Raw genomic sequence first — 456,883 nt, 5'->3', positions numbered from 1 at the left:
AGCGTCCGCTCCATCCTTCCATACAAGCCAGGTCCGACTCCCGCATATGCGCCAGATCGTCCTCGACACCGAAACCACCGGCCTGGAATGGCGCAAGGGCAACCGCGTCGTCGAGATCGGCTGCGTCGAGCTGGTCGAACGGCGCCCCACCGGCCGAACCTGGCAGCGCTACATCCATCCCGGGCGCGAGTTCGAGCCGGGCGCGCAGGAGGTCACCGGCCTCACGCTGGACTTCCTTGCCGACAAGCCGAAGTTCGCCGCGATCGCCGACGAGTTCCTGGAATTCATCGACGGGGCCGAGCTGGTGATCCACAACGCCGCCTTCGACGTCGGCTTCCTCGACTACGAGCTGTCGCTCCTGGATGGCGGTGGCCGTGGCCGCATCGCCGAGCGCGCCGCCGTGCTCGACTCGCTGGAGCTGGCGCGCCAGCGCTTCCCCGGGCAGCGGAATTCGCTCGACGCGCTCTGCCGGCGCTTGGGCGTGGACAACACGCACCGCCAGCTGCACGGTGCGCTGCTCGATGCGCAGCTGCTGGTCGAGGTCTATCTCGCGCTGACCTCGGGGCAGACCGAGCTGGGCCTGGCCGGTCCGTCACTGACCGGAACCGAAGCGATCGCCGTCCAGCTGCCGCGTGCCGCGGCCCTGGCGCCGCGGCCGCCGGTGGTGGTGGACGCGGCCGACATGGAGGCGCACCGCGGTCGCGTCGACGCGATCAGGGCGCGCGCGGGGCAGGCGCTGTGGGACGCGGTGGGCGAGGCTGCCGGAGTCGCCGAGCCGGCCTGATCGCTCTCTGCGGCACCGGCGTCGCTGGCGCAGCGGGCCGTGCCGCGATCAGTGGCGGCGTACCAGCAGCACGGTGACGTTGTCGGAGCCGCCGCCATCCAGCGCGGCGGCGACGAGTCCATCCACGCACTCCTGGGCGCTGCATTCGCTGTGGGCCAGCACGCGTGCGATGTCCCTGTCGTCGACCTCTTCGGTCAGCCCGTCGCTGCACAGCAGCAGCTGCATGCCCGGCGCGAGCTCGCCGGACATGGTCTCGACGTTGAGGGTCTGCGGATCGGTCACGCCCAGCGCCTGGGTCACCACGTTGCGGTGCGGATGGCTGCGCGCCTGGTCGATGCTGATCGCGCCCTGGGTGATCAGCTCCTGCACGTAGCTGTGGTCCTGCGACAGCTGCGCCAGCTTGCCGTCGCGCCACAGATAGACGCGGCTGTCGCCGACCCAGGCGACTTCGAAGCGGTTGCCGTTGATCCGCGCCGCGACCACGGTGGTGCCCATGGGCAGGGCGTCCTGGCGCTTGCGCGAGGCGCCGATGATCTCTTCGTCGGCAATGCGGATGGCCTGTGCCAGCGACGTGCCCTGGCGCGTCTCGCGCACGATCGCTTCCCGCGCCAGCGCGCTGGCGACCTCGCCGTACTCGTGGCCGCCCATGCCGTCGGCAACCAGCCACAGCCCGAGTTCGCTGTCGCCGTAATAGGTGTCTTCGTTCAGCTCGCGCCGCAAGCCGACATGGGTGAGGTGGCCGAATTCGATCATGCGAGGGCCGCGGCGGTTCCCTTGGAGGCTGAATGGGATAACGGCGACGGGCGGTCGGAGAGGTCAGCAGGCATGCAGTCGCGGCGAATGTTGGTGTGACGGAATGATGGCACACGGACTTGTGAGCGGCGCGCGTAAAGGCCCTTCCGGTTCCCGGTCCGCCAGATACGCAAAAACCCCCTTGCGGGGGCTTCTGCGTATCTGGCGGAGAGGGGGGGATTCGAACCCCCGAGGCGCTATTAACGCCTGCCTGATTTCGAGTCAGGTACATTCAACCGCTCTGCCACCTCTCCGGTGCCCGGCCAACGAAGGCCGGGGGCGCAATGATACGGGGCGCCGGCAGGCCCGACAAGACGAGGCGCTACACTGGCCGGCCTCCATGCCCGGTAGAAGCGATGTCCGAGATCACCGTCCCCGTGTCCTTCGGCGAGCTGCTCGACAAGATCGCCATCCTCCAGATCAAGTCCGAGCGCATGACCGACGCCGCGAAGCTGGCCAACGTCCGCAACGAACTCTCTGCGCTGGAAAAGACCTGGATGGCGCACCCCGTGGCCGGGCAGGACATCGTCCGCCTGCGCGCCGGGCTCAAGGCCGTCAACGAGCGGCTGTGGGTGATCGAGGACGACATCCGGCTGAAGGAGAAGGCGCAGGCCTTCGACGAGGAGTTCGTGCGCCTGGCGCGCAGCGTGTACGTGCAGAACGACGAGCGCGCGCGGATCAAGAAAGAGATCAACCTCGCGCTCGGCTCCAGCTACGTCGAAGAGAAGTCCTACCAGGACTACGGCGCCGGCCCGGGGGCCTGAGGCGGGGAACGGCCATGGCCGCGATCGCCGGCCTGGCGGCTGCTATGGATGGTCGGCGCGGTAGCGTTCGAAGGCCGCGACCGCGTCTTCCACGCTGATCAGGTCCATCACCCCCTCGCGCTCGATCTTCGTGCCCCAGCGCAGGCTGGACGCCGGCTTGCCGAGGAAGCGTCGCGCCGCATCGTCATACCTGTCCACGCAATAGCGCCGGTCCGACCAGGGCCCGCTGCGCGCGGGGTCGGTCGCCGCATGCAGGCCCAGCACCCTGGTGCCCATGGCGTTGGCGATGTGGGTCGGGCCGGAGTCGGGGGTCATCACCAGGTCGGCGCGCTCCAGCAGCGCGGGCAGCTGTTTCAGCGTGTCCTTGCCCACCAGGTCCAGCAGGGGGACGCCGGCCTTGGCGATGATGGCGTCGGCCGTGGCGCGCTCCAGCTCGCTGCGGCCACCGCAGAGCACCACGCGCCAGCCCTGGGCCACGGCGTGCGCGGCCACTGCCGCGTTGCGCCCGGCGCTCCAGTTGCGCAGCGCGTGGCTGGAGCAGGGCGAGACCACAAGGGTCGGCCGGCCGTCGTCGGGCCACTGCGCCCGTGCCCATGCGCGGGCGTCGTCGGGTACTGGAAGCGCCCATTCGACGCGCTCCTGGCGCAGCCCGAGCGGACGCGCGAACGCGCCAAGCACGTCCAGCACGTGCGGGCCGGCATCGGCCGGAATGCGTTCGTTCACGAACATCCCGTGCAGCTCCTTCGAGCGTGCGCGGTCGTAGCCGATCCGCCGCCGCGCGCGCACCGCGCGTGACAGCAGGTTGGCGCGCAGCGCGAGCTGCATCAGCAGCAGGGCGTCGAATTCGCGGCCGGCCAGCTCCCGGCGCAGCGCCCTCGCGCCCTCGCGCCCGGTCTTCTTGTCGTAGACCATGAACTCCACCCCCGGCAGGCCCTCGAGCAGGCGATGCTCGCCCTTGCCGATGATCCAGGTCAGCGCAACGCCGGGCCAGGCCCGCTGCAGCGTGTGCACCAGGGGCAGGACATGGGTCACGTCGCCCAGCGCCGACAGGCGCAGCAGGCAGATCGAACGTGGTGAAGCGGTATCAGGCTGCGACAAGCTTGTTAGACTCGGAAGGATGGCAATTTTCGACGCCGCAGAGAGCCTGACGCCGTTCCGCGCCGGACCCGGTGCGAGCGGGTTCGGCTCGATTCTGTTCGACCAGACGCAGCTGCGGCAAGCGGATCCGCGCTGGTTCGATCCCGAGGCCTGGGGACCGCGTGCCATCCCGGTGTCGGGCAGCGGCCGCGGCGGGGCCTGGTTCATCGATGACACCAGCAACGGACCCTGCGTGCTGCGGCACTATCTGCGCGGCGGGCTGGTTGCCGGCTTCAACCGTGATCGCCATCTCTGGCGCGGCGCCGACCGCGTCCGCAGCTTCGCCGAGTTCCGGCTGCTGCGCGAACTGCGCAAGCGCGGACTGCCGGTGCCGGAGCCGATCGCGGCCTCGTACGTGCGCAGCGGCGCCACCTATCGCGCGGCGATCCTGATGCAGCGGCTGATGGACGTGCGTTCGCTGGCGGAGTGGGCAGGCGGCGATCCGGCAACGACGCCGTGGGAGGAGACCGGGCGCCTGCTGGCTCGCTTCCATCGCGAAGGCTTCGATCACGCCGACCTCAACGCCCACAACATCCTTTATGACGCCACCGGCCAGGGGTGGCTGATCGATCTCGACCGCGGCCGCATGCATATTCCGGCCACCGGCTGGCGCATGGGCAACCTGGCGCGGCTGGAGCGTTCGCTGCTGAAGCTGCGCGGCGCGCGCAGCGAGGCCGAAGTCCGCGAAGACTTCGCGCGCCTGCGCCGCAGCTACGACAAGCGCTGGGATCGGGGCACCTGAGCATGGCCTGGACGCTGAGGTTCCAGGGCGTGGGCAGCGCCTCGGCGGTGGCCCTGGGCTCACCGATGGCGACCATCGAACGCGATGGCGCGCCGTGGCTCGCCATCGACTGCGGCGCCGAAGGCCTGACCAGCTACCTTGCGCACTACGGCGCACCACCGCCGGCGCTGTTCGTCACCCACGTGCACCTGGACCATGTCGCCGGCTTCGAGCGGCTGTTCGTGGCGAATTATTTCGATCCCGCGCGGCGCGGGCGTATGCCCCTGTACGTCCCGGTGGACGTGCTTCCGCTGCTGCACCGGCGCGTGGCCGATTACCCGAACGCGCTGGCCGAGGGCGGCGCGAATTTCTGGGACGCGTTCCGCGTGGTCCCGGTGGGCGACGCGTTCTGGCACGACGGCGTGCGCCTGGAAGTGTTCGAATCCCGCCATCACTGGCCGCGAACCGCTTTCGGACTGCGCCTGCGTGGCAGCCTGGTCTGGACCGGCGACACGCGGCCGATCCCCGGGGTGCTGGCCGCGTTCGCCAGCGCCGGCGAACTCATCGCCCACGACTGCGGACTGTCGGGCAACCCTTCGCACAGCGGCATCGATGACCTGGAGCGCGAATACGCGCCGGAGCTTCTGGCCCGCTGCGTGCTTTACCACTACGCAAGCGAGGCCGATGGCGAGGCCATCCGCGCGCGCGGCCACCGCGTGGCGGGCCCCGGCGAGGCGATCGCGCTGGCCGATCCGGTGCCGCATCCGGCATTGGCGCCCTGAATGGAGGCGGCCCCGCCAACTTGCCTCGGCACCCGCGTCGATCAATACCGTTGCTGCCTTCCGGCCCTGGCGGAGTTTTCGATCTAGCGTCGCGAGGGGCCGACGGGGCCACCATGGAAACCTGCGAGCGCGCCCGATGCGCGGCGCGCCTGGAACTGGCGGAGAGAGGGGGATTCGAACCCCCGAAGCGCGGTTTAGACGCTTACACACTTTCCAGGCGTGCTCCTTCAACCACTCGGACACCTCTCCGCACCTGCCCCTGCGTCTTGCCTGCCTTGGCGCGGCCGCACGGGACCCGCAATTCTAGCCTTCCTCGGGTTGTGTCGACAAGGAACATCGGCGTGTCGGCGAAGGTTCGGGATCGGGGGGCGCGGACGTGACAGGGCGTGGCACGGCGCGCGATACGGCGGATCGCCTTGCAGCGCCTTCCCGCAGCCCGCCCTCCGCCCTCAGGCACGTAGACCGCCTCCCCCCGCATGGCAGAATGGCGCCATGTCCTACCTCGTCCTCGCCCGCAAGTGGCGCCCGAAGCGTTTCGCCGAACTCGTGGGCCAGGAACACGTGGTCCGCGCCCTGGTCAACGCGCTCGATTCCGGCCGCGTCCACCACGCCTTCCTGTTCACCGGCACCCGCGGCGTGGGCAAGACCACGATCGCGCGCATCTTCGCCAAGAGCCTCAACTGCGAGCGTGGCGCGTCCAGCGACCCCTGCGGCGAGTGCGAGACCTGCCAGGCGATCGATGCCGGCCGCTACATCGACCTGCTGGAGATCGACGCCGCCTCGAACACCGGCGTCGACAACGTCCGCGACCTGATCGACAACGCGCAGTACATGCCCTCGCGCGGGCGCTACAAGGTGTACCTGATCGACGAGGTGCACATGCTGTCGAAGCAGGCGTTCAACGCGCTGCTGAAGACGCTCGAGGAGCCGCCGGAGCACGTCAAGTTCCTGTTCGCGACCACCGACCCGCAGAAGCTGCTGGTGACGGTGCTGTCGCGCTGCCTGCAGTTCAACCTCAAGCGCCTGGACGAGGAGCAGATCGGCGGCCAGATCACGAAGATCCTTGCCGCCGAAGGCATCGACGCCGAGCCCGGCGCGGTGCGCCAGATGGCGAAGGCCGCCGATGGCAGCCTGCGTGACGGGCTGTCGCTGCTCGACCAGGCGATCGCCTACTGCGGCGCCGGCGAAGGCGTTGCGCTGACCGACCGGGCCGTGGCGACGATGCTCGGTTCGGTCGACCGGACCCAGGTGGCGGGGCTGCTCGCGTCGCTGGCCGACGACGATGGCGCCGCGCTGATGGCGACGATCGACGTCCTGGCGGGCTTCTCGCCCGACTGGGCGGGCGTGCTCGACGCGATGGCCGAGGCCCTGCATCGCATCCAGGTCAGGCAGCTCGTGCCCGGCAGCGAAGGCGAGGCCGATGGTGTCGACGTCGACGCGCTGGCCTCGACGCTGCGCCCCGAGCTGGTCCAGCTCTGGTACCAGATGGCGGTCGGTGGCCGTCGCGATATCGACCTCGCGCCGAGTGCGCGCGTGGGCTTTGAAATGAGCCTGCTGCGCATGCTGGCGTTCCGGCCCGGGGAGGGCGGCGCGGCATCCGGCGCTGGCACCGCTGGCCACACGGGTACGGCCGCGCCGGGCGCGGGGCGGTCGGCCGCGGCCGCGGCGCGCGCGGCGCTGCAGGGGGCTGCGGTGGTGCCGGCCGCCAGTGACGCCAGGGCGACGGCCGCAGACGTGGCGCCCGCAGCCGCATCGGCTCCGACACCGGCATCCAGGCCCGTGCCGAGCGCGTCGACCCGGGCTCCGGCTCCGGCTCCGCGGCAGGCAAAAGCACCGGTGATGCCTGTTGACGCCCCGCCGTGGCCGGAAGCGCCATCGGTGGCGCCATCCCCGGCTACGTCCGTCGTCCCAGCCGCGGCTCCCGCAGCCATTCCGGTGGCCGCACCCCGGACAAGCGTGTCGCCGGCCGCGGTCGACGCTGCGTCATGGCCCGACTTCGTCGCCGGGCTCGGACTGCGCGGCCCGGCGCGTGAACTTGCGGCCAGCTCCGCCTTCGTGGGCATGGGCGACGGCGTGCTGCGCCTGTCGCTGCCCGCGGCCGACGACCATCTCCGCGCCCCGCTCCTGGTGCAGCAGCTCGCCGACGCCCTGGCTCCCACCTGGGGCGCTGCGCCGCAGATCCGCTTCGAGTCCGCCGCCGCCGCCGGCGAAACCCTGCACGCGCGCAACGAACGCGCGCGCGACGAGCGCCAGGGCGCCGCGGAATCGACCTTCCTCAATGATCCGGACGTGCAGCGCCTGATGGAGCGCCAGGGCGCACGCGTGGTCCCGGACTCGATCCGTCCCATACAAGAACAGGAGCACTGACATGCGCAGGAACATCGCCCAGCTGATGCAGCAGGCACAGAAGATGCAGGAGAACCTGCAGAAGGCCCAGGCCGAACTGGCCAATATCGAAGTCACCGGCAGCGCCGGCGGCGGCATGGTCACGGTCACGCTGACCGGCCGCAAGGAGTGCCGGAAGGTGCGCATCGACCCCAGCGTGCTGGCCGATCCGGAGATGGCCGAGGACCTGGTGGCCGCTGCGTTCAACGACGCCAGCAACAAGGTCGACAGCGAATCGCAGGCGAAGATGGGCGCCGCCACCGCCGGCATGCCGCTGCCCCCCGGCATGCAGATGCCGTTCTGAACCGGCGCGCCGCGACATCGTGAGCGTGCCCCTGATCGAGCAGCTGGTCGAGGCCTTCCGGGTGCTGCCCGGCGTGGGCCAGAAGACCGCGCAGCGCATGGCCTACCACGTGCTTGAACGCGGGCGCGACGGCGGCAGGCGGCTGGCCGGGGTGCTGGCCGAAGCGGTGGAGAAGATCGGCCACTGCGAGCGCTGCCGCGACTTCAGCGAGACGCCGCTGTGCGCGACCTGCGCCAGCGCGTCGCGCGACGGCCAGCTGCTGTGCGCGGTGGAGTCGCCCGCCGACCGCCTTGCGATCGAGCAGGCCACCGGCTATCGCGGCCTGTACTTCGTGCTGCAGGGGCGGTTGAGCCCGCTCGATGGAATCGGCCCGCGCGAGCTGGGCCTGCACGTGCTGGGCGAGCGCCTCGCGCAGGGCGAGGTGCAGGAGTTGATCATCGCCACCAATCCCACCGTCGAAGGCGAGGCCACCGCGCATTACCTGGCGCAGCTCGCGCGCCAGCACGGCGTGCGCCCGAGTCGCCCCGCCCACGGCCTGCCGCTGGGCGGTGAACTCGAGTACGTCGATCGTGGCACGCTGTCCCACGCCTTCGGCAGCCGCGGCGAGATGGCCTAGGAGCCCCCATGACCATTTTCCACAAGATCATCAAGCGCGAGATCCCCGTCGACGTCGTCTACGAGGATGAACACCTCATCGCCTTCCGCGACATCGCGCCGCAGGCACCGGTGCACGTGCTGTTCGTGCCCAAGGTCGACGTCGCCACGCTCAACGACCTGCAGGCCGACCAGGCCGCGGTCGTAGGCCGGCTGGCGCTGGCCGCGGCGGCGTATGCCAAGCGGGAGGGGTTCGATGAGGACGGCTATCGCGTCGTCATGAACTGCAACGAAGACGGCGGGCAGACCGTGTTCCAGATCCACCTGCACCTGCTGGCCGGCGCCCCCCTCGGCCGTTTCGGTACGCCCGAATAGGGTTCTTCTCCCGATTGCGTGGCTTTCGGTTGATTGCTTCGGGAGGTGCGGGCTGCCTGCCGTGGCTGATCTTCGTCCCGAAGCAGGAAAACGCCACCGAGCCTCGACAAGAACCCGAACAAGCCCCTACCAGTAACCCCACCACGGCCACGGCGCGGGTCGCGTGACCAGGTTGCGCGGCCGCTCGGGCCAGAGGTAGACCACGTCGGCCTCGACCAGCGGGAAGCGGTAGCTATAGCCGCCGATGCTGCGGCTCTCGTGCCCGGCCAGCCGTCCGGTGAATGTGACTTCGCGGTTGCGTTCGAATACCGCCGGGTCATAGAAGCCGGAGCGGCAGGCGATGAAGCGGCCGCCGGTGTCGTCGTCGGCCCAGTACGGACGGCCGTAGTGGTCCAGGCGGGTCGAGACCATTTCAAAGCAGGTGCTGTCGGCGCGCGGCTCCACCTGGACGATGCGCCCGCCCCAGCGCACCAGGCTGCCGGTGGCGTCGGATTCGGCGGCGACGCGCGGGGTGAGCGGGGTGTACTCCCCCTGCAGCGGCTTGGGCTGTGAGGCACAGGCGGCCATCAGCGCCGTTGAAGCCAGTGCGATAAGGATGTGCTTGCGCATGGATGTCTCCGGAATGTCGGCGTGCGCCGGGCGTCAGGGGCGGTGCGCGCGCAGGTCGCGCAGCAGGGCGCGGTGTTCGCCCTCCTGCCCGGGAGCGTAGCGCCAATTGTCGAAACGCGTGCCGAGGGTGAGGAGCGCGGCCGACTGCGGGCGGGTCGCCACCACGCGCGCCGCCCAGTCGTTCGCGGTCTCATGCCGGTGCCGCCCCAGGCCCATCCGCGCGTAGCGCGCGGCCAGCCGGTGCCAGGCGCGCAGGACCGGGTCGCGTTCGCGTTCGCCGCGCGCCACCAGCCAGAGCATCGCCGCAAGCGCCAGTCCTGCCATCAGCGCGAACAGCAGCGCCAGCTGGCCGGCACCGAGGTCACGTCCGCCAAGCGCATGCAGGATGCGCTGCTGTCGCTCGGCGTCGAAACCGAGCACGAGATCGTTCCAGCCGCGCCGCATCCAGTCGCCCACGTCCAGCATCGGGCCCAGGGCCTGCAGGCCGCCGGGGCTGCGCGAGGCGCGGTCGGCGATAGTGTCGTAGATGCGTTCGGGCGCGACCGCCGCGGTCGGGTCGACGCGCACCCAGCCGCGCCCTGGCAGCCAGGCTTCGGCCCAGGCGTGGGCATCGGAGTTGCGCACGATCCAGTAGTCGCCCACGGGATTGCGGTAGCCGCCGACATAGCCGGTGACCACGCGCGCCGGGATGCCGGACGCGCGCATCAGCACCACGAAGGCCTGGCTGAAGTGCTCGCAGAAGCCCGCCTTCTGTTCGAAGAGGAATTCATCGACGGCGTGGCGGCCGGGCAGGGGCGTGCTCAGGGTGTAGCCGAATTCGGCGCGGATCCAGGACAGCGCGCGGTTGACGATGGCCGCATCGGCGGCAGCGCCTTCGCCGGCTTCGGCGCGCCACTGCTGCGCCAGGGCGTGGGTGCGCGGGTTGAAGCCATCGGGCAGGCGCAGCGCGGCGCTGTGCAACAGCGGCCGGAGTTCGGGCTCGAACGTGGTGGGTGCGGCCGATGTCATCCGCCAGCGCGTCACCGACGTCAGCGGGCGGCGCGTGGCCAGGGTGTGGTCGTATGCCCGCTGCACGCCCTCGGGCGTCGCCACCGGAAGCTCCAGCGCGACCAGCGTCCGGCGCTCCGTGGGCTCGACGTCGACCTGGTAGCTGTAGCGCGTCGCGCCGTGTTCGATGGCGGCCGGCGGCAGCGCGCTGAACCAGCGCGACGCGGTCCATTCGCGGCCGTCGTAGTTCCACAGCACCGGTCCGCGCCAGTACATCTCCGACGTCGGCGGCGTGGCACCGTCGAAGGTGACGCGCAGCGCGGGGCTGTCGTCGACCAGCATGTCGATCCATTCGCCGGGCGACATGCTGTCCGACAGCCCGGTGCGCGCGATCGTGCGTTCCGGCACGCCCCACAGCGGCGTGGCCATGCGCGGGAACAGCCAGAAGGCGGCCAGCGCCAGCGGCAGGCCGATGGCGATCATGCCGCCGACCCGTCGCAGGCGTTCGCGCGGCGGCATGCCGGCGCCATCCCCGCTCTCGAATTCCGCCAGGCGCAGCATGGACGCGAGTGCCAGCAGCGCTGCGCCGAGCCCGAGCAGCAGGCTCAGCGGCCCCTGGTCGAGGAGGAAGGTCGCGAACGGGGCGAACAGGGCGAAGCCGAGCAGGCTGCGCGCATCGCGCAGGGTCACCAGCTCCATCGGTTTGAGCGCGAGCATGGCAGCCAGCAGCGCGCAGCCGGTGTCGCGGCCAAAGTGGAAGCCGGAGTTGGCAAGCACCAGCGCCACCAGCGCCACCGACAGCAGCAGGCGCAGCGCGGCCGGCAGCCGGCGGCGCCACGACAGTGCGCTGACCACGGCGGCGACCGCGGCCAGTCCGGCGGCGAGCGGCCCGGGCAGCTGCAACAGCAGCGGCAGCAGGCACGCGGCCGCGGCGACCAGGGTCCAGGCCCGCGCCTGGGGATCAAGCACCTGGCCGCGGCGGCGCGCCTCAGCCACGGCGGCCACCGGATTCGACGGTGGACGACGGCAGCAGGGCCAGCGCGCGCAGGCAGGCGTGCCGGTGTACCGCGCCGCGGCCCGGGCCGATCGCCTGCTGTGGCAGCTGCAGCTGGTAGCGACGGCCTTCGCGCTCGGCCTCGTCCACCCAGCGCGCCAGGCGCTGGATGCGGTCCTCATAGGCGAGCGGCACCAGCGACCAGTCCAGCACCACGTCCGCGCCCTGCGCCTGCTCGTACTCGCGCACCAGCAGCGATCCGCGCCGCGCCGACGGCTTCCACGCGATCGCCCGCCGCGAATCGCCGCGGCGATAGGCGCGCAGGTGGTGGACGTCGTCGCCGGCCGGATGCAGCCGCGCCTGCGGCGCGTCGCCGGCACCGTGTGGAAGCGGCGGCCCATCGGCTTCCGGGCGCGGATAGACCAGCAGCGGTTCCGCCGGCCAGGCATAGGCCCAGGCGCGGGCGATGCCGAGCGGTCGCGTGGTCGATATCGTGATGCGTTCCGGATGCAGCCAGCCCCGGCGCTCAGTCGGCAGCACCAGGCGCGCCTCGCCGGCGCCGTCGACCAGCGAGCTGGTGGCTTCGGCGCCGCCCGCGCGCAGGCGCAGGCCGCGACGCGGGCGCGCGGCGTCGGCGCGCAGGTGGACGCGCAGCGTGATCGGCGCACCGGCCGGCACGGGTTCGGCATCGACCGCCGCCACCCGCAGCCCGGAAAGCTGCAGGTGCGCCGCAAACAGGCTGGCATTGCCGGCGCCCGCCAGCAGCAGTGCCAGCAGCAGGGCGGGATTGTTGTTGTAGTTCAGGGCGCCGAGCAGCATCACCGCCAGCAGGGCGGCGAAGAATGCACCGAAGGCGGTCGGCAGGACATAGATGCGGCGGCGGTTGAAGATGACCGGCAAGGGCTCCGGCCGCCGCGGCCGCGCCAGCAGCCCGAAGCGTGCGCGCAGGCTGGACAGGCGGCCGCCCGCCACGCTCAGTCGACCGCGACGGCGTGCAGGATCGCCTGCGCCAGCGCGGCAGCGTCGCCGGCGTCGGCGTCGGCCACCAGCCGATGCGCGGCCACCGCCGCGAACAGCGCCTGGATGTCGTCCGGCAGGACGTGTCCGCGCCCGAGCAGCAGGGCGTGCGCGCGTGAGGCGCGCAGCAGCGCGATACCCGCGCGCGGCGACAGCCCCACGCGGACCCCGGCGTGGTGGCGGCTGCGTTCAAGCAGCGCCTGCACGTAGCGCACCAGGGCGTCACTGGCGTGCACCGACAGCACCGCCTCGCGCAGGCGCAGCACATCGTCGCCGCCGAGCATCGGCATGGCCCGGGCGATCAGGTGGCGCCGGTCGCTGCCGGCCAGCAGCGCGCGCTCGGCCTCGGCGTCCGGATAGCCCAGCTGAAGCCGCAGCAGGAAGCGGTCCAGCTGCGAATCCGGCAGCGGATAGGTGCCGGCGAGGTCGACCGGGTTCTGGGTGGCGATCACGAAGAACGGGTCGGGCAGCAGGTGCGTGCTGCCGTCGACGGTGACCTGGTGCTCGGCCATGGCTTCGAGCAGGGCGCTCTGCGTGCGCGGCGGCGCGCGGTTGATCTCGTCGGCCAGCAGCACGTGCGCGAACACCGGCCCGGGGTGGAAAGTGAAGCTCGCGGCCTGCGCGTCGTACACCGACACGCCGACGATGTCCGAGGGCAGCAGGTCGGAGGTGAACTGCACCCGCTGGAAGCCGAGGCCCAGCGTTGCCGCGAGTGCATGCGCCAGCGTGGTCTTGCCGAGGCCGGGCAGGTCCTCGATCAGCAGGTGGCCATCGGAGAGCAGCGCGGTGAGCGCGAAGCGGACCGCCTGCGCCTTGCCCAGTACCAGTGAGTTCACCTGCGCTTCGGCATCATGCAGCGACTTGCGCAGGGCGTCGGGTAGCATGTCCTGTTTTGCGGACTGGGCCGTCATGCCGGGCTCCGTAAAAGTCCATTGAAGTGTAACGAGGTCGTTGCCGCATGCGGGAAAAGATCGACGCACGTGCGACCTTCGTCGCCCTGTGGTGTGCGCTGCTGCTGCTCAAGGCGGCGGTGGCTGCACGCCTGCCGCTGTTCGTGGACGAGGCCTTCTATTGGCAGGAGAGCCGGCACCTTGCATGGGCCTACTCGGACCTGCCGGGGCTGACCGCGTGGCTGATTCGCATCGGCACCGCGGTGTTCGGCGAAGGCACGCTGGCGCTGCGCATGCCATTCCTGCTGCTGGCATCGCTGGTGCCGTGGCTGGTGGTGCGGATCACCGCGCGCGAGTTCGGCGAAAGGCAGGGCTGGGTGGCCGGCATCGCCGCGCTGCTGCTTCCGCTGTCGGGCACCCTGGGCCTGATGGCGCTGCCGGACGCGGCCATGGTGGTCGCCACGCTGCTGTGCCTGGATGCAGGCACGCGACTGCTGCGGGGGGTCGGCTACGGCGCCGCGCTGCAGCTGGCCGTGGGCCTGGCGATCGGAGCGCTGAGCCATTACCGCTTCGCCGCGGTGATCGGCGTCGGCGTGGTGGCGCTGCTTGCACTGCCGCAGGGCCGCCAGGCGCTGCGCGACCCGCGCTTGTGGATCGCGATCGCCTTCGGCGCGGCTGCCTGGACACCGCTCCTGGCCTGGAACTTCGAGAACGCCGAAGCCGGCCTGCGCTTCCAGCTGGTCGATCGCCACCCGTGGGCGTGGCATCCGGAGGGCAGCTGGTTCATCGCCATCCAGACGCTGTTGGCAACGCCGCTGCTGTTCGCGGCGCTGCTGTGGGCGGGTTGGCGCGGCGCGCGCGCGCCCAGCGAGCCGGTGCGCTTCATCGCGCTGTCGGGCGGCCTGGTGGTGCTCGGGTTCTTCGTGCTCGGCTTTTTCGCCGATACCGAGCGGGTGAGCTTCCACTGGCCGCTGCCGGGCCTGGTGGCGCTGCTGCCGCTGCTGCCGGCGCTGCTCGTGCGATGGCCGCGCTGGTTGCGCGTGCTGACATGGGCGAGCGCAGGCGTCGGGTTGGCCGCGGTCCTGGGTTACCACGCACTGGTATCGGTGCCGGAGCTGCGCGCGCGGACGGCTTCGCTGAAATGGTATCCGTCCAACTTCGCCGGCTGGGACGTGCTTTCAGATGCCGTGCGCGAGCTGCGCGAAGACATGCCCGAAGGCACGCGGCTGGTGGCGGACAACTTCAAGATAGGCGCCGAGCTCGGTTTTGCGCTCGGCGACGCTTCGATCGAGGTGCTCGAGCATCCGGCCAATCGCCAGCACGGGCGTGCGCCGCAGCTGCGCCTGTGGGGCCTGGAGGCGACCGGTGCGACCGACCCCGGCGGCCCCGTATTGCTGGTGATCGCGGCCAGCGAGGTGGAATACAAGCATCTGCTGCTGCGCTACCAGGCACTGTGCCGGCGCTTCGGCGCGCTGCCGCCGCCACGCGTGCTCAACGTCGACCACGGGCGCACGCGCTTCCTGCTGTTTGCGATCGAGGAGCGGAGCGTGGACGCGGACTGCACGCTTCCGGCCATGGCCTGGATCGACACGCCCGCCGCCGATGCACGGGTCGGCACCGCGTTCGATATCCGCGGCTGGGCCTTCAAGGATGGCGTCGGCATCGAGCGGGTCGAAGTGCTGCTGGACGGCACGCTGGTGGCCGAGGCCGACTACGGCATCGACAGTCCGGGCGTGGCGACGTATTGGGGCATCTCGACCGATGCCAGCCACCCTGCAGTCGGCTTCTCCGCCCGCGTCGAGCTGCCGGTCGGCAGCTCCGGGGTGCATTGGCTCGGCCTGCGGCTCCATGGCCGGGACGGCAGCGTCGAGGACTGGTCGGAACAACGCATCATCGTGGATGCGGCCGCGGGCGAGGCCGCCGCCGTCGGAGCGGTTCCGGTGGACGCCGGACGCTGAGGCTTCAGGGCAGGACGAGTCCCGACTCGCGCAGCAGGCGCAGGGTGTCCAGCAGCGGCAGCCCGACCAGGGCCGTGGGATCGCGGGTTTCGATGGCCTCGAACAGGGTGATGCCGAGGCCCTCGGACTTGAAGCTGCCGGCGCAGTCGAAGGGCTGCTCGCGGTCGATGTAGCGTTCGATCTCGCCGCGGCCAAGCTGGCGGAAGCGCACCACGGTGGTGTCGAGCGCCGTGGCCAGCGTGCCGCTGCTGGCGACTGCCACGGCGGTGCGGAAGGCGACCGCGCGTCCCGACATCCCCTGCAGCTGGGCGATCGCCGCCTCGCGGCCACCGGGTTTGCCCAGGGCGACGCCGTCGAAGTCCGCGACCTGGTCCGAACCGATTACGCGCGCGCCAGGACGAAGCGTGGCCACGGCCCGGGCCTTGGCCTCGGCAAGGCGCAGCGCCAGTGCGGACGGGGTCTCGCCCGCACGTGGCGCCTCGTCCACTTCGGGCCTGACGGTATCGAACGGCAGCTGCAGCCTGGCGAGCAGTTCGCGGCGGTAGGGCGAGGTCGAGGCCAGGACCAGAGGCGCGTCGCCGCTCACGGCTGCGGCGCCCTGGCGCGCTCGATGTGCAGGAGCTGCTGGTCGATGCGCGCGCGCGCGTCGTTGATCGAGACGCGGACGGCGTCGAGCTGGTCTGGCGAAGCCGCCGAACCATGCTGCTGCAGCCACAGGCGCTGGCGCAGCATTTCCTGCAGCGCCGCGCGCACCGGATCATCGCCTTCGCCCGCCACGGCCTCGATTTCACTGCGCGCGGTGCGCAGTCTGGTCTCCAGGGCATCGGCGGCATCCAGGACTCCGGCCATCGCCACTCGATGCCGGCGCTGGCCCGCGCGATGGCGCAACAGCAGCCCGGCCACCAGGGCCGGCAGCGCCAGGATTGCGATCCACAGCAGTGTTGGCGTCAAGTCCGGGACCTCGCGTGCGGGGCCGCAGTCTGCCGGGGAACCGGAGCCGGTGGCAAACTGTCGCCGCGCGCGGGCCGCGGCACGGAATTCCCGGACGGCCCGGTTTGACACGGGCGGGCCTGAGGCCTAACATTTTGCGGCTTATGTCCGCAGACGTGCCCGAAGTAGTGGACGCTTGGCGCATGGTTGCGGCCCGGCGGGAGTTCGTGGACCGCTTGCCGCTGTCCGCGTTCCCGCGCCTGCGCGAGGTGCTGGCAGACGACGAGGGCGAGGTGGCGTACACCGTCTCCTTCGACCGCGACGCGCTGCAGGTGCCCTACGTCGAGCTGGGCATCGAGGCACGCCTGCCGCTGCTTTGCCAACGCACGCTGCAGCGCTTCGTGTTCCCGGTGTCGCTGGTGCAGCGGCTGGGGCTGCTGCGTTCGGGGGACGATGAAGGCGAGGCTGCCGAAGCCGCGCTGCCGCCGGGGTATGAAGCCCTGGTCGTGGCCGACGACGGCGCCATCCGTCCCGTCGACCTGGTCGAGGACGAGCTGATCCTGGCGGTACCGGTGGTTCCGGTGTCGCCCGGTTCGGAAAGCGTCGAACGCGACTGGCCGGTCGCCGCCGACGAAGAGGCGCAGATCAACCCGTTCGCGGCGTTGTCGGCGCTGAAGAAAAAAGAGTGATCAAGCTGATCCGATCGACCCTGGTCGGATCAGCCCTGGTTTCCGATTGACCCTGGATCCTGATTGACCGGGATCCTGAATGACTATTCCTGCTGCTGGAGCACTCCCATGGCTGTACAGAAATCCCGCGTTTCCCCCTCGCGCCGCGGCATGCGCCGCGCCCACGACGCGCTGAGCGCCAAGCAGCTGGCGACCGACCCGGTGTCGGGCGAGACCCACCTGCGCCACCACATGACCGCCGACGGCTTCTACCGCGGCCGCCAGGTGATCGTGCCCAAGACCCGCGTGGCCGAGGAAGACTGATCCTCAGCGCGCCCGCGTCCATCGCGGGCGATGCCCTGGCCGTGGCGCCTCCGTGCGCCACGCAGCCGCCGGCGCCATTCGTGGCGCCCAGCAACACGCGAGGTCCGTCTTCGTAATGAGTGAGTCCGCCGCACCGCGCACCTACGCGCGCATTGCAGGGACCGGCAGCTACCTGCCGGCCAAGGTCCTGACCAACGACGACCTCGCGAAGTTCGTCGACACGTCCGACGAATGGATCGCGGCGCGCACCGGCATCCGCCAGCGCCACATCGCCGCCGAGGGCGAGACCACCGGGGACCTGGCCTTCCATGCCGCCGTGCGCGCGCTGGAAGCCGCGGGTATCGAAGCCTCCGAGGTCGAGCTGATCATCGTCGGCACGACCACGCCCGATCTCATCTTCCCGTCCACCGCCTGCCTGGTTCAGGCGCGCCTGGGGGTGGCCGGCTGCCCGGCCTTCGACGTCAACGCCGCCTGTTCGGGCTTCATTTTCGCGCTCAGCGTGGCCGAGAAGTTCATCGCGTCGGGCTCGGTCAAGACCGCGCTGGTGATCGGCTCTGAAACGCTGACCCGCATGATCGACTGGAGTGATCGCACCACCAGCGTGCTGTTCGGCGATGGTGCCGGCGCGGTGGTGCTCAAGGCCGATACGGAAGCCGGCATCCTCAGCACCCATCTGCACGCCGACGGCGCCAAGAAGGAGCTGCTGTGGAACCCGGTCGGGGTCTCGGTCGGCTTCAAGGAAAACGAAAAGAACGCCGGCGTGCGCATCCAGATGGCGGGCAGCGATGTCTTCAAGCACGCCGTCAAGGCGCTCGACAGCATCGTCGAGGAGACGCTCGAGGCCAACGGCATCGACCGCAGCGAGATCGACTGGCTGATCCCGCACCAGGCCAACCTGCGCATCATCGAAGCCACGGCCAAACGCCTGGAAATGCCGATGGAACGCGTGATCGTTACCGTCGACAAGCACGGCAACACCTCGTCCGGCTCGGTGCCGCTGGCGCTGGACGAAGCGGTGCGTTCGGGCAAGGTCGAGCGCGGCCAGCTGCTGCTGCTCGAAGCCTTCGGCGGCGGCTTCACCTGGGGCTCGGCGCTGCTGCGCTACTGAGTCACGGCAACCGCATGTCGCATGACGAAAGGGTCGCGGGAAACCGCGGCCCTTTTGCTTTTGCGGGGCTCCTCGAAGAGCTTTTTTGCCACGGATTTACGCGGATATACGCGAATTTACGCGGATAAAGCGAGAGCAACAGGTGGCCGCGGCGCCCTCCAGATTCTGCTCTATCCGTGTAAACCCGCTCTTATCCGCGTAAATCCGTGGCAAAAAGCTTTTGTTCGACTTGCCGGCCAGCGTCAATACGGGCGGGTACAGACGAAGCAGGTGGTTCGGGCTTATCATCGCCCGGCTTTTTTGATCTGGACCATCACTTGACCGCTTCGCAGCTCGCATTCGTGTTTCCGGGCCAGGGCTCGCAGTCGTCGGGCATGCTTGCCGACCTCGCCGCGCGCGGCGACGTGGTGCGCGACACCTTCGTCGAAGCCTCCGAGGGCGCAGGGGTCGACCTCTGGGCGCTGTCGCAGGATGCCGACCACGCGCAGCTCAACCGCACCGAGTTCACCCAGCCGGCGCTGCTGGCCGCGGGCGTGGCCGTGTGGCGCGCCTGGCAGGCCGCGGGCGGGCCGGTGCCGTCGCTGCTGGCGGGGCACAGCCTGGGCGAGTATTCGGCGCTGGTCGCGGCCGGCGCGCTGCCGCTCGCCGATGCCGCGCGCCTGGTGCGCCTGCGCGGCCAGCTGATGCAGGCCGCTGCCCCGGCCGGTACGGGAGCCATGGCCGCTGTCATCGGTGCCGAGGACGCGCTGGTGCGCGAGACCTGCACCGAGGCGTCGGGTGACGAGGTGGTGGTTCCCGCCAACTTCAACTCGCCGGGCCAGGTGGTGATCGGTGGCCACGCGGCGGCGGTCGACCGTGCGCTGGAACTGCTTGCCGCCAGGGGCGTGCGCAAGACGGTGAAGCTCGCCGTCAGCGTGCCCTCGCACACGCCGCTGATGCGCGAAGCTGCCAACCGCCTGTCCGAAGCGATGGCGGGGCTGGCGTGGAGCGAGCCTTCGCTGCCGGTGGTGCAGAACGTTGATGCCGAAGTCCACGACGGTGTGCAGGCCATCCGCGACGCCCTGGTGCGCCAGCTCTACCTCCCGGTGCAATGGACCGACTGCGTGCAGGCCCTCGCCGCCCGCGGCGTCACCCGCATCGGCGAATGCGGCCCCGGCAAGGTCCTCACCGGCCTGGCCCGCCGCATCGACAAGTCCCTCGACGCCCGCGCCCTTGGTACGGTCGCAGACTTCGACGCGGCTTTGGCAGAATGGAACAGCTGATTTTTGCCACGGATTTACGCGGATAAGGGCGGATCTACGCGGATAGGGCAAGTGCAGATGAAAAGGCACAAGCGAGGGCCGCTGCGGCCCATTCCTGTTTTATCCGTGTAAATCCGTGAACAATCCGCGTAAATCCGTGGCAAAAGCTCTTACTGATACAGGCAGAAGCAGAATGACCCAGGAACTGAAAGGCGAGATCGTGCTGGTGACCGGCGCAAGCCGTGGCATCGGGGCGGCGATCGCGGACGAACTGGCCGCGCGTGGCGCGACGGTCGTCGGCACGGCCACCAGCGAGGGCGGCGCCGCGGCGATCGGCGAGCGGCTTGCGGCGCGGAGCGGCCATGGCCGCGTGCTCGACGTGACCACGCCTGGTGCGATCGAGGCCCTGGTCGATTCGATTGCGAAGGACATCGGCCCGATCTCGATCCTGGTCAACAACGCCGGCATCACCCGCGACAACCTGCTGATGCGCATGAAGGATGAGGACTGGCAGGCCATCCTCGACACCAACCTGACCAGCGTCTACCGCGCCTCCAAGGCGGTCATGCGCGGCATGATGAAGGCCCGCCGCGGCCGCATCGTCAGCATCGCTTCGGTGATCGGCGTGATGGGCAACGCCGGCCAGGCCAACTACGCCGCCGCCAAGGCCGGCATCATCGCCTTCTCGAAGTCGCTGGCGAAGGAGATCGGCAGCCGCGGGGTGACCGTGAACGTGGTCGCGCCGGGCTTCATCACTACCGACATGACCCGGGACCTGCCCGAGGACGCCAAGACGGCCATGGCGGCGCAGATCGCACTGGGCCGCCTGGGCGAGCCCGCTGACATCGCCCGCGCCGTCGCCTTCCTGGCCGGCCCGGACGCCGGCTACATCACCGGCGAAACCCTGCACGTCAACGGCGGCATGTACATGCCGTGACGGAAGCGGCCGCCACGCCCCTGAACGGAAGGGGGCGGAACCGGCCGGTACCACCTCCACCCGAATCCCTTACACTACCCACCGCAACAGCCTCCACCGGAGCCGGATACCTATGAGCAGCATCGAAGAGCGCGTCAAGAAGATCGTCGTCGAACAACTGGGCGTCAAGGAAGACGAGGTCAGCGCCAGCGCCTCCTTCGTCGACGACCTGGGTGCGGATTCCCTCGACACCGTCGAGCTGGTGATGGCACTCGAAGAAGAATTCGAGTGCGAGATCCCCGACGAAGAAGCCGAAAAGATCACTTCGGTGCAGCAGGCGATCGACTACGTCAAGACGCACGTCAAGGCCTGACTCGCCAGGCGGCGCACCGCGCCGCAACGAGTACAAAACCCGGGGCCGCTGATGCGGCCTCGGGCGTTTCCGGCACGCCGCTCGGCGGCGTGCACAACCGTCCAGGAGCTCCCATGTCCAAGCGTCGCGTCGTCATCTCCGGCCTCGGCATCCTGTCGCCGCTTGGCAATGACCTGGCCTCGTCATGGCAGGGCATCGTGGACGGTCGTTCGGGCATCGGCCCGATCACCAATTTCGACGCTTCGGCCTTCGCCACCCGCATTTCGGGCGAGGTGAAGGGCTTCGATCCCACGCAGTGGATCGCGCCGAAGGACGTCAAGAAGATGGACCCCTTCGTGCACTACGGCGTCGCCGCCGCGATGATGGCGCTGGCCGACGCCGGGCTGGACGTCGCGGCCGACGATCCCGAGCGCATCGGCGTCGCCATCGGCGCCGGCATCGGCGGCCTGAAGGGCATCGAGGAAACCACCATCAGGTTCCACGAGGGCGGCCCGCGCAAGATTTCGCCGTTCTACGTGCCGAGCACCATCATCAACATGATCGCCGGCCAGGTCTCGATGATGACCGGCGCCAAGGGGCCGAACATCGCAGCGGTTACCGCCTGCACCACGGCCACGCACAACATTGGCCTGGCGATGCGCATGATCCAGTACGGCGACGCCGACGCGATGATCGCCGGCGGCGCCGAGTTCGCCACCACCCCGACTTCGCTGGGCGGCTTCTGCGCGATGAAGGCGCTGTCGACCCGCAACGACGACCCGCAGCGCGCCTCGCGCCCCTGGGACGAGGGCCGCGACGGCTTCGTCATGGGCGACGGCGCCGGCGTGCTGGTGATCGAAGAATATGAGCGCGCGAAGGCGCGTGGCGCGCGCATCTACGCCGAACTCGCCGGCTTCGGCATGAGCGGCGATGCGTACCACATGACCGCGCCCAGCGAGAACGGCGAGGGTGGCGCGCGCTGCATGGTGGCCGCGATCCGTGATGCCGGCATCGACCCGTCCGCGGTCGGCTACATCAACGCCCACGGCACCTCCACGCCGGCCGGCGATCTGGCCGAAACCATGGGCATCAAGAGCGTGCTCGGCGCGCACGCGCGCAAGGTGATGGTCAGCTCGACCAAGTCGATGACCGGCCACCTCCTGGGCGCCGCTGGCGGCGTGGAGGCGGTGTTCTCGGCGATGGCGCTGCATACCGGCGTGATCCCGCCGACCATCAACCTCGACAATCCGTCCGAAGGCTGCGACCTCGACTACGTGCCGCACACCGCGCGCGAGCAGCAGGTCGAGGTGGCGATGTCGAATTCGTTCGGCTTCGGCGGCACCAACGGCAGCCTCGTCTTCCGCCGCATCTGAGCACTGTGCCGCCGCAGGGCGGCGGAACCCGCATATGACCAACGTCCTCGCGCTGGCGCACGGCCTCGACCTGCTCGCGCTGCAGCGCCGTGCGCCCGCACGCTATCCGCTGCTGCTCGAATCAGTGGCTTCGGGCACCGCACTCGGGCGCTGGGACATGCTGCTCGTGGCCGACGGCGCGCGCATCACGCTCGGTCGCGACGGCATCACGCGGCGCAGCAACGGCATGTCTGCTGAGGACGTGCCTGCTGACGTAACGCTCGCAGGCGGCACGCCCGCGGGCGATGACTTCCTGCGTACCCTCGACGCCGACTGGGGCGCATCGCGCCGGCCGCGCGCGCCTTCGCCGTGGCCCTTCCAGGGCGGCTGGGCGCTGCTGCTCGGCTATGAGCTTGGCGCGCAGGTCGAGCCCGTGCTGCGCCTGCCATCCGCGGCGGGCGCGCTGCCCGTGGCCGTGGCCTGCCGCTGCCCGGCGGCGGTGCTTCGCGACCGGGTCAGCGGCGACACCGTGCTGCTGGCGGAAGCCGGCGCGGAGGCGCTGCTGGAGGACGTGCTGGCCGACATCGCGGTGGCCCCGCATCCACTCGCACCGCAGGCCGGCGCCACCTCCACCGCGCTGCACTGGCCCGCGCTGCTCGAGTGCCGCGAAGACCCCGACGCCGACTACCTCGCCGCCGTCGCCCGCGCGCTCGAATACATCCGCGCCGGCGACGTGTTCCAGGTGAACCTCTCGCGGGGCTGGCTGGCGCGTTTCGACGCGCCGCTGGCACCCGCCGCGCTGTACGAGCGCCTGCGCCGCGCCAACCCGGCGCCGTTCGCCGGCCTGTTCGATCTCGGCGACGACGGCGCGGTGGTCAGCGCCTCGCCCGAGCGACTGGTGTCGGTGCGCGGCGACCTGGTCGAGACCCGGCCGATCGCCGGCACCCGGCCGCGGCTTCCGGGTGACGACGAGGTCGAGCGCATCCGCGAGATGGTCGGCCATGCCAAGGAGCGCGCCGAGCACGTGATGCTGGTCGACCTCGAGCGCAACGACCTCGGCCGCGTCAGCCGCGCCGGCAGCGTCGAGGTCGACGAGCTGATGGTGGTGGAGAGTTACGCCCACGTGCACCACATCGTGAGCAACGTACGCGGCCGCCTGCGCGCCGATGCCACGCCCGGGGAGGTGCTGCGCGCGGTGTTTCCCGGTGGCACGATCACCGGCGCGCCGAAAGTGCGCTGCATGGAGATCATCGCCGGGCTGGAGGGCGTCGGCCGCGGCGCCTATACCGGCGCCATGGGCTGGCTCGACCGCAGCGGCGACATGGACCTCAACATCCTGATCCGCAGCGCCGAGGTCAGCGGCCATGCGCTGCGCTTCCGCACCGGCGCCGGGATCGTCGCCGATTCCGATCCGGTGCACGAACTCGAAGAGACCCGCGCCAAGGCGCGCGGCATGCTGCAGGCCATCGGTGCCTGACCGGCGCCGCGGCGGGCACGGTATCCTTCGGCGCATGCATTCCGACCGCCATCGCCACACCGCCGGGCGCGCGCCATGAAGGCGTTCAAGCGCATCGTCCTTGTCCTGTTCCTGCTCTCGGCCATCGTCGCCGGCGCGGTCGGCTACCAGGCCTGGAGCAGCTACCAGCGCTTCGCCACCGGAGCGCTGCCGGGCGTTGCCGCGGGCGACAACCTGATGGTCGAGCGCGGCGACACGCTGCGCAGCGTGGTCACGCGCCTGCGCGCGCAGGGCATCGACGCCGGCCGCGACCTCGAGTGGCGCCTGCTGGCGCGGCAGCTCGGCACCGACGGCCATATCCAGGTGGGCGAGTACGCGCTGGAGCCCGGCATCACCGCCAGGCAGCTGCTCGAGCACATGCGCGACGGCAAGGTGGTGCATCACCGCTTCACCATCGTCGAGGGCTGGAACATCCGCGAGCTGCGCGCCGCGCTCGCCCGCGCCACGCCGCTGGTGCAGACCTTGCACGAGGTCGATGACGCCGCGCTGATGGCGACGCTGGGTCGCGAGGGCGTGCATCCCGAGGGCCGGTTCCTGCCGGAAACCTATGCCTATGACCGCGGCGACAGCGATGTCGACCTGCTGCGCCGCGCCGCCGCCGACCTCGACCGCGCGCTCGATGCCGCCTGGCAGGCGCGCGCCGACGACCTGCCGATCCATACCCCGGAGGAGGCGCTGGTGCTGGCCTCGATCGTGGAGAAGGAAACCGGCATCGCCGAAGAGCGGCCGATGATCGCCGGCGTGTTCACCCGCCGGCTTCGCATCGGCATGCGCATGCAGACCGACCCGACCGTGATCTACGGCATGGGCAGCGGCTACGACGGCAACATCCGTCGCCGCGACCTGCTTGCCGACACGCCCTACAACACCTATACCCGCGACGGCCTGCCGCCGACGCCGATCGCGATGGTCGGCGCCGCCGCGCTGCGTGCGGCCACCCGGCCGGAGGAGACCGACGCGCTGTACTTCGTCGCCATCGGCGACGGCAGCGGCCGCCACGTGTTCTCGCCCACGCTCGAGGCGCACAACGCCGCCGTGCGCCAGTACGTGCGCCGCTACCGCGAACAGCACGGGCCGCGATGAGCGGGCTGTCGATGAGCGGACTGTCGATGCGCGCGCTGCCCATGCATCCGCGCCTGGTGTCGCTGGAAGGCGGCGAGGGCGCCGGCAAGACCACGGTGCTGGCCGCGCTGCGTGACGCGCTCATGGCCGACGGCGGCGAAGTGGTGGTCACGCGCGAACCCGGCGGCACGCCGCTGGCGGAAAAGATCCGCAGCCTGCTGCTGCATCCCGGTGACGAGGCCGTGGCCGCGGAGACCGAGCTGCTGCTGATGTTCGCCGCGCGCGCGCAGCACGTGCGCGCCACCGTGCAGCCGGCGCTTGCGCGCGGTGCCTGGGTGCTGTGCGACCGTTTCACCGATTCCAGCTATGCCTACCAGGGCGGCGGTCGCGGCCTGGATCCGGACTTCATCGCCGACCTCGAACGCCGCGTGGTCGGCGTCCGCCCCGGACTGACGCTGCTGCTCGATATCGACGTGGCCCAGGGTCGCGCGCGCATCCGCAACCGTGACCCGCAGCCCGACCGCATCGAGCGCGAGCGTGACGCGTTCTTCGAGCGCGTGCGCGCGACCTTCCTCGCGCGCGCCGCGGCCGAGCCCCGGCGTTTCCGCGTGGTCGACGCTTCGCGCCCGGTGGACGACGTGGTCGCGGCGGCGCTTGCCGCGCTGCGCGCATCGCGGAGCGGGGCATGAGCTTCGACGCGCCGCTCGCGCCCTGGCAGCAGCGGGTGTACGACCACGCCGCCGCCGCGCTCGATGGCGGACGCATGGGCCACGCGCTGCTGTTCACCGGTCCGGCCATGCTCGGCAAGCGCGCGGTCGCCGAACGCCTCGCCGCGCGCGTGCTGTGCCAGGCGACGGATGGCACGGCGCGGCCCTGCGGCCAGTGCCGCCCCTGCGTGCTGTACCGCTCGCGCTCGCAGAAGGATCCGCTGGAGCACCGTCCCGACGGCTCGCTGTCGCAGCCCTGGGGGCACCCGGGGCACCCTGATGCGATCTTCGTCGGCCACGCCTGGCGCCACACGCCGTCGCCGCCGCGGCAGATGGCGGTGATCCCGGTCGACCAGGTGCGCGAGCTCTCGGTGCGCCTGAACACCACGCCGCAGTACGGCAGTGCGAAGGTCGCCATCATCGATCCCGCCGACGACATGAACGGCGCCGCTGCCAACGCCCTGCTCAAGACCCTGGAAGAGCCGGTACCCGGGCGCTACCTGTGGCTGCTGAGCGCCAACCCGGCGCGCCTGCCGGCGACCATCCGCAGCCGCTGCCAGCGGCTCCAGTTCCGCCTGCCGCCGGTCGACGAGGCCGCGGCCTGGCTGCAGGCGCAGGGCCATGCGCCTGCAGTCGCGACCGAAGCCCTTGGCGCGGCGCGCGGCCATCCCGGCCTGGCCGACGCCTGGCTGCGTGACGGCGGCATGGCGCTGCGTCGCGAGGTCGCCGCGGACCTGGCCAAGGTCGCATCCAACACGGCCTCGCCGCTGGAGGTCGCCAAAGCCTGGACCACGGACGAATCTGCGATGCAGCGGCTGCTGCACGCCGCCGACCTGTCGCGCGACCACGCCGCCGGCTTGACCGATCCCGCGGGAATCCGGAAGCTGGCGGCCTGGTTCGACGCCGCCAATCGCACCCGCGAACTGCTGCGCAGCACGGTCCGCGCCGATCTCGCGGTGGTGGACCTGCTGCTCGCATGGCGCGACGCGGCGGGCGACAAGGCAAGGGGAGTTACGCGATGAGTGCAACCGGCGGCGGCGCGCGGCAGGGCATCCTGTCACTGGCAGTCAAGGACAAGGCCCAGCTGTACGCGGCCTACATGCCCTATCTCAAGCACGGCGGCATCTTCGTGCCGACCACGCGGCGCTATTTCATCGGCGACGAGGTCTTCGTGCTGCTGACCCTGCCGGAATCCAGCGAGCGCCTGCCGGCCGCGGGCAAGGTGGTCTGGGTGACTCCGCCCGGCGCCCAGGGCAACCGCACCGCCGGCATCGGCGTGCAGTTCGCCGACACCGCCGAAGGCGAGAACGTGAAGGGCAAGATCGAAACCCTGCTCGCCGGCAGCCTCACCGCCGAGAAGCCCACGCACACCATGTAGGCGCAGCGACAGCTGCTCCTACAAAAACGGTCGTTGCTGTCAGCGCCTCAGGGCCGGCGAATCCCAGCCCGGCCGCGGCGCGAACCGGTTGCCGTGCGCCGCCTGCAGCGCCTTCAACCGCAGCAGCAGCGCGTCGGCACCGGATTCGCGCACGTACTGGATCGGGCCGCCGCGGAAGGGTGCGAAGCCGGTGCCGAATATCACGCCCGCATCCAGCAGGTCGCCATCGGCCACCACGCCATCGTGCAGGGCCGCCACCGCTTCGTTGACCAGCGGCAGGATCAGGCGATCCTCAAGGTCGGCCGGCACCTTGTAGTCCTTCGGCACGTCCGGCTTCTTCGCCTTGCCGTTTTCCCAGGCATACAGGCCCTGGCCGTCCTTCTTGCCGCGCTTGCCCATCCCGGGCGGCGTCGCCAGCGATGCCGGGATCGGCAGGCCGAGGAAGGGCGCGAGCTCCGCGCCGACGCCGGCGGCCACGTCCAGGCCCACGGTGTCGATCAGTTCGATCGGACCCATCGGCATGCCGAACTTCACCGCCGCCCTGTCGATCACCGCGCCCGGGATGCCTTCCGAATATGCGGTTGCAGCCTCGAGCATGTACGGGAACAGCAGGCGGTTGACCAGGAAGCCCGGCGTGCCGGCCACCGGTACCGGCAGCTTGTCGATCGCCTTGCAGAAGGCGGCCAGGCGGCGCTCGGTGTCGGCGTCCATCGCATCGTGGCGCACGATCTCCACCAGCGGCATCAGCGCCACCGGGTTGAAGTAGTGCAGGCCCGCGAAATGCGCCGGGCGCGCGAGACCGGTGCGCAGTTCGTCCAGCTGGATCGACGAGGTGTTGGTGGTGAGCAGGGCGTCGGCCTTGAGCTTCGGCTCCACGCCCGCGTACAGCGCGCGCTTGGCCTCCGGCTGTTCGATGATCGCCTCGATCACCAGATCCGCGCCGGCCACGCCGTCGCCCGCCAGGTCGGACTTCAGTCGCGCCGCGACCTCCGGCCGCTTCGCATCGACCTTGACCTTCTTCGCGAACAGCTCCTGCGCACGCGCCAGCGCCGTATCGATATAGCCCTGCTCGCGATCCTGCAGCGTGACATCGAAGCCTTTCAGCGCCGCCCACGCGGCGATGTCGCCGCCCATCACGCCGGCGCCGACCACGTGCACGCGCTGGATGCCGCTGTCCTTTCCGCCAAGCGCCTTCAACCGCTCCTGCAGGAAGAACACCCGCGTCAGGTTGCGCGCGGTCGGCGTGCCCGCCAGTTTCACCACCGATTTGCGCTCGGCGGCCAAACGGTTCTGGATGCCGCCGCCCGTGCGCCGCCAGGTCTCGATCAGCGCGTAGGGCGCGGGGTAGTGTTCCTTGCGGGCCTTGCCAGCGACCTGCTTGACCAGCATCGGCGCCATCAGCTGCCGCACCGGTCCGAGGTTGGTCAGCCAGCCGGTGAAGCGCTGCTTGAGCGGGCGCACCACGCCCTTGAGCGCGAGCTCGGCCGCGGCGTCCACCAGCTGCGCCGGCTCCACCACCTGGTCGACCAGGCCGATGTTCTTCGCCGCCGATGCCGACAGCGTGCGTCCGGTCAGCATCATGTCCATCGCAGCCGGCGTGCCCACCAGGCGCGGCAGGCGCACGCTGCCGCCCCAGCCGGGATAGATGCCCAGCTTCACTTCGGGCAGGCCGATGCGCGTGGAAGGGTCGTTGCTGGCCACGCGGTAGCGGCAGGCCAGCGCGATCTCGGTACCGCCGCCCATGCAGAAGCCGTGGATCGCGGCCACGGTGGGGCAGGGCAGTTCGGCCAGGCGCTGGAAGGCCTGCTGGCCGCGACGGATGGAATCGCCGATGGTGCCCTTGGCGTCGAACTCGGCGAACTCGCGGATGTCCGCCCCGGCGATGAAGCCCTTCGCCTTCCCCGAGCGCAGCACCAGTGCTTTCGGCGGGTCGAGCGCCAGCCGCTCGAGCAGGGCGTCGAGTTCGACCAGGACATCCTGGGCGAAGGTGTTCACCGACTCGCCCAAACGGTCGAACGTGAGCAGGACAACGCCGTCTGTGCGCTGCTCCGCCTGCCAGTGGCTGAAGCGCAGACCATCGAGGCCAGGAATCATGCGGAACCATCCGTGCGGGTACGGGGGAATTGCCTATGATCCAGAGTCTGTTTCACCGGCGTCAAATGGCCCGCGTCGGGGCATCCGGCTTGCACGCGGCTGAACGCGACCCCAGATGATCCTGCAGCAGGGAACTTTTGCCCTGCGTGAAGGTCATATCCGGTCCCCAGGGCCGGTCCCGAGGAGAGCACCGGCCGATGGCTGAAATCGACAATCCGCAGCTCGACCAGGACCTTGTCCGCCGCGTCCAGGACGGCGACATGGCGGCGTTCGACCTGCTGGTGCGCAAGTACCAGCATCGCGTGGCCGCCGTGGTGGGGCGTTACGTGCGCGACTGGAGCGAGTGCCAGGACATCGCACAGGAAACCTTCATCCGCGCCTATCGCGCGATCGGCAGCTTTCGCGGCGACTCGCAGTTCTCTACCTGGCTGCACCGGATCGCGGTCAACACCGCCAAGAACCACCTGGTCGCGCACAGTCGCCGTCCGCCGACCGATGACATCGAGGTTGGCGACGCCGAGCACTTCGACTCCGCCACCGCCCTGCGCGACAACGACACGCCGGAGCGCGAGCTGATGCGCCAGCAGATGGAACAAACGGTGCTGCGCGCGGTCCAAGCACTGCCCGAGGAGTTGCGCACGGCGATTACCCTGCGCGAAGTCGAAGGCCTGAGCTATGAAGAGATCGCCACGCGGATGGATTGCCCCATCGGTACCGTCCGCTCCCGCATCTTCCGCGCCCGCGAGGCGATCGACATCGAGCTCGAACCCCTGATGGATACCGGATCCGCGCCCGCACGCGCGGCGCGATGAGCACACTGATGACCCACGACTACGACAACATCGATTTCGAACCGGCGCCGCCGGACAAGCTCTATGCCCACAACCGCCGGCAGCTGTCGGCGATGCTGGACGGCGAGCTGTCACCCGACCAGGCGCGCTTCATGCTGCGCCGCCTCCAGCACGACGGCGAGCTGGCCGCGTGCTGGGAGCGCTGGCAGGTCAGCGGCGACGTACTGCGCGGCCGCGGCCACGCCCTGCTGCCGGCGGATTTCTCCAAGCGGGTGGCGGCTGCCATTGCCGCGCCCGCGGCTGCAGTGGCTGCGCCCGCGGCCGCGAACGCGCGGCCGCGCCCGCCGCGCCTGCTGCGCTGGGGCGGCGGCGCGCTGGCCGCTTCGGTCGCGCTGGTGGCCTTGTTCATGGCCCGGCAGATGCCCGACACCCAGGTACCGGAGCTGGCCACGGCCTCCAGTACGTCGATGTCCGCGCCGTCGCTTGTCGAAAACATCGGCGCAGCGGCTCCGCTCGCGCAGACCGCGGAAGCCGGCGGTGTCGTCGAGGATCCCGCGCAGCCCGCATCCGCGACGGATGGCGCATCGGGCCTGCTGGCTGCCGCCGCGCCGCTGGCGGTCGCCGTGGCCGAGGTTCCCCGTCGTGCCGGCGAGCGCGGGAGCACCCGCAGCCAGGCGCAGCGCGCCGCGATGCGCCGCTCGCAGGCTGCCGCCGGCGCCCCGGTCCGGGCGGTGGCAACGGCACCACGGCTGCCCGTGGCGCCGCTGGCACCCGCGCTGGAGGTCCGACAGGCACCGCAGCCGGCCGTGGATGCCGGGCTGCCTGTGCTGGCCGCAGTGCCTTCGACCACTCCGAGTGGCGACGCCCTGTTTGGCGCCCTGCCTGCCGCGGCCACGCGGCCCTGGCCTCGGGCCACGCTGCCCGGTCTGTCGGCCATGCAGCCGTTCGCGGCCGGCTACGGGCTTCAGCAGGCCGACAATTTCGCGCCGTTCCAGCCGCGGCTGGAGACGCCGCCTGCTTCAGGCGTTCAACTTCCCGATCACCAAGTCGAGGCCGATCCCCGATGAAAACCCCTGTCTATGCCCTGGCCCTGGTCGCCCTGACCGCCGCCGGTACCGCCGCGGTCGTGATCCCGGCCGCCACCGCGCAGTCACAGGGCCAGGCTCCGGCTCCGGCTGCAGTGTCCGCGCCGCCATCGGCGCCGCTGGTCACCGGCCTGCCGGATTTCACCCGCCTGGTCGACCGCGTCGCCCCGGCGGTGGTCAACATCGAAGTCACCATCGATGCCCGCGGCAGCCGCCAGGCGCAGGCGATGCCCGATGACATGCCGGAGTTCTTCCGCCGTTTCTTCGGTCCCGGCACGCCGTTCCCGGGCGCACCGCAGGATCCCGGCGCCGGCCGTGGCGGCGTGTCGATGGGCAGCGGCTTCCTGATCTCCGGCGACGGCTATGTGATCACCAACCACCACGTGGTCGATGGCGCGAGCGATGTCCGGGTGACGCTGCCCGACCGCCGCGGATTCAGCGCCGAGGTGGTCGGCAGCGACGAGCAGTCCGACGTTGCCGTGCTGAAAATCGACGCCAAGGACCTGCCCTTCCTGCGCGCCGGTGACGCCAACAGCGTCAAGCCGGGGCAGTGGGCGGTGGCGATCGGTTCGCCGTTCGGCTTCGACCAGTCGGTCACCGCCGGCATCGTCAGCGCCGTCGGCCGCGCCAACCGCTATTCCAACCAGCGCTACGTGCCTTTCATCCAGACCGACGTCGCGATCAACCGCGGCAATTCCGGCGGCCCGCTGCTCAATACCAGCGGCGAGGTGATCGGCATCAACTCGCAGATCTTCTCCAACTCCGGCGGCTACATGGGCGTCAGCTTCGCGATCCCGATCGACGTGGTGATGAACGTGGCCGAGCAGCTCAAGGACACCGGCCTGGTGCGCCGCGGCCAGATGGGCGTGCAGGTGCAGGAGATCCGGCCCGACGACGCCAAGGGCCTCGACCTGCCCGACATCCGCGGCGCGCTGGTCGCCGACGTGATCCAGGGCGGCGCGGCCGAGAAGGCCGGCATCGAGCGCGGCGACGTGATCCGCGAGGTCGACGGCGTCCCCGTCAACCAGTCGAGCGACGTGCCGCCGATGATCGGCGCCAAGCCACCGGGCAGCAAGGTCCGGGTCAAGATCTGGCGCGAAGGGCGCACCCGCGACATCACCGTGACCCTGGGCGAGCTTGACGAAGGCATCGCGGGGGCGGGTTCCCGTCCGGCGGCGCGGCCGCCGGCGGCGCAGCAGAGCAATCCCCTGGGCCTGGTCGGCAGCGAACTGAACGCCGAGCAGCGCCGCCGGCTGGACCTCAAGCCGGACGAGGGCGTGGCCGTGGCCCGCGTCGAAGGACTCGCTGCGCGCAGCGCCGGCATCCAGCCGGGTGACGTGATCCTGCAGGTCGGCCGCGTGAACGTGGCCACCCCGGCCGCGCTCGACCGCGAGCTGGGCAAGGTCAAGGCCGGAGAAACCGTCATGCTGCTGGTCCGCAACCGCAGCGGCGGGACGCAGTTCATCGCGGTGACGCCCCGCGAGAGCGCGGGCTAAGGGTCGCCACGACTCCCGTGGGAGCGGCCATGGCCGCGATGCTTTGCCGCCATGGTCGCAAACCCATCGCCGGTATAGCGGCTCCCACGGGGGCGGAACCCGGCCACTGTGGAGGGCGCATGGCCGCAATGTCATCGCCCCCCGCGGGAGCGGCCACCGCCACATCGTGGGAGCGGCCATAGCCGCGATTGCAGCTTCCGGGGATCCCCATGGCAGTGCTCGCGGCTATGGCGTGCCCTGCACGGGCCGCGGTGGCTCGCAGCGGCTGTGCGACAATATCCCGTTCGACGATCCGGCCCGACGTGGGCCACCAGACTGCCGCCCATGCCCCCCGATCCGATGCGGAACATCCGCAACTTCTCCATCATCGCCCACGTCGACCACGGCAAGTCGACGCTGGCCGACCGCATCATCCAGCTCTGCGGTGGCCTCACCGCGCGCGAGATGGAAGCGCAGGTGCTCGACAACAACCCGATCGAGCGCGAGCGCGGGATCACCATCAAGGCGCAGTCGGTGTCGGTGCCGTACACGGCCCGCAACGGCGAGACCTACCACCTCAACTTCATCGACACCCCCGGCCACGTCGACTTCAGCTATGAAGTCAGCCGCTCGCTGGCCGCCTGCGAGGGCGCGCTGCTGGTGGTCGATGCCGCCCAGGGCGTCGAGGCGCAGTCGGTCGCCAACTGCTACACCGCGGTCGAGCAGGGCCTGGAAGTGATCCCGGTGCTCAACAAAATCGACCTGCCCACTGCCGACATCGAGCGCGCCAAGGCCGAGATCGAAGCGGTCATCGGCATTGACGCCACCGACGCGGTGGCGGTCAGCGCCAAGACCGGCTTGAACGTGGAGGAGGTGCTGGAAGCGATCGTCCACCGCATCCCGCCGCCCGTGCCGCGCGACACCGAAAAGCTGCAGGCGCTGATCATCGACTCCTGGTTCGACAACTACCTGGGCGTGGTCTCGCTGGTGCGGGTGATGCAGGGCGAGATCAAGGCCGGCGCCAAGATGCTGGTCATGTCCACAGGCCGCACCCACCAGGTCGACAAGGTCGGGGTGTTCACCCCCAAGCGCAAGGAAACCGCGGCGCTTCGCGCGGGCGAGGTGGGCTGGATCAACGCGTCGATCAAGGACGTGCACGGCGCGCCGGTCGGCGACACGCTCACGCTCGCCAACGATCCGGCGCCGCACCCGCTGCCCGGCTTTCAGGAGATGCAGCCGCGGGTGTTCTCCGGCCTGTTCCCGGTCGACGCCGACGACTATCCCGACCTGCGCGAGGCGCTGGAGAAGCTGCGCCTCAACGACGCCGCGCTGCGCTTCGAACCGGAGAGTTCCGAGGCCATGGGCTTCGGCTTCCGCTGCGGCTTCCTCGGCATGCTGCACATGGAGATCGTGCAGGAGCGGCTCGAGCGCGAGTACGACCTCAACCTCATCAGCACCGCGCCGACCGTGGTCTACGAAGTGCTGATGACCGACGGCGAGGTCATGTCGCTCGACAATCCGGCCAAGCTGCCGCCGTCCAACAAGATCGAGGAAGTGCGCGAGCCGATCATCCGCGCCAACATCCTCACGCCGCCGGATTACGTCGGCAACGTGATCACCCTGTGCGAAGAGAAGCGCGGCAGCCAGGTCGGCATCAACTACCTCGGCAGCCAGGTGCAGATCAGCTACGAGCTGCCGATGGCGGAAGTGGTGCTGGATTTCTTCGACCGCCTGAAGTCGGTCAGCCGCGGCTACGCTTCGCTGGATTACCACTTCGTGCGCTTCGACGCCGGCCCCTTCGTGCGCGTGGACACGCTGATCAACGGCGACAAGGTCGACGCGCTGTCGATCATCGTCCACCGCAGCCACGCCGACCGCCGCGGCCGCGACCTGACCGACCGCATGAAGGACCTGATCCCGCGGCAGCAGTTCGACGTCGCGATCCAGGCCGCCATCGGCTCGCAGATCATCGCCCGCAGCTCGGTCAAGGCGCTGCGCAAGAACGTGCTGGCCAAATGCTACGGTGGCGATATCAGCCGCAAGAAGAAGCTCCTGGAAAAGCAGAAGGAAGGCAAGAAGCGCATGAAGCAGGTCGGGCGCGTCGAGATCCCGCAGGAAGCCTTCCTCGCGGTGCTCCAGGTGGACAACAAGTGATGGCGGCCAACGGGCGTGCCACGGGCGAGGTGCGCGCATGATGAAATGGTTCGAACTCGGGCTGGTCATCCTGACCTTCGCCTCCGGCATCATCTGGCTGCTTGACCGGCTGTTGTTCGCCAAGGCGCGCAACGCGCGTGCAGGCCTTCTGGACGAGGGCAAGGAACCGGTGGTCGTCGACTACGCGCGCGCCTTTTTCCCGATCCTGCTGGTGGTGCTGGTGCTGCGCAGCTTCATCGCCGAGCCGTTCCGCATTCCTTCCAGCTCGATGATGCCGACGCTGCTGATCGGCGACTTCATCCTGGTCAACAAGTTCGCCTACGGCCTGCGCCTGCCGGTCAACAACAAAAAGGTGGTCGAGATCGGCCTGCCCGAGCGCGGCGACGTGGTCGTGTTCCGCCCGCCTGCGCACCCGGACCAGGACTGGATCAAGCGCGTGGTCGGCCTGCCCGGTGACCGGATCGCGTATACCGACAACGTCCTGTACGTGAACGGCGAGCCGGCGGCCTACCAGCCGGTTGGCGAGTACGTCGGCAAGGGCCGGGGCGAGGAAATGACCGGCGCGACCCTGCTGGTCGAGGACCTGGGCACCGGTCCGCACGAAGTGCTGGAGATCGAGAGCCCGATGTTCGCCAACCATGGCGTGGGGGAATGGACCGTGCCCGCGGGCGAATATTTCGTGATGGGCGACAATCGTGATAGAAGCGACGACAGCCGCTTCTGGGGCACGTTGCCGGAGGCGCAGCTGCGCGGCAAGGCGTTCCTGGTATGGATGAACTTCGACAGCGCCGCCGGTGGCGTCGACTTCAAGCGCATCGGCACCCGCCTGTGACCACGGCGGCACCGGCCGGCGCGACAATCAAGGCATCGCGGACCAAGGGGAGAGGGGCAATGAGGAATTCACAACGCGGCATCACCCTGCTCGGATTCATCATCGTGCTGGCGGTCGTGGGCCTGTTCGCCTACGTCGGCATGAAGCTGTTCCCGATGTATTCGGAATACTACAGCGTGCGCTCGGCGATGAAGGGCCTGGCCAACGAGCCGGGCATCGCCAATACCGACCCGCGCAAGATCCAGGACCTGTTCTTCCGCCGGCTGTACATCAGCTACTCGGAGAACGTGAAGCCGGAGCACGTCAAGCTCAAGCGCGTGGGCGCCGGCTGGCAGATGGACGTCAAGTACGAGGTCCGCAAGGAGCTGATCGGAAACCTGGACGTGGTCGGCAAGTTCGAGTCCACGCAGATGCTGACCAGGGCCGGTGCGGTCGATTGATGCCCCCGCGCGCATCGCGGGACACGTGTTCCGCGATCCCGCGCTCCTGGCGCAGGCGCTGACCCACCGCAGCGCCGGCGCACCGCATAACGAACGCCTGGAGTTCCTCGGCGACGCCCTGGTCGGGTTGATCGTGGCCGAGGCGCTGTACCTGCGCTGGCCCAGGGCCGACGAAGGCGCGATGACGCGCGCCCGCGCCGAGATGGTGCGCGAGTCGTCGCTGGCGCGGATCGCGCGCACGCTTGAACTCGGCGGCCGCATCACGCTGGGCCCGGGCGAGATGAAGTCTGGCGGGCATCGCCGCGACTCGATCCTCTCCGACGCGCTCGAAGCCGTGGTCGGCGCGATCTACCTCGACGCCGGCTTCGACGCCTGCTGCGCCGCCGTGCTGCCCTGGTTCGAACCCGAGATCGACGGCCTCCCGGCCGGCGGCATCGGCAAGGACCCCAAGACCCGGCTGCAGGAATGGCTGCAGGCGCGGCAACGTCCGTTGCCGAGCTATGAACTGCTGACGGAAGGTGGCGAGGAGCACGCGCGGATCTTCCTGGTCCGCTGCCAGCTCAGCGATCCCCCGACCGGCGCCGAAGGCAGCGGCAGCTCCCGCCGCGCCGCAGAACAGGAGGCCGCGTCCGCGGTGCTCGCCCAATTGGAACCAGCAAAGCCATGAACACCCAAGCCCCCAGCCGCAGCGGCGCGATCGCCATCGTCGGCCGGCCCAATGTCGGCAAGTCGACCCTGGTCAACGCGCTGGTGGGCGCCAAGGTCAGCATCGTCTCCAACCGCCCGCAGACCACGCGCCACCGGCTGCTCGGCATCGCCACGTTCCCCGGCGGCCAGCTGCAGCTGGTCGATACACCCGGCATCCACCGCGGCGAGCGCAGGCAGTCGGCGACAGCCATGCACCGGATGATGAACCGTGCCGCGCGCGGCGCCGTGGAAGGCGTGGACGCGGCCGTGCTGGTGGTCGAGGCCGGCCGCTGGGACGATGAAGACGGCCTGGCCTACGAGGCCCTGCGCGAGGCCAACGTGCCGGTGGTGCTGGTGGTCAACCAGGTCGACCGCATCAAGGACAAGGCCAGCCTGCTGCCCTACCTGCAGAAGGCCACCGAGGGCCGCGAATTCGCCGGCGTGCATCCGGTGTCCGCGCTGAAGCGCACCGGCCTGGATGTGCTGGTGGCCGAGCTGTTGAAGCTGGTGCCCGAAGGCGAGCCCGCCTACGAGGAGGATGCGATCACCGACAAGAGCCAGCGCTTCCTGGCCGGCGAACTGCTGCGTGAGCAGCTGATGCGCCAGCTTGGCGCCGAGCTCCCGTATTCGACCACGGTCGAGATCGAGTCCTTCACCGAGGAGACCTCGAAGTCGGGCCCGCTGGTCCGCATTGGCGCCGTCATCTGGGTGGAGCGCGACGGCCAGAAGGCCATCGTGATCGGCAAGGGCGGCATGCGCCTGCGCGAAATCGGCACCAAGGCGCGGCTGTCGATGGAGCGCCTGTTCGATTCCAAGGTCTTCCTCGAGACCTTCGTCCGCGTACGCGCCGGCTGGTCCGACGACGAAGCCGCCCTGCGCACCCTGGGCTACGGCGACTAGCCACTCCCGCCCCTGTAGGTGCAGCTATGGCTGCTCCCACAAAGGCCGGAACCTACAATGGCGGGATGCGAATCCTTGGTGAGCCCGCCTATGTCCTCCACGCCAGGTCCTGGCGGGAAACCAGCCTGCTGGTCGAGGTCCTGTGCGCGGAGCACGGGCGCATCGGACTGGTCGCGCGCGGCGTGCGTGGGCCGAAGCGTCAGGCGCTGCGCGCGGCGCTGCAGCCGATGCAGCACATCCGCTTCGACGCGCTTCTCCGCGGCGAACTCGCCCAGCTGACCACGGCCGAGGCGCTGGACGCCGCGCCGCGGCTGCAGGGCGACGCGATGCTGTCCGGCTTCTACGCCAACGAACTGATCCTGCGCCTGGCCCCGCGCCAGGACCCCCAGCCCGAGCTCTACGCCACCTACGGCGAGCTGCGCGCACGCCTGGGCGCCGGCGAGCCCTTGGCCTGGACCCTGCGCCGCTTCGAACGCGACCTGCTGGATGCGCTCGGCGTTGGCATGGACTACGCGCACGAGGGCGACGGCAGCCGGGTGGATCCGGCCGCGCGCTATCGGCTGGACGCGGAGCAGGGACCGCTGCGGATGCATGGCGATCGCGGCGGCGGCGATCGCGCGCGTAGCGCCACCGGACGCGCACTGCTGGCGCTGGCCGCCGACAGCGCGCCGCCGGCAGAGGACCTGGGCGGCCTGCGCCGGGTGATGCGCGAAGTGCTGCAGTCGCATCTCGGCGGACGGCCCCTGTCCTCGTGGCAGTTGCTGGGGGAACTCGGCCGGATGACCGCGACGCCCCTGCGTCAGGGCGGCGGTGAGAGTTCCTGAGCCGCGGCGTCGAAGTGCGCGAGCGCCCCGGCCGAGGTCGGCTCGCGCTGGAGTGCGATCACCGCCTGCTCCAGCCGCGCCGCGCCGACGAATCCGCAGCTCGCGCGCAGGCGATGCAGGGCGTCCTGCATCTTCGCCTGGCCGCCGGACTGCCCCGCGGCCATGACCAGGCGATGGACGGTCGGCAGTTCGGCCAGGAACAGCTGGCGCAGGGCATCGACGTGCGCACGTTCGCCGTTGAGTGCGCGCAGCGCCGCGGCGTCGTCCCATGCCGATTCCGCGGGACCATGTGCGGCCGCGTGTTCCGCGACCCCGGGTGCGGGCTCGGCGATGCGCGACGGCGTCCGGCCCGCCAGGGTTCCGGCAATCGCGGCGCGCAGCGCGGCCGCGGCCAGGGGCTTGACCAGCACCGCATCGAATCCCGCCTGGTGCAGGTACTGGTGGACATCGCCTTCGCGCGCGGCGGTGTGTGCGATCGCGGGCGTAGCCAGGCCCAGCGCCCGCAGGTCGGCCAGAAGGCTGGCTCCATCGCCGTCGGGCAGGTGGGCATCTACCAGCCAGAGCGCGTAGGCGATGTTGCTGGCCTGGGCGCGGGCGGCCGCGCGGGTTGCGACGATATCCACGCTGGCGGGCAGCGCTTCCGTGGCGGCCGCCAGGAAGGCGGCGGTGGTGGGGTCGTCCTCGACCAGCAGGATGCGGGGCTTCATCAAGGCGTGCACTCCTGTCGCTAATCTGACAGCCATGTCAGCCTGGATCTTACCCCTGCTTGGATTGTTCGCGCTCCTGCACGCCGGCGGCGCCGAGGCGCGCACGCTGACCGCGCGCGTGGCCGAGGTGTCGACGCCGGTCGCGACCCTGCACGACGTGGAAGTGCGGCTGGACTGGCCGGCGGGGGCGGACAGCGGCGACCTGCGCATCAGCGCCGGGCGCGCTGTGGCCCCCGATCTCGGCTATCGCTTCCACGCGCTGTCCTGGCGCTGCCCGCTGCGCCGCGATGGCGACGAAGGCTGGCGCTGCGAGGGCGAAGTCCGCCAGGGACGGGGCGCGCCGCTGCGACTGGCGCTGGCACTGCCGCGTGGCGATATCCAGGCCGCGCTCTCCGGTGCCGGCGGCGCACGCCTGGCGCTGCTGCGCACGGAGGCGGAACCCGACCTGTTCGCCATCGACCTTGCGCGTGTTCCGGTGGCATGGGCACAGGCACTGGCGGCGCAGGCGTGGAGCGAGGTCCATCTTGGCGAGGGCCGCATCGACGGCAGCCTGCAGCTGCGCGTTCCCGACGCGGGGCCGCTGCGGCTGCAGGGTCGGCTGGCGCTTGCCGACGCCGCCTTCGACAGCACTGGCGGCCGCGTTGCCGGTGCCGGGCTTGCCGCCGGCCTCGACTTCGACTGGCTGGCGCTCGATGATGGCCCGCTGCTGGCGCTCGATGGTGAACTGCGCGGTGGCGAGCTGCTGCTGGGCAGCGGGTATTTCGTGCTCCCCGGCGCACCGTTGCCGCTGCACGCGCGTTTGCAGGGCGCACGCGACGGCTGGGCGCTGACGGAATTTTCTGCCAGTGACCCGGGAGTGCTCGAGGTCGGCGGCAGTGCGTTCCTGGGCGAAGGCGGCCTGCGCGATCTTGCGCTGTCGCTGCGCAGCGCCGACGTCTCGCTGCTGCCGGAGCGCTATCTCTCGGGCTGGCTTGGCGTCGCCGGCCTCGGCGGGCTGGCGATGTCGGGTGCCCTGGATATCGACCTGGCGCTGCGCGACAGCGTGCTGTCGACCTTCGACCTGCGGCCGCGTGCACTCGGCCTTGCCGCGCCCGCTGATCGCTTCCGCTTCGACGGCCTCGATGGTCGCGTCCACCTGGTATCCGAGGGCAGCGCGCAGAGCGAGCTGCAGTGGCGAAGCGGCGCACTCGGTGCGATCGCGCTCGGCGCGGCGCGGTTGCCGTGGCGGAGCAGCGGCGGAGAACTGCATCTGAGCGAGGCTGCCGACATCCCGCTGCTCGACGGGCGGCTCTCGGTGTCGGCGCTGCGCGTGCGCCCGCCCGGGCCGCGCGGACCGTTGTTGATCGAAGGAGCACTCTCGGTCGAAACCCTGGACATGGCGCGGCTGATGCCGGCCCTCGGCCTGCCGGCGTTCCCGGGCACGCTGTCGGGCAGCATTCCGGGCGTGCGCTATGTCGGCGAGCGCCTGGATTTCGATGGCGGCCTGGTCATGCATGCGTTCGACGGTGAAGTGCGGGTGTCTTCGCTGGCGATGGAGCGGCCCTTCGGCGTCGCGCCCACACTGCTGGCCGACATCGGCTTCGACGGCCTGGACCTGCAGGCGCTGACCGGCGTGTTCGAAGTCGGCGGCATCAGCGGGCGGCTGCACGGCCAGGTCGAGGGCCTGCGCCTGGTCGACTGGGAGCCGGTGGCCTTCGATGCCGAGCTGCACACCGAGCCGCGCCGCGGCGTCCGCCAGCGGATCAGCCAGCGCGCGGTGCAGGACATCTCCAGCGTCGGCGATGCCTCGTTCACCGCCAGCCTGCAGGGCCAGCTCCTGGCGCTGTTCGACGACTTCGGCTACCGCCGCATCGGCCTGTCGTGCCGGCTGGTGAACGGCGTCTGCACGATGGCCGGCCTGCAGCCGCGCGGCAGCGGGTTTGTTATCGTCGAAGGGTCCGGGCTGCCGCGGCTGGACATCGTTGGCTTCAACCGGAGCGTCGACTGGGAAACCCTGGTCGAACGCCTGGCCGCAGCAGGTTCCGGCGAGGTCTCGCCGGTGTTCGATTGACCCGTCCCAGGAGGACTGCATGCGTTCGTACACTTTGCCAATCGCCGCTGCGCTGGTGCTCACCGCCTGCGTCACCATCAACGTGTATTTTCCCGCGGCCGAGGCGCGCGAAGCCGCGCGCGAGTTCGTGGAGAAGGTGATCGGGGACGAAGGCGCGACGCCGGCCGTTCCGGAGAGCGAGGGCCCCGCGAACGACGCTTCGGGCAATGACGTTCCCGGAGACGGCGCGGGCGGCATGGCCCTGCTTCCGGCCGACGGGCCGCGCCGGGTGGCCTTCGACCCGTGGATGCTGCTGGGCATCGCGCCGGCGCACGCACAGGCGCCGGACATCAGCATCCGCACCCCGGCGATCCAGGCGATCCAGCAGCGGATGGAATCGCGCTTCACATCGACCCTGCGCCCGCACTTCGACAGCGGCGCGCTCGGCTTCGGCAGCGACGGCCTGCTGGTGGTGCGTGACGCGGCCAGGCTGCCGCTCAAGGACCGCGTGGCGGTGAACGCCGCGGTGGCCGACGACAACCGCGACCGCAACGCTGTCTATCGCGAGATCGCCGTGGCCAACGGCCATCCCGAATGGGAGTCGCAGATCCGCGATGTGTTCGCGAAGCAGTGGGTAGCGAGCGCGCGCTCTGGCTGGTGGTATCAGCAGGGCGGCTCCTGGCGCCAGAAGTAGCCGCTCCCACAACAGCGGTCGCGGCTCCAGCCGCGCCTGCAGGGTCAGAATGGCGGTTCGATAAACTGTTCCGGGTATTTTTCATTGGCACGCATTGACAGGACTCCGTTCGAGGCCGACATCCTCGAACTTGGCGCCGACGGCCGCGGCATTGCCCGCCGGCCCGAAGGACATCCGCACGCCGGCAAGCCCGTGCATATCGCCGGCACGCTGGCCGGCGAGCGGGTGCTGGCGGTGCAGACGCGTCGCGCGCGACGCTTCGACGAGGCCGAAGTCGTGGAGGTGCTGCTGGCCGCGCCCGAACGCGTGGAGCCGCAATGCCCGCACTTCGGCACCTGCGGCGCCTGCAGCCTTCAGCACATGGCCGGGGACCAGCAGATCGCCACCAAGGCGCGGATGCTGGCCGCGGACTTCGAGCACATCGGGCAGGTGCGGCCTGAGACGACGCTGCCGCCGCTCACCGCGAGCCCCTGGGGCTATCGCCGGAAGGGGCGGTTCTCGGTGCGGCGCGTGGAGAAGAAGGACAGGACCCTGGTCGGCTTCCGCGAGCGCGATGCGCGCTTTGTCGCCGAACTGAGCGAATGCCACACCCTGGTTCCGCAGCTCGGCAGCCGCCTCGGTGCGCTCGCCGCCCTGGTCGACGGCATGGACGCGCGCAGCGCGATCCCGCAGATCGAGTTCGCGGCCGGCGACGGGGCCACCGCGCTGGTGTTCCGCCACCTTGAGCCGCTCGGCGAGCGTGACCGTTCGGCGCTGGCGGCGTTTGCGCAGGAACATGATTTCGCCGTGTACCTGCAGCCGGGCGGGCTCGACACCGTGGTGCCGCTGTGGCCGGAAAATCCGAGGCTGTCGTTCCGTCTCGCCCCGTGGGACGTCGAGCTCGACTTCCAGCCGCTGGACTTCGTCCAGGTCAACGCCGCGCTCAACGAGTCGATGATCGCGCATGCGCTCGAACTGCTCGACGTGCAGCCGGGCGAGCGCGTGCTCGACCTGTTCTGCGGGCTGGGCAACTTCAGCCTGCCGCTGGGGCGGGTCGCCGACGAGGTCGTGGGCGTGGAGGGCGACGCCGGGCTGGTCGAGCGCGCGCGCGGCAATGCAGCGCGCAACGGCATGGCGCACGTGCATTTCCACATGGCCGACCTGACCACCGACCTGCGGGAGCAGCCCTGGATGAAGGCCGGCTTCGACAGGCTGCTGCTCGACCCGGCCCGCGCCGGCGCGCTGGAAGTGCTGCAGCAGCTGCCGCTGGAGGGCCTGAAGCGGATCGTATACGTCAGCTGCCATCCCGGATCGCTGGCACGCGACGCCGGTTACCTCGTCAACGAACGCGGCTGGCAGCTGCGCGCCGCCGGCGTCATGGACATGTTCCCGCACACCGCCCACGTCGAATCCATCGCCGTCTTCGACCCGCCAGCTCGCGCCCACCCCCTACAGGAGCAGCTATAGCTGCGAACAGCCTCGCCCCCACCTGCGGGAACGGCCATAGCCGCGATAATTCCTCACCTTCACCTGTGGGAGCGGCTATAGCCGCGATAAGCTGTCTGGCCGCGATCGCAGCGATAGCTGCTCCTGCAAAGGCAGGTCGCGGCAATGGCTGCTCCTACAGAAGGTTGTGAAGGTTCATGGGCATCGAGATCGAACGGAAATTCATGGTGACCGGTGAGGGTTGGCGCGATGCGGCTCACGCGGTGATACCCATGGCCCAGGGTTACCTCAACGACCAGTCGTCGATGGACGAAGGGCGGCAGCGCGCTTCGGTGCGCGTGCGGCTCGAGGGCGATGGAGCATTCCTCAACATCAAGTCGCGGGAGCTCGGCCACTCCCGGCAGGAGTTCGAATACCCGCTGCCCGTGAGCGAAGCCCGCGAGCTGCTCGCGCTGTGCGTCGGTGGCCTGGTGGAGAAGCACCGCCACCTGGTGCGCCACGGCGACCATCTGTGGGAAGTCGACGAGTTTCTCGGTGACAACGCCGGCCTGGTCGTGGCCGAGATCGAACTCGAATCCGCCGGCGAGGCCTTCGAACACCCGCCGTGGCTTGGCGTCGAGGCCACCGACTGCCCCCGCTACTACAATCTGGCACTGGCCGCGCGGCCGTACTCGCTGTGGAGCGATGCGGAACGCGCGGGGCCGGCCGCCTGAGGAGAACCACCATGCTTGTCATCGGCATCGCCGGTACCGGATTGACCGCGCAGGAGCACGACTGGCTGCAGCACGATGCCTGCGCCGGCGTGATCCTGTTCACCCGCAACTTCGCCTCGCGCGCGCAGGTGGCCGAACTCTCCGCCGCAATCCGCGAGGCCGCGCCGCGGCCGCAGCTCATCTGCGTCGACCAGGAAGGCGGCCGGGTGCAGCGCTTCCGCGAGGGCTACAGCGCGCTGCCGCCGCTGGATACCTTCGGCCGCGACTACGCACGCGACCCCGTGGCCGCGCTGCAGCGCGCCCGCGAACACGCCTGGCTGATGGCCAGCGAAATCCGTGCCTCGGGCGTGGACCTCAGCTTCGCCCCGGTGGTCGATCTCGGGCGCGGCAACCTCGCCATCGGCGACCGTGCCTTCTCCGACGATCCGCAGGTGGTTGCCGCCTTTACCCGTGCCTACGTCGAAGGCATGCACGAGGCCGGCATGGCCGCCACGCTCAAGCACTTCCCCGGCCACGGCTCGGTGCGCGAGGACACCCACTTCGACGACGCCGTCGACGACCGCCCGCTGGACGTGATCCGCGCCCACGACCTGGTGCCCTTCGTCGCCGGGATCGACGCCGGTGCCGACGCGGTGATGCTTGCGCACGTGGTCTATCCGCAGGTGGCGCCGGAGCCCGCCGGCTACTCGCCGCTGTGGATCAACGACATCCTGCGCCGCGAAATGGGCTTCCGCGGCGTGGTTTTCTCCGACGACATCGGCATGGCCGCGGCGCACGGCGTCGGCGGCATCAAGTCGCGCGTCGACGCGCACCTGGACGCCGGCTGCGACGTGGTGCTGGTCTGCCATCCGGAACTGGTGGAGGAATCGCTGGCTGCGGTCGAAGGCCGCAGCCTCAACACGATGGCGCTTGCCGGTCTTGTCGGCCGCGGCGCCTTGGGCTGGGACGGCCTGCTGGCGGACTCGCGCCATGGCAGCGCAGCCGCGCGCCAGGGCGGCGGGGTGGCGGCATGAACGCGCCGGGACTGGCCGAGGTCATGCTGGACGCCGAGCTGATCCACGATCGCGACGTGCTCGAGGACGCCATCGAGGACATGGCCGATGCCATCGGGACCGAGTACGCCGATGACGAGCGCCCGCCGCTGTTCGTGACCATCATGAACGGCGGCATGCCGTTCGCGACGCAGCTGGCGTTCGCCCTGGGTGAGCGCGGCCTGGACCTCGAATTCGACTACCTGCACGCCACGCGCTATCGCGGCAGCACCAGCGGCTCGCGCCTGGCCTGGCTGCACCGTCCGGCAACGCCGATGCGTGGCCGCCGCGTGATCCTGGTCGACGACATCCTCGACGAAGGCCACACCCTGAAGTCGGTGACCCGCTGGTGCGAGGACGAAGGCGCCGCCGACATCCGCGTCGCGGTGCTCGCCACCAAGGTCCACGACCGCTGCGTCGACGGCGTCTGCGCCGACTGGTCGGGAGTGGAGGTCCCGGACCGGTATGTCTTCGGCTACGGCATGGATTACAACGAGCAGGGCCGCAACCTGCCCGCCATCTACGCGCTGGCCGACTGAGCGCGCACCAGCAGGAGACGGACATGTCGCCCGAAGCCAACGCGCCGGAATTCGCCGATGAGCCGATCGCCCTGGCCGTGATCGGCGGCACCGGGCTGTACCGGCTCGCCGGCCTCGAAGACGTGGAATCGCACCAGCCGCCCACCCGCTACGGCGCGCTGTCGGGACCGGTGCGGATCGGCCGCATCGCAGGCCACCAGGTCGCGTTCCTGGCCCGCCACGGCGAGGGCCATTCCGTGCCCCCGCACCAGGTCAACTACCGCGCCAACCTCTCCGCGCTGCATGCGCTGGGCGCGCACCGGGTGCTGGCGCTCAACACCGTGGGCGGCATCACCGAGGCCTTCGGCCCGCGCGTGCTCGCCTGTCCCGACCAGCTGATCGACTACACCTGGGGTCGCATCTCGACCTTCTGCGAGGAGCCCGGCACCGAGGTGCTGCACGTGGACATGGGCGATCCCTATACGCCATCGCTGCGGCGCGACGTGCTGGCCGCTGCCGCACGTGCCGGTGTCGCGCTGGTCGATGGCGGGTGCTACGGCGCCACCCAGGGGCCGCGCCTGGAGACCCGCGCCGAGATCACGCGCATGCGTCGCGACGGCTGCGACCTGGTCGGCATGACCGGCATGCCCGAGGCCGGGCTGGCGCGCGAACTGGGCCTGGAGTACGCGAGCCTGGCCATCGTTGCCAACTGGGCGGCGGGTGCGGGACCGCAGATGGACGAGGTGATCACGCTTGATGACGTTCTTGCCAACGTCACCGCGGCGTCCTCGGGACTGCCAGCACTGGTCGAGGCGCTGCTCGCGGGCTGATTTGCACCGCGGCGCCGGGCTTTGCATACTCGGGACGCGCGTGTCCGGTCCCTTGCAGGTGGGCATGCGCAATCGCAACCAGACAAGGTAGGACGAGTCATGCAATACGGCACAGTGAAGTGGTTCAACGACGCCAAGGGTTTCGGCTTCATCGCTCCCGAAGACGGCAGCTCGGACGTGTTCGTGCACTATTCGGCGATCTCTTCCGAAGGCTTCCGCAGCCTGCAGGAAGGCCAGCGCGTCAGCTATGAAGTCACCCAGGGCCCGAAGGGCGCACAGGCGGCAGGGGTGGCGCCTGTCGCATAAGAGGCATCGCGACAGTATTTTCCTGTTCCAGGGCCCCGGAGTGTTTTCCGGGGCCCTTTTTTCATGCCGGGCAAGTCCCGCGACTGCGACCCGAGCAACTCCAGCGCAGCGCCGAGCCGGGCGGGACCTCCCGGAGCGCGCCTGCCGCGCCGCGGTTCACGCGTCCGCGCGCCCGTCGCCCCGCCTACGCCAAGCCGCCAGGCCGCACTTCGATCCCCAGCGCCGGCGCGATAGCCCGCATCGCTTCGTCGTCGCGGCTCAGCGCGATCCACCCCGCGGTGGTTTCGGTCCCCGTCTCCCACACCCACAGCGTGTAGCCGTAGGCACGCAGCGCGTCGTAGGCCACGTGCAGCAGGTCCGGGACGTTGGCGCTGGCCAGGAATTCGGCATCGCTCGCGTCCTCCACGTCCCAGTCCAGCTGCAGGTTCCAGCGCGCCACCAGCTCGTTGATGCTTTCCACGAAGGCGGCGGCATCGTCGTCGTGCACCTGGAAGCCCGACTTCCAGTCGATGATGTCCTTCAGCACCCAGGCCGGCTCGAATTCGTCCTCGCCGGCGTCGGCGGTGGCGTCCTGCCAGGCCCCGAACTGCTGCAGGGCGGTTTCTTCGTCGTCCGGGTTGATGAGCAGCAGCAGCTGCCAGACCAGCACCTCGGTACCGGCGTCCTCATCGACCTCCATGTCGGGTGCGAAGCCGCTGGCGTAGTTGTCGTCGGGGTCGAATTCGCTGTCGGGAATGTGCATGGCGGTGGTCCGGTATGGGGCGCACAGGATAGTCGCAGGCCCGCAGTGGCGCCGTGTGCCGCCCAGCCCGCAAACTATGCGCATGACCACGAACCCCACGGGCGCTTCTGACGCCCGCCCGCAGCTGCCCGCCGATTCCATCGAGGCGCGGCTGAAGCTGGCCACCGACACCCTTGAAACCGTCGCCGCGGACCATGCGCTGCTCGACGCGCTGGACGATGCCACCCGCGAGCGCCTGCACCGCGCGGTCGCCGCGCTCGGCGCGCCGGTGGATGCCGTGGCGCGCCGCCAGCGCCGCAAACAGGCCAAACGCAGCCGGGTGGAAGCCAAGAACGCCCACGACGACGCCCTGCTCGATGCCACCGGCATCCGCGCCCTGCGCCGCCAGCCGGTGTTCACGACGCCCAACTATTTCCCGCCGGCGGACTTCACCCCGCGCGATCTCGATGCCGACGTGCCGCCGCACCACGAGACCCTTGAGCCGCAGCACTGCTACGTCTGCAAGCAGAAGTATTCGCGCATCCACCATTTCTACGACCAGCTGTGCCCGGAGTGCGCCGACTTCAACTTCGCCAAGCGCACCGAGCTCACGGACCTGACCGGCCGGGTGGCGCTGCTGACCGGCGGCCGGGTCAAGATCGGCTACCAGGCAGGGCTGAAGCTGCTGCGCTGCGGCGCGCGGCTGATCGTGACCACGCGCTTTCCGCGCGATTCCGCGGCGCGCTACGCGGAGGAGCCGGACTTCGCCGACTGGCACGACCGCCTCGAGATCTTCGGGCTGGACCTGCGCCACACGCCCAGCGTGGAGGCCTTCTGCAGCGAGCTGCTGGCGACCCACGACCGCCTCGATTTCATCATCAACAACGCCTGCCAGACCGTGCGCCGCCCGCCGGGCTTCTACACCCACATGATGGCCGCCGAGACCGCGGCGCTGCACGAGGCACCCGGGCATCTGCGCAAGCTGCTTGGCCGCTACGAAGGCCTGCGCGCCGACGCGCTGCTGCCCGAGGGGGCTGCCACGGCGCTGGCCGGCCGCGACCTGCGCCACGAGGCCGCCGCCGGCCTGACCCGCGCCGCCGAGCTGTCCCAGGTGCCGCTGCTGGCCGAGGAACTGCTGGGCCAGTCGCACCTGTTCCCCGAAGGCCGCCTGGACCAGGACCTGCAGCAGGTCGACCTGCGCGGGCGCAACTCATGGCGCCTGCAGATGGACGAGGTGCCGTCGGTGGAGCTGCTGGAAGTGCAGCTGGTCAACGCCATCGCGCCGTTCCTGATCAACGCGCGCCTGAAGCCGCTGATGCTGCGCACGCCGGATGGTTCGCCGCCCACGCGCGACCGCCACATCGTCAACGTCTCGGCGGTGGAGGGGCAGTTCTACCGCAACTTCAAGACCACCCGGCACCCGCACACCAACATGGCCAAGGCCGCGCTCAACATGATGACGCGCACCTCGGCCGCCGATTACCACGGCGACGGCATCCACATGAACTCGGTCGACACCGGCTGGGTGACCGACGAGGATCCGGTGGAGATCGCGGCACGCAAGACCATCGAGGAGCGCTTCCACCCGCCGCTGGACATCGTCGATGGTGCCGCCCGCATCGTCGACCCGATCATCGCCGGCCTCAACACCGGTGAACACGTCTGGGGCCAGTTCCTGAAGGATTACCGGCCGACGGACTGGTAGCGCCGCAGCGTCGCAGATCCCACAGGGTGCTACCGTTCGCGATGGACCCGCCGGGAGCCAGGCGATGAAGCCATTCCAGACGCACACGGTCGTCAACCAGCCGCCGGCGTTCGCGTCGCGCGACCTTTGGCAGGATGATGCCGCACTGCGCGAGGCGCTGGCCCGCGAAGGTGGCCAGGCGTTCACCGATGAGGTTGCCACTTACGGCGCGCTCGCCGGCGGCGAGCTGCTGGCGCTGTCGCACGACGCCCATCGCGACCGCCCGCGCCTGCGCATGCACGACGCCACCGGGCACCGCATCGACCGCGTCGAGTTCCACCCCTCGTACCACCGCGTGATGGAGACCGCGATCGCGCACGGCGTCGCCGGTCTGTCCTGGGCGCGGCCGGAACCCGGCGCACACGTCGCGCGCGCGGCGCTGACCTACCTGCACTACCAGGCCGAACCCGGCAGCAGCTGTCCGTTGACGATGACCCACGCCGCGATGCCGGTGCTGCGCCAGGCACCCGCGCTGCGCGAGTGGGCGGACAAGGTCGCCGCCTGCCGCTACGACGCCCGCGACGTGGCGATCGGCGACAAACCCGGTGTCACGCTTGGCATGGGCATGACCGAGAAGCAGGGCGGCAGCGACGTGCGCGCCAACGCAACCACCGCCACCCGCGCCGGCGGCGATGCCTACACCCTGGTCGGCCACAAATGGTTCATGTCGGCGCCGATGTCCGACGGCTTCCTGGTGCTGGCGCAGGCGCCCGGCGGCCTGAGCTGCCTGCTGATGCCGCGCCGGCTGCCCGATGGCGACCGCAACGCCTTCACCCTGATGCGCCTGAAGGACAAGCTCGGCGACTGGTCGAATGCCTCCAGCGAAGTCGAGTTCCAGGGCGCGCTGGCCTGGCGGGTCGGCGACGAGGGCCGCGGCGTGGCGACCATCCTGCAGATGGTGATGCTGACGCGGCTGGACTGCATGCTGGGCTCGGCCGGCTGCATGCGCATGGCGCTGGCGCAGGCACTGCACCACTGCCACCATCGCAGCGCGTTCGGCAAGCGGCTCGCCGACCAGCCGCTGATGCGCAACGTGCTGGCCGACATCGCGATCGAAGCGGAAGCGGCGCTGGCGCTGTCGATGCGCGTGGCGCGCGCGGTCGACGCCGCCGCGCACGATCCCGCCGAAGCTGCGTTCGCCCGCATCGCCACCGCCATCGGCAAGTACTGGATCTGCCGCCGCGCGCCCGCGGTGGTGAACGAGGCGCAGGAGTGCCTGGGCGGCGCGGGCTACGTCGAGGAATCGCTGCTGCCACGGCTGTACCGGCAGGCGCCGCTGAACTCCATCTGGGAAGGCAGCGGCAATATCCAGTGTCTCGATGTTCTGCGCGCGCTGGGCCGGGAGCCGGAGACTGCGGCTGCGCTGCGCGCCGAGATCGCAGCCGCGCGCGGGATGCATCCCGCGCTCGACGCCGTGGCCGCGAATCTGGAAGACCTGCTCTCGGCCGCGGATGAAGCGGGATCAAGGATGCTGGTCGAACGCCTTGCGCTGGCGCTGCAGGCCTCCGTGCTGCTGCGCGCCGGTAGCCCGGTGGCTGAAACATTCTGCCGCAGCCGCTTGGATGGCGTGCATGGTCTGGCCTTGGGAACGCTGCCGGTCGGCATTGACCATGGCGAGGTCATTGCGCGGGCCTTGCCTGGCTGAACAGCTTTTTGGCCACGAATTTTGCCCGGATCAGAACGGATCAGAGCGGAATTACGCCGATAGAGCGGAAAATTCGATGACAAAGCTGAAGCAGCCGGGAAGATTCGGCTGTTGCAGAAGCAGCCATGGCAGCGATGTCCTGGTACGGATCGCGGCTATCGCCGGTCCCACGGGGGAGGCTTGGGCTTCCCTTGAAGCATCCGTCGCTACGGCGCGGAAGCAGGCGCGGCGTCGAGGAACTGCAGCCGCGCGAGTTCGGCATACAGCCCGCCCTGCGCCAGCAGTTCGGCGTGCGTGCCTTCGGCGACGATGCGGCCGTGGTCCATCACCACGATGCGGTTGGCGCGAAGCACGGTTGCCAGGCGGTGGGCGACCACGATCGTGGTGCGACCTTCCATCAGGCGCTCCAGGGCGTGCTGCACCGCGCGCTCGCTCTGCGCGTCGAGCGCCGATGTGGCCTCGTCCAGCAGCAGCACCGGCGCGTCGCGCAGCAGGGCGCGGGCGATGGCCACGCGCTGCTGCTGGCCGCCGGACAGGCGCGCACCGCGCTCGCCCAGCTCGGAGGCATAGCCTCCCGGCAGTGCGGCGATGAACTCGTGCGCCTCGGCGGCACGCGCGGCCGCCTCGACTTCGGCGTCGGTCGCGTCCAGGCGGCCATAGCGGATGTTGTCGGCGGCGCTGGCGGCGAAGATCGTCGGCCGCTGCGGCACCAGGGCCATGGCCCCACGCAGGGCGCCGGGGTCGAGCTCACGCAGGTCGATGCCGTCCAGCGAGACGCAGCCCGACTGCGGGTCGCGGAAACGCAGCAGCAGCGAGAACACGGTGCTCTTGCCCGCGCCCGAGGGGCCGACCAGGGCCACGGTTTCTCCGGGTGCGACGTCGAGCGTGAAGCCCTCCAGCGCGGGCGCGTCGGGGCGGGTGGGGTAGTGGAAGACGACGTCGCGCATCGCCACCGCACCGCGCGCCGGCTGCGACAGGGTTTTCGGCGCGGCGGGCGCGACCACGGTCGCCTGTTCGTCCAGCAGCTCGCCGATCCGGCCCATGCCGCCTGCCGCCTTCTGCAGTTCGTTCCAGACTTCTGCCAGCGCGCCCACCGAGCCCGCGCCAAACATCGCATACAGCACGAACTGCCCCAGCGTACCCGCACTCATGCGGCCGTCGGCGACGTCGTGCGCGCCCAGCCACAGCACCAGGGTGATGGCGCCGAAAATCACCGAGATCGCGACCGCGGTCACCAGCGCCTGCACGCCGATGCGCTTGCGCGCCACCGCAACCGCGGTCGCCACGGCCGTGCCGAAGCGGCCGCGCTCATGGTTTTCACGGGCATGCGACTGCACGGTGTCGACTGCGCCCAGGGTCTCGGTGGCAAGGGCGTTGGCGTCGGCCACGCGATCCTGGCTCTGCCGCGAGATCTTCTGCAGCCGGCGCCCGCCGAGCACCAGCGGCAGCACCGCCAGCGGGATCCCGACCAGGGTCCAGGCTGCCAGCCGGGGGCTGGTCACCATCAGCATCGCCACGCTGCCCAGCACCATCACCACGCTGCGCAATGCGACCGACATGCTGGTCGCGACCACCCCGCGCAGCAGCTCGGTATCGGCGGTCAGGCGCGAGACGAGTTCGCCGGTGCGGCTGCGCTCGTAGAAGGACTGGTCGAGGCCCATCAGGTGGCTGAAGAGTTGCGTGCGCAGGTCGGCGACCACGCGCTCGCCCAGCAGCGAAACGAAGAAGAAGCGCGCCGCGGTGGCGATGGCCAGCGCCAGCGTCACCACGAACAGCAGCACGAACGCGGCATCGATGCCGGCGCCGCTGGCGAAGCCATCGTCGATCATGCGCCGCACCGCCAGCGGCAGGCTCAGGGTCGCGGTGCTGGATGCCAGCAGCGCGAGCAGCCAGGCCGCCAGCAGGGCCTTGTGTCGGGCGAGGAACGGCCAGAGCGGCCGCAGGGTCGACAACGGGACCCTGGTCTTGCCGGAGGAATCGTCTTCGCGCGCGTCTGGCGCAGGGGGCGGTGCGGGAGTGTTCGCGAACTGGGCCATCCGGCCATTGTCGCCGATGCTCCCGCCCTATGGGTCGCTTACGCGTGCGCGATCGCGCGTGGCGTCGCGCAGGTGGCCGACCAGCTCCGCCAGGCGGACCGCGGGCAGGCGCAGGTGGAAATGGACGCCGTCGACGGCGAAGTCCTCGCCCAGCTTCTCCGCATCGAAGGCCGGCAGCGCGGCGTGCACCGAGGCGAGGTCGGCGAAGGGGCAGGTGACCTCGATCTCGGCCATCTCCACCACCTCGCGTCGTTCGGCGGTGCGCAGGCACTCGGCGGCGGTGCCTCCGTAGGCGCGCACCAGGCCGCCTGCGCCGAGCTTGATGCCGCCGTACCAGCGCGTGACCACGACCGCCACGCCGTCCAGGCCCTGGCCGTCGATCGCGGCCAGGATCGGCCGGCCGGCGGTGCCGGCGGGTTCGCCGTCGTCGCTGGAGCGGTAGGCGCCGCCAAGGCGCCACGCCCAGCAGTTGTGGGTCGCGTCGGGCACCGAGACGCGGGCGATGAAGGCCGCGGCGGCGTCGACATCCTCCACCGGCATCGCGTTGGCCAGGAAGCGGCTGTGCTTGACCACGAGTTCGTGCGCGGCGGCCGCGGCCAGCGTGGTGCTCATTCTTCCAGCAGGGTGCGCAGCCCGTCCGGCAGCGGGGCGTCCGGGTGGCGGCGGCGGAACTCGGCGAAGCTCTCGCGTGCCTCGTCATAGCGCTCGGCAGCGACCAGTTCGCGGATCCTGGCCAGCCAGGCTTCGCGTACGGCCGGCGAGTCCACCGAGGCGGGTGGCGTGTCGTCCAGCGGCTGGTCGAACCAGTCTTCAGCGTGATCGTGGTGCCCAGCCGCGTCCGCGGACTGCGTGGCGGCGGCCTCTGGACGGGCTGCGGAACCGGCCGGGCGTGGCAGCGCGCGCATCGACGCGGGGGGGTGCGGCGAAGGCGGCGGTGGCGCCGGTGGCGCAGGCGGCGCAGGCGGCGGAGCGGCTGCCGGCGTGTCCATGGGCGAGGGGGCGTCGAAGACCACGGGTGCTGCTTCGCGGCGCTCGGGCCGTGCCTTGCGCGCTTCGGATGATGCGGCGTCGGCGCGGGAAGATGCCGCTGCGCGGCGCGCTTGTCCTGCGGCAGCGGCATCGCGGGCGTCGACCGCGGCCGATGTCGTTTCGACTCCGTGGGGAACGGCAGGGCGCGGGGCGGCCGCGGGTTCGAGTGGAGGCGCCGCCGGCTCCGGGGCCGGCATCGCCTGGCTGGCCGCATCCTGCGCGGCCGTGCGCGCTCGTGCAGGCTCCGCCGGTGGCGGGGCGGCTTCCGGCAGCGAGCGGACCGACGCTGCGGGTGCTTCGGTCTCAATCGTCATCACGGGCGGCTCCAGCGATGACCTCATCTGCCATGCCACGCCGACCGCGATCACCAGGGTCGCGGCCAGCGCGCCACCGCGCAGCCAGGCAGGACTGCGCCGGCGGCGGTGATGCCCCGCGCCGGACGTCGACGCCGTTGCCGTTGCTGGCGCAGCCGCGACCGGGGTTCCGGACCGCGCGGCTCCTGCGGCGGCATCCGCTGCCTGCGCAGCCGGGCGCTCGCCCGCAGCCTCGCGCGCGGCCGCCAGGATGGTCGCGTCCAGGTCCGGCGCCGGACCTCGCGTCGGCGCGGTCTGCGCCAGCGCATCGGCCAGCTCGCGCTCGGTCGGCTGCAGCGGGTCGCGGCGGGACGGACGCGTCATCGTCCTTCCTCCTGCGCAGTGGCAGCGGCCGGCGGGGCCAGGGCCGCGCGCAGCTTGTCCATGGCGTAACGCAGGCGCGACTTCACCGTTTCACGGCCCACGCCGGTGATTTCACCGATCTCCTCAAGGCTGAGTTCCTGTTCCAGGCGCAGGAGCACCACCTCGCGCTGCTCGTCGGGCAGGGTGTCGAGCGCCTTCTGCAGATCGCGGCGGCGCTCGAAGCCCGCCATCTGCAGCTCCGGGCTGTCGGGGTCTTCGAGCCGCAGCGTGCGCTCCTCGGCGTCGGCGGGCGCCGGTGGCCGGTACTGCCGGGCGCGCCAGTGATCGGCCACCAGGTTGCGCGCGATCCGGTACAGCCAGGACACGAACGCGGTCTCCGGTCGCCAGTCGGGGCCGGCCGCCACCACCCGCTGCCAGGTGTCCTGGAAGACCTCGTCGGCCAGGCCGGGGTCGCGCAGCTGGCGCCGCAGGAAGCGGTACAGGCGCTCGCGGTGGCGCGCATACAGGGCTTCGAACGCGCCGATGTCGCCCCGGGTCCAGGCAAGCATCAGCACATCGTCGCCGGCCGCGTCGCTGTCATCGACGTGGCCATGTCCCCGTGAGGCGTCCATCGGCATGAGGTTAAGCCCTGGGCGACAGCGCGGGAAGTCCGTGCGCGGGCCGGGTGCAGCGGGCATGATGGCAGCCGTGCCCGTGGGGGGTGGGCTCGCGGTCTTGCCGTCGCCCGGCATGTTCGCCGTTTTCCCCATGGTGCTTGACTGGAGAAGAGGGCGTCGCAGGTGCAGGTCATGCTGGACATAGCGCTCACATCGCCGCCGCGCGAGGTCGACCTGGCCGCGCTTGCGGGCATGCTTGCGCAATCGCTTCCCACCGGCTCCTGCGTGGTGGTGTGCTGGGACGACGAGCGGCTGGGGAAGGGTTCCTCCGAGGTCGAGGGCGTGCCCGGGCAGCTCAGGACCCATGCCGCCGCCCTCATGGCCGGCAAGCCCGCCACGGGCGGGTCCCGGGGCGCGATGATCGATGAATGCTGGAACGAAGGCGAGGCGCGCGTCGCCATTGCCGCACGCCTGCCGGAGCCGCTGACGCCGTCCTCGCGCGATGCCTGGCGCGCGCTGGCGCGGCGGCTGGTCTCGGCCACCATCGCCTCGGCCCAGGCCGAGGCCCGGATCGAGTCCCTGCGCAAGTCGGAACGGCTGCAGCAGAGCCTGTACGAGATCGCCGACCTCGCCGGATCGGGCCTCGAGATGGCCGAGGTGCTCAAGCGCATCCACGGCATCGTCGGCGGGCTGATGTCGGCCGCGAATTTCTACATCGTCCTGTATGACGATGTGCGCGACACCATGCGTTTCCTGTATTTCGCCGACAGGCTGGATCCCTGGCGTGCGGATGCCAGCATCGAGACGCCGATCGCGACCATGCCCAACAGCCTGACCGTGGCCCTGCTGCGCCACGGACACCCGCTGCGTGGGGCCACGGAGCTCATCCGCAAGCAGCTGGCCGTCGATCTCGACCTGGCCCACGGCCCGGATGCCGCGGACTGGCTGGGCGTGCCGATGCGCCGCGAGGGCCGGGTCAGCGGGGCGATCGTGGTCCAGAGCTACGACCAGCCGGACTGCTACACGGACGAAGACCGCGCGCTGTTGGAGTTCGTGGCCCAGCACATCCTGACCGCGCTGGACCGCAAGCACGCCCAGGCCGAGCTGGAGCGCCGGGTGCATGCGCGCACGCGTGAACTGCAGCAGGCCAACCAGGTGCTGCAGGCCGAAATCATCGAACGCCAGCGCGCCGAGCGCCTGCAGCGCGCGCTGTTCCGGATCAGCGAACTGTCGTTCACCGCCGAAAGCATGGAAGGCTTCTATGGCGACCTGCACGCGGTGGTCGGCGAGCTGCTCTACGCGCGCAACTTCTACATCGCGATGGTGTCCGGCGATGGTGGCCAGATCGAGTTCCCGTACTCGGTGGACGAGCGCGACATCGTGCGCCGGCCGCGGAGGATGATCCACGGGCTGAGCGAGTACGTGATCAACAGCGGGCGCGCGCTGCTCGCCGACCGCGAGGTGATCACGCGGCTGGAATCCTCCGGCGAACTGCGCCACCACGGCACGCTGGCGCACTGCTGGCTGGGCGTGCCGCTGCTGCGTGACGGCATCGCGGTCGGCGTGATCGCGGTGCAGAGCTACTCGCGGGATATCGACTTCACGGTGCAGGACCAGAAGCTCCTGACCTTCGTCGCCCATCACATCGGCGGCGCGCTGGCGCGCAAGCGTTCGCAGGACCACCTCAAGGCGGCCCACGCCGAACTCGAGCACCGGGTCGATGCGCGCACGCGCGAGCTGGAGGACACCAACCGCGAGCTGCGCGCGCAGGTGTCCGAGCGCATGCGCGCCGAAGAGCGCCTGATCCACCAGGCACGCCACGACCACCTCACCGGGCTGCCCAACCGCATCCACCTGCTCGACCGGCTCGACGCCGCCATCGCTGAAACCCGCAGGCAGGCGCGCGGACCGTTCGCGGTGCTGTTCCTCGACCTTGACCGCTTCAAGCTGGTCAACGACAGCGTCGGCCACGCGGCCGGTGACGAAATGCTGGTCGAAGTGGGGCGCAGGATCGCGCGCGTGCTGCGCGAGGGCGACGTGGTTGCGCGCCTTGGCGGCGACGAATTCGCGGTCATGCTTGGCCACGCCGGTGATGACGTGGCGGCGCAGGCGGTGGCTGCGCGCATCCTTGCGGAACTGGGCCGGCCGATGTGGGTCGCCGGGCGCGAGCTGTTCCCCTCGGCCTCGGTGGGCATCGCCATGTGGCAGCCGCGCTACCAGCACGGCGAGGACCTGCTGCGCGACGCCGACGCCGCGATGTACCGCGCCAAGGCCCGCGGGCGCGACCGCAGCGAACTCTTCGACGAGGAGATGCGCGCCGAGGCCACGCGGCTGCTGGACCTCGAGGCCGACCTCAGGCGCGCGATCCTTGCCGATGCCTTCGAGCCCTGGTTCCAGCCGATCATCGACCTCGCCACCGGCAGGGTGGTCGGCCACGAGGCACTGCTGCGCTGGAACCACGAGGTGCACGGCGCGCTGTCGCCCGGTGACTTCATCGGCGTGGGCGAGGACAGCGGGCTGATCGAACAGGTCGACTGGCTGGTCTACCGGCGCGCATTCGCGTGGATGGCGCGGCACCGCGAGGGCTATGTGTCGATCAACGTGTCGCCGCGGCACTTCCACTCCGACAACTTCGCCGAGCGCCTGCTGCAGATGCTCGAGGACAGCGGCGCGGAGCCGTCGCGGCTGCGCATCGAAATCACCGAAGTAGCGCTGCTGGACGACGCCCCGCGCGCGCTGCGCATGCTCGAGACCCTGCGCGCGCGCGGCATCCTGGCGCTGCTGGACGACTTCGGCACCGGCTTCTCGGCGCTGTCCTACCTGCACCGGTTCCCGATCCACGCGCTGAAGATCGACCAGAGCTTCGTCGCCGGCCTGGACGACGCGCGGCACCCGGAAAGCCTGGCGCTGGTGCGCGCGATCCTGGCCCTGGCCAGCACGCTCGGCATCGATACCATCGGTGAGGGCGTGGAGACCGAGGGCCAGGCGGCGGTCCTGCGCCAGCTGGGCTGCACCATGGGCCAGGGCTTCCTGTTCGGGCACCCGAAGCCCGCGGCCGCCGCCGAGAGCCGCGGCGCGGCCTGAGCGGGGGCGGGGCGCGGGCATCGATCAGCGGCCGGTGTGGCCGCGGCTGTCGCGGCCTTCGTCGCGGCCGCCGTCATCGCGGCCATGTTCGCGATCACTGTCGCCGCGGGTGACGGTGCGCCCGGCCTCGACCAGTTCGGCGAATTCCGCGCGCAGGCCCCAGCGGTCGTCGCCGCGGCTGCCGCGTGCGCTGGCCGAGATCGCGTCCCAGTCCCAGGTGCCGAGGTTGTGGCCGCCGCGCAGCGCATCGGCGAAGGCGGCGACGGTGGCGGCAAAGCGCAGTGAGGGGCCGGCCTGGGCGCGGATGTCCTCGCGGCGCAGCGGCACCTCGATCAGGCGGCTGGTGTCGCTGTCGGGCTGCTTGTAGCGCAGGCGCAGGTGGGCCAGCTCGCCCGTACGGGCCTTGGCCTGCGAGTCGCTTGCGCCGTAGCGCAGCGGCGGCAGGCGTTCGGCGCCGGAGCCGGCAAGCGCGATCTCGTACAGCGCGGTCACCTCGTGCCCGGCGCCGATGTCGCCGGCGTCAACGCGGTCGTTGGCGAAGTCCTCTTCGCGCAGCATGCGGTTTGCGTAGCCGACCAACCGGTATTCGGCGACCACGGCCGGGTTGAACTCTATCTGTACCTTGACGTCGCGGGCGATGGTCAAGAGCGTCGACGACATCTCTTCCACCAGCACCTTGCGCGCTTCCAGCAGCGTGTCGATGTAGGCGTGGTTGCCGTCGCCGGCATCGGCCAGGCGCTCGGCCATGGCGTCGTTGTAGTTGCCGGTGCCGAAGCCGAGCGTGGTCAGGGCGATGCCGGACTTGCGCTGGTCGGCGACCAGGGCTTCAAGCGTGCCGCGCTCGACGGTGCCGACGTTGAAGTCGCCGTCGGTGGCCAGGATCACGCGGTTGGCGCCGCCTTCGACGTAGCCCTGGCGCGCCATCGCATACGCCAGCGTGATGCCGGCGCCGCCGTTGGTGCTGCCGCCGGCCTGCAGGCGCTCTAGCGCGGCCAGGATCTCGCCCTTGCGGTCGCCCGGGGTCGGCGGCAGCACCAGGCCCGCGGAGCCGGCATAGGCCACGATCGAGACCTTGTCCTGCGCGCGCAGCTGGTCGGTGAGCGCGGCAAAGGCCTGGCGCAGCAGCGGCAGCTTGTCGGGCGAATGCATCGAGCCCGAGGTGTCGACCAGGAACACCAGGTTGGCCGGCGGCAGCTCGGCTTTCGGCACGTCGTAGCCCTTGATGCCGACCATCAGCAGGTGCCGCGCCGGATCCCAGGGCGCGGGCGCGATTTCGGTGGTGACGCGGAAGGGGACCTCGCGCGTGGCGGGTGCCGGATGGCCATGGCTGAAGTAGTTGATGAACTCCTCCGCGCGCACCGAATCCGGCGGCGGGCGCACGCCCATGCGCAGCATGCGGCGCACGTTGCTGTAGCTGCCGGTATCGACGTCGACGGAGAAGGTCGACACCGGATGCTCGGAAGCGCGGCGCACGGGGTTGTCCTCGACCTCGGCGTATTCCTCGCTGTTGGCGGGGTCGGCCGGCCAGGGACGCGGCGGGGGAATGACCTGATGGCCTGGGCGGAACGGCGAGGCGGCGTGGAGCTTGCGTCCCTGCGCGCCGGAGGCGCGATCCGCCTGGATGGCCATGGCGGTGGTCTCAAGGGCCATCGTGGTGGAGGGCGCGGGCGGTGCGGGCGGTGGCGCGTGCGGCGTGGACGGATCCGGCGCGCGGGCGTCGGTGGTCCTGTCCGCGCTGGAGTGCGGTGTCTGACAGGCGGCGAGCAGCAGGCTCGCCGCAAGTGCGGCAGTGAAGGCGAGGCGGTTCATGGCGGACTCCGTCGTTGGGCAGGAGCGACAACGCCCGACGGTGCGGATCGGGGTTCTCGCGGCCCCAAGCCCCACCCCAAACCCGTAGGAGCAGCTACAGCGGCGCGGGGTGGTCGCGGATGACGAGCAGGCGCGGTTCGGTCATGTCTTCGATGGCGCTCTTCACGCCTTCGCGGCCGAGGCCGGAGTCGCGCACGCCGCCGTAGGGCATATTGTCGACGCGGAAGCTGGGGATGTCGCCGACCACCACGCCGCCGACGTCCAGCCGGTCCCAGGCGCGCATCGCGTGCGAGAGGCTGGCGGTGAACACGCCGGCCTGCAGGCCGAAGTCGCTGTCGTTGGCGCGCGCCAGGGCGTCGTCGAAATCGTCGAAGGGCTCCATGCAAGCCACCGGCCCGAACGCCTCCTTGCGGTAGAGGGCGGCATCGCGCGGCACGCCTTCCAGCAGCGCCGCGGGATGCATATTGCCCTTGCGCTCGCCACCGGCCAGCAGTTTGGCGCCCGCCTTGCGCGCATCGCGGATCCACTGCTCGACGCGCTCGGCCGCCGCTTCGTCGATCATCGGGCCGATGAAGGTGCGCTCGTCGCGCGGGTCGCCCATGGTCAGCTTCCCGACCGCTGCCTTGAGCTTGCGGCGCAGGGCGGGATAGATGTCGGCGTGGGCGATGATGCGCTGCACGCTGATGCAGCTCTGCCCGGACTGGTAGTAGGCGCCGGACACCAGGCGCTCGACGACGTGGTCGAGGTCGGCGCCGGGATCGGCGTCGATGATGCATGCCGCATTGCCGCCGAGTTCCAGGGTGACTTTCTTCTTGCCGGCACGCGCCTTGAGTTCCCAGCCGATCAGGCCGCCGGTGAAACTCAGCAGCGCCAGGCGCTCGTCCTCGACCAGCTGCGCGGCGTCATCGTTGCTGCAGGGCAGGACCGAGAACGCGCCCTTTGGCAGGTCGGTTTCGGCCAGGACCCCGGCGATGATCAGCGCGCCGACCGGCGTCTTGGCGGCAGGCTTGAGCACGAAGGGACAGCCCGCCGCGATTGCCGGCGCGACCTTGTGCGCCACAAGGTTCAGCGGGAAGTTGAACGGCGTGATGAAGCCGCAGGCGCCGATCGGCACGCGCTTGACCATGCCGCGGTAGCCGCGCGTGCGTTCGGACAGCTGCAGCTCGATCACGTCGCCGCCGATGCGCGTGGCCTCGCCGGCGGCGATGCGGAAGGTGTCGATCAACCGTTCGACTTCGCCGCGGGCATCACTGATCGGCTTGCCGGCCTCGATGCACAGGGCCAGCGCCAGCTCGTCGGCGCGCTCGCCGAAGCGGCGTACGCAGTGTTCGAGCACGTCGCGGCGGGCGTCGGGCGGGAACGCGGCCATCGCCGGCCTGGCCTTGTGCGCGGCCACGATCGCCTTGCGCACGGCGCCGGCGTCGGCGAACGCCACCCGCGTGGCCGGCTTTCCGCTGTATTTGTCCAGCACTTCCAGGTCGGTATTGGCCGCGACCGCGCGGTTGGCCAGGTAGTAGGGATAGCTGGCGGCAAGTCGGTCACGCCTGCCGGATGCGCCGGACTTGCCGGGCGTGGCAGTTCCGCCGGCTTTGCCCGCCTTGTCGGACCTGTTGGTCTTGCCGGGCGTTCCCGACGGGCCGGTTGTACCGGCTGCCGGGCTTCCTGCGTTCGTCTTTTTCTGCCTGGGCATGGTTGCTGTCCTCCTCGAATCCTTGGGCCGGCCGCTCAATCCACCGCTGCGCTGAGCTGCGGGATCTCCTCGTTCAACAGCCAGTCGTCGCCGCTGTAATCGATCGGCACGTCGATCAGGTCGATGCCGGGACTGGCCAGCGCCTTCTGCAGCAGCGGCAGGAATTCATCGGCCGATGCAGGGCGGTGGCCCCGCGCGCCGTAGCTCTCCGCGTACTTCACGAAATCCGGATTGCCGAGGTCCATGCCGAAGTTCGGATAGTCCTCGTGCGCCTGCTTCCACTTGATCATGCCGTAGGCGTCGTCGCGCAGCAGCAGCACCACCAGGTCCAGTCCCAGACGCACCGCGGTCTCCAGCTCCTGCGAGTTCATCATGAAGCCGCCGTCGCCGCACACCGCCACGACCTTGCGCCCGGGATGCACGATGCCGGCTGCGATCGCCGACGGCAGGCCCGCGCCCATGGTGGCCAGCGCGTTGTCGAGCAGCAGCGTGTTCGGCCGCCGGCAGCGGTGGTTGCGCGCGAACCAGAGCTTGTACAGGCCGTTGTCGAGGCAGGTGATGTCGTCGGGGCCCAGCGCCTGCGCCAGGTCGGCGACGATGCGCTGGCTGATCATGGGGAAGCGCGCGTCGTCGCGGCGCTGCTCCAGCTGCGTGCACAGCGCCGTGCGCACGCGATCGAAAAAGGCGAAGTCCCAGTGGGCCTGCGGGTCGACGGCCTCGGACAGGCGCCAGACCGCATCGGCGATGTCGCCGACCACCTCCACCTGCGGGAAGTACACGGCATCGACCGCGGCGCCGTCGTAGTTGACGTGGATCACCGTGCGCTTGCCCTCGCGCATGAAGAACGGCGGCTTCTCGATCACGTCGTGGCCGATGTTGACGATGCAGTCGGCGGCGTCGATCGCGCGGTGCACGTAGTCGTGGTCGGACAGCGCCGCGGTGCCGATCCACAGCGGGTCGGTCTCGTCGAGCACGCCCTTGCCCATCTGGGTGCTGAAAAAGGGAATGCCGAGCTTGTCGACGAAGGTGCGCAGCGCGCGCGCGGTGGTCTTGCGGTTGGCGCCGGCGCCGATCATCAGCAGCGGGTGGCGGGCGGCGCGGATCGCCTCGGCTGCGTGGGCGATCGCCTTGTGTTCGGCCACCGGCCGGCGCGAGTACGACTTCGGGATCGGCACCGCATCGGTCGGGTCGCCGGCAACGTCCTGTGGCAATTCGAGGTGGGTGGCGCCGGGGCGCTCCTCCTCGGCGCGGCGGAAGGCCTCGCGCACGCGCGCCGGGATGCTGTCGGCGGAGATCAACTGCCGCGTGTACTTGGTCAGCGGGCGCAGGGTATCGACCATGTCGATGATCTGGAAATGCCCCTGGCGGCTGCTGCGAATCGGCTTCTGCCCGGTGATCATCAGCATCGGCATCGCCCCCAGCTGGGCATAGGCCGCGGCGGTGACCAGGTTGGTGGCCCCGGGCCCGAGCGTGCTCAGGCAGACGCCGGCGCGGCCGGTGAGGCGGCCGCAGGTCGCGGCCATGAAGCCGGCGGCCTGCTCGTGGCGGGTCAGGACCAGGCGGATGCTCGAGGTGCGCAGCGATTCGAGCAGGTCGAGGTTCTCCTCGCCCGGGATACCGAACACGTATTCCACGCCTTCGGCCTGGAGCGCGGCGACGAACAGATCGGACGCCTTGGCCATGGGAGTGCTGCCTCCTTCGACTGCCATCGGTGCAGGCAGTATGGACGCCGTGACGTTAGCAACAGGCGAGCATGCAGCCGGCCCGCCACCTGCAGGAGCAGCGACAGCTGCGACCATCGCCACCGACTACAGGAGCAGCTATAGCTGCGATCGCTCTACGCCGATGGATACCGCCACGCAGCGATCGCGGCTATAGGCGCTCCCACAAAAGCGGCTGTGGCCGCTGCCACGGCAGGGGTCAGGCGTCGCCGGGCTCCACCCGCAGGTGCAGCTGGCCGTCGCCCACGCGTGCGGACAGGTGGTCGCCGGGCGCGGCGTCGCGCATGCCGCGGACGACGCGGCCATCCTCGTGCTGGAGGATGGCGTAGCCGCGCGCCACGGTGGCCAGCGGGCTGACCGCTTCCAGCGAGCGCGCGATGCCGCGCAATCGCAGCGCGTCGTTCTGCAGGCTGCGCGCGATGGCAGCTTGCGGACGCGGCGCAAGCATGGCCAGGCGCTCGCGCAGCATGGCGAGCCGCCGCTCGGGACGCGTCGCGCGCAGCACCGCCTCTGCGTGGCGCAGCCGCGCGCGCAGTCCCGTCTCGCGCGCCTGCCAGGCCGCGTGCAGCCGGCGCAGCGCCTGTTGCTGGCGTTCGCCCAGCGCCAGCAGCCGCGCCTGTGGCCGCAGTGCCTGCAACCGCAGCGAAGCACGATCGGCGCGCTGCATCCGGTCGCGCATGCGCTGCAGGTGCAATGCCTCCAGGCGCTGGTGCAGGCCGCGCACGCGGGTCCGGACGTCGACGGCGCTGGGCACCAGCAGCTCCGCCGCCACCGAGGGCGTGGGCGCGCGCAGGTCGGCGGCGAAGTCGGCCAGGGTGAAGTCGGTCTCATGCCCGATGGCCGATATCACCGGCACCGGCGACGACGCGATCGCACGCGCCAGCGCCTCGTCGTTGAACGCCCACAGATCCTCCAGCGACCCACCGCCGCGCGCCAGCACCAGTACGTCGTAGCGACCGCTGGCCGCGGCGCGCTCGAGCATGCCGCGGATCTGCGCCGCCGCCGCATCGCCCTGCACCGGCACCGGCAGCACATCGACCTCGACCAGCGGAAAGCGCCGCGCCAGCACGCTCAGCACGTCGCGCACCGCTGCGCCCGACGGCGAAGTGATGAGGCCCAGCCGCCGCGGGTACGCCGGCAACAGACGCTTGCGCGCGTCATCGAACACGCCCTCGGCCTGCAGCTTCGCTTTCAGCTCGTCGAACGCCCGGCGCAGGGCGCCTTCACCGGCCTCCTCCAGTGAATCCAGGATCAGCTGGTAGTCGCCGCGGGCTTCGTACAGCGTCAGACGCCCGCGTGCCAGCACCTTCAGGCCATCGCGCGGCTGGAACTTCAGCCATTGGCTCTTGGGTTTGAACAGGGCACAGCGCACCTGGGCGCGGGCATCCTTCAGGGTGAAATACATGTGCCCGGAGGCGGGACGCGAGAAATTGCCGAGTTCGCCCTCCACCAGCACCACGGGAAAGGCGTCTTCCAGCAGGCTGCGCGCCAGTGCGTTGAGCTGGGTGGGACTGAGCACGTTGTCGTTGGGCAGGGTCGGCATGCCGGTCAGGATACCGGGGCATGGGCGCGGCCGCGGGTTGGCGCAGCGTTCGCGGGGGCCGAGGCGGCGTGGGCAAAGCGCCTCAGCTGCGGTCGCCGTCCAGCCGCCAGCTGATTTCGAGGGTCTCACCGCGCGCCATGCGCTCGAGATGGGAGGCGACGACGCCCTGGAACTGCGCCAGCTTGGCCGCGTCGGGCGCCGTGACGCGGGCCTCCAGGGCGTCCGCGGTGGCGGCGAGATCGGTGGTTGTGTCGGCGTCGAACACCACGCTGGCGCTGGTTTCGTCGAATTCGACCTCGAGCTTGTGCGCCCAGTGGGTGCACAGGCGCTTGATCAGGCGGCTGCCGTCGGCAGTGGCGATACGGGCGGTGGAAGAGGGCACAGTGGATCCTCGCAAGGCGTGGTCATGAACTGGGGACGACCGGAAACCGAACAACCGTCACGCCAGGGACTAAAATGGAACGATGAACGCCATCTCCAGCACCGCACACATCGGCACCTCCCAGAGCCTGCAGGAATGGGCATTCGGCCCGGCGCCGCGCCGGCCCACCCGCCAGGTGATGGTCGGCAGGATCGCCGTGGGCGGCGACGCGCCGGTGGTGGTGCAGTCGATGACCAATACCGATACCGCCGATGTCGACGGGACGGTGAAGCAGGTCGCGGCACTGTGGCGCGCCGGCTCCGAGCTGGTGCGGGTGACGGTTAACAACGCCGAATCCGCCGCGGCCGTACCGCGCATCGTCGACAAGCTGGCGATGATGGGCATCGAGGTGCCCATCGTTGGCGACTTCCACTACAACGGGCACCAGCTGCTGACGGCCGAACCGGCATGTGCGGAGGCGCTGGCGAAGTACCGCATCAATCCGGGCAACGTCGGCTTCGGCAGGAAGCGGGACACGCAGTTCGCGCAGCTCATCGAGTTCGCGATGCGTTACGAAAAGCCGGTGCGCATCGGTGCCAACTGGGGTTCGCTGGATCAGTCGCTGGCGACCGCACTGATGGACGAGAACGCTGCGCTCGCCGAGCCGCGCGATGCCGGCCGCGTGCTGCGCGAGGCGCTGATCCGCTCGGCGATCGATTCCGCGGAGCGCGCGGTGGAGCTTGGCCTGGCGCGCGACCGGATCATCCTCTCGGCCAAGGTCAGCGGCGTGCAGGAACTGATCGCGGTGTACCGCGACCTCGCGAGGCGCAGCGACTTCGCCCTGCATCTCGGCCTCACCGAGGCCGGCATCGGCAGCAAGGGCATCGTCGCGTCCAGCGCGGCGCTGGCGGTGCTGATGCAGGAAGGCATCGGCGACACCGTCCGCATCTCGCTCACGCCCGAGCCCGGCGCGTCGCGCACCCAGGAAGTGATCGTGGCGCAGGAGCTGCTGCAGACCATGGGCCTGCGCGCGTTCACGCCGATGGTCACCGCCTGCCCGGGCTGCGGTCGGACCACCTCGGAGTTCTTCCAGGAGCTGGCCAAGGTCGTGCAGGAGCATGTGCGCGCGAAGATGCCGGAGTGGAAGATCACCCATCCCGGCGCCGAGCACCTGACGCTGGCGGTGATGGGCTGCATCGTCAACGGCCCGGGAGAGTCGCGCCATGCCGACATCGGCATCTCGCTGCCCGGCACTGGCGAGGCGCCGGCAGCGCCGGTGTTCGTCGACGGCGAGAAGTCGGTGACCCTGCGCGGCGACAACATCGCCCATGAATTCGTGGGCCTGATCGACGCCTATGTCGACCGCCGCTACGGCGCGCCCACCCCCGCCTGAGTCAGTCCTGGATCCTCGAAACCGGTGGCCGCGCCGGGTTGAACCGGTCCACGACCCGGGTGCCGCCGCTGCGCCGTCGAGGGGCTGCGCGGCGACCCGGACGGGAGTTTGATCCGGCGCGGTAGATCCCTATTCGGCCGGCTTGGCGGCCTCGGCTGGCGCCTTGGTCGCCGCGCGCCGCGCAAGCTGCACTTCGCGGTGCGCGATGTAGATGTTGGCGGCCAGGATGATGCCGGCGCCGAGCAGCGTCCATCGCGTGGGCTCCTCGCCGAACAGGAGCCACGCTGCCAGCGCCACCAGCGGTAGCTGGACAAAGCTGATCGGCTGCAGTGCCGAGACCTCGCCGATCTTCAGCGCGCGCGTCCACAGCAGCTGGCCGCCGGTGCCGAAGGCGCCCAGCAGCAACAGCCAGAGCCAGGTGATGCCCTGCGGCCACTGCCAGGCGAACAGCGCCGGCACCAGCGACATCGGCACCCAGAACACGTAGGTGTAGAAGACGATCGTGTCCGCGGCGTCCACGCGCGAGAGCTGCTTGATCTGGATTGCGACCAGCGCCGCAAGCAGGGCGCCGGACAGCGCCACCAGGGTGCCGAGGCTGAAGTCGGTGCTGCCCGGGCGCACGATCACCAGCACGCCCGCCAGGCCGATCAGCACCGCCGACCAGCGTCGCATGCGCACGACTTCGCCAAGGATGAACACCGCCGCGACCGTTGCGAACAGCGGCGTGGCATAGGACAGCGCAATCGCCTGGGCCATCGGCAGGTGGCCCAGCGCCCAGAAGCCGCAGAGCATCGATCCGACACCGATCGCGCAGCGCAGGACGTAGCGCCGCAGCTGGGTGGTGCGCGGCAGCTGCCAGCGGCCATGGAACAGGAAGGGCAGCAGGAACAGCAGGCCGAAGAAGTTGCGGAAAAACGCGATCTGGTAGGTGGAAAGATCAGCGGAGGCGAGGCGGATGGTGACCGCCATCGCGGCGAAGAAGCTGGTGCTTCCGAGCATCAGCAGCGCAGCCCGTGCCTGCGGGCTCGCCGCCGCCGCCGCGCTCACCAGTGCGCGCCGATGATGCGCGGTTCCGGCTCCAGCGCGACGCCGAAACGCGCCTGCACCGAAGCGGCGATGCGGCGGGCCAGCGCCAGCAGTTCCGCGCCGCTGGCGTCGCCATGGTTGACCAGCACCAGCGCGTGGCCGGGCGCGACGCCGGCGTCGCCGTCGCGATGGCCCTTCCAGCCGGCGGCCTCGATCAGCCAGGCCGCCGACAGCTTGCGCATGCCGGGGCTGCCGGCGTCGAAGCAGGGCAGGCCGGGATGCCCGGAGAGCAGGGCGTCAGCCTGCGCCGACGACACGATCGGGTTCTTGAAGAAGCTGCCGGCATTGCCGAGCAGAGCCGGATCGGGAAGCTTGCGCCGACGAATCCTGCAGACCGCGTCGGAGACCTGTGCGGGGGTGGGCGCGGTGAGGCCCATGGCCGCGAGTTCGGCGCCGAGGCCCGCGTAGCCGAGCTCCAGCTGCGACGTGCGCGACAGCATGAACTCCACCGCGGTCACCACCCAGCGCCCGGGCTCGCGCTTGAAGCGGCTGTCGCGGTAGGCGAAGCCGCAGTCGGCCGCGGCCAGGCGTACCGCTGCGCCGCGTTCGCGGTCCCAGGCTTCGACGGCATGCACGCGGCGGTCGAGCTCGACGCCGTAGGCGCCGATGTTCTGGATTGGCGCGGCGCCGACCGTGCCCGGGATCAGCGAGAGGTTTTCGAGCCCGGAAAGCCCCATCGCCAGGGTGTGGAGCACGAAGTCGTGCCAGCCGCGGCCGGCCTCGGCACGCACAATGACGGTCTCGCCATCGCCATCGCTGTCACCATGGGCATTGAGCGCGACCGCATCGCCGGTGAGCGCCAGCGCGACGCCGCCGAAGTCGCCCGCGAACAGCAGATTGCTGCCGCCGCCGAACACCAGCAGCCCGTCGTCCATGCGTGGATCGGCAAGGACGCCGGGCAGGGCATCGGCATCGGCCACTTCGACCAGCCAGGCCGCGCGCGCGGGCACGCGGAAGCTGGTGCGCGCGCCGAGGTCGGCGTCGCGCGTCCAGCGCACCGCGGGGTCTGCGTCGATGGCGGCGGCACTCACAGGTTCGGGAGGTTGCCGCGGCTCGGCGCTTCCTTGCGCCGGCGGATGGCTTCGACGCACTCGCCGATCAGCGCCGGGCCGCGGTAGACAAGGCCGGTATAGAGCTGCACCAGCGAGGCGCCGGCGGCGGTCTTCTTGGCCGCGTCGGCGCCGGAAAGGATGCCGCCAACGCCGATCAGGGGGATGCCCTCGGGCAGGCGGGTGCGCAGCATGCGCAGCACCGCGGTGGACTTGTTCATCAAGGGCTCGCCCGACAGCCCGCCGGACTCGTGCGCGTGGGCATGGTCCTGCACTGCGATGCGCGACACCGTGGTGTTGGTGGCGATCACGCCGTCCACGCCCAGGTCGCCGAGCACGCGCGCGGCGGCGTCGATGTCCTCGTCGCTGAGATCGGGTGCGACCTTGACCAGCATCGGCACGCGGCGGCCGTGGCGCGACGCCAGCCGCTCCTGCGCCTCGCGCAGCGTGCCCACCAGGTGGCGCAGCGACTGCTCCTCCTGCAGCTCGCGCAGGCCGGCGGTATTGGGCGAGGAAATGTTGACGGTGACGTAGTCGGCCAGCGGATACACCCGCTCGAGGCAGTGCAGGTAATCGACGTGCGCGGACTCGTTGGGCGTGTCCTTGTTCTTGCCGATGTTGATGCCCAGCAGGCCGTGGTCGCGGCGGCGCGCGCGGCCGACGTTGCGCACCAGGGCGTCGACGCCGGCATTGTTGAAGCCGAGGCGGTTGATGATGGCCTGGTGCTTCGGCAGGCGGAACATGCGCGGCTTCTGGTTGCCCGGCTGCGGCCGCGGCGTGACCGTGCCGACTTCGACGAATCCGAAGCCGAGCCCCAGCAGTGCATCGATGTGCTCGCCGTTCTTGTCCAGCCCGGCGGCCAGGCCGACCGGGTTGGGGAAGCTCAGGCCGAAGGCCCTGGTCGGGAACGCGCGCGGCACGCCCCCCAGCAGGCGCTGCACCCGCATGCGGTGCAGCGCCTCGAGCGAGGACAGCCCAAGGCCGTGCGCGCGCTCCGCGTCGAGTGCGAAGAGAAAGGGGCGCGCCAGGCCGTACATGCTGTCCTCAGAGGTCGAACTTGATGCCCTGTGCCAGCGGCAGCGCGTCGGAGTAGTTGATGGTGTTGGTCTGGCGGCGCATGTACGCGCGCCACGCATCCGAGCCCGACTCGCGACCGCCGCCGGTGTCCTTCTCGCCGCCGAACGCGCCGCCGATCTCGGCGCCGGAGGTGCCGATGTTGACGTTGGCGATGCCGCAGTCCGAACCCGCCGCCGACAGGAAGGCCTCGGCGCGCTTGAGGTTGGTGGTGAAGATCGCCGACGACAGGCCCTGCGGCACGTCGTTCTGCATGGCGATGGCGTCCTCGAGTTCCGAATACTTCATCACGTACAGGATCGGCGCGAAGGTCTCGGTCTGCACCACCTCGGCGTCATGGGCCAGGCCGGTGACGATCGCCGGGCGCACGAAGAAGCCCTTGCGGTCGGTGAACGCGGTGCCGCCGCTCTCGACCGTGCCGCCTGCGGCCTTGGCCTGTTCGATCGCCGCCAGGAAGGCATCGACCGCCGACTGGCTGTTGAGCGGGCCCATCAGGTTTGCGGGGTCGGTCGGGTCGCCGATCTTCGTTTCCACCTGCGCGTAACCGGCCTTCAGCTTGGCCAGCACGTCGTCATAGATCGACTCGTGGATGAAGGCGCGGCGCGTGCTGGTGCAGCGCTGGCCGGCGGTGCCGACGGCGCCGAACACGATCGCCGGGATCGCGAGCTTCAGGTCGGCGGTTTCGTCGACGATCATGGCGTTGTTGCCGCCGAGTTCGAGCAGCGAGCGGCCCAGGCGGCGCGCGACGCGTTCGCCGACCTGGCGGCCGACCCTGGTCGAGCCGGTGAAGCTGATCAGCGACACGCGTCGGTCGTCGACCATGCGCTCGGCAAGCGCGTTGTCGGTGTCGTTGAACAGAAAGAACAGGTCCGGGAAGCCACCTTCGCGCAGGGCCTCGTTGCAGATGCGGATCGAGGCGATCGCCGACAGCGGGGTCTTGCCCGAAGGCTTCCAGATCGAGATGTCGCCGCAGACGGCCGCGATCAGCGCGTTCCAGGCCCAGACCGCTACCGGGAAGTTGAACGCCGAGATGATCCCGACGATGCCCAGCGGCTGCCACTGTTCGTACATGCGGTGGCCGGGGCGCTCGGAGTGCATGGTGAGGCCGTAGAGCTGGCGCGAGAGGCCGACGGCGAAGTCGCCGATGTCGATCATCTCCTGGACCTCGCCGTCGCCTTCGGGCTTCGACTTGCCCATCTCCAGCGCGACCAGCGAGCCCAGCATGTCCTTGTTGGCGCGCAGCGCGTTGGCGCACAGGCGGACCGCTTCGCCGCGCAGCGGCGCCGGCGTGGTGCGCCAGGTCCTGAACGCGCGCTGGGCGCGCTCGACGATGATTTCGTAGTCCTCGGCGGAGGTGGCGTGCACCTGTGCCAGCACGTCGCCATCGGTCGGGTTCACGGGCTCCAGCACGCCGGCATCGCGGGTCTTGGACCACTCGCCGTTGCCGAGGTAAGTGCCGGATTCGGTGGCGGACAGGCCGAGGGCGGTGAGGACGGGATGGGGCATGGGGAAACTCCTTGAGGCGAAAGTGGTGCCCCCGGCGCGATTCGAACGCACGACCTTCCCCTTAGGAGGGGGACGCTCTATCCAGCTGAGCTACGGAGGCAGCAGCCGCCAATTCTCGCACGGTGCCTCCGGGACGGGCAAAGAACGCGGGTATGCGTGCATGGCGAAGTGCCGGCGGCGGGGGGGGCTCGAACCTTTTGCGCGGTGGTGGGCCGGGGCAACGTCGACGCAGATGTCGCAAGCGGGCGGTCGTCACCGGATCAAGCGGCACAGCCAAGCCACGCCACACCACGGCCACGCTTGCGAGCGCCCCCGCTCTTGATCTTCGACCCTAAGCAGGAAAACTCCACGGCCCGTCCCGTGCACAGGGGGTGTGCGTACAGCCGGCCATGGATGGCCGGCGGCCGGCCTTGGGAGCAGGACGCGGACAGGCCGGGGGAGCACACCCCTGTGTGCGGGACGGGCAGCGCGGACTGCAGCGGAGAAATGCGCGGCATGTGCAGCGCACACCAGAACGGAAAAATGCGCGGGACGTGCAGCGCGGACCCCAGTGGAGAAAGCTCCCGGAACCAGCGGTCACGTCAGCATCCCTGAGCCTCGAAACGAGAGAGCCACGCTGCCGGGCCGTCCATACGCCTCCCCAGTCGGGAGAAGCGCCACAAAAAAGGCCGGAGCGGTTTCCCGTCCAGCCTTTCTGCGTGGATATCACTGCGCCGAGTGACAAGTCTGATTGGTGGAGCGGAGGGGGATCGAACCCCTGACCTTCGCGATGCGAACGCGACGCTCTCCCAGCTGAGCTACCGCCCCATCAGGCGGACCATTCTACGCGTGCGCATCCCCGGTCGGCAATTCCCGCGCGTCATCGGCGAGCAGCGGCGCGAGCACCGGTTCCAGCTGGGCACGTCGCCACCCGCCCAGCGTGGCCCAGTCCTGGTCATCCAGGAGAGATTCAAGTCGGCGGCGGGAGGCCAGCACGCCGTCGGGCAGGCCGAGTTCGGCGCTGCGGGAGGCCACGGCCTCCTGCAGGCGGCGCACCGCGCGCTTGTCGCGCTCTTCGGTGCGGATGGGCGGCGCGTCGGCCTCGTCGGCCATGGGCGTCACCAGCGCGGTCCAGACCTCGGCCAGGAGCTTGCGCGGAGCCTTGGGGTGGCGGTCGAACAGCGCCTTCAGCGCCGCCTGGTCGGTCGGCTCGCAGCGCGCGATGGCCGCGGCCAGGTCGTTGTCGAGCACCCAGCTGCGCGGCCGGTCGTGTTCGCGCGCCCAGGCGTCGCGCCAGCGCAGCAGGCGCAGCAGGCGGTGCTGGCCGGCCTGGTTGAAGTACTGGGCGGCGCGGATCGGCAGGTGCGGCCAGCGCTCGAGGCTCTCGTCGCGGGCGTTGGCGACCATGCGCTCGCAGTCCTCGCGCAGCCAGGCCTCGCGGCCAAGGGCTTCAAGCCGGGCCTGCAGGTGGTCGTGGAGTTCGAACAGGTGGCGCACGTCGTCCGCGGCATAGGCAAGCTGGGCGTCCGACAGCGGCCGGCGCGTCCAGTCGGAGCGGGTCTCGCCCTTGCCCAGCGCCACGCCGGTGATGTCGGCCACGAGGCGCTGGTAGCCGGCGCCCGCTGCGATGCCGGCGATCGCCGCGGCCACCTGGGTGTCGAACAGGGTTTCGGGCACTGCCTTGCAGGCGTGCAGGAACGCGATCAGGTCTTCGCTGGCGCTGTGCATCACCTTGGTGATGTCGGCATCCAGCAAGATGCCCCGCAGCGCATCGGCCATGCCGGGGGCCTGCATGTCGAGCAGCAGGATCTCGTCACGCACGGCCATCTGCGCCAGCGCCAGGTGTGGCCACCAGGTGCGTTCGCGGATGAATTCGGTGTCCAGGCCGATGCGGGACGGGCGGGTTTCGAAGCGGGCGAGCAGCGCGGCGGGGTCGCTGACCCAGGTGAAGTCGTGTTCCATCGGCGCCAGCCTACCGGCCGCCGTGCATCGGCGGCAATCGTCGGGCGGCGGGCCACCCGGCTGCGCGACGCGGCCTGCTTGCCGTAATCTGGCGCCCGTGACTACCCATCAGACGCTTTCCATGCACGCCGCCTGGTCGCGCCGGGCCGGTATCGCCGCCGCGCTTGCGATGCTGCTGGCGGCCGGCTGCGCGCGCGATGAGGCCGAGGCTCCCGATGCACCGCAGGCCGCCGCCAGCCGCGGCGATGGCAGCGTCATCATCAGCGGCGATGACCGCCTGGCCGGGAGCCTGACCTGGCGTGCGCCGCGGGTGGACCTGGGCGACGACGAAGCGGCGCTGCCCGACGCCCTGGAGCGCGCGGACCGGGCGCTGGAGGCCGGCAACCTGGCTGCGGGTCCTGATTCCGCGATCCCCCTGTACCAGGCGGTGCTTGCACGCGACTCCGACAGTACCGAAGCCGCCGCTGGCCTTGAGCGCGCGCTGCAGGGCCTGCTGGTGCAGGGCGCCGCCGCCCTGGACGACGCCGGCGATGACGACGACGCGCTGCGCCGTGCACGCGAGGTGGCGGCGGTGGCACGCAGCCTGCGTCCGGCCGATGCAAAGGTGCGCGCGTACCTGGCCGGTGTGGATCGCGCCGAACAGCTGGCCGAAATCAATCGCGCCGCACTGGAGGAGCTCCGCGCCGGACGCCTGGGCGAGTCGGGCGGCGGTGCCCTGGCCCTGGTGCGCAGGGCGCTGGCGCTTGACGACGCCCAGGCGCGCGCGCTGCAGATCCGGGCCGCGGTGGAAAGCGCCCTGATCCGGCGCGCCGAAGACGCGGCGTCCAAGGGCGACTTCGAGGGCGCCGCGACCTGGCTTGGCCACGCCGGCGCAGTGCGCGAAGACGCCGCCACGGTGGCTGATGCCCGCGCCCGCATCGGCATCGAGCGCCGGGCCTGGATCCTGCGCCTGCGCGACGAGGGCATCGCCGCGCTGCCCCGGGGCGACGGCATCGCGCGCGCGCGCGCGATGCTGGCGCGCATGCTGGTGCTGGCCGAGCCCGGCAACGCCGCGGTCGCCGAGCTTCGTGAACGCATCGACCTGGCCGTTCATTACGGCAACTACCGCCCCGGGCAGCGCTTCACCGACGCCGCCGCCGGCGGGCGTGGGCCGCAGATGGTCGTGGTGCCGCATGGCGGCTTCAGCATGGGTGCGGCGGACGACGACGGAGACGCCGACGACAGCGAGCGGCCGCGGCGCTACCTCCGCTTCGATCGTGGCTTCGCGCTCTCGCTCAACGAGGTCAGCGTCGGCGAGTTCCGCCGCTTCGTCGACGCCACCGGCTACCGCACGCGCGCCGAGCGCCGCGGCTTCTCGATGGCCTACGACGAGCGCAGCGGCAACTTCGTGCGCCGCAGCGGCGTCGACTGGCGTTCGGACTTCGCGGGCTCCCCGGCCGCGGCCAACCTGCCGGTCGTGCACGTCGGCGCCCGCGACGCCCAGGCCTATGTTGACTGGCTGGCCGAAGTCAGCGGCCAGCGCTACCGGCTGCCAAGCGAAGCCGAATTCGAATACGCCCTGCGCGCCGGCGGTGAAGGGCGCTATCCCTGGGGTGACGACGCCCCGCCCGCGCGCGCGGGCAACCTGACCGGCAGCAAGGACAGGTCGCCCGGCGGCCGTGGCTGGAGCAATGCCTTCAAGGACTATGGCGACGGCCACTGGGGACCGGCGCCGGTGGGCACGTTCACGCCAAACACATTCGGTGTGCACGATCTTGAGGGCAATGTCAGCGAATGGGTCGCCGACTGCTGGCACGACAGCTACCGTCGCGCACCGGTGTCCGGCACCGCCTGGGTCAACCCGGGCTGCCGCATGCAGGTGGTGCGCGGTGGCGCCTGGGCCAGCTCGCCACCGCAGACGCGCAGCTCCTGGCGCGCGCCATCGCCGGTCGACAACACCAACGCGCGCGTCGGCTTCCGGGTTGCACGCGACATCTGAAAACAAGGCAGGGGCGACACATGCGACAGAATCCTCTCGGGCGTCGGCAACAGCAGCATGCGGCGCGGCCGCGGGGGCGTGGCTTCAACCCCAGGATCCTGATCCTCGTCGCCTTCATCGGCTACGGCGCGTACTACTACTTCTCCAACCAGACCCTCGATCCGGTGACCGGCGAGAAGGTGCTGATCGACCGCTCGCTGTCGGTCGAGGACGAGAAGGCGCTGGGCCTGCAGGCCTTCGAGGAGATCCTGTCGCAGGAGCGGCCGGTCGATCCCGCCACCCCCATCGCCCGCGAGGTGCAGGAGATCGCGCGCCGGCTGATCGCCAAGGTGCCCGAGATCGAGGCCGCGCTCGCGGCGGAGAACGGCCAGCAGCCGACCGGCTTCTCGTCGACCTTCGAATGGGATGTCCAGGTCATCCAGTCCGAGCAGGCCAACGCCTTCTGCCTGCCCGGCGGCAAGATGGCCGTCTACACCGGCCTGGTGCCGGTGGCGCAGAACGAGGACGCGATGGCGGTGGTGATGGGCCACGAGATCGCCCACGCGCTGCTGCGCCACGGTGCCCAGCGCATGGCGCAGCAGAAGCTGTCGCAGGTCGGGCAGATGGCCGGCGCGATGAGCGGCATGGACCCGCAGCAGCAGCAGATGGTGATGGCGGCGATGGGCTATGGCTACCTGCTGCCCTATGCGCGCAAGCACGAGACCGAGGCCGACTACGTGGGCCTGATGCTGGCCGCGGCCGCCTGCTACGACCCGCAGGAATCGGTGCCGCTGTGGGAGCGCATGAGCGCGGCCAGCGGCGGCCAGGCGCCGCCCGAATTCCAGTCGACGCATCCCAACCCGGGCACGCGCATCGAGAACCTGCAGTCGCTGATGCCCAAGGCCATGGAATACCGGCAGCGCTTCTGCGCCGACGCGGCGCCTGCACCCCGCAGCTGATGACCCATGGGGCTTTTGCAGGAGCGGCTATAGCTGCTCCTGCAGGCGCTTTCCCGAAGGTTTCGCCGGGGATTCTCGGGGGGCGGGAGAGTTACTTGCGCTTGGCGCCGCTGGCCGACCCGGTCGGCTTCCCGGCCGGCTTGGCGCCGGCGGCCATGTTGCGCTGGAATTCCTGCCACATGGCCATGTTGCGTTCGGTGATGCCGCTCATCATCGACCACGGGCTCTGGCCTAGCATGCCGCCCATCTGCTGGCGGAATTGCTGCTGCTGCTCGAGGAAGGTCTGCATCGAGCGCTCAAGGTAGGAGCCCATGAAGCCCTGCAGTGAATCGCCATAAAAGCGGATGATCTGGCTCAGGAGTTCAGTCGACAGGATCGGCTGGCCGTCCTGCTCCTGCTCGGAAATGATCTGCAACAGCACCTGGCGGGTGAGGTCGTCGCCGCTCTTGGCGTCGCGAACCTCGAAATCCTCGCCGTCCACGATCAGCTGGCGTACGTCCTCGATGGTGATGTAGCTGGAGATCTCGGTGTCGTACAGGCGGCGATTGGGATACTTCTTGATGACGCGCATGGCCATGCTGCGGTGCTCGATTTCCCTGACTCACCGCAGCATGACGCAGTGCAACAGCGCTTGCAACCGGCCTGCATGAGGCTTCGCGCAGGCTACCAGCCCATGTATTGGCCACCGTTGGCGGCGAGATTGGCGCCGGTGATCCAGGCCGCTTCATCGGGCAGGAAAAAGGCCACCGCATAGGCGATTTCGTCCGGCATGCCCAGGCGGCCGGTCGGGATCTGGGCGACGATCTTCTCGCGCACCGCCTCGGGCACCGCCATCACCATGTCGGTGCCGATGTAGCCGGGTGAGACGGTATTGACGGTGATTCCCAGCTTCGCGTTTTCCTGCGCCAGCGAGATGGTGAAGCCGTGCATGCCGGCCTTGGCGGCGGCGTAGTTGGCCTGCCCGTACTGGCCCTTCTGGCCGTTGATCGAGCTGATCTGCACGATGCGGCCCCACTTGCGCTCGCGCATGCCTTCGATCACCGGGCGGGTGACGTTGTAGCAGGCGTTGAGGTTGGTGGTGATGACGTCGGTCCACTGCTCGGGCGCCATCTTGTGGAAGGTGGAGTCGCGGGTGATGCCGGCGTTGTTGACCAGGATCTCGATGGGGCCGAGTGCCTCTTCGACCCTGCGCACCATGGCTTCGGCCTCATCGGCCGAAGACACGTCGCCCTTGACCAGGGTGAAGTCGAAGCCTTCCGCCTGCATCGCCTTCTCCCAGGCGCGCGCCTTCTCCTCGCTGCGGTAATTGGTCGCGACCCTGTGCCCGGCCTTGGCCAGGCGCTTGCAGATGGCAGTGCCGATGCCGCCGGTTCCCCCGGTAACCAACGCAACCCGTGACGTCATGTCATCGCTCCCGATGCCAGGCGCGACGCGCCCGCTGCGTTCGATTCTATGCGCGCGGCATTGCAGTGGCATTGTGCAGTGCGGGGGCGGGCTGCGGCCCGCGCGGGATGCGCGCCGGATCGAAGGCGCCCACCGCCGCCAGGAGCGTGACCCCGAGTCCGGCCCGCGCCGGCAGCATGCGCGGGTCCTGGCCGAGCACGCGCCACGCGCGGCGCAGCGCGGGCAGCGGGTCGGCGTCGTCCACCGGCAGCGATGCACGCGACTTCGACAGCTTGCGGCCGTCCACGTCGAGCACCAGGGGCAGGTGCAGGTAGCGCGGTCGTGGCAGGCCAAGGGCACGTTGCAGGAGCAGCTGGCGCGGCGTCGAGTCGAGCAGGTCGGCCCCGCGCACCACGTCGGTGATCTCCTGCGCGGCATCGTCCACGACCACGGCGAGCTGGTAGGCCCACCAGCCGTCGGCGCGGCGCAGCACGAAGTCGCCGGCCTCGCGAGCCACGTCCTGTGCCACGTGGCCGTGGACCGCGTCGTCGAAGGCCGCGTGGCTGCCATCCGGCACCCGCAGGCGCATGGCCGGGTCCGGCCGGCGCGCGCCGACGCGACAGGCGCGATGGATGCCGCCGGACCGGGCGACGTCGCTGCGGCTGCAGTGGCACTCGAAGGCCAGGCCCTGGCCGAGCAGACGGTCGAGGGCGGCGGCATACAGCCCGCTGCGTTCGGACTGGCGGACCACCGCGCCGTCATGCTCGAGGCCAAAGGCCGCCAGCGTGCGCAGCTGCGCCCGGGCGGCGCCCGGCAGCTCGCGGCCCTGGTCCACGTCTTCGATCCGGATCCACCACTCGCCGCCGGCGTGGCGCGCGGCCAGCCAGCTGCCGAAGGCGGCCAGCAGCGAGCCGAAGTGCAGGGGGCCGGTGGGCGAGGGCGCGAACCGGCCGCGCATCGGGGACGGAGTGGCGCGCGGCGGCTGCAACGTGTCGGGAGGGGGCGGTCTGTTGGTCATGGCGGGCTCTGCGCCGTCATCTTGAATTCAATCCCGGCCGGTCACACTTCATGGCATTGCACCACGAACCCTGCAGGAACCGTTCCCATGCTCAAGCGCGTCGTCCTTTTCCTCGCCACCAACCTGGCGGTGCTGGCCCTGCTCAGCATCATCATGTCGGTGTTCGGCATCAACCCGCAGTCGATGGGCGGCCTGCTGGTGATGGCCGCGCTGTTCGGCTTCGGCGGCTCGCTGATCTCGCTGCTTTCCTCGAAGTGGGTGGCCAAGCGCGCCGCCGGCCTGCATGTCATCGCCCAGCCGAAGAGCGACGTCGAGCGCTGGCTGGTCGATACCGTTGCCCGCCAGGCCCAGGCCGCCGGCATCGGCATGCCCGAGGTTGCGATCTACGACGCGCCCGAGATCAACGCCTTCGCCACCGGCGCCAACCGCAACAACGCGCTGGTCGCCGTGTCCACGGGCCTGCTGCGCTCGATGGACCAGGACGAGGCCGAGGCGGTGCTCGCGCACGAGGTCAGCCACGTCGCCAACGGCGACATGGTCACCATGGCCCTGCTGCAGGGCGTGCTCAACACCTTCGTGATCGTGCTCGCCCGCCTGGTCGGTCGGGTGATCGACGGCTACCTCAGCGGTGGCCGCGACAATGGCGGTGGCGGGCTGGCGTACTTCGCCATCGTGTTCGTGCTCGACATGGTGTTCGGCCTGTTCGCGAGCATGATCGCGATGTGGTTCTCGCGCCATCGCGAGTTCCGCGCCGACGCCGGCGGCGCCGCGCTGGCCGGCCGCCCGAAGATGATCGCGGCGCTGAAGCGCCTGTCGCTCAACCAGGGCCAGAACACCCTGCCCAAGCAGGTCGCGGCTTTCGGCATCAGCGGTGCGATGGGCCACGGCCTGCGCCGGCTGATGCTCAGCCACCCGCCGCTGGAAGAGCGCATCCGCGCGCTCGAGGCCGGCAGCGTCGACGGCGAGGCCGCCCTGCGCCAGGGCCTCCTGGCCTGAGGGCACCGGTGGCACCGCGCGTGCGGTGCCACCCCGGGCCTTACTCGAAGTCGTAGCCCATGTCCGGACCGGCCGGAGCCAGGAAGTTGCCGGAGACATAGTCCACGCCGGTGCCGAACAGCACCGACATCGTGGCCGCGTCGCCGACGAAGTCGGCCATGGTCTGGATGCCGAGTTCGCGCGCCTTGGCAGCGATCTCGCGCACCCGCGCCTGGTTGTCGGCGTTGGCCGGAAGCTCTTCGATGAAGCCGGGGTCGATCTTGAGCATGTTCGGCTTCAGATGCGCGAGCAGCTGGAACGAATCCAGCCCGGCGCCGAAGTTCTCCAGCGCGATGCGGCAGTCCAGGCGCGCCGCCGCGGCCGCGAATTCCTGTGCGGCCTTGAGGTGGGTGAACACCTTGGCCTCGGCGAGCTCGACCACCAGGTACTCGCCCGGAACGCCGTGCGCAAGGAGCTGCTCGCCGATGTGGCGCGGCAGGCTGTCGTCGGCCAGCGAGGCCTGGCTGACCTTGACCAGCAGGGTGGTGGGCTTGTTGGCACGGATGCGCTCGCCGATCACCGCGATCGCGCGGCCGACCACGTAGCGGTCGATCTCCCAGAGCAGGCCGTGCTCCTCCGCGATCTGCAGGAAGCTCAGCGGCTTGATCAGCTCGCCGTCGGCGCTCTTCAGGCGCAGAAAGGCCTCGTACACGGGGCCGGTGTCGCCCTGCAGGCTGATCACCGGCTGGTAGTGCAGAACGAAGCCCTCGTGGTCGAGCGCGTCGCGCAGGCGCGAGACCCAGGCCTGGATGTGCTCCTCCTCGGCGCGATCCACCGCGCTCGGGTCGAAGAGCTCAAAGCGGTTGCCGCCGGTGGCGCTGGCCGAGGCCATGGCCGCGGTGGCCTTGGCGAGGACCTGGCTGACGCTGGCGATCTTCTCGCCGATCTGGACCGCGCCGATGCTGCCGGTGATCACGCTCGAGCGCGAACCGATCTCGAACAGGTCGGCGGAAAACGCCGCCAGCACGCGGCGCGCCACGGCTTCGGTGCCGTCATGGTCGCTGTTGCGCACCAGCAGGGCCAGGGTGTGTTCGCCGAAGCGGGCGGTCACCGCGTCCAGGCCTTCGGCCGCGCCAACCAGGCGGGACGCGGCTGCAGCCAGCAGGTCGTCGGCCGAGTCGAGGCCGATATCGGCCAGCAGGTGCTGGTAGTGGTCGGGCTCGATCAGCAGCAGGCCGTGCCGCGCACGGCCCTGCGCGGCGGCGTCCACCGCGTTCTCGAGCGCGAGCAGGAAGGTGGCGCGGTTGTACAGGCCGGTAGCCTGGTCGCGCTGGCGCAGCTCTTCGATCTCCTGCGCCAGCTCCGGATCAAGCTCCTGGCGGCGGATCACCACCTGTATGCAGGGCTCGTCCTCGTACTGGGCCTGGGTGAACTCCATGGCCGCCGGAAACGCATTGCCGTCGATGTCCCGCGCCTGGAGTTCATGGCGCGGCGGCGGTGCCTCGCCCTGGGCCAGTCCCTTCAGCAGCTGGCGGAAGGCTTCAACGTCCTGCGGCGCGACCATGTCCAGCAGCGACATGCCTTCGATGTCCTCGAACTCCGGGTAGCCGAACATCTCCAGGTAGGCCTGGTTGGCGCGGATGTGCATGCCTTCGTGGACGTAGGCGATGGGATCGCGGGAGGAATCGATCAGCGCATCGCAGCGGCGCTCGGTCTCGCGCAGGCGGGCCTCCAGGCGGCGCTGGGTGCGGCGCGCCTCGAGGTCGGCCCAGGCGTCGCGGAGCACGGCCAGCAGCAGCGATGGCGGTTCGCGCAGCGCCAGCGCTCGCGCGCCGTCGCTCTTGGCCTGGATATAGCTCTCCCTGTCGACCACATCGGCCAGGGCCACCACCGGGACGTCCTTGCCGGTGGCTGCCACCTGTCGCACGACCTCGGCCAGCGGCAGCATGTTCGAATCCTGCTGCGCGACCACCAGGTCCAGCGGCTGTGCGCCGACCACGCTCGCGAACTCCTCCGCCGAGGACGGGCGCAGCGGGCGGACGGCGATGCCCGCGTTGCGCAGGGTGCTGACGATGGCTTCGGCCGATTCGGGACTGTCGTCGACGATCATCAGCCGCAGCGCGGTGTCCTGGCTTTTCGACATGGGGTTCTCCGTGGAAGGCGCGTTATGCCATGCGCCGGCTCGCGGCGTCCACGGCGGGGGCATGGCAACAGGGTGCAGGTCGCGGTTGGTGGCGACCGGGGTCACAGCGCGCGTTTGGACGCATCGCCGGCGACCTCGCGTACCAGGCGCGGGACCAGGTAGCCCGGCAGGCGGGCCACCAGGGCTGCGTGCAGGGCGAGGGCGCGGGCGTCGTCGACCTCGAAGTGGGCGGTGCCGGCGACGCGGTCCAGCTGGTGCAGGTAATAGGGAAGGACGCCGGCCTCGAAGCCGCGTTCGCAGAGTCCGGCCAGGGCGTCGACCGAGTCGTTGACCCCGGCCAGCAGCACGGCCTGGTTGAGCAGGCTGGCACCGGCATCGCGCAGCGCGGCCATGGCGGCATCGACCGTGGCGTCGAACTCGTTGCCGTGGTTGGCGTGGATCACCACCGCCACCGGCCAGGGCAGGCTGCGCAGCCAGGCCAGCAGCTCGTCGTCGATGCGCTCCGGCAGCACCACCGGCAGGCGGCTGTGGATGCGCAGGCGGCGGACGTGGGGCACCTCGCGCAGCAGCTCGGTGAGTTCGGCCAGCTTGCGGGTCGCCAGCGACAGCGGATCGCCGCCCGACAGGATCACCTCGGTGATGCCGGGATCGGCCGCGATCGCCGCTACTGCCTCGGCCCAGCCGCCGGCGGCCGCGGTTTCTTCGGCGTAGGGGAAGTGGCGGCGGAAGCAGTAGCGGCAGTTGATGGCACAGCTGCCGGTGGCCACCAGCAGGGTGCGGCCGTTGTACTTGTGGATAACGCCGCGGGCGGTCTTCGCGGCGCCGTCGCCGACCGCGTCCAGGCCGAAGCCGGGCACGCTGCGCAGCTCGTCCACCCGCGGCAGCACCTGGCGCAGGAGGGGGTCGTCCGGGTCTCCGTGGCGCATGCGGGCGACGAAGCCGCGCGGCACCCGCAGGGCGAAGGCGGCCATCGCCGCCTCCGGCACGGCCGCGGCCTCGGCATCCAGTCCCAGCAGGCCCAGCAGCTCGCGCGGGTCGCGCACCGAGGCGCGCCATGCGTGCTGCCAGCCGGGTGGCTGCATGGAAAGGGGGGCTGCGGGTATCATTTCCCGCATAGTCTAGCCGCTCGCGCGGCCGACCCCGCCGACCACTTCGCAGGAGCACGCATGGCCAGCCATGGCATGAACGACGTCAAGAACGGAATGAAGATCCTCGTCCACGGGGAGCCCGCGATCATCACCGACACCGAGTACGTCAAGCCGGGCAAGGGCCAGGCCTTCACGCGCGTGAAGTACCGCCTGATCAAGTCGGGCCGGGTGCAGGAAGTGACCATGAAGGCGACCGACTCGATGGACGCGGCCGACGTCGTCGACACCGACATGCGCTATCTCTATTCCGACGGCGAATATTGGCACTTCATGGACCCGGAGAGCTTCGAGCAGGTGCAGGCCGACAAGGCCGGCATGGGCGGCGCCGAGAAGTGGCTCAAGGGCGAGGAAGACTGCATCGTGACCCTGTGGAACGGCACTCCGATCCAGGTCACGCCGCCGAACTTCGTCGAACTCAGGATCAGCGAAACCGATCCCGGCGTGCGCGGCGACACCTCGGGCGGCGGCGGCAAGCCGGCGACGCTCGAGACCGGCGCGGTGGTGCGCGTGCCGCTGTTCGTGAGCCAGGAAGAAATGATCAAGGTCGACACGCGGTCTGGCGAATACGTCAGCCGGGTCAAGTAATGGCGGAGCAGGCGGTGGCGCCGGAAGCCTGCGACCTGCTGGTCGAGGCCGGGCACGTTGTCCCGGTGGAACCGCACGGCGTGGTCCTCGAGGACCATGCCGTGGCCATTCGCGGCGGGGAAATCGTGGCGATCCTTCCGCGGGCCGAGGCGCGCGCGCGCTTCGCGCCGGCGGAGGTGGTGTCGCGTCCCGACGGGGTGCTGGTGCCGGGCTTCGTCAACGCCCACACCCACAACCCGATGACGCTGATGCGCGGCATCGCCGACGACCTGCCGCTGAAAGTCTGGCTGCAGCAGCACATCTGGCCGATCGAAGCCGCGGTGATGGCACCGGACTTCGTCGCCGACGGCATCACCCTGGCGATCGCCGAGATGCTGCGCGGCGGCACCACCTGCTGCAACGAGAACTACTTCTTCCCCGACGTGCAGGCCGCGGTGTACAAGCGCCACGGCTTCCGCGCCCGCGTGGGCCTGCCGGTGATCGACTTCCCGACGGCCTGGGCCTCGGGTGACGACGAGTACTTCGACAAGGCCGGCGTGGTCCACGACCAGTGGCGCAATGATCCGCTGATCGCGATGGCCTTCGCGCCGCACGCGCCGTACACGGTCAACGACGCCAACTTCGAGCGCGTGCGCATGCTTGCCGACCAGCTCGACATCCCCGTGCACCTGCACCTGCACGAAACCGCGCAGGAGGTCGAGCAGTCGATCAAGGACCACGGCCAGCGCCCGCTCGCGCGCCTGGACCGCCTGGGCCTGGTCAACGACCGCCTGATCGCGGTGCACATGACCCAGCTGACCGACGCCGAAATCCAACTCTGCGCCGAGCGCGGCGTGAGCGTGGTGCACTGCCCGGAATCCAACCTCAAGCTGGCTTCCGGCTTCTGCCCGGCCTGCGCGCTGGAGCGCGCCGGGGTCAACCTCGCCATCGGCACCGACGGCTGCGCCAGCAACAACGACCTCGACATGGTGGGAGAGACCCGCACCGCGGCCCAGCTGGCCAAGGCGGTGGCGCAGGATGCGGCGGCGTTCGATGCCTTCACCGCGCTGCGCGCGGCTACCCTGGGCGGTGCGAAGGCGATGGGCTTCGACCATCTGGTCGGTTCGCTGGAGCCGGGCAAGCAGGCCGACATGGCCTGCTTCGACTTCAGCGACCTCGAGACCCAGCCGCTGCACCATGTCGTGTCGCAGCTGGTCTATGCCGCCGGGCGCCACCAGGTCTCCGACGTCTGGATCGGTGGCGCCGCGAAGCTGCGCGAGCGCGAGCTGGTCGACATCGACACCACCGCCGTGGTCGCCAACGCCCGCCAGTGGCGTACGCGCATGGCCGGCATCCGCACCGGCGCCGGCTGAGCCGCGCCGTCGCGCACACCTCCGATCATCCAGAGCACGTCGCCATGACCGCCTCGCCCCAGGGCACGCAGAACTTCCGCCAGTCCGAACTCGACAAGTTCGCCGAGCTCGCCAACCGCTGGTGGGACCCCGAGGGTCCGCAGAAGCCGCTGCACGCGCTCAATCCGGTGCGCCTGGGCTATGTGGCCGCGCGCAGTCCGCTGGCCGGCGCCAGGGTGCTCGATGTCGGCTGCGGGGCGGGCCTGCTGAGCGAGGCCATGGCGCGCGACGGCGCCGACGTCACCGCGCTGGACCTCGCGCCGGACCTGATCAAGGTCGCGCGGCTGCACGCGCTGGAGTCGGCGGTCGCGGTGGACTACCGGGTGCAGGCGGTGGAGGCGCTGGCCGACGAGGCCGCCGGCAGCTTCGATGCAGTGACCTGCATGGAGATGCTTGAACACGTCCCGGACCCGGGCGCGATCATCGATGCCTGCGCACGGCTGCTGAAGCCCGGCGGCCGGCTGTTCGTGTCCACCCTCAACCGCACGCCGGCGGCGTTCGCACTTGCGATCGTCGGCGCCGAGTACGTGGCCCGCCTGCTGCCGCGCGGCACCCACCAGTACCGCGACTTCATCCGGCCGTCCGAGCTCGGTGCCTGGCTGCGCGCGGCGGGGCTGGAGCTCGAGGACGTCCGCGGCATCGCCTACGAACCCTGGGCCAACCGCGCGCGGCTTTCGTCGCGCACCGACGTCAATTACCTGGCCTCTGCGCGCAGGCCGGGCGCGGCGTGAGCGGCATCGCCGCCCGCAGGCGCTTCCCGCGCTGCGTGCTGTTCGACCTTGACGGCACGCTGCTCGACAGCGCGCCGGACATGGCCGCGACGGTGAACCGCATGCGCGCGGCGCGCGGTGCGCCACCGATGCCATTGGCGGACCTGCGGCCGCACGTGTCCAAGGGCGCGCGCGCGATGAGCGCGGCGGCCTTTCCGGAACTCGCCGGCGAAGTGCCGCCTGAAATGATCAAGGAGTTCCTGGCCGTCTACGGCGAAGAACTCGGCCGCCACGGCGCGGCCTTCGACGGCATCGAAGCGATGCTGGCCGCGCTCGAGGCCGACGGCGCGCGCTGGGGCATCGTCACCAACAAGCCCGAGTACCTCGCGCGCGGCCTGATGCCGGCGCTGGGCTGGGACATGCGCAGCGGCGTGCTGATCGGCGGAGACACCCTGGCCGAGCGCAAGCCGCATCCGCTGCCGCTGCTGCACGCCGCCGAAGCGATGGGCTTCACAGTGGCCGACTGCGTCTACGTCGGCGACGACGAGCGCGACATCCTTGCCGCGCGCGCCGCGGGCATGCGTTCGCTGGTCGCGCTCTGGGGCTACCGTCTGCAGCACGACGATCCGCTCGCCTGGCAGGCCGATGCGATGGCGGAAACACCCGCGGACCTCCTTGATCCGGACATCTGGCCGTGAGCATCGACGTCGACATCCGCGACGAAGCGGCCAGCTTCGTCGACAAGTGGCGCGCGCGCTGGCCGGAATGGTCGGTGGCGATGGCCTTCGTGGCGAAGGACCGGCAGCCGCTGGCCGAGGCCTGGTTCACCCTGCTGCAGGAGCTCACCGACGCGGCCTGGGGTGGCGGCGACCCGACGCCGGGACTGGCCAAGCTCGCCTGGTGGCAGGAAGAGCTGGGCGGCTGGGCGAAGGGTGCGCGACGCCATCCGCTGGGCGCGCTGCTGCAGCCACGGCCCGCGCCCTGGCTGCAGCTGGGCCGGGCGCTGCCGGACCTGCGCGCGCTGCGCGGAGGTGATGGCGTCGATGACATCGTGGGTCCCGGCGCCGCGGCCATGGGAACGGACGCAGCGCAGGGCAGCGAAGCCGGGAATGCCGGCCATGCGTTCGCCGCCGCCGTCGCGGATTGCGAAGCGGTGCTGTTCGATGGTCGCGCCTCCGACGTCGAGGCCGCCGCTGTTGTATTCCGCAGCCTGTTGGCCGAACGGAACCTGATGCGCGGCGCGCCAATGGCTCCGATAGCCACGGCCGATCCATCGTCCCCCGCGCCGCGTCCAGGATGCAGGGCGCGTGGCGTGCAGGCAGCCCTGCTGGAGGCGCGGCTTGCGCGTCCCGGCGCGGCGCTGCCGCCGCTGCGCGTGCTGCTCGCGGCCTGGCGCGGTGCGCGCAGGGCGGGCTGAATCACGGCCGGGATCAACGCCTGCGACATGCAGCGTTTCGCCGGTCCGGTACCGGTGCGCGGTTAGAATTGCGGACCGTTCTCATTTGCAGGGTTCCGCGTGACTTCTTCCAACCCGTCCCCGGCGTTGCCCGACGTCGCCTACGATCGTGCCGCCGCGGCCCGTTCGCTCGACTGGGTCGGCATGCGCCGCGTCGCGCTGCCGCTCTGCGTGGCCGACGAGGGCGGGCAACCGCAGCGGGTGCCGGCCTGGGCCGACATCGGCGTGGACCTGGCCAGCGCCGAAACCCGTGGTATCCACATGTCGCGCCTGTACCTGCTGCTGCAGGACCGGCTTCCGGTGGAGCCGCTGACCGCATCCTCGCTGCGCGCGCTGCTGCGCGATTGCATCGATTCGCAGTCGGGCATCGCCACCACCGCGCGCCTGGGACTGCGCTGGGAACAGCTGCTGAAGCGCCGCGCGCTGGCCAGTGGCAATGCCGGCTGGAAGTCCTATCCGGTGGAGGTCGACGCCACCCTGTCGCCTTCGGGCGCGGAAATCGTGCTTGCGTTCGGCGTCGAGTATTCCAGCACCTGCCCGGCCTCGGCCGCGCTGTCGCGACGCGCCAATGCCGACGCCTTCGAAGCCGACTTCGCCGATGACCAGGCACCGTCGAGGGTCGACGTGCACGCATGGCTCGGCTCCGGCCGCGGCATGGCCGCCACGCCGCACGCCCAGCGCAGCCGCGCGGATGTGCGCGTGACCCTGCGCAATGACGTCGATGCGCTGCCGTTGCTGGAGCTGGTCGACGCCATCGAAGCCGCGCTCGGGACCCCGGTGCAGACGGCGGTGAAGCGCGAGGACGAACAGGCATTCGCCCGCGCCAATGCGGAAAACCTCATGTTCTGCGAGGACGCGGCCCGTCGCGTCGCCGCTGTCGTTTCGACCAGTCCGCGCGTCGCCCGCTTCGACGTGACCGTCTCGCATTTCGAGAGCCTGCATGCCCATGACGCCGTTGCGCGGGTGACGGGTGTGGTGGGATAGGCGACGCGGCTGGAGAGCGCTTGCGCTGCCGCGGCCCGGGGTAGGATTGCGCCATGGGGAACATCCGGGGAGTCAAACGCCAGTCCTGGTGGTGCAGCGTCTGGCTGTGCATCGCACTGCTGTGCGCGTGGACGGGAGCCGCGGCAAATCCCGTCATCGTGCTGCAACCGCTGCCCGGCGAGCACGACTCCACCGAGGTTCTGTCCGGCGCCCTCGATGACCGCCTCGGCCCGCCGGTGGCACCCGTTATCAGGGGGTCCAGGGGCGAGGTGAGCTGGTGGCGGCTCACGACCCGCGAGCCCTTGGGCACCGACGGCCAGCCGAAGCTGATGCTGCGCGCGCCCTTCCTCAACCAGGTGCAGGCCTGGGCGCCCGGTGGCGACCAGCCCGCACGCCATGCGCTGTACGGCGAGCACGCGGACCCGAGCCACTCGTCGCGGGCCCTCGTGGTGGACCTGCCGCGGGGCATCCCGTCGGGGCAGGTGGTGTGGCTGCGGGTCTCCACCGCATCCTCGCTGCAGATGCCGGTTTCGATCGAACCGCTCGATGTCGTTCATCGCGATGATCTGTTCCATGCCAGCTGGCGGGCCTCCGTGCTGTCGGTGCTGCTGGTCCTTGCCCTGCTGGCCTTCGCGTTCCGCTTCGGAACCGGTGATCCAAGCTTTGCCTGGTTCGGTGCGATGCTGTGCTTCGCGGTGCTGTACATGGTGTCGCTCAGCGGCGATTTCCGCTTGCTGCCGGGTGCCGATGCGCTGTTCGGAAGTTCGAGTCGTGTCAACCGCGTGGCCGGAGGGCTGGGCATCGTCTGCAGCAACCTCTTCCAGCGCGCATACCTCGACCTTCGCGGCAAGCTGCCACGCCTGGACCGGATGCTGTGGGCAACCACCGCCATGGCGGCGGTGGCGGGTATCGGCAGCCTTTTTGGCGACGCAGAGTGGCTGGGGCGCATCGGCAACCTTGGACTGATCCTGTCGGCAATGGTGCTGCTGGCGGGGAGCACGGTGCTGGCGCTGCGCGGCGATCGTCCCGGGCGCGTGGTGATGGCGTCCTGGCTGCCGCTGATGCTGTTTGTCACACTGATGGCGAGCGAGATGATGGGGCTGTGGGCGGGTCCGACGTGGCTGCCCCAAGGCCTGGCCGGCGCCTTTGCCCTCGCCGGACTGCTGCTGACCATCGGTCTGGCGGACAAGCTGCTCGAGCTCCGCCGTGACCGCGACCAGGCCAGTGCGTTGGCACGCGCGGACGAACTCACCGGCATGCTCAACCGCGCCGGCATCGAGGTCGAGCTGCGCCGGGCCATCGAGCTCGCGATGGAGAAGGACGAGTCGATGAGCATCGCCTTCGTGGACATCGACAACTTCAAACGGATCAACGATAAGCACGGGCACGGCATCGGCGACGAGTGCCTGCGCATCGTCTCCAAGCGCGTGCGCAACCAGCTGCGCCCGGGGGATGTCATCGGCCGCTATGGCGGCGATGAATTCCTGGCGGTATTGCCAGGCGCCCGCCTCGGCGAGGCGCTGGACGTGGCGAGGCGCATGCTTGCGTCAGTCAACGGGCGCTCGCTGCTGATCGACATGCTGCAGCTGGACGGCAGCCTGAGCATCGGCGTGGCGGAATACCTGGCCGGCGAATCCGCCGAGGCGCTGGTTGAGCGCGCCGACAACGCTCTGTACGTCAGCAAGCAGGGCGGCCGCAACCGCGTCTCCCCATCATGACCAGCACGACAACCGGAGGCGGCATGGACACGATCGCGATCGACAACCTGCAGGAAGGCGACATTCTGCTGATGATGGGCGATGGTCCGCTATCGGACCTGATCGCCTGGGCCAGCGACGGCACGTACAGCCACGCGGCGATGGTGGTCGACCAGGGCGAATTGATCGAGGCCTCGCTGGCCGGGGTGCGGCGCTATCCGCTTGCCAAGCGCCTGGGCGAAGTCGACCACTACCATTGGGTCGACGCCTTCCGCGCCCATGGTGACCAGGGTCGTCCTTTCGATTCCGGCGAGCGCCGCCTGGTTCGCGAACACGCGCAGGCCCTGCTGGGTGCCCCGTATCCGGTCGATCAGCTGGCGCTGTTCGGCGCGATCATGGCGCTGCGGGGGAAGTGGCCCGCCCACCCCTGGGCACGCAAGCTGGTGCGCCTGGCGCTGGACCGCGCCGTCCCGTCCGAATCGCCGGCGATGCTCTGCAGCGAAGTCGTCTATCGCAGCTGGGCCGAGTGCGCGGTGGAGCCTCGCGGCCGGCTGGCGCCGCGGATCGTCGAGGGCGAACGCGGCAGGGCGCCGTTCCCCGGGATCGACTGGCAAAGGCTGATCGACGAGATGGGCCCGCTGCTGGGCACCGGGGCCGCCGGAGCCGGAGCCCGCAGGACCGCCCCGGGACTCTTCGGCGCAGAAGCCCTGTTCGAAGCGGGCGACGACATTTCCGACGAGGCCCTGGACCAGGCAAGCCGGCGGGTCCTCTCGCAGCTGCAGCCGGACAGCCACGGCCTGATGCGCAGCGCAGGCACTGACACCAGCCTTGCCCACAACCCGAACCCGCGTCTGGTCTCTCCGCAGGACCTTGCGAACTCGCCGGGCGTCGGGCTTCTGGGCCGCCTGATGCAGCGCTCTGGTTGAGAAGGGCGGGGAATCGGATGATTGCTCCGGGAGGGTGTGCGCTGCCCGCCGTGGACGCAGGGGGGAACCCGGACCTTTTGCGCGGTCGGGGGAGGAAGGCAGCGGCGGCGACGTCGAAACCCGGCGGACCGTCAACCGGCATAGCCACGCCACGGTCACGGCTACGCGCACGAGCACGAGCACGAGCACGGACAAGAGCGCCCGCTCTTGATCTCCGTCCCGAAGCCAAAAAACTCCACGGCCCGTCCCGCGCACAGGGGGCGTGCGTACAGCCGGCCATGGATGGCCGGCGGCCGGCCTTGGGAGCAGGACGCGGACAGGCCGGGGGAGCACGCCCCCTGTGCGCGGGACGGGCAGCGCGGACCAGAACGGAGAAATGCAAGAGACGTGCAGCGCGGACCAGAACGGAGAAATGCAAGAGACGTGCAGCGCGAACCCCAGTGGAGAAGCTCCCGGCCCAACAACGCCCCAACTGTCACCTCAGCACCGCAGAGCCTCGAGAAGAACCAGCCACTCCGCCGGGCCGGCCATGCGCCTCTCCCCCAGTCGGGAGAAGAACCATTTTTGCCATTGATTTACGCGGATTTATACCGATCAGGGCGAAACAGGCGCTTTCAGGGCCTCTCCAGCACCAGCAACGGATCCACCCGCACGTTGAACCAGTTCATCCCCCAGTGCAGGTGCGGTCCCGTGGCGCGGCCGGTAGCGCCGACGGCGGCGAAGGCCTGGCCCTGCTCGACGCGGTCGCCCACGGCGACGTCGATGCGTGAAAGGTGCAGGAAGTTGGAGCTCACGCCGTGGCCGTGGTCGATCACCACGGTGCCGCCGGTCAGGTAGAGGCCCGGGTCGGCGAAGGTGACGATGCCGGCGGCCGGGGCCTTCACCGGGGTGCCGGTGGCGGCGGCGATGTCCATGCCCGAATGGCCGGCGCCCGGCTTGCCGTTGTAGATCCGGCCGCTGCCGAAGCGGCCGCTGATGCGGCCCTCGACCGGACGGATGAAGCGCTGGGCGAAGTCGGGGCGGTCGTCGTCGCGGGTGCGCGCGGCGGTCACGTTCGCCTGCTCGCGGCGGATGCGCTCGGCGATCGCCGGCGGCGGGTCGACGGTCTTTGGCGGCACGCCGTTGACCCGCTCCATCGGCCAGTCGCGCGGGTCGACGAGGATGCTGGCCTCCGTGCGGCTGCCGTCGGGGCGGGTCACCGCCACCCGCAGCGGGCCGCTGGCGTCGCGACCGACGCCGAACACCACGGTGCCGTAGCCGGTGCTGCGCAGGGTGCGGCCGTCGTACTCGACGCGGCTGCCCGGCGGCACCTTGCCCAGGACCAGGGCGCCCTGCTGCACGCGTTCGGGAAACGCCACGCGCAGGTCCGCCGCCGTGTCGGCCGCGGCCAACGCAGGCACCGCCTGTGCCACCGCCAGTGCCCAGGGCAGGGAGGACAGCAGGCCGACGAACAGCGCTGCGGTCACCTTCATCGCGCGAACTCCAGGCGCCGGCCCGTCGGCGTTCCGATCAGCCTGGAACCATCCCAGGCCAGTTCGCCGTTGACCCAGGTTGAAGCGATCCGCGAGCGGAACGTCGTGCCCTCGAAAGGCGACCAGCCGCATTTGGACAGGACGTCCTCGCGCTTCACCGTGAACGGCACGTCCTCCACCAGCACCAGGTCGGCGTGGTAGCCCTCGCGCAGGAAGCCGCGTTCGGCGACGCCGAACAGCTGCGCCGGCGCGTGCGCGAATTTCTGCACCACGCGCGCGGTGTCGAAATGGCCCTCGTGCACGCATTCCAACGCCGCCACCAGCGCGTACTGCACCAGCGGCAGGCCGCTGGGCGCGCGCGTATACAGCGCCTGCTTCTCTTCCCAGGTGTGCGGGGCATGGTCGGTGGCGAGCACGTCGATGACGTCGTCGGCCAGGGCGCGCAGCAGCGCTTCGCGGTCGCTGGCGTCCTTGATCGCCGGGTTGCATTTGATCTGGTGGCCCAGGCGCGCGTAGTCGGCGCGGTCGAAGCGCAGGAAGTGGATGCAGGTCTCGGCGGTGATGCGCTTGCGCAGCCTGCCGTCGGCGTCGACCAGCGGACCGGCCTCGAACAGCGCCAGCTCGTCGGCGGTGGAGATGTGCAGCACGTGCAGCCGGGTGTCGTGGCGGCGCGCCAGCTCCAGCGCCAGGCGGGTGGACTTGATGCAGGCCTCGCGCGAGCGGATGTCGGGGTGGCAGGCGGCCGGGATCTCGTCGCCGTACTTCTCCCGGTAGCGCGCCAATTCCGCGTCGATCATCGGCGTGTCTTCGCAGTGGGTGATGATCGGCACCGGGGTGTCGCGGAAGATCGCGTCCAGCGTCGCCGGGTCGTCGACCAGCATGTTGCCGGTGGACGCGCCCATGAACACCTTCAGCCCCGGGGTGGCAGCCGGGTCGATGGCGCGCACGGCCTCGAGGTTGTCGTTGCTGGCGCCCATGTAGAAGCCATGGTTGGCGCGGACCCGGCCGGCGGCGCGTTCGTACTTGTTTTCCAGCGCCGTGGCATCGAGCGTGGGCGGGCTGGTGTTGGGCATGTCCATGAAGCTGGTCAGGCCGCCGGCCACGGCCGCCGCGGACTCGGTGGCCATGTCCGCCTTGTATTCCATGCCCGGCTCGCGGAAATGCACCTGGTCGTCGATCATCCCGGGCAGCAGGCGGCGCCCGTCGGCATCGACCACGGTTTCGCCCGCGCGGGGCGCCAGGCTGCCGATGGCGTCGATGCGGCCGTCGCGGATGCGCAGGTCGGCATCGAACTCGCGGCCTTCGTTGACCAGGCGCGCATTGAGGATGAGGGTATCGGTCATGGCGGGCTTCCGTCGTCGCGCGGCGGGACCGGGTCCATGCCGCCGGGGTTGAGGGGGTGGCAGCGCCCGATGCGCTTGGCGGCAAGCCAGCTTCCGCGCAGGGCGCCGTGCAGCGCAATGGCCTGCATGGCGTACTCGGAGCAGGTCGGCAGGAAACGGCAGCGCGGACCGAGCAGCGGGCTGAGCCAGCGTTTGTAGCCGCGCAGCAGCGCGATGAGCATGCGGTCGATCACGGGGGCGCCGGATAAAAGTGGGCTGCGCGGCGCGCGGCGGTTGCCGCTGCAGTCAGGGCAGGGTATAACAGCCCGCTTTCCCGTCCAAGCGACGGGAGTGTGGCGCCGGCCACGAGCGCGTCCTCAAAAACGCTACCGGTGGCCGGACTCGTCAGTCGTCGCCGCGATGCGGCCACGTACCGCCTGGATGCCCCACTCCCGCTGCATTGGCCGGCGGCCGGCCGCGTGGAGCGGACCGGCAACCCACTTCCAAAGAAGGATCGCCGAACGTGGCAGTGAAGAAGACCGTCAAGAAGGCCGCCAAGGCCGTCAAGCCCGCAGCGAAGAATGGCGCTTCAAAGAAGGCTGCGCCGAAGAAGGCCGCACCGAAGAAGGCAGCGCCGAAGAAGGCAGCGCCGAAGAAGGCAGCGCCCAGGAAGACCGTCGCGGCAGCGCCGGCCAAGGCCGCCGTGAAGAAGGCGCCGGCGAAGGCGGCAGTGAAGAAGACCGCGAAGCCTGCGACAAAGAAGGCGGCGGTGAACAGGACGTCGGTTGCAAAGACCCCAGTGAAGAAGGTGGCTGTGAAAAAAGTTCCGGTTAAGAAGGTCGTGGACAAGAAGGTCGCGGCCAGCAAGTCCGCCCCGGCGAAGAAGGCCGTCGTGGCGAAGAAGGCCGCTCCGCCGGTGAAGAAGGCGGCTGCGACGAAGGTCGCCGCCAGCGCGCCGGTCGCGAAGAAGGCCGCACCCGCGGCCCGGAAGGCGACCGCCAAGCCTTCGACCAAGGTCGGGCAGGTGCCACCGGCGCGCAAGACCCCGGCGCGTCCGGCGGGCAAGGTTGCGGTGGCCGTGACCAACAGGCCGGCCACCACGCCCGCGCCGAAGACCCGTTACAAGACCATTCCCCACAAGATCGACGAGGCCACCGGCCGCCCGATCCTTCCGGCAGGCTACAAGCCCGGCCCGGACGAGGAATACATGAGCGCGCTGCAGCTCGAGTACTTCCGCCAGCGCCTGGCGGACTGGCGCGCGGACCTCGTGGACGAGTCCAAGCAGACCATCGAGAACCTCAAGGACGAAGTGCGCGACGTTGGCGACGACGCCGAGCGTGCCACGCGCGAGACCGAGAACTCCCTGGAGCTGCGCACCCGCGACCGCTACCGCAAGCTGATCGGCAAGATCGACAGCACGCTCAAGCGCGTGGACTCGGGTGATTACGGGTTCAGCGTCGACTCCGGCGAAGAGATCGGCCTGGATCGCCTCGAGGCCCGCCTGACCGCGGAACGCACCATTGACGAGCAGGAGCGCTGGGAGCACCTGCAGAAGCAGATCGGCGACTGAGACTGCTGCGTCATCGCGTTCCACGGAAAACCCCGCTCAGGCGGGGTTTTCTGGTTCTTCCCCCGGCTGAGGGCATACGGCCGGCGCTGCGGAGTAGCTGGTTTTTGTCGGGGCTGCGTCCGCCGGTCCGCTTTTCGCTCAGCCCAGCGCGCGCTGCGCCGCGTCGCGGATGAAGGCGAGCAGGGACGCCAGCCCGTTGCTGCGCGTGGGCGAAAGATGCTTCGCCAGGCCGATGTCGGCAATGTAGGACGGATCGTTGGCCAGGATTTCCTGGGCGCTGCGTCCGGAATACACGCGCAGCGCGAGATAGACCAGGCCGGAGACGATGGCCGAGTCGCTGGCGGCGGCGAAGTCCAGGCGGTCGGCATCGCCCGAAGGCACGATCCAGACCATCGACTGGCAACCGTGCAGGCGGTGCGCTTCGGTGCGGAATTCAGCGGGAAACTCCGGCAGCTTGCGGCCGAGGTCGATCAGGTACTGGTAGCGCTCGGACCAGTCGCCGAAGAAGGCGAACTCGTCGCGGATCGCGGCCTGTGCATCGGCGGCGGTGGCTTCGATCGGGAAGTGCGTGGTGGCGTCCATGGGTTCAGCCTCGCTTCCAGCGTACGCCCTGCGGCGTGTCCTCAAGAAGGATGCCCTCGCCGGCAAGCTGGTCGCGGATGGCGTCGGCGCGCGCGAAGTCGCGGCCGGCCTTGGCCGCGGCCCGTTCGTCGACCAGTGTCTGGATGCGGGCGTCGTCATCGCCCGAGGTGCCGCGGGCGAACCACGCTGCCGGTGCCTGCTGCAGCAGGCCGAGCGCACGGCCGCCGGCACGCAGGCTGGCGCCGAGCGTAGCCAGACCCAGCAGCGGGCCGTCGCCGCTGGCGGTGCCGCCGGCGATCGCGCCGCGGAGCACGCGCGCGTTGCCGGCGATCGCCGCGAGCTCGGCCAGCGCCTGCGGGGTGTTGAGGTCGTCGTCGAGCGCGGCCTCGATCGCGTGCGGGATGGCGGCCTCCGGTGCCAGCCCGGCGGGCACGAGCGCATCCACGTCGCGCAGCGTCCCGTACAGCCGGTCCAGCGTGCGCACGCTCTGTTCGACCAGGCCATCGGACCACTCCAGCGGCTGCCGGTAGTGCGCCGACATCAGCGCGTGCCGCAGCGCCTCGGGTGGGTGGCGCTGCACCAGGTCGTGGACCTTTTCGATGTTGCCCACCGACTTCGACATCTTGGCGCCGCCGAAGTTGAGCATGCCGTTGTGCAGCCAGAAGCGCGCGAAGGGTGCGCCCCCGTGGGCGCACTCGCTCTGCGCGATCTCGTTTTCGTGGTGCGGGAACTGCAGGTCGACGCCGCCGGCGTGGATGTCGATGGTCTCGCCCAGGTGGGCGGCGGCCATCGCCGAGCACTCGATGTGCCAGCCCGGGCGACCGCGGCCCCAGGGCGAGTCCCAGCCGGGCAGGTCGCCGGTGGAGGGCTTCCAGAGCACGAAGTCGCCGGGTTCGCGCTTGTACGGCGCCACGTCCACGCGCGCGCCGGCAAGCATGTCCTCGAGCTCGCGGCGCGATAGCCTGCCGTAGCCGTCGAAGCTGGCGACCGCGAACAGCACGTGGCCCTCCGCAGCGTAGGCGTGGCCGCCTGCGACCAGCCGTTCGATCATGGCGATGATCTCGCCGATGTGCGCCGTGGCCTCGGGCTCGATGTCCGGCGGTGCCACGCCCAGGGCGGCCATGTCCTCGCGATAGGCGGCGGCGAAGCGGTCGGTGATGACCGAGATCGGCACGCCCTGCGCGGCGGCGGCGGCGTTGATCTTGTCGTCGACGTCGGTGATGTTGCGGGCGTAGGCCAGCGCACCGAAACGGCGGCGCAGGACGCCGGCCAGCACGTCGAACACCACCGGCCCGCGGGCGTTGCCGATGTGCACGTAGTTGTAGACCGTCGGCCCGCAGACATACATCGTGGTGCAGGCGGGGTCGCGTGGCTGGAAGGCCTCGAGCTTGCGGCTGAGGCTGTTGAAGAGTCGGAGGGTCATTTCACGGGCCGCTGGGCAGACCGGGGATTCTACCGGCCGGGGACCATGACAGCCACGATTCAGCCCTTGGGCAAGTCCAGCGCCTACACTGCGCGTTCGCCATGCCTGCCTACTTTCCCGCAAAGCGGTGGCTGCCGCTGCTTCTGGCCCCCGCGCTCCTGGTCCCGGCGTTCGCGGTGCATCCCGCGTGGGCGCAGCACACGGTGATCCAGGGCGAGAACGTGCGCTACGAGTACGCCCAGGTGCTGCGCGCGGAACCCGTCTACCAGACGCTGCGCGCGACCAGCATGGTCGAGCGCTGCGAACAGTCCAGCCTTGTGCAGCCCGAAGACAGCGAAGACCGGCGCGGCCTGTCGCGCGTGGTCGGCGCCGTTCGCGACGTCCTGACCCCCGGCAATCGCCGCGACGCGGCACCGGATACCGACGGCGACGGCGAGGGCGACTGCCGCATGGTGCCGGTGGAGCGCGAGTTCCGGCGCCCGATCGCCTATGACGTCGATTACGTGGTCCGCGGGGTCAAGTACCGCTCGCGGCTGCCGCGCGACCCGGGCAACCGGCTGCGGGTCAAGGTGGCGGTGACCCCGGTGGTGCCGGAAGGCAACGTCGATTGAGTCGACCCTTGCCCGGCGCCGGCCGGCATGGGAAGATCGCTGCGATGCAGCAAGCCGACGCCCGAGTCCACGACCTCCTGACCTCCGCCCGCATGGCGGCAGGCATGACCTCGCGCGCGCGTCGACCGGAATCCGACCTTTCCCTGGGTTAGACCGGACCGCAGCTGTGTTCCGTCGTTCGAAGCCCGGCCCGCGCCGGGCTTTTTCGTTTCCGTTTCCATGGACCAAGCCATGACCCCCACGCCGCAGCACTTCCTCAACACCCAGGACTGGACCCGCGCCCAGCTCGACGCCGTGCTCGCCGAGGCCGCGCGCCTGAAGCGCGATCCCGTCGGCGACGCGCTGAAGGGCAAGTCGATCGCGCTGGTGTTCTTCAATCCGTCGATGCGTACCCGCACCAGCTTCGAGCTCGGCGCCTTCCAGCTTGGTGCGCATGCGGTGGTGCTGCAGCCGGGCAAGGACGCGTGGCCGATCGAGTTCGAGCTCGGCGCGGTGATGGACGGGGAACCCGAGGAGCACATCGCCGAGGTCGCGCGGGTGCTCAGCCAGTACGTCGACATGATCGGCGTGCGCGCATTTCCCAAGTTCGTCGACTGGGCGGTCGACCGCGAGGACCGGGTGCTGGAGAGCTTCGCGAAGTACGCCACGGTCCCGGTCATCAACATGGAGACCATCACCCATCCCTGCCAGGAGCTGGCGCATGCGCTGGCGCTGCAGGAGCACTTCGGCACCAGCGACCTGCGCGGGAAGAAGTACGTGCTGACCTGGACATACCACCCGAAGCCGCTGAACACCGCGGTCGCGAACTCGGCGCTGACCATCGCCACCCGCATGGGCATGGACGTGACCCTGCTGTGCCCGACGCCGGACTACGTGCTGGACGGGCGCTACATGGCTTGGGCCGAGGCCAACGTTGCCGAAAGTGGCGGGTCGCTGTCCGTCAGCCACGACATCGAATCCGCCTATGCCGGCGCCGACGTGGTCTACGCCAAGAGCTGGGGCGCACTGCCGTATTTCGGCAACTGGGCGCCCGAGAAGCCGATCCGCGACCGGTACCGGCATTTCATGGTCGACGAGGCCAAGATGGCGCGCACCAACGATGCCGTCTTCAGCCACTGCCTGCCGCTGCGCCGCAACGTCAAGGCCAGCGATGCGGTGATGGACTCGCCGGCCTGCATCGCCGTGCAGGAAGCGGGCAACCGTTTGCACGTGCAGAAGGCGGTGATGAAGGCGCTGGCGGGGCGCTGAGGCGGCCTGTGGGAGCGGCCATGGCCGATGGCCGCGGCCTGCCGGGCATGCCATACATCCGATCGCGGCTGTAGCCGCTCCCGCAGCAGCCCCGCCAGTCGCCACGTCTCCACCAGTCCCCCCACCAGTCCCCTCCCAGTGTCCCCCGCATCCCGAGACCTCCACATGACCGCTCCGTCCGAATCCAAAGACATCGTCCTCGCCTTCTCCGGCGGGCTGGACACCAGCTTCTGCGTGCCGTGGCTGCAGGAGCGCGGCTGGGCCGTGCACACCGTGTTCGCCGATACCGGCGGCGTGGACGCGGCCGAGCGCGAGGCGATCGAGGCGCGGGCGGCCGAGCTTGGGGTCGCCAGCCACGTCACCATCGACGGCGGCCCGGCGATCTGGGACGGCTTCGTGAAGCCCTTCATCCACGCCGGCGAGGCTTACCAGGGCCAGTACCCGCTGCTGGTCTCCGACCGCTACCTGATCGTCGACGCGGCCCTTGCACGCGCCGGCGACCTTGGCACCAACGCGATCGCGCACGGCTGCACCGGCATGGGCAACGACCAGGTGCGCTTCGACCTGGCGGTGAAGGCGTCGGGCGACTACCGGATCGTGGCGCCGATCCGCGAGATCCAGAAGGAACACACGCAGACCCGCGCCTACGAGCAGGCCTATCTGGAAGAGCGCGGCTTCGGCGTGCAGTCGAAGCAGAAGGCCTACACCATCAACGAGAACCTGCTGGGCATCACCATGTCCGGCGGCGAGATCGACCGCTGGGAAGCGCCGGGCGAGGGCGCCCGCGGCTGGTGCGCGCCGCGCAGCGCCTGGCCGAATGAACCGCTGCAGGTCGCGCTGCGCTTCATCGAGGGCGAAGCGGTCGCGATCGATGGCCGGGAGATGCCGGGCGAGCAGATCCTTGCCCGGCTCAACCGCATGTTCGCCTCCTACGGCGTCGGGCGCGGCATGTATACCGGCGACACCACCATCGGCCTGAAGGGTCGCATCGTGTACGAGGCGCCGGGGCTTGCCGCGCTGCTGGTCGCACACCGTGCGCTGGAGGAAGCCGTGCTCAGCAAGCAGCAGAACCGCTTCAAGCCCGACGTCGGCCGCAAGTGGGTGGAGCTGGTGTACGAGGGCTTCTACCACGACCCTCTGAAGACCGATCTCGAAGCCTTCCTGGCCTCCTCGCAGCGGATGGTCAACGGCGAAGTAGTGCTTGAAACCCGCGGCGGCCGCGTCGACGCCGTGGCCCTGCGCTCGCCGCACATCCTCAACGCCAGCGGTGCGACCTATGCCCAGTCCGCCGACTGGGGAGTGGAGGAGGCCGAGGCCTTCATCAAGCTGTTCGGCATGAGCAGCACGCTGTGGGCAGAGGTCAACCGGTCGTGACCGGGTTCTCCGGCAGCGCCTTCTCCAGCAGCGCGCTCTGTGAGAGCCGCTCCCACATGGGCCCGGCGACGTGATCGACAGGGTTCTTGAACACCTCGCGTCGCTGGTGTCCTTCGACACCCGCAATCCACCGCGCGCCATCGGCACAGGCGGCATCTTCGACTACATCCGCGCGCAGCTGCCGGACTTCGACGTGACGGTGACCGATCATGGCGCCGGGGCGGTGTCGCTGTTCGCGCGCCGCGGCACGCCGTCGCTGCTGTTCAACGTGCACCTGGACACCGTGCCGGATTCACCGGCATGGACCGCCGATCCGCACGTGCTGCGCGTCGAAGGCGATCGCGCCATCGGCCTCGGTGCCTGCGACATCAAGGGCGCGGCCGCGGCGCTGATTGCCGCCGCGCAGGCCGGCGATGGCGACGTCGCCTTCCTTTTCAGCAGCGATGAAGAGGCCAACGACCCGCGCTGCATCGCCGCTTTCCTCGCCGGTGACCACGGTTTCCACCAGGTACTGGTGGCCGAACCCACCGGCTGCGAAGCCGTGCTCGCCCATCGTGGCATTGCTGCCGTGCGACTCGGCTTCCACGGCGAAGCCGGCCATGCTTCGGGTCCGCAGGCGCTGTCCGCCAGCGCCGTGCACAAGGCCATGCGCTGGGGCGTGGACGCGCTGGCCGTGGCCGAAGGCGAAGCCCACCAGCGCTTCGGCGGCCTCACCGGCCTGCGCTTCAACATCGGCCGCGTCGAGGGCGGCATCAAGGCCAACGTGATCGCGCCCGCGGCCGAAGTACGCTTCGGTTTCCGGCCGCTGCCTTCGCACGACCTGGCGCAGCTGCACGCGCGTTTCGCGGCGCTTGCGCCCGAAGACAGCGAGTACACCGCCACCTTCCACGGCCCCTCGCTGCCGGCGGGTGATACCGCCAGCGCCGAAGAGCGCCGCCTCGCCGCGCGCGACCTCGCCGAAGACCTCGGGCTGCCCATCGGCAACGCCGTCGACTTCTGGACCGAAGCCTCGCTGTTTTCCGCCGCGGGCCTTGACGCCATCGTCTTCGGCCCCGGCCACATCGCCCAGGCCCACACCGCCGACGAATGGGTCGCGCTGGACCAGCTGCGCACCTATGCCGCGGCGGTGGTGCGGATCATCCAGGGCAACAGCTTTGCCACCGATCCACGCGGATAAGAGCTGTTCCACAACTGTATGTTCCAGGAAGTGTCGCTCGAACCTGCCTCGGCGTAACACGCGCAAATCCGCGGCAGAAAAGCTCTTGACCCCAACTCAACCTCACGAAGCAGCAAGCCATGCAAGCACACGCACAGACCCGCCAGACCATTGTTCGACTGTTGTCGGGCATGGGCAGCGCGAAAGAGATCAGCCAGTACCTGAAGCGGTTTTCGCAGCTGGATGCCAAGCGCTTCGCCGTGGTCAAGGTCGGCGGCGCGGTGCTGCGCGACGACCTCGAGGCGCTGACGTCTTCGCTGGCGTTCCTGCAGCAGGTCGGGCTGACGCCGATCGTGGTCCACGGCGCCGGACCGCAGCTCGACGAAGCGATGCGCGAGGCCGGCATCGAGAAGCGCACGGTCGACAACCTGCGCCATACCGATGCCGCGGGGCTGGCGATCGTGCGCCGGGTGATGCGCCAGCAGAACCTGCGGCTGGTGGAGGCGCTGCAGATCGAGGGCGTGCGTGCGACCTCGATCCAGTCCGGTGTGTTCGAATGCGCCTTCCTCGACCGCGAGCGCTACGGACTGGTAGGCCAGGTCACGCGCGTGGACACCGACGGCATCGGCGCGGCGATCAAGGCCGGCTCGATCCCGGTGATCACATCCCTTGGCGAGACCGCCGAAGGCCAGATCGTCAACGTCAACGCCGACTGGGCCGCCAACGAGCTGATCAAGACCATCCAGCCCTACAAGATCGTCTTCCTTACCGGGACCGGCGGCCTGCTGGGTCCGGATGACAAGGTGATCGATTCGATCAACCTGAGCACCGAGTACGAGGAACTGCTGGCGCAGCCCTGGCTGCACTCGGGCATGCGCCTGAAAATCGAGCAGATCCACAACCTGTTGATGGTGCTGCCGCCGTCGTCGTCGGTGTCGATCACACGGCCCGACCAGCTGGCGCGCGAGCTGTTCACGCACAAGGGCTCCGGCACGCTGGTGCGTCGCGGCGAACGCGTGCTGCGCGCGGCTGCGTGGAACGAGCTCGACCTGCCGCGGATGCGCATGCTGATCGAGTCGGCCTTTGGCCGCAGCCTGCTGCCGGACTACTTCGAGCGCACGCCGCTGCTGCGTGCCTATGTCAGCGAGAACTACCGCACCGCCGTGATCCTGACCGAGGTCGACGGCGTGCCCTATCTCGACAAGTTCGCGGTGCTTGACGATGCCCAGGGCGAAGGCCTGGGGCGCGCCGTCTGGCAGGTGATGCGCGAAGAAACGCCGATCCTGTTCTGGCGCTCGCGCAACGGCAACGCCGCCAACGCCTTCTACTATTCCGAGTCCGACGGCTGCCTGAAGCAGGGCATGTGGAAGGTGTTCTGGTACGGAATGGACCGGTTCCCGGCCATCGAGCGCGCGGTCGCTCACTGCGCCACGCGGCCGGCCACCCTGGTGGACGTAAAGAAGAACGAGGAGGCGCTGGATGGCTAGGACCGTTGGCATCGTGGGCGCGCGCGGACATACCGGCGCCGAACTGATCCGGCTGCTGGCCGCGCATCCCGGCTTCGAACTGGCGGCGGTGTCCTCGCGCGAGCTCGACGGGCAGCGCGTGTCCGCCCACGTGCCGGAATACCGGGGCGAGCTCCGGTACCGCAGCCTTGCGCATGAGGAGCTCGGCGGCCTCGGGCTCGACGCATGGATCCTGGCGCTGCCCAACGGCAAGTCGGACGCGTGCATCGCGTCGCTGGCCACGGCAGGCGCTCACGCCGGTGCCGACGTCGGCGTCGCCGTCGACGCACGTGGCCCGGTGATCGTCGATCTGTCGGCCGATCACCGCTTCAACGATGCCTGGTATTACGGCCTGCCGGAGCTCACTCGCGGCGCGTACGCCGGCCAGCGCCGCATCGCCAATCCCGGCTGTTACGCCAGCGCCATGCAGCTTGCGGTCGCGCCGATGCTCGACCTGCTCGATGGCCCGGTCCAGTGCTTCGGCGTATCCGGCTACTCCGGTGCGGGCACCACGCCGTCGGACCGCAACAACGCCGACAAGCTGCGCGACAACCTCATGCCCTATGCGCTGGTCGACCACCTGCACGAGCGCGAAGTCACCCGCCATCTCGGCACGTCGGTGGAATTCATGCCGCACGTCGCGCCGCATTTCCGCGGCATCACCCTGACCGCGAACATGCACCTGCGCGAGGCGATGGACCGTGACGCGGTTGAAGCACGCTACCACGCGCGCTACCGCACCGAGCCCCTCGTGCGCGTCACCGACGACGCGCCCTGGGTCAGCGCCATCGCCGGCCGCCACGGCGTCGAGGTCGGCGGCTTCACGCTGTCGGCAGACGGTCGACGCCTGGTGGTGGTGTCCACGCTCGACAACCTGCTCAAGGGCGCCGCCACCCAGGCCCTGCAGAACCTCAACCTCGCCTTCGGCTACCCCGAGACCCAGGGCATTCCGTTCGACTGATCACCCATACCGCTGACCACCGCCCGACGCCCACGCCCTCACCACTGAGACCACCATCAGCCCCCCTGTGGGAGCGGCTATAGCCGCGATTCGTCGCGCCCAAAAGGCACGACGCCGCCGTGTAGCGGCGCTTGGTCGCGGCTATAGCCGCTCCTACAACAGCAGTAGAAATGGAGAACGACATGTCCGACCTCCTCTGGCAGAAGCCCGGCGTCACCGTCGACAGCGACATCCAGGCCTTCCTGGCGGGTGACGACGTCATCCTCGACCGCGACTTCTTCCTGCACGACATCCAGGCCAGCCGCGCCCACGCCGAAGGCCTCGAGCGCATCGGCATCCTGTCAGCGGACGAACTCGCCGGCATCGCGCGCGAACTCGACGCGCTGGCCGACGACTTCAGCAGTGGAAGCTTCGTGCTCGATGCGCGCTACGAAGACGGCCACTCGGCCATCGAAGCGCGCCTGACCGAACGCCTCGGCGACGCCGGCCGCCGCATCCACACCGGCCGCAGCCGCAACGACCAGGTGCTGGTGGCCACGCGGCTGTGGCTGAAGGAGAAGCTGGCCCGTACCCACGCACTGTGCATCGAGACCGCCACCATCGCGCTGGACCGCGCACGCGCGGAGGGCGACGTGCCGCTGCCCGGCTATACCCACCTGCAGCGCGCCGTCGTGTCCTCGCTCGGCATGTGGTGGGCGGCCTGGGCCGAAGCCTTCATCGACAATGCCGTGCGCGCCGCTGACACCCTGGCCTGGATCGACGCCAACCCGCTCGGCAGTGCCGCCGGCTATGGCGTGAACCTGCCGCTGGACCGCGACCACACCACCGCGGCCCTCGGTTTCGGCCGCATGCAGGTCGCCGCGACTTACGCCCAGCTCTCGCGCGGCAAGTTCGAGATGGCCGCGCTCGAGGCGCTGTCCAGCGCCATGCTCGACCTGCGCCGCCTGGCCTGGGACCTGAGCCTGTTCACCACCGGCGAATCCGGCTTCGCCAGCCTGCCGGCGCAGTACACCACCGGCAGTTCGATCATGCCCAACAAGCGCAACCCCGACGTCATCGAGCTGATGCGCGCGACCTATGCCAGCGTCGCCGCCGCGCGTACCGAGATCGAACAGCTGCTGTCGCTGCCCTCGGGCTACCACCGCGACCTGCAGCTGTCGAAGGGCGCGCTGTTCCACGGCTTCGGCAAGGGCCTGCAGGCGCTGGCCCTGCTGCCCGACCTGCTGCGCAACCTCGACTGGAACACGGAGCGCATGCGCGCCGCGCTGGAGCCGTCGATGTATGCGACCGATCTCGCCGTGGACATGGCGCGCGACGGCCTGCCGTTTCGCGAGGCCTATCGCCAGGCTGCCGACCCGGCGCGCTGGGCCGAAGGCGACCCGGCCGCAAGCCTCGCCGCGCGCACGTCCCCCGGCGCTGCGGGCGATCTGCGGCTGGACGCGCTGCGTGCGCGGCTTGAAGCATTGGGCGGCGTGTAAGCGTGCCGACGCGGCCGACGTGTGATGCTGTTGCGTCAGCCCGCCCCCGGCTTGGCCAAGGAACCTGACCCGGAGCCGACGCAGTGAGTAAAGCCAGGACCACCGCCCGCAACCAAGGTGCGCCGCGCCGCGTCAGCCTGGCCCTGCAGGGCGGCGGCGCGCATGGCGCGTTCACCTGGGGCGTGCTCGACGCACTGCTTGAAGACGGCCGCCTGGACCTGCGCGGGGCCAGCGGCAGCAGCGCCGGCGCGATGAACGCCGTGGTCCTTGCCCACGGCCTGCTCGAAGGCGGCGCCGAAGCCGCGCGCGAGGCCCTGGCCCGCTTCTGGACCGCGGTCGGTGGCAGTGCGCCGCTGCTGCAAGCAGGGGCAGGATCCATGGATGGCCGGCCCTCGCCGATGGCGTCGCTGATGCTGCAATGGAGCGGCTTCCTGGCCCCGTCGCAGTTCAATCCGCTGGGCTACGACCCGCTGCGTGACATCGTCGAAGCGCAGGTCGATTTCGAGCGTCTGCGCGCGCAGCGCAGGTTCGATCTGTTCATCGCCGCAACCAATGCCAATACCGGCCGGCTGCGCCTGTTCCGCACCCCGGAGCTGAGCGCGGACGTGGTGCTTGCATCGTCCTGCCTGCCCGCGCTGTATGCCGCAGTGGAGATCGACGGCGAGCCGTACTGGGACGGCGCCTTCGCCGCCAACCCGCCGGTGCTTCCGCTGCTGGCGGAGTGCAGGGTCGACGACGTGCTGATGGTGCTGCTGAGCCCGGTCAGCCACGGCGAACTGCCGCGCTCGGCTGCGGACATCCGCGACCGCACGCAGGCGCTGGCGTTCAACGCCGCCTTTCTTGCCGAGATGCGCAGCCTGATCCGCATGCGCGAGTTCGTCCGCCGCTCGGTCGTGCCCTGGCTGGTGAAGGAGCACCCGGTGCGTCGCAAGCGCATGCACATGATCGCCGATGACGAACTGATGGCCCGGCTCGACAACGATTCAAAGTCGACCACCAGCCTGCCGTTCCTTGAAACCCTGCGCGACCACGGTCGTGCCAAGGCGCAGGAATGGCTGGACGCACACGCGGCCGCCATCGGCAAGCGTTCGACGGTCGATATCGCAACGTTCCGCTGAGTGGCCCCGGGATCAGAATCCGCGCACCAGCTGCAGGTCCAGCTGCCGGTAGCCGTAGTTGACGCCGTCGCCCACGGGCGTATTGCTGTACAGCAGGTGCGCACGCAGGTACCAGTCGCTCGCCCCGCGCGGGCTTTCCACCGTCAGTTCGGCGTGCCGGGCGGCGCGCCAGTCCGCGTCCGCTTCGCGCTGGCGGCCGACCCCGGCGGCGGCGGCGAACATCCATCCGCCGTGGAAGCGGCGGATCCGCAGCAGCGGCAGTACTTCGTCGAAACGGCGCGGCGAGTAGTAGTCCAGCTCGCGCGGGTGGCTGTTGTGGAAGCTGCGCGCGCGCAGCTGCAGGCCCAGTCCCCAGTCCGTCACCAGCGGCAGCGAGTACACCGCGCGCAGGTGCGTACGCAGATTGCTGCCGGGGAATTCCTGCAGGCCGCCCAGAAGGGTGAGCTGCTGGCCGCGCGCATCCAGCGGGATGTCGAACGCCGCCCCGGCGAAGGTGGCGTAGTGCCCTTCGTGTCCCGAGCGGGTTTCGAGCAGGTCGCGCTCGATGAAGTACTCCTGCCGCCACGCGCGGTCACGGACCAGGGACGCGCTGCCGAGCACGGTGTGCCCGTCGGTACCGACCTTGGTGTTCCACTTCAGCTCGCCGCGGGTGTCGGCAAGGCGCAGGTAGGCGCGGTGATCGGTCCAGCCGCGGTCGCCCAGCGGCCGGATCCGCGCCTGCTCCAGGGTCAGGCCGCGGAAGTGCTCGGCATCGTCGTAGCGGTCGAATGCGCTGACGGCGAACTTCTGCACCGATGTGTCGTCGGCATCGTCCGAGAAAAAGACTTCCGTACCGCCCGCCACCGGGGACGCGGCGATGGCGGTGGGCGCGGCGAACACCATGCACGCCGCGACGATCCACGTGAACCTGCTCATTTGGTCCCCCAGCTCTTGCGCAGTCCGGCCAGCTCCGACAGGTAGCCCCAGACGCAGATGGGCTGCAGGATCAGCGAGTACGCGATCACGTAGTTGATGAACCCGAGCGTGTTTCGGCGCACCTTGAGCTCCTGGCGTTTGAACATCAGGCTCTGGGTGCGGAAGATGAAGGCGTTCCAGGCCACCGCGAGCGGCAGCACCAGCAGGGTCATGATGCCGACGATGTGGTAGTAGCCGAACAGGGCGGCGACGATGCCGGGGATGAACACCAGCGTGTAGACCAGGTCCAGCGGCAGGAACAGCACGTTCCACCAGATGAAGATCAGGCTCAGCCGGCGCTTCACCAGCAGTCGTGGATGGTGCTTGAAGGCTTCGATCAGGCCGCGGGACCAGCGTCGGCGCTGGCCGGCGAACTGCGACAGTTGATCGGGGACGTTGGTGAAAGCGACGGCGTCCTCGCAGTAGCCGATGCGGTGGCCGCGCTCCAAGAGCGCCCAGGACACCACGATGTCCTCGCCCACGCACTCCGGCCAGCCGCCCACGTCTTCCAGCGCCGCGCGGTCGTATACCGAGAACGCGCCCTGGGCCACCAGCGTGCCGTGGTACATGCTCTGCATGCGCTTGACCGCCGCGATGCCGTGGAAATAGTCCCATTCCTGCACGCGGGTCAGCCAGTTCAGCCGCGAGTTGCGCACCAGGACCGAACCGGCCACGGCGCGCGTGCCGGGCGGGTCGGCCAGGTAGCGCTCGATCAGGTTCGCGATCGCGTCGCGGTAGACCCAGGAGTCGCCGTCGACCGTCACCACGAGGGCGTCGTCGGTCAGTGCCAGGCCACGGTTGAGGACGCCCGCCTTGCCGATGTTGCGCGCGCCGCGGACCAGGCGGATGGCGTGGCCGGGCGACAGCCTGACGCCTGCGATCGCCGCCCCGGCGCGCTCGACGGAGTCATCGGTGGAGCCGTCATCAAGGACCAGCATCGTCATCTCGCCGGGATAGGTCTGTTGCGCGAGGCTGCGGATGGTGTGTTCGATGTTCGCGCTTTCGTTGTAGCAGGCCACCAGCACGGTGATGGAAGGGTAGTGCGCGGGGATGCTGCGGGCGGGCCTGCGGTCGAGCAGGATCGTCGAGAGCAGGAAGGCGTTCATGAAGCCCGGTACGTAGGCGATGAAGGTGATCACGCCGATCGCGAGCGGGCGGCCGATCAGGTCTCCCAGATCGTCCAGCCAGGGCAGGGACAGCCAGACGCTCACGCCCACCCAGGTCAGGGCGAGCAGCAGCGAGATGCAGAATTTCGTCGGGACGGAAAGGTAGAAGTCGCGCGTGCGCTCGGATTGCGGATGCTCGGTCCCGGTGTCGATCGACACCGGCTGAAGGACGGTCATTCAGGTATTTCCATGCGTGTGCCGCACTGACGCCACCCGTCAAAACGTGACGAACCGCGCGATATGCCGATGCAAGTGATGGCCGGAGCGGCTGGGGAAGCTCGCTGGCCCCGGGGCCGGGTGAAGCATTCGGTATGGGTGGCCGCAAGACCCGTGCCAGATGCGTCCCGGCAAGATGCGGGGTCTCAGCGTGCTTGCTGGCCCGGCATGTCCTCGAGATGGCGCGGCTTGCAGGCCTGCCAGGCGCCGAGCAGCATCACGATCACGCTCGCAGCCAGCATCGCGAACGGCCACGCCAGGCCAGCGGTGGCGTCCTTCAGGATGCCGAACAGCAGCGGCCCGAGGCAGGCCAGCGTGTAGCCCACGCCCTGGGTGAAGCCCGAGAGCGCCGCCGACCCTGCCGGCGTGCGCGTGCGCAGGTTGATCAGGGTCAGGCCGAGCGGGAAGGTGCAGCCGCCGATGCCCACCAGTGTGGCCCACAGCCACGGGGCCGCCATCGGCGCTGCCCACAGTCCGGCGAACCCGGCGAACTGCGCCGCGGCGCAGCCGAGCGCGAGCACGAAAGTGTTGGGCATGCGCACGGCGAGCGCCGGCACCACCAGGCCCCCAAGCAGGCTGAAGCCGGTGTACAGCGCAACCATCGCGCCGCCGAAGGCCGGCGAGGCGCCGGCGTCGGTGAAGATCCGCGGCATCCAGGTGAACATGGCGTAGGTCGCCAGCGAGGTCATGCCGAACATCAGCGCCATGCCCCAGCCCAGCGATGTGTGCCAGACGCGGCTGCGCGACGCGGGCGTGGACTCGAGGTCGGTGGCACCCGCCGCGGGGATTTCGTCGTCGTCGTCGTCCGTGTCGGTGGCGGCTTCCGGTCCCGCGTCTGTTCCCCGGCGCAGCAATGCCAGCCACGGCAGCATCGCCACCAGTGCCGTCAGCGCCCACGCGCCCATCGACAGGCGCCAGCCGAAGGCGTTGGCCAGCGGCACCGCGAGCAACGCGGCCATGATGGTGCCCGCCTGCAGGGCAGTGATGTAGACCACGCTCAGCGTGCCGATGCGGTGCGGGAACCAGCGCTTCACCAGCGGCGGCAGCACCACGTTGCCGATACCCATGCCCGCCAGCGCCAGCAGCGAACCGCCGATGAGCAGGGGCATGCCGCCGGCCAGTGAGCGCAGCACAAGGCCGGCCGCGGCCAGCGCCATGGCCAGCAGCACGGTGCGTTCGAGTCCGATGCGGCGGGTGATCGCCGGCGTGCCGGCGCCGAAGGCCGCGAACGCCGCGGCGGGCAACATGCCGATGAAGCCGGCCATGCTGGCGCCAAAGCCGAATTCGCGGCCGACGACGTCGAGCAGCGGCGTGATCGAGGTGACTGCGGTGCGCAGGTTGAAGGCCGCCAGCGTGATGCCGGCAAGGGCCAGCAGCCAGCCGCGTGCGTGGGTGCCGCCGGTGGCGGCGGGGGAAGCCGGCATGCTGCAGTGTCCAGGCGCGCGCCCGGGAAGCGCTGAATGCAAAAAACCGGCCTTGGGGCCGGTTTATGCGTGGTCACCGAGTGGTCGGGGAGACAGGATTTGAACCTGCGACTTCTACGTCCCGAACGTAGCGCTCTACCAGGCTGAGCTACACCCCGACAGGTGAGCTGCGCATTTTAGGGACTCCGGGGCCGGAAGGGCAAGCCTTGCGTGCGCCGGCGGCCGGGGCGGCGGCGCCAGTCGCTAGAATGGCGGGCCAATCCGCATGGCCTGCACCGGAGCCCGCCTTGATCAAGCCACGCACGCCCCCGGGCGTCCTCGAACTGTTGCCGCGCGAGCAGGTCGCCTTCCAGCGCATGCTCGACACCATCCGCCGCACCTTCGAGGCCTGGGGCTTCCTGCCGGTGGAAACGCCGGTGTTCGAGCTCTCCGAGGTGCTGCTGACCAAGACCGGCGGCGAGACCGAGCGCCAGGTGTATTTCGTGCAGTCCACCGGCGCGCTTGAAAAGGCCCAGGGCGAGGGCGCGCAGGGCGTGCCGGAAATGGCGCTGCGCTTCGACCTGACGGTGCCGCTGGCGCGCTACGTCGCCGAGCACGAGCACGACCTGGCCTTCCCGTTCCGCCGCTACCAGATGCAGCGCGTGTACCGCGGCGAGCGCGCGCAGCGCGGGCGTTTCCGCGAGTTCTACCAGTGCGACATCGACGTGATCGGCAAGGACACGCTGTCGCCGCGCTTCGAGGCCGAGGTGCCGGCGGTGATCAACGCCGTGTTCGATGCGCTGGGCATCGGCGAGTTCACCATCCAGCTCAACCATCGCAAGCTGCTGCGCGGGTTCTTCGCGGGGCAGGGCATCGACGACGCGGCGCAGCCGCTGGTGCTGCGCGAGATCGACAAGCTCGACAAGCGCGGCGAAGAGGCGGTGCGCGCGACGCTTGAAGGCGAGGGCTTCGGCCTGTCGTCCGAGGTCGCCGAGCGGCTGCTGGCGTTCTCGCGGATCCGCTCGACCGGCCATGAGGATGCGCTCGCGAAGCTCGATGCGCTCGGCGCCGGTACGCCGCTGTTCGAGGAAGGGCGCGACGAACTGCGCGCGCTGCTTGGCATGCTGAAGGCGATGGGCGTGCCCGAGTCGCGCTACGCGATCAACCTTTCCATCGCGCGCGGCCTGGATTACTACACCGGCATGGTCTACGAGACCACGCTGGACGCGAACCCGGGCATCGGCTCGATCTGTTCCGGCGGCCGCTACGACGACCTGGCCGGCCACTACACGAAGTCGAAGCTGCCCGGCGTCGGCATTTCCATCGGCCTGACGCGCCTGTTCTGGCAGCTGCGCGAAGCCGGCCTGGTGGCCGCGGAGCGCAGTCCGGTGGATGTGCTGGTGGCGCTGTTCGACGACGCCGGCCTGGACGATGCGCTGGCGCTCTCGCAGCGGCTGCGCGCGGCCGGCTTGAACGTGGAAACCCAGTTCGAACCGCGCAAGCTCGGCAAGCAGTTCCAGTACGCGGACCGCGCCGGCATCCGCCACGTGGTGGTGCGCGGCGAGGACGAGGTCGCGCGCGGCGTGGCGACGCTCAAGGACCTGCTCAGCGGCGAGCAGGTCGAGGTCACGCTGGAAGGGCTTGCCGATGCGCTGCTTGCGCGATGCCGGATGGGAGACACACGATGAAGCCGGTACTGCTTGATGGACTGTCGCTGACGCGGCCGCAGCTGGTGGCCGTGGCCCACGGCGCCCAGGTGTCGCTGGACGAAGGCGCGCTGCGCGCAGTGACGCGCGCAGCGGAGTTCCTTGCCGAACAGGTGCGCCGGGAAGAACCGATCTACGGTGTGTCCACCGGCTTCGGCAGCAATGCCGACAAGCTGCTGGGCGCCCATCCGCTGCGCGACGAACTGCCGGGCGCGGCGCCGTCCGGGCGATCCCTGCACGCCGAGCTGCAGCGCAACCTGATCATCACCCACGCCGTCTGCGTCGGCGAGCCGATGTCGGCGCCGGTGGTGCGGGCGATGATGTGCATCCGCGTCAACACGCTGCTGCGCGGGCATTCCGGCATCCGCGTCGACACGCTGCAGGCGATGGCGCAGCTGCTCAACGCCGGCGTGGTGCCGGTGGTGCCGCAGCTGGGCTCGGTAGGCGCCTCGGGCGACCTGGCGCCGCTGTCGCATCTTGCGATCGTACTGCTGGGCGGCGGCGAAGCCTTCGTCGAGGGCGTACGCATGCCGGGCGCCGATGCGCTCCAGCGCGTGGGCCTGACACCGGTCGAGCTCTCCTACAAGGAAGGCCTGGCACTGAACAACGGCACCGCGCAGATGCTGGCCATGGGCGTGCTGGCGCTGGCGAAGCTGGAGGACCTGCTCGACACCGCGGACCTTGCCGCAGCGATGACGCTCGACGCCTTCGCCGGCCGCGTGGGCGCCTACGCCGAGGACGTGCACGCGCTGCGCCCTCATCCCGGCCAGGTGGCGGCCGCCGCGCAGCTGCGCGCGCTGCTGGACGGCTCGACGCTGGCCGATATCGCCTACCATCTTGTGCCGCGTTTCCGGCAGTGGTTGCCGGGCAGCTGGGATGAACCCGCCGCGCAGGCGATGCCCTTCGACATCGGTTGGGACTGGGTGCCGACCAGCCAGCGCCACGGACGCGAGAAGTTCTACCAGCGCTTCAAGCCCTTCCGCGGCGGCAAGAAGCACCAGCCGCAGGACAGCTACTCGCTGCGCTGCGTGCCGCAGGTGCACGGTGCGGTGCGCGACGCCGCGGCGCAGGCCGCGCGCGTGCTCGAGGTCGAGCTCAACGCGGTCACCGACAACCCGCTGGTGTTCCCGGACAAGGCCGCCGAACACGTCGAGGAGCAGGTCATTTCGGCGGGCCACTTCCACGGCATGCCGCTGGCGCTGGCCATGAGCTACCTGAAGGCCGCCCTCCCGGTGCTGGCTTCGATCAGCGAGCGCCGCCTCAACAAGCTGGTCGACCCGGCTACCAGCGACGGCCTGCCGGCCTTCCTGATCGGCAACGAGGACGGCACCGAGTCCGGCTTCATGATCGTGCAGTACACCGCCGCGGCCATCGTCAACGATCTCGCCAGCCGCGCGCATCCTGCCAGCGTCTACTCGGTGCCGACCAGCGCGAACGCGGAAGACCACGTATCCATGGGCGCCAACGAGGCGCGGCACGTGCTGGCCATGGCCGACGACCTGGGCAAAGTGCTGGGCCTGGAGCTCTACACCGCCGCACAGGCGCTGGACCTGCGCCGCGACATGATCAACGCCGCGCGCGACCTGGCGCGGCGCGGCGACGCGGCGGCGCTGGCGGCCAAGGTGGCGGGCGCGCCGGCGGCGGGCACGCCGGACCACGCGCGTTTCATGGAGGAGGTCGAGGCGCTGCGCGTGGAGCTTGCGGACAGCGAACCCTTCCATCCCGGCCGCGCCGTCGACGCCGCGCACGCGGTGATCCGCGGTCGCATCGCCGGCATGGAGCGCGACCGCGCGATGGACGGCGACGTGGCCGAGGCCGTGCGCCTGGTCTGCGACGGCGTGCTGCTGGCCGCCGTGCGCGGCGCGGGGCAGGGCATTTGAACCTGCCCCTGCACCTGGGCTGGCCAGGTGCACTGGAAGCGGGCCTGATCGCGCTTCTGGTCGGCCTGCTGGCCTACGCGCTGTTCCACGCCATCGGCCTGCGTGCACGCTGGCCTGAAGGACATGCGATCGGCTGGGCCTGCCTGGCCGCGATCGCGATCAGCGCCGGCATCGACACCTGGCACCTGTTCTACATGGGCGTGGTCAAGCTCGAGTCGCCGGTATACGCGCGCATCGCGCTGTCGAAGATCCATGACCCCGACGGCCTCGGCATCCGCGTGCTGATGGAAGTCATCGGCGCCCTGGCCGGTGTCGCCCTCGGCTGGATGCTGGCGGAGCGTCGCCGGGCCTGAGTCCGGCAACCGCCGCGGCAGCTTGACGCCGCCGGTCCCCTGAACCCGTTACCTGTTCCGACTGCCTGCCTGCGCGCGAGGGCGGCCACGCGCGGCCATTGCCGCCACCCCTGTGACGCTGCGTCGTGGATGCCGAGGCCAGCAGGACTTGCGCTGGCGGGATCGCCGTGCGTTAATGTAATAACGCATTAATACGTTGATCCAGATGAAGCAGCGCCCCGCCCCCGTTCCGAAGAAGGATGCCGATGCCGGCTTCAAGGCGTTGGCCGAGGCGCTTGCGGCCCTGCCGGACCCTGCCGAGGTCGCGGCGTTCCTGCGCGACCTGTGCACCCCGGCCGAACTCGAGGCCATGACCGATCGCTGGCGCGTGGTGCCGCTGCTGCTCGAGGGCGTGCCCTACCGCGAGATCCACCAGCGCACCGGCGTCAGCGTCACCACCGTGGGCCGCGTCGCCCGCACCCTGGAACACGGCGAGGGCGGCTATGCAGCCGCCGTCCGTGAGCAGTTCCCCCGCCTCGCCAGCCACTGAAGGCCCCCCACAATGAGTCCGATCTCCTCCGCGACACCGCGCGAGCGGCTGCGCATTGCCATCCAGAAGTCCGGCCGCCTCGGCGAACCGGCCCGTGCCCTGCTGGCGTCCTGCGGCCTGTCCTGGCGCGAGGGCCGCGACCGCCTGTTCTGCCACGGAGAATCGCTGCCCGTTGACCTGCTGCTGGTGCGCGACGACGACATCCCCGGCCTGATCGCCGAGGGCGTCTGCGATCTCGGCATCGTCGGGCGCAACGTGCTCGACGAGACCAATGCCGGCCGCGAGGCGCTCGGCGCGGCCGCCGCGGCGACCGAGCTGCGGCCGCTGGGCTTCGGCGAGTGCCGGCTCGACATCGCCGTCCCCGACGGCGTCGAGTGGAGCGGGCCGGCGCAGCTCTCGGGGCTGCGCATCGCCACCAGCTATCCGGCGCTCCTCAGGCAGTGGCTGGAGGCGCAGGGCATCGATGCCGGCGTGGTGACGCTGTCGGGCTCGGTCGAGATCGCGCCGCGGCTGGGCCAGGCGGACGCGGTCTGCGACCTGGTGTCGAGCGGTGCGACGCTGGCGGCCAACCGGCTGGTACCGGTGATGACCCTGCTGCGCAGCCAGGCGGTGCTGGCAGGCCCGCTGCGGCCCTTCGGTGACGCGCGCGACGAGCTTGCGCAGATGCTGCAGCGGCGCCTGGACGGTGTGTTGAAGCTGCGCGACAGCCGCCTGCTGCTGTTCCAGGCCTCGCGCAGCGCGGTACCTGGCCTGCTGGCGCTGCTGCCGGACGCCGAGCCGCCCACGGTGATGCAGGTCGACGGCAAGGACACGCTCGCGCTGCAGGCGCTGTGCCACGGCGCGATGGGCTGGCAGCGCCTGGAGGACCTGAAGCTGGCCGGTGCGCGCGGACTGATGGTGCTGCCGATCGAGAGGACGCTGGCATGAAGCGCCTGGACTGGAGCGCGCTCGATGCGCGCGGGCGCGCAGAGGCGCTGCACCGGCCGGTGCAGGACACGGCGGCGGAAGTGACCGCGACCGTGGCCGGGATCATCGATGCGGTGGTCGACGGCGGCGACGCGACCGTGCGCGAACTGGGCCGCAGGTTCGACGGCGTCGACCTCGAGGATGCCCGCGTCGGCGCGGATGCGTTCGACGCCGCGATGGCGGCCGCGCCGCAGCAGCTGCTCGCTGCGCTGCGCGCCGCCGCCTCGCGCATTGAAGCCTTCCACCGCGCCGGCATGCAGGCCGACTACGCGGTGGAGACGGCGCCGGGCGTGCGCTGCGCGCGCATGGCGCGCCCGATCCGCCGCGTCGGCCTGTACGTGCCCGCGGGCAGCGCGCCGCTGCCGTCCACGGTGCTGATGCTGGGCGTGCCGGCGCGGCTTGCGGGCTGCGCCGAGGTGGTGATGTGCACGCCGCCGCGTGCCGACGGCAGCGTCGACCCGGTGGTCCTCGTCGCTGCGAGCCTGTGCGGGATCACGCGCGTGTACCGCGTGGGTGGCGCGCAGGCGATCGCGGCGATGGCCTGCGGCACCGCGTCCATTCCCGTCTGCGACAAGCTGTTCGGGCCCGGCAATGCCTGGGTGACCGAGGCCAAGCGCCAGGTCGCGCAGCGCGGGCTGGCGTCGATCGACATGCCCGCCGGGCCGTCGGAGGTGCTGGTGGTCGCGGATGCGGGCGCGAACCCGGGCTGGGTCGCCGCCGACCTGCTGTCGCAGGCCGAGCACGGGCCGGATTCGCAGGTGCTGCTGGTGTCCGACAGCGACGCGCTGCTCGACGCCGTGGCCGACGCGATCGCCGGGCAGCTGGAGCGCCTGCCGCGTGCGGCCATCGCGCGCACGGCGCTGTCGCGCTCGCGCATGCTCAGGGTCGACGGCCTGGCGCAGGCCTTCGAGGTCAGCAACGCCTACGCGCCCGAGCACCTGATCCTCGCCCTGCGCGAACCGCGTGCATGGCTGGACCGCGTGCAGGTGGCGGGCTCGGTGTTCCTGGGCGACCACACGCCCGAGGCGCTGGGTGACTACTGCAGCGGCACCAACCACGTGCTGCCCACGGCCGGCGCCGCGGCCGCGAACAGCGGCGTGTCGGTATCGAGCTTCCAGAACTTCATCAGCGTGCAGGAGGCGACGGCCGAAGGCATCGCCGCCATCGGCCCGGACGCGCTGGCGATGGCCCGCGCCGAAGGCCTCGAGGCGCACGCCAGCGCCGTGCGCATGCGCCTGGAGCAGGCGGCATGAGCGCGCTTGGACTGCTGCGCCCGGACCTGCGCGGCTTCGCCGGCTACCGCTCCGCGCGCTCGGACGCGGCCCGCGGCGAGGTCTGGCTCAATGCCAACGAGTCGGCCTGGCCCAACGCCGCCGATCCCGCCGGGCTCTGCCAGCGCTACCCGGAGCCGCAGCCCGACGCCCTGCGCGCCGCGCTGGCAGCGCTGTATGGCTGTGCTCCGGGGCAGCTGCTGGTCGGCCGCGGGAGCGACGAGGCGATCGACCTGCTGGTGCGCGCGCTGTGCCGCCCGGGGCAGGACGCGGTGCTGGTGACGCCGCCGGTGTTCGGCATGTACGCGGTGAGCGCGCGGCTGCAGGGCGCGCGCCTGGTCGAGGTGCCACTGGAGGAGGTCGGCGGCGACTTCGTGCTCGACCCCGCCGCCGTCGTCGGCACGGCCCTGCGCTCGGGGGCGCGCATCGTCTTCCTCTGCTCGCCGTCCAATCCCACCGGTGGCCTGGTGCCGCTCGCGGACATCGAGGCCATCGCACGCGCGCTGGAGGGGCGCGCGCTGGTGGTGGTCGACGAGGCCTACGTCGAATACTCGGACCAGCCGTCGGCGGTTGCGCTGCTGCAGGGGCTTCCGAACCTGGCCGTGCTGAGGACGCTGTCCAAGGCGCATGCGCTCGCCGCGGCGCGCATCGGCTGCGTGATCGCGGACGCGGGCCTGGTCGCGGCGCTGCGCGCCTGCCAGGCGCCGTACCCCGTGCCTGCGCCCTGCGCCGCACTGGCGCTGGCCGCGCTCGCGCCCGATGCGCTCGCCGCCACGCGCGCGCGCGCGGCCGGGATCGTGGCGGCACGCGAGCCGATGCGCGCGGCGCTCGCCGCGCTTCCGGACGTGCGACGCGCGTACCCGTCACAGGGCAACTTCCTGCTGCTGCGCTTCGCGGATGCCGGTGCGGCGCTGGCGGCGTTGCTGGCTGCCGGCGTGGTCGTGCGCGACCAGCGCGGCGCACGTGGCCTCGACGACGCGCTGCGCATCACCCTGGGCACGGCCGCGGAGAACGCCCGCGTGCTCGCCGCGCTGTCGGCGCTGGAGGTGGCGGCATGAGCCCGATCCTCTTCATCGATCGCGACGGCACCCTGATCGAGGAACCGGACGACTTCCAGGTCGACGCGCTGCACAAGCTGCGCTTCTGCCGCGACGTGGTTCCCGCACTGCTGAAGCTGCGCGACGCCGGCTATGCCTTCGTCATCGTCAGCAACCAGGACGGCCTCGGCACGGCGGCGTATCCGCAGGCTGACTTCGACGGTCCGCAGGCGCTGATGCTGCACGTGTTCGAGAGCCAGGGCATCCGCTTCCGCGACATCCTCATCGACCGCAGCCTGCCGGAAGACAGCGCGCCCACCCGCAAGCCGGGCTTGGGCCTGGTGGTGCCACTGCTGCGCGACCGCGACATCGACTGGGCGCGCTCGGCGATGGTCGGCGACCGCGACACCGATATCGAGTTCGCCGGCAACCTCGGCATCCGCGGCTTCAAGCTGCGCGGACGTTTCGGCGGCGACTGGGACTGGCAGGCGATCGCGCACGCACTGGTCGACGCGCCGCGGCAGGCGCGCGTCGAGCGCGAGACGCGCGAAACCCGCATCCGCGTCGAACTCGACCTCGACGCCGCCTCGCCGCCGCGTATCCGCACCGGGCTGGCGTTCTTCGACCATATGCTCGAACAGATCGGCACCCACGGCGGGATCGCGCTGGCGGTCGACGCCGACGGCGACCTGCACGTCGACGAGCACCACACCGTGGAGGACACGGCGCTTGCGCTCGGCCAGGCGCTGCGCGAGGCGCTGGGCGACAAGCGCGGCATCGGCCGCTACGGCTTCAGCCTGCCGATGGACGATGCCCTGGCCAGCGCCGCGCTCGACTTCGGCGGCCGGCCCTGGCTGCAGTTCAACGGCACCTTCCGCCGCGAGCGCGTGGGCGACCTGCCGACCGAGCTGGTGCCGCACTTTTTCCGCTCGCTGTGCGACGCCGCCGCGATCAACCTGCACCTCGAGGTGCGCGGCGAGAACGACCACCACCAGGTAGAGGCCTGCTTCAAGGCCTTCGCGCGCGCGCTGCGCCAGGCCGTCGCGCGCACCGGCCGCGACCTGCCCAGCACCAAGGGGACCCTGTGAGCACATCCGTCACCGTGATCGACGCCGGCGGCGCCAACCTCGGCTCGGTCTGCTATGCGCTGGAGCGCCTGGGCGCGACGCCGCGCATCGTGCGCGACGCCGACGGCCTGCGCGGCGCCGTGCGCGTGATCCTGCCGGGCGTCGGCGCGGCCGCGCCGGCGATGCGCCTGCTTCGCGAGCAGGGCTTCGCCGAAGCACTGCCGGCGCTCGAGCTGCCGCTACTGGGCATCTGCCTGGGCATGCAGCTGCTGTTCGAACACTCCGAGGAGGGCGATGTCGACTGCCTCGGGCTGCTGCCGGGGGTAGTGCGCCGCATGCGGCCGGCACCCGGGCTGCGCGTGCCGCACATGGGCTGGAACCGCCTGCGCGCGCGCCGTGCCTCGCCGCTGATGGCCGGCATCGACGACGGTGCCCGCGCCTACTTCGTGCACGGCTATGCGGTGGCGCCGGGCGCCGACTGCGTGGCCGACACGGTGCACGGGTCGATATTCGCGGCGGTCGTCGAACGCGGCCGCGTGGCCGGTGCCCAGTTCCACCCCGAACGGTCGGCGACGGCCGGCGCGCGACTGCTGCGCAATTTCCTGGAGGCCGTATGAGCTTCACCGTCTATCCCGCCATCGACGTGCGCGAAGGCCGCGTGGTGCGCCTGGCGCAGGGCGACTACGCGCGCGAGTCGCGCTATCCCGCCGACCCCTTGGCGCAGGCATTGGCCTATGCCGGCCGCGGCGCGCGCTGGCTGCACCTGGTCGACCTCGACGCCGCGCGCGCGGGCGGCTACACGCTGGCGCCGCTGCTGCGCGCCATCCGCGCCGACAGCGCGCTGCAGGTGCAGACCGGCGGCGGCGTGCGCCACGAGGACGACGTCGCCGCGATCCTCGACGCCGGCGCCGCGCGCGTGGTGGTGGGCTCGCTGGCCGTGCGCGAGCGCGAGCGCGTGGCCGGCTGGATCGAACGCTTCGGCGCCGAGCGCATCGTGGTCGCGCTCGACGTGCGGCGTGGCGCCGACGGCGCGTGGCGGCCGGGCGTGCACGGCTGGACGGAGGAGGGTGCCGGGCGCCTGGAGGATCTCGCACGCTTCCATGCCGGGGCCGGGCTGCGCCACCTGCTGTGCACCGACATCGGTCGCGACGGCATGCTGGCCGGACCCAACCTCGCGCTTTACGAGTCGCTGCGGGCGTGTGCGCCGGGTCTGCAGGTGCAGGCCAGCGGCGGCGCCCGCGACGCCGCCGACGTCGCCGCCGCGCGCCGCGCCGGCTGCGCCGGGATCGTGCTCGGCAAGGCGCTGCTGGAAGGCCGCGTCGAGCTGGCCGAGGCGTTGGTCGCGGGCGCGCCCGCCACCGTCGGCCGCGACGCGGGCTTCGGGCGGCCACCATGCTGAGCCGCCGCATCATTCCCTGCCTGGACGTACGCGATGGCCGCGTGGTCAAGGGCGTGCGCTTCCGCGACCACGTCGATGCCGGCGACATCGTCGAGCTGGCCACGCTGTACGCGCGCGAAGGCGCCGACGAACTCGTGTTCTACGACATCACCGCAAGCCCCGCGGGACGCACGGTCGACCTCGCCTGGGTCGAACGCCTCGGACGCCTGCTCGACATCCCGTTCTGCGTCGCCGGTGGCATCCGCAGCGTGGCCGAGGCGCGCCGCGTGCTGCATGCCGGTGCCGACAAGGTCTCGGTCAACACGCCCGCGCTGGAGCGTCCGGCGCTGGTGTCCGAGCTGGCCGACGCCTTCGGCCGGCAGTGCGTGGTCGCCGGCGTCGATTCGCTGCGCGACGCCGACGGCCTGTGGCGGGTGCGCAGCCACACCGGCGATGCCGCCGCGATCCGCGACAACGGCCGGCGCACGCTCGACTGGATCGACGAGCTGCAGGCGCTGGGCGCGGGCGAGATCGTCCTCAACTGCATGGGCAGCGACGGTGTGCGCAGCGGCTACGACATCGTGCAGCTGCGCGCGGCGCGCGCGCACTGCGAGGTGCCGCTGGTGGCCTCCGGCGGCGCCGGCGCGGTCGAGCACTTCGCCGCGGTGTTCGAACAGGCGGACGTGGACGGGGCGCTCGCCGCGAGCGTCTTCCACTCCGGCGACGTCCGGATCCCCGAGCTCAAGCGCGGGCTGCGCGCCCGCGGAATCGAGGTGCGCGATGACTGAAGCGCTCGCAATGCCGACGCTCGACTGGGCCAAGCAGGGCGGCCTGGTGCCGGCCGTGGTGCAGGATGCGGCCAGCCACCGCGTGCTGATGCTCGGCTACATGACTCCCGAGTCGCTGCAACGCACCCTCACCACCGGCCTGGCCACCTTCCACAGCCGCAGCCGGCAGCGGCTCTGGACCAAGGGAGAGACCAGCGGCCACCACCTGCGCGTGGTCGCGCTGGAAGCCGACTGCGATGCCGACGCGCTGCTGCTGCGCGTAGTGCCGGCGGGCCCCACCTGCCACCTCGGCCGCACCAGCTGCTTTCCCGGCGCCGCCGGCAGCGAACTGGGCGCGCTGGATGCCGTGGTCGCCGAGCGCGCAGGCACGATGCCCGCCGGTCATTACACAACCAGGCTGCTCGCCGCCGGCGTCCGCCGCGTGGCGCAGAAGGTCGGCGAGGAAGGCGTGGAGACCGCGCTCGCCGCCGTGGCCCAGGACGACGCCGCGCTGCTGGGCGAGGCCGCCGACCTGGCCTACCACCTGCTGGTGCTGCTGCGCGCGCGCGGCCTGGGCCTGGCCGACGTCGAGCGCGTGCTGGCGGACCGCGCCGGCTGAGGCACCGCCGTCGCGGCGGCCGCGTGCAGGCGCGGCTCGCTCAGGCCGCCGAAATCGAGGTCCGCACGCAGTCGCGGCCGTTGGCCTTGGCCGCGTACAGCGCCTGGTCGGCGACCTGCAGCGCGTCGTCGATGTCGTCGATTGTGCCCGGGACCACGGTGTGCACTCCCACGCTGCCGGAAGTGCGCACGCTCGGGCCCTGCTGCGACTTGCAGGGCGTGGAGGAAATCGCGCGCCGCACCTCTTCCGCCACGGCCACCGCCGCGCGCAGGTCGGTGCCGGGCAGCACGATCACGAATTCCTCGCCGCCGAATCGCGCCAGCAGCGCCTCGTATGGCCGCAGCGCCTTGCCGATCCGCTGCGCCGCGGCGCGCAACACGTCATCGCCGACCAGGTGGCCGTGTTCATCGTTGATGGTCTTGAAGAAGTCCAGGTCGACCATCAGCAGCGACAGCGGCTGCCGGTCCCGGTTGCAGGCCACCAGCAGGCGTTCGAAGGCATCGTGGAAGTGCGAGCGGTTGTACAGGCCGGTCAGGCCATCGCGGCGCGAGGACTCGCGCAGGCGCGAATGGGCCTGCTCCAGCTGGTCGAGCGTGCTGCGCAGTTCGCGCGTCCGCTTGGCCACCGTGTGCTCAAGCTGCACGTTGGCCTGGCTGACGATGCGTTCGTTCTCGTTGCGCAGGGAGGCATAGCGGTAGCTGAGCGCGACCGAGAGGAACAGCATCTCCAGCGCCGAGCCGATCTGCACGCCGTATTCGGTGTAGAAGGTCTTCGGGATCACCCCGAAGGCGACCAGGGTGAAGACCGCCGTGCCGGCGAGGAACATCGACCACGACAGTAGGAACAGGCGCGCCGGCCGGTAGCCCTTGCGCAGCGCCACCACGCTGACCACGGTGATCCAGACGATGCTGGCCAATACCGCCAGCGACACCGCCGGGGTGATCAGGCGGTAGGGCACGAACACCGCCGCGATGCCAAAGCCGGCGAAGGCGGCAATGGCGATCATGCTCACCCGGTTACCCGCCGGCCAGCGGTCGCCCAGGCCCAGGAACACGCGCGCGAACTGGTGCATGCCGATCAGCGCCAGGCTGATCGACAGCGGCACCGACTTGTCGGCCAGCCAGATATTGTTGGGCCACAGGTATTCGAAGCCCAGGCCGTTGAGGCAGAACAGGACCAGGCCGAAGGCGCTGATGTGGAACAGGTACCAGAAGTAGCTGGCGTCACGCAGCACCAGCCACAGCACCAGGTTGTAGAAGAACAGCGCCAGCAGGATGCCGTAATACAGGCCGATCGCCAGCTGCGCATCGCGCGAGAGCTCGGTGAACGCGCCGGGCGTGTAGAGCACCAGCGGCACCTGCATCGAACTCTGGCTCTGCACCCGGAACAGGATGTCCACCGGCTGGCCGGCCGGCAGGTCGAGCAGGAAGTTGGGATGCCGGTAGCGGATCGCGCGTTCGCCGAAGGGCAGGGTGTCGCCGCCGGCCTGGTGTTCGACGCGGCCGTCGGGGTAGCGCAGGTAGACGTCGAGGCGGTCGCTCAGCGGATAGGTCTGCACCATCAGCCAGCGAGGTTCGCCCGGATTGCGGTTGACCACGCGCGCATGGACCCAGAACGCGCCGTCCTGGAAGCCGAAAGCCGGGTTGCCGCCGGGCAGCGGTTCGAAGCCACCGGCGTCAAGCGTTCGCCATGCGTCGGCGAGGGTGTCCGTCGCGGCGGAGTCATGGCGATAGGTGACATGGGCCGAGAGCGCGATCTCGCGGGTGTCGGCGGAGAGTTCGATCACGCCGGCGGCGCTGGCGCTGCAGGGCAGGGCGCAGGAAGCCAGCAGCGCCAGCAGCGCCAGCAGCACGGCGGTTCGTGTCATCCCCGAAACCACGACGTTCATCCAGACGTCCCCTCTACCGCGTCCATGGCCGCAACGGAAACCATCGCAGGCCAATCATATGCCTGCACGACCTCGCAGGGTAAACGGGGCGCAGCGGCATAATGGGCCATCCCGATCAGCCAGGTGTATTGATGCAAATGATCCGATGCCTCGTCGCGACGCTGCTGATTCTGGCCGCCGGAGCAGCCGGCGCGGCGCAGTGGCAGGGGCGGGTCTTCGATGATCGCGATGGCGACGGCATTGCCGGTGCAGGCGAATCGGGCATCGCGGGGGTCATCGTGTCCGATGGCAGGTCGCTGGCGCGGACCGATGGCGAAGGCCGCTACCGCCTGGATGCGCAGGATGGCGCGCCGGTGTTCGTGGTCAAGCCCGCCGGCTGGCGCATGCCGCTGCGCGCCGACGGGCTGCCCGCGGCCTGGCGCGCGCCGCAGCCCGGACCCGGCCTGCGGCAGGGCGATTTCGCACTGCTGCGCGATACCGGCACGGATGCTGAAACGCTGTCGGTACTGCTGTTCGCGGATCCGCAGGTGAAGTCGGTGGCCGACGTCGACTACTACGCGCGCGACATCGTCGCGCCGCTGCTGGCTGGCGATGCGCATGGCGCCGATTTCGGCATCAGCCTCGGCGACATCGTCGACGACGTGGTCGATCTGTACCCGGCGATCAACGCCGTGACCACGCGCCTGGGCCTGCCGTGGCTGCACGTCCCGGGCAACCACGACATCGATCCGGATGCGCAGGGCGACGACGCCTCGCTGTCGGCGTTCCGCGCCAGCTACGGCCCCGACACCTTCGCCTGGGAAGCCGGCGCGGCGAGCTTCGTCGTGCTTGATGACGTGGTGCAGCTTCCGGGCGAGCGGCCGGGCTATGTCGGCGGCCTGCGCGAAGACCAGTTCGAGTTCCTCGAAGCGTGGCTGCCAACCGTGCCGAAGGATCGCCTGCTGGTGCTGGGCGTGCACATCCCGCTGTTCGATACCGCCGCCCCCGGCCGCGCGGAGACCTTCCGCAGCGCCGACCGCGAGCGCCTGTTCGTGCTGCTGCAGCCGTTCCCGAAGCTGCTGGTGCTCAGCGGCCACCGCCATACGCAGCGGCACCACCGCCACGGCGCCGCCGATGGCTGGCACGGCACGACGCCGCTGCACGAGTTCAACGTCGGTGCCGCCAGCGGCGCGTTCTGGTCGGGCGCACCCGATGCCGAAGGCATCCCCGACGCGACCATGGCCGACGGCACGCCCAACGGCCACGCCCGGCTCGAGGTCGATGCCGACGGCGGCTACCGACTGTCATGGCATCCGGCGCGCCTCCCGGCCGATGACCCCGCGCGCACGCAGGCCATGCACCTGCACGCGCCGCGCGTGCTGCGGCAGGGCGCGTACCCGGCATGGGCGGTGTACGCCAACGTCTATATGGGCGAGGCGGACACGCGCGTGGAATACCGGGTGGACGAAGGCGAGTGGCATGCGATGGCACGCGCTGAACGGCCTGACCCCTGGCTCCTGGCCGAGAACGCACGCGACGATGCCGCGCCCGCGCTGCGCGGCCATGACCGCTCGCCGGAAGCCGAGCCGTCCGTGCACCTCTGGCGCGGCGCGCTGCCGACCGACCTTGCGCCGGGTGAGCATCGCATCGAGGTCCGCGCGTTCGACCGCTGGCACGGCGAGCAGCGCGCCAGCACCGCGTACCGCCTGGACGCCGGCTGAGTCGCCGTCGCGGGCTGCCGGGTCGGCGCCCGCGGAGATGGCTCAGGCGGCGTCGATGGCGGCGAAGGATTCCACCCGCGGGTGGCCGTTGGCGGCTTCGCCGGTGCGCGGCTCCGGGTAGTCTTCGCGGCGGTCCACCAGCACCGTGCGCAGGCCCGCATCGCGCGCGGCGTCCAGCTCTTCGACGACATCCGACAGGAACACGATGTCGCCCGGCTCGCGGCGCAGTTGGCCGGCGATGTTCGCGTAGCTCGCGGCCTGGCGCTTGCCGCCGACCGCGGTGTCGAAGAAGGCCGAGAACAGCGGACGCAGGTCGCCGGCGTCGGAGTACCCGAAAAACAGATGCTGCGCCGGCACCGAGCCCGAGGAGTACACCGCCAGCGGATGGCCCGCCGCGTGCCACGCGCGCAGCGCCTCGACCGCGTCCGGATACACGTGCGCGGTGAAGTCGGCGTTGCGATAGCCGTCGCTCCACATCAGCCCCTGCAGCGCCTTGAGCGCGGTGTGCTTGCGGTCCTCGTCGATCCAGCCCTGCAGCACCTCGACGATCATCGCGTCATCGCACATGGCGCCGTGCTCGGTCGCGACCTCGTCCAGCCAGCGCCGCAATTCGGGATTCTTGCCGTGCTCGCGCACGAAGCGCGGCAGCTCGCGGCGCGCATAGGGAAACAGCACGTCGCGCACGAACGAGATGCTGCCGGCGGTGCCTTCGATGTCGGTGAGGATGGTGGTTTTCATAAGGGCTTTTCAGCGCGCGGACTTTTCGTAGCGCGGGAACTTCCGGGCGATGTCGGTGCCGGTGAAGTGGCCGACCCAGCCGTCGGGCTGCTGGAAGAAGCGGATGGCGACGAATTCGGGCTCCGGGCCCATGTCGAACCAGTGCGTGGTGCCGTCGGGTACGGCGATCAGGTCGTTCCTGACGCACTCGATCTCGTACACGCGCTCGTCCACGTGCAACACGAACAGGCCCGAGCCGGCGACGAAGAAGCGGACTTCGTCTTCCTTGTGGAAGTGTTCGTCGAGGAAGGTCTTGCGCATCTCGTCGCGCTTCGGGTTGTCCGGCGCGATGCTGACCACGTCGACCGTGGTGAAGCCGCGTTCGGCGCTGATGCGGTCGATGTCGGCTCGGTAGGCGGCCAGGACCTCGTCCTGCGATGCGCCGGCGGCGATCGGCCGGTTGGCCTGCCAGCGCTCGAAGGTGACGCCGATGGCGCCGAGTTCGCGGGCGATGGCATCGCCGTCGGAGGTGTCGAGAAGGGCGGCGCCGGGGGCGTCGTCGGCGAAGATGCGCAGGCGGCTCATGGCGGATCTCCAGTGTGGGCGGGCCAGCGTAGCAGCCGATGCGAATGGCGTGGTTGCGTGTGCGGAACGCTGTGCGCCGGGCGTGCGCCCGCTCAGTGGCCCAGCGTCAGCCGGCGCAGCTCGAGCTCGCAGCCGAGCAGGAATTCGAAGGCTTCCAGGTGGCGGCGCGCCTCGGCCATGTCGCGGCCCCAGGCGTACAGGCCATGGCCATCGATCAGGTAGCCCCACATCGGACCGCGGTCGAGCAGGGCGTCGACCTGGGCGGCCAGCGTGGGCATGTCCTGCGAATTGGGCAGCACCGGGACATCGATGGCCGCCTCGTGGGTGGCATTGCCGCGGAAGGCCTTGAGCAGCTCGTAGCCCTCCAGCCGCACGTGGCCAGTGCCGGCGAACAGCCGCGAGGCGATGGTCTGTGCACGCGAATGGGTGTGCAATACGCAGCCGACTTCGGGGAAGCGGGCGTACAGCTGCGTGTGCAGCAGGGTCTCGGCCGAGGGCCGGTGGTCGCTGCCCACTGCGCGGCCGTCGAAGTCGACGACCATGATGTCGCCCTCGTTGAGTCGGCCCTTGTCGCGACCCGAGATGGTGATCGCGGCGTGGCGATCATCCAGGCGCTGCGAGAAGTTGCTGCTGGTCGCCGGGGTCCAGCCGGCGCGGGCCAGCTCGCGGATATTGACGATGAGTTCGCCCGCGAGTTCGCGCAGGCGATGGCTGTCGTAGGGCATGGCGTGCTGGTTCATGCGGAGATTCTAGCCGACCCCCGGCCAGGGCCCGTGCACGATGCCGGCGGGTCAGAACACCGCGCTGACCAGCACCGCCAGCACCAGCAGCGGTGCGACGATGCGCAGCAGCCAGCGCCAGGCGGTGAACAGGGCATCGGGCAGCTCCGAAAGCTGCTCGCGCAGGATGGTCAGGTTCAGCGCCCAGCCCGTGAACAGCGCGATCAGCAGGCCGCCGAGCGGCAGCATCAGGTCGTTGGCCACCAGTTCGATGAAGTCCATGATGTTGCGGTCGAAGATGCGGACCTCCGACCAGAGGTTGAGCGACAGGACCGAAAGCAGGCCCAGCAGCCAGCACAGGCCGGCCATCGACAACGCAGCCACCTTGCGACGCCTGACGCCGAACCTCTCGACCATGAACGCGGTGGCGGGTTCCAGCAGCGAGATCGATGACGTCCACGCCGCCACCGCTAGCAGGCCGAAGAACAGCAGGCCGTACACCGCGCCCATCGACATGGCCTCGAACGCTAGCGGCAGCGAGGTGAAAATCAGGCCGGGACCGCCGCCGGCGGGTTCGAGGCCGAACGACAGCACGACCGGGAAGATCGCCATGCCCGCCAACAGCGCCACGGTGGTATCGGTCAGCGCCACCGCGATGCCGACGCGCGGGATCGATATTCCCTCGCGGGGCAGGTAGGCGCCGTAGGTCATCATCGTGCACATGCCGAGGCTCAGCGAGAAGAACGCCTGGCCCATGGCACGCAGGAACACGTTGCCGTCGATCTGGGACCAGTCGGGTCGGAACAGGAACGACAGTGACTGGCCCATGTAGCCCGTGCTGATGCCGTAGCCCACCAGCGCCAGCAGCAGCAGGAACAGCGCCGGCATCAGGAAGCGCACCGCGCGTTCGAGGCCTTTTTCCACGCCCAGCGCCACGACCGCGACGGTCAGCAGCATGAACAGCCCGTGCCAGAACGTCAGCTCCAGCGGGCTGGCCAGCAGGGCGGTGAACGTCGCGCCCGGGTCGGTGATGCCGGTGCCACCGAACAGCTGCTTGAGATAGAGCCATGCGTAGTGCAGCGTCCAGCCGGCGACCACGCTGTAGAAGCTCAGGATCAGGATGCCGGCGACGATGCCGATCCAGCCGATACCGACCCACGCCTTGCTGACACCGGTATCGCGAACCACTCCCCTCAGCGTATTGATCGGGCTCATGCGGCCGTGGCGGCCGATCAGGATTTCCGCCATGAGGATCGGCAGGCCCACCACCGCGATGCATCCCAGGTAGACCAGGACGAACGCACCGCCCCCGTTGTCGGAGGTCATGTACGGAAACCGCCAGATGTTCCCGAGACCGACCGCGGAACCGGTGGCGGCAAGGATGAACGTCAGGCGGGAAGACCACATGCCGTGGATGGAAGTTGTCTTGTCCATGGGCGAATCCGGAAAAGTCGAATGACGCGTGGCCTGTCAGCCGCGAGTCGGGAGGGTGTCTGCCGCCGCAGGCGCGTCCGTCGCGGCCGGGGCGGCGGCCGGCAGCCGCAGGATCCTGAAGCCCGCATAGGCCAGGACAAGCGCGACCAGCGGACTGACCAGGTTGAAGAACGCGTAGGGCAGGTAGTCGAGCGTGGCGACGCCGAGGGTCGCGGCCATGTAGGCGCCGCAGGTGTTCCAGGGAATAAGAGGCGAGGTCATCGTGCCCGCGTCTTCGAGGGCGCGCGACAGGTTCACCGGCGCCAGCCCGCGCCTGCGGTATTCGGGTTGGAACAGGCGCCCGGTCAGCACGATCGACATGTACTGGTCGGCCGTCACCACGTTGGCGCCAAACGCCGTGGCCAGGGTGGCGGCGATCAGCGAGCCCGTCGAGCGCGCCGCCTTCAGCACGCTGCGGATCATGCGCTCCAGCAGCCCGGTCCGCTCCATGACCGCGCCGAAACCCATCGCGCAGACCACCAGCCACACCGTGTTGAGCATGCTCGCCATGCCGCCGCGGCTCAGCAGCTCGTCGAGCGCGGCATTGCCGGTCGCGGCCTGGTAGCCGTTGAACATCGCTTTCCACGCGCCCGAGAGCAGTGCCATCGGCCGCGCCAGGTCCTGGTTGCCCGCCAGCGCGATGACGGTGTCGGGCTGGAACACCACTGCGGACACGGCGCCCAGCAGCGCGCCGATCATGATCGTAGGGAACGCAGGGAAGCGCATGATCGCCAGCGCGAAGACCACCAGCATCGGCAGCAGCAGGTACCAGCCCAGCGTGAATCGCGCATCAAGCAGGGCGGGCAGATCGCCGAAGGCGGCGCCGGCGCCATCGCCGCGGGCCCCGAAGCCGACCACGGTGAACAGCACCAGGGCGATGACGATGCTGGGGCCCGTGGTCCAGGTCATGTGCCGGATGTGCGCGAACAGCTCGCTGCCCGCGGCCGCCGGTGCGATGTTGGTGGTGTCCGACAGCGGCGACATCTTGTCGCCGAAATAGGCGCCGGAGATCACCGCGCCCGCAGTGATCGGCAACGACATGTCGAGCCCCTGCGCCACGCCGATCAGGGCCACGCCCAGCGTGCCGGCGACCGTCCAGGAGCTGCCGATCGTCAACGCGACGAGCGCGCAGATCAGGCACGTGGCCGGGTAGAAATACGAGGGGTGCAGGAGCTTCATCCCGTACACGATCATCGTCGGCACCGTGCCGCTGAGGATCCAGGTGCCGATCAGCGCGCCCACCGCCAGCAGGATGAAGATCGGCACCACCGCCAGCGAGACACCGGTCACCAGCGCGTCCTGGATTTCGTCCCACAGGACGCCATTGCGCAGGCCGATGACCGCCGCGATGCCGGCCGCCAGCAGCAGGGAAATCTGGTTGGCGCCGTAGGAGGCATCGTCCCTGTACAGGTACACCGCCAGCCCCAGGGCAACCGACAGGAACAGCAGCGGCAGCAGCGCCTGCCACAGCGATGGCTCGCGCAAGGGGCGGCGTGCGTTCATGCGCGCCGGGTCGCCCGGTGGCTGGCGCGGATCCCGCCGCTGCGCGGCAGCGACATGCGCGAAGAGCCCCCGTGCGGTTGCCCGCGGGGGTGGTGACGCTTGCTACGGCTCAAGGGACCCCCTGTCTGGCGATGGCAACGCTGCCGTACCTTGCCAAAGCGCTTGAGCGCGCACAAGCGGCAGTGCAGCGCGAAGCCTCGGGCAAGGCCGGGCGGCAACGCCGAGGCGAGCGGCCCGCGGAGCCCTTCATAATGGGCACAGCTCCCCATGGCGCCGCGGATGCGGCTTTGCAGAATGACGCACCCGGAACTGGCTTCGCTCGAATCCGCATTCATCGCCCATGCGCAGGTCTGGCCGGACGAGGCCGCCGAGTCGCGGCTGTTCATCGCGCTGCTGCGCGACGGCGCCGATCCCTTCGTGCGCGCGCGGCTCGAAGGGCACTTCACCGCCTCCGCCTGGCTGGTCAGCGCCGATGGCCGGCGCGCGCTGCTCACCCACCATCGCAAGCTCGACCGCTGGCTGCAGCCCGGTGGCCATGCCGACGGCGACCTTGACCTGGCCCGCGTGGCGCTGCGCGAGGCGACCGAGGAAAGCGGCCTGTCGGGCCTGCGCCTGGAGGGCGGGATCTTCGACCTCGATCGCCACTGGATCCCGGAGCGCAAGGAGGTTCCCGGGCACTGGCACCACGACGTGCGCTACGTGGTGCGCGCGGGCGTCGATGAAGCCTTCGTGGTCAGCGAGGAGTCGCACGCGCTGGCGTGGCTTGAGGTCGCGGCGATCGCCGCCGAGGAGACCATGGATCCCTCGCTGCGCCGCATGGCGCGCAAATGGCTCGCGCGCCGGGCCGGAACCGTCACGGCCACCGGATAAGCCCGGGCCCGCCCCATGGCTCCGGACCTGTGGCAGCGGCTACAGCCGCGACCCGCGGAGCAAATCGACCTCAATAGAGGATGCGCGTGCGCAGCGTGCCGGTGACCTCGGCCAGCTGCGCGCGCAGCGCATCCGCCTGCCCGGGTGTCGCGGCGACATCGATCACCACGTAGCCGACGTTGGCGTCGGTGCGCAGGTACTGGCCGTCGATGTTGAGCCCGGCCTGCGAGAACACCTCGTTGACCTGCACCAGCACGCCCGGCACGTTGCGGTGGATGTGCAGGATGCGCTGGCTGCCCTCGTGGCCCGGCAGGGTGACTTCGGGGAAGTTGACTGCCGACAGCGTGCTGCCGTTGTCGCTGTAGCGCACCAGCTTGGCCGCGACCTCCAGCCCGATGTTGTCCTGCGCCTCCAGCGTACTGCCGCCTACGTGCGGGGTCAGCAGCACGTTGTCGAAGCGGGTCAGCGGGGATTCGAAGGCCTCGTCGTTGCCCTTGGGTTCGACCGGGAACACGTCGATGGCGGCGCCGCCGACGTGGCCGCTTTCGAGCGCGGCGGCCAGCGCGTCGATGTCGACCACCGTTCCGCGCGAGGCATTGACCAGGTGTACGCCGGGCTTCATCGCCGCAAGCTCGGTGGCGCCGATCATCATCCGCGTGGCCGGCGTCTCGGGCACGTGCAGGGTGACCACGTCGGCGCGTGCGAGCAGGTCATCGAGGCCGGCGGCGGCGCGCGCATTGCCCAGCGAGAGCTTGGCTTCGACGTCATGGAACAGCACGCGCATGCCCAGGCCCTCGGCCAGCAGGCCGACCTGGGTGCCGATGTGGCCGTAGCCGACGATGCCCAGCGTCTTGCCGCGCACCTCGTGGCTGCCGGTGGCCGACTTCAGCCAGTCGCCGCGCAGGCAGGCGGCGTGGCGCGCGGGCACGCCGCGCAGCAGCATGATGGTCTCCGCCAGCACCAGTTCGGCCACGCTGCGGGTGTTGGAGTAGGGCGCGTTGAACACCGGCACGCCCTGGCGAGCGGCAGCCTCCAGGTCGACCTGGTTGGTGCCGATGCAGAAGCAGCCCACCGCCATCAGCCGCCGCGCATCGGCCAGGACCTCGGCCGTCAGCTGCGTGCGCGAGCGGATGCCGATGATGTGCGCTTCGCGGACGCGCTCGCGCAGCATGGCCTCGGGCAGCGAGCCGGCGTGGGTTTCGATGTCGGAATAGCCGGCGTCGCGGAACACGGCCACCGCGCTCGGGCTCAGGCCCTCCAGCAGCAGCACGCGGATGTCCTTGCGGGGATAGGAGGTCTTCATCGGAGGCGGCAGGCCGTTGGCGGTCCCCCAGTGTGCCAGCGAGCGGGCGATGCTGCATTGCAGCGCTGGACGCTGGCCGGTCCCGCTGGCAGGCTGCAGCTCCGGCCCGGGCGACTTGCGATGAACGACGCGAAACTCGAATCCCTGCGTGCTGCGGTGCCCGGCCTGCGGGTGCTCACCGCGCCTGACGAGCTGCTGCACTACGGCCGTGACTGGACGCGGCGCTGGACCCCGGCGCCGCTGGCGATAGCGCTGCCCGGCGACGTCGGACAGGCGCAGGCCGTGCTGCGCTGGGCGAGTGCGGAGGGCGTGGCGGTGGTGCCCTCGGGCGGCCGCACGGGCCTGTCCGGAGGCGCGGTCGCAGCGAACGGCGAGCTGGTGTTGAGCCTCGAGCGCATGCGCCGTGTGCTGGCCTTCGATCCGGTCGATCGCACCCTCACCGTCGAGGCCGGCGCGCCGCTGGAGGCCGTCCAGGAGGCCGCGCGCGAACACGGCCTGCAGTACCCGGTCGACTTCGCCGCCCGCGGCTCCTGCACCATCGGCGGCAACATCGCCACCAACGCCGGCGGCATTCGCGTGCTGCGCTACGGCAACACCCGCGAGTGGGTCGCGGGGCTGAAGCTGGTCACCGCCGCCGGCGAATTGCTGGACCTCAACCGCGGCCTGGTCAAGAACTCCAGCGGCTACGACCTGCGGCACCTGGCGATCGCCTCGGAAGGCACGCTGGGGGTGGTGGTCGAGGCCACGCTGAAGCTGGCGCCGCCGCCGCCGCCGGTGGCGACGCTGTTGCTGGCGCTGCCTTCGTTCGAGGTGCTGGTGCAGGTGTTCCAGGCGCTGCGCGAACGCCTGGCGTTGGAGGCGTTCGAGTTCTTTACCGACATCGCCCTGGCGCACGTCGTCGCGCACGGGGCGCAGCTGCCGTTCGAACGCGGGTATCCGTACTACGTGGTGCTCGATGCGGCGGCTGCGGGGCCGGATGACGCGCAACTGCTCGAGGCCTTCGCGCATTGCGCGGAGCAGGGCTGGGTGGAGGATGGGGTGGTGGCCCAGTCGCAGGCGCAGGCGGGACAGCTGTGGCGACTGCGCGAGGGCATCACCGAGGCGCTGGCGCCCTTCGTGCCCTACAAGAACGACGTTGCGGTGCGGGTGTCGGCGATGCCGGCCTTCCTTGCCGAGGCGCAGGGACTGCTGGCGGCGGAGTATCCGGACTTCGAGGTTGTCTGGTTCGGGCACATCGGCGATGGCAACCTGCACATCAATGTGCTGAAGCCGGCTGGTCTGGATCAGGACACCTTTGTCGCGCGCTGCGGTGACGTCACCGCGCACTTGGCAGGGCTGGTCCAGCGCCATGCCGGCAGCATCTCCGCGGAGCACGGAATCGGTCTGGTCAAGAAGCCATACCTGGGCTCGACGCGCAGTGCGGCGGAGATCGCGGTGATGCGTGCGCTGCGGGCAGCGCTTGACCCGGCAGGTATCCTCAACCCCGGAAAGCTTTTCGATCCCCATCCAGGTAACCACGCATGATCCGTATCGCATTCTCCTGCGCGCTCGCGTCCGTGTTTGCGCTCGCCCTCGCCGCTCCCGTCCACGCGTCCAGCTTCGCCGGTACGTCCGCAGGCGCGGGGTCCGCGTCCAGCGGGGCTTCGTCGGGCTCGACTTCGGGCAATGACAAGGTCGTGCTGCAGGCGCGCGAGGATGCGGCGGGCTTTGTCGCCAGCGATGGGCGGATTCGTGGGGCGCGGCTGGAGGCGGCGTTGCGCCATTTGCGCGAGCATTCGGTCGAGGCGCGGGCGGCCGGTGATCTCGAGTTGGCGCGGGCGATCCTGGCGCGTTGATTTGGCCCTGCCGTTGCAGGAGCAGCCATAGCTGCGATTCCGCCATGACGCGACGTTTCGCCGAAGGCGCGCGGTACGGCGCGTTGGTCGGGGCTCGCTTGTGCGCGGCCGCGCTGGTGGCAGCGGGTGTGTTGTTGCAGGTGGCAATGCCGGTGTCCGCGCAGTCGGTGAGCCTGGAACCGGCAGTGGCGCAGCCGGTGGACCTGCAGTTGGAAGGCGCAGGGCCGCAGGCGACTGGGCTTCGGATCGAGCCGGTGTCGGCGCTGTCCGTGTCGGAGGCCGCCGCCACGGAGATGCTGGTGGCCGAAGTGCTGGAGCGCCTGCCGCCGCGTTGGCGCGCGCATGAGCGTGCGCTGCGGCTGTCCTGGCGCGATGACCTGCCGGCGGATGTGCACGGGCGCATCCGGGGAGAACGCATCGCGCTGTCGCGGGTGTTGCTCGACGGCGCGTCGTTGGACAGCACGCCGCCGGAGGGCATCGATGCCGTGCCGCGCGCGGCCGTGGCGGCGCTGGTGCATGAGCTTGCGCACGACTGGGACCGGGAGCAGGGGCTGTCCCGCGATCCGCGCTTGCTTGACCTGGCGGGTTGGCAGGTGCGTCCGCTGTGGCCGGGGCGCGGCGCGGACAATGCCTTCGGTGAGCGCAGTCCGGATGCATACGAGCTGCATTCGCCGGCGGAATTCGTGGCGGTGAACCTGGAGTACTTCCTGCTCGATCGCGCCTACGCCTGTCGGCGGCCGGCCCTGCACGCGCATTTCGCTGCACACTTCGGCTGGTCACCGGAGGCGCCCGTCTGCGCGGACACGCTGCCCTACGTCGATGCGGGCGCGCTGGCCGATGCCGATGCGGAACCGCTGCTGGAGCTCGACCCTGCACGCGTGGTGGCGGTGGACTATCTGCTGGCCGGCAACGGCGAGGCGATGATGAGCCGCTGGGGGCACACCATGCTGCGCCTGGTGGTCTGTGCGCCGGGCCGGGCGCTGGGGCCGGAGTGTCGCCTGGACCTCGAGCATCATCGCGTGCTGTCGTTCCGGGCGTTCGTGGACGATCTGCAGCTGTCGAGCTGGCGAGGGCTGACGGGTGGCTATCCGTCGCGGCTGTTCGTGCTGCCGCTGCAGCAGGCGGTGGACGAGTACACGCGCGTGGAGCTGCGGCCGCTGGATTCGATCCCGCTGCGTCTTTCGGTCGATGGGATCGCCAGCCTGCTGCGGCGTGCGGCGCACGTGCATTGGAGCTACGACGGGCGCTACCGGTTCATCGGCAACAACTGCGCGGTCGAGACCTGGAAGCTGCTGCATGACGGCCTGCCGCGCGCGGCCGCGGCGGATCTCGACAGCATCACGCCCAAGGGCCTGCTGCGGCGGCTGCGCCGCGCCGGGCTGGTGGATGACGCGCAGGTACCGGCCGATCCCGACGAGGCGCGCAGGCTGGGCTATCGCTTCGAACCCTGGAGTGCGCACTACCAGGCGCTGTACGACACCGCGCGCGAAGGCCTGGGGCTGGAACCGCGCGATGTGGAGGACTGGTTGCGCACGGTGCCTTCGCAGCGTGCCCGGTGGTTGCAGCGGGGCGACATGCGCGTCTCGGCGGCGCTGCTGCTGTTGGAGGAGGCCGCTCTGCGGCGCGAGGAGCAGCGCGCGCGGGATGTGCTCAAGCGACGCATGTTCCAGGCCGGCAGCCAGCGTGCGGCCAGCGCCACGCAGGCGGGTGTGGACGCGGATGCGAGTGCAGGTGCAGGTGCAGATGCGGGTGAAATGCTGCCCCTGCTGACCGAGGCGCTGCGCCAGGGCGGCGTGCTCGCGAGCCCTGCGGCGCTAGTGTCGCTACCGGGTTACGGTTTGCCGCAGGCTGCAGAGCGCGAGCAGGCTCGCGACGGCGCCGGTGAACGCGCCGCCCGCCTGCGTGACCTGGACACGCGCCTGCACGCGGCCGCACGCGATTGGTTGCCGCCTGCGGCGCGCGAATCACTGCAACAGACCGAAGCCAACGTCACCGCCCTCGGCGCGCACCTGCGCGCGCTTCACCAGGCCGAAGGCGGCCTCGACCTGTAGGAGCAGCCATGGCTGCGACCCGGCCAAGTCCATACCCGTTGGCCAATCCATCGCCCTCCACCTGTGGGAGCGGCGACGATCAGTCGGCGCGGCCGGAGAACTCTCCGCTGGTGGTGTTGACCAGCACGCGCTCGCCGTTGGCGATGTACTCGGGCACCTGGATTTCCAGGCCGGTCGAGAGCCGCGCCGGCTTCGGACGCTTGGTGGCGGTGCCGCCCTTGAGCTCCGGCGGCGTTTCAACGACCTCCAGCGCCACCGTCTGCGGAAGCTGCACCGCGATCGGCATGTCGTCGATGATCTGCACGAAGCAGCCACCGAGTCCGTCGCTGATGTAGCCGGCATCGTCGCCGACCACGTCGGGGTCGAGGGTATAGGGCGTGAAGTCCTCATCGTCCATGAACACGAAGGCCTCGCCGTCCCTGTACGAGAAGCTGGCCTGGCGGCGCAGCAGCTCGACTTCTTTCAGCTCGTCATCGCCGTCGAACGAGGCGTCGGTCTTGTTGCCGCCAGGCACGCTGTACATGGTGAAGCGGAAGCGCACGTTGCCGCCGCGGCCCTGCGGCGAGCTGCGGTCGATGTCGCGCACCTGGTAGACGGTGCCGTTGTGCTCGACCACGTTGCCCTTCTTGACGTCGTAAGCCTTCATTGCCGGATCCTTATCGGGGTGCGAGGCGCACGGCGCCGTCGAGGCGGATGGTCTCGCCGTTGATGTAGCGGTTGCCGGCGATGTACGCGACCACGTCGGCGAATTCTTCCGGGCGGCCGAGCCGCGAGGGGAAGGGGATCGAGGCCGACAGCGACTGCTGCACCTCCTCGGGCATGCCTTCCATCATCGGCGTCCAGAAGATGCCCGGCGCGATGGTGTTGACGCGGATGCCGAAGCGGGCGAGTTCGCGCGCCATGGGAAGTGTCATGCCGACCACGCCACCCTTCGACGCCGAGTACGCCGCCTGGCCGATCTGGCCTTCGTAGGCCGCGACTGACGCTGTGTTGATGATCACGCCGCGCTCGCCGTCTTCGCCCGGCTCGTTGTGCTGCATCAGCGCGGCGCCGGCCTTGGCGACGTTGAAGCTGCCGACCAGGTTGACCATCACCGTCGACTGGAAGCGGCCCAGCGGCATCGCGCCGTCGCGGCCGAGCACGCGGCCGGCGCCGAGGATGCCGGCGCAGTTGACCACCATGTTCAAGCCGCCAAGGAACGCCTTGGCCGCATCGACGTTCATGACCACTGCGTCTTCGCTGCTGACGTCGGTGCTGAAGTAGCGCGCATTGGCTTCGCCCAGCGCCGCGATCGCGGCCGCGCCCTTGTCGTCGTTGACGTCGAACAGGGCGACCTTGCCGCCATCGGCGACGATGCGGGTGGCGACGGCGAGGCCGAGGCCGGAGACACCGCCGGTGACGACGGCGCGGATCGAATCTGCTTGCATGGCGGTCCCGGAGATAGCGGAAACCGTGGATTTTACCGGACTGCGGCACGCCACGACCGAGCCTGCTTTTGTAGGAGCAGCCAGGCCGCGATTGCTTATGTGGGAGCAGCCACGGACGCTCCCACAGGTCTGATCAGCCGTGCCTACAGGCCTGTCGGGTGGTTGACGGGCTGGTGCGGGGCGGCAGCCTGCCGTTCCGCGCCTGCGCGAAGGCGCTCCGCGAACTCCTCCGGCGGCAGGCCGGGCGCGAACAGGAAGCCCTGGCCTACCGGCACGCCGAGGTCGAGCAGGAAGCTGCGCTGCTCTTTGGTCTCGATGCCCTCGGCCACCAGCCCCAGGCCGAGGCTGCGCGCGATGCCGGCCACCGCCTGGCAGACGGCGACGTCGGACTGGTTGCGCGGCACGCCGGCCACGAACAGCTGGCTCAGCTTCAGGCCCTGGATCGGCAGGCGGCGCAGGTAGTTGAGCGCGCTGTAGCCCTCGCCGAAATCATCGATGGCCAGGGTCACGCCCAGCGCGCGCAGGGTCGCGAAGTTGCCCACGGTTTCCGGCGCGTCCTTGATCAGCACCCGCTCGGTGAACTCCAGTTCAAGCGCTGAACCGGGCAGCCCGAATTCGCGCAGCAGGCCTTTCACGGATGCCACAAGGTCACTGCCCAGCAGCTGCCGGTAGGACACGTTCACCGCCATGCGCACGATGCCGAGGCCGTCGTCGCGCCAGGCCGCGACCTGGCGGCAGGCCTCGCGCAGCACCCAGTTGCCGATGCGCACGATGTCGCCGGTGCCCTCGGCCTGGGCGATGAAATGGTCCGGGCGCATTTCTCCCAGGCACTGGTTGCGCCAGCGGATCAGCGCCTCGGCGCCGACGATGCGTCCGCTGTGCAGCTCGACCTGCGGCTGGTAGACAAGATGGAACTCGTCGTTGTCCGCGGCGTGGCGCAGCTGGGTCTCGAACTGCAGCCGCTCGCGCTGCGACTGCGCCAGCGCCGGCGTGTACGACAGCCGGCCGTTGCGCGTGCGCCGCTTGCTTTCGTACATCGCCGCGTCGGCGTGCTGGATCAGCGACTGCGTGTCGGTGCCGTCCTGCGGCGAGCGCGCGATGCCGATGCTGGCGGTGACCACGAACTCGTCCTTGTCGAAGCCGAAGCCCACAGAGAAGGCGTCGAGGATCGCGTCGGCCAGGCGCTCGGGGCGCCCCTGGTCGCCGCCGCAGTCGCAGGCGACCAGGAACTCGTCGCCACCGAAGCGCGCGATCAGGCCCTGGTCGCCCACGGCCGCGCGCAGGCGCCCGGCGGCCGCGGCCAGCAGGATGTCGCCGGCGGCGTGGCCGAGCACGTCGTTGACCAGCTTGAAGCGGTCCAGGTCGATGTACAGCACCGCCACCGGCGCCAGGTCGGTGCCGCCGAGGTGGGTGGCGATCTCCTCCAGCATGGCGTCGCGGTTGAGCAGTCCGGTAAGCGGATCGCTGCGCGCCAGCACGCGCAGGGTTTGCTCGCCGTGCTTGCTGGTGGTGATGTCCTGCAGGGTGCCGGTGACCCGCGCCTTGCCGGCCACGCCGGAGCCGCTTTCGCCGATTACGCGCACCCAGAACGCAGCGCCGTCGGCACGCGCGCCTTCCAGGTCGAGTTCGAAACCGGTGCCGTCGCTGGAGGTGTCCAGGGCGCTGCGCAACCGGTCCGCATCGGCCTGCTGCAGGCACGCCATCACCGCGTCCATGGACGCCGGGCGCTGCACCTGCGACAGGATGTGCGCGGCCTCGTCGGTGAGGTAGAGCCGGCCGCTTGCGCGATCCCATTCCCAGCCGCCGATGCTGGCCAGCGACTGCACGCGGTTGAAGAGGGCGCTGTCGCGCTTGAGCTCGGTGACGTCGGAAAACATCGACAGCACCTGGTCGGGCCTGTCGGCACCGGCGGCGAAATGCGGGACCGCGGTCACCGACAGCCAAAGCAGCCGCCGGCGCAGGCGGTGGTAGAGGCCGATGAGGGTGTTGCCCACCAGCCGCCCCTCTCGCAGCGCACGCATCGCGGGGAATTCCGACATGGGCATCTCGCTGCCGTCGGCGCGCAGCAGCATCCAGTGCTGGGGCAGGCTGCCGTCGCGCGGAACCCGCTCGCCCTGGTTCAGGGACAGGATCCGCAGCGCGGCGGTGTTGGCATGCAGCACCGCAGCGTTCGCCGCCTGGATCACGATGCCCTTGTCCATCACCTCCATCAGGTCGTGGTAGCGCGCCTCTGCCTCGCGGCGCCGGCTGAGGTCGCGCGCCACGGCCACGACGCAGCGCTGGCCCTCGTGGTCGAAGCCGGCCGAATGCACTTCCACCGGGAAGCGGGTGCCGTCGGCGCGCATGTTGCTGACCTCGATGACGAAGGTCTCGCCGCGGTCCAGCGCCTCCAGCACCGGCGCCATGTGGTCTTCAGGCAGGTCGGGATTGAGCACGTGGATCGGCTGGCCGACGATCTCGTGGCGCGGGCGGCGATAGGCCGCCATGCCGGCCTTGTTGAGGTCGACCACGGTGCCTTCCGCGCTGATGACGCTGACCGGGTCGGGCACGGCGTCGAAGAGGGCGCGGTAGCGCAGCTGCGCATGCTGGGCGTCGGCGCTGGCCGCGCGCAGCGCGGCGGCGGCCTCGCACAGCAGTGCGCGCGCGCGTTCGGGGACAAGCGGGTCGCAGGCGGCGGCATCGAGCGCGTCCAGGACCTGCGCATTGGCACCGTCGGCTGATGGCTGCGCGGGCGGATCCGGCGGCCGCGACCTGTTCACTGCGCGGACAGCGCCCTGGCCACTTTGCTGCCGGTAGCGCGGCCGAGGATGCCGGACAGCCAGGTCCCGGTGTCGGCCAGCGCATCCAGGTCGACTCCCGTCTCCACGCCAAGCCCCTGCAGCATGTAGACCAGGTCCTCGGTGGCGAGGTTGCCGCTGGCGCCCTTGGCGTAGGGGCAGCCGCCCGTACCCGAGACCGCGGCGTCGACCACCGCCACGCCTTCTTCGAGGCAGGCAAGCACGTTGGCCAGCGCCTGGCCGAAGGTGTCGTGGAAGTGCACGGCGAGAGCCGGCATCGGCACTTCGGCGGCCACGGCCAGCAGCATGGCGCGCGCCTTGCCGGGCGTGCCGACGCCGATGGTGTCGCCCAGGGAGATCTCATGGCAGCCCATCGCGTGCAGCGCGCGCGCCACCCGGACCACGTCGGCCAGCGGTACCGCGCCCTGGTAGGGGCAGCCGAGCACGGTGGACACATAGCCGCGCACGCGCACGCCGTCGGCGCGGGCGCGCTCGAGCACCGGTGCGAAGCGCGCAAGCGATTCGTCGATGCCGGCGTTGGTGTTGCGCCGGTTGAACGCCTCGGAGGCCGCGGTGAACACCGCCACCTCGTCGGCACCGGCGGCATGGGCGCGCTCGTAGCCCTGCAGGTTGGGCACCAGCACCGGGTAGCCCACGCCGTCGCGGCGGCTGATGCCGGCGTAGACCTCGGCGGCATCGGCCAGCTGCGGGACCCACTTCGGGCTGACGAAGCTGGTTGCTTCCACGGTCTGCAGCCCGGTGGCGGACAGCCGGTCGATCAGCTCGATCTTGTCCGCGGTGGAGACCATCGCGGACTCGTTCTGGAGACCGTCGCGCGGACCCACCTCGACGATGCGCACCTGCCAGGGACGGGCCACTTCAGTCTTCCAGGGTGACCAGCACGGCGTCGGCCTCGACGAAGTCGCCTTCGCCGGCAAGCAGCTCCGCAACCACGCCATCGCGCGGGGCCTTGAGCGCAAGTTCCATCTTCATCGCTTCCATCACCAGCAGTTCCTGTCCCTCGCTGACGTGCTCGCCCGGCTTCACCCTGGTGACCACGATACGCCCGGGCATCGGCGCCGCAACCCGGTTGCCACCGCCGGTTTCGCCGCCGCGCGTGGCCTCGTAGGCGCCGATCCGCTCGAAGCGCCAGCGCCGGCGCCCGTCATGGACGAGCACGGCAGCGCCATCGATATCGACCGGGAAACGCAGGCCCCGGCCGTTGAAACGTGCTTGCAGGACTCCAGAGGCCATGGTCGCGCCTTCGACGCCAAGCGTCCCGGCATCGTCGAATTCGATCCGGTAGTCGCCGGCGGCGCCGTGCGCGATCGCAACGTGGCGCGCATCGCCCACTCCCAGCACCAGCCGGCGCAGGCCGGCATGCCCCAGGCGCCAGCCGTCGGCGATGGCCCAGGGCGAGCCGGGGTCGGCGCTGCCGGCGGCGGCGCAGCGGGCTTCGGCCTCGGCGGCGAGCAGCATCGCCACCGCCGCGGCGGTGCGGGCGTCGGCGTGGCCCTGGTCGTCGCCGTCGTCGCCGATGAACTCGCCCAGGTGCCGGTCCAGGTAGCCGGTGTCGATGCGCCCCTCGACCACGGCCGGATGCCGCGCCAGGCGTTCGAGGAAGGCGATGTTCGACTTCGGCCCCTCGATCACGCAGGCCGCCAGCGCCGTCCGCAGCCGCGCCAGCGCACCGTCGCGGTCGGCGCCATGGACGATCAATTTGGCGATCATCGGGTCATAGAAGATCGTGACCACGTCACCCTCGACCACGCCCGAGTCGATGCGCACGCCGTCGGCATCGCGCGGCAGGCGCAGGCGCTGCAGGCGGCCGGAGCCCGGCAGGAAGCCGGCGTCGGGATCCTCCGCGTACAGGCGCACCTCGATCGCATGGCCGCGCCGCGGCACCTCGTCCTGGGCCAGCGGCAGCGGTTCGCCGGCGGCCACGCGCAGCTGCCATTCGACGAGGTCGAGCCCGGTCACCATCTCGGTCACCGGATGTTCGACCTGCAGCCGCGTGTTGATCTCCATGAAGAAGAACTCGCCCGAGGGCGCGACGATGAACTCCACCGTGCCGGCGTTCTGGTAGCCGATCGCGCGCGCGGCCAGCACCGCGGCCTCGCCCATGCGTGCGCGCAGCTCCGGGGTCAGGAAGGGCGAGGGTGCCTCTTCCAGCACCTTCTGGTAGCGGCGCTGCGCCGAGCACTCGCGCTCGTTGAGGTGGATCGTATTGCCCTGCGCATCCGCGAACACCTGGATCTCGATGTGCCGCGGCGACTCGATGTAGCGCTCAAGCAGCACCCGGTCGCGGCCGAAGGCGTTGCGCGCCTCGCGCTGGCAGCTTTCCAGCGCCGGCAGGAATTCGTCGGCCGCGCGCACGATGCGCATGCCCTTGCCGCCGCCGCCGAACGCGGCCTTGATCATCAGCGGGAAGCCGACGCGCCCGGCCTCGCGCGCCAGGAGCTCCGGCGACTGGTCCTCGCCGGTGTAGCCCGGCACGACGGGCACGCCCGCCGCCGCCATCAGGTCCTTGGCGCCGGCCTTGCTGCCCATGCGCCGCATCGACTCCGCCTTCGGCCCGATGAACACCATGCCCGCGGCCTCGACCGCATCGGCGAAGTCGGCGTTTTCGCTCAGGAAGCCGTAGCCGGGATGGATTGCCTGCGCGCCGCTGGCCAGCGCCGCGGCGATGATCGCGTCGCCGCGCAGGTAGCTGTCCTGCGGCCGCGGCCCGCCGATCGGATATGCCTCGTCGGCCAGCTTCACGTGCTGCGCATCGGCATCGGCCTCAGAGTACACCGCCACGGTGGCGATGCCCATGCGGCGGGCGGTGCGGATGACGCGGCAGGCGATTTCGCCGCGGTTGGCTATGAGGATTTTCGAGAGCATTTTCTTGGCTGCGGATTTGCGCGGATTACGCGGATCAGGCTGAGGAGTCTATGAGAAAACGCGGCGGCGGAAGTCGGGACGGGGAGCGACGTCGAGCAGGAGGCCCACACCTGCCGCTCCGCGCGCAGTCCGCAGTCATGCTGCCTGATCCGGTAATCCGCGCGGATCCGTGGTCAATCAGCGCTTGCCTTCAGTCGACCCAGCCAGGTTTGCGCTTGTCGAGGAACGCCGCCAGGCCCTCCTGGCCTTCGGCGGAGACGCGCAGGGCGGCGATGAGCGCGGCGTTGTCATGGTCGAGGCGGTCGCGGTCGGTGGCCGCGGCGGCTTCGCGGACCAGGCGCTTGGCGTCGGCCGACGCGTGCGGGGCAGCCTTGAGGAGGAGGGCGATCTGGCGGTCGATGGCGGCGTCCAGCGCATCCGCCGGCACGACCGCGTGCAGCAGGCCGATGCGCATCGCTTCCGCGGCGTCGAATACCTCGGCCGTGGCGAAATAGCGGCGGGCGTTGCGGGCGCCGATGGCGGTGATGACGTAGGGCGAGATCACCGCCGGCAACAGGCCCAGGCGGCTTTCGGTCAGGCCGAACTTCGCGTCCGGCACGCCGATGGCGATGTCACAGCAGGCCACCAGGCCCACGCCGCCGCCGAAGGCCGCGCCGTGCACGCGCGCGACCGTGGGCTTGGGCAGCGCGTCCAGGGTGCGCATCAGCCTGGCCAGGCGCAGCGAATCTTCGCGGTTTGCGGCTTCGCCCGCGGCCGCCATGCCGCGCATCCAGTTGAGGTCGGCCCCCGCCGAAAACGAGGCGCCGGCACCTTCGAGGACCACGACGCGCACTGAACGGTCTTCGCCCAGGTCTTCGAGGGCCGCGGTCAGCCCAGCGATCAGGGCGTCGTCGAATGCGTTGTGGACGGACGGACGGTCCAGGCGCAGGCGCGCGATCGCACCTTGCCTGATGACGGTGAGGTTGGAGGACATCGGCGATTCCCGCGGGGAAAGCCCGATGATAGCGGTGCACCCCTGCAGGAGTCGGGGTCAGTGCCGCGAGGTGGGCTTTTTTGGCGTGCGGCGCATGTCGTTGGTGGGCATGAGTTCCACCGCCAGGGTGAAGGTGCGGGCGTCGCCCGGGTGGATGGCGCCAACGCCCACCACCTGGTGCGAGACCTCGGTGCCTTCGTCGTCGCGGATGGTCAGCACCACCGAGTATTCCCAGGCGCCGCCCTCGGCGGGGTGGCGGATCTCGCCTTCCACCTGCAGCGCGCGGGTGACCTGCGCCGGCTGCGACCTGTCGTCGAAACGCAGGTAATGGCGGCACGACGGGCAGACCGTCGCGCTCTCCAGGATCGTGGTCTTGCAGTGCGGGCAGGTGCGCGTGGCACCTGCCGCGCCGGGGCGTGCGCTCACTGGACCAGGTCGAGGCCGGCCTTGTCCTTCTGCGACTTGTCGTCCTTGCCCTTGCCCGGGCTGGCACCGTCGTCCCAGCCACACTCGACGTTGCCGCGGATGCGCGAGCCGGCGGCGACGGTCAGGGTGCCGGCGGAGATGTCGCCGATGACCACGGCGGAGGGCTGCAGCTCGACCCGGTCGGCGGATTCGATATTGCCCTCGAGCTCGCCGGCCACGGTCACGCGCTTGGCGCGCACGCCACCGTTGAGGCGCGCGCCGCTGTCGATGGTGAGGTCGCCTTCGACGTTGACGTCGCCCTTGAACTTGCCGGCAATGCGGACGTGGCCGCTGCCGGAAATCTTGCCCTCGATGGTGAGGTCGGAGGCGATGATCGATTCCCTGGCCTGCGGCGCGGCCGGCGTCGGCGCGGGACGGCTGGCGGCCTGCTGCTGGAAGGGAGTCTCGGCCGGCTGGAAATCGGCCACCGCGGGGTTGGGCTCGCGCGATGCGGGGGAAGCGTCCTTGCCGAAGGGCAGGGAGCTGTCTTTCTTGGCGGAGCCTTGCGGGAAGATGGCCATGGCGCGGTGTTTCCTCGGGGGACGGTCGGGGGATCGGTGGAGGCCGAACATAGCACGCGGATATCTTCACGCGCCTGTGACATGGCTCACTAATTTGAAGGCCGACAAGGACTTACGGCTGCCGCAAGCCACCGCGCAGCTCCTCCTGCCTTCGTGGGAGCCGCTATGGCGGCGATCGGAGGAGGCGGATTTCTTGCGGCGCTGGTCGCCACGGGGAGGGCGCGATCGCAGGCATGGATGCTCCTGCAGGTGCGTGGGTTACATGCGGAACACGCCGAACCTGGCCGGCTCGATCGGGGCGTTGAGGGACGCGGAGACAGCCAGGCCCAGCACGCGGCGGGTGTCGGCAGGGTCGATGATGCCGTCGTCCCACAGCCGGGCGGTGGCGTACCACGGGCTGCCCTGGTGTTCGTACTGCTCGCGGATCGGGGCCTTGAAGGCGTCCTCGTCGCCTGCGCTCCAGTCGCCGCCGCGTGCTTCGATACCGTCGCGCTTCACCGTCGCCAGCACGCTCGCCGCCTGCTCGCCGCCCATCACGCTGATGCGCGCGTTCGGCCACATCCACAGGAAGCGTGCGCCATAGGCGCGGCCGCACATGGCGTAGTTGCCGGCACCGAAGCTGCCGCCGATGACCACGGTGAACTTCGGCACGCTGGAACACGCGACGGCGGTGACCATCTTCGCCCCGTCCTTGGCGATGCCGCCGTTCTCGTACTTGCGGCCGACCATGAAGCCGGTGATGTTCTGCAGGAAGACCAGCGGGATGCCGCGCTGGTTGCACAGCTCGATGAAATGCGCGCCCTTCAGCGCGCTCTCGCCGAACAGGATGCCGTTGTTGGCGACAATGCCCACCGGGTAGCCGTGCAGGTGCGCGAAGCCGGTGACCAGGGTCTTGCCGTAGCGCGCCTTGAACTCCTGGAATTCGCTGCCGTCGACGATGCGCGCGATCACCTCGCGGATGTCGAACGGACGCCGCGTGTCCTTCGGCACGATGCCGTACAGCTCTTCGGCCGCGAACCGCGGCTCCACCACCGGGCGGGTCGCCACCGGCAGCACCTTGCGGCGGTTGAAGGTGCCGACGATGTCGCGCGCGATCTGCAGCGCGTGGCGGTCGTCCTCGGCGAAATGGTCGGCCACGCCGGAGACGGAGGTATGCACGTCGGCGCCGCCGAGCGATTCGGCGTCCACGACTTCACCGGTCGCCGCCTTCACCAGCGGCGGGCCGCCAAGAAAGATCGTGCCCTGGTCCTTGACGATGATGCTCTCGTCGCACATCGCGGGCACATAGGCGCCGCCGGCGGTGCAGCTGCCCATCACCACGGCGACCTGCGGGATGTTCTCCGCGCTCATCCGCGCCTGGTTGTAGAAGATGCGGCCGAAGTGCTCGCGGTCCGGGAACACCTCGTCCTGCAGCGGCAGGAAGGCGCCGCCGGAGTCGACCAGGTAGACGCAGGGGAGGTGGTTCTCGCGCGCCACTTCCTGTGCGCGCAGGTGCTTCTTGACCGTCATCGGGAAGTAGGTGCCGCCCTTGACCGTGGCGTCGTTGGCCACGACCACCACGTCCTGGCCCATGACCCGGCCGATGCCACAGACCATGCCGGCCGCGGGCGCGGCGTCGTCGTACATGCCTTCGGCGGCAAGCGGTGCGATCTCGAGGAAGGGCGAGCCCGGGTCGAGCAGGGCGGCGATGCGTTCGCGCGCCGGCAGCTTGCCGCGGGCGATGTGTTTCTGCAGCGCCTTCTCGCCACCGCCGTCAGCGGCACGCGCGAGGCGGCGGTCGAGTTCGGCGACCAGCGCGCGATGGTAGGCGACGGTGTCCTGGAACTCCTGAGAGCGAGGATCCAGGCTGGAATCGAGTACGGGCATGCGGTGGCCGGCGAACTGTGGGAAGCCGCCAAGCATACCGGGAGTGGCGACAGGCCCGCCGGAGCGGGCCTGTCGGATGTTGCGCGTCGATCAGTTGCGGACGTCGTCCGCGGCGTTGTCGGCGGCTTCGGACGCGTTGTCCAGGGCGTCTGCGGTCGCTTCGCGCGAAGCGGCCTCGGCCTCGGCTGCGGCGGCACGCGCCTCTTCGGTCATGTTGCGCGCGGCGGCTTCGGCGTCGGCGGCGGCCTGGTCGGCGGCGACTTCGGCTTCCGCGGCGGCTTCGCCGGTCGCGGCGGCGGCGGCGTCCCAACCTTCCGAGGCGGCATCGCCGGCGGCGGAGGCGGCGTCACGGGTGGCGTCACCGGCACGCTCCATGGCGGCTTCGGCCTCGTTGGCTTCCTGCTGCGCGGTGGCGGTGTCGTTCTGGCATGCGGCCATGGCCAGCGTGCATGCGGCAACGAGAAGTGCGGTCTTCATCTTCATGATTGATAGGTTCCTTGTCATCGAAGGGACCGGCGTCTCAGCCGGCGGGGGGATACGGAAAAGCCGCTGGAATCCAGCGGCTCTCCGGTCTTGCGTGGTGCCTTGAAGCAGTGGAGCAGCCGCTGTTACTGGCCGTCCGTGACCTCGTCGGCAGCTTCTTCGGTGGCTTCGGCAGCTTCGTCGGCGGCGTCGGCGGCGGCGCCGGCAACGTCGGCAGCGGCGTCGGCAGCCTCGCCGTCGACCGCAACAGCGGCGTCGGCAGCGGCGTCAGCAGCGGCGTCGGCAGCAGCGGCGGCGCTTTCGGCAGCGGCGTCGGCGGCGGAGGTACCGGCCAGCGCGGCGTCGGCGGCAGCCTGGTCAGCGGCCTCGGCGGCGTCGGCGGCGGCGTTGGCAGCCTGGTCAGTGTTCGAGCAGGCGGCCAGACCCAGGCCCAGCGTCAGCGCGATCAGCAGCTTGTTGATGCTCATTGATACATTCCTCGTCGTGAAATTGGTGAACGCACACAGGTGCGCCGGATAGCATGATGACAAGCCTCGAACGACTGTCAAGCGATAGTTTGAATCCGGACTTGTAAAGACCGCGTCAGCAGCCGCCGCCGGGGTTCAGGCCAGCTCGACCGCGATCGCCGTGGCCTCGCCGCCGCCGATGCACAGCGAGGCCACGCCGCGCTTGCCGCCGCGCGCCTTCAGGGCGTGCAGCAGGGTCACCACCAGGCGGGCGCCGCTGGCGCCGATCGGATGGCCCAGCGCGACCGCGCCGCCGTTGACGTTCAAGCGCTCGTGGGGGATGCCCAGCTCCTGCATCGGCGCCATGGCCACGACGGAAAAGGCTTCGTTGATCTCGAACAGGTCCACGTCCTCGATCTTCCAGCCGGCCTTGTCCAGCACGTTGGTGATCGCCTGGATGGGCGCGGTGGTGAACCACTCCGGGGCCTGGGCATGGGTGGCGTGGGCGACGATGCGCGCCAGCGGCTGCAGGCCGCGGCTCGCGGCTTCTTCGGCCGACATCAGCACGGCGGCGGCGGCGCCGTCGGAGATCTTCGACGACGAGGCCGCGGTCAGCACGCCCTCCTTGCCGAAGGCCGCGCGCAGGCCCGGGATCTTCTCCAGGTTGACCTTGCCGGGCTCCTCGTCGGTATCGGCCACCACCTCGCCCTTGCGGGTCTTGACCGTCACCGGGGCGATCTCGTCCTTGAACGTGCCGTCGGCGATCGCCTTCTGCGCGCGGCGCGCGCTCTCGGCCGAAAACGCGTCGACGGCCTCGCGCGTGAAGCCGAGCCTGGCGCAGGTGGCATCGCCGAACACGCCCATGGCCTGGCCGTCGTCGGGGTTGGTCAGGCCGTCATGGGCCATGTGGTCGAGGAACTGCGCGGTGCCGTAGCGGATGCCGGTGCGCGAGCCGTTGAGCAGGTGCGGCGCGTTGGTCATCGACTCCATGCCGCCGGCCACGACCACCCTGGCCGAGCCGGCCTTGATGATGTCGTGCGCCAGCATGATCGCCTTCATGCCCGAGCCGCAGACCTTGTTGATGGTGGTGGCGCCGGCGGCGTCCGGAATCCCGGAGGCGCGCGACGCCTGGCGCGCGGGCGCCTGGCCGAGGCCTGCCGGCAGCACGCAGCCCATGATCACTTCCTCGACCTGGTCGGCGGCCACGCCACCGTGCGCGAGCGCGCCTTCGATCGCAGCGGCGCCGAGGGTGGGCGTGGGGACACCGGTGAACTGGCCAAGCATGGAACCGATGGCGGTGCGCTTGGCACCCACGATGACGACGTCGGTCATGGGAAGACTCCAGAGTGGATGTGTGCGGCCATTATCGCACTGCAGCATGCCACCGCCATCCGCCGTTGGTCCGGTCCGCCCCGGCTTGGCCCGGCGCCTGTTTTCGCGTAATCAGTGGCCTGGGAAACAGCGTCGGGGAGACGGCAATGACGTGGAACGCGAAGTCCGGTGTGACCGGGGTGCTTGCCGCTGCAGTACTGGCGGCCTGTGGTGGCGGGGGCGGCGGGGGCGGCGGGGGCGCTACAAGGCCTGATCCGCCACCCATGGCGCCACCGCCGCCACCGCCCTCGCCGCCGGTGGTGGAGCCGCCGGATCCCGCCTACAGCGGGCACCTGCTGGACACCTCCGCCGGCAGCGCGCACGCCCAGGGCCTCAGCGGCGCCGGGATCCGCATCGGCATCATCGACAGCGGCGTCAACCGCAACCACCCCGCCTTCGGCAACCGCGTGGTGTCGAACCTCACCTACATCAGCGGCAGCCGCAACAACCTGGCGGTGGACGATGTGGTCGGCCATGGCACGGCGGTGGCGCAGGCGGCGGCGGGCCAGCCCTTCGGCAGGTGGCCCGGTGGCATCGCCCCGGGCGCTGAAATCGTGTCGGCGCGGATCATCGGCGATGAACCGCCGGAAGACGATGGCTCGGGTGAAGGCAACGAGGTCGATGGCCCGCTGGGGCTGGCAGGCATCCACCAGGACCTGATCAACCGCGACGTCCGGATCATGAACAACTCCTGGGGCGGCCTGTACTGGACCAACCCCGACGCCACCTCCGGCATCGCTTCGGAGTACCGCCCCTTCATCGTCGGGCATGACGGGCTGGTGGTCTTCGCCAACGGCAACTCCGGCTTTGCCGATCCGTCGGACATGGCGGCGCTGCCAAGCCAGGCGGGGGCGGGCGGAAGCATGCCTGCGGCCGACCTGGCCCGGGGCTGGATCACCGTCGGTGCGCTTGATGCCGACGACCCGGCGAAACTTGCCGGATATTCCAATGCCTGCGGCATCGCGATGGACTACTGCATGGTCGCGCCGGGCAGCGTGGTGGTCACCGGGACCGACGATGCGCCCGACAATCCGGAGTATTGGCGATGGTCGGGCACGTCGCTGGCCGCGCCCCTGGTCTCGGGTGCGGCGGCGCTGGTCTGGGAAGCGTTCCCGTATTTCGACAACGATGCCGTGCGCCAGACCCTGCTGGGCACCGCGACCGACCTGGGTGCGTCCGGCGTGGACGAGGTCTTCGGCCACGGCGCGCTGGACGTGGCGCAGGCGGTCCGCGGGCCCGCGCGCCTGGACTGGGGTGAGATCGTGGCGGACTTCGACGGTGGCACATCGACCTGGCGCAACGACCTGAGGGGCGATGGCACCGTGGTCAAGCGCGGCGACGGCACCCTGGTCCTCGCCGGCAGCGCAGACAATCATGGCGGCCTGCGCATCGAAGAGGGCCGGGTGGACGCCGACACCGTTTCTTCGAACGTGCGCGTGGATGCGGATGGCTACTTCGCCGTCACCGGCCTGGTCGGGGGCAGCCTGGACAATGCCGGCACGCTGCACGTGCGCGGCCTGTACAGCGGAAGCGAGGCCGATTACGTCGCGGTGGGCGGCAATTACCTGCATCGCGACGGCGCGACGTTCGCGATCGACCTGGGCCAGTACCTCAACGTCGGTGGCCGTGCCGACATCGAGGGTGGCGACGTGCATGTCGCGGGCGTGAAGGCGGGTTACACCACCACCGACCGCGAGCTGCTGCTGTTCGCGCTGGACGGGGTCAATGGCGAGTTCGACGGCCTGACCTGGGCCGACGGCGTGTTCCTGGAAGGCAGCCTGGACTACGAGCTGCAGGAAGTCTGGCTCGACATCACGCGGCTGGACGTCGCCAGCACCGCGGCGGGCTTCAGCCGGATCACGCCGGCGGCGCTGGCCTCGGCCAGGCGCGTGGAGCAGGCCTTCCGGGTCATCGACCAGGGGCACGGCGGCGGCGATGGCGCGGTCGCCGAAGGCTTCATCCGCGTGGCGGGACAGCTGCAGCGCATCGATACCCAGGCGGGTGCGACCGGTGCGCTGTCGAGCCTGTCCGGCGAGCTGCACGCGGCCTCGGTGGCAATGACGCTGGATACGATCGACATGGGCCGGCGCGCACTGTCGGCGCGCTTCGATGGCCTCGACGGTGGCGTCCACGGCGCCGGTGCGTGGACGCGCGCGCTGGGCGATGGCGGCGAAGGCGGCTTTGCCGGAAACGGCTTCGCGCTGGACGGCTGGGTGATCGGCCGCGACGGCGCGCTGGGCAATGGCGGCGTCGCCGGCTTCTCCTTTGGCGAGACGCGCGCCCATGGCCGCGTCCCCGGCCTCGGCGACCGCTCGCATGACCGCCAGGCCTCGGGCACGGCCTACGCCGGCCGGGTGCTGGGCGATGCCTGGCTGATCGGCCAGGCCGGCAGCGGCCGTTTCCAGCGCGATATCGAGCGCCGGCTGTTCGCTGGCGACCGCACCTCCGGGGTCTCCAGCCGATATTCGGGGAACTACACCATGGCCAGCGTGGAGGCCGGCTACCGCGTCCACGCCGGGGGCTTCGCGCTGTCACCCTACCTGGGTGCCGAGCACGTGCGCCTCCGCAGCGACGGCTTCAACGAGGGTGGCGCCGAAGGCTTCGGCCTGCGGACCGAAGCCTGGGATGCCGAGCGCAGCCAGGCCATCGCCGGCCTGCGCCTGAAGCGCGAGTGGAACGGCCTGGCGCTGCAGGGCTACGGCGAATGGCAGCAGACCCTGGCGGCGAGCGGATTCGACGTGCAAGCAAGCTTCGTCGGCGTCGACGCGTGGGCTCCGCTGGCCGGGCACTCGCCGGCGCGCTCGGGCGGCATGGCAGGGCTGAGCGTGCAGACGTGGCTGGGGCGCAGCGCGGCGCTGGGCTTCGGCTACGACCAGCGCTTCGGACCGCGCGGCCAGGACCGCATGCTGTCGCTGCGCTACAACCAGGCCTTCTGAGGCGCCCCGCGGCGGATGCCCTCAGCAGAAGTGGAGCCGAAGCCCTGTGGGAGGGGAGGGTTGCAGCTTCCCCGCTCAGCTGCGGCCTTCGAAGAGCTCGCGGCCGATCAGCATGCGGCGGATCTCGTTGGTGCCGGCGCCGATCGCGTACAGCTTGGCGTCGCGCAGGATCCGCCCGGTCGGGTACTCGTTGATGTAGCCGTTGCCACCCAGCGCCTGGATGCCTTCCAGCGCCACCTGCACCGCGGCCTCGGACGCGTGCAGCAGGCAGCTCGCCGGGTCGATGCGCGAGCGATGGCCGGCGTCGTAGTCGCGCGCCACCTGGTAGGCGTAGGCGCGCGATGACTGCAGCGCGGTGTACATGTCGGCGATCTTGGCCTGCATGATGCCGAAGGTGCCGATGGCGGCGTCGAACTGGCGGCGCTCGCGGACGTAAGGCAGGGCGGCATCCAGCGCGGCCTGCATCAGGCCGATCGGCCCGCCGCTCAGCACCAGGCGCTCGGTGTCCAGGCCGCCCATCAGCACCTTCACGCCCTGGTTGACCTCGCCCAGCACGTTTTCGGCCGGGATTTCGCAGTTCTCGAACACCAGCTCGCAGGTGTTGCTGCCGCGCATCCCGAGCTTGTCCAGCTTCTGCGCGGTGCTGAAGCCCTTCATGCCACGCTCGACGATGAACGCGGTCATCGAGCGGCTGCCTGCCTCCTTGCCGGCAGTACGCATGTAGACGATCAGCACGTCGGCCTCGGGGCCGTTGGTGATCCACATCTTGTTGCCGTTGGCGACCCACGTGTCGCCTCGTAGCTCGGCGCGGCAGGCCATCGAACCGACCACGTCGGAGCCCGCGCCCGGCTCGCTCATCGCCAGCGCGCCCTTCCATTCGCCGCTGCACAGCTTCGGCAGGTACTTCGCGCGCTGCGCGGCGCTGCCGTTGTGGTGCAGGTTGTTGACGCAGAGGTTGGAGTGCGCGCCGTAGCTCAGGCCGATCGAACCCGAGGCGCGCGAAATCTCTTCCATCGCCACCAGGTGGGCCAGATAGCCCATTTCGCTGCCGCCGTATTCGCCGGGCACGGTCAGGCCGAGCAGGCCCATCTCGCCCAGCTTCGGCCACAGTTCCTGCGGGAAGGCGTTGTCGCGGTCCACGGCTTCGGCGATCGGGGCGATCTCGGCCGCGGCGAAGCGGCGGACGGCCTCGCGCAGTGCGTCGAGCTCTTCGCCCAGGGGGAAGGTGCGCATGTCGGTGACTCCATACAGTGCGACCGGCGCATCCTGCGCGCGGCCCGGTGTGCTGAAACAACGACGGGGCGCCAGGCCCCGTCGTCTTGTCGAAATCGCGGCTGCTTACGCGCCGCCGCGGATGCGGCCGTGGAAGCGCGGCGTGGTGCGGCCCATCGGCAGCTTGAGCTTGCCCATGACCTCGATGCGCTCTTCGGCCATGCGGTCGGCGGCCTTGTAGGTCGGGATGCCGTCGCGCTTGGCGATCTCGAAGATGCGCGACACGTTGTGGTAGATCGAACGCATCTGGCGCATGGCGCGCTCGCGGTTGTAGCCGGTCATCTCCAGCGCCACGTTCATCACGCCGCCGGCGTTGACCGCGTAGTCCGGCGCATACAGGATGCCGCGTTTCTCGACTTCGTCGCCGATCGCGTTGTTGGCCAGCTGGTTGTTGGCCGAGCCGCAGATGATCTTCGCCTTCAGGCGCGGCAGGGTCTCTTCGTTGACGGTGCCGCCCAGGGCGCAGGGCGAGTACACGTCGGCGTCGACGTCGTAGATCTCGTCCAGGCCCACGGCCTCGCAGCCGTATTCGTTCACGGCCTTGTCGACCAGCGCCTGGTTGATGTCGGTGACGAAGATCTTCGCGCCGCGCTCCTTGAGCAGCTTCACGTACTCCATGCCGACGTGGCCGAGGCCCTGCACGGCGTGGCTGTACTTGCCGACTTCCTCATCACCGAACTTCGCGTTCAGCGCGGCCATCAGGCCCTGCAGCGTGCCGTAGGCGGTGAACGGCGAGGGGTCGCCCGAACCGCCGTGCACCTGGTGCACGCCGGTCACGAACTCGGTCTCGCGGTACACGTATTCCATGTCGTTGACGTCGATGCCGACGTCCTCGGCGGTGATGTAGCGACCGCCCAGCGACTGCACGGCCTGGCCGAAGGCGCGGAACAGCGCTTCGGACTTGTCGGTGGCCGGGTTGCCGATGATGACGGCCTTGCCGCCGCCGATGTCGAGGCCGGCGACCGCGTTCTTGTAGGTCATGCCACGCGACAGGCGCAGCACGTCGTTGAGCGCCTCGGCCTCGCTCTTGTAGGGCCACATGCGGGTGCCGCCCAGCGCCGGCCCCAGCACGGTGTTGTGGATGGCGATGATGGCCTTCAGGCCCGCGTCCTTGTTGTGGCAGAACACGACCTGCTCGTGGCCGTAGGTATCGAGGTGCTCGAAGATCATTCCGGACTCCGCAGCCGGCGCGCGCTGCCGCGCTGGACGCGGGCGACTGCCGGTGGTTATGGGTAAATGGCTGGTTTTCCAGTCGCCGGGCCGCAGGACACGCAGGCAGGGGCGACAGGCGCGGCATTCTACGCTGCCGCCAGCCCGTTTGCCCGCGATCGGGCGCCGGACTCGATGGCGCAGCGCAGCATCGCGGGCCCGCCTGTGGCAGCAGCTAGAGCTGCTCCCACGGTCGATCTCCCGTCGCTACAGCTGCGATTCGAGGGGGAGGTGGCGGAACACGAGGGCCTGCAGGCGGCGCCAGCGGCTGGCTTCGGGTTCGCGGTGCAGCAGGCGTGGCTCCGGACCTGCGGCGTCCAGCCAGGCCAGGTCGCCGTCGGCGTCCAGGCCCACCTTCCAACTGATGCCGGATCCTGCCAGGTGCAGGTATTCGGCGCGGAGGTCCGCGGCGAGGCCGGGATCATCGAAGAACACGCCCATTTCCGTATTCAGGTACGCCGAGCGCGGGTCGAGGTTGTAGGAGCCGATGAAGCCGTGGGTGTCATCCACCAGGAAGGCCTTGGTGTGCAGGCTGGCGCCGCTGCTGCCGACCCGGCCGGCGCGCGGGCGTCCGCTGTCGTCATCGCTCCCGCCGTTGCCGTCGCCATTGGCGTCACCGGTCGCGGCCTCGGGGCGCAGCTCGTACAGGTGCACGCCGCCGGCCAGCAGGCGCTTGCGGTACTTCGCATAGCCGCCGTGCACGGCCACGACGTCGTTGGCGGCCAGCGAGTTGGTGACCACGCCCACGTGCACGCCGTTCGCGGCCAGGCCGGTGAGCACGTCGGATGTGTCCTCCCCCGGCACGAAGTAGGGTGACACCAGCAGCGCCGCCCGTTTCGCGGCGCGCAGGCTGGCATCGACCTGCCCGACCAGCCAGTCCGAGCTGTCGTCGCCGCGGCCCTTCACCGGCGGGTCGGAGACGATATGGATGCGGTCGCTCCAGTGCGGCGTGAGCGCCTGGTCCACGTAGGCGCGGACGCTGGGCGACGAGTCGACGCGCCGCAGGTAGCGCTGCGCGTCCGCGGTGTCGGCCTCGGTACCGATCAGGCCGACGATGTCGCGGATGTCCTGCATGCTCAGCCCGCCCAGGTCGGACAGCGGAACCACCGCCTCGCTGTTCCAGAACCTGTCGAAGATCACGCTCGCCTGCGCCACCTCGGGCCCGAACAGCAGCAGGTCGAGGTCGTGGAAGTTGCTGGTTTCCGAAGCGCTGAAGTACTCCAGGCCGATGTTGCGCCCGCCCACGATCGCGACCCGGCCGTCGGCGATCCAGGCCTTGTTGTGCATGCGGTGGTTGAGGCTGAAGCCGCGCTGCAGCATCTCCAGCAGCCGCGCGATGCCGCTGCGATTCCGGAAGGGGTTGTACAGGCGCACCTCGATGTTGGGGTGGCCGTCGAACACCATCAGTGGCGTGTCCTTGCCGCCGGCGTTGATGTCGTCGAGCAGCAGGCGCACGCGCACGCCACGCTCCGCCGCTTGCCACGCCTCGCGCGCCAACAGGCGGCCGGTGAGGTCGTCGTGCCAGATGTAGTACTGCAGGTCGAGGCTGCGTCCGGCCTGCCGCGCCGACATCGCGCGCGCGGCAAAGGCATCGATGCCGTCGACCAGCGTGAGCGCCCCGGTCTTGCCCGGATTGCCCGCGAGCAATGGTTCGAGCTCGCGGTCCAGCGGCGTGTGATCCGCCGCCACCGGCAGCGCCCGGGACGGCGTGCCGCTGTTGGGCGGCGTCAGGTGGTCGGCCAGCAGCAGGCCGCTGCCGACCAGCGCCAGCAGCGAGAACGCCCCCCAGAGCGCAATGCGCCGTGCCCGTGTGATCACCGCCACCCCCATCCGCGAATTGCAGCACTTTAGTGCTTTTGTGGGAGCAGCTATAGCTGCGACCGATCCCGCCGATGCCACAGGGCTTGCGGCGGCCCCGGGCCGCAGCTATAGCTGCTCCTGCAGGGGGCTGGTTGGCTGAGGTAGACGAGGGAGATACCCGACATGGCCGCTTCCACACCCGCTGTACCGCCCACTGCAGCTTCCGCCATGCGACCGGCCGTACCGCCCGCGATCAACGGCTTCAACACCGGCAGGCAGCGGCTGTTCGATGCCCGCCCGGACACCGCCGATTTCCGCGACCGCATGTTCGAGCCCACCCTGGTCGACGTGCCCACGCTGGCGCCGCTGGAACGTTTCATGGAGCAGGGCGTGCCCGTGCTCGACCAGGGCGATGACGGCGCCTGCACTGCCTTCGGCCTGGCCACCGTCGCCCACGCGCTGCTGCGCCGCCGGCGCCCGGAAACCGACCCCGGCATTGTCAGCACGCGCATGTTCTACGACATGGCCCGGCGCTACGACGAGTGGGAAGGCGAGGGCTATTCCGGATCCAGCTGCCGCGGCGCGATGAAGGCCTGGCACCGCCACGGCGTCTGCGCCGAGGAGCTCTGGCCGTGGACGCCCGGCCTGCACGTCGAGTCCTATACCGACGAACGCGCGCGCGACGCGCTGCGCAATCCGCTCGGCGCCTATGCGCGCGTCAACCACCGCGACCTGGTCGCGATGCACGCCGCCTTCGCCGAAACCGGCGTGCTCTACGCCTCCGCCGCCGTGCACGAAGGCTGGCACGCACCGCCGGCCAGCGGCCGCATCGCCTGGGCGCGGCAGCCGGTGGTGGGTTGGCACGCCTTCGCCATCGTCGGCTACGACCGCAACGGTTTCTGGATCCAGAACTCCTGGGGCACGCGCTGGGGCCGCGCGGGCTACGGCCACGTCAGCTACGACGAATGGCTGGAGCGCGGCAGCGACGTCTGGGTCGCGCGCCTTGCGGTGCCGGTGGAGTTCGACCGCGCCAGCTCGGCCGCGGTCAGCAACTCGCCGCTGGGCCGGCAGTCGGTGGGCTATTCACAGGCCGACCTGCGTCCGCATGTGATCAGCCTCGGCAACAACGGCGCATTGCGCTGCGACGGCCGCTTCGCCTGCACCCAGGACGACGTGCGCAACATCGTGCGCCGCGACATGCGCGCGGCCACCGCCGGCTGGAAGAAGAAGCGCGTGCTGCTTTACGCCCACGGCGGCCTGGTGCCGGAAGAAGCCGCCATCCAGCGCGTGGCCGACTACCGCGAAGCCATGCTGCGCGAGGAGATCTACCCGCTGTGCTTCGTCTGGAAGACCGACCTCTGGACCACGCTGGGCAACATCCTGAAAGACGCCGCCCGGCCGCGCAGCGAGGGGCTGGTGGAGAAGGCCAGGGACCTGCTGCTCGACCGCCTCGACGACACCATCGAACCGCTGGCGCGCGCCATCGGCGGCAAGGCGATGTGGGACGAGATGAAGGAGAACGCGCTGCTGGCCACCACCGCCGTGCGCGCGCAGCCCGGCGGCGGCACCATCGAACACGGCGGCGCGGCGCAGGTCGCGCGCCTGCTCGACGAATGGCGGCGCGAGGATCCTTCGGTCGAGATCCACGTCGCCGCGCACAGCGCGGGCAGCATCCTGATGGCGCCGCTGGTGCAGCTGTTCACGCGCCCCGGCCAGGTCATCGGCGGCCCGGCGCACGGCATGCTCGGCATGGGCGGGCGCCTGGCCAGCGTCACCCTGTGGGCGCCGGCGGTCGACATGGACACCTTCATCCAGGCCTATGTCCCGGCGTTGAGTTCGCGCCAGGTGGCGCGCGGCGCGCTGTTCACCCTCACCGACAGCGCCGAGCAGGACGACCACTGCCTGCGCATCTACAACAAGTCGCTGCTGTACCTGGTGGCGCGCGCGTTCGAAAAGCAGCCGCGCAGCTGGATCGACAACCGCCTGCGCCAGGGCACGCCGATCGCGGGCATGGCGCGCTTCATCGAAGCGGCGACGCCCGGCGACCAGGCCTGGGGACACGAGCGCGTGCGCGAGTTGATCACGCGCGGCCGGCTGGCGTGGGTGCAGGCGCCCAACGACCGGCCGCTGGGCACGCCCGACTCATCGCGCGCCACCACCCATGGCGGCTTCGACGACGACCCCGCCACGGTGCAGGCGCTGATCGCCTTCATCCTCGGCCGTGGCGCCGGCGATGCCGACGTCGACGTGCAGCCGACACAGGGCGCGCTCGACACGCGCCGCCGTCGCGTCAACACCGCACTGGCCGACCTCGCACCCTGAAGCGCTCGGCGGCGAAGCCTGAACGGGGCGCCGTCGCGATTCACCGCGGCGCGCATCGGCTGTGCTTAGATTCCGGCCACCGGCGTGGAACCCGCGCCCTTCAGGCTCCTGTATGGCACCACGCACCGACTCCCCCCGCGCGGCCACCCTGGCCGCGCTTCGCAACGCAACGCGCCCGGCGCACCTCGCCATCGACGGTGCCTTCGACGGCGGCCTGCGCAGCCTCGACGACTACCGTCGCTACCTCCGTTCGCTGCTGCCGCTCGCGCACTGGCTCGACGTCGCGTGGCGCGACGACTGGCCGCCGCACCTGGCCTGCTGGCGCGACCCCGGCCGCGCCGCCTGCATCGCCGCCGATCTCCGCGCGCTCGGCGCGCCCGACGCCATCGACACCCCCACCGCCCATGCCAGCCCCGAGGAATGGCTCGGCGGCTGCTACGTGATGGAAGGCTCCGCGCTCGGCGCCCGCCTGCTGGCGCGCGATGTCGCCGCGCTGCCGCGCACGCCCGCCGAGGGCCCGCTGCCGCGCGGCTTCCTCGATCGCCACCTCGGCGACCCCGGCCGCTGGCCGCGCTTCCGCGCCGCCGTCGGCACCCTGTCGCCCGACGGCCTGCCCGGTGCCCTGCGCGGTGCCGCGCACGGCTTCGCCCTCGTCGCCGCCGCACTTGCCCGCGAAGGACGCCCCGCATGACGCTCCCCCCCGAATTCCAGCGCGCCCTCGACGCCTGCGGCGCCGAGCCCATCCACATCATTGGCGGCGTCCAGCCCCCCGGCGTGCTGCTGGTGTTCCATGCCCACACGCGCCAGCTGGTGGCGGCCTCGGCCAATGCCGCGGCGCTGTTCGAGGCGCCCGGCATCGACGCGCTGCTCGGCCAGCCGGTGGACGAACTGCTCGACGGCACCACCCGCCAAGCCGTGGAAGCGGTGCTGGTGCCGCGCGAGGCCGGCGCCTCGCGCTTCGTGGGCATGACCAACGTCGGCCCGATGGGTGCGCTGCACGAAGTGTCCGCGCACGGGTCCGGCGAGCTGGTGCACGTGGAGCTCGAGCCTGCGCTGGCGCCGCTGATGGACAGCGGCGACGGCCATGCCGCCATCGCCCGGATCGACGCCGCGGCGGCCGGCGGCGACGTGCTCAAGGCGGTGGCACGGCAGGTGCAGGCGGTGTCCGGCCATGCGCGGGTGATGGTGTACCGGTTCCTGCCCGACGGCACCGGCGAGGTGGTGGCTGAATCCCTGGCAGGCCCGCTCGCGTCCTACCTCGGCCTGCGCTATCCCGCGTCGGACATCCCGCCGCAGGCGCGCGCGCTGTACGTGCACAACCGCGTGCGGGTGATCGCCGAGGTGCAGCACGCGCCCGTGCCCGTGCACCAGCACCCCTCGCTCGAGGTGCCGCTGGACATGAGCTTCGACGTGCTGCGCGCGGTGTCGCCGGTGCACCTGGAGTACCTGCGCAACATGAGCGTTGCGGCCTCGATGTCGGTTTCGCTGGTGGTGGACGGGCGGCTGTGGGGCCTGGTGGCCTGCCACCACCACGAGCCGCGCCCGGTGAGCGCACGCGCCCGTCGCGCCCTGGACATGCTTGGTCGCCACGTCTCGATGATCCTCGACGCGCGCGAACTGCGCGCCCGCGTGCGCCGCGAGGACGCCATTCGCGAGCGCCGCGACGCGCTCGAGCACCTGCTGCACGGCGTCGCCGACCCCGTCGCCGCGCTGCCAGCGCAGCTGGACGCCGTGCTGGCGGCGATGCCCGCAGATGGCGCAGCGCTGTACCTGGACGGCACGCTGCACACCTGCGGCAGCGTGCCCCAGGCCGAGGGCGTGGACGCCGCACTGAAGTGGGCCCGCGACCGCGGCCGCGCCGCGCCCGGCTGGACCCATGTCGGCCACGACTGGAGCGGCGCGCCCACGCCCGAGGCCGCCGGCCTGCTCGCACTGCCGCTGGGCGCCGCCCACAACGACTGGCTGCTGCTGTTCCGCCGCGAACAGCGCCAGACCGTGCGCTGGGCCGGCCGTCCGGACCAGCCCTTCCAGATCGACCCCGACGGCGGCCGCATCGGCCCGCGCACCAGCTTCGCCGCCTGGGAGGAGCAGGTGCTCGGCACCTCGGCGCCCTGGACCGCCCGCGACATCGAACTCGCCCAGCGCCTGCGGCTGGTGATCGACCGCCACCTGCCAGCCGCGCCCGCGGTGCACTCGCGCGGACGCGACGCCGACGACCGGCTCATGGGCGTCGAGGCCCGCGACCAGGCCGCGCGCCTGCGCCGCCTGGCCGACCTGCTCGCCGGCTCGCGCCCCGGGCGCGAGCGCCTGGCGCGCATGCGCCCGCTGCTGTCGCGGCTGGAAGAAGAGCTGGGCGCGCTGGCCGGCGCGGAGGACTAGCGCAGCGGCATCGCGTAGACGCGGTCGTGCCCGTCGTGGGCGATCGCCGCCAGCTCCGGGCCGGCGCCCATGGCCTGGGCCGGTTCGTCGGGGGCGCGGGGCAGGGCCGGGGGCCCGGACGCTACAATCGGGGCATCCGTTCCAAGCAGTCGAGTTCAGCATGAGCACCCCCGCCAGCCAGCTCCGCTCCGCCAGCGCCAGTGCCGACGCGCGGCCGCCGCTCCGCTTCGTCACCGCCGCCAGCCTGTTCGACGGCCACGACGCCGCCATCAACATCATGCGGCGGCTGATCCAGGCCCAGGGCGCGGAGGTCATCCACCTCGGCCACAACCGCTCGGTGGAAGACGTGGTGCGCGCCGCGCTGCAGGAAGACGCCGACGGCATCGCCCTGTCCAGCTACCAGGGCGGGCACGTCGAGTACATGAAGTACATGGTCGACATGCTGCGCGAGCGCGACGCCGGCCATATCCGCGTGGTCGGCGGCGGCGGCGGCACCATCACCCCGGAAGAGATCCGCGAGCTGCAGGACTACGGCGTCGAGCGCATCTACCACCCCAACGACGGCATGAAGCTGGGCCTGGTGGAGATGATCGAGGACGTGGTGAAGCGCGTCTCCGGCGCCCGCGACGCCCGCGCCGCCGAGGCGGCCGAGGTCGCCACCACGCGCCCGGCGCTGGAGGACGAGATCGCCATCGGCCGCGTGCTGTCGGCGCTGGAAGACGGTACGTATTCCGAGAGCGAGCTCGCCATGCTGCGCAAGCAGTGGGCGTCCGGCGCGGCCGGGCATGCCGGCCCGACGCCGGTAATCGGCATCACCGGTACCGGCGGCGCCGGCAAGAGCTCGGTGACCGACGAGCTGCTGAACCGCTTCCTGGCCAGCTTCCCGGAGATGCGCATCGCGGTGATCTCGGTCGACCCGACCCGCCGCCGCACCGGCGGCGCGCTGCTGGGCGACCGCATCCGCATGAACTCGCTGCGCTCGCACCGCGTGTACATGCGCTCCATGGCCACCCGCCGCCAGAACGTGGCGACCAATGCCGTGCTGAAGGACTGCATCGGGTTTTTGAAGGGCCTGGGCTACGACCTGGTGATCGTGGAGACCGCCGGCATCGGCCAGTCGGACTCGGAGATCGTGGACCTGGTCGACTTCCCGATGTACGTCATGACCAGCGACTACGGCGCCGCCAGCCAGCTCGAGAAGATCGACATGATCGACTACGCCGAGCTGATCGTGCTCAACAAGTACGACAAGCGCGGCGCCGAAGACGCCCTGCGTGACATCCGCAAGCAGTGGAAGCGCAACCGCGTCGCGTTCCAGACGGCCGACGAAGACGTGCCGGTGTATCCGACGATCGCCAGCCAGTTCAACGACCCCGGCGTGAGCTGGATGTTCGCCAACCTGTGCCGCCTGCTGCGCGAAAAAGTCCTTGGCGAAGCGACTGTGGGCGGGGCTATAGCCGCGAAGCCTGCAGGAGCAGGTGCGCGCTGCGACTTCAATCCCAGCGTCGACACCAGCCTGCGCGAACCCCGCGCCACCGTCCTCATCCCCGGCGCCCGGATCCGCTACCTGGCCGAGATCGCCGAGCAGGGCAGGGCGATCAACGCGAGCATTGAAAAGCAGGCCGAAGCCGCCGACCGCGCCCAGTCCTTCTGGCAGTCCCTGCACGAACTCGGCGACGACAAGCTCCCCAAGGCCCTGGACCTCTACAGCGGCGACGACCTGGTGGGTGAGGGGGACCGCACTCTCCTGACCCTGCGCCAGCGCTACAACGACGCCGTCCAGTCGCTGACCAGCGAAAACCTCCGCAACCTCCGCGACTGGCCCGCCCGCCTCAAGTCCATCACCGACGAGGTCACCGAATACCAGGTCCGCAACAAGTCCATCCGCGTCGAGAACTATCGCGAATCCCTCAGCCACCAGCCGATCCCGAAAATCGCCGCCCCCACCTACAAGAGCTGGGGCGAGCTGCTGGTGTTCCTGGGCAAGGAGAACCTGCCGGGCAGCTACCCCTACACCGGCGGCGTGTACCCCTACCGCCGCACCGGCGAGGACCCGATCCGCATGTTCGCCGGCGAAGGCACGCCCGAGCGCACCAACCGCCGCTTCCACTACCTCTCGGTCGGCCAGCCCGCCGCGCGCCTGTCCACCGCGTTTGACAGCGTCACCCTGTATGGCGAAGACCCCGCGCCGCGCCCGGACATCTACGGCAAGATCGGCAACTCCGGCGTCAACATCCCCACGCTGGACGACATGAAGAAGCTGTATTCCGGCTTCGACCTGTGCGCGCCCACCACCAGCGTCTCGATGACCATCAACGGCCCCGCGCCGATGATCCTGGCGATGTTCATGAACTGCGCCATCGACCAGCAGGTGGAGAAGCACCTGAAGGCCGACGACGCCCGCTGGGCGGAGGCACAGAAGAAGATCGACGCCTTCTTCGAAGGCCGCGAGCGCCCGAAGTACTACGGCGAGCTGCCGCCCACCAACGACGGCCTGGGCCTGGCCTTCCTCGGCATGACCGGCGACCAGCTGGTGGACGCCGACACCTACGCCCGCATCAAGGCCGAGACGCTGGCCACCGTGCGCGGCACCGTGCAGGCCGACATCCTGAAAGAGGACCAGGCGCAGAACACCTGCATCTTCAGCACCGAGTTTGCCCTGCGCATGATGGGCGACATCCAGCAGTACTTCGTGGACCAGAAGGTCCGCAACTTCTACTCGGTGTCGATCTCCGGCTACCACATCGCCGAAGCCGGGGCGAACCCGATCAGCCAGCTGGCTTTCACCCTCAGCAACGGCTTCACCATCGTCGAGTACTACCTGGCGCGCGGCATGAAGATCGACGACTTCGCGCCCAACCTGTCGTTCTTCTTCTCCAACGGCATGGACCCCGAGTACACCGTCATCGGTCGCGTGGCCCGCCGCATCTGGGCGCGCGCCATGCGCGAGCGCTACGGCGCCAACGACCGCAGCCAGATGATGAAGTACCACATCCAGACCAGCGGCCGGAGCCTGCACGCGCAGGAGATCCAGTTCAACGACATCCGCACCACCCTGCAGGCCCTGTACGCCCTGTTCGACAACGCCAACAGCCTGCACACCAACGCCTACGACGAAGCCATCACCACGCCCACCGAAGAAAGCGTGCGCCGCGCCGTGGCCATCCAGATGATCATCAACAAGGAGCTGGGGCTCAACTTCATCGAGAACCCCTGGCAGGGCAGCTTTGCCGTCGACTACCTGACCGACCTGGTGGAAGAGGCCGTGTACAAGGAGTTCGAAGCCATCAGCGAGCGCGGCGGCGTGCTGGGCGCCATGGACACCATGTACCAGCGCGGCAAGATCCAGGAAGAGAGCCTGTACTACGAACACAAGAAGCACGACGGCAGCCTGCCGCTGGTGGGCGTGAATACATTCCTGCCGAAGGAGCACGCGGGCGAAGTGACCACCGAGATCGAGCTGATCCGCTCAACGGAGGAAGAGAAGGGGCAGCAGATCGAGAACGTGCGACTGTGGCAGACGGCCCGCAACGTGCTTGCGCCGGTCGGGGAGACCGAGCATGCGCACGTGGTGGAGGACGATGCCGCGGCGGCGACGGAGCCGCATGACGGGCGCGGCCTGGGTTACCTGCAGAAGACGGCGCGGGAACGCAGGAATGTGTTCGAGGCGCTGATGGAGGCGGTGAAGACGCATAGCCTGGGGCAGATCAGCCATGCGCTTTATGACGTGGGTGGGGAGTATCGGCGGAATATGTGATTCGATGGAGGGGGAGGAATGAATCTTGCTGATTTTGACGATATAGAGCTGCCGCCCGCCGCACGTTTGGTGGGGCTGGAGCTAGAGTCAGGGTGGCGGGTGCTCGAGAGAGTTGAAAGATTAGATGGCCAGACCGGCGGGTCGTTTTCAATTGGCTATCTGGCAAGCAAAGATGAAGATGGGTCGGTGGCCTTCTTAAAAGCACTCGACTTTTCCAAAGCGCTTCAGGAGGAAAATCAACTCGAGGCTATTGCCAAGTCAGTTGATGCGTTTCGATTCGAGCAGGATCTGCTGGATATTTGCGAAAAGAAGAAGATGACTAAGGTCGTCCGCGCACTTGATAGCGGTTATGTTCGCGTCGACAATACTCAGCTCGGGCGAGTTCCTTATCTATTATTTGAGCCTGCTGATGGGGATATCCGCAAGACCATAATTGGGTTTGATCAAATTAAGGTTGAATGGATATTTGGAATCCTGCATGAGGTCGCGCTGGGTCTTGAGCAGTTGCATTATGCTCAAGTTGCTCACCAAGATATTAAGCCCTCAAATGTTCTGACCTTTCTGCGGGATGGATCTTTCAAAATTTCCGATCTCGGATGTGCGTCAAGGAAGGGGCTTGGCGGACCTCGTGACGGGCTCCGCGTGGCAGGCGGCTGGTCCGTTGCGCCCCCAGAACTCACCTATGGAGAGAAGAGCGACGATTGGGTCGTTGCTCGAGTGGCAGCGGATTTGTATTCACTAGGAAGTTTAGTTGTCTTCCTTTTCTCGGGCGCAAGCATGAACGCGATAGTAAGCTCATTCATACCTGAGGAGAAGCATGCGCTCACATGGAGAGGCACATATCGCGAAGTGCTGCCATTTGTAGTTGATGCATATTCGAGGGCCTTTGATGAAATTGCGGCATCACTCGAAGGAAGGCACTCGGATGAGACGATCGCTATAATCCGGCAGCTGTGTGAGCCTGATCCGCAGCGGCGAGGCGATCCACGTTGGATCGGGCAGTCGAACAAGCAATACGATGTGCGCCGGTATGTGTCCCGTCTTGGTTCGCTTCGTCGTCGAGCGCAGTACGAAATGAAAACGGTAGTAAAGAAGTGAGTTTAGTACCTGGCGAAGGCAACCGCTCCGTTATCCCTCGGTGGCGTGTTTCAAGTTCATTCGAACGATCTCCAGAATCGTCTTCCCTTTCGTCTAAGGAAGTCATTCATACATCTAGAGAGACGTGGTTTGACCGTGCTTATCTCGAGTGGCGTGAAGAACGCACCGCAGGTTTGTTAGCGGATCTGTTTTCGATCGCCGTAGTGGAGGGGAGAAATTCCCATCTTGCGGCCCTCGCCGCTGAGGTCGTGAAGCTCGAAGACAAGATGCCGCGCGCGCTGCAAGATTTGGCGATGCGCGTCAGTGGACTTGAGGCCAAGCGAAACGAAGTCGAGCTGGTCGACGCAGGTGATGTGCAAGTCATCAATCCATATATTTCCAACTTGAAATCCAGACTGTCGTCCAGCCCAAGTAACGGATTCCTATGGAATGATCTGTCGTACGCCTACAACCTTATAGGCGAGAAAGAGAAGTCGGAGAGAGCGATGTTGGCGGCGCTCAAAGTGAGTGGTTCGCATCGGCTAATTGCTAGGGGCGCGTCGAGACTATTCATGCATCATCACGACCCCGAAAGGGCCTTGAGTGTTCTAAAGCGGGCGCAGAGTTTTTCAGTCGACCCATGGTTGCTGTCTGCGCACATCGCAGTGTCCCAGGCTTCTGGCCAGGAAAGCGTCTTCATCGCTGCGGCGCGACGCGCTCTTCAACGTTTGGGAACTGGACACTTGCATTCGTCAGAGCTAGGAATGGCTCTCGCTACGCAGGAGTTGCGCGGCGGAAAGATGAAGCGAGCAAAGATAATAGCGAGGGAGTCTGGGGTTGATGCGACGGAAAATGCTCTAGCGCAGGCGGTATGGTTGTCCCCGAGATTGCGCACTGACGTCGTTACGAAAGAGGCTATTGCAGCGACTGCGGGTGCTTTTGAGGCTAAGTGCTGGGGGGCGTTCTATGAGGGGGACTGGGGAGCTGCGGTCGAGAACGCCGTTCTCTGGCTCAATGAAGAGCCATACTCTGTTGTTCCAGCGCTTCAGGGGTCATTCGTAGCTGCTACTTTCATGCATGATTATGTCCGATCGCTGAAGATTGCGGAGTTTGGCCTTGGAAGGAATCCTGACAGTGATTCGCTTAGAAACAATTATGTCGTAGCGCTAGCCATGAGTGGAGATTTGGCTCGAGCTGAAGGGGAATTTATTAAGATGAGCGGCTCGAAGGCCGATCCGCGTGAGCACGCGGTTTGGATGGCTACGAGCGGTCTTTTGAAGTACAGGCGGAATGAGGTCGAGCACGGAAGAGCTCTCTACGATGCCGCACGCATCGAGTTTGAAAAGGTGAACGATCGTACTGCGCAGCTAACGCTAACGCTCTATCAAAGCATGGAGGAGGCCCGGGCGGGCAACGTGGAACGGTCAAAGGAAATGATCAGCAGCCTTTATAGGAAGCTGGGACTTCGGGATGAGAAAGTTGCTATTAACGACGCTTTGGAGAGGGAGGTTCTCCGCAGGAGGTCGACAGATTGATTTGTCGCCTGCTGAACGCAGCCAGCTTTAGAGTGGCGTCCCCAAGAACCGTTTCCCAAACCGGAAGAACAGCAGGCCGGCGATGACATTCTGCGAAGTTGCTCACAGGATGCCTGTTGAAATCGCGTCTAAGAAATCGCCGCGCCAAAGCTGGCGAATAGATCCCCGGGAAGTCCGTGCGAAAGGCGCCAAGTAATGGCCAGTGGTCGCTCACCTTCGTGGCTTACATAGGTTGCCGGACCCAGAAGCCAAAAGGCTCGCTGATCACTAGTCAAACGAGCGAATGGCAGCACTGCGCTGCCGTTTTTCTCGTGAGTCTGGTAGCGCTGTCCTGTCTCGCTAGTTTCGCGAGTTCCAGACTGGCTTTCCCAATGTAGGAGCGTCTCGCTGATTGCGTAGTCGCGGTAGCGGGTCGTAGGTGAAAAGTGGCCGCTGGTCTTGTCCAAAGTAAAGGCCAACAAGTCGACTCGCGCCTCTGCAAGCCACCGCACGCCTTCCCGCCACTCGGGCACTTTGAGCTCACCTAGGCTCGCGAATGCGGCCAGCGCTTCTCGGCGGGTGTATCTAGCGTGGACGCAAAGGGGAACGTCGGGGTGCGTCGAAAGAGGTTGCTGCACATGCTCGACGCGGTCGGCCAACACTTCTAGCAGCTGGCACAGCTCGGCCAGGACTTGCGGATGTGCCCAGATGAGGTCGGCGGCTTCCTGCAGCGTCTCATCACTTTTCAGCACGGTCTCGGTGAGGACGGTTGCGAGCATGTGGAGCAGTCGACGCGTCCGAATGTCCAGTTTGCCAACGTCAGGCGCCGTCGGGCTTTCGGAGAAAGTCCGGTAGTGTTCGATGCGCAGAGCGTCGTCGATATGAAGCAGGCGCCCGAGCGCCCGGCGCAACGGTGTTTCATGAGGGCCGCCAGGAAGCGTGGCAACGCCACCGGCTTCAAGAAGATCGGACCAGCTCCTGTTGTTGGCGTAAACATCCTCCAGCTCGATCCCGGTCTGGTTGAGGAAGTTCTTCAGCGTGACCGTCGGGTCAGCCTCGGCGACGCGCCGGAGCTCCTGCGCCCGGGCGGGCCAGGTGTTCGGGAGGCTCTGACGGATATTCTCCAGCACATGTTTCGAGGCCACGGCGTCGAGCTGCATGTGGCATCCGCTCGGCAAGAACGGGAAGCCTTCTTCAATGGTGCGCTCGATCTGTTTCCGGCTCCCCCCAAGCAGGGCGGCGTAACGACGGTGCATCCGGAACTCTTTGCGATGCTGGCCGACGAAATCCAGCACGGTGCAGACGCTCTTGCTGGGCTCGCGCCGCAGCCCGCGTCCAAGTTGCTGCAGGAACACGGTGGGGCTGTCGGTGGGCCTCAGCAGCAATAGGGTGTCGACCGAAGGGATATCGACGCCCTCGTTGAAGAGATCTACCGAGAAGACGATGCGGACATCCCCCGCCGCCAGTGCTTGCAGCGCCTGCTCTCGCTCTTGGCGCGGGGTGTCAGCTGAAACTGCCACGGCGGGAAGGTTGGCGGCGTTGAATTGCTGCGCCATGAATCTTGCATGCGCCACGGAGACGCAGAACCCGAGCGCGCGCATGGTGCCCGGGTTGGGGACCGTCTTGAGCGCGTTGGCGATGATCCGTCGCGCCAGGATGTGGTCGCCGGTGACGAGCTGGCTTAGTTCCTGCGGGTCGTACCCGCGCCCTCGGCGCCAGCTGACGTTTCGATAGTCGGCGCCGTCGGCGATCCCGTAGTAGGCAAACGGCACCAGCCGGTGCTGGTCGATCGCATCCCAGAGCCGCAGCTCAGCGGCAATCCGGCCACCGAACCATTGCAGGATGGGCTCGTCATCGCCGCGCTCGGGCGTGGCGGTTAAACCGAGCAGCTCTCGCGGCAGTAGGTGGTCCAAGAGCGCCTTGTAGGTAGGCGCTGCCGCATGGTGGAACTCGTCGATGATTACCACATCGAAGTGATCGGCCGGCAGGTTCACGAGTCCTTGGGCGCTGAGGCTTTGGATGGAGGCGAACACATGCTCGAAGTGGGTAGGGCGGTCGCGGCCCACCCACAGCTCGCCAAAGGCTGCATCGCGGAGCGCGTGCCTGAAGGTGGCCAGGCTCTGGTCAAGGATCTCCTTCCGGTGGGCGACGAACAGCAGCCTCGAGCGAGGCAGGCGTTTCCGCAGCCGCTGGTAGTCCAAGGCGGCCATGACCGTTTTTCCCGTGCCGGTCGCCGAGACCAGCAGGTTCCGGTGGTGGCCCTGTAGGCGAGAGAGCTCGATCAGCTCCAGCAGGCGTGACTGAAACGGCTCCGGGCGAATTTCGACGGGGCTTAGGTAGATCCGCGGGCCATCGGCTCGCGTCTTGGTGAGCTCGCGGAACTCCTCGGCGTCAAACTCCCGGAAATCGTCGTTTTGCCAATAGCTTTCGAAGACCGCCGAGAACTTGTCGATGACGTCGGGGTTACGGGCTCCGGATACCCGTACGTTCCACTCAAGGCCCGTAACTTGGGCAGAGTAGGTCAGGTTTGACGACCCGATGTAGGCGGTGGAGAAACCAGTATGGCGGTGAAACAGCCAGGCCTTGGCATGGAGCCGGGTGCTGGATGTGTCGTACGACACCCGGATCTGAGCGCCGAGGTCGCGCAGGGATTCGAGCGCGGCGAGCTCGGTTGAGTTGGTGTACGTGGTGGTCAGGAGGCGCAATGGGCGCCCGTCGTCAACGTGCCGCCGCAAGAGATCGAGCATCGGTCGGATGCCCGTCCGGCGTACGAAGGCCATCAGGACGTCGATGCGGTCGGCTGACGCTACTTCAGAGTTGAGCTGGAAACCGATACGTGGCTCACCGGGAGCATTGGTCAGCAGCGTGGTGTCGAGGAGCGGGGTTGCCGGGAGCGTGACGCCCTGGGGCTGGCCGTCGGGGCGGAGCGCGCCAATGGCGCGGAGAACGTCGCCGGTTGCTGAGAGAGCGTCAGTGGCGTCGACGCCCTTGCTCTCGGCGGCCAACAGCCGGGTCACCTCGCGTGCAAGGCGGGCTCCGACCTCAGTGCGCTGGCGGGCGTCGAGCGCGGCAACGCTGCGGCGGACGAGAGCGGCTAGATGGAACGCAATCCGGTCGGCGGCCTCCTCCGGGTGGAGATCGACACGCTGGGCACGATGCTTCGGGTCCAACGCCGACAGAGCCTCTTCGAGCCCTTCGGTGACCAATTGCTCGTAGAGCCCGCGAAAGAGTCCTGACATATGGCGGCCAGGCTAGCAGGTTGGAGACGAAAATCATCGGGCCCTTCGCAGGCGATGAGACCGCTAACTCTTAGCCTCCTCCCGTTCGCAGGACTTGGGAGGAGGGCTTCATGGAAGGAAAGTTCACAGTGTTCGAGTACGTGTACCGGGACGCAGGCAACTTCAAGACGGCGGGGCGCCTGTTGCTCTCGGGGCAGGATGCGCACGCAGAAGGCGCCATTCGTCGCTGTCTGGAATGGGCAGATCAGTTCGTGGCCGAGCAGATCGGCGTCCCGGCGTTGTGCGAGGCCCACTGGGAGTCTGTGGGCGAAAACCCCTCGGACCTTGACCACGCCTTTCATGAGTTTCTAGGACTGCGGCCGGCCAAGCGCGAAGACTTGACCCTCAGCGAGTGGGGCTCAGTGGAGATGATGGTGAGCCGAATGCAGACAGCGGCGGGCAAGTGGGACGTCGCACTGTCACCGAACTGCGATTTGTAATCGTCGGGGCTATTCCACTGTTGGATATCGCAGCGCAAGCGCCTTCGCGATGAGCGTGCGTGTCTGGGGTGGGAGCACCTCATCCCCATAGGAGAACCATTCGTATCCTCGGCCCATTGGAGTGAACACGAAGACGTTGGATCTTGCGCTAGTCGTTTTTTCGATGAACCAGCCCGGAAGCGAGACCGCTGGTGTGACGGGAATCGACTCCCCAAGACTTTCCTTGATGAACGAGGCCAGGAACTTCGCCTGCCGCTGCGCCTGTTCGATCGGTGCCTTTGTCGCGAAGTCGCTGAACTTGAGCATTGCGCCGTCGAACTGGACCTTGTCGGGGCCAGCGGTCGAACCCGACTTCGGCTTCCGGAATGATTTGGTTTCGATCGCGTAGACGCCGCGTGGCGCGATCACCACGTGATCGATATTGAAGTCCCCGCAGGGGAGGTCGTGCAGGACGAGGCAGCCATTTGCAACGAGGCGGTTGAGCTGCATCCCGGTCACGCGCTCGGCAACCAGCCCGTCCCGTGCCTGCACTTTGCGTAGCGCGTGGCGACTGAACTGCCAGAAGCCGTAGGCGAGCATCAGGAGCCATCCGGCGAAGAAGCCTGCTTCGGCAGCACCGAACTTGACCGTCTGCCAGTCAATGCGCATCGATGCCCAGACCAGAAAAAGCATCGGGAGCGCCATGATCATGACGTCATAGCCGAATGTGGATTCGCGATCTGCGTCGTCAATTCTGTCGAGGAGCTGTTGACCAGGGACGTGTCCGATCTGCTTTCCATGAAGCGGAGAACGCCGCTGGCGGGCAGCACGAAGAACCTTGAACAGAAGAATGATGAGGGCGGTCACGAAGAGGGAGCTTAGGAACACCGCATGACCGATGAACATGTGCCACTTCATTCCGAGCTCTCCCCACTGGCTGCCTGGCCGTTCGTTCTAACGCCCGTCTCTTGAAGTTTCATATCCATGATCTCCCCTGCCTGGGGCGATCTTAGCTGCCTCGAACAGGTGGTGGAGCTTCCAACGCGCCCACGCCCCGCCGAGTGGGTCGCCGCTGTAGCCATGTCCATGCGCGCGCCGGAGGCAGCTTTGAGACCAATAGCGTGCTTCTCACGGGTCACGGCTCTGACACTACCTGGCAGGCCATTCGGCGCTGCATGGGCTGGAGCGGCCAGTTCAAGGCCGATGAGCGATCCGAAGGCGTCGTGCTTAGGCTGGCAGGCTGATAGAGCGCTGCTCATAGCTGCAGGTGGCCGGGTTTGGCCTACTCCTTGCTTACATCGTAATTCGGCCATCGGGCTGAGGAGGGCGCTAGTGCCCATTCCGAGCGAGCACGACACATCCAACAAGGACGAGATATGCAATCGATCAGCCAGTTCCTGTCAGACGAGCAAGACGAGACGGCGGTTCGGAAGATCCTGCCAAAGGTTTCGGAGCTTCTCACGAAGGACGAAGCCGTCGAGTACATCGCAGTGCAGAAGAAGTTTGTTGTCAACATTTCTCCCGACGCGATTGTGCTCACCAATAAGCGCTTTGTCTTGGTGCAGCCAAGTATGTTCGGGATGAAGTTCCAAGATTTTCCGTGGCGTGAGGTCGACAATGTGCACATGAGCGAGCAGATGCTCGGCGCAACCCTGACCTGCAAGACCACCACGGGTAAAATCGTCGCTATTGAAAGCCTACCGAAGAAGCAGGCGCGGCGCGTCTATTCGTACGCCCAGCAGATTGAGGAGCAGGCATACGAAAAGAGGCAGCAGGTAGAGCTAGAGAAGATGCGAGCCTCCGCCGGCGGGGTCGTGGTTCACGCACCCGTGCCGTTATCCGCGCCTACTTCAACGCCGACAACTGGTGAGGATCCATTGGCGGCGCTGGCGCAGCTGAAAAAATTGCTTGAGGCCGAACTGATCAACCCCGAAGAGTTTGCTGGGAAGAGGGCGGAAATTTTGGCACGCCTTTGAGAGGCTGCGTTGGCTTGCAAAGCGGCTGGCGCCGAGTCCGGTGAATACGAGCGATGAAGTCTATCGGGCGGTGCGGGCGCTTCGGGAGATCTCGGGCTAGGTCCGGACGGGCTCGGCTCGGGCATCGGGATGCGCGCGGCGGCCGACAGCCTGCTGGGGCCGGGCCCGCCCCGCTCAACTCCCAGCCGCTTCGACGAACTTCCCGGCCAGGGTTTCCGCCGATACCCGCAGCAGCGACGCGTTCACCTCCATCGCGAACCGGCCGGTGTCCGGGTGGCCGTAGGACAGCACGACATCCTGCTTCGCGAGGCGTTCGCGGAGCAGGTCAGCGCCTACCCCGGTCACCGTCATGAAGAACCGGCTGGTGCCCTGCGGGAGCTTCTCGAACGAGAACCGGCGGTCGTCCTGCAGCAGTGCGATCAGCCGGTCAGCGACCTGCCAGGACTTCGCGTAGTCCTCCAGGTAGCCGGCGACGAACCGCAACGCCACCGCGGCCGACGGCCAGGCATGGGGCAGGGCGCCGCCGAACATGCGCCGCTGGTGGTAGAGGCCCTCGATGAAGCCGGCATCGCCTGCGAGGATCGCGCCGGAGGCGGCGTTGAAGTGCTTCCACAGCGAGACGTACACGGTGTCGAACAGCGCGCTGTACTCGTGGAGGCTCTTGCCCGAGTGGAGCGGCAGGTTGAACATCCGCGCCCCGTCCAGGTGCAGGCGGATGCCGCGCTCGCGGGCGAGGCTGCTGACGCGGCGGAGTTGATCGAAGTCGGCCATTTCGTGATGGCGCCGACGCACCGGGGACTCGATGGCGATCACGCCGACGCGGGTCTCGACCCGACCGGTGTCAGAGCGCGCCAGCCAGCGCTCCACGTCCTCGACGGGAAGGGTGCTGCCTCCTTCGGCCAAGGGCACGAGGTTCAGACCGCTCAGGGTCTGCGCGCAGTCGCCGCTGTCGTTGTAGAAGTGGCTTTCCGCCTGCACGAGCGCGCGACGATCGTCCCCGGCGAGCTTGCGCACCGCGAGGTGGTTCGCCAGCGTTCCGGTGGGCAGGTAGATCGCGTCTTCCTTGCCGAGCAGCCGGGCGAACTTGCGTTCCAGTTCACGGATGACGCCGCCTTGTGAGTAGTAGTCCGGTTCGAAACCGTCCTCCGCCACGACCTCGCCCAGCAGTGCTGCGTACTCGGCGGGGGCGAGCCCAAGCCCGTCGGACGCGAAGTTCACGCGCTTGAACAATGTCGCGGTGGCGCTTGCCGTGGCGGGTGTGCCGCCGAGTGCGGCCAACATCGGCGACGCGGCGGCAGCTCCACTCACGCCAAGGAAGCGGCGACGATCCATGTGTAGTCCTCAGGGCAGGGCGTGGCGGCAGCGACGCCTCCCTTGAAGCATAACCAACGCCGCGGCCACCTCACGGGCCACGTTCCCGTGGTTTCGCGCGACGTGGTTACCTATGCGCGGCTGGCAGCAGTCCGGGCCTGGGGATACGCGTCTTGGGCTGCCGCGTTGTCGGAGCGACTGGCGTTTCGATCAGCACCCGCTTACTCGCAACGTTGTTGTCCGCGCGGAGTTCCGGCCAGCCGTAGAGCACGCGCGCGGTGCCCGTGACCATGGTCTGCGCGGCCGACGTGGTGAGAACGAAGGGAAACTGGCGCTCGTGGTGCGCGCCAGCTGCGAGCGCCGGCATCTGGCAGGTGATCGCAAGGTAGCCGTTCCAAGCCTGGGACGTGCAGTCGCCCGGCAGGGTGCCACCACTGACCGACCCCAGGCGCGGTTCGAGACGGAAGGTCAACGTGTAGGCCCCGGCCTGCAAGGTGCCGCGGTTTTCCACGCGTACCGCCGCCGCACCTGCGTTGAGGCCGGTGAATACCGCAAGGTCGGTCCCCAGCGACGAGTTGCGGCCGGCCCTGTAGGAAACGCTTCCATTGGCCTCGCGCAGCACGATGTCCTTGCGGCCATCGCCGTTGACGTCGCCAAGGGCGTAGCTCGCGGTTTCGCCCAGCTCGTGTGCGACTGCGGGAGAAAATCCACCGCCCGGACGCCCGAGTCGGACGACCAGTGCGCTGTCGAAGTTCCGGGTGAAGACCAGCAGGTCCTGGCGGCCATCGCCATCCAGGTCAGTGGCCAGCACTTCGTCGACGCTGACCAGTCTCCCTCCGCCAAGGGGCTGCTTCAGGCGGTACGTGCCGTCGCTGCCCTGCAGGCGGAGGAGGACCGAGTACGTCGGCCAGGAGCCCTTGGCGTGCGCGATGTCGATGCGGCCGTTGCCCCTGAAGTCGGCCACCGCAAACCTGTCATAGAAGCTGGCCCGGGCCAGCGTGCGGGGCGACTCGGCAAAGCCCGTGCCCTCGTTGCGGCGGACCTGGATCACGTCCCAGGCGTGGTAAACGAGGTCCTTCCTGCCGTCGCCATCGATATCGGCCAGTTGGAAGATCGAAGGGTATGCGTTGTATCCATGCCAGGTGGTCTGGCTGAACCCGGCTTTGCCGTCGCCGTGAAGAACGGCGATGTCGCCGTAGTTGTCGTTGCCCACCAAGTCCACATGGCCATCACCGTTGACATCGGTGAACCTCATTTCGCGCAGCACCTCGGTCGTGAAAAATGCGTCCATCGTGAACACGCCGCCGTCGTTGCGGAGCACGGCCAACTCGCCGTTCGGGTAGTCGCCGTAGGGCACGAGGATGTCGAGGTCGTCGTCGTCGTCAAGATCGGCGAGTGCAAGGCCGGTGCCCCTGGCGTAGTAGTCGGTCGGCTCGGGGTGGTAGTCGATCGCGACAGGCGGCGCGAATCCGGTCGCGGTCTGGGCGTAGAGGATGACGCGGTTCCGGAAGTGGGACTCGCCGCCGCCGAGCACGATCACGTCGTCGAGGCCGTCACCGGTCACGTCGCCCACCGCCACCGCCTGGGCGTCGATCGCCGCGGGAGCGATCGCGGAGACCAGTTCGAACCCATGATCGGCCATGGCGGTCGCGCACACGCACGATAAGATCATGGCGCCTGCCATCTGCTTGTACATTCTGGATTTCCCCTGTCATCAATGCGATGCCGACGCGCGGCGTCGGCCACCGGCTCCCCGCGCGGCCACGGTAGCTTACCCGTATAAGCATTCGCGCTGGCGCCGCTCAGGCCTTGACGCGACTCCGGCTTCACATGCGGCGGGTGCGGCAATGGCCGTGCCCTCCACCTGACGTCGTTGTCCGACAGAAGCGCCGCAGGCGCGGGAGTCGGCCATGGACCATGCCCAGTATTCCGTCGCCACGACAGAAGACATCGTCCGCCTGCGCCGCCGCATCGCCCAAGCCGGGCTGCCGCCGCGCCGCACCGACGCCAACGTCATCGTCGGCACCTGGAACATCCAGAAGTTCGGCGGCTTCCATCCCGACTGGTCGGAGAACCCCGGCAGCCCCAAGCGCAACCTGCGGGCGCTGGCCCTGATCGCCGAGGTGGTCCGCTGCTTTGACGTGATCGCCCTGCAGGAGGTGCTGCGCGACACTGCGGCGCTGCGCTACCTGATGGACCAGTTCCTTGGTCCGCACTGGGCGGTGCTGCTCACCGACGTCAGCGGCGGCGACAAGGGCAACTCCGAGCGGCTGGCGTATCTGTACGACACCCGGCGCGTGGTGCTGTCGGGGCTGGCGGGCGAGATCGTGCTGCCGCCCACGCCCGAGGGCCTGCCCGAGCAGTTCGACCGCACGCCCTTCATCGCCGGCTTCCGCGCCGCCAACGAGCACTTCACCCTGCTCACGGTCCACATCCGCTACGGCAGCGTCCCCGCCGACCGCCTGCCCGAGCTGCAGCGCATCGCCCGCTACACCGCGCAGGAGCTGCGCGCCCGCGCCCGCGCCGGGCAGAGCCGCGAGGAGCCGAACCTGCTGGTGCTGGGCGACTTCAACATCGACAAGCGCCAGGGCAACCCGCTGTTCGACGCCTTCGTCGAAACCGGCCTGTGGGTGCCGGAGCCGCTGCAGACGGTCAAGACCACGACCGGCAAGACCGCCAAGCACTACGACCAGATCGCCTGGTTCCAGGGCGAGGACTTCGGCCTGAAGCCCAGCGGCCGCGCCGGCTGCATCGACTTCGCCGGCGCGGTGTACCAGGAGCTGTCCAGCGCCCAGGTCTCACCGCGCGTGAGCGACCACCTGCCGCTGTGGGTGGAGTTCACCACCGACCGCAGCGAGGAGGGCATGGCGCGGGTGCTGGGGGTGGATATCGATGGGCCTGAGCCGTTTGCGGGGTGCTGGACTGAGCGGGCAGTAGCCGTCGGCGCCATGGGCGCGTTGCGTGCGGGGCGCCGCGACTCGACTGGGTGGAGTTGGCTTGATGGAAACCTGCGGCTCAGTAGCCCCGCTGTTTCTCCACCCAGGCGTCGAGTTTGGTGCGGAGCTTGTCGGCGGCGCCGCGGATGGCCTTTTCCATGTCTTCGTCGTGGTGGCTGGCGCCGATCGGGTCGCCGTCGCGCGGGCGCGCTTCAAGCGCACAGCGCTTGTTGTGAGGGCCGCCCTTGACCGGCGAATTGTTGTCCGACAGGAACACCTCGAGCCGGGTGATGCGCGTGGAAAAGCGCTCCAGGTACTGCTCGATCATCTCGCTCACGCGCTCCTCAAGCGCGTCGGTGCCGTCAATCTGGTTATCTGTGTTCAGCTGGATCTTCAATCGCTTTCTCCGTTGCTTGACCCCATTGAGCGGGTCGGTTCTGTCAGCGGTCACTCTAGCCGACGCCAGCAACTCGCGCCCGGCGAGGGGTGCCGCCCACGTTACCCTGTGCGCTGCAATTGGATGGCCCTGACGCGACGCCGCTGGCGCACGACGGCCTTGAACAGCTGCTGTACCGACCATGTGAGCGCGGGCGCGAAGATCGACTTCTTCGAGGAGATGGTGGAGCTGGCCTGGCGGAGCGGTGCGCTCGCGCCGGAGCGGCTGGCGTTGCGTGACGGCCAGACCAGCCCGACTTCGCGCGAACGCAGCTAGCGCCGCCCCAAGGGCGCCGGAGCCATGTCAGGGCTGATAGCACGCCCCGCTGGGATCCACCTCGATCTGCACCAGGTCGCCACCCGCACCGCCCCAGATGTTGCCGTCGGTGAAGATCAGGCAGCCTTCCTCGCGGTAGAGCACCTGCATGCGACGTGCGTCATTGCCGTAATAGAACGGGATCCAGCGCTTGCCGGATTCATAGCTGTGATGGCGATCTGGCACGCGATCCATGATCTCCTGCACTTCCTGCGGTGTCATTCCGATGCGCAGCTTTGCGAAGCCGCTGCCGGGCGCGGCCTGGCCAATGACCTCGCCGGTGAAGCTGCCATCCATCGAACGGGTCTCCACCCCGCGCGGCGCATCTGCGCCCCGATCGTTGCCCGTGCTCGCGCAGGCCGCCAGCATGAGTACGCTCGCGCCGGCCACGGCCTTGAATACCTTGTTCATCCCCATCTCCCCCCTGTCATGGAGGTGCGGATTCTGCCAGAGATCGAACTGGAGATGCTCCGTCGCCCCGCGAACCTCGCCGCTCCAGGCGTCGATGGCATGCGACCTGCTTGTGTACCGTCAACGGAAATGGAGATATGGGTCATGGGCCTGAAGCGCGTCAGGGAACGACGGAACGATGCACTGGCCGGCGAGGACTGGGCCCGGGTCGAACGCCTGCTGGCGGACTACTACCGGGGCCAAAGCTACGCGGTGGAGCACTGCGGCACGGGCGGTCGCGCTGCGCGCTTCGACGGCGGGGTCGACCTCCGGCTCCGGCGTGACGGCGAGACCATCCTCGTCCAATGCAAGCACTGGAACGCCTATCAGGTCCCGCACAACGCTGTGCACCAGTTGCTCGGCATCATGGTCAACGAGCAGGCGACCGGTGCGATCGTGGTGACCAGCGGTGAATTCACCCGCGCGGCGATCGAAGCGGCCACGCGCCACGGCCATGTGCAGTTGGTCGATGGCGACGATCTCCGAAGGATGCTGGGAGCCGGTTTCAACCGGCCAGCCGCGGGGGCATGGGCGCCTGCGGGACGTGATGACCGCTGGAAGGAAAGGTCCGGATCGTTCGGCACATGGGCCGCAGAGCGCCTGGTGTCCGCGGCTGAAGACCGGATCCGTGGCGGCGGAAAGCGATGCGGAATGTCCATTGTCGCCGCCGGCGCGTGGTCCGGGCTGGCTGCCATCCTGATCAAGTTCATTCTGGCGATCGCGCTGCTGTTCTTCATGAGCGCGGCTCTGCAGCGCGCCATCCGGAGCATTGCGCCGGTACAGCCGCAGGCTTCTACGACGCAGGCGACCCGGCAGCAGGGCCCTGCCGACTCGACGCTGGTGCACGAGTCCCCGACCCGGGCACCGCCTATGGCCACGATCCACCTGCCGACACCCCAGGAGATCGAGGATCAGCGTCGCCGCAGCGCGGAATCGATGGAAATCCTCAGCGCATCTACACCGGAGCTCCCGGACGATCCTCGCCGCCGAAGCGTGCTGCAGTAGCGCGCCGGCTTACTGCGAAATCCCGGACACCGCCGGCGCCCACTTGATGAAGTCGATTCTCGGCTGCAGATAACGGGTTCACGCTGCACAGGACCGCGCCTGTGCGCATTGCGGGGCCGTCACCGTGCGGAATGAGAGAGAATCCACCCAGTAGGCAGCGTTCAAGGGGGACGCAGTGGATGTCACGGTTTGGCTGGCCTGCAACGGGCATCACCTCAAGGGCAGCCTGTACGAAGAGATGTTCGTCCAGAACGTCCTGACACGCGTCCGAGAACTCGATTTCCGCGCGCTGAGCGCCCAGTACCGTTTCATGGACGATGACGGACGAACCCGATACTGCGACTTTGTGATCCAGGAAGGAGAGGGGGTCCGGATCGCGATCGAGGTGGACGGGTACGACAAGCGCGGCACCGGCCACGGGATGTCGCGCAGCGACTTCCTGGACTGGCAGCGGCGGCAGGCAAGCCTGGTGGCCCAGGGCTGGCGGGTGATCCGGTTCGCGAACGTGGATGTAAGGGACAACGCACTGCGGTGCGCCGAGCTGCTCGGTCTGTTGCTTCGCGACGAGCGATCGAAGGAGTCGCACTCGCGAAGCCTTGAACAGCGAATCCGTGAGCTGGAGACGGCGCAGCAGTTGAAGGTTGCCGAGGAGCGCGCCAGCTACGGGGAGGAGCGCAAGGAGCTCGAGCTGCTGAAGGCGGAGCTGGTGCAGGCCAGGCAGACCCGGAAGCTGTCGCAGGAAGAGAGCAGGCGGCTTGAGGAGCTTGAGCAGGCCCAGCTGCAGGTCAAGATGCTGGAGAGGGAGACAAACATCATGAAGACCACGATCTGGGCGTTCACGCTGCTGCTTGTTGTGGTGCTGGTCCTGGTGTTCCAAGGCCGCGTCCCGTCGAATGATCAGGCAGCAGCCACACGTGCCCAGCCTGCGCCTTCATTGGCAGGCAGCTCCTGTGGGCAACCGCTTCCCTGGGGGATGGCCCGAGACCATGTAGGCAAGGTGGTCGCGATAGCGGGACCCGTGGTTCGGGTCGGCATTCGCGATGACGTGCGCGGGCGGCCGGTGTTCATCACGATGGGACAAGCGTTCCCTTCCCGGCAGCGGGTGGACCTTGTGATCTGGCAGGACACGCGCTCCGAGTTTCTCGCTTTGCTTGAGCAGGGCCTGGAAGGCCGCGACGTTTGCGCGTTCGCCGAGGTCGGCCAGAGGGACGGGATTCCGCAGCTGGTGCTCAGGGACCGGAGTGAGCTGAAGCTGAGGTAGGGTCTTGTCACTCGGCGAAGCCGCTTGCTGCCAACGGCTAGCTGTGTAAACCCAGGACGTTGTTCAGTGGAAGCTGGATGCGGCTGATTGGGGGTTGGTAGCCAAGGCTGGCGTGCGGCCGGTGCCAGTTGTACTGGTGCAGCCAGCGAGGCTACTTATGGGGTGTCTGCGGATTGGGGAAGCTTACGGTTGGCTTTCCGCCTGCACGAGAACGCGATGGTCGTCCCCGGCGAGCTACTCGCGCTCCAGCCGCGCAAGCACCTCCGCGGCATGGAACACCCGGTTCCTGCGCTGTGTCGGTTCCGTCAGGATTTTCCGCTCCACCAGCTGGTTGATGGCGCGGCTGGCGGCCACGAACGAGATACCGTGCGCATCGGCCAGCTTGTTGACGGTGACGACCGGGTGGCCCAGCAGGTAGGTTGGCAGCAGGTGCGCGGTGGCATCGGCTCGCAGCCCGCCGAGTCGGCCCGCCCAGTCCGCCCGGATCAATTCGAGGTCGTTGGCGATCGCAATCGCGCTGTCGCAGGACTCGGTCACGGCGCGGCCGAGCAGTCTCAGCCATGGGCTCCAGTCCCAGCGCAGCTGGATGTCAGCCAAGGCATCGTAGTACGCGCGCCTGTGCCGCAGCAGGGTGCCGGACAGGTACAGGGGCGGATAGCCCTCGGCCGCCAGCATGACCGGCATGAGCAGGCGCCCGGTGCGGCCGTTGCCGTCGGCGAAGGGGTGGATGGTTTCGAACTGCGCGTGCGCGATGGCGATCTGCGCCACCGGCGACAGGGTCCACTGTTCATCCTCGCGGGGTGCGTACTGGAGCATTGAGGCTTCAAGCTCTTCCATGCACGCGGTGATCCGCGCGGGCGGTGCGGGAACGAACGTGGCGTTCTCGATCCGCCCGCTGCCGATCCATGCCTGGATGTCCCGGAACTGGCCGGGACGCACGGCTGCGGGCGCGTCCTGCATCAGGGTGCGGTGCATCGCCCGCACCAGGTCCAGGTCCAGCGCCTGGCGGGCGCCGGCCCGGCGGACGGCGCCGAGGCCGAGATCCAGTGCCTGTACGTAGCGTTCCGTCACCGTGGCGTCGGCGGGCAGGCCGTCGCTGGAGTGCGTGGCCTCGTACTCGAACAGCTCCTGCAGCTGCGTGCGCGTGCCTTCGATCTGCGAGCTCTGCACCGCTTCGCGACGTGCCAAGGTGCGCGTGATCATGTCCACGTTGGGCAGGTGGCGAGTGGTGGCCTTCAGCCGTTCCAGCGCCAGCATCGCCTCTGAAAGCTCCCGGCCGACCGCGGCCCCCTCGGGCAACCGGCGCAGGGTGGGCGGGGCGACCAGCGCGTGGCAATGTGGGAGGTCGTCGCACTTGACCAGGTGGGAATGCAGCTTCGGGGCGACGTCGGATCTGCGCATGAGGGTGAGCCAGGGTTTAATAGGCTAGGCTGTTATTAAACTATAAGCCGGCATCGTTGAATAACGAAACCACTTGTTCAACCTTGTGAGGCGCGTTCCCGCTCTGATCAATCTGTCCGACCACCAGTCGCTTCGATGAACTGCCGGGCCAGGGTTTCCGCCGATACCCGCAGCAGCGTCGCGTTCACCTCCACGCGAACCGGCCGGTGTCCGGATGGCCGCGGGACAGGGCAACGCCATGCTTTGCGAGACGCTCGCGGAGGAGGTCCGGCGCGACCCCTGTCGCTGTCATGAAGAAACGGCTGGTGCCCTGCGGGAGCTTCTCGAACGAGAACCGGCTGTCGTCCTGCAGCAGTGCAATCAAGCCGTCAGCGACCTGCCAGGATTTCGCGTAGTCCTCCAGGTAGCCGTCGACGAACCGCAGGGCTAACGCGGCCGCCGGCCAGGCGTGGGGCAGGGCGCCGCGCCGAGCAGCCGGGCGAACTTGCGCTCCAGTTCACGGATGACGCCGCCCTGTGAGTAGTAGTCGGGTTCGAAGCCGTCCTCTGCCACGACCTCGCCCAGCAGGGCTGCGTACTCGGCGGGGCTGAGCCCAAGCCCGTCGGACGCAAAGTTCACACGCTTGGACAACGTCGCCGTGGCGTTTGCCGTGGTGGGTGTGCCGAATGCGGACAACATCGGCGACGCGGCGGCAGCTCCACTCACGCCAAGGAAGCGGCGACGATCCATGTGTAGTCCTCAGGACAGGGCGTGGCGGCAGCGACGGCTATCGCCGCGTACGAGCCACTGGCGCCTGGCCCGATGTGGGCTTGAGACTTGTGGCGCGCTTCGCGCCAGGCAGCACGAGCCCCCGTGTGCGCGAACGGTTGTTGTCGGGTCGGACGTCCTCCCCGGCAAAGAGTCTCGCGTCGACCCATACGTGATTGAGCGAATTGGCGTCGATGCCCGCAAGTGGCAGTACCAGCGGCAGGTCCGCCCCCGCTGCGAGCGGTGGCAGGAAGCACGTGATGCGGACGCCCGCGTTGTCCCACGGCTGGGTGTCGCACCCCTGTGGCAGCTTGCCGGCCTGGACGCCGCCGCGACGCGCCTCGAGGTCGACCTCGAGGAAGACGGACGCCGTGGTGATGCGATCGCCGTCATTGCCCAGCCGAATGGTGGCGGCGGCTGCATCCACGGTGGCCCTGACGCGCGGGTCCGCTCCCGGAACGTCCGCGCGCCCCGGAAGGAGCTGGAGTCCGCCGATATGGCTCGCGGACACGATGTCCAGAAGGCCGTCGCCGTTGAGGTCGCCCTTGTCCATCGCATGGGGCGAACGCGCCGAATAGCTGGAATATCGCTCCTCGATCTGCAGGTTGCGACCGTTCGACCTGTACACGCTGATGTCACCCCAGCCGGGATGCGGCACGATCAGGTCGAGGTCGCCGTCTCCGTCGAGGTCGTGGAAGAACAGGTTGTCGGGGAGGTCCAGGGTCCGGAGCGAGGGGAGCTGCTGGAACCGTCCGCCTGGCCTCTGTATGACCAGCGCGACGACGGGGTTGAAGTACGAGTTTGTGTGCTTGCCGATGGCGTAGTCCACCAGGCCGTCGCCGTTGAAGTCGGCAAAGGCGGGCGTGGAAGGCATTTCGCCGCGAATGGGAACCACGCTCGAGCGGCTGGCGCCGGTGAAGCCCGTCGCGTCCCGCTCAAGGATCCGGATCCTGTCGTCTTCCAGGAAGGCGATGTCGAGGTCCCCGTCGCCTTCGGCATCCACCAGCTGGAAGTAAGACATGAGGTAGCCGGGGTAGGACGTCGCTTTACTTACTCCACCGGCGCCATCGCCGTGGAGGATGACGAAGCTTCCGGACGAGGCGGCAATGAGGTCGCGATGGCCGTCGCCGTCGAAGTCGTCCGCGGCGAGGTCGCTGACGGGTTCGGCGAACACCACCTGCGTCGTGAATTGCAGGCCTCCGCGATTGGTCAGTACCCAGACGCCGTCGTACGCGCCGACCACGATGTCCGGAAGGCCGTCCGCGGTCATGTCCACCAGGCGGATGACCTCGTTGAACAACGGTGGATCGTCCAGGGCGACCGTGGCCGGGGTTTCCAGGGTGCCATCCGGGCGCTGCAGCGAAATCCTGACCGTAGTCGGCTCGTTACCGTTGCCGCGGACCAACATGACGATGTCGTCCCGACCGTCGCCATCGACGTCCCCGACGGCGATGGCATCGGCGATGATGCCGGGAAAGAGTTGTTCGCCGGGCCCGAACGCGGCCAGGGCCGGAAGCGCTGCGAAACACAGCGCCAGGGCGAGGAAGGCGGTGCATCCACGTATGGCCTTGATCCGCCCACTGTTGGTGGATTTCCGATGGCTGTTCTGCGATACCGCCCGGTGCCGCGCGCCACGTGCCCGGTCATCGGTGTCATTCATCGACATCGTCCGCTCCCCTGATCCCCGCGGGAAGCATACAGCCCCTTGGTGGGGCGGCCACTTCCCGTCTGCCGCCGCGCCGCACCGATGCCAACGTCCCGACTGGGCGGAGAACCCCGACAGCCCCAAGCGCAACCTGCGCTCGGCTTCCACGCCTACGAGCACCAGTGGGCGGCCGCCTATGCCCGGCTGGCGCCGAGCCTGGTGAATACGAGTGAGGAAGTGGAGCGGGCGGTGCGGGCGGTGCGGGAGATTTCCGGGTAGGGCTCACGCCCAGTCGTAGGTGATCGTCAGGCCGTCGTCGCCCAGGTTCGCGTCGATGCCTTGCTCCCGCATCTCCGCGACCATCGCCTCGGCGACTTCCGTGTCCTTCATCACCAGCGTGCCGCGTTGGCCGAGGTCCTCGTGGCTTACAGCCGGGTCGGTGCGGATCGCCAGGCTCCAGTAGTGCTCGCCGTCGTCGACACCCTCGCCGTTGTTGGTGAAATACACCTCGCCGGTCTCGGTGTTGTAGATCTGCTGCGTCATCTGGATCTGGCTGTCGCCCGGAGTCCTTGCGGAGACTTATGGGGAAAACCCTGAGCGGCGCCACTTCAGCGGCAACGCTCGTCCAGCTGCACCCACCCGTTCGGGACTTCGCGGAACCGCTTGCCACCGACGCAGCGTTCGCCGGTAGCCAACGGCCGGAGCGTGCGCTGGTGTGGCCGGCGCGGTGTAGCCGGGCGCGCCGGAGGTGGCGCTGCCAGCGTGTCCTTCAGCTCTTTCTCGAACTTGTCGAACTCCACGCCGATAGCCTGGAGACCTTTGTAGATTTCCCAGCGCACGTACAGCCCAGTCACGATGCTGTGCGCCAGCAGGCCGACGAAAATGCCAAGTGCGATGCGCCACCACAAGCCCGCGTACGGGGGTGCGTCTTCCGGTTGCGACCTGGGGCGCGGCTTGCGGAATTCGATGTCACTCACGTCGACCGAGCCGATGCTCGGCTCGTCGCGCACCTGTCGATTCACCGCTTGATCTCGAACACCGCCGACACCCGCTCGGTGAAGTCGATCGTCGGCTGCAGGTAGCGGCCGCTGTCGATGCGCGAGCCGGTGACTTCGATGCGGTCCCGCGTGGTGTTGCCGTAGCCGTGTGACTGCATCGAGTTGAGGCTGTTTTCGCCTTGGACGACAACGTGCGAGGCGTTGGGGAGCGGGGTGCCGGCCAGCGCGGTGGCGGACAGCAGGGGGAGGAGGGCGGCAATCATCCATGGACGCATGTCGGGCTCGCAGTCAGTGAGATGGAACTTGATGCCTCGCGCCGTCTGGCGCGCCTCAAAACTATATGCGAAGCAGCGGCTTTGCCGACGCATGCCGCATTAGCGCTGGCGCGTGCGGACATCCAGCGAGTACGTGCTGCACATCGGTTCGGAATTGCTGTTTGGCGCAGTGTTACGCTGGCTACGCCGCGCGCGGACGCACCGTGCGCTCGATCTCGGCCAGCGTGGCAAGTGTTTTCAGATCGTAGACATTCTGCAGCGCCAACCACGAGGCGGCATCGCCGCCGAAGTGGCGCGCCAGGCGCGCGGCGGTATCCGCGGTGATGCCGCGGCGCTCGTTGACGATCTCGTGGATGCGCGTGGCCGGCACGCCCAAGGCGATGGCCAGGGCATTGGCGCTCAGGCCCAGCGGTGCCAGGAACTCCTCGCGCAGGATCTCGCCGGGATGGATGGCACGCATGGCATTGATGGGACGGGTCATGGCGGTATCTCAGTGGTAATCGACGATCTCGACGTCGGCCGTTTCGCGGATCGCGCGGAACGGCCGTGGGCTTCGCCCGGCGAACAACGCTTGCGTGTGCCGGCAGCGGAAGGACTGGATCATTACGTGCACCGTATTACGTTTGTCGTAACATTTCAAGTTGCGGATCATTCGACCGACCGATGGGCTGGCAGAGCCGGTAGTTGGTCTTGACGCCGCCGCCGCTCAGTTTTCGGAGACGATTTCCGGCATGAGGATCACCAGTGGCTCGCACGCGCTGCGCGAGCACCCCAGCAGGCGGACATCCTCACCGGAGCGCCAGGTGCTGGTGCCCGCGCCATTGATCTCGAATGTCCACTCGCGGCCTTCGGCCTGCAGGCGGCCGTTGATCGAGCACGGCAGCCAGTGGAAGTCGTGGAGCCGGCCTTCCGGAAGCTGCTCGCTCAGGCCAAAGAAGGCCTCTGCCTGATGATGGTCGAGCGACCAGGCACCACATGCGTCCGCTTCGGCCTGGGATGCCCGGGAAGCGTCTGTGGGTTGGTAGCGGGCCGGTGAAATTTCCAGCACGTTGACGTCTGTCAGGGAATCAGATGCCCGGGGGCTGGCGCTATCGTTGCGGGCCTGCGGCTGGCACGCGACCAGCATCGCCAGCATCAGGAGCCAGGCCGGGCGCGGCAGGTGCGTAAAGGCCGGCGCCTTCGCCGGGTGTCTTGCGTGAAATTGCGTCATGTTCGTAAACATCCTCGTCGGTCAGTCCAAAGTTGCGCTGCAGGGATTCCATCAGGCGGTTGATTGCGGCGGCCTGTTCGGGCGTCGGCTCGTCCCAGCGCTGCGTCGCCGGGTGATAGCGGCCGACCACTTCGATGCCGATGCTGTCGGCGTTGCCCGGATAGCGTTCCGGGTAGGGCCGGCTGGATTCGATCCGGCTGACGGCGCGCACGGCGGGGCCACGCCATTCAGTCTGGCCATTGCGTGCGGCATCGAGTTCGCGCCGGTCGTCCGCGAGGGGGCATCAACGCTTGGTGCAATGGCCCCCTGGGGCAATGCCGAGCCTAGTCTGTTCTGGCGTCCAGAAACCTCGCCATGGTCGCGAATCCGCGTAGGGACTTCCCGGAGTGAAGTTCAATGCGTGCTCCGAGGCTCTGCGCTGCGAGGGTCGCTTCGCCTGCACCAGGGACTCCGGCTTACCGCACGATTTCAAACACCGCCGAAACCCGCTCGGTGAAGTCGATCCTGGGCTGCAGGTACCGCCCACTGTCCATGCGTGAACCCGTTACCTGGATGCGATCCAGCGTCGTGTTCCCGTAGCCATCCGCCTGCATCGAGTTCAGGCTGTTGATGCTGTACACCGGCCCGAGCCGGCCGCCAAAGGCCACGGCCAGGCCGCCGGCCTTCTCGCGGGCATCCGCCACCGCCTGCGCCCGGGCGTCTTCGCGCAGGCGGGCTTCCTGGCTGGACTTGAAGCTGACGTCCGAGACATCGGTGAAGCCCGCTGCCAGCGCGGCGTCCATCCACGCACCCAGCCGCTCGAGGTCATCGATGCGCACCTTCACTTCGCGGCTGGCGATGTGGGTCGTGGGCAGGAGGCGGTCGTTGTCGTCGTAGTCCTCGGTCTCGCGCAACGCGAGGTCGGAGGCGGTGATGTCGTCGGCTGCCACGTCGTAGTCGGGCGCGACCTTGAGCAAGGCAGCGACCGCGCGGTCGACCAGGTGCTTGGCTTCGCCTGCATCCGCTGAGCGGTGGCGCGCGACCATGGACACGGTGGCCGAGTCGGGCGCGACGCTGACCAGACCTTCGCCCTGGACGACCACGTGCGGTGCGTCCGGGAGTGGCGTGCCGGCCAGGGCAACGGCGGAGAACAGCGGAAGGAGGGCGGCGATCATCCATGGGCGCATGGCGGTGGCTCGTGTTGTTGAATGCGAGAAATGTGCAGGTGATGTGCGCGGCCCAGTGCAGCGCCGTCAGCGCCCGTGCTGCGCCGTCAGTCCGATCACGTCGCTCCAGAGCGGCACCAGCGTGTCCATGCTGCGGCGGAGCGCGGCGGCCGATTCGGGCGGCAGGGTGGCGAAGGGATCGCCTTCCAGCTTCGCCTTCCACTCCGGCGCGGCCTCCAGGTCGATCGAGCGCGGCGGGCCGATCTCGCCCTTGAAGTTGAGGATGGTGAACACCGGCTCGACCTGCTGCTCCACGGCGCGGTACTCGTCGACCGTCATGCCGGCGGCTTCCAGCACTTCGCCGGTTTCACCATCGAGGTCGTGGATGCTTATGGTCACGCCGTAGTGGGTGCCGCGGCCGGGGCGACGGATGATTTCGGCCTGCTTGGCGAGTGCGCGGCCGTAGGCCTCGAGGTTGGCGTTGGTCAGGGCGGTTGGGCGGGCAGCGCTGTCCTTCGCGTTGGTGGCGTTGGACGACGCGGAGGGCGCGGTGGCGGTCGCGGCCTCGTCGGCCGAAGGCGCGCAGGCCGTGGTGGCCAAGGCCATGCCGAACAGGGCGGCCAGGCAGGCAGCGGCGGATCGTTCCATGATGTTCTCCGGGGTGCGTGAGCAGACCTTAACGCGAAACCCCGCGGCGTCCGGCAACGCGCGACGTCGCCCGGTAACGACGAGCAGTCGGCGCGCACCGGGTGCTGTGCGCGTGCGTGAGTTCTAAGCCGTGATAGAAGGAAGTGGAAGATTCTTGCCGACAGGGATGAAATGCATGGACAGGACGCACGGATGATCCGCGCCGCCACACTGTGTGCCGCGTTGCTCATGACGGCAGGCGCGTGTGTCGCATCGAACGCCGCTGGTGTCCGCCATGGCGTCGAGTGGTTCGATGGCGCTGACGCGACGCCGCTGGCGCGCGACGGGGTTGAACAGCTGCTGTCCCGACCGTGGCCCGATGCCATCGATGTACAAGGCGAGTCTGCGGACGGAGAGCGCACGCCCATGGCGCTCGAATCCTGCCGCGACTACCTGGAGATCGCGGACCTGCGGCCTCGGCCACTCGCGGGCGGGACGACGCTGATGATTTTCCAGGCGCGGGCGCTGGACTGCCAAGCCATGACGCTGGCGCTGGCGGCGCAGCCGGCCGCGATCTCGCACCTGCGCACGCTCGCGTTCGACGAAGGCCTGCCGGACCGCCTGCCGTGGCAGGTGGCCATGATCACCTCGGGTTCGGAGGCGGAGCAGATCGCGGCCGAGCGCCCACATGCCACATGGAGGCAGGCGCTCTTCGGACCGCTGACGGAGTTCTCGCCCTGCGGAACGCAGTGCGCACGCTACGGCGATCCCGCCCAGGAGCAGGCGGTGAGCCTGGTGGCGCGCGGTGACTTCGACGGCGACGGTATCGAAGACATGCTGCTCGCCTCGTCCGACACCGCCAAGGGCGGCAGTTACCACGCCGTACGCATGTTCCTGCTCACCCGTCGGCAGCCCCGGGGCAAGGTGGAGCTGATCCGGGAACTGGCGTACTGACTGCCGCCTGCGCAAACGCGGGAGCGCGGCATACCGCACGCCGGCCGCTGGCATCATGGCCGAGGAGGTGTCCATCCGGCCCGGACACGACGCAAGGAGCAAATACATGACGAATTGGATCTGGTTGGCACGCATTGGAAGCGGCGTCCTCGCAGTGGCACTGGCAGGCTGCGGCGGCAACGCGGCGCCGGACGACGCGGCGGGGTCGGAGGCGGCTGGCGCTTCTGCGGCGGCCACGTCCGCATCACCGGCTGCACCCGCGGGTACGGCGCCTGCACGGGAGGCCGGACCCGCGTCCTGCGGCGTGCTCTCACTGGCCGAGGGCGCGAGCATCACCGCCCATGACCTGGCCGACTGCCTTGTCGACTATCTCGCCTTTGCCGGTTCCGGCGCCAGCGAGATGACATCCGAGACCGGATCGTCGCGCATGGTGTGGCGCATGGGGGACGAGTACGAGGCCTACGCCGAGCTCGACAGCGGTGTGCGGATGACCAGCACCGGCGGCGCGGCGTGGGTCGACTTCGGCGACACGGGCTGGATCAAGGCCGACCCGACGGTGCCGGGAATGGAGGCCGCCTTCGGCATCGTCGAGGCGTGGCGCGAAGCGACCGCACCGGAGGTGGGGCGCCTGATGATCGCGGCGGCCCCGCTGTGGGAGGTCGGGCCGTGGGGCGACGTCGAGCTGCCTGACGGCACGTCCCGGAACCTGGCCAAGGTGAGCGCGGCGGCGCCGTTCAACTGGGGCGGCGCCACGGTCCATGCCATGACGCTCTGGATGGAGGAACCGGGCCGCGTCATCCTGCAGCAGGCAACGGCCGGCGCTGCCGGATTCACGGCGACCAGCACCACCCATTTCACCCAGTGGGGCGGCGAGGTCGAGATCCCGGATCCCGCGGCGAACTGACCCGGGGCACCGTTCTCGCCCGATGGTCCTGCCGGCGCACTCAGCCCCGTCGCCGATGCCGTCGTCATGTCGCTGCCCGTACGATGCCGCTTCTTCCATCACGGTCATCGCCCATGCGCCAGGTTCCTTTTCTGCTGTTGGCCGCCACCCTCGTTGCCTGCACCGGCGGTGCGCCGGTGCGGCCCGACGCGCCCGGTCCAGGCACGCTGCCCAACGTGCCGGTCGCCAGCGTCGACCTCGAACGCTACGCGGGTACGTGGTACGAGCAGGCGCGCCTGCCGATGTACTTCCAGCGCAAGTGCGCCTCGGACACCACCGCCAACTATGAGCTCAACGCCGACGGGACCGTGGCCGTGGTCAATCGCTGCCGCCGCGAGGACGGCGGCCTGCAGGAGGCGGAGGGCGTCGCGCGCATGGTCGATGGCCGCACGTCCACGCTCGAGGTCCGCTTCGCGCCGGCCTGGCTGTCGTGGCTGCCGGCGGTGTGGGGCGACTACTGGGTGATCGCGCTGGATGAGGCCGACTACCAGTGGGCGATGGTGGGCGCGCCGAAGGCGGACTACCTGTGGATCCTCTCGCGTTCGCCCCGGTTGGACCCGGCGGTCCTCGAAGGCCTGCTCGCGCAGGCGCGCGCGATGGGCTACCCGGTGGACCGGGTGCTGACGACGCCGCAGTCCGGAGAGCGGTGAGCACGGACTCCTGCTGGAGCCGGGGAAGTGGAGCGAGCGGTGCGAACGGTGTGCTTCAGCGCTGGCCGGTATCGGCACGAGCCCGCAGCGGCGCCGTTGCGGCCATGACCGTGCGGTTGCGGCCGCTGCGCTTGGCCTCGTACATCGCGGCGTCGGCGCGCGACAGCCACTCGGCGGCAGTTTCGCTGGGGCGAAAGGGCGCTGCGCCAAGCGAAATGGTGACCGGGATCCCGCCGCACTGCACCTCGCGTTCCACCGCCTGGCGCAGCTTTTCAGCGACCTCGCGGAGCGCGTCGGGGCCGGTGCCGGGGAGCAGCAGCCCGAACTCCTCGCCGCCAAGGCGGTAGAACCGGTCCTGCGCGCGCGTCCTGGCCTGCACCAGCGCGGCGATGGCGCGCAGGACCTGGTCGCCGGCCTCGTGGCCCAAGCTGTCGTTTACCCGCTTGAACAGGTCGATGTCGAAGACCAGGAAGCCGAGCGGTTCACCGCTGCGGGTGCTTGCTGCCATGGCGATGTCGAGCTCGGCATCGAGCCCGCGGCGGTTGCCGGCGCCGGTCAGGGGATCGCGCAGGGCGGCCGCCTGGAGCCGCGCGCGCTGGATTTCGGTGCGCGACGCGAACACGAACGAGAACAGGCTGACCATGAGCGCGGTTGCAAGGAAGGTGAGCTGGTCGACGGCGGTGGCCAGGTCGTCGTCGCCGATCAGCACGCCTGCGATCACGACCGAGGACAGCAGCAGGGCGCGCACGCGGCTGACGAGCAGGAAGTTGGCCACCAGCACCGGGAACACCCACAGCACGCCCGACGGCTGCACCTCGCGCACGATGCCCACGCAGAACACGCAGTACATCGCCGCGATGAAGTTGGAGGCGCCATTGGTGCGGCCGGTGCGCCAGGCATGGGCCGCGCCCGATGCGATGCAGGCCATGATGAGCAGCCCCAGCGTGCCCGCCACGGGCTCGTCCACCAGGAAACGGCGGATCGAGAAAGGAACCACCACCAGGATGGTGATGGTGCTGAACAGCATGACGATGCCGAGGTGGAAGTCGGCCTTGATCCTTTCCTTCCACATGAGGGGGTTCGTCATCGCAGCGCGTGATGTCCGGAACGGGTGCGCCGGTCGTGGCTTTTGCCGGTCTCCGGACTGCTGGCGGCCTAGGTTAGATGAAGGTCCGGGAGACAGCGTCAAGGCTGGTCGGCCCCGGCGGCGCGCGGTACTGGCACGGTTGTTGCATGGCACTTCCCCGGCCTGCAGGCGCAGCGTTTGACGCCCCTGCCGCCTTGGACCCGGGGACCATGCAAGTAAACGACATGCTGTTCAGCTACGTCATCGGTGGATTCGGCGCCTGGGCTGCCGCGCTGATGATGCTGGTCGCGGCGCAGGGCGAATACCTGCACCGCGGTGCGCTGTCGCGCTGCGCGCTGGGCTTTGGCCTGCTCGGGGCGGGCCTGGTGAACAGCGGACTGTCCGATCCCGGATTGCGCTGGCCCATCCTCACGCTCGCACTGGCGGCGGTGGTGGGCACGGCGGTGATCTACCGCGCGCTGCGCCAGCTGGTCGGTGCGCGGCCGACCCGCATGCCCCGCCTGCTGCTGGAGGTCGCGGTGCCGTGCGCGGCGCTGCTGCTGGCCTGGACGGCGGGGCCGCGCAGCTTCGCGCTCACCTTCCATGTGCTGTGCCTGGTGGTGTCGCTTGGAATTGCCTGGACAGTGCGCCGGGCGCTGGTGGCACCGCGCAATGCCGCCGAGGCCGCGGTGGCGGTGACACTGCTGGTCTATGCCGGCACCTGGATGTTCGCGTTGTACGCGGCGCTGCGCCACGACGGACCCGAACACCGCAGCCTGCTGTACGTCGAGCCGCCGTTCCTGGCCGGTTATGCCGTGCTCTACGCGCTTCTGCCGCTGCTGGTCGGAGTGCTGGTGTTCAACCTTGCCAATGCGCGGCTGTACCACCGGCTGCGCAGGTACGCCGATACCGACGAACTCACCGGCCTGATGACGCGCCGCGCGCTGCTCCAACGCGCGCCGGCCTGGCAGGCCGACGTGCTCGCGCGTGGACGCCGGCCGGTGGTGCTGCTGCTGGATGTCGACCATTTCAAGCCGATCAACGACACCCACGGCCACGAGCGCGGCGACGAGGTGCTGCGTGCGGTCTCCAGCCGCCTGGGTGGCACGCTGCGCGCCGGTACACCGCTGGCGCGCTGGGGCGGCGAAGAGTTCCTGGTGCTGCTGGATGCCTCGGGCCTGGCGCAGGCCGGCGCGGCGGCTGAGCGCCTGCGGGCGGCAGTGGCCGACAGGCCGTTCGCCTTCGACGAATCGCGGCTCTGGGTCACCACCAGCATCGGCGTGGCGGAATGGCCGGTCGGGGTGGATCTCGCGCAGGCGGTCGCCAGGGCCGATGCGGCCCTGTACAGGGCCAAGCGCGAGGGGCGAGACCAGACCCGGGTCGCCGGCACGGGCTAGCCCCGGCCTCAGGGCTTCGCCCTGTTGACGGGCTTCTGCAGTGCAGGCGCGGGCAGCCCGGGGGCGACGCGGCGCGAGGCGGTGTCGGCGTTGTTGGCCAGCTCCACCTCGTGGGTGAGCGTGGTCGTCATGGCCGACACCGAGACCTGCGCGCGGCGGTCCTGCGCGGTGATCCGCAGCGGCACATGCATCCACTCGCTGTCATTGCCGGCCAATACCGCACGGCTGCACGTGAAGCGGATCGAGCCCGCATCGCGATGCTCGACCGGACAGGACACCGTGGCGTCGGCGAGCTGGCCCGCCGAGACCTTGATCGTGACCCGGGTTTCCACCGCTTCGGCGCTGCGCTCGCCCAGGTTGGCGAGGTGCAGGGACAGCAGTCCCTCGTCCAGCCGCGCGTCGATCGCGAGGTCGGCAACGGTGCTGCAGCCCTGGCCCCTGTGGATGACCAGCCCGGCGTTGTAGTTCGCCACGGCCACGTCGGGGCAGCCATCGCCGTCCAGGTCGCCGATGCCCATGCCCTGCGTGTTGTGGTGGGTGGCATAGGGGCCGTTGAGCACCGGCCCGGGTTCAAGGCCGGTGGCGCCCTGCAGGAAGAAGCTGATCGCGCCGCCTCCGTGCAGGATCAGCAGGTCGTCGCGGCCGTCGAGGTCGAGGTCGCGGCCCAGCATCGCGTTGGGGTATTCCGCGGTCGCGAGCGTGCGGTGGTAGACCAGCGCGCCGGTGTCATCCTGGAGGTACAGCTTCACTTCGGCGTGGCCGCTGGAGATGGCAAGGTCGTCGCGGCCGTCGTTGTTGAAATCGCCGACGCCAACGGCGTCGCCACCCCAGACCCCTTCGGTGGGATCGATGACCAGCGGCCCCGCGAACGCCGGTGTGCCATTGTTGAAATAGACGTAGGCATTGGTGATGCCCTGGCCGGACTGCACCACGAAGTCCAGGTGTCCGTCGCCGTTGAAATCACCGACGTCGAGGTCGTTGTAGCCATCGGCGGGCGTCGGCAGGGACACGGATTCACGGATGCCGCCTTCGCCGTTGCCCATGTAGATGACGGCACCTTCGCTCCAGGCGTGGGCGACGACATCCAGTGCGCCGTCGCGGTCGGCATCCAGCAGCACGACGTCATTCACCCGCAGGGGCGTGTCATGGGCGTGCATGGTCGAACGCACGACCGGACGCAGGCGGGCCTGGTCCCAGTCGATGATCATGATCCCGCCGCCATGTCCCAGGACGATCTCCTGCGCGGCGTCCCGGTCCAGGTTGCCGATCGCAAGCCCGGTCGTGCTCGCGTAGCCGTAGGGGAACCGCAGCGGCTCGGCCACGGTGCCATCGGCCTGCTGCAGGTAGACCAGCAGCTGGTAGTCGTTCGCTTCGTCGAAGTAATACGTGGTCGAGACCACCACGTCGTCGCGCCCGTCACCGTTGACGTCGCCGACCGCGGCGGCGTCGGCCCAGCTTCCGATGGCATGGATTTCCGGCGCTGCCAGGTTGTAGGCGGCGTGTGCGGCAGGCGCGGACAGCGCGAGCGCCACCGCGAGAAGACTGGCAGCATTCATGATGTTTTGCCCGATAGATGGATGTACGGCGCGTCGCAACAGGCAGGATCCAACAGCCCCTTTCCTGTTACCCCCGGGCAAGAATACAAGCCGCGGGTCACGAATGGCGATCCGACGGCGTCATGGACGTGGGCACGGCACAAGGCAGCAGCCAATGAAAGCAAGAGGCATGATGCAGTCGATTGCGTGGGCGGTGGCGGCGCTGGTGGCGCTGCCCGTGATCGCGTACCTGGCACTGTTGGGCATCAACCGGCACGACGAGCCGCCGTCGGCAGACGCCGAGCAACTGGTCGCCATGAAGCGTGATCGCCCGCTGCTGGCCGATGCCGCCAACGGCTACATCCATGCGCTGGGCATGGCCGCCGGCACGGACGTGGATCCGGTGGCACTGGGCGGCGCCCGCAATGCATACATCGAAACCTTCGTTTCAACATCGGCCGCGGACGGGAATCCGTCGTTGCCCGGAAGGAATGTGGATTATCGGGCCGCGCGGAGCCCGGGGGTCGTTGCCCTGGCCGCGGCATGCCGCGAGGACGACCGGGCATGCGCGAAGGCACTGGACGCCGATCCAGGCGCGCTGGCGCAGTGGCTGGCGTCGGAGCAGTGGTTGCTGGACCGGTACCGCCGCATGCTCGCCACCGTGGCCTGGCGGGAGGCGATTCCTGGCGATGCCAACGCGCCTCTGGCCGACTACCTGCACGCCCTGGAGGGCCAGAAGCTGCACCTGCTCGCCGCGTGGCAATCTGCGCAGGCGCGGGATCCCGCGGCGGTGCGGGATCTACTGGAGCAGGATCTTGTGTTCTGGCGCGAGGTGCTGGCGTCGTCCGACCTGTTGATTTCGAAGATGGTCGCGGTGGCTGCGGCAAGGCGCAATTTCGCGTTCGGCAACCTGGCCCTGCGCGAGCTTCCGCAGGAGCTTGCCAACGCCGCCGTGCCGCCGTCCTGGCGACAGCCGCTGACCCTGGCCGAGCGCTCCCTTGCGCGCGTCCTTGGCGGAGAGTGGCAGGTCATCGCTGCCTCGCTGCGCATGGTCATGGCGCCCGAAGCGCAGGCCGGTTCGGCCCGGGGGCTGGCCGAGCGCTTGCAGCGCCCCCTGTTCCAGGAGCAGGCAACGCTCAACCTGTTCGCCGCGCGCCTGGTGGAGCTGGGCGCGATGTCCGAGCTGCCGTACCCGGACGTCGCCCAGGCGCTGGATGGGCTGCCCGGGCAGCATGACAAGTCGCTGCCGCGGCTGCGTCCTTACAACCTGGCCGGCAGCGCGCTGGTGTCCATGGAGCCGCCGGGCTATGTGAACTACATCGCGCGGACAGCCGATCTCGAAGGCGAACGGCGCGCCCTGCTGCTGGCCGCGACCCTGCGCGGCGCCGGCACGCAGCGCGACGATATGGCGGCCGCCGTGCGCGACGCGTCGCTACGCAGCCCCTACGACCAGGCCCCCTTCGAATGGGATGCCGACAGCGGGGCGGTGGTCTTCAGCGGACTCGGGACACGCCTGTCCACGCCGCGAACGGCCTGGCGGATTGCCGTACATTAGTCGGCCCACAGCCAGCGGACGCCGCATGCGCAAGCTTCCACCGAATCCCGACGAGCTCGGTCGCCTGGACCTGGACGACATCCTCGGTACCATCAACGAAGAGGTGCGCAAGCGCTTCGGCGAGGGCGAGGTGGCGGACTACATCGCGCCGCTGGCCGAGGTGCCAAAGGACCGCTTCGGCATGGCGCTGGCGTTGCTGGATGGCAGGGTCCACGAGGTGGGGGATTCGCGCGAGCGCTTCTCGATCCAGAGCGTGTCCAAGGTGCATACGCTCACGCTGGCGCTGCAAGCGGCCGGCGACCAGCTGTGGACGCGGGTTGATCGTGAACCTTCGGGCGACCCGTTCAATTCACTGATCCAGCTCGAGCTGGAGAAAGGAATCCCGCGCAATCCGTTCATGAATGCCGGTGCCCTGGTTACTGCGGACGTGGTGCTGTCCGGCTATCCGGAAGCGGAAGCCACGCTGCTTGCGTTCATGCGCGCGCGCTCGGGCAATCCGGAGGTCGGCACCGATGAGGTGGTGGCGAAGTCGGAGCGCGAAAGCGGCTATCGCAACGTGGCCATGGCCAACTTCATCCGCAGCTACGACAACCTGCACAACAGCGTGGAGGACGTGCTGGCTTTCTACTACCTGCAGTGCTCCCTGTGCATGGACTGCGTGGACCTGGCCCGCAGCGTGCAGTTCCTGGCCGATGGCGGGCGCTGCGGGGCATCGGGCGAGCAGGTGACCACGTCCGAGGGCGCCACGCGCATCAATTCGGTGATGATGACGGCGGGTACGTACGACGCCGCCGGCGACTTCGCCTTCTATGTCGGCCTGCCCGCGAAGAGTGGGGTCGGCGGCGGCATCGTCGCCGTGGTGCCGCGGGTGATGGGCCTGTGCGTGTGGTCGCCGGGCCTGGACGAAAAGGGCAATTCGCTGCTCGGCCGCTATGCGCTGCACCGTTTCACGCGAATGACAGGACTGTCGATGTTCTGAACGCCTGTGGCCTGGAGTTGCGTTGCCCTGGCCGGCTGACGCTAAACTGCCCGGCATGGCCTTCAACGTCCGCCAGATCTTCGCCGCACTCAACGAGGCCCAGCTGGACTACGTCGTGGCGGGCGGGCTGGCGGTCATCCTGCACGGCTACCTTCTTCGAAGAGATGGTCGAGCTGGCGTATTGCAGCGGTGCGCTCGCTCCGGAGCGGCTGGCGTTGAGTGACCGGGAGTCTTTCCCGATCCTCGAATTCGCCCATGCCGTTTTTCTGGAAGGGCGCAACACCACGGTGCGCCGGGGAACGCGCTGGCATGGCGTACCTGCTGCCCGGCTGCGGCTCGAGGATGGCCGCCTCTCGCCGCCGGTTGCGCTGGAGACCGAGCTGAAGGTGTTCCGCGATATCGGCGAAGACGCGCTGCGATTCGAGCACGATCCCGCCTGCCGCACTCCGCAGGGACTGTTCGCCCAGATGGGAATCCACTATCCGGGGTTCAGCGCGGACGAGACCGTGACCCTCTGTCACTTCTGTCTCTGATCGGCTTCGACGCAATGGTCGCTACCTTGGCGTGTGGCGTTCACGGCGCCGAAGTGCGAAGGCGCATGCCACTGCGGAAAAAGTGCGTTTCCGCTGTCAGCGCCGGAACCAGCTGTGCAGGCGCACGAGCAGCAGTTCGAAATCCGTCAGCGCCGCGCGCTCCGCGCGCAGCCTCACCGCCTCGGCCGGCGCATCGGTGCTGATGTCGTCGACGCCGAGGTCCATGTAGCGCGCCATGCGCACCGGGTCGTTGACGGTCCAGGCCTGCAACAGGTAGCCGCGGCGCCGCGCGTTTGCCACGGCCTCGATGTCGATCTGCAGATGGTTGAGACCCAGCATGTCGAAGTCGGTCCGCCGCGCCGTGCCCGGCAGCGCGGCATTCGTGAGCAGGGCCAGCCGCGCCCGCGGGGCCGCGGCGCGCGCAGCGCGAACAAGGTCCGGTGACAGCGATGCGAGCATGACCACGTCTTCGTGGCCGCCGCGCCGGAGCTCACACAGGGTGGCGTCGAGCAGGGCCTGCGCGTTGGCTGCGTCGGGCTTGAGCTCGACCAGGGCAAGCGCGCGCCGGTCGATGAAGGCGAGGGCCTCGCCGAGCGTTGCAATGCGCTCGCCTGCGAATGCCGGATCGAACCAGCTGCCAACGTCGATGTCGCGCATGGCCGACAGCGGCGTGTCCCCCACCGCACGTGGGTCACCGGCGATACGCTGGAAGTCTCTGTCGTGGAACACGACCACGGCGCCGTCGGCGCTCAGCCGGACGTCGAGTTCGATCGCGTCCGCCCCGGCATCGATGGCCGCCCGGAAGGCCGCGAGCGTGTTCTCCGGCGCAATCAGGGCCGCGCCGCGATGCGCTGTCACCGAGACATCCCTGCGCAGGTTCATGCTCGTCACGGCGATCGTCGCCTGCACCAGCGCCACGACCAGGAACGCCATTTCGGCGCCCCACACGAGCCGGGCTGGACGGGGTGGAGTGGCGGGAACCGCGCGGGCGCCGCGCGCACCGCCCAGGCGATGGAACAGCGCGCGCACCAGCAGCGTGTTCAAGGTGGTGCCGAGCAGCAGCACGCCCAGCACGGTGGCGGCGTAGAGCGTGAGGTAGGCCACCATTCCGGCACTGACCAGCAGGCGATGCTCCGGGATCCAGTCCAGCAGCGGGGTGGCCGCCCGGCCATAGAGCTCGGTCACGATCAGCGGCATGGCCGCGACGGTGAGCGCCACGCCCACCACCAGCATCGCGATGCGCAGGTGCCGGCCACGGGTGAGCCTGCGGCTGCGGAGCAGGGCGGCCACCGGCGACAGGCCTTCCAGCACCAGTGCCGGGGTGGCGAGCAGCCATCGGAAGTAGAGCGCCGCGTGCAGCAGCAGGCCGATTGCAAGCACGGGCAGGAAGCCGCCGAGGAACCACCACAGCGCGGGCGGGCGCGCCGTCACCACGAAATAGGGATCGTAGCTGCCAAGCAGCAGCCGGTAGAGCACGACGCCGATCGCAAGCCAGGGGACGGCCAGCAGCGCATGGGCGAAGACCTGGCAGGCCGCGAGCACCGCGAGCGGACCCGCGCGCCGCAGCATGCCGACCAGTGCCGCCGCGGCCGTGCGGTAGCGACAGCCGTGGCTTGCCGAGACCAGCAGCATGCCGGCCTGCTGAAGCATGACCACGTACCAGCTGAGCGCGCCCGCCAGCATGAGCCAGCTGAGCGCCAGCAGGTTGTCGCGCACGCCGTCGAAGTCGCCGGCGAGCGGCCGTTCGATCCAGTGCAGGAGCGCGGCCAGTGACCAGGTGGTCAGCGGCGCGGCTGCCACGGTCGCGAAGGCAGTGAACAACAGGTACCAGGCCAGCATCGGGCGCAGGTGGCGCCGCAGGTCGCGGCGGATGTCATGGACCAGGATGCCGCGCAGCAGCAGGCTGTCTTCAGATGCAGTCGACGCGCCCGCGCCGCCGCTGTCCGCCCCGCTCCGATGCATGCCCGGTTCCTTCCCCATTCCACGAGTGTAGACAGGCTGGAGGCGGTGCAGCGGCAGCGGTTCACCACGCGCCCGTCCTGGCAGGCGCCGGACCGGGAGCGACTTTCGACGTCTGCTGCAATGCAAAATGCACAACTGTGCATTTTGTGTACAGTCGTTCAGGAGCTGTCCGGAAATCCCTTGGGGGACGTCAGTCCGGGGTCATGTGTCGGGAAGCTCGGGTCGAGTTGCTGCTTGGTTGTCCGCGTTCCAGTGGTCCAACAACACACTCTGGGGAAACAGACATGAATCGCATTGGCAGGATCGCAATCTGCATCACGCTGGCCACGGGCATGGCCCTGGCCGGCTCCGCCGTTGCCGGCAACGTCGGCAAAGCCGGCAGCGTCAACACTGGACCTTCGGAGGGGAACGTCAAGTTCTTCCTGGCGGATCCGGAGCTGGGCCTGGTTGGCGTCTACAACGTCAACGGCACCGAACTGTATTTCGAAGCGCGCAGGGCACTGGACGAGAAGACCGGTGCGCCCGGCGCATTGAGCGTTCGCGTCATCGACGCCGAAGCACGTACCCTGGCGCTGGGCGGCGAGCCGTATGCGAAGCACTGGGCGCCGCAGGCCGGCGAGTTCACGGCAAAGGACGGTTCCGCCTATACACAGCTGCTGTCCGGGCTGGGCGATGCCCTGGGGGCGTCCAACCTGCACGCCTCGTTGTCGGCCGAGAAGTCCGCGTTGGCGGCGTTGGCCAGACAGGCGGCCGGCGCGTCGGGCTACCCGCTGCGCGCAAACGTGGACGTCATGACATACGCCGCGCCCGATGCCGCGCAGGTGTCCGACTTCTATCTGCAGTCGGCCAGGGATGTTGGCCTTGACCGGCAGAAGAACGGCGAACTGGTGGCAAACCTCGGCAACGGCATCGAACTGCGGGCTTCGCAGCAGTTCGTCGCCGACGAACCCGACGCCGAGGGCCGCATGGGTCGCTTCGATACCTATTCGATGGTGAAGGCGGGCGATGGCTATGTCATGGCGACCGAGCTGGGCGGCGATTCGATTCCCCAGGGCTGGTCGGAGGCCATGGAGCTCGACAATCGCCGCGAGCACCATGCGCTGGCCGCGGACTTCGGCCGCGCGGCATCGGCCTTGAATGCGCTGGCCTACGGCGCCAGGAGCGAAGGCACGGCGCTCAGCCAGGATGACGAGCAGGCTTCAATGCAGCGCCTGGCGCAGGGCCTGGCCACGCATCTGCTGCCCGTGCGTGACGAGGCGACAGCAGACAGGGACGTCACGCGCGCGGCCGGCGGCCGCTACCAGACCTACATCCAGGTGTGGCGCAAACCCTTTGTTGTCATCGCCGAGCACTCCGGCACGCGGGTGGGCAAGTGGCGCTACAACAGCGCGACCTCCAGCGTGAAAACCCACCAGGGCTGGACCAGCTACTGCAACCACGGCACCTGTGCGGCGTCGAGCCCGATGACACACAAATGCACGTTCACCGGGCCGCGCCTGACCTACTACCGCGTGCCTTCGCGCCGGTCCGACGCAGGCGGGCACACCTGCTCCACGGGCTACTGGGCGGTCGCGATGGGCGGGCGCCACAACTGCCACGACGATTCGTCGGTCCAGGTCAGGGCGGTGCGTGGACAGGCCTATTCCGCCAACTCCGGCCGCTGCAACGATTGGCTGGGCTGGACGTACGCGCCGACCTGCAGCGCGCAGTAACGGGCGAGGGGCCACCGGTCGAAAGTGCCGGGGGAGAGTGCAGGGCGACGGCGCTGGACGGAAGTCCGGCGCCGTTTGTCCTTGGGGTCAGGCGACGGTCGCGGCGGCGCCGGTGCCGGCGCTGGCGTGCATCCCGCGCGCGCCCACGACGATCATCTTGACCATCGTGGTCAGTTCGTCGATCTGCTGCCGGTCATGCCCGGGCGGGAGGTCCATCGCGCTGGCGCCGACGGCGAACACCAGGCGCGTGATCGCGCGCGCCACCAGCTCGGGCGCATGCAGCGGGATGCCGGTGGCCTCCGCAAGGCGGACCAGGTCCACCTGCAGTTCTTCCTCGAAGAACCTGAGCTGCGCGTCCACCGCCTGCTTGTAGGCATCCGAACCGGCCAGGCCTTCCCGCAGCAGCAGGTGCAGGAATTTGTCGTCGGCGCGCAGCCGGTCGAAGAATGCCTCCACCGAGCTGCGCACCACGCCGCGGCCGCTGCTTGCGCGGCGGCGCGCCTGGCCGATGACGGTGCGCAGTGAACTGCCCGCGCGGTCGATGAGGGTGACCGCCAGCTCGTCGATGTCGCGGAAATGCCGATAGAAGCTATTGGGCGAGATGCCCGCCTCGCGGGTGACCTCGCGCAGGCCCAGGGTGGACACGCTGCGGTTGGGACCAAGAAGCGCAAGCGCCGCCGCGATCAGGTCCTCGCGGGTGATCGAGGGCCTGCGGCCAAGGCCGCGACGGTTGGGTGCGTTGGAAGAGGGCACGGTGCAGACGGCAACTCGGGCGAAGTGCCGCCATCATCGCTCAAACCGCCGCGTGGCGCGCATGCGGTGGGTGCGGCGCTATCGCCCCGGGGCAGACATCAATCCGGGTCGTAGTACAGCTCCACCCGCAGATCGAACGCGTTGAGCAGCGAGGCGTCACCGTCGGACATGGCGTTGCGGAAGATGCGGCTGAGGTCGAGCGTGCCGCCGGTCACCTCGTCGCCGCGCGCAAGCTCGCCAGATGCCATCCAGTCGGTGATCTCGCCCCAGATCTGGTCCACGAAGTTCTTCGCTGCCTGCGTGCCCGTGCTGCGGACATCGCCCTGCGGCAGGCCTTCCGCGCCCCTGCTGATCAGCTTGTCGGTGAGCTTGTCGGTGAAGAAGCGGATGAATTCGGTCTTGGCAGCGGCGCTGCCCTGGGCGTTGGCGATGAAGTCGGCGGTGGCCCACTGCAGTGACCCCATGATCGTGCCCAGCGTGCTGGCGGCGTTCTCGCGCGCTTCCGACGACAAGTCGGTATTGCCGATCTCCACCGCCAGTTCGTGCATCGCCTCCGCCATCACCTCGTTGGTCTGGTCAACGCGACCGTATTGGGAATCAAGCAGCACGTGGCGCATGAAATCCTTGACCAGGCCATGGTGGAAATCGCCGGTGTTGTCCTTGCGCCAGTCGGTTTCCGCCAGGCGGGAGAAGTTGTCCTCGAAATATTCGCCTATGTCGTCCAGTGCCGCCGCGCGCTCGCCGTGCTGGTCGATCCCACCGACATAGGCGTCGTCGCCCGAGCGCACGAGCGCGGCGAACAGGCGGTCCTGGGCTTCCTGGTTGCCCGCGGTGGTGCTGCTGGAGTTGAGCAGGGCGGCCAGGGCGCTGAAGCCGTCGCGGCCGGACAGGTTGGCCTGGCCGTCCAGGCTGGTGGCCATCATCGCCTGCACCAGGGTCATGTCGCCGGCCACGGGCCCCGCCGTCATGACCCGGTCGATCTCGGTGAGCACGGCGTCGGCGGCGCGGCTGTCACCATGCGCGGCCGCCATGTTCGCGATGTCGGCCGCCGCGGTCAGCAGTGCCGGACCCCTTTCGTACTTGTTGATTTCGTAGCCTTCGCCGCGCGCATCATCGACCAGGCGCAGGGAGACGTCTGAAAGAAGGTTGCCGTCGTCGATGCCCGTCAGCAGCTCACGCGCACCGGCAGCGCCGGGCTCCCTGACCAGGCCGTAGATCTCGTCGCTGCCCAGGCGCCCATCGGCGACAGCCCGGGCGATGGAGTCCGTCACCTGCTGGCGCAGTCCGTTGTCGCCGTTGTTGGCAGTGCCGATCCCGTTGAAGGCGCGGTTGATGGATCCCGCCTGGTCGTCCGAGATGGTCTCGCAGCCGTCGGACCCGTTCGCCATGCCGATCAGGGCGGCGATGTACTCGTCCTTCTGCTCCTGCGTGAGCGACGGGTCGTTCATCGTCTGGCTGATCTGGTAGGCGACGGCCTTGTCCGGCTCCGGGCCGCCGCTGCTCACCGCGATCGTGCGGTCAAGCGCCTCCTGGACCTGGGGATCGTTGCTGGAGCATGCGCCGGTGCGGCTGGCACCGCCGGAGCCGATCTCGAACTCGTAGCGGAAGGCGGAGGGCATGAAGCCGGAAGCAGGGGAGATGGACATGCGCGGCCCTGGAATCTGTGGACGGTGCCTCATTTTCGGCGCCATGGAGTGGTGCCGGCCATTGGGGGTGACCCTGACCTGGGGGAAACCCGGGGGGCCATGCGCCGCGACCGATCCCGATCCTGCTGCGGGCGGAGGCCCCGGGCTGCCAGGGCCACGGTTCCAGGGCTATGCTTCCCGCAGGCGATGGGGATCGCCACAGTCTTGGCAACAGGGGAATCCGACCATGACCACCCCAGACAACGCTCGACTCGACCGCATCGTCGCCGATGCCCGTCGCAGCGCCGAGCAGCGCGACAAGGGCTACCGCGAGCGTGCCTTGAAGATTTACCCGTGGATCTGTGGGCGCTGTGCGCGCGAGTTCACCCGCGCCAACCTGCAGGAGTTGACGGTCCACCACCGCAACCACAACCACTCGGACAATCCGGCCGATGGCAGCAACTGGGAGCTCTTGTGCGTGTACTGCCACGACAACGAGCACTCGCGCCAGCTCGACCACACCGGGGTCAGTGCCCTGGACGCGGAAGATGCTCCCGCCTCGGCCAAATCGAATCCGTTCGCCGATCTGAAATTACTGCTGCAGAAGCAGCCGCCGACCGGCAGCTAGCAAGCGCGCGCTGTCCGTCAGGTGTCCGGGGCGCCATGTTGGAACGTCCAGGCGACGAACCGGCTGCGCTTGCTGCCCTGGGCCATGGGCACTTCGCGGACTTCGACGGCCTCCACCTGGCGCAGTTGCCTGCGCAGCGCAGGCAGGTGCTCTGATCGGGCGACGAGGCTGCTGAACCAGCGCACCTGGTGCTGGACTTCGGCGCTTTCGCGGACCATCCGGCGCAGGAATTCCGGTTCGCCACCCCGGCACCACAGTTCGTGGGCGTGGCCGCCAAAGTTGGACGCTTGCGCTTGCTCTGGTGCCGGCGTCGGTCGCGGGGCAGGCGCGGACGCCGCGCCGAGCTGGCGCAGCTTGCGCTGGTTGGCGCCTGCGGCCTCGCGTGCGGAGGCGTGGAAGGGTGGATTGCACATCGTCAGCTCGAAGCGGTCGTCTTCGCGCACTACGCCGCGGAACACGTTGCCGGGGCGCGGCTGGTGGCGCAGTGCGATCGCCTTGTCGAGCCTGTTCGCGTGGACGATGGTCGCGGCGACCTGCAGCGACGTGGCGTCGATGTCCGAGCCGACAAAGCGCCAGCCGTACTCGGCATGTCCCAGCAGCGGATAGATGCAGCTGGCGCCGACGCCCACGTCCAGCACGCGGATCGACGTTCCGCGCGGGATCGCGCCGTCGCCGGATTCGGCGAGCAGGTCGGCCAGTCCGTGCAGGTAGTCGGCGCGCCCGGGAATCGGCGGGCAAAGCGCGCCGTGGGGCAGGTCCCAGTGGGCGACGCCGTAATCGCAGCGGAGGATGGCGCGGTTGAGTTCGCGTACCGCGGCGGGGTCGCTGAAATCGATGCTGGTCTCGCCGCGCGGCGTGGTCAACAAATGCGAAGAGAGGGCAGGGCAGGCCTGCGTCAGGCGCGCGAAATCGTAGTGGCCCTGATGCCGGTTGCGCGGGTGCAGCTGCGGGCGTGCCTGCGTCTTGGCGGGGCGTGCGTGGATGGGCGGCGTGGGCTTCATGGAGGCGGCCAAGGTACAACGGATCCCGGGGTGGGCGTGCGGCGCGATGTACTCTGCGTTCACGGGCGCGGGAGGCATATGGACCTCTCCAACGACCTTGGGAGCATCCCATGCACTACACGATCCGCGGCATCGCAATCGTGCTCGCCACCAGCGTTCTGCTGCTGCTCGCCGGCTGCGTCAGCCCGGGCGGCTATGGCGGCTATCCCGGCGGCTACGGGCAACCCGACCAGGGCTACCCCGCGCAGTACGGCAGCCAGCTGCAGGGCACCGTCGACAGCGTTGATCCGGGCTACAACCGCATCTTCCTGGTTGTCGACGACCCCCGCAGCGGCCGCATGCAGCAGGCGGAGGTGCGTTACGACCAGCGCACGCGCCTGTTCTACCAGGGGCGCGAGAGCGCGGTGGAAGGCCTGGAGCGTGGCGACGTGATCCGGATCGATGTGGCGGAGTCCGGGCGCGAACTCTGGGCGCGTTCGATCGAGGTCGTGCGCAACGTCCGCGAGGGCGGATACGGAGACGGCTACGGAAACGATTACGGCAATGGCTACGGCAACGATTACGGCAATGACCTGCGCGGTCCGGTCGCCCATGTCGACACCCGGTCGCGGCTGATCCGCCTTGACGGCGGCGGGTACGGAAGCAGCGTGCAGTTGGCCTACGACGGCCGCACCACGGTCGAATACCAGGGCCGCCGCTATCGCCCCGAGGACCTGGAGCGCGGCGACCTGGTGCGGGTCCAGGCGCGGCAGATGGGCAACAACCAGTGGCTGGCGGAACGCATCATCGTCGAGCGCTCGGTCGGGCGGTAGGCAGGGCGGCGGCGCCGGTAGAATGGAGGCCCCTTGGTCGCATGATGGACCCATGATCAACAACGACGTCCTGCGCAGCATCCGCTACATGCTCGACCTGAGCGACCACAAGGTGGTCGAGATCGCCCAGTTGGCCGATCCGGCCTTCGTCATCGAAAAGGATGACGTGCGCGCCTTCCTGCTGAAAGAGGAGGAACCCGACTACCTGGCCTGCAGCGACACCGTGCTGGCGCATTTCCTGGACGGGCTGATCGTCCATCTGCGCGGCAGGGACGAGAGCCTGCCGTCGCGACCGGTGGAGAAGCGCATCAGCAACAACGTGGTGCTGAAGAAGCTGCGGGTGGCCTTCGAGCTGAAGGACGTGGACATGCACCAGGTGTTCGCGGACGCGGGGTTTCCGGTGTCAAAGCCGGAGCTGTCGGCGCTGTTCCGCCAGCCGGGGCACAAGAACTTCCGCGCCTGCGGCGACCAGCTGCTGCGCAATTTCCTGAAGGGGCTGACGCTGCGCGTGCGTGGTGGTTGAGGCTCCTCCTGCAGTGGCTCCTGCAGGGTCAGGGCTACAGCGATTCGTCAGCGCTGGTCCAGCTCGTGGTGGATCAGCACGACGCACTGCGATGCGAACAGCATCGTGCGGCCCAAGGCGATCTTCTTCGCGCCCATGCGCTCGAGGCCCGGCAAGGTCTTCTTCGGCATCGGGATGTGGTCGGTCAGCAGGAAGCAGGGATTGCCCTCGAAGGCCTGCTCGCGGATCGGCGTGCCTTTCCTGTCCATGATGTAGAGCTGGTGGTCTTCGGCCAGGGTTTGCACCAGGCGCTCGAAGCTCACCGTCTGCACCGTGACGCCCGGCTCCACCGGCCGCGTTTCTTCCTTGCCCATGCCGCGGGACGCGTCCAGCGCGTGCGCCACCTTGCCCAGCAGCGCACGTTCGTCGAAGCCGCCGATGTCGGTCATCGCGTTGGCATCGAAGCGGACGGTGCGCGAGAAATCCTGCGTGCTTTCCAGCACCAGGTAGACGGTGACATCCGGGCGGTGCGACTGCGCCACGAAGATGGCGTTCATCAGCGTGTGCGCGAGGATTTCGGTATGCGCGGCCTTGCCGACTGACGCTAGCAGGGTCGGGCTGTCGGTGGGCGCCGCGCGCGCCCTGAGTACGAAGGTCCGCATGTGAGGTCCGGCTGATGGCTGGTTGAACGCGTTGCCGACGATATCAGCCGCCGGCTGGCTGAAGTGGTCCTGCAGGTGCTCGGCGAATGGGAGCGGCCATGCCGGGTGTCCGGGACTCAGAAGCGCTCGCCGACGGGCAGGTAGCGCCAGCTGCCGACGGGCATCTTCGCCAAGGGAACCTTGCCGATGCGGATGCGCCGGATCGCCACCACATCCAGGCCGACCTGGGCGCACACATCGCGCAGCTGCCCGCCCTGCACGCCCTTCAGGGCGAAGCGCAGGCGGATCTCGTTCTGCCAGCTGACCTTGCATGGCGGCAGCGCCCGGCCGCCATAGGACAGGCCGTGGTTGAGTTTCTGCAGGCCATAGGGCGCGATCTCGCCGCTGACTTCGACCACATATTCCTGCTCGATCTCGTCGCGGTCTTCGGTCAGCCGTCGCCACACGCGGCCGTCCTGGGTCAGCACCATCAGGCCGCTGGCCTCGGCATCCAGCGGCACCAGCGGCGTCAGGCGGCTGAAGTGGCGCTCGAGCAGGCGCACGCCGGAGGGATCCTCGGGCCAGCGCGTCTCGGGATACACCAGGTCCGCGGCGGGGGCGGGGCCGCTGATCGTGTCGTAGCCCACCGGCTTGTGCAGCAGGACGGTGGCAGGCTCAACGGTTTCCAGCCGTGCGGCGGGATCGATTTCGACGGCCTCGGTCACCACTGGATATGCCGGATCCTCGATCACGCGCCCGTTGACCGAGACCCAGCCACCCTTGATGTACTGCTCGGCGTCGGCGCGTGAGCAGCGGGCGAGGTCGGTGACACGTTTGGCCAGGCGAACCGGTTCGTACATGGATCAGCGCCGCGGAAAACAAGGGATGCAGTGTAGCGGGTGACCGCCCCGGACTGCCCTCCGCACCGGTCCCATCGCGCATTCGAAGCTTGCGGGGTTTCAGCCTGTTCGAACGCCAGGCGGCTGCAGTTGACGCCGGAAGTTTGGATAGACTGTGCGCATGGATACGGCAGGCAACACCGCGCACGGCGAGTACAAGGTCCCCGGCGGCAAGCTGGTGGTGGTGGATCTGGCCATCAACGACGGCCGGATGACGGCGGTGCAGGTCAGCGGAGACTTCTTCCTGGAGCCGGCCAGCGCGCTGGATGCCATTGATGCCGCCCTTGAAGGCCAGCCCATCGATACCGGCGAGGCCGCGCTGGCCGCTGCGGTGACCGCGGCGCTGGGGCCGGCGCCGCAGCTGTTCGGCATCACGCCCGAAGGCGTTGCGATCGCAGTCCGCCGCGCGCTGGATTCCGTGGCCATGGATGCAGGCAAAGGCGACGCACCTTGAACGGGTCGGATCGCACCGGCTGGGACGACCACGCCTGGCACCTGGTCCATGCCGAACCCCAAGCGCCCCCGCTGCACATGGCGCTGGACGACCTGATGCTTGACGACGTGGCCGCCGGGCGCCGCCCGCCCACGCTGCGGATCTGGGAGTGGGGCGCATCCGCGGTGGTGATGGGCCGCTTCCAGTCACTGCGCAACGAGGTCGACGCCGAGGCCGCGCATCGCCATGGCATCCAGGTGGTGCGCCGGATCAGTGGCGGCGGTGCGATGTTCATCGAGCCGGGCAACACCATCACGTACTCGATCATTGCGCCCGAAACGCTGGTGGCGGGCATGACCTTCGAGCAGGCCTATGCGCACATGGACCAGTGGGTGATCGAGGCGCTTGCCGGCCTAGGGGTCAAGGCCTGGTACCAGCCCCTGAATGACATCACCTCAAGCGACGGCAAGATTGCCGGTGCGGCCCAGACCAGGCGCCGTGGCGCGGTGCTGCACCACGTCACGATGGCCTACGACATCGATGCGAACAGGATGCTCGACGTGCTGCGCATCGGCCGCGAGAAGCTGTCCGACAAGGGGACGACCAGCGCGACCAAGCGCGTCGATCCCCTGCGCCGGCAGACCGGGCTGCCGCGCAGTGCCGTGATCGAACACATGATCGAAACCTTCCGCAGCCGCCACGGCGGCCTGGTGGCGGACGTGCTGCGCGCGGACGAACTGGCACGCGCCGAGGCGCTGGCGCGCGAGAAGTTCGCCACCGCCGAATGGACTGCGCTGCTGCCGTAAGCGCGGGCCGGCGGCGTCAGTGGCACTGGTCATCCAATGGAAAAAGGCCCGGGCAATGCCGGGCCTTTTCTCGTCCTTCGGGTGGCGCGCGCTCACGCCGGTGCAAATGGCTTGGAGGCGTTTTTGTCTCGCTTCTCGGCCTTTTTTTCTTTCATGGTCTTGAGCGGCTTCTTTTTCTGTTCCTTCTTCTTGTCCAGTCCCTTGCTCATCTCTATTCTCCTCGGCGCGTCAGCGCTGGACTGCGGTTGCAGTCGGCCCGGGCAGTATGCGCCAGCCGCGGCCTTCCGGGCTGCGGGCGGGTTCAGGTTCGCGGCTCGCCCGGTGTCTCGACAGCGTACCCGCATCCGGACACCATGGCTCCGTGCCAAACCTGCATCTCCAGAGGATCACGCCATGGCTACCCTGCTCCAGCGCAGCATCTTCATGACCACCCTCGCGCTTGTCGCGACAAGCTTCGCAGCCTGCGGCGCCGGTGAGTCGCCGGTCGCCTTCGAACGGGCGGAAACCCGTACAGCCACTGCCGCCGCCCTGGCGCTGCAATCGCAGGCGTTCGCGGACGGCCAGCCGATCCCGACGCGCTACAGCGCCTATGGCGACGACGTTTCGCCGCCGCTGGCATGGCAGCCGGTGGAGGGTGCGAAGTCGTACGCCCTGCTCATGGAAGATCCCGACGCCGACCGGCCCCACCCCTATCTGCACTGGCTGGCGTGGAATATCCCGGCTGGCGTGACCTCGCTGCCGGAAGGCCTCGCCGCTGATCCACGCCTGGCCGAGCCGGACGGCATGCTGCAGGGGACCAACGACCGCGGATCGGTCGGCTATTTCGGGCCCAGGCCGCCGGCTGGGAGCGGCATCCACCACTATCACGTCCAGGTCTTCGCCCTGGACACCATGCTCGAGGTCGACCCCGGCGCAGGCCGCGATGCCCTGCTCGGAGCGATGCGGGACCACGTGATGGACAAGGGCGTGCTGGTGGGGACCTATGCAGGCCCGGAAGAGGCTGCGCAAAGCGAATGAGGGTCGGGACGGGCTAGGGTCGGCCCCGGATTGCCCGCTCCTCCGGTCACCCCTAGTTTCGGGTCATCTCCGCAGCTGCGTGGCCCGCCATGACCTTCGTCGACATTTCCAGCCGCATCTCCCATGCCGCGCTTGACGCGGCGAACTGGCGTCCGGACGCGATGCAGACCACCTTGCAGCGCGCGCCGGTGGCCGATGGCGTCGAGCGCATGTTCGACACGGTCCGCGAGGCCGGCAAGGCCGTCGCCGATGCCCTGGGCCCCGAGCGGTTTGGTGGTAAGGGCGGGACGTCCGGTGAGCGCGAACTCGTGGCGACCGAGGACAGCGTCGATGTCGGCGGGCATCGCGATGCATACGAGCTGCACCTGTACCGCGAGCCGGACGGAACCTACACGCTCGAGCTGCACATGAAGATCGAATTCAACTTCGAGGATGGGGCGGACGGTCTGAACTGGACCCCCGAGGAAAAGCAGGCCTTCATGGACGACTACGTGGCCGAGGTCGAGAAGGCCTGGAGCGGGCGCACCTTCACCACCGATGACGGCATGGACGTCACCCTGGACGTGAAGCTCGACGTCAGCGAGCAGGAAAGCGGCTTCATGGGCCGCTTCCGCGACGTGATGGACCCGAGCGAGAACTACAACATCAACGTGCTGCGGATTCCCGAGGGTGACTTCCACCGCAGTTCGGTCGGCCCGGGCAACATCTCGCACCTCGACAGCGAGGACAACCGTGCCGTGAACAAGGGCGCGGACATGCCGCAGGTCGGCACCGCGCACGAGTTCGGCCATATGATCGGCCTGCCCGACGAATACCATGACGGGCACGAACACCAGGACGACGACAACAGCATCATGAACTCGGGCATGGAAGTGCGCGATCGCCACCTTGACATCGCCGAGGACTGGGTGGAGAACAACACCTGACGCACGCCGCGGAAAAAGCGCATGAAATCCATCGCACTCGCCTGCGCACTGGCCCTGCTGCTGGCCTGCGGGAACCAGGCAGCCGGAGGCAGCATGACCACAGCCAATGAGTTCGACAGCGCATGGGAGCGGGTGCGCGAAGCATCCGATGCACAAGTGCAGCGCGATGAAGTGATCGCGTTCCTGCGCCGCAACGAGCAGGCCGGCGCGCCGGTGCTGCAGGTGTCGGTCGCCCACCGCGATACCGGCGCCAGGGCCGCCATCGACGACGCCCTGTGGCAGCAACCGGACCGCTATGAGGTGACGCTGCGCTTCGGTGAGCGCAGCCACGTGTTCGTGCCGTTGTCGCGCGAGAGCCTGGTCCCGCTGTTCCGCGAATAGGGCGGCGCTGGCTCAGGGTCCTGCCGCCTCCACGTCGCCCGCCAGCGTCCAGACCACGTCGCGGCCCGCCGGATCGCGGCTGAGGTGGAAGTACGCCGGCATGTCCGGGGCCAGGATCCCGTGCGCCTCGCCCCCGGCCTCGCCCGGCGGGCTGAACGGCACGATGTACAGCCCGGAGGCATCAATGGTCCGCCGCGCCTGCACTTCGCCCAGGTCGCCGATGTCCGAGATGGTGCCGCCGCGCTCGAGGAGCGGCTGTTGGAAGTCCACCAGCAGGTCCATCCGGGCCTGCGGCTGGCCGGGCAGCGCCAGCGTGCCACCCGTGACCAGCAGGTCCGGCCAGACCCTGCCGTTCCCGGGCAGTTCGTCATAGCGCTCGCGCGGCAGGCCGGCATGCGCTCCGGTGGCGATGGCGTCCAGCGCCCCGACCAGGGCGAGGAAATTCAGCTTGCGCAGCTGCTGCTTCTGCAGGTCGCCCTCGATGCCGCCGGATTCGATCAGCACGGTCGATACGCCTGACGCCGCCGTCAGGTCGCCGAAGGCGCGCGGGTTGAAGGTGTCGTCCCACTTGGCGATATGGCCGGCGATGTAGGGCTCGAGCACCGCGCGAATGGCCACGCTGACTTCGATGGCGCGGGCGCGGGGGGCGTCCACCTCGCGGGATGCGTTGAAGGCGGGCGCGAGCAGCGCGATGGCGGTGCCGCGCTCGGAGTCGCCGGCGCGGTAGCCCACGCGCTGGTCGTGCAGGTTGAAGCCGAACGCGGGCTTCACCCGCTCGCGCAGCGCATGCAGGGCACGCGCCTCGGGGCTGGCCAGTGCGCGTGCGTCGCGGTTGATGTCGATGCCCTGCGCGTTGCGGCGCTGGAAGCGCGCCGCGCCGTCGGGGTTAACGAGCGGCAGGACGTGCAGCGTGGTGCCCTGGCGCAGGCGCTGCACCAGCGGATGAGCGGGCTGTTCGCCGAGGAAACGGAACAGGTCGGCGAGCGCCATCGAGGCGGTGCTCTCGTCGCCGTGCATCTGCGACCACAGCAGCACGCGGGTGTCGCCATTGCCCCATGACACGTGGCGCAGGGGCCGCCCTTCCGCGCTGTTGCCAAGGGCCTCGATCCGGAAGCCGGCGGCGCCGGAGGCCAGCGGCATGGCGACGTCCCACCACTGCTCCGGCGAGAACCTTCGGTCGTCGAGTCCAGCCACGCGGATGTGGCTGTCGTAGAGCGCGTCCAGTTCGTCAAGCCATGCCGGGGGCGGCGGCATCGCAGGGGCGGCGGGCGAAGCGGCCGACGCCAGGAGCGTGGCGAGGAGGAACAGCAGCGGGAGGGCGGGAACGTGGCGCAAGGTGGTGGCGCTCCAGGACGACGGGCACGCCGGATGGTAGGGCAACGGGCGCCTGGAGGCGGTCGATTGCGACGCGTGGCGTCAGCATGCGTCGCGAATGGCACGACTGCCCGCTCCACCCGCCCGTCCGCGGCGCCTTCAGGCGTGGCACGCAACCTGCTCACCCTCATCCGGATCGAAGGTGCGCAGGAGCGCACCGGTCATGTCCATCAAGGAGGACACATGAGCAAGACCCTGTCGAAGGCCGCACTGGCCGCCGTGATCGCAAGCGCCGTTCTGGCATCCACCGCCGTGCACGCCCAGAGCAAGCCGCTGCAGAACGCGCCGCCGCAGCCGCGCGAGCTGGATCCGGCCAAGCGCGTGCCGCCGCCGGCCGCCCACCAGCATGCGCCGCAGGCGAGCGGGCAGCAGTCTGTCCAGGCGCAGCCCGCTGCGCAGGCCCAGCCCTACGCGACGCCGCAGCCCTACGCCCCGGCAGCCCCGGCCGGCGCCTCGTATGCGGACGGCCGCGGCGGCTTCTTCATCGGCGTGCAGGGTGGCAAGGGCTGGGTGTATGACGACGTCGGCCAGTCCGCGCTTGCGGTGAACGCCGGCTATCGCTGGCAGGCGGGCGCGGTGACGCTGGTGGGCATCGAAGTCGCGGGTGGCAAGCTCGACAGCACCACCGACGATGGTTGGCCCTATGCCAAGGTCGATTACGCCAGCATCGGTGCCAATGCGCGCTTCAACTTCGGCCACACCAGCCCGGTGTATGCGCTGGTCCGCGCCGGCTATTTCACCGCCGACGAAGCCGACTACGGAGACATGGACGGCGGCTACCTCGGCCTCGGCCTGGGCGTGGACTTCAATCGCCACTTCAACATGAGCCTGGTCTATACCAACTACGTTTATTTCGACTCCTACGGCTGGTACGACGGCGACTTCTACTACGACGCCAACCGCGCCGACACGCTGATGCTGGGCGCAGAAGTCAGGTTCTGAGCGAGGCCGGCCCGTCGCTCGCAGCCGCGACGGGCCCCGTTCCGCGGGTGCGGCCCCGCGGCAGCGCAGGGGCCGGCCTGCACGCGGCCGTGTCGGGCGGATCTGTAGCGTTGCGTCATGGCCGATCTGGCCGAGACGCCTGCTGACAGGAGTACCCCCGTCCAATGAAGTCCCTCGCCGCTGCGCGACGTTACACAGATGCAAACGCTTTGCCGGCAGCTGCCTGTTGCCCGCAAACACCTGACGGCGACGGCCGCCCTCTCGCTACCGCGTTCCTTGAGCACGTCGGCGATGCTTCGTTCCCCTGCGTCGGTTCCAAGGCCGCGTTGGGGCGCGATGCGATCCAGGCGCAGGAATTCGGTCCGCTGGGTGATCGTGCCAATGACGCGCCGCTGCTGGATGGGCTTGGTGCGTTCGCCGCGATGCTGGACGCCGCGGATCCCGGGGAGTCCACGGTCCACTCGTTCGTGGCCGTATTCGACGGGCCACGCGATACCGACGAGCGTCGCTTCGAGGCGCTGCTGTGGGCGCAGCTGCAGCGCCTGCACGACCTGGACATCCGTCGTGGCGCGCGTTGGGCCGATGACGTCGACCGCAACCCCGAGAGCGCCAATTTCAGCCTCAGCCTGGCCGGCCATCCGTTCTTCGTGATCGGGCTGCATCCGGGTGCGTCGCGCACCGCGCGCCGGTTCGGCTGGCCCGTTCTGGTGTTCAATTCCCACCGCCAGTTCGAGCGCCTGCGTGCGGATGGCCGCTATCGCAAGATGCAGGCGGCCACGCGCGAGCGCGATATCGCGCTGCAGGGCTCGATCAATCCCAACCTCTCCGATTTCGGCATGGCGACCGAGACACGGCAGTACAGCGGTCGCAAGGTCGAGGCGGACTGGATCTGCCCCTTGCGCGTGAAGGCGTCGCGGTGAACGCCGCGCCCACAACCCGGCGCATCCCGCCGTGCTCGGGGCACGCGATCGAGCTGGAGACGGGCGATGAACTCGTCGTCATCGACCCGATGGGCCAACAGGTCAGCGACCTGACGGCATTCGCGCGCGACGACCTCTCGGAATACCTCTCGTCGGGCCGCTCGATCGACTATGCGTCGAAGCTGTGGCTGAGCACCGGCGATGTGCTGCACTCCAACCGCAGCCGCCCGATGTTCACCATCATCGAAGATACCTGCGGACGGCATGATTTCACGCTCACGCCGTGTTCGAAGCGGATGTTCGAGATCCTCTATGGCGAGGCCGAGGGCCGGCCCGGCTGCGAGGGCAACCTGGCCGCGGCGCTGGAGCCCTATGGCATCGGCATCGACCGCATTCCGGTTGCTTTCAATATTTTCATGAACGTGACCGTGGACGGCCAGACCGGTGCGATCGCCGTGCTTCCGCCCTTGAGCCGCGCCGGCGACTTCGTGCGCCTGCGCGCTGAGATGCCGCTGGTGGTGGCGATGACGGCGTGCTCGGCCGGACAGTCGAACAACTTCAGCTACAAGCCGATCGACTTCAGGGTTGAGCGTCAGGCCGAAGTGAGCCTGGCCAGGAACACCAGCACCGTCGCGAACGTCAACATCACGAAATAGATGTTGCCGATCACCAGGTACTTGAGCACGGTCAGCCACCAGGCCTGCCGGTATACGCGCTTCTGCATCAGCAGCAGGTAGACCGGCATCCACAGCAGCACGGCGGCGAACGCGAGATCGAGCAGGATGCCAAGCGGCCTGGACGTGACCAGGCCGTCGAGCGCCGACAGCAGGAATGCCAGCGTCAGCATGATCAGCAGGAAGGTGTGGCTGTAGAGGGCGACCACCAGGTGCTCGAGGTACAGGCGCCGCGTGAACAGATAGGCCAGCTTCAGCAGCAGCGCGAACACGGGCACCAGCAGGAACAGCGCCGAGGGCGCGGCCGCCATCGCCCCCTGCAGCCACGCGTCGATGGCGGCGCCGTTGAAGGACTGCATGTTGTTCTCGAGGTTGCCGACCTTGCGGTTGAGCCAGTCATTGGCGAACTGCGGCCACCAGCCGATCACCAGCGGGTTGGTCTCTGCGTCCCATTCGCCCTTGTGGCCGAACAGGTTGATCTGCATGCGCCTGCGCTCGGCCTGCGGTGGTGCGTCACCGGTCCCCTCGGCTGCAGGCCTGCCGGTCAATTCGACCACGCGATTGGCCGCGGCGCTGCGTATCCGCACTTCTGCCGCCACCAGCGTCGGATCAACCCCGGGCGTGTTGCCGGCATCGGCACGCGCCTGCTCGATGTCGGCAACCGCCTGGTCGCGGATGCGTTCGACTTCGGCCACCGTGCTCGCTACAGCGATCTCGCTGAGCCCGGTGATGCTGACCGGGCTTTCCTCCACGTGCACCGCCGCCGCGCCGATGAAGAATGTGAGCAGGCTCAGGATCACGAACAGCCGCAGCGGCGCGATGTAGCGCGCACGGTGCCCGGCCAGGTAGTTGATCGCGACCCGCCCGGGCGACATCAGGTCGCGCAAGGTGCGGAAGACGCGCCCGTCGAGATGCCAGAAGGCCTCGAAGAATTCCTCCACCGCGTGCGCGGCGTGGCGGATCGGGTTGTGCACGGACTGCCCGCAGGCGTGGCAGAACTCGCCCTGCAGTTCAGTACCGCAGTTCTCGCACCGCGCCGGCGCGGCATGGGCATCGGTCCCGGTTGCTGGCTTGCTCACGCTGCGCCTCGTACGGAATGGTCGCGACGGGCGTTACGATAACGGCTCACGGCCAACTGCGCGCGCGCCTTCGTCCGTGATTCCCAATCAGAGCGAGGTGACCGTGTCCAGACCGCGATTTTCGATGATGCCCGTGGTCTTGGGCCTGGCCCTGGCCAGTGCCGGCTGTGCCGGTGTTCCTGTGCCGGTGACATCCTCCGCTACGGGGGCGGTTTCGATCGAAGGTGCGATCGCCTCCATCGACACCCGGCCATGGACCTACGACGGCAACGCCGTGATCGAGGTCGACACGGCTGACCGCGGCCGCGTGGCCGTGCAGCTGCCGGCGCGCTGGAACCTGTGCCAGGCGACGCCCGTGGACGTGGACGCATTGGCCGTGGGCATGCACGTGAGCGCGGTGGGCGCCGCGGCCGGGGAGGGCCGCCTGGTGGTCTGCCAGGACCCGTCGCACCGCCTGGTGCCCCTGCGCTAGTTGACCGGAGGACACCGTGGACAGACGGACATTCATCGAACGCGCCGCATTGATGGCCATGCTGCTTCCGCTGGCGGGTGCCCGCGGGGCCATGGCGGCCGCCCCCGGCGGGCGCCTGCTGCCGATGGCGATCAAGGCCGGCGACACCGTGGGGCTGGTCAGCCCGTCATCGCCGGTCGACGACGGGTTCACCCTGCAGTTGGCCCAGGAGGTCATGGAAGCACTTGGCTTCAAGGTCCGGACCGGGGCGCACTACGCGGCCCGGCGCGGCCACCTGGCAGGCACCGACGACGAGCGCGCCGGCGACCTCAATGCGATGTTCATCGACAGCGAGGTCAAGGCGATCATCGCGGTGCGCGGCGGCTCCGGTGCCGCGCGCCTGTTGCCGCTGCTGGACTACGACGCCATTCGCGCCAATCCCAAGGTGCTGCTCGGCTATTCCGACATCACCGCGCTGCACAATGCCATCCACGCGCAGACCGGCCTGGTCACGTTCCACGGGCCCAACGGTTCCGGCAGCTGGAACCGCTTCAATGCCGACCAGTTCAGGCGCCTGTTCTTCGACCGTGAGCTGATGCAGTACCGCAACGCGGCCGATGCCGGCGACGAGCTGGTGCAGCGCCGCAACCGCACGGTCACCATCGCCGGCGGCACCGCCCGCGGCGATCTGGTCGGCGGCAACCTGGCGGTGCTGACCGCGCTGGCCGGTTCGCCCTACCTGCCGGACTTCAGCGGCCGGATCCTGTTCCTGGAGGACGTGTCCGAAGCGCCGTACCGCGTCGATCGCATGTTCAGCACGCTGCGGCTGATGGGCGCGCTGGACAAGGTCGCCGGCGTCATCTTCGGCGAGTGCACCGACTGCGAGCCGGGTGGCGGCTACGGGTCGCTGACGCTGGGGCAGATCCTCGACGATTACATCAGGCCGCTGGGCATCCCGGCCTATCGCGGCGCGATGATCGGGCACATCCGGCAGCAGTTCATCGTGCCGGTGGGCGGGCGGGTCGAGATGGACGCCGATGCCGGCACGTTCCGCCTGCTGGAACCGGTGTTCCAGGCCTGACCGGACGCAGCACCCGGATGTCGCGCCCGGTCCGCAACGGTATCCCCGCCAGCCGCCTGCAGTTGCCGCCAGGCCCTTGGGCCACGGTGCTGGACGCGCTGTGCGCACGCTTCCCGGCGATTGATCCCGACACCTGGCGGCAGCGCTTCGCGCGCGGCATGGTGCTGGATGCCGATGGCCGCCCGCTTGACGCCGGCGCCGCCTGCCGGCCCGGTGCCGAGGTCTACTACTTCCGCGAAGTGGCCGGCGAAGCGCCCATTCCGTTTCGCGAGTCCGTGATTTACGCCGACGAGCATCTGGTGGTCGCGGACAAACCGCACTTCCTGCCCGTCGCGCCCACCGGGGCCTATGTGCGCGAGACGCTGCTGACCCGCCTGGTCGAACGCCTGGACAGGCCCGACCTGGTGCCGCTGCACCGCATCGACCGTGACACGGCGGGGCTGGTGCTGTTCTCCGCGCGCCGCGACAGCCGCGCCCGCTACCAGGCGCTGTTCCGCGAGCGCGGCATCCACAAGCAATACCTGGCCCTGGCACCGCCGCTGCCCGGACTGGCGTTCCCGCACGTCCACCGCAGCCGCCTTGAACGCGGCGAGCCATTCTTCCGCATGCGTGAAGCGCCGGGCGAGGCCAACAGCGAAACGCATATCGATGTCGTCGAACGCGGTGCCGCAGCGTGGTGCTATCGCCTGCAGCCGGTTACCGGCCGCAAGCACCAGCTGCGCGTGCACATGGCGGCGCTGGGCGCGCCGATCCTCAACGATCCCTTCTATCCGCAGCTGCTCGAACGCGGTGCCGATGATCCGGCACGCGCGCTGCAGCTCTTCGCGCATGCGCTGGAATTCGATGATCCGATCGACGGCAGCCCGCGTCGCTATGTCAGTGCGCAGCGCTGCTAGACTGCCGCCCCATGTCAGTCGCCCTCACCGAATTCGCACGCAGCCGGCTGTTCCGCGAACGCCGCCGCAACACCATCCAGGACGTGACGCCCGAGGCGTTCGAGCAGCATCTGAACGCGGTGCCGCCGTTCAAGGTGCTCGACGGCTACGCGCCGTTCTGCAAGCTGCACGTGCACCGCAACTGGACGTCGACCCGCTGCCTGGCGGTACCCGTCACCGACGCCAACCGCCATCTGCTGCGCTCGGACTACGAGGCCCGTACCCGCGACGAGCTGCCGGTGCTGGTGCGCTGGTTCGAAGGCCTCGAGCCGCCGGTGGCCGACTATCTGATCGTCATCCTCTACAGCCGCGACCAGCTGGCAAAGGAAGGCACGGTGATCGACGCCGACTGGGGTGTCGTCGGCTGCATGTACACCGCGGAGCCCGAGGAAACGCCGATGGCGCCGATAACGATGATGCGCAACGCGCTGGGCGTGGAGGAGGGCGGCTCGGGCGTGCCGGTGGACCGCGAGGCCTATCGGCGCAGCGTGGAATTCTGGCGTGCGCACGCGAACTGGCGCGGCGCGCTGTAACGCGCCGATTCCGCCGTCGATGCGGCGGGCGGCACCGTGCCCCGTGTCTATTCGGTTCCGATGTGCCGCTCCAGGAACGCTTCCAGGCGACGGTAGAAGGCGATGTTGTTCTCATCCTTGTAGAAGCCGTGCCCTTCCCGGGGCACCGACATCCATTCCGGTGATGCCCCCGCGGCTTCAAGCGCGCGCTTCATCGCGAGCGCCTGCGAATAGGGCGTGCGTTCGTCGATCTCGCCGTGGGCCATGAACACCGGCGCCTTGACCTGCGCGGCCAGCGCGACCGGTGAGTTGGCGCGCAGGGTCTCGTCGCTGTCGCCGATGACGCGCGAAATGTACCTGCGCCCGGAGGCCCTGGATGCGACATCGCTCTTGCCGGCGAAGACCTTCAGGTCGTACAGGCCGGCCAGGCCCGCCACGCACTTGATGAGCTCCGGCGCGCGGATCGCGGTCATCATTGCCGAGTAGGCTCCAAAGCTCGCGCCATAGGCGCACACGCGCTGCGGATCGGCATGCCCCTGGGCGATCGCCCAGCGCACGCCGTCGATCAGGTCGTCCTGGATGCGCGTGCCCCAGTTGCGGTAGCCGGCCGTGGTGAACCGGTCGCCGCGGCCAAGGGTGCCGCGGAAGTTGACCTGGAGCACCAGGTATCCGCGGCTGGCGAGGAACTGGGCATCGGTGTCGAAGGTCCAGTCGTCGCCCTCGGCGTGCGGGCCGCCGTGGGGCAGCAGCACCATCGGCAGCCCGGCCGGTTCTTGCCCCGCGGGAATGGTGAGGTAGCCATCGAGCTCCATGCCATCGCTGGCCTTGAAGCGGAAGTAGCGCCGCTCGCCCATGCGTTCGGGGTCGATTCCCTCGCGCGATGCGAACAGCAGCCTGGCCGTGGCCTCTGTGCGGTCGTACAGGTACCACATGCCGGGATCGCGATCGCTGACCACGCGCAGCAGTGACAGCTGGCCGTCCACGCTGTGGTTGGCGTAGCTCATGTGGTGCCCGGGGAACAGGCCGCTGAGCGCGCGGTGCTCCTGCGCATCGCCGGAGTGTTCGTCGAAATAGACCACGCGTGGCCGGCCATGCACCAGGGTGGCGGCAAACGGCTGCCAGGACGCGTTCCATTCCATTCCGCCAACGCTGCCGAAGCTGTCGCTGGCAAGGCTCACGCGCGAGGCGCCGGTCGGGTCGGATTTCACGACCGTGGAAGGCCCGTCGCCGATGTTGTGGCGCGCGAACACGCCGCCGGCGTCGGCGGTGAAGGCGATTGGCCGGAAGTGGCCGCCGGTGCGCTCCGTGGCCACTGGCTGCCAGTCCTTGCCGCGGGCATCGGCTTCGTACAGGCGGTAGTCGTCGTTGTCGTCGTAGCCGCCGGCGAAGCGCGGCATGCCGGCGGGATCGAGCACGAAGCCGAGGTCCTTGACGCCGATGTCGGCGATCAAGCGGTGCGTCGCCCGCTCGGCATCCACGTCGTAGAGCATCGAGCGGCTGGTGTCATTGGACAGCCTGCGCATGTAGAAGTGGCCGTTGGGCGTCGGGGGCAGGCCTTCGATGTAGCCGTAGCCGCGGTCGATGCCGGGCATGCGCGTGGACTGCCGGTATCCGTACACGTATTTCTGGTTGCTGCCGTCGTAGTCGGTGGCGATGATCTCGCCCATGGGGATCGGTGCCTCGCGCGCGCCGATCAACCGTCCCTTGGCCACCAGAAGCCGCTTGTTGCTGACCCAGTAAATCTGCGACGGCAATTCGTACCGCGGCAGCGTCAGCTGCGCCGTCTGCACCAGGTCGGATACCCGGCGCACCTCGATGGCATAGCTGCCCTCACCCAGATGGGTGGTCGCCGCCACGTGCAGTCCGTCCGGGGACAGGCGCGGAGCGCTGGTCCTGTCCGCCACTGCGAAGGCTTCGATCGGGACCGGTTCGGCCGCCTGGACACATGTTGCGGCCAGGCCCATTGCCACTGCGATCGTCGCCCTGATTGCATGCTTCATGCGTTGCTCCCCCAGACCCCCCGGTCTGCCGGCACAGCGTAATCCAACCGGTCGGTGCCGGGGCGCGATCCGACCGGGTACTGTTGGCTACCGCCATGCTCGACTGGAATGACCATGCTTGAATCGAAAGACTCCCGGCGCAGGTTCCTGGGCGCGATGGCGGCGGGCGCTGCCTGCGCGATGTTGCCGCTGGATCACCTGCGCGCGGGATCCGGCGGGCAGGCGCCGGGTCGGGTGCTGCGCGACGTGCTGTTGGTCGACGGCAGTGGCGCACCGGCGCAGCGCACCGACGTGCTGGTTCGCGGCGATCGCATCGGCCACATCGGCCGCCTGCCGGACGCGGACATGCGCGGCCTGCGGGTGGTCGAGGGCGGCGGCCGCGTGCTGGCGCCGGGCTTCATCGACCTGCATACGCACGGCGATCCGCTCAAGACCGCGTTCACGCCCTTCCTCGCCATGGGCGTGACCACCGTGGTGCTGGGCCAGGACGGCGGCAGCCCGGCGCTGCCGGGCACGCGCCACGATGCCGGCAGCCTGCCATCCTGGATGGACGCGGTGGAGCGCGCGGCATCGGATATCAACATCGCCACCCTGTCCGGCCACGGCACGTTGCGCCGCCGCGCCGGCATCGACGACGGCACCCGCCAGCCTTCCGACGCGCAGCTGGCGCGCATGCAGGCCATCCTTGAAGCCGACCTGCGCGCCGGTGCCTTCGGCATGTCCACCGGGCTCGAGTACGTACCCGGCCGCTATGCCGGACAGCGCGAGCTCGCCGGCCTGGGCCCGGTGATCGCCCGCTACAACGGCGTTGCCATGAGCCATATGCGCTCCGAGGACGTCGACGACGTGCGTGCGTCCATCCGTGAGCTGGTCGCCGCCGCCGGCCCTGCGCGCGCCCACGTTTCGCACCTCAAGATGGTCTATGGCAAAGGCGAGGCCGCTGCGGAAGAGCTGCTCGCGTTCCTGGAGTCGCTGCGCGGGCCCGGCCAGCCGCTGACCGCCGACGCCTATCCCTACGAAGCCAGCTACACCGGCGTGTCGATCCTGTTCCCGGAATGGGCGCTGCCCCCGGGCGACTACGCCGCCGTGCTTGAGGAGAGGCGCGACGAACTGCGCGCATACCTGCAACAGCGCATGACGCAGCGCGGCGGCCCCGGGGCCTTGCTGTTCGGCGAGGGCCCGCACGCCGGCAAGACGCTGTTGCAGGTGGCCGAAGCCCGCGACACGCCGTTCGCCGATGTCCTGCTCGACATCGGCCCCGGCGGCGGCCAGGCCGCGCACTTCGTCATGGATCGGGCGCTGCAGGACCGGCTGCTGCTGGATCCGCGCGTGGCGGTGGCAAGCGATGGCTCGCCGGGCGGCAGCCACCCGCGCGGGGCGGCAACCTTCGCCAAGTGGATCGAGGACTTCGTGATCGGGCAGCCGCGGGTCACGCTGGAGGAAGCGGTGCGCAGGGCGACCTCGCTGCCGGCCTGGATCCTGGGTCTTGCCGATCGCGGCACCATCCGCATCGGCGCAAAGGCCGACCTGGTGCTGTTCGATCCGGCGCGCGTGCGGGCGCGCGCGGATTACGTGAACCCGACCGCGATGGCCGAAGGCTTCGATCTGGTGATGGTGAACGGCCAGCCTGCGCTGGAGGACGGCGAAGTGCACAAGCAACGCCCGGGGCGGCTGTTGCGCAGGCGCTAGCCGTGCCGGGCGGTGACGCCGACGATCTCGCTCCAGAGCGGCACCGCACCGTTCGAAGCTGGGGGCGGGAACGGCCAACCCTTGCGGCCATCCCCGACTTCGATCGGGCCGTGGGCGATGCTAGGCTCGGAGCGCTGTCGAAGTCATGGAGGACGTCATGCGTATTTGCACCATCGTGGTCGCCTTGTCCCTGCTGTGTCTCCCGCCGGTTGCGGCAGCGGCTGATTCCGAAGCTGGCGAATTGCGTTTCCCGGCCGAGCTCCTCGGTGTCTGGGACGCCTATCCTTTGCCTTGTACAGACGACGGTCCCTCCGACAGCGATATGCGGATCCTGATCGAGGCCCGGACGCTTGGTGGTTATGAGACCAACGACGCGCTGAAGTCGGTTCGGAAGATTGCGGAAGATCCAGCGACCTGGCGAATGTGACTTGATCAAGGAATCGCCCGCGCTGTTCCCCGGCTCCGGACACCGACTGTCTTTGCGCAGGCGCCATGCTCCGGCGCCAGCGGCAGCACGAGCTGCATGTGGGCCAGCGTTTCGTCATGTGCCCATCTGAAGGTTTCGGCAGCCAGGCGTCACGGGGCACCGTGGCGCGTGCGGTGTCCATTGCCGGCCACCCCGCCATCGTGGTTCCGGCAACCATCACGCTGGCTGCAGCCCGGCGGGATGCCACGCCCCCGGCAGTCGGGGTCATCCTGTTCGCGGCATTGGCAGTCGCTGTCAGCGCCCTTGTGTACAGCTTCGCGCAGGTGAGGTCCGGGACGTGGGCCCATATCGATGCGTCCGTTCCCAGTGAGCGCAACCAGCTCAATCCGCTGCTCGCCATCGCGCTCATGATCGCCGCGATGGCCTTGCTTGCTGCCGGGCAGGATGCGCAGGTTTCCACTGGTTTCGCGATGGCGGCCGCCATGGTCGGCGCCTGCCACCTGCTGCGGGCCTGGTTCAAGGCGTCGCTGCACGTCGGCTTCATCGTGTTCTCGGCCTTCCTGGCGTGGCCCCTGGCATGGGTCGCCGGGGCTCTTCTGGCGCTGGCGGCAATCGTGTCGTGGTCACGCCTGGCGCTGCACCGTCATACCGTTCGGGATGTGGTGGCCGGAGCTGCACTTGGTGCGGCGGCGGGTGCGGGGGTTCTCGTTTTTGGGGTGCGACATGCGATCCTCCACACCTGACTCCGGCGAAGCTTTCGCGTGATCCGCCGGTGCTGCGGGCAGCGCTGCTGCACGCGGCGGAGGCGGGTGCCCCGCCAGGCGGGCACGTCATCGCGACAAGGGGCCTGCGACCATCCAGGCATGTCCTGGAGAGTTTTTTTCGATGGCACGCGCAAAGACACTCAAGCTGGCGACGTTCAACGTCAACGGCATCGGCACGCGCCTGCCCCAGCTGCTGGACTGGCTGGCGAAGGAACAGCCGGACGCCGTGGCGCTGCAGGAGCTGAAGGCGCAGGACGAATCGTTTCCCGCGGCCGAACTTGCGGACGCCGGATACGGGGCCGTCTGGCAGGGGCAGCGCTCCTGGAACGGCGTGGCGATCCTGGGGCGTGGCGTCGACCCGGCGGAGAGCCGCCGCGGGCTGCCCGGCGATCCGGACGACACCCAGAGCCGCTACATCGAAGCCGCCGTGCACGGCATCATCGTGGCGGCCATCTACCTCCCCAACGGCAACCCGCAGCCGGGGCCGAAATTCGACTACAAGCTGAAGTGGATGGCGCGCCTGCGGCGGCATGCCAAAACGCTGGTCGACCTGCCACACCCGGTGGCGCTGCTCGGCGACTTCAACGTGATCCCCACCGACCAGGACGTCTACGATCCCAAGGCCTGGCGCAAGGATGCGCTGATACAGCCGGAGACGCGCGAGGCCTGGGAGCGCCTGCTGGAGCAGGGCTGGACCGATGCGCTGCGCCAGGTTTCTGGCGATGACACGATCTACACCTTCTGGGACTACTTCCGGCAGCACGCCGAGCGCGACCGCGGGCTGCGCATCGACCACGTGCTGCTCAATCCGGTGCTCGCCAAGCGCCTGAAGGCCGCCGGCGTGGACCGCTGGGTGCGGCTGCAGGAAAAGGCCAGCGACCATGCGCCGACCTGGGTGGAGGTCGGCGCGCCGAAATAGACACCGCTACAGCATCGCGAGCTCGACGTTGCGCAGGCTGCCGTCGTACTGGTCGCGCAGGCGCACCTTGCGCGCGAGGTCGCTGATGATGTGGCCGCTGAAGTCCACGCCGGTCAGCTCCTCGGCCATGTTGATGCCGCCGGGCGTGTCGACGTTCACTTCCATCAGCTTGTCGCCGACGATGTCGAGGCCGGTCATGTACATGCCGTCGCGGATCAGCTTGGGTGCGACCAGCTCCGCCAGCCGCAGGGCGTCGGCGTCGGGCTCGACCAGTTCGATCTTGCCGCCGGCGCTGATGTTGCTGCGCGCGTCGCCGCTGTCGTTGTAGCGGCGGAAGCAGGCGTACTGGCCTTCGACCTTCAGCGGGCGGCCGTTGAGGGTGATCAGCCGCAGGTCGCCGTCGGCGGCCTTGGGCAGGTACTCCTGTGCGATCGCGTACCCGTCGCGGATCACCGCGTCGATCATCTGGTTGAGGTTGGCGCCGTCATCGCCGTCGAGCACGAACACGCCCTGGCCACCGGAGCCCTGCAGCGGCTTGATCACGCCGCGGCCCTGGTGCGAGGTGATGAAGGACTTGAGCTCATCGGCGTCGCGGCTGATGCAGGTCACCGGACGCACGGCCTCGGGAAAGTGCTGGAAATAGGTCTTGTTGGAAGCGTCGGTGAGATGGGTCGGATCGTTGAGCACGATCACGCCGCGATGGGTCACCAGCTGCGCGAACAGCAGGGCGCTGTTGGGCGCCCAGGGGCGGTCGACGACTTCTTCGGCCGGGTCGCTGCGCAGCATCAGCACGTCGAGCTCTTCGACGTTGATGCGATCGGTGTCGGCGTCTTCGCCCTGGATTTCCGCAAGCAGGGCGTCGTCGTCGGCATAGCTGTCGCCGCGCGGCACGTGCGCCTTCGCGCGCACCGTGCCGTTGGCGTCGTACAGGAACTCGCCCAGGCCGATCAGCGCCACCTGGTGGCCCATGTTCGCCGCCCGCCGCGCCAGGCGGATGGTGGTGTAGTTGTTCTTTTCGGTCGCAACGTCGTTGACGACGAAGCCCAGGCGCATCGGCCGGTCTCTCATGGTGCTTGCTCCTGGAGGGAGGTCGGGGGGAGGTGGGGGTGGTAGAGGGTTTCGACGCCGAGCGTGCGGCAGTGCGCAAGGGCGTCGGCGAAGCCGTCGGCGCCGGCATACCGCGGCAGCAGCAGGGGCGGCGCCACCCAGCCCGAATCGGCCAGTTGCTCAAGCACCGGCAGGTGCGACAGCGCGAACTTGCCGGCGAACAGCGCCTCGAAGGCTCCGCCGCCGCGGAGATGGTCGAGCAGGTCGCGCAGCCCGCGCAGGTACACCGCGTCCTTGGTCAGGCCGCCGCCGCGCCGCGCGCGCACGGCGATGTCGAAGGCGTCGTCGGTGGGCAGGTCGTGTTGCCCGTGCAGGCAGGCGAAGATCGCGGGGATATGCTCGCCATGGATGGCCATGTCGGCGGCGACCACGCGCGCGGCGAGGATGCGCAGGCGCTCGCCGGGCAGGTAGCCGGTCAGGAACTCGGCCAGCACGCCCAGGCCTTCCTGCAGCGGGTCGTACTGCGCCAGGCCGACCGCGAGCTGCCGCAGCGGCTGGCGCAGGCCGTTGTAGCGGGTGACGACGTGGGTGCCGACTTCGTGCTGCACCAGCGGCTGCAGCCGCGCCTCGGGCAGGCGCAGCTGCGCGTCGAGGTACAGCGTGCCGTGGGAGACCATCATCAGCGAACCGACGTCGGCGTCGACCACGACCTGCAGGTCGAAGTCCGGCGCCCGCTCGCAGTACCAGGCCACTTCGTCCTCGACCGCCGCGACCACCGCGTCCACGCCGATGTCGCCCGGCAGCGGGTCGCCCACATCCACCGTGGCGAGGATGCCGTTGGCCAGCTCCAGCAGCCCGGCCTCGACGCCGCCGAACAGTTCGATGCTGGCGTCGAGGAAGCCGTCGGTGCCGCGCAGGCGCACCAGTTCGATGGTGCGGTCGAGGTCGCGCTGCTTTTCCTCCAGCACGCCCGCCAGCAGCGGGGATTCGATCCGCTCCGTGGGCAGCGCGAACAGCCGCCTGCGCATCGCATGCAGGTCGGTCGCAGGCTCGGCATAGCGCAGCGACGGCACCTCGGTGCGGCCGCTGGCGTCGAAGTGGTCCCACAGGGCGTCGCTGTCGAGCGGGTTCAGGGCAAGCAGCCAGTCGAGCTCGGCATCGATCGCGACAAGCGCGGCATCGACTTCGGCGGCGACCGGCGGCAGCGGCTGCAATGCAGGCGTTGCAGTCGCGTTCGTTGCGGGTGTCCCGGCGCTCACCGTCGCGCCTCGAACGCGGGGCGAACGGCATCGACCGCCGCCTGCAGGCCGTCGCGAAGTGCGTACAGGGAGGCGATGTCGGCCTGGCCCGTCCACTCGTCCATGAAGATTTTCTTGTACTCGGGCGAAATCGTGCAGACCCGGGAGCCCCAGCGCGCGTACGCCCATTCCGGGAAGTGACCGCCGGTGGGGAAGCGCACGTTGGCGCGTACGTCCAGCTCACGGCCATCAAGCGGAGCTGCGCGCAGGGCGTCGGCGAAGCGCGCGGTGACGTCGCTCCAGCGGTCGGGATCCGCGGTGGTCAGGCCAAGCTCGATGTCGGGGTTGTCCGCCTGCGGCGCCGGCGTGGCGTCGGGCCCGTCGCGGCGGTGGTTGTAGCTGTGCAGGTCGATCAGGAGCACCGCTTCCCAGCGTTCCAGCAAGCGTTCGATGCGCTCGGTGACCATGGCGTAGAAGCGGTCCCAGGCGTCCAGCGAGCGGGCGATCGAAGCCTCGGGCAGCGGCGAATTCCAGACGTCCAGGCCCCAGCAATCCTCCGGCCTTGCATAGACCGCGCCGTCGCGCGGGCGGTTGAGGTCGACTTCGAAACGCGAGGTCGGCACCCGGATGCGCACGTCACCAACGGCGGTCAGAAGGCCTGTGAGCGGATCCTCCTCGCGCATCCGCTCGGCGTCGGGCAGGGCCAGCAGCGGCTGCAGGTCGGGGCGGATGGCATGGCCGTCGTGGATGGCGGTCGCGATCACGGGGCCCTCGTTCGCCGTGATGTCCCATGCTGCGGGGTGGGGGGCTGTCTGCATGCGAAGCGATGCTCGCAAGCGCGCAATGACCGGCCCGTGATGGATGTCCGCTTCGGACCCCGCATATCGTCAATGGGTGATGTACGGGACGAGCCGCGGCTGGCCCATCGATCATACGGAGCGGTACATGCGGGGAATTGGATGTGTCGCGATGTGCGTGCTGCTGGTGCTGCTCGCGGGCTGCGCGACGATGAGCCGGGACCAGTGCATGGCGGGCAACTGGGAGCGGGCCGGTTACCAGGACGGTGCCGCCGGTCATGCGCCCTCGCGCCTGGCCGACCACGAAGCGGCGTGCATGGCCCACGGCATCAGCGTGGACGCGCGCCTGTACCTGGCGGCGCGGGAACGCGGGCTGGAGGAATACTGCACGCCCTACCGCGGCTTCGAGGCCGGAAGCAACGGCCGCAGCTATGCCGGCGTCTGTCCGGCCTGGGCCGAAGCGGACTTCCTCGCCGGCTATGCCGATGGCCGCGTGGTCCACGATGCCCGGCAGTACGTCGAACGGGCGCGCTCGGAGATCTCGACGCAGGAACACAGGATCCGCCAGCTGCGCAAGGACACCGACAGGACGCGCGAGCGGATCGGTCGTGACGGGATCTCCGCCGAGGATCGCAAGGAGCTGGAACGGGAGCTGCGCCGGCTGCGCGACGACACGCGGCGTGCCGAGGATGAACTCGGGCATGCGCACCGCCGCCACGGCCTGGCCGAGCGTGAACTGGACCAGGTCATGCGCAGGCTGCCGTCGATGTATGGCGGTGGGGGCTGGTAGCAGTCCGCCCATGGGTGGTGCCACGACCCTGTGTTAATGTTGGTTGCTTCGGGGTGGTGACTGTTCAAAGGGAGAGGGGACATGTCCAAACTGCTTGAACTGATGAGGAACCTTGGCAGCGATGCCGCGCTGGCCGCGGACTATGCAAAGGACCCCGGTCGGGTGGTCACGCGCGCCGGCCTGTCCGATGAAGAGTGCAAGGCGATGCTGGACTGCGACTATGCGGCGGTGCAGCGGCTGACCGGCCTGGAGGCCGGGCAATTCGCCACCAACCACATCATCAAATCGTACGAAAAGTAGTCGAGCCCACCTGGTCGATCGTCCGTGCATGTACCGGCTGATCTTCATCGCGTTCCTGTGGCTGGCCTTGAGCGCGCCGGCCTTTTCCGATGTGCTCGAGACCGAAGTCGCGGAGATCGAGCGGCTGGCGGTCACCGCCCACTGGCAGCAGTCCAACGCGCGCATCGAGGGCCTTGCCCCGCGAATTGACGAACTCACCCCGGATCAGCGCCAGCGCCTCGACTTCGTCCGCCTGCGCAACCTCGGGCTGGCAGGCGACCAGGCGTCCGCGATCGCGGGACTGGCCGAGCTGCTGCAGCAGCAGCTGGCGCCGCGATTGCGCATGCGCGTCTATGTCACGGCCATCAGCATGGCGGCGAACGTCGAGGACTGGCCGCGGGCATTCGCCTGGTTGGGCGAGGGGCTGTCGGCCCTGCCCGAGGCGCCCGGCGAGGCGGCCGGCCTGCTGGGCGTCGCCAGCTACCTGCACACCCTGGTCGGTGAAACCGGCAAGGCGCGCGAGTTGGCGCTGCGCGCGCTGGAACTCGTCGAAACCGGGACCGACGCCCGCGCGCTGTGCCTGGCCCTGGCCGACATGGCCCTGGCCGAAGACCACGCGCACAATTTCCGCGAAGCCGAAACCTGGCGGCGTCGCCAGATCGACGCCTGCACCCGCGCCGGCGAGCCTGTGTTCGTGGCCAATGGCAAGTATGGCGTGGGCAAGATGCTGGCTGGCCAGGGCCGCCACGATGAAGCACTTCGCTGGGCGCGCGAGGCGCTGGCGGAGTTCCAGGCAGCGGGCTTTGCCGCCGGTGCATGGAGCGCCAGGCTCGTGGTGGCGGAAAGCCTGATCGAGTCCGACCGCGGGCTCGACGAGGCAGGTTCGCTGCTCGAGGACGCTCTTGATTATTATCAGACGCAGGAGTCCCACTTCGCGATCGCCGAGACCGAGGGCCTGCTGGCCCGGCTGGCGGAACGGCGCGGTGAGCTCACCGAGGCACTTGCCCACTTCAGGACTGCGATGGGGGCCTCGGAAGCCGCGGAGCGCGACGGTCGCGAGCGCCGGCTGGCCTACCTGCAGGTGGAGTTCGATACCCGCCTGAAGGAGCATCAGATCGCCCTGCTCGAAGCCGGCAGGGAGCTTGCGGCGGTACAGGTCACCGCGACCAAGCGCACGCAGCTGCTGCTTGCCGTGGGCGTGGCCGGGTTGCTGGTCACGGCCATCCTGCTGTGGGGCCTGCTGCGCCGCTCCGCCCGCGAGCGCCGACGCTACCGCTGGCAGTCGGAGCACGACAGCCTCACCCGGCTGTACAACTATCAGCAGATCCGCAGGCTCGGCGAGGCGGCGTTCGCGTCCGCCCGCAGCGCAAGGCGGCCATTCACGGCGATCGTCGCCGACATCGACAGGTTCAAGCAGGTCAACGACAGCCACGGCCACGCGGCCGGTGACGAGGCGCTGCGTTCACTGGGTTCATGGATCAGCGAGGTGGTGGGCGGGCAGGGCATCGCCGGACGCAGTGGCGGCGACGAATTCACCATCCTGCTCGACGCCGACGCGAACGAAGCCGAAGCGCTGCTGCAGCGCCTGGGCGAGCGCATCGAGCCGATCACGGTGTTCGGCCAGACCTTTCGCTTCAAGCTCAGCTCGGGCATCTGCCAGGACGACGGCTCCATCGATACGCTGGAGCAGCTGATCCACCAGGCCGACCAGGCGCTCTACCGCGCCAAGCACGATGGCCGCGACCGGGTGGTGCGCAGGGACATGGCCACGTCGTCCACGTCCGGCCTGGTCGTGGTCGGCAGCGGCATCGAGTTCGGGCGCCACGTCAGCGAACGCTGCCTGTCGGAGATCCGCGAAGCACAGGTGGTGTTCTGCCTGACCGATCCTTTCGCGCTGGCGATGATCTCCAGCTTCCGCCCCGACGCCATCAACCTGGGAGCGCACTACCTGCCGGGCAGGGACCGGCGCGAGATCTACCGCGAGATCGACGCTGCGATCATGGCCGAGGTGCGCGCCGGCAAGCAGGTGTGCGCGGTGTTCTATGGCCACCCCGGCGTGTTTGCCGACGTGCCGCACGCGGTGATCCGCAAGGCGCGCGCGGAGGGCATCCCGGCGCGCATGGAGCCGGGCGTGTCCGCCGAGGCCTGCCTGTACGCCGACCTCGGCATCGACCCCGGCCAACGCGGCGTGCAGTCACTCGAGGCGACCCACTTCCTGGTCTACGACCGCCGGCCCGACACCGCAGGCCTGGTGCTGCTGTGGCAGGTGGCGCTGTCCGGTGACCTCAGCTGCACGCGCCTGCATGCGGAGCCCGAGGGGCTGCAGGCACTGGTCGACAGGCTGCTGCGCTGGTACCCCGCCGATCACGAGGTGGTGCTGTACGAAGCGGCCCGGCTGCCGATCGAACAGCCGCGGATCGAGCGGCTGCGCCTGGCCGACCTGCCGGGGGCGCGTTACGAGGAGTACACCACCCTGGTCATCCCGCCGCTGGGCGAGCTGCGAGACGTCCAGGGTGCGGACTGCGAAGACCACATCGTGGCCGCGGTCGCCGGCAGCGGGCCGCGGGCCTAGCTCACCTCGACCTGCGCTGGCCCCGCGCGGGTTTCCCCGATGATCGCGGCCTCGTCGAAGCCGCCGGCATGGAAGGCGTCCAGGACCTGGTGCAGCGCCTGCGGCGCGCATGACACCAGCAGGCCACCGGAGGTCTGCGGGTCGGTGAGCAGGTCGCGGGCGGCCTTGTCGATGCGGTCGCCCTGCTTCACGCCGTCGCCGTAGGCCGTCCAGTTGCGGCCGGACGCGCCGGTGACCACGCCGTCGGCGGCCAGTGCCTGCACGCCCGGCAGCCAGGGCAGGTCGTCGTAGCGCAGGCGCACGGTCAGCCCGGCGCCGCGCGCGAGTTCCAGCGCGTGGCCAAGCAGGCCGAAGCCGGTGACGTCGGTCATCGCGTGCACGCCGGGCAGGGCGGCCAGCGCGATGCCGGGACGGTTGAGTCGCGTGGTGGTCTCGATCATGGCCCTGTAGCCGGCGTCGTCGAGCACGCCGCGCTTGAGCGCCGCCGACAGCACGCCGACGCCCAGCGGCTTGCCCAGCACCAGCAGGTCGCCGGGACGCGCGTCGCTGTTGCGGCGGATGCGGTCGGGATGCGCGATGCCCATCGCCGCAAGGCCGTAGATCGGTTCGACCGAATCGATGCTGTGGCCGCCGGCCACCGGGATGCCTGCGTCCGCGCACGCATCCTCGCCGCCGCGCAGGATGTCCGCGATCACCGCGTGTGGCAGCACGTTGATCGGCATGCCGACGATGGCCAGCGCCATGACCGGCGTGCCGCCCATGGCGTAGACGTCCGAGAGCGCGTTGGTGGCGGCGATGCGGCCGAAGTCGTAGGGGTCGTCGACGATCGGCATGAAGAAGTCGGTGGTGGCGATCAGCGCCTGGCCGTCGTTGAGCCTGTAGACGGCGGCGTCGTCGGCGGTGTCCTTGCCGACCATCAGTTGTGGCCAGACGGGCGCCGGCGCCGCGCGCCTGAGCAGGTCGGCCAGCACGCCCGGCGCGATCTTGCAGCCGCAGCCGCCACCGTGGGAGAGCGAGGTGAGGCGTGGCGCGGTGCCGGCGGACATGGGTGCGTCTGGATCTGCAGGCATGGCGTGCTCTCTGGCGTCGGTCATCCGCGCCGGGCGCGGGAGTGGCGGAAGGCAACAGGAGTCGAACCTGCCTGGGAGCGGCTGACGCCCCCAACCGGGTTTGAAGCCCGGCCGCGCCACCGGGCGCGCTTGCCTTCCACGTGAGTTGTCGTGTCGCGGCGCCTCAGGCGTCGTGGCCTCCGACTGAGGGCGCATTGTCGGCGATGGCGCCTTCCCTTGCACGGCCTTCGGGATCCACCCGCAATGACTGCAGCCAGGCACTGTCCTCGCGCACGACGTGGCCGTCGCGCACGCGTCGGGTGAGACCGGTACGGTCGAGGAATTCGAGGAGCTGGATCGCGCGCTTGCGGCCGAGGCCGCTGGCGTCGCGGAAGCGGGCGGCTTCGATGCTGCCATCGCGCCTGGCGATGCCACAGGCAAGCGTGGCCAGCTCGCGCATGCGGTCACGGTGGTAGAACAGGTCCCGCACCGCCTGGTAGGCCTCGCCCTGCAGTGCGAGCGTGCGCAGCAGGCGGCGCACGCGCTCTTCCGGTACGTCCTCGATGCGGGCGAGGTCGCGCACCCACGGCGGGTCGAAGCCGCCTTCGGCGAGTCGCGCCAGCAGGCGGCCGGCGAGGGCGGTGTCGGCCGGGTCCAGGGTGATGCTGTGGCCGGGCAGGTGCAGCCAGGGGCCGTTGCGGCGTACGCGACCGGCAGTCGTGAGCTCGTCGAGCAGCGCGTGCCACAGCGCGGCGGGCGCCGTGGGCAGGGCGATGCGACGCAGGCGCGCTGCATCGGGACCGGGTTCGTCGGGACTGTCACGGTGGAAGTCGGCAAGCGCCTGGCCGATGCGGGCCTGCAGCGCCTGCAGGTGTCCATCGGCGATGGCGACGCGCGCGGCGAGCCTTGGCGAGAGCCAGTGCGCACCGTGGGGCAGCCGCAAGCGTTCGGGCGGGATGCCGGTCATGCGCACCAGGGCAGCTTCGTCCACGCCGTGCGGGGCCTGGTCCAGCACGGCGGCCAGGCCATCGCCATCAAGCATCGCCGCGATGCCGTCCAGCCAGGCCAGGCGCTGCGGCGAGCGCCGGCGTCGGGCAGGCGCGTCGGGGTCGAGCACCCGTCCGCCGCCGATGGTGCGGCTGGCCTGGGCGTCGCGCACGATGAACCGGTCGCCGGGCGTCGCGCACAGCGCTTCGTCAAACACCAGCTGCACGCGGCCGCTGACGCCGGGCGTGATCTCGCCGATCGACAGCGGCACGGCGTGCGCCAGCCTGCGCGCCGTGCCCAGGTGGACGTGCAGCGGCGCCCAGTTGCCGACCGCGCCGCCGGCGTCGGCAAGAAGGCGCAGTTCGACGTCGATGTTGCGGGTGGGCAGGAAGGCGCGCGCATCGGCGATCCAGTCGCCGCGGTCGATCGCGCCCTTGTCGATGCCGGCGAGGTTGAGCGCGCAGCGCTGGCCGGCGTGGCCGTCGGCGCTGGCCTGGTTCTGGGCGTGGATGGCGCGCACGCGCACGGGTCGGCCGGCGGGCGCAAGCACCAGGTTGGCGCTGTCATCGCCTGCGCTGGTGCGGCCGCCGAACACGGTGCCGGTCACGACGGTGCCGTGGCCGGGGAGGGTGAAGGCGCGATCCACGGCCAGTCGGAACAGCCCGCCGGCGTCGCGGCTGCGATGGTTCGCCGCGCACTGCTGCAGGTGGGTACGCAGCGCGTCGACGCCCGGATCGTTGCCGCTGGTGGCGTTGACCGCGAACACCGGTGCATCGGCCAGCGGTCCGCCCTGCAGCAGTGCCCGGAGCTGCGCGCGCACCTCATCCAGCCGCGCGCCGTCGGCGCGGTCGGCCTTGGTCAGCGCAACGGCGCCGCGGGTCACGCCCAACAGCCCGAGGATCGCCAGGTGCTCGCGGGTCTGCGGCATCACGCCGTCGTCGGCGGCCACCACCAGCAGGCCGAAGTCGATGCCCGACGCGCCCGCAGCCATCGTGTGCACCAGCTTCTCGTGGCCGGGCACGTCGATGAAGCCGAGCACGCCGCCGTCGGGCAGGGGCGTATAGGCATAACCGAGTTCGATGGAGATCCCGCGCGCCTTCTCTTCCTTCAGCCGGTCGGTCTCCACGCCGGTGAGCGCACGCACGAGGCTGGTCTTGCCGTGGTCGATGTGGCCGGCGGTGCCGACGATCACGCGCGCAGTTCCTCCAGCTGGGCGGCGAAAGCCGCTTCGTCGTGTTCTTCCAGACAGCGCAGGTCCAGCCACAGGGCATCGTCGGAGACACGCCCGATGACCGGCCGCGACAGCTCCCTCAGCGCCTTCGCGAGGGACCCGAGCGCGCGCCCGCGGCGGCCCTTGCCCATGAACCGCAGCGACAGTCCCCAGCTCGGCAAGGCTTCGACCGGCATCGCGCCGCTGCCGATCTGGCTGTGCATGGGGGCGGCCGCAACGCTCCAGGTTTCGCCCAGTGCATCCTGCAGCGGCGGCGACAGCCGCGCCGCCTGCGCCTGCATCGCCGCCTGCGGCCGAAGCATCAGGCGCAGCGTGGTCAGGCGCTCGGGCAGGAACTCAGGGCTGCGATACAGCGCCAGCACCGGCTCCAGCGCGGCCAGGGTCAGCTTGCCCACGCGGAGGGCGCGCTTGAGCGGGTTCCTGCGGATCTTCGCGATCAAATCGGCGCGGCCGACCAGCAGCCCGGCCTGCGGACCGCCAAGCAGCTTGTCGCCGCTGAAGGTGACCAGGTCGGCGCCGGCCGCCAGCGTCTCGCGCACCGTGGGCTCGTGCGGCAGGCCCCAGCGGGCGGGGTCGAGCAGGCTGCCGCTGCCCAGGTCCACGCCCAGGGGCAGGCCGTGTCCGCGCGCGATCGCGGCGGCTTCGGCGGTGTCCACGCTGCGGGTGAAGCCCGAGATCGCGTAGTTGCTGCAGTGGACCTTCATCAGCATCGCCGTGCGCGTGCCGATGGCGTCGGCGTAGTCGGCGGGATGGGTGCGGTTGGTGGTGCCGACTTCGAGCAGGCGCGCGCCGGCGCGCTTCATGATGTCGGGAATGCGGAAGGCGCCGCCGATCTCGACAAGCTCGCCGCGCGAGACGACGACGTCGCGGCGGTTGGCCAGCGAGTTCAGCATCAGCAGCACCGCGGCGGCGTTGTTGTTGACCACGGTGGCGGCTTCGGCGCCGGTCAGTTCGCACAGCAGGCCTTCGACCAGCGCGTCGCGGTCGCCGCGGCCGCCGCGCTCGAGGTCGAACTCGAGCGCCACCGGCGCGGTGAGCGCGCGCACCACCGAGGCCACGGCCTCGTCCGGCAGCAGCGCGCGGCCGAGGTTGGTGTGCAGCACGGTGCCGGTGAGGTTGAATACGGTGCGCAGGCGCGGCCGCGAATCACGCTGCAGCGCCTGCGCGAGGTCCGCGGCCAGCGCCTCCGGTTCCAGCGCGTGCCGCGGCAGCGTTCCTGCCAGCGCCGTCTCGCGCAAGGCATCAAGCCGGGTGCGCAGCACGGCGGTCACGCGGCCCGGTCCGTGCCGTGCCAGCAGCTCCCGCAGCCCCGGGTCCTTGAGCAGCCGGTCGAGCGAGGGGATATCGCTCGCCGATGCCGCTGCGCCGTCCTCGCCAGCCGCGCGCATCGCTCAGTCCCCGGTGTCCTGCCACAGCAGCGGGTTGCCGCTGCGGCGGGCGTAGCCTTCTTCGCCCATCAGCATGTCCAGCGCCAGGCTGCCAAGGTCGTCTGCCACCGGCTCCACGTACAGGTCCTTGTTCTGGTGGAAAATCTTGCGGTAGCTCTTGCAGGCGTCGCAGGACTCCGCCCTGATCGCCTCCGGGCCATCCTCGATGAAGTGGTAGGCGATGCCCTTGGTGCTGGTGCAGTGGGAGCACTTCACCCGCTCAAGGTGCCATTCGCAGCTGCACAGCGGGCAGCACAGGTAACGGTAGCCGTCGTGGGCGCCGCCGACGCGGATCACGCTGGCCACCGGCGGCGTGCCGCAGCAGGGGCAAAGGCCGAAGCTGCCGACGGGCAGCTGCGACTCCTCGAACCCGATCGCCATCGCCGTCCAGTACACCTGCAGCGCAGCCATGACGAAGGGCGCAGGCGCCACGTCCGCGCCTTCGACGCGGCCGGCGAGGAGCGCATCGGCCATCTCCTCGACCCGCTGCGGGGTGGACTCGAGCGTGCGGCGCAGGGCGGCGCAGGCTTCGACGGCCTGCGCGGGCGTATCGCCATGGCCGCCGACGTCATCCAGAAGCAGCGCCAGCAGCATGCGCCACTCGGTGCCGCGCGCCAGGCTGGTGGCCGGCAGCGGTGGCATGTCGTGCGTTTTCGCCAATGCGACCGCGTCCGGATCGGGTGCCGGCGGCGTGAAGCCCTTCAGCGCGCGGTGCTGGGCTTCCGCCAGGCTTGCCATCAGCCGGAGGTAGTCGCCGACCGCACTGGTTTCGGCCAGGCTGCGCAGGCGCGCGGCGCGATCGGAGAAGAAGCCCGCGCGCTGCGGCATACGCATGCGGGGAATGCGGGTGTGGTCGAGGTTTTCAATCTCGCCTCGCGGCAGGATGCGCGGCACGGTGCCTCCATGGGCAGCAGTAAAAGGACGGCGCGCCAGGGCGCGCCGTTGACCCCGATGGGGCAGGTTAGGTCATTGCCGTCGGCAAGGGCAAAGCCGCGGTCGCGCCGCGGCCCGTGTTACTTGCCCTCGGTGTCGCGGTCCAGTTCGCGCAGCCAGCCACGGTGGTGTTTCCACGCCCAGCCACGGGTGACCTGACCCTGCAGCATCGCGCGCATCGCGCCCTTGACCCAGAAGCCGGTATACGCGTGGAAGATGATCATGCAGATGATCACCGTGGCCAGGATCGCGTGGACGACCGAAGCCGCGCGAATGATCGTGACGGGGAAGATGGGTGCGAACCACGGCTGCCACATCACCACGCCGGTCGCGAGCAGGCCCAGCATGCACGCCACCAGGCCCCAGAACAGCAGCTTCTGCCCGGCGTTGTAGCGACCCACCTCAGGCAGCCTGTCCTCGCGTCCGGCGGCCACGTCATCGATCTGGCGCAGCCACTGCCGGTCGCGCGCATCGATCCGGTTGGAGCCCCACATGCGCGCGGCGAACAGGAAGAACACCACGAACATGAACACGCCGATGAAGGGATGCAGGATGCGCGTCCAGGGACCGCCGCCGAACAGCGCGTACAACCAGCTCATCGCCGGATGGTAGAGCGCCAGCCCGGACAGTCCGGCCAGCACGAAGCTGATCGCCACCAGCCAGTGGTTGGTGCGCTCGTTGGCGCTGTAGCGGAGGATCTCGCGTGGTGGCCGATGCTCAGTCATGGCGATGCTCCTCTGCGCGGCTACCCGCGGGCGGACCCTCGGCGAGTGACTTCGCGGCCTCGCGCTCTTCCTCTTCGCTGACCACGTTGCGGCCGACGCGGACGTAATGGAAGAACCCGGCCACGGCGGTCAACGCCATCGCGGCCAGGCCCAGGGGCTTTGCCGCACCCTTCCACAGCGCCACCATCGGGCTGATCTTTGGATCTTCCGGCAGGCCGCTGTACAGCCCCGGCCTGTCGGCGTGGTGCAGCACGTACATGACGTGGGTGCCGCCCACCCCGGCGGGGTCGTACAGCCCGGCATTCTCGAAGCCGCGCGACTTCAGGTCGGTGATGCGAAGCTCGGCGTGCTCGATCATCCGCTCCTTGGTGCCGAACTCGATCGCGCCGGTCGGGCAGACCTTGGCGCAGGCCGGCGCCTGGCCGACCGCGACGCGGTCGGAGCACAGCGTGCACTTGTAGGCCTTGTTGTCCTTCTTCGAGATCCGCGGCACGTCGAACGGGCAGCCGGTGACGCAGTAGCCGCAGCCGATGCAGTTCTCCTCGTGGAAATCCACGATACCGTTGGTGTACTGCACGATCGCACCGGGGGACGGACAGGCCTTCAGGCAGCCCGGGTCCTCGCAGTGCATGCAGCCGTCCTTGCGGATCAGCCATTCCAGGCCGCCGTCCTCGTTCTCGTGCTCGGCGAAGCGCATCACCGTCCACGAATGCGGGGTCAGGTCGGCCGGGTTGTCGTACACGCCGACGTTGTCACCGACCTCGTCGCGCAGGTCGTTCCACTCCATGCACGCCACCTGGCAGGCCTTGCAGCCGATGCACTTGCTGGCATCGATCAGCTTGGCGACCCCGCCCGTGACCGGTTCACGGATGGCCGGCGGCTGTGTGGTGGTGGCGGAAACGCGTTTGATGTCGAGCGATTGCAGGGCCATTGCGCGTCTCCTATGCCTTTTCCACGTTCACGAGGAACGACTTGAACTCGGGTGTGTTCGAGTTGCCGTCGCCGACCGAGGGCGTGAGCGTGTTGGCCAGGTAGCCCGGCTTGGCCAGGCCCACGAAGCCCCAGTGGATCGGGATGCCGACGTGGTGCACGGTCTTGCCGTCGACCTTCAGCGCGCGGATGCGCTTGGTCACCACCGCCACGGCCTCGATGTGGCCGCGCTTGGACGAGACCCGCACCCGGTCGCCGTTGCCGACGCCGATCTCGTGTGCCAGGCCTTCGCCGATCTCCACGAACTGCTCCGGCTGCAGGATCGCATTGAGCTTCGCGTGCTTGGTCCAGTAGTGGAAGTGCTCGGTGAGCCGGTAGGTGGTCCCCACGTACGGGTAGTCCGCCACCGTGCCCATCGTCGCCCGGTCGCTGTCGAACAGGCGCGCGGCCGGGTTGCTGGTGGCCTGCTGCGAATCCGGGTAGACCGGGTTGTAGCCCAGCGGCGTTTCGAATGGCTCGTAGTGGGTCGGGAACGGGCCTTCGGCCATCGCGCCGCGTGCAAAGAAGCGGGCCACGCCTTCGGGGTTCATGATGAAGGGCCCCATGCCGTCGGCCGGGTCCTCGTCGCCCTTGTAGTCGGGCACGTCGGCACCGCCCCAGCGCTCGCCGTCCCAGTACACCAGGGGCCGCTTCGGGTCGAAGGGGTTTCCGGCCGTGTCCGCGGAAGCGCGGTTGTACAGGATGCGGCGGTTGGCCGGCCACGCCCAGGCCCAGTTGAGGGTCTGGCCGATGCCGGTCGGATCGCTGTTGTCGCGACGCGCCATCATGTTGCCGTCCTGGGTCCAGGCACCGGCATAGATCCAGCAGCCGCTGGCGGTGCTGCCGTCGTCGCGCAGCTCGCCGAAGCCGGACAGCTGCTCGCCCGCGCGGCGGGTGATGCGCGAGGGGTCGTTTGCCGCCCGCAGGTCGTCCAGCGCGCGGCCGTTGTACTCCATCGCGAGCTCGGTCGCGCTGGGATGCCGGGGCTGGGCGTAGTTCCAGGTCAGGTTGAGGATCGGCTCGGGGAAGGCGCCACCCTCGGTTTCATACAGCTCGCGCAGCCGCATGTGGATCAGGGCCATGATCTCGATGTCGCTCTTGGCCTGGCCCGGCGGTTCGGCGCCCTTCCAGTGCCACTGCAGCCAGCGTCCCGAGTTCACCAGCGCGCCTTCCTCCTCGGCGAAGCAGGTCGTGGGCAGGCGGATGACTTCGGTCTGGATGGCGGCGCTGTCGACGTCGTTGTGCTTGCCGTAGTTCTTCCAGAACTCGGAGGTCTCGGTCACCAGCGGATCCATGACGACCATGTACTTCAGCTTCGCCAGCGACGAGTTCATCTTCGCCTTGTTGGGCGCGGCCGCGAGCGGGTTGAAGCCCTGGCAGATGTAGCCGTTGACCTTGCCGGCATCCATCAGCTCATAGGTCTGCAGCATGTCGTAGGGACGATCGAGCTTGGGCAGGTAGTCGAAGGCCCAGTCGTTTTCAGCGGTCGCGGCATCGCCCCACCAGGTCTTCATCAGGCTGACGTGGAACTTGGAGTAGTGCTGCCAGTAGCTGAGCTGGTTGGGCCGCAGCGCGTGCTGGGTGCGCGCCTGGATATAGCCCTGGTAATCCTGCTCGCCCTCGTTGGGCAGGGTCAGGTAGCCCGGCAGCAGGTTGGTCATCAGGCCCAGGTCGGTCAGGCCCTGGATGTTGGAATGCCCGCGCAATGCGTTCATGCCGCCGCCGGCGATGCCGATGTTGCCCAGCAGCAGCTGCAGCATGGCGCCGGTGCGGATGATCTGCGAGCCGATGGAGTGCTGGGTCCAGCCCAGCGCATACAGGATGGTGCCGGCGCGGTCGGGGGTGGCGGTGGTCGCCAGCATCTCGACCACGGTCAGGAACTCTTCCTTGGTGGTGCCGCAGACGCGCTCGACCATCTCCGGCGTGTAGCGCTCGTAGTGCTTCTTCAGCAGCTGATAGACGCAGCGCGGGTGCTGCATCGTCGGGTCGGTGGCGACGAAGCCGTCGGCGCCGCGCTCGTAGTCCCAGCTGGACTTGTCGTAGGTGCGCGTTTCCGCGTTGTAGCCCGAGTACGTGCCTTCGTCGAACGCGAAGTCCTCGCGCACGATGAAGCTCATGTCCGTGTAGTTGCGGACGTATTCGTGCTGGATGCGGTCGTTGTCGATCAGCCACTTGATCGCCGCGCCCAGGAACACGATGTCGGTGCCGGTGCGGATCGGGGCGTAATAGTCCGCGACCGATGCCGAGCGGTTGAAGCGCGGATCGACCACGATCAGCTTGGCGGCGTTGTGCGCTTTGGCTTCAGTGACCCACTTGAACCCGCAGGGATGGGCCTCGGCTGCGTTGCCGCCCATGATCAGTACAACGTCCGCGTTCTTGATGTCGACCCAATGGTTCGTCATCGCTCCACGGCCAAACGTCGGGGCAAGACCTGCCACCGTCGGGCCGTGTCAAACGCGGGCCTGGTTGTCGAATGGGAGGATGCCGAGGCTGCGGATCACCTTGTGGGTGATGTAGCCGACTTCGTTGGGGCTGGCCGAGGCCGCGAGCATGCCGGTGGTGAGCCAGCGGTTGACCGTCTTGCCCTCTTCGGTGGTGGTGACGAAGTTGGCGTCGCGGTCGTCCTTCATCAGCCGGGCGACGCGGTCGATGGCGTCATCCCAGGACACCGCCTCCCATTTGTCCGAGCCGGGCGCACGGTACTCCGGCTGCCTGAGCCGGTTGGGGCTGTTGACGAAGTCGAGCAGGCCGGCGCCCTTGGGGCAGAGCGTGCCGCGGTTGACCGGGTGGTCCTGGTCGCCCTCGATGTGGACGATGCTGGCGGCGGCGTTCTTCGCGCCATCGCCCAGACCGTACATGAGGATGCCGCAGGCGACTGAACAATAGGGACAGGTGTTCCTGGTCTCGGTCATGCGCGCCAGTTTGAACTGGCGCACCTCGGCCATTGCCGGTACCGGACTGGCGCCGAGCAGCGCCAGGCTTGACCCGGCGAGCCCGGTGCCCGAGACCTTGAGGAACTGCCGTCGATTCATGCTGACCATGAAGCGATCCTCGAGTTGAAGTGGCTGGACAGTCCGGTGGCGTCTGCCTGTTGTCACCCGCGTGTGCGTGGCGGCGTCGGATCGCGGACCTATCTTGCTGGAATGCCACGCCCTGCCTGGCGCGTGGAACGCCAGAACGCAGGATAGACTTCGCTGGTGAATAGGTAAACCACACGGGTGAAGCGACCTGGACTGCAGGACAGCAGGCCGTCCGGGCGTGACCAACGGAACGGGAATGGGACAATGACGGGCAGCAGGGCAGTGGCATTGGAGGTGGTTCGCGCATCGGAAACCACCGGGCGGGTGGCGCTGCCCGCGGCCGCAGGTGGCGGGAAGGTGTCCCGATGATCCAGATGCTGCGCGCGGGCCTGGTCCTGTCGCTGATCGTCCTCAACACCCTGCTGCATGCGCTGCCGCTGCTGCTGGTGGCCGTGTTCAAGGCGCTGTTGCCCATCGATCGCGTGCGGCGCGGCTGCAACCGGATCCTTGCCGTCCTGGCGGAAAGCTGGATCGGTGCCAACTCCGCGATGATCGACCGCTTCACCGGTACCCGCGTCCACCTGCAGCTGCAGGGCGATGCGGCGCTGCATGCCGACGGGCACTACCTGGTGCTCGCCAACCACCAGAGCTGGGTGGACATCGTGGTGTTGCAGAAGGTGTTCAACCGGCGCATCCCGCTGCTGAGGTTCTTCCTCAAGCGGCAGCTGTTCTGGGTGCCGGTGCTGGGCCTGGCGTGGTGGGCGCTGGATTTCCCGTTCATGGGCCGCTATACGCGGCGCGAGATCGCGAAGAATCCCGAGCTCGGCAGGCGCGACATGGAAGCCACGCGGCGCGCCTGCGACAAGTTCCTGGCGATGCCGGTGGCAGTGATGAACTTCGTCGAAGGCACGCGCTTCACGCCCGAGAAGCATGCCGCGCAGTCATCGCCCTACGAGCACCTGCTCAAGCCGAAGTCCGGGGGCGTCGCCTTCGTGATCGATGCGATGGGGGATGCGCTGCATGCGCTGCTCGACGTCACCATCGCCTATCCCGCCGGACGCCCGACCATGGTCGACCTGATGGCGGGGCGGATCCCCGAAGTGCGCGTACTGGTGCGGCAGCGGCCGATCCCGACCGGGGTGATGGGAGGGCGCTACCAGGATGATCGCGCCGTCCGCGCCCGCTTCCAGCAGTGGATGAACGGGCTGTGGCAGGACAAGGATGCCGACATGCAGCGCCTGCTTGAAACCGACGGGCGCAGCTGAGGCGGTCTTATTCGCCCGGCGGCGGTTCAGGCTCGGCGACGCCCTTGGCGGCTTCGCGCTCGGCGCGCTTTTTGGCGTCCTTCTCGTCCTGCTTCTTCTTTTTCGCGAGTTCGCGCTGGCGCTTTTCAAATGAATAATTGGGCTTGGCCATGGGTCACCGGTCAGTTATGGAAGCCCCAGTGTACCGCCCCGGGTCAGAACATCTGCAGCGGGATCCCGCGCGCGTTGCGGTCTGCGTAGTCTTCACGCACCGCGCGGCAGTAGGGGCCGCCCATCGGAAAGCGGCGACAGACGTCCGGGCGCGAGGCGTAGATCGAGCAGCCGCCGCCGGCCGGATCGACCGCGACGCACCAGCCGAACTCGTCTCGCGCCATGACGTGAAGCCCGGCGGCGGTGTAGTCGGTGAGGTGTTCAGCGACCCGGTCATCCGGCTGCAGCACGACCGTCATTCGACAGCAGACGGCGTCGCAGGAGGCGCAATCGATCGCCTCGACCGCGGGTTCAGGCGTCCCGGCAGGGATACTGAAGGGCATGTTTCGCACACTCTGGGAACTCCAGCTTAGCGTGCGGCGCATGAACAGCCGCGGCGCGAACGCCCCGGCGGGCACATCGCCAGCCGGTCCCCGGGCTGCGGCTGCGCTCAGGCCAGGTGCCGGTGGAACCAGGCCAGGGTGCGCTCCCAGACCAGCCGGGCTGCGGCCTCGTCATAGCGCGGCGTGGAGTCGTTGTGGAAGCCGTGGCCCGTGCCGGCGTAGAAATGCGCTTCGTAGGTCGTGCCCGCGGCCTCCAGCGCCGCCTGATAGGCGGGCCAGGTGGCGTTGACGTTGGCATCGTGTTCTGCGAAGTGGATCAGCAGCGGCGCCTTGATGCGCGGCACGTCCTCGGGCCTTGCCTGGCGGCCGTAGAAGGGCACGGCCGCGGCGAGCTCCGGCCAGGCCACCGCCGCCGCGTGCGAGACGCCGCCGCCGTAGCAGAAGCCGGTGATGCCGATCTTGGTCGTGGTGCGCGCGTCGCCCAGCAGGAATTCGACGGCGGCGAAAAAGTCGTTCATCAGCTTTTCCGGATCGACCGTCCGCTGCAGCTCACGGCCACGCTCGTCGTTGCCGGGGTATCCGCCCACCGAGCTCAGGCCGTCGGGTGCGAGGGCGGCGAACCCGGCCTTGGCCACGCGCCGTGCGACATCCTCGATATAGGGGTTGAGCCCGCGGTTCTCGTGCACCACCACCACGCCGGGCACGGGCCCCTCCGCCCTGGCGGGCATCACCAGGTAAGCACGCACCTCGCCATGCCCCTTGGGCGAGGGGTAGCTGATGTATTCGGCGACGATCTCGGGATCGGTGAACTGCACCTGCTGCGCCAGCGCGTAGTTCGGGCTGAGCGCGGCGAGGATGCCCACCGCGGTCATGCTGCCGATGGCGAGCGTGCCGGCGCGGTCGAGGAACTGCCGGCGGCTGATGCGGCCGTGCGCGTAGCCGTCGTAGAGTTCGAGCAGCTCGGGGGAAAAGTCCCTGGCGGTCAGGCGTGTCATTGGCGGGTTCCTCGGCAGGAAGGCGTTGTGCCGCCACCATACTCCGGCAATCCGGACCTGCTTGACCGGCATCAAGGAAGGCGGCGGGGGCGGCCGACATCATGGTGTGGCCGGGCGTGCCGGCACTTGCCTGAGGAGACCGCAATGCAGTTCGACCTGTCCGCCGGAAAGTTCGACGTCGCCATGCTCACCACGGCGCTTCAACCGCTTGATCCAGATGCGAAGATCACCCTCGACATCGCCAGCGGACGCCTTGACCTGGTATCCGTCGCGAGCCAGGAGCAGATCCTGGACGCCCTGAAGAAGGTCGGTTGCCAGGCCGAACCGGCGGTGCACGAACTGCACGTCAGCGGCGGCAGCACCTGCTGCGGCGGGTGCAGCTGAGCACAGGGTCTACAATCGCGCCTTCCCTGAAATGGCGCGCACATGGCCCCCAATGCCACGATCTACCGGCTCGACCTCCAGGTCAGCGACATGGACCGGCACTATTACGCCGGCCACGCGCTGACGCTTGCCCAGCATCCATCGGAAACACCGGTGCGGCTGATGGCGCGCGTGATGGCGTTTGCCCTGAACGCGCACGAAAAGCTGGAGTTCGGCCGCGGCCTCAGCAACGAGGAAGAGCCCGACCTGTGGCGGCGCGACTACACCGGCGACATCGAGCACTGGATCGACCTCGGCCAGCCCGATGAAAGCCGCATCCGCAAGGCCTGTGGCCGCGCCCGGGAAGTCACGGTGGTGAACTACGCCGGCGGCGCCGCCGAGGTCTGGTGGAGCAAGGTCGGGAGCGGCCTGTCGCGCCTGAAGAACCTGGCGGTGGTGGACCTGGATGCCGCAGCGGTGGAGGCGTCGGCCGACCTGCTGGAGCGCAGCATGAGCCTGACGGCGATGATCGAAGACGGTGAGCTGCAGCTGCTCGGCAGTCGTGGCACCGTCGCGATCAGGCCGCGCTGGCGGATGGGGCAGCGGGACGGCTGAGCGTCCGGGCGCCAGTCGCTCACGTGCGAAGGACACAGGGTCTGGAATGATCGGCGCTGGCCATCTGGAGCCTGCACCATGTCCGACAATCCACTCACCGGCGAAGTATCCAACAGCAAGCTCGCGGCGGTCTTCAGCACCGGTGTCGCCGCACGTGATGCGGCGGCGGCGCTGCTCGCCGAGACGGGCATGCAGCCGTCGCAGGTCAAGCTGATCGGGCCCGACGAGCCGGACGCCAACATCAAGCTCGAGCCGGAAGGCCGCGGCATCTGGCGAACGATCCTGGTGGCGCACCTGCGCCTCGGCATTGCCGGCGCGGTGGCGGGTGCGCTTGCCTTCGGCATCATGATGTTGATGGGCATTCCCTTCGTGGCCCGCTCGCCGGTGGCGGCCGGCCTGGTGACCACCGCCTTTGGCGCGGTTGGCGGACTGCTGCTGGGCGGACTGGTGTCGATCCGGCCGGATCACGACCGCTATATCCAGGCCACCCACGACGCCATGGATGCGCGGCGCACCACGGTGGTCGTGCATGCCCTGTCCCGGGAAGAGCAGGAGCGTGCAGGTGAATTCCTCTCAGGCCGCGGTGGCGACGTCACGAACACGCTTTGAGCGAAATACGCGTGCCGACCCGTGCGTGCGACGGAACAGCGTGATCCCCCAGCCGTGCCTCCAAGGCGGTGGAATTGGACCATAGTGGCCGACGCACTCCGCGAGGGCTTCGACATCGGCAACCATGCCGCGGCCGCCCCTGTTGCCGCCGGTCGTGGCCCGGCACCGCTGCGCGGATCCGCATTCCGCTTCGGCTGATCGCCGTCGCAGTCCAGCAGGAGAATCCAATGAAGATCGATCTTTCCGGCAAGTCGAGGGCGGCATCGTGGAAAGCATCGCCTGAGAACACGGCGGACCCGACAGGCTTCCAGGAGGAAGGACTCATGAAAAAACGTCAGCTTGGCCGCTCCGGCATTGAAATCGCGCCGCTGGTCTTCGGCGGCAACGTCTTTGGCTGGACCGCCGACGAGGCCCGCTCGTTCGCGCTGCTCGACCGTTTCGTCGAACAAGGCTTCAACGCGATCGACACCGCCGACGTCTACTCGGCCTGGGGGCCGGGCCTGTCCGGCGGCGAATCCGAAGCCGTGATCGGCAAATGGCTGGCGCGCCGCGGTCGCCGCGACGACGTGGTGCTGATGACCAAGGTCGGCAAATGGGAGCCGCGCAAGGGGCTGGCGGCGGACAACATCGCCGCGGCCGTGGACGATTCGCTCAAGCGGCTCGATACCGACTACCTCGACGTCTATTTCGCCCACTTCGATGACCGGGACGTACCGCTGGAGGAAAGCCTGGGCGCGTTCGCGAAGCTGGTCGAGGCCGGCAAGGTGCGCGCGCTGGGTGCGTCCAACTATGACGCCAGCCGCCTGCGCGAGGCGCTGGCGATCTCCGAAGCGCAGGGCCTGCCGCGCTACGAGGTGATGCAGCCGCTCTACAACCTCTACGACCGCGCCGCGTTCGAATCGGACCTGGCCGCCGTCGCCGACGAACACCAGCTGGGCGTGGTGAGCTATTTCTCCCTGGCCAGCGGCTTCCTGAGCGGCAAGTACAAGGGAGTCGAGGACCTGCAGGGCAAGGCGCGTGCCGGCTTCCTCGAGGGCTATTTCGACGATCGCGGCATGCAGCTGCTGGACGTGCTGCGCAGGGTCGCCGCCGATGTCCGCGCGACGCCGGCGCAGGTCGCGCTTGCGTGGTTGATGGCGCAGCCGGCGGTTACCGCGCCGATCGCCAGCGCCACCAGCGTGGAGCAGTTCGATGAACTGGCCGCGGCCGCCGGCCTTTCGCTTCCGCCAGCCGCGCTCAAGGAGCTGGACGCTGCCGGCCGCTGACGCGAACAGTCGTCACAGGCCACTCCGGGGCACGCAACCTGACGCCGCCGCTGGCGCCATGTCGTGATCACGGCCCGGAGCCGCGGCACGCGTATTTCAGGCGCCGGAATCGAAGACCGGTTCGAAGCCCGCCCACATCATTCGCATGCCGTCGAAGGGCATCTCGGGCATCTTGTCCGCTGCCGCCATCTCCGCTTCCATGGCCTTGGCCGCCGCGTCGCACGTGGCCTGGTCCGGCCAGGCGATCCAGCTGAACACCGGCACCTCGCCCTCGACCGCCTTGGCGGCGCGATAGAAGTCGGTGCGCTTGCCGTGCGGGACGTCTTCGCCCCAGGCCTCGACCATGCCCAGCGCGCCGCCCTTGGCGAACATCTCCCAGCCCTGCTTCGCCATGTCGATGTACGCGGCCCTGTTTGCCGCCGGCACCGCCAGCACGAAGCCTGGTACCAGCCAGCGCCGGCCGGCTCACCCGGCTCGGACACGGGCGCGAAGCCGCCGTAAACCATGCGACTGCCGTCGAAGGGCATTTCGCCCGTCTGCTGCATCGCCTCGTCCGCTTCCATCTTCTGCCACGCGGAATCGCAGGTCGCGCGGTCGGGCCAGGCGATCCACGAGAACACGATGCTCTCGTCGTCCTTCGCCTCCACTGCGCGATGGAAGTCGGTGACCTTGCCCCTGGGCACGTCGACGCCCCAGGTTTCAATCATGCGGGTGGCGCCGTACTTCCGGAATACAGGCCACGTTGCCGTGGCGTGGTCGATGTAGTCCTGCCTGCGGGCAGTTGGAACGGCTGCGATCAAACCGGTGTAGTACATGGGCACCTCCATGGGTCGCAGGGCAGGCGGCGCCCGCCCTTTGGAGGTTCGAACATACGCCTGGTGGCATCGCCATGTGGTCGATCGCGCGGCCGTCCGTCGGCGCCGGCAACGCGCCGGGCGCGACGCCCGGCGCGAATGCGCGTGCCTCAGTTGACGCTGATCGTGCCCTTCATCAGCGCGGCATGGCCGGGGAAGCTGCAGAAGAACTGGTAGGGCCCGCCGTCCTTGATCCTGGAGACGTCGAAGGTGACCGACGTGCTTTCACCGCCGCCGATCATTTCAGTCGCGGCGATGACGCGGTCGTCGCCCGCCTTCAGGTAGCCGGCCGAAGCGCCGGCCGAGATCCCGTCGGCCGCGACGCCCGCCATGTCCGAGGATGCGGTCACGACTACGTTGTGGCCCATCGCGGCCTCGGGCAGCTGGCCGGTATGGGTGAGGTTGATGGTGAACTCGCTGCAGGTCGACGGCACGCTGATCGACGACAGGTTGAACTTCATCATGTCGTTGCCTTCGATGGCGACTGCGCAGCCGGAACCGGCAGCCGCGGCACCGGCATCGGCGGTAGCGTCGGTGGCGCTGTCAGCGGGGGTCGAGACGTTTCCGGTCTCCGCACCCTGGCCGTCACCGCCGTTTCCGGCCGAATCGCCCGGGTCGCCGGCGCCAGCCATCGAGCCGTCCGCCGGCACCTGGCCCCATGGTGCTTCGGGTACCGAGGCCGGATCGACCTTCGCGTCTTCGTCGGCGGAGGCCGCTGGCGCCGGGGTCGTGGTCGGGGTGCTGGCGGCGGTGTCCCGTGATTGCGGAGACTCGCCGCCGCAGGCGGACAGGGCCAGGGCACAGGCGGCCGCGAGCAGGGAAGCGTGAAGTTTCATCGTGCACCTCGTTGTGTGGGATCTGGTCAATGATGGACCGCTGTGTCCTTCAGCGTGCGTGAAGGCGGGTCGGCGAGGCCGGGTCGACGGGACGCCCTTTCGCATCCACCACCAGGCGCATCCGCCTGCCTTCGTGGTAGAAGCTGGCGCGGTACAGGCCGGCGTCCTCGCCGGTCCCGCGCTCGCAGAGCACGCGGATCCTGCGGGTCGACATCAGCTCACGGAAGCGCTCCACGCCCAGGCCAAGACCTTGCGCCACCATGGCGCCGTCGACTTCGATGTCCGGCTGCTCGGCAAGCTGAAGGGATATGGCATCGCCCATGGTGTCCTCCATGCGTCGGGAACGGCCGTCAGGTTCCCATTCGCACCTGGCGGCCGCATTGACCTGGGTCAGGCCCGCGCGCCCGTGCCGCGCGACCCCTATCATGGCGCGCTGCCGTCTCCGGAGTTTTCGTCCATGTCCATCCTCCCGTCTTTCATCCGCCGTCCGGGCCTGGTCACCCAGATCGCGATCGGCCTCGTGGCCGGCGTCGTGCTCGCCCTGGTCTCACCGGGCGCGGCCGCGGCGGTGGGCCTTTTGGGAACGGTGTTCATTTCCGCGCTGAAGGCCGTGGCGCCGGTGCTGGTCCTGGTGCTGGTGGCCGCGTCGATCGCCAACCATCGCCAGGGGCAGGACACGCGCATGCGGCCCATTCTCGGGCTGTACCTGGTCGGGACGGCAATGGCGGCGCTGGTGGGCGTGGTGGCCAGCTTCCTGTTCCCGACCACGCTCAGGCTCGATGTGCCTGCCGACATCGCGCTCAGCGCGCCGGGCGGCATCGGCGAGGTGCTGCGGACGCTGGTGTTGCAGGTGTTCGACAACCCCTTCAATGCGCTGGTCAACGCCAACTACATCGGCCTGCTGGCCTGGGGCGTGGTCACCGGCATGGCGCTGCGCCACGCCGGCGACAACACCAGGCAGGTGCTGTCCGACTTCTCGGAGGCGATCGCGCAGGTGGTGCGCATGGTGATCCGCCTGGCACCGCTGGGCGTGTTCGGCATCGTCGCTTCGATCCTCGCCGAAAGCGGACTGGTGGCGCTGCTCGATTACGCGCACCTGCTTGCAGTGCTGCTGGGCGCGATGCTGTTCATGGCGCTGGTGGCCAATCCGCTGATCGTGTTCGCGGTGACGCGGCGCAATCCCTATCCCCTGGTGCTGCGCTGCCTGCGCGAGAGCGGCCTCACGGCGTTCTTCACCCGTTCGTCGGCGGCCAACATCCCGATCAACCTGGAGCTCTGCCGCAAGCTGGGCTTGCATCGTGAAACCTGTTCGGTGGCGGTGCCGCTTGGCGCGACGGTCAACATGGCCGGAGCGGCGATCACGATTTCGGTACTGTCGCTGGCTGCGGTGCACACGCTGGGCATCCCCGTGGATCTGCCAACCGCGCTGCTGCTGAGCATGGTCGCGGCGACCGGTGCCTGCGGCGCCTCGGGCGTGCCGGGTGGCTCACTGCTGCTGATTCCACTGGCCTGCGGGCTGTTCGGGATCAGCCCCGACATCGCGATGCAGGTGGTGGCGATCGGCTTCATCGTGGGGGTGGTGCAGGATTCGGCGGAGACGGCGCTGAATTCCTCCACCGACGTGGTGTTCATCGCCGCGGCCTGCGACGCGACTTCGGGCCGGGACGTGGTGGCCGGGGACGTGGTCGACCCGGCCGCGGTCACCGCTGGCGGCGCGGTTCCGGGGAGCGGCCCGGGCGCGTGACATGAAAGCGGCGCGCGATTGTCGCGCGCCGCATGGTCTGGCGGTCCGGGAGGCCGGAAGGGCCGGTCAGGCCTTCTTGGCCTTCGCCGCCGGTGCTGCCGGCTCGGCTGCCGCGGTCTTGCGGCTGGTCGTGCGCGAGGTGTAGGGGCGCAGTGGCGTGTTGCCCAGCACCTCGATGCGCCCGCCGGACTTCTTGAACGAGGCAAGGTCGGCAGCGATGCGCTGGCTGGTCAGGTGTGCGGTCGTGCTGTTGGCGCGGCCGCTGGAGGTCCGGCGGAGGGGCGCGGAGGTCCTGGCGCGCGCCGGAGTGGCGGCGGTGGAAGCGGTGGCGGTGGTCTTCTGGGTGCTGCTGCGAGACATCTCGACTCCTGTCGTTTGTGGCCCGGCCAGCGCCGACGGCGCTTGGCGGTGGACCGGCGGAGGGCGGTCGTGGGCAGTGGACGGCGACCTCCACGCGCCTGCTGGTGCACGCGCGACGGAGAAAGGACTGCCGGATCGGGACGCGACGTGCCATGGGTGGACGCGAGTCCTTGCATGCATTATACAAATCGCACATTAACAAAGTGTTTGCGGGTACTTGACGCGCCTGTAACGCCGTGCAATGCCTCAGCGCCGGAAGTGCAGGAGACGCCCGGTCTGAACGCCGGCCGCATCGCCTTCCAGCGCCCCGCGCGATCGCGAGAGTGTGAAGCCAAGGGCGTCCAACAGCCTGGCCAGCACTGCGCTGTTGCCGCGACCTGGATCGGCGACCACGACTTCGGCGCGTTCGCGTGCATGCCGCTGCACGACTCCGGCGAGGAGCGCCGCGTGGTCCCGCTCGTACAAGACGTCGCTGGCGACAATCATGTCGAAGCTGCCCAGGGTCGGCAGTTCATTCTCCCAGTCCAGCTGCCGGTAATGCACGGCGGGCAGCTCGTTGAGCGCCGAGTTGTAGGCCAGGAAGGCTTCGGCGAGCGGGTGTATGTCGGATGCCACCACGTCGGCACCGCGGCGCTGCAGCACGAGGCTCGCGAGGCCGATGCCACAGCCGGCCTCGAGGATGCGCCTGCCTTCGACAGGGAGCCTGTCCATGGCGGTGGCAAGGAGGCGCCCCGAGGGCCAGAGCTGGCCGAAATGGCTCCACTGGGCCGAGGAGATCCCCAGGCGCTCGCCGTGGCCGTCCGGGTCCGCGAATTGCTGGCGATCGCTGAGCACGCGCAGGCGATAGCGATGGGCGCCGATCGCCACCGTAAGGGTGCGGGTGGAATAGCCGGGCACGGAGGCCTCCCGGGAGGGGCGTCGCTCCTTGCGGAGTGCGCGTGGGAGGATGCGAACGGGCCAAGGCCGATGCGCGCAGGACACGCATTCTGGCCGCGGGCCTTCCCCAGCCTAGCAGCAAGGAGGCCCTCCGGTGCTCAGTCCTGCGCGCGCAGCAGCTCCAGGAACTCGTCGGGCGGCATGGGGCGGGCGATGACGAAGCCCTGGCCGACGTCGCAGCCGGCTTCGAGGAGCCATCGCCGCGTGGCTTCGTCCTCGATGCCCTCGGCGGCCACGCTGGCGCCGAGCTCGTGGCCGAGATCGATCGTCGCTCGGACGATCGCGCGGTCGGAGCGCGAGGCCCGCAGCGCATGCACGAAGGAGCGATCGATCTTGAGCTCCTCAGGCGCCAGCCGGCGCAGGTTCACCAGCGAAGAGTGGCCGGCACCGAAGTCGTCGACGGAGATCCCGATCCCGTGCCTGCGGAGGCGCGGAAGGGCTTCGGCGACGCGTTCGGGTTCACGCATCACTTCGGTTTCGGTGATTTCCAGCATGAGGCAGTGGCCTTGTTCGCCACTGGCCTCGATGATCGCATCGACGAGGCGCGGGTCGGCCAAGTCGTTGGCCGAGACGTTGATCGCGATGTGCAGGGGGCGGGCGCTGTCGGGCCAGCTGCGACACTTCGCGACGCCGTGGCGCACCAGGTAGAGGGTCATTTCGCCGATGGCCCGCGCCCGTTCCAGGATCGGCACGAAGTCATCGGGCTCCAGCGCTCCCAGGCGAGGGTGCCGCCAGCGCACCAGGAGTTCGGCGCCAAGCAGCCGGCTGCTGCGAAGGTCGATCTTTGGCTGCAGGGCGAAATCGAGCTCCTGCCTGGCGATCGCCTCGCGCAGCTCGGCAAGGATCAGGGCGTCGTCGGTGCCCGGCGCGTCGGCGGCCCTGGGCGTGGTCGCGCGCCCTGCGGTCGGGCGCGGCCTGCGGCGCCAGGCGAAGAGAGCGATGCCGGCGACCAGCAGCGCGGCAAGCACGGCCACTGCAGCGAGGGCGGGCGGCGCTGCGGGGGCCACGGCAGGGACGGGCGCCGCACGTCGACGCGGTTCCACACCGGTGGCGGCGGGATTGCCGAGCCATTCGATGTACAGACGGTTCTGCTCCCCGTTCCTGCGCAGGCGTTCAAGCGATGCGTTGATCCCGGCCACCAGCGCCGGCTGCCCGGGCCTGGCCGCGAACACGTACTTGCGCTCCAGGAGTGGAGGACTCAGCGCGACGATGCCGCGCAGGCCGGATTGCTGGATTGCGTGATACCCGATGCCGGTGGGCGCCAGGGCGTAGTCGACCTCACCACGCGCGACCATTTCAAGGGTTTCGGATTCGTTGTCGATCTCCACCAGCGTGACGCCGGGGCGGGCCAGTTCCTGCATCGTCTCCCATGCCAGGCCGGCGTGCTGCACTGCCACCCGGACATTGGCAAGTCCCTCCAGCGCGGCGACGGTCGGGGTTTCGTAGTGCCCGAACAGAGCATGGTGACGAAGCAGGATCGGCTCGCTGAGTCCATAGCGGCGCTCGCGCTCCGCCGACCAGAACATCGGCACGACATCGATCTCGCCGCGCGCCAGCCGTTCCAGCGCAGCTTCCCACTCTCCGAGTTCGAACACCGGATCAAGGCCAAGGTCCGCGGCGATCCCCCGGGCGAGTTCGACGTCGAAGCCGTCGGCGCGGCCGTTGGCGTCGATGAAATGATAGGGCGCGTAGTTGGCGTCGCCGCCAAAGCGGAGGCTGTCGCGAGAGGCTTCGGCGGAACTTGTGGCGGTATCGGCGGCAGCGGGGACAGCGATGGTCAGCGCGAGCGTCAGCGCCACTGCCGCTACCGCCTGCCGTAGCGCGCAACCCCGTCTTCCGCGCTGGCCGTACGCTTCCATCCTTCCCCATCCGATGGGCCTTGGCTGACTATTAGCACGTTGCCGCGCGGTTTGGGGAAGCCGGGCGCGCATATAGGATCCCCGCATGCGAACAACGATGACCCCTGCCACCCGCATCGGCCTGTCTGTCGCCGTTGCGACGGGCCTATACGGCGTGTCCTTTGGTGCCTTGGGGGTGGCGGCGGGCCTTGACGTGCTCCAGGTGGTGGCGCTCAGCGCGCTGATGTTCACCGGTGGCTCCCAGTTCGCCTATATCGGCGTGCTTGCGGGCGGCGGCGGCGGTGCGGCCGCATGTGGCGCGGCCACGCTGCTCGGCGTGCGCAACGCCGTCTACGGCATGCAGATCAACCGGATGCTGCGGCCGCGCGGGTGGCGTCGGGCGCTTGCCGCCCAGGTGTGCATCGATGAGTCCACCGCGACGGCAGTGGGCCAGGACGACCAGGACGAACAGCGGCGCGGCTTCTGGACCGCCGGGCTCGGAATCTATCTGCTCTGGAATCTCTGCACCCTGGCGGGCGCCTTGCTGGGCGATGCGCTCGGAGATCCGCGACGCTGGGGTCTCGATGGCGCGGCGGTGGCCGCGTTTCTTGGCCTGCTGTGGCCGCGATTGTCGGCCCGCGAGCCGGTCGCGATCGCAGTGGTGTGTGCACTGGCCACGGTGCTGGCGGTGCCCTTCGTGCCGCCCGGCGTGCCGATCCTGGTCGCGGCGGTGGTGGCTGCGGCGTGGGGCTGGCATGGCAAGGCGGGGGCGGCCTGATGTCGCAGTGGAGCTGGGTGCTGCTGGCCTGCGCGGCCGCGTTCGCGACCAAATTCGCCGGCTTCCTGGTGCCGCCGCACTGGCTTGATGCGCCGCGTGCGCGGGCCGCGGCGATGGCATTGACCGTCGGCCTGCTGGCCTCGCTGACGGCGGTCAACACCTTCGCAAACGGCCAGGCCCTGGCCTTTGATGCCCGCGTGGCGGCGCTGCTTGCGGCGGCCGCTGCGCTGGCGCTTCGGGCCCCGTTCCTGTTGGTGGTGGTGATTGGCGCCGCCGCCGCCGCGGTGGTGCGGCTGCTGCTGTGACCGCGCTGCGTGCTCAGCCGCCGGCGTCGCCGGGAATGCTCTCGAGCATGTGCTTGACGTGCTGCGCGGGATTCATGTCGGAATGCACCGCAAGCACGCGCCCATCGCTGCCGATCAGGTAGGAGGTGCGGCTGGACATCTCCGGCTTGCGCTCGAGCGCCGCGGCGTAGCTGGTGGCGATCTTCGCGCCTTCGTCGGCGGCCACCGGGAATTTCCCGGCGCAGGTCGCCTTGTCGGCCGAGAACTCGCGCAGCTGTTCGGTATTGCCCGCAGTCACCCCGATCACCGACACGCCGCGCGCCTTGAAGTCATCGATGGCCTGCGAGAACAGCGCCGCCTCGATGTTGCAGCCGGGCGTGTTGGCGGCGGGAAAGAAGTAGAGCACCACCGGGCCGTCGCGCAGGGCATCGGCGAGCGAATACTCGAAGGCTTCGCCGGCAAGCCAGGCCGGTGCGGTGAAGTCGGGCGCGGCGTCGCCGGGCTGAAGGGTGGCCTGCGCCTGGAACGAACAGGCCGAGGCCAGGGCGAGGGCGGCGAGGACGATGCTGCGCTTGATGGGGTTCATGGCGGGCTCCTGGGATGCGGCGATTAGGGCGCTGGACAGGTTTCAGCGCGGCACCAGCCGACCAACCAGGTCGGCGAAGCCATCAACATACGCCTGCAGGAAGGCAGGGGTGTCGGCGCTGGTGAAATCACCGTCGGCGCCGATGAGGTCGGGCCTGAACTGGATGCAGGCTTCGCCGCCCTGGACCACCGCGCCGAGGATGCAGAGGATCTATGCTCGGGCATCACTACGGCGACGGCATCGGCGGCCGCGACCTCGTCAGTGAAGCGGACCGCTTCCGCGGGACGCCCGCCCTCGAGGTCCATGTTGTACATCGGCAGGTCGTCGGTGCGCGGGCAGCTGACCTCGAAGGAATCGGGCAGCAGGCGCGCCATCGCCTCGGCGAGTTTGCGGGTTGATGGAGCGTGCCTCAGATGTCGAGGCCGGATCCGCCCCGCTTGCCGGCTTTCAGCGCGCGATGGCGATCCTCGACGCTGCGCCAGCGGCGCACGCTGCGCTGGAAGAACAGGCTGTTGGGCACGCGCAGCACGCTGCCGCGGGGTTCGCCGGCGTCATCGATTTCCTGCAGCGTGGTGTAGACGAGGTTGATGTCTGTGACCCGTCCGCCGAGCCCGGGCTTGTCGCCGCCCTCGAGGAGTTCGACGTGGTCGTACAGCCGGAACGGGCGCGTGGCAAGGATCAGCATGGTGCAGAAGATGTTCGACAGCACGCTCCATGCGGCGAAGAAGGCCACTGCCGCAACGGCCGCGAAGCCGGTGAACGCGGTCCACAGCACTGTGCCGGACACGCCCAGCCGCTGCAGCACAAGCAGCAGGGCGGCGGCCCAGATCAGGAAGGTGATCACGCGCCGGGAGCCGATCACCAGTTCCTGCGGCGCGTCGTAGCGCTGCCATACCCGGTCGCCGACACGGCGTGCGAGCAGGCGCAGCAGCCAGGCCCCCAGGATGATCAGCGCCACCTGGCCAAGCGGCACGATCACGCCCAGCCATTCCTGCACCCACACGGGCAAATGCTCCCTCATCACGGCTCCATGCCGGCACCACGCCGGCGTGGCCGCGATTGTCCCAGATCGCGCGGCCGGGGCGGGCAGGCCGATGGCTGTCGCGACCGGGCACGGCAGCGTGATCGGAGGCGAGCCGGCGGCTGTTGGGTATGCTTGCAGGGTTGGCGTCCCGCGCGGCGCCCGTCCATTGCACCCAGTCCGGAGACCTCCATTTGAAGATCAACCTTCTCACCGCGGCAACCGCGCTTGCCCTGTCGCTTGCCGCCCCCGTAGCCGCCCATGACGTCCGCGCCGCAGGTGACTGCATCGACATCGCCTGCGACGCCAGCCTGCTGTTCGAAGCGGACGACTCCGCCGCTGGCGCCGGCGACACCGTGGCTGCCACGCGCTACGGCGCCTGGGGCATCGACACTGCGGGCATGGACCGGGACGTGCGGCCGGGCGCCGACTTCTTCCGCTACGTCAGCGGGACCTGGGCGGACAACACCGAAATCCCGTCCGACAAGTCGATGTACGGTTCGTTCCTGGTCCTGCGCGACCTGTCCGAGGCGCGCGTGCGCGGCCTGGTCGACGGGTATGCCGCGCTTGGCGACGCCGCCACCGGCGACGCGGCCAAGGTCGCGACCCTCTACCGCAGCTTCATGGACGAGGCCGCGATCGACGCCCTGGGCGCCGCCCCGCTGGCCCCGCACCTCGACGCCATCCGCGCAGCGGCCGACAAGGATGCGCTGGCCGACCTGATGGGCCGCGCCGCCGGCGGTCCGGGCGCGACCCTGTTCCGCGTGGGCGTCTCCGACGACCAGCGCGATCCCGATCGCTACACCCTGTACATGAGCCAGTCCGGACTCGGCCTCGGCGATCGCCAGATGTACCTGGACGAGAAGTTCGAGCCGCAGCGCGAGCGCTACGTCGCCTACATCGCGCAGCTGCTTGAGCTTGCCGGCTGGGACGAAGCGCAGGCCAATGCGCAGCGCGTGTTCGACTTCGAGAAGTCGGTGGCCGAAGCGCATTGGACCCGCGCCGAAAGCCGCGACCGCAGCCGCACCTACAATCCGGTCGAGCGCGCCGCATTCGCGACCACCGCGCCGGGCTTCCCCTGGGAGCGCTATTTCGCCGCCTCCGGCGTCGGCGATGCGCCGCGCGCGGTGGTCCGCCAGGACACGGCGATCCCGAAGCTGGCAGCCATCTTCGCCGGTACCGATCTCGATACGCTCAAGGCCTGGCAGGCCTTCCACGTCACCGACCAGGCCGCGCCGCTGCTGTCGAAGGACTTCGTCGACGCGCACTTCGACTTCCGCTCGAAGTTCCTCTCCGGCCAGCCCGAGCAGCGCGAGCGCTGGAAGCGCGGCGTGGCCCACGCCGAGGGCGCGATGGGCGAGGCGATCGGCCGCGACTACGTGGCGCAGTACTTCCCGCCGGACGCCAAGGCCAAGATGGATGACCTGGTGGCCAACGTGAAGGCGGCCATGGGCGCGCGCCTGGACCAGCTGGAGTGGATGGGTGAGGACACCAAGAAGGAGGCCCGCGCCAAGCTGGCCGGCTTCGGCCTGAAGATCGGCCACCCGGAGGAATGGCGCGACTACGCCGCGCTCGAGGTCAAGGATGGCGACGTGCTCGGCAACGCCCTGCGTTCGGCGGCGTTCGAATGGGATTACGACCGCGCGCGCATCGGAAAGCCGGTAGACAAGGCCGAGTGGGGCATGACCCCGCAGACGGTCAACGCGTACTACTCGTCGGTGAAGAACGAGATCGTGTTCCCGGCCGCGATCCTGCAGCCGCCGTTCTTCGATCCAGATGCGGATCCGGCGGTGAACTACGGCGGCATCGGCGGCGTGATCGGCCACGAGATCATCCACGGCTTCGACGACCAGGGCCGCAAGTCCGACGGCGCCGGGCTGCTGCGCGACTGGTGGACCGCCGACGACGCCGCCAAGTTCGAGGTCCAGGCCGCGAAGCTCGGTGCCCAGTACGAGGCCTACGAGTTCCCGCAGCTGCCGGGCATGCACATCAACGGCAAGGTGGCGATGGGCGAGAACATCGGCGACCTTGGCGGCCTGACCATCGCGCTTGAGGCCTATCGCCGCTCGCTCGACGGCAAGGATGCGCCGGTGATCGACGGCTTCAGCGGCGAGCAGCGCTTCTTCATGGGCTGGTCGCAGGTCTGGCGCACGCTTTGGCGCGACGATGCGCTGCGCCAGCAGCTGGTCAATGGCACGCATTCGCCGGGCCACATCCGGGCGTTTGCCCCGCTGCGCAACATCGATGCCTGGTACGAGGCCTTCGGCGTCACCGATGCCGACGCGCTCTGGATCGCGCCCGAAGACCGGGTCCGTATCTGGTAAGCAGAACAAAGGAGGGGGCGGATTTCCGCCCCCTTTCCTTTGGTTCTTGCCCTGATTGAGCAGGCTCCGGGAGGAGGCGCGCCCGCTCTTGATCTTCGACCCGAAGCAGGAAAGCGCCACGGCCCGTCCCGTGCACAGGGGGTGTGCGTACAGCCGGCCATGGATGGCCGGCGGCCGGCCTTGGGAGCAGGACGCGGACAGGCCGGGGAGCACACCCCTGTGTGCGGGACGGGCAGCGCGGACCGGAACGGAGCAGCTCCCGGCCCGACAACGCCGCAACTGTCATGTCAGCAACGCGGAGCCTCGAGCAAAACCAGCCACCCCGCCGGGTCTGCCTTGCGTCTCTCCTCCGGTCGGGAGATGAATCTCTTTATTCGCGCGCCGATCCGTGGCGTAATCCACGGACCCCACGTCGTCCATGTATCCACGAGGTACGCGATTCCGCACGTCCACAGGAGCCAGGCACGCAATGCAGCCGCAAGTGATCAGCGAGGAGTATGGAATTCCCCCGGCGCAGGCACGGGAGATCATCGGGCGTGAGACTCGGCGTGCGCTGGTCGGGCGCTGGCAGGCCTGGGCCTGGCTCGCGCTGACGATGGGAGCGGCGGTGGTATTGCACCTGGCACAGCCGGGCAACGGGCTGTGTGCGCTGCTGATCGCCGCCGGCGCGCTGCTGGTCTGGTTCCAGGTCGGGCGCTTCCTGGCGGAGCCGGCGGTCCACGCCGCGGCACGGAGCCGTTCCGGCGCTTGATCCCGGTCAGGGCGCCAGACGCCCGGACAGCCCAGCCTTGGCGTTCCAGTCGAGGTGGGAAATCCAATGTCAGAGCCGTCGGTCATCGTCATCGGAGCCGGCCCAGCGGGCCTGTGCCTGGCGCGCGCGCTGTCGCAGCGTGGCCTGTGCGTCGATGTGTTCGAGCGCCAGTCGCGTGAATCCGTTGCCAGGCCCGCGTTCGACGGCCGCGAGATCGCGCTGACCCGGGCGTCGATGCGCATCCTGAGCGAGCTTGGCGCATGGCAGCGGATCCCGGAGGACGCGGTGTCGCCGCTGGTCGGCGCACGCGTGGCCGACGGCGATGCCGGGCACGGATTCGAAGTCGACGCCGCGCCCCTCGGGCATCAGGCCCTGGGCGCCCTGGTTGCGAACCGCGATATCCGCGCGGCCGCATGGGAACTGGTCGAAAGCGACCCGCGCATCCGCCTCCACTTCGACGCCGTGGTCGCCTCGGTGGCGTCGGACCCGCGACAGGCCGAGGTGGTGCTGGAGGACGGTCGCCGTTTCCAGGCCCCGCTGCTGGTCGCGGCCGACAGCCGCTTCTCCTCGATCCGCCGTGCGATGGGGATCCCGGTGGCCATGCATGACTTCGGCAAGACCATGCTGGTGTGCCGGGTGCGGCTGGAGAAGCCGCACGGAGGCATCGCCCTGGAATGGTTCGGCACCGGCCAGACGCGGGCACTGCTGCCGCTGCGTGGGCAACTGGCGTCGGCGGTGGTCACGGTCACTGGCGCGGAGGCGGAGCGGCTGAAGTCGCTGGACGCCGATGCGTTTTCGCGCGAGCTGCAGTCGCGCTACGGCAACCGCTTCGGCGCGATGGCGCTGGAAGGCGAGGCGCATGCGTACCCGCTGGTGGCGACCTGGGCGCGGCGGTTCGTCGGCCCGCGCTTCGCGCTGCTCGGTGACGCCGCGGTCGGCATGCACCCGGTCACGGCGCACGGCTTCAATCTCGGCCTGGCCAGCGTCGAGCGCCTGGCGTCGGCGGTGGCCGACGCGGTCGCGGCGCACCATGACCCTGGCCACCCCGCGCTGCTGGCGCGCTACCAGCGTCGTCATCGCGCCGGCTGCCTGCCGCTGTTCCTCGGCACCGCGCTGGTGGTCCGGATGTTCACCGATGATCGCCGGCCGATGCAGCCGCTGCGGCGCGCGATCATCCAGGCCGGCAGGATGCTGCCGCCGCTCAGGCACGCGCTGGCCGACACCCTGCTGGACGACGGGCCGGTCGATCCGTCCCCGTTGCAGCGGCTTCGCCGTAGCGTCGCGCTGCTGAAGCCGGCGGCCCGCGGGCACGGCGCGCACGCCCGCTGACGCGATCGGCACCAGCGCGGGCGGGGTGGCGACACGGCCGCGCAGGCACGGGTGCTGCGCTGTGGGGCGGTCCGCTCGATGGCCGCTGGCTACACTATGCAGCCCACGCCACACCGGAGTCGCCGATGTCCAGCATTCCCGCCTGCCCGCAATGCGGACTGGAAAACACCTATCCCGACGGCGCGCTGTACATGTGTCCGGACTGCGGCCACGAATGGGCCGTGGGCGATGGCGAGGCTGCAGGCGATGCCATCGTGGTGCGCGACGTCAACGGCAATGAGCTGGCAGCGGGCGACACCGTGGTGGTGATCAAGGATCTCAAGGTCAAGGGTTCATCGATCCCGCTCAAGCAGGGCACGATGATCCGCAACATCCGCCTGGTCGACGACGACGCGGAGCACATCGAGGGCCATTCGGACAGGATCCGCGACCTCGTGCTGAAAACCTGTTTCCTGCGCAGGGCCTGAGGGGCGATGACCGCGGCGTCCGGCGCTGGAACCCTGGCGACCGGCATCCGCCGCGTCGCCGTCGTCGGCGGCGGCCCGGCCGGCTTGTTCGCCGCCGAACTGCTGCGCGCGGCCGGCTGCGAAGTCCATGTCTTCGAGGCCAAGGGCTCGGTCGGGCGCAAGTTCCTGGTGGCCGGCAAGGGCGGCCTGAACCTTACCCACTCCGATCCGCCGGCGCTGTTTTCCGGTCGCTATCGCCAGCGCAGCGCCGAGGTCGGTCGCTGGCTCTCCGCCTTCGATGCCGATGCGCTGCGGGAATGGGCGCGCGGGCTTGGCGTCGAGACCTTCGTCGGCAGCTCCGGTCGGGTCTTTCCCGTGGACCTCAAGGCTGCCCCGTTGCTGCGTGGCTGGGTCCGCAGGCTGCGTGCGCAGGGCGTGGACATCCACGTCCACCATCGCTGGCTTGGATGGGACGACAGGGGCGCGTTGCGGTTTGCGACGCCGGATGGCGAAACCGGATTCGATGCCGACGCCACGGTGCTCGCGCTGGGCGGCGGCAGCTGGCCGCAGCTGGGCTCGGACGGCGCATGGCAGGACCTCCTGCGCGATGCCGGCATCGAGGTCGCGCCGCTGCAATCGTCCAACTGCGGCTTCGACATCGGCTGGTCCGCGCACTTCGCAGGGCGCCATGCGGGTGCCCCGCTGAAGCCGGTCGTTGCGCATTGGCGCGATCCCGGTGGGCGCGTGCATGCACTGCAGGGCGAGTGCGTGGTTTCGGAGCACGGGATCGAAGGCAGCCTGGTCTACGCGATCTCCGCCGACCTGCGCGAGCTCATCGCACGCGACGGGCATGCGCTGATTGAGCTCGACCTCGCGCCCGGGCGCGAGCGTGCGCGGCTGCAGGGCGAGCTGTCGCGGCCGCGGGGCAAGCGCAGCCTGTCGGAGCACCTGCGGCGCGCAGCAGGACTCGACGGCGCCAGGGCCGGCCTGCTGCGCGAGGTCCTCGGTGCCGACGCCATGCACGACCCGGCCGCCGTGGCAGTCGCCAGCAAGCGCCTGCCTCTGCGGCTGGTCGCGACGCGACCCCTGGCGGAGGCGATCAGCAGCGCCGGTGGCGTCCGCCTCGAGGCCCTGGACGACGGCCTGATGCTGCGGGCGCGGCCGGGTGTCTTCGCTGCGGGGGAGATGCTCGACTGGGAAGCGCCGACGGGCGGATACCTCCTGACCGCCTGCTTCGCCAGTGGATGCGTGGCGGCCGAAGGCGCACTGCGCTGGCTGGATAACATCGCCCCTGCCGGCATGCGGCATGCTGACGCCCTCACGCCCCCGGAGGATGGTTGACGATGGATGCCAGACTGATCTCGATGCTGCTCGTGCTGGCCCTGCCCTTGGCGGCCTGCGAGCACGGCGCGCCGCCACCTGAAGCAGTCGCTGCCGATGACCACATGAGCGCCGCGGCTGCAAACCGGACTCTGCCAGCCGGGTTCGTGGTCCTGACCAACGAGCCGTTCTGGCAGGCGAGGGTGGAAGCGGGCGCAGTGGTGCTCAGCGGGCCCGACCTCGAAGGCCGGCGGTTCGCCATCGCCACTGACAACGAAGTCGAAGGCACCAGGCTGGTGCATGCCAGCGACGATGCCGGGACGATCGCGGTGACGCTGACGCCGGGACCGTGCGAGGACTCCATGTCGGGTGCCGTGTTTCCCCAGGTGGCCGAGCTGGTCATCGATGGCGTCGGTCCGGTTTCCGGCTGCGCGCGCCCCGCTGGCACGCCGCCGCCCGCACCGTCGGGCCTTTGACCGGCCGCTGCGCCGCGTAGAGGCTCAGGCGTGCGTGGAGCGGAGCACCGGCCCCGGTTCCACGAATACCGTATCGCCCCAGCCGGTGGGCATGGTGATGGTGACGGCCCGGCCGGACAGGGTGGCATCACCGAGTGCGACGGCGTGCGCGGCCATGGTGGCCTTGAAGCGGCTGTGGAAGACCTCGTCGAAGCTCGCCCCTGAAACCTGGAACCCCGCCGCGACCTCTTTGATCTCGACCATTGGCGCGTCCTGGTGGTGTAGGTGTGCCCCGGCCCAGCTTTACGACTTGCTCAAGGTCGCGGCCAGTTCCGTTGCTGAGCGGCATCCGTGACCGGTGCAGGGCCGTGCTGCCGGGGCCCCGCCATCATGCGCGGGGATGGCTTGGTTGCCTGTCAGTGACTTGGCGATTCGAGGGTAGGGGAAATCTGAAACCCCGGCTGGCCGGAGCGCGGCCGGGCCGCAGCGAGGCCTTCAGGGCGCCGTGTGCGGCGGGGACGCTTCGGGCTCCACCGGAAGCAGGTCTTCGTTGGCGTGCGCCTGCTGTTCGGCGGCAATGTGCTCGTCGAGGTCGCGGTTGACCGAGGTGTCGGCCGCTGCCTCCTCGGCGGCGGGCGCCTGCACGGCACGCTCGGCCGCTCCGGCCGGGGAACTTTCCTCCGGAAGCGTGGCGGCATACTGGATCACGCGCGGTGTGTTCACCCCGGCCTCGGCCAGCCGCGTACGCACCGAATGGATGGCCTCGCTGCGCACCTTGCCAAGATCGCTGCTGCGCTGGTCGACCCAGGCGAAGAAGCGCAGCGTGATCGCCGACGCGTCATACGCGTCCACCGTCCAGGAGGGCCCGGGGTCCGCAAGCACGCCATCGACCCCGCGAATCGCCGACAGGGCGAGGTCATGCACGCAACGGATGGATTCCGCAACGTCGACAGGAATCGTGAAATCCAGCCGCCGCCGCGCGTTGCTGGAGAAGTTCAGCACCACCGACTTGAACACCAGTGCGTTGGGCAGGGTGAGGCGGTTGCCATCGAAGGTCACGAGGACGGTGGCTCGCGGCGTCAATGCCGCGACCTTGCCTTCATGGCTGCCGTCGATGCGCAGGGAGTCGCCTGGCGCGAACGGGCGGCGGATGCTCAGCAGCACGCCGGCCACGTAATTTTCGGCGATGTCCTTGAACGCGAAGCCAAGTGCGAGCCCGATCACGCCTGCCGAACCCATGACCGCGCCCACCAGGGCGGTCGCACCCAGCAGGTCGAGTGCCACCAGGATCCCGCCCAGAAGCACCAGCCACTGCACCAGCTGCTGCACCAGGCTTGCGAAATACGGATTCTCGGACTGCCAGTTGCGCCGCTGGATGCGCTGCCCGAAGCGCCGTCCCAGCCATTTCCCCAGCGACCATGCCAGGGCGACCACGAGCATCGCCACGATGAGCAGCGGCAGGGTGGCCACCAGGCGCACGATCTTGTCCAGCGCGAGCGTGGACGCGGTGCCGATGCGGTCGGATATGCGGGTGCTCAGCATCACGCGGTTGTCGACCCGGGTGATCCCGGGCTGCTGTTCAACCACCTGTGCGGCGCGTTCGCGGTCCTCGGGTGCGAGGACCACGCCCTGCAGCTCGGCTACGCCGTCGCGGACGGTCACGGTGACGTCGGCCAGCCCATCGGTCTCCCGCAAGCGCTCGGCGACGCGGCGGCTGTCGGCCAGGTCGCGTCCGGTATCCGCGGTGTCCGCGGAGTCGGCGCGTTCGGCGGAATCGGGCGTCGTGTCGGTCCCCACCGCCGTGGGTGCCGGGGCCGGCGCGCTTGCCTGGGCGTGGGCCGGAGCGCCAGCGACGGCTGCCAGTGACAGCAAAAGCGACAACAGGGCGGCGAGTGGGGCAGTCGTGTTCACGCGCATGCCGCAATGGTCGCACGGCGCGGTGAAGCCGGCGCAACGCCGCGAATCGGCGCGGACCGCCGATGGTGTGGGAGCGTGGACCCGCCGCAGGGCTTGCAAGGCCGGCGGTGGACCCCGATAACAGACTGTATCCAGCATCCGCGGAGAAGCAGCATGGCCACCGGCTGGGCCGGCGACGGCGCCGTACAGGACCAGATCGACGCAACCGTGAAGGACGCGATCGAGCGCGCACGCAGCCGGCTCGGCACGGGGCCCGGGCGCGAGGACTGCGAAGAATGTGGCGAGCCGATTCCGGAAGCGCGACGCAAGGCGGTGCCCGGCGTACGCCTGTGCATGCCCTGCCAGGCCGCGCACGACGGGGAAGCTGGCCTCGCCGGGTACAACCGGCGAGGCAGCAAGGACAGCCAGCTGCGCTGAAGCAGGCGGGTCAGAGGTGCTGGAAGGCGAGGATTGCCGACAGCACGGCAGCCAGGATCAGATACTCGCCCTGGTCGTTCCGCTGCCCGTACTGGCTGCGTCCGTGGTAGCCATCTTCATACCCGCGCTGGAAGCCCTCGCGGAAATAGTGCATGTACTCGGAACGGTCGACGTACCAGCCGTTGTAGCCGTAGCTGGCGTCCTCCCAGGCGTGGCTGTTGCGGTAATCGGGCCGCCAGCCGTCGTCGTAGTCGGCGCGACCGGCCTCGCGGCCTTCCCTGTAGCCAAGGTCGACGGCCTGCTGCAGCAGGTCGGCGGCGTACTGGTTCACGCTGTAGTAGCGGCCTGAGCGCTGGTAGCGATAGCTTGCGGGCGCGCTGTACCAGGCGGCATTGTAGCTGCTCCAGCGCGGGTCGCGGGCGTGGACGCGGGAGTAGTAATTGCGCAGGTAGCGCTGCTGGTGGACGCGGCGTTGCTGGGCAAGGCGCTGTTCGTGGCGACGCTGGGCATCACGCAGTTCGCGGCGATGACGCTGGTGCTGGGCTTCACGCTGGCGCTGCTGGACGACGCGTCGTTCGCGCTCGCGCTGGTCAACGCCTTGGCCCTGGCGCCGCTCGGCCTGGCGCCGCTGGTCGGCGTTCCGGCGCTGGTCCGCCGTGCGGCGCTGGTCAGGGGTGCGACGCTGGTCCGTCGCGCGACGCGGTCCGGCATCCGGACGCTGTTCGGCGATGCGCCGACGCTGCTCCGCAATGCGGCTTCGCGCGGCATCGTCGCGCCGGTCGGTGGCCCGGCCTTGCGCTGCTTCGCGGCGGCCCGCGGCGTCCCGCTGCTGCGCCTGGCGCTGCTGCGCTTGGCGCTGCTCGGCCTGCCGTTGTCCGGCCTGCTGCTGCAGCTGTCCGCGTGCAGCCGACCCGTTCCGCTGCCCGGCATCGCGCTGTCGTGCCTGGGTGTCACGGCGCTGCCGGGGCGCCTGTTCCGGACCGCGCTGGCCCTTTCCAGCGCGATCGCTGCCGCGCGCGGCCGGGTTGAGCTGGCGCTGCTGGTCGGGGCGCTTGCGCGCCTCGCGAGCCGCCTCCTGCCTCCGCGGGCGGTCGTCGTCGCCTTGATGGGTCGGCGCGTCGCGCCGCGGACGCTCCTGTGCCCCGGCCGTTGCCGGAAGCGCGATCCCGATCGACAGCATGATCGCGAGGAACATGGGGACTGGATGCAAGCTCATTGTGGTGCTCCCTGGAGTCGTTCGCCTCCACTTCACGGTGGACATGCTTAACGCGCTCTGAGAATGACGTCCGCGGGCGATCGCTGTTCAGGCGGCGTACGCTGTAACCGGTTCCAACGATCAATTTACGGGCGGAGGTGTGGGTGGCAGGCGACAGAGGCTGGTTCGGAAGGCTGGCGGAGGCGCTTGCACGGCTGCGCGGGACAGGTCCGCTCGACCCCCACGGCGTGCGGCTTCCGCCGGCACGGCTGCACCGCTACAAGGGCTATGTTTCGCTGCACTTCCGACGGGGCCAGACGCAGAGCCGGATGCGCGGCGACACGCCCGACCGGCTGCTGATCGACTACACCAGGACCATGCTGGCAGCGTTGCTGTGGCAGCCGCGGCCGCGACGCATCGGCATCGTCGGCCTTGGCGGCGGCTCGCAGGTGAAGTTCCTCCACCGCCACTTGCCCGGGGCGCGGCTGGAAGTAGTGGAGAACCATCCCGGCGTGATCGCACTGCGTCGGAGCTTCGGGATTCCCGATGACGATGCGCGCCTGGAGGTTGCTTTCGACGACGGCGCCCGCTTCATCGCTGAGCGACCCGCGCGCTACGACCTGCTGCTGGTCGATGGCTACGACGCCGCCGGCATTCCGGAGGCCCTGGCGACGCCTGCGTTCCTCCGCGCCTGCCGCGGTGCCCTGGCCGCGGGCGGCGTGATGGCCGCAAACCTGCACGGCGACGGCTGCGCGCCGTACATCATGCAGCTCCGGGAGGCCTTCGGTGTCGACCGCGTGCTGGTGGTGCAGGAAGCGGAGATGAGCAACCGCGTGGTGTTCGCCTGGGCCGGTGATCAACCGCGCGGCGACGCCGCCACCCTGGATGCCGCGCGCGCGGTGTTCGGCGAAGAGGCCTGGCGGGAGCTTGCCCCGGCTTTCCAGCAGATCGCACGGGAACTGCGGCTGGGTTCGGAGATGGCGTGCGCCAGTTGATCCCGCTGCCTCCGGGGATGCTCGAACGGCTGCGTGCCGCCTATGCGACTCCGCCGCGCGCCTACCACCATTTCGGCCACGTCGAGGCGCTGCTCGGCCATTTCGATGAGGTTGCCGCGGGACCGGGCTGGGCGCGCCCGCGCGAAGCCTGGCTTGCCATGCTCTACCACGACGCCATCCATGACGCCGGCCGCCGGGACAACGAGGCCCGTTCGGCACGCCTGGCCGCGCAGGAAATTGCACGCTGGCTGCCCGATGCCGCGATCGACGCGGGACAGGTCGTCGAGCTGATCGAACTGACCGCCCGCCACGGCAGCCTGCGTCCGGACGCCCTTGGCGAAGGCCCGGATGGCGATGACCGTCGTCATTTCCTGGATTGCGACATGGCCATCCTCGGGGCAGATGCCGCTGCCTTTGACGCCTACGACCGTGCCATCGCCGAGGAATACCGCGACGCCGTCCCGGGCGTGTTGTATCGCATCAATCGACGGCGCTTCCTGCGTGCCCTCCTGCGCAGTGATCGGATCTACCTCAGCGCGTACTTCCACCAGCGCCTTGATGCCGCGGCGCGCGCCAACCTGCGCCGCCGCCTGGCCACGGGCGGCTGAGCCGCGGGCCGCCGGCGTGGCGGCCTGCCGGCAAATCGTTTTCGTACCACGGTCAAGGGCGGCGGGTATCCTTCGACACCATGGCCAAGCTGCTGCTCAACATGAGGATGGTCCCGGAGGACGAGGCGGACGAGGTCCGCGGGTTCCTGGACGCCAACGACATCGGGTTCCATGAGACCCGGCCCAGCCGCTGGGGCATTTCATACGGCGGCATCTGGGTCAGCGACGACGTGGACTATCCGCGCGCGCGCCGGCTGATGGACGAATACCAGGCTGCGCGCCAGGCCCGCGCCCGCGCCGAGCGCGCCGAGGCGTTGCGCACGGGCAGCGGCGAGACCTTTGCCGACGTGCTGCGCAACGAGCCGGGTCGGGTGGCGCGCGCGGCCGTGGGCATCGTGCTGCTGCTCGCACTGGCGGCGCTGCCGGTGGTGCTGCTGTGGCAAGCCTGGAAGTGAATCCGGAGCGCCGCGCGAAGGCGCGCTGGCCGGATCGTTCTGCGCATCGCAGGACGCGCCAGGGCCGTCTCGCCTTCCGGATCGCGGTGGTGCTGGTGCTGGTGTTGCCCTGGTTCGGATACCGGCAGGTGCGCGACTGGCTGGGTCCGGACGCTGGGCCGTCCGCGGCGCGTTCGCAGGCGACCGGAGCACCGGCGGTGCCGGCAGCGGCAGCCGAGCCTGCCGTCGCCATGGTGCCGCAGCAGCCTCAGCGATCGCTGGTGGCGGCTCCGCCAGCGGCCGCGGACCGCCATGCAGAAGCGGCGGCGGCCGATGAGGTCGAAGCCATCGGCCGCGACGCACGCGCCGGCGACGGCGCGCGTGCGGCTGCGCGGCTGGCGGATCTCGGTGCCCAGGTGCATCGCGAAATCCTGCTGGCAGACCGCGGCAGCGCCGTGCGCCGCGAGGCGGCGCGCCGCGATGTCGCGGCGATGCCGGGCGTGAATGCTGCGGGCTGGATCGATCGCATGACCATGCTGCTGGTGGTGTCGGCGCGCGGCGCGGGGCAGTCCACGGTGTCCGCGGCCTGTCGTCGGCTGGCCACGCACGGAGATGTGTCCGGGCTCGCCGTGAGGGTGCAGGAGGTTGCCGGCGGCAGCGTTGGCGCCGATTCGATACAGCTTGAATGCAGGCGGGACATGGCCACGGGCGAAGCCGGGCAGCCGCGCTGGTTTTCAGGCACGTCGATGCGGCCACTCGCCCCGGCTGACGCCTATGGTGCGCAGGAGGCGGAAGGTCCCGAGGCTGTCGCGGAGCGCCGTCGCCGCGAAGAGGAGAGCCTGCGGATCCTCAGCGAGACCACGCCCGAGCTCCCGTCTCCACCACCCGACCTCGGGTCAACCCCTGACGCGCACTGAACGCCGGACGATTATCATTGGCGCCTGTGCTTCTTGACGCCGGATTCCCGATTGAACCTTCGCAGCTGCCGCTCCGCCATCGCATGGATCCTGTTTGCCTGCGCCGTGGGCGTCGCGGCCGTCGGCTGCGCGCGGGATGACGGTGCTGCGGCGGCGCCCGGCGACGCCCAGCCACCGGCCACCAGCGCTCCGCCGCCGGCGCCCCGCGCATCGCTGGAACCCGATACCGCCAACGCACCCATCGAACGCGCCGCACCTCCCACGCTGCAGCCGGTGGCGCTCGGCCGCTTCGTCGCCGCCGACCGTGTCAGCGCTGCCATGACCGGTACGCTCGAGATCGGCGACGCCCGCATCAGTGGTGCCAGCGGCGCCGTCTTCGTGACCGAGCGCGTTGCCATCGTCCACGGCGGCGACGAGTTCAGCGCCGGGCAGCGCTACGCGGACGTGATGATGGTCGACGCCCGGCATCCGGTGGAGCTCCGCCGGGTGCTGGACGAAACCCGCGCCGATGATGGCCAGGCGTTCTGCGGCAGCATGAAGACCGGTTTCCTGGCGCTGGCGAGCTATGTCGAGCAGGGCATGCGCGTGGTCAAGCTGATCGCCCTGCAGGGGGACGGCATTCCGGCCGCCGCCGCCCAGGACACCCAGCTGTGCGCTGCGGCCAGCTACGAGGCCGAAGCCTGATCCCGGACTCCCGGGCGGCAGAGCCTGTCAGGCGACGCCACCGGCTGCGCGGCCCGATGCCCAGGCCCACTGGAAGTTGTAGCCGCCCAGCCAGCCGGTGACGTCCACGACTTCGCCGATGAAGAACAGCCCCGGCACCCGCCGCGACATCATGGTCGACGAGGACAGGCCGTCGGTGTCGACGCCGCCCAGGGTGACTTCGGCGGTGCGATAGCCCTCGGTGCCGCTGGCCACGACCGGCCAGGCCGAGAGCGCGGCCGCGGCGCGCGCGAGCGCAGGCTCATCGAACTGCCGCAGCGGCCGGTCGCCCAGCCAGTGTTCGCACAGGCGCTGGGCGAAGCGGCGCGGCATGCGGTCGGCGAGCACGTTGCGCAGCTCGGTTGCCGGGTGCGCCGCGCGCTGTTCGCGCAGGAACGCCAGCGCATCGGTGCCGGGAAGCAGGTCGATCGACAGCGGTTCGCCGGCATCCCAGTACGACGAGACCTGCAGGATCGCCGGGCCGCTGAGGCCGCGATGGGTAACCAGCATGGCGTTGCGGAACGACTGTCCGCGACTCGAAGCCTCGACCTCCAGCGCGACGCCGCTCAGGCCCTGAAGGCGCTCGGAATGGCTGCCGGTGAGCACCAGCGGCGCCAGGCCGGCGCGCGTGGGCAGCACCGCGTGCCCGAACTGCCGCGCCAGCCCGTAGCCCAGGCCGCTGCCGCCCAGGCTGGGGATCGAGAGGCCGCCGCTGGCGACCACTAGCGACCCGGCGGCCACCTGTCCACGCGTGGTCGCGACCAGGAACCCGCTGTCCGTGCGCGTGACGCTCTGTACATCGCAGCCGATGTCGACGTCGACCCCGGCATCGGTGCATTCGTCCAGCAGCATGCGCACGATGAGCTTGGCCGAGTCGTCGCAGAACAGCTGGCCGAGCTCCTTCTCGTGCCAGGCGATACCGTGGCGATCGACCAGCTCCACGAAGTCGGCGGGCGTATAGCGCGCCAGCGCGGACTTGCAGAAGTGCGGGTTGGCCGAGATGAAATTCGCCGGCCCGGTGCCGGTATTGGTGAAGTTGCAGCGGCCGCCCCCGGACATCAGGATTTTCTTGCCGGGCTTGTTGGCGCGCTCGAGCACGCGCACGCGCCGGCCGCGCTGGCCTGCGGTCATCGCACACATGAGCCCGGCGGCGCCGGCCCCGATGACCAGCACGTCGCAGGAAATCGTCATCGCGACAGGATAGCCCGGGGGCGTTGTGCGGCGGGGTGTGGCACGGCACCTTCCACGTCATGGTCGAGGGATTTCCGGAAGGTCGCCGGCCCAGAGTCCGCGAGCCCCGAACCGCCGAAGCGGAGCGGCGCGTGGTGGGGCTGGTCGCGCATGCGTACGTGCGATAGCGCACCGCCACGTAGAATGCGCGGATGCGCGACCCGATCCTCAATCCTCGCCGTCTTCCGTCCAAGGCCGCGCTTTGCGCCAGGATGCGACCGTGACCTGGCTCGGAATCGTCGCGGTCGTCATCGGCCTGTACCTCGCGTTCAAGGTCGCAGGCGTGGTGCTGAAGCTGGCCTTGTGGGCGCTGATCGTGGTGGCCGCGTACTGGTGGCTGGCGCCGATGCTGGGCTGGCCACCGCTTGAGGAAGTGATCCACGTCCTCGGCCCCTGAGGGTCCCGGCTCTCGTCGGCAGAAGCGGTCAGCATTGCGACCAACCCCTGCCTTCGCGGGAGCGGCCATGGCCGCGATCGCGTCTGCCATCGCGGCTCCCACAACGGCACGCTACAGCGGCTGCCACGGCTGCCACGGCTGCAAACGCGGCGAGCGGCGCAGGCAGTGGCGAACACTGCGACTCCGGCCGCGTTATTCGGGCTGCGGGCCCTTGCGGTGCGGCTTGCGCGGCGGGAACGGCTTTTTCGCGAAGGGCTTCTTCTCGAACGGCTTGCGGCCGGCGCCCTTGCCGCCGGCGGTGTCCGGCGCTTCGCCGTCGCGGGTGATGCGCAGCTGCTGGCCCGCGCACCAGACGCTCTTGAGGTGGGTCATGGTCTGCTCGGGCATGCCTTCGGGCAGCTCGATCAGGCTGTGGTCCTCGAAGATCTCGATGCGGCCGATATGCTTGGACTCGAGCGCGGCCTCGTTGGCGATCGCACCGACGATGTTGCCCGGCTTCACGCCGTGGTCGTAGCCGACCTCGACGCGGAAGGTCTGCATGCCCGGCGACGCTGCGCGTGCCACGCGTTCCTTCTTCGGGAACGCGGGGCGCTCGCCGCGGTCCGCGCGCTCGTGGCGGGCAGGGCGCTCGCGGTATTCGCGCTCCTGGCCGAAGGCCGTCGCGGAGGGCGCGGGCTTCGCGCGCGGCGGATCGAGCAGCAGCGGCACGTCGCCGCGCGCCATCTTTGCCAGCGCCGCGGCCACTTCGATCGCGGGCACGTTGAATTCGCGCTCGTAGTCCTCGACCAGCGACTGGAACAGACCGAGCTCGCCGGTGGCCAGAGTGTCGGTGATCGACTGCTTGAACTTGCCGATGCGGGCGTCGTTGACCGTCTCCACGCTCGGCAGCTCCATCTGCTCGATCGGCTGGCGCGTGGCGCGCTCGATCGAACGCAGCATGTTGCGTTCGCGCGGGGCGATGAACAGGATGGCCTCGCCGCTGCGCCCGGCGCGGCCGGTGCGGCCGATGCGGTGGACATAGCTCTCGGTGTCGTAGGGCACGTCGTAGTTCAGCACGTGGCTGATGCGGTCGACGTCGAGGCCACGGGCAGCGACGTCGGTCGCCACCAGGATGTCGATCTTGCCGTCCTTCAGCTGGGCGATGGTGCGCTCGCGCTGGGCCTGGACGATGTCGCCGTTGATCGCGGCGGCGGAGAAGCCTCGCGCCTGCAGGCGCGAGGCCAGGTCTTCGGTGGCAAGCTTGGTGCGCGCGAACACGATCATGCCGTCGAAGGGTTCGGCCTCGAGGATCCGGGTCAGTGCGTCGAGCTTGTTGGTGCCGCTGACCATCCAGTAGCGCTGGCGGGTGTTGAGCGTGGTGCTGGTCGCGGACTTGATCGCGACTTCGACCGGGTCGCGCAGGTACTTCTGCGCGATGCGCCGGATCTGCGGCGGCATGGTGGCCGAAAACAGCGCCACCTGGCGCGTCTCCGGGGTGCGCGCAAGCACCGACTCGACGTCGTCGATGAAGCCCATGCGGAGCATCTCGTCGGCCTCGTCGAGGACCAGCATGCGCAGTTCGGACAGGTCCAGCGATCCCTTTTCCATGTGATCGATCACGCGGCCGGGCGTGCCCACGATCACCTGCACGCCGCGGCGCAGGGCCTGCAGCTGCGGGCCGTAGCCCTGGCCGCCGTAGATCGGCAGCACCTGGAAACCGGGCAGGAAGGCGGCATAGGTCTGGAAGGCTTCGGCGACCTGGATCGCGAGTTCGCGGGTCGGTGCCAGCACCAGCACCTGCGGCTTGCGCGCGGCGGGGTCAAGGCGCGCCATCGCCGGCAGGGCGAAGGCGGCGGTCTTGCCGGTGCCGGTCTGGGCCTGGCCGAGCACGTCGCGGCCGGCCATCAGCGGCGGGATGGTCGCGGCCTGGATCGGCGACGGGGCTTCGTAGCCGACGGCGGCCAATGCCTGCAGCAGCGGCTGCGGCAGGCCGAGATCGGTGAACAGCGTGGTGGGGGCTTCGGAACTCATCAAGCGGCCTCTGGTGGGCCGTATGGCCTGGTGGGGTGTGGGATTCTACGCTCCGCAGCGCCTTCGCGGCGTCAGCTCGTGCGCGTGGCCAGCCGCTGGCCCAGCCTCACCGGGGTTTCCGCGCCTAGCCCGGGCGCCAGTTCGGCGACGCCCGGGGGCAGAAGTACGATCACGGTGGAACCGTAGTTGAAGCGCGCCATTTCCTCGAAACGCGCGAGGTCCACCGTCTCGCCCACGTAGTCCTTGCTGGCCACGCGGTCGCCATAGGCGGGAATTTCCTCGCCGCTCCAGACGGTTTCCACGCCTGAAACCAGCAGCGCACCGACCATCACCACGGCCATCGGTCCGAAATCGGTGGCGAAGTGGCAGACCAGGCGCTCGTTGCGTGCGAACAGCCGCGGCACGCGGGCCACGGCCGCCGGACCGACGCTGAACAAGCGGCCGGGGACGTGGACCGTGCGCAGGAGGCGGCCGTCCCAGGGCATGTGCACCCGGTGATAGTCGCGCGGCGAGAGGTAGACGGTGGCGAACAGGCCATCGGCATAGGGCGCGGCGGCGGTCTCGTCGGCCAGCAGTTCGGCGGCGGTGAAGGACTGGCCCTTGGCCTGGAAGATCCTCCCGCCGCGAATCGGGCCGCACTGGCTGATGCGGCCGTCGGCCGGCATCAGGATGGCGGCCGGATCGGGGTCGGCCACGCGCGCATCCGCGCGCAGCGCCCGGGTGAAGAACGCGTTGAACGTGGGGTAGGAGGCCGCATCGGCATTCGCCGCCTCGGACAGGTCCACGCCGAAACGGCGCACCACCGTGTCGATCAGCCAGCGGCGCAGCCTGGGATTGTCCGAATACGCGAGACGGCGCGCGGCCCCCGACAGCAGGCGGTGGGGCAGGGCGTAGCTCAGCCGGGTAACCAGGCTCACTGTGGCGATGCTCCGGTGAGGGTGGTCAAGTCGGCGGCGATGGCCGCCGGGTCAAGCGGGCCCTGGATCACGCCGGCCATCCGTCCGGCGGGATCAAGCAGGGCCAGCGCGGCCGAGTGGTCGATCGTGTACTGGTCGGCCGGTGCGCCGTCGGCGGCCGGGACCTTCATGAACACCAGCGACAGCGAGCGCGCGAATTCCTCCAGCGCGGGGATGTCGGCGGTTGCAGCGAGGGTGTCGCGATGGAAGAAGGCCGCGTATTCGCCGATGCGGTCGGGGCTGTCGCGCTCCGGATCGACCGAGACGAACAGCACCCGCGGCCGCCTGGCCTCGGGCAGCGGCTCCCATTCCTTCTGCGCGCGCGACAGGTCGGCCAGCGTGGTCGGGCAGACGTCCGGGCAGTGGGTGAAGCCGAGGAACACCAGGGTCCAGTGGCCGTGCAGCTCGCCGGGAACCAGCTGGGTGCCGTCGGACTGCTGCAGTGCGAACGGCGGCAGCTCGCGCGCCTGCGGGAACAGGCGCACGGTCTCGAGTTCGGGGTGGGCCGGGGCGCTGTTGCCGCCGAACCACTTCTGCGAGGCGACAAGGCCGAGGCCGGCGGCAAGCGCGGCCACGAGCACGATCAGGACGGTGCGGTTGAACATGGTGCCTCTGACGCCGGGAGTGACCGGACATGATAACGGGCCGCGCCGGAGGGCGCGGCCGCTTCGCTATACTGCCCGCCCCGGCGAAAGCGCCGTGAACGCGCGCCATGACCACCCAACAGCTCCAGACCATCATCGACCTGATCCGCTACGGTGCCAGCCGCTTCAAGGCGGCCGGGCTGACCTTCGGCCACAGCTACGACAACGCCCTGGATGAAGCGACCCAGCTCACCCTGCACGCGCTGCACCTGCCGCACGACCTGAGCCCGGTCTACGGCACCGCGCGGGTGACCGAAGCCGAGAAGGAAGACGTGCTCGCGCTGTTCATCCGTCGGATCGAGGAGCGCGTGCCTGCGGCCTACCTGTGCGGCGAAGCCTGGTTCGCGGGCCTGAGCTTCAAGAGCGACAGCCGCGCCCTGGTGCCGCGTTCGCCGATCGCCGAGCTGATCGAATCGGGCTTCGAGCCCTGGCTCGCCGGCCGCGAAGTGCGCCGCGCGCTGGACCTGTGCACCGGCTCCGGCTGCATCGCCATTGCCATGGCGCATTACAACCCGGACTGGCATGTCGATGGCGTCGACCTCAGCGACGAGGCCCTGTCGCTGGCGCGCGAGAACGAGCGCCGACTGATGACCGACAACGTCCGCCTGCTCAGGTCTGACCTGTTCTCTGCAGTACAGGGCGAGCACTACGACCTGATCGTCAGCAATCCTCCCTACGTCACCAACGCCGAAACCGACGCGCTGCCGCGCGAATATTCGCACGAGCCCGAGATGGGCCTGCGCGCCGGCGACGACGGCCTGGACCTGGTGCTGAAGATCCTGCGCGATGCGCCGCTGCACCTGTCCGACGAGGGCGTGCTGATCTGCGAGGTCGGCGAGGCGGAGCGCGCGCTGTCCAAGCTGCTGCCGGAGCTGCCGCTGATGTGGGTGGAGTTCAAGGTCGGGCAGATGGGCGTGTTCGTGGTCGAGCGCCATGACCTGGTCAGCCACAGCGCGCGGATCACCGCGCTGGCGGCGGAGCGGGAGCGCGGCGCGGCCGCGGCTCCTGCGATGGCGGCGGGCGCGACCGCAGCGGGCGCAGGCGCCACCGGCAGCGAACCGGACAGCCTGTTCTGATGCACATGCCAGCGGGCCAGCCGGATCCTTGCGGGGCACGTCCCTGAACACCTTCGGCCAACTGCTGCGCGTCACCACCTTCGGCGAATCCCACGGGCCGGCGATCGGCTGCGTGGTCGATGGCTGCCCGCCGGGCATCGCGCTGGCACCGGACGACTTCGCACACGACCTGGAACGTCGCGCCAGCGGGCGGTCGCGGCATACCTCCGCGCGCCGCGAGGACGACGTGGTCGAGATCCTGTCGGGCGTGTACGAGGGCCTGACGTCGGGCACCCCGATCGCCCTGTTGATCCGCAACTCGGACGCGCGCAGTCGCGATTACGAGCGCATCGCGACGCAGTTCCGCCCCGGGCACGCCGATTACACCTACTGGCAGAAATACGGCATCCGCGACCCGCGCGGCGGCGGACGCAGCTCCGCGCGCGAGACCACGATGCGCGTGGCCGCGGGCGTGATCGCGAAGAAATGGCTGGCCGAGCGCCACGGCGTCGGCGTGCGCGGCCATCTCGCGCAAATGGGTGATCTCGTGCCGCAGGCCCATGACTGGAACGCGGTCGAAGGCAACGCCTTCTTCTGGCCTGATGCGGCGCAGGTTCCAGAGCTCGAGGCGTACATGGATGCGCTGCGCAAGTCCGGGGATTCCGTCGGCGCGCGGGTTGCCGTGGTCGCCGACGGCGTGCCGCCCGGCTGGGGCGAGCCGGTCTACGGCAAGCTCGATGCCGGCATCGCCGCGGCGATGATGTCGATCAACGCGGTCAAGGGCGTGGAGATCGGCGCCGGCTTCGCCTGCGTGGCGCAAAAGGGCAGCGAGCACCGGGACGCAATGACCCCGGACGGCTTCCTGTCCAACCACGCCGGCGGCGTGCTGGGCGGCATCAGCAGCGGCCAGCAGCTCGTGTGCTCGGTGGCCTTCAAGCCGACCTCGAGCCTGCGCCTGCCGGTGCCGGGCGTGGACGTCGAAGGTGGGGTCGTGGACATCGTGACCACCGGCCGCCACGACCCCTGCGTGGGCATCCGCGCGACCCCGATCTGCGAGGCGATGCTGGCGCTGGAGCTGATGGACCAGGCGCTGCGCCATCGCGCCCAGTGTGGCGATGTCGGCGCGGTGGCGCCGCGCATCCCGGGGTCGCCGGACGGGAACGGCCATGGCTGACGCCCGCCCCAGGGTATGGGTGTCGCAGCCGCTGTACGGCGATATCGAGGCGCGGCTGGAGCAGTGGTTCGACGTCAGCCGCACGCCTGACATCAGCGACCATGCGCCGGAAGCGATCGCGGCCGCGTTGGCCGATGCCGACGGCGCCCTGGTCACGCTGAACGACCGCATCGGCGCGGCGGAAGTCGCTGGGGCGGCAGGGCTGCGCGCGATCGCCAACGTCGGCGTGGGCTACAACAACCTTGATGTGGCGGCGCTGGCCGCCCGCGGCATCGTCGCCACCAACACGCCGGACGTGCTGACCGAAACCACGGCGGACTTCGGCTTCGCGTTGATGATGGCCGCGGCGCGGCGGATCACCGAGGCTGAGCACTGGCTGCGCGCAGGGAACTGGCAGGGCTGGGGCTTCCACGAGCTGCTTGGCGCGGAGATCCACGGCAGCACCCTGGGCATCCTTGGCATGGGCCGGATCGGGCAGGGCATCGCGCGGCGCGCGCGCGGCTTCGGCATGCGCGTGCTGTACCACAACCGCAGCAGGCTGCCGGCGGCGGTCGAACGCGACTGCGCCGCGACCTGGGTGGAGCGTGACGCGCTGCTGGCGGCGGCCGACCACCTGGTGCTGGTGCTGCCGTACACGGCGGCCAACCGCCACATCATCGACGCCGCTGCGTTGTCGCTGATGAAGCCGGGTGCCACGCTGACCAACATCGCGCGCGGCGGCCTGATCGATGAGGACGCGCTTGCGGAGGCGCTGCAGGGCGGGCGCCTGGCGGCTGCCGGGCTGGACGTCTTCGAGGACGAGCCCGTGGTGAACCCGCGGCTCACCGCCTGCCGCAACGTGGTGCTGACGCCGCACATCGCCAGCGCGAGCCTGCCCACGCGGCGCGCGATGGTTTCGCTGGCGGTGGACAACCTGATCGCGGCGATGGGCGTCGGCCCCGATGCCGGACGGCCGCCGAATCCGGTCACTCCAGCCGCTGCCTGAAACCGCGCGTGGCGGCTGCCGCAGCACGCATTCCGTAGAATGAGGCGATGTACACCAGCATCGCCGCCTATCATTTCGTCGCTGTCGACGATCCCGCCGCCCTGGTCGTGCGTATCCGCGCCTGGGCCGAAGCGCAGGATCTGCTCGGGACCGTGCTGGTCGCGGACGAGGGCATCAATCTGTTCCTGGCCGGCAGCGAAGCCGGCATCGGCGCCTTCCTTGCGCTGCTGCGCGGCGATGCGCGCTTCGCTGGCCTGCAGGCCAGGTTCAGCCGCAGCCACACGCAGCCGTTCGCGCGCCTGAAGGTCAAGCACAAGTCCGAGATCATCAGCTTCCGCCGCGATGGCGTCTCGCCACTGGACGGGCGTGCGCCCGCGGTGGCGCCTGCGGACCTGGCGCGCTGGATCGCGCGCGGACATGACGATGACGGTCGGCGGCTGGTACTGCTCGACACCCGCAACCGCGAGGAGGTCGGCCACGGCACGTTCGCCGGCGCGCTCACGCTGCCGATCGACAACTTCACCGACCTGCCGGCGGCCCTCCAGCCGCACCGCGAGGCGCTCGCCGATGCCACCGTGGTCGGGTTCTGCACCGGCGGAATCCGCTGCGAAAAAGCCGTGCGATGGATGCGCGACGCGGGCTTCGGCCACGCCCTGCAGCTCGACGGCGGGATCCTCGGCTACTTCGAAGCCACGGGCGGCGCCGGATATGAAGGCCGCTGCTTCGTTTTCGACGAACGCATCGCGCTGGATCCGGGCCTGCGCGCCGCGGCCGACGAGGCTACGACGCTGGCCTGAGCCGCCGGAGCCGCCGGAGCCGCCTGAGCCGTCCGGGTCGGCGAGTGCGGGGCCGCGGCCAGGGCGCAGGTGAACCGCGCTTGCGGCCACGCCGCGGCGCCCCGCACATTCCGCCAGCCACGCGTGATAATGCCCGGCTGCGCGGCTCCCGTCGCGCCCTCAACGGACGGAGTCTCCATGGGCAGGCAATACAAGGTGGCCGTGGTCGGCGCAACCGGCGCGGTGGGCGAGGCGATGCTCTCGATCCTCGCCGAACGCGGGTTCCCGGTCAGGGAGATGGTGGCGCTGGCGAGCGAGCGCTCGGCCGGCGGAACGGTCGCTTTCGGCGACGACGAGGTGATAGTCCGCGACCTGGCGGGCTTCGATCCTGCCGGCGTCGACATCGCCCTGTTCTCCGCGGGCGCGGCGGTTTCCAAGGAGTACGCGCCGAAATTCGCCGCCGCCGGCGCCGTGGTGATCGACAATTCTTCGGCGTTCCGCCAGGACGGGGACGTGCCGCTGGTGGTCAGCGAGGTCAATCCCGAAGCCGTCAAGCTTCGCCCGCGCGGCATCATCGCCAACCCCAACTGCTCGACCATGCAGATGCTGGTGGCGCTTGCGCCGATCCACCGCAAGGTCGGCATCGAGCGCATCAACGTCGCGACCTACCAGTCGGTGTCCGGCGCGGGCCGCGTGGCGCTCGAGGAACTCGGCCGACAGACCGCGTCGCTGCTGGGCTTCCGCGGTGCCGAGCCGGCGCATTTCCCGGTGCAGATCGCCTTCAACCTGATCCCGCAGATCGACGAATTCATGGACAACGGCTTCACCCGCGAGGAGATGAAGCTGGTCTGGGAGACGCGCAGGATCCTGGGCGACGACAGCATCCAGGTGAACCCGACCGCGGTGCGGGTGCCGGTGTTCTACGGCCACGCCGAGGCGCTGCATATCGAAACCCGCGAAAAGATCAGCGCCGCCGAAGCGCGCGCGCTGCTGGAAGCGGCGCCCGGGGTCGAGGTGGTCGATGAGCGCGTTGCCGGTGGCTATCCGACGCCGGTCACGCACGCGTCGGGCAGTGACCCGGTCTTTGTCGGTCGCATCCGCGAGGACTTCTCGCACCCGCGTGGACTCGACCTGTGGGTGGTGGCCGACAACATCCGCAAGGGCGCGGCCTTGAATGCGGTGCAGGTCGCGGAACTGGTGATCGGCGAGCGCTGACGCAGCTGCCGCGTTGCCATTCAAGGCCGCGGGCCGCTAGAGTCCACGCGATGCAATGGGGGAACAAGTGCACACGACACCGCGAATGATGCGAGCAATCCGCTGGGCCGCCATGTGCGGCCTGCTGTTGGCGTTGTTCGCGGGCCAGGTGCTTGCGCTGGGCCTGGGCCGGATCGAGGTCAAGTCGCGCGCAGGCCAGCCGCTGCTGGCCGAGATCCAGGTGATCTCCAGCGATTCCGCCGAACTCGACCAGCTGCGCGCGGGCCTGGCGTCGCCGGACACGTTCCGGCGCATCGGCCTGCCGGCGCCGGACAGCGTGGTCGCGGGGCTGGAGTTCGCGGTGGCGCTCGACGCCCGCGGCAACCCGGTGATCCGCGTCACCACGCGCGAACCCGTCACCCAGCCGATGCTGACCTTCCTGGTCGAGGTCGACTGGGGGCAGGGGCGCTTGGTGCGCGAGTATTCCGCGCTGGTCGATGCGCCGCAGACCGTGGCCGCGCCGGCACAACCGGCCATCGAAGCGCCGGTCGTCGCGCCTGCGAACACCATCGTGCGTTCGCCGGAGGCTGCGGCGGCACCCGCGTCTGACGGCATCGCACCGACGGATGAAGCCGTCGCGGTCGATGAAACCGCTGCGGACGGTGCCGCCGAACGCGCTGGCGCTGCCGTGGCCGACGAAGCTGCGGCGCCTCCCGCCATCGCGCCCGCGCCGGTGGCAGCAGCGCCGCCGATGCCGGCGGCACGGCCCGCGCAGGCATCCTCGCCGCCCGGCGAATACGGCCCGGTGCAGGCGGGCGAGACGCTTGGCGCGATCGCCGCGCAGCTTGTCGGCGACGGCATCACCCGCGAACAGGCAATCGTGGCGCTGTTCCGCGCCAATCCCGAAGCCTTCATCGCCAGCAACCTCAACCTGGTGCGCCAGGGCGCGGTATTGCGCATCCCGGACCGCAGCGAGATCGCCGGGCTGGACCTGCGCGAGTCACGCGCGCTGATGCGCGAGCAGGTGGCGGCCTGGCGCGACATGACGCGTCCGGCACCGCAGCCCGAAGCGGTCATGGGCGCGCCCGCCGCCGCCGAGGCCCCAGCGCCCGGACCGGCGGGCGAACGCGAAGCCGGCCCGCAGCCGGACGCCGTGGCACGCACCGCGGACGCGCGCCTGGAAATCGTGCCGCCGTCGGCGGCCGGCGGGCAGCAGGCAGGCATACGATCCGGCATCCAGGCCGGTGGCGAGGGCGAAATGCTGCGACAGGAAATGCAACAGGAACTGCACCAGAGCCAGGAAACCCTGGCCGCACGCGAGGCCGAGGTGGACGAACTCAAGGCCCGCGTCGCGGACCTCGAGCGCCTGCAGGCGCAGCAGGCGCAGCTGATCACGATGAAGGACAGCGAGCTGGCCGCGGTCCAGGAGCGCCTTTCGGCCACGTCCGAGCCTGCTCCCGAGGCGCCGCTGCCGGCTGCTGCCGAAGCTGGCGGCCTGCCGTGGGCGTGGATCGGCCTGGGCCTGCTGCTGGTCGCCGCGGTGGCCTGGATGCTGATCCGTCGCGCGCCGAAGCCGACGCCACGGCCGCGCTTTGACGCTGCCGCCCTGGCAGCCGCGTCGTCGTCGCCGGCGGAAGGCGAGCCGCCTGCCGACGCCCTGCAGCAGGTGCCGCCGGCGCCACGTCCGGCGACGCCGGGCTGGCATGCGGACGCGGCAAGCACCGATGCAGCCGTGCCCGCGGCCAGGCTCGTGCCAGAGCACGTCCCCACGCATGCCGACACCGACACCGACACCGACGCCGATACCGACGCCGACGCCGATACCGACATCGACCGCGACGCCGATGATGCCGCGGTGATCGCCTCGCTCAACCCGTCACCAGGCGGCGCGGAGCGCATCGAGCTGGCGCGCGCCTACCTCGACCTCGGCGACGTCGACACCGCCCGCGACCTGCTGCAGGAAGTCGTCGATGCCGGCGACCACTCGGCGCGCGCGGAGGCCTCGCGCCTGCTGGAAGGAATCGCCTGACGCCTGTGTCGCCGCCGCGGCTGTGCGCGGCGCGGCCGGTCATCGCACACCATGCGCTACGCACTGGGCACCGAATACGACGGCAGCGACTTCCTGGGCTGGCAGCGACTGGGTGACGCCGGCGCCGGCGGCGCGCGGACCCTGCAGGCGACGCTGGAGGCGGCGCTGTCGAAAGTGGCGGATGCGCCGGTAGCGACCATCTGTTCCGGGCGTACCGATTCCGGCGTCCACGCGCGCTGCCAGGTCGTGCATTTCGACAGCGAAGCCGCGCGCGATCCGCGCAGCTGGATGCTGGGTACGACCTCGCTGCTGCCGCCGTCGATGGCGGTGCGCTGGTGCCGCGAGGTTGGCGACGATTTCAGCGCGCGCTTCTCCGCACGCGCCCGGCGCTACCGCTACAGCATCCTCAACCGTCCGGTCCGGCCCGCGCTGGGCCACCAGTACTTGGCCTGGAGCCGGCATCCGCTGGACGCCGATGCCATGCATCGCGCCGCCCGGTCCCTGGTCGGCGAGCTCGACTTCACTTCTTTCCGGACGGTGCACTGCCAGGCGCCGCACGCCCGCCGCGACCTGCAGCGGATCAGCGTGACGCGCGAGGGTGACGTGGTGGTGGTCGACGTCCAGGCCAACGCCTTCCTGCATCATATGGTCCGCAACATCGTCGGATCGCTGCTGGAAGTGGGCGGCGGCCGCCGTCCGGAGCAGTGGATCGCGGAAGTGCTGGACGCGCGCGACCGCAGGTGCGCCGGCCCGACCGCGCCGTCGGGGGGCCTGGTCTTCCTCGGGCCCCTCTATCCGGCAGATTGCGGCCTCCCTCCGGAAGTCACGCTGGACACCCCCGGCGCCGCGCCCGGACCCCTTCCTCTGCCACGACCCTGACATGCCACGCACCCTCTTCCGTACGCGCATCAAATTCTGCGGCCTGACCCGCGCCGGCGACGTCCGTCTCGCGAGCGAGCTCGGCGTCGACGCCATCGGCTTCGTCTTCGCCCGCGGCAGCACGCGCAGGCTCCACGTCGCCGAGGCCCGCGCCCTGCGCGAGGCGCTGGCGCCGCTGGTCGACGCGGTCGCGGTGTTCCGTGACAACCCCGCCGACGAGGTCCGCGAGGTGGTGAAGCAGGTGCGGCCGAGCATGCTGCAGTTCCACGGCGATGAGGACGATGCCTTCTGCCGCCGCTTCGGGCTGCCGTATCTCAAGGCGGTAGGCATGGGCGCCGGGGCCACGGTGGGAGGGCCGGCCCTGGTGGCCGCCTTCCCCGGTGCGTCGGCGTTCCTGTTCGACAGCCATGGCGGCGGCCATGACGGCGGCAGCGGGCGCGCCTTCGACTGGTCGGCCCTGCCGCGCGCGCTGACCCGGCCGCTGCTGCTGTCCGGTGGGCTTTCGCCCGGCAACGTCCATGATGCGGTGGCCGCAACCATGCCGTGGGGCGTGGATGTAAGCAGCGGCATTGAGTCCGCGCCCGGTCAGAAGGACGGGGACCTGATGCGCGCATTCGTGGCCGAGGTGCGTCGCAGCGATTGCCGCGCCGATGATGATGATGAAGAAGCAGTTCTGGAGATGCGTGATGAGTGACATGCCGGCCGATTTCCATGCCTTCCCCGACGCCCGCGGCCACTTCGGCCGCCACGGCGGCCGCTTCGTCGCCGAGACCCTGGCCGGGCCGCTGCGGGAGCTGGCCGCGGCCTATGACGCGGCGCGCGGCGATCCGGCCTTCGTCGCCGCGTTCGAAGCCGACCTGGCCGATTACGTCGGCCGGCCGAGTCCGATCTACGAGGCCGTGGGCCTCACGCGCCACGTCGGCGGCGCGCGCATCCTGCTCAAGCGCGAGGACCTGAACCACACCGGCGCGCACAAGATCAACAACACGATCGGCCAGGCGCTGCTCGCCAGCCGCATGGGCAAGACCCGGATCATCGCCGAGACCGGTGCCGGCCAGCACGGCGTGGCCAGCGCCACGGTCGCCGCGCGCCTGGGCCTGGAGTGCGTGGTCTACATGGGCGCGACCGACATCGAGCGCCAGAAGATCAATGTCTACCGCATGAAGCTGCTGGGTGCGACGGTGGTGCCGGTGACCAGCGGCTCGGCGACGCTCAAGGATGCGCTCAACGAGGCCATGCGCGACTGGGTGACCAACGTCCGCGACACCTTCTACATCATCGGCACGGTGGCCGGCCCCGACCCGTACCCGCGCATGGTGCGCGACTTCAATGCGGTGGTCGGCAAGGAGGCGCGCGCACAGATGCTGAAGCGGCACGGCTGCCTGCCGGACGTGGTCACCGCCTGCGTCGGCGGCGGCAGCAACGCGATCGGCATCTTCCACGCCTTCCTCAACGACCGCGACGTGCGCCTGGTCGGCGCCGAGGCGGCGGGCGAGGGCATGGACAGCGGCCGGCACGCGGCGTCCATTTCGGCCGGGCGCGTGGGCGTGCTGCACGGCAACCGCACCTATGTGCTCTGCGACGACGATGGCCAGGTGATCGAAACCCACTCGGTCTCCGCCGGGCTGGACTATCCCGGCGTCGGGCCCGAGCACGCCTTCCTCGCCGATACCGGCCGCGCCACCTATGTCGGCGTGAGCGACGACGAGGCGCTGGAGGCATTCCATTTGCTGGCGCGCACCGAAGGCATCCTCGCCGCGCTGGAATCCAGCCACGCGGTGGCGCAGGCGATCAAGCTCGCGCGCGACATGCCGAAGGACGCGCTGGTGCTGTGCAACCTGTCAGGGCGCGGCGACAAGGACGTGCACACCATCGCCGCGCGCGAAGGAGTGGAGGTATGAGCGTCGTCGAAGTCGCGCCGCGGATCGCGCGCCGCTTCGCCGCCCTGCGCGCCGCCGGACGCAAGGCCCTGGTGCCCTTCATCACCGCGGGTGATCCGTCGCTGGAAGATACGGTGCCGGTGATGCACGCCATGGTCGAGGCCGGTGCCGATGCGATCGAACTCGGCGTGCCGTTTTCCGATCCGATGGCGGACGGCCCGACCATCCAGCGCAGCTCGGAGCGTGCGCTCGCGCGCGGCGCCGGCATGGCCTGGGTGCTGGAGCGCGTGCGCGAGTTCCGCGAGCGCGACGACGGCACTCCGGTGACGCTGATGGGTTATCTGAACCCGGTGGAGATCCGCGGTGCCGCGGCCTTTGCCGCTGCCGCCGCCGATGCCGGAGTCGATGGCGTGCTGCTGGTCGACCTCCCGCCGGAGGAGGCCGCCGGGTTCCGCGATGCGTTCTCCGCCCGCGGCGTGGCCCTGGTGCTGCTGGCATCGCCGACCACGGATCCGGAGCGCGTCCAGATGCTCTGCTCGCTCGCGCAGGGCTACCTGTACTACGTCAGCTTTGCCGGGGTGACCGGCGATTCCGCCCGCCTGGACGCCGCTGCCGCGGCCGCGCACCTGCGCGCCATCCGCGCCCTCAGCCCCGTGCCGGTGGTGGCCGGCTTCGGTATCCACGATGCCGCCAGCGCCGCGGCCATGGCCGTGGATGCCGACGGCGTGGTGGTCGGCAGCGCCCTGGTCAAGGTGATGGCCGCTGCCGGCAGTGGTGCCGCCGCCGCGGCCGCCGCGGACTTCCTGGCCCCGCTGCGCCGGGCGCTGGATGCGGGCGCCGGCGGGACAGTGGGCTAAACTCCCCCGGTTCGCGGCCCAGTCCGCAAAGGATCACAGCAAACGCATGTCCTGGCTGAAGAAAATCATGCCTGCCCGCATCCGCACCGAGGGCGGCCCCGCACGCAAGCGCAGCGTGCCCGAGGGGCTGTGGGAGAAGTGCGACAGCTGCGGCGCGGTGCTTTACCGCCCGGAGCTTGAGGAGAACCTCGAGGTCTGTCCGAAGTGCGCCCATCACATGCCCATCCGCGCCCGCGCGCGGCTGGCCGCCTTCCTCGACGCCGGCAGCGGCCGCGAGATCGGCGCCGCGCTCGGCCCGGTCGACGTACTCCGCTTCCGTGACCAGAAGCGCTATGCCGACCGCATCAAGGCCGCGCAGAAAGCCACCGGCGAGCGCGACGCGCTGATCGCGATGGAAGGCCGGCTGAAAGGCAGCCCGATCGTGGCCAGCGCATTCGACTTCGCCTACATGGGCGGCTCGATGGGTTCGGTCGTGGGCGAGCGCTTCACGCTGGGCGCCGAACGCGCGCTCGAGATCGGCTCGCCCTTCGTGAACTTCTCCGCCAGCGGCGGCGCGCGCATGCAGGAGAGCCTGTTTTCGCTGATGCAGATGGCCAAGACCTCGGCCGCGCTCGGCCGCCTGCGCGCGGCGGGGCTTCCCTATGTTTCGGTGATGACCCATCCGACCACCGGCGGCGTCTCGGCGTCGTTCGCGATGCTCGGCGACATCAACCTCGCCGAACCCAAGGCCCTGATCGGCTTCGCCGGCCCGCGCGTGATCGAACAGACCGTGCGCGAGACGCTTCCGGAAGGTTTCCAGCGCTCCGAGTTCCTGGTCGAGCACGGCGCCATCGACCAGATCTGCGACCGCCGCGAGCTGCGCGCGCGCATTGCTTCGCTGCTGGCGATGTTGATGCGCCAGCCGGCGCCGCCCGCCGAGCAGGCCGACGAGGCCGCGCAATGAGCGCGCAGCGCAGTGCGACAGCCGGCGGCGCGCGCCGCTGGTTCGGCACCGACGGCATCCGCGGGCGGGTCGGCGAAGGCCCCATCTCGGCCGACTTCATGCTGCGCCTGGGCAACGCCTACGGCCACGCGCTGACCGCACGCGTCAAGGACGGCGGCGAGTGGCGCAAGCCGGTGGTGATCATCGGCAAGGACACGCGGATCTCGAACTACATGTTCGAGGCCGCGCTCGAGGCCGGCCTGGTCGCTGCAGGCGTCGACGTGCAGCTGATGGGGCCGATGCCGACGCCGGCGGTCGCGCACCTCACGCACTCGATGCGGGCCGACGGCGGCATCGTGATCTCGGCGTCGCACAACCCGCACCACGACAACGGCATCAAGTTCTTCTCGGCCATGGGCGAGAAGCTCGACGACGCCACCGAACTTGCCATCGAATCGGCGCTGGACCAGCCCTTTCGCACCGTGGCCTCCGACAGGCTCGGCAAGGCGATCCGCACCCGCGATGCCGTTGGCCGCTATGTCGAGGCCTGCAAAGGGTCGGTGCCGCGCAGCTTCGATCTCGACGGCATGCGCATCGTGGTCGACTGCGCGCACGGCGCCACCTACCAGATCGGGCCGATGGTGCTGCGCGAGCTGGGCGCGCGGGTCGAAACCATCGGCGTCGACCCCAATGGCGTCAACATCAACGACGGCGTCGGCTCCACCTGGCCCGAAGGCCTGGCCGCGCGCGTGCGCGAGTCCGGCGCCGAGCTCGGCATCGCCTTCGACGGCGACGGTGACCGGGTGGTGTTCGTCGATGGCGACGGCCAGGTGCGCGACGGCGATGACCTGGTCTACCTGCTGGCCTGCGACTGGAAGGAAAGCGGCCGCCTGCGCGGCCCCGTGGCCGGCACGCTGATGACGAACTTCGCGCTTGAGCAGGCGCTGGCCGCCCGCGACATCGAGTTCATCCGCACCAGGGTGGGCGACCGCTATGTGCACCAGGCCCTGGTGGAGCGCGGCGGCGTCCTGGGCGGCGAGGCGTCCGGCCACCTGCTGTGCCTGGACCGCTCCACCACCGGCGACGGCATCGTCAGCGCCCTGCAGGTGCTGGAAGTGCTGCACCGGCGCGGCATGTCTCTGGCCTATGCCCTGCGCGACCTGCGCAAGGTGCCCCAGCGCACGATCAACGTGCGCGTCGCCAGCGGTTCGCGGCCGGTGGAGGTCGACAGCGTCAAGGCGGCGCTGGCCGAAGCCCAGCGCGCCGTGGAAGGGCGGGGCAGGGCGTTCCTGCGCCCTTCGGGCACCGAGCCCGTGGTCCGCGTGACCGTCGAAGCCGATGACGAGGCGCTGGTGACAGCGACCCTGGAGCAGCTTGCCGCCGCGGTGCGCGCCGTCGCCTGAGTGGCGCGCATGTGGGAGCGACCGCAGCCGGTCGCCTGGGCGATGCACATGTGCGAGCGGCCATGGCCGCGATCGACCCTGGGGTGGCTCCCATGCAGCGACGGAAAGGCTGGGCAGGAACGGCGCAACCGGGCGAATGCGGGCGGTATCATGGGCCTTCAGCGTCCCCACCCCGGGCGCGCCTTCCTGAGCGAACCATGGCACCGCGAATCCCCACCCTCGACATCCGCCGCTTCACCCATCCCGCCAGCCCGGAAGACCGCCAGGCCTTCGTCGATGAGCTGGGCGCCGCGTACCGCGAGTGGGGCTTTGCCGGCATCCGCAACCACGGCATCCCGCAGGATCTGATCTCCGAAGCCTACGAGGCCTTCAAGGCCTTTTTCGCACTGCCCGAGGATGCCAAGAAGGCCTACCACGTGCCCGGCGGCGGCGGTGCCCGCGGCTACACGCCCTTTGGCGTAGAGACTGCGAAGGATTCGAAGCACTTCGACCTCAAGGAGTTCTGGCACATCGGCCGCGAGATCGCCGATGACTCCGGCTACCGCGACGTGATGCCGCCCAACCAGTGGCCGGCCGAGGTGCCGACGTTCCGCGACAAGGGTTATGCGCTCTACCAGGCGCTGGATGCGCTCGGCTCGCAGGTGCTGCGCGCGCTGGCCCTGCACATCGACCTGCCGGAACACTGGTTCGCCGACAAGACCGACTTCGGCAATTCGATCCTGCGCCCGATCCACTACCCGCCGATCACCGCCGACGACATCCCCAACGTGCGCGCCGGCGCCCACGGCGACATCAACCTGATCACGCTGCTGGTCGGCGCCAGCGCCGCCGGCCTCGAGGTGCGTTCGCACGAGGGCGAGTGGGTGCCGTTCACCGCCGACGCCGACACCATCGTGGTCAATATCGGCGACATGCTGCAGCGCCTGACCAACCACGTGTATCCGTCCACGATCCACCGCGTGGTCAATCCGCCGGGCGAACTCGCGCGCCAGCCGCGCTATTCGGTGCCGTTCTTCCTGCATCCGAACCCGGACTTCCTGATCGACGTGCTGCCTTCCTGCGTGACCGCCGACAACCCCAGCCGTTACCCGGAGCCGATCACGGCCCACGGCTACCTGGAAGAGCGGCTGCGCGAGATCAAGCTGGCCTGAGCGCGGGTGCTGCGCGCGCATGCAGGAACGTGCGCGAAGGCCTAGACTCTGCGGCCCCGCCATATCCCGAGGTCTGAACATGCGCGCACGCATCGTCGCCGGCAACTGGAAGCTCAACGGCAGCCGCAGCTCCGCCGCAACCCTGCTGGCCGACATGGCGCCGGGCCTGCCGGCCGCTGGCGTGGACGTCGTGGTGCTGCCGCCTGCGACCCATCTGGAAGGCCTCGTGTCCGCCTGGGGCGCGCGTGGCATCGGCTTCGGCGGGCAGGACGTGAGCGCCCATGCCGATGGCGCATACACCGGCGAAATCTCCGCCGCGATGCTGGCCGACGTGGGTGCGCGCTTCGCGCTGGTCGGTCACTCCGAGCGGCGCCAGTACCACGCCGAGGACAGCGCGCTGGTCGCGCGCAAGTTCGCCGCGGCGCTGGCTGCCGGCCTGCGCCCGATCCTCTGCGTCGGCGAGTCGCGCGAAGATCGCGAAGGTGGCTCGACCGAGTCGGTGATCGCCGGCCAGCTGCGCCCGGTGCTCGATCTGGTGGGCGCGGAGGGCTTCGAAACCGCCGTGGTCGCCTACGAGCCGGTGTGGGCCATCGGCACCGGGCTGACCGCCACGCCGCAGCAGGCGCAGGAGGTCCATGCGTTCATCCGTAGCGAGGTTGCCGCGCGGGGTGCTACCATTGGAAATTCACTGCCGATCCTCTACGGCGGCAGTGTGAAGCCCGCCAACGCCGCCGAGCTGTTCGCCATGGCCGACGTCGATGGAGGCCTCATCGGCGGAGCCTCGCTGGTGGCCACGGACTTCATGGCCATCGTGGCCGCGGCGGCGCGCTGACCGCCGGGCCCAAGAGAACGGAACCATGCTGCAACTCATCCTCAATATCGCCTTCGTGCTCGTCGCCCTCTCGCTGATCGCGCTGATCCTCATGCAGCGTGGCGCGGGCGCACAGGCAGGGTCGGGCTTCGGCGGCGGTGCATCCGCCACCGTCTTCGGTGCGCGTGGCGCCTCCAACTTCCTGAGCAAGTCCACCAAGTGGCTCGCCATCGTGTTCTTCGCGCTGACCCTTTTCATGGCCTGGCAGGCCACGAGGATGGCAACCCAGGCGGGCCCTTCCGCGGTCGACCTGGGCGTGATGTCAGAAATCCCCTCCGCGCCCGCGGCCCCCGGCGAAGTGCCGGCGGCCCCGGGTACGGCGCCCGCGGCGCCCGGCTCCGCGGTTCCGGCCGCGCCCGAGGCCCAGCCGCCCGCCGCACCGCCCCCCGCACAGGGGGAAACGGGGCAGGAAGTCCCGCAGGGCGGCTGATAGCGATTACAATATCGCGCCTTCGTACAAGCGTACGGAGACAGTGTAGAAATTTGCCCAGGTGGCGGAATTGGTAGACGCACTACCTTGAGGTGGTAGCGGCTTAGGTCGTGGGGGTTCGAGTCCCCCCTTGGGCACCATACAAGCGCCAGGCGCGGCCGGTCACGGTCGCGCCTGGCACCAGCTAGCAAAGGGGCGCGCATGCGTCCCGTAGCCGAGGGAACACCGTGCTGGCCGAATACCTGCCGACCCTGCTGTTTCTGTTTGTCGCAACCGGAATCGGCATTGCCCTGGTCGTCATAGGCAATGCCCTGGGCCCGAAGTTCTACAACGCCGAGAAGCTCACGGCCTACGAATGCGGCTTCGCCCCGTTCGAAGATTCGCGGATGCAGTTCGACATCCGCTACTACCTCATCGCCATCCAGTTCATCGTCTTCGACCTGGAAATCATCTTCATCGTGCCGTGGGCGACCGTGTTCCGCGAACTCGGCGTGCTCGGCCTGGTCGAGATGGGCATCTTCGTCGGCATGTTGCTGATCGGCTTCATTTACGTGTGGAAGAAGGGAGCGCTCGAATGGGAGTGATCCAGGCGGCCCGCAGCCTTGCGAATGCCGCAAGCAACCCGCTGCCCGAGGGGCGCGTCGATGACATCCTGCGTCCGGAAGGCGACAACCCGCTGCTGGAACAGGGCTTTGTCACCACCAGCTCGGACATCCTGCTCAACTGGGCGCGTACCGGGTCGATGTGGCCGGTGACCTTCGGCCTCGCCTGTTGCGCGGTGGAGATGATGCACGCCGGTGCGGCGCGCATGGACCTGGACCGCTACGGCGTGGTGTTCCGCCCGTCGCCGCGGCAGTCGGACGTGATGATCGTGGCCGGCACCCTCGTCAACAAGATGGCCCCGGCGTTGCGCAAGGTCTACGACCAGATGCCCAACCCCAAGTGGGTGATCTCCATGGGCAGCTGTGCCAATGGCGGCGGCTACTACCACTACTCGTACGCGGTGGTGCGCGGCTGCGACCGCGTGGTGCCGGTCGACATCTACGTGCCGGGCTGCCCGCCGACGGCCGAGGCCCTGGTGCACGGCATCCTGCAGCTGCAGCGCAAGATCCGCCGTTCCAGCAACTTCGGCGATGAAAAGACGGGACAGCGCAATGTCTGAGTCCGCGACGGCGTTTGCCGCGCGCCTGCACGCGCGCTTCCCGCAGGGCTTTGTCGAGGTCGCGCTGCCGCGCGGCGAAGTCGGCCTGGTGCTGGGCGCCGGCGAATGGCGCGAAGGCTGCCGCGTGCTGCGCGACGAGTTCGGCTTCGAGGTCCTGATCGACCTCTGTGGCGTCGACCACCTGGGCTACGGCACCGACGAGTGGGACACCAATTCCTCATCCGAGGGCTTCAGCCGCGGCGTCGAGGGCCAGGGTCCCGGCCGCTTCCGCTACGGCGAGACGCCCAGCCAGCAGCTTGATGATCCGGATGGCGTTGGCGCGATCCCGCTGCCCGAGAACCGCTTCTCGGTCGTGGTGCAGCTGCTTTCGATCGCCAACAACCGCCGCCTGCGCGTGACCTGCCATGCGCCGGACGATGTGCTGCCGATGGTCGACTCCCTGTGCGACGTCTGGGAAGGCGTGAACTGGTTCGAACGCGAGACCTTCGACCTGTTCGGCATCGTGTTCCCCGGCCACCCGGACCTGCGCCGGCTGCTCACCGACTATGGCTTCATCGGCCATCCGTTCCGCAAGGACTTCCCCCTGATCGGCAACGTCGAAGTCCGCTACGACGCCGAAAAGCAGCGCGTGATCTATGAGCCGGTGACTTCGGTCGAGCCGCGCGTGCTGGTGCCTCGCGTGATCCGCGACGACGCCCATCTCGCGACCGCGCGCGGCGAGGCACGCGACCTGAAGGTCGGTCCCGTGCGCGGTGTCGCGCCGGCAGGAGACGCCAAGTGAGCATGCAGCCCCCAAGCGAACTGCTGGCCAGCAACCCGGCGGAGGCACGCCAGGAGATCCGCAACTACACGCTGAACTTCGGTCCCCAGCATCCGGCTGCGCACGGCGTGCTGCGCCTGATCCTGGAAATGGACGGCGAAGTCGTGCAGCGCGTCGATCCGCACGTGGGCCTGCTCCACCGCGGCACGGAGAAGCTGGCGGAGTCCAAGCCGTTCAACCAGTCGATCGGCTACATGGACCGCCTGGACTACGTGTCGATGATGTGCAACGAGCACGCCTACGTGCTCGCGATCGAGAAGCTGCTGGGCATCGAGGCACCGGAGCGGGCGCAGTGGATCCGCACGATGTTCGACGAGATCACGCGGCTGCTGAACCACCTGATGTGGATCGGCTCCAACGGCCTCGACCTCGGCGCGATGGCGGTGATGCTGTACTCGTTCCGCGAGCGCGAAGAGCTGATGGACGTCTACGAGGCGGTCAGCGGCGCGCGCATGCACGCGACCTATTACCGCCCCGGCGGCGTGTACCGCGACCTGCCGGACCACATGCCGAAGTACCGCGAGTCGCCGTGGCGCAAGGGCAACAAGCTCAAGCGCTTCAACGAGTGGCGCGAAGGGTCGATGCTCGACTTCCTGGAAGCGTTCACCAAGGACTTCCCCTCGCGCATCGACGAATACGAGACCCTGCTGACCGAGAACCGCATCTGGAAGCAGCGCACCGTCGGCATCGGCGTGATTCCGCCGGAGCAGGCCATGGCCCTGGGCATGTCGGGCGTGATGCTGCGCGGCTCGGGCATCGAGTGGGACCTGCGCAAGAAGCAGCCCTACGCGAGGTACGACCAGGTCGACTTCAGGATCCCCGTGGGCACCAACGGCGATTGCTACGACCGGTATCTCGTGCGCGTTGCCGAGATGCGCGAGTCCAACCGGATCATCGCCCAGTGCGTGGAGTGGCTGCGTGCCAACCCTGGCCTGGTGATGGTCGACAACTTCAAGGTCGCACCTCCCTCCCGCGAGGAGATGAAGGACGACATGGAAGCCCTGATCCACCACTTCAAGCTGTTCTCCGAAGGCTATTGCGTACCTGCCGGCCAGACCTACCAGGCCGTCGAGGCGCCCAAGGGCGAGTTCGGCTGCTACCTGGTCTCGGACGGCGCCAACAAGCCCTTCCGCGTGCACCTGCGCGCGCCCGGCTTCGCGCACCTGTCGTCGATGGATTCCGTGGTGAAGGGACACATGCTGTCCGACGTGGTGGCGATGGTCGGCACCTATGACCTCGTCTTCGGAGAAGTGGACCGATGAAAGCAACCGGCAACTTCGAGAACGCGCGCAATGTCGACCCGATGGTCGTGCTCAGCGATGAGACGCGCGCGCACATCGACCATTGGGTGGCCAAGTTCCCGCCCGATCGCAAGCGCTCGGCCGTGATCCAGGGCCTGTTCGCCACCCAGCAGCAGAACGGTGGTTTCCTGACCGACGAGCTGATCGCCGGCGTGGCCGGTTACATCGGCATCCCGCCGGTGTGGGCGTACGAGGTCGCGACCTTCTATTCGATGTTCGAGACCAGGGAAGTCGGCCGTCACAACGTCGCCTTCTGCACCAACATCAGCTGCTGGCTGAACGGTGCCGAGGACCTGGTCGCGCACGCCGAGAAGAAGCTCGGCTGCAAGGTGGGCGAATCCACTGCCGATGGCCGGGTCTACCTCAAGCGCGAAGAAGAATGCGTGGCCGCGTGCTGCGGCGCCCCCGTGGTCGTGATCAACGGCCATTACCACGAGAAGCTGGACACCGCGAAGGTGGACGAGCTGCTCGACGGATTGAAGTGAGGCTGGACGCAGGCATGGCGCATCACAACACCCACGTCTCCGAAGGCTACGGCCCCGTCGGCCCCGCGCCGAAGGAGCACCAGGCCGTCTACACCACGCTGCATTTCGACAAGCCGTGGTCGTACGAGAACTATCTGAAGACCGGCGGCTACCAGGCGCTGCGCAAGCTGCTGAGCGAGAAGATTCCGCCGGCCGACGTCGTCGAGATGGTCAAGCAGTCGGGCCTGCGCGGCCGCGGCGGCGCAGGCTTCCCGACCGGCCTGAAGTGGAGCTTCATGCCCAAGGGCGACGTGCAGAAGTACATCCTCTGCAACTCCGACGAGTCGGAGCCGGGAACCTGCAAGGACCGCGACATCCTGCGCTACAACCCGCATTCGGTGATCGAGGGCATGGCGATCGCCTGCTACGCCACCGGGTCCACGGTCGCCTACAACTACCTTCGCGGCGAGTTCCACCACGAGCCCTTCGAGCACCTCGAGGAAGCGTTGGCCGAGGCCTATGCGCACGGCTGGCTGGGCCGTGACATCCTCGGCAGCGGCGTGGACATCGACATCCACAACGCGCTGGGCGCCGGCGCCTACATCTGCGGCGAAGAAACCGCGCTGATGGAGTCGCTGGAAGGCAAGAAGGGCCAGCCGCGCTACAAGCCGCCGTTCCCGGCCAACTTCGGCCTGTACGGCAAGCCGACGACGATCAACAACACCGAGACCTATGCCTCGGTGCCGGCGATCATCCGCAACGGCCCCGAGTGGTTCGCCGGCCTGGGCAAGCCCAACAACGGCGGCTGCAAGATCTTCTCCGTCTCCGGTCACGTGATGAAGCCGGGCAACTACGAAGTCCGCCTTGGGACTTCGTTCGCCGACCTGCTGGAAATGGCCGGCGGCCTGCGCCCTGGGCGCACGCTCAAGGGAGTGATCCCGGGCGGCTCGTCGATGCCGGTCTTGCCGGGCGACACCATGATGGGCCTCACCATGGACTATGACGCGCTGCAGAAGGCGGGTTCCGGACTGGGTTCGGGTGCCGTGATCGTGATGGACGACAGCACCTGCATGGTGCGCGCCTGCCAGCGCATCTCGCGCTTCTACTGGCAGGAATCCTGCGGCCAGTGCACGCCCTGCCGCGAAGGCACGGGCTGGATGTACCGCATGGTGTCGCGCATGGTCGAGGGCAAGGCCACGATGGCCGACGTCGAGATGCTGCGCGAGTCCGCCGGCCAGATCGAGGGCCACACCATCTGCGCCTTCGGTGAAGCGGCCGCATGGCCGGTGCAGGGCTTCCTGCGCCACTTTTGGCACGAATTCGAATACTTCATCGAGCACGGCCGCTCGATCGTCGACGCCAACCCGGAGGTCGCGGCATGAGCGCGCAGCCGGTAAACCCGAACCTGCCGCCCGACCACGTCACCGTCTTCATCGACGACGTGGAGATGGCCGCGCCCAAGGGCTCGATGATCATCCAGGCCGCCGACAAGGCCGGCATCCCGATCCCGCGCTTCTGCTACCACGACAAGCTGGCCATCGCGGCGAACTGCCGCATGTGCCTGGTCGACGTTGAGAAGATGGGCAAGCCTGCGCCGGCCTGCGCCACGCCGGTGATGGACGGCATGCGCGTGCAGACGCGCAGCGAAAAGGCGCTGCGGTCGCAGCGCAACGTGATGGAGTTCCTGCTGATCAACCATCCGCTCGACTGCCCGGTCTGCGACCAGGGTGGCGAGTGCGAGCTGCAGGACCTGTCGCTGGGCTACGGCCGCTCGGTGAGCCGCTTCGTCGAGCGCAAGCGTTCGGTCGCCGACGAGGACCTCGGTCCGCTGGTGGCCACCGAGATGACGCGCTGCATCCACTGCACGCGCTGCATCCGCGTCACCGCGGAAATCGCCGGCACCTACGAGCTGGGCGGCATGCAGCGTGGCGAGAGCCTCGAAATCGGCACCTACGACGGCAAGCCGCTGACCACCGAGCTCTCCGGCAACGTGATCGACGTCTGCCCGGTGGGCGCGCTGACCAACAAGGTGTTCCGCTTCCGCGCCCGTCCCTGGGAGCTGATCGCGCGCGAGTCGCTGGGTTACCACGACGCGCTCGGCAGCAACCTGTTCCTGCACACCCGCCGCGGCGAAGTGATGCGCACCGTGCCGCGCGACAACGAGGCGGTCAACGAGTGCTGGCTGTCCGACCGCGACCGCTATTCGCACCAGGGCCTGTACGCAGAGGATCGCGCGATGCGCCCGCTGCTGCGCGTTGCAAGCAACGGTGACGACGCCGACTGGCGCGAGGCGAGCTGGGACGAGGCGCTGGCGAAGGCCGCGCAGATCCTGCGCGACAACGCCGCCGACGACCTCGGCATCCTGGTGCATCCGGCAACCTCGAACGAGGAGGGTGCCCTCGTCGCCCGCCTGGCCGAGGCCCTGGGTACCGGCAACCTCGACCACCGCATCGCCCAGCATGACCTCTCCGACGGCGCCGTGGCCGAGGTCTTCGGCATGCCGGTCGACGACATCGAGAAGGCCGACGCCATCGTCATCGTCGGCAGCAACCTGCGCCATGAGCTGCCGCTGGTCCACCAGCGCGTCCGCAAGGCATGGCGCGCGGGTGCCAAGGTGCACGTGGTCAATCCGGTGGACTTCGACTTCACCTTCGATATCAGCCACAAGGCGATCGTGGCGCCGTCGAAGATCGCCGATGCGCTGGCGTCCGCCGAACTGGCCGATGCGCTGCAGGGCGCTGCGCGGCCGGTCGTCATCGTGGGCGCGGTTGCCGAATGCGGTATCCACGCCGCCGCAATCCGCACCGCCGCGGCCGGTTTCGCCGGTCGAATCAACGCCGCGCTGTGCCGCGTGCCACAGGGCGCGAACGCGGTCGGGCTTGCCCGCCACGGCGTGCTGCCGGCCTCGCGTGACGCCGGCGCCATGCTCGCCCAGCCGCGCGCCGGCTACGTCCTCTACGGCATCGAGCCGGGGCTGGACTTCGCCGACCAGGCGAAGGCGATGCAGGCCCTGGGTGCTGCGCAGGTGGTGGCCTTCAGCCACTTCGCGTGCGCATCCACGCGCCGCGTTGCCGACGTGATCCTGCCGATCGGACTGCTGCCCGAGCTCGACGCCACCCTGACCAACGTCGACGGTCGCGACCAGCGCAGCGTCGCCGGCGGCAAGCTGCCGGGCGAAGCGCGTCCGGGCTGGAAGGCACTCCGTGCGCTTGGCGGGCTCCTCGGCCTCGACGGCTTCGATTTCACCGACTTCGCCGGCGCGCGTGCGCTGATGGTGCCGCGCCAGGTCGACGTCGCACGCGGTGAAGCCGTTGCAGCCGCGGGCGAAGGCCTCGAGCTGGCGGTGTCGCAGGCGATCTACCGCGTCGACGGCGTGACCCGTCGCGCCGCTGCCCTGCAGGCGCACCCGCTCACGGTTGGTCCGCGCATCACGCTCAACCCCGACGATGCATCCGCCGCAGGCCTGCGTGAGGGCGCCATGGCGCGCGTATCCAACGGCACCGGAACGGGAACCCTGCAGGTGGCCGTCAGCACCGGCGTGGCCCGCGGCGCCGCCCTGATCGAATCCGGCTATGGCGCCACCGCGGCGCTCGGCGCCGGCGCGGTGCGGGTGGAGGCCGCATGAGCACGACGACGACCAATACGAGCACCGTGCTCCTCGGCTGGCTCGAACCCTTCCGCGCCTGGCTCGATTCGCTCGGCGCCATCGGCACCGTCATCTGGCTGGTGTTGCTGATCCTGGCGATTGCGATGCCGGTGATCATCGCCGTCGCCTTCTACGTGGTCTGGGAGCGCAAGCTGATCGCCTGGATGCATGTGCGCCACGGGCCGATGTACGTCGGCTTCGGCGTGCTGCAGGCTTTCGCAGACGTCTTCAAGCTGCTGTTCAAGGAAGTCATCCAGCCGGCGCAAGCGCACAAGGTGCTGTACATCCTGGCGCCGCTGATCACCCTGGCGCCGGCGTTCGCGGCCTGGGCGGTGGTGCCGTTCGATGCGCAGCTGGTGCTCTCCAATGCCAACGCCGGCATCCTGTACCTGCTGGCGATGACCTCGCTGGGCGTATACGGCGTGATCATCGCCGGCTGGGCCTCGAACTCGAAGTACGCCTTCCTGGGCGCGATGCGATCGGCGGCGCAGGTGGTGAGCTACGAGATCGCGATGGGCTTCGCCCTGGTCGGCGTGATGGTTGCCGCAGGCAGCCTCAACCTCAGCGAGATCGTGATGGCGCAGTCGGGCAACTCCGGCTTCCTCGAGTGGTTCTGGGTGCCGCTGCTGCCGCTGTTCATCATCTATTTCGTGTCAGGCGTGGCCGAGACCAACCGCGCGCCCTTCGACGTCGTCGAGGGCGAGAGCGAGATCGTCGCCGGCCACATGGTCGAATACTCGGGCGCGGTGTTCGCGCTGTTCTTCCTGGCCGAGTACGCGAACATGCTGCTGGTGAGCATTCTCACGGTGATCTTCTTCCTTGGCGGCTGGCTGTCGCCGATCCCGGCGGCCTGGGTCCCCGACATCCCGGTGCTCTCGGTGCTGCTGGGTGACGGCTGGTGGTGGCTGTTCGCCAAGATGTTCTTCTTCGCCAGCTGCTTTGTCTGGTCCCGCGCGACGTTCCCGCGCTACCGCTACGACCAGATCATGCGCCTGGGCTGGAAGGTGTTCATTCCGCTGTCCATCGCCTGGATCGCGGTGACGGCGTTGATGGCGTACTTCGGCGTGTTCGAGGCAGGTGCGTGATGGGCAAGTTCGTTTCCTGGGCCAGGAGCCTGCTGCTGATCGAGATCATCAGCGGCCTGAAGCTGACGTTCCAGTACCTCTGGCGCCCCAAGTACACGATGATGTACCCGATGGAGAAGATCCCGCAGTCCGCGCGCTTCCGCGGGCTGCACGCGCTGCGCCGCTACCCGAACGGCGAAGAACGCTGCATCGCCTGCAAGCTGTGCGAGGCCGTGTGTCCGGCGCTGGCCATCACCATCGATTCCGAACAGCGCGAGGACAACACGCGGCGCACCACGCGCTACGAAATCGACCTGTTCAAGTGCATTTTCTGCGGCTTCTGCGAGGAGTCGTGCCCGGTGGACTCGATCGTCGAGACCCACATCCACGAATACCATTTCGAGAACCGTGGCGAGAACGTCGTCACCAAGTCGCAGCTGCTGGCGCTGGGCGACCGCCTCGAAACGGAAATCGCAGAGCGTCGCGCCGCCGACGCGGCATACAGGTAAGCCATGGACTTCGTACAGCTCGCATTCCTTGCATTCGCGGCCGTTGCGGTGGCCGCCGCGGTCGGCGTGATCGGCTCGCGCAGCCCGGTGCATTCGGCCCTGTTCCTGGTGCTGACCTTCTTCAGCGTGGCGGTCACCTGGATCATCGCCGGCGCCGAGTTCCTGGGCGTCGCCCTGGTGCTGGTCTACGTCGGCGCGGTGATGGTCCTGTTCCTGTTTGTGGTGATGATGCTCGACGTCGACCTGGCGCCGATCAACGAGGGCTACGTGCGCTACCTGCCGGTGGGCCTGCTCGTGGCGGTGGTGATGCTGCTGGAGCTGCTGTCGCTGATCGGGATCATGGCCTTCGTCGAGACGCCGTTCGCGGCGGATCCGATCGAGGCCGAGGGCGTGCCCAACACGGTGTGGATCGCCCGGCGGCTGTTCACGGACTTCCTGCTGCCGTTCGAGATCGCCGCGGTGGTCCTGACCGTGGCCGTGATCGCCGCGGTCACGCTGACCTTGCGCCGCCGCGAGGGCACCAAGCACCAGATTCCCGGCGTGCAGGTGCGTACGCGTCCCGGCGACCGCCTGCGCATGGTGGACATGCCCAGCTCCGTGCACGTCGCCGACGACGCGCCGGCGGCCGATGCCGGCACCGACGGGGAGGAGAAGTAATGGAGTTCCTCGGCCAGGGCCTCGCCCTCGGACACTACCTCGCGCTTGCCGCCGCGCTGTTCTGCATCAGCGTCGCGGGCATCTTCCTCAATCGCAAGAACGTGATCATCCTGCTGATGTGCATCGAGCTGATGCTGCTCTCGGTGAACATCAACTTCGTCGCGTTCTCGCGCGAGTTCGGCGACGCCGCCGGCCAGGTGTTCGTGTTCTTCATCCTCACCGTGGCCGCGGCCGAGGCCGCGATCGGCCTTGCGATCCTGGTCACCCTGTTCCGCAACCGGCGCACCATCAACGTCGCCGAACTCGACACGCTGAAGGGCTGACGGAATGCCTGGCATGGAAATCGTTCTCTCCAAGAGCGTACTGCTCGCGATCGTCCTGGCGCCGCTGTTCGGCGCCATCGTCGCCGGCCTGTTCGGCCGCCAGGTGGGCCGCGTCGGGGCACAGTCGGTCACCATCCTCGGCGTGGCGATCAGCTGCGCGCTGTCGTGCTACGTGCTGTGGCAGCTGATGGGGCAGGGCGCATCGCCCTTCAACGAGAACCTCTACACCTGGTTCCAGGTCGCCGGCTACGAGATCCACATCGGCTTCCTGGTCGACCGGCTGACGGCGATGATGATGGTGGTGGTGACCTTCGTGTCGCTGCTGGTGCACATCTACACCATCGGCTACATGGCCGACGACCCGGGCTACCAGCGCTTCTTCAGCTACATCAGCCTGTTCACCTTCTCGATGCTGGCGCTGGTGATGGCCAACAACTTCCTGCAGCTGTTCTTCGGCTGGGAAGCGGTGGGCGTGGTGTCGTACCTGCTGATCGGCTTCTGGTTCAAGCGCCCGACCGCGGTGTTCGCGAACCTGAAGGCCTTCCTGGTCAATCGTGTCGGCGATTTCGGCATGCTGCTGGGCATCGCCGGCGTCGCGTACTGGTTCGGCACGCTCGACTACGCGACCGTGTTCGCCAACGCCGGCCCGACGATCGGCGGCGGCCGGATGGTCGAGATCTTCGAAGGCCACGCCTGGTCGGTCGCGACGGTGATCTGCATCTGCCTGTTCGTGGGCGCCATGGGCAAGTCGGCGCAGGTGCCGCTGCACGTGTGGCTCCCGGACTCGATGGAAGGCCCGACCCCGATCTCGGCGCTGATCCACGCCGCGACCATGGTCACCGCCGGCATCTTCATGGTGGCGCGCATGTCGCCGCTGTTCGAACTCAGCCAGACCGCGCTGCAGTTCATCCTCTTCATCGGCGCCACCACGGCCTTCTTCACCGGCCTGATCGGCATCGTGCAGAACGACATCAAGCGCGTGGTTGCGTACTCCACGCTGTCGCAGCTGGGCTACATGACCGTGGCGCTGGGCGTGTCGGCGTACTCGGCCGCGGTGTTCCACCTGATGACCCACGCCTTCTTCAAGGCGCTGCTGTTCCTCGGCGCGGGCTCGGTGATCATCGCCATGCACCACCAGCAGGACATGCGCCGCATGGGCGGCCTGCGCAAGTACATGCCGGTGACCTTCATCACCATGCTGATCGGTACCCTGGCCCTGGTGGCGACGCCGTTCTTCAGCGGCTTCTACTCCAAGGACACGATCATCGAGGCCGCCAAATACGGTGCCGAGGGCATGGGCTGGATCGGTACCTATGGCTACTGGGCGGTGCTGCTGGGCGCGTTCGTGACCTCGTTCTACAGCTTCCGCCTGCTGTACATGACCTTCTTCGGGCGCGAGCGCTTCCGCGACGCGCACGCCGATGACCACGGGCACGGCCCTGATGACGACCACGGCCACCACGGCGCGCACGAACCGCGCGAGTCGCCCTGGGTGGTGACCCTGCCGCTGGTGCTGCTGGCGATCCCGTCGATCGCGATCGGCTTCTTCACCGCCGGCCCGATGCTGTTCGGCACCGACTGGTCGGGTACGGAGCAGGTGATGCCGTTCTTCCTCGGCGCCATCGACCTTCTGCCGCAGAACGACACCCTCGCAGCGGTGGCCGCCGACCTCTGGCATGGTCCGGTCGCATTCGCGCTGCACGGCTTCATGACGCCTGCGTTCTGGCTGACGTTCGCCGGCTTCGCCCTCGCGACCGTCATGTACTGGTGGCGCCCGGAGCTGGCTGCGAAGGCACGCCGCGTGTTCGCGCTGCCGGTGAAGGTGCTGGAGAACAAGTACTGGGCCGACGATTTCTGGATCGGTGGCCTGGCGGGCGGCAGCCTGCAGCTTGGCAAGGCGTCGAACGCGGTCGACAGCAAGGTGGTCGACGGCGTGCTCGTGAACGGTACCGCCGGCGTTGTCGGCCTGCTTGCGGGCGTTGTCCGCCGCCTGCAGTCGGGGCGCCTGTACGACTATGCATTCGCGATGATCGTCGGCCTGATCTTGCTCCTGGCCGTGCTCATCCACTACTGGACCTGACGGAAGACGATACGTGTCGAACTGGCCTCTCCTCAGCATCCTCATCTGGCTGCCGATCTTCGGCGGCGCGCTGGTGCTCGCTCTTGGTAATCGTGCCGGCGCCGCGCGCTGGCTGTCGCTGGCGATCGCTCTGGTGGCGTTCGCGATCAGCATCCCGCTGCTCACCGGCTACGACGCTTCGGCGGCGGCGGCCACGATGCAGTTCGTCGAGGCCCGGGAGTGGATCCCGGCCTATGACATCCAGTACCACCTGGGTGCCGACGGCATCTCGGTCGCGCTGATCCTGCTGACCACCCTGGTCACCACGCTGGTGGTCATCAGTTCCTGGACCTCGATCGACAGGCGCGTCAGCCAGTACTACGCGGCGATGCTGATCCTCGAGGGCCTGATGATCGGCGTGTTCTCGGCGATGGACGCGATGCTTTTCTATGTCTTCTTCGAAGGCATGCTGATCCCGATGTTCATCATCATCGGCGTCTGGGGCGGCCCGCGGCGCGTATACGCGTCGGTGAAATTCTTCCTGTACACCTTCCTCGGCTCTGTGTTCATGCTGGTGGGGCTGGTGTATCTGTACCTGCAGGCCGGCAGCTGGCAGCTTTCCGACCTGTACGCGCTGCCGCTCGACGCCACCGAGCAGATGTGGCTGTTCTTCGCCTTCCTGATCGCGTTCGCGGTCAAGGTGCCGATGTTCCCGGTGCATACATGGCTTCCGGACGCGCACGTCGAAGCGCCCACCGGCGGCTCGGTGATCCTGGCGGCGATCATGCTGAAGATCGGCGGCTACGGCTTCCTGCGCTTCAGCCTGCCGATCGTCCCCGACGCCGGCCACGAATGGGCATGGCTGGTGATCGCGCTGTCGCTGGTGGCGGTGATCTACGTCGGCCTGGTGGCACTGGTCCAGCAGGACATGAAGAAGCTGATCGCCTACTCGTCGGTCTCGCATATGGGCTTCGTCACCCTGGGCATCTTCATCGCCTTCGCGCTGGTGCGCGACAGCAACCCGGAGGCCGCGCGACTCGGCCTGCAGGGCGCGATGGTGCAGATGGTTTCGCACGGCTTTGTTTCAGGCGCGATGTTCACCTGCGTGGGCGTGCTGTACGACCGCATGCACACGCGCAGGATCAGCGACTACGGCGGCGTGGCCAACGTGATGCCCTGGTTTGCAGCGTTCTTCGTGCTGTTCGCCTTCGCCAACTCGGGCCTGCCGGGTACCTCGGGCTTTGTTGGCGAATTCATGGTCATCCTGGCCTCGTTCCAGAGCCATCCCTTGATCGCCTTCGTGGCCGCCCTGACCCTGATCCTGGGCGCCGGCTACACGCTGTGGCTGGTGAAGCGCGTGATGTACGGCGAGGTCGGCAACTCGCACGTTGCCGCGATGAAGGACATCACCGGCCGCGAAGCCCTGGTGCTGGGCGTGTTTGCCGCCGGCGTGCTGCTGATCGGCCTCTGGCCCAGGCCCCTGACCGACCTGATGGAACCGTCCATCGCGCAGCTGGCGGGCATGCTCGCCAACAGCAAGCTTTGAGGAACACGACGCGATGATGCCTGGAGCTATGACCCCTCCCGTCCGGACGCTGGCCGACCTCGCGCCGCTGGCGCCCGAGTTCGTGGTGGTGATCGGCGCGTTCGCGCTGCTGATGCTGGACCTGTTCATGGGCGAGCGCCGCCGCGTGGTGACCCACGGCCTTGCCGTGGTGGTGCTGCTTGGCGCCGCGGCGATGATCGTGATGGGCGTGGGTGGCCACGGCATGGTGCTGGCCGACATGTTCGTCCGCGACACCGTTGCCGACGTGCTCAAGGTGTGCATCCTGCTGCTGACCGCGATGGCCCTGGGCTATGCCTGGCCGTTCATGCGCGAGCGCGGCCTGTACAAGGGCGAGCTGCCGGTGCTCATGCTGTTCGCCACGCTCGGCATGATGCTGTTGGTTTCCGCGCCGAACCTGACCACGATCTACGTCGGCCTCGAGCTGCTCGCGCTGTGCCAGTACACGCTGGTCGCCTTCGACCGCGACAACGCGACCGGCTCGGAAGCCGCAATGAAGTACTTCGTGCTCGGCTCGCTGGCCTCGGGCCTGCTGCTGTTCGGCATGTCGCTGGTCTACGGCGCCACCGGTAGCCTGGACCTGGCCACGATCAGCAATGCTGCGGCCATCGTCGACGGCGGTACCCGTACCCTGCTGCTGACCGGCACCGTGTTCCTGGTGGTGGGTGTCTGCTTCAAATTCGGCGCAGCGCCGTTCCACATGTGGCTTCCCGATGCGTATCACGGCGCGCCCACGCCGATGACCCTGTTCATCGGCTCCGCGCCCAAGCTCGCTGTGTTCGGCATGGCCTACCGCTTGCTCGAGTCCGGCCTTGGCCCGCTGCAGGACCAGTGGCAGGTGATGGTGGCCCTGCTTGCGGCCCTGTCGCTGGTGGTCGGCAACGTGTTCGCGATCGCCCAGACCAATCTCAAGCGCATGCTCGCGTACTCGACGGTGTCGCACGTCGGCTTCCTGCTGCTCGGCCTGGCAGGCGGCGACGCCGAGGGCTATGCGGCGGCGATGTTCTACGCCATCAGCTACGCGATCATGGCCACGGCCGGCTTCGGCGCCATCGTGATGCTGTCCAGGCGCGGCTTCGAAGCCGACCGCATCAGCGACTTCAAGGGTCTCAACGCCCGCAGCCCGTGGATGGCGGCGATGGTGCTGGTGATCATGGCCTCGCTGGCCGGCGTGCCGCCGTTCCTCGGCTTCTGGGCGAAGCTTGTGGTGCTGCGCGCGGCGATCGGCGGCGAAATGCTGTGGCTTGCGATCGTCGGCATCGTGTTCGCGGTGGTGGGTGCGTTCTACTACCTGCGCGTGATCAAGGTGATGTACTTCGACGAGCCCGAAGGCGTGGCCATCGAAGTGCGTGACAACGGCCCGCTGAAGCTGCTGTTCGGTGCCAACGCGCTTGCGCTGCTGGTGCTGGGCATTGCATGGAACCCGGTGATGGCGTGGTGCCAGGCGGCGTTCGCCTGATCGAAGGCATGGCCATGTCGCGAAGTGCGATCATGGCTTGCAAGAAATCCGACTCTGCTTCATAATAGTCGGCTCTGGTGCGGGGTGGAGCAGTCTGGCAGCTCGTCGGGCTCATAACCCGAAGGTCGCAGGTTCAAATCCTGCCCCCGCTACCATTTATACCTGCGGCGGCGTTCCTGGAAACAGGGACGCCGTTTGCTTTTGTGCGTCCCGGCTCCAGCCGGAAGCCTCAGGCTTCCAGCACCATTCGCTGGCCGCGACCGTCGCCGACGATGGCATGCGGTACGAAGCGCGCGCTGTCGCGCGTGATCGGTGAATCGTCTTCGCGGATGCCCATGCCGCAGGCAAGGTCGCCAACCACCCAGCTGCCGATCAGCGGATACGCAGCGCCGTGTTCGGGCAGTGGATGCAGCGCCTGGCGGATCGAGGGGCCACCGTAGGGTCCGGGCTGCTGCAGGGTGCGACCATCGGCGAAGTGCATCTCGATGTTTGCGCCCTCGCGCGAGAACAGCGGCTTGCGAACCCAGCCCGGCGGCAGCGCGCCGCCGTCGTCGAACTCCGCCGGCAGCAGGTTGGGATGGCCACGATGGCGGTCCCACAGCAGCGGCAGCGCGCCCTTGTTGCTGAGCAGCAGCTTCCACGCCGGCTCCAGCAGCCGCAGGCCGGAGCCTGGCAGGGCCTGCGCGAACTCGTCGGCGAACAGGTCTTCGAGTGGATACAGCTTGAACAGGCTGGCGATCAGCACGTCGTCCCCCGCGGTGAAGCGCCCGTCGGCGGAAAGACCAATGTCTTCCATTGCCACCGAGCCGGATTCGATGCCGGCCTGGGCCGCGCAGTCGCGCAGGTAATCGACGGTACCCTGGTCCTCTGGGCTGCCCTGCGATGCGGCGAAGTACAGCGGCAGGGGAAGGCGGCTGCCGATCTCGATGAAGCGCGCGACCAGCGCTTCGTGGATCGCGTTGAACTGGTCGGCACCGGGGGCGAGGGCGCCGGCCTCGCGCTGGCGCTCCAACCAGTCCCACTGGAAGAACGCGGCCTCGAACAGCGATGTCGGAGTGTCGTAGTTGAACTCGTACAGCTTTGCAGGCCCACGACCGTCGTAGGCGAGGTCGATCCTGCCGTAGAGGTGCGGATCGCGCCGCCGCCAGCTTTCGGCGATCTGGTCCTGCGCGTGCGCGGGGATCGCGAGCCGCTCCATCAATTCCTGGCTTCCGGCGGCTTCACCGGCCAGGTCCATCGCCATCGCATGCAGCTCGGCGGTGGGATCCTCGATGTCGTCTTCCACCTGTTGCAGGGTGAAGGCGTAGTACACGCTCTCGTCCCAGTAGGCGTCGCCGTCGATGGTGTGGAAGGCGAAACCGCAGTCTTCGGCGCGCCGCCGCCAGTCCGGGCGCGCCTCGATCGGAACGCGGCGCATCAGCCGCCGGCGCTGCGGCCGGCGCCCGCGCGGCCGAAGCCGCCGCGGCGCACGGTCGGCGCGCGGTCGGGCTGCAGGCTGCTGCGGGCCAGCGCGGTGGCGCCGCCGGGCCCGGCCTGCGGGCGCAGCCAGCCCGACTGGTTGGAGAGGAAGGCGGGCGCGGCGCGCGTGGCGCCGGCCGTTGCCGCCGCCGGGCCGGCGCCCGGCGCGGGCGCCATGGCACCGCCGCGGGTATTCATCATCTGCGAAAGGAAGAAGCCGGCCATCATCGGGCCGACGAAGCTGCCGCCGCCGGCCTGCTGGCGCGTGGCGCACTGTCCTTCTCCGAACTCGGCCTCGCACTCGGCGGCCGAGGCATAGCGCGGTGCCACGGCGTCGGCCTGTGACTGTGCCTGGTCGAAGGCCTGGCGACACATCGACGGGTTCATGGTTTCGGTGGCGCAGGCTTCGACCGACGTGAACAGGCCTTCCGACGTCTGCACCTCGGGCTGCTGCGCGCAGGCGACCAGGAGCAGAGGTGCCGAGCCCATCAGGACGAGGGCGGTCTTTCTGGAGCGTTTCATCAAGCCGGTACCTGTTGCGGGGACTGCGGCAAGGTTAACCGATGAGCACCCGGCCGGGCCCCGCAGCGCGGCGTCGGGGCGGGCACTCCCGGCTTGCGATACGCCGGGCCTGGGCATATACTCCAGCGGCTCAGCGGAACCTGCAGGACCATCGCAGGCGCCATCGGCGCCGGTCCGGCACCGCTGCAAGCTTTTCGCGGTCGACGGAGAGCCTCCCAGGAGGCTTTTTTCGATTGCGGGAATCGGGCTCGCGCGGTGCGCAACGAGGCGCGCCGGCACCGGATCCAGCAGTATCGGACAAGGGGCCCGCCGGGCCCTTTTTTATTTTTTGCGCCCGGCGCGGCAGGCAATGGACCAGGACAGAGGAGGCATCGTGGCCGACAAGTCGACCGACATCGCGAATCTCCTTTCGCCGACCGTTGCCGCCCTCGGCCTGGAGCTGCTGGGCGTGGAGTACCTGCCGTCGCCCGGCGGCGGCGCGATGCTGCGCCTGTACATCGACCGTCCCGGCGCCGATCCGGCGGCTGATGGCCAGGGTGTCGGGATCGAGGACTGCGAAGCGGTCAGCCGCGAGGTCTCCGCCCAGCTCGACGTCGAGGATCCGATCAGCAGCAACTACACGCTCGAGGTGTCGTCGCCCGGCGTCGACCGGATGCTGTTCACCCCGGCGCACTTCGAACGCTTCCTCGGCGAACAGGCCAAGGTCAGCCTGAAGCTCCCGCAGGACGGCCGTCGCAGGCTGCTGGGGCGGATTGCCGCGGTGGAAGGCGAAACGGTCACGTTCGAGCTCGACGGCCGGCCGTTCGCGGTCGCCGCCGACAACATCGACAAGGCGCGCCTGGTGCCCGACTGGGTGGCGCTTGGCTACGGGCCTGCGAAGGACGCCTCCGGGCGCGATGCGCGCCCTGGCAAGGGCAAGAGCAAGCCTGGCGGCAAACAAACAACCAACAACAAGCCGGCGGCGTCGAAGCCGTCCCGTGCGGAGTAATAGAGAAGATGAGCAAGGAACTGTTGCTGGTCGTCGATGCGGTCGCCCATGAGAAGGGCGTGCCGGAGTCGGTGATCCTCGAAGCCCTCGAAGCGGCCCTGGCCACCGCGGCCAAGAAGCGCTACCTCGAGCAGGACGTGCTGACCCGCGTGGCCATTGATTCCAAGGACGGCAACTACGAGACCTTCCGCCGCTGGGAGGTCGTGGCCGACGACGTGGTGATGGAGTCGCCGGATCGCCAGATCCGCATGATGGACGCGATCGACGAGGCCGAGGGCGTCGAGATCGGCGACTACATCGAAGAGCAGATCGAGAACGTCGACTTCGGCCGCATCGCGGCCCAGGCCGCCAAGCAGGTGATCGTGCAGCGCGTGCGCGAGGCCGAGCGCCAGCAGGTCGTGGATGCGTGGAAGGATCGCGTGGGCGAACTGGTCACCGGCGTGGTCAAGCGCGTCGAGCGCGGCAACGTCTTCGTCGACCTCGGTGGCAACGCCGAAGCCTTCATCCCCAAGGACAAGGCGATCCCGCGCGACGTCGTGCGCGCCGGCGACCGCATCCGCGGCTACCTGTACGACGTGCGCACCGAGCCGCGCGGACCGCAGCTCTTCATCAGCCGTGCGGCGCCGGAGTTCATGATCGAACTGTTCAAGCTCGAAGTGCCGGAAGTCGGCCAGGGCCTGGTCGAGATCAAGGCCTGCGCGCGTGATCCGGGCGACCGCGCCAAGATCGCCGTGGTCGCCTACGACACCCGCACCGATCCGATCGGTGCCTGCATCGGCATGCGCGGTTCGCGCGTGCAGGCGGTGTCCAACGAGCTCAACGGCGAGCGCGTCGACATCGTGCTGTGGTCGGACAACCCGGCGCAGTTCGTGATCAACGCCATGGCGCCGGCCGAAGTGCAGTCGATCGTGGTCGACGAGGACAAGCACTCGATGGACCTCGCGGTCGCCGAGGACCGCCTGGCCCAGGCCATCGGCAAGGGCGGCCAGAACGTGCGCCTCGCCAGCCGCCTCTCGGGCTGGCAGCTCAACGTCATGACCCAGGACCAGGTCACCGCGAAGTCGGAGGCCGAGCAGTCGACGGCGCGCGCCCTGTTCCAGGACAAGCTCGAAGTCGACGAGGAAATCGCCGGCATCCTGGTCGCCGAGGGTTTCAGCACGGTCGAGGAAATCGCCTACGTGCCGGTCGGCGAGCTGCTGGCTGTCGAGGGCTTCGACGAGGACATCGTCGAGGAACTTCGCGCCCGTGCCCGCGATGCGCTGCTCAACGACGCGCTGGCGGTCGAAGAGGAGCTCGGTGACAACGTTCCGTCCGACGACATGCTCGCGCTTGAAGGCATGGATGACGAAATCGCCTTCGCGCTCGCCGCCAACGGCGTGTGCACCGCCGAGGACCTGTCCGACCTCGCGGTCGACGAGGTACTGGAGTTCGGCATCGAGGGCCTCGACGAAGCGCGTGCCGCAGCGCTGGTGCTTGCCGCGCGCGCGGGTGAGATCGCGCGCCTGGAAAGCGAAGGCTGACAGACCGGGGCCGTCACGGCCCCCGAGCATGGCAAGCACCCAGAATTGATCCATCCATAGCGCGGCATGTGCCGACGCCAGAGGAACCGGAATCCGAATGTCGCAGCAAACCACCATCCGCAAGCTGGCCGCACTGGTGAACACGCCGGTCGAGAAACTGCTTGAACAGCTGTCCGAAGCGGGCATGCCGTTCAACGATCCCGACCAGGTCGTGACCAGTACCGAAAAGGTGAAGCTCCTGGGCTTCCTGCGCCGCACCCATGGCCGTGCCGAGAAGGGCGCCGTGGATCCGGTCGCACCCAAGAAGATCACCCTCCAGCGCAAGAGCACGCTCACCGTGGGCGGCGGTCGCAACAAGCCGACCGTCGACGTGGTCGTGCGCAAGAAGGTCACCCTGGTCAAGCCCGAGGCCGGCGGTGCCGCGGGCGGCGGAGAGGACGACGAGCGCGCCGAGATCCTGCGCAAGCTCGAGGAGTCGCGCCAGCGCAACCTCGACGAGCAGCAGCGCCTTGCCGACGCCGACCGCCGTCGCCTGGAAGAGGCCGAGGAAGCCAAGCGTCGCGAGCTTGAAGAAGCCGAGCGCGTGCGCACCGAGGCCGAGGCCGCGGTGGCGGCGGTCGCGACCGAAGAGGCTGCTCCGCGCAAGGCGCACGGCCATGGCCATCCCAAGCCGGCTCCCGCGCGCGACGATCGCAGCGCGGCCAAGGGCAAGCACCGGGGTTCGCATGCGATGGCTGCCGGCCCCGAGGACGAGGAAGGCGCCGCCGCACGCTTTGCCGGGCAGATGCACCTGTCGCCCGCCGACCGGGCGCGCCGCAGTACCGCACGCCCCAAGCGTGGCGCGCAGCGTGGCCAGCAGCGCGACCAGTCGCGCACCGGTACCGGCTTCACCCGTCCGACCGCGCCGGTCGTGCGCGAGGTCGCGATCGGCGAGGCCATCACCGTCGCCGATCTGGCCCAGAAGCTGGCGATGAAGGGCGGCGACGTGGTCAAGGCGCTGTTCAAGATGGGCGTGATGGCCACCATCACCCAGTCCATCGACCATGACACCGCGGCACTGGTCACCGAAGAGCTCGGCCACCAGGCCGTGCGTGCCGATGCCGACGACGCCGAGAGCGAGCTGCTCGCACACGTTGAAGAGATCACCGGTGACCAGACGCCGCGTCCGCCGGTCGTGACCATCATGGGCCACGTCGACCACGGCAAGACCTCGTTGCTCGACTTCATCCGCCGCACCAAGATCGCCACGGGCGAGGCCGGTGGCATTACCCAGCACATCGGCGCGTACCACGTCGAAACGCCCAAGGGCGTCATCAGCTTCCTCGACACCCCGGGCCACGCCGCGTTCACGTCGATGCGCGCGCGCGGCGCCAAGATCACCGACCTCGTGGTGCTGGTGGTGGCCGCCGATGACGGCGTGATGCCGCAGACGATCGAGGCGATCCAGCACGCGAAGGCGGCGAATGTGCCCCTGATCGTGGCGATCAACAAGATCGACAAGTCCGAAGCCGATCCTTCGCGGATCAAGAACGAACTGCTGTCCCATGATGTCGTGGCCGAAGAGTTCGGCGGCGACACGCAGATGGTGGAGCTGTCGGCCAAGACCGGCGACGGCGTCGACGACCTGCTCGATGCGATCAACCTGCAGTCCGAAGTGCTGGAGCTCAAAGCGATCGGTGAAGGACGTGCCAGCGGCACGGTCATCGAGTCCTCGCTCGACAAGGGCCGCGGCCCGGTGGCGACGGTGCTGGTTCAGCAGGGCCTGCTCAACAAGGGCGACTTCCTGGTCTGCGGCGTGGAATACGGTCGCGTGCGCGCACTGTTCGACGAAACCGGTGGCCAGGTGCCTTCGGCGGGTCCATCCATTCCGGTGCAGGTGGTCGGCCTGTCGGGCGTGCCCGACGCCGGCGACGATTTCGTGGTCGTCGACGACGAGCGCCTGGCCAAGGAAGTCGCGCAGCAGCGCGAGTCCAAGCGCCGTGAACTGCGCCTGGTGCAAGCCGCGGGCAACCGCATGGAAGACATCATGGCGCAGATGGGCGGCGGCCAGCAGCTCGAGCTGCCGCTGGTCATCAAGGCCGACGTCCAGGGTTCGGTGGAAGCACTGCGCCAGGCGCTCACGGCGCTGTCCAACGACGACATCCGGGTGAACATCATCCGCTCGGGCGTGGGCGGCATCACCGAGTCCGACGCCAACTCCGCCGCCACGTCCAAGGCGACGATCATCGGCTTCAACGTCCGTGCCGACGCGTCGGCCCGCAAGGTGATCGAAGGCAGCGGTCTCGATCTGCGCTACTTCTCGATCATCTATGACGTCATCGACCAGGTGAAGCAGGTCGCGTCCGGCATCCTTGGCGTGGAAATCCGTGAAGAGATCATCGGCACCGCCGAGGTCCGCGAGGTCTTCCGCAGCTCCAAGTTCGGCGCGGTCGCCGGCAGCATGGTCATCGAGGGCGTGGTCCGTCGCAACAAGCCGATCCGCGTCCTGCGCGACGAAGTCGTCATCTTCGAGGGCGAGCTGGAATCGCTGCGCCGCTTCAAGGAGAACGTCGACGAGGTGCGCGTCAACACCGAGTGCGGCATCGGCGTGAAGGCCTACAACGACATCAAGCCGGGCGACAAGATCGAGTGCTTCGAGCGCGTCGAAGTGCAGCGCACGCTCTGATGTCGCAGAAGACATTCCACCGCACCGATCGCGTGTCCGCCCAGCTCCGCAGGGAGCTGGGCACCCTGGTTCGCGAAGCGGTGGCCGAGCACGGGCTGCCGTCGGTGAGCGTGTCCGACGTCGAGGTCACGCGCGACATGGCACACGCCAAGGTGTTCGTGACCGCCCTGCAGTCCGAGCGCGCCGCCGAGGCGATCAAGGGCCTGAAGGCGGTGGCACCCGAGATCCGCTACCGGCTCGCGCGCGCGGTGAAGATGCGCCACGTGCCTGAGCTGCACTTCCATTACGACGATTCGGTGGACCGCGGCGAGCGCATCGACAACCTGTTGCGCGACCTGCCCGACGCCCCCGGCGAAGACTGAGGGGCTTCCTGGCTTCCCGGTTTCCGGGACGCGGACAGGCCGGGGAGCACACCCCCTGCGTACGGGACGGGCAACGCGCGCCGCAACGGAGGCTCCGTCGCGACAAGGACAGACCAGCACTGTCTCCGATCGCGGCTATAGCCGCTCCCACAGAGTCGTGATGCGTCGCTCCCGCAGGGTGGGGCCAGGTGGGCAGAGACGCCGCGGTCAGTCGCCGCCTTCATCCTGGCCGCGCCAATAGTCGTTGGCTTCGGCGATCGTCCTGAACTCGATCGCGACAAGCTCTGCCGCACGCATGAGCATCATCGGATCCTCCTCGTATTTTTCGCGCACGCGCTGCTTGGCGTCGGCATCCTTCTGGATGCTGCCGATGGTCTTCCTGACCAGGGTGATTGCCAGCTGCCGACCCTGCAGCGGAGTGCTGGTGATCAGGCTGGGTACGTAGTCGTCGCTGGCGGGCGCGGCCACCGCAGCATCCTGTGCGTGCACGGGCAGCGCAATCGCCGACAGCGCAAGGGCGAGGGCCAGGGTTTTCGTTTTCATGAACGCTCCTGTTCGTGGTCGACCGGATGTGCAGCCGGTGGATGCGGGCAGGCTGCGCCGCGTATGCGCGGGTGGCCTTGATCCATATCAAGGGCACGCCACCTACAATGCCGTGATGAAGCAACGACCGCGAACGAAATTCCGCAGGCTCGACGGCATCCTGCTGCTCGACAAGCCCCGTGGACCGAGTTCCAACCAGGCGCTGCAGCGTGCGCGCCACCTGTTCCGCGCGGAAAAGGGCGGCCACACCGGCAGCCTGGATCCGCTGGCCACCGGCCTGCTGCCGCTGTGCTTCGGCGAGGCCACCAAGATCGCCGGCGGGCTGCTCGGCGCGCGCAAGGCCTATGACACGGTTGCGCGCCTGGGCCAGGTCACCGATACCGATGACGCTGACGGCCAGCTGCTGCGCGAGCGGCCAGTGCCGCTGCTGGACATCGCCACGATCGATGCCGCCCTCGCACGGCTCACCGGCCCGATCATGCAGCGGCCGCCGATCTATTCCGCGCTCAAGCGCGGCGGCGAACCGCTGTATGCGAAGGCACGTCGCGGAGAGGACGTCGAAGTCGAGCCGCGCGCGGTCGACGTGCACGAATTCAGCCTGCTGTCTGCCGCCGACCTGCTGGATGCCACCGACGGCGTGGCGCCGGGAAATATCCTGCGGCTGCGCGTGGAGTGCGGATCGGGAACCTATGTGCGCAGCCTCGTGCGCGATCTCGGCGAAGCCCTTGGCTGCGGCGCACACGTCGCTGAATTGCGCAGGCTGTGGGTGGACCCGTTCAGGAACCCGAGGCTGTGGACGTTCGCCGAGCTCGAGGCGCTGGCTGAACGGGGCGAGCGCAGCCTCGAGGCCTGCCTGTTGCCGGTCGAGGCGGGCATGGATGCCTGGCCCCGGGTCGAGGTGGATGCCGCTGGCGCCGCGCGCCTCGCGCATGGGCAGGGGGTGGACGGCGTATTCGCCGGCGCAGGCGAAGTCGCCGTGTTCGGACCCGGCGCCCGGGTGCTGGGGCTGGGGACCACCGATGGCGAGGGCGGCCTGAAGCCGCGACGCATGTTCACATGGGCCTGCGCGCAGCCCGCTCCCGCCGCGGCGGCAGGCAGGGACTGAGGCCGCGCCTTGTCCGCAGGGGGTCGCTCGCGGTACAATTCCGCGGCTTTTTCCAAGCACTTCCGGCGCCCGATGACGGGCGCCAGGCGTCCCACAGCAAGCGGCGGTTCTCGTGGTGTGCGTCCGTGCCGGTCGGCATGGGGGCGTTCCTGCGGTCCACGCATCACAGAAAGGCATAAACGATGTCCATCGATACCAGTTCCATCATTGAAGACAACAAGCGCGGCGAGAACGACACCGGTTCCACCGAAGTCCAGGTCGCCCTGCTGACCGCACGCATCGTGCACCTCACCGAGCACTTCAAGACCCACAAGCAGGACCACCACAGCCGCCGCGGCCTGCTGAAGATGGTCAACACGCGCCGCAGCCTGCTTGACTACCTGCACCGCAAGGACATCGCGCGCTACAAGGCGCTGATCGGGAAGCTTGGCCTGCGTCGCTGATACACACCCCGCCGCGGCGCAGAGATGCGCCGCGGTTCTTTTTCCGGCGCGCCGCGGGTGCGCCACCCGGCAGGGGGCAAGGGTCCCGGCCGGTTCATCGCAAGAGACACCGAGGAATCACCAACGTGGCGAAAGTTACCAAGAGCTTCGAGTACGGCAGTCGCACGGTCACCATCGAGACCGGTGAGATCGCACGCCAGGCCGGCGGCGCGGTCATGATCTCGTGCGAGGGCACCATGCTGCTGGTCAGCGCGGTCGCCAACAAGACCGCACGCGAGGGGCAGGACTTCTTCCCGCTCACCGTCGACTACCAGGAGAAGTTCTACGCCGGTGGCCGCATTCCGGGCGGCTTCTTCAAGCGCGAGGGCCGCGCGACCGAAAAGGAGACGCTGACTTCGCGCCTGATCGATCGCCCGATCCGCCCGCTGTTCCCCGATGGCTTCCGCAACGAAGTGCAGATCATCGCCACGGTGATGTCGATGAACCCCGAGGTCGACGGCGACATCCTCGCCCTGATCGGCGCCTCGGCCGCGCTCTCGCTCTCGGGCGCGCCCTTCGACGGCCCGATCGGCGCCGCCAAGGTCGGCTACAAGGACGGCCAGTACCTGCTCAACCCGACCGTGTCGGAGCTGAAGGAGTCCGAGCTTGAACTCGTCGTCGCCGGTACCGCGAACGCAGTGCTGATGGTCGAGTCCGAGGCCAACGAGCTGTCCGAGGACGTGATGCTCGGCGCGGTGATGTTCGGCCACCAGCAGATGCAGGTCGCGATCGCCACCATCAACGAGCTCGTCGCCGAAGCCGGCAGGCCGAAGTGGACCTGGAGCGCGCCCGCTGCCGACGAAGGTATCGTCAGCGCGATCCGCACCGCGGTCGGCGAGAAGCTCGCCGAGGCCTTCCAGGTGCGCGACAAGCTCGAGCGCAAGGACACGATCTCCAACCTCAAGAAGTCGATCCTCGCCGCCATCGCCCCCGAAGCGGAGTCGAAGGCCTGGGCGACCGGTGACCTGTCGAAGGAGTTCAGCGAGCAGGAATACCAGACGATGCGCAACTCGGTCCTCACGACCAAGGTCCGCATCGACGGCCGCGCGCCCGACACCGTGCGCCCGATCGCCTCGAAGGTCGGCGTGCTGCCGCGCGTCCACGGCTCCTCGCTGTTCACCCGCGGCGAGACCCAGGCCATCGTCGCCGTCACGCTGGGCACCGCCCGCGACGGCCAGATCATCGACGCGGTCTCCGGCGAGTACAAGGAGCACTTCCTGTTCCATTACAACTTCCCCCCGTACTCCGTGGGCGAAGCCGGCCGCATGATGGGCCCGAAGCGTCGCGAGATCGGCCACGGCCGCCTTGCCAAGCGCGGCGTGCTCGCCGTGATGCCGACGATGGAAGCGTTCCCTTACACGATCCGCGTCGTGTCCGAGATCACCGAATCGAACGGTTCGTCGTCGATGGCGTCGGTCTGCGGTTCGTCGCTGGCGCTGATGGACGCGGGCGTGCCGATCAAGGCGCCGGTCGCGGGCATCGCCATGGGCCTGGTGAAGGAAGGCGACGACTACGTCGTGCTGTCCGACATCCTCGGTGACGAAGACCACCTGGGCGACATGGACTTCAAGGTCGCCGGCACCGAGAAGGGTATTTCGGCGCTGCAGATGGACATCAAGATCCAGGGCATCACCGAAGAGATCATGAAGGTCGCGCTGGCGCAGGCCAAGCAGGGTCGCCTGCACATCCTCAAGGAGATGGAGTCCGCGCTGACCTCGCCGCGTTCGGAGCTCTCCGAGTTCGCGCCTCGCCTGATCACCATCAAGATCCATCCCGACAAGATCCGCGAAGTGATCGGCAAGGGCGGTTCGGTCATCCAGGCGATCACCAAGGAAACCGGCACCCAGATCGACATCCAGGACGACGGCACGATCACCATCGCGTCGGTCGACGCCGCCGCGGGCAAGGCCGCCAAGGACCGCATCGAGCAGATCACCTCCGACGTCGAGCCGGGCCGCATCTACGAGGGCAAGGTCGTCAAGCTGATGGACTTCGGTGCGTTCGTCACCATCTCCCCCGGCAAGGACGGCCTGGTGCACGTGTCGCAGATCTCCAACGAACGCGTCGAGAAGGTCGGCGACGTGCTCAAGGAAGGCGATATCGTCAAGGTCAAGGTGCTGGAAGTCGACAAGCAGGGCCGCATCCGCCTGTCGATGAAGGCCGTCGAGGAAGGTGAAGGCACCCCGGCCGAGTAAGGGCTGGCGGGTCCGGCGCGTCGCAAGGCGCGCCATCGCGTCACCGGGAGAGCGGGCTACGGCCCGCTCTCCTGCGTTCGGAACCACCATTTTCCGGTCCGGCCGCCGGGCGCGTCCGGCGGCCGGACGGCTCAGGGAGCGGCGCGCGAAAGCAGGTGGCGCAGCAATTCCATGTGCCAGCGCACGATGCGCATCGGGAGCGGCTGCGATCGCCGCCGCTGCCTGGGCACGGCCGGCCGCTTGGCCGCGGCCGGGCCTGCGGTCGGCGAGCCCAGGGCGTCCGCCGCCGGCCCGCGGGGATATGGCGACGCGCCGTAGTCCGGCTCGGGGTGGCGCGGCAGGTTGGCGATGGCCGTGGCGCCGGCGGCCTGCACGATTCCCAGCGGCACGTGGCCCGTGTAGCCGGGAAACACAGCCTGCGCGCTGGTGTGCCCCATGCGCCGCTGCAGGATGTCCCACAGCACGCGGCGGAAGTCGGTGGTCACCGGGATGTCGCCGAAGTGCGGCGACAGTATCTCCGGGTGCAGTCCGGCGAAATTGCCGTAGAAGCGCCGGCCCACGACGGGTCCGCCCAGCACCAGCATCGGATTGCCGTAACCGTGGTCGGTACCGCCGCTACCGTTCTGGCGCACGCGGCGCCCGAACTCGGACTGCACCACCACCGTGACCCGCGAGGCCTCGCCGCCGGCGTGCATCTCGGCGTAGAACGCCGCCAGCGCCTGCGACAGTTCGGCGATCTTGTTCTGGTAGTAGTGGTAGCCGCTGCCGGCGGTGCCCTGGCCGTCGTGCGTGTCCCAGCCGCCGAGGTCGACGGTGGCGTAGCGCAGGCCCAGGTCGAAGCGGATCGACTGCGCTACGGTCCACAGCTGGCGTGCGAAGGTGCTGGTGGGCCAGCCCGCCGGTGGCGTTGACTGGAAGTCCTGCTGCCGTACCAGGCGCAGGGACGCGTCTGCGCGCTTGCCGCCGAGTTCAAGCGAAGTGGGGCCGTTCCAGAGCAGCTCCAGGGTCTCGTTGACCCCGCGCGTGCCGGCCGGCATGCCCTCGCGCCAGGTCTGCCAGCCCCAGGCCCCGGAGTCGAGGCGGAAGTCGGTCGGGCTGCCCATCGTCAGTGCCTGGGTGGCGCCGATCAGGTTCGCCGGCGTACGGCTGTTCACCGCCAGCGCGGGGATCGGGACCGATTCACTGGCGCCGGGATGGTTGGCCCAGGCCCGTGCCAGCCAGCCGGTATTGCCGCCCTGGCGTCCGGGCGTGCCGAGGTCGAGGTAGAGCTGGGCGTCGAAGTGGCTGCGGGTCACCGCGGTCTGCATGCCGCAGCCGTGGACGATGGCCAGCCGGCCATCGCCCCAGAGCTCGTGCAGGCCCGAAGCCGATGGGTGCAGTCCAAAGCCGGTGCCGCTGCCGTTGCCCAGCGTGAGCGGAAGCGCGCCGTAGGCCCCGCTGGCCGCGATCGCCAGGCCTGGCCGCGCCTGCTCGTAGTGCACGCGGTCCTCGCCGGACACCGGCACCACCAGGTTGAGGCCGTCGATGCCGCCGCGCAGGAACACGTGCACGATCGTGTCGTAGCCGTTGGCCGCGGCGTGCGCGGCCGGGGAGAACAGCAGGCCGGGACCGATGGCGCCGATGGCCGCGGTGGCGCAGCAGCCCTTGAGGAAGTCGCGGCGCTGGAATTCGATGGAAGACATGTCGTGGCTCCTCAGCGGCCCAGGAATTCGGGCGACATCAACAGCAGCGATACCATGCTGCGCAGCCGCTGCTGGTTGTAGTGCCGCTTGAGGTCGCTCATGGCCCACGTGTCCGTATCGGTGATGACATAGGTCTCGGGATTGCCATTGCGGGCCATGAAGTCCAGCAGCGCCTGCCGGCGCGCGGCCTCGGGCAGGTAGCCCAGGATGCGCAGGCACCAGAAATCCACCAGGCGCCGCGCGGTCCACTCGCCGGCGGGGATGTGGGCGCGCGTGGTGGCCAGGATCGGTGCCAGCGGCACGCCGTCGTCGCTGGATTCGGTGAGCCAGCCGAGCAGCTTCCAGGTCATGGCGTAGCGGTTGCCGCCCATCCAGTCCTTCGAGGTATCCGGATAGCCATTGGGCGCCGGCCAGTCATAGGGCAGGTGGCCGGTGAACCCCATCCGCCACATCAGGGTGTCGGAGGCGTCGTGCCCCACGCGCGGCGTCCAGTCGCAGCCGAGCACCCGCATCGCAGCGGCGACCGCCTCGAAGGGGCGACGCTGCTTGAAGCCCCAGGCGTTGTGCGCCAGGTCGGAGGTCAGCACATGGCGCAGCGTGCGCGCGATCTGGTCGGGCGCCTGCCAGTGGCTCCGGAACACCGCCGCGGCGCTGTCCACCAGGCCGCTTGGCGGATCGTCCGCGAAGAAGCGACGGATGATCTTGCCGCAGATGAACTTCGCCACCCGCGGATGGCTGGCGATGCGGTCGAGGATGTCGCGGCCGTCCTTGAGCGCGGGCTGCTCGGGGTAGATGAAGCTGCCGAGCACGTATTTCGGTCCGGTGTCGTGCCACGCCGCGCGGTAGGTGAAGGCGCCATCGTCCTCGCCCGGATACTGCCAGTGGCCGTTTCGAACCGACCAGCCGGTGAAGGCCGCCGAAGTCTCGTAGACGTCGATGTCGGTATAGCCGATGGGGTAGGACGGATCCTCCGGGCAGGGCGGCACCTGGAAGGGATCCATGAAGCCGAGGTAGTTCTCCGCGCCGAAGGTGTGCAGCTCCAGCAGCTCGCGGGCGAAATTCTCGTTGGGGCCGGAGCGGGTGTTGGAGAGGTTGTCCAGGTAGTACAGCATCGCCGTGCTCTGGGCGACGGACTCGAGCATGGCGCGGAAGTTGCCCGTGGCGTGCTGCCGGATCACGTCGCGGTGGTAGTGCACGTAGACCGGGCCGGCCGAATAGTCGCTGACCATGACGTTGAAGTGGTCGTGCCAGAAGGTGACCATCACCTCAAGCAGCTGGCGCCGCGAATAGGCGGCGCGCGCCAGCGCCGAGCGCTGCACCTCGAAGGCCGGGCGCATGCGGACGTTGTGGTCGGTGGTGTTCTGCGAATGGTCCTGCCAGAGCTGCTGCAGGCTCTTGCCCAGGGTCTGGTAGCCGGCGGCGGACAGGCGTGCCTCGACCGCGCTGTCGTCGATCGAGGACCAGGCCAGCTGGCGGTCCACGTAGGCGTTGAGCCGCGCGGCGTCGTTGCCGCCCAGGGCGTTGAACTCGGCGATCGATGCCGGGGTGGCACCGTAACCAAGGTTGTTGAGCACCCGCACCGCGAACGGCGCCCTGGTGGCCGGGACCATCACCCCGGGACGCGTCGAACCACCGGTGCCCGGCGGCGCAAGCATCGGGCCGGACCCGGGGTCGGACTCTGGCGCGGACGCCGGCGCGGTAGGCGCCGGTGCCGGTGCCGGCGCGTAGCGCGGCTGGCCCCGGAGCTTGTAGCGGTGCGTGAAGGCGTCGCGCAGGGCGTCCACCTGGGCGTTCGGCAGCTGGCTGTTCATGGACGGTCTCCCCGGCGGCGGGACCCCGCCGCCAAACCGGGTCCAGACTACCCGAAGCCGGGCTGCCAACCGTGACCGCTTTCCCAGCTCCGAATCGAAGCGCCGGGCCCGCGGTTCGCGCTGTCGCCGGGGCTCAGACCAGCCCGGTGGCGTAGAAAACGCCGATGATCACGAATACGGCGATGGTCTTGATGATCGTGATCGCGAAGATGTCCTTGTAGGCCTGGCGATGGGTCAGGCCGGTGACCGCCAGCAGGGTGATCACCGCGCCGTTGTGGGGCAGGGTGTCCATGCCGCCGGACGCCATCGATGCCACCCGATGCAGGACCTCCATCGGAATGCCGGCGGCTTCGGCGTTGGCAATGAAGCTGTCGGCCATCGCCGCCAGCGCGATGGACATGCCGCCCGAAGCCGAGCCGGTGATGCCGGCCAGCGCGGTTACGGTGACCGCTTCGTTGACCAGCGGGTCGGGGATGGCGCCGAGCGCGTCGGCGACCAGCAGGAAGCCTGGCAGCGCCGCGATCACGGCGCCGAAGCCGTATTCCGAAGCGGTGTTCATCGATGCCAGGAGTGCACCGCCGATCGCGGATTTCGTGCCCTCGGCGAAGTGCTTGAGCACCGTCTTCCAGGCAAACACCATCACCGTCACGATACCGATCAGCAGCGCACCCATGACTGCCCAGATCGCGGCGATCTTCGCCACTTCCTGCACCACTGGCGCCGGGTTGCCGACCACCGCCGGGATGAAGCTGTGGCTGTCGCCGTACCAGCCCGGGATCAGCCGCGTCAGCGCAAGGTTTGCAACGCCCACCATCACCAGCGGCAGCAGCGCGATGAGGGGATGCGCGAGCCGTTCGCCGACGAAGGGTGCCGGTTCGTTGAGCAGGGTGGCCGGGTCGCCATACCCCTCGCCGGCGCGCTGCGCAACGCGGCGGCGCCAGTCGAGATAGGACAGGCCGACGATGATGATGAAGACGCCGCCGATGGTGCCCAGGATCGGCGCCGCCCAGGTGTTGGTGCCGAAGAACGCCGTCGGGATGATGTTCTGGATCTGCGGCGTGCCCGGCAATGCATCCATGGTGAAGGTGAAAGCGCCCAGCGCGATGGTGCCGGGGATCAGGCGCTTGGGGATGTCGCTTTGGCGAAACAGTTCGGCGGCGAACGGATAGACCGCGAACACCACCACGAACAGCGATACGCCGCCATAGGTCAGCAGCGCGCAGACGATCACGATCGACAGCATCGCCCGCTGCGCGCCGACCACCTTGATAGTGGCGGCGACGATCGACTTGGAGAAGCCCGAGATCTCGATCAGCTTGCCGAACACCGCGCCCAGCAGGAACACCGGGAAATACAGCTTCAGGAAGCCGACCATCTTGTCCATGAACAGGCCGGTGAACATCGGCGCCACCAGCGAGGGATCGGTCAACAGCACCGCGCCCAGGGCCGCGATCGGCGCGAACAGGATCACGCTGTGGCCGCGGTAGGCGACGTACATCAGGAAGACCAGCGCAGCGAGCACGATCAGGAACGACATCGGCAACCCTTCGATCGTGCGGCGCACGACTCCACGGGCGACAGTGTTCCCGCCAGCCGCCGTCTCGGCCCATTGTCCGAAGGTACGATGCCGCCGCGTGCGCCGCCTCCCTAGTCTTGGCACCACGCGGCAATCGGCCGCGCGCTACCAGCATTTCCCGGGGACCCCATGAAGCCTGCCAACATCCGCGCCACCTCACTCAGCCTGGCGATCGTCGTGGCCCTGGCCGCGCCCACCCTGCATGCGCAGGACGCCGGTCCGGCCCAGGCCCAGCCCGCGAGCAGCGCAACCGACCTCGATACCATCACCGTCACCGCCCGCCGCCGCGTCGAGTCCATCCAGGACGTGCCGGTCGCGGTCAGCGCGTTCGGCGAGGAGCAGCTCAAGGACCTCCAGGCCAGCGACATCAGCGGCCTGCAGGGCGCGGTGCCCAACCTCAATATCGTCCAGGGCCGCGGCTCGTCGAACACGGTGAACGTGTTCATCCGCGGCATCGGCCAGCCGGATTCGCTGCAGACCTTCGATCCCGGGGTCGGCATGTACGTCGACGATGTCTATTACTCGCGCATCAACGGCGCGCTGTTCTCGCTGTTCGACGTGCAGCAGATCGAAGTGTTGCGCGGCCCGCAGGGCACGCTGTACGGCAAGAACTCCACCGGCGGCGCGATCAAGATCAACACCAAGAATCCGTTCGACAGCGAAGGCGCAGCGGTCGAGTTCGGCGTCGGCAGCTTCGGTCGCACCGATTTCCGCGCCTACCTCGGCGAGCAGCTCTCCGACACCGCCGCCTTCAGCATCGCCGGCGCATGGCTGAAGAACGACGGCTATGTGGAAGACCCGGTGACCAGGGAGGACTACAACGGTGAGGACACGATCGCCCTGCGCGGCAAGCTTGCACTGCGTCCGAGCGACAGCTTCAGCGCGACGTTCTCCGCCGACTACACCCGCCAGGACAACGCGCTGACCCTCGGCCAGCCGACCGCGCCGCTGATCCGCACGGACCTGGCCTTCGGCCCGGTGGTCCTGCACCAGCCGGGCACCGACGACTACGACTTCAAGAGCCGTACCTCGTTCCGCCCGGACCAGGGGCAGGAGATGACCCACAAGGGCGTCAGCGCCAACCTGCAGTGGGACCTTGGCCAGCAATGGACGGTCAAGAGCATCACCGCCTGGCGCAAGCTCGATACCAGCTCGTACATCGACATCGACGCCTCCGAATGGGAGCTCGGCGACGTCCTGGTCGAGGTGGACCAGGAGCAGGTCAGCCAGGAACTCCAGCTGCAGTACGACAATGGCAGCAACGTGCAGGCGATCTTCGGCGCGTACTACATGAACGAGACGCTGCCTTCCTACCAGGAAGCGTATGCCAGCGATTTCTTCGGCTTTGCAGGAGCGCCGATCGACTTCCTGCGCACGATCGACGATGACCTGGAAACCACCAGCGTCGCCGCCTTCGCCCACGTCAACTGGGAGTTCGCCCCGACCTGGACGCTGGCCGCCGGCCTGCGTTATTCGCGCGACGAAAAGGACTACTGGCGTACCACCAGCACCTTCTGGGGGCCGCTGTTTGCCGCGATCAACGAGACAGTGGCTTTCAGTGGCAAGCAGAGCTGGGATGCGTGGACGCCGTCGCTGAGCCTGCAGAAGGCTTTCAGTGACCAGGTGATGGGTTACGTATCGGCGAACCGCGGCTTCAAGTCGGGCGGCTTCAACGGCCGGGCCAACGCCGTGCTGGAGACCACGTCCGCGGCGTTCGATCCCGAGTTCGTGTGGACCTACGAGGCCGGCGTGAAGATGCGTTCGGCGGATGGCCGCCTGACCGCCAACGTCGCTGCGTTCCACAGCAGCTACAAGGACTTCCAGGCCCGCGTGTCGGAGGTCTTGAATCCGGACTCGCCGGTGCCGACGTTCTCGTTCCCGGTGCTCAACGCCGCCGAGATGGAAATCAACGGATTCGAGTTCGAGGGCGTTGCGCGACTGGGTGATGCAACCACGCTCAGTGGCCAGGTGAGCTGGATGGACGCCAGCTACAAGGATTTCGCGGACCTGCGCACCACCGATCCGGGCAACCCGGAATACAACCCGACGCTGCACGACCACGTTCCGTTCTCGCCGGACTGGACTGCCCGACTCGCGCTGCAGCACACCTTCGCCCTGGGCGGCAGTGGCGCCCTGACCGTGGGCGGTGACGTTTCGTATCGTGGCGACACCTGGCTGTCGGTCGACAATCGCCCGGGTCTGATGCAGGACGCCTACACCACGGCCGGTCTGTTCACGGCGTGGGATTCGCCCCAGTACGCGTGGCAGATCCGGGCCGGCGTGCGCAACCTGACGGACGAGCTGTACAAGACGGAGGGCCAGGAGTTCTCCTCGGTAGCCAATATCCAGACTGCGTACTATGCACCGCCGCGCAACTGGTACCTGTCGGTCCGCCGCAACTTCGATTTCTAGTCGTCTGCGCATGATGTCCCTGCGGGCCGCGGTTCCAGCCGCGGCCCGCTGCGTTTATGCTCCGTGCCGGTAGTACAGGGGTGGCAGGGGCCGGAATGACGCGAACAGTTGCAAGGCCATGCTGAGCGTCGGCGTGGTGGTCGCGGCCGCGGTGCTGTGGCTTGCGCTGCTGTTCGGCGTCGCGGTCTATGCCGAGCGCCGTCCGGGCACGCTGGCGCGGCACTGGCGCCATGTCTATGCGCTCTCGCTGGCGGTGCACTGCACCTCCTGGACCTTCTACGGCACGGTCACCCAGGCCGCGCGCTATGGCTGGCCGCTGCCGCCGACCTTCCTCGGCGCGATCGTGTTCTACATCGTGGCCTTCGCCTTCATGCTGCGCCTGGTCCGGCTGGCGCGCGAGAGCAATGCGACGTCGATCGCCGACCTCATCGCCACCCGCCTGGGCAAGGATCCGTGGCTTGCCGCCGTGGTCACCCTGGTCGCGCTGCTGGGCATGGTTCCCTACATCGCGCTGCAACTGAAGGCGGTGACGATGAGCTTCGCCACGCTGACCACGGGTGGTGGCGGCGGTGGCGCGATCGCACCCTGGCGCGACGGCGCGCTGTACGTGGCGCTGGCGATGGCGGTGTTTGCGATGGCCTTCGGCACCCGGCGCGCAAGCGCGGCCGAGCACAACCGCGGCCTCGTGCTGGCGATGGCCTTCGAATCGCTGTTCAAGCTGGTGGCGATGCTGGCGCTGGGTGCGCTGGTCTGGTTCGGCCTGGGCGAGATCGAAGTCGCGCAGGTACCTTCGCCGCCGGCCCCGGTGGGGGGCTTCATCCCGCTGGTGCTGCTAGGCGCGCTGGCGATGTTCATCCTCCCGCATCAGTTCCACGTCGGCGTGGTGGAGTGCCGCGACGAGCGCCACGTACTCACCGCGCGCTGGCAGTTTCCGCTCTACCTGGTGTTGATCGCACTGCCGACCCTGCCGCTGGCGCGGGCGGGCACGGCACTGCTTGGCGACAGCGTGCCGCCGGACATGTACGCGCTGGCGCTGCCGGCCGCGCTGGGCCACCACGGGTTGGCGCTGTTCGCCTTCCTGGGCGGACTGAGCGCGGCCACCGGCATGGTGGTGGTGAGCACGCTGGCGCTGAGCCTGATGATCGGCAACCACTGGTTCACGCCGGGCCTTCTGCGCGGCGCATGGTCGGCCGGTCGCGGCGGCGATGATCGCCGCGGCGCGGTGCTCGCCCTGCGACGCGCCGGCATCCTGGGGGTGATGCTGCTGGCCTGGGCCTACAGCCGCGTGATCGCCGGCAGCCAGTCGCTGGCGGACGTCGGTGCGGTCTCGTTCTCGGCGCTGGCCACGCTTGCGCCGGCGCTGTTCTGCGCCGTGTGGCGCACGCGCACGCCGGCCGTCGCGGCGACATGGGGCGTGCTCGCGGGCTTTCTCGCCTGGGCCTGGGTGACGCTGTCGCCGATGCAGGTCGAACTGTCCGGGAGCAGCGGTGACTGGCTGGCGGCGGGTCCCCTTGGAATTGCCTGGCTGGCACCGGACACGCTGTTCGGGCTGACCGGGTGGAGCCGGCTGGGGCGGGCGGTAGGCGCCAGCCTGTTCGTGGGTGCGGCGACCATGCTGGTGCTGTCGGCCTGGCTGTCGTCGCCGGATCGCGACATTGCGCGCGGCTCCGACCTGCGCACCCTGCGCCAGGCCGGGCGGCGCTTCCTGCCGGTGCGGGCGGTGGACGAGTTGCTGCGCGGTGCGCCACAGAGCGGCCCGGTGCCGGTGCTGATCGAGGCGCGTTTCGAGCGCGAGCTCGCCGCAGTGCTGGGCAGTGCCTCGGCGCGGCTGCTGCTCGACGCTGCGCGCCGCGAGGCCGGCCCCGACCTCGACACCGTGGCCGAGATCGTCGGCGAAGCCTCGCAGGACCTGCGCTTCAACCAGCGCGTGCTGCAGGCGGCGCTGGAGAACATGAGCCAGGGCATCAGCGTGGTCGATCGCGAACTGCGGCTGGTGGCATGGAACCGGCCGTATGCGGAGCTGTTCGGCTATCCGCCGGGGCTGCTGCGCATCGGGGTGCCGGTGGCGGAGCTGGTCGCGCACAACCTGGGCCGAGGACTTGTCGGCGATCTCGGTGCGCGTGTCGAGGGCGAGTCCGCAAAGCGCCTGAGGCACATGCAGGCCGGCACGCCCTATGTCAGCGAACGCGTGTTCCCGCAGGGTGGCATGGTCGAGATCCGCGGCAACCCGATGCCCGGTGGCGGCTTCGTCGCCACCTTCACCGACGTCACCGCCTTCCGTCGCACCGAGGCCGAGCTCAAGCGCAGCAACGAGACCCTGGAGCAGCGCGTCGAGGAGCGCACCGCCAGCCTCGACCAGGCGCGGCGCGAAGCCGAGCGCGCCAACGACGCCAAGAGCCGCTTCCTGACCGCGGTCGGGCATGACCTGCTTCAGCCGCTGCACGCCGCGCACCTGTTCACCGATGCGCTGGCCGAACAGGTGCAGGGCCGGCAGAAGGAGTCGCTCGGGCAGATCCGCGGCGCCCTGGATTCCACCACCGACCTGCTCACCGGCCTGTTCGACATGGCGCGACTCGAGGCTGGAGGACTGGTGCCACAGCCCCGCGCCTTCCCCTTGGCCGAAGTGCTGGAGCCATTGGCTTCGGAGTTCCGCGCGCTGGCCGGGGATCGCGGCCTGCGCTTCGACCACGTTGCCAGCAGCGCCTGGACGCACAGCGACCCGCAGCTTCTGCGCCGCGTGCTGCAGAACTTCCTCGCCAATGCCGTGCGCTACACCGGTCGCGGCCGCGTGCTGCTGGGGGTGCGGCGGGCAGGCGGCCAGCTGCGCATCGAAGTGCACGACACCGGCCCAGGCATCGACGTGGCGCAGCAGGGGTTGATCTTCGAGGAGTTCCGCCGTGGCGAAGGCGTGGGCGGGCAGGGGCTCGGCCTTGGCCTGGCGATCGCCGAACGCATCGCGCGGCTGCTCGGTTCACGCGTCGAATTGCGCAGCCGTCCAGGCGTGGGGACCGTGTTCGCGATCGCGCTGGCGTCGGTGGCCGCGCCAGCGGAAGCTCCCGCCGTGCAGGCTGCGCGTGCCGGCCTGGCCGGCGCCCGCGTGCTGTTGCTCGACAACGATCCGATGGCGCTGGAGTCTCTGGCCGCCCTGCTGCGCGGCTGGGGTTGCAGTGTCGACGTCGCTGCCGACGCGCGGGCCGCGCTCGCCGCGCAGGCCGCGCATCCAGCCGACCTGTGGCTGCTCGACTACCACCTCGATGACGGCCAGACCGGCATCGGCGCCTGGCGGCAGCTGTCGGCGCGCCACGGTGCGGTGCCCACCCTGGTGCTCAGCGCCGACGCCACCGATGCGGTGCGCCGGGACGTCGCCGAACACGCACTCGGCCTGCTGCAGAAGCCGGTGCGGCCGCTGGCGCTGAAATCGATGCTCGGCCGCATGCGCATCAGGCCCGGGCCCGCGGGCTGAGCGCCTACAATCACGGGCAACCCGCACCCGCCGATCCGATGCCCTATACCCCGATCCTGGCCACGCTTGGCTACGTGCTTTCACCCGACCACCGCCGCGTGCTGATGGTCCATCGCAATGCCCGTCCCGGCGACCAGCACCTGGGCAAGTACAACGGCCTGGGCGGCAAGCTTGAAGCCGACGAGGATGCGCTGGCCGGGATGCGCCGCGAGATCCGCGAGGAGGCCGCGATCGAGTGCACGGAGCTGCAGCTCCGCGGCACCATCAGCTGGCCGGGCTTCGGCAAGCACGGCGAGGACTGGTTCGCCTTTGTCTTCCTGGTCACCGAGTTCACCGGCACGCCGCCGGCGTCGAACCCGGAAGGCACGCTGGAATGGATCGACATCGACCGTGTGCTCGAGCTGCCGCTGTGGGAGGGCGATCGCCACTTCGTGCCGTTGGTGTTCGACGACGACCCGCGCGCCTTCCACGGCGTGATGCCGTATCGCGACGGGCGCATGCAGTCCTGGAAATACTCGCGGGCCTGACGCCGGCAGGCGGGTCGGGCGGTTGTTCGGGCCGGGCCTGCGCGGTGCTCAGGCTTCCGGGGCCACCTGGCGCGCGGGGTCGGACAGTTCCAGCTCGCGCAGGATCACGCCGGCCTGGGTGCGGTTGCGCACGCCAAGCTTCTCGAAGATCGCCGACAGGTGGGCTTTCACCGTGCGCTCCTGCACGTCCAGCCGATCCGCGACCTGCTTGTTGAGCAGGCCCTCGGCGACCAGCGCCAGCACCCGGAACTGCTGCGGCGTCAGGCTGGCCAGGCGTGCCGCAAGGTCGGTGTCGCCCGGCGCCGACTGCGCACGCGCCACGGCGCCGCGCAGCGCCGGCGGCAGCCATTCCTCGCAGGCCAGGACGCTGCGGATCGCATCGCGCATTTCGTCCAGGCCGGCGCTCTTGGGGATGTAGCCGGCGGCGCCATGGTCGAGCGCGCGGCGCACCACCCGCGGGTCTTCGTTGGCCGACACCAGCACCACCGCGACCGCCGGGAACTGCGCGCGGATGGCGGCCAGGCCGGCAAGCCCGTGGTTGCCGGGCATGTGCAGGTCCAGCAGGACCAGGTCGATGTCGGACCGCGACTCCAGCGCCGCCAGGGTGGCGTCAAGCGTGCCGGCCTCGATGGTTTCGGTGCCGGCCTCGGCCTCGACCGCGGCGCCACGCATGGCGGCGCGGAACAGCGGGTGGTCGTCGGCGATCAGCAGGGTGGCCATGGGCGCGCGTGCCTGGATGCCTGCCTACTGCGCCGTCCAGCCACCGTCGACCGGGAACGAGGCGCCGGTGACGTTGTGCGCTTCGCGCCGGCACAGCCAGGTGGCGAGCGCGCCGATTTCGGCGGGCAGGGTCATGCGCAGGCTCGGCTGTTTTTCGGCCAGGAGCGCGCGTACGCCCTCGTCGCGGCTGCCGCCATTGCGGCGGGCCTCGATCTGCGGCTCGATCAGCGGCGTCTCCACCCAGCCCGGGCAGATGCAGTTGACGGTCACGCCGCCGCCGTCACGGCTGCCCGCGGCCGCGTACTCCAGCGCGGCGACCTTCGACAGCCCGACGATGCCGTGCTTGCTGGCGACATACGGCGCCTTGTCCTTCGAGGCCACCAGGCCGTGCACCGAGGCGATGTTCACCACCCGGCCGAAGCCTCGCTCCGCCATCCCCGGCATCGCCAGGCGCATGGCGTGGAAAGCGGCGCTGAGGTTGATGGCGATGATCGCGTTCCACTTGTCGACCGGCATCTCGGCCAGCGGCACCGCGTGCTGGATGCCGGCGTTGTTGACCAGCACGTCGATGGGCGACCAGGCGTCGATGTCGGCCATCATCTTGGCGATGGCTTCGGGATCGAGGAGATTGGCGTCGAAGTGGCGGACGTCGCCGCCGCCGGCGCTGCGCACGGCGTCGAGCGCGGCGTCCACCTGGGCCTTGTCGCCGAGGCCGTTGATGGCCACGCGCGCCCCGGCTTCGGCCAGTGAACAGGCAATGGCCAGGCCGATGCCCGACGTGCTGCCGGTCACGAGCGCGGTGCGCCCGGAAAGAAAGGTGTCGGTCATGTCGGGCTGGCCTGCGGGGAGGATGTCCACGGTAGCAAATCCATATGCCGCTCCACTGCGTACGAAAGTACGATGCCGGCCTCACCGGCCGCTGCTACGGTGCCTGCATTCCCTGCTGAAAAAGGTGGCGCGCGTGCGCAAGACTACGGACCCGACCCCGACCCCGACCGCATCCGGGACGCGCCTGTTGGCGCTGGCTGCGCTGGCCACCGCCGCGATCACCGCCGGCTGCGCTGCCACTGGCACGCGTGACATGGTGATGGCCGGCGACGCCACCGGGGAGACCCTGATGTTCGAACACCAGCGCAGCAGCACCCATCGCGACGGCGACGACCTGCTCACCGCCGGGCTGGGCATCGACGGCCTGCGCCAGATGGTGCCGCCGGCATTTGCCGATGCCGAAGCGCCGACCGCCGCCGAACTCCGTCGCCGCGCGCTGTGGAGCAACTGGCGCGGCATCGCCGACCTTGGCCCGGCCGGTGGTTACGGCGAGCTCTACGGCAGCGTCGCGGCGGTGCCCGGTCGCGAATTTTCCTCCTACGCCACCGTCCAGGGCGCAGCGCACCCGCACCGCGTGCTGGTGCAGGTGCCCGATGCCTTCGACGCCGCGAAGCGCTGCGTGGTCGTGACCGCCTCCTCGGGCTCGCGCGGCATCTACGGCTCGATCGCCGTCGCCGGCGCCTGGGGCCTGCCGCGCGGCTGCGCGGTGGCCTATACCGACAAGGGCGCAGGCAGCGACTACTTCGACCTCGACGCCGGCATCGGCTTCGGCGCCGATGGTCGCGCGGTGGCCAAGGGCGCGTCCGACGACCTCGCCTTCGTGCCCACCGCCGCGGACGCCGCCACCGGCGTCGCCTTCAAGCACGCGCATTCGCAGGACAACCCGGAGGCCGACTGGGGCCGGCACGTGAAGCAGGCCGCCGAGTTCGCGCTGCAGTCCCTGGACGAGGCCATGCCGGCGCAGGCGCCCTTCACCTTCGACAACACGCGGGTGATCGCGGTCGGCATCTCGAATGGCGGCGGCGCGGTACTGCGCGCGGCCGGGATCGAGGGCGACTGGCTCGACGCCGTGGTGGCGGGCGAGCCCAACGTCCACGTCGATGCGCCCGGCGCGCGCACGCTGTACGACTACACCACGGAGGCCGCGCTGCTGATGCCCTGCGCGCTGCTGGATATGGAAAACCTGCCGCAGCCGCCGCTGCTCGACCAGGTCCGGCCGCTGTACGCGGCGCGCTGTGCGTCGCTGGCGGCCGAGGGCCTGCTGCCAGGCACCGATACCGCGACCCAGGCGCGCGCGGCGCACGAGGCACTGCGCGGCGCCGGCTGGAGCGATGAGGCGCTGCGCGCCGGCGCGCTCTCCGCCGGCTTCGACCTGTGGCGCGCGGTGGCTGCGACCTACGCCAGCGCCTACGGCCGCTATGGCGTGGGCGAGGGTCCCTGTGGCTTCTCGTTCGCGGCCCAGGGCGCCGACTTCATGCCGCGCGCGGCCACGGCCGCCGAGCGCGCCGCCTGGTGGCCCGAAGCCAGCGGCATTCCCCCTGGCTCGGGCGTCGGCATCATCGACGCCGGCATGGCGCCGCCCGACCTCACGCTCAAGGGCCTGCAGTGCCTGCGCGCGCTGTGGACGGGCGAGGGCGCCGACGCCGACCGCGTGCGCGCCGGCATCGCGGCGACCCGCGCCGCACCGCCGCGGGCCGGGCTGCCGGTAATCGTGGTGCACGGCCTCGACGATGGCCTGATCCCGGTCGCGTTCAGCAGCGCGCCCTACGTCGCCCACGCCCGCGCCGCCGGCCGCGACGTGCGCTACTGGCAGGTGCGCAACGTGCAGCACTTCGACGGCTTCCTGCCGCTGCCCGACTACGGCGCCCGCTACCTGCCGCTGCTGCCCTATGTATACGAAGCGCTGGACCGCATCGATGCCCACCTCGACGGCGCGCCGCTGCCGGTGGACGCGGTGATTGACACGACGCCGCGCGGCGCCGGGATGCTGGAGGCTTCGCACCTGGCAATTCCGCGCTGAGATGGATCGGAGATGCCGTTCGCAGCTATGGCTGCTCCTGTACAGCGGCCTCTGCCGTTGCGGGAGCGGCTATGGCCGCGACTCGGGCTTCCGGTTGCGACTACTCCACGGCAACGGCGGATTTGGCATGCTGGCAGTCCTTTCCCCCGCGACGGAGCGGCGATGACCCGCCAGCGCCATTTCTCGATGATCCGCGACTTCCACCTCGCCGACTGGTTCACCCTCGCCAACGCCGTCTGCGGCACCGGCGCGATCTTCGCGGCCATGCGCTACCTGCAGGAGGGTGCGGGCACGAACGGCATCCGCGACCTGATGCTGGGCATGGCGCTGATCCCGCTGGCCTTCGTGTTCGACGCGCTGGACGGCCGCGTCGCCCGTTGGCGCAAGGTCGCATCGACGCTCGGTCGTGAACTGGATTCGCTGGCCGACGTGATCTCCTTCGGTGTCGCTCCGGCGGCGCTGGGCTATGCCTGCGGGCTGCAGGGCGGCTGGGACTGGGTGGTCCTGAGCTACTTCGTAGGCTGCGGCGTCAGCCGGCTCGCGCGCTACAACGTTACCGCCGAGACCCTGGCCGACGGTGGCGACAAGGTGAAGTACTTCGAAGGCACGCCGATCCCGAGCAGCGTCGGCATCGTCCTGCTCCTGGCCGTGGCCGCCTGGCAGGGTGCCCTGGGCGGTGATGTGTGGTTCGGGCAGTGGCAACTCGGGCCGTGGCAGCTGCATCCGCTGGTGCTGGTGTACGCGCTGTCGGGTTCGCTGATGATCAGCAAGACCATCCGCATCCCCAAGCCTTGAGCCACGCAGGCACCGCCGCCGGCGGTTGCTATGATCGGAGCGAACAGACGGAGGCGCGTGATGTCGGGGAATCCACGGGACGATTTCGAATCGCTGGCACGGCGCTACTGGGCCGCATTGGGCGACGCGCTGCGCAACACGGTGCCGGGCGTTGATGGGGCGCCGGGCATGGCAGGATTCCCGGGCCCGGGCGGCACGCCGGGCGCAGGCGGCATCCCGGGCATGAGGGGAGCTCCAGGCATGGCCGGGATGTTCGGGCTGGGCGCAGTCCCGGGGCTGGGCGGGATGCCCGGCATGGGCGGTCCGCAGGCTTCGATCCCTGGCGCGGAAGCGTTGCAACAATCGCTGGACTGGTGGACGCGGCTGGCACAGGGCGATCGCACCGGAACCAACGACGCCCTGGCGCACTTCAACAGCCAGGCGCGGCAGTGGTATGCCCGGATGCAGGAAGTCGCGGCGCGCTTTTCGGGCCAGGAGTCGAGTGCGGCCGACGTCGCCCGCGCCTGGAAGGACGCGCTCGGCCCTGCCGGCGAAAATCCGTTCCCGGAGATGCTGCGCACGCTGCGCGGCAACGGCCTCGAGGGCCTGGAGCAGTGGATGGAGGGCGCATCGCCGTGGCTGGATTCGATCCGCGACGACGCTCTGTCCTGGCTGCGGCTGCCGGCCTTCGGTGCCGACCGGGAAAAGCAGGAGCGCGCACAGGCGCTCGCGGCCCACATGGCCGAGTACCAGCAGGCGTCCGGCGCGTACAGCGCATTGATGCTCAAGGCCCAGCAGGACGCGTTCGCCATCTTCGAAACGAAGCTGGTCGAGCGCGAAGAGCCCGGGCGCCAGCTGCAGTCCGCGCGCGCGCTGTTCGACCTGTGGATCGACGCCGCCGAGGAGGCGTATGCCGTGGTCGCGCTGTCGCCGGAGTTCCGTGCGGTCTATGGACGCCTGGTCAATGCCCAGATGCGCGTGCGCGCCGGCATGCAGCGCCTGGTCGAGGACGCGTGCGCGCAATGGGGCATGCCCACGCGCAGCGAGCTGGATGGTGCGCACCGCAAGCTCGCACAGCTCGAGCGCGAAGTGAGGGCGCTGCGTGACGCGGTGGCCCGGGCGCAGGGTGGCAGTGGCGGAACCGCGGCTGGACGCGTACCTGCCGGCGCACCGGCATCGCCGCCGGCGCGCGATGCCAACCCGAAAAGGAAGGCTGCTGCAGGAAGCCCGAAGCAGGCTGCCAGGAGCGCGGCGACGCCAGCGGTGAAACGCACCGCGACTGCCGCCGCCAAGGGCGCGAAAAAGACGTCGCGGTCATCGGCAGGGAGTTTCGGCGGCGCAATAGCCGGTGCGATGCCGCGCGCGCCGGAGCCGATTGGATCAAAGCCGGAACCAGGGCCGACGTCGAAGCTCCCGAAGAAAGCAGCGAAGAAGACGGCGAAGAAGGCGGCGAAGAAGGCGGCCAGGAAATTGACCAAGAAGGCGAGCAAAGCGGTGGCGAGGAAGTCCCCCGGCAAGGTCGCCCGGAAAACAGTGACCGGCACTGCGAAGAAGGGGAAGCGCTGACATGTATGGTCCGCTCAACATCACTCCGGCGGGACTCGCCGAAGAAGCGATGCGGCTGCAGCAGAAGCTCTCCGCCGGCATGCAGGTGCTGCGCGAGGTCGACGACGTCGACTTCGGCGCCACCGACAAGCAAGAGGTCTGGCGCGACGGCAAGGTCGTCCTCTACCGCTTCATCGGCGATCGCGCACCCACCGCGAAGGTGCCGCTGCTCATCGCCTACGCGCTGGTCAACCGCCCCTACATGGTCGACCTGCAGGACAACAAGTCGCTGGTGCGCCAGCTGCTCGCCCGCGGCGAGGATGTCTACATCATCGACTGGGGCTACCCGGACCGCTCCGACCGCTTCCTCACCCTCGAGGACTACATCGAGCGCTTCATCGGCGGCGCGGTGGACCACCTGCGCGCGGAGTACGGCCTGGACGCAGTCAACCTGCTCGGCATCTGCCAGGGCGGCGCGTTCTCGCTCAGCTATGCCGCGCTCAATCCCGGCAAGGTGCGCAACCTGATCACCATGGTCACGCCTGTGGATTTCCACACGCCGGACAACATGCTGTCCAACTGGACCCGCGGGATGGACGTCGACCTGTTCGTCGACACCCTGGGCAACGTACCCGCCGACCTCATGAACATGTGTTACCTGACGCTCAAGCCCTGGCGGCTGTTCGTGCAGAAGTACGTGGGCATGGTCGACATCCTCGACGACAAGGCGGCGATGGAGGACTTCCTGCGCATGGAAAAGTGGATCTTCGATTCGCCCGACCAGGCCGGCGAAGCCTTCCGCCAGTTCATCAAGCAGTTCTACCAGGGCAACGGCTTCGTCAATGGCGGCATCGAAATCGGCGGCCGCGAAGTGCACCTGGGCCTGGTGGACATGCCGGTGCTCAACATCTACGCCGAACAGGACCACCTGGTGCCGCCGTCGGCGTCCAGGCCGCTCGGCGGGCTGGTCGGCACCAGCGACTATTCCGAACTCTCCTTCCGCGGTGGCCACATCGGCATCTACGTGTCCGGCCGCGCGCAGAAGGAAGTCCCGGGCGCGATCCACGAGTGGCTGGGGCAGCGATGAGCGCGGACCGGCCCAGCCTCAGCCGTCCGCTTGACGACCGCGTGCTCGCCGGCGTGATCGGCGGCCTTGCGCGCAGGTTCGGTTGGAATTCCACCCTGTTGCGCGTGCTTTACGTGGTGTTCTCTGCGGCGTCGATCGCGTTCCCGGGCATCCTCGCGTATCTGGTGCTGTGGCTGTTGATGCCCGAGGACGGCTGACCGCGTCCGCGATGCGGGCGCTTCGGCTGGTCGTGGGCGCTGCGGGCGTGGCGTGGACGCTGCCGAACACCCTGGCCGGCTTGCTGGTCGGCATTGCCGCGCTTCCTTTCGGCGCGCGCGGCAGCCTGCGCAGTCGCGATTTCGCCCTGGTCTTCGACCGCGTGCCGTGGGGGCCGGGCGGTGCGATGACCTTGGGCAACGTGATACTGCATACCGGTGGCAGCATCGACTGCGATTGCATGACCTACGCCCATCGCGCGGGTCTGTGCGAGCAGCCCGCGGTGCGGCTTGCCGATCACGAGCGCGCGCACGTGCTGCAGTACATGGTCCTGGGTCCCCTGTTCCTGCCGTTGTACTTCGCGTGTGGCGGGATTGGCGTGCGCAACCGCTTCGAGCGTGCGGCCGACCGCTATGCGCTCAGTGGCCGTGGCTGGTGGCCCTGGCCGGCACCGCCGACGAACGGTCGCCTCGATTGACGTTCGCATAACGGGCCCTGCGCTATCGTCGCAGGCGTCGAAGAAAAAGCGGAAAGGCTCCGGCCCGTACGCAATCGCTTCGACGACGAAAGGCTCAGCCGACCAGGGAAACCTGGACGACTGGGCCTTTCATATGTCTGCCCCGTACGGGTTTTCCCGAGGCGCGTCCGGGATGGCGAAGGGCTAGTCTGACGACATGGGGCCGGACTGACCGCAGGATTTGCCGGACTGGCCGCGAACCGGAGAGCGAAAGCCCATGAGTCCTGTCCGCCTGCGCGCCGACGTCACGCCCTGGTCGTTCCTGCTGCCGATGCTGCTCGCGGTGGCGGGCGGAGTCCTGCTTGCCGACATCGTCCGTCACGTCGCCGGTGCCGCCTTCGCTCCAGAGGAGCCGCAGCAGCCGACGGTCGCTGCCGTCGCAAAGCCGGATCAAGACGAGGGCGATGACACGGACGACATGCATTCCGAAGCGACGGGGCTGGTCGAGGTCGGTGCCTCCAGCGGTGGTGGCGTGGTGCTGCTGCCCGGGCCGTCGACCGCGATGCGCGAGGGGGCCGATCGCGCCTGCATCAACGACACCATCGCCATGCGCCGGCCGAATGGCTGGGAACAGGGGCTGGAAGACAATGCGCCACTGCGCTGCCGCGCAAGCTCGCCCTGACGCGCAAGGCCTTCAAGGCGGCGGTCGCGGCACGAAGGCGAGGCTGGTGCCCAGCACGACCGCCCTGGGCCCGAAGCGGCGCTCCGCGAACACGAAGCCATCCTCTCCGGCCAGCACCAGCGTGCTGCAGCGCGTCCCGTAGTGATCACTGCTGACGAAGGGCGGCGACAGCCTTCGCTCCAGTTCCAGGCCGATGCCGGTATCGGGCAGGGTGTCGTCGGGTGCCAGCGCGGTATCGGCGAGCGCGGCGAACAGCGGTTCCAGCGACTCTGGATCTGACAGCGGGTCGCGCTTCGACAGTCCGGATTCCAGCCACGAAGCCAGCGCGCGGGTGGCCAGCCTGCTCTTGGGCCAGGCGGCGTTGAAGGCGCCATTGGACATGGCGTGCAGGCCCGGTGCCACCAGAATATTGGAAGCTGTTGGCCGGTTGCTCGCGAATGCCAGGCGGACGCCGTCAAAGGCCAGCAGGTTGAATGGCCCGAATTCGTCGGGACGTTCGTCGATCACGGCTGCAAACGCCGGTGCGGCTGCGGTTCCACGTACGAAATCGCGCACCAGCCAGCCGCGCGAGCGCGGCGCCACGCCTGTTTGCAGGCCGTTGCGGACATTGGTGACCGCCGCCAGGCGGCCGGAGGTGGACACCTGCAGCCAGCCGCCGCCCTGTACCAGGTCGCGGCCGCCATAGACCGCGGGATCGTCGGGATCGAGACCCGCGGCCGCAGTCGGCCGGGCGTGGGCCTCGTCGCGGTTTGCGGCGATGGCCAGCGGATAGCGGGGATGCTGGCGCCAGGCGAGCGCAATCAGGCACATGTCGCCATGGTAGCGAGGTCTGGCGGCTGCCGCGCCGGGCATGCGGCACGGGAGGCTTGAAGAGAGGCGCCGGCCCAGCACCGTGGCCAATGGCCACGGCCGTAATTCCGTTTAGGCGGCGCTCCAATCCGTTGGTGCGCTGTGCTGCCGGTCAGCACAGGATCGCCGCAAGCGGCGCTTGCCGGTATCGGCGTGGGTCCTGAATCAGGGTCAGGAAACTCCTACCCCCTACTGAAGGCCGCGGGCTGCGCGTCATACGGCGCGAACACGCAGTAGTGGTGCCGAAGGTGGGACTCGAACCCACACGGTTTTAAGGCCGGCGGATTTTGAATCCGCTGCGTCTACCGATTCCGCCACTTCGGCGCGGGCGGCAAGTATAGCGGCTGTGCGCGGCTTGCCGAGCGTCGTGTGCCGAGGGTCGCGTGCCGCTCAGGCGGCCGCGTCGGTGCGCAGGGCGTTGTCGCGGCGCAGGTGCCATTCGCCGGCTACCGCCTCGAAGCGCGAGCACAGCTCCAGCGGCGCTTCGTAGACGTGCAGGGAGATCGCGATCGCATGCGGATCGGCGTTGCGGATTGTGTGGTATTCGTGCGGTGGAATGAGGCTGCCGGCGCTGCCCGGGCCCGCCTGGATACCGCCCGCGGAGCGGAAGCGGAAGCGCTCGCCGTCGCGCTCGAGCAGCTCGTACTGGTTGATCTCCAGCTCGCCTGCCCAGACGCCTTCCACGCACCAGCAGCCGGCATGGTCGTGGATGGGCGTGCCCTGGCCGGGCCCCCAGGTCATGGCGACCACGCTGTAGCCGTGCCTGGCGCTGCGATACAGCTCGCGGCGGGCGTAGTGGTCGGTGACCGGCTCATGGATGAAGGCGGGCAGGCGCACCGCGGGATCGCGGATCACCCCGCACAGGAAGCTGCGCAGCGCCGCAGTGACCGCATGGCCATCGCCTGCGCCGACCGCTTCGTCGATGCCGGCGACAAGCAGCTCGCGGCCGGGGAAATCAATGTCGGGCAGCGCGCCGGGGGCGCGTTCGCTGGGTCGGGTCATGGCCCGAGTGTACGACGGCCCGGGCAGGCGGGTCGCCGCGCTGCAGCATGCGCGGCGGGTTCACGGGCCCGGTGCGCAGTCGCTGAGCCCAGCCTCAGAGCCCAGTCAGGAAGTCGCCGATCGCCGGGGAAAAGCGCGCGAAATCGACCAGGAAGGCGTCGTGGCCCTGCGGCGACTCCAGCGGCAGCAGGGTCGACTCGGCGCCGCCGGCGCGCAGGCCGTCGGCAATCTCTTCCTGCTGCTGCAGAGGAAACAGGATGTCGGTATGGACGCCGATCGCCAGCGCGCGCTCGAGACGGATGCGCGCAAGGCCTTCCGCCGTGGTGCCGCCACAGGATTCGCCGATATCGAACCAGTCCATGCAGCGGCTGAGGTAGAGATAGCAGTTGGGATCGAAGTTGCGCACGAAGCGCCGCGCATGCGCTTCAAGATAGCTTTCGACCTCGAATTCCAGGCCGAAAGGGTCCTCGTCGTCGCGGCGGTCGGAATCCAGGCGCACGCGACCGAAGCGGCCGTCCCATTCCAGCGCCGAACGGTAGGTGATCACCCCGAGCTTGCGCGCCATGCGCATGCCGCTTTCGGGATAGGACTCCTCGCCGTATTCGCCGTTGCTCCAGTTCGGATCCAGGCGGATGGCCTCGCGCTGCAGCGAGCGGATGGCGATCGAGAACGGCAGCGCGCGCGCGGCCCCGGAGACATTGACGTGGCTGCGGGCAATGCCCGGGTGGCGCGCGAGCACTGCCAGCGCCGCCATGCCGCCCATGGAGTTACCGATCACGCAGGCCAGTCGTTCGATGCCAAGCGCGCGTACCACGTGGGCGGCGGTGTCGGCGATGTCCTCGATGGCGACGTCCGGAAACGACAGGCCATAGGCACGACCCGTCGCGGGATCGATTGACGCCGGTCCGCTTGAACCCTTGCAGCTGCCGAGTGCGTTGACGCAGACCACGTGCCAGCGTTCGGTGTCGATCGCCTTGCCCGGGCCCAGCATGGCCTCCCACCAGCCCGGCGACGGGTTATCGGCGCTGGCCGCGGCATGCGCGTCCGGCGACAGGCCGGTGAGGATGAGGATCGAATTGTCGCCCGAGGCGCTGCGGCGGCCCCAGGTTTCGCAGGCGATGCGGCCCTGCAACAGCTCGCCGCCGCGCTTCATGGCGAAGGGCGAGGGGAGGTCGATGAAACCCGTGCCGGGCGGGATGAATTCGGTCATGGCCGCAAGTTTAACGGCCGCCACCGCGCGTGTCGGTCGGGACGGACCGCATCTGGCGTCGGAGGCGCGCCGGCGTCGCCCGGGATCAGGTGATGCCCTGGGCCAGCATCGCGTCGGCCACGCGCACGAAGCCGGCGATGTTGGCGCCGTCGAGGTAGCTCACCGTGCCGTCGTCGCGGCGGCCGTGTTCAACGCAGGTGGCGTGGATGTCCCTCATGATCTGCCGCAGCCGCCCGTCGACTTCGTCGGCGCTCCAGCCCAGGCGCATCGCGTTCTGGCTCATCTCCAGTCCCGACGCCGCGACCCCGCCCGCGTTGCTGGCCTTGCCCGGTGCGTAGAGCACGCCCGCGGATTCGAAGATCTTCGCCGCCTCCGGGGTGGAAGGCATGTTGGCGCCCTCGGCGACGCAGCGCACGCCGTTGTCGACCAGCCGCTTGGCGTCGCCGGCGTCGATCTCGTTCTGGGTGGCGCAGGGCAGGGCGACATCGACCGGCACCGACCACGGCCGCATGCCGGCCTCGAAGCGCGCGCCGACGCGGTCGGCATAGTCACTGACCCGGCCGTAGAGGTGGTTCTTCACCTCCATGAGCTCGGCCAGCTTGTCCGTGCTGAAGCCGTCCTCGTCGATGACCGTGCCGCTGGAGTCGGAGACCGTCACCACCCTGGCGCCGACCTCCATCGCCTTTTCGATCGCGCACTGGGCGACGTTGCCCGAGCCTGACACCGACACCCGCAGGCCGTCGAGCTCGGCGTCCTGACGCGCCAGCATTTCCTGCGCGAAATAGACAGTGCCGTAGCCCGTCGACTGCGGCCGCATGAGCGAGCCGCCAGAGGCCAGGCTCTTGCCGGTGAACACGCAGTCGGCGCGGTTGCTGAGCTTCCTCATCATCCCGGCCATGAAGCCGATCTCGCGGCTGCCGACGCCGACGTCGCCCGCGGGCACGTCGGTGTGGGCGCCGATGTGCCGGGACAGCTCGGTAACGAAGCCTTGGCAGAAGCGCATCACCTCGCCGGGGCTCTTGCCCTTGGGGTCGAAGTCCGATCCGCCCTTGGCGCCGCCCATCGGCAGGGTGGTCAGCGCGTTCTTGAAGGTCTGCTCGAAGGCGAGGAACTTCAGCACCGACAGGTTCACCGAGGGATGGAAGCGCAGGCCGCCCTTGTAGGGTCCCAGCGCGTTGTTGTGCTGCACGCGATAGCCGCGGTTGACCCGCACTTCGCCGTGGTCGTCGACCCACGTGACCCGGAACAGCACCGTCCGGTCGGGTTCGACCAGGCGCTCGAGCAGGCCCTGGCTGGCATAACGCGGATGCGCGGAGAGGAACGGCCAGAGGCTGTCCACGACCTCGGTGACCGCCTGCAGGAACTCGGGCTGGCCGGGATTGCGCTGTTCGACGCGGGCCAGGAAATCCGCGGAGGATTCATGTTTCATGCGTGACATGCTCCCGGGGCGGATGAATCGATGCTGCAGCGCAGCATCAATCATGTCAAGCGCAGGTCACTCCGTGCCGAGGATCAGCTCGATCACCTCGTCGCCCGGCATGGAGACGCGGACGGCGGCCGATTCGACGTCGTCCGCGCTGCGCTCGACCGTGCCGGAGGCGGAGATGCGCGCTGAAACCAGGGCGGTGTCGAGCTGCGACAGGACCTGCGTCGGCATCGGGCTGTCGGCGTCATCGAGCACGATGTCCAGCGGCAATGCGGACACGGGGTGGCGCTCCGCGGCCACCGGCATCGGGGGGCCGTCGGGGTCACGCGCCATGACGAACACGATGCCCTCGCCGCCCAACCGTTCGGCGAGGCCAGGGGCCAGCGAAATGCGTACGCGCAGGCCGCCCGAAGATCCCGCTTCGGTGGCTTGGCCGGCAGCGCTTGCGACCGGTGGCGCGGCCACGGATCCTGGGGCGGACCCGGTTGCCGCTGGCAGGCCCGCTGCCGCGCGCGCATCTCCGATCTGCGTGCGCAGGCTCGCTGCGGTGGCGGGGTCCACCTCGTCCAGCATCGCTTCCCAGGTCGCGACCGCTTCCGCGTCCATGCCGCGCTGGCGCTGGGCAACGCCTATGAACCAGCGCGCGCGCTGGTTTGACGGCTGCAGCGTTGCGGCGCGCTGCAGCAGGGCGAGCGCCTGGTCTTCGAACAGATTCTGCGGATGGGCCTGGGCACTGGCCTGCGCGAACTCGACCATCAGCGCCGGCTCGTCGGGGACCAGCTCGAGCGCTTTCGCATACGCGTCGCGCGCGCCGGCGGCATCGCCCTGCACCGACAGCGAGCGGGCGAGCAGGGCCCAGCCTTCCGGCTGTTGCGGATTGCGTTCGAGTTCGGCGCGTAGCTGGGCCACGGCGCCGGCGAATTCGGCGGGATCGATCCCGGCCCCGTCGTCGGCCATGGCGAGGGGCGCACGCGCGGCCGGATCCAGCGCTGCGGGCGTACCCAGCAGCTGGTACATGCCGACTGAAAGCAGGGGAACCACGGCCAGCACGGCGAGCCATGTGCGCGGCGAGCCGCGGCGCAGCGGCGCGGCAACCAGCGCGGTGGCCAGCAGCGACCCGAACAGCACGACAAGCATGAAGACAACGGTCATTACCACTCCTGTCCGTCGTCGACGGGATCCAGCGCGACGCGGTTGCGGGCCGCACGCTTGCGCACCACCACCACCAGGACCACGGCACCGCCAAGCAGCACGATTCCCGGTCCCAGCCACAGCAGCAGCGTGCCGCCGCCGAACTGCGGGCGGTAGAGCACGAACTCGCCGTAGCGATCGACCAGGAAGGTCTTGATCTCGGCGTCGCTGCGGCCTTCGCGCATCAGGTTGAAGACTTCGCGGCGCAGGTCATGCGCGATCGGCGCGTCGGAATCGGCCAGCGACTGGTTCTGGCACATCACGCAGCGCAGTTCGAGGGTCAGCTTGTGGAAGCGCCGTTCCTCGGCGCGGTCGCGGAACTCGAGGGGCTGCGCGTTGCGCGCGGCCTGGGCCGAAGCAGGTGCCGGCACCAGGGCGAGCGACAGTGCGACCAGCAGCAGCGCCAGCAACCCGCCGGAAAGCGTCGTGCGCATGTTCATCCGCCGGTCTCCATGGCTTCGACCATCGGTGCAACCACGGTATCGATGATCTCGTCGGTCAGAGGGCCCACGTGCTTCCAGCGCACGATCCCGTCGGCGTCGACCAGGAAAGTTTCGGGTGCCCCGTAGATGCCCCATTCGATCGCGGCGTCGCTGTCGTAATCGGTGACCACGACCCAGTACGGATTGCCGAACTGTTCCAGCCAGCGCAGTGCATCCTCGGGCTCGTCCTTCCAGTTGTAGCCGACCACGCGGATCTTCTTCGTTTCCGCGTAGCGCGCCAGCACCGGGTGCTCGACCTGGCAGGCGGGGCACCAGCTGCCCCAGACGTTCATCAGATAGGGCTTGCCCTGCAGCTCGGCGGTACCGACGCGGTAGCTGGCGTCGTGCAGCACCGGCAGCGAGAACTCGGGCGCGGGCTTGCCGATCAGCGGCGAGGGCAGGGATTCGCGATCGGGGCGGTCGGAGCGGCTCACGCCCCAGCCCAGCAGCACCAGCAGCAGCAGGAATCCACCAAACAGGAGCACGGTCAGCAGCTTGCGGCTACCGCCGTCGGCGTCGGTGCCGGGAGGCCGCGGCGCGTTCATCGCGCCTCTTCCTTCTTCAGCGGCAGGCGGAAGCGGCGGTCGCAGGCAGTGACCAGGCCGCCCAGCGCCATGAGCACGGCGCCGGCCCAGATCCAGCGGATGAAGGGTTTGATGTGCAGGCGGACGGCCCATGCGTCGCCGCCCAGCGGTTCACCCAGGGCAACGAAGATGTCGGCGCGGACACCGGCGTGGATGCCGGCATCGGTCATCACCTGGCCGCCGCTGGCGTAGGCGCGCTTCTCCGGATGCAGCAGCACCAGGGGCTTGTCGTCGCGGAACACCTGCACCAGGCCGCGGTCGGCCATGTAGTTCGGACCCGGCACGCGTTCGACGCCGTCGAAGCGGAACGCATAGCGGCCGATGGTCTGCGTTTCACCCGGCACCATGGGCACCTCGCGCAGCACGTTCTGCGCTTCGACCAGCATCGCGCCCAGCACGAACACCGCGACGCCGAGGTGGCCCAGCACCATGCCGAACATTTCCGGAGTGAAGCTGCGGCCCTTGGCGCGCACGCGCGTCCACGCGAAGCGCAGCGTGCCCAGTGCGACCCAGGCCGCGGCGCCCACGCCAAGGCCGGTCTTGAGCGCCCCCTGCGGCGCCTTGAACCAGGCGATGACGCCCAGGAGCACGGCCAGCCCGAGCCAGGGCGCGAGCATCGCCAGCGGCTTAGAGGCCTGTTCCTGCTGCCAGCGCGTCAGCGGCCCGAAGGGCACCAGCATCACCAGCGGCGCCATCAACACCAGGAACAGGGTGCCGAAGTAGGGCGGGCCGACCGAAACCTTGCCCAGGTCCAGCGCGTCGGCGATCAGCGGATACAGCGTACCCAGCAGCACCATCGCGCAGGCGGACGCCAGCAGCAGGTTGTTCACCAGCAGCAGGGTCTCGCGCGAGGAGGCCGCGAAGGGTTTGCCCTGCGCCAGGCGCGGCGCGCGGGTCACATAGACCAGCAGCGCGCCGCCGATCACCGCGCCCAGGAACACCAGGATGAAAAGACCGCGCGAAGGGTCGGCGGCAAAGGAGTGCACGCTGGTCAGCACGCCCGAGCGCACCAGGAACGCGCCCAGCAGCGAAAGCGAGAACGCCGCGATTGCCAGCAGCATCGTCCAGCTGCCGAAGCTGCCGCGCTTTTCGGTGACCGCCTGCGAATGGATCAGCGCCGCGCCCACAAGCCAGGGCATGAAGCTCGCGTTCTCGACCGGATCCCAGAACCACCAGCCGCCCCAGCCGAGTTCGTAGTAGGCCCACCAGCTGCCCATGGCGATGCCGACGGTGAGGAAGGCCCAGGCGACGTTGGTCCACGGCCGCGACCAGCGCAGCCAGCGCGCGTCGACCGCGCCCTCAAGCAGCGCCGCGAGCGAGAACGCGAACGGCACCACGAAGCCGATGTAGCCGATGTACAGCAGGGGCGGGTGAATGATCATCCCCGGGTCCTGCAGCAACGGATTGAGGTCGTGCCCCTCGGCGACCGCGGGCAGCAGCCGCGCGAACGGATTGGAGGTGAACACCATGAACGACAGGAAGCCGACCGCCACCAGGCCGATCACGCCGAGCGCGCGCGCCCGGAAGCTCCACGGTATGCGGCCCGATGCCAACGCGACTGCGGCATTCCACACCGCCAGCATCAGCGCCCACAGCAGCAGCGAGCCTTCATGCGCGCCCCAGACCGCGGTGTAGCGATAGACCAGTGGCAGCAGCGAATTGGAGTTGTCGGCCACGTACTTGACCGAGAAGTCCTGCATCACGAAGGCCAGGGTCAGCAGCACGTAGCCGGTCAGCACCAGCACCAGCTGCGCGAGCGCCGCCGGGCGCGCAACCGCGGCCAGGTCCTCGCGCCCGCGTGCCGCGCCGGCAAGGCCGGTGATGCCCTGGAGGACGGCGAATACCAGTGCCAGGGCAAGGACCGCCTGGCCGATCTCGGGCAGCACCTAGAGGGCGCCTTCGGGCTGCGGCGCGGGCACGTCGACGTTGTGCTTCTCGTGCGCCAGGCCCATCTTGTCGGCCACTTCCTTGGGCACGTAGGTCTCGTCGTGCTTGGCCAGCACGTCCTCGGCGACGAAGGTACCGTCGGCGCGCATGCGGCCGGTGGCGACCACCGACTGGTTCTCGCGGAACAGGTCCGGGAGGATGCCCGAGAACACCACCGGCATCAGCGCATCGCCGTCGCTGACCATGAAGCGCGCCTCCATCGAGCCGGGCGTGCGTTCAAGCGAACCGTCGGCGACCATGCCGCCAAGGCGGAAGCGGGTGGCGCCGGAGGCGACGTCGGCGCCGGCACGGCCGTCGAGGATTTCGGCCGGGGTGAACAGGTAGGCGACGTTGCGCTGCAGGGCCATGGCCACCAGGACGGCCACCAGCGCGGAGGCGGCGACGATGGCGAGCACGAACCAGAGGCGTCGGCGGCGGGTGGGATTCATCGGCGAAGCTCCGTGGAACGGTCGGGTCGGTCGGGACGAACGGTGCGGCGCGCCGCGAGCCGGCGTGCGGCGCGCAGCTGGCGCGCAATGGCGAGCCGCGGGGCGATGAGGTCCCAGAGCAGCATCAGGGCGAACACCGCATAGGCGGCGATGACGTACTCGAGGTAGCTCATTCGCGTGCCCCGGCCGCGGACGCTGCGGCGATCCGGCGGACCCAGTCCTTGCCGGCCTCGCGCTGCAGGTTGTCGGCGCGCGCGCGCGCCAGCAGTGAACCGGCAAACCAGAGCTTGGTGCCGATCAGCATCCACACCAGCGGCGGCAGCATGCTCGGGTCCATCGAGGACTCGCCGAACACGCGGATGGTCTGGCCCTGGTGCAGCGAATTCCACCACACCACCGAATAGCGGATGATCGGCAGCATCACCACGCCGACCAGCGCCAGAAGGCCCGCGGCGCGCGCGGCGGTGCGGCGGTCGTCGATGGCCTGGTACAGGCCGATCACGCCCAGGTAGAGGAACAGCAGCACCAGCTGGCTGGTCAGGCGCGGATCCCAGTCCCACCAGGTGCCCCACATCGGCTTGCCCCAGATCGAACCGGTGGCCAGGGTGACGAAGGTGAAGGCCGCGCCGATGGGTGCGCAGGCCATGGCGAGGATCTCGCAGAGCTTGATCCGCCAGATGAGCGCGATCGCGGAATAGAGCGCCATAAGCCCGAACACGAGCAGGCTCATCCAGGCCGCCGGCACGTGGATGTAGAGGATGCGGAAGCTGTCGCCCTGCTGGTAATCGGCGGGCACCTGGAACAGCGCTCCGTACACGCCCCAGGCCATCACCAGCGCGCCCAGCGCGTAGCCCCAGGGGGACCATCTGGCGGCAAAGCGGTCGAAATAGGGCGGTGAGCCAAGCTGGTGGAACCAGCGGATCACCGGATTCATGTCGGACATCGTTTTCGCTGGCAGGAGGTGGGGCTGGCCCCGCTGTTTGCCGGCTCAAGGCCTGCCGGGGGCCTTGGCCAGGCAGGGCCATTCTTTCAGGTTTGGCCCCCCGGGCCAAGCACGCGGAACGGCACCGGGCCGTTCCGCGGAGGTACGCAATGGCGCTTACTTGACGGTGATGGTGCCCTTCATGAGCGCGGAGTGGCCCGGGAAACTGCAGAAGAACGAATTCGGGCCTGCGCCGAGCTTGGCGACCGGGAAGGTTACCGAGGTGCTCTCGCCGCCGCCGATGAGCTTCGAGTGCGCAATCACACGGCTGTCGCCGGCCTTGACATAGTCGGCGGCCGCGCCGGCCTTGATGCCGTCGGCGTCGATGCCCTTGATGTCGGCGGTGGCGGCGATCACCACGTTGTGGCCCATCGCGACCTTCGGCAGCTGGCCGGTGTGCTTGAGGTTGATGGTGAAGTCCTTGCAGCTCTTGCTGACGTCGATGTTGGCGACGTTGAACTTCATTGCGTCATTGCCTTCGATATCGACCGAGCAGGCCGCGGCCATGGCCGCAGGGGCGCCGAGCATGAGGACGGAAGCAAAGAGGATCTTGCGAATCATGGGTGACTCCTTGGTAGGACAGAGGATGACTTGCTGCAGGAGAATGATAGGGAGGCGGGCTTGGCGACCACCTGATCCGGGTCAAGTGGACCGCGGGCCGCACCGTGCACGTTGCACTCGGTTCAGCAGCGGCGATCCCCGCCATCGCAGGGGTTGCACCGGCTATTCCAGTGCGATGCGGATCGCCGCGGCGGCGGCAAGCGGCGCGAGCACCAGGGCGGCCACCAGCCCCGCGGCCAGCAGCAACAGGCCGCCCACCGGGTCGAAGCCCTGCGCCGCGGCGGTGACGCTGCCGGCACCGAACACCAGCACCGGCACATACAGCGGCAGCGCCAGCAGCGCGACCAGGATCCCGGAGCGGCGCATGCCCACGGTGAGCGCGGCGACCACCGCGCCGAGCAGCGCCAGCAGGGGCGTGCCCAGCGCAAGGGCCACGAACAGCACCGGCCAGTGCTCGCGTGGGAGGGCCATCAGCTCGGCCAGCAGCGGCATGGCGATCAGCAGCGGCAGCGCCGTGGTCGCCCAGTGCGTGGTCACGCGCACCAGCACCAGCCAGGCCAGCGGCACCGGTGCCAGCAGCCATTGTTCAAGCGAACCATCCTCGGCGTCGCCGCGGAACAGGGTGTCCAGCGCCAGCAGCCCGGACAGCAGCACCGCCACCCACAGCGCGCCCGGTGCAACCCGCGCCAGCATCACCCGGTCATTGCCCAGCGCCAGCGCGAACAGTACGAGGACCAGCAGGGCGAACAGCGCCGGCTGCAGGGCATCGCCGCGCCTGCGCCACAGCAGTTGCAGGTCACGGGTGGCGAGCGCGCGCGCGGCCGACCACATCACGCCGGCCGCTCCAGTACCAGCAGCCGGGTGCGCACCGGTGGCGCGGCATAGGCGCCGTGGGTGGTGACCATGGCGCCGCCGCCTTCGCGCAGGTGCGCCTGCACCATCCGGTTCACCAGTTCGATGCCTTCCAGATCGAGGTTGGCGTAGGGCTCGTCCATCAGCCACAGCGGCGCCGGCGACAGCCACAGTCGCGCCAGCGACAGGCGCTTGCGCTGGCCGGCCGACATCTGGCGCGCGAGCGCGTCCTCGTAGCCGGCCAGGCCGACGGTCGCCATCGCGTCTTCCAGCGACATGCCCGGGCGGCTGCCGTGCAGGCCGCAGAGGAAGCGGAGGTTCTCCAGTGCGCTGAGGTCGGCCTTCTGCCCGGGCAGGTGGCCGAGGTAGCCGATCACCCGCGCGCGCAGCGCCGGGAGCACGGGCTGGCCCTGGAACCGGATCGAGCCGCCGTCGGCGTGCAGCAGTCCGGCCAGCACCTTGAGCAGGGTGGTCTTGCCGGCGCCGTTGTCGCCCTGGACCAGCAGCGCCTCTCCGGTACCCACCTCGAAATCGACCGGGCCGAACACCGGCATCTCGTTGCGCGTGAAGCGCAGGGCCTGGGCGGAAAGTAGCGCGGGTGCTGGGTTGGCGGCTGGGGGCATCGTGCGCACGGGCCGCGACGGCGACCGGAGGGCCGCTATTCTAGCCAGTCGATCGCGGCCGCGGGTCCGGAGTGAGCCGGCCGCCTTGCCTGCATGCGCAGGCGCACCGGGTCGCCGCGCAGCCACCACAGGGCGCCGAGCTGGCCGAAGCGCCGGGCGAGGGCGTCGAGGTCATCGCTGCCGATGTCGAAAATCAACCAGCCGGGTTCGCGCCAGCTGCGATTGGTCGCGGAAGAGAACGCGGGGAGGTGTTGCAGCCCGCGGCCAGTGAGTTCGGCTTCGAGCGCCGCATCCTCGAGCCGGTTGGAGGCTTCGGCGCGCGGCTGCGAAAACGGATTCCAGGCCGACAGCAGCGCGAAGCTCCGCACCCCGGGATGCAGCAGCTCGAGCCCCGGCGCCGGCAGGCCGACGCGGATGTCGTGCCAGTCACCATCGCGCGCCCAGCGGTATTCCGCCTGCAGGTACGCGGCGGCAAGGCGCTCGGCGTCGGCGTCGGAGACGGGAGGCAGGGGCTTCGACATATCCCGGATTTAACGCCAGTCGGAGGCCTGCGTAAACTCGCGTCTCACCGGCAGCGGCCGGATGCGGAGGACATGCGGATGCCGGGTACAAAACTCCCGAAGGTGGGGACGACCATTTTCACCGTGATGTCGCAGCTCGCGGCGGAGCACGGTGCCGTGAACCTCGGACAGGGCTTCCCCGATTTCGATGTTCCGGCGCGCCTGGTCGATGCCGTCGACCGCGCGATGCGCGCCGGCCACAACCAGTACCCGCCGATGACCGGCGTGGCCGCGCTGCGCGAGGCGATCGCCGACAAGACCGCGGCGCTGTACGGCTATCGCCCGGACCCGGATGCCGAGGTCACGGTGACCAGCGGCGCCACCGAGGCGATCTTCAACGCCGTCCACGCCGTGGTCCGCGCCGGCGACGAAGTGGTGGTGCTGGACCCCGCCTACGACTGCTACGAGCCGGCGATCGACCTTGCCGGCGGGCGCGCCGTGCACGTGCCGCTGGATCCGGCCACCTTCGCCCCCGACTGGGCGCGGGTGCGGGCCGCGATCGGCCCGAAGACGCGCATGCTGATCGTCAACTCGCCGCACAACCCTTCCGGCGCGATGCTCACCGCCGACGACATGGCCGAGCTTTCCGCCATCGTCGAGGACAGCGGAATCTGGCTGGTTTCCGACGAGGTCTACGAGCACATCGTGTTCGACGGTGCGCGCCACGAGTCCGCGTTGCGTTACCCGGCGCTGCGCGAGCGCGCGTTCGTGGTGTCGAGCTTCGGCAAGACCTACCACTGCACCGGCTGGAAGCTCGGCTACTGCATCGCGCCGCCGGGGCTGTCGCTCGAGTTCCGCAAGGTGCACCAGTACAACGTGTTCTGCAGCTTCGCGCCGGCGCAGCACGCGTTTGCGGAGATGCTGCGCGAGGAGCCGGAACACCACCTCGGACTGGGCGATTTCTACCAGCCCAGGCGCGATGCCTTTCGCGAACAGCTGCTGGGCACGCGGCTGCGGCCGCTGCCGGTGCCCGGCGGTTACTTCCAACTGGTCGACTACTCCGAAGTCAGCGACCTGGCGGACGTCGAATTCTGTCGCTGGCTGACGATCGAGCATGGCGTCGCCTCGATCCCGCTGTCGCCGTTTTATGAAAGCCCGCCGCCCGGGCAGCGCCTGGCACGCCTGTGCTTCGCCAAGACGCAGTCCACGCTGGATGCAGCCGTCGAGCGCCTCACCCACCTGTAGGAGCAGCTACAGCTGCGACCGCGACGCCGCCCTGCGGCCATCGTCGCCCGCGGCGTCCGGGCAGACTAAGATCACCCCATGGACAACCTGCGAATTTCCCTGGTCCAGGGCGAAACGCTCTGGCACGACCCCGCCGGCAACCGCGAGTACTACGGCGGCCTGATCGCATCGCTGCGCGGCATCACCGACCTGGTGCTGCTGCCGGAAACCTTCACCAGCGGCTTCAGCAACGACGCCATCAACCAGGCCGAAGGCATGGACGGGCCGACCGTGCAGTGGATGCGCGACCAGGCCGCGTCGCTGGGCGCGGTGGTAAGCGGCAGCGTGCAGCTGCGCGACGGCGGCGACGTCTACAACCGCATGATCTGGGCCACGCCCGACGGTGGCCTGCAGCACTACGACAAGCGCCACCTCTTCACCTACGCGCGCGAACACGAGCGCTATGCCGCGGGCCGCGACCGTCTGGTGGTGGAGCTCAGGGGCTGGAGGATCAATCCGCTGGTCTGCTACGACCTGCGTTTCCCGGTGTTCGCGCGCAACACGCTCGATGCCGATGGCCGGCCCGCCTTCGACCTGCAGCTGTACGTGGCCAACTGGCCGGCGACGCGCGCGTACGCCTGGAAGACGCTGCTGCGCGCGCGCGCGATCGAAAACCTGTGTTACGTCGCCGGCCTGAACCGCGTGGGACGCGATGGCAACGGCCTGGCATACAGCGGCGACAGCGCGGTGATCGACTTCATGGGCGCGCCGCTCAGCGAATGCGCCGCCGAGGAGGTCGTGGTGACCACGACCCTCCTCGCCGAAACGCTGGCTGCCCATCGCGAGCACTTCCCGGCGCTGCTCGACGGCGACGCCTTCAGCCTCGCGACCGACTGACCTTTTTCAGGCGCCGCGTCGCCCGCCGCCGCCGCCACCGCGGGGGCCGCGATTGCCGCCCGGACCCGCACCTGCAGGGCGACCGCCGCCGGGGCGTCCACCCGCGGGGCGTCCAGCGCCAGGCTTGCCACCACCGGGCCTGCCGGCGCCGCCCGGCTTGCCGCCGGGCCTGCCCGCGCCGGCAGCTCCACCGGGCCGTCCAGCGCGACCTGCGCCCGGGCCACGAGGGCCGGCGCCTGGCGTTGCGTGATCGGAGGGAAACGACGGTGCCTTGCCATACGGATTCCCCGCGCGTGCGGGTCTGCCCGCACCACCCGGGCGTCCGCCGCCGGCCGGCTTGCGGCCGGCGGGCTTGCCTGCGCCCGGGCCGGCGTTGCGGTGCCCGGTCGGACCGGTGTCGACGCCATCGGGCACGTACCAGCTGCGGAACGCGGCCGGGTTGCCCTCGGGCAGGGCGCGCTTGTCCTTGCGCTGCTTGAGCGGATTGTTCGACTGCCGCGCGGCCGCCTCGCCGGTGACGGTGAGGCCGCCGGAGGGCTTGCGCGGTCCGCCGCCACGACGGCCGCGGTCCTCGCGCACGTTGTCGAAGCGCCGCAGCTCGCGGCCCTCGTCGGCCGTGCTGTGGCCGCCGACGTAGCCCTGGCTGCGGTGCTCGCCACCCACCTGCACGGTGGACTTGGCGGCGCGGCGCTGGCCGATCACCGGCAGCAGGGTCAGTGCGGCCGGTGCGCCATCCTCGAGCCCGAGCTTGCTGCGCAGGGCCTGGACCTTGTCATCCACCAGCTCCTGCGACTGCCCGCGCAGCAGCGGCTGCGGCAGCTCGACCGGCCCGTAGCGGACGCGCTTGAGGCGGCTGACCTGGCAGCCCTGCGACTCCCACAGGCGGCGCACTTCGCGATTGCGGCCTTCCTTCAGCAGCACCTGGAACCACTCGTTGGAGTCCGTGCCGCCGATGCGCTTGATCTCGTCGAACTTCGCCGGACCGTCGTCCAGCGCGACGCCGCGCTGGAGCACGTCGACGATGCTTTCCGGCACCGTCTCGTGGCCTTCGGGCGCACGCACGCGGCAGACGTACTCGCGCTCGATCTCGAACGAGGGATGCATCATCGCGTTGGCCAGCTCGCCGTCGGTGGTGAGCAGCAGCAGGCCGGTGGTGTTGATGTCCAGGCGGCCGATCGCGATCCAGCGCGCGCCCTTCAGCGCGGGCAGCGAATCGAAGATCGTGGGCCGGCCCTCGGGATCCTCGCGCGTGGTGACTTCGCCCTCGGGCTTGTTGTAGAGCAGCACGCGCGCCGGCTCGGTCAGCGCGCTGGCAACAAAGCTGCGGCCGTCGAGGTCGACGCGGTCACCGCCGCCGATGCTCATGCCGACCTGGGCAACCTCGCCATTCACCTTGACCAGGCCCTCGGCGATGCGCTGTTCCAGCGCGCGGCGCGAGCCCAGGCCCGCCTGTGCGAGCACCTTGTGCAGGCGCTCCTCCATGCGCGGGGCTTCGGCTCCGGTGGCGGTGTCGGTGGTGCGCTTGAGCGACAGCTTGCGGCCGCCCGTCTTGTCTTCGGTCATTCCTGTTCCACTCCGATGCTGTCGCCGTCAACGGCGAGGGCATCTTCTTGTTGTGCCGCGTCTTGCGGCAGGGAGGATGCAGATCCAGTGGAGTCCACGGTGTCTGCGTCTTGTTCGGTTGGGGTTTCTGTTTCAAGTTCGATGTCGCCGACCGGCATCGCGCCGTCGTCGTCGTTTGCCTCCGGCTCGAAGCGCAGCTGCGGCTCGAGTTCGCCGAAGTCCTTCAGCTCCGACAGCGGCGGCAGTTCGTCCAGCCGCTTGAGGCCGAAATAGTCGAGGAAGCCCTTGGTGGTGCCGAGAAGCTCGGGCCGGCCCGGCATGTCGCGGTGGCCGACCACGCGGATCCACTCGCGCTCTTCCAGCGCCTTGATGATGTTGCTGTTGGTGGCGACGCCGCGGACCTGTTCGATCTCGCCGCGGGTGATCGGCTGGCGGTAGGCGATCAGGGCCAGGGTCTCGAGCGTGGCGCGGGTGTATTTCACCTGGCGCTCGGTCCACAGCCGCGCAACCCAGGCATGGACGTCGGCCTGCACCTGGTAGCGCCAGCCCGAAGCGACCTCCACCAGCTCCACGCCGCGCCCGGCGGATTCATCCTGAAGCGCCCCGAGCGCCTGCGCCACGGCGCCTTCCGGCGCGGGCTCGTCCAGCGGGAACAGGCCGTTGAGCTGCACCACGGTCAGCGGCTGGCTGCTGGCCAGCAGCGCGGCCTCGACGATGCGTTTGATCAGTTGTGGATCCATGTGCGTCCTGTTGCGGAATGCGATGTGTCAGCGCGCCGGGGCGCCGTTGTTCGCGGCGGTGCCTTCGTCGTCGAATTCGCTGGACAATTCCAGCGGCCGGTCGTCCTCGCGGACCAGGGCCAGCGATTTGACGTAGATCGGCCCAAGGGCTTCCTCCTGCACCACCTCCAGCAGCTGCTCCTTGGCGAGCTCGAGGATCGACAGGAAGGTGACCACCACGCCGAGCCGGCCTTCGCGCGCTTCGAACAGCTGCTCGAAGCGGTGGAAGGCGCCATCCTCCAGGCGGGCGAGGAGTTCGCCCATGCGCTGGCGCACGCTCAGTGCCTCGCGCTTGATGGCGTGGCCGGTGAACAGCTCGGCGCGCTTGAGCACGTCGTGCAGGGCCATCAGCATTTCGCGCAGGTCCACCGCCGGGGGCAGCCGCACTTCCGCGCGCTCGGGGACGTGCGCGCTGGCAACGCTGGTGTCACGGTCCAGGCGCGGAAGGGTGTCGATGTCCTCGGCAGCCTGCTTGAATCGCTCGTACTCCTGCAGCCGGCGGACCAGGTCGGCGCGCGGATCGTCCTCGAGGCCTTCATCCGCCGGAGGCCGCGGCAGCAGCATCCGCGACTTGATCTCGGCCAGGATCGCGGCCATGACCAGGTATTCGGCCGCCAGTTCGAATCGCAGCTCCTGCATCACGTCGATGTAGGCGACGTACTGGCGGGTGATCTCGGCCACCGGTATGTCGAGGATCTCGAGGTTCTGGCGGCGGATCAGGTACAGCAGCAGGTCGAGCGGACCCTCGAAGGCTTCGAGGATGACCTCGAGCGCGTCCGGCGGGATGTACAGGTCCTGCGGCACCTGCAGCAGGGGCTGGCCATGCACCATCGCCAGCGGCATTTCCTGCTGCAGCGGACGGCTCCCGGACGCAGGGGCGTCGGGCGCTGACATGGCGGCGGTGTCTGAACCGGCTTGGGTCATCGGGTCGCGGCCCCCTCCGGGCCACTGGAACTATGGGACGTCACGCACCCGGTCCTGACAGGGAACCGCGGAATACGTCTGTGCAGCGAAAGCCGCGGGTAGTGCAGCCTGACCACTCCACCCGGGCGCGACGGCAGGGCCGTGGCGGCGCGTGGTGGCAGTGAAGTCGTGGGCGGGCCGGTGGGGGCAGGACGGGCCGGGATCGCACCGCCCCTGCGTTCCTGCAACCGGAACCGCAGCTCAGGGTACGGGCAGGCAATATCGATTGTCCAGCCCGGAGGGGCCGCGGCTTCATCGCCGGTTGCGGCTAGGATGGCGGCCATTGCCGCGAGTGGAGCGAGTTCGATGTGGTATGCGATCGAAGGGCGTGACGGTGCCGACGTGCTGGACAGGCGTGCCGCCGCGCGCGAAGCGCACCTGGCGCGCCTGCACACGCTGCGCGACGAAGGCCGCCTGCTGCTGGCCGGCCCGTGTCCGGCAATCGATTCCGAAGACCCGGGTCCCGCCGGTTTCAGCGGCAGCATCGTGATCGCGGGCTTCGAGTCGCTCGAGGAGGCCCGGGCCTGGGCCGATGCCGACCCCTATGTCGCCGCCGGCGTCTACAAAAGTGTCGAAGTGCGCCCGTTCCGGCGCGTGCTGCCCTGAGCAGCGGCCGCGCGCGCATGGTCGCCTGCGCGGGCCGCCGGATCGGACCGCCGCCGCGGCGCAGCATGCGCGGCCTTTGCGGTAGCCGGATGTAAACGTTTACATTTCATCCGTCCAGCACAGGCAAGGGTCGATGGCGGTCACGATCAAGGACGTCGCGCGCGAATCCGGGGTGTCGGTGGCGACCGTGTCGCGCGCCATCAACGGCCACGACAACGTTGCCGCGGCGGTGCGCGAGCGCGTACTCCGGGTCGCGCGGGAGCTCGACTATGCCCCGCACCAGGCCGCGCGTGCGCTCAGCAGCCGGCGCACGCACACCGTGGGCGTGGTGCTGCCCGACCTGCACGGCGAGTTCTTCTCCGAGCTTATCCGCGGCATCGGCCAGGTGGCGCGCGCCAACGGCCTGCACCTGCTGGTATCCAGCGACCATGGCGAGCCGACGGAGCAGGGCGCGGCCCTGCAGGCGATGCGCGGCCGCGTCGACGGCGTGCTGGTGATGGCGCCGACCGACGAAGGCTCCCGGTTGCTGGCCGGTCATCTCACGCCCGCGCTGCCCGCCGTGCTGATCAACACCGTCGACCCGGGCGGCACCCGGCCGGCCGTGGGCGTGGACGGCTACGGCGGCGCGCGCAGGATGGTCCGGCACCTGCTTGCCAGCGGCCATCGCCGGATCGCCTTCGTGTCCGGACCTGCGGACAATCAGGATGCGCGCGAACGCCGGCGCGGCTACGAGGACGAGCTGGCCGTGAGCCTTCCCGGCAGTACGCCATACGTGCTGGAAGGGGACTTCAGTGAAGCGTCCGGGCTCCATGCCGCCGGCCGGCTGCTTGCCGGCGTCAGGCGTCCCGATGCCGTGTTCGCGGCCAACGACGCGATGGCGGTCGGCTGCCTGCGCGGACTTGTCGATGCCGGCGTGGCGGTGCCGGCCGACATCGCGCTGGCAGGCTTCGACGATATTCCCTTGGCACGCCATCTCCAGCCTGCGCTCACCACCATGCGGGTGGACATCGCCGAGCTGGGGGGCAGGGCGCTGGAGGCGCTGATCGAGCACCTGTTGACCGGTTCCGGGGCCGCGGAACCGGCTGCGCTGTCGCCCCGCCTGATCGTGCGCGCGTCCACCGCGACCGCGCGTATTCACGCCGTCGCCCGCGACGGTTCCTGAACATCCGGAGACGGCGGCTATTGCCGGTCGCCCATCGAGAGACCGCCCTGGGAGGGGACACACCATGACATCGAACCACAACCACCCGCGGAGCCGACACCCGGTCCTGTCACCGCGGCGCAGCCTGCTGTGCTGCGCGCTTGCGGCTGCGATGCTGCTGTCCGCGCCGGCCCTTGCCCAATCGACCGCCGCGACGCTGCGCGGCCAGGTCCTGGTCGATTCGGCTCCCGCGACCGAAGCCACGGTGACGGCCACCAATACCGCGACCGGCCTGACGCGCAGCGTGCAGACCAGCAACGGCAGCTACAGCCTGGCCGGCCTGCCGCCGGGGCCGTACCGGGTCGACGTGGTCGCCGGTGGCGAAACCAGCAGCCAGGAGGTGTCCCTGCGCATCGGCCAGACGGCGACGCTGGACCTGCAGGCGGGTGGCCTGGCCGAAGCCGCCCCGTCAGGCGAAGCGACGGAGTTCGACACCGTCGTCGTCACCGCTCCGCCCATGGTTGAAACGCGCACCTCCGAAGTCGCGACCTACGTGTCGCAGCGGCAGATCGAGGCGCTGCCCCAGGCGTCGCGCAACTTCCTCGCCTTCGCCGACACGGTGCCGGGCATGATTTTCGAAACCGGCTCCGATGGCTCCAGCAAGCTGCGCGGCGGATCCCAGAGCTCGAACGGCATCAATGTCTTCATCGACGGCGTGGGCCAGAAGAACTATGTGCTGAAGGGCGGTGTCAGTGGCCAGGATTCCAGCAGCGGAAGCCCGTTCCCGCAGCTCGCCATTGGCGAGTACAAGGTCATCACCTCGAACTACAAGGCCGAGTACGACCAGATCAGCAGCGCTGCGGTCACCGCGGTGACGCGCTCGGGCGGCAACGAGTTTGAAGGCAGCTTCTTCCGCGATTACACCTCCGACAGCTGGCGCTCGCGAACCCTGCGCGAAGAGGCGGACGGCGCGAAGGTGCCTTCGAGCGAGGAGCAGTACGGCGCCGCGTTCAGCGGCCCGATCATCCAGGACCGGCTGTTTTTCTTCGTCACCTACGAGGCCAAGGAGATCGACCGCCCGCGCGACGTTCGCATCGGGGATACCGCGTTCAATCCCGCGCACCTGACGCCGGAGCTCGCGGCCAACCTCGGGTCGTACACCGCCCCGTTCCAGCAGGACATGTATTTCGGCAAGCTCACCTGGTATGCCAACGACGAGCACATGGTCGATCTGTCGGTCAGGCGCCGGGACGAAGAGGAGCTGCAGGGGATCGGCGACGGCCCGAACACGCCGTCGTACGGCTCCAGCAAGACCAACGACAGCACCCGCATCGATCTGCGCTGGCAGTGGACGGGTGACGACTGGTTGAACGATTTCCACCTGACGTCCGAGGACGACTACTGGAGCCCGCGGCCGATCACGATCGGCCCGGGCCTGGACATCCGCAATACCCTGGTCAACCAGGTCGATGGCAGCACCATACTCAACCTCGGCGGTGGCCGCGATTACCAGAACAAGGGCCAGAAGGGCTATTCGCTGCAGAACGATTTCACGTTCACCGGATTCGAGGCACACACGCTCAAGGCCGGCATCAAGCTGAAGTCCGTGGATGTCGAATCACTGGAGCAGCAGCCCTACAACGCCCAGTACCGGGTGGACTACTACGAGAACCTGGAAGCGGGACGCACCAGCGTCGATGCGTTCGTGCCCTGGCGGGTGGAATTCGGAGCGCCACTCGGCGGCGAGGACCGCGCGGTGAGGTCGAACAACAGGCAGTTCGGCATCTACCTGCAGGACGACTGGCAGGTGAACGACAAGCTGATCCTCAACATGGGCCTCCGCTACGACTACGAGGAGACGCCGGCGTTCGAGGACTTCGTCACTCCCGCCGATCTTGCGGCTGCGCTCAGGGCATGGCCCAACCTGCAGGGCCCGAACGTGGACTACGACATCGAGGACTACATCAGCAACGGCCGCAACCGGAAGCCGGACAAGGACAACTGGGCGCCGCGGCTGGGATTCTCGTATGACCTCTTCGCAGACCAGCGCCACGTGCTGTTCGGCGGCATCGGGCGGTCCTATGACCGCAACCTGTTCGACTACCTGGCGTTGGAACAGACCAAGAACACCTTTCCCGGCTACACCTGGTTCTTCGATACGCCGGACCATGACTGTTCGGCAGCCGGGCCGACCTGCCTGGAGTGGGATCCGTCCTACTACGACATCCAGAACCTCTACTCGCTGGTCGCCGACAGCCCCAACCTGGGCGCCGAGGTCAACCTGATCAACAACGATCTCGAGACGCCGTACTCGGACCAGCTCAGCATCGGCATCCGCAACAGCTTCACGCTGGGCGGCCAGGACTGGCATGCGTCGACCACGCTGTCGCACGTGCGCAGCTACGAGGGCATCCTGTTCACCCTGGGCAACCGCTGGCCGGATGGCAGCTTCCGCGACCCCGCCAATCCGGACGCGACCTGGGGTGGCCAGCCCTGGGGCCAGCCGATCCCGGGCTACGGCACCTTGATCATCGCCGACAACGGCATCGAGACGAAGTTGAACTCGCTGCTGTTCTCGCTCGACAAACCATTCACCCGTGATTCGCCCTGGAGCGTCACCGTCGCTTACACATACAGCGACGCGAAGGAGAACCGCTTCAATGCGGCCAATGCGGACGAGCATTATCTTTTCGATGGCCCCGGCCTCGATGGCCAGCGGTTCCTTACGGCGGTCGGCGTGCCCAGGCACCGCCTGGTCGCCACCGGCATCGCGGAGTGGGCGGGAGTGACCTTCTCCAGCAAGCTGACCCTGGCGAGCCCGTCGCCAAAGGATTCGGTCAACTGCTACAACGTCGACATTCCCGGCAACTGCTACTTCGACGAGTTCATCCCGGATGGTTCGGTCGGGTTCAAGCAGTTCGACGTCGCCATCCAGAAGGTGTGGGAGACCGGGACAGACATCAGGTTCCGCGTCCGCGGGGACGTCATCAACGTGTTCAACTGGCAGAACCACCTCGACTACAACACCGGCCGCGGCGACCCTGGGAACCCCAACCCGCAATTCGGCCAGCGCAACGGCAACGGCACCGTGTGGCCACCGAGGATGTTCAAACTGTCCCTTGGCTTCGACTGGTAGGAGCCGATCAAGGCAATGCGAGCTGTTGGATTACATCGTTTGAAGTGTGTGCTGCCTTTGCTTGCGGTCGTGCTGCTTGCAGGCTGCGGGCGGGAGGCGCCTGAGTCCGAGGTATCACCTCCACGACCGGGGCCGATCGAGGAGGTGGTGGTGACCGCACCGCCTCCCGATGCCGTGGCGCCGGCCGCGGCCGGGCAGCTGCCGCCGCTGTTCGACGACATCGAGAAGCGCACCTTCCAGTTCTTCTGGGACACCACCGACGAGCGCAACGGCATGACGCCCGACCGCTTCCCGTCGCGGCCCTTCGCAAGCGTGGCGGCGATCGGCTTCGCGCTGACGGCGTACCCGATCGGCATCGAGAACGGGTGGATCAGCCGCCGGCAGGCGGTGGACCGGACCCTGCTGACGCTGGAGTTCCTGCTCGAGTCGCCCCAGGGGCCGGAAGAGACCGGCACCATCGGCCATCGCGGATTTTTCTACCATTTCCTCGACATGCGTACCGGCCATCGCTACGAGCCCTGGGTGGAACTGTCGAGCGTCGACACCGGGCTGATGATGCTCGGCGTGCTGTTCGCGCAGAGCTACTACGACGGCGATGGCCCGCGCGAGCAGCGGATCCGCGAGGTCGCCGACGAACTTTACCGGCGCATCGAGTGGCCCTGGCTGCAGCAGCGGCCGCCGCTGATCTCGATGGGCTGGTATCCGGAACGCGGCTTCATCGAGCATGACTGGACCGGCTACGACGAGGCGATGCTGGTCTACATCCTGGCGCTGGCCTCGCCCACGCACCCGATCGGGCCCGAGGCGTGGGACGCGTGGACTCGGACCTACGACGACAGCTGGGGCATTTTCCAGGGCCAGGAGTACCTCAGCTTCGCACCGCAGTTCGGCCACCAGTACACGCATGCCTGGATCGACTTCCGCGGCATCCGCGACGCCTACATGCGCGGCCGCGGCATCGACTATTTCGAGAATTCGCGGCGCGCGACCTATGCCCAGCGCTCGTACGCGATCGAGAACCCGATGGGCTGGAAAGGCTATGGAGCCGATGTCTGGGGTTTGACCGCCAGCGACGGGCCGCAGCGAACCGACGAGCTGTACCAGGGCGTGGTGCGCGAGTTCCGCCACTACAGCGCGCGCGGTGCCGGCATCGCGGTCGCGTTCGACGACGGCACCATCGCACCGACGGCCGCGATCGCCTCTCTGCCCTTCGCGCCCGAACTGGTGGTCCCGGCCACCCTGGCGCTGGTGGAGCAGCACGGCGACTACCTGTATTCGAGCTACGGCTTCCTGGATTCGTTCAATCCCAGCTTCGAGTACGACATCCCGCTGAAGACCGGACGCATCGTGCCGGGCAAGGGCTGGGTGGCCAGCGACTACATCGGCATCGACCAGGGGCCGATCCTGATCGGGATCGCGAACCACCGGCGCGAATTCGTGTGGAACGTGATGAAGCGCAATCCCCATATCCGCGCCGGGCTGGAGCGCGCGGGCTTCACCGGCGGCTGGCTGGCGGAGCTGCAGGCGCAGGATGAGGTGGAGGCCCGGGAGGACGCCGAGGCGCGGGCGCTTGAAGCGACGGACACCGACAGCGCGAAAGCCACGGGCGCAGACGCGGCGGGCCGCAGCGCTGCGGATGCCGGTGCGGGCGTGGAGAGCCGCCGCGATGTGCCGGCGCGCGCGCCACCTTCGCCGCCCGCGGACTGACCGGCGATGCCACCCATTCGCGCCGGCCTTGCCATCGTCCTGGTGTTGGCGGCAGTGGCCGGCCTGGCGGCAGGCTGCGCGCGGCAGGCTGCCGAGGGAACGACCACGATCCGCTTCTGGGCCATGGGGCGCGAGGCCGAGCTGGTCGCAGCGCTGCTGCCAGACTTCCAGCGCGAGCATCCCGACCTGCGCGTGGAGCTGCAGGCGATTCCCTGGAGCGCGGCGCACGAGAAACTGTTGACCGCCTATGCCGCCGACGCGATGCCCGACCTGCTGCAGCTGGGCAATACATGGATCCCCGAGTTCGCGGCGCTGGAGGCGCTGGAACCCCTGCAGGCGCGTATCGACGGGTCCGATGCCATCGCCGCGGAGGACTACTTCCCCGGCATCCTGGACACCAACGTCGTGGAGGGCAGCGTGTTCGGCGTGCCGTGGTACGTCGACACCCGGCTGCTGTTCTACCGCAAGGACATCCTGCGCGACGCGGGCGTCGCCGCCCTGCCACGCGACTGGGACGACTGGGCCGTGGCGATGGCCGCGGTCAAGCGCCACGTCGGCCCCGGGCGCTACGCGATCCTGCTGCCGCTCAACGAGTTCGAGCCTCAGCTGTCGCTCGCATTGCAGCAGCCCGACCCGCTGCTGCGCGAGCATGGCACCCGCGGCAACTTCGACAGCCCGGGCTTCCGCAGCGCGCTGGCGTTCTACGCAAGGATGTTCGACGAGGGTTGGGCGCCGGTGCTGTCGGAAACCCAGATCTCCAACGTCTGGGATGAGTTCTTCCGCGGCTTCAATGCCTTCTACCTGTCCGGTCCCTGGAATATCCGCGAATTCCGCAGGCGAGCACCTGCGGAGCTTGCGGACGAGTGGGGCACGCTGCCGCTGCCGGGTCCCGACGGTCCGGGTGCAGGGATCGCGGGTGGCACCAGCCTGGTGCTGCCGCGTGGCGGTGCGCATGCGGACGCGGCCTGGAAGCTCGTTGAATACCTCTCGCGGCCCTGCGTGCAGCGCAGGTTCCATGCCATGAGCGGCAACCTGCCGCCGCGTCGCAGCACCTGGGAGCATCCGGATCTGGCCAATGACCCCTTCGCCGCCGCGTTCCGCGACCAGCTGGAGCGCGTGCGGCCCACGCCCAAGGTGCTGGAGTGGGAGCGGATCGCCCAGGAGATGCGCCTGGTGACCGAACGCGTGGTGCGCGGCGGGTTGGCGCAGGACCAGGCCGTGCTCGAACTGGATGCCCGCGTCGACGCCATCCTTGCCAAGCGCCGCTGGATCCTGGCGCAGGAGGATGCCGATGCGCGCTGATGCCGCCGGCTGGATCTTCGTGGCGCCGGCGCTGCTGGTGCTGGGCCTGTTTTTCGCGCTGCCGGTGGCCTCGGCGCTGCTGCTGAGCCTGACCGACTTCGACCTCTACGCGCTTGCCGATCCGGCAAACCTGCGCTTCGTCGCGCTCGACAACTACATCGACCTGCTGCGCACGCCGATCTTCTGGAAGGCATTGTGGAACACCACGTATTTCGTGGTGGTCGGCGTGCCGCTGTCGATCGCGGTGTCGCTGGCGGCGGCGCTGCTGCTCGACTCGCAGCTTGCGCGCGCCAGGCCCTTCTTCCGCACCGCGCTGTTCGCGCCGGTGGTGACCACCCTGGTCGCGGTCGCGGTGATCTGGCGCTACCTGTTCCACACCAGCTACGGCCTGGTGAACTGGGCGCTGGGGCACATCGGCATCAGTCCGGTCGACTGGCTGGGCGACCCGCTGTGGGCGATGCCAACCATCATCGGCTTCGCGGTCTGGAAGAACTTCGGCTACAACATGGTGATCCTGCTCGCCGGCCTGCAGGCGATCCCGCGCGAGCTTTACGAAGCCGCGCGCATCGACGGCGCTTCCGCCTGGCGGCAGCTGGTGCACATCACGCTGCCATCGCTGGGGCCGGTGCTGCTGGTGGTGGCGGTGATCACGGTGTCAGGCTACTTCCAGCTCTTCGCCGAGCCCTATGTGATGACGCGCGGCGACCCGCTGCAGTCGACGGTGAGCGTGCTGTATTTGATGTTCGAGGAAGGCTTCAAATGGTGGAACCTCGGGCGCGCCTCTGCGGTGGCATTCATGCTGTTCCTGGTGATCCTGGGCGTGACCACGCTGCTGCTGCGCGCCGGGCGCAGGCGGGACCTGGTGTGAGCCGGCCGGTCGGCGGCAGGCGCCTGGACACGCTGCTGGTCAATGGCGCGCTGCTGCTGCTCGCGCTGCTGGCGCTGGCGCCGCTGGCGTGGATGGTCTCGGTGTCGTTCATGCCGACGGGCGAAGCCAGCCGCTTCCCGCCGCCGCTGCTGCCCGCCGCGACCACGCTGGACAACTACCGCGAGCTTTTCGCGCGCACCGGCTTCGGCCGCGCATTCGCCAACAGCCTGCTGGTGTCGCTGGCGATCACGCTCGGCTCGCTGGTTGTGAACACCGCTGCAGGTTACGCATTTGCCAAGCTCCGCTTCCGCGGCCGCGAGCGCCTGTTCCAGGTCCTGCTGGCGGCGCTGGTGGTACCGGCGCAGGTGGCGATGCTGCCGCTGTTCCTGCTGATGAAGCAGCTCGGCCTGGTGAACAGCCTGGGCGGCGTGGTGGTGCCGGCGCTGGCCGGCGTGTTCGGGATCTTCCTCGTGCGCCAGTACGCGCGCTCGATCCCCGACGCGCTTCTGGAAGCCGCGCGCATCGACGGCGCCGGCGAGCTGCGCATCTTCGTGCAGGTGGTCCTGCCGATGCTGAAGCCGGTGCTGGTGACGCTTGCGATCTTCACCTTCATGGCGGCGTGGAACGACTTCATGTGGCCGCTGATCGTGCTGGCCGAACAGCAGCAGTACACGCTGCCGGTCGCGCTTGCGGCGCTGTCGCGCGAGCACATCATGGACGTCGAGATGATGATGGCCGGCGCGGTGGTCACCGTGCTGCCGGTGCTGTTGCTGTTCCTGGGACTGCAGCGCTGGTACATGCAGGGGCTGCTCATGGGCAGCGTAAAGGGTTGAGGAGGATGTGCGCGATGGGTGTGCGGAGCGGAAACCGGTGGCCCCGGGGCCGGGTCGGAGCAGTGCTGCTGGCGCTGGCGGCGTTGGCAGGCTGGTCCATGGCGATGCCGGCGTTCGCCCAGGAAGCGTTGACCACGCGCCTGCTCGACGGCTTCGACGATCCGCGTGCGTGGAGCGTGGTGGCATCCGACCAGGTCGGCGCGGAGATTCGCGCCATCGATGGCGAAGAGGGTCGTGCCCTGTGCCTTGACTACGACTTCAACGGCGTCTCCGGCCACGCCGGCATCCAGCGCGCGCTGCCGCTCGAGTACCCTGGCAATTACCGCTTCGACCTGCGCCTGCGCGGTGAGGCGCCCGCCAACGACCTGCAGTTCAAGCTGGTCGACGCCAGTGGCGACAACGTGTGGTGGGTGAACCGCATAGACCAGGAACCGCCGCCACGCTGGACGCCGGTGCACTACAAGGCGCGGCACATTGTGAAAGCCTGGGGACCGGATCCGGATCCCGTGCTGCGCGCCAGCGCGAAGCTGGAGTTCGTGGTCTACAACCGCGTCGGCGGCCGCGGCTCGGTGTGTTTCGACGAACTCGTCTTCAGCGAGCTGGCGCCGGCCGACGACAGCCGCCTGGCCGCGACTGCGCTCGGCATCGCGGGAGACGCCGCTGCCATTGTCGACGGCGATCCCGCCAGCGCCTGGCGCGCGCCGACGGCCACCGGCGGGCAGCGCCTGGTGCTCGACCTCGGCAGCGTCCGCGAGTTCGGCGGCCTGGTGCTCGACTGGTTGCCCGCGGCACAGGCCTCGCGCTACCGCATCCAGCTGTCCGCGGACGGCATCGCCTGGGCCGACGTGCGCGAAGTGTCCGGTGGTGACGGCGGCCGGGACTGGATCGCGCTGCCGGAGTCCGAAGCGCGCTATGTCGCGCTGGACCTCCTGGCCGGCGTTGGACCGGACTTCGCGCTGGCCGAAACCACGGTGAAACCACTGGACTTCAGCGCCCACCCGAACGACTTCGTGCGCGCCGTTGCCGCAGACCTGCCGCGCGGCCGCTATCCGCGCGGCTTCAGCGGCGAGCAGCCGTACTGGACCATCCTTGGCCTCGACGGCGGCCTGCAGCAGGGCCTGATCGGTGAGGATGGCGCGGTCGAAGTGGCCCGCGGCGGCTTCAGCATCGAGCCCTTCGTGATCGCCGACGGCCGCCTGGTGTCCTGGGCCGACGCCACGCCGCGGCAGTCGCTGCAGGACGGCTACCTGCCGATCCCGAGCGTGGACTGGCGGCACGATGGCTTCTCGCTGCGGGTCACCGCGTTCGCCGCGGGCGACGCGGCGCGCTCGCAGCTGGTGCTGCGCTACCACCTGGCCAACACCACGGGACGTGCGCAGGAACTGCAGCTGGCGCTCGCCACGCGACCGCTGCAGGTGAATCCGCCGGCCCAGTTCCTCAACACCCTGGGCGGCGTCAGCCCGATCACCCGCATTGCGGTCGACGGCGGCATGGTGTCGGTGGCCGGCGTGCCGCGGGTGTTCGCCAAGCAGGTGCCCGCGGTCTCCTTCGCTTCGGCATTCGACGCCGGCGACGCCGTGCAGCACCTCGCCGCCGGCAAGCTGCCCTCGACCACGCGGGTGGTCGACGATCCCGCCGGCCTGGCCTCGGCGGCCCTCGTCTACCGCATGAAACTGGGACCGGGCGAAGTCGGCAGCGTCGACGTGATGGTGCCGATGACCGGCGGCAGCGGCCCGGCGCGGCGCTGGTGGGATGCGGAAGAGCTGCAGCACCGGGTCGCGGCGGAGTGGCGCGGCAAGCTCGACCAGGTGCAGCTGGACCTGCCGCCGCAGGGCCGGGCGCTGGCCGACAGCCTGCGCACCGCGCTCGCGCACATGCTCGTTTCTCGCGTCGGTCCGCGCCTGCAGCCTGGAACGCGCTCGTACTCGCGCAGCTGGATCCGCGACGGCGCGATGATTTCCGAAGGGCTGCTGCGGCTGGGACGCGCCGACACCGTGCGCGACTACGTGGACTGGTACGCGCCGTTCCAGTTCGACAACGGCAAGGTGCCCTGCTGCGTCGATGACCGCGGCAGCGACCCGGTGCCGGAGAACGACAGCCATGGCGAGCTGATCTTCAACATTGCCGAGTACTGGCGTTATACCGGCGACGACGCCTTCCTCGAGCACATGTGGCCGCACGTGCTGGCCGCCTACGAATACATGGAGGTGCTGGCCCTGAGCGAGCGCACCGAAGCCAACCGCGCCCTCGACGTCGCCTTCTACGGAATGATGCCTGCCTCGATCAGCCACGAGGGGTATTCGGCCAAGCCGATGCACTCGTACTGGGACAACTTCTGGGCGCTGCGCGGCTACAAGGACGCGGTGCAGGTGGCCGAGGCGCTCGGCAAGGATGCCGATGCCGCGCGCATGGCCGCATCGCGCGACCGCTTCCGCGCCGACCTGTTGGCTTCGCTGGATGCGGCCGCCGCCCGCCATGGCATCGACTTCCTGCCCGGCGCGGCCGAGCTTGGCGATTTCGACGCCACCTCGACCACCATCGCGCTGGCGCCCGGCGGCGAACTCGCCAAGCTGCCGGCCGACCGCGTGCGCAACACCTTCGAGCGCTACTGGCGCGAGTTCGCCCAGCGCCGCGACGGTGAACGCGAATGGAAGGACTACACGCCATACGAATGGCGCAACGTCGGCGCCTTCGTGCGCCTGGGCTGGCGTAGGTGCGCCTGGGAGGCGGCGCAATGGTTCCTCGACGACCGCGCGCCGCCGGCCTGGAACCAGTGGGCCGAAGTGGTGACGCCGACGCCGCGCACGCCGTTCTTCCTCGGCGACCTGCCGCACGCCTGGGTGGCCTCGGACTTCGTGCGCTCGGCGCTGGACATGTTCGCGTATGCACGCGAGGCGGACGACAGCCTGGTGCTTGCCGCCGGCGTGCCCGCTGACTGGCTCGACCAGGGGATCGGCGTGCGCGGCCTGCGCACGCCGCAGGGCACGCTCGACTATTCGCTGCGCCGCACGGGGGACGTGCTGGTGCTGGAGCTTGCGGACGGACTCGACTTGCCGCCGGGCGGCCTGGTGTTGCCGTGGCCGTGGGCCTATGGTGCGCCAGGCGCCACTACCATCGATGGCCGTCCGGCCGCGTGGGAGGCCGGAGAGCTGCGCATCATGGACGCCCCGGCGCGGGTCGAGATCAGGGGCGCGGAAAGCGGGCGTTGAGGCGGTCCGCCATTGCCCGGTTCACGGGCACCAGAGGATCCGCAGCGGCGCCCCGGGCGTGAGGAAGGCCATGCGCACCGGGAACTCCATCGGGTCGTCGCCGTCCAGCACGCGGTCGAGGAGCTCGCGCTTGCGCGCACCGCGGATCAGCAGCAGCCGCGTGTGCGCCGGCGCCAGGCCGGTGGGCGTCAGGCTCACCCGGCGCGTCCACGGTCCGGCGCCGGGGCAGCCGGTGGCATCGACGGCAACGTAGGGCCGGGGCGAGGCGAGGGCGTCGGCCAGCCCGGTCATGTTCGGGAACAGCGAGCCGGCGTGGCCGTCCTCGCCCATGCCCAGCACGACGATGCCGGCCGGATGCGCGGCATGCATGTTCGCGATGGTCACCGCTTCCTCGATGCTTCGCCCGGGCCGGGTGATCGACTCGAAGCGCGCGGCCTCGGCATGATCGGCGAGCAGCGACTCCCGGACCAGGCGCGCGTTGCTGTCGGGGTCGTCGGGCAGCAGCCAGCGTTCATCGACCAGGGCGACATCGACCCGGTCCCAGTCCAGCGGCGCGCGGGCGAGCGCGGCGTAGACCGGTCCCGGCGTGCGGCCGCCGGACAGCAGCAGCCGCGTCCGGCTTTCGGATTCCAGGCTGCGGCGCAGGGCCGCCGCCAGGGTCACGGCCGCCGCCCAGGCCCACTGCGTGCTGTCCTGGAACGCCTGGAATTCGACTCCGGCGCGCAGCTGGACGCCTCCGTTGGCGCCGGTGGCGCTCATCCCGCGGCTCCTTGGCGCTGGCTGGGAAATGCATGCATGCCGGGCGCCAGGGGCCTCTAGTAGGGAAGCGGGTCGGAGAGCGTGCGTCCGTTGCTGGCGATCACGTCGGAATACCAGCGCGCACTGTCCTTGGGCGTGCGCTCCTGCGTGCCGTAGTTCACATGCACGATGCCGAAGCGCTTCGAGTATCCGAGCGACCACTCCAGGTTGTCCAGCAGCGACCACGCCATGTAGCCGCGCACGTCGACACCGGCGTCGATCGCGTCGTGGATCGCGGTGATGTGCTTGCGCAGGTAATCGATGCGCAGCGGATCGCGTATGCGCCCGCCTTCGGCCACCGTCTGGTCGAAGAAGGCGGCGCCGTTTTCGGTGATGTAGACCGGCAGGTCGCCGTAGGTCCGCTTGAACCACAGCAGCAGGTCGGTCAGGCCCTGCGGGAACACTTCCCAGCCGGTTTCGGTATAGGTGCCCAGCGGCTGGCGCACCACGGCGGTCTTCAGCGGATAGCTGTCGCCGGCGGCGGTCACGCTGCGGGTGTAGTAGTTGATGCCGACGAAATCCAGCGGCTGCCGGATCAGTTCGAAGTCCTCCGCCGGCCAGTCCGGCCAGGCGTCGCCGAAGATCTCCGCAAGCTCCGGCGGGTAGTGGCCGAGCAGGGCGGGATGCAGGAACTGCTCGTTCATGTAGGCATGCGCTCGGCGCACGGCGGCGGCGTCTTCAGCCGAATCGCTGGCTGGGTATTTCGGCTCGATGTTCACCACCAGGCCGATCTCATGCTTGCCTTCGGCGCGATAGGCCCGCACCGCGGCGCCGTGCGCGCGCATCAGGTTGTGCGCGGCGATCGGCGCCTCGTAGCGGCTGCGGTGGCCAGGCGCCAACGCGCCGTGCAGGTAGCCGCCGTCGGTCACCACCCAGGGTTCGTTGATCGTGGCCCACTTCTTCACCCGGCCGTCGAGCGCGCGGTAGAGGGTGCTGCCGTAGTCGGCGAACCAGTCCGCGCAGTCGCGGTTGAGCCAGCCGCCGCGGTCATCGAGCGCCGCGGGCAGGTCCCAGTGGAACAGCGTGGCCAGCGGTTCGATGTCGTTGGCCAGAAGTTCGTCGACCAGGCGAGAATAGAAGTCCAGGCCCTTCTGGTTGACGCGGCCGGTGCCCTCGGGATGGATGCGCGACCAGGACACGCTGAAGCGGTAGGCCTTCAGCCCGAGCTCGCGCATCAGCGCGACGTCGTCCTTCCAGCGCTTGTAATGGTCGCAGGCGACGTCGCCGGTATCACCGTTGAGGGTCATGCCCGGCGTGTGCGCGAAACGCGTCCAGATGCTGGGGCCGGCGCCGTCGGCCAGCGGCGAACCCTCGATCTGGTGGGCCGCGGTGGCGGCACCCCAGAGGAAGCCCTCGGGGAAAACGAGGTCTCTTGCAGCAGTGGAATCGGACATGGGGCAGGGGCTCTGTGGGCTGATCGGCGCGCAGGAATGCGTTGAAAACGGTTACATTGCGAGGATAACGCACAGCCCCCGCAGCCGCACGACGGGGACACCCGGAGTGACGATGGCGCAGGTCAGGCTCGAACACGTCCGCAAGGTCTACCCCGACGGCTTCATCGCCGTCCACGACGCCTGCTTTGAAGCCGGCGACGGCGAGCTCCTTGTGCTGGTTGGACCGTCGGGCTGCGGCAAGTCGACCCTGCTGCGGATGATCGCTGGCCTGGAGACGGTCGACGGCGGCACGATCTCGATCGGCGAGCGGGTGGTGAACGACGTTGCGCCGCGCGACCGCGACATCGCCATGGTGTTCCAGAACTACGCCCTGTACCCGCATATGAGCGTGGCCGGGAACCTGGCCTTCGGCCTGAAGCTGCGCGGCATGGACAAGGCGGCGATCGCGGAGCGGGTTGCGGGCGCGGCGAAGACGCTGGGGCTGGAGGACATGCTGGAGCGCAAGCCGGCGGCGCTTTCGGGCGGCCAGCGCCAGCGCGTGGCACTCGGGCGCGCACTGGTCCGGCAGCCGCAGGTGTTCCTGCTCGACGAGCCGCTGTCCAACCTCGACGCCCGCCTGCGCGCGGCGATGCGGGTGGAGATCGCGCGGCTGCACCGCAGCCTCGGCACCACCATGGTCTACGTCACCCATGACCAGGTGGAGGCGATGACCCTGGGCCAGCGCATCGTGGTGCTCGACGGCGGCCGCATCCAGCAGGTCGACACGCCGATGGCCCTGTACGAGCGGCCGGCGAACCTGTTCGTGGCCACATTCCTGGGCAGTCCGGCGATGAACGTGATTCGCGGCCGCCTGGTGTCGGTTGACGGCGCGCCCGCGCTGGTGGCCGATGGCGATCTGCGCGTGCCGCTGCCCGGGCTGCGGGTGCCCGGCGATTGGGAGGGCCGCGAACTGGACATGGGCCTGCGGCCCGAGCACCTGCTGCGTGCGGACGCCCCGGCCGGCGTGGAAGCCGTTGGGGGAGGCGACGCCAATTTCGAAGCGCTGGTGGAAGTGGTCGAGCCGGTGGGCAGCGAGGTGTTCGTGAACCTGGAGCTGGGCGGGCATGCGCTGGTGGCGCGGCTGCCGCCCGGCGACCTGCCGCGTCCGGGGGAGTTGCTGTCGCTTCGGGTCGCAGTCCCCCGTCTGCATTTTTTTGATATCGACGATGGGCGCCGATTGGACCCGATGGGGCAGTCCCAACATCTTTGAATGGGTCTTTTCCCGACAGAGTGGGAGAGAGCCGCACCGCCAGCTTGGGCCTAGCGGCGCATCCCAACCCTGTGCCTGTGGGAGCGGCTATAGCCGCGATCGGCGACAGCGTCAGGCCGGTTGCCGCGGCGCTCGTACGCTGCCTTGGTGCAGGCTGCCGGGAAACCAGGAAACCAGGAAGCCTGATGTTTGGCGGCACTGCGGCACGATGCCTGCTGCCGCTCATGTCCTCCGGCTCCGGCCTTCGGCCGGAGCCTCCTCCTTGACTTCCCGTCAGCAGGCATCGCACCACAGGTCGTCACGCTGTCGGCTGCCGGATGCAGGGTGGCCGCCGCTGCCGCGCAAGCGCGACCGCTTTTGATCGTCGTCCCGAAGCCGAAGATGGCCGGAACCCGTCCCGTGCACAGGGGGTGTGCGTACAGCCGGCCATGGATGGCCGGCGGCCGGCCTTGGGAGCAGGACGCGGACAGGCCGGGGGAGCACACCCCCTGTGCGCGGGACGGGCGGCGCGGACCGCAACGGAGGCTCACGCCGCAACAAACTGGCCCGGCGCTGTCGCCGATCGCGGCTATAGCCGCTCCCACAGAGTCGGGGTGCGCCGCTCCAACGGGATCGGGGCCAGGGCGGCGTGTGAACCTTCAGTTGCCGGGTCCAGTGCCAGGTCCAGGGCCGGATCCGGATCCGGGGCCGGCATCGGACGGCGGCTCGCGCAGCCGCATGAAGCGTGCGAAGCGCGGCAATCCATTGATGGTCAGGCCGTTGTAGCGATAGGTCACCAGGCTGCCGAGCGGCGGCGGCGCGTCGCGCTCGGCGTCGCTGAGGCCACTGCCGAGGCGGAAACGCGCGCCGTCTTCGCGCTCCACCAGCAGGGCACCGACCATGCCGGCGTACTTGCCGCGACCTGGCAGATGCGCGACCACGCGCGCTTCGGCATCGTCGTGCGGCTTGAGCTTCAGCAGGCCGTCGCTGCGGCCGGGCATGTAGTGGACATCGCGGTGCTGCAGCATCAGGCCCTCGCCGCCGGCGTCGACCACTGCGCGCAGGCGGGCCTGCAGCTGCTTGTCGTCAGCGACCCTTGACTGCGCCACCGGCCGCAGCCAAGGGGGAGTGTCCGGGCCGGCGAGCGCGCGCATGGCCTGGACCCGCTGCTCGAAGGGACCGGCGTGGGCCGGGAGGTCGAACACGAGGAAGCGCATCGCGCGCCACGGCGCGTCATCGGCCGGCGGATTGCGTACCAGGCTGCTGGCCTCCTCGAAGCGGCCGCGGCCCAGCCACAGTTCGCCGTCCATCGGCTCCTCTGGCCAGCCCGCGGTGAACCAGGGCGGCGCGTCCACCGGCAGGCCACCGCGCGTCCACAGCCGCCGACCGTCCCAGCGCCCGCGGACGCCGTCGAGCTTTTCGCTCAGCCAGTAGTCCGCAATGGGCCCGGCAGGTATCGCGCCGGGCGCAAGCACCGCGGGCGCGGCGTGCATGAGATCGGCTGGCTGCGCGTGAATGGCCGTGGGGGCGAAGGCCGGCGCGGACATGCATGCGCAGGCGAGCGCGCCGCGAAGGAACACGCCTGTTCCAAGTGCCGGAGCCGTGGTCATCGGTATGGTCCATCCTCGGGAAAGGCAGGCCAGCCTCCCGCCTCGTGCCCACCCTGCATATCGGCGCGACGGCCAAGCCTGCATCGGTGAGTTGCCCGTGACGATGCCGGGTACTGCGCCGGGATCCGGCCAAGGGGCGTCGAATCGGCGATCATCGCAGCGTGCAGATCCGATCGAACCCATGAGCCCGCGCTACCGCTTCGGGCGCCACTTGCTGGACACGGCCACGCGCGAACTTCGGCGCGACGGAGAGCCGGTGGTGCTGCAGGCGCGCGTGTACGAGTGCCTGCTGTGCCTCATCGCCCACCGCGACCGCGCGGTGTCGCGCGACGAACTGGTGCGGGCGGCGTTCCGCCGCGCCGACGTGTCCGATGCCCAGCTCGGGCAGGTGATGGTGCGCACGCGGCGGGCGGTCGGCGACGACGGCCAGTCCCAGCACACCGTGCGCACGGTGCCGCGCTACGGTTTCCGCTGGATGATGCAGGTGGACGTCGAACAGGGCACGCCGACACCGGCCCCCGTTCCCGTTCCCGTTCCCGTTCCCGTTCCCGTTCCGGCCAGCATGGAGCCGCCCCCTCGACCTCCGCCGCCGGACCCGCCCCGCCCGGGCGATTCCGGCCGGCCCGGCCGGCTACGCCAACGGTCGGCTGTCGGATCGTTCGCGCTCCTCCTGTTGGCGGTCTTCGCGGCCACGGCATGGTGGGCGACGCGCCAGCGACCTCATGCAGGACCGCTGGACGCGGTTGTCGCCGGCAGTGGGGCGACGGTGCCGGTGCAGGACGCGCTGCTGGTGCTGCCGACCCGCGTGGAGGACGGCGACGATGTCGCCTGGGTGCGGCTTGGCCTGATGGACTACCTCGGCGACCGGCTGCGGCGCAGCGGCCTCGTGGTGCTGTCGAGTGAGTCGGCGCTGGCGGCGGACGCACGCGAGGGGGGCGACGGGCCCGCCCAGTTCCGCGCCATGCTGGGACGCGGCTGGCGGGTGGAAAGCGCGGTGGCGCGGAACGGCGCGGCGTGGCGTGTCCGCCTGACTGCAGGGGACGGCGGGGGCATGACCCACGCCGCGGCCGGAGAGGCCGGCGACCTGCTCGAAGCCGCGCGCCTGGCGGTCGATCGCTTGGCCCCGAGGCTCGGCGGAACGGCGCTGGCGGATGCCGAGGCCACGGACCTGGCCGAGCGCCTGCAGCGTGCGCGAGCGGCGATGCTGGCCAACGAGCTCGAGGCCGCACGCGGCATCCTGCTTGCCGCGCCCGAGCTGCAGCGCGCACAGCCGCGGCTGCAGTACCAGCTGGCGCGGGTGGATTTCCGCGCCGGCGAACACGCGCGGGGCCTGGCGCGCCTGGAGCGCCTGCTGGAAGAGGATGCCGTGCCCGATCCGGTGTTCCGCGCGCAGGTGTTCAACGCGCGCGGCGCGATGCTGCTGCGCCTGGAGCGGCTTGACGAGGCGGAGGCGGCGTATGACACCGCGATCGCGCTGGCCGCGGAGTACCCGGCCGAGCTCGGCCAGGCCCTCAGCGGGCGCGCGGTGGTGTACGCGATGGACGAACGCTTCGACGCGGCCCTGGCCGACTTCGGCCGTGCCCGAGTGACGCTGCAGCGGACCGGCGATGCCCTGGCGGTCGCGAGGGTCGACGCCAACATGGGCATCCTCGAAGCCGATCGCGGCCGGCCGGCCCAGGCCCTGGCCTTCCTGGACGAAGCCGAACAGGCGTTTTCGGCAATGGGGGCGGTGAACGAACTGGCGACCGTGCTGGCAGCGCGCACCGACGCCGAACTCGGCCTGCTGCGGGTGGAGCAGGCGCTGGCGGCAAGCGGGCGCGGCCTGGCGCTGCGCGACCGCGTCGCCGACCCGGCGCAGGCGCGGGCGCTGCTGCAGGCGCGGGCCGGGGCGCTGCGGGTCGCCGGCCGGCTGGACGAGGCGGCGGACATCCTCGCGAGCCGTGGCCCGCCAGGCCCCGGTCTCACGCTGCAGCTCGAGGCGGCGCGGCACGAGGTTGCGCTGGCCCTCGACCGCGAACGGCCGGACGAGGCCCTTGCGTTGGCTGATGCGGCCCTCGCCGCCGTTCCCGTCGGCGTGCATCCGGAGGCCCGCGCCTGGCTGCTGCTGCGCCGCGAGCAGGCCGCGCTGCGCCTCGATCGGCCGGTGCGCATGGCGGCGGAGGCCGATCTGGGGGCGTTCGTGCCCGACCGGCTGCGGCGCGCACTGGGCGTGCAGCAGGCGGGACGGCCAGCAGCCGAGGTGGACGCCGCATTTGCCGACGCCCTGTCACTGGCCGAGCGCGAGGGCGTGCCGTCCGACATCGCCGACGTCGTGCTCGCCTACGCCGACTGGCTGCTGAAGCAGGAGCGGCAGGCCGAGGCCGCGGCGCTCGCGGGGCGCGTGGCGATCTGGGCGCCCGCCGTCCCGTCGCTGGCGGAGCTGCAGGTGCGGGTCGCTGCCGCGATCGCCGGATGACGGTGGAGTTCGCCCGCAAGTGTCTGATTTCAAGCGCAATGATCATGTAACAGTCATGCGTCTGGAGTGTCCGGCAGCAGGTCGGGTCCCAAGGTCGGTGATCCACCCCAGCAAGACAGAGGATCCGTACGTGAAGCCGAATCCGTTTCTCACTGCCGCGCTTGCGGCTGCCATGGCCTGCACCCTCGCCGCGGGCGTCGAAGCCGCCGAGCCGCTCAGGCTCAACCTGCTGCGCGGCGGCGGGATCGCGGCTGCCCCGGTCGTTTCCGGCGAGCTTGCCTACGTCCCGACCGGCCGCGTGATCGCGACCTGGAACTACGCCCGACCTGATCGACCGGTGCGGCTGGAGACCTCGGACGCCGTGGGTGGCCCCATCAACGGCTTGGTGCGCGTCGGCGACCACCTTTACGCCAGCTGGCGCGGCGACAACGGTCGCAGCGGCGTCGCCACCTGGTCACTGGCCGACCCGCGGGTCCCGCGCCTGGTGCGCGATGACGAGGCCTACCTCGATAGCGATCGCACGCTGCGCGCCCTCGGCCTGACCACGGCCAACGACCATCTCTATCTGTTCGACGATGGCCACGGGCTGCTGGTCGGCAAGCTCGACGATCCGGAGGCGCCGGTCTTCGCGGCCAGCGCCGTGGGCAGCCTCCCGGCCCAGTTCACGGACCTGGCGGTCCACGGCAACACCATCCACGCCAGCGGTCGTGGCTGGTTGGGCAATACGGTCTACACCCTGTACGACGTGTCCGCGCCTGGAGCCCCGGTGGTGGCGTCGAGCCACGGCCTGGACGGCCTCGACACATTCCGGGTCGTCAGCGGCCCGGAGACCGCGGTCGGCATCGGCAACAACCTGTCGGTCTTCGACACGGCCGCGGGCATGGCCCAGCGTGGCTCGATCGAGATTCCCGCCGCCACCGCCGGCGCCCGCCTGGGCGACCATGTCTACAGCTTCGGCTACGGGCCCGGGATGGGGATCTGGAACGTGGCCGACCCGGACGCGCCGCAGGCGGTGGCACAGTCCACGATCGATGCCTTCGCCGGCAGGCGGGCCGTGCCGCTGGGCGAACAGGGCATGTTGCTGCAGACCGGCACCGATCTCATGCATGCGCTGGACGTCGGCCAGCCCGGCAAGCCGCAGCTGGTGGCCACCGGCTGGCTCCCCGGCGGCGTCCGCGCCGTGGACGCCGCGATCCATGACGGAAAGACGGTGCTGCTGCAGGCGAACTACGGCCTGACGGTTAACGACCCGGATACGCTGGCGCCGCTGGCGCGCGTGGAGGCCGGCCTGCCGAAACTGCTGGAGGGCCGCAGCTTCGAACAGATGGCCATGGCGGGCGACATCGCCTGGATGGCGGCCTGGGGCTACGGGCTGGTGGCGGTGGATCTCGGCGCGCAGGGTGGGCCGAAGGAGGTCTCGCGGCTTCCGTACCAGTTCGCCGCGACCATCGCCATCGAAGGAACCCGTGCCTGGGTCGGCCGCTGGACCAATGAAGGCGGGCTGGCGACGGTCGACATCGCGAAGCCCGGCGCGCCGGCGCTGCTGTCGGAGATCCCGCTCGCCAACCAGCCGTACCGCCTGCATGCCGGCAATGGCTACCTCTACATGGCCCAGGGCGCGCAAATCGAATCCGGATACCCGGGCGGCATGATCGTCTTCGACGTGTCCGGCAGCGGGGCGCCGCGGCAGCTTGCCCACGTCGACGACGGCTGCGGCGCAGCCTTCGATCTCGCCGTCGACGAGGCCATGGACCTGGCCTACCTGGCCTGCGGAGAGGGCCTGCGTGTGGTCGACATCGCCAATCCGGCGGCGCCCGAGGTGATCGGGCGCTACTCCCCGGGCAGCGGCTTGGGGGACTACACCCGCGTGGCCCAGGCCGGCGAACTGGTGTGGTTCGCGGACGCGGAAGGCCTGCACGAGCTTGACGTCAGCGATCCCACCAGCCCGGAGCTGCGGAAGCTGACGTCCTTGGGTGGTGCCGCGCCGCAGCGCCTGCTGGCCACCGGAGACCAGCGCCTCCTGGCCCTGGGCGGCGACACCGGCGTCCACGTGCTGGGTCCGGATGCCCGGCTGCTGCGCGCCGGGGAAACGGTGCGGGGCCTGTCCGGTGCGGAAGGCGATTCGTTCCTGTTCGCCGTCCGGGTGCCGGCCGGCGTGCGCAACATGACGGTGCTCAGGGGCGGTGGTGGTGGCAGTGGTCAGCTGCGCATCGAGTCCCGCCACCAGGCGGTGCCGGAGGATGGCGCCGCCGATGGTTCGACCAGCGGCCGTGGCCTGCGCATCCAGGCGGCGGAGCCGGGCCTCCACTACATCCGTGTCACCGGACTGCAGGCGTTCGCCGGGGTCAGCCTGTACGTCGTCTTCTGAGGCTTGGGGGTAGCGGCATCCGGCCCAGCCGGGTGCCGCTATACTGCGGTGCTGCTGCCTCCGGGCCGCATTCCCGCTGCATTTCCCCGAAACCGACCGCCGCCACGGCCCGCCCGTGTGCCGCCGAGGCAACCGACCGCCGCATGCGCCTGTCCACGATCAAGCTCTCCGGCTTCAAGTCATTCGTCGATCCGACCACGCTCCACCTGCCGACCAACATGACCGGCGTGGTGGGCCCCAACGGCTGCGGCAAGTCGAACATCATCGACGCCGTGCGCTGGGTGATGGGCGAGAGTTCGGCCAGCCGTCTGCGGGGCGACTCGCTGACCGACGTGATCTTCTCCGGCTCGACCTCGCGCAAGCCGGTCTCGCAGGCCACCGTCGAGCTGATCTTCGACAACAGCGACCACACCATCACCGGCGAGTTCGCGGCCTTCAACGAGATCTCGGTCAAGCGCCTGGTCTCGCGCGATGGCCAGAGCAACTACTACCTCAACGGCGCCAAGTGCCGCCGGCGCGACATCACCGACCTGTTCCTGGGCACGGGCCTGGGGCCACGCAGCTATTCGATCATCGAGCAGGGGATGATCAGCCAGATCATCGAGGCCCGGCCCGAGGACCTGCGCGTGTACCTGGAGGAGGCCGCCGGCATTTCCAAGTACAAGGAGCGGCGCAAGGAAACCGAGACCCGAATCCGCCATACCCGCGAAAACCTCGATCGTCTCAATGACCTGCGCGAGGAAGTCGGCAAGCAGCTGGGTCATCTCGCGCGGCAGGCGCGGCAGGCCGAGCAGTACACCGCCATCCAGGCCGAACGCCGGATCCGCGAGGCCGAGTGGAAGGCGCTGGAATTCCGGGCGCTGGATGCGAAGCTGTCGCGTCTGCGCGAGGGGCTGTCACAGGAAGAGACCCGCCTGCAGCAGCTGATCGCCGAGCAGCGCGAGGCCGAACGCGAGCTGGAAGAGGGGCGCGTGAAGCGCGAGGAGGCCATGGAGGCCCTCAACCGCGCCCAGGCCGCGGGCTACGAGGTCGGCGGCACGCTGGCGCGCATCGAGCAGCAGATCGCCCACCAGCGCGAGCTGTCGCAGCGCCTGCTTCGCGCCCGCGAGGAGGCAGAGGACGCGATCGCCGAGCTGGCGCAGCACATCAGCGGCGACGAGGAGCGCCTGGCGATCCTGGAGGAGTCGGTCGCCGAGGCCGAGCCCGCGCTGGAAGCCCTGCGCGAGAGCGACGAAGCCCGCCAGGACGCCCTGCGCGAAGCCGAGGCCGCGCTGGCCGACTGGCAGGAGCGCTGGGACGCCCACAGCCGCGAATCCGCCGAGGCCGCGCGCGCGGCCGATGTCGAGCGCACCCGCGTCGACTACCTCGACCGCCAGTCGCTCGACGACGACCGCCGCCGCGGCGTGCTGTCCGCCGAGCGCGCGGGCCTGGACCTGGACGCGCTGGCGGAAGCCTTCGCCGGCGTTGCCGAAGAACACGAGACGCAGAAGCTCGCGCTGGAAGGCCTCAACGAAGGCCTGGACGTGCGCAAGCAGGCCGCGCTCGACCTGCAGGACCAGCAGCGCGCCAGCCAGCAGGAGATCTCCGACGTCCGCAAGCAGGCGCAGGAAGCCCGCGGCCGGCTGTCCTCGCTCGAGACCCTGCAGAACGCCGCGCTTGGGCAGGAGCAGGGCGCGGCCATGGCCTGGCTGCGCCAGCACGGCCTGGATTCCGCCACCCGCGTGGGCGAAGCGCTGGAGGTCGAGGCCGGCTGGGAGAACGCGGTCGAGGGCGCGCTGGGACAGATGATCGAAGGCGTGCTGGTCGAGAGTCCGGAGGCGCTGGTCGACGCATTGGCGGATCTCGGCGATGGCCGCATCGCGCTGGTGTCGTCCGCACATGCCGATGAAGGCGGGGCTACGTTCGCGCCGACTTCGCTGGCCGCGCGCGTGCGCGGGCCGCTGGCGATCCGCCGGCTGCTGTCGCGGCTGCACGTGGCCGATTCACTGGCCGAGGCGCGCGCGCTGCAGGCGCGGCTGGAGCCCGGCGACTCGGTGATCACTCCGGACGGCGAGCGGCTTGGCGCCGGCTGGCTGCGGGTGCTGCGCTCGGGCGCGGCGCGCCAGGGTGCACTGCTGCGCGAGCGTGAGATCCAGGCCCTGCGCGAAAGCATTGAAACGCTGCAGGCGCGCGAGGCCGAACTTGAAGAGGCGCTGGCCAGCGGCCGCGAGCGCCTGCTGGCGGCCGAACAGGCGCGCGAGGACACCCAGCGCCAGCTTTACCACGCGCATCGCAGCGTGTCGGAGCTTGCCGGCCGGCTGCAGGGCCAACAGGGCCGGCTGGACGCCGCACGCAACCGCATCGAGCGCATCGATGCCGAACTCGCCCAGCTTGGCGAGTCCATCGCCGGTGGCGGCGAGCAGGCGCGCGAGGCGCGCGGCCGGCTCGAGGACGCCGTGTCGCGCATGGCCGAGCTCGAAGGCGTGCGCCGCGAGTTCGAGGCCGAGCGCGCGCGCCTGGCCGCCGCCCGCGATCAGGCGCGCACCGCGGCGCGTGAATCGCGCGAACAGGCCCATGCCCTGGCGCTGCAGCTGGAAACCCAGCGCACCCAGGCCAACGGACTGCGCCAGGCCCTGCAGCGAATGGGCGGCCAGCGCGGCCAGCTCGACGGCCGCCTGGATGAGATCAGCGCGCAGCTCGCCACTGGCGATACCCCGATCGATGAGCTTGAACAGCAGCGCCAGGCCGCACTCGCCCAGCGTGTCCATGCCGAACAGGTCCTGGCGCAGGCGCGCACCGCGCTCGACGCCGTCGACGCCGTGCTGCGCGGCAACGAACAGGTGCGCCACCAGCGCGACGAGCAGGCCATCGCCCAGCGCGAGGCCATCGCCCAGCGTCGCCTCGACCAGCAGGCGCTGGTGATCCACGCCGAACAGCTGACCGCCGCCGTGGTGGAGGCTGGCTTCGTGCTCGACGACGTGGTCGCGGGCCTGGCCGACGATGCCGAAGCCGGCGCCTGGGGCCGCATGGTCACCGACTTCGACGCCAAGCTCCGCCGCCTGGAGCCGGTCAACCTGGCCGCGATCCAGGAGCATGCCGAAGCCGCCCAGCGCAAGGAGTATCTCGACAGCCAGGACGCCGACCTCACCTCGGCGCTGGACACGCTGGAGGACGCCATCCGCAAGATCGACCGCGAGACCCGCGGCCGCTTCAAGGACACCTTCGACCGCGTCAACTCCGGCGTGCAGGAGATCTATCCGCGTCTGTTCGGTGGCGGCCACGCCTACCTGGAGCTCACCGGTGAGGACCTGCTCGACACCGGCGTCGCGATCATGGCGCGGCCGCCGGGCAAGCGCGTGTCCAACATCTCGCTGCTGTCCGGCGGCGAGAAGGCGATGACCGCCGTCGCGCTGGTGTTCGCTATCTTCCAGCTCAATCCCGCGCCGTTCTGCCTGCTCGACGAGGTCGACGCGCCGCTGGACGAGGCAAACGTCGGTCGCTTCAGCGCGCTGGTCACCGAGATGAGCGAGAAGGTGCAGTTCCTGTTCGTGACCCACAACAAGTCGACGATGGAAGCCGCGAAGCAGCTTTCGGGCGTTACCATGCGCGAGCCCGGCGTCAGCCGGCTGGTGTCGGTCGACCTTGCGGAAGCCGCACGCCTGGTCGGCGCCGCCTGAACCAACAAGGGAGAGCACGATGAGCGACGTTTGGCTGCTGCGGATCGGGATCCTGGTCGCGGGCGTCCTGCTGTTTGGCGCGATCTGGTACTTCGGCACCAGGCCGCGCAGTCCGCAGGGACGCCGCGTGCCGGCCAGGTCCACGCCGGCGGCGCGCGAGGAGCGCTTGGAGCCGACACTGGGCGCGCAGCTTGAGCGCGAACTGGGCGAGGGTGGCGAGACGCCGGTCGATGACGCCATGCAGGCCGAGATGGACCTGCTCGACGGCGCTGTCGGCGGCACTGCGGGCGCCACGGTCAGCCAGTACGGCCAGCGCGTCAGCGACGACTTCGACAAGATCGTCACCCTCTACATCGCGGCGCGCGCGGGCCACGTGCTGCGCGGCCCGGACATCGTGGTCGCTGCCGAAAAGGCGGGGCTGACCTATGGCCATCTCAATGTGTTTCACCGCCTGGTGGCCGGTCATCCCGAGCGCGGCCCGGTGTTCAGCGTCGCCAATATCCGCCGTCCCGGCAGCTTCGAGATGGCGGAGATCCAGGCGCTGGAAACGCCTGCGATCGCCTTCTTCCTGACCTTGCCCGCGCCGATGTCGGCGCTCGACGCCTGGGACGCGATGCTGCCCACGGCCGAGCGCATGGCCGAGCTGCTCGACGGTGTGCTGCTCGACGAACAGCGCAACGCTCTCGGCCGCCAGCGCATCTCGCACCTGCGCGAAGAGCTGCGCACCTACGACCGCGAGCAGGACGTCCCGATCACCCGCAGCCCCGACTGGTAATAAGCGCTCGGGTCCGCCCGATCCCCCCCGCGGATCCCCCTGTAGGAGCAGCTATAGCTGCGGCCGTGATCGACCATTGTGGGAGCGGCTATAGCCGCGATCGCCGCTATAGCTGCGATCGCCGCTATAGCGGCTCCCACAAGTAGCGGCTCATACAGCTTCCGGGGGACAATCCGGCCATGCCCCAGACTGCCCAGCTGCGCGCCGCCGAACTGCGTCGCCTGATCGACGACGCCAACCACCGCTACCACGTGCTCGACGATCCGGCACTTCCGGATGCCGAGTACGACCGCTTCATGCTCGAGCTGGTTGCGCTTGAGGCTGCCGACCCATCGCTGCAGACGCCCGACTCGCCGACGCTGCGCGTGGGCGGCCTGCCTTCGGGCAAATTCGCCGAAGTCCGTCATGCGGTGCCGATGCTGTCGCTGGCCAATGCCTTCAGCAAGGACGAGGTCGCGGAGTTCGTGGCCCGCATCGTGCGCGAGACAGGCGAGGATGCGCCGGCGTTTTCGGTCGAGCCCAAGTTCGACGGCCTGGCGATCAGCCTGCGCTACGAGGACGGCCTGTTCGTGCGCGGCGCCACCCGTGGCGACGGCAACACCGGCGAAGACGTGACCGCCAACCTGCGCACGGTGAAGGCGATTCCGCTGCGGCTGCGCGATCCTGGCGACCCGGACACGCGCGAAGCCGGCGGCGCCAGTACCAGCCCCGGTGTTCCAGAGGTGCTCGAAGTCCGCGGCGAGGTCTACATGCCGCGCGCCGGCTTCAAGGCCTACAACGACTGGGCACTCGCGCACGGTGCCAAGCCACTGGCCAATCCGCGCAACGGCGCGGCCGGCTCGCTGCGGCAGCTCGATCCCTCGATCACCGCGAAGCGCCCGCTGGCGTTCTTCGCCTATTCCCTGGGAGAGGTCCTGGGCGCGCGCGTCCCGGCGACCCACTCCGGCGTGCTGGCATGGCTCCGCGGCCTCGGCCTGCCGGTGTCGCCGCTGGTGGAGTGCGCGACCGGCCTCGACGGCGTGCTCGACTACTACCGCCGGATCGGCGAAGCCCGCGACGACCTGCCGTACGACATCGACGGCGTGGTCTACAAGCTCGACAGCCACGAGCTGCAGGCCGACCTCGGCTTCGTGTCACGCGCCCCGCGCTGGGCGATCGCGCACAAGTTCCCGGCGCAGGAGGAGGCCACGATCGTCGAGGCGATCGAGGTCAACGTCGGGCGCACCGGCGCGGTCACTCCCTGGGTGCTGATGACACCCGTGCATGTGGGCGGCGTGATGGTCGCCCGCGCAACCCTGCACAATGCCGACCAGGTCGCGCGCCTGGATGTGCGCGTGGGCGATTCGGTGATCGTGCGCCGCGCCGGCGACGTGATCCCGGAAGTGCTGCGGGTGATCCCCGAACGTCGGCCGGATGGCACCACTCCGTGGCGGATGCCGGAAAACTGCCCGGTGTGCGGCTCGGAAATCGTGCGCGAGGAGGGCGAAGTGGTGGCGCGCTGCAGCGGTGAGCTGGTCTGCCCGGCGCAGCGCGTGCAGGGCCTGTTCCACTTCGCCTCGCGCCGCGCGATGGACATCGAAGGCCTGGGCGAACGGTTGATCCAGGCGCTGGTGGACTTCGATTGCACGAAGAGCGTCGCCGACCTCTATCGCCTGGGCGTCGACGACTTCGTCGAGATGAAGCGCCGCGCCGACGAGCGCGACGGCACCACGCCGGAGACGGTGAAATCGGGCAAGGTCGCGACCAAGTGGGCGGAGAACCTGGTGGCCGCGATCGACCGCAGCCGCGAAACCACGCTGGAGCGCTTCCTGTTCGCGCTCGGCATCGAGAACGTCGGCGAGAGCACGGCCAAGGCGCTGGCCGCGTGGTTTGGTGATCTCGACCGCATCCGCCGCGCGCCGTGGCCGCTGTTCAAGCGCGTGCCCGACATCGGTGACGAGGTCGCGCGCGCGCTGGGCCACTTCCTCGACCAGCCGGGCAACCAGGCGGTGATCGATGCGCTGCTGGCCGCGGGCGTGCGCATCACCGACGCGCATCCGCCTTCGCCGAAGCTGCGCGAAGGCCTGGTGCTGGCCCAACTGCTGGCGGACCTCGCCATCCCGAAGCTGACGCCGCTGCGTGCGAAGCAGCTGGCCGATGCCTTCCCGGACGCCGCGACGCTGCTCGACCAGGAGCGGCACAATTTCGTGATCGCCGGGCTGCCCGACGAGACCGCCACCGCGGTGGCGAAGTGGCTGTCCGACGAGGCCAACGCACGCACGCTGCTCGCTTCCGCGGCGATGCAGGCCGAGTTGCTGGCGGCGCTGCCCGAAGGTGGGGCGGCGACCGACGGTCCGCTCGACGGCGTGACGGTGGTGATCACCGGTACGCTCGACGCCATGGGTCGCGACGAAGCCAAGGCGAAGCTGGAAGCGCTCGGCGCCAAGGTCTCGGGCAGTGTTTCGAAGAAGACCGGCTTCGTGGTTGCCGGCGCCGAGGCGGGCTCCAAGCTGGCCAAGGCCACCGCACTCGGCGTCGAAGTCTGGGACGAGGCGCGGCTGCTGGCTTTCCTGGAAGAACATTCGTGAGCGCGGCGGCCGCAGCGGCGTTGGCACTGCGCCCGGTCAGGCGCGACGACCTGCCGGAGCTGCTTGGCATGCTGCGCCGTTTCTATGCCGAGGACCGGATCCCGCTCGACGAGCCGCGCGTGCGTCGTGGACTCGAACAGCTGCTGATCGATGCTTCGCTCGGCGCCGCGCTGTTCGCCGAGGTCGGGGGCGAACGCGTGGGCTATCTCGTGCTGGGCTGGTGCTTCAGCATCGAGCAGGGCGGTCGCCACCTGCTGGTCGACGAGCTGTACCTGGAGCCGGCTGCCCGCGGCCGCGGCCTGGGTGGCGCGCTGCTGGCGGCGGCCTGCGACTGGGCGCGCGGGCAGGGCGCCGAGGTCGCGCGGCTGGAGGTGAACCGCCACAACCCGCGCGCGAAGGCGCTCTATCTTCGCCACGGCTTCCGCGACGACGACCGCGACATCCTCAGCCTCGCAATCGCCGGAGGGGGTGCATGAGCCACGAGGCACTGCGCCTGCGCGCGCGGCTCAATCGCCTGGTGCGCGACTTCTTCGACGCCCACGGCGTACTCGAAGTCGAAACGCCGGTGATGTCGCGTGCCGGCAATACCGATCCCAACATCGACTCGTTCACCGTCGCGTTCAGCGGCCGCACCGGGGGCGCGCCGCGCACACGCTGGCTGCGCACCTCGGCCGAATACCCGATGAAACGCCTGCTCGCCGAGGGCATCGGCGACTGCTACGAACTTGGCCGCGTGTTCCGCGACGGCGAGGCCGGCGGCCGCCACAATCCCGAGTTCACCATGCTCGAGTGGTACCGCGTGGGTTGGGCGCTGGACCCGCTGATCGACGAAACCGCGGAGATCGTGCGCGCCGCACTCGCCTTGGTCGGCCGTGACGCGACCCTGCGCAAGGCCTCGTTCCGCGAGGTCTACCAGGAGGCGCTTGACCTTGATCCATTGACCGCCCCTGTCGATCGGCTGCAGGCCGCGTTCCCCGGCCAGGTCGATCCGGAAGGCCTGACCCGCGACGACTGGCTCGACCTGCTGATGACTCATCGCATCCAGCCCGCGTTCCCGCCGGGGCAGCTGCTGGCGATGCATGACTATCCCGCTTCGCAGTGTGCGCTGGCGAAGGTCGTGCGCCGCAGCGACGTCGATGTCGCCGAACGCTTCGAGCTCTATCTCGGCCCGCTCGAACTGGCCAACGGCTACCACGAGCTCACCGATGCCGCAGAGCAGCGCGCGCGCTTCGAACGTGATCGCGCTGTGCGCTCGCTGCGCGGCGCGGCGCTGCCTCCGGTTGACGAAGCCCTTCTTGATGCACTTGGCGCCGGCTTGCCCGAGTGTTCGGGCGTGGCCCTGGGCATCGACAGGCTGCTCATGGCGATGCTCGGCAGCGGCGCGATCGCCGACGTGCTTGCGTTCGATTTCGCCCAGGCCTGATCCGGCCCCGCGCGCTGGTTACCGATGCGCCTGGCGGGTCCAGGAGAAGCCGGGCGCACGCACAGCGAGCACGCTGCCGATCGCGGCCGAGGGCAGCAGTGCAAAGGCGATGAACTGCACGGCCTGCAGGCCTTCGACCACGACGAGCCCGTAGCCCGGCGACATGGCCTGCGTCGTGGTCATCCAGGCCGCATGCACGCCCATCGGGACCCAGACACTGCCGCCGACAGCACGGGCATAGCCAAGGATCAGCGCGAACCCGGGCAGCAGCATCTGTTGCGACGGCGTCGACATCGCGCCCAGCGCCCAGGCGAAGCCGAGGAACAGGGCAGTCTGCAGCAGCAGGGCCGCCCATGGCGGGAACCGGGTGCCGAGCAAGCCCTGCGCGTAGCCGCGCACGGCGAGTTCTTCGGGGAAAGCTTCCACCAGGAACACGGCCAGGCCCACCAGCGCAAGAGTGACCAGCAGCTCTGCGGGCGATGCGTGCAGCGACACGGTGGCCCAGCCCAGCGCCACGCACACCCCGATGCCGGCCAGGGCGGGCACCAGCCAGAGGGCCGCACCAAGCAGGAACGCGCGGGCGTTGGCCGCTGCTCCGTGATGGCCCAGAACTGCGCGCGGCAGGCGGTCGAAGTGCGCCAGCACCAGCACGGTGATCAATGCCGTGCAGGAGAGGCCGGCGCCGAGCGCGATGCGCGATTCCGGCGCGCTGCCGGGAAGCTCCGCCACCCCGATGCGCCAGCAGGCGAGGAGAACGGCCATGAGCACGGCCAGGCGCAGTGCCAGCGACGCCAGGGACAGGGTTTTGCGGTGCGCTTGCATGACCGCATTGTCTCGACAGCCGCGACTTGGGGATAGTGATAACTGTCAGGGCTCGCGGATGGCGCTTCGCGGAAGCGATGCACAGCTTGCACAGGCTGCGGATATCCAAGTGGCCGCCGGTAGAATCCGGTGCATGACCGACACCATCGACTACGCCCGCTACGACCGTATCCGCCCGATCCGCTGGACCGGCGACGCGCTGGAACTGCTGGACCAGCGGAAGCTTCCCTTCACCACCGAATACGTCAGTTGCGTCGACAGCGACGCCGTCGCTGCCGCGATCCATGCGCTCGCGGTGCGCGGCGCACCGGCGATCGGCATCGCCGCGGCCTGGGGCGCGGTGCTGGCTTCGCGCGACATCGAAGCCGATGCTGCCGCGCAGGCGGTCGAGCGCCTGGAGCCCGCGCTGCGGCGGCTCAACGCGGCGCGGCCCACGGCGGTCAACCTGGCCTGGGCGCTGGCGCGCATGCGCGCCGCGCTGTTTCGCGCGCAGGCGGGCGAGGGCAGTGATTGGCGCGCTGCGCTCGAGGCCGAGGCGCGCGCCATCGAGACCGAAGACCTGGCGGCCAACCGCGCGATGGGAGTGCTGGGCGCCTCGCTGATCGATGCCGGCAGCGGCGTGCTCACCCATTGCAACACCGGTTCGCTGGCCACCGCCGGCTTCGGCACCGCGCTGGGCGTGATCCGTGCCGGCGTTGCCCAGGGTCGCGTCAGGCGCGTTTTCGCCGGCGAGACCCGGCCCTGGAATCAGGGCGCGCGGCTGACGGTGTGGGAGCTGCAGGCCGACGGCATCGACGCCACCCTGATCGCCGACGCCGCGGCCTCGCACCTGATGAAGGGCGGCGAGGTGCAGTGGGTCGTGGTGGGCGCGGACCGCATCTGCGCCAACGGCGATGTCGCCAACAAGATCGGCACCTACCAGCTGGCGATCTCCGCGCGCCACCACGGGGTGAAGTTCATGGTGGTGGCACCGTCGTCGACCGTCGACATGGCCACGGCATCGGGCGATCTGATCGATATCGAGGAGCGCGACCCGGGCGAACTGCTGGGCGCGGGCGGCAGTCGCACCGTTGCCGAAGGCGTGCAGGCCTGGAACCCGGTGTTCGATGTCACACCGGCCGCGCTGATCGATGCCATCGTGACCGAAAAGGGCATCGTCGAGCGCCCGGACGAAGCCTTGATGCGCACACTCTTCGGCAACTGAGCGCGCGGCTCGCCAAGCCGTCTTCGTATCCCGTCCGCGACGCCCCATGTGTAGGAGCAGCTCTAGCTGCGACCGCACCCAGGTAAAAAGCCAAGAGCATTTTTGGCCACGGATTTACGCGGATCAGGCGAATCACGCGGATTGAGCCGAGGCCAGTGTCCAAACCCCGCTCCGATCCGGCTTTGTGTTTCAGAGTGGCTCCCTGGCAACGGGCTTGCCTCGGCCTGATCCGTGTGATTCGCCTGATCCGCGTAAATCCGTGGCTGAAAGGCGTTTCCCTGTCTTCGCGCTATCGCAGCTATAGCTGCTCCTACAGGAGCGTCGGCCATGGCGGGGGTGTCCGGTACGGTCGCAAAGCATGCCCGATGCGCTCGCAAGCCATTGATTTTTGGCGGGATCGGGCGGGCAGGGATTGGTCGGATGTGATAGAATCCCGAGGTTCTGCCGGGACATGCGCGCGGGCTTTTGCGCAGCGTTCGGAGGCAGTCTTCCGAACCATTCTGAAGGGTCGCAATGGCTGAGCTCGCCAAGGAAATCATCCCGATCAATCTCGAGGACGAGATGCGTCGCAGCTATCTCGATTACGCCATGAGCGTGATCGTGGGCCGCGCGCTCCCAGACGTCCGCGACGGGCTCAAGCCGGTGCACCGCCGCGTGCTGTTCGCGATGCACGAGCTCGGCGCCCACAGCAACAAGCCGTATTACAAGTCGGCGCGAATCGTCGGTGACGTGATCGGTAAATACCATCCGCACGGCGACCAGTCGGTGTACGACACCCTGGTGCGCATGGCGCAGCCGTTCTCGTTGCGCTACATGCTGGTCGACGGCCAGGGCAACTTCGGCTCGGTCGACGGCGACCCCGCCGCGGCGATGCGCTACACCGAGGCGCGCATGTCGCGCATGGCGCACGAACTGATGGCCGATATCGACAAGGACACCGTCGATTTCCAGCCCAACTACGACGAGAAGGAACACGAGCCGACGGTCATGCCGACCCGGTTCCCGAACCTGCTGGTCAACGGCTCCGCCGGCATCGCCGTCGGCATGGCCACCAACATCCCGCCGCACAACCTGGGCGAGGTGATCGACGCGCTGATCGCGCTCATCGCCGACCCGGACATCGACATCGATGGCCTGATGGAATACATCCCGGGCCCGGACTTTCCCACCGGCGGCATCATCAACGGCGTCGGCGGCATCCACCTGGGTTACCGCACCGGCCGCGGCCGCGTGCGCATGCGCGCGAAGGCCGATATCGAGATTGCCGACAACGGTCGCGAATCGATCATCGTCACCGAGCTCCCCTACCAGGTGAACAAGGCGCGGATGATCGAGAAGATCGCCGAGCTGGTGAAGGAGAAGAAGCTCGAGGGCATCAGCGAGCTGCGCGACGAGTCCGACAAGGACGGCATGCGCATCTACATCGAGATCAAGCGCAGCGACTCCGCCGACGTGGTGCTGAACAACCTGTACCAGCAGACCCAGATGGAGTCGGTGTTCGGCATCAACATGGTGGCGCTGGTCGACGGCCGCCCGCGTCTGCTGAACCTCAAGGAGTTCCTCGAGGCCTTCCTGCGCCATCGCCGCGAAGTGGTCACGCGCCGGACGATCTTCGAGCTGCGCAAGGCGCGCAACCGCGCCCACATCCTCGAAGGCCTGACCGTCGCGCTCGCCAACATCGACGAGATGATCGAGCTGATCAAGACCTCGGACAATCCGCAGGAGGCGAAGGAGCGCATGCTCGCGCGCCTGTGGCAGCCGGGCCTGGTCGGCAGCCTGTTGGGCGCGGCCGGTGCCGAGGCCTCGCGTCCGGAAGACCTGGCCAAGGGCGTGGGCCTGCTCGAGGGCGGCTACCAGCTGACCGAAGTCCAGGCGCAGCAGATCCTCGAGATGCGCCTGCATCGCCTGACAGGGCTGGAGCAGGAAAAGCTCACCGAGGAGTACCGCCAGTTGCTCGAAGCCATCCGCGTGCTGATCGAGATCCTCGAGGATCCGGAAGTGCTGCTGGAGGTGATCCGCACCGAGCTGCGCAACGTCAAGGAAGAGTACGGCGACCCGCGCCGCAGCGAGATCCGTGCCAGCGAGGAAGACCTCGACATCCTCGACCTGATCGAACCCGAGGACGTGGTGGTGACTGTCTCCCAGGCCGGCTACGCCAAGCGCCAGCCGGTCAGCGCGTATCGCGCGCAGAAGCGCGGCGGCCGCGGCCGCAACGCTGCCACCACGAAGGACGAGGACTTCATCGCCCAGCTCTGGCTGGTCAACACGCACGACACGCTGCTGGCGTTCACCAGCAGGGGGCGCGTGTTCTGGCTGCCGGTGCACCAGCTGCCGGAGGCCGGCGCCAACGCGCGCGGCCGGCCGCTGATCAACTGGATGCCGCTGGAAGAGGGCGAAAAGGTGCAGGCGGTGCAGCCGGTCCGCGAGTACCGCGACGACCAGTACGTGTTCTTCGCCACCCGCCGCGGCACGGTCAAGAAGACCCCGCTCACCGAGTTCGCCTATCGCCTGGCGCGCGGCAAGATCGCGATCAACCTGGAAGATGGCGATGCCCTGGTTGGCGCCGAGCTGACAGACGGCGGGCGCGACATCATGCTGTTCGCCAGCAACGGCAAGGCCGTGCGCTTCGACGAGTCCGCCGTGCGTGCCATGGGCCGCACCGCCACCGGCGTGCGCGGCATCCGCCTGGCCGAGGGCGAGTCGGTGGTGGGCCTGATCGTGGCCGAACACGCCGACAGCCTGGTCGAGTTCGAAGGCGACGAGATCCTTGCCGGTGACGCGACCGATGTCGTCGATGCCGACGCCGAGCTCGCTGGCGAGCCAAATGCCTACATCCTCACCGCCACCGCCAACGGCTACGGAAAGCGCACGCGCCTGGCGGAATACCCGCGCAAGGGCCGTGGCACCCAGGGCGTGATCGGCATCCAGACCACCGAGCGCAACGGCGCCCTGGTGGCCGCCGTGCTGCTCAGCCGCGAAGACGAGGTGCTGCTGATCTCTGACGGAGGCACCCTGGTCCGCACCCGCGCCGCCGAGATCTCCGTGGTCAGCCGCAACACCCAGGGCGTGACCCTGATCCGCCTTGGCGAAGGCGAGCGCCTGCAGGCGATCGAGCGCGTGGACGGTTCGATCGTTGACGACGACGGCAACGATGACGGCGACGAAGGCGCTGAAAGCAGCGAGGTCATTGAAGGTGTTGCCGGTACTGCAAGTGCCGATGCCGATGCCGATGCCGATGGCAGCGATGTCGATGGCGAAGGCGATGCTGCACCGGAAGGGACCGCGGCCGACTGAGGCCCCGCCCGCCGCCCCGGTCCGCCGCCTCCTGTAGGAGCATCTATAGCTGCTCCTACAGTTGCGGGCTGCGGTAGCGGTAGCGGGCGGTAGGCGGCAGGTTCACCAGATGCGGTCAAGGCGGAACCCCGTTTCGCGCCGTGGTGCGTTGTCGTCGGGACTGCCGGCGCTTCTATACTGCCGGTAACTCATGACGGCGGACTGGCAATGAAGGGAAGCAATCGTTCGGTCGGCCTGCGGCTCATCGCCGCGGCCGTGGTGCTGCTGTCTTTGACGCTGCTGCCGGTGGGCTGCAAGCGCAATGAAGGCGGCCAGATGCCTGCGCCCAGCGGCGAGGCCATCGTCGCCGAACGCGCGGAGGTGCAGGGCTTCGGCCTGGTGCGCGCCTGGCCGGACCAGACTGATGGATCGCTCGCGCTCGCGGTCGAATTCTCGCAGCCGCTGGTCGGCACCCAGGACTTCGACAAGCTGCTGACCTTCGCCGAACCGGTGGCCGCCGACAGCGGCTGGAGCCTGGACGATGAAGGCCGCGTGCTGCGTTTCCCCTTCGTCCAGGCCGATCGCGACTACACGCTGCGCATCTCCGCCGCGCTCACCGCCGCCGACGGCAGCACGCTCGGCCGCGACATCGAACAGAAGGTCCATACCGGCGAGCTGGACCCAGCCGCCGGCTTCGCGTCCCAGGGCAGCGTGCTGCCGGCGCGCGAATCCCGCGGGTTGCCGGTGGTGTCGGTGAACGTGGAGGAGGTCGACGTCGAGTTCCTGCGCGTGCGCGACTCCGAGCTCGCACGCTTCTTCTCCGAGTACCAGCGCGGCGGCCGGCGCAGCGGCTGGGAACTGGACAACCGCTACAACGGCGATCGCAGCGTGGCGCGGATGGCCGAGCCGGTCTATGTCAACCGCTTCGTGCTCGGCGGCGAGCGCAACGAGCGCGCGGTCACCTACCTGCCGCTGCAGGACATCACCGAGCTGCAGCAGCCTGGCCTGTACTTCGCCACCATGAAGCGTGCCGGCAGCTTCGAGGGCATGTACGACACCGCCTTCTTCACAGTGAGTGACATCGGTCTGCACGTGCGCGCATACGCTGACCAGCTGTTCGTGCACACCGCCTCGCTGCAGGGCGGCGGGGCGCTGGGTGGCGTCGAGCTGCGCGTGCTCGACGGCAAGGGCGAAGCCGTGTTCAAGGCCGAGACCGACGGCAACGGCAACGCCGTGCTCAAGCACAAGCTCGACGCGTCCCAGGTACTGGTGGCGACGCGCGGCAACGATGTCTCGCTGCTGCCGTTCAACCAGCCCGCGCTGGATCTTTCCGAGTTCGCGGTGGCGGGCCGCAGGCAGGCCTGGTTCGAGGTCTTCGCCTGGTCGGGCCGTGACCTGTATCGCCCGGGCGAAACCGTGCGCGTCTCCGCGCTGCTGCGCGACGCCGACGGCAAGCCGGTGCCGGCGGTGACCGGCGGCAAAGCGCAGCCGCTGTTCGCCCGGCTGAAGCAGCCCGACGGCAAGACCTTCGTGGAATCGCGGCTGGAAGCCGGTGCGCAGGGTTATTACCGCTTCGAGAGGGAGATCCCGGTCGAGGCGCCCACCGGGCGCTGGCAGGTCGAGTTCCGTACCGATCCCGCTGACAAGGACGCCGTGCAGGGCATGGCGTTGCGGATCGAGGAGTTCCTGCCCGAGCGCATGAAGCTGGATCTCGACAGCGCGCAGGCGCGCCTGGCGAAGGGCGACGCGCTGCGGCTGGAGGCCACCGGTGCCTACCTGTATGGCGCGCCGGCCGCGGGCAACCGCTTCACCGCACGCCTCGCGGTCGCGGTGGAGCAGCACCCGGTGGAGTCCCTGCCGGGATACTTCTTCGGCGATCCCACCGTGTCGCTGCCGCGCGAGGCAAGCGACGTGATCGACGCCACGCTCGATGGTGCAGGCAGGCTCGCCCAGGCGCTGCGGCTGCCCGCCGAAGTGCGCGGCGACACGCCGGTGTCGGTGGTGCTGGCCGGCAGCCTGTACGAAAGCGGCGGCCGCACGGTGAACCGCAGCCTGGAGCGCGTGCTCTGGCCGGCCGACGCGCTGGTCGGCGTGCGTCCCCTGTTCGACGACAAGGACGGCAGCGATGCCAACGCGCGGGCCGGTTTCGAGATCTTCCGCGTCGACGCCGATGGAACGCCGCGGCCGCTCGCCGGGCTCGAGCTGAAGCTGGTGCGCGAGCATCGCGACTACCACTGGAACTTCGACGACGACGCCGGCTGGGACTACAGCCACACCAGCCGCTTCGAGATGGTGGAAACGCGGACCATCGACGCCGGGCAAGCCGCCGTCCGGGTCGATCTTCCGGTGGAATGGGGCGGCTACCGCGTCGAGGTCCGCGACCCGGAGACCGGCCTGGTCACGCGCTATCCCTTCAACGCCGGCTGGAGCTGGAACGACGACAACCGCGGCCTGGATGCGCGGCCGGACAAGGTCAAGCTGGCGCTGGATCGGACCGGCTATCGCGCCGGCGACACGATGGAAGTCACGGTCACGCCGCCGCACGCCGGCAAGGGCCTGCTGCTGGTGGAGAGCGACCGCCTGCTCTACGTGCAGGCTATCGATGCCAAGGCCGGCAGCAAATACAGCATCCCGGTGACCGCCGACTGGGAGCGCCACGACGTCTACGTGACCGCGCTCGTCTTCCGCGGCGGCAGTGCGGCGAGCAAGGTGACGCCGGCGCGCGCGGTCGGCGTGGCCCACGTGCCGATGGAACGCGGCGACCGGCGCGTGGCGGTGGGCCTGTCGCTGCCAAAGCAGGCAAAGCCCGATGACACCCTGCGCGTGACGCTCGCCGTGCCGGCGCTGGCCGGCAAGGCCGCGCATGCGACGGTGTCCGCGGTCGACGTCGGCATCCTCAACATCACCCGCTATCCGGTGCCCGACGCCAACCGCCACTTCTTCGCCCAGCGCAGGCTGGGCGTGGAGGCCTACGACATCTACGGTCGCGTGATCGAAAGCCTGGAGGGCGGCACCGCGCGCCTGCGCTTTGGCGGCGACCAGGGCCTGGAAGCGCTGCCACAGGCCCGGCGGCCAACCGCGCGCGTGCAGACGATCGACCTGTTCTCGGGACCGGTGAAGCTCGACGGCAAGGGCAATGCCACCGTCGAGTTCACGCTGCCGGACTTCAACGGCACCCTGCGCGTCTCGGCGCTGGTGTTCGGCGACGAGGCCTACGGAAACCGTGACGCGGAGCTGCTGGTGCGGGCGCCGCTGGTCGCCGAGGCCAGCATGCCGCGGGTGATGGCGCCCGGTGACCGCGGCACGATGACGCTCGACCTGGCCAACTTCACCGGCAAGCCGGGCGACTTCCGGGTGCGCGTGGAGGGCATCGGGCCGCTGCACGTGGAGGAGGGCGTGCGCAGCGTGGCGCTCGCGGCCGACGGGCGTTCGACCCAATCGTTCCCGCTGCGCGCGCTCGACGGCCATGAGGTCGGCAAGGTGCGCGTGCGGGTGGACGGGCCGGGCGTGGCGGTCGATCGCAGCTACGACCTGCCGGTGCGCGCGCCCTGGCCGCAGGTGCTGCGTTCGCGCAGCCTGGTGCTGGATCCACTGGCGCCGGTGGTGCTCGATGCCTCGCTGGCCGAGGGCATTCTGCCTTCATCGGTGAACGCGCGCCTGGGCCTCAGCGCCACGCCGCCGATCGCCTTTGCCGCGGCGCTGGAGGGTGCACTGCGCTATCCCTACGGCTGCGCCGAACAGACTGCCAGCAAGGGCTACGCGGCGCTGATGCTGGATGCGCCGACCGCCGAAGCCTACGGCATGTCGCCGCTGCCCGGCGACGATCGCCTGCGGCGGATGGAGAGCGCGCTCGGGCGGTTGGCCGCGCTGCAGTCCAGCACGGGGCATTTCGCGATGTGGGGTGGCAGCGGCGGAACCGAGCCGATGCTGACGCCGTATGTCGCCGAGTTCCTGCTGGATGCGCGGGACGAGGGCTTCCAGGTGCCCGACGCGATGCTGCAGAAGGCGCTGTCGCGGATGTCGGAAGACCTGCTCTCCGACGGCCAGCAGTTCTACGGCCGCGACAACCGCGAGCACCTGCGCCTGGCCTACAAGGCCCACGCCGGCTACGTGCTCGCACGCGTGAACCGCGCGCCGCTCGGGACGCTCCGCGCGCTGTACGACGGCGGACGCGACGCAGCGCGCAGCGCCATGCCGCTGGCGCATCTCGGGCTTGCGCTCTCGCTGCAGGGCGACGCCGCCCGCGGCGGCAAGGCGCTGGACGCGGCCTTTGCGTGGAAGCGCGAGCGGCCCGGCTGGCTGGGCGACTACGGCACGCCGCTGCGCGACGCCGCGCTGATGCAGGCCCTGGTGCGCGAGCACGACCTGGCCACGCCGCAGCGCAGCGCCGGCCTGCGCACGCTCGGGCTTGAGCTCGATGCCCGCCGCAAGGCGCGATGGTTCCATTTGAGTACGCAGGAGCAGTCGGCGCTGGCGCGGCTTGGCCGCGCGCTGGCAGGCACGCCCGGACGCACGTTCTCCGGCACCCTGGTCGAGGCCGGCGTGGAGGAGGCGCTGGAACCGATGCGCCGCTTCTCTCGCGGCTACGGCCACCAGGCCTTGGCCTCAGGCGTGCGCCTGCTTCCCGAGGGCCAAGCTCCGCTCTACGCGAGCATGGACGTGGCCGGCATTCCCCGCGCCGCCCCGGAGCCCGATGACAGCATGATGCGCGTCGAGCGCCGCTGGTACACCACCGACGGCAAGGCCTGGACGCCGCGCGCGCTGCGCGAGGGCGAGGCGCTGGTGGTCCGCGTCACCGTCACCGCCGACCGCGACATGCCGGACGCACTGCTCACCGACCTGCTGCCGGCGGGCCTCGAGATCGAGAACATGAACCTGGGCGATGCGTCCACATGGGCCGACGTGGTCGTCGGCGGCATCCGCCTGGACGAGCGCGGCAGCGCCGCCGAGCTGCTGCACGAGGAGTTCCGCGACGACCGCTACGTCGCCGCCATCAGGCTCGACGCCGGGCGCAGCGCGGACGTGTTCTACCTGGTGCGCGCGGTCACGCCGGGCGAGTACATCGTGCCGCCGCCGCTGGTCGAGGACATGTACCGGCCCGAGCTGCGCGGCGTGGGCCGCGCGCAGCCGGCGCGGATGACGGTGGTGCAACCGTGAGCTTGTGGTGGAGTCGGGAGTAGGCGGCAGGCCGGTCGCCGATGGGTCGCACCGGCCGGTGTCTTGGCCGGCGATCCTGCGCTGGGGGACTGTCGTGCTGCTGGTCCTGCTGCTTGGACTCGATTTTGCGTTCCCGCCGCCGCTGCCCGAAGCGCGCGATCACGCCACCCTGGTCACCGCGCGCGACGGCACGCCGCTGCGCGCCTTCGCGGACGCCCACGGCGTATGGCGCTACCCGGCCTCCGAGGCCACCGTTTCGCCGCTGTACGTCGATGCGCTGCTCACCTATGAGGACCGCTGGTTCCGCCGCCATCCCGGCGTGAATCCGCCGGCCCTGCTGCGCGCCGCCTGGCAGGCCACGCGCAGCGGCCGCATCGTCTCCGGCGGCTCCACCCTGACCATGCAGGTCGCGCGCATCCTCGAACCGCACCGGCGCACGCTGCCGGGCAAGCTGCGGCAGATGCTGCGCGCGCTGCAGCTCGAGGTACACCTGACGAAGGACGAGATTCTCACGCTGTACCTCGAACGCGCACCTTTCGGCGGCACCATCGAGGGCGTGGAGGCGGCGAGCTGGGCCTATCTCGGCAAGCCCGCCACGCGGCTGTCGCACGCCGAGGCCGCGCTGCTGGCGGTGCTGCCGCAGGCGCCCACGCGCCTGCGGCCCGACCGAGAGCCCGAGGCGGCACGTCGCGCCCGCGACAAGGTGCTTGAACGCATGGTCACCAGTGGACGCTGGAGTCGCGCCGAAGTCGACGACGCGCTGGTCGAGCCGGTGGTCGCGCGCGCCCTGCAGCCGCCGCTGTCCGCGGCGCTGCTGGCCCAGCGCCTGCGCTCGCGCCATCCGCGCGCCGACCGCATCGAATCGACCATCGACGCCGCCCTGCAGCGCACGCTGGAGGAGCGCCTTGGCAACTACGTCGGCCAGCTGCCGGAACGCACTTCGGCGGCGCTGCTGGTGGTCGACAACGACACCATGCAAGCGCGCGCCTACCTCGGCACCGCTGCCTTCGGCGACGCCGCACGCCTGGGCCACGTCGACATGGTGCGCGCGTGGCGCTCGCCGGGCTCCACGCTCAAGCCCTTCGTCTACGGCATGGCGATCGACGACGGCCTGGTGCATTCGATGAGCCTGCTGGTCGACGCGCCGCAGTCCTTCGGCGGCTATCGACCGGGCAATTTCGATGCCGCCTTCAACGGGCCGGTGTCGGTGGCCGACGCCCTGCGCCTGTCGCTCAACGTACCGGCGGTGGACATGCTCGACCGCGTGGGCCCGGCGCGCTTTGCCGCGCGCCTGGACCACGCGGGGATCGGCCTGCGCTTCCCGCGCGGCGCGCAGCCCAACCTCACCCTGATCCTCGGCGGAACCGGCGCGCGGCTTGAGGACCTGGTCGGTGCGCAGGCGGCGCTTTCGCGCGGCGGCATCGCCGGGCGGGTGCGTTACGCCGCCGACGAGCCGCTGGTCGAGCGCCGCCTGCTGTCGCCGGGTGCGGCCTGGATCGTGCACGAAATCCTCGCCTCCAATCCGCGCCCGGGCGAGCGCGCCGATACCTTCGACACCGGCCGACGGCCACGCGTGGCCTGGAAGACGGGCACCAGCTACGGCTATCGCGATGCCTGGGCGCTCGGCACCACGCGCCGCTACACCGTGGGTGTGTGGGTCGGGCGTCCGGACGGCACGCCGCTGCCGGGCCAGTACGGCGCGGTCACCGCACTGCCGCTGATGTTCGAAGTGGTCGACAGCCTGCCGCAGCGTCCCGGCGATGGCGCACGCCTGCCGTCGCCGGCAAACGTCGCCGGGCGCGAGGTGTGCTGGCCGCTGGGCACCGCGGCCGAGGCACAGCCCGAAGGCGCCTGCCATCGGCGGATGCAGGCCTGGGTGCTCGACGGCGCGGTGCCACCCTCGCTGCCCGATCGCGACGCGCGCAGCTGGGCGCCGGTGCTCGAACGGATCGAAGTGGATGCCGCCAGTGGTCTTCGGCTGACCGCCGGTTGCGCCGGGACGCACGAGCGACGCATGCGCCACATCGCGCGCTGGCCGGCGCTGGCGTCACCGTGGCTGGGCGCGGCCGAACGCGAGGCCTCGCGCCTGCCGCCCTTGGCCACCGGCTGCGGAGATGACGGCCGCGGCCAGGCGGTGGCGATGCGGATCGAAGGCGTCAACGACGGCGCGCTGCTGCTGCGCGCCCCCGGCTCGGCCAAGCCGCCTCGGCTTGCCCTGCGCGCGGTGGGTGTCGATGGCGATGTGCAGTGGCTGCTCAACGGCCGCTGGGTCGGTGAGACCCGCGGCCGCCAGCTGCTGTGGCGCGAATTCGGCGAGCCCGGCCGCCAGCAGCTGACCGCGCTGGCCGAAGGCGGCGCCTGGGCCAGCCTGGCCTTTGACGTCGGTCGCTGAGGCCTCAGATCGCGCCGAGCACGTGCTCCGCGGAAGAGACCTTGAACTCGCCCGGAGCCTCGACGAACAGCTGCTTGACCACGCCGTCTTCGGCGTAGAGCGCGAAGCGCTTGCTGCGCATGCCCATGCCGAAGGCGGTACCGTCCATCTCCAGTCCGAGCGCGCGGACGAAGTCGCCGTTGCCATCGGACAGCATGCGCAGGCCCGAAGGGACGCCCTGGCTCTCGCCCCAGGCCTGCATCACGAAGGGGTCGTTGACGGCCATGCACGCGACTTCGATCCCGCGCTCGCGAAAGGCTTGGAAATGCTCGATGAAGCCGGGCAGGTGGCGCTCGGAGCAGGTCGGCGTGAACGCGCCGGGCACCGCGAACAGCACCACGTTCTTGTGTGCGAACAGGGTCGGGGTGTCGATGGTCTGCACGCCGTCGTCGATGTGCTTCAGCGTGACCTCGGGGATGGCGTCGCCGGTCTGGATGGTCATGGGGAGGGCTCCGTATTCGCGTGGGTGGCGGGGAATCGCCGCCGCTCGCACCATGGTGCCACGCCGTGGCCGCCGCGGGCTTGTGTCACCCGTCGTTCGTCCCGATATTGCTACCCTGCCGCGGCCGGCACCAGGGTCGCGCACGTGGAGATCGCATGCAGTTCAAGGATTACTACGCCGTGCTCGGCGTCGAGGCCAGCGCCGGCGAGGCCGAGATCAAGACCGCCTACCGGCGGCTGGCGCGCAAGTACCACCCCGACGTCAGCAAGGAAACCGGGGCCGAGGACAAGTTCAAGGCCGTCAACGAGGCCTACGAGGCGCTTCGCGACCCTGAGCGTCGCAAGGCCTACGACCAGCTGCGCGGTCGCGGCTACCGGCCGGGCGACGAGATCCATCCGCCGCCGGGCGGCTTCCGCGGCAATGGCGGCGGCCCCGGGTTCGACCACGAAGAAGTCTTCGGCGGGGGCGGCAACGGCGGCTTCAGCGACTTCTTCGAAAGCCTGTTCCGCCGCCAGGCACAGCAGCAGGGGGGCGGGCCGGGCTTCGGCAATCCGCCGCGCGGCGATACCCGCGCGCGCCTGGCCGTGCCCGTGGAAACCGTATACCGCGGCGGGGCGATGCGCATCGCGGTCAACGGCCGGACGCTTGAGGTCAAGGTCCCGCGCGGGATCCGCCCGGGGCAGGTGATCCGCCTGGCGGGCCAGGGCGGGCAGGGCGGCAACCTGCTGCTGGAGGTCGAGTACGCAACGCATCCGCGCTTCGAGGTCGACGGCCGCAACATCATCTATGCGCTGCAGGTCGCGCCCTGGGAGGCGGCCCTGGGCGCGGCCGTCAGCGTTCCGACGCTGGGCGGCACCGTGGAGCTCAAAGTGCCGGCCGGGTCCGAGGCCGGGCGCCGGCTGCGCCTGCGCGGCCGCGGCCTGCCGGGAACGGGCGGGCAGGCCGATGGCGACCAGATCGTCGAGCTTGAGGTGCAGGCGCCGGTGCCGCAGGGCGAAGCGCAGCAGGCGGCCTACGAGGCCCTGCGCGAGGCGTTTTCCGGGGAGTGGAGGCGCGAGTAGCGCCGCCGTAGCCCCGTACCCGGGGCGCCGGCTCAGGCGGCCGCGGGCGGCGTCGGTTCGGTGGCGATCGCCTCGACAATCGTCGCCGAAAGCTCGGTGTCGCTGAAGGGCTTGGTGAGATAGGCGCGTGCGCCCTGGCGCATGCCCCAGACCTTGTCGGTCTCCTGGTCCTTGGTCGTCACCAGGATCACGGGGATGTGCTTCGTGCTGGGGTCGCGGGTGATCGAGCGCGTGGCCTGGAAGCCGTTGAGGTTCGGCATCACCACGTCCATCAGGATCAGGTCCGGGAGCTCGCGCTTGGCCACCTCGACGCCGGCGGCGCCGTCTTCCGCGGTCAGCGCCTCGTGGCCGAGGCTTTCGACGATGCGGCGGATGCCCATCAGCTGTGATGGCGAGTCGTCGACGATCAGGATGCGCGCCATGGTGTTCCCCGTTCAGTTCCCGCGATTGTAGCCCGCGGGCGGCGGCCTGCAAGCAGGGGCCGCCGCGCGGCTCGCGTTCTCACAGCGTGACCAGCGTGCGACCGTGGGAACCGCCGGCCAGCATGCCCTCGAAGACCTCCGGCAGCGCGTCGAGTGCGACTTCGCGAGTGCAGATCCGCTCGAGGTGGCGCGGCTTCCAGTCGCTGGCCAGGCGGCGCCAGACCTCGTCGCGGATGTCGCGCGCCGTGCCCGCGGACGCGACCCCCAGGAGCGAGACGCCGCGGATGATGAAGGGCATGACCGTGGCGGACAGGTCGTGGCTTGCGGCCAGGCCCGCGCTGGCAACGTTGCCGTAGGGGACGGTCTGCGCCAGCAGGCTCGTGAGCATCGCGCCACCGACGTTGTCGAGTCCGCCGCCGAAGCGGGCCGATTCCATCGGCCGGGTGGTGGCGAGCGCATCGCGCCCGAGCACCTCGCTGGCGCCGATCTCCTTCAGGTAGGCGGCCTGTTCCGGCTTGCCGCTGATCGCGTGCACTTCGTAGCCCGCGCTTGAAAAGATGTCGACCGCAAGCGAACCGACGCCGCCGGTGGCGCCGGTGACCGCCAGCGGGCCAAGCCCGGGCTGCTGCCGGTTCTCGCCCATGCGCAGCAGCGCGAGCGCGGCGGTGAAGCCGGCGGTGCCGAGGATCATGGATTCGCGCAGCGACAGGCCGGCCGGCAGCGGAATCGCCCATTTCGATTCCACGCGCGCGTATTCGGAGTAGCCGCCGTCCCGGGTCTCGCTCAGGCCGCAGCCGGTCACCAGCACCTGGTCGCCTTCGCGGATGGCGGGATCGGCGGAGGCGACGACGTGGCCGGCGACGTCGATGCCGCCGACCAGCGGGAAGCGGCGCAGGATCCTGCCCTTGCCGGTACCTGCGAGTGCGTCCTTGAAGTTGACGGACGAGAACGCGGTCTTCAGCACGACCTCGCCGGGCGCAAGCTGGTCGATGCAAACCTGTTCGATGCCGCTGCGATAGCCGGCGTCATCGCTGTGGATGCGGAAGGCGCGGAACGTGTCGGGAATGCTCATGCCGTCTCCTTTGAAACGCCGCCGTGACTGCGGCCCGGTTCGATTATCGGCGATGCCGCCCGCGACAGGCCGGCTGTCGCACAACCGGCTGTTGCAAGAACAGTGGTGCTGCAGCAACGCTGGAGTGCGGCCAGAGCGCGGCCAGAGGCGGCCGCGGGAGAGCGGCCGCTCTCAGCGCAGCTCGCGGCTGCGTTTCTCGTCGAGCCACTTCGAAGCCTGCGCGGGCTGGTAGCCGCGCATCCATTCGAACATGGCGTCGATGTTGTCGCCGGTCCACATGTCCTCGCGCTGGCCGGGATGCAGGAAGCGCTCCTCGACCATGCGGTCCATCATCGCGACCAGTGGCTGGTAATACCCGTTGATGTCGAGCAGGGCGCAGGGCTTCTCGCTGATGCCGAGCTGCCGCCAGGTGAACATCTCCACGATTTCCTCGAGCGTGCCGAAGCCGCCGGGCATCGCCACGAAGGCGTCGGCCAGGTCGAACATGCGCGACTTGCGCTGGTGCATCGAATCGACGACTTCGAGCTCGGTGAGGCCGCCGTGCGCGACTTCCATGTCGACCAGGTGCTTCGGGATCACGCCCACCACCTCGCCGCCCGCGGCCAGCACGGCGTCGGCGATCGTGCCCATCAGGCCGATGTTGCCGCCGCCATAGACCAGGCGGATGCCGTCACGGGCCATGCGCGTGCCCAGTGCGATCGCGCCCTCGATGTAGGCGGGATGTGCACCGCTGTTGGAGCCGCAGTAGACGCAAAGGCTTTTCATGGGCAGTGATTCTTCGAAGACTGGAAAGGACGGCGCCGGGCAGTGCCCGGCGCTTTGCGGCAGCGGAAGGTGCGGGGCCGGGCATGCGCCGGCCCGCGCCTTCAGTTCGCCTTGTGGATCGCGCGCTTGTCGACGGCCATCGCCGCGTCGTGGATCGCTTCCGACAGGCTCGGGTGCGCGTGGCAGATGCGCGCGAGATCGTCGGCGGAGCCCTTGAACTCCATCGTCAGCACGCCCTCGTGCACCAGCTCCGACACGTTCGCGCCGACCAGGTGCATGCCGAGCACGCGGTCGGTCTCGGCGTGCGCCAGCACCTTCACGAAGCCCGCCGGCTCGACCATTGCCACCGCGCGGCCATTGGCGGCGAAGGGGAAGCTGCCCGATTTGTAGGGGATGCCTTCTTCCTTGAGCTGCTGCTCGGTCTTGCCAACCCAGGCCAGCTCCGGCTCGGTGTAGATCACCCAGGGAATGGTGTCCATGTTGACGTGGCCGGGCAGGCCCGCGATCAGCTCGGCCACGGCGATGCCTTCCTCGAAGCCCTTGTGCGCCAGCATCGGCCCGCGGACGCAGTCGCCCACGGCCCAGACGCCGTCGACGCCGGTGTGGCAGTGCTCGTCGACCTCGATCTGGCCGCGCTCGGTGAGCTTCACGCCGCTGCCTTCGGCCAGCAGGCCCTTGGACGCGGCCCTGCGGCCCACGGCGACCAGCAGCTTGTCGACGGTGATGGTCTCCTCGCCCTTCTTGTCTGCGAACGTGACCTGCACTTCCTTCTTCTTGCCCTTGCCGGTGACCTCGGCCTTGGAGACCTTGGCGCCGAGCCTGATGTCCAGGCCCTGCTTCTTGAACTCGCGCGCGGCCACCTTCGAGACCTCGGCGTCGGCCGCGGCCAGGAAGTCCGGCATCGCCTCGAGGATCACGACCTCGGCGCCCAGGCGCTTCCACACGCTGCCCAGCTCCAGGCCGATCACGCCGGCACCGATCACGGCCATGCGCTTGGGCACCTCGGCGAAATCGAGCGCGCCGACGTTGTCGACGATCGTGTCGCCATCGAACTTCGCGAACGGCAGTTCGATCGAATCCGAGCCCGCGGCGATGATGACGTTGGTGCCGGTCAGCTCGACCTCGTTGCCGTCGTGCTGCTTGACCTTCACCAGGCGGTCGGCATGCAGGGTGGCGAAGCCGTAGTACGGCGTGACCTTGTTGGCCTTGAACAGCTGCGCGATGCCACCGGTGAACTGCTTCACGATCGCGTCCTTGCGGCCGACCATCGTGCCGACGTCGATCTTGGCGTCCTTGGCGGTGATGCCGTGCTGTCCGAAGACATGCTGCAGGTTGTGGAACTGGCGCGAACTGTCGAGCAGCGCCTTGGACGGGATGCAGCCCACGCGCAGGCAGGTGCCGCCCAGGGCGGGCTTGCCGTCCTTGCCGACGCCGGCGTCGATGCAGGCGACCTTCATGCCCAGCTGGGCGGCGCGGATCGCGGCGTGGTAGCCGGCGGGGCCGGCACCGATCACGACAACGTCAAATTGTTCAGCCATGTTCCTGTTCCTCGATATCCCTTCCCCCGCCGCGCGGGGGAAGGTGCCCCGAAGGGGCGGATGGGGGGCAACCTCGCAGGGAGCGGCTTACATCCCCAGCAGCATGCGGTGCGGATTCTCGAGCTGGTCCTTGATGTCGACCAGGAACTGCACCGCGTCCTTGCCGTCGATGATGCGATGGTCGTAGCTCAGCGCGATGTACATCATCGGCGCGGCGACCACGGCGCCGTTCTCGACGATCGGGCGCTCCTTGATGGTGTGCATGCCCAGGATCGCGGACTGCGGCGGGTTGACGATCGGCGTCGACATCAGCGAGCCGAAGGTGCCGCCGTTGGTGATGGTGAAGGTGCCGCCCTGCAGGTCGTCCAGCGACAGCTTGCCGTCGCGCGCCTTGGTGGCGTAGTCGGAGATCGCCTTCTCGACGTCGGCGAAGCCCATGCGCTCGACGTTGCGCAGCACCGGCGTCACCAGGCCGCGGTCGGTGGAGACCGCGATCGAGATGTCGGCGTAGCCGTGGTAGATGATGTCGTCGCCGTCGACCGAGGCGTTGACCACCGGATACTTCTGCAGCGCGTTGGCGGCGGCCTTGGCGAAGAAGCTCATGAAGCCGAGCTTGATGCCGTGCTGCTTCTGGAAGCTCTCGCCGAGCTCCTTGCGCATTGCCATGACCTTGCCCAGGTTGACCTCGTTGAACGAGGTCAGCATCGCGATCGATTCCTTCGACTGCATCAGGCGCTCGGCGATGCGCTTGCGGATGCGGGTCATCGGCACGCGCTCTTCCGGACGCGCGCCGCCGGACACGCCCGCAGTCTTGCCGCTGGCGTAGTTGACCAGGTCTTCCTTGGTGACCGCGCCGCGACGGCCGGTGCCTTCGACCTGCGACGGGTCGATGCCGTCCTTCACCGCGGTGAAGCGCGCGCCCGGGGGCAGCCCGGCCGTGCCGCCGGAGGCGGGCGAGGGACGGGTCGACGAAGGCGCCTTGGCCTCGGCCTTCGCGGCGTCGGCCTTGGGCTGCACTTCCTGGGCACCCGCGGCCGGCTCGGCCTTGGCCTTGCCAGCGTCGCCATCGTCGCCCTTGGCCGGCGCGGCGCCCTCCTCGATCACCGCCAGCACCTGCTGGCTGGTGACGGTGTCACCCTCGGCGTACTTCAGCTCCTTGATCACGCCGTCGACGAGCGAGGGTACTTCGAGCACGACCTTGTCGGTCTCGAGGTCGACGATGTTCTCGTCGCGTGCAACCGCGTCGCCCACCTTCTTGTGCCAGGTGGCGATGGTGGCGTCGGAAACGGATTCGGGGAGTACCGGTACCTTGATCTCGGTGGCCATGGTCTTGATGCGTCCTGGTCGTTGCTGTCAGCGTTGTGGGGGTCAGTCGGCGGCGAAAACGCTGCCGGCCTTGGAAGTGAGTGCGTCGGCGACCAGCTGCTGCTGCTCGGCGACATGGTCGGCGAAGTGGCCGACGGCGGGCGAGGGCGAGCGCGAGCGTCCGGCGTAGTGCAGCTCCAGCGTGTCCGGAACGCAGTACTGCAGGTGGTGGCGGATCTGGTACCACGCGCCCTGGTTCTGCGGCTCTTCCTGGCACCAGACCACCGAGGTGGCCTTGCCGTACTTGCCGAGCTCGGCGACCAGCGCCTCGCGCGGGAACGGATAGAGCTGCTCGACGCGCACCAGCGCCACGTTGTCCTGGCCGCGATTTTCCCTGTCTTCGAGCAGGTCGTAATAGACCTTGCCCGAGCACAGCACCACGCGCTCCACCTTCTTCGGATCCGCGGAAGCGTCGCCGATCAGGTGCTGGAATTCGCCCGTGGCGAGTTCGTCCAGCGTGGAGACGGCGAGCTTGTGGCGCAGCAGCGACTTCGGGCTCATCACCACCAGCGGCTTGCGCGTGGTCATGCGCATCTGCCGGCGCAGCATGTGGAAGGCCTGGGCCGGCGTGGATGGCACGCAGACCAGCATGTTGTCGAGCGCGCACAGCTGCAGGAAGCGCTCCAGGCGCGCCGAACTGTGTTCGGGGCCCTGGCCTTCGTAGCCGTGCGGCAGCAGCAGGGTCAGGCCGTTGATGCGGCCCCACTTGGCCTCGCCCGAAGCGATGAACTGGTCGATCACCACCTGCGCGCCGTTGGCGAAATCGCCGAACTGGCCTTCCCAGATGCACAGCGTGTTGGGATCGGTGGTGGAGAAGCCGTACTCATAGGCCATCACCGCTTCCTCGCTGAGCAGCGAGTCGATGATCGTGGCCCGCTCCGGCGAATCGACCAGCTGCTGCAGCGGCAGGTAGTAGTTGTCGGTCTTCTGGTCGTGCAGGATCGCGTGGCGGTGGGTGAAGGTGCCACGCCCCACGTCCTGGCCCACCAGGCGCAGGCCGAAGCCCTCGTCGAGCACGGTCGCGTAGGCGAGGTTCTCGGCGAAGCCCCAGTCGGCGGGGATTTCACCGGCGGCCATCCTGCGGCGGTCCTCGTAGACCTTGGAGACGCGGGAGTGCAGCTGCACGCCTTCGGGAATGGTGGTGATGGCCTTGGCCAGCGCCTTCAGCTTCGCCGGCTTCACCACGGTACTGGCCTTGTCGGCCAGCGTGCCCGCGACCAGGGCGCCCCAGTCCACGAACAGGCGGCTCTCCGGCGGAGTCTTTTCCACCCGTGCCAGTTCGGTCGTGACCTCGCCGGCATCGAGCCGGTCGCGGTAACGGTCGACCAGCGCCTGGCCGCCCTTCGCGGGCAGCACGCCGGCCGCCTCCAGCTGGTTGGCGTAGAGCTCGCGGGTGGTCTTGTGCTTGCGGATCACCTGGTACATCACCGGCTGGGTGATCGCCGGCTCGTCGGCCTCGTTGTGGCCGTGGCGGCGGTAGCAGACCAGGTCGATCACCACGTCCTTGTTGAACTCCTGGCGGAAGTCATAGGCCAGGCGCGCGGCAAAGGCCACGGCTTCGGGATCGTCGGCGTTCACGTGCAGCACCGGTGCGCCAATCATCTTGGCCACGTCGGTGCAGTACAGCGTGGAGCGTGCGTCCTCGCGGGCGCTGGTGGTGAAACCCACCTGGTTGTTGACCACCACGTGCAGCGTGCCGCCGACCGCGAAGCCGCGCGCCTGCGACATCTGGAACAGCTCCATCACCACGCCCTGTCCGGCAAAGGCAGCATCGCCGTGGATCAGGATCGGCATCACCTGGCGGCGGGCCGTGTCCTGGCGGCGCTCCTGGCGTGAGCGCACCGAACCGGTGACCACCGGGTCCACGATCTCCAGGTGCGACGGGTTGAAGGCCAGCGCCAGGTGCACCGGGCCGCCATCGGTGGCGACGTCGGCGGAGAAACCCATGTGGTACTTCACGTCGCCGGCGTGGGCGAGGTCGTTGTGCTCGAACTTGCCTTCGAACTCGTCGAACAGCCTGCGCGGGCTCTTGCCCAGCGTATTGACCAGCACGTTCAGGCGGCCGCGGTGGGCCATGCCGATCACGATGTCCTTGACGCCTTCGTTGCCGGCGCTGCGGATCACGGTGTCGAGCAGCGGAATCAGCGAATCGCCGCCCTCCAGCGAGAAGCGCTTCTGGCCGACGTACTTGGTGTGCAGGTAGCGCTCCAGGCCCTCGGCCGCGGTCAGGCGTTCGAGGATGCGGCGCTGTTCGTCGGCGCTGTGGCTGTAGCGGCCACCGGCGGTTTCCATGCGCTCGTACATCCAGCGCCGCTGTTCGGCCTGCGGGATGTGCATGAATTCCGCGCCGATCGGGCCGGCATAGGTCGCGCGCAGCAGGGCGAACAGGTCGCGCAGGCGCATGCGCGGGGCACCGCCGAAGGTGCTGGTGCCGCCGGCGGCGGGCCCGGTTGCGAACTCGGAGTCGAGGTCGGCGTCGGACAGGCCGTGGAAGGGCAGGTCGAGATCGGGCGCGTCGATCTTCTCGGCCATGCCCAGCGGATCGGTGTCCGCCTGCAGGTGGCCGCGCGAGCGGTAGGCGGTGATCAGCTTCAGCACCGAGCCCTGCTTGCGCTGGGCTTCGAGGTCGCCGCCACCGGAGGCCGCCACCACGCCGGCCCTGGCTTCCCGGCCGGCGCGTGCGACCGCGTCCATGACCACCGAGTGCGGGACGTCGCCGGCCTCCCGGCCCTGGAAGCCGTCGAACCAGGCCTTCCATTTATCGCCGACGCTGTCGGGGTCAACGAGATACTGCTCGTACAGGTCCTCGATGAAGGCGGCATTGGCGCCGAGCTGGGAGGACTGCGCAAACTGCTTCAATAGATTGGCCACGATGGCGTCGGAAGGCTCAGGAAATGGGGGGATGGTCCGCTTTCGCGGGACGGTTGCCTGTTCAGGCACCCGATCCGGGCAATTATAGCCCTCCGGGCGGGGTTGAGGCGCCAGAATCCCGGTTCGAAACGCATCGTTGCCCAGGCGGCGGAAGGTCGGGTGCCGCCGCAGCCGCTCAGATGCCGAGGGCGCGGTATTCCGTGCAGGGCCGGGCGCGCTCCCAGAAGGCGTCGAATACGCCGCGCAGGTGGCGCGCGCGACCGGCGCCGTCGAGCCGCGTTTCGCCCTCCCAGCGCTGGCCCTGCGGCCGGAAGAAATGGCCGCCGCCGTCGTTGGCGATGAAGGCCGAGGCATAGGCGCGGTCGACCTGTTCCTCCACCGCCCGGAAGGCGATCGCGCTGGGCAGGCGCTGGCCGAGCGCGATCAGCGGCGCGAATGCACGCAGGGGCGCTGCCGGCTCCTGCAGCAGGATGCGGATCGCGCACTCGCCACCGGTGGCGCAGCGGCGGATCGCGGCGACGATCCCGGGCTGGTCGAACAGGCCCGGATCGAGCTCGCGGCTGTAGATGTCGAGATGGCGGCGGGCGCCCGCGATGACGCCCGCCGTGGCGGCGATCGCCGCGTCGCGCGAGTCGACGAGGTTGAGTGCGCCCGGCCGCAGGAGCATGCCCTGGTGCTCGATGCCGGCTTCCTGGAAGCGCTCGCCGACGGGGAGGAAGCCGGCGCGCGCATAGAAGCCGATCGCCGTGGCCTGGGCGTGGAGGCTGACTTCGGGCCACTCCAGCGTCTGCGCCTGCTCCAGCAGGGCCTGCAGCAGTGCGTCGCCGACGCCGCGGCCGCGCCATGCGGGCAGGACCGCCATCCGGCCGATGCCGCGCGCCGGCGTGAGCCGGCCGGTGCCGATGGCGTTGCCGGCGTCGTCGCGGGCGATGACGTGGTGGCAGACCGGGTCGAGTTCGTCCCACTCCAGGGCCAGCGGCACGCCCTGTTCCTGGACGAACACCGCTTCGCGCACGCTGCGCAGCTCCGGAAGGCCTTCTTCGAAACCGACCGCATGGATGGTGAATGCCTGCGCCTGGGCCATGGATCTACTCCCCGTCGTCGCTGTCGTCGTCGCCGTCGTCTTCCAGCACCAGCTGGTAATGGCCGGCTTCCAGCAGGGCCAGCACGCAGCCGCGCGCATGCGGCGTCAGGGCGGCATAGGCCGCGTCGCCAAGCACGGGCGCATTGGCGATGGCCGCGGCGTCCGCGGCCGGCATCGCGTAGGCCTCGCCGTTGACGAAGAGCTGCGCATCGTCGCCGGACCGCCGCCAGGCCATGCGCGAATACGGATGGCGGTGGAGGCCGGCACCGTGCTCGAGGTCCCACTCGACCTCGATGCGCGAGCGCGGCGGGGCGTCGCCCCCGTCGGGGGCGGCGACTTCGCCGCCGTTGCGATACAGGGTGATGAAGCGGCCGAACCAGTCGCCCAAGCGCTGCGGATCGTCGCTGCGCAGCAGGTCCAGGGCATGCACCACGCGCGCCATCGCGGCATCGTCGATTTCCGCCGGGTCATCGGGCAGTGCAAGGTCGGGGTCGGCGTAGCGCAGGGTGTCGTCGGCGTCGGCCAGCAAACTGTCGGCCAGGTCGCCGAGCAGCTCGGCCGCGGACGGGGCGCGCATGCCGACCGAGAACGTCAGGCAGGCATCCTCGGCCACGCCGTGGTGCGGCACGTTGGGCGGCAGGTACAGCATGTCGCCGGGGCCGAGCACCCGGTCGTGGGTGGGCGTGAACTCGCGCAGCAGCTTGATGTCGACGTCGTCGCGGAAGTCCAGCGGCGGCTCCGTCCCGCCCATGGCCACGCTGGCGTCGATCGTCCAGCGGCGGTGGCCGTGGGCCTGCAGCAGGAACACGTCGTACTGGTCGACGTGCGCGCCGACCGAGCCGCCCGGCGCGGCGAACGAGACCATGATGTCGTCCAGCCGCCAGCGCGGCAGGAAGCCGAAATGCCGCAGCAGGCCGGCGATGTCCGGATCCCACTTGTCGACGTCCTGGACCAGCAGGGTCCAGTCCTGGTGCGGCATCGCCGGGAAGGCTTCCTCGGCGAATGGACCCTGGCGCACGGTCCAGGCATCGCAGGCACGATCGTGTTCGATGATGCGGGCCAGCACGCCGTCCTCGCAGGCCAGGCCGGCTAGGTCCTCGGGCGCGATCGGCGAGCTGTAGCCGGGGAAGGCGTTGCGGATCAGCAGCGGACGCTTCTGCCAGTAGTCGCGGAGGAAGTCGGCCGGCGGCATGCCCAGCGGACCCTTGCCGGCGGCGTCGATCTCGAGCGGCAGATCGTGGGCAGGCGCTTTCCCGCTGCTGGAGGCCTTGCGTCCGGAGGGTGCCTTGCGGGTCGTCATGGTGCTGGTCTCGTGCGGTTCGCGACTGCGTGGAGAGGGCGTGGATCCGTCGATCTTTGCGGGAGCGGCCATAGCCGCTCCCACAGGTCCCGGCTTGGCGGGTCAGACCTCGCGGGCAAGTGTTTCCGCGTGGCCTGAATAGCTGCCGGGCCTCATGTCGAGGAGACGCTGCTTCGCGTCGTCCGGCAGCTCCAGTCCGGCGATGAACGCGCGCATCGACTCCGCGGTGATGCCCTGGCCGCGGGTCAGCGCCTTGAGCTGTTCGTAGGGGCTCGGCAGGCCGTGCCGGCGCATCACCGTCTGCACCGCTTCGGCCAGCACTTCCCACGAGGCGTCGAGGTCGGCGGCCAGCCGCTCCGGGTTCGCGCTGAGCTTCCCCAGTCCACGCCCCAGAGCGTCGAAGCCGACCAGCGCGTGGCCGAAGGCGGTGCCGAGCGCGCGCAGCACGGTGGAATCGGTGAGGTCGCGCTGCCAGCGGCTGATCGGAAGCTTGGTCGCGAAGTGCTCGAACAGGGCGATCGCGATGCCGAAGTTGCCCTCGGCGTTCTCGAAGTCGATCGGGTTGACCTTGTGCGGCATGGTCGAGCTGCCGACTTCGCCGGCCTTCACCGCCTGCTTGAAATAGCCCAGCGAGATATAGCCCCAGACGTCGCGCGACAGGTCGATGAGGATGGTCGCGATGCGCTTCTGCACGTCGGCGATCTCGGCGATGCAGTCGTGCGGTTCGATCTGGGTGGTGTAGGGATTGAAGTCCAGCCCCAGCGATTCGACGAAGCGGCGCGAGAACGCCGGCCAGTCGACGTCGGGATAGGCGGCCAGGTGCGCGTTGTAGTTGCCGACCGCGCCATTGGCCTTGCCGGTCAGCGACACGGCGGCCAGCTGCGCGCGCTGGCGCTCCAGCCGTGCGACCACGTTGGCGAGCTCCTTGCCCACCGTGGTCGGTGAGGCGGTCTGGCCATGGGTGCGCGAGAGCATCGGCAGCGCGGAAAATTCGTGCGCCATGCCGCGCAGCGTGGCCGTGACGCCGTCCAGCGCCGGCAGCATCACTTCGCGGCGCGCGGCGTCGAGCATCAGGCCATAGGACAGGTTGTTGATGTCTTCGCTGGTGCAGGCGAAGTGCACGAACTCCAGCGCGGGGCCCAGCGCGGCGTCGTCGGCCAGGCGTTTCTTGATGAAGTACTCGACCGCCTTGACGTCGTGGTTGGTGGTGCGTTCGATCTCTTTGACGCGCGCGGCGTCGGCGGGCGAGAAGCCATCGGCCAGGGCGCGGAGGCTGGCGGTGGCGCCTTCGTCGAAGGGGGCCAGTTCGGGAATGCCGGGTTCGGCGGCCAGGGCCAGCAGCCATTCGATCTCGACGCGCACGCGGGCGTGGATCAGCCCGAACTCGGAGAACACCGGTCGCAGCGCCTCCACCTTGCCGGCGTAGCGGCCGTCGAGGGGAGAGAGGGCGAGCAGCGGGTCGAGGGCGGGCATGGCGGGCTTCGGCGTGGGCGGCCGGACATTCTACCCGGCGGGTGCTTTGGGATGCCGGGTTGTTGCCGGGTGAGAGTCTTGCGGCTGGCTGGTTTTGGGCACCACGGCTTCGGGCACGCGTTTCTCCACGACCCCCTCGACGGTGTTCGGGAGCCTGCGATCGCCGGCGTATCCTCCAATGCATCACCAATGGAGGACGTCATGGCTGCCAAGGATTTCCGCATCGAACACGACAGCATGGGCGAGCTGGAAGTGCCCGCCGGTGCGCTCTGGGGCGCGTCGACGCAGCGCGCGGTGGAGAATTTCCCGGTCAGCGGGCGGCCGATGCCGCGTGGTTTCATCCGTGCACTGGGGCTGGTCAAGGCCGCGGCGGCCGAGGCCAACGCGGGCTTCGGGCTGCTGCCCAAGGGCCTGGCGGCCTCGATCCGCAAGGCTGCCAACGCGGTCGCGGCCGGCGACCATGACGCGCACTTTCCGGTCGATGTCTACCAGACGGGATCAGGGACCTCGTCGAACATGAATGCCAACGAGGTCATCGCGACGCTGGCGACGCGCGCGGGCAAGCGGGCGGTGCATCCCAATGACCACGTCAACCTCGGCCAGAGTTCGAACGACGTGGTGCCGACGGCGCTGCGGGTGTCGGCGCAGCTGGCGGTGGTGGAAGAGCTGCTGCCGGCGCTGCAGCACCTGCGCAAGCGCATCGATCGGAAGGGACGCTCGCTGCGCAAGGTGGTGAAGACCGGTCGTACGCACCTGATGGATGCGATGCCGCTGACGTTCGCGCAGGAGTTCGGAGCCTGGTCTTCGCAGCTGGCGTCGGCCGAAGCACGGCTGGGCGACACGCTCAAGCGCCTGCGCAGGCTGCCGATCGGGGGCACGGCGATCGGCACCGGCATCAATGCGGATCCCCGCTTCGGGAAAGCCGTCGCCAAGGCGCTGTCCGATGCCACCGGCACGCGATTCGAGTCCGCCATCGACAAGTTCGAGGGCATCGCTTCGCAGGACGACGCGGTGGAACTGTCGGGCCAGCTCAATGCGGCGGCGGTGGCGCTGATCAAGATCGCGAACGACCTGCGCTGGATGAATTCCGGGCCGCTGGCCGGGCTGGGCGAGGTCGAGCTGCCGACCCTGCAGCCGGGCAGTTCGATCATGCCGGGCAAGGTCAATCCGGTGATTCCCGAGGCCACGGTGATGGCCTGCGCGCAGGTGATGGGCCACCACGTGGCGGTGACGGTGGCGGGCCAGACCGGCAATTTCCAGCTCAACGTGGCGCTGCCGCTGATCGCGAACAACCTGCTGGAGTCGATCCAGCTGCTGTCGGCGGTGTCGCGGCTGCTGGCCGACCGGGTGATCGATGGGCTGGAGGTGCGGCGCGACGTCGTCGGGGCCGCGCTGGAGCGCAATCCGATCCTGGTGACGGCGCTCAACCCGGTGATCGGCTACGAGAAGGCGGCGGCGATCGCCAAGCAGGCGTATCGCGAAGGACGCCCGGTGCTGGAAGTGGCGGTGGAAGCCACCGGTCTGCCGGAGGCGAAGCTGCGCACGCTGCTCGACCCGCTGGCGCTGACCCGCGGCGGCATCCACGGGGCAGGCTGACGGCGCGTTCACCCGGCGCGTCAGTCGCGCGCCTTCGGTTCCGGCACCAGCAGGGTGTCGCAGGGGCTGGCGTCGAGGATTTCGCGCGCCACGCTGCCGATGAGCAGGTGGAACAGGGCGCTGCGGCCGTGGCTGGCCACGACCACCAGGTCGGCGTCGGACGCCATCGCGTGTTCGGCCAGGCGGGCCGCGGCGTCGCCATGGGCGGCCGCCACCGGGATGCCGGCGTGGCCCTGCGCGGCAAGGAAGTCGCGGGCCTTCTGCAGGGTGGCTTCGTGCACGTCGCCGACGCTGCGTGCGCGGTCGCCATCGCGCAGGCCGAGGTAGGGCAGTTCGAAGGCGGTGAACAGGCTGGTGGCGGCTTCCGGAAAGAAGCAGCGCGCGACATCGAGTGCGCGCGCCGAGGACGGCGAGAAGTCGCTGGCCACGACCATCCGTGCGTAGGGTGCGCGGGCACGGTCGCGCACGACCAGCAGCGGCAAGTGGCCGTGGCGGGACAGCCAGGTGACGGTGGAACCCAGCAGGTGGCGTCCGAACAGCGCGTCGTGCGCGATGCCGGTTACCACCAGGCTGCAGCCTGTTTCCATGGCCACCGAGTCGACGCAACTGCCGACCTGGCCCTCGCGTATCAGCAGTTCAAGCTGGACTTCGTCGGCAACGGGGCCAACGTCGCGCCGCAGGCGCGCGGCGGCGCGCAGCGCGGCGTTGCTGGCGTGCGGCGACTGTGCCTGGTCGCGACGCTGGGGAGGTGGCGCGGGCGCGGGTTCGACCACGGTCAGGACGACAAGCTTCGCCTGCCATTCGCGCGCCAGCGCAACGGCACGGTCCAGGGCGCGGTCACAGCGTCCGTCCAGGTCGGTGGCAAGCAGGATGGCGCGCGGCGCGCCGGGCTTCCAGACGATGTCGTGCATGCGATCCTCGGCGTCGGAGCGCCGCGCCGCGCGGCTGCGGCGTGGTCGATACACAGTCTAGCCGCGGCGGATGGGCGCGTCCGGGTACGCGCCCGCGGGGCGGGGCCTCAACGCTTGCGCGGAATGTCGACCTGGCCCGCAACGCCTTCGTGGTCGACCGAGCCGCTGCCCAGCGAACGCACGCGCAGGTCGCCGCCGATCCCGCTGGCGTCGATGTCGCCTGACCCCACGGAACCCACGTCCACGCTGCCGCCGATGCGCTGGAGATCGGCATCGCCCGAACCGATCGAACCGATCTCGACCCGGCCATCCACGTCGTGCAGATCCAGGTCGCCCGAGCCGACGCTGCCCATGCGCGCATCGCCGCGGACGTTCCGTGCCGCGAGGTCGCCGGAGCCGATCGAGCCGCCGTCCAGGCTGCCGATGTCCTCCAGCGTGATATCACCCGAGCCGACGGTCGCCCGGACTTCGCCGCGGATTCCCCGCGCTTCGGCGTCGCCGGAGCCGACGATGAGGCCGAGCCCGGACAGGTCACGCAGCCAGGCGTCGCCAGAGCCGACCGAGACCTCGACCGGCATGTCGTCGGGCACGGTTCCCGACAGGTCGAAATAGGCGTAGTGGTTGCCGAAGAACGACCAGCCTTCGCGTTGCTCGAGGTTGAGGCGAACGACCAGGCGGTCGCCTTCCCGGGACTGCTCCAGCTGCAGCCGCGCAAGGTCGTCCGCACTCGAGGCGCAGGCGCGTCCCTGCAGGTTGGCGGATCGCCCGGGCTTGCCGCCAAGGCGCAGCTTGCTGGCGCCGACGCGGAACTCGACCAGGCGCGCATCGCCGATGTCGAGCACGAGCGATTGCGGCGCGCTGTGCCTGCACGCGCGGTCGTCGTCGGCCAGGGCCGGGGCGGACGCTGCCGCCAGGGAGAGGAGGGCGAGGGAGAGCGTGGTGGCTGGAATGCGCATCGATAACCTCGTGTGCTGGGGGGCGGGGGGCGGAGGGCCCGGGCGCGCCGCGGGGCGCAGGTGTCGGACGGGTCAGGCGGTGATGGTTTCGCCCGCGCCTGCCCCGGCGGCGTCGTCGTCGCCGTGGCTCGCGCAGTCCTCGATGTCGCGGGGTGTCATCGTCGCGTAGGGGGCGAAGGCGGGCAGCGCGCCGGCCAGCGCTTGCTGGCTGTCGTACAACGCCGGCAGCAGCGCGCAGAGCTTGAGTGCTTCGTCCCTGATCCTGTCCGCTTCGGCTTCGATCCGTGCCTCATAGGCCTGGCGCCCCTCGTCGCCGCCGAACACCGCTTCACCGATCCCGGTCAGCGCGGCGCCTGCGACGTCCGCACCCTGGACGCCAATGGCCATCCCGGCCAGGGCCACGTCTTCCAGGTGGCGGCGATGTGCAAGCAGCAGGGTGCGCTGTTCCGGGGTGGCCGGCACCGCCTTGCCTTCGATCAGCAATTCGCCGTCGGGCGTGAGTTCGGCCTTGGGCAGCCCTTCGCTACCGTGCCCGCCGCCATAGTCGCGCCCGTTGATGGTGATTGCGAAGTCGTCGCCGAGGCCCAGGTTCTTCGATTTCAGCGCCTGGCTCGCCTTGGCGATCGCCTTGGCGGCCTGGCGACCGATGAAGGTCTTCCCGGCATCGGCTTCGCTGGCCTCGGCTGCGTCCGTGGCGGGCTGTGCATCGGTTGCCGGGCTGCAGCCGGCGGCCAGCATGCAGAGCAGCGCGGCTGAAAGGGCGTGGGACGCGCGCATCGTGATGGTCATCGGTATTCCTCCAGGAGTCGTCACGTGGCTCAGCCTTCGTCGCGCCAGCGGCGCAGGCGGGTGGCGAGCAGCAGCATGGCCACGCCGGCGGCGGCGCCGATCCAGGTCGCGGGCTGCAGCAGGTTGCCGTAGACAGCCGCGGGTTCGATCAGCTGGACGATGCCGCTGCTTTCGATCTGGGCGCCGTCCATGCGCGACAGGTCGTAGGGCGTCAGCGGCACCACGCCGAGCAGGATCCGCGCCACGATGTTGCTCCAGAACCACTGGGCGTCGAGGTTGAACAGCCGCATCACGCTGAACATGCTCACGAAGGCACCGGAAAGCACCGGCAGCAGTACCGCCCACAGGAAGGGCACGCTGCGCGCCCAGGCCGAGCACAGCATCAGCCAGCCGACGGTGGGCAGCGCCCAGATCGCATAGACCGGTATCGCAGCCAGCAGGGACAGCGAGATGGTCAGCGCATGGCCCGGGCCCCAGATCAGCTCCAGCGGGTTGCCGCCGTGGTACATGACCGCCGCGCTCAGGAGCAGCAGGAAGACCAGCATGGTGGCGATGGCCACCAGCGTCGCCAGCAGCGGCACCGCGATCGTCGCGGAGACCACCTTGGACAGCACGGTCTCGCCATCGGACACGGGCAGCGACTTCCAGAACAGCACGCTGCGGTCCTTGCGTTCGTCGTACAGCGCGCCCAGGCAGTAGAAGAACATCACGAACACCATGACGATGAACGGCCATGCCGATGAGAGCAGCATGGTCAGGTCGATGCCGGTGGCAAGCTGGGCCTTGTCGTCCGCGCTGAGCTGTCCGGCCAGGACGCCGAGGTCGAGGCCGTTGATCGACATCGTGCTGCCGTCGTCGAGGTGGAACTTCGCGTCGCTGTCGGCGTTGCGCATGCCGACCAGGGCGATGGTGAACAGGATCGCGGTCAGCAGCAGCGAGACCGCGGCGGCGATCACGGGGGCCCAGAAGAAGCCGCCGCGGTGCTCCCAGTACTCGCGCCGGAGCAGCACGGCGAAGCGGTGGGTCCGGTGCGCCGGGGACTTGGCGACCGGCAGGGTGTCGACTGTGGCGTTCATCAGTAGGTTCCCTTCATGGTGGCGACGAAGAGGTCGGCGAGCCCGGGGGTACGGGTTTCGCCGTAGGCGGCCAGCGCGCTGCGATCGGCGCCGTCGAAGAGCATCACGGTCTTGCCGAAGGGCAGGGCGCGTTCATCGATCGGCGACAGCGCGCGCGCGGCCTCGGCCTTGTCGGCGTTGACCAGGACTTCGGTGAAGCGCGCGGCCAGTTCGTCCATCGGCGCATCGACCACGATCCGGCCGTCGCGGATGAACAGCGCATCGGTGAGGATGTGCTCGACCTCCTCGACCTGGTGGGTGGTGATGACGATGGTCTTGTCCTCATCGAAATAGTCCTCCAGCAGGCGCTGGTAGAACTGCTTGCGGTAGAGCACGTCGAGTCCGAGCGTGGGCTCGTCAAGCACCAGCAGGCGGGCGTCGATGGCCATCACCAGCGCCAGGTGCAGCTGCACGATCATGCCCTTGGACATCTCGCGTACCCGCATCTTCGGGTCCAGTTTGGTGTTGGCCAGGAAGCGCTCGCAGCGGGCGCGGTCGAAGCGCGGGTGGACGCCTTCGACGAAGGCGATCGCCTCGCGCACCCGCATCCAGCGCGGCAGCACGGCAACGTCGGCGATGAAGCAGACGTCGTTCATCAGCAGGTTGCGATCGCTGCGCGGGTCGCGGCCGAGAACCGACAGCTCGCCCCGGAACGGGATCAGCCCGAGGATGGCCTTCAGCGCCGTGGTCTTGCCGGCGCCGTTGGGGCCGATCAGGCCGACGATGCGGCCGCGTTCGATGCGGAAGCTGGTGCCATCGAGGGCAGGCTTGCCCTTGTAGGCCTTGACCAGGCCGCGGGCGTCGATGACTGCGGATTCGTGTGCGTTCATGCGGAGTGTCCTTCGCGCAGGAGGTCTTCGGGCGAGAGGCCGAGGAGCCGGATTCGCTCCAGCACCTGGGGCCATTCTTCATTCAGGAATCGGTCGCGTTCGTTGCCCAGCAGTTTTCTGGACGCCTCCTCGGTGACGAACATGCCCAGGCCCCTGCGCTTTTCCACCAGGGCTTCATCGGCCAGTTCCTGGTAGGCGCGCGATACAGTGATCGGGTTGAGCTGGTATTCGGCGGCAACCTGGCGCACGGAAGGCAGGGCGTCGCCCGGTTTGAGCTGGCCATCGAGCATCATCGCGATGACCCGCTCTTTCAGCTGTCGGTAGATGGGAGCGCCATCGCTCCATTGGATGCCGGACATGACTCAGCCTCCGATACGGCGCATGCCGTGGGCAAAGGAGAAGTAGGGAAGTGCCAGTCCGCGGCGTGCGCCCCTGGAGGCGCGAGGCGCGGGGCGGCCGGACGCCGGGTCATCGGCTGGCGCGTCGAGGGCGACCGCGGAAGGACCCGTGGTGCGGCCGTCGCCATCGACCGGGCTGGATGCCAGCAGGGCGGCGGCCAGGCATATGCCGGTGACGGACAGTGCGGTCAGGCTGTGGCTGAGCTTGCGGTCCATGGCGGAAGTCCTGCTCTGGATGACTGGTGTTGTATGCAACTATAACACCACCACACGCACGGTCAAGCGTTTCCCGACCCAACTGATGGCAGGCTGCCGGCGATTGCCGCCGCCGGCCGCGCCCGCGACAATAGGCAGCTTGATGCCGCCGATCGCGGCCGGAGTCCAGGAGCATCCCCCGATGAAATCCACTCTGCGCGGCCTTGCCGCGCTGTCCCTCGCCGCGGCCCTGTCGCTGGCCCCCGCAATCGCACAGGAGAACGCCGTGCCGTCGACGGAACGCGAAAAGAACAGCTACATGATCGGTATGGACGTTGGACAGTCGATCGAGGCTGTCGGCCCGGACATCGACCGTGACGCATTCATGCGCGCCGTGACCCACGCGCTCGACGGGGGTGAGCCGCTCATCACCGAGGCCGAGGCCGCGGCGATTGCTCCGGCGCTGATGCAGCGGATTGCCGCCCGCAGCGGCCAGCAGGTCCCCGGCATGGCGCCGGGCAGCGTGCCGGCGGAAGTGGACCGCGACAAGGTCGGCCTGATCGTGGGCGCCGATGTCGGGCGTTCGCTGGCGCCGGTGAAGGACGAACTCGACCTGGCGATGTTCGCCCGCGGCGTCGGCACGATGTTCGACGGCGGTACGCCGCTGCTGGCCGAAGGCGAGCTGGCGACGATCCGCGAGGCCTTCGGCAAGCGCATGCAGGAGCGCGCCCGCGCCGAGAGCGAGGCCGCCGCGCAGAAGAACAGCGCCGCAGGGGCCGAATTCCTCGCCGGCAACAGGACCGCCAAGGGCGTGGTGACCACGGGCTCGGGCCTGCAGTACATGGTGCTGCGCCAGGGCTCGGGTCCGCGCCCGACCGCTGATTCGCAGGTGCGCGTGCACTACGAGGGCAAGCTGCTCGACGGCAGCATCTTCGACAGTTCCTACGAGCGCAACGATCCGGCGACCTTCGGCCTCGGCCAGGTGATCGCAGGCTGGACCGAGGGCCTGCAGCTGATGCCGGTGGGTGCCAAGTACCGCTTCTGGATCCCGTCCGAACTCGCCTACGGCCGCAATGGCTCCCCGGGTGGCATTCCCCCGAACTCCACCCTGGTCTTCGACGTCGAACTCCTGCAGCTGCACTGACCGCGGCTCTCCACCCCTTTTTTTTCCGAGGTATACCGATGAACACCGCCGTCCGCACCATTGCGACCAGCCTGCTGGCCGCATCGCTCCTCGTCGCCCTTGGCGCCTGCAAGAAGATCGAGCCCGAGGCCGACAAGGCCGCGGCCGCCGAAGGAACTGCCGCCGGGCTCGACATCAAGGGCCTGCCGACCGAGAAGCACCAGGCGGGCTACGCCATCGGCCTGCAGGTCGGTGGCACGCTTTCGGAGATCAAGGACGAGGTCGATTTCGATGCCCTGGTCAAGGCCATGCGTACGGCGATGAACGGCGAGGAGCCGCTGATGGACGAAGCGCAGGCGCGGCAGGCATTCGAAGCCTTCGGCCAGCGCATGCAGACGAAGATGGCGGCGGGCAACCGCGAGGCCTCCGAGGCATTCCTCGCCGCGAACGCAGGCCAGGAAGGCGTCGAGGTCACCGCGTCCGGCCTCCAGTACAAGGTGCTGGAGCAGGGCGACGGGCCCAAGCCCGGTCCCGAAAGCCGGGTCAGCGTGCATTACAAGGGCACGCTGGTCGACGGCACCGTGTTCGACAGCTCCTACGATCGCGGCGAGCCCGCCGTGTTCACCCTGTCCAGCGTGGTTCCCGGCTGGCAGGAAGGCCTGCAGCTGATGCCGGCCGGCAGCAAGTACATGCTGTGGCTGCCCAGCGAGCTCGGCTATGGCGACATGGGCACCCCGGGCGGCCCGATCGCGCCGGGCAGCGCGCTGGTGTTCGAGGTGGAGCTGCTCGAAATCCTGGATTCCCCGGCGGAGTAAGCGCATGCGCGTCAGCATCTTCGGCACCGGCTACGTTGGCCTGGTGACCGGTACCTGCCTGGCCGAGGTCGGCCATGATGTGATCTGCGTCGACGTCGACGCCGGCAAGATCGAGCGCCTCGGCCATGGGATCATCCCGATCTACGAGCCGGGACTCGAGCCGATGGTGAAGTCCAACCACGCCGCCGGCCGGTTGGATTTCACCACCGATGCCGCGCGCGCCATCGCCCATGGCGAGGTGGTGTTCATTGCCGTGGGCACGCCGCCGGACGAGGACGGCAGCGCCGACCTCCAGTACGTGCTGACGGTGGCGCGCACCATCGGTGAACACCTCGAGCGCCCGGCGATCGTGGTCGACAAGTCCACGGTGCCGGTGGGCACCGCCGACCGCGTGCGCGAGACCATCGCCGCGGCCCTGGCCGCGCGTGGCGTCGACATCGCGTTCGACGTCGTGTCCAACCCCGAGTTCCTGAAGGAGGGCGCCGCGGTCGAGGACTGCATGCGCCCCGACCGCATCGTGCTCGGCGCCGACAGCCCCGCCGCGGTGGAGCGGCTCAAGCGCCTGTATGCACCGTTCAACCGCAACCACGACCGTTTCGTGGTGATGGACGTGCGGTCTGCGGAGCTCACCAAGTACGCGGCCAACGCGATGCTCGCGACCAAGATCAGCTTCATGAACGAAATCGCCAACATCGCCGAGAAGGTCGGGGCCGACGTCGAAATGGTGCGCAAGGGCATCGGCTCGGATCCACGCATCGGCTGGCACTTCATCTATCCCGGCGCCGGCTATGGCGGCTCGTGCTTCCCCAAGGATGTGCAGGCGCTGGCGCGCACCGCCCAGCAGGTCGGCCACCAGCCGCTGCTGCTGGATGCGGTGGAAGCGGTCAACGAGCGCCAGAAGGGCCATCTGCACGAGCTGGTGCAGCGCCACTACGGCGAGGCGGGCATCGCGGGCAAGACCTTTGCCGTCTGGGGCCTGGCGTTCAAGCCCGACACCGATGACATGCGCGATGCATCGAGCCGTCGCCTGCTGGCGCAGCTCTGGGAATCCGGTGCGCGCGTGCGCGCCTACGATCCCGAGGCCACCGGCGAGGCGAGGCGGATCTTCGGCGAGCGTGAAGACCTGGAGCTCTGCGAATCGGCGCAGGCGGCGCTCGAAGGCGCGGACGCGCTCATCGTGGTGACGGAGTGGAAGGAGTTCCGCAGCGTCGACCTCGCGCGGCTGCGTAACCGGCTTGCCGACGCCGCGGTCTTCGACGGCCGCAACATCTACCGTCCCGAAGACGCTGAAGGCGCGGGCCTGGCGTACTACGGCATCGGCCGCGGTCGCTCGGTCCGGGCCGCCTGATCCATGTCCAGCGGGCTTGAATCACGCGTGGTGGAACTGGAGACCCGCCTGGCCTTCCAGGAGCACGCACTGACCGAGCTCAGCGATGCGCTGGCCGACGCCCGGCGCGAACTGGCCCGGAACGACGCGCTGCTGCGCCGCGCGCTCGACGAACTGCACGCCAACCGTCCCGGGGTGACCGGCGATCCCGCCGATGAGCCACCTCCGCCGCATTACTGAAGAACGATGAGCGATTCGCTGAAAGACCAGTTGCTGGGCCTTGGCTTCAAGCCGGCCCCGGTTCCAGACCGGCCCAAGGGCCCCCGCGCGAAGGACGGCCCGGGTGCGAGGGCCTCAGGGGCGGCCGCGCCCGGCACGCAGCACCGGAACCGGCGGGGCCCGCAGAGTGGCAAGGGCCCGCAGGCCGAGCGGGGCCCGCGTGACGGCAAGGGTCCGCCGCGTGTCAAAGGCCCGCAGGGCGGCAGGGGCCCCGGCGACGGCGGGCGCCGCCGCGCCGCGGCTCCCGAGGGCGACATCGACCTGGCCAAGGCCTTCGCCATCCGCGCCCAGCGCGAGAAGGACGATCGCATCCGCGCCGAGCGCGAGAAGCAGGAAGCCGCGCGCCAGCGTCGCGAAGCCCAGGCGAAGCTCGCCGCACTGCTGGAAGGCAAGGGCCTGAACGTCGCCGACGCCGAACACGTCCGCCACTTCGAATACGGCGGCAAGATCAAGCGTGTGCACGTGACCGAAGCGCAGCTGCGCGCGATCAACGCCGGTGAGCTCGGCGTCGTGCAACTCAACGGCCGCTACCTCGTGGTGACCCTCGACACGCTGGCCGAAGCCGAGGCCGTATTCGCGAAGGCCGTGGCCCTGAGGGTCGACCCGAACGCGCCCGCCGCCGACGACCCGTATGCCGATCCGAAGTACCAGGTGCCGGACGACTTGATCTGGTAGGGATCCTTGGCAAAAGCGTTTGCTCTACCGGGCGCGCACCCGCGCGGGCACGACCCAGATCCAGGCGATGACGCAGCCGACCAGAGCGAAGCAGCCTGCGGCGAGGAAGGCAACGCGGCCGTCGCCGTAGGGCCAGAGCTGGCCGGCGATGAGGGCGCCCAGGACGCCGCCGAGGCCTGACGAGAATCCGTAGAACAGGCCTTGGGCGTGGCCGTTGAGGCGGCCGGGGAAGTGGCGTGCGAGCAGCTGCATCGCCGCCGCGAAGAAGGCTGCGAAGCTCAGCGCGTGCGTGGCCTGGGCGACCAGCATGGCCGGCATGCTTTCCGGCCACAGCGCGGTCGTCCACCAGCGCAGCACGGCGCTGGCCATCGACCCCAGCAGCAGCCAGCTGGGGTCCCAGCGCCGGAACACGGCGGAAATGGTGAAGAACACCGCGACCTCGAACACCACGCCCACGGTCCACATCAGCCCCAGGGTCGAGGTCGCATAGCCCAGGTTGTCCATGTAGACGGAGAAGAAGGTGTAGTAGGGGCCGAAGGACAATTGTTCCAGGAAGCAGGCGACCAGGAAGGCCGCAACGCGAGGTTGGCGCACGATCTTCCAGAAGTCCGGACCCGCGCGCCCCCTCGGCCCGACGTGGCCGGCGTCCGAGTTCGCAAACGCGCTCACCGCCATCAGCACGAACAGGGGCAGCATCGCCCAGGGCAGGATCGCTGCGCCGTAGTGTTCGATCAGCCAGCCGAAACTGGTGGTGACGATGATGAAGCCGATCGAACCCCAGACCCGGATCGCGCCGTAGCGGTGGGCCTCGGCGCCAAGGTGGCCGAGCGTGATCGCCTCGAACTGCGGCATCACCGCGTTGTAGAAGAAGCAGAACGCGACCATTACCGCGAACAGCGTCCCTTCGGGCTGCTGTGGCAGGAAGCAGGCGAAGCTTGCGGCGGTCAGCACGCTGCCGATGCGCAGCCAGCGGATCGGGCGAGGCGAGGTGGCGGCAAGCGTTGCCCAGGCAGTGGGTGCGAGGACGCGTGTCGCGTACCACAGGCTCATCATCACGCTGATGGTGGTGATGGACATGCCGCGCGACTGCAGATGCATCGCCCAGTACGGCGTGAACGCACCCAGCGCCGCGTAATAGGTGAAATAGAAACTCGACAGCCGTAGCGCCGGTACGGTCGCGGTCGTGCGTGGATCCGGGGTCATCGCGCTGCCGTGGGCCGGGTTATTCCGGATCGTAGTCGAGGTTGGACGCCAGCCAGCGCTCGGCGTCGGCCAGCGGCACGCCACGGCGCCTGGCGTAGTCGGCCGCCTGGTCCTTGCCCACGCGTCCGACCACGAAATACTTGCTCCCGGGATGGCTGAAGTAATAGCCGGATACCGCGGCGGTCGGCAGCATCGCGAAGCCGTGGGTCAGCTCCATGCCGGCGTTGCCGGTGGCGTCGAGCAGTGCGAACAGCTGTTCCTTGGGACTGTGGTCGGGGCAGGCCGGGTAGCCGGGTGCGGGCCGGATGCCGCGGTAGGCTTCGGCGATCAGGGCCTCGTTGTCCAGCGCTTCGTCCGGTGCATAGCCCCAGAACTCCGAGCGCACGCGGCGGTGCAGGTGCTCGGCCAGGGCTTCGGCCAGGCGGTCGGCCAGGGCCTTGAGCAGGATGCCGCGGTAGTCGTCGTGGTCGGCGCGGAAGCGCTCCAGGTGCGGCTCGATGCCGATGCCGGCGGTGACCGCGAACATGCCCATCCAGTCGCGCAGGCCGGTGTCCTTTGGCGCGATGAAATCGGCCAGGCAGAAGTCAGGGCGTTCGACCGGCTTGTCGACCTGCTGGCGGAGGAAGGGGACGGTGATGACTCCGTCTCCCGCGGGCTTGCCCCCATCCGCGCCTTGGGCACCTTGCAGATACAGTTCGACGTCGTCGCCGACGCTGTTGGCGGGGAACAGGCCGAACACCGCTTTCGCGGTCAGCCACTTCTCGCCGATGATGGCATCGAGCATTTCGCGGGCGTCGCGATACAGCTCACTGGCGGCAGTGCCGACAACCTCGTCGGTCAGGATCGCCGGATAGCGGCCGGCGAGCTCCCAGGCCTGGAAAAAGGGGGTCCAGTCGATGGTGTCGACCAGGTCGGCGATCGGGTAGTCGTCGAACGCGGTGATGCCGGGTTTTTCCGGCCGCGGCGGGACATAGTCGTCCCAGCCGCCGTCAAAGCGCTGCCCGCGCGCCTTTTCCAGCGAGACCAGCCGCTTGGCGTCGCCGCGGTTGCGGTGGCGCTGGCGGATCTCGGCGTAGTCGGCTTCGCTGGCGGCCACGAACGGCGCGCGCAGTTCCGGCGACACCAGCGACTGCGCCACGCCCACCGCGCGCGAGGCGTCCTTGACCCAGATCGTCGGCGACTTGTAGTGCGGATCGATCTTGAGTGCGGTGTGCGCGCGCGAGGTGGTGGCGCCGCCGATCATCAGCGGGATGGTCATGCCCCGGCGCTGCATCTCGCGCGCCACGTGGCCCATCTCCTCGAGCGAGGGTGTGATCAGGCCGGACACCCCGATCATGTCCGCGTTCTCGGCGATCGCGGTATCGATGATCTTCTGCGCCGGCACCATCACCCCGAGATCGATCACTTCGAAGTTGTTGCAGGCCAGCACCACGCCGACGATGTTCTTGCCGATGTCGTGGACGTCGCCCTTGACGGTCGCCATCACGATTTTGCCGTTGTTCCTGCCGGTGTCGCCGGTGCGCAGCTTCTCGGCTTCGATGAAGGGCAGCAGGTGGGCCACGGCCTTCTTCATCACCCGCGCCGACTTCACCACCTGCGGCAGGAACATCTTGCCGGCGCCGAACAGGTCGCCGACCACGTTCATGCCGTCCATCAGCGGGCCTTCGATCACGTCCAGCGGGCGCGTGCTCAGCAGGCGGGCCTCTTCGGTGTCCTCGACCACGTACTGGTCGAGGCCATGCACCAGGGCGTGGCTGAGGCGCGCGCGCACGTCCCTGTCGCGCCAGGCGAGGTCCTCTTCCTGCTGCTTGCCCTTGCTGCCCTTGTAGCGCTCGGCCAGCGTCAGCAGGCGCTCGGTGCCGTCGGGGCGGCGGTTGAGCACGACGTCCTCGACGTGCTCGCGCAGTTCGGGGTCGATGTCGTCGTAGATCGTCATCGCGCCGGCGTTGACGATCCCCATGTCCATGCCCGCCGCGATCGCGTGGTACAGGAACACCGAGTGGATCGCCTGGCGCACGGTCTCGTTGCCGCGGAAGGCGAACGAGACGTTGGAGACGCCGCCGGAGACGTGGCAGTGCGGCAGCGTCGCCCGGATGATGCGCGTGGCCTCGATGAAATCCACGGCGTAGTTGTTGTGCTCTTCCAGCCCGGTAGCGATCGCGAAGATGTTGGGGTCGAAGATGATGTCCTCGGGCGGGAACCCGACCTCGTCCACCAGGATCCGGTAGGCGCGGGTGCAGATCTCGACCTTGCGCGCGGCGGTGTCGGCCTGGCCGTCCTCGTCGAAGGCCATGACCACGGCCGCGGCGCCGTAGCGCAGCACCCTGCGCGCATGCTCGACGAACTGCGCCTCGCCTTCCTTGAGCGAGATCGAGTTCACCACGCCCTTGCCCTGCAGGCACTTCAGCCCGGCCTCGATCACCTCCCACCTGGAGGAGTCGACCATCACCGGGATGCGCGCGATGTCCGGCTCGGACGCGATCAGCGTGAGGAAGCGCGTCATCGCCTTCGCCGAGTCGATCAGCCCCTCGTCCATGTTGACGTCGAGGATCTGCGCGCCGCTGGCCACCTGCTGCCGCGCGACCTCGACCGCTTCCTCGAAGCGGTCCTCCTTGATCAGCTTCTTGAACTTGGCGCTGCCGGTGACATTGGTGCGCTCGCCGACGTTGACAAACAGCAGCTCCGGCGTGATCACCAACGGCTCCAGCCCGGACAGCCGCGTGTATCCGGGCGTGCTCACCGGGACACCTCGCTGTTCTTTTTCCACGGATCTGCATCCTCCAGCGACCGGGGCAGCCGGCGCGGCGGGAGTCCCCGGACTGCTTCGGCGATGGCGCGGATATGGTCGGGGGTCGTGCCGCAGCAGCCGCCGACGAGGTTCAACAGCCCGGAGCGGGCGAATTCTTCCAGGGTGGCGGCGGTCTCTTCCGGCGTCTCGTCGTATTCGGCGAAGGCATTCGGCAGCCCGGCGTTGGGATGGGCGCTGACGAAGCAGTCGGCGACCCGGGCCAGGGTTTCGACGTGCGGGCGCAGGTCCTTGGCGCCCAGCGCGCAGTTCAGGCCCACGGCCAGCGGACGCGAATGCGAGACCGAGATGTGGAAGGCTTCCGCGGTCTGGCCGGAGAGGGTGCGCCCCGAAGCATCGGTGATGGTGCCGGAGACCATCACCGGCAGGCGTGCGCCGCGGGCGTCGAAGGCTTCCTCGATCGCGAACAGCGCCGCCTTGGCGTTGAGGGTGTCGAAGATGGTCTCGACCATCAACACGTCGGCACCGCCGTCGATCAGGCCGTCAATCGCCACGCGGTAGTCCCCGCGCAGTGCGTCGAAGCTGGTGTTGCGAAAGCCCGGATCGCTGACATCGGGGCTGATCGACGCCGTGCGGCTGGTGGGGCCGATCACGCCGATCACGAAGCGCGGCTTGTCGGGTGTCGCTGCCTCCGCGGCGTCGCAGCAGGCGCGCGCCAGGCGCGCGGCTTCGAAGTTCAGCTCACGCACCAGGTGCGGGAGGTGGTAGTCGGACTGGCTGACCGCGGTCGAGTTGAAGGTATTGGTCTCGACCAGGTCGGCGCCGGCGGCCAGGTAGGCATCGTGCACGGCGGCGATGATGTCCGGGCGGCTCAGCGTCAGGAGATCGTTGTTGCCCTTGAGGTCATGGCCGATGCCGTCGCCGGGGTGCAGGCGGTCGAAGCCGCCGGCGAAGCGCTCGCCGCGATAGTCGGCCTCTTGCAGCCGATGGCGCTGGATCATCGTGCCCATCGCGCCGTCGATGACCAGGATGCGCTCGGCCAGCGCAGCCTCGAGCAGCGCCACGCGCGCGGCGTGGAGCCATGGAAGCCGGCTCATGGCTTGCCCGCGATCAGGGAGACGACTTCGAAGTGCGGCGGGCGCTTTTCGCGGGTGACCGTCTCGGAGGACTGCAGCACCAGCCCGGCCTTGTCGACGAAGCGGCGCAGCTCCTTCTCGGTGAAACCGAGGTTGATGTGGCCGAAGGCCTCGACCGCGGCGCGGTGGCCGTGGCGGGCCAGGCTGCTGAGCAGGAGTCGACCGCCCGGCCGCAGCACGCGGGCCGCCTCGGCCACCGACAGCGCGGGCTTTGCCGCGTAGGTCAGCGCATGCATCAGCACGACCAGGTCGAAGCTGCCGTCGGCGAAGGGCAGGGCGTGCATGTCGGCCTCGCGGACTTCGACATTGGAATAGCGCTTCAGGCGTTCCTGCGCCGCGGCAACCACGCGCGGACTGGTGTCGATGCAGACGTAGCGCTGCGCATGGGGCGCCAGCAGTTCGGCGAGCACGCCGTCGCCGGAGGCGATGTCGAGCACATCGCCGGTTTCCAGCAGCGGCAGCGCCGAGCGCGCCATCGCCTCCCAGGTGCGGCCTGGTGAATAATGGCGCTCCATGTCGCCTGCGACCGAGTCCGCCCAGTTCTGGTCGGCGGCCCGCATCGCCAGCACGCCGGCCACGCGCTCGGCGTCCTGACGCAGCAGTGGATCGTCGCTGCCCTCTCGCAGGGTCTGCCACAGCGCCCGCTGCGCGGGGTCCAGGCGGTCTTCGTCGAAGCGGTAATAGGCGGAGACGCCGGCGCGGCGGTCGCGGACGAGGCCGGCTTCCTTGAGTCGCGCCAGGTGGGTGGAGACGCGCGGCTGGGCCAGGCGGGTGATGGCCGAGAGTTCGGCGACCGTGAGTTCCTCGCCGTCGAGCAGCGCCAGCAGGCGCACGCGAGTGGCATCGGCCAGCACCTTGAGATGGCTCGACCAGGCTTCCAGGTCCATATATATCTTCCCATCGCGATATAGAGATGCATTGTCCAACGGGATCCGGGGCAGGGTCAAGCAGGGTCGGGCGCCCCGCCCGGGCGCATCGCGCCGGCTTCCAGCCGGTGGACGCTCGAAGCCGCGCGGCGGGCAGGCTAGAATGGCGGCCTTGCCAACAGCGGCCGCGCGCGTGCGCGGCACGACTCAGGAGCCGCGCGTGGATTTCAGCTTTACCGAAGAACAGTTGATGCTTCAGGACGTGGCCCGTCGGATCGCGCAGGAAAAGATCGCGCCGAGTGCCGAACACCACGACCAGACCGGTGAATTCCCGCTCGAGAACATCCGCCTGCTGGGCGAGAACGGACTCATGGGCATCGAGGTGCCGGCCGAATACGGCGGCGCCGGGATGGACCCGGTGGCCTACGTGCTGGCCATGGTCGAGATCGCTGCGGCCGACGCCGCGCACTCCACCATCATGTCGGTCAACAACTCGCTGTTCTGCAACGGCATCCTCACCCACGGCACCGAAGAGCAGAAGCAGCTCCATGTGCGTGCGATCGCCGAGGGCCGTGAGATCGGCGCCTTCGCGCTGACCGAGCCGCAGTCCGGCTCCGACGCCACCGCCATGCGCTGCCGCGCCGTGAAGCAGGGCGACGGCAGCTATGTGGTCAACGGCAAGAAAAGCTGGATCACGTCCGGCCCGGTGGCGAAGTACATCGTGCTGTTCGCGATGACCGACCCGGACAAGGGCGCGCGCGGCATCACCGCCTTCATCATCGATACCACCCGCGACGGCTTCAGCCGCGGCAAGACCGAGCCCAAGCTCGGCATCCGTGCCTCGGCCACCTGCGAGATCGAATTCAACGACTACGTCGTCCGCGCCGAAGACGTGCTGGGCGATGAAGGCCAGGGCTTCAGGATCGCCATGGGCGTGCTCGACGCCGGCCGCATCGGCATCGCCAGCCAGGCCATCGGCATCGCCCGCGCCGCCTACGAGGCAACGCTCGAGTACGTGAAGGAGCGCAAGGCCTTCGGCCAGCCGATCGGCGCGTTCCAGATGACCCAGGCCAAGATCGCCGACATGAAGTGCAAGCTCGACGCGTCGCTGCTGCTGACCCTGCGCGCTGCCTGGGTGAAGGGGCAGGGCAAGCGCTTCAGCAACGAGGCCGCGATCGCCAAGCTCACCGCCTCGGAGGCCGCGATGTGGATCACCCACCAGGCGCTGCAGATCCACGGCGGCATGGGCTATTCAAAGGAAATGCCGATCGAGCGCTACTTCCGTGACGCCAAGATCACCGAGATCTACGAAGGCACCAGCGAGATCCAGCGCCTGGTGATTGCCCGGAACGAGACCGGGCTGCGCTGAGGCTTAGCGACCTGCAGCCCGTGGCGACAGCCTGCCATTGCCCGCGTACCGAGCCGATCGCCCAGACGGGCGGCGGCGCGGTGGCGGAACCCTGAAAAACCTCCCGGCCCGTGCCTTGTGCGCGGGCCTCATTGCATCCGGATGACGACATGACTGTTCGCAAGAAGGCCCCCGCAATCTCCAACGCTGCCGAAGACGCCAGGTCCGGCAAGGTGACCAGGGTCGGCAAGGCCGCCGGCAACGACGCCGAGCGCCGCGGTCGGCCGCGCGACGGCAGGCTGCTCGACCCGGTCCTGGCGGCCATGCGCAAGCGCGTGGGCAAGGCCGGCGGTGACGACGCGAGCGCCTTCGCGGCTGCCTTCTACGAGCGCATGGGCGAAGACGAGATCGGCGTGCACGAGGCCGACGGCTGGGCGGCGCTGGCGGCCGATTTCCTCGCTTTTCTCGGCAAGCGCAAGCCGGGCACGGCCAGCATCCGCCTGTTCAACCCGACCCTGGCCACCCACGGCTGGGAGACGCAGCACACCGTGTTGCAGATCGCCAACGACGACATGCCCTTCCTCGTCGACTCGGTGACCATGGCGCTCGCCGAGCTTGGAGTCGGCGTGCACGTGCTCGGCCATCCAGTGGTGTCGCTCAAGCGCGACCGCGGCGGCAAGCTGCAGGGCGTGGGCGAGGGCACGACCGAATCGCTGATGCACATGGAAATCGACCGCCAGTCGCCGGAAGGCTGCGCCCGCGTCGAGGCCGCCGTGCGCGGCGTGCTCGAGGACGTGCGCAGCATCGTCGCCGACTGGGCCACGATGCGCACGCGCATGGAACTGGTGGCCGAAGGCCTGTCCGATGGGCCGCTGCCGGTGTCCGACGCCGAGCGCGCCGAGATCCAGGCCTTCCTGCGTTGGGCCGCCGACAACCATTTCACCTTCTTCGGCTACCGCGAGTACGAAGTGGTCCGCAAGGGTCGCGACGACGTGCTGCAGGCGATCGACGGCAGCGGGCTCGGCCTGCTGCGCGGCCGCGACGTCGGCAAGCCGCGGCTGCTGCGCACGGTGGGCGCACAGCGCACCGACCGCACCGTCGAGCCGCTGATCCTGACCAAGACCAATGCCCGCTCCACGATCCACCGCCCGGGCTACATGGACTACATCGGCGTGCTCGGCTTCGACCGCAGCGGCAGCAAGGCCATCAGTGAAAAGCGCTTCCTCGGCCTGTACACGTCCAGCGCCTACAACCGCCGCCCCTGGGACATCCCGATCGTGCGCGACCGCCACGAGCAGGTCATGGGCGCGTCCGGCCTGGCCGACACCGGCCACAGCGGCAAGGCGCTCAAGCACATCCTCGAGACCCTGCCGCGCGACGAGCTCTTCCAGGCGTCCAGCGGCGAGCTGCAGCGGGTCGCCAGCGGCATCCTCGGCCTGCAGGAGCGCGTGCGCAGCCGCCTGTTCCTGCGCCGCGACCACTACGGCCGCTATTACTCCGTGCTCGCCTACGTGCCGCGCGACCGCTACAACACCGAGGTGCGCCTGCGCGTCGAGGCGATGCTCAAGGACGCGCTGGGCGCCGATCACGTCGATGCCAACGTCACCCTGGGCGAGTCGCCGCTGGCGCAGCTGCACATGCTGGTGCGCCCGCGCACCGGCGAGGCCATCGAGGTTGACGAGTCCGCGCTGCAGGCGCAGCTGACCGCGATCGTGCGCAACTGGCAGGACGACCTGCGCGAGGCACTGATCGGCGAACACGGCGAGGCCAAGGGCCTGGCGCTGGCTTCGGGCTGGGGTCGGGCGCTGCCCGCGCCCTATATCGAACGCGCGACCCCGGCGGTCGCCGCCGCCGACGTCGCCCAGCTCGATGCCCTGGCCGCCGCCGACGACCTGCGCCTGAGCCTGCGGCGCTCCGCGCTCCAGCAGCCGGGCGAGAGCGCGCTGCGGCTCAAGCTGTATCGCGCCGACCACGACGTGCCGCTGTCGGACGTGCTGCCGATGATGGAGAACATGGGCCTGCGCGTGATCGCCGAGCATCCGCACCGCCTGCTTGGCCCGGCCACCGGCGACGGCGGCCAGCGGGTGGTGTACATCCAGGACTTCGAGGTTGAAGTGCCCGGTGGCGCCGAGCCGGACGCGGCCGCGTTCGAAGAGGCGTTCGCGCGCATCTGGCACGGCGATGCCGAAAACGACGGCTTCAACCGCCTGGTCGCGGCCGCCGGCATCGGCTGGCGCGAAGTGTCGATGCTGCGCGGCTACTGCAAGTACCTGCTGCAGCTCGGCGTGCCGTTCTCGCAGAGTTACGTCGAAGAAACCCTGGTCCGCTATCCGCCCATCGCGCGCGGCCTGGTCGAGCTGTTCCAGGCCCGTTTCGATCCCGCCGCCGACAAGGGCCGGCCGGCCGCGATGGCCGCCGCCAACGCCGCGATCAAGGGCATGCTGGAAGGCGTCGCCAGCCTCGACGAGGACCGCATCCTGCGCGGCTTCGTGGGCGTGATCGAGGCCACGCTGCGCACCAACTACTACCAGGCCGGTGCCGAAGGCGCGCCGAAGGACTACATCGCCTTCAAGTTCGACTCGGCGGCGGTGCCGGACCTGCCCAAGCCGCGCCCCTACCGCGAGATCTTCGTCTGCGGCCCGCACGTCGAGGGCACCCACCTGCGCTTCGGCCCGGTGGCGCGCGGCGGCCTGCGCTGGTCGGACCGCCGCGAGGACTTCCGCACCGAGGTGCTGGGCCTGGTCAAGGCGCAGATGGTGAAGAACACGGTGATCGTGCCGGTCGGCTCCAAGGGCGGCTTCATCGTCAAGCGCCCGCCGGTGGGCGGCGACCGCGACGCCATGCAGGCCGAAGGCATCGCCTGTTACAGGCGCTTCATCAGCGGCCTGCTGGACGTCACCGACAACCTGTCCATCGACGGTGACATCCTGCCGCCGGCCGACGTGGTGCGCCACGACGATCCGGATCCGTACATGGTGGTCGCCGCCGACAAGGGCACCGCGACCTTCTCCGACATCGCCAACGGCATTTCCCGCGATTACGGCTACTGGCTCGACGACGCCTTCGCGTCGGGCGGCTCGGTGGGCTACGACCACAAGGGCATGGGCATCACCGCGCGCGGCGCTTGGGAGTCGGTCAAACGCCACTTCCGCGCGATGGGCATCGATTGCCAGAAGCAGGACTTCACCGCGGTCGGCATCGGCGACATGTCCGGCGACGTGTTCGGCAACGGCATGCTGCTGTCGAAGCACATCCGCCTGGTCGCGGCCATGGACCACCGCCATATCTTCGTCGACCCGAACCCGGATTCGGCGACGTCTTACAAGGAGCGCCAGCGCCTGTTCAAGGTGCCGCGCTCGAGCTGGGACGACTACGACAAGTCGCTCATCAGCAAGGGTGGCGGCGTGTTCCCGCGCAGCGCCAAGTCGATCGCGGTCTCGCCGGAAATGCGCGAGGCGCTGGGCCTGGCCGAAGGCACCACCGCGATGACCCCGAACGAGCTGATGTCGGCGGTACTGAAGGCGCCGGTCGACCTGCTGTGGAACGGCGGCATCGGCACCTACGTCAAGGGCGCGGGCGAGACGCACGCCGACGTCGGCGACCGCGGCAACAACGCCATCCGCGTCAACGGCGGCGAGCTGCGCTGCCGCGTCGTGGGCGAGGGCGGCAACCTCGGCATGACCCAGCGCGGGCGCATCGAGGCCGCGCAGGCGGGCGTGCTGCTCAATACCGACTTCATCGACAACTCCGCGGGCGTGGACACCTCCGACCATGAGGTCAACATCAAGATCCTGCTCACGGCGCAGGTGCAGGCCGGCAAGCTGAAGATCGACGAGCGCAACAAGCTGCTCAAGGCCATGACCGACGAGGTTGCCGGCCTGGTGCTCAATGACAACTACCGCCAGAACCAGGCGATCAGCCTGATGGAGCGGATGAGTGTGCCGCGCCTCGGCTCCAAGCAGCACTTCATCCGTACCCTGGAGTCGCAGGGCCTGCTCGACCGCCAGATCGAATACCTGCCCAGCGATGCCGAGATCGCCGACCGCAAGGCGCGCAACCAGGGCCTCACCCGGCCGGAACTCGCGGTGCTGCTGTCGTACTCGAAGCTGGTCGCTTTCGAGCAGCTGCTCAATTCCGACATCCCCGAAGATCCGTACCTGTCGCGCGAGCTGCAGCGCTACTTCCCCAAGCCGCTGCAGGCGAAGTACGCCAAGGCCATGGAGCAGCACCGCCTGAAGCGCGAGATCATCGCCACCGCAGTCACCAACTCCACCATCAACCGCATGGGCGCGACCTTCCTGCTGCGCATGCAGGAAGACAGCGGGCGTAGCCCGGCCGAGGTTGCCAAGGCCTATACGGTCACCCGCGAGACGCTCGAGGCGCGCTCGCTGTGGGCGCAGATCGACGCGCTCGACGGCAAGGTGCACGAGTCGGTGCAGATCGACGCCCTGCAGGTGATCTGGGCGCTGCAGCGGTCGTTCACCCGCTGGCTGCTGGCGCGGCCGGGCGCGCTGCCGACCATCACCAGCGCGGTCGACCGCTACCACGACGGCTTCCAGGCGATCCACGCCGGCGAGGACATCCTCACCGCCGCGCAGCGCCCGGCCTACGAGCAGTCGCTGGCCGACTGGCGCGCCAAGGGCGTTCCGGACGCGCTCGGTGGCCAGCTCGCGGCGCTGCCCTACCTCGAGGCCAGCCCGGACATCATCGAGCTGGCGCGCGAGCGCAAGCGCAAGCCGGTGGACGTGGCGCGCGTGCACTTCCGCCTGGCCGACGCGCTCAACCTGCCGTGGCTGGTCCAGCAGATCGATTCGCTGGCGGTCGACGGCCGCTGGCACGCGGTGGCCCACGGTGCGCTGCGCGACGAGCTCGCCGCCCAGCACCGCGCCCTGGTCGCGCAGGTGCTGTCGATGCCGGGCCGCGATGCCGACGCCAAGGTCGCGCAGTGGATCGGCCGCGACGATGCCGCGCTGAAGTTCACGCTGGGCATGCTCGACGAACTGGCCGCGCAGAAGACGCTCGACTACCCGACGGCGTCGGTGGCGGTGCGCCGGCTGGCGCAGCTGGCCAGCGCCAGCTGAGGCAGGCGGGCGATCGACCGGCCTGTCCGCGCGAAGACCGCGCGGACAGGCGTCATCGGCAACGCCTGCGGGGTATGCTCCGGGCATGACCGGATCGCCGCGCATCGCCTTCCTTGCCAGTACCGCCCCGGAGGCGCAGGCCGCGCTGGCGCAGTTCACTGCGCGCCACGGCCAGTGCGAGCCGGGCGAGGCCGACATGATCTGCGCGCTCGGCGGCGATGGCTTCATGCTGCAGACGCTGCATCGGCACGGGGCGCTGGCCAAGCCGGTGTACGGCCTGAAGCTGGGCAGCGTGGGCTTCCTGATGAACCACTACCAGCGCGGCGACGTGCTGCCCGACCTGATGGCGCGGCTCGAAGCCGCGGAGCCGGCGGTGCTGCGGCCGCTGGAAATGATCGCCGCCACCGAATCGGGTGCCAGCGTCGGCTCGCTGGCCTACAACGAAGTCTCCCTGCTGCGACAGACGCGGCAGGCCGCACACGTCTCGATCGAACTCAACGGCCAGGTGCGACTGGACGAGCTGGTCTGCGACGGCGTGATGCTGTCAACGCCCGCCGGCAGCACCGCGTACAACTATTCCGCGCACGGGCCGATCCTGCCGCTCGGGTCCAGCGTGGTCGCGCTGACGCCGATCGCACCGTTCCGGCCGCGGCGCTGGCGCGGTGCACTGCTCAAGGCCGATACGGTGGTGCGCTTCCGCGTGCTTGACCCGTACAAGCGGCCGGTCAGCGCCACCGCCGATTCGCACGAGGTCCGCGACGTGGTCGAGGTCACGATCCAGGAGTCGCGCGAGCGCACGGTGACCCTGCTGTTCGATCCCGAGCACAATCTTGAAGAGCGCATCCTGAGCGAGCAGTTCGAGACCTGACCGGTCTCGCCCCCTGCGACCGCCATCGCGCATACTCGGCGCATGCCTTCCGATGTCCTGCCGCCGCTGACCGTTGCCATTTCCTCCCGGGCGCTGTTCGACCTGGAGGACAGCCACGCCCTGTTCGAGAGCGACGGCATCGCCGCCTACGCCGAGCACCAGCGCGCCAAGGAGGACGAGATCCTCGATCCCGGCATCGCCTTCCCGCTGGTGCGCAAGCTGCTGGCCTTGAACGAAGGCGCGGCAGCCGATGCCCCCAGGGTCGAGGTGATCCTGCTGTCGCGCAACTCGGCCGACACCGGGCTACGGATCTTCAACTCGATCCAGCACCACGCGCTGGCGATTTCGCGCGCCACCTTCACGTCGGGCGAGCCGACCTGGCCCTACATCCGGCCCTTCGGCGCGCAGCTGTTCCTGTCGGCCAACCCGGATTCGGTGCGCGCAGCGCTTGAGAACGGCGTGGCCGCGGCGACCATCCTCCCGGCGAAGGCGCCCGCGCACCGCCATGACCAGCTGCGCATCGCCTTCGATGGCGACGCGGTGATCTTCGGCGACGAGGGCGAGCGTGTCTCGCGCGAATCCGGCATCGAGGCCTTCCACCTGCACGAAGTGGAGCGCGCGCGTGAGCCGCTTTCCGGCGGCCCGTTCCGCGGTTTCCTCGACGCGCTGCACCACCTGCAGGCGGCGTATCCACCGGGCGAGGCGTCTCCCATCCGCACCGCGCTGGTGACCGCGCGCTCCGCGCCGGCGCACGAGCGCGTGATCCGCACGCTGCGCGAATGGGGCGTGCGCCTGGACGAGGCGCTGTTCCTCGGCGGGCGCGCCAAGGGCCCGTTCCTGGACGTGTTCGGCGCCGACATCTTCTTCGACGACTCGTTGCACAACATCGACTCGGCACGCATGCACGTGACCACGGGGCATGTGCCGCACGGGGTCTCGAACGCCGGTTGAAGCCGCGACCTTGGCGGCTGTGCGTGCGTGTTATAATTGCGCGGCATTTCGTGCAGATGACGGAAGATCGCGTCTGTTTCGATGATCTTGCGCGTGCCGTCGAAGGGGTTCCGCGGCCCGTGTCCATGTCCGGCATCCGCCGGGCTCCGGGTGGCCTCCATCCGGCATTCCACGATTTTTCGCGCGGTCCGCCGCGTGTCGCCCGCAGAGCGGGCCTTCGCACGCCGGTCGGCGTGGTTTCCATCCCCGGCCGGTGCTTCGCGCTTTTCGCGCGCGGGTACGCTCCGGTTGGGCGTGCCCCTGACAGGAGATGACAAACCACATGACCCAGCGTATCGCCGTACTCGGCGCCGGCCCCAGCGGCCTGGCCCAGCTTCGCGCCTTCGATGCCGCCCGCCGCGCGGGTGCCGAAGTCCCTGAAATCGTCTGCTTCGAGAAGCAGTCCGATCTCGGGGGAATGTGGAACTACACCTGGCGCACCGGCCTGGACCAGCACGGCGAGCCCGTGCACGCGAGCATGTACCGCTACTTGTGGTCGAACGGCCCGAAGGAGTGCCTGGAGTTCGCCGACTACAGCTTCGAAGAGCACTTCGGCCGGCCCATCGCGTCGTATCCGCCTCGGCCGGTGCTGCGCGACTACATCATGGGGCGGATCGAACGCAGTGGCTTGCGCGACCAGATCCGCTTCAACACCGCCGTGCATTCGGTGGAATACAGCGAGGACACCGGCAAGTTCACCGTCACCGTGCGCGAGCTGGAGGAAGACCGCATGGTGAGTGAGGAGTTCGACTGGGTGGTGGTCGGCACCGGCCATTTCTCCACGCCCAATGCGCCCGCGTTCGAAGGCCTGTCGCAATTCCCGGGCCGCGTGCTGCATGCGCACGACTTCCGTGACGCCTGCGAATTCACCGGCAAGGACCTGTTGCTCGTCGGCAGCAGCTACTCGGCCGAGGACATCGGCACCCAGTGCCACAAATACGGCGCGAAGTCGGTGACCTTCAGCTACCGTAGCGCGCCGATGGGCTACGACTGGCCCGAAGCCTTCAGCGAGCGTCCGCTGCTGCTTCGAGTGGAGGGCAACACCGCGCATTTCGTCGACGGCAGCAGCCAGGAGGTCGACGCGATCATCCTGTGCACCGGCTACCAGCACCACTTCCCGTTCCTGCCCGATGAACTGACCCTGCGCACCGGCAACCGTCTTTACCCGCAAGGCCTGTACAAGGGCGTGTTCTGGATCGACAACCCGAAGCTCATCTATCTCGGCATGCAGGACCAGTACTACACCTTCAACATGTTCGACGCCCAGGCGTGGTTCGCGCGCGACGTGATCCTCGGGCGCATTCCACTGCCGGACGCCGAGGCCATGCGCGCCGACAGCGCGGAATGGTTCGCACGCGAGAACGCCACGACCGGCGCCGACGAAGACATCGACTTCCAGGCCGCCTATGTGCGCGACCTCGTCGACCGCACCGACTATCCGGAGTTCGCGATCGAAGGCGTTGCGGAGATGTTCAAGGAATGGCTGCGCGACAAGCAGGCGGGCATCCTCGACTACCGCAACAGGAGCTATCGCTCCGCCATCACCGGCACCCTCGCACCGCCGCACCACACGCCGTGGATGGAGGCGATGGATGATTCGCTGGAGGCATTCCTCGGGCAGGGCGAAGCGCAGGACGCGGCGCGCGGCAAGCCGCGAAACGCTGCCGTGGCCGCGCCGCCTGGCGTAATCCCGAACCTGCGTCCGGAACGCGCGCCCGTGCCCGTTCCGGAGTTGTTGCGCGAGTCCGCCTGATCAGTTCCGGCCGCCGGGTGCCGCCGTTGGCGGGGCATCCGGTGCCGGCAGGCGGATCTCCGAAAGTCGCCAGCGCGTGCCATTGCGCGTCAGCACCAGCACCAGTTCGCTGCGGTCGTCCAGCGTGACTGTGGCCGACATGCGCGAGAGCGACTCGAAGCGCAGGCGCGGATCAGGAATCGGGTCCGGCTGCGCGCCGGTGTCGCTGCGCGTGGGCGGCGGGATGCCGCCGACCCGGTTCCAGACCTTGCGGCCTTCCATCAGCGCACCCAGTCCGGCCGGCGTCACCATCGCGTCCACCAGCCCGCCCGCCAGGCCCGTGGCCACGGTCAGGCCGAAGGCGGCGAACGGACCCGACTGCGCCTCGGCACCGGCTGCGCGCACGATCCGGTCCTGCACCTGGGGCTTGAGGCTGGTGCGCAGCGCCGGGAAGTCGACGTGGCGCGCCAACGCCCGTGCATCCTCGGTCTTCACCGCCTGGCGGATGCCGTCAATGGTGCGCCATGGGCCGCTGCCGACCCAGGCCAGCAGCGCGAGCAGCAGCGCGGCGACAGCCCAGGGCAGCCAGCGAAGGTCGCGTCGGGTCGCCATCGTCAGAACTCCAGGTCCAGCGCTGCGCAGAGATAGTCGACGAAGGGCGCAAGGTCGTGCAGGTCCTTCGCCAGCGTCTGCCGCAGGCGTGGTCCGGTCACGATGGCGTCGTCGAGCGCGCGCCACGCAACGAAGCTGCGGTGCCGCAGGTCGTCGATGAATTCGAAATCGGCGGGAAAGCCGCGCGGCGGGCGCACCAGCATGTCCCCGTCGTCCAGCGCATAACGGCGCTTGAATGCGGGCGCGTGCGCGGCGGCCCTCCAGCCGGCAGGGTTGTCGACGATGAACTGGCGGAGCTGGCGCAGCACGGGCGAATCCGGCCGCCAGATCCCGGCGCCGACGAAGCAACCGCCCGGCTCGATGTGCAGGTAGTACAGCGGCGATGCCAGCTCCTTGCGCCTGGCATGGAACAGCCGTGCGCCCTGCCATGTCTTGTAGGGCCGCTTGTCGTTGGCGAAGCGCGTGTCACGCTGGATCCGGTACAGCGATCCGCCGACCGTGCGCGGATCAGCGCGGAACTGCAGGCTCACCTCGGCCAGGTCGGGCTGGAGCTCGGTGATGAGCTGCTGCAGGGGCGCGCGCACGTGCGTTTCGTAGTCCTTCTTGTGCTCATGGAACCAGGGGCGCGCGTTGTTGCGCGCCAGGGCGCGCAAAAAGCGGAAGGTCCTGTCGCTGAAGTAGGCGCTCATCGGTCTGCAGGGTTGTCGGGCGTCGTGAGAATGTCGCGGCTGCCGTTTTCGTTGTCGGAGCCGGCCACAGCCGCAGAGGGTGCGCTCGCGGCAGCCAGGTCGTCCGCCAGGTCGCGACCCCAGCGTTCCAGTCGGTCGAGGAGGGCGACGCGCTCGTCGCTGCCCGCATGTTCGCCGCGCAGGCGCGCGATGTCGGCGAAGTAGTCTTCGAAGACGCATTCCGACAGGCTCGCGTCGTCGCACAGGCGCCGGCGGCGGTAGTCGTCCCAGCGCAGCCGTTCGGCAGCTTCAAGGGTGTCGGGCCAGTTTCGGGCGCGGTAGCGGAACAGAAGCTCCGGAAGCCGCGGGTCCTGGAAGCCGAAGTCACGCGTTCCGAGCTCTGCGGCCGGTGTGGCCCGTACCCTGGCCAGCCGGGCCTTGTCGCCATCGCCGATGAAGCCGTCGTAGAGCGCGGCATCGACGTCGGGAGGCGTGCGGTCGCCATCGCGGTCGCCGGCGTAGACGCGACGGACCTTTTCGGCAAGCTCGGGGCCGTGGGCGCGAATGCGTTCCACGCGCGCTTCGGCGACGTCGCGATCGATGCCCAGGCGGTCGAAGTCCGGCGCCCGGAGGTGGTCCCATTGGACCAGCGCCGGGCACTTGTTGGTGTGGATCTCCTTCAGCGGCACCCGGGCCACGCCTTCGGGAAGGTCCGCAGAGCGCACGTACAGGCGCGCGGCAATCTCTTCAGGCGACAGTGACAACAGCGCGTCGGGCTCGGTGTCGAGGTCGTAGACGATCATCCGCGTGCCGATCCGGGGATGCACCGCGATCGGCACCACCGCGGCGGCGCACATCCGCGCCGCTGGATAGCGCTGCGAGACGTGCAGCAAGGGTGTCATCGCGATCGGGTCGAGCATGCCGGCGACATGGCGCTTGTTGCGCAGCGCAAGCGCGTACTGCCAGAGCCGCGGCTGCGCATCGCGGAACAGGCGCGCCAGGCCGATCAGCGCGCGCACGTCCGACAGCGCTTCGTGGGCATCCCCGGTGCGCACGCCGTTGGCCTCGGCCAGGTGTTCGAGCTTGAAGGAGGTCGCGCCGTCTTCGCGCGTGGGCCAGGTGATGCCATCGGGCCGCAGCGCGTGCGCGAGCCGCATCACGTCGAGCAAGTCCCAGCGGCAGTTGCCATTGCGCCACTCGCGCTCATAGGGATCGTGGAAGTTGCGAAACAGTCCATGGCGGACGAATTCGTCGTCGAAGCGCAGCGAGTTGTAGCCCAGCGTGCAGGTGCCGGGGTGACCCATCTCATCGACGATGCGGGCGAAGGCTTCGGTCTCGGACAGGCCCGTGGCCAGCGTGTCCTGCGGCGCCAGGCCGGTGACCATCGAGGCACCGGGCGAGGGCAGCAGGTCGTTCGCAGGACGGACCAGGAAGTCGATCGGCTCGCCCAGCTCGCGCAGCTCCACGTCGGTACGGATGGCGGCGAACTGCGCGATGCGCGTCCGCCGCGGATCGGTGCCCCAGGTTTCGAGGTCGTAGAAGAGGAAGCTGTCGCTCATGCCTCGGGGACCTCGTTGCACACTGTGGGAGCGGCGATCGCGGCGGTAGCCGCTTCGCAGGTGCTTGCGGTCGCGGTCACGGAGTGTCCTCCAGCGGAGGGAGCACACGCTCGACCACCGGGTCCAGGGCCGGGAGGTCGATCTGTTCCAGCGTGGAAAGCCCGCGGGTCGCGTCCTCCAGGATCTGTCGCTGGACTTCGCCGCGCTCAAGCGCCAGCGAGTAGGGGATGCGCATGAAGGTGACCATCGCGTAGTGCGGGATGAAGCGGGTCGGGTGCCGCGCCTGCAGCGCCAGCTCCAGTTCCCGCTGGAGCAGGAAATCCGGGTCGTCGACCAGATCGCGCATCTCGATGTAGTTGTCGAGCGCCATGCGCTGGATCGCCACGGCGTCGGGCATGCGCTCGGCTTCGAAGGCGGCATAGGCCTCTGCGAGGTCCGGCGAGGCATCAAGCTGCGTCGCCAGGGCCACGCAGTCCTCGAAGGCGCAGTTCATGCCCTGGCCGTGGAAGGGCACCATCGCATGCGCGGCGTCGCCGATCAGCACCGCGTCGCCGCCTGCATGCCAGCGGTCCAGGTACAGCGTGCCCAGGCTTCCGATCGGGTTGGCTTCGAAGTCGTGCTCGAGCTCCGGGATCAGGGGCAGGGTGTCGGCAAAGTCGCGCGCGAACAGGGCGCGCGCGCCGGTGGCATCGACCACGGTCTCGAAGCTCGGGTCGCCGTGGCCTTCGTCCTCCATCGCCATGAACAAGGTGACGGTGAACGTGCGCTCGTCGTTGGGCAGGGCGATGCACATGTAGCGGCCGCGCGGCCAGATGTGCAGCGCGTTGGGTTCGATGCGGAAGTCGCCGTCGGCGGCGGGCGGGATTTCCAGCTCCTTGTAGCCGTGGCCGAGCCATTCGGTGCGCTCGCCGAGGTCGCGGTGCTGCTGCATCTGGGCGCGCAGCGTGGAGCCGGCGCCGTCGCATCCGATCAGGGTGTCGAATCCCACACGATGGAGCTCGCCGTCGCCGCGGTAGAAGGCGCGTCGCGCAGCGAAATCCACGGCCTCGAGGCGGCGGTCGAAGTGCAGTCCGGCACCCGCGGCCTCGGCGGCGTTGATCAGGGTGATGTTGAGCTCGCCGCGGCTGACCGACCAGATCACTTCGCTGTCGTCGCGGCCATAGCGCTGCAGCTGCGGCGTCCCTTCGAGCGGATGCACCATGCGTCCGCGCATCATCACCGCCTGTGCCAGCACGTCGCGGTCGGCGTCGGCGGCGCGCAGCGCGTGCAGGCCGCGCTCGGCCAGGGCCAGGTTGATCGAACGCCCGCCGGCGAAGCCGTGCACGCGCGGATCGCCGCGGCTCTCGTAGACATCGACCTTCCAGCCGCGCTGGGCGAGCAGGGTGGCCATCAGCGCGCCTGCGAGCCCGGCGCCGACGATGGTGGCTTGGCGCTGTCGCTGCCCGGCGCTGCTTGCGGACGTTGCGGTGGTCACGCGCGGCCCTCGCGCCAGGCCTCGGTGGCGCGCACGAAGCGCAGCACGTCGGCATGGCTGTTGTACATCGGGGCCGGCGAGATCCGGATCACGTCGGGCTCGCGCCAGTCGCCCAGCACGCCCTGCGCGGAGAGCGACTCGAACAGCGAGCGACCGGCGTCGCGGCCCCGGAGTCCGCGGCCTTCGAGCACGCGCAGGGACAGCTGGGCGCCGCGCTGCGCCGGATCCCGCGGCGTGACGATGTCCAGCGATCCCGACAGCCGCTGCTCGATCAACGTTTCCAGGTAGCCGGTCAGCGAGCGCGATTTCTTGCGCAGCGCGTCGATGCCGATGCGATCGAAGAGCTCCAGCGACGCGCGCAACGGTGCCAGGCCAAGGATCGGCGGATTGCTGAGCTGCCAGCCATCGGCCCCCGGCGTCGGCTCGAACTGCGGCTCCATGCGGAAGCGCGTCGCCTCCTCGTGTCCCCACCAGCCGGCGAAGCGCGGGCGGTCGGTACGCGCGTGGCGCGCATGCACGAAGCAGCCGGCCACCGCACCAGGCCCCGCGTTCATGTATTTGTAGTGGCACCAGACCGCGAAATCCGGGCCGTCGTCATGCAGGCGCAGCGCGAGGTTGCCGGCGGCATGCGCGTGGTCGAAGCCCACCACCGCGCCGGCGGCGTGCCCCAGGCGCGTGATCTCCGCGACGTCGAAGGCCTGCCCGCTGCGGTACTGCACGCCCGGCCAGAGCACCAGCGCCAGGCGCGGCCTGTGCTGCTCGATGGCGCCCGCGATCGCCTCCATCGAGAAGCGACCCTCCGGCTGGTCCGGCTCCAACTCGATCAGGTCCGTGGCCGGATCGAAACCGTGGAAGCGCAGCTGGGACTCCAGCGCATAGCGGTCCGACGGAAACGCGCCTGCCTCCATCAGGATCGCGGGCCGTTGCTTCGTGGGGCGGTAGAAGCTGACCAGCATGAAGTGCAGGTTGGCGGTGAGCGAATTCATCGCCACCACTTCTTCGGGCTCCGCGCCGACTACCCGTGCCAGCGGCTCGCGCAGCAGCGCGTGGTAGGGCATCCACTGCGTGGTGCCGGTGAAGTGCGCCTCCACCGCCTCGGCGGCCCATTTGTCGAGCACGTCCTCGACGTGCGCCCGCGCCGACTTCGGCTGCAGGCCCAGTGAATTGCCCACGAAGTAGGCCTGCTCGCCATTGCCGTGCCGCGGCACGTGGAACTCCCGGCGCAGCCCGCGCAGCGGATCGGCGGCGTCGAGCGCTTCGGCATGTTGGTCGGTGTACTGGTCGGTCATTTGAAAGCCTTTGTTGCCACGGATTCGCGCGGATGCACGCGCATGGGCGAAAGCAGCGGGTTGGAAGGGCGAACTTCAGTTCAAGCAAACCTCGACGCCGGCAGCCCCAGCCATTCCAGGGCGGTGCCGTGGTAGAGGCGGGCCTGGCCGGCAGGGTCCAGTTCGAGCGCGTCGATGCCGGCGCCGGGGTGCTGTTCGCCCAGCGGGAACGGATAGTCGGTGCCCAGCATCACGCGCTCGATGCCGCAGGTGTCGATCAGGTATTCCAGGGCCTTCGAGTCGGCGACCCAGGAGTCGAAGTACAGGCGCGACAGGTACTCGCGCGGGTTGCGCGGGTTGTCGGTGGCCACCAGGTCCGGGCGCATGTTGAAGCCGTGCTCGATGCGGCCGATGGTGTACGGGAAGCTGCCGCCACCGTGCGCCATGCAGATCTTCAGCTTCGGCAGGCGTTCGAGCACGCCGCCGAACACCAGCGAACAGGCCGCGCGCGACTGCTCCGCCGGCATGCCGACCAGCCACGGCAGCCAGTATTTGGGCATGGTGTCGGTGCCCATCATGTCCCAGGGGTGCACCAGGATCGCGGCGCCAAGGTCGGCGGCGGCCTCGAAGAACGGAAACAGTTCCGGCGCGTCCAGGTTCCAGTGCGTGTCGGCCGAGACCTGGACATGCGAGCCGACCTGCACGCCTTGCAGGCCGAGTTCGTCGATGCAACGCTCGAGCTCCTGCACCGCCAACCGCGGCGATTGCAGCGGCACCGTGCCGATGCCGGCGTAGTGGCGCGGATGCGCGCGGCAGGTCTCGGCCATGTGGTCGTTGAGCGCCTGGTGCAGCTCCAGCGCCTGGTTGGGCCTGGCCCAGTAGCTGAACATCACCGGCACCGTGCTGATCACCTGCACCTGGACCCCGAAGCGCGCGTAGTCGTCGATGCGCTCCTGCGCGTCCCAGGTCTTGGACCAGATCTCGCGGAAGAAGCGCCCGTCCTTGTAGATGCGGTGGCGGCCGTCCTCGGTGTGGTGGATGACGGGGAAGCGCTCGTCACCGTACTTGCGCGCGAGGTCGGGCCAGTCGCGGGGAAGGTAATGGGCGTGGATGTCGATCTTGAGCAAGCGGCTGTCCTCGGGCGATCGCGGCCATGGCCGCTCCCACGGTGGGCTGGGCGGATCAGGTGATGTCGGCCTGGGAGTCGGCCTGCATTTCGTAGCGCGTCGGGCGCGGATTGAGGTGCCCACAGGCTCTGCACGTGCGCAGTTCGTCGGAGCGGTAGAAATTCTCGAACACGCGGAAGAAGTCCTGCTCGATGTCTTCGAGGTGGAAGAATTCCTCGTACACCTTCTCGTTGCAGGCCTCGCAGAACCACATCAGGCCGTCGTCCTCGTGCGCCAGGCGCCGGCGCTCGATCACCAGCCCGATCGAGCCTTCGGCGCGCTGCGGCGAGTGCGGCACGCGTGGCGGCAGCAGGAAGGTCTCGCCGGCACGGATCGGCACGTCGCGCACCTTTCCGTCCTCCTGGATACGCAGCACCATCTCCCCTTCGAGCTGGTGGAACCACTCCGGGCCCTCTTCCCAGTGGTAGTCGGTGCGCGCATTCGGCCCGCCGACCACCATCACGATGAAGTCGCCGTCGTAGATGCACTTGTTGCCCACCGGCGGCTTGAGCAGGTGGCGGTTGTCGTCGATCCATTTCTGGAAATTCAAAGGTGCAGGGATCATGTCGGTCTCCCGTGGAAGCTTCAGTCGCGCGCCGGCGACAGGGCCGCCACGCACTTCAACTCGATCGCGATCGGCGTCGGCAGCGCGGTGATGCCGAGCGTGGTGCGGCAGGGCGCGGTGGCGATGTCCGGGAAGTGTTCGGCCCAGACCGCGTTGTAGGCCTTGAAGTCGCGTGCCATGTCGGTGAGGTAGACGGTCACGTCGACCAGGTCCTCCCAGCGCGCGCCGCTGGCTTCGAGCACGGCGCGGACGTTGGCGAACACGGCGTGGGCCTGTGCGCTGATGTCGTGATCGCGCACGCGACCGTCGGCGGAGTAGTCGTTGCCGGGAATCGCGTCAGTGGCCGGGTCGCGCGGGCCGATGCCCGAAAGGAACAGCAGGTCGCCGACGCGGCGCGCATGCGGATAGGCGCCGACGGGCTTGGGCGCGGCATCGGCGCGGACCGCCTCGCCGGGCATCTCAGCGGTCCTCCCGGTCGTCGCGGATGCGCTCCAGCGCCGGTTCGTACTGTTCCGGCAGCGCGGCGGCCGAATCGATCGACAGGCCGAGGTCGTGCACGCGGCCGTCGCGCAGCGAATACACCCAGGCGTGCACGGCAAGCTTCTGCCCGCGTGCCCAGGCCTCGCGGACCACGGTCGATTCGCAGACGTTGATCATCTGTTCGAGCGCGTTGAGCTCGCACAGGCGGTCGTGGCGGATGGCGTCGTCGTCGATCGCCTCGATGATCGCGCGGTGCTTGTGCTTGACATCCTTGACGTGGCGGATCCAGTTGTCGGCCAGGCCCACGCGCTGGCCGGTGAGCGCGGCGCCGACGCCGGCGCAGCCGTAGTGGCCGACGATCAGGATGTGCTCGACCTCGAGCACGTCGATCGCGTACTGGATCACCGACAGGCAGTTGAGGTCGGTATGCACCACCACGTTGGCGACGTTGCGATGCACGAAGACCTCCCCCGGGTTCATGTCGATGATCTGGTTGGCCGGCACGCGCGAATCGGAGCAGCCGATCCACAGGTACTTCGGCCTCTGGATCTTCGACAGCCGGGTGAAGAAGCCGGGGTCTTCGGCCTCGACGCGTTCGGCCCAGATGCGGTTGCGTTCGAGGAGGTCGTGCAGTCTGTGCATGGGAATCCGTGGTGCGGGGAAGTGGTGCGAAAGAAGGGCGGCGCTCAGGTCGCGATGCAGACGTTGCGCGGTTCGGTGAAGAAGCGCATGGCCTCTAGGCCGCCTTCGCGGCCCAGGCCGGACTGGCCCATGCCGCCGAAGGGCGTGCGCAGGTCGCGCATCAGCCAGGCGTTGATCCAGACGATGCCGGTGTGCAGCTGCGCGCCGAAACGGTGCGCGCGCGCGAGGTCGCGGGTCCAGACCGAGGCCGCGAGACCGTAGTCGCCGGCATTGGCCAGCGCCAGCGCATGGTCGTCGTCGTCGAAGGGCTGCAGGGTGGCGACGGGCCCGAAGATCTCTTCCCGGTTGCTGGCGCAGTCGGGACCCAGGCCCTCGATTACCGTGGGGGCCACGAACCAGCCCGGGCGATCCAGCGCCACGCCGCCGCACAGCAGCTGCCCGCCCTCGTCGCGGGCGCGCGCGATCGCGGCCACCACCTTGTCGAAGTGCACCTGCGAGACCAGCGGCCCGAAGTTGGCGTCGCTGTCCATGGGATCACCCGGACGCAGCGCCAGCGCGCGCGCCACGAAGGTGTCGCGGAATTCGGCGTACACAGCGCGCTCGACCAGGATGCGCGAACCGCACAGGCAGATCTGGCCGCTGTTCTGGAACGCGGAGCGGACGATGGTGTCGATATGGTCGCGCCAGTCGCTGTCGGCGAATACAAGCGTTGGATTCTTGCCGCCGAGTTCCAGCGACACCTTCTTCAGCAGCGGCCCGGCAATGCCGGCGATGCGCTTGCCGACCGCGGTGCTGCCGGTGAACGAGATCGCCTTGACCGCTGAGTGGCGGACGATCGCTTCGCCGACCTCGGGGCCGCCGCCGTGGACCACGTTGAGCACGCCCGGCGGCAGTCCGGACTCCAGCGCAAGGTCCGCGAGCATGGTCGCGGTCGCGGGCGTGACCTCGGAAGGTTTGGCGACCACGGTATTGCCCGCGGCCAGCGCCGGCGCGATCTTCCAGGTGAACAGGTACAGCGGCAGGTTCCAGGGTGAGATCGTGCCGACCACGCCCAGCGGCTGGCGCAGGGTGTAGTTCAGGCCGGCTTCGCCGTGGTGCGATTCGCTGGAGAACTGCGTGGCCGCGTGGGCAAAGAAGCGCAGGTTGGACACTGCTCGCGGGATCTCTGCGTCGCGGGCCAGGGCGAAGGGCTTGCCGCCATCGCGGGCTTCGGCATGGGCGAAGTCGTCGGCGCGCGCCTCAAGGGCCGCGGCCAGGCGTTCCAGGTGCTGCGAACGTTCGCTGTTGCGCAGCCCGGACCAGGCGGGGAAGGCGTCGGACGCCGCACCGACGGCCGCGTCGACGTCGGCTGGAACGCCGTCTGCGACTTCGGCATACGCCCGGGCGGTGGCCGGGTCGAATACTTCGCGCCAGCGCCCGCTGGGGGCGGCGTCGCGGGTGCCGCTGCCGATGACGTGCGTATAGCGTCGCATCCCGCAAGCTTACCCGCGCCGGCCGAAACCGTCAGGACTGGCAGCGCGGGCAGAGGTACAGGCGGCGCGAGCCGACCATCTCCCGCTCGATGGCGCTGCCGCAGACGGGGCAGGGCTCACCTTCGCGGCCGAAGACCAGGAAGCGGAAGCCTTCGGCGGTGTCTGTCAGGTAGTCGTCGCGCATGCGCTCGGCCGGCGCGATGCCGCGGGTGGCGTAACTCAGCCGGGGGATGTCGAGCAGGGCGGCCGCCAGGCGCGCGATGGCGGAGGCGTCGAGCTCTTTCGGCCGCCGCCCGGGGCGCAGGCCGGTCGCGAACAGCACTTCCGAACGCAGGTAGTTGCCCATGCCGGCAAGGAAGCCCTGGTCGAGCAGCAGTCCGCCGAGCGCGCGGCCGCGGAAGGCCGGCGACTGCAGGCGTGCGGCCACGACGGCGGCATCCAGCGCAGGGTCGAGCACGTCGGGACCCAGGCCCTGCAAGAAGGGGTGTGATTCGACCTCGTCGCTGCGCCACATCGACACGTCGGAAGCGGAATACAGCAGGATCGCGCAGCGGGCCGTTTCCAGCGCCACGCGCAGCGAGCGCTTCGTGGCCGGGCGTTCGCCCGCGGCCGCGACCTTCCATACGCCGTACAGCTGGTTGTGGCTGTACATCGTCCAGCCTTGGTCGAAGCGGGTCAGCATGGCCTTGCCGCGCGCGGTGATCGATTCGATGCGATGGCCGACCAGCTCGCGCTCGAAACGCTTCAGCTCCGCAAACGCGAACTCCACGCGGACCAGCGGCTTGCCCACCACCGCCGCGGCAAGGCGGTCGGCGGCGCGGCGGATCTCCGGGCCTTCAGGCATGCCCTCAGATCGAGGCCATGCGTCCGCCGTCCACCGCAAGGCTGACGCCGTTGACGTAGGCCGCGGCCGGCGAACACAGGAAAGCGATGACCCCGCCGGTCTCATCGGCGGTGGCGAAGCGGCGCGCCGGGATCGCGGCCTCCATGTCGCGGCGGATGTCGTCCTCGCTGCGGCCTTCCTTGCCCGCGCGATCGCTGATGATCTGGCGGATGCGCCCGGTTTCGGTGAAGCCCGGCAGCACGTTGTTGACCGTGATGCCCTCGGCCGCCAGCTCGCGCGACAGGGTCTTGGCCCAGGAGGCCACCGCGCCGCGGATCGTGTTGGACACGCCCAGGCCCGCGATCGGTTCGCGTACCGAGGTGGAGACGACGTTGACGATGCGGCCCCAGCGCGCCTCGCGCATGCCTGGCAGCACCGCCTGCAGCAGCACCTGGTTGGCGAGCAGGTGGCGGCGGAAGGCCTCCTCGAAGGCCGCCAGCGGCGCGTCGGCGACCGGGCCGCCCGGCGGGCCGCCGGTGTTGTTGACCAGGATGTGCACGGGACGCCGGGCGACCACTGAGGCCACGGCCTTTCGCAGGCCATCGGTGTCGGCGCTGTCGGCCACGGCCAGGCGATGTTCGCGGCCGTCGCCCGCGGCGAGCCCGTCGATCACCTCGCACAGCACATCTTCGCGGCGGGACAGCACGGTGACGCTGGCGCCAAGCGCGGCGAGTTCCACCGCGGTGGCGCGGCCGATGCCTTCCGAAGCGCCGCAGACCAGGGCATGTCGCCCCTTGAGATCGAGATCCATGCTGTTCTCCGTTGAAGCCGTGGGGATGTGCCGGTCAGGCGTTGCCGCCGCGCAGCGTCTGCACCATGCCGGCCTGCAGCACGCCGTCGTCGTCGCCCTGAGGCGGCGCCAGTTCGTCGAGCAGGAAGCCGCGCTCGGCCGCGTCCCCGGCGTCGAGGCCATCGAGGGCGATGAACTCGGCGTCCATCAGCATGGCGCGCGCGGTGTCCTCGCTGTCGTAGACCAGGGTATTGCCGTCGCTGTCGAGGACTTCGGCGGTGCCCGCTTCGCGCACGCGCAGCCGCGCCCAGATGACGATCCGGCCAAGGCTTGCCAGCCACCATTCGTCGCGCTGTCCCGCGTCCGTCGGGCCGGTCATGACAGCGCCACCGACCACAGCCACATGATGGCGGCGCCACCCAGGCCGAAGATCACCGTCGACAGCGCGATGCGCGCGGGCGTGGCCAGGCCGGTGAAGGTCGGGTCGCGCGTGTCGCGGTATTCGCCGCCGAGCAGCCACCACATCACCGCGGGCTTCAGGAAGGCACCGTCGCCCAGGCGTTCGCGCACCGCGGGGTGGCGGTCGCGCAGGTGCACCAGCGACAGCGGCCAGAAGATGATGTAAGCGCAGGCGCCGGCGATGGCGACGCCGACGAAGCACAGGGCGAAGAAAAGGAGCACGGCCTCAGTACTCCGCGGTGCCGGGCGCGCGCGGGTAGGGGATCGCGTCGCGGATATTGGACAGGCCGCAGACATAGACCAACAGGCGCTCGAAGCCGAGGCCGAAGCCGGCATGCGGCACCGTGCCGTAGCGGCGGAAGTCGCGGTACCAGTCGTACAGCTCGCGATCGAGTCCGAACTGGTCCATGCGCGCGTCGAGCACGTGCAGGCGCTCCTCGCGCTGCGAACCGCCGATGATCTCGCCGATGCCGGGCGCCAGCACGTCCAGCGCAGCGACGGTTTTCCCGTCATCGTTCAGGCGCATATAGAAGGCCTTGATGTGCTCCGGGTAGTTGGTCACCACTACCGGGCGGCCGACGTGCTGTTCGGTCAGCCAGCGCTCGTGCTCGGTCTGCAGATCCAGGCCCCATTCGACGGGGAAGTCGAACCTGTGCCCGGACTTCTGCAGCAGGGTGATCGCATCGCTGTATTCGATGCGTTCGAACGGCGCGTTGACGAAGCCCTCCAGGCGCGTGATCGCGTCCTTCTGCACGCGTTCGGCGATGAAGGCCATGTCGTCGCCGCGCTCGTCGAGCACGGCGCGGAACAGGTATTTCAGGAACTCTTCGGAGATGCGCGCGGTGTCGTCGAGGTCGGCGAAGGCGATCTCCGGTTCGATCATCCAGAACTCGGCCAGGTGGCGCGTGGTATGGCTGTTCTCGGCGCGGAAGGTCGGGCCGAAGGTATAGACCTTGCTCATCGCCAGCGCGAAGGCTTCGACGTTGAGCTGTCCGGAAACGGTGAGGAAGGTTTCCTTGCCGAAGAAGTCGCGGCTGAAGTCGACCGCGCCGTCCTTGCCGCGCGGCAGGTTGGCCATGTCCAGGGTGGAGACGCGGAACATCTGCCCCGCGCCTTCGGCGTCGGAGGTGGTGATGATCGGGGTGTTGACCCAGAAGTAGCCGTTCTCGTGGAAGTAGCGGTGCGCGGCCTGCGCCAGGCAGTGGCGGATCCGGGTGACGGCGCCGAACAGGTTGGTGCGCGGGCGCAGGTGTGCGACTTCGCGCAGGAACTCCAGCGAATGCGCCTTGGGCTGGATCGGATAGGTTTCCGGGTCGTCCACCCAGCCGACGACTTCGATCGCGGTGGCCTGGATTTCGAAGCCCTGGCCCTGGCCCTGTGACGCCACCAGGGTGCCGGTCGCGATCACCGAGCAGCCGGCGCTGAGGCGCTTCACTTCGTCCTCGTAGTTGGGCAGGGTGCTGGGCGCAACCACCTGGACGGGCGCGAAGCAGGAGCCGTCGCTGACGTTGACGAAGCTCAGGCCCGCCTTGGAGTCGCGGCGGGTGCGCACCCAGCCGCGGACCGTGACTTCGCCGCCGGCGGGCAGCTTGCCCGAGAGCGCATGTTCGACGCTGACCACCGTCATGCCTTGAATCCTTGGGGAGGGGACCGATACTTGTTGGGCAGTTTACCGGACCTGTCACCGGGCGTATCCGCCCTTCGGAGTACAATCGACGCCATGGCCATCACTCTTGCTCCTGCCGCCCTGGAACGCGTGAAGGGCTATCTCGCTTCGGCACCCGATGCCCTCGGGCTGCGCTTCGGTGTGCGCCGTACCGGTTGCTCCGGCTGGGGCTACGCGGTGGACCTGGCGCGCGATGAGCAGGCCGGGGACACGGTGTTCGAGCAGGACGGGGTGCGCATCTTTGTCGATGCCGACAGCCTGGAGCTGGTCGACGGGACCGAGATGGACTTCCTGAAGCAGGGTCTGAACGAGCAGTTCACGTTCAGCAATCCGAAAGCGGCGGCCGAGTGTGGCTGTGGCGAGAGCTTTACGACGGACGCTGACAAGGCGGCCTGAGGGAGTTTCGGGGCTGGGCCTGGATTCCTTGATCGCTGATCGCTGAGTGCTCGTTGCGGATTCGCCGGGGCAGAGGGTGGGCGGGTACTCCGCCGGCGTCGCGGTGGAGCTGCTCCTTATTGCCGGCGGAATACCCGCCCACCCTCTGCTGCCAGCGCTGAGGTGAACTGGTAGGGAGTGCAGGAGCGCGTCGCTTTTTGGACGTTTCCGCGGCGGGTAGACAGCGGGAAAGCGCCCCGCTTTTGCTCTTTTAGCGGCTCGCGGCCAAGCGCTGCGAGGCGGCTGGGGGGTGCGGAGTGGGCATAAAGGCCCGCGAAGCGGGACAGCCCACGGAGTACCCACCAGTCGCCGTACCGCGCGCCTGCGGGAGCCCGTCCAAGGTCACCTGGGGATGGATTGGCCGGGTAGGATGGCGGGTCGCAGCTGTAGCTGCTCCTGCAGAGTTGCCGGGAGCTCCGGGCGGTGCGATACTGTTCGGCTCCCGTTTTGCGGGAGACCCTTGCCCCACGGCGTCCATACGGATCGTCCCGGGGGCTATCCGGGCCCGCGGCATGCCGCGCGGCCGATATCCACAAGGAACAACACATGCGTCATTACGAAATCGTGTTCCTGGTCCATCCGGACCAGAGCGAACAGGTGCCGGCCATGGTCGAGCGCTACAAGACCCTGATCGAAGGTGCCGAAGGCAAGATCCATCGCCTCGAGGACTGGGGCCGCCGCCAGCTGGCGTATCCGATCGACAACCTGGTCAAGGCCCATTACGTGATGCTCAACATCGAGGTCGGCCAGTCCGTGCTCGACGAGCTGATCG

The 456,883-nt window shown here is 69.4% G+C and carries 405 protein-coding genes, 9 tRNA genes, 1 other RNA gene and 6 pseudogenes (1 of these 421 only partly in view); 229 read left to right on the top strand and 192 right to left on the bottom strand.

Annotated elements, in window-relative coordinates; genetic code table 11:
* The first annotated feature begins 46 nt into the window (after positions 1–46).
* Positions 47–784 (top strand): DNA polymerase III subunit epsilon, encoded by a 738-nt coding sequence (gene dnaQ / locus WCE37_RS06270; protein ID WP_343278598.1) that lies wholly within the window; start codon positions 47–49, stop codon positions 782–784.
* Positions 785–832: 48 nt separating this feature from the next.
* On the opposite strand, the gene WCE37_RS06265 is transcribed toward dnaQ, so the two are convergent.
* Together WCE37_RS06265 and WCE37_RS06260 are read right to left on the bottom strand one after the other, a co-directional pair.
* Positions 833–1,537 carry a protein phosphatase 2C domain-containing protein gene (locus WCE37_RS06265; RefSeq protein WP_343278597.1) on the bottom strand — a complete coding sequence of 235 codons (705 nt, stop codon included), beginning with the start codon at positions 1,535–1,537 and terminating at the stop codon, positions 833–835.
* A 202-nt stretch (positions 1,538–1,739) separates the two neighbouring features.
* Positions 1,740–1,830: transfer RNA gene (locus tag WCE37_RS06260), tRNA-Ser, on the bottom strand.
* A gap of 102 nt (positions 1,831–1,932) precedes the next feature.
* Between WCE37_RS06260 and WCE37_RS06255 the strand changes: the two genes are divergently transcribed.
* A complete protein-coding gene (locus tag WCE37_RS06255) occupies positions 1,933–2,340 on the top strand; it encodes a DUF6165 family protein (protein ID WP_343278596.1) in 408 nt (135 codons plus the stop codon).
* 42 nt (positions 2,341–2,382) lie between these two features.
* On the opposite strand, the gene WCE37_RS06250 is transcribed toward WCE37_RS06255, so the two are convergent.
* Entirely contained in the window at positions 2,383–3,438 is a 1,056-nt protein-coding gene (locus WCE37_RS06250; protein ID WP_343278595.1) for a glycosyltransferase family 9 protein, read from the bottom strand.
* A 19-nt stretch (positions 3,439–3,457) separates the two neighbouring features.
* Here WCE37_RS06250 and WCE37_RS06245 point away from each other — a divergent pair, with 19 nt between their 5' ends.
* The gene (locus tag WCE37_RS06245) at positions 3,458–4,219 is read left to right on the top strand and encodes a 3-deoxy-D-manno-octulosonic acid kinase (protein WP_343256131.1); all 762 of its coding nucleotides are present in this window, start codon (positions 3,458–3,460) and stop codon (positions 4,217–4,219) included.
* A gap of 2 nt (positions 4,220–4,221) precedes the next feature.
* Positions 4,222–4,980, top strand: a complete 759-nt coding sequence (locus WCE37_RS06240) for an MBL fold metallo-hydrolase (RefSeq protein WP_343278593.1) — start codon at positions 4,222–4,224, stop codon at positions 4,978–4,980.
* 9 nt (positions 4,981–4,989) lie between these two features.
* Here the strand turns inward: WCE37_RS06240 and ffs are convergent.
* Together ffs and WCE37_RS06230 are read right to left on the bottom strand one after the other, a co-directional pair.
* Positions 4,990–5,086: signal recognition particle sRNA small type (ffs, locus tag WCE37_RS06235), an RNA gene on the bottom strand.
* A 50-nt stretch (positions 5,087–5,136) separates the two neighbouring features.
* Positions 5,137–5,229 (bottom strand) — tRNA-Ser (locus tag WCE37_RS06230).
* A 243-nt stretch (positions 5,230–5,472) separates the two neighbouring features.
* Here WCE37_RS06230 and dnaX point away from each other — a divergent pair.
* The 4 genes from dnaX to WCE37_RS06210 are packed head-to-tail and all read left to right on the top strand — an operon-like array spanning position 5,473 to position 8,638.
* Positions 5,473–7,347 carry a DNA polymerase III subunit gamma/tau gene (dnaX, locus tag WCE37_RS06225; RefSeq protein WP_343278592.1) on the top strand — a complete coding sequence of 625 codons (1,875 nt, stop codon included), beginning with the start codon at positions 5,473–5,475 and terminating at the stop codon, positions 7,345–7,347.
* Between the two features lies 1 nt (position 7,348).
* A complete protein-coding gene (locus tag WCE37_RS06220; RefSeq protein WP_343278591.1) occupies positions 7,349–7,669 on the top strand; it encodes a YbaB/EbfC family nucleoid-associated protein in 321 nt (106 codons plus the stop codon).
* Between the two features lie 19 nt (positions 7,670–7,688).
* Positions 7,689–8,285 (top strand): recombination mediator RecR, encoded by a 597-nt coding sequence (recR, locus tag WCE37_RS06215; RefSeq protein ID WP_343256126.1) that lies wholly within the window; start codon positions 7,689–7,691, stop codon positions 8,283–8,285.
* 8 nt (positions 8,286–8,293) lie between these two features.
* Positions 8,294–8,638: a histidine triad nucleotide-binding protein gene (locus WCE37_RS06210; protein ID WP_343278590.1), complete on the top strand. Its 345-nt coding sequence runs from the start codon at positions 8,294–8,296 to the stop codon at positions 8,636–8,638.
* A 126-nt stretch (positions 8,639–8,764) separates the two neighbouring features.
* Here the strand turns inward: WCE37_RS06210 and WCE37_RS06205 are convergent, their stop codons facing one another.
* Genes WCE37_RS06205 through WCE37_RS06190 form a run of 4 tightly spaced genes read right to left on the bottom strand, consistent with a single transcriptional unit; the run spans position 8,765 to position 13,156 of the window.
* The gene (locus tag WCE37_RS06205) at positions 8,765–9,247 is read right to left on the bottom strand and encodes a Slp family lipoprotein (RefSeq protein ID WP_343278589.1); all 483 of its coding nucleotides are present in this window, start codon (positions 9,245–9,247) and stop codon (positions 8,765–8,767) included.
* A 33-nt stretch (positions 9,248–9,280) separates the two neighbouring features.
* Positions 9,281–11,203 (bottom strand): DUF3488 and transglutaminase-like domain-containing protein, encoded by a 1,923-nt coding sequence (locus WCE37_RS06200; protein WP_343278672.1) that lies wholly within the window; start codon positions 11,201–11,203, stop codon positions 9,281–9,283.
* Between the two features lie 19 nt (positions 11,204–11,222).
* Positions 11,223–12,185 (bottom strand): DUF58 domain-containing protein, encoded by a 963-nt coding sequence (locus WCE37_RS06195; protein WP_343278671.1) that lies wholly within the window; start codon positions 12,183–12,185, stop codon positions 11,223–11,225.
* A gap of 17 nt (positions 12,186–12,202) precedes the next feature.
* Positions 12,203–13,156, bottom strand: coding sequence for a MoxR family ATPase (locus WCE37_RS06190; protein ID WP_343278588.1), 954 nt, complete (start codon positions 13,154–13,156; stop codon positions 12,203–12,205).
* A gap of 47 nt (positions 13,157–13,203) precedes the next feature.
* Between WCE37_RS06190 and WCE37_RS06185 the strand changes: the two genes are divergently transcribed.
* Positions 13,204–15,093, top strand: coding sequence for a glycosyltransferase family 39 protein (locus tag WCE37_RS06185; RefSeq protein ID WP_343278587.1), 1,890 nt, complete (start codon positions 13,204–13,206; stop codon positions 15,091–15,093).
* A gap of 4 nt (positions 15,094–15,097) precedes the next feature.
* Here WCE37_RS06185 and WCE37_RS06180 read toward each other — a convergent pair whose 3' ends face one another.
* Complete coding sequence (locus WCE37_RS06180; protein WP_343278586.1) at positions 15,098–15,679, bottom strand: nucleoside triphosphate pyrophosphatase; 582 nt, start codon at positions 15,677–15,679, stop codon at positions 15,098–15,100.
* Positions 15,676–16,044, bottom strand: coding sequence for a hypothetical protein (locus WCE37_RS06175; protein ID WP_343278585.1), 369 nt, complete (start codon positions 16,042–16,044; stop codon positions 15,676–15,678). The genes WCE37_RS06180 and WCE37_RS06175 overlap by 4 nt, the downstream gene beginning before the upstream one ends.
* A gap of 143 nt (positions 16,045–16,187) precedes the next feature.
* Between WCE37_RS06175 and WCE37_RS06170 the strand changes: the two genes are divergently transcribed.
* The 12 genes from WCE37_RS06170 to WCE37_RS06115 all read left to right on the top strand — a co-directional run bounded on the left by WCE37_RS06170 (position 16,188) and on the right by WCE37_RS06115 (position 26,647).
* Positions 16,188–16,712: a YceD family protein gene (locus WCE37_RS06170; RefSeq protein WP_343278584.1), complete on the top strand. Its 525-nt coding sequence runs from the start codon at positions 16,188–16,190 to the stop codon at positions 16,710–16,712.
* 108 nt (positions 16,713–16,820) lie between these two features.
* Positions 16,821–17,015, top strand: a complete 195-nt coding sequence (gene rpmF / locus WCE37_RS06165; protein WP_343255971.1) for a 50S ribosomal protein L32 — start codon at positions 16,821–16,823, stop codon at positions 17,013–17,015.
* Positions 17,016–17,130: 115 nt separating this feature from the next.
* Positions 17,131–18,123, top strand: coding sequence for a beta-ketoacyl-ACP synthase III (locus tag WCE37_RS06160; protein ID WP_343278583.1), 993 nt, complete (start codon positions 17,131–17,133; stop codon positions 18,121–18,123).
* Positions 18,124–18,440: 317 nt separating this feature from the next.
* Complete coding sequence (gene fabD, locus WCE37_RS06155; RefSeq protein ID WP_343278582.1) at positions 18,441–19,385, top strand: ACP S-malonyltransferase; 945 nt, start codon at positions 18,441–18,443, stop codon at positions 19,383–19,385.
* 172 nt (positions 19,386–19,557) lie between these two features.
* Positions 19,558–20,301: a 3-oxoacyl-ACP reductase FabG gene (gene fabG, locus WCE37_RS06150; protein WP_343278581.1), complete on the top strand. Its 744-nt coding sequence runs from the start codon at positions 19,558–19,560 to the stop codon at positions 20,299–20,301.
* Between the two features lie 112 nt (positions 20,302–20,413).
* A complete protein-coding gene (gene acpP / locus WCE37_RS06145; RefSeq protein WP_343255975.1) occupies positions 20,414–20,653 on the top strand; it encodes an acyl carrier protein in 240 nt (79 codons plus the stop codon).
* Between the two features lie 113 nt (positions 20,654–20,766).
* Positions 20,767–22,005: a beta-ketoacyl-ACP synthase II gene (gene fabF / locus WCE37_RS06140; protein ID WP_343278580.1), complete on the top strand. Its 1,239-nt coding sequence runs from the start codon at positions 20,767–20,769 to the stop codon at positions 22,003–22,005.
* Between the two features lie 34 nt (positions 22,006–22,039).
* Positions 22,040–23,461 carry an aminodeoxychorismate synthase component I gene (locus tag WCE37_RS06135; protein WP_343278579.1) on the top strand — a complete coding sequence of 474 codons (1,422 nt, stop codon included), beginning with the start codon at positions 22,040–22,042 and terminating at the stop codon, positions 23,459–23,461.
* Positions 23,462–23,536: 75 nt separating this feature from the next.
* Entirely contained in the window at positions 23,537–24,583 is a 1,047-nt protein-coding gene (gene mltG / locus WCE37_RS06130) for an endolytic transglycosylase MltG (protein WP_343278578.1), read from the top strand.
* Between the two features lie 11 nt (positions 24,584–24,594).
* Entirely contained in the window at positions 24,595–25,251 is a 657-nt protein-coding gene (tmk, locus tag WCE37_RS06125) for a dTMP kinase (RefSeq protein ID WP_343278577.1), read from the top strand.
* On the top strand, positions 25,248–26,291 hold the full coding sequence (locus WCE37_RS06120) for a DNA polymerase III subunit delta' (protein WP_343278576.1): 1,044 nt from the start codon (positions 25,248–25,250) through the stop codon (positions 26,289–26,291). Before tmk ends, WCE37_RS06120 begins: the two co-directional genes overlap by 4 nt.
* The gene (locus tag WCE37_RS06115; RefSeq protein ID WP_343255981.1) at positions 26,288–26,647 is read left to right on the top strand and encodes a PilZ domain-containing protein; all 360 of its coding nucleotides are present in this window, start codon (positions 26,288–26,290) and stop codon (positions 26,645–26,647) included. The genes WCE37_RS06120 and WCE37_RS06115 overlap by 4 nt, the downstream gene beginning before the upstream one ends.
* A gap of 39 nt (positions 26,648–26,686) precedes the next feature.
* Here the strand turns inward: WCE37_RS06115 and WCE37_RS06110 are convergent, their stop codons facing one another.
* On the bottom strand, positions 26,687–28,741 hold the full coding sequence (locus WCE37_RS06110; protein ID WP_343278575.1) for a 3-hydroxyacyl-CoA dehydrogenase NAD-binding domain-containing protein: 2,055 nt from the start codon (positions 28,739–28,741) through the stop codon (positions 26,687–26,689).
* A gap of 197 nt (positions 28,742–28,938) precedes the next feature.
* On the opposite strand from WCE37_RS06110, the gene rpoE reads away from it, so the two are divergent.
* The 9 genes and pseudogenes from rpoE to recO all read left to right on the top strand — a co-directional run bounded on the left by rpoE (position 28,939) and on the right by recO (position 37,929).
* Positions 28,939–29,553, top strand: a complete 615-nt coding sequence (rpoE, locus tag WCE37_RS06105; protein WP_343278573.1) for an RNA polymerase sigma factor RpoE — start codon at positions 28,939–28,941, stop codon at positions 29,551–29,553.
* Between the two features lie 8 nt (positions 29,554–29,561).
* A pseudogene (locus WCE37_RS06100) lies at positions 29,562–29,963 on the top strand (sigma-E factor negative regulatory protein); the annotation flags it as partial.
* Between the two features lie 632 nt (positions 29,964–30,595).
* Positions 30,596–32,113, top strand: coding sequence for a DegQ family serine endoprotease (locus tag WCE37_RS06095; RefSeq protein ID WP_343278572.1), 1,518 nt, complete (start codon positions 30,596–30,598; stop codon positions 32,111–32,113).
* A gap of 339 nt (positions 32,114–32,452) precedes the next feature.
* Positions 32,453–34,246: a translation elongation factor 4 gene (gene lepA / locus WCE37_RS06090; RefSeq protein ID WP_343278670.1), complete on the top strand. Its 1,794-nt coding sequence runs from the start codon at positions 32,453–32,455 to the stop codon at positions 34,244–34,246.
* A 40-nt stretch (positions 34,247–34,286) separates the two neighbouring features.
* Entirely contained in the window at positions 34,287–35,078 is a 792-nt protein-coding gene (gene lepB / locus WCE37_RS06085) for a signal peptidase I (RefSeq protein WP_343278571.1), read from the top strand.
* Positions 35,079–35,137: 59 nt separating this feature from the next.
* Positions 35,138–35,518 carry a DUF4845 domain-containing protein gene (locus WCE37_RS06080; protein WP_343255986.1) on the top strand — a complete coding sequence of 127 codons (381 nt, stop codon included), beginning with the start codon at positions 35,138–35,140 and terminating at the stop codon, positions 35,516–35,518.
* Positions 35,505–36,185: a ribonuclease III gene (rnc, locus tag WCE37_RS06075; protein WP_343278570.1), complete on the top strand. Its 681-nt coding sequence runs from the start codon at positions 35,505–35,507 to the stop codon at positions 36,183–36,185. The genes WCE37_RS06080 and rnc overlap by 14 nt, the downstream gene beginning before the upstream one ends.
* Positions 36,182–37,105 (top strand): GTPase Era, encoded by a 924-nt coding sequence (era, locus tag WCE37_RS06070; RefSeq protein WP_343278569.1) that lies wholly within the window; start codon positions 36,182–36,184, stop codon positions 37,103–37,105. The genes rnc and era overlap by 4 nt, the downstream gene beginning before the upstream one ends.
* Positions 37,106–37,170: 65 nt before the next feature.
* Entirely contained in the window at positions 37,171–37,929 is a 759-nt protein-coding gene (recO, locus tag WCE37_RS06065; RefSeq protein ID WP_343278568.1) for a DNA repair protein RecO, read from the top strand.
* Here recO and WCE37_RS06060 read toward each other — a convergent pair.
* Entirely contained in the window at positions 37,905–38,636 is a 732-nt protein-coding gene (locus tag WCE37_RS06060; RefSeq protein ID WP_343278567.1) for a response regulator, read from the bottom strand. The two genes, recO and WCE37_RS06060, sit on opposite strands and share 25 nt — an antisense overlap.
* Before the next feature lie 34 nt (positions 38,637–38,670).
* On the opposite strand from WCE37_RS06060, the gene WCE37_RS06055 reads away from it, so the two are divergent.
* From WCE37_RS06055 to WCE37_RS06020, 8 genes are all read left to right on the top strand, one after another.
* Positions 38,671–40,686 carry a hypothetical protein gene (locus tag WCE37_RS06055; protein ID WP_343278566.1) on the top strand — a complete coding sequence of 672 codons (2,016 nt, stop codon included), beginning with the start codon at positions 38,671–38,673 and terminating at the stop codon, positions 40,684–40,686.
* A gap of 19 nt (positions 40,687–40,705) precedes the next feature.
* Positions 40,706–41,359, top strand: coding sequence for a YdbL family protein (locus WCE37_RS06050; RefSeq protein WP_343278565.1), 654 nt, complete (start codon positions 40,706–40,708; stop codon positions 41,357–41,359).
* An 84-nt stretch (positions 41,360–41,443) separates the two neighbouring features.
* A complete protein-coding gene (gene rlmD / locus WCE37_RS06045) occupies positions 41,444–42,805 on the top strand; it encodes a 23S rRNA (uracil(1939)-C(5))-methyltransferase RlmD (protein WP_343278564.1) in 1,362 nt (453 codons plus the stop codon).
* 176 nt (positions 42,806–42,981) lie between these two features.
* A complete protein-coding gene (locus WCE37_RS06040) occupies positions 42,982–43,497 on the top strand; it encodes a CYTH domain-containing protein (protein ID WP_343278563.1) in 516 nt (171 codons plus the stop codon).
* Positions 43,498–43,508: 11 nt separating this feature from the next.
* A complete protein-coding gene (gene nagZ / locus WCE37_RS06035; protein WP_343278562.1) occupies positions 43,509–44,510 on the top strand; it encodes a beta-N-acetylhexosaminidase in 1,002 nt (333 codons plus the stop codon).
* Positions 44,507–45,067, top strand: coding sequence for a hypoxanthine-guanine phosphoribosyltransferase (locus WCE37_RS06030; RefSeq protein WP_343278561.1), 561 nt, complete (start codon positions 44,507–44,509; stop codon positions 45,065–45,067). Before nagZ ends, WCE37_RS06030 begins: the two co-directional genes overlap by 4 nt.
* Positions 45,068–45,090: 23 nt before the next feature.
* Positions 45,091–45,876: an S-methyl-5'-thioinosine phosphorylase gene (locus WCE37_RS06025; RefSeq protein WP_343278560.1), complete on the top strand. Its 786-nt coding sequence runs from the start codon at positions 45,091–45,093 to the stop codon at positions 45,874–45,876.
* 99 nt (positions 45,877–45,975) lie between these two features.
* Positions 45,976–46,182, top strand: a complete 207-nt coding sequence (locus tag WCE37_RS06020) for a cold-shock protein (RefSeq protein WP_343255997.1) — start codon at positions 45,976–45,978, stop codon at positions 46,180–46,182.
* 184 nt (positions 46,183–46,366) lie between these two features.
* Here WCE37_RS06020 and WCE37_RS06015 read toward each other — a convergent pair whose 3' ends face one another.
* Entirely contained in the window at positions 46,367–46,924 is a 558-nt protein-coding gene (locus tag WCE37_RS06015; RefSeq protein WP_343278559.1) for a hypothetical protein, read from the bottom strand.
* Between the two features lie 82 nt (positions 46,925–47,006).
* On the opposite strand from WCE37_RS06015, the gene WCE37_RS06010 reads away from it, so the two are divergent.
* A complete protein-coding gene (locus tag WCE37_RS06010) occupies positions 47,007–48,608 on the top strand; it encodes an SDR family oxidoreductase (protein WP_343278558.1) in 1,602 nt (533 codons plus the stop codon).
* A 64-nt stretch (positions 48,609–48,672) separates the two neighbouring features.
* The gene (locus tag WCE37_RS06005) at positions 48,673–50,292 is read left to right on the top strand and encodes an acyl-CoA dehydrogenase family protein (protein WP_343278557.1); all 1,620 of its coding nucleotides are present in this window, start codon (positions 48,673–48,675) and stop codon (positions 50,290–50,292) included.
* 206 nt (positions 50,293–50,498) lie between these two features.
* On the opposite strand, the gene WCE37_RS06000 is transcribed toward WCE37_RS06005, so the two are convergent.
* Genes WCE37_RS06000 through WCE37_RS05985 form a run of 4 tightly spaced genes read right to left on the bottom strand, consistent with a single transcriptional unit; the run spans position 50,499 to position 54,645 of the window.
* Entirely contained in the window at positions 50,499–52,328 is a 1,830-nt protein-coding gene (locus WCE37_RS06000) for an ABC transporter transmembrane domain-containing protein (RefSeq protein ID WP_343278556.1), read from the bottom strand.
* 27 nt (positions 52,329–52,355) lie between these two features.
* A complete protein-coding gene (locus WCE37_RS05995) occupies positions 52,356–52,940 on the bottom strand; it encodes a YigZ family protein (protein WP_343278555.1) in 585 nt (194 codons plus the stop codon).
* Positions 52,937–54,034: a hypothetical protein gene (locus WCE37_RS05990; protein WP_343278554.1), complete on the bottom strand. Its 1,098-nt coding sequence runs from the start codon at positions 54,032–54,034 to the stop codon at positions 52,937–52,939. Before WCE37_RS05990 ends, WCE37_RS05995 begins: the two co-directional genes overlap by 4 nt.
* Positions 54,031–54,645 (bottom strand): RNA polymerase sigma factor, encoded by a 615-nt coding sequence (locus WCE37_RS05985; RefSeq protein WP_343278669.1) that lies wholly within the window; start codon positions 54,643–54,645, stop codon positions 54,031–54,033. The genes WCE37_RS05990 and WCE37_RS05985 overlap by 4 nt, the downstream gene beginning before the upstream one ends.
* Positions 54,646–54,822: 177 nt before the next feature.
* Between WCE37_RS05985 and WCE37_RS05980 the strand changes: the two genes are divergently transcribed.
* On the top strand, positions 54,823–57,714 hold the full coding sequence (locus WCE37_RS05980) for an EAL domain-containing protein (RefSeq protein WP_343278553.1): 2,892 nt from the start codon (positions 54,823–54,825) through the stop codon (positions 57,712–57,714).
* 24 nt (positions 57,715–57,738) lie between these two features.
* On the opposite strand, the gene WCE37_RS05975 is transcribed toward WCE37_RS05980, so the two are convergent.
* From WCE37_RS05975 to WCE37_RS05955, 5 genes are all read right to left on the bottom strand, one after another.
* Positions 57,739–59,523: a VWA domain-containing protein gene (locus WCE37_RS05975; protein ID WP_343278552.1), complete on the bottom strand. Its 1,785-nt coding sequence runs from the start codon at positions 59,521–59,523 to the stop codon at positions 57,739–57,741.
* A 94-nt stretch (positions 59,524–59,617) separates the two neighbouring features.
* A complete protein-coding gene (locus tag WCE37_RS05970) occupies positions 59,618–61,213 on the bottom strand; it encodes an aldehyde dehydrogenase family protein (protein ID WP_343278551.1) in 1,596 nt (531 codons plus the stop codon).
* A 35-nt stretch (positions 61,214–61,248) separates the two neighbouring features.
* Positions 61,249–62,895 (bottom strand): acetolactate synthase large subunit, encoded by a 1,647-nt coding sequence (locus tag WCE37_RS05965; protein ID WP_343278550.1) that lies wholly within the window; start codon positions 62,893–62,895, stop codon positions 61,249–61,251.
* A gap of 238 nt (positions 62,896–63,133) precedes the next feature.
* Complete coding sequence (gene xseA / locus WCE37_RS05960) at positions 63,134–64,477, bottom strand: exodeoxyribonuclease VII large subunit (protein WP_343278549.1); 1,344 nt, start codon at positions 64,475–64,477, stop codon at positions 63,134–63,136.
* Positions 64,478–64,559: 82 nt separating this feature from the next.
* Complete coding sequence (locus WCE37_RS05955; protein ID WP_343278548.1) at positions 64,560–64,859, bottom strand: DUF2218 domain-containing protein; 300 nt, start codon at positions 64,857–64,859, stop codon at positions 64,560–64,562.
* 82 nt (positions 64,860–64,941) lie between these two features.
* On the opposite strand from WCE37_RS05955, the gene ispG reads away from it, so the two are divergent.
* A complete protein-coding gene (gene ispG, locus WCE37_RS05950) occupies positions 64,942–66,231 on the top strand; it encodes a flavodoxin-dependent (E)-4-hydroxy-3-methylbut-2-enyl-diphosphate synthase (protein WP_343278547.1) in 1,290 nt (429 codons plus the stop codon).
* A 129-nt stretch (positions 66,232–66,360) separates the two neighbouring features.
* Here the strand turns inward: ispG and WCE37_RS05945 are convergent, their stop codons facing one another.
* From WCE37_RS05945 to rnd, 7 genes are all read right to left on the bottom strand, one after another.
* On the bottom strand, positions 66,361–67,230 hold the full coding sequence (locus WCE37_RS05945; protein ID WP_343278668.1) for a DMT family transporter: 870 nt from the start codon (positions 67,228–67,230) through the stop codon (positions 66,361–66,363).
* 44 nt (positions 67,231–67,274) lie between these two features.
* On the bottom strand, positions 67,275–68,348 hold the full coding sequence (gene murB, locus WCE37_RS05940) for a UDP-N-acetylmuramate dehydrogenase (RefSeq protein WP_343278546.1): 1,074 nt from the start codon (positions 68,346–68,348) through the stop codon (positions 67,275–67,277).
* Positions 68,345–69,403, bottom strand: a complete 1,059-nt coding sequence (locus WCE37_RS05935; RefSeq protein ID WP_343278545.1) for a quinone-dependent dihydroorotate dehydrogenase — start codon at positions 69,401–69,403, stop codon at positions 68,345–68,347. Before WCE37_RS05935 ends, murB begins: the two co-directional genes overlap by 4 nt.
* A gap of 7 nt (positions 69,404–69,410) precedes the next feature.
* Positions 69,411–70,946 (bottom strand): aldehyde dehydrogenase family protein, encoded by a 1,536-nt coding sequence (locus tag WCE37_RS05930; protein ID WP_343278544.1) that lies wholly within the window; start codon positions 70,944–70,946, stop codon positions 69,411–69,413.
* A gap of 23 nt (positions 70,947–70,969) precedes the next feature.
* A tRNA-Arg gene (locus tag WCE37_RS05925) sits at positions 70,970–71,046 on the bottom strand.
* Between the two features lie 631 nt (positions 71,047–71,677).
* A tRNA-Ala gene (locus WCE37_RS05920) sits at positions 71,678–71,753 on the bottom strand.
* 15 nt (positions 71,754–71,768) lie between these two features.
* Complete coding sequence (rnd, locus tag WCE37_RS05915; protein WP_343278543.1) at positions 71,769–72,887, bottom strand: ribonuclease D; 1,119 nt, start codon at positions 72,885–72,887, stop codon at positions 71,769–71,771.
* A gap of 121 nt (positions 72,888–73,008) precedes the next feature.
* Between rnd and WCE37_RS05910 the strand changes: the two genes are divergently transcribed.
* Positions 73,009–74,865, top strand: a complete 1,857-nt coding sequence (locus tag WCE37_RS05910; protein ID WP_343278542.1) for a formylglycine-generating enzyme family protein — start codon at positions 73,009–73,011, stop codon at positions 74,863–74,865.
* 20 nt (positions 74,866–74,885) lie between these two features.
* Positions 74,886–75,803: a M48 family metallopeptidase gene (locus WCE37_RS05905; RefSeq protein ID WP_343278541.1), complete on the top strand. Its 918-nt coding sequence runs from the start codon at positions 74,886–74,888 to the stop codon at positions 75,801–75,803.
* A 91-nt stretch (positions 75,804–75,894) separates the two neighbouring features.
* Here the strand turns inward: WCE37_RS05905 and phaR are convergent, their stop codons facing one another.
* The 3 genes from phaR to gluQRS all read right to left on the bottom strand — a co-directional run bounded on the left by phaR (position 75,895) and on the right by gluQRS (position 78,204).
* The gene (phaR, locus tag WCE37_RS05900; protein ID WP_343278540.1) at positions 75,895–76,380 is read right to left on the bottom strand and encodes a polyhydroxyalkanoate synthesis repressor PhaR; all 486 of its coding nucleotides are present in this window, start codon (positions 76,378–76,380) and stop codon (positions 75,895–75,897) included.
* 86 nt (positions 76,381–76,466) lie between these two features.
* On the bottom strand, positions 76,467–77,207 hold the full coding sequence (gene phbB, locus WCE37_RS05895; protein WP_343278539.1) for an acetoacetyl-CoA reductase: 741 nt from the start codon (positions 77,205–77,207) through the stop codon (positions 76,467–76,469).
* A gap of 46 nt (positions 77,208–77,253) precedes the next feature.
* The gene (gluQRS, locus tag WCE37_RS05890; RefSeq protein ID WP_343278538.1) at positions 77,254–78,204 is read right to left on the bottom strand and encodes a tRNA glutamyl-Q(34) synthetase GluQRS; all 951 of its coding nucleotides are present in this window, start codon (positions 78,202–78,204) and stop codon (positions 77,254–77,256) included.
* An 87-nt stretch (positions 78,205–78,291) separates the two neighbouring features.
* On the opposite strand from gluQRS, the gene htpX reads away from it, so the two are divergent.
* Complete coding sequence (htpX, locus tag WCE37_RS05885; protein WP_343278537.1) at positions 78,292–79,200, top strand: protease HtpX; 909 nt, start codon at positions 78,292–78,294, stop codon at positions 79,198–79,200.
* A 40-nt stretch (positions 79,201–79,240) separates the two neighbouring features.
* Here the strand turns inward: htpX and WCE37_RS05880 are convergent, their stop codons facing one another.
* Both WCE37_RS05880 and epmB read right to left on the bottom strand, forming a co-directional pair.
* A complete protein-coding gene (locus WCE37_RS05880; RefSeq protein ID WP_343278536.1) occupies positions 79,241–81,322 on the bottom strand; it encodes an EAL domain-containing protein in 2,082 nt (693 codons plus the stop codon).
* Between the two features lie 101 nt (positions 81,323–81,423).
* Entirely contained in the window at positions 81,424–82,437 is a 1,014-nt protein-coding gene (gene epmB / locus WCE37_RS05875; RefSeq protein ID WP_343278535.1) for an EF-P beta-lysylation protein EpmB, read from the bottom strand.
* A 51-nt stretch (positions 82,438–82,488) separates the two neighbouring features.
* On the opposite strand from epmB, the gene efp reads away from it, so the two are divergent.
* The 8 genes from efp to WCE37_RS05835 all read left to right on the top strand — a co-directional run bounded on the left by efp (position 82,489) and on the right by WCE37_RS05835 (position 90,219).
* Positions 82,489–83,055, top strand: coding sequence for an elongation factor P (efp, locus tag WCE37_RS05870; protein ID WP_343278534.1), 567 nt, complete (start codon positions 82,489–82,491; stop codon positions 83,053–83,055).
* A complete protein-coding gene (locus WCE37_RS05865) occupies positions 83,055–84,407 on the top strand; it encodes a TRZ/ATZ family hydrolase (protein WP_343278533.1) in 1,353 nt (450 codons plus the stop codon). The genes efp and WCE37_RS05865 overlap by 1 nt, the downstream gene beginning before the upstream one ends.
* 44 nt (positions 84,408–84,451) lie before the next feature.
* The gene (ubiG, locus tag WCE37_RS05860; RefSeq protein WP_343278532.1) at positions 84,452–85,177 is read left to right on the top strand and encodes a bifunctional 2-polyprenyl-6-hydroxyphenol methylase/3-demethylubiquinol 3-O-methyltransferase UbiG; all 726 of its coding nucleotides are present in this window, start codon (positions 84,452–84,454) and stop codon (positions 85,175–85,177) included.
* Positions 85,174–85,854, top strand: coding sequence for a phosphoglycolate phosphatase (gene gph, locus WCE37_RS05855; RefSeq protein WP_343278531.1), 681 nt, complete (start codon positions 85,174–85,176; stop codon positions 85,852–85,854). Before ubiG ends, gph begins: the two co-directional genes overlap by 4 nt.
* Complete coding sequence (locus WCE37_RS05850) at positions 85,851–86,573, top strand: phytoene/squalene synthase family protein (protein ID WP_343278530.1); 723 nt, start codon at positions 85,851–85,853, stop codon at positions 86,571–86,573. Before gph ends, WCE37_RS05850 begins: the two co-directional genes overlap by 4 nt.
* Positions 86,574–86,672: 99 nt before the next feature.
* Positions 86,673–87,596, top strand: coding sequence for a GTP cyclohydrolase FolE2 (gene folE2, locus WCE37_RS05845; protein ID WP_343278529.1), 924 nt, complete (start codon positions 86,673–86,675; stop codon positions 87,594–87,596).
* 53 nt (positions 87,597–87,649) lie between these two features.
* Positions 87,650–89,314 carry a diguanylate cyclase gene (locus tag WCE37_RS05840; RefSeq protein ID WP_343278528.1) on the top strand — a complete coding sequence of 555 codons (1,665 nt, stop codon included), beginning with the start codon at positions 87,650–87,652 and terminating at the stop codon, positions 89,312–89,314.
* A 23-nt stretch (positions 89,315–89,337) separates the two neighbouring features.
* Positions 89,338–90,219 (top strand): hypothetical protein, encoded by an 882-nt coding sequence (locus WCE37_RS05835; protein WP_343278527.1) that lies wholly within the window; start codon positions 89,338–89,340, stop codon positions 90,217–90,219.
* A 614-nt stretch (positions 90,220–90,833) separates the two neighbouring features.
* Here the strand turns inward: WCE37_RS05835 and WCE37_RS05830 are convergent.
* Genes WCE37_RS05830 through yidD form a run of 3 tightly spaced genes read right to left on the bottom strand, consistent with a single transcriptional unit; the run spans position 90,834 to position 93,255 of the window.
* Positions 90,834–91,685 carry a M23 family metallopeptidase gene (locus WCE37_RS05830; RefSeq protein WP_343278667.1) on the bottom strand — a complete coding sequence of 284 codons (852 nt, stop codon included), beginning with the start codon at positions 91,683–91,685 and terminating at the stop codon, positions 90,834–90,836.
* A gap of 2 nt (positions 91,686–91,687) precedes the next feature.
* The gene (locus tag WCE37_RS05825; RefSeq protein WP_343278526.1) at positions 91,688–93,034 is read right to left on the bottom strand and encodes a dihydroorotase; all 1,347 of its coding nucleotides are present in this window, start codon (positions 93,032–93,034) and stop codon (positions 91,688–91,690) included.
* Positions 93,031–93,255 carry a membrane protein insertion efficiency factor YidD gene (yidD, locus tag WCE37_RS05820; RefSeq protein ID WP_343278666.1) on the bottom strand — a complete coding sequence of 75 codons (225 nt, stop codon included), beginning with the start codon at positions 93,253–93,255 and terminating at the stop codon, positions 93,031–93,033. The genes WCE37_RS05825 and yidD overlap by 4 nt, the downstream gene beginning before the upstream one ends.
* Positions 93,256–93,536: 281 nt before the next feature.
* On the opposite strand from yidD, the gene dksA reads away from it, so the two are divergent.
* Positions 93,537–94,583: an RNA polymerase-binding protein DksA gene (gene dksA / locus WCE37_RS05815; RefSeq protein ID WP_343278525.1), complete on the top strand. Its 1,047-nt coding sequence runs from the start codon at positions 93,537–93,539 to the stop codon at positions 94,581–94,583.
* A 138-nt stretch (positions 94,584–94,721) separates the two neighbouring features.
* On the opposite strand, the gene WCE37_RS05810 is transcribed toward dksA, so the two are convergent.
* The gene (locus tag WCE37_RS05810; protein ID WP_343278524.1) at positions 94,722–95,165 is read right to left on the bottom strand and encodes a SufE family protein; all 444 of its coding nucleotides are present in this window, start codon (positions 95,163–95,165) and stop codon (positions 94,722–94,724) included.
* A 4-nt stretch (positions 95,166–95,169) separates the two neighbouring features.
* Positions 95,170–96,588, bottom strand: a complete 1,419-nt coding sequence (gene cysS, locus WCE37_RS05805; RefSeq protein ID WP_343278523.1) for a cysteine--tRNA ligase — start codon at positions 96,586–96,588, stop codon at positions 95,170–95,172.
* Positions 96,589–96,689: 101 nt separating this feature from the next.
* Between cysS and WCE37_RS05800 the strand changes: the two genes are divergently transcribed.
* The 8 genes from WCE37_RS05800 to WCE37_RS05765 all read left to right on the top strand — a co-directional run bounded on the left by WCE37_RS05800 (position 96,690) and on the right by WCE37_RS05765 (position 106,039).
* A complete protein-coding gene (locus WCE37_RS05800) occupies positions 96,690–97,199 on the top strand; it encodes a hypothetical protein (protein ID WP_343278522.1) in 510 nt (169 codons plus the stop codon).
* Positions 97,200–97,430: 231 nt separating this feature from the next.
* Positions 97,431–98,447: an N-acetylornithine carbamoyltransferase gene (locus tag WCE37_RS05795; protein ID WP_343278521.1), complete on the top strand. Its 1,017-nt coding sequence runs from the start codon at positions 97,431–97,433 to the stop codon at positions 98,445–98,447.
* Positions 98,448–98,612: 165 nt separating this feature from the next.
* Positions 98,613–99,821 carry an argininosuccinate synthase gene (locus WCE37_RS05790; protein ID WP_343278520.1) on the top strand — a complete coding sequence of 403 codons (1,209 nt, stop codon included), beginning with the start codon at positions 98,613–98,615 and terminating at the stop codon, positions 99,819–99,821.
* Positions 99,822–99,891: 70 nt separating this feature from the next.
* On the top strand, positions 99,892–100,998 hold the full coding sequence (locus WCE37_RS05785; protein ID WP_343278519.1) for an acetylornithine deacetylase: 1,107 nt from the start codon (positions 99,892–99,894) through the stop codon (positions 100,996–100,998).
* 119 nt (positions 100,999–101,117) lie between these two features.
* Complete coding sequence (locus tag WCE37_RS05780; RefSeq protein WP_343278518.1) at positions 101,118–102,464, top strand: acetylglutamate kinase; 1,347 nt, start codon at positions 101,118–101,120, stop codon at positions 102,462–102,464.
* A complete protein-coding gene (gene argC, locus WCE37_RS05775) occupies positions 102,457–103,443 on the top strand; it encodes an N-acetyl-gamma-glutamyl-phosphate reductase (RefSeq protein ID WP_343278517.1) in 987 nt (328 codons plus the stop codon). Before WCE37_RS05780 ends, argC begins: the two co-directional genes overlap by 8 nt.
* A 182-nt stretch (positions 103,444–103,625) precedes the next feature.
* Complete coding sequence (gene argH, locus WCE37_RS05770) at positions 103,626–104,921, top strand: argininosuccinate lyase (RefSeq protein WP_343278516.1); 1,296 nt, start codon at positions 103,626–103,628, stop codon at positions 104,919–104,921.
* 83 nt (positions 104,922–105,004) lie between these two features.
* The gene (locus WCE37_RS05765; protein ID WP_343278515.1) at positions 105,005–106,039 is read left to right on the top strand and encodes a patatin-like phospholipase family protein; all 1,035 of its coding nucleotides are present in this window, start codon (positions 105,005–105,007) and stop codon (positions 106,037–106,039) included.
* Positions 106,040–106,051: 12 nt separating this feature from the next.
* On the opposite strand, the gene WCE37_RS05760 is transcribed toward WCE37_RS05765, so the two are convergent.
* From WCE37_RS05760 to WCE37_RS05745, 4 genes are all read right to left on the bottom strand, one after another.
* The gene (locus WCE37_RS05760) at positions 106,052–106,954 is read right to left on the bottom strand and encodes a hypothetical protein (RefSeq protein WP_343278514.1); all 903 of its coding nucleotides are present in this window, start codon (positions 106,952–106,954) and stop codon (positions 106,052–106,054) included.
* The gene (locus tag WCE37_RS05755; protein ID WP_343278513.1) at positions 106,951–108,336 is read right to left on the bottom strand and encodes a glycosyltransferase; all 1,386 of its coding nucleotides are present in this window, start codon (positions 108,334–108,336) and stop codon (positions 106,951–106,953) included. Before WCE37_RS05755 ends, WCE37_RS05760 begins: the two co-directional genes overlap by 4 nt.
* 185 nt (positions 108,337–108,521) lie before the next feature.
* A complete protein-coding gene (locus WCE37_RS05750; RefSeq protein ID WP_343278512.1) occupies positions 108,522–109,799 on the bottom strand; it encodes an MFS transporter in 1,278 nt (425 codons plus the stop codon).
* Positions 109,800–109,880: 81 nt separating this feature from the next.
* Positions 109,881–109,957: transfer RNA gene (locus tag WCE37_RS05745), tRNA-Pro, on the bottom strand.
* A 129-nt stretch (positions 109,958–110,086) separates the two neighbouring features.
* Between WCE37_RS05745 and hisS the strand changes: the two genes are divergently transcribed.
* From hisS to hisIE, 12 genes are all read left to right on the top strand, one after another.
* Positions 110,087–111,466: a histidine--tRNA ligase gene (gene hisS / locus WCE37_RS05740; RefSeq protein WP_343278511.1), complete on the top strand. Its 1,380-nt coding sequence runs from the start codon at positions 110,087–110,089 to the stop codon at positions 111,464–111,466.
* Positions 111,463–113,364 carry an aromatic amino acid lyase gene (locus tag WCE37_RS05735; protein WP_343278510.1) on the top strand — a complete coding sequence of 634 codons (1,902 nt, stop codon included), beginning with the start codon at positions 111,463–111,465 and terminating at the stop codon, positions 113,362–113,364. The genes hisS and WCE37_RS05735 overlap by 4 nt, the downstream gene beginning before the upstream one ends.
* Positions 113,361–113,717: a hypothetical protein gene (locus WCE37_RS05730; RefSeq protein ID WP_343278509.1), complete on the top strand. Its 357-nt coding sequence runs from the start codon at positions 113,361–113,363 to the stop codon at positions 113,715–113,717. Before WCE37_RS05735 ends, WCE37_RS05730 begins: the two co-directional genes overlap by 4 nt.
* 205 nt (positions 113,718–113,922) lie before the next feature.
* Positions 113,923–114,246 carry a YerC/YecD family TrpR-related protein gene (locus tag WCE37_RS05725; protein ID WP_343278508.1) on the top strand — a complete coding sequence of 108 codons (324 nt, stop codon included), beginning with the start codon at positions 113,923–113,925 and terminating at the stop codon, positions 114,244–114,246.
* A 12-nt stretch (positions 114,247–114,258) separates the two neighbouring features.
* Complete coding sequence (gene hisG / locus WCE37_RS05720; protein WP_343278507.1) at positions 114,259–115,173, top strand: ATP phosphoribosyltransferase; 915 nt, start codon at positions 114,259–114,261, stop codon at positions 115,171–115,173.
* Entirely contained in the window at positions 115,170–116,465 is a 1,296-nt protein-coding gene (hisD, locus tag WCE37_RS05715) for a histidinol dehydrogenase (protein WP_343278506.1), read from the top strand. The genes hisG and hisD overlap by 4 nt, the downstream gene beginning before the upstream one ends.
* The gene (gene hisC / locus WCE37_RS05710; protein ID WP_343278505.1) at positions 116,462–117,541 is read left to right on the top strand and encodes a histidinol-phosphate transaminase; all 1,080 of its coding nucleotides are present in this window, start codon (positions 116,462–116,464) and stop codon (positions 117,539–117,541) included. The genes hisD and hisC overlap by 4 nt, the downstream gene beginning before the upstream one ends.
* Positions 117,538–118,608: a bifunctional histidinol-phosphatase/imidazoleglycerol-phosphate dehydratase HisB gene (hisB, locus tag WCE37_RS05705; protein ID WP_343278504.1), complete on the top strand. Its 1,071-nt coding sequence runs from the start codon at positions 117,538–117,540 to the stop codon at positions 118,606–118,608. Before hisC ends, hisB begins: the two co-directional genes overlap by 4 nt.
* Complete coding sequence (gene hisH / locus WCE37_RS05700) at positions 118,605–119,204, top strand: imidazole glycerol phosphate synthase subunit HisH (protein WP_343278503.1); 600 nt, start codon at positions 118,605–118,607, stop codon at positions 119,202–119,204. Before hisB ends, hisH begins: the two co-directional genes overlap by 4 nt.
* Positions 119,201–119,986, top strand: a complete 786-nt coding sequence (locus WCE37_RS05695) for a HisA/HisF-related TIM barrel protein (RefSeq protein WP_343276001.1) — start codon at positions 119,201–119,203, stop codon at positions 119,984–119,986. The genes hisH and WCE37_RS05695 overlap by 4 nt, the downstream gene beginning before the upstream one ends.
* Positions 119,980–120,753, top strand: coding sequence for an imidazole glycerol phosphate synthase subunit HisF (gene hisF / locus WCE37_RS05690; RefSeq protein ID WP_343278502.1), 774 nt, complete (start codon positions 119,980–119,982; stop codon positions 120,751–120,753). The genes WCE37_RS05695 and hisF overlap by 7 nt, the downstream gene beginning before the upstream one ends.
* Positions 120,746–121,351, top strand: a complete 606-nt coding sequence (hisIE, locus tag WCE37_RS05685) for a bifunctional phosphoribosyl-AMP cyclohydrolase/phosphoribosyl-ATP diphosphatase HisIE (protein WP_343278501.1) — start codon at positions 120,746–120,748, stop codon at positions 121,349–121,351. The genes hisF and hisIE overlap by 8 nt, the downstream gene beginning before the upstream one ends.
* 40 nt (positions 121,352–121,391) lie before the next feature.
* On the opposite strand, the gene WCE37_RS05680 is transcribed toward hisIE, so the two are convergent.
* Positions 121,392–123,218, bottom strand: coding sequence for a diguanylate cyclase (locus WCE37_RS05680; RefSeq protein WP_343278500.1), 1,827 nt, complete (start codon positions 123,216–123,218; stop codon positions 121,392–121,394).
* 152 nt (positions 123,219–123,370) lie between these two features.
* Between WCE37_RS05680 and WCE37_RS05675 the strand changes: the two genes are divergently transcribed.
* Positions 123,371–124,939, top strand: a complete 1,569-nt coding sequence (locus WCE37_RS05675; protein WP_343278499.1) for a calcineurin-like phosphoesterase C-terminal domain-containing protein — start codon at positions 123,371–123,373, stop codon at positions 124,937–124,939.
* Between the two features lie 42 nt (positions 124,940–124,981).
* On the opposite strand, the gene mtnC is transcribed toward WCE37_RS05675, so the two are convergent.
* The 5 genes from mtnC to nhaC all read right to left on the bottom strand — a co-directional run bounded on the left by mtnC (position 124,982) and on the right by nhaC (position 129,936).
* Positions 124,982–125,677, bottom strand: coding sequence for an acireductone synthase (gene mtnC, locus WCE37_RS05670; RefSeq protein ID WP_343278498.1), 696 nt, complete (start codon positions 125,675–125,677; stop codon positions 124,982–124,984).
* Between the two features lie 9 nt (positions 125,678–125,686).
* Positions 125,687–126,241: an acireductone dioxygenase gene (locus WCE37_RS05665; protein WP_343275995.1), complete on the bottom strand. Its 555-nt coding sequence runs from the start codon at positions 126,239–126,241 to the stop codon at positions 125,687–125,689.
* Between the two features lie 92 nt (positions 126,242–126,333).
* Entirely contained in the window at positions 126,334–126,981 is a 648-nt protein-coding gene (locus WCE37_RS05660; RefSeq protein ID WP_343275994.1) for a methylthioribulose 1-phosphate dehydratase, read from the bottom strand.
* 51 nt (positions 126,982–127,032) lie between these two features.
* Complete coding sequence (locus WCE37_RS05655; protein WP_343278497.1) at positions 127,033–128,394, bottom strand: sodium-dependent transporter; 1,362 nt, start codon at positions 128,392–128,394, stop codon at positions 127,033–127,035.
* Between the two features lie 36 nt (positions 128,395–128,430).
* Entirely contained in the window at positions 128,431–129,936 is a 1,506-nt protein-coding gene (gene nhaC / locus WCE37_RS05650; protein ID WP_343278496.1) for a Na+/H+ antiporter NhaC, read from the bottom strand.
* Positions 129,937–130,230: 294 nt separating this feature from the next.
* Here nhaC and WCE37_RS05645 point away from each other — a divergent pair, with 294 nt between their 5' ends.
* Positions 130,231–130,806, top strand: coding sequence for an NUDIX hydrolase (locus tag WCE37_RS05645; RefSeq protein ID WP_343278495.1), 576 nt, complete (start codon positions 130,231–130,233; stop codon positions 130,804–130,806).
* 70 nt (positions 130,807–130,876) lie between these two features.
* Here WCE37_RS05645 and serA read toward each other — a convergent pair whose 3' ends face one another.
* Entirely contained in the window at positions 130,877–132,109 is a 1,233-nt protein-coding gene (serA, locus tag WCE37_RS05640; RefSeq protein WP_343278494.1) for a phosphoglycerate dehydrogenase, read from the bottom strand.
* Between the two features lie 120 nt (positions 132,110–132,229).
* Between serA and WCE37_RS05635 the strand changes: the two genes are divergently transcribed.
* Genes WCE37_RS05635 through WCE37_RS05625 form a run of 3 tightly spaced genes read left to right on the top strand, consistent with a single transcriptional unit; the run spans position 132,230 to position 135,995 of the window.
* Entirely contained in the window at positions 132,230–133,633 is a 1,404-nt protein-coding gene (locus tag WCE37_RS05635; RefSeq protein WP_343254088.1) for an FAD-binding oxidoreductase, read from the top strand.
* Positions 133,630–133,944, top strand: coding sequence for a DUF2388 domain-containing protein (locus WCE37_RS05630; protein ID WP_343278493.1), 315 nt, complete (start codon positions 133,630–133,632; stop codon positions 133,942–133,944). Before WCE37_RS05635 ends, WCE37_RS05630 begins: the two co-directional genes overlap by 4 nt.
* A gap of 44 nt (positions 133,945–133,988) precedes the next feature.
* Complete coding sequence (locus WCE37_RS05625) at positions 133,989–135,995, top strand: DUF4105 domain-containing protein (RefSeq protein ID WP_343278492.1); 2,007 nt, start codon at positions 133,989–133,991, stop codon at positions 135,993–135,995.
* Between the two features lie 79 nt (positions 135,996–136,074).
* Here the strand turns inward: WCE37_RS05625 and yeiP are convergent, their stop codons facing one another.
* The 12 genes from yeiP to WCE37_RS05565 all read right to left on the bottom strand — a co-directional run bounded on the left by yeiP (position 136,075) and on the right by WCE37_RS05565 (position 149,171).
* Positions 136,075–136,641, bottom strand: coding sequence for an elongation factor P-like protein YeiP (yeiP, locus tag WCE37_RS05620; RefSeq protein WP_343254090.1), 567 nt, complete (start codon positions 136,639–136,641; stop codon positions 136,075–136,077).
* Positions 136,642–136,651: 10 nt separating this feature from the next.
* Complete coding sequence (locus WCE37_RS05615) at positions 136,652–137,422, bottom strand: SDR family NAD(P)-dependent oxidoreductase (RefSeq protein WP_343254091.1); 771 nt, start codon at positions 137,420–137,422, stop codon at positions 136,652–136,654.
* Positions 137,423–137,565: 143 nt separating this feature from the next.
* Positions 137,566–140,181, bottom strand: a complete 2,616-nt coding sequence (locus WCE37_RS05610; protein WP_343278490.1) for an EAL domain-containing protein — start codon at positions 140,179–140,181, stop codon at positions 137,566–137,568.
* Positions 140,178–141,077: a hydroxymethylglutaryl-CoA lyase gene (locus WCE37_RS05605; protein WP_343278489.1), complete on the bottom strand. Its 900-nt coding sequence runs from the start codon at positions 141,075–141,077 to the stop codon at positions 140,178–140,180. Before WCE37_RS05605 ends, WCE37_RS05610 begins: the two co-directional genes overlap by 4 nt.
* A gap of 1 nt (position 141,078) precedes the next feature.
* Positions 141,079–143,085 carry an acetyl/propionyl/methylcrotonyl-CoA carboxylase subunit alpha gene (locus WCE37_RS05600; RefSeq protein WP_343278488.1) on the bottom strand — a complete coding sequence of 669 codons (2,007 nt, stop codon included), beginning with the start codon at positions 143,083–143,085 and terminating at the stop codon, positions 141,079–141,081.
* A gap of 190 nt (positions 143,086–143,275) precedes the next feature.
* Positions 143,276–144,058 (bottom strand): enoyl-CoA hydratase-related protein, encoded by a 783-nt coding sequence (locus WCE37_RS05595; protein WP_343278487.1) that lies wholly within the window; start codon positions 144,056–144,058, stop codon positions 143,276–143,278.
* 57 nt (positions 144,059–144,115) lie between these two features.
* Entirely contained in the window at positions 144,116–144,484 is a 369-nt protein-coding gene (locus WCE37_RS05590; RefSeq protein ID WP_343278486.1) for a hypothetical protein, read from the bottom strand.
* Positions 144,481–145,044 (bottom strand): polymer-forming cytoskeletal protein, encoded by a 564-nt coding sequence (locus WCE37_RS05585; RefSeq protein ID WP_343278485.1) that lies wholly within the window; start codon positions 145,042–145,044, stop codon positions 144,481–144,483. The genes WCE37_RS05590 and WCE37_RS05585 overlap by 4 nt, the downstream gene beginning before the upstream one ends.
* A gap of 258 nt (positions 145,045–145,302) precedes the next feature.
* Positions 145,303–146,910: a carboxyl transferase domain-containing protein gene (locus WCE37_RS05580; RefSeq protein WP_343278483.1), complete on the bottom strand. Its 1,608-nt coding sequence runs from the start codon at positions 146,908–146,910 to the stop codon at positions 145,303–145,305.
* 90 nt (positions 146,911–147,000) lie between these two features.
* Positions 147,001–147,393, bottom strand: coding sequence for a hypothetical protein (locus WCE37_RS05575; protein WP_343278482.1), 393 nt, complete (start codon positions 147,391–147,393; stop codon positions 147,001–147,003).
* A 125-nt stretch (positions 147,394–147,518) separates the two neighbouring features.
* Entirely contained in the window at positions 147,519–147,860 is a 342-nt protein-coding gene (locus WCE37_RS05570; protein WP_343278481.1) for a hypothetical protein, read from the bottom strand.
* A 135-nt stretch (positions 147,861–147,995) separates the two neighbouring features.
* Positions 147,996–149,171, bottom strand: coding sequence for an acetyl-CoA C-acyltransferase (locus WCE37_RS05565; RefSeq protein ID WP_343278480.1), 1,176 nt, complete (start codon positions 149,169–149,171; stop codon positions 147,996–147,998).
* 146 nt (positions 149,172–149,317) lie between these two features.
* On the opposite strand from WCE37_RS05565, the gene WCE37_RS05560 reads away from it, so the two are divergent.
* Positions 149,318–152,146: a S8 family serine peptidase gene (locus WCE37_RS05560; RefSeq protein WP_343278479.1), complete on the top strand. Its 2,829-nt coding sequence runs from the start codon at positions 149,318–149,320 to the stop codon at positions 152,144–152,146.
* Positions 152,147–152,221: 75 nt separating this feature from the next.
* Here the strand turns inward: WCE37_RS05560 and WCE37_RS05555 are convergent, their stop codons facing one another.
* From WCE37_RS05555 to WCE37_RS05545, 3 genes are all read right to left on the bottom strand, one after another.
* Positions 152,222–153,379 (bottom strand): acyl-CoA dehydrogenase family protein, encoded by a 1,158-nt coding sequence (locus tag WCE37_RS05555; protein ID WP_343278478.1) that lies wholly within the window; start codon positions 153,377–153,379, stop codon positions 152,222–152,224.
* Between the two features lie 105 nt (positions 153,380–153,484).
* On the bottom strand, positions 153,485–154,588 hold the full coding sequence (locus WCE37_RS05550) for a Glu/Leu/Phe/Val dehydrogenase dimerization domain-containing protein (protein ID WP_343254104.1): 1,104 nt from the start codon (positions 154,586–154,588) through the stop codon (positions 153,485–153,487).
* A 246-nt stretch (positions 154,589–154,834) separates the two neighbouring features.
* Positions 154,835–156,445, bottom strand: a complete 1,611-nt coding sequence (locus tag WCE37_RS05545) for a phospholipase D family protein (RefSeq protein ID WP_343275933.1) — start codon at positions 156,443–156,445, stop codon at positions 154,835–154,837.
* A 210-nt stretch (positions 156,446–156,655) separates the two neighbouring features.
* Between WCE37_RS05545 and WCE37_RS05540 the strand changes: the two genes are divergently transcribed.
* The 6 genes from WCE37_RS05540 to WCE37_RS05515 all read left to right on the top strand — a co-directional run bounded on the left by WCE37_RS05540 (position 156,656) and on the right by WCE37_RS05515 (position 167,497).
* Positions 156,656–158,749, top strand: a complete 2,094-nt coding sequence (locus tag WCE37_RS05540) for a C1 family peptidase (protein ID WP_343278477.1) — start codon at positions 156,656–156,658, stop codon at positions 158,747–158,749.
* A gap of 112 nt (positions 158,750–158,861) precedes the next feature.
* Positions 158,862–159,440: a biliverdin-producing heme oxygenase gene (locus tag WCE37_RS05535; RefSeq protein ID WP_343275931.1), complete on the top strand. Its 579-nt coding sequence runs from the start codon at positions 158,862–158,864 to the stop codon at positions 159,438–159,440.
* Positions 159,437–161,128: a GAF domain-containing protein gene (locus WCE37_RS05530; protein WP_343278476.1), complete on the top strand. Its 1,692-nt coding sequence runs from the start codon at positions 159,437–159,439 to the stop codon at positions 161,126–161,128. Before WCE37_RS05535 ends, WCE37_RS05530 begins: the two co-directional genes overlap by 4 nt.
* 160 nt (positions 161,129–161,288) lie before the next feature.
* Positions 161,289–164,885, top strand: a complete 3,597-nt coding sequence (locus WCE37_RS05525) for a methylmalonyl-CoA mutase family protein (protein WP_343278475.1) — start codon at positions 161,289–161,291, stop codon at positions 164,883–164,885.
* An 18-nt stretch (positions 164,886–164,903) separates the two neighbouring features.
* On the top strand, positions 164,904–165,983 hold the full coding sequence (locus WCE37_RS05520; RefSeq protein WP_343278474.1) for a protein kinase: 1,080 nt from the start codon (positions 164,904–164,906) through the stop codon (positions 165,981–165,983).
* Positions 165,984–166,156: 173 nt separating this feature from the next.
* The gene (locus WCE37_RS05515) at positions 166,157–167,497 is read left to right on the top strand and encodes a hypothetical protein (RefSeq protein ID WP_343278473.1); all 1,341 of its coding nucleotides are present in this window, start codon (positions 166,157–166,159) and stop codon (positions 167,495–167,497) included.
* A 128-nt stretch (positions 167,498–167,625) separates the two neighbouring features.
* Here WCE37_RS05515 and WCE37_RS05510 read toward each other — a convergent pair whose 3' ends face one another.
* Positions 167,626–170,715 carry a DUF3427 domain-containing protein gene (locus tag WCE37_RS05510; protein WP_343278472.1) on the bottom strand — a complete coding sequence of 1,030 codons (3,090 nt, stop codon included), beginning with the start codon at positions 170,713–170,715 and terminating at the stop codon, positions 167,626–167,628.
* 110 nt (positions 170,716–170,825) lie between these two features.
* Between WCE37_RS05510 and WCE37_RS05505 the strand changes: the two genes are divergently transcribed.
* On the top strand, positions 170,826–171,194 hold the full coding sequence (locus WCE37_RS05505) for a hypothetical protein (protein ID WP_343278471.1): 369 nt from the start codon (positions 170,826–170,828) through the stop codon (positions 171,192–171,194).
* A gap of 9 nt (positions 171,195–171,203) precedes the next feature.
* Here WCE37_RS05505 and WCE37_RS05500 read toward each other — a convergent pair whose 3' ends face one another.
* Positions 171,204–172,091 carry a nuclease-related domain-containing protein gene (locus WCE37_RS05500; protein ID WP_343278470.1) on the bottom strand — a complete coding sequence of 296 codons (888 nt, stop codon included), beginning with the start codon at positions 172,089–172,091 and terminating at the stop codon, positions 171,204–171,206.
* A gap of 458 nt (positions 172,092–172,549) precedes the next feature.
* Between WCE37_RS05500 and WCE37_RS05495 the strand changes: the two genes are divergently transcribed.
* Positions 172,550–173,149 carry a PH domain-containing protein gene (locus WCE37_RS05495; protein ID WP_343278469.1) on the top strand — a complete coding sequence of 200 codons (600 nt, stop codon included), beginning with the start codon at positions 172,550–172,552 and terminating at the stop codon, positions 173,147–173,149.
* Positions 173,150–173,323: 174 nt separating this feature from the next.
* Here WCE37_RS05495 and WCE37_RS05490 read toward each other — a convergent pair whose 3' ends face one another.
* Both WCE37_RS05490 and WCE37_RS05485 read right to left on the bottom strand, forming a co-directional pair.
* Positions 173,324–174,481 (bottom strand): beta-eliminating lyase-related protein, encoded by a 1,158-nt coding sequence (locus tag WCE37_RS05490; RefSeq protein WP_343278467.1) that lies wholly within the window; start codon positions 174,479–174,481, stop codon positions 173,324–173,326.
* A 106-nt stretch (positions 174,482–174,587) separates the two neighbouring features.
* Positions 174,588–176,102, bottom strand: coding sequence for a VCBS repeat-containing protein (locus tag WCE37_RS05485; protein WP_343278466.1), 1,515 nt, complete (start codon positions 176,100–176,102; stop codon positions 174,588–174,590).
* Positions 176,103–176,370: 268 nt separating this feature from the next.
* Here WCE37_RS05485 and WCE37_RS05480 point away from each other — a divergent pair, with 268 nt between their 5' ends.
* A complete protein-coding gene (locus WCE37_RS05480) occupies positions 176,371–177,645 on the top strand; it encodes an endonuclease/exonuclease/phosphatase family protein (RefSeq protein WP_343278465.1) in 1,275 nt (424 codons plus the stop codon).
* Positions 177,646–177,916: 271 nt separating this feature from the next.
* Positions 177,917–178,108, top strand: coding sequence for a hypothetical protein (locus WCE37_RS05475; RefSeq protein ID WP_343278464.1), 192 nt, complete (start codon positions 177,917–177,919; stop codon positions 178,106–178,108).
* 27 nt (positions 178,109–178,135) lie between these two features.
* Here the strand turns inward: WCE37_RS05475 and WCE37_RS05470 are convergent, their stop codons facing one another.
* A complete protein-coding gene (locus WCE37_RS05470) occupies positions 178,136–178,558 on the bottom strand; it encodes a hypothetical protein (protein WP_343278463.1) in 423 nt (140 codons plus the stop codon).
* A 144-nt stretch (positions 178,559–178,702) separates the two neighbouring features.
* Between WCE37_RS05470 and WCE37_RS05465 the strand changes: the two genes are divergently transcribed.
* Entirely contained in the window at positions 178,703–179,602 is a 900-nt protein-coding gene (locus WCE37_RS05465) for a restriction endonuclease (RefSeq protein WP_343278462.1), read from the top strand.
* 175 nt (positions 179,603–179,777) lie between these two features.
* The gene (locus tag WCE37_RS05460; RefSeq protein WP_343278461.1) at positions 179,778–180,863 is read left to right on the top strand and encodes a hypothetical protein; all 1,086 of its coding nucleotides are present in this window, start codon (positions 179,778–179,780) and stop codon (positions 180,861–180,863) included.
* Between the two features lie 37 nt (positions 180,864–180,900).
* Here WCE37_RS05460 and WCE37_RS05455 read toward each other — a convergent pair.
* The 12 genes and pseudogenes from WCE37_RS05455 to WCE37_RS05400 form a co-directional block, all read right to left on the bottom strand.
* Positions 180,901–181,011: pseudogene (locus tag WCE37_RS05455) on the bottom strand (IS481 family transposase); the annotation flags it as partial.
* Positions 181,012–181,097: 86 nt separating this feature from the next.
* Positions 181,098–182,264 (bottom strand): Fic family protein, encoded by a 1,167-nt coding sequence (locus tag WCE37_RS05450; RefSeq protein ID WP_343278460.1) that lies wholly within the window; start codon positions 182,262–182,264, stop codon positions 181,098–181,100.
* Positions 182,265–182,690: 426 nt separating this feature from the next.
* Positions 182,691–182,993 carry a hypothetical protein gene (locus WCE37_RS05445; protein WP_343278459.1) on the bottom strand — a complete coding sequence of 101 codons (303 nt, stop codon included), beginning with the start codon at positions 182,991–182,993 and terminating at the stop codon, positions 182,691–182,693.
* 37 nt (positions 182,994–183,030) lie between these two features.
* Complete coding sequence (locus WCE37_RS05440) at positions 183,031–184,677, bottom strand: VCBS repeat-containing protein (RefSeq protein WP_343278458.1); 1,647 nt, start codon at positions 184,675–184,677, stop codon at positions 183,031–183,033.
* A gap of 261 nt (positions 184,678–184,938) precedes the next feature.
* The gene (locus WCE37_RS05435) at positions 184,939–185,199 is read right to left on the bottom strand and encodes a hypothetical protein (protein WP_343278457.1); all 261 of its coding nucleotides are present in this window, start codon (positions 185,197–185,199) and stop codon (positions 184,939–184,941) included.
* Between the two features lie 65 nt (positions 185,200–185,264).
* On the bottom strand, positions 185,265–185,678 hold the full coding sequence (locus WCE37_RS05430) for a hypothetical protein (RefSeq protein WP_343278456.1): 414 nt from the start codon (positions 185,676–185,678) through the stop codon (positions 185,265–185,267).
* Positions 185,675–185,917 (bottom strand): hypothetical protein, encoded by a 243-nt coding sequence (locus WCE37_RS05425; RefSeq protein ID WP_343278455.1) that lies wholly within the window; start codon positions 185,915–185,917, stop codon positions 185,675–185,677. The genes WCE37_RS05430 and WCE37_RS05425 overlap by 4 nt, the downstream gene beginning before the upstream one ends.
* A 193-nt stretch (positions 185,918–186,110) precedes the next feature.
* Entirely contained in the window at positions 186,111–186,410 is a 300-nt protein-coding gene (locus WCE37_RS05420) for a HigA family addiction module antitoxin (protein ID WP_343278454.1), read from the bottom strand.
* Positions 186,411–186,635: 225 nt separating this feature from the next.
* Complete coding sequence (locus tag WCE37_RS05415; protein ID WP_343278453.1) at positions 186,636–187,064, bottom strand: hypothetical protein; 429 nt, start codon at positions 187,062–187,064, stop codon at positions 186,636–186,638.
* The gene (locus tag WCE37_RS05410; RefSeq protein WP_343278452.1) at positions 187,018–187,350 is read right to left on the bottom strand and encodes an N-acetylmuramoyl-L-alanine amidase; all 333 of its coding nucleotides are present in this window, start codon (positions 187,348–187,350) and stop codon (positions 187,018–187,020) included. Before WCE37_RS05410 ends, WCE37_RS05415 begins: the two co-directional genes overlap by 47 nt.
* A gap of 244 nt (positions 187,351–187,594) precedes the next feature.
* Positions 187,595–188,293 (bottom strand): SIMPL domain-containing protein, encoded by a 699-nt coding sequence (locus WCE37_RS05405; protein ID WP_343278451.1) that lies wholly within the window; start codon positions 188,291–188,293, stop codon positions 187,595–187,597.
* Between the two features lie 78 nt (positions 188,294–188,371).
* Positions 188,372–188,932 (bottom strand): hypothetical protein, encoded by a 561-nt coding sequence (locus WCE37_RS05400; RefSeq protein ID WP_343278450.1) that lies wholly within the window; start codon positions 188,930–188,932, stop codon positions 188,372–188,374.
* Positions 188,933–189,124: 192 nt separating this feature from the next.
* Between WCE37_RS05400 and WCE37_RS05395 the strand changes: the two genes are divergently transcribed.
* The 3 genes from WCE37_RS05395 (at position 189,125) to WCE37_RS05385 (ending at position 191,458) form a co-directional block, all read left to right on the top strand.
* On the top strand, positions 189,125–189,865 hold the full coding sequence (locus WCE37_RS05395; protein ID WP_343278449.1) for a hypothetical protein: 741 nt from the start codon (positions 189,125–189,127) through the stop codon (positions 189,863–189,865).
* A 106-nt stretch (positions 189,866–189,971) separates the two neighbouring features.
* Positions 189,972–190,769 carry a hypothetical protein gene (locus WCE37_RS05390; protein WP_343278448.1) on the top strand — a complete coding sequence of 266 codons (798 nt, stop codon included), beginning with the start codon at positions 189,972–189,974 and terminating at the stop codon, positions 190,767–190,769.
* Between the two features lie 113 nt (positions 190,770–190,882).
* Complete coding sequence (locus WCE37_RS05385) at positions 190,883–191,458, top strand: lipocalin family protein (RefSeq protein ID WP_343278447.1); 576 nt, start codon at positions 190,883–190,885, stop codon at positions 191,456–191,458.
* Between the two features lie 55 nt (positions 191,459–191,513).
* Here the strand turns inward: WCE37_RS05385 and WCE37_RS05380 are convergent, their stop codons facing one another.
* A complete protein-coding gene (locus WCE37_RS05380; protein ID WP_343278446.1) occupies positions 191,514–192,545 on the bottom strand; it encodes a GGDEF domain-containing protein in 1,032 nt (343 codons plus the stop codon).
* A gap of 209 nt (positions 192,546–192,754) precedes the next feature.
* Here WCE37_RS05380 and WCE37_RS05375 point away from each other — a divergent pair, with 209 nt between their 5' ends.
* Positions 192,755–193,921, top strand: coding sequence for a GGDEF domain-containing protein (locus tag WCE37_RS05375; RefSeq protein ID WP_343278445.1), 1,167 nt, complete (start codon positions 192,755–192,757; stop codon positions 193,919–193,921).
* Positions 193,922–193,929: 8 nt separating this feature from the next.
* Here the strand turns inward: WCE37_RS05375 and WCE37_RS05370 are convergent, their stop codons facing one another.
* The gene (locus WCE37_RS05370; RefSeq protein ID WP_343278443.1) at positions 193,930–195,477 is read right to left on the bottom strand and encodes a VCBS repeat-containing protein; all 1,548 of its coding nucleotides are present in this window, start codon (positions 195,475–195,477) and stop codon (positions 193,930–193,932) included.
* 169 nt (positions 195,478–195,646) lie between these two features.
* Here WCE37_RS05370 and WCE37_RS05365 point away from each other — a divergent pair, with 169 nt between their 5' ends.
* From WCE37_RS05365 to WCE37_RS05355, 3 genes are all read left to right on the top strand, one after another.
* Positions 195,647–197,011 (top strand): hypothetical protein, encoded by a 1,365-nt coding sequence (locus WCE37_RS05365; protein ID WP_343278441.1) that lies wholly within the window; start codon positions 195,647–195,649, stop codon positions 197,009–197,011.
* A 25-nt stretch (positions 197,012–197,036) separates the two neighbouring features.
* Positions 197,037–197,990 carry a glutaminase gene (locus WCE37_RS05360; protein ID WP_343278440.1) on the top strand — a complete coding sequence of 318 codons (954 nt, stop codon included), beginning with the start codon at positions 197,037–197,039 and terminating at the stop codon, positions 197,988–197,990.
* A gap of 164 nt (positions 197,991–198,154) precedes the next feature.
* Positions 198,155–198,523 carry a hypothetical protein gene (locus WCE37_RS05355; protein ID WP_343278439.1) on the top strand — a complete coding sequence of 123 codons (369 nt, stop codon included), beginning with the start codon at positions 198,155–198,157 and terminating at the stop codon, positions 198,521–198,523.
* 96 nt (positions 198,524–198,619) lie between these two features.
* Here the strand turns inward: WCE37_RS05355 and WCE37_RS05350 are convergent, their stop codons facing one another.
* Entirely contained in the window at positions 198,620–200,485 is a 1,866-nt protein-coding gene (locus WCE37_RS05350) for a glycerophosphodiester phosphodiesterase family protein (RefSeq protein WP_343254139.1), read from the bottom strand.
* Between the two features lie 284 nt (positions 200,486–200,769).
* On the opposite strand from WCE37_RS05350, the gene WCE37_RS05345 reads away from it, so the two are divergent.
* Entirely contained in the window at positions 200,770–202,197 is a 1,428-nt protein-coding gene (locus WCE37_RS05345; protein ID WP_343254140.1) for a hypothetical protein, read from the top strand.
* 87 nt (positions 202,198–202,284) lie between these two features.
* Here WCE37_RS05345 and fabR read toward each other — a convergent pair whose 3' ends face one another.
* The gene (gene fabR, locus WCE37_RS05340; protein ID WP_343254141.1) at positions 202,285–202,950 is read right to left on the bottom strand and encodes an HTH-type transcriptional repressor FabR; all 666 of its coding nucleotides are present in this window, start codon (positions 202,948–202,950) and stop codon (positions 202,285–202,287) included.
* Between the two features lie 98 nt (positions 202,951–203,048).
* Positions 203,049–204,596, bottom strand: coding sequence for a hypothetical protein (locus tag WCE37_RS05335; protein ID WP_343254142.1), 1,548 nt, complete (start codon positions 204,594–204,596; stop codon positions 203,049–203,051).
* 226 nt (positions 204,597–204,822) lie between these two features.
* Here WCE37_RS05335 and WCE37_RS05330 point away from each other — a divergent pair, with 226 nt between their 5' ends.
* Positions 204,823–205,203 (top strand): YajD family HNH nuclease, encoded by a 381-nt coding sequence (locus WCE37_RS05330; RefSeq protein ID WP_343254143.1) that lies wholly within the window; start codon positions 204,823–204,825, stop codon positions 205,201–205,203.
* 17 nt (positions 205,204–205,220) lie between these two features.
* Here WCE37_RS05330 and rlmF read toward each other — a convergent pair whose 3' ends face one another.
* The gene (gene rlmF, locus WCE37_RS05325; protein WP_343278438.1) at positions 205,221–206,204 is read right to left on the bottom strand and encodes a 23S rRNA (adenine(1618)-N(6))-methyltransferase RlmF; all 984 of its coding nucleotides are present in this window, start codon (positions 206,202–206,204) and stop codon (positions 205,221–205,223) included.
* Between the two features lie 110 nt (positions 206,205–206,314).
* On the opposite strand from rlmF, the gene WCE37_RS05320 reads away from it, so the two are divergent.
* Both WCE37_RS05320 and WCE37_RS05315 read left to right on the top strand, forming a co-directional pair.
* Positions 206,315–207,016, top strand: coding sequence for a DUF5666 domain-containing protein (locus tag WCE37_RS05320; protein ID WP_343278437.1), 702 nt, complete (start codon positions 206,315–206,317; stop codon positions 207,014–207,016).
* A gap of 52 nt (positions 207,017–207,068) precedes the next feature.
* The gene (locus WCE37_RS05315; protein ID WP_343278436.1) at positions 207,069–207,539 is read left to right on the top strand and encodes a DUF1456 family protein; all 471 of its coding nucleotides are present in this window, start codon (positions 207,069–207,071) and stop codon (positions 207,537–207,539) included.
* 47 nt (positions 207,540–207,586) lie between these two features.
* Here the strand turns inward: WCE37_RS05315 and trmY are convergent, their stop codons facing one another.
* Together trmY and WCE37_RS05305 are read right to left on the bottom strand one after the other, a co-directional pair.
* The gene (gene trmY, locus WCE37_RS05310; RefSeq protein WP_343254148.1) at positions 207,587–208,180 is read right to left on the bottom strand and encodes a tRNA (pseudouridine(54)-N(1))-methyltransferase TrmY; all 594 of its coding nucleotides are present in this window, start codon (positions 208,178–208,180) and stop codon (positions 207,587–207,589) included.
* Between the two features lie 116 nt (positions 208,181–208,296).
* Positions 208,297–209,019: an rRNA pseudouridine synthase gene (locus WCE37_RS05305; protein WP_343254149.1), complete on the bottom strand. Its 723-nt coding sequence runs from the start codon at positions 209,017–209,019 to the stop codon at positions 208,297–208,299.
* A gap of 160 nt (positions 209,020–209,179) precedes the next feature.
* Between WCE37_RS05305 and WCE37_RS05300 the strand changes: the two genes are divergently transcribed.
* From WCE37_RS05300 to WCE37_RS05280, 5 genes are all read left to right on the top strand, one after another.
* Positions 209,180–209,512: a biotin--protein ligase gene (locus tag WCE37_RS05300; protein WP_343278435.1), complete on the top strand. Its 333-nt coding sequence runs from the start codon at positions 209,180–209,182 to the stop codon at positions 209,510–209,512.
* On the top strand, positions 209,509–210,297 hold the full coding sequence (locus WCE37_RS05295; protein WP_343254151.1) for a biotin/lipoate A/B protein ligase family protein: 789 nt from the start codon (positions 209,509–209,511) through the stop codon (positions 210,295–210,297). Before WCE37_RS05300 ends, WCE37_RS05295 begins: the two co-directional genes overlap by 4 nt.
* Before the next feature lie 393 nt (positions 210,298–210,690).
* Positions 210,691–211,314, top strand: coding sequence for a YbhB/YbcL family Raf kinase inhibitor-like protein (locus tag WCE37_RS05290; protein WP_343254152.1), 624 nt, complete (start codon positions 210,691–210,693; stop codon positions 211,312–211,314).
* Between the two features lie 89 nt (positions 211,315–211,403).
* A complete protein-coding gene (locus WCE37_RS05285) occupies positions 211,404–212,240 on the top strand; it encodes a hypothetical protein (RefSeq protein ID WP_343278434.1) in 837 nt (278 codons plus the stop codon).
* A gap of 21 nt (positions 212,241–212,261) precedes the next feature.
* Positions 212,262–212,621, top strand: coding sequence for a hypothetical protein (locus tag WCE37_RS05280; protein ID WP_343278433.1), 360 nt, complete (start codon positions 212,262–212,264; stop codon positions 212,619–212,621).
* Positions 212,622–212,633: 12 nt separating this feature from the next.
* Here the strand turns inward: WCE37_RS05280 and WCE37_RS05275 are convergent, their stop codons facing one another.
* Complete coding sequence (locus tag WCE37_RS05275; RefSeq protein ID WP_343278432.1) at positions 212,634–213,956, bottom strand: M14 family zinc carboxypeptidase; 1,323 nt, start codon at positions 213,954–213,956, stop codon at positions 212,634–212,636.
* A 222-nt stretch (positions 213,957–214,178) separates the two neighbouring features.
* On the opposite strand from WCE37_RS05275, the gene WCE37_RS05270 reads away from it, so the two are divergent.
* The 3 genes from WCE37_RS05270 (at position 214,179) to WCE37_RS05260 (ending at position 216,513) form a co-directional block, all read left to right on the top strand.
* Positions 214,179–214,937, top strand: coding sequence for a hypothetical protein (locus WCE37_RS05270; RefSeq protein WP_343278431.1), 759 nt, complete (start codon positions 214,179–214,181; stop codon positions 214,935–214,937).
* A gap of 209 nt (positions 214,938–215,146) precedes the next feature.
* Positions 215,147–215,857 (top strand): guanitoxin biosynthesis heme-dependent pre-guanitoxin N-hydroxylase GntA, encoded by a 711-nt coding sequence (gene gntA / locus WCE37_RS05265; protein ID WP_343278665.1) that lies wholly within the window; start codon positions 215,147–215,149, stop codon positions 215,855–215,857.
* The gene (locus tag WCE37_RS05260; RefSeq protein ID WP_343278430.1) at positions 215,854–216,513 is read left to right on the top strand and encodes an urea carboxylase-associated family protein; all 660 of its coding nucleotides are present in this window, start codon (positions 215,854–215,856) and stop codon (positions 216,511–216,513) included. The genes gntA and WCE37_RS05260 overlap by 4 nt, the downstream gene beginning before the upstream one ends.
* Here the strand turns inward: WCE37_RS05260 and WCE37_RS05255 are convergent.
* A complete protein-coding gene (locus tag WCE37_RS05255) occupies positions 216,450–217,610 on the bottom strand; it encodes a DUF3667 domain-containing protein (protein WP_343278429.1) in 1,161 nt (386 codons plus the stop codon). The genes WCE37_RS05260 and WCE37_RS05255 overlap by 64 nt on opposite strands.
* Positions 217,611–217,713: 103 nt before the next feature.
* Here WCE37_RS05255 and WCE37_RS05250 point away from each other — a divergent pair, with 103 nt between their 5' ends.
* From WCE37_RS05250 to WCE37_RS05235, 4 genes are read left to right on the top strand one after another with little or no spacing between them, the layout of a single operon-like run.
* The gene (locus WCE37_RS05250; protein ID WP_343278428.1) at positions 217,714–218,082 is read left to right on the top strand and encodes a hypothetical protein; all 369 of its coding nucleotides are present in this window, start codon (positions 217,714–217,716) and stop codon (positions 218,080–218,082) included.
* 16 nt (positions 218,083–218,098) lie between these two features.
* Entirely contained in the window at positions 218,099–219,142 is a 1,044-nt protein-coding gene (locus WCE37_RS05245) for an LD-carboxypeptidase (RefSeq protein ID WP_343278427.1), read from the top strand.
* A 17-nt stretch (positions 219,143–219,159) separates the two neighbouring features.
* Positions 219,160–220,038 (top strand): pseudouridine synthase, encoded by an 879-nt coding sequence (locus WCE37_RS05240; RefSeq protein ID WP_343278426.1) that lies wholly within the window; start codon positions 219,160–219,162, stop codon positions 220,036–220,038.
* 11 nt (positions 220,039–220,049) lie between these two features.
* Positions 220,050–220,610: a DUF3228 family protein gene (locus tag WCE37_RS05235; protein ID WP_343278425.1), complete on the top strand. Its 561-nt coding sequence runs from the start codon at positions 220,050–220,052 to the stop codon at positions 220,608–220,610.
* A 47-nt stretch (positions 220,611–220,657) separates the two neighbouring features.
* Here WCE37_RS05235 and WCE37_RS05230 read toward each other — a convergent pair whose 3' ends face one another.
* Positions 220,658–222,589 carry a prolyl oligopeptidase family serine peptidase gene (locus tag WCE37_RS05230; RefSeq protein WP_343278424.1) on the bottom strand — a complete coding sequence of 644 codons (1,932 nt, stop codon included), beginning with the start codon at positions 222,587–222,589 and terminating at the stop codon, positions 220,658–220,660.
* A 114-nt stretch (positions 222,590–222,703) separates the two neighbouring features.
* Between WCE37_RS05230 and WCE37_RS05225 the strand changes: the two genes are divergently transcribed.
* From WCE37_RS05225 to xth, 4 genes are all read left to right on the top strand, one after another.
* On the top strand, positions 222,704–224,278 hold the full coding sequence (locus WCE37_RS05225; protein ID WP_343278423.1) for an amidohydrolase family protein: 1,575 nt from the start codon (positions 222,704–222,706) through the stop codon (positions 224,276–224,278).
* Between the two features lie 145 nt (positions 224,279–224,423).
* Complete coding sequence (locus WCE37_RS05220) at positions 224,424–224,705, top strand: hypothetical protein (protein ID WP_343278422.1); 282 nt, start codon at positions 224,424–224,426, stop codon at positions 224,703–224,705.
* 65 nt (positions 224,706–224,770) lie between these two features.
* Positions 224,771–225,448: a phosphoesterase gene (locus WCE37_RS05215; RefSeq protein ID WP_343278421.1), complete on the top strand. Its 678-nt coding sequence runs from the start codon at positions 224,771–224,773 to the stop codon at positions 225,446–225,448.
* Between the two features lie 142 nt (positions 225,449–225,590).
* Positions 225,591–226,388, top strand: coding sequence for an exodeoxyribonuclease III (gene xth, locus WCE37_RS05210; RefSeq protein WP_343278420.1), 798 nt, complete (start codon positions 225,591–225,593; stop codon positions 226,386–226,388).
* Positions 226,389–226,394: 6 nt separating this feature from the next.
* On the opposite strand, the gene WCE37_RS05205 is transcribed toward xth, so the two are convergent.
* Genes WCE37_RS05205 through WCE37_RS05195 form a run of 3 tightly spaced genes read right to left on the bottom strand, consistent with a single transcriptional unit; the run spans position 226,395 to position 229,437 of the window.
* Positions 226,395–227,456, bottom strand: coding sequence for a hypothetical protein (locus WCE37_RS05205; protein WP_343278419.1), 1,062 nt, complete (start codon positions 227,454–227,456; stop codon positions 226,395–226,397).
* Positions 227,453–228,694: a tyrosine/phenylalanine carboxypeptidase domain-containing protein gene (locus WCE37_RS05200; RefSeq protein ID WP_343278418.1), complete on the bottom strand. Its 1,242-nt coding sequence runs from the start codon at positions 228,692–228,694 to the stop codon at positions 227,453–227,455. The genes WCE37_RS05205 and WCE37_RS05200 overlap by 4 nt, the downstream gene beginning before the upstream one ends.
* Positions 228,691–229,437 carry an N-formylglutamate amidohydrolase gene (locus WCE37_RS05195; RefSeq protein WP_343278417.1) on the bottom strand — a complete coding sequence of 249 codons (747 nt, stop codon included), beginning with the start codon at positions 229,435–229,437 and terminating at the stop codon, positions 228,691–228,693. Before WCE37_RS05195 ends, WCE37_RS05200 begins: the two co-directional genes overlap by 4 nt.
* Positions 229,438–229,618: 181 nt before the next feature.
* On the opposite strand from WCE37_RS05195, the gene WCE37_RS05190 reads away from it, so the two are divergent.
* From WCE37_RS05190 to WCE37_RS05180, 3 genes are all read left to right on the top strand, one after another.
* Positions 229,619–230,260, top strand: coding sequence for a DUF2799 domain-containing protein (locus WCE37_RS05190; protein WP_343278416.1), 642 nt, complete (start codon positions 229,619–229,621; stop codon positions 230,258–230,260).
* Between the two features lie 81 nt (positions 230,261–230,341).
* Positions 230,342–230,560, top strand: coding sequence for a hypothetical protein (locus tag WCE37_RS05185; RefSeq protein WP_343254173.1), 219 nt, complete (start codon positions 230,342–230,344; stop codon positions 230,558–230,560).
* A 28-nt stretch (positions 230,561–230,588) separates the two neighbouring features.
* Positions 230,589–233,111 carry a diguanylate cyclase gene (locus WCE37_RS05180; protein WP_343278415.1) on the top strand — a complete coding sequence of 841 codons (2,523 nt, stop codon included), beginning with the start codon at positions 230,589–230,591 and terminating at the stop codon, positions 233,109–233,111.
* Here WCE37_RS05180 and selD read toward each other — a convergent pair.
* The 8 genes from selD to fdnG all read right to left on the bottom strand — a co-directional run bounded on the left by selD (position 233,108) and on the right by fdnG (position 243,473).
* Entirely contained in the window at positions 233,108–234,181 is a 1,074-nt protein-coding gene (gene selD / locus WCE37_RS05175; RefSeq protein ID WP_343254175.1) for a selenide, water dikinase SelD, read from the bottom strand. The two genes, WCE37_RS05180 and selD, sit on opposite strands and share 4 nt — an antisense overlap.
* 42 nt (positions 234,182–234,223) lie before the next feature.
* Positions 234,224–234,319: transfer RNA gene (locus tag WCE37_RS05170), tRNA-Sec, on the bottom strand.
* Between the two features lie 25 nt (positions 234,320–234,344).
* Positions 234,345–236,339, bottom strand: a complete 1,995-nt coding sequence (gene selB, locus WCE37_RS05165; protein WP_343278414.1) for a selenocysteine-specific translation elongation factor — start codon at positions 236,337–236,339, stop codon at positions 234,345–234,347.
* Positions 236,336–237,766: an L-seryl-tRNA(Sec) selenium transferase gene (gene selA, locus WCE37_RS05160; RefSeq protein WP_343278413.1), complete on the bottom strand. Its 1,431-nt coding sequence runs from the start codon at positions 237,764–237,766 to the stop codon at positions 236,336–236,338. The genes selB and selA overlap by 4 nt, the downstream gene beginning before the upstream one ends.
* A 3-nt stretch (positions 237,767–237,769) precedes the next feature.
* Positions 237,770–238,699, bottom strand: a complete 930-nt coding sequence (gene fdhE, locus WCE37_RS05155; RefSeq protein ID WP_343278412.1) for a formate dehydrogenase accessory protein FdhE — start codon at positions 238,697–238,699, stop codon at positions 237,770–237,772.
* A gap of 119 nt (positions 238,700–238,818) precedes the next feature.
* A complete protein-coding gene (locus tag WCE37_RS05150) occupies positions 238,819–239,463 on the bottom strand; it encodes a formate dehydrogenase subunit gamma (RefSeq protein ID WP_343275854.1) in 645 nt (214 codons plus the stop codon).
* Entirely contained in the window at positions 239,456–240,394 is a 939-nt protein-coding gene (gene fdxH / locus WCE37_RS05145) for a formate dehydrogenase subunit beta (protein WP_343278411.1), read from the bottom strand. Before fdxH ends, WCE37_RS05150 begins: the two co-directional genes overlap by 8 nt.
* A 10-nt stretch (positions 240,395–240,404) precedes the next feature.
* Complete coding sequence (gene fdnG, locus WCE37_RS05140; RefSeq protein ID WP_343278410.1) at positions 240,405–243,473, bottom strand: formate dehydrogenase-N subunit alpha; 3,069 nt, start codon at positions 243,471–243,473, stop codon at positions 240,405–240,407.
* Positions 243,474–243,817: 344 nt separating this feature from the next.
* Between fdnG and WCE37_RS05135 the strand changes: the two genes are divergently transcribed.
* A complete protein-coding gene (locus WCE37_RS05135; protein WP_343278409.1) occupies positions 243,818–244,717 on the top strand; it encodes an acyltransferase in 900 nt (299 codons plus the stop codon).
* Between the two features lie 7 nt (positions 244,718–244,724).
* Here WCE37_RS05135 and WCE37_RS05130 read toward each other — a convergent pair whose 3' ends face one another.
* From WCE37_RS05130 to yghX, 3 genes are all read right to left on the bottom strand, one after another.
* On the bottom strand, positions 244,725–244,868 hold the full coding sequence (locus WCE37_RS05130; RefSeq protein ID WP_343254183.1) for a hypothetical protein: 144 nt from the start codon (positions 244,866–244,868) through the stop codon (positions 244,725–244,727).
* A 43-nt stretch (positions 244,869–244,911) separates the two neighbouring features.
* Complete coding sequence (locus tag WCE37_RS05125; RefSeq protein ID WP_343254184.1) at positions 244,912–245,250, bottom strand: YkgJ family cysteine cluster protein; 339 nt, start codon at positions 245,248–245,250, stop codon at positions 244,912–244,914.
* A gap of 107 nt (positions 245,251–245,357) precedes the next feature.
* Positions 245,358–246,245 carry a YghX family hydrolase gene (gene yghX / locus WCE37_RS05120; RefSeq protein WP_343278408.1) on the bottom strand — a complete coding sequence of 296 codons (888 nt, stop codon included), beginning with the start codon at positions 246,243–246,245 and terminating at the stop codon, positions 245,358–245,360.
* Positions 246,246–246,389: 144 nt separating this feature from the next.
* On the opposite strand from yghX, the gene WCE37_RS05115 reads away from it, so the two are divergent.
* The 4 genes from WCE37_RS05115 (at position 246,390) to WCE37_RS05100 (ending at position 249,097) form a co-directional block, all read left to right on the top strand.
* Positions 246,390–246,629, top strand: a complete 240-nt coding sequence (locus WCE37_RS05115; RefSeq protein WP_343278407.1) for a hypothetical protein — start codon at positions 246,390–246,392, stop codon at positions 246,627–246,629.
* 42 nt (positions 246,630–246,671) lie between these two features.
* Positions 246,672–247,223: a YaeQ family protein gene (locus WCE37_RS05110; protein ID WP_343278406.1), complete on the top strand. Its 552-nt coding sequence runs from the start codon at positions 246,672–246,674 to the stop codon at positions 247,221–247,223.
* 78 nt (positions 247,224–247,301) lie between these two features.
* Positions 247,302–247,832 (top strand): hypothetical protein, encoded by a 531-nt coding sequence (locus WCE37_RS05105; RefSeq protein WP_343278405.1) that lies wholly within the window; start codon positions 247,302–247,304, stop codon positions 247,830–247,832.
* A gap of 323 nt (positions 247,833–248,155) precedes the next feature.
* The gene (locus tag WCE37_RS05100; protein ID WP_343278404.1) at positions 248,156–249,097 is read left to right on the top strand and encodes an aldo/keto reductase; all 942 of its coding nucleotides are present in this window, start codon (positions 248,156–248,158) and stop codon (positions 249,095–249,097) included.
* Between the two features lie 96 nt (positions 249,098–249,193).
* Here the strand turns inward: WCE37_RS05100 and WCE37_RS05095 are convergent, their stop codons facing one another.
* From WCE37_RS05095 to WCE37_RS05080, 4 genes and pseudogenes are all read right to left on the bottom strand, one after another.
* Positions 249,194–249,532, bottom strand: coding sequence for a DUF1428 domain-containing protein (locus WCE37_RS05095; protein ID WP_343278403.1), 339 nt, complete (start codon positions 249,530–249,532; stop codon positions 249,194–249,196).
* 137 nt (positions 249,533–249,669) lie between these two features.
* A pseudogene (locus WCE37_RS05090) lies at positions 249,670–249,912 on the bottom strand (DUF1428 domain-containing protein); the annotation flags it as partial.
* A 149-nt stretch (positions 249,913–250,061) separates the two neighbouring features.
* Positions 250,062–250,787 (bottom strand): azurin, encoded by a 726-nt coding sequence (gene azu, locus WCE37_RS05085; protein ID WP_343278402.1) that lies wholly within the window; start codon positions 250,785–250,787, stop codon positions 250,062–250,064.
* Positions 250,788–250,836: 49 nt separating this feature from the next.
* Positions 250,837–251,109 carry a DUF6522 family protein gene (locus WCE37_RS05080; RefSeq protein WP_343278401.1) on the bottom strand — a complete coding sequence of 91 codons (273 nt, stop codon included), beginning with the start codon at positions 251,107–251,109 and terminating at the stop codon, positions 250,837–250,839.
* Between the two features lie 135 nt (positions 251,110–251,244).
* On the opposite strand from WCE37_RS05080, the gene sstT reads away from it, so the two are divergent.
* Positions 251,245–252,531: a serine/threonine transporter SstT gene (sstT, locus tag WCE37_RS05075; RefSeq protein WP_343278400.1), complete on the top strand. Its 1,287-nt coding sequence runs from the start codon at positions 251,245–251,247 to the stop codon at positions 252,529–252,531.
* A 66-nt stretch (positions 252,532–252,597) separates the two neighbouring features.
* On the opposite strand, the gene WCE37_RS05070 is transcribed toward sstT, so the two are convergent.
* The 3 genes from WCE37_RS05070 to WCE37_RS05060 form a co-directional block, all read right to left on the bottom strand.
* Positions 252,598–252,891 (bottom strand): hypothetical protein, encoded by a 294-nt coding sequence (locus WCE37_RS05070; protein ID WP_343278399.1) that lies wholly within the window; start codon positions 252,889–252,891, stop codon positions 252,598–252,600.
* A gap of 246 nt (positions 252,892–253,137) precedes the next feature.
* Positions 253,138–253,788, bottom strand: a complete 651-nt coding sequence (locus WCE37_RS05065) for a methyltransferase domain-containing protein (RefSeq protein ID WP_343278398.1) — start codon at positions 253,786–253,788, stop codon at positions 253,138–253,140.
* Between the two features lie 137 nt (positions 253,789–253,925).
* Positions 253,926–255,626 (bottom strand): EAL domain-containing protein, encoded by a 1,701-nt coding sequence (locus tag WCE37_RS05060; protein ID WP_343278397.1) that lies wholly within the window; start codon positions 255,624–255,626, stop codon positions 253,926–253,928.
* Between the two features lie 157 nt (positions 255,627–255,783).
* Between WCE37_RS05060 and WCE37_RS05055 the strand changes: the two genes are divergently transcribed.
* Complete coding sequence (locus tag WCE37_RS05055) at positions 255,784–256,443, top strand: AzlC family ABC transporter permease (RefSeq protein ID WP_343278396.1); 660 nt, start codon at positions 255,784–255,786, stop codon at positions 256,441–256,443.
* Positions 256,443–256,748, top strand: a complete 306-nt coding sequence (locus WCE37_RS05050) for an AzlD domain-containing protein (RefSeq protein WP_343278395.1) — start codon at positions 256,443–256,445, stop codon at positions 256,746–256,748. The genes WCE37_RS05055 and WCE37_RS05050 overlap by 1 nt, the downstream gene beginning before the upstream one ends.
* Positions 256,749–256,761: 13 nt before the next feature.
* On the opposite strand, the gene WCE37_RS05045 is transcribed toward WCE37_RS05050, so the two are convergent.
* Positions 256,762–257,313 (bottom strand): peroxiredoxin, encoded by a 552-nt coding sequence (locus tag WCE37_RS05045; RefSeq protein ID WP_343278394.1) that lies wholly within the window; start codon positions 257,311–257,313, stop codon positions 256,762–256,764.
* A gap of 42 nt (positions 257,314–257,355) precedes the next feature.
* Positions 257,356–257,502, bottom strand: coding sequence for a hypothetical protein (locus WCE37_RS05040; RefSeq protein WP_343278393.1), 147 nt, complete (start codon positions 257,500–257,502; stop codon positions 257,356–257,358).
* A 23-nt stretch (positions 257,503–257,525) separates the two neighbouring features.
* On the opposite strand from WCE37_RS05040, the gene WCE37_RS05035 reads away from it, so the two are divergent.
* Positions 257,526–257,711, top strand: a complete 186-nt coding sequence (locus tag WCE37_RS05035; RefSeq protein ID WP_343278392.1) for a hypothetical protein — start codon at positions 257,526–257,528, stop codon at positions 257,709–257,711.
* 11 nt (positions 257,712–257,722) lie between these two features.
* On the opposite strand, the gene WCE37_RS05030 is transcribed toward WCE37_RS05035, so the two are convergent.
* Complete coding sequence (locus WCE37_RS05030; protein ID WP_343278391.1) at positions 257,723–258,334, bottom strand: mechanosensitive ion channel family protein; 612 nt, start codon at positions 258,332–258,334, stop codon at positions 257,723–257,725.
* 194 nt (positions 258,335–258,528) lie between these two features.
* On the opposite strand from WCE37_RS05030, the gene WCE37_RS05025 reads away from it, so the two are divergent.
* The 6 genes from WCE37_RS05025 to WCE37_RS05000 all read left to right on the top strand — a co-directional run bounded on the left by WCE37_RS05025 (position 258,529) and on the right by WCE37_RS05000 (position 264,980).
* The gene (locus tag WCE37_RS05025) at positions 258,529–260,658 is read left to right on the top strand and encodes a M13-type metalloendopeptidase (RefSeq protein ID WP_343278390.1); all 2,130 of its coding nucleotides are present in this window, start codon (positions 258,529–258,531) and stop codon (positions 260,656–260,658) included.
* A 469-nt stretch (positions 260,659–261,127) separates the two neighbouring features.
* Positions 261,128–261,409 carry a hypothetical protein gene (locus WCE37_RS05020; RefSeq protein ID WP_343278389.1) on the top strand — a complete coding sequence of 94 codons (282 nt, stop codon included), beginning with the start codon at positions 261,128–261,130 and terminating at the stop codon, positions 261,407–261,409.
* A 66-nt stretch (positions 261,410–261,475) separates the two neighbouring features.
* Positions 261,476–262,738, top strand: a complete 1,263-nt coding sequence (ubiM, locus tag WCE37_RS05015) for a 5-demethoxyubiquinol-8 5-hydroxylase UbiM (protein WP_343278388.1) — start codon at positions 261,476–261,478, stop codon at positions 262,736–262,738.
* A gap of 125 nt (positions 262,739–262,863) precedes the next feature.
* Complete coding sequence (locus WCE37_RS05010) at positions 262,864–263,205, top strand: zinc ribbon domain-containing protein YjdM (protein WP_343278387.1); 342 nt, start codon at positions 262,864–262,866, stop codon at positions 263,203–263,205.
* Between the two features lie 6 nt (positions 263,206–263,211).
* On the top strand, positions 263,212–264,525 hold the full coding sequence (locus tag WCE37_RS05005) for a TIGR03862 family flavoprotein (RefSeq protein ID WP_343278386.1): 1,314 nt from the start codon (positions 263,212–263,214) through the stop codon (positions 264,523–264,525).
* Positions 264,522–264,980: a hypothetical protein gene (locus WCE37_RS05000; protein ID WP_343278385.1), complete on the top strand. Its 459-nt coding sequence runs from the start codon at positions 264,522–264,524 to the stop codon at positions 264,978–264,980. The genes WCE37_RS05005 and WCE37_RS05000 overlap by 4 nt, the downstream gene beginning before the upstream one ends.
* 24 nt (positions 264,981–265,004) lie before the next feature.
* Here WCE37_RS05000 and WCE37_RS04995 read toward each other — a convergent pair whose 3' ends face one another.
* Both WCE37_RS04995 and WCE37_RS04990 read right to left on the bottom strand, forming a co-directional pair.
* Positions 265,005–265,223: a hypothetical protein gene (locus WCE37_RS04995; RefSeq protein WP_343255719.1), complete on the bottom strand. Its 219-nt coding sequence runs from the start codon at positions 265,221–265,223 to the stop codon at positions 265,005–265,007.
* Positions 265,224–265,454: 231 nt separating this feature from the next.
* Positions 265,455–266,756 carry a mechanosensitive ion channel domain-containing protein gene (locus tag WCE37_RS04990; RefSeq protein ID WP_343278384.1) on the bottom strand — a complete coding sequence of 434 codons (1,302 nt, stop codon included), beginning with the start codon at positions 266,754–266,756 and terminating at the stop codon, positions 265,455–265,457.
* Between the two features lie 273 nt (positions 266,757–267,029).
* On the opposite strand from WCE37_RS04990, the gene WCE37_RS04985 reads away from it, so the two are divergent.
* Positions 267,030–267,293, top strand: a complete 264-nt coding sequence (locus WCE37_RS04985) for a DksA/TraR family C4-type zinc finger protein (RefSeq protein WP_343278383.1) — start codon at positions 267,030–267,032, stop codon at positions 267,291–267,293.
* Positions 267,294–267,303: 10 nt separating this feature from the next.
* Here WCE37_RS04985 and WCE37_RS04980 read toward each other — a convergent pair whose 3' ends face one another.
* Positions 267,304–267,624: a hypothetical protein gene (locus WCE37_RS04980; protein WP_343278382.1), complete on the bottom strand. Its 321-nt coding sequence runs from the start codon at positions 267,622–267,624 to the stop codon at positions 267,304–267,306.
* A gap of 129 nt (positions 267,625–267,753) precedes the next feature.
* Between WCE37_RS04980 and WCE37_RS04975 the strand changes: the two genes are divergently transcribed.
* The 6 genes from WCE37_RS04975 to WCE37_RS04950 all read left to right on the top strand — a co-directional run bounded on the left by WCE37_RS04975 (position 267,754) and on the right by WCE37_RS04950 (position 272,126).
* Entirely contained in the window at positions 267,754–268,560 is an 807-nt protein-coding gene (locus WCE37_RS04975) for a hypothetical protein (RefSeq protein ID WP_343278381.1), read from the top strand.
* Positions 268,561–268,652: 92 nt separating this feature from the next.
* A complete protein-coding gene (locus WCE37_RS04970) occupies positions 268,653–269,483 on the top strand; it encodes a transferase (RefSeq protein WP_343278380.1) in 831 nt (276 codons plus the stop codon).
* Positions 269,484–269,500: 17 nt separating this feature from the next.
* Complete coding sequence (locus WCE37_RS04965) at positions 269,501–270,091, top strand: hypothetical protein (protein ID WP_343278664.1); 591 nt, start codon at positions 269,501–269,503, stop codon at positions 270,089–270,091.
* An 80-nt stretch (positions 270,092–270,171) separates the two neighbouring features.
* Entirely contained in the window at positions 270,172–270,546 is a 375-nt protein-coding gene (locus WCE37_RS04960; RefSeq protein WP_343255725.1) for a DUF6164 family protein, read from the top strand.
* Entirely contained in the window at positions 270,528–271,442 is a 915-nt protein-coding gene (locus WCE37_RS04955; protein ID WP_343278379.1) for a hypothetical protein, read from the top strand. Before WCE37_RS04960 ends, WCE37_RS04955 begins: the two co-directional genes overlap by 19 nt.
* 51 nt (positions 271,443–271,493) lie before the next feature.
* The gene (locus tag WCE37_RS04950; RefSeq protein ID WP_343278378.1) at positions 271,494–272,126 is read left to right on the top strand and encodes a hypothetical protein; all 633 of its coding nucleotides are present in this window, start codon (positions 271,494–271,496) and stop codon (positions 272,124–272,126) included.
* A gap of 27 nt (positions 272,127–272,153) precedes the next feature.
* On the opposite strand, the gene WCE37_RS04945 is transcribed toward WCE37_RS04950, so the two are convergent.
* Complete coding sequence (locus WCE37_RS04945) at positions 272,154–273,335, bottom strand: NAD(P)/FAD-dependent oxidoreductase (protein ID WP_343278377.1); 1,182 nt, start codon at positions 273,333–273,335, stop codon at positions 272,154–272,156.
* A 259-nt stretch (positions 273,336–273,594) separates the two neighbouring features.
* On the opposite strand from WCE37_RS04945, the gene WCE37_RS04940 reads away from it, so the two are divergent.
* Complete coding sequence (locus tag WCE37_RS04940; RefSeq protein WP_343255729.1) at positions 273,595–273,771, top strand: hypothetical protein; 177 nt, start codon at positions 273,595–273,597, stop codon at positions 273,769–273,771.
* A 192-nt stretch (positions 273,772–273,963) separates the two neighbouring features.
* On the opposite strand, the gene WCE37_RS04935 is transcribed toward WCE37_RS04940, so the two are convergent.
* From WCE37_RS04935 to WCE37_RS04925, 3 genes are all read right to left on the bottom strand, one after another.
* A complete protein-coding gene (locus WCE37_RS04935) occupies positions 273,964–275,781 on the bottom strand; it encodes a DEAD/DEAH box helicase (protein ID WP_343278376.1) in 1,818 nt (605 codons plus the stop codon).
* Positions 275,782–275,852: 71 nt separating this feature from the next.
* On the bottom strand, positions 275,853–276,698 hold the full coding sequence (gene asd / locus WCE37_RS04930) for an archaetidylserine decarboxylase (protein WP_343278375.1): 846 nt from the start codon (positions 276,696–276,698) through the stop codon (positions 275,853–275,855).
* The gene (locus WCE37_RS04925; protein ID WP_343255732.1) at positions 276,695–277,342 is read right to left on the bottom strand and encodes an SCO family protein; all 648 of its coding nucleotides are present in this window, start codon (positions 277,340–277,342) and stop codon (positions 276,695–276,697) included. Before WCE37_RS04925 ends, asd begins: the two co-directional genes overlap by 4 nt.
* A gap of 107 nt (positions 277,343–277,449) precedes the next feature.
* On the opposite strand from WCE37_RS04925, the pseudogene prmB reads away from it, so the two are divergent.
* The 31 genes and pseudogenes from prmB to WCE37_RS04770 all read left to right on the top strand — a co-directional run.
* Positions 277,450–278,364 (top strand): annotated as a pseudogene (gene prmB, locus WCE37_RS04920) (50S ribosomal protein L3 N(5)-glutamine methyltransferase); the annotation flags it as partial.
* Between the two features lie 136 nt (positions 278,365–278,500).
* Entirely contained in the window at positions 278,501–279,610 is a 1,110-nt protein-coding gene (gene aroC / locus WCE37_RS04915; RefSeq protein ID WP_343278663.1) for a chorismate synthase, read from the top strand.
* Positions 279,603–280,595 carry a D-glycerate dehydrogenase gene (locus WCE37_RS04910; protein WP_343278374.1) on the top strand — a complete coding sequence of 331 codons (993 nt, stop codon included), beginning with the start codon at positions 279,603–279,605 and terminating at the stop codon, positions 280,593–280,595. The genes aroC and WCE37_RS04910 overlap by 8 nt, the downstream gene beginning before the upstream one ends.
* 47 nt (positions 280,596–280,642) lie before the next feature.
* Complete coding sequence (locus tag WCE37_RS04905; RefSeq protein WP_343278373.1) at positions 280,643–281,392, top strand: sulfurtransferase; 750 nt, start codon at positions 280,643–280,645, stop codon at positions 281,390–281,392.
* A gap of 177 nt (positions 281,393–281,569) precedes the next feature.
* Entirely contained in the window at positions 281,570–282,586 is a 1,017-nt protein-coding gene (locus tag WCE37_RS04900; RefSeq protein WP_343278372.1) for an aspartate-semialdehyde dehydrogenase, read from the top strand.
* Between the two features lie 85 nt (positions 282,587–282,671).
* A complete protein-coding gene (locus tag WCE37_RS04895) occupies positions 282,672–284,594 on the top strand; it encodes a FimV/HubP family polar landmark protein (protein ID WP_343278371.1) in 1,923 nt (640 codons plus the stop codon).
* A 51-nt stretch (positions 284,595–284,645) separates the two neighbouring features.
* Positions 284,646–285,473: a tRNA pseudouridine(38-40) synthase TruA gene (gene truA / locus WCE37_RS04890; protein ID WP_343278370.1), complete on the top strand. Its 828-nt coding sequence runs from the start codon at positions 284,646–284,648 to the stop codon at positions 285,471–285,473.
* A gap of 1 nt (position 285,474) precedes the next feature.
* The gene (locus tag WCE37_RS04885; protein ID WP_343278369.1) at positions 285,475–286,167 is read left to right on the top strand and encodes a phosphoribosylanthranilate isomerase; all 693 of its coding nucleotides are present in this window, start codon (positions 285,475–285,477) and stop codon (positions 286,165–286,167) included.
* Positions 286,160–287,374: a tryptophan synthase subunit beta gene (trpB, locus tag WCE37_RS04880; RefSeq protein ID WP_343278368.1), complete on the top strand. Its 1,215-nt coding sequence runs from the start codon at positions 286,160–286,162 to the stop codon at positions 287,372–287,374. The genes WCE37_RS04885 and trpB overlap by 8 nt, the downstream gene beginning before the upstream one ends.
* Positions 287,371–288,210: a tryptophan synthase subunit alpha gene (gene trpA / locus WCE37_RS04875; protein ID WP_343278367.1), complete on the top strand. Its 840-nt coding sequence runs from the start codon at positions 287,371–287,373 to the stop codon at positions 288,208–288,210. Before trpB ends, trpA begins: the two co-directional genes overlap by 4 nt.
* 46 nt (positions 288,211–288,256) lie before the next feature.
* Entirely contained in the window at positions 288,257–289,153 is an 897-nt protein-coding gene (gene accD, locus WCE37_RS04870) for an acetyl-CoA carboxylase, carboxyltransferase subunit beta (RefSeq protein ID WP_343255742.1), read from the top strand.
* The gene (gene glmM / locus WCE37_RS04865; protein WP_343255743.1) at positions 289,150–290,535 is read left to right on the top strand and encodes a phosphoglucosamine mutase; all 1,386 of its coding nucleotides are present in this window, start codon (positions 289,150–289,152) and stop codon (positions 290,533–290,535) included. Before accD ends, glmM begins: the two co-directional genes overlap by 4 nt.
* A gap of 197 nt (positions 290,536–290,732) precedes the next feature.
* Positions 290,733–291,686, top strand: a complete 954-nt coding sequence (locus tag WCE37_RS04860; protein ID WP_343255744.1) for a 2-oxoglutarate and iron-dependent oxygenase domain-containing protein — start codon at positions 290,733–290,735, stop codon at positions 291,684–291,686.
* A 79-nt stretch (positions 291,687–291,765) separates the two neighbouring features.
* A complete protein-coding gene (gene tpiA / locus WCE37_RS04855; protein WP_343255745.1) occupies positions 291,766–292,518 on the top strand; it encodes a triose-phosphate isomerase in 753 nt (250 codons plus the stop codon).
* Between the two features lie 25 nt (positions 292,519–292,543).
* Positions 292,544–292,987, top strand: a complete 444-nt coding sequence (gene secG, locus WCE37_RS04850; protein ID WP_343255746.1) for a preprotein translocase subunit SecG — start codon at positions 292,544–292,546, stop codon at positions 292,985–292,987.
* A 55-nt stretch (positions 292,988–293,042) separates the two neighbouring features.
* Positions 293,043–293,127, top strand: a tRNA-Leu gene (locus tag WCE37_RS04845).
* Positions 293,128–293,214: 87 nt separating this feature from the next.
* Entirely contained in the window at positions 293,215–293,571 is a 357-nt protein-coding gene (locus tag WCE37_RS04840) for an NADH-quinone oxidoreductase subunit A (RefSeq protein WP_343278366.1), read from the top strand.
* Positions 293,562–294,149 (top strand): NADH-quinone oxidoreductase subunit B family protein, encoded by a 588-nt coding sequence (locus WCE37_RS04835; RefSeq protein WP_343278365.1) that lies wholly within the window; start codon positions 293,562–293,564, stop codon positions 294,147–294,149. Before WCE37_RS04840 ends, WCE37_RS04835 begins: the two co-directional genes overlap by 10 nt.
* Complete coding sequence (locus tag WCE37_RS04830; RefSeq protein ID WP_343278364.1) at positions 294,142–294,930, top strand: NADH-quinone oxidoreductase subunit C; 789 nt, start codon at positions 294,142–294,144, stop codon at positions 294,928–294,930. Before WCE37_RS04835 ends, WCE37_RS04830 begins: the two co-directional genes overlap by 8 nt.
* A 2-nt stretch (positions 294,931–294,932) precedes the next feature.
* On the top strand, positions 294,933–296,231 hold the full coding sequence (locus tag WCE37_RS04825) for an NADH-quinone oxidoreductase subunit D (RefSeq protein ID WP_343278662.1): 1,299 nt from the start codon (positions 294,933–294,935) through the stop codon (positions 296,229–296,231).
* Positions 296,228–296,755, top strand: a complete 528-nt coding sequence (gene nuoE, locus WCE37_RS04820; protein WP_343278363.1) for an NADH-quinone oxidoreductase subunit NuoE — start codon at positions 296,228–296,230, stop codon at positions 296,753–296,755. The genes WCE37_RS04825 and nuoE overlap by 4 nt, the downstream gene beginning before the upstream one ends.
* Positions 296,756–296,769: 14 nt before the next feature.
* Entirely contained in the window at positions 296,770–298,116 is a 1,347-nt protein-coding gene (nuoF, locus tag WCE37_RS04815; protein WP_343278362.1) for an NADH-quinone oxidoreductase subunit NuoF, read from the top strand.
* On the top strand, positions 298,113–300,359 hold the full coding sequence (gene nuoG, locus WCE37_RS04810) for an NADH-quinone oxidoreductase subunit NuoG (RefSeq protein WP_343278361.1): 2,247 nt from the start codon (positions 298,113–298,115) through the stop codon (positions 300,357–300,359). Before nuoF ends, nuoG begins: the two co-directional genes overlap by 4 nt.
* A complete protein-coding gene (gene nuoH / locus WCE37_RS04805; RefSeq protein WP_343278360.1) occupies positions 300,356–301,465 on the top strand; it encodes an NADH-quinone oxidoreductase subunit NuoH in 1,110 nt (369 codons plus the stop codon). Before nuoG ends, nuoH begins: the two co-directional genes overlap by 4 nt.
* Positions 301,465–301,953 (top strand): NADH-quinone oxidoreductase subunit NuoI, encoded by a 489-nt coding sequence (gene nuoI, locus WCE37_RS04800; RefSeq protein ID WP_343255754.1) that lies wholly within the window; start codon positions 301,465–301,467, stop codon positions 301,951–301,953. Before nuoH ends, nuoI begins: the two co-directional genes overlap by 1 nt.
* A gap of 3 nt (positions 301,954–301,956) precedes the next feature.
* Positions 301,957–302,610, top strand: coding sequence for an NADH-quinone oxidoreductase subunit J (locus WCE37_RS04795; RefSeq protein WP_343278359.1), 654 nt, complete (start codon positions 301,957–301,959; stop codon positions 302,608–302,610).
* Positions 302,610–302,933 carry an NADH-quinone oxidoreductase subunit NuoK gene (gene nuoK / locus WCE37_RS04790; RefSeq protein WP_343255756.1) on the top strand — a complete coding sequence of 108 codons (324 nt, stop codon included), beginning with the start codon at positions 302,610–302,612 and terminating at the stop codon, positions 302,931–302,933. Before WCE37_RS04795 ends, nuoK begins: the two co-directional genes overlap by 1 nt.
* A gap of 13 nt (positions 302,934–302,946) precedes the next feature.
* A complete protein-coding gene (gene nuoL / locus WCE37_RS04785) occupies positions 302,947–305,013 on the top strand; it encodes an NADH-quinone oxidoreductase subunit L (protein ID WP_343278358.1) in 2,067 nt (688 codons plus the stop codon).
* A gap of 13 nt (positions 305,014–305,026) precedes the next feature.
* Positions 305,027–306,538: an NADH-quinone oxidoreductase subunit M gene (locus WCE37_RS04780; protein ID WP_343278357.1), complete on the top strand. Its 1,512-nt coding sequence runs from the start codon at positions 305,027–305,029 to the stop codon at positions 306,536–306,538.
* A gap of 28 nt (positions 306,539–306,566) precedes the next feature.
* Positions 306,567–308,015 carry an NADH-quinone oxidoreductase subunit NuoN gene (nuoN, locus tag WCE37_RS04775; protein ID WP_343278356.1) on the top strand — a complete coding sequence of 483 codons (1,449 nt, stop codon included), beginning with the start codon at positions 306,567–306,569 and terminating at the stop codon, positions 308,013–308,015.
* Between the two features lie 78 nt (positions 308,016–308,093).
* A tRNA-Met gene (locus WCE37_RS04770) sits at positions 308,094–308,170 on the top strand.
* Positions 308,171–308,244: 74 nt separating this feature from the next.
* On the opposite strand, the gene WCE37_RS04765 is transcribed toward WCE37_RS04770, so the two are convergent.
* Positions 308,245–309,432, bottom strand: coding sequence for a glutathionylspermidine synthase family protein (locus WCE37_RS04765; RefSeq protein WP_343278355.1), 1,188 nt, complete (start codon positions 309,430–309,432; stop codon positions 308,245–308,247).
* Positions 309,432–309,995, bottom strand: a complete 564-nt coding sequence (locus tag WCE37_RS04760; protein ID WP_343278354.1) for a DUF1190 domain-containing protein — start codon at positions 309,993–309,995, stop codon at positions 309,432–309,434. Before WCE37_RS04760 ends, WCE37_RS04765 begins: the two co-directional genes overlap by 1 nt.
* Positions 309,996–310,368: 373 nt before the next feature.
* On the opposite strand from WCE37_RS04760, the gene rimP reads away from it, so the two are divergent.
* From rimP to rbfA, 4 genes are all read left to right on the top strand, one after another.
* A complete protein-coding gene (gene rimP / locus WCE37_RS04755) occupies positions 310,369–310,983 on the top strand; it encodes a ribosome maturation factor RimP (protein ID WP_343278661.1) in 615 nt (204 codons plus the stop codon).
* A gap of 8 nt (positions 310,984–310,991) precedes the next feature.
* Positions 310,992–312,503 (top strand): transcription termination factor NusA, encoded by a 1,512-nt coding sequence (gene nusA, locus WCE37_RS04750; protein WP_343278353.1) that lies wholly within the window; start codon positions 310,992–310,994, stop codon positions 312,501–312,503.
* A 97-nt stretch (positions 312,504–312,600) separates the two neighbouring features.
* The gene (gene infB / locus WCE37_RS04745) at positions 312,601–315,168 is read left to right on the top strand and encodes a translation initiation factor IF-2 (protein ID WP_343278352.1); all 2,568 of its coding nucleotides are present in this window, start codon (positions 312,601–312,603) and stop codon (positions 315,166–315,168) included.
* The gene (gene rbfA / locus WCE37_RS04740; protein WP_343278351.1) at positions 315,168–315,530 is read left to right on the top strand and encodes a 30S ribosome-binding factor RbfA; all 363 of its coding nucleotides are present in this window, start codon (positions 315,168–315,170) and stop codon (positions 315,528–315,530) included. The genes infB and rbfA overlap by 1 nt, the downstream gene beginning before the upstream one ends.
* A gap of 207 nt (positions 315,531–315,737) precedes the next feature.
* Here the strand turns inward: rbfA and WCE37_RS04735 are convergent, their stop codons facing one another.
* Positions 315,738–316,073, bottom strand: a complete 336-nt coding sequence (locus WCE37_RS04735) for a hexameric tyrosine-coordinated heme protein (protein ID WP_343278350.1) — start codon at positions 316,071–316,073, stop codon at positions 315,738–315,740.
* 115 nt (positions 316,074–316,188) lie between these two features.
* Here WCE37_RS04735 and truB point away from each other — a divergent pair, with 115 nt between their 5' ends.
* From truB to pnp, 3 genes are all read left to right on the top strand, one after another.
* Positions 316,189–317,178, top strand: coding sequence for a tRNA pseudouridine(55) synthase TruB (gene truB / locus WCE37_RS04730; RefSeq protein WP_343278349.1), 990 nt, complete (start codon positions 316,189–316,191; stop codon positions 317,176–317,178).
* 182 nt (positions 317,179–317,360) lie between these two features.
* The gene (gene rpsO, locus WCE37_RS04725) at positions 317,361–317,621 is read left to right on the top strand and encodes a 30S ribosomal protein S15 (RefSeq protein ID WP_343254445.1); all 261 of its coding nucleotides are present in this window, start codon (positions 317,361–317,363) and stop codon (positions 317,619–317,621) included.
* 125 nt (positions 317,622–317,746) lie between these two features.
* Positions 317,747–319,855, top strand: coding sequence for a polyribonucleotide nucleotidyltransferase (pnp, locus tag WCE37_RS04720; protein WP_343254444.1), 2,109 nt, complete (start codon positions 317,747–317,749; stop codon positions 319,853–319,855).
* Between the two features lie 131 nt (positions 319,856–319,986).
* Here the strand turns inward: pnp and WCE37_RS04715 are convergent, their stop codons facing one another.
* From WCE37_RS04715 to WCE37_RS04705, 3 genes are all read right to left on the bottom strand, one after another.
* Positions 319,987–321,537 carry a DUF1501 domain-containing protein gene (locus WCE37_RS04715; protein ID WP_343254443.1) on the bottom strand — a complete coding sequence of 517 codons (1,551 nt, stop codon included), beginning with the start codon at positions 321,535–321,537 and terminating at the stop codon, positions 319,987–319,989.
* Between the two features lie 11 nt (positions 321,538–321,548).
* Entirely contained in the window at positions 321,549–323,348 is a 1,800-nt protein-coding gene (locus WCE37_RS04710) for a DUF1800 domain-containing protein (RefSeq protein ID WP_343275787.1), read from the bottom strand.
* Between the two features lie 133 nt (positions 323,349–323,481).
* Complete coding sequence (locus tag WCE37_RS04705) at positions 323,482–324,885, bottom strand: GntP family permease (protein WP_343278348.1); 1,404 nt, start codon at positions 324,883–324,885, stop codon at positions 323,482–323,484.
* 168 nt (positions 324,886–325,053) lie between these two features.
* On the opposite strand from WCE37_RS04705, the gene WCE37_RS04700 reads away from it, so the two are divergent.
* The 3 genes from WCE37_RS04700 to WCE37_RS04690 all read left to right on the top strand — a co-directional run bounded on the left by WCE37_RS04700 (position 325,054) and on the right by WCE37_RS04690 (position 331,326).
* The gene (locus WCE37_RS04700; RefSeq protein WP_343254440.1) at positions 325,054–327,336 is read left to right on the top strand and encodes a TonB-dependent receptor; all 2,283 of its coding nucleotides are present in this window, start codon (positions 325,054–325,056) and stop codon (positions 327,334–327,336) included.
* Between the two features lie 118 nt (positions 327,337–327,454).
* Positions 327,455–330,799 carry a PAS-domain containing protein gene (locus tag WCE37_RS04695; RefSeq protein WP_343278347.1) on the top strand — a complete coding sequence of 1,115 codons (3,345 nt, stop codon included), beginning with the start codon at positions 327,455–327,457 and terminating at the stop codon, positions 330,797–330,799.
* Positions 330,800–330,837: 38 nt separating this feature from the next.
* A complete protein-coding gene (locus WCE37_RS04690) occupies positions 330,838–331,326 on the top strand; it encodes an 8-oxo-dGTP diphosphatase (protein WP_343278346.1) in 489 nt (162 codons plus the stop codon).
* 48 nt (positions 331,327–331,374) lie between these two features.
* Here WCE37_RS04690 and WCE37_RS04685 read toward each other — a convergent pair whose 3' ends face one another.
* Together WCE37_RS04685 and WCE37_RS04680 are read right to left on the bottom strand one after the other, a co-directional pair.
* Positions 331,375–332,046, bottom strand: a complete 672-nt coding sequence (locus WCE37_RS04685; protein ID WP_343254437.1) for a response regulator transcription factor — start codon at positions 332,044–332,046, stop codon at positions 331,375–331,377.
* Between the two features lie 24 nt (positions 332,047–332,070).
* Positions 332,071–332,904: a 3-hydroxybutyrate dehydrogenase gene (locus WCE37_RS04680; protein ID WP_343278345.1), complete on the bottom strand. Its 834-nt coding sequence runs from the start codon at positions 332,902–332,904 to the stop codon at positions 332,071–332,073.
* Between the two features lie 103 nt (positions 332,905–333,007).
* On the opposite strand from WCE37_RS04680, the gene WCE37_RS04675 reads away from it, so the two are divergent.
* The 7 genes from WCE37_RS04675 (at position 333,008) to WCE37_RS04645 (ending at position 339,634) form a co-directional block, all read left to right on the top strand.
* Positions 333,008–334,894 carry a 3-hydroxybutyrate oligomer hydrolase family protein gene (locus WCE37_RS04675; protein ID WP_343278344.1) on the top strand — a complete coding sequence of 629 codons (1,887 nt, stop codon included), beginning with the start codon at positions 333,008–333,010 and terminating at the stop codon, positions 334,892–334,894.
* A gap of 162 nt (positions 334,895–335,056) precedes the next feature.
* Positions 335,057–335,689, top strand: coding sequence for a CDP-alcohol phosphatidyltransferase family protein (locus WCE37_RS04670; protein WP_343275779.1), 633 nt, complete (start codon positions 335,057–335,059; stop codon positions 335,687–335,689).
* Between the two features lie 60 nt (positions 335,690–335,749).
* Positions 335,750–337,234: a class III poly(R)-hydroxyalkanoic acid synthase subunit PhaE gene (gene phaE / locus WCE37_RS04665; RefSeq protein WP_343278343.1), complete on the top strand. Its 1,485-nt coding sequence runs from the start codon at positions 335,750–335,752 to the stop codon at positions 337,232–337,234.
* Between the two features lies 1 nt (position 337,235).
* Positions 337,236–338,300 carry a class III poly(R)-hydroxyalkanoic acid synthase subunit PhaC gene (locus WCE37_RS04660; protein ID WP_343278342.1) on the top strand — a complete coding sequence of 355 codons (1,065 nt, stop codon included), beginning with the start codon at positions 337,236–337,238 and terminating at the stop codon, positions 338,298–338,300.
* Positions 338,297–338,497: a PspC domain-containing protein gene (locus WCE37_RS04655; protein WP_343275776.1), complete on the top strand. Its 201-nt coding sequence runs from the start codon at positions 338,297–338,299 to the stop codon at positions 338,495–338,497. Before WCE37_RS04660 ends, WCE37_RS04655 begins: the two co-directional genes overlap by 4 nt.
* An 11-nt stretch (positions 338,498–338,508) precedes the next feature.
* The gene (locus WCE37_RS04650; protein WP_343275775.1) at positions 338,509–338,973 is read left to right on the top strand and encodes a hypothetical protein; all 465 of its coding nucleotides are present in this window, start codon (positions 338,509–338,511) and stop codon (positions 338,971–338,973) included.
* A 256-nt stretch (positions 338,974–339,229) separates the two neighbouring features.
* A complete protein-coding gene (locus tag WCE37_RS04645) occupies positions 339,230–339,634 on the top strand; it encodes a hypothetical protein (protein WP_343275774.1) in 405 nt (134 codons plus the stop codon).
* A 12-nt stretch (positions 339,635–339,646) separates the two neighbouring features.
* Here WCE37_RS04645 and WCE37_RS04640 read toward each other — a convergent pair whose 3' ends face one another.
* From WCE37_RS04640 to WCE37_RS04565, 16 genes are all read right to left on the bottom strand, one after another.
* The gene (locus WCE37_RS04640) at positions 339,647–340,444 is read right to left on the bottom strand and encodes an NRDE family protein (RefSeq protein ID WP_343278341.1); all 798 of its coding nucleotides are present in this window, start codon (positions 340,442–340,444) and stop codon (positions 339,647–339,649) included.
* Between the two features lie 276 nt (positions 340,445–340,720).
* Positions 340,721–340,807 (bottom strand) — tRNA-Leu (locus WCE37_RS04635).
* Positions 340,808–340,873: 66 nt separating this feature from the next.
* Positions 340,874–341,485 carry a cysteine dioxygenase family protein gene (locus WCE37_RS04630; RefSeq protein ID WP_343278340.1) on the bottom strand — a complete coding sequence of 204 codons (612 nt, stop codon included), beginning with the start codon at positions 341,483–341,485 and terminating at the stop codon, positions 340,874–340,876.
* A 94-nt stretch (positions 341,486–341,579) separates the two neighbouring features.
* Positions 341,580–342,695: a homoserine O-acetyltransferase gene (locus WCE37_RS04625; RefSeq protein ID WP_343278339.1), complete on the bottom strand. Its 1,116-nt coding sequence runs from the start codon at positions 342,693–342,695 to the stop codon at positions 341,580–341,582.
* Between the two features lie 85 nt (positions 342,696–342,780).
* Positions 342,781–344,124: an NADP-specific glutamate dehydrogenase gene (gdhA, locus tag WCE37_RS04620; RefSeq protein WP_343275770.1), complete on the bottom strand. Its 1,344-nt coding sequence runs from the start codon at positions 344,122–344,124 to the stop codon at positions 342,781–342,783.
* Between the two features lie 66 nt (positions 344,125–344,190).
* Positions 344,191–345,273, bottom strand: coding sequence for a cytochrome C biogenesis protein (locus WCE37_RS04615; RefSeq protein WP_343278338.1), 1,083 nt, complete (start codon positions 345,271–345,273; stop codon positions 344,191–344,193).
* Positions 345,273–345,752 (bottom strand): cytochrome c-type biogenesis protein, encoded by a 480-nt coding sequence (locus WCE37_RS04610; protein ID WP_343278337.1) that lies wholly within the window; start codon positions 345,750–345,752, stop codon positions 345,273–345,275. Before WCE37_RS04610 ends, WCE37_RS04615 begins: the two co-directional genes overlap by 1 nt.
* Positions 345,749–346,339: a DsbE family thiol:disulfide interchange protein gene (locus WCE37_RS04605; protein ID WP_343254422.1), complete on the bottom strand. Its 591-nt coding sequence runs from the start codon at positions 346,337–346,339 to the stop codon at positions 345,749–345,751. The genes WCE37_RS04610 and WCE37_RS04605 overlap by 4 nt, the downstream gene beginning before the upstream one ends.
* Positions 346,336–348,264, bottom strand: a complete 1,929-nt coding sequence (locus tag WCE37_RS04600) for a heme lyase CcmF/NrfE family subunit (protein ID WP_343254421.1) — start codon at positions 348,262–348,264, stop codon at positions 346,336–346,338. Before WCE37_RS04600 ends, WCE37_RS04605 begins: the two co-directional genes overlap by 4 nt.
* Positions 348,265–348,753: a cytochrome c maturation protein CcmE gene (gene ccmE / locus WCE37_RS04595; protein WP_343254420.1), complete on the bottom strand. Its 489-nt coding sequence runs from the start codon at positions 348,751–348,753 to the stop codon at positions 348,265–348,267.
* Complete coding sequence (gene ccmD, locus WCE37_RS04590; protein WP_343254419.1) at positions 348,750–348,926, bottom strand: heme exporter protein CcmD; 177 nt, start codon at positions 348,924–348,926, stop codon at positions 348,750–348,752. Before ccmD ends, ccmE begins: the two co-directional genes overlap by 4 nt.
* Complete coding sequence (locus WCE37_RS04585) at positions 348,923–349,687, bottom strand: heme ABC transporter permease (RefSeq protein WP_343278336.1); 765 nt, start codon at positions 349,685–349,687, stop codon at positions 348,923–348,925. The genes ccmD and WCE37_RS04585 overlap by 4 nt, the downstream gene beginning before the upstream one ends.
* 165 nt (positions 349,688–349,852) lie before the next feature.
* Positions 349,853–350,296, bottom strand: coding sequence for an azurin (gene azu / locus WCE37_RS04580; protein WP_343278335.1), 444 nt, complete (start codon positions 350,294–350,296; stop codon positions 349,853–349,855).
* A gap of 162 nt (positions 350,297–350,458) precedes the next feature.
* Positions 350,459–351,127, bottom strand: a complete 669-nt coding sequence (gene ccmB / locus WCE37_RS04575) for a heme exporter protein CcmB (RefSeq protein WP_343278660.1) — start codon at positions 351,125–351,127, stop codon at positions 350,459–350,461.
* Positions 351,127–351,771 (bottom strand): heme ABC exporter ATP-binding protein CcmA, encoded by a 645-nt coding sequence (gene ccmA / locus WCE37_RS04570; protein WP_343278334.1) that lies wholly within the window; start codon positions 351,769–351,771, stop codon positions 351,127–351,129. Before ccmA ends, ccmB begins: the two co-directional genes overlap by 1 nt.
* Before the next feature lie 35 nt (positions 351,772–351,806).
* Positions 351,807–352,292: a DUF3293 domain-containing protein gene (locus tag WCE37_RS04565; RefSeq protein WP_343278333.1), complete on the bottom strand. Its 486-nt coding sequence runs from the start codon at positions 352,290–352,292 to the stop codon at positions 351,807–351,809.
* 78 nt (positions 352,293–352,370) lie between these two features.
* On the opposite strand from WCE37_RS04565, the gene WCE37_RS04560 reads away from it, so the two are divergent.
* A complete protein-coding gene (locus WCE37_RS04560) occupies positions 352,371–353,516 on the top strand; it encodes a pyridoxal phosphate-dependent aminotransferase (RefSeq protein WP_343278332.1) in 1,146 nt (381 codons plus the stop codon).
* Between the two features lie 78 nt (positions 353,517–353,594).
* On the top strand, positions 353,595–354,392 hold the full coding sequence (locus tag WCE37_RS04555; RefSeq protein WP_343278331.1) for an amidohydrolase: 798 nt from the start codon (positions 353,595–353,597) through the stop codon (positions 354,390–354,392).
* 6 nt (positions 354,393–354,398) lie between these two features.
* Here WCE37_RS04555 and WCE37_RS04550 read toward each other — a convergent pair whose 3' ends face one another.
* The 3 genes and pseudogenes from WCE37_RS04550 to WCE37_RS04540 all read right to left on the bottom strand — a co-directional run bounded on the left by WCE37_RS04550 (position 354,399) and on the right by WCE37_RS04540 (position 357,628).
* Entirely contained in the window at positions 354,399–355,955 is a 1,557-nt protein-coding gene (locus tag WCE37_RS04550; protein WP_343278330.1) for a pseudouridine synthase, read from the bottom strand.
* Between the two features lie 191 nt (positions 355,956–356,146).
* A pseudogene (gene scpB / locus WCE37_RS04545) lies at positions 356,147–356,695 on the bottom strand (SMC-Scp complex subunit ScpB); the annotation flags it as partial.
* Between the two features lie 27 nt (positions 356,696–356,722).
* Positions 356,723–357,628 carry a ScpA family protein gene (locus WCE37_RS04540; RefSeq protein WP_343254408.1) on the bottom strand — a complete coding sequence of 302 codons (906 nt, stop codon included), beginning with the start codon at positions 357,626–357,628 and terminating at the stop codon, positions 356,723–356,725.
* A gap of 375 nt (positions 357,629–358,003) precedes the next feature.
* Here WCE37_RS04540 and WCE37_RS04535 point away from each other — a divergent pair, with 375 nt between their 5' ends.
* The 8 genes from WCE37_RS04535 (at position 358,004) to WCE37_RS04500 (ending at position 370,499) form a co-directional block, all read left to right on the top strand.
* Complete coding sequence (locus WCE37_RS04535; RefSeq protein WP_343278329.1) at positions 358,004–358,303, top strand: YciI family protein; 300 nt, start codon at positions 358,004–358,006, stop codon at positions 358,301–358,303.
* A 133-nt stretch (positions 358,304–358,436) separates the two neighbouring features.
* Positions 358,437–359,465 carry a LacI family DNA-binding transcriptional regulator gene (locus WCE37_RS04530; protein ID WP_343278328.1) on the top strand — a complete coding sequence of 343 codons (1,029 nt, stop codon included), beginning with the start codon at positions 358,437–358,439 and terminating at the stop codon, positions 359,463–359,465.
* Positions 359,466–359,529: 64 nt separating this feature from the next.
* Entirely contained in the window at positions 359,530–362,580 is a 3,051-nt protein-coding gene (locus tag WCE37_RS04525; protein ID WP_343278327.1) for a TonB-dependent receptor, read from the top strand.
* Positions 362,581–362,595: 15 nt separating this feature from the next.
* Positions 362,596–364,287, top strand: coding sequence for a glucoamylase family protein (locus tag WCE37_RS04520; protein ID WP_343278326.1), 1,692 nt, complete (start codon positions 362,596–362,598; stop codon positions 364,285–364,287).
* Positions 364,288–364,293: 6 nt separating this feature from the next.
* Entirely contained in the window at positions 364,294–365,589 is a 1,296-nt protein-coding gene (locus WCE37_RS04515) for a sugar ABC transporter substrate-binding protein (protein ID WP_343278325.1), read from the top strand.
* Positions 365,579–366,457: a sugar ABC transporter permease gene (locus WCE37_RS04510; protein ID WP_343278324.1), complete on the top strand. Its 879-nt coding sequence runs from the start codon at positions 365,579–365,581 to the stop codon at positions 366,455–366,457. Before WCE37_RS04515 ends, WCE37_RS04510 begins: the two co-directional genes overlap by 11 nt.
* Positions 366,454–367,290: a carbohydrate ABC transporter permease gene (locus WCE37_RS04505; RefSeq protein ID WP_343278323.1), complete on the top strand. Its 837-nt coding sequence runs from the start codon at positions 366,454–366,456 to the stop codon at positions 367,288–367,290. The genes WCE37_RS04510 and WCE37_RS04505 overlap by 4 nt, the downstream gene beginning before the upstream one ends.
* Before the next feature lie 98 nt (positions 367,291–367,388).
* Positions 367,389–370,499, top strand: coding sequence for a discoidin domain-containing protein (locus WCE37_RS04500; protein WP_343278659.1), 3,111 nt, complete (start codon positions 367,389–367,391; stop codon positions 370,497–370,499).
* A gap of 21 nt (positions 370,500–370,520) precedes the next feature.
* On the opposite strand, the gene pgl is transcribed toward WCE37_RS04500, so the two are convergent.
* Together pgl and WCE37_RS04490 are read right to left on the bottom strand one after the other, a co-directional pair.
* Positions 370,521–371,258: a 6-phosphogluconolactonase gene (gene pgl / locus WCE37_RS04495; protein WP_343278322.1), complete on the bottom strand. Its 738-nt coding sequence runs from the start codon at positions 371,256–371,258 to the stop codon at positions 370,521–370,523.
* 56 nt (positions 371,259–371,314) lie between these two features.
* On the bottom strand, positions 371,315–372,691 hold the full coding sequence (locus WCE37_RS04490; RefSeq protein WP_343278321.1) for a GH1 family beta-glucosidase: 1,377 nt from the start codon (positions 372,689–372,691) through the stop codon (positions 371,315–371,317).
* A gap of 112 nt (positions 372,692–372,803) precedes the next feature.
* Between WCE37_RS04490 and ugpC the strand changes: the two genes are divergently transcribed.
* Positions 372,804–373,940 carry a sn-glycerol-3-phosphate ABC transporter ATP-binding protein UgpC gene (gene ugpC, locus WCE37_RS04485; RefSeq protein ID WP_343278320.1) on the top strand — a complete coding sequence of 379 codons (1,137 nt, stop codon included), beginning with the start codon at positions 372,804–372,806 and terminating at the stop codon, positions 373,938–373,940.
* Between the two features lie 638 nt (positions 373,941–374,578).
* On the opposite strand, the gene WCE37_RS04480 is transcribed toward ugpC, so the two are convergent.
* Positions 374,579–375,412, bottom strand: a complete 834-nt coding sequence (locus WCE37_RS04480; RefSeq protein WP_343278319.1) for a DNA ligase — start codon at positions 375,410–375,412, stop codon at positions 374,579–374,581.
* A 298-nt stretch (positions 375,413–375,710) separates the two neighbouring features.
* On the opposite strand from WCE37_RS04480, the gene WCE37_RS04475 reads away from it, so the two are divergent.
* The 7 genes from WCE37_RS04475 (at position 375,711) to epmA (ending at position 388,773) form a co-directional block, all read left to right on the top strand.
* A complete protein-coding gene (locus WCE37_RS04475) occupies positions 375,711–377,984 on the top strand; it encodes a winged helix-turn-helix domain-containing protein (protein WP_343278318.1) in 2,274 nt (757 codons plus the stop codon).
* A 130-nt stretch (positions 377,985–378,114) separates the two neighbouring features.
* Positions 378,115–380,352, top strand: coding sequence for a hypothetical protein (locus WCE37_RS04470; RefSeq protein WP_343278317.1), 2,238 nt, complete (start codon positions 378,115–378,117; stop codon positions 380,350–380,352).
* A gap of 143 nt (positions 380,353–380,495) precedes the next feature.
* The gene (smc, locus tag WCE37_RS04465) at positions 380,496–384,008 is read left to right on the top strand and encodes a chromosome segregation protein SMC (RefSeq protein WP_343278316.1); all 3,513 of its coding nucleotides are present in this window, start codon (positions 380,496–380,498) and stop codon (positions 384,006–384,008) included.
* 19 nt (positions 384,009–384,027) lie between these two features.
* A complete protein-coding gene (gene zipA, locus WCE37_RS04460) occupies positions 384,028–384,783 on the top strand; it encodes a cell division protein ZipA (protein WP_343278315.1) in 756 nt (251 codons plus the stop codon).
* Positions 384,784–384,962: 179 nt separating this feature from the next.
* Positions 384,963–387,350 carry an NAD-dependent DNA ligase LigA gene (gene ligA / locus WCE37_RS04455; RefSeq protein WP_343278314.1) on the top strand — a complete coding sequence of 796 codons (2,388 nt, stop codon included), beginning with the start codon at positions 384,963–384,965 and terminating at the stop codon, positions 387,348–387,350.
* Positions 387,347–387,826, top strand: a complete 480-nt coding sequence (locus WCE37_RS04450; protein WP_343278313.1) for a GNAT family N-acetyltransferase — start codon at positions 387,347–387,349, stop codon at positions 387,824–387,826. The genes ligA and WCE37_RS04450 overlap by 4 nt, the downstream gene beginning before the upstream one ends.
* Positions 387,823–388,773 carry an EF-P lysine aminoacylase EpmA gene (gene epmA, locus WCE37_RS04445; protein WP_343278312.1) on the top strand — a complete coding sequence of 317 codons (951 nt, stop codon included), beginning with the start codon at positions 387,823–387,825 and terminating at the stop codon, positions 388,771–388,773. Before WCE37_RS04450 ends, epmA begins: the two co-directional genes overlap by 4 nt.
* Positions 388,774–388,791: 18 nt before the next feature.
* Here the strand turns inward: epmA and WCE37_RS04440 are convergent, their stop codons facing one another.
* Positions 388,792–389,595, bottom strand: a complete 804-nt coding sequence (locus WCE37_RS04440; protein ID WP_343278311.1) for a CPBP family intramembrane glutamic endopeptidase — start codon at positions 389,593–389,595, stop codon at positions 388,792–388,794.
* Positions 389,596–389,728: 133 nt separating this feature from the next.
* On the opposite strand from WCE37_RS04440, the gene mtnA reads away from it, so the two are divergent.
* From mtnA to pbpC, 4 genes are all read left to right on the top strand, one after another.
* Positions 389,729–390,799 (top strand): S-methyl-5-thioribose-1-phosphate isomerase, encoded by a 1,071-nt coding sequence (gene mtnA / locus WCE37_RS04435; protein ID WP_343278310.1) that lies wholly within the window; start codon positions 389,729–389,731, stop codon positions 390,797–390,799.
* Between the two features lie 513 nt (positions 390,800–391,312).
* Complete coding sequence (gene gyrA, locus WCE37_RS04430; RefSeq protein WP_343278309.1) at positions 391,313–394,093, top strand: DNA gyrase subunit A; 2,781 nt, start codon at positions 391,313–391,315, stop codon at positions 394,091–394,093.
* Between the two features lie 207 nt (positions 394,094–394,300).
* Positions 394,301–399,229: an alpha-2-macroglobulin gene (locus WCE37_RS04425; RefSeq protein ID WP_343278308.1), complete on the top strand. Its 4,929-nt coding sequence runs from the start codon at positions 394,301–394,303 to the stop codon at positions 399,227–399,229.
* 94 nt (positions 399,230–399,323) lie between these two features.
* Positions 399,324–401,621 (top strand): penicillin-binding protein 1C, encoded by a 2,298-nt coding sequence (pbpC, locus tag WCE37_RS04420; protein WP_343278307.1) that lies wholly within the window; start codon positions 399,324–399,326, stop codon positions 401,619–401,621.
* A gap of 4 nt (positions 401,622–401,625) precedes the next feature.
* Here pbpC and WCE37_RS04415 read toward each other — a convergent pair whose 3' ends face one another.
* Positions 401,626–402,102, bottom strand: a complete 477-nt coding sequence (locus WCE37_RS04415; RefSeq protein WP_343278306.1) for a peroxiredoxin — start codon at positions 402,100–402,102, stop codon at positions 401,626–401,628.
* A 155-nt stretch (positions 402,103–402,257) separates the two neighbouring features.
* Here WCE37_RS04415 and WCE37_RS04410 point away from each other — a divergent pair, with 155 nt between their 5' ends.
* A complete protein-coding gene (locus tag WCE37_RS04410; RefSeq protein ID WP_343278305.1) occupies positions 402,258–403,163 on the top strand; it encodes a DnaJ C-terminal domain-containing protein in 906 nt (301 codons plus the stop codon).
* A 32-nt stretch (positions 403,164–403,195) separates the two neighbouring features.
* Here WCE37_RS04410 and pilH read toward each other — a convergent pair whose 3' ends face one another.
* From pilH to purB, 9 genes are all read right to left on the bottom strand, one after another.
* A complete protein-coding gene (gene pilH, locus WCE37_RS04405; RefSeq protein WP_343254388.1) occupies positions 403,196–403,585 on the bottom strand; it encodes a twitching motility response regulator PilH in 390 nt (129 codons plus the stop codon).
* Positions 403,586–403,664: 79 nt separating this feature from the next.
* Positions 403,665–404,657, bottom strand: a complete 993-nt coding sequence (locus WCE37_RS04400) for an acryloyl-CoA reductase (protein ID WP_343278304.1) — start codon at positions 404,655–404,657, stop codon at positions 403,665–403,667.
* Positions 404,658–404,828: 171 nt separating this feature from the next.
* Complete coding sequence (locus WCE37_RS04395; protein ID WP_343278303.1) at positions 404,829–405,422, bottom strand: TIGR00730 family Rossman fold protein; 594 nt, start codon at positions 405,420–405,422, stop codon at positions 404,829–404,831.
* Positions 405,423–405,523: 101 nt separating this feature from the next.
* On the bottom strand, positions 405,524–406,960 hold the full coding sequence (gene lpdA, locus WCE37_RS04390; RefSeq protein ID WP_343278302.1) for a dihydrolipoyl dehydrogenase: 1,437 nt from the start codon (positions 406,958–406,960) through the stop codon (positions 405,524–405,526).
* Positions 406,961–407,047: 87 nt separating this feature from the next.
* Positions 407,048–408,286 carry a dihydrolipoyllysine-residue succinyltransferase gene (gene sucB, locus WCE37_RS04385; protein WP_343278301.1) on the bottom strand — a complete coding sequence of 413 codons (1,239 nt, stop codon included), beginning with the start codon at positions 408,284–408,286 and terminating at the stop codon, positions 407,048–407,050.
* A gap of 42 nt (positions 408,287–408,328) precedes the next feature.
* On the bottom strand, positions 408,329–411,196 hold the full coding sequence (locus WCE37_RS04380) for a 2-oxoglutarate dehydrogenase E1 component (RefSeq protein WP_343278299.1): 2,868 nt from the start codon (positions 411,194–411,196) through the stop codon (positions 408,329–408,331).
* Positions 411,197–411,371: 175 nt separating this feature from the next.
* Positions 411,372–412,280: a GNAT family N-acetyltransferase gene (locus tag WCE37_RS04375; RefSeq protein ID WP_343278298.1), complete on the bottom strand. Its 909-nt coding sequence runs from the start codon at positions 412,278–412,280 to the stop codon at positions 411,372–411,374.
* 4 nt (positions 412,281–412,284) lie between these two features.
* Positions 412,285–413,580 carry a cupin domain-containing protein gene (locus WCE37_RS04370; RefSeq protein WP_343278297.1) on the bottom strand — a complete coding sequence of 432 codons (1,296 nt, stop codon included), beginning with the start codon at positions 413,578–413,580 and terminating at the stop codon, positions 412,285–412,287.
* Between the two features lie 102 nt (positions 413,581–413,682).
* Positions 413,683–415,053 carry an adenylosuccinate lyase gene (purB, locus tag WCE37_RS04365; RefSeq protein WP_343278295.1) on the bottom strand — a complete coding sequence of 457 codons (1,371 nt, stop codon included), beginning with the start codon at positions 415,051–415,053 and terminating at the stop codon, positions 413,683–413,685.
* 201 nt (positions 415,054–415,254) lie between these two features.
* Here purB and WCE37_RS04360 point away from each other — a divergent pair, with 201 nt between their 5' ends.
* Complete coding sequence (locus WCE37_RS04360; protein ID WP_343278294.1) at positions 415,255–416,649, top strand: class II fumarate hydratase; 1,395 nt, start codon at positions 415,255–415,257, stop codon at positions 416,647–416,649.
* A gap of 20 nt (positions 416,650–416,669) precedes the next feature.
* On the opposite strand, the gene WCE37_RS04355 is transcribed toward WCE37_RS04360, so the two are convergent.
* The 7 genes from WCE37_RS04355 to WCE37_RS04325 form a co-directional block, all read right to left on the bottom strand.
* On the bottom strand, positions 416,670–417,560 hold the full coding sequence (locus WCE37_RS04355) for a universal stress protein (RefSeq protein WP_343278293.1): 891 nt from the start codon (positions 417,558–417,560) through the stop codon (positions 416,670–416,672).
* A 107-nt stretch (positions 417,561–417,667) separates the two neighbouring features.
* On the bottom strand, positions 417,668–418,516 hold the full coding sequence (locus tag WCE37_RS04350) for a hypothetical protein (RefSeq protein WP_343278292.1): 849 nt from the start codon (positions 418,514–418,516) through the stop codon (positions 417,668–417,670).
* Between the two features lie 72 nt (positions 418,517–418,588).
* Complete coding sequence (locus WCE37_RS04345) at positions 418,589–419,305, bottom strand: hypothetical protein (RefSeq protein ID WP_343278291.1); 717 nt, start codon at positions 419,303–419,305, stop codon at positions 418,589–418,591.
* A gap of 29 nt (positions 419,306–419,334) precedes the next feature.
* Positions 419,335–420,381 carry a hypothetical protein gene (locus tag WCE37_RS04340; RefSeq protein WP_343254376.1) on the bottom strand — a complete coding sequence of 349 codons (1,047 nt, stop codon included), beginning with the start codon at positions 420,379–420,381 and terminating at the stop codon, positions 419,335–419,337.
* A complete protein-coding gene (locus WCE37_RS04335) occupies positions 420,381–421,250 on the bottom strand; it encodes an ABC transporter ATP-binding protein (protein ID WP_343278290.1) in 870 nt (289 codons plus the stop codon). The genes WCE37_RS04340 and WCE37_RS04335 overlap by 1 nt, the downstream gene beginning before the upstream one ends.
* Positions 421,247–421,609, bottom strand: a complete 363-nt coding sequence (locus WCE37_RS04330) for a GntR family transcriptional regulator (protein ID WP_343254374.1) — start codon at positions 421,607–421,609, stop codon at positions 421,247–421,249. The genes WCE37_RS04335 and WCE37_RS04330 overlap by 4 nt, the downstream gene beginning before the upstream one ends.
* Positions 421,610–421,612: 3 nt before the next feature.
* Positions 421,613–421,864, bottom strand: a complete 252-nt coding sequence (locus WCE37_RS04325; protein ID WP_343278289.1) for a hypothetical protein — start codon at positions 421,862–421,864, stop codon at positions 421,613–421,615.
* 181 nt (positions 421,865–422,045) lie between these two features.
* Between WCE37_RS04325 and WCE37_RS04320 the strand changes: the two genes are divergently transcribed.
* The 5 genes from WCE37_RS04320 to WCE37_RS04300 are packed head-to-tail and all read left to right on the top strand — an operon-like array spanning position 422,046 to position 426,062.
* Positions 422,046–422,987, top strand: coding sequence for an FKBP-type peptidyl-prolyl cis-trans isomerase (locus WCE37_RS04320; RefSeq protein ID WP_343254372.1), 942 nt, complete (start codon positions 422,046–422,048; stop codon positions 422,985–422,987).
* Between the two features lie 38 nt (positions 422,988–423,025).
* A complete protein-coding gene (locus WCE37_RS04315; protein WP_343278288.1) occupies positions 423,026–423,781 on the top strand; it encodes an FKBP-type peptidyl-prolyl cis-trans isomerase in 756 nt (251 codons plus the stop codon).
* 4 nt (positions 423,782–423,785) lie between these two features.
* Positions 423,786–425,129 (top strand): UDP-glucose/GDP-mannose dehydrogenase family protein, encoded by a 1,344-nt coding sequence (locus WCE37_RS04310; RefSeq protein ID WP_343278287.1) that lies wholly within the window; start codon positions 423,786–423,788, stop codon positions 425,127–425,129.
* Positions 425,130–425,132: 3 nt separating this feature from the next.
* Complete coding sequence (locus tag WCE37_RS04305; protein WP_343254369.1) at positions 425,133–425,348, top strand: SlyX family protein; 216 nt, start codon at positions 425,133–425,135, stop codon at positions 425,346–425,348.
* Between the two features lie 6 nt (positions 425,349–425,354).
* Positions 425,355–426,062: a DUF2058 family protein gene (locus WCE37_RS04300; RefSeq protein WP_343278286.1), complete on the top strand. Its 708-nt coding sequence runs from the start codon at positions 425,355–425,357 to the stop codon at positions 426,060–426,062.
* Between the two features lie 24 nt (positions 426,063–426,086).
* Here WCE37_RS04300 and WCE37_RS04295 read toward each other — a convergent pair whose 3' ends face one another.
* The 4 genes from WCE37_RS04295 to WCE37_RS04280 are packed head-to-tail and all read right to left on the bottom strand — an operon-like array spanning position 426,087 to position 432,034.
* A complete protein-coding gene (locus WCE37_RS04295; RefSeq protein WP_343278285.1) occupies positions 426,087–427,265 on the bottom strand; it encodes an MFS transporter in 1,179 nt (392 codons plus the stop codon).
* Positions 427,266–427,284: 19 nt separating this feature from the next.
* The gene (gene metH, locus WCE37_RS04290; protein ID WP_343278284.1) at positions 427,285–430,005 is read right to left on the bottom strand and encodes a methionine synthase; all 2,721 of its coding nucleotides are present in this window, start codon (positions 430,003–430,005) and stop codon (positions 427,285–427,287) included.
* Positions 430,002–431,108 (bottom strand): homocysteine S-methyltransferase family protein, encoded by a 1,107-nt coding sequence (locus WCE37_RS04285; RefSeq protein ID WP_343278283.1) that lies wholly within the window; start codon positions 431,106–431,108, stop codon positions 430,002–430,004. The genes metH and WCE37_RS04285 overlap by 4 nt, the downstream gene beginning before the upstream one ends.
* Positions 431,105–432,034, bottom strand: coding sequence for a metalloregulator ArsR/SmtB family transcription factor (locus WCE37_RS04280; protein WP_343278282.1), 930 nt, complete (start codon positions 432,032–432,034; stop codon positions 431,105–431,107). Before WCE37_RS04280 ends, WCE37_RS04285 begins: the two co-directional genes overlap by 4 nt.
* A gap of 199 nt (positions 432,035–432,233) precedes the next feature.
* Here WCE37_RS04280 and WCE37_RS04275 point away from each other — a divergent pair, with 199 nt between their 5' ends.
* From WCE37_RS04275 to WCE37_RS04255, 5 genes are all read left to right on the top strand, one after another.
* A complete protein-coding gene (locus tag WCE37_RS04275; protein ID WP_343278281.1) occupies positions 432,234–433,382 on the top strand; it encodes an acyl-CoA dehydrogenase family protein in 1,149 nt (382 codons plus the stop codon).
* 302 nt (positions 433,383–433,684) lie between these two features.
* The gene (locus WCE37_RS04270) at positions 433,685–438,442 is read left to right on the top strand and encodes an NAD-glutamate dehydrogenase (RefSeq protein WP_343278658.1); all 4,758 of its coding nucleotides are present in this window, start codon (positions 433,685–433,687) and stop codon (positions 438,440–438,442) included.
* 85 nt (positions 438,443–438,527) lie between these two features.
* Positions 438,528–439,310 carry an NAD kinase gene (locus WCE37_RS04265; protein ID WP_343278280.1) on the top strand — a complete coding sequence of 261 codons (783 nt, stop codon included), beginning with the start codon at positions 438,528–438,530 and terminating at the stop codon, positions 439,308–439,310.
* 42 nt (positions 439,311–439,352) lie between these two features.
* A complete protein-coding gene (locus WCE37_RS04260; protein WP_343254361.1) occupies positions 439,353–440,261 on the top strand; it encodes a 5'-nucleotidase in 909 nt (302 codons plus the stop codon).
* Between the two features lie 322 nt (positions 440,262–440,583).
* Entirely contained in the window at positions 440,584–442,053 is a 1,470-nt protein-coding gene (locus WCE37_RS04255; RefSeq protein ID WP_343278279.1) for an NAD(P)/FAD-dependent oxidoreductase, read from the top strand.
* On the opposite strand, the gene WCE37_RS04250 is transcribed toward WCE37_RS04255, so the two are convergent.
* From WCE37_RS04250 to asnS, 15 genes and pseudogenes are all read right to left on the bottom strand, one after another.
* Positions 442,054–442,644, bottom strand: a complete 591-nt coding sequence (locus WCE37_RS04250) for a DUF2939 domain-containing protein (protein ID WP_343278278.1) — start codon at positions 442,642–442,644, stop codon at positions 442,054–442,056.
* Positions 442,645–442,646: 2 nt separating this feature from the next.
* Positions 442,647–443,333, bottom strand: coding sequence for a DUF2461 domain-containing protein (locus WCE37_RS04245; RefSeq protein ID WP_343278277.1), 687 nt, complete (start codon positions 443,331–443,333; stop codon positions 442,647–442,649).
* 95 nt (positions 443,334–443,428) lie between these two features.
* Positions 443,429–444,871, bottom strand: a pseudogene (gene sbcB, locus WCE37_RS04240) (exodeoxyribonuclease I); the annotation flags it as partial.
* 76 nt (positions 444,872–444,947) lie between these two features.
* On the bottom strand, positions 444,948–446,345 hold the full coding sequence (locus WCE37_RS04235; RefSeq protein WP_343278276.1) for an NAD(P)/FAD-dependent oxidoreductase: 1,398 nt from the start codon (positions 446,343–446,345) through the stop codon (positions 444,948–444,950).
* A complete protein-coding gene (gene kynU, locus WCE37_RS04230) occupies positions 446,342–447,634 on the bottom strand; it encodes a kynureninase (RefSeq protein WP_343278275.1) in 1,293 nt (430 codons plus the stop codon). Before kynU ends, WCE37_RS04235 begins: the two co-directional genes overlap by 4 nt.
* Before the next feature lie 80 nt (positions 447,635–447,714).
* Entirely contained in the window at positions 447,715–448,740 is a 1,026-nt protein-coding gene (locus WCE37_RS04225) for an amidohydrolase family protein (protein WP_343254356.1), read from the bottom strand.
* Positions 448,741–448,795: 55 nt separating this feature from the next.
* A complete protein-coding gene (locus WCE37_RS04220; protein WP_343254355.1) occupies positions 448,796–449,344 on the bottom strand; it encodes a 3-hydroxyanthranilate 3,4-dioxygenase in 549 nt (182 codons plus the stop codon).
* Between the two features lie 20 nt (positions 449,345–449,364).
* Positions 449,365–449,802, bottom strand: coding sequence for a RidA family protein (locus WCE37_RS04215; RefSeq protein WP_343278274.1), 438 nt, complete (start codon positions 449,800–449,802; stop codon positions 449,365–449,367).
* 1 nt (position 449,803) lies between these two features.
* Positions 449,804–450,466, bottom strand: coding sequence for a carbonate dehydratase (gene can / locus WCE37_RS04210; RefSeq protein WP_343278273.1), 663 nt, complete (start codon positions 450,464–450,466; stop codon positions 449,804–449,806).
* Between the two features lie 44 nt (positions 450,467–450,510).
* The gene (locus WCE37_RS04205) at positions 450,511–451,938 is read right to left on the bottom strand and encodes an aldehyde dehydrogenase (protein WP_343278272.1); all 1,428 of its coding nucleotides are present in this window, start codon (positions 451,936–451,938) and stop codon (positions 450,511–450,513) included.
* 31 nt (positions 451,939–451,969) lie between these two features.
* Complete coding sequence (nei, locus tag WCE37_RS04200) at positions 451,970–452,782, bottom strand: endonuclease VIII (protein ID WP_343278271.1); 813 nt, start codon at positions 452,780–452,782, stop codon at positions 451,970–451,972.
* A gap of 4 nt (positions 452,783–452,786) precedes the next feature.
* Positions 452,787–453,572, bottom strand: a complete 786-nt coding sequence (locus tag WCE37_RS04195; RefSeq protein WP_343278270.1) for an SDR family oxidoreductase — start codon at positions 453,570–453,572, stop codon at positions 452,787–452,789.
* 34 nt (positions 453,573–453,606) lie between these two features.
* The gene (locus tag WCE37_RS04190) at positions 453,607–453,930 is read right to left on the bottom strand and encodes a hypothetical protein (protein WP_343278269.1); all 324 of its coding nucleotides are present in this window, start codon (positions 453,928–453,930) and stop codon (positions 453,607–453,609) included.
* Positions 453,927–454,232, bottom strand: a complete 306-nt coding sequence (locus tag WCE37_RS04185) for a hypothetical protein (RefSeq protein ID WP_343278268.1) — start codon at positions 454,230–454,232, stop codon at positions 453,927–453,929. The genes WCE37_RS04190 and WCE37_RS04185 overlap by 4 nt, the downstream gene beginning before the upstream one ends.
* 4 nt (positions 454,233–454,236) lie before the next feature.
* Positions 454,237–455,637: an asparagine--tRNA ligase gene (asnS, locus tag WCE37_RS04180; RefSeq protein ID WP_343278267.1), complete on the bottom strand. Its 1,401-nt coding sequence runs from the start codon at positions 455,635–455,637 to the stop codon at positions 454,237–454,239.
* A gap of 93 nt (positions 455,638–455,730) precedes the next feature.
* On the opposite strand from asnS, the gene WCE37_RS04175 reads away from it, so the two are divergent.
* Entirely contained in the window at positions 455,731–456,072 is a 342-nt protein-coding gene (locus WCE37_RS04175) for an iron-sulfur cluster assembly accessory protein (protein WP_343275696.1), read from the top strand.
* Between the two features lie 585 nt (positions 456,073–456,657).
* Positions 456,658–456,883, top strand: the start of a protein-coding gene (gene rpsF / locus WCE37_RS04170) for a 30S ribosomal protein S6 (RefSeq protein ID WP_343278266.1). It continues 233 nt past the right edge of the window; the window shows 226 of its 459 coding nt (coding positions 1–226); it begins with the start codon at positions 456,658–456,660; its stop codon lies beyond the right edge, outside the window.

Source organism: Luteimonas sp. MJ250, assembly GCF_039548455.1.
GTDB lineage: Bacteria > Pseudomonadota > Gammaproteobacteria > Xanthomonadales > Xanthomonadaceae > Luteimonas.
This window is presented reverse-complemented; position numbering and strand designations above follow the sequence as displayed.

Excerpts from the sequence above, each read along its gene's own strand:
- dnaQ (WP_343278598.1), top strand. The coding sequence starts at position 47 with ATGCGCCAGATCGTCCTCGACACCGAAACCACCGGCCTGGAATGGCGC.
- WCE37_RS06265 (WP_343278597.1), bottom strand. The coding sequence starts at position 1,537 with ATGATCGAATTCGGCCACCTCACCCATGTCGGCTTGCGGCGCGAGCTG.
- WCE37_RS06255 (WP_343278596.1), top strand. The coding sequence starts at position 1,933 with ATGTCCGAGATCACCGTCCCCGTGTCCTTCGGCGAGCTGCTCGACAAG.
- WCE37_RS06245 (WP_343256131.1), top strand. The coding sequence starts at position 3,458 with ATGGCAATTTTCGACGCCGCAGAGAGCCTGACGCCGTTCCGCGCCGGA.
- WCE37_RS06240 (WP_343278593.1), top strand. The coding sequence starts at position 4,222 with ATGGCCTGGACGCTGAGGTTCCAGGGCGTGGGCAGCGCCTCGGCGGTG.
- dnaX (WP_343278592.1), top strand. The coding sequence starts at position 5,473 with ATGTCCTACCTCGTCCTCGCCCGCAAGTGGCGCCCGAAGCGTTTCGCC.
- WCE37_RS06220 (WP_343278591.1), top strand. The coding sequence starts at position 7,349 with ATGCGCAGGAACATCGCCCAGCTGATGCAGCAGGCACAGAAGATGCAG.
- WCE37_RS06210 (WP_343278590.1), top strand. The coding sequence starts at position 8,294 with ATGACCATTTTCCACAAGATCATCAAGCGCGAGATCCCCGTCGACGTC.
- WCE37_RS06205 (WP_343278589.1), bottom strand. The coding sequence starts at position 9,247 with ATGCGCAAGCACATCCTTATCGCACTGGCTTCAACGGCGCTGATGGCC.
- WCE37_RS06190 (WP_343278588.1), bottom strand. The coding sequence starts at position 13,156 with ATGACGGCCCAGTCCGCAAAACAGGACATGCTACCCGACGCCCTGCGC.
- WCE37_RS06185 (WP_343278587.1), top strand. The coding sequence starts at position 13,204 with ATGCGGGAAAAGATCGACGCACGTGCGACCTTCGTCGCCCTGTGGTGT.
- WCE37_RS06170 (WP_343278584.1), top strand. The coding sequence starts at position 16,188 with ATGTCCGCAGACGTGCCCGAAGTAGTGGACGCTTGGCGCATGGTTGCG.
- rpmF (WP_343255971.1), top strand. The coding sequence starts at position 16,821 with ATGGCTGTACAGAAATCCCGCGTTTCCCCCTCGCGCCGCGGCATGCGC.
- WCE37_RS06160 (WP_343278583.1), top strand. The coding sequence starts at position 17,131 with ATGAGTGAGTCCGCCGCACCGCGCACCTACGCGCGCATTGCAGGGACC.
- fabG (WP_343278581.1), top strand. The coding sequence starts at position 19,558 with ATGACCCAGGAACTGAAAGGCGAGATCGTGCTGGTGACCGGCGCAAGC.
- acpP (WP_343255975.1), top strand. The coding sequence starts at position 20,414 with ATGAGCAGCATCGAAGAGCGCGTCAAGAAGATCGTCGTCGAACAACTG.
- fabF (WP_343278580.1), top strand. The coding sequence starts at position 20,767 with ATGTCCAAGCGTCGCGTCGTCATCTCCGGCCTCGGCATCCTGTCGCCG.
- WCE37_RS06135 (WP_343278579.1), top strand. The coding sequence starts at position 22,040 with ATGACCAACGTCCTCGCGCTGGCGCACGGCCTCGACCTGCTCGCGCTG.
- mltG (WP_343278578.1), top strand. The coding sequence starts at position 23,537 with ATGAAGGCGTTCAAGCGCATCGTCCTTGTCCTGTTCCTGCTCTCGGCC.
- tmk (WP_343278577.1), top strand. The coding sequence starts at position 24,595 with ATGAGCGGACTGTCGATGCGCGCGCTGCCCATGCATCCGCGCCTGGTG.
- WCE37_RS06120 (WP_343278576.1), top strand. The coding sequence starts at position 25,248 with ATGAGCTTCGACGCGCCGCTCGCGCCCTGGCAGCAGCGGGTGTACGAC.
- WCE37_RS06115 (WP_343255981.1), top strand. The coding sequence starts at position 26,288 with ATGAGTGCAACCGGCGGCGGCGCGCGGCAGGGCATCCTGTCACTGGCA.
- WCE37_RS06110 (WP_343278575.1), bottom strand. The coding sequence starts at position 28,741 with ATGATTCCTGGCCTCGATGGTCTGCGCTTCAGCCACTGGCAGGCGGAG.
- rpoE (WP_343278573.1), top strand. The coding sequence starts at position 28,939 with ATGGCTGAAATCGACAATCCGCAGCTCGACCAGGACCTTGTCCGCCGC.
- WCE37_RS06095 (WP_343278572.1), top strand. The coding sequence starts at position 30,596 with ATGAAAACCCCTGTCTATGCCCTGGCCCTGGTCGCCCTGACCGCCGCC.
- lepA (WP_343278670.1), top strand. The coding sequence starts at position 32,453 with ATGCGGAACATCCGCAACTTCTCCATCATCGCCCACGTCGACCACGGC.
- lepB (WP_343278571.1), top strand. The coding sequence starts at position 34,287 with ATGAAATGGTTCGAACTCGGGCTGGTCATCCTGACCTTCGCCTCCGGC.
- WCE37_RS06080 (WP_343255986.1), top strand. The coding sequence starts at position 35,138 with ATGAGGAATTCACAACGCGGCATCACCCTGCTCGGATTCATCATCGTG.
- era (WP_343278569.1), top strand. The coding sequence starts at position 36,182 with ATGAACACCCAAGCCCCCAGCCGCAGCGGCGCGATCGCCATCGTCGGC.
- recO (WP_343278568.1), top strand. The coding sequence starts at position 37,171 with ATGCGAATCCTTGGTGAGCCCGCCTATGTCCTCCACGCCAGGTCCTGG.
- WCE37_RS06060 (WP_343278567.1), bottom strand. The coding sequence starts at position 38,636 with ATGAAGCCCCGCATCCTGCTGGTCGAGGACGACCCCACCACCGCCGCC.
- WCE37_RS06055 (WP_343278566.1), top strand. The coding sequence starts at position 38,671 with ATGTCAGCCTGGATCTTACCCCTGCTTGGATTGTTCGCGCTCCTGCAC.
- WCE37_RS06050 (WP_343278565.1), top strand. The coding sequence starts at position 40,706 with ATGCGTTCGTACACTTTGCCAATCGCCGCTGCGCTGGTGCTCACCGCC.
- WCE37_RS06040 (WP_343278563.1), top strand. The coding sequence starts at position 42,982 with ATGGGCATCGAGATCGAACGGAAATTCATGGTGACCGGTGAGGGTTGG.
- nagZ (WP_343278562.1), top strand. The coding sequence starts at position 43,509 with ATGCTTGTCATCGGCATCGCCGGTACCGGATTGACCGCGCAGGAGCAC.
- WCE37_RS06030 (WP_343278561.1), top strand. The coding sequence starts at position 44,507 with ATGAACGCGCCGGGACTGGCCGAGGTCATGCTGGACGCCGAGCTGATC.
- WCE37_RS06025 (WP_343278560.1), top strand. The coding sequence starts at position 45,091 with ATGTCGCCCGAAGCCAACGCGCCGGAATTCGCCGATGAGCCGATCGCC.
- WCE37_RS06020 (WP_343255997.1), top strand. The coding sequence starts at position 45,976 with ATGCAATACGGCACAGTGAAGTGGTTCAACGACGCCAAGGGTTTCGGC.
- WCE37_RS06015 (WP_343278559.1), bottom strand. The coding sequence starts at position 46,924 with ATGCACATTCCCGACAGCGAATTCGACCCCGACGACAACTACGCCAGC.
- WCE37_RS06010 (WP_343278558.1), top strand. The coding sequence starts at position 47,007 with ATGACCACGAACCCCACGGGCGCTTCTGACGCCCGCCCGCAGCTGCCC.
- WCE37_RS06005 (WP_343278557.1), top strand. The coding sequence starts at position 48,673 with ATGAAGCCATTCCAGACGCACACGGTCGTCAACCAGCCGCCGGCGTTC.
- WCE37_RS06000 (WP_343278556.1), bottom strand. The coding sequence starts at position 52,328 with ATGGCCCAGTTCGCGAACACTCCCGCACCGCCCCCTGCGCCAGACGCG.
- WCE37_RS05995 (WP_343278555.1), bottom strand. The coding sequence starts at position 52,940 with ATGAGCACCACGCTGGCCGCGGCCGCCGCGCACGAACTCGTGGTCAAG.
- WCE37_RS05990 (WP_343278554.1), bottom strand. The coding sequence starts at position 54,034 with ATGACGCGTCCGTCCCGCCGCGACCCGCTGCAGCCGACCGAGCGCGAG.
- WCE37_RS05985 (WP_343278669.1), bottom strand. The coding sequence starts at position 54,645 with ATGGACGCCTCACGGGGACATGGCCACGTCGATGACAGCGACGCGGCC.
- WCE37_RS05980 (WP_343278553.1), top strand. The coding sequence starts at position 54,823 with ATGCTGGACATAGCGCTCACATCGCCGCCGCGCGAGGTCGACCTGGCC.
- WCE37_RS05975 (WP_343278552.1), bottom strand. The coding sequence starts at position 59,523 with ATGAACCGCCTCGCCTTCACTGCCGCACTTGCGGCGAGCCTGCTGCTC.
- WCE37_RS05970 (WP_343278551.1), bottom strand. The coding sequence starts at position 61,213 with ATGCCCAGGCAGAAAAAGACGAACGCAGGAAGCCCGGCAGCCGGTACA.
- WCE37_RS05965 (WP_343278550.1), bottom strand. The coding sequence starts at position 62,895 with ATGGCCAAGGCGTCCGATCTGTTCGTCGCCGCGCTCCAGGCCGAAGGC.
- xseA (WP_343278549.1), bottom strand. The coding sequence starts at position 64,477 with ATGCCGACCCTGCCCAACGACAACGTGCTCAGTCCCACCCAGCTCAAC.
- ispG (WP_343278547.1), top strand. The coding sequence starts at position 64,942 with ATGAACGCCATCTCCAGCACCGCACACATCGGCACCTCCCAGAGCCTG.
- WCE37_RS05945 (WP_343278668.1), bottom strand. The coding sequence starts at position 67,230 with ATGCTCGGAAGCACCAGCTTCTTCGCCGCGATGGCGGTCACCATCCGC.
- WCE37_RS05935 (WP_343278545.1), bottom strand. The coding sequence starts at position 69,403 with ATGTACGGCCTGGCGCGCCCCTTTCTCTTCGCACTCGACGCGGAGCGC.
- WCE37_RS05930 (WP_343278544.1), bottom strand. The coding sequence starts at position 70,946 with ATGCCCCATCCCGTCCTCACCGCCCTCGGCCTGTCCGCCACCGAATCC.
- rnd (WP_343278543.1), bottom strand. The coding sequence starts at position 72,887 with ATGGAACACGACTTCACCTGGGTCAGCGACCCCGCCGCGCTGCTCGCC.
- WCE37_RS05910 (WP_343278542.1), top strand. The coding sequence starts at position 73,009 with ATGCACGCCGCCTGGTCGCGCCGGGCCGGTATCGCCGCCGCGCTTGCG.
- WCE37_RS05905 (WP_343278541.1), top strand. The coding sequence starts at position 74,886 with ATGCGACAGAATCCTCTCGGGCGTCGGCAACAGCAGCATGCGGCGCGG.
- phaR (WP_343278540.1), bottom strand. The coding sequence starts at position 76,380 with ATGGCCATGCGCGTCATCAAGAAGTATCCCAATCGCCGCCTGTACGAC.
- phbB (WP_343278539.1), bottom strand. The coding sequence starts at position 77,207 with ATGACGTCACGGGTTGCGTTGGTTACCGGGGGAACCGGCGGCATCGGC.
- gluQRS (WP_343278538.1), bottom strand. The coding sequence starts at position 78,204 with ATGACCAACAGACCGCCCCCTCCCGACACGTTGCAGCCGCCGCGCGCC.
- htpX (WP_343278537.1), top strand. The coding sequence starts at position 78,292 with ATGCTCAAGCGCGTCGTCCTTTTCCTCGCCACCAACCTGGCGGTGCTG.
- WCE37_RS05880 (WP_343278536.1), bottom strand. The coding sequence starts at position 81,322 with ATGTCGAAAAGCCAGGACACCGCGCTGCGGCTGATGATCGTCGACGAC.
- epmB (WP_343278535.1), bottom strand. The coding sequence starts at position 82,437 with ATGCGGGAAATGATACCCGCAGCCCCCCTTTCCATGCAGCCACCCGGC.
- efp (WP_343278534.1), top strand. The coding sequence starts at position 82,489 with ATGGCCAGCCATGGCATGAACGACGTCAAGAACGGAATGAAGATCCTC.
- WCE37_RS05865 (WP_343278533.1), top strand. The coding sequence starts at position 83,055 with ATGGCGGAGCAGGCGGTGGCGCCGGAAGCCTGCGACCTGCTGGTCGAG.
- ubiG (WP_343278532.1), top strand. The coding sequence starts at position 84,452 with ATGACCGCCTCGCCCCAGGGCACGCAGAACTTCCGCCAGTCCGAACTC.
- WCE37_RS05840 (WP_343278528.1), top strand. The coding sequence starts at position 87,650 with ATGGGGAACATCCGGGGAGTCAAACGCCAGTCCTGGTGGTGCAGCGTC.
- WCE37_RS05835 (WP_343278527.1), top strand. The coding sequence starts at position 89,338 with ATGGACACGATCGCGATCGACAACCTGCAGGAAGGCGACATTCTGCTG.
- WCE37_RS05825 (WP_343278526.1), bottom strand. The coding sequence starts at position 93,034 with ATGACCGATACCCTCATCCTCAATGCGCGCCTGGTCAACGAAGGCCGC.
- yidD (WP_343278666.1), bottom strand. The coding sequence starts at position 93,255 with ATGCTCATCGCGCTGCTGCGCGGCTACAAACGCTGGCTCAGCCCGCTG.
- WCE37_RS05810 (WP_343278524.1), bottom strand. The coding sequence starts at position 95,165 with ATGGACGCCACCACGCACTTCCCGATCGAAGCCACCGCCGCCGATGCA.
- cysS (WP_343278523.1), bottom strand. The coding sequence starts at position 96,588 with ATGACCCTCCGACTCTTCAACAGCCTCAGCCGCAAGCTCGAGGCCTTC.
- WCE37_RS05800 (WP_343278522.1), top strand. The coding sequence starts at position 96,690 with ATGCCTGCCTACTTTCCCGCAAAGCGGTGGCTGCCGCTGCTTCTGGCC.
- WCE37_RS05795 (WP_343278521.1), top strand. The coding sequence starts at position 97,431 with ATGACCCCCACGCCGCAGCACTTCCTCAACACCCAGGACTGGACCCGC.
- WCE37_RS05790 (WP_343278520.1), top strand. The coding sequence starts at position 98,613 with ATGACCGCTCCGTCCGAATCCAAAGACATCGTCCTCGCCTTCTCCGGC.
- WCE37_RS05780 (WP_343278518.1), top strand. The coding sequence starts at position 101,118 with ATGCAAGCACACGCACAGACCCGCCAGACCATTGTTCGACTGTTGTCG.
- argC (WP_343278517.1), top strand. The coding sequence starts at position 102,457 with ATGGCTAGGACCGTTGGCATCGTGGGCGCGCGCGGACATACCGGCGCC.
- argH (WP_343278516.1), top strand. The coding sequence starts at position 103,626 with ATGTCCGACCTCCTCTGGCAGAAGCCCGGCGTCACCGTCGACAGCGAC.
- WCE37_RS05760 (WP_343278514.1), bottom strand. The coding sequence starts at position 106,954 with ATGAGCAGGTTCACGTGGATCGTCGCGGCGTGCATGGTGTTCGCCGCG.
- WCE37_RS05755 (WP_343278513.1), bottom strand. The coding sequence starts at position 108,336 with ATGACCGTCCTTCAGCCGGTGTCGATCGACACCGGGACCGAGCATCCG.
- WCE37_RS05750 (WP_343278512.1), bottom strand. The coding sequence starts at position 109,799 with ATGCCGGCTTCCCCCGCCGCCACCGGCGGCACCCACGCACGCGGCTGG.
- WCE37_RS05735 (WP_343278510.1), top strand. The coding sequence starts at position 111,463 with ATGAAGCCGGTACTGCTTGATGGACTGTCGCTGACGCGGCCGCAGCTG.
- WCE37_RS05725 (WP_343278508.1), top strand. The coding sequence starts at position 113,923 with ATGAAGCAGCGCCCCGCCCCCGTTCCGAAGAAGGATGCCGATGCCGGC.
- hisG (WP_343278507.1), top strand. The coding sequence starts at position 114,259 with ATGAGTCCGATCTCCTCCGCGACACCGCGCGAGCGGCTGCGCATTGCC.
- hisD (WP_343278506.1), top strand. The coding sequence starts at position 115,170 with ATGAAGCGCCTGGACTGGAGCGCGCTCGATGCGCGCGGGCGCGCAGAG.
- hisC (WP_343278505.1), top strand. The coding sequence starts at position 116,462 with ATGAGCGCGCTTGGACTGCTGCGCCCGGACCTGCGCGGCTTCGCCGGC.
- hisB (WP_343278504.1), top strand. The coding sequence starts at position 117,538 with ATGAGCCCGATCCTCTTCATCGATCGCGACGGCACCCTGATCGAGGAA.
- WCE37_RS05695 (WP_343276001.1), top strand. The coding sequence starts at position 119,201 with ATGAGCTTCACCGTCTATCCCGCCATCGACGTGCGCGAAGGCCGCGTG.
- hisF (WP_343278502.1), top strand. The coding sequence starts at position 119,980 with ATGCTGAGCCGCCGCATCATTCCCTGCCTGGACGTACGCGATGGCCGC.
- hisIE (WP_343278501.1), top strand. The coding sequence starts at position 120,746 with ATGACTGAAGCGCTCGCAATGCCGACGCTCGACTGGGCCAAGCAGGGC.
- WCE37_RS05680 (WP_343278500.1), bottom strand. The coding sequence starts at position 123,218 with ATGACACGAACCGCCGTGCTGCTGGCGCTGCTGGCGCTGCTGGCTTCC.
- WCE37_RS05675 (WP_343278499.1), top strand. The coding sequence starts at position 123,371 with ATGCAAATGATCCGATGCCTCGTCGCGACGCTGCTGATTCTGGCCGCC.
- mtnC (WP_343278498.1), bottom strand. The coding sequence starts at position 125,677 with ATGAAAACCACCATCCTCACCGACATCGAAGGCACCGCCGGCAGCATC.
- WCE37_RS05665 (WP_343275995.1), bottom strand. The coding sequence starts at position 126,241 with ATGAGCCGCCTGCGCATCTTCGCCGACGACGCCCCCGGCGCCGCCCTT.
- WCE37_RS05660 (WP_343275994.1), bottom strand. The coding sequence starts at position 126,981 with ATGAACCAGCACGCCATGCCCTACGACAGCCATCGCCTGCGCGAACTC.
- WCE37_RS05655 (WP_343278497.1), bottom strand. The coding sequence starts at position 128,394 with ATGGACAAGACAACTTCCATCCACGGCATGTGGTCTTCCCGCCTGACG.
- nhaC (WP_343278496.1), bottom strand. The coding sequence starts at position 129,936 with ATGAACGCACGCCGCCCCTTGCGCGAGCCATCGCTGTGGCAGGCGCTG.
- WCE37_RS05645 (WP_343278495.1), top strand. The coding sequence starts at position 130,231 with ATGACGCACCCGGAACTGGCTTCGCTCGAATCCGCATTCATCGCCCAT.
- serA (WP_343278494.1), bottom strand. The coding sequence starts at position 132,109 with ATGAAGACCTCCTATCCCCGCAAGGACATCCGCGTGCTGCTGCTGGAG.
- WCE37_RS05635 (WP_343254088.1), top strand. The coding sequence starts at position 132,230 with ATGAACGACGCGAAACTCGAATCCCTGCGTGCTGCGGTGCCCGGCCTG.
- WCE37_RS05630 (WP_343278493.1), top strand. The coding sequence starts at position 133,630 with ATGATCCGTATCGCATTCTCCTGCGCGCTCGCGTCCGTGTTTGCGCTC.
- WCE37_RS05625 (WP_343278492.1), top strand. The coding sequence starts at position 133,989 with ATGACGCGACGTTTCGCCGAAGGCGCGCGGTACGGCGCGTTGGTCGGG.
- yeiP (WP_343254090.1), bottom strand. The coding sequence starts at position 136,641 with ATGAAGGCTTACGACGTCAAGAAGGGCAACGTGGTCGAGCACAACGGC.
- WCE37_RS05615 (WP_343254091.1), bottom strand. The coding sequence starts at position 137,422 with ATGCAAGCAGATTCGATCCGCGCCGTCGTCACCGGCGGTGTCTCCGGC.
- WCE37_RS05600 (WP_343278488.1), bottom strand. The coding sequence starts at position 143,085 with ATGCTCTCGAAAATCCTCATAGCCAACCGCGGCGAAATCGCCTGCCGC.
- WCE37_RS05595 (WP_343278487.1), bottom strand. The coding sequence starts at position 144,058 with ATGTCCTCCAACCTCACCGTCATCAGGCAAGGTGCGATCGCGCGCCTG.
- WCE37_RS05585 (WP_343278485.1), bottom strand. The coding sequence starts at position 145,044 with ATGGCCATCTTCCCGCAAGGCTCCGCCAAGAAAGACAGCTCCCTGCCC.
- WCE37_RS05580 (WP_343278483.1), bottom strand. The coding sequence starts at position 146,910 with ATGCCCGTACTCGATTCCAGCCTGGATCCTCGCTCTCAGGAGTTCCAG.
- WCE37_RS05575 (WP_343278482.1), bottom strand. The coding sequence starts at position 147,393 with ATGAAGATGAAGACCGCACTTCTCGTTGCCGCATGCACGCTGGCCATG.
- WCE37_RS05570 (WP_343278481.1), bottom strand. The coding sequence starts at position 147,860 with ATGAGCATCAACAAGCTGCTGATCGCGCTGACGCTGGGCCTGGGTCTG.
- WCE37_RS05565 (WP_343278480.1), bottom strand. The coding sequence starts at position 149,171 with ATGACCGACGTCGTCATCGTGGGTGCCAAGCGCACCGCCATCGGTTCC.
- WCE37_RS05560 (WP_343278479.1), top strand. The coding sequence starts at position 149,318 with ATGACGTGGAACGCGAAGTCCGGTGTGACCGGGGTGCTTGCCGCTGCA.
- WCE37_RS05555 (WP_343278478.1), bottom strand. The coding sequence starts at position 153,379 with ATGCGCACCTTCCCCCTGGGCGAAGAGCTCGACGCACTGCGCGAGGCC.
- WCE37_RS05550 (WP_343254104.1), bottom strand. The coding sequence starts at position 154,588 with ATGATCTTCGAGCACCTCGATACCTACGGCCACGAGCAGGTCGTGTTC.
- WCE37_RS05540 (WP_343278477.1), top strand. The coding sequence starts at position 156,656 with ATGCGACCGGCCGTACCGCCCGCGATCAACGGCTTCAACACCGGCAGG.
- WCE37_RS05535 (WP_343275931.1), top strand. The coding sequence starts at position 158,862 with ATGGCACCACGCACCGACTCCCCCCGCGCGGCCACCCTGGCCGCGCTT.
- WCE37_RS05530 (WP_343278476.1), top strand. The coding sequence starts at position 159,437 with ATGACGCTCCCCCCCGAATTCCAGCGCGCCCTCGACGCCTGCGGCGCC.
- WCE37_RS05525 (WP_343278475.1), top strand. The coding sequence starts at position 161,289 with ATGAGCACCCCCGCCAGCCAGCTCCGCTCCGCCAGCGCCAGTGCCGAC.
- WCE37_RS05520 (WP_343278474.1), top strand. The coding sequence starts at position 164,904 with ATGAATCTTGCTGATTTTGACGATATAGAGCTGCCGCCCGCCGCACGT.
- WCE37_RS05510 (WP_343278472.1), bottom strand. The coding sequence starts at position 170,715 with ATGTCAGGACTCTTTCGCGGGCTCTACGAGCAATTGGTCACCGAAGGG.
- WCE37_RS05505 (WP_343278471.1), top strand. The coding sequence starts at position 170,826 with ATGGAAGGAAAGTTCACAGTGTTCGAGTACGTGTACCGGGACGCAGGC.
- WCE37_RS05500 (WP_343278470.1), bottom strand. The coding sequence starts at position 172,091 with ATGAAGTGGCACATGTTCATCGGTCATGCGGTGTTCCTAAGCTCCCTC.
- WCE37_RS05495 (WP_343278469.1), top strand. The coding sequence starts at position 172,550 with ATGCAATCGATCAGCCAGTTCCTGTCAGACGAGCAAGACGAGACGGCG.
- WCE37_RS05490 (WP_343278467.1), bottom strand. The coding sequence starts at position 174,481 with ATGGATCGTCGCCGCTTCCTTGGCGTGAGTGGAGCTGCCGCCGCGTCG.
- WCE37_RS05485 (WP_343278466.1), bottom strand. The coding sequence starts at position 176,102 with ATGGCCGATCATGGGTTCGAACTGGTCTCCGCGATCGCTCCCGCGGCG.
- WCE37_RS05480 (WP_343278465.1), top strand. The coding sequence starts at position 176,371 with ATGGACCATGCCCAGTATTCCGTCGCCACGACAGAAGACATCGTCCGC.
- WCE37_RS05475 (WP_343278464.1), top strand. The coding sequence starts at position 177,917 with ATGGCCCTGACGCGACGCCGCTGGCGCACGACGGCCTTGAACAGCTGC.
- WCE37_RS05470 (WP_343278463.1), bottom strand. The coding sequence starts at position 178,558 with ATGAACAAGGTATTCAAGGCCGTGGCCGGCGCGAGCGTACTCATGCTG.
- WCE37_RS05465 (WP_343278462.1), top strand. The coding sequence starts at position 178,703 with ATGGGCCTGAAGCGCGTCAGGGAACGACGGAACGATGCACTGGCCGGC.
- WCE37_RS05450 (WP_343278460.1), bottom strand. The coding sequence starts at position 182,264 with ATGCGCAGATCCGACGTCGCCCCGAAGCTGCATTCCCACCTGGTCAAG.
- WCE37_RS05445 (WP_343278459.1), bottom strand. The coding sequence starts at position 182,993 with ATGGATCGTCGCCGCTTCCTTGGCGTGAGTGGAGCTGCCGCCGCGTCG.
- WCE37_RS05440 (WP_343278458.1), bottom strand. The coding sequence starts at position 184,677 with ATGTCGATGAATGACACCGATGACCGGGCACGTGGCGCGCGGCACCGG.
- WCE37_RS05435 (WP_343278457.1), bottom strand. The coding sequence starts at position 185,199 with ATGACGCAGCAGATCTACAACACCGAGACCGGCGAGGTGTATTTCACC.
- WCE37_RS05425 (WP_343278455.1), bottom strand. The coding sequence starts at position 185,917 with ATGATTGCCGCCCTCCTCCCCCTGCTGTCCGCCACCGCGCTGGCCGGC.
- WCE37_RS05420 (WP_343278454.1), bottom strand. The coding sequence starts at position 186,410 with ATGACCCGTCCCATCAATGCCATGCGTGCCATCCATCCCGGCGAGATC.
- WCE37_RS05415 (WP_343278453.1), bottom strand. The coding sequence starts at position 187,064 with ATGCTGGCGATGCTGGTCGCGTGCCAGCCGCAGGCCCGCAACGATAGC.
- WCE37_RS05405 (WP_343278451.1), bottom strand. The coding sequence starts at position 188,293 with ATGATCGCCGCCCTCCTTCCGCTGTTCTCCGCCGTTGCCCTGGCCGGC.
- WCE37_RS05400 (WP_343278450.1), bottom strand. The coding sequence starts at position 188,932 with ATGGAACGATCCGCCGCTGCCTGCCTGGCCGCCCTGTTCGGCATGGCC.
- WCE37_RS05395 (WP_343278449.1), top strand. The coding sequence starts at position 189,125 with ATGATCCGCGCCGCCACACTGTGTGCCGCGTTGCTCATGACGGCAGGC.
- WCE37_RS05390 (WP_343278448.1), top strand. The coding sequence starts at position 189,972 with ATGACGAATTGGATCTGGTTGGCACGCATTGGAAGCGGCGTCCTCGCA.
- WCE37_RS05385 (WP_343278447.1), top strand. The coding sequence starts at position 190,883 with ATGCGCCAGGTTCCTTTTCTGCTGTTGGCCGCCACCCTCGTTGCCTGC.
- WCE37_RS05380 (WP_343278446.1), bottom strand. The coding sequence starts at position 192,545 with ATGACGAACCCCCTCATGTGGAAGGAAAGGATCAAGGCCGACTTCCAC.
- WCE37_RS05375 (WP_343278445.1), top strand. The coding sequence starts at position 192,755 with ATGCAAGTAAACGACATGCTGTTCAGCTACGTCATCGGTGGATTCGGC.
- WCE37_RS05370 (WP_343278443.1), bottom strand. The coding sequence starts at position 195,477 with ATGAATGCTGCCAGTCTTCTCGCGGTGGCGCTCGCGCTGTCCGCGCCT.
- WCE37_RS05365 (WP_343278441.1), top strand. The coding sequence starts at position 195,647 with ATGATGCAGTCGATTGCGTGGGCGGTGGCGGCGCTGGTGGCGCTGCCC.
- WCE37_RS05360 (WP_343278440.1), top strand. The coding sequence starts at position 197,037 with ATGCGCAAGCTTCCACCGAATCCCGACGAGCTCGGTCGCCTGGACCTG.
- WCE37_RS05355 (WP_343278439.1), top strand. The coding sequence starts at position 198,155 with ATGGTCGAGCTGGCGTATTGCAGCGGTGCGCTCGCTCCGGAGCGGCTG.
- WCE37_RS05350 (WP_343254139.1), bottom strand. The coding sequence starts at position 200,485 with ATGCATCGGAGCGGGGCGGACAGCGGCGGCGCGGGCGCGTCGACTGCA.
- WCE37_RS05345 (WP_343254140.1), top strand. The coding sequence starts at position 200,770 with ATGAATCGCATTGGCAGGATCGCAATCTGCATCACGCTGGCCACGGGC.
- WCE37_RS05335 (WP_343254142.1), bottom strand. The coding sequence starts at position 204,596 with ATGTCCATCTCCCCTGCTTCCGGCTTCATGCCCTCCGCCTTCCGCTAC.
- WCE37_RS05330 (WP_343254143.1), top strand. The coding sequence starts at position 204,823 with ATGACCACCCCAGACAACGCTCGACTCGACCGCATCGTCGCCGATGCC.
- rlmF (WP_343278438.1), bottom strand. The coding sequence starts at position 206,204 with ATGAAGCCCACGCCGCCCATCCACGCACGCCCCGCCAAGACGCAGGCA.
- WCE37_RS05320 (WP_343278437.1), top strand. The coding sequence starts at position 206,315 with ATGCACTACACGATCCGCGGCATCGCAATCGTGCTCGCCACCAGCGTT.
- WCE37_RS05315 (WP_343278436.1), top strand. The coding sequence starts at position 207,069 with ATGATCAACAACGACGTCCTGCGCAGCATCCGCTACATGCTCGACCTG.
- trmY (WP_343254148.1), bottom strand. The coding sequence starts at position 208,180 with ATGCGGACCTTCGTACTCAGGGCGCGCGCGGCGCCCACCGACAGCCCG.
- WCE37_RS05305 (WP_343254149.1), bottom strand. The coding sequence starts at position 209,019 with ATGTACGAACCGGTTCGCCTGGCCAAACGTGTCACCGACCTCGCCCGC.
- WCE37_RS05300 (WP_343278435.1), top strand. The coding sequence starts at position 209,180 with ATGGATACGGCAGGCAACACCGCGCACGGCGAGTACAAGGTCCCCGGC.
- WCE37_RS05290 (WP_343254152.1), top strand. The coding sequence starts at position 210,691 with ATGGCTACCCTGCTCCAGCGCAGCATCTTCATGACCACCCTCGCGCTT.
- WCE37_RS05285 (WP_343278434.1), top strand. The coding sequence starts at position 211,404 with ATGACCTTCGTCGACATTTCCAGCCGCATCTCCCATGCCGCGCTTGAC.
- WCE37_RS05280 (WP_343278433.1), top strand. The coding sequence starts at position 212,262 with ATGAAATCCATCGCACTCGCCTGCGCACTGGCCCTGCTGCTGGCCTGC.
- WCE37_RS05270 (WP_343278431.1), top strand. The coding sequence starts at position 214,179 with ATGAGCAAGACCCTGTCGAAGGCCGCACTGGCCGCCGTGATCGCAAGC.
- WCE37_RS05240 (WP_343278426.1), top strand. The coding sequence starts at position 219,160 with ATGTCGCGCCCGGTCCGCAACGGTATCCCCGCCAGCCGCCTGCAGTTG.
- WCE37_RS05235 (WP_343278425.1), top strand. The coding sequence starts at position 220,050 with ATGTCAGTCGCCCTCACCGAATTCGCACGCAGCCGGCTGTTCCGCGAA.
- WCE37_RS05230 (WP_343278424.1), bottom strand. The coding sequence starts at position 222,589 with ATGAAGCATGCAATCAGGGCGACGATCGCAGTGGCAATGGGCCTGGCC.
- WCE37_RS05225 (WP_343278423.1), top strand. The coding sequence starts at position 222,704 with ATGCTTGAATCGAAAGACTCCCGGCGCAGGTTCCTGGGCGCGATGGCG.
- WCE37_RS05220 (WP_343278422.1), top strand. The coding sequence starts at position 224,424 with ATGGAGGACGTCATGCGTATTTGCACCATCGTGGTCGCCTTGTCCCTG.
- WCE37_RS05215 (WP_343278421.1), top strand. The coding sequence starts at position 224,771 with ATGCTCCGGCGCCAGCGGCAGCACGAGCTGCATGTGGGCCAGCGTTTC.
- xth (WP_343278420.1), top strand. The coding sequence starts at position 225,591 with ATGGCACGCGCAAAGACACTCAAGCTGGCGACGTTCAACGTCAACGGC.
- WCE37_RS05205 (WP_343278419.1), bottom strand. The coding sequence starts at position 227,456 with ATGAGAGACCGGCCGATGCGCCTGGGCTTCGTCGTCAACGACGTTGCG.
- WCE37_RS05190 (WP_343278416.1), top strand. The coding sequence starts at position 229,619 with ATGCGGGGAATTGGATGTGTCGCGATGTGCGTGCTGCTGGTGCTGCTC.
- WCE37_RS05185 (WP_343254173.1), top strand. The coding sequence starts at position 230,342 with ATGTCCAAACTGCTTGAACTGATGAGGAACCTTGGCAGCGATGCCGCG.
- WCE37_RS05180 (WP_343278415.1), top strand. The coding sequence starts at position 230,589 with ATGTACCGGCTGATCTTCATCGCGTTCCTGTGGCTGGCCTTGAGCGCG.
- selD (WP_343254175.1), bottom strand. The coding sequence starts at position 234,181 with ATGCCTGCAGATCCAGACGCACCCATGTCCGCCGGCACCGCGCCACGC.
- selA (WP_343278413.1), bottom strand. The coding sequence starts at position 237,766 with ATGCGCGCGGCTGGCGAGGACGGCGCAGCGGCATCGGCGAGCGATATC.
- WCE37_RS05150 (WP_343275854.1), bottom strand. The coding sequence starts at position 239,463 with ATGACTGAGCATCGGCCACCACGCGAGATCCTCCGCTACAGCGCCAAC.
- fdxH (WP_343278411.1), bottom strand. The coding sequence starts at position 240,394 with ATGGCCCTGCAATCGCTCGACATCAAACGCGTTTCCGCCACCACCACA.
- WCE37_RS05135 (WP_343278409.1), top strand. The coding sequence starts at position 243,818 with ATGATCCAGATGCTGCGCGCGGGCCTGGTCCTGTCGCTGATCGTCCTC.
- WCE37_RS05130 (WP_343254183.1), bottom strand. The coding sequence starts at position 244,868 with ATGGCCAAGCCCAATTATTCATTTGAAAAGCGCCAGCGCGAACTCGCG.
- WCE37_RS05125 (WP_343254184.1), bottom strand. The coding sequence starts at position 245,250 with ATGCCCTTCAGTATCCCTGCCGGGACGCCTGAACCCGCGGTCGAGGCG.
- yghX (WP_343278408.1), bottom strand. The coding sequence starts at position 246,245 with ATGACACGCCTGACCGCCAGGGACTTTTCCCCCGAGCTGCTCGAACTC.
- WCE37_RS05115 (WP_343278407.1), top strand. The coding sequence starts at position 246,390 with ATGCAGTTCGACCTGTCCGCCGGAAAGTTCGACGTCGCCATGCTCACC.
- WCE37_RS05110 (WP_343278406.1), top strand. The coding sequence starts at position 246,672 with ATGGCCCCCAATGCCACGATCTACCGGCTCGACCTCCAGGTCAGCGAC.
- WCE37_RS05105 (WP_343278405.1), top strand. The coding sequence starts at position 247,302 with ATGTCCGACAATCCACTCACCGGCGAAGTATCCAACAGCAAGCTCGCG.
- WCE37_RS05100 (WP_343278404.1), top strand. The coding sequence starts at position 248,156 with ATGAAAAAACGTCAGCTTGGCCGCTCCGGCATTGAAATCGCGCCGCTG.
- azu (WP_343278402.1), bottom strand. The coding sequence starts at position 250,787 with ATGAAACTTCACGCTTCCCTGCTCGCGGCCGCCTGTGCCCTGGCCCTG.
- WCE37_RS05080 (WP_343278401.1), bottom strand. The coding sequence starts at position 251,109 with ATGGGCGATGCCATATCCCTTCAGCTTGCCGAGCAGCCGGACATCGAA.
- sstT (WP_343278400.1), top strand. The coding sequence starts at position 251,245 with ATGTCCATCCTCCCGTCTTTCATCCGCCGTCCGGGCCTGGTCACCCAG.
- WCE37_RS05070 (WP_343278399.1), bottom strand. The coding sequence starts at position 252,891 with ATGTCTCGCAGCAGCACCCAGAAGACCACCGCCACCGCTTCCACCGCC.
- WCE37_RS05055 (WP_343278396.1), top strand. The coding sequence starts at position 255,784 with ATGACCCCTGCCACCCGCATCGGCCTGTCTGTCGCCGTTGCGACGGGC.
- WCE37_RS05050 (WP_343278395.1), top strand. The coding sequence starts at position 256,443 with ATGTCGCAGTGGAGCTGGGTGCTGCTGGCCTGCGCGGCCGCGTTCGCG.
- WCE37_RS05045 (WP_343278394.1), bottom strand. The coding sequence starts at position 257,313 with ATGAACCCCATCAAGCGCAGCATCGTCCTCGCCGCCCTCGCCCTGGCC.
- WCE37_RS05035 (WP_343278392.1), top strand. The coding sequence starts at position 257,526 with ATGCTCGGGCATCACTACGGCGACGGCATCGGCGGCCGCGACCTCGTC.
- WCE37_RS05030 (WP_343278391.1), bottom strand. The coding sequence starts at position 258,334 with ATGAGGGAGCATTTGCCCGTGTGGGTGCAGGAATGGCTGGGCGTGATC.
- WCE37_RS05020 (WP_343278389.1), top strand. The coding sequence starts at position 261,128 with ATGCAGCCGCAAGTGATCAGCGAGGAGTATGGAATTCCCCCGGCGCAG.
- ubiM (WP_343278388.1), top strand. The coding sequence starts at position 261,476 with ATGTCAGAGCCGTCGGTCATCGTCATCGGAGCCGGCCCAGCGGGCCTG.
- WCE37_RS05010 (WP_343278387.1), top strand. The coding sequence starts at position 262,864 with ATGTCCAGCATTCCCGCCTGCCCGCAATGCGGACTGGAAAACACCTAT.
- WCE37_RS05005 (WP_343278386.1), top strand. The coding sequence starts at position 263,212 with ATGACCGCGGCGTCCGGCGCTGGAACCCTGGCGACCGGCATCCGCCGC.
- WCE37_RS04995 (WP_343255719.1), bottom strand. The coding sequence starts at position 265,223 with ATGGTCGAGATCAAAGAGGTCGCGGCGGGGTTCCAGGTTTCAGGGGCG.
- WCE37_RS04985 (WP_343278383.1), top strand. The coding sequence starts at position 267,030 with ATGGCCACCGGCTGGGCCGGCGACGGCGCCGTACAGGACCAGATCGAC.
- WCE37_RS04965 (WP_343278664.1), top strand. The coding sequence starts at position 269,501 with ATGCTCGAACGGCTGCGTGCCGCCTATGCGACTCCGCCGCGCGCCTAC.
- WCE37_RS04960 (WP_343255725.1), top strand. The coding sequence starts at position 270,172 with ATGGCCAAGCTGCTGCTCAACATGAGGATGGTCCCGGAGGACGAGGCG.
- WCE37_RS04945 (WP_343278377.1), bottom strand. The coding sequence starts at position 273,335 with ATGACGATTTCCTGCGACGTGCTGGTCATCGGGGCCGGCGCCGCCGGG.
- WCE37_RS04935 (WP_343278376.1), bottom strand. The coding sequence starts at position 275,781 with ATGAGTTCCGAAGCCCCCACCACGCTGTTCACCGATCTCGGCCTGCCG.
- WCE37_RS04925 (WP_343255732.1), bottom strand. The coding sequence starts at position 277,342 with ATGTTCAACCGCACCGTCCTGATCGTGCTCGTGGCCGCGCTTGCCGCC.
- WCE37_RS04910 (WP_343278374.1), top strand. The coding sequence starts at position 279,603 with ATGGCTGACGCCCGCCCCAGGGTATGGGTGTCGCAGCCGCTGTACGGC.
- WCE37_RS04905 (WP_343278373.1), top strand. The coding sequence starts at position 280,643 with ATGTACACCAGCATCGCCGCCTATCATTTCGTCGCTGTCGACGATCCC.
- WCE37_RS04900 (WP_343278372.1), top strand. The coding sequence starts at position 281,570 with ATGGGCAGGCAATACAAGGTGGCCGTGGTCGGCGCAACCGGCGCGGTG.
- WCE37_RS04895 (WP_343278371.1), top strand. The coding sequence starts at position 282,672 with ATGATGCGAGCAATCCGCTGGGCCGCCATGTGCGGCCTGCTGTTGGCG.
- truA (WP_343278370.1), top strand. The coding sequence starts at position 284,646 with ATGCGCTACGCACTGGGCACCGAATACGACGGCAGCGACTTCCTGGGC.
- WCE37_RS04885 (WP_343278369.1), top strand. The coding sequence starts at position 285,475 with ATGCCACGCACCCTCTTCCGTACGCGCATCAAATTCTGCGGCCTGACC.
- trpB (WP_343278368.1), top strand. The coding sequence starts at position 286,160 with ATGAGTGACATGCCGGCCGATTTCCATGCCTTCCCCGACGCCCGCGGC.
- trpA (WP_343278367.1), top strand. The coding sequence starts at position 287,371 with ATGAGCGTCGTCGAAGTCGCGCCGCGGATCGCGCGCCGCTTCGCCGCC.
- accD (WP_343255742.1), top strand. The coding sequence starts at position 288,257 with ATGTCCTGGCTGAAGAAAATCATGCCTGCCCGCATCCGCACCGAGGGC.
- glmM (WP_343255743.1), top strand. The coding sequence starts at position 289,150 with ATGAGCGCGCAGCGCAGTGCGACAGCCGGCGGCGCGCGCCGCTGGTTC.
- WCE37_RS04860 (WP_343255744.1), top strand. The coding sequence starts at position 290,733 with ATGGCACCGCGAATCCCCACCCTCGACATCCGCCGCTTCACCCATCCC.
- tpiA (WP_343255745.1), top strand. The coding sequence starts at position 291,766 with ATGCGCGCACGCATCGTCGCCGGCAACTGGAAGCTCAACGGCAGCCGC.
- secG (WP_343255746.1), top strand. The coding sequence starts at position 292,544 with ATGCTGCAACTCATCCTCAATATCGCCTTCGTGCTCGTCGCCCTCTCG.
- WCE37_RS04835 (WP_343278365.1), top strand. The coding sequence starts at position 293,562 with ATGGGAGTGATCCAGGCGGCCCGCAGCCTTGCGAATGCCGCAAGCAAC.
- WCE37_RS04830 (WP_343278364.1), top strand. The coding sequence starts at position 294,142 with ATGTCTGAGTCCGCGACGGCGTTTGCCGCGCGCCTGCACGCGCGCTTC.
- WCE37_RS04825 (WP_343278662.1), top strand. The coding sequence starts at position 294,933 with ATGCAGCCCCCAAGCGAACTGCTGGCCAGCAACCCGGCGGAGGCACGC.
- nuoE (WP_343278363.1), top strand. The coding sequence starts at position 296,228 with ATGAAAGCAACCGGCAACTTCGAGAACGCGCGCAATGTCGACCCGATG.
- nuoF (WP_343278362.1), top strand. The coding sequence starts at position 296,770 with ATGGCGCATCACAACACCCACGTCTCCGAAGGCTACGGCCCCGTCGGC.
- nuoG (WP_343278361.1), top strand. The coding sequence starts at position 298,113 with ATGAGCGCGCAGCCGGTAAACCCGAACCTGCCGCCCGACCACGTCACC.
- nuoH (WP_343278360.1), top strand. The coding sequence starts at position 300,356 with ATGAGCACGACGACGACCAATACGAGCACCGTGCTCCTCGGCTGGCTC.
- nuoI (WP_343255754.1), top strand. The coding sequence starts at position 301,465 with ATGGGCAAGTTCGTTTCCTGGGCCAGGAGCCTGCTGCTGATCGAGATC.
- WCE37_RS04795 (WP_343278359.1), top strand. The coding sequence starts at position 301,957 with ATGGACTTCGTACAGCTCGCATTCCTTGCATTCGCGGCCGTTGCGGTG.
- nuoK (WP_343255756.1), top strand. The coding sequence starts at position 302,610 with ATGGAGTTCCTCGGCCAGGGCCTCGCCCTCGGACACTACCTCGCGCTT.
- nuoL (WP_343278358.1), top strand. The coding sequence starts at position 302,947 with ATGGAAATCGTTCTCTCCAAGAGCGTACTGCTCGCGATCGTCCTGGCG.
- nuoN (WP_343278356.1), top strand. The coding sequence starts at position 306,567 with ATGACCCCTCCCGTCCGGACGCTGGCCGACCTCGCGCCGCTGGCGCCC.
- WCE37_RS04765 (WP_343278355.1), bottom strand. The coding sequence starts at position 309,432 with ATGCGCCGCGTTCCGATCGAGGCGCGCCCGGACTGGCGGCGGCGCGCC.
- WCE37_RS04760 (WP_343278354.1), bottom strand. The coding sequence starts at position 309,995 with ATGAAACGCTCCAGAAAGACCGCCCTCGTCCTGATGGGCTCGGCACCT.
- nusA (WP_343278353.1), top strand. The coding sequence starts at position 310,992 with ATGAGCAAGGAACTGTTGCTGGTCGTCGATGCGGTCGCCCATGAGAAG.
- infB (WP_343278352.1), top strand. The coding sequence starts at position 312,601 with ATGTCGCAGCAAACCACCATCCGCAAGCTGGCCGCACTGGTGAACACG.
- rbfA (WP_343278351.1), top strand. The coding sequence starts at position 315,168 with ATGTCGCAGAAGACATTCCACCGCACCGATCGCGTGTCCGCCCAGCTC.
- WCE37_RS04735 (WP_343278350.1), bottom strand. The coding sequence starts at position 316,073 with ATGAAAACGAAAACCCTGGCCCTCGCCCTTGCGCTGTCGGCGATTGCG.
- truB (WP_343278349.1), top strand. The coding sequence starts at position 316,189 with ATGAAGCAACGACCGCGAACGAAATTCCGCAGGCTCGACGGCATCCTG.
- rpsO (WP_343254445.1), top strand. The coding sequence starts at position 317,361 with ATGTCCATCGATACCAGTTCCATCATTGAAGACAACAAGCGCGGCGAG.
- WCE37_RS04715 (WP_343254443.1), bottom strand. The coding sequence starts at position 321,537 with ATGTCTTCCATCGAATTCCAGCGCCGCGACTTCCTCAAGGGCTGCTGC.
- WCE37_RS04710 (WP_343275787.1), bottom strand. The coding sequence starts at position 323,348 with ATGAACAGCCAGCTGCCGAACGCCCAGGTGGACGCCCTGCGCGACGCC.
- WCE37_RS04705 (WP_343278348.1), bottom strand. The coding sequence starts at position 324,885 with ATGTCGTTCCTGATCGTGCTCGCTGCGCTGGTCTTCCTGATGTACGTC.
- WCE37_RS04700 (WP_343254440.1), top strand. The coding sequence starts at position 325,054 with ATGAAGCCTGCCAACATCCGCGCCACCTCACTCAGCCTGGCGATCGTC.
- WCE37_RS04695 (WP_343278347.1), top strand. The coding sequence starts at position 327,455 with ATGCTGAGCGTCGGCGTGGTGGTCGCGGCCGCGGTGCTGTGGCTTGCG.
- WCE37_RS04690 (WP_343278346.1), top strand. The coding sequence starts at position 330,838 with ATGCCCTATACCCCGATCCTGGCCACGCTTGGCTACGTGCTTTCACCC.
- WCE37_RS04685 (WP_343254437.1), bottom strand. The coding sequence starts at position 332,046 with ATGGCCACCCTGCTGATCGCCGACGACCACCCGCTGTTCCGCGCCGCC.
- WCE37_RS04670 (WP_343275779.1), top strand. The coding sequence starts at position 335,057 with ATGACCCGCCAGCGCCATTTCTCGATGATCCGCGACTTCCACCTCGCC.
- phaE (WP_343278343.1), top strand. The coding sequence starts at position 335,750 with ATGTCGGGGAATCCACGGGACGATTTCGAATCGCTGGCACGGCGCTAC.
- WCE37_RS04660 (WP_343278342.1), top strand. The coding sequence starts at position 337,236 with ATGTATGGTCCGCTCAACATCACTCCGGCGGGACTCGCCGAAGAAGCG.
- WCE37_RS04655 (WP_343275776.1), top strand. The coding sequence starts at position 338,297 with ATGAGCGCGGACCGGCCCAGCCTCAGCCGTCCGCTTGACGACCGCGTG.
- WCE37_RS04650 (WP_343275775.1), top strand. The coding sequence starts at position 338,509 with ATGCGGGCGCTTCGGCTGGTCGTGGGCGCTGCGGGCGTGGCGTGGACG.
- WCE37_RS04645 (WP_343275774.1), top strand. The coding sequence starts at position 339,230 with ATGAGTCCTGTCCGCCTGCGCGCCGACGTCACGCCCTGGTCGTTCCTG.
- WCE37_RS04640 (WP_343278341.1), bottom strand. The coding sequence starts at position 340,444 with ATGTGCCTGATTGCGCTCGCCTGGCGCCAGCATCCCCGCTATCCGCTG.
- WCE37_RS04630 (WP_343278340.1), bottom strand. The coding sequence starts at position 341,485 with ATGACCCGACCCAGCGAACGCGCCCCCGGCGCGCTGCCCGACATTGAT.
- WCE37_RS04625 (WP_343278339.1), bottom strand. The coding sequence starts at position 342,695 with ATGACCGAATTCATCCCGCCCGGCACGGGTTTCATCGACCTCCCCTCG.
- gdhA (WP_343275770.1), bottom strand. The coding sequence starts at position 344,124 with ATGAAACATGAATCCTCCGCGGATTTCCTGGCCCGCGTCGAACAGCGC.
- WCE37_RS04615 (WP_343278338.1), bottom strand. The coding sequence starts at position 345,273 with ATGACCGTTGTCTTCATGCTTGTCGTGCTGTTCGGGTCGCTGCTGGCC.
- WCE37_RS04610 (WP_343278337.1), bottom strand. The coding sequence starts at position 345,752 with ATGAACATGCGCACGACGCTTTCCGGCGGGTTGCTGGCGCTGCTGCTG.
- WCE37_RS04605 (WP_343254422.1), bottom strand. The coding sequence starts at position 346,339 with ATGAACGCGCCGCGGCCTCCCGGCACCGACGCCGACGGCGGTAGCCGC.
- ccmE (WP_343254420.1), bottom strand. The coding sequence starts at position 348,753 with ATGAATCCCACCCGCCGCCGACGCCTCTGGTTCGTGCTCGCCATCGTC.
- ccmD (WP_343254419.1), bottom strand. The coding sequence starts at position 348,926 with ATGAGCTACCTCGAGTACGTCATCGCCGCCTATGCGGTGTTCGCCCTG.
- WCE37_RS04585 (WP_343278336.1), bottom strand. The coding sequence starts at position 349,687 with ATGAATCCGGTGATCCGCTGGTTCCACCAGCTTGGCTCACCGCCCTAT.
- azu (WP_343278335.1), bottom strand. The coding sequence starts at position 350,296 with ATGATTCGCAAGATCCTCTTTGCTTCCGTCCTCATGCTCGGCGCCCCT.
- ccmB (WP_343278660.1), bottom strand. The coding sequence starts at position 351,127 with ATGTGGTCGGCCGCGCGCGCGCTCGCCACCCGTGACCTGCAACTGCTG.
- ccmA (WP_343278334.1), bottom strand. The coding sequence starts at position 351,771 with ATGCCCCCAGCCGCCAACCCAGCACCCGCGCTACTTTCCGCCCAGGCC.
- WCE37_RS04565 (WP_343278333.1), bottom strand. The coding sequence starts at position 352,292 with ATGTCGAAGCCCCTGCCTCCCGTCTCCGACGCCGACGCCGAGCGCCTT.
- WCE37_RS04560 (WP_343278332.1), top strand. The coding sequence starts at position 352,371 with ATGCCGGGTACAAAACTCCCGAAGGTGGGGACGACCATTTTCACCGTG.
- WCE37_RS04555 (WP_343278331.1), top strand. The coding sequence starts at position 353,595 with ATGGACAACCTGCGAATTTCCCTGGTCCAGGGCGAAACGCTCTGGCAC.
- WCE37_RS04550 (WP_343278330.1), bottom strand. The coding sequence starts at position 355,955 with ATGACCGAAGACAAGACGGGCGGCCGCAAGCTGTCGCTCAAGCGCACC.
- WCE37_RS04540 (WP_343254408.1), bottom strand. The coding sequence starts at position 357,628 with ATGTCAGCGCCCGACGCCCCTGCGTCCGGGAGCCGTCCGCTGCAGCAG.
- WCE37_RS04535 (WP_343278329.1), top strand. The coding sequence starts at position 358,004 with ATGTGGTATGCGATCGAAGGGCGTGACGGTGCCGACGTGCTGGACAGG.
- WCE37_RS04530 (WP_343278328.1), top strand. The coding sequence starts at position 358,437 with ATGGCGGTCACGATCAAGGACGTCGCGCGCGAATCCGGGGTGTCGGTG.
- WCE37_RS04525 (WP_343278327.1), top strand. The coding sequence starts at position 359,530 with ATGACATCGAACCACAACCACCCGCGGAGCCGACACCCGGTCCTGTCA.
- WCE37_RS04520 (WP_343278326.1), top strand. The coding sequence starts at position 362,596 with ATGCGAGCTGTTGGATTACATCGTTTGAAGTGTGTGCTGCCTTTGCTT.
- WCE37_RS04515 (WP_343278325.1), top strand. The coding sequence starts at position 364,294 with ATGCCACCCATTCGCGCCGGCCTTGCCATCGTCCTGGTGTTGGCGGCA.
- WCE37_RS04510 (WP_343278324.1), top strand. The coding sequence starts at position 365,579 with ATGCGCGCTGATGCCGCCGGCTGGATCTTCGTGGCGCCGGCGCTGCTG.
- WCE37_RS04500 (WP_343278659.1), top strand. The coding sequence starts at position 367,389 with ATGGCGATGCCGGCGTTCGCCCAGGAAGCGTTGACCACGCGCCTGCTC.
- pgl (WP_343278322.1), bottom strand. The coding sequence starts at position 371,258 with ATGAGCGCCACCGGCGCCAACGGAGGCGTCCAGCTGCGCGCCGGAGTC.
- WCE37_RS04490 (WP_343278321.1), bottom strand. The coding sequence starts at position 372,691 with ATGTCCGATTCCACTGCTGCAAGAGACCTCGTTTTCCCCGAGGGCTTC.
- ugpC (WP_343278320.1), top strand. The coding sequence starts at position 372,804 with ATGGCGCAGGTCAGGCTCGAACACGTCCGCAAGGTCTACCCCGACGGC.
- WCE37_RS04480 (WP_343278319.1), bottom strand. The coding sequence starts at position 375,412 with ATGCACGCCGCGCCCGCGGTGCTTGCGCCCGGCGCGATACCTGCCGGG.
- WCE37_RS04475 (WP_343278318.1), top strand. The coding sequence starts at position 375,711 with ATGAGCCCGCGCTACCGCTTCGGGCGCCACTTGCTGGACACGGCCACG.
- smc (WP_343278316.1), top strand. The coding sequence starts at position 380,496 with ATGCGCCTGTCCACGATCAAGCTCTCCGGCTTCAAGTCATTCGTCGAT.
- zipA (WP_343278315.1), top strand. The coding sequence starts at position 384,028 with ATGAGCGACGTTTGGCTGCTGCGGATCGGGATCCTGGTCGCGGGCGTC.
- ligA (WP_343278314.1), top strand. The coding sequence starts at position 384,963 with ATGCCCCAGACTGCCCAGCTGCGCGCCGCCGAACTGCGTCGCCTGATC.
- epmA (WP_343278312.1), top strand. The coding sequence starts at position 387,823 with ATGAGCCACGAGGCACTGCGCCTGCGCGCGCGGCTCAATCGCCTGGTG.
- WCE37_RS04440 (WP_343278311.1), bottom strand. The coding sequence starts at position 389,595 with ATGCAAGCGCACCGCAAAACCCTGTCCCTGGCGTCGCTGGCACTGCGC.
- mtnA (WP_343278310.1), top strand. The coding sequence starts at position 389,729 with ATGACCGACACCATCGACTACGCCCGCTACGACCGTATCCGCCCGATC.
- gyrA (WP_343278309.1), top strand. The coding sequence starts at position 391,313 with ATGGCTGAGCTCGCCAAGGAAATCATCCCGATCAATCTCGAGGACGAG.
- WCE37_RS04425 (WP_343278308.1), top strand. The coding sequence starts at position 394,301 with ATGAAGGGAAGCAATCGTTCGGTCGGCCTGCGGCTCATCGCCGCGGCC.
- WCE37_RS04415 (WP_343278306.1), bottom strand. The coding sequence starts at position 402,102 with ATGACCATCCAGACCGGCGACGCCATCCCCGAGGTCACGCTGAAGCAC.
- WCE37_RS04410 (WP_343278305.1), top strand. The coding sequence starts at position 402,258 with ATGCAGTTCAAGGATTACTACGCCGTGCTCGGCGTCGAGGCCAGCGCC.
- pilH (WP_343254388.1), bottom strand. The coding sequence starts at position 403,585 with ATGGCGCGCATCCTGATCGTCGACGACTCGCCATCACAGCTGATGGGC.
- WCE37_RS04400 (WP_343278304.1), bottom strand. The coding sequence starts at position 404,657 with ATGAGCATTCCCGACACGTTCCGCGCCTTCCGCATCCACAGCGATGAC.
- WCE37_RS04395 (WP_343278303.1), bottom strand. The coding sequence starts at position 405,422 with ATGAAAAGCCTTTGCGTCTACTGCGGCTCCAACAGCGGTGCACATCCC.
- lpdA (WP_343278302.1), bottom strand. The coding sequence starts at position 406,960 with ATGGCTGAACAATTTGACGTTGTCGTGATCGGTGCCGGCCCCGCCGGC.
- sucB (WP_343278301.1), bottom strand. The coding sequence starts at position 408,286 with ATGGCCACCGAGATCAAGGTACCGGTACTCCCCGAATCCGTTTCCGAC.
- WCE37_RS04375 (WP_343278298.1), bottom strand. The coding sequence starts at position 412,280 with ATGGCCCAGGCGCAGGCATTCACCATCCATGCGGTCGGTTTCGAAGAA.
- WCE37_RS04370 (WP_343278297.1), bottom strand. The coding sequence starts at position 413,580 with ATGACGACCCGCAAGGCACCCTCCGGACGCAAGGCCTCCAGCAGCGGG.
- purB (WP_343278295.1), bottom strand. The coding sequence starts at position 415,053 with ATGCCCGCCCTCGACCCGCTGCTCGCCCTCTCTCCCCTCGACGGCCGC.
- WCE37_RS04360 (WP_343278294.1), top strand. The coding sequence starts at position 415,255 with ATGGCTGCCAAGGATTTCCGCATCGAACACGACAGCATGGGCGAGCTG.
- WCE37_RS04355 (WP_343278293.1), bottom strand. The coding sequence starts at position 417,560 with ATGCACGACATCGTCTGGAAGCCCGGCGCGCCGCGCGCCATCCTGCTT.
- WCE37_RS04350 (WP_343278292.1), bottom strand. The coding sequence starts at position 418,516 with ATGCGCATTCCAGCCACCACGCTCTCCCTCGCCCTCCTCTCCCTGGCG.
- WCE37_RS04345 (WP_343278291.1), bottom strand. The coding sequence starts at position 419,305 with ATGACCATCACGATGCGCGCGTCCCACGCCCTTTCAGCCGCGCTGCTC.
- WCE37_RS04340 (WP_343254376.1), bottom strand. The coding sequence starts at position 420,381 with ATGAACGCCACAGTCGACACCCTGCCGGTCGCCAAGTCCCCGGCGCAC.
- WCE37_RS04335 (WP_343278290.1), bottom strand. The coding sequence starts at position 421,250 with ATGAACGCACACGAATCCGCAGTCATCGACGCCCGCGGCCTGGTCAAG.
- WCE37_RS04330 (WP_343254374.1), bottom strand. The coding sequence starts at position 421,609 with ATGTCCGGCATCCAATGGAGCGATGGCGCTCCCATCTACCGACAGCTG.
- WCE37_RS04325 (WP_343278289.1), bottom strand. The coding sequence starts at position 421,864 with ATGGACCGCAAGCTCAGCCACAGCCTGACCGCACTGTCCGTCACCGGC.
- WCE37_RS04320 (WP_343254372.1), top strand. The coding sequence starts at position 422,046 with ATGAAATCCACTCTGCGCGGCCTTGCCGCGCTGTCCCTCGCCGCGGCC.
- WCE37_RS04315 (WP_343278288.1), top strand. The coding sequence starts at position 423,026 with ATGAACACCGCCGTCCGCACCATTGCGACCAGCCTGCTGGCCGCATCG.
- WCE37_RS04310 (WP_343278287.1), top strand. The coding sequence starts at position 423,786 with ATGCGCGTCAGCATCTTCGGCACCGGCTACGTTGGCCTGGTGACCGGT.
- WCE37_RS04305 (WP_343254369.1), top strand. The coding sequence starts at position 425,133 with ATGTCCAGCGGGCTTGAATCACGCGTGGTGGAACTGGAGACCCGCCTG.
- WCE37_RS04300 (WP_343278286.1), top strand. The coding sequence starts at position 425,355 with ATGAGCGATTCGCTGAAAGACCAGTTGCTGGGCCTTGGCTTCAAGCCG.
- WCE37_RS04295 (WP_343278285.1), bottom strand. The coding sequence starts at position 427,265 with ATGACCCCGGATCCACGCACGACCGCGACCGTACCGGCGCTACGGCTG.
- WCE37_RS04285 (WP_343278283.1), bottom strand. The coding sequence starts at position 431,108 with ATGAGCCGGCTTCCATGGCTCCACGCCGCGCGCGTGGCGCTGCTCGAG.
- WCE37_RS04280 (WP_343278282.1), bottom strand. The coding sequence starts at position 432,034 with ATGGACCTGGAAGCCTGGTCGAGCCATCTCAAGGTGCTGGCCGATGCC.
- WCE37_RS04270 (WP_343278658.1), top strand. The coding sequence starts at position 433,685 with ATGCGCAAGCGCGTGGGCAAGGCCGGCGGTGACGACGCGAGCGCCTTC.
- WCE37_RS04265 (WP_343278280.1), top strand. The coding sequence starts at position 438,528 with ATGACCGGATCGCCGCGCATCGCCTTCCTTGCCAGTACCGCCCCGGAG.
- WCE37_RS04260 (WP_343254361.1), top strand. The coding sequence starts at position 439,353 with ATGCCTTCCGATGTCCTGCCGCCGCTGACCGTTGCCATTTCCTCCCGG.
- WCE37_RS04255 (WP_343278279.1), top strand. The coding sequence starts at position 440,584 with ATGACCCAGCGTATCGCCGTACTCGGCGCCGGCCCCAGCGGCCTGGCC.
- WCE37_RS04250 (WP_343278278.1), bottom strand. The coding sequence starts at position 442,644 with ATGGCGACCCGACGCGACCTTCGCTGGCTGCCCTGGGCTGTCGCCGCG.
- WCE37_RS04245 (WP_343278277.1), bottom strand. The coding sequence starts at position 443,333 with ATGAGCGCCTACTTCAGCGACAGGACCTTCCGCTTTTTGCGCGCCCTG.
- kynU (WP_343278275.1), bottom strand. The coding sequence starts at position 447,634 with ATGACCGACCAGTACACCGACCAACATGCCGAAGCGCTCGACGCCGCC.
- WCE37_RS04220 (WP_343254355.1), bottom strand. The coding sequence starts at position 449,344 with ATGATCCCTGCACCTTTGAATTTCCAGAAATGGATCGACGACAACCGC.
- WCE37_RS04215 (WP_343278274.1), bottom strand. The coding sequence starts at position 449,802 with ATGCCCGGCGAGGCGGTCCGCGCCGATGCCGCGCCCAAGCCCGTCGGC.
- can (WP_343278273.1), bottom strand. The coding sequence starts at position 450,466 with ATGCACAGACTGCACGACCTCCTCGAACGCAACCGCATCTGGGCCGAA.
- WCE37_RS04205 (WP_343278272.1), bottom strand. The coding sequence starts at position 451,938 with ATGCGACGCTATACGCACGTCATCGGCAGCGGCACCCGCGACGCCGCC.
- nei (WP_343278271.1), bottom strand. The coding sequence starts at position 452,782 with ATGCCTGAAGGCCCGGAGATCCGCCGCGCCGCCGACCGCCTTGCCGCG.
- WCE37_RS04195 (WP_343278270.1), bottom strand. The coding sequence starts at position 453,572 with ATGGATCTCGATCTCAAGGGGCGACATGCCCTGGTCTGCGGCGCTTCG.
- WCE37_RS04190 (WP_343278269.1), bottom strand. The coding sequence starts at position 453,930 with ATGACCGGCCCGACGGACGCGGGACAGCGCGACGAATGGTGGCTGGCA.
- asnS (WP_343278267.1), bottom strand. The coding sequence starts at position 455,637 with ATGACGGTGGTCAGCGTCGAACATGCGCTCTCGGGCAAGCTGCCCGCC.
- WCE37_RS04175 (WP_343275696.1), top strand. The coding sequence starts at position 455,731 with ATGGCCATCACTCTTGCTCCTGCCGCCCTGGAACGCGTGAAGGGCTAT.